A 461,373-nucleotide genomic window follows, 5' to 3' on the forward strand; every position below is an offset into this window, starting at 1 on the left:
GTGAAATACCCTTCCAAACCGTTCTGATCGCCAACAGAGGCGAGATTGCCGTACGAATCATCAAAACCTTGCGAGGGCTGGGGCTTCGCTCTGCAATTGTCTACCACGATGAGGATGCGGGGACGCCGGCTGTTGCCATGGCTGACACGGCGATTGCGATCAGCGGTCGCACTCCGATTGCCGCCTATCTCGATATCCCGCAAATCATCGCTGCTGCCCACAAGGCGAGCGCGGACGCCCTTCATCCGGGCTATGGGTTTCTCTCCGAGAATGCTGAGTTCGCCAGGGCCGTGACAAAGGCGGGCATTGCTTTCATCGGGCCAGCTCCGGAAAGCATCGAACTGATGGGCGACAAAATCAGGGCTCGCAACTTCGTTCAGCGGAGCGGTTTTCCGGTTGCACCTTCCGCGATCGAAGAAGATGATCCAGCGACATTCACATTCAGGGCGCGAACTGTCGGCGTTCCTTTGCTGGTGAAGCCATCGGCTGGAGGTGGCGGCAAGGGCATGCGGATCGTGCGCGACGTCGCTAACTTGGAGGAAGCGATTGCGCAGGCGCGCAGTGAGGCGCAGAGATACTTCGGCGATGCCCGGCTTTACATCGAACGATACGTCGAAAACCCGCGGCACATCGAAGTCCAGCTGCTCGGCGACTCCTTCGGAAACGTGGTCCATCTCTTCGAGCGAGAGTGCTCGGTCCAGCGCCGGTTCCAGAAAGTCATCGAGGAGGCGCCGTCCCCCACACTATCGCCGGAGTTGCAGAGGCGGATCTGCGAAGCTGCCGCGGGCATCGCGCGTGCCGCCAAATACCAGAACGCAGGCACTGTCGAATTCATCTACGGCGGCGGAGAGTTCTATTTTCTCGAGATGAATACGCGTCTGCAAGTTGAGCATAGTGTGACCGAGATGATCACCGGCATCGATCTTGTTGCGCAACAGATCTATGTCGCCGCCGGCCGCGAACTTGGATTTTCGCAATCCGATATTGTCTCGAAAGGACACGCGATCGAGGCTAGACTGTATGCGGAAGCCCCGGAACGTGGGTATGTTCCGACGACTGGCAAGGTACTTGTTCTTGAGTATCCGGACGGCGACGGCATACGGGTCGACAGTGGCATCGTGCAAGGCCAGCAGATCACGACAGCGTTCGATCCCATGCTCGCAAAGATCATCGTGCATTCGCCCACGCGCATGGAGGCTGCGCTGAAGGCCCATCGGGCGATGCGCGAGCTGGTGCTTCTCGGCTGCGAGACAAACGTAAGCTTTCTTACACGTATCCTCCACGACAAGGCATTTTTGAGCGGACACGTCCATACGGGATATCTTGAGGAAAATCCGCATATTGCATCGAGCGAACCCGCGTCCGACTTATCTGACTTCCTCGCCACAGCCGCCCTCCTGGCGAGACCTGTCCGCGAATCTGCAGATGCCGTGCCCGAGCTTCACGTAGCGCTGGGCAGCTGGAGAAACTGACGTGAACCACTATTTTGAAGTTGATGGCGTAGCTTATCAACTATCGCTTTCGCGTTGCCAACATGGCTATCGGCTTTGCTTGAGCAATCAAGTGATTGCTCCAATCGCGTTCTCCCAGCAAAGCGAAGGCCGCGGCGTTCTTACCATCGCTGGCGAAAGCGAACCGGTTCGGTTCGCCATCGACGGCGATGTTGTTCATGTGCATATGCGCGACAGGACGCGCATTTTGCACTACCGCGACCCATTGAGAACGCTCGCTTGCGCGAACAATAAGCCACATCATCTGATGGCGCGCGCGCCGATGCCTGGCCTGGTCGTTACGACCAGCGTTTCGCCTGGCCAAGCCGTTTCCGCAGGCACGCCGCTGATGAAAATCGAGAGCATGAAGTTGGAAACTATCATACGCTCTCCACGAGACGGGGTGATCGACCGGATTCACTTCAACGAAGGCGAAAGCTTCGAGCAAGACGCAGTGCTGGTTACGCTCTCCGAGGAAGGGCGCTGAGATGCAGCGGATCGCTTCTGCAGTGGATGTCAAATCCCAAGAATTTCGCCTCAACCAACTCCATAACAGACGACTCGCGGCCGAATTGAAGGAACGACAACGTACCGTCCGCTTCAACCGCGCTGAACGGGAACTTGAGCGGCTGCGCCGGCAGAACAAACTGTTTGTACGGGATCGGGTCGAGGCTTTGCTCGATCCAGATACGCCGTTCCTCGAGCTTTCGACTCTAGCCGCTAACAAGGCTTACGACGGCGATGTGCCCGGCGCAGCGCAGGTCGTCGGCATCGGCATCGTAGCGGGTCACGAAGTCATTGTTCACGCCGACGACGCTAGCGTGAAGGGCGGCGCATGGTATCCGCTGTCTGTCAAGAAGATCGTGCGGGCCTTGGACATCGCGATCGAGAACCGTTTGCCTGTTGTTCATCTGTGCGACTGTGCTGGTGGATTTCTGCCTTTGCAGGCGGAGTTCTTCGCGGATCGATACTACGCCGGGCGAATCTTCCGCAATCAGTCCATTCTCTCGAAGATGGCAGTGCCGCAAGTCGCCATCGCAATGGGTCATTGTACCGCAGGGGGGGCGTACGTCCCCGCGCTTAGCGACTACAACATCATCGTGGAGGGAACGGGCGCGATTTTTCTAGGGGGACCCCCGGTCGTGAAAGCGGCCACGGGCGAAACGGTATCCGCCGAAGAGCTTGGCGGCGCTCATATGCATACCAGCGTGTCTGGAACGAGTGACTATCTCGCAAACTCCGAGATGCACGCGATTGCCATCGCGCGGGACATTGTCGCTGGCTTCAATCCTGCTACGAAAGCCTCGATCAATAGAGTCGCTCCGGAGCCGCCCGCTTACGATGCGTCTGAGTTGTACGGTATTCTTCCCAGGGATCCTCGAGTGCAGTTCGACATGCGGGAGATTATCGCCCGTCTGGTCGACGGCAGCCGATTCCACGAATACCAGCCTCGCTATGGCGAGTCTTTGGTGTGCGGCTTCGCCCGCCTTTATGGATATCACATCGGGCTTATTGCAAACAACGGCGCACTGTTCGGCGATAGCGCGCTGAAGGGCGCTCACTTCATCCAGTTGTGCGACAAGAACCGAACGCCTCTGCTGTTTCTGCAGAATATCACGGGTTTCATGGTCGGCCGCGAATACGAACGGCGCGGCATCACCAAGGATGGCGCCAAGCTGATCATGGCCGTCTCTGGAGCGTCGGTGCCTAAATTCACGGTTATTTGCAACCGCTCCCACGGAGCGGGGACATTCGCTATGGCGGGACGAGCTTTCGATTCACGCTTTATGTTCTCCTGGCCGCAGTCTCAGATTTCAGCGATGGGTGCAGAGCAAGCGGCAGGCGTGCTTACGCATGTCAAGGCAAGACAATTGGCCCGGGCGGGTGGACGCTTATCGGAACAAGAGTTGGCGGCCATCCGAGAGCCTATTGTCGAAGAGTATCGGGAACGATCGAGCGCCTACTATGCAACTTCCGAAATCTGGGACGACGGCATTCTTGATCCCGTCGACACCAGAAGCGCGCTCGCAATCGTCCTGAGCGCTTCGCTCAATACTCCCATCGAGGCGCCACGTTACGGCGTCTTCAGAATGTAGCGATCGGATCAGGCGCAAAGCGAGAAGGCGTTGATCATGCCGATTCTTCGATTTGACTGGCTTCCAAATCGGCGGCTGGGTCTACCTCCACGCTCACGGAAAGGCAGATAAGTAAAACGCATCACCTTCGCCGCGGCCTTCCGTCGATAAAAACTGGATCTGAACTATATGTGCTCCAGTGTCGAAACTTTCGAAGCAGCTAGAGAAAACCGAATTCGAACCCGCTCCGGTGGCGACCACTGAGACGCTGATGCATCAGCGAAGTTTGACGCAAGCACGGGCGACCGGCCCCGAAACGGTTTCGTGAGCTTCCGAGCCGATATGTTCTTGAGCCAAAGCGATTCGCCGTGTCAAGCACGCAGCTTGCGCCTACCGCCTTTGGGTCCGGACTAGGTTTCGCCTCTCAAAGGATCAACGCCCGCGACCGAAGCGCCCGAAGCGGCGCTCTCGTCGCCCCGAACGGACCGAGGAGCACACCTAGTGGACAAGTCCAACAAACAATCAACATTTGAAGAACATTCCGATCAAGGACAGGCGGTAAATGACTGGAAATGGCATCACGGCCTGAACCGCGAAGATGCGCAGCGCGTCCCTCGCAAGGTCCAAGTTCGCAGATTTGTAAGAGAGGCTGCCCTCGATTCAGTCCCGATTGCGCTTCGCGCTCTGATATTGATCAACTGTGGAGCTGGGCTTGCAGTCATGTCATCTCTCGAAGGCGTAGCAACCAGAGTCACAATCGATCTGAGCCTTATCGGCGCCCTCTCTTCAGCAGCGATGTACTTCGCGTTGGGGGCTGCGCTCGCTTTCCTTGCAATGTTCGCCGGCGCCGCTGCTGAAATCGCGGTTTCGAGGCTCAGGACTTTTGAGCCACAACGGATACAAGAGGCGCGCCGCTTGCGCGCTGCGAACGCCGCGCGCATTTGCCACGTCTGTTCGTTTGTTTTCGCGCTGGCCTCGCTAGCTTTGTTCGCTTCTGGAATGGCCGATGCGAGCTCCACACTCCCGATGCTTCTGCAGAGGTAAGCTGCCCAACCGCCTTTGGACTTGATTAGAACCGAGCTCGCTGAGAACTGCCAGGAGCCCTCGCCCATGCAGTGCCCGAAATGCAACTCCGATGACTAGTGCGAAATCGCGTCACATGATCCCTGGAGCGGTCGACCGATGATCGCCTGCAATGTCTGCGGCGAATATACCGTGCACAAGCCGGCCGAGCGCGAGGAGGCGTACGCGGTCATTGCCGGCGCCCTGACTGGCGAGCACCAACACGACGCGCCGGCTGATGCGGGCAAGATCCTGGATGCCCTGGAGAATGCTGGTCTAACGATCACGCGCAGCTGAAAGCGAATAAAAAACTGACCCGCCCATGAACAGCGGTGCGTGGTTGTAATGCGAGGCTTCACGCCGCTGTCACCGATCTGAAGCGGCAGGTGGATCGAGATCCATAAGCTAAAGAACTTCCAGACACTGCCTAGCGCCTGCTATGAGTTCTCGACTTCGCGGCTGTCTGTAGCGAATCTTTGTCGTGAACAGCCGGTAAGCGATCGCGATCGTCTGTGGACGCTCCTGATGACGATTGCGCCCTCGTCTCGCCCATCTGGCACGACAATGCTAGGTGCCGTGACGATCTCGACTAGAAACATCGTAGGATAACCATGTAATGTACGGGCCCTACGGCTGTTGCCGGCGATAGTCGTCCAGCCATTTTAGCCAGCCCAAGGCAGGATGAGTTCTGAGTCTGTCCTGAAGGTTTGATTGGGCGTCGATCCCGATCGGTTCGATAACCAGCATGAATGTCGGAAACACCATGATTTGCGAAGGGGACGGCAGCACTCGTGGCCGCCGCGGGCGGGCCCGCTCCTCGGCCGCCAAGATTTCTCAGTCGTCCTGGTCGGCCTGGAAACACCCGGCGACCCGTTCCAATGTCAGTAACTAACCTTTCGAAGTGGTTTCTCAGACGCTTGTGTCCCCGTCACTCTGGAACGCGCGAGATTGCATATTGGGACGGCATAATTGGTTCAGCCAAGCCACTAAAAGGGATTGAACCTGACGCTGCGTTAGGTTGTAGGAATGAATTATGACCAAACCTACGCCACGCAAGCCATCGGCACCGGTGACCCGCCAGCCGAGGGACTGAAGGGCGGCGACGCCAATGCCAATGCAGTGGCGCTGAAAAGCGTGCTCGACGGCACGCCAAGCCCATATCGCGGTATCGCGCTTCTCAATGCGGCCGCGGCATTGATCGTGGCCGGCCGTGCCAAAACCTTGAAGGAAGGCGTCGCACTAGGGCAGAAATCGCTTGGTAGCGGCGGCGCCGTTGAAACAACTAATCGCAGTATCCAACGCCTAACAGCCGAGCCTAACCGATGTCCGATATCTTGACGAAGATCAAAGCCTACAAACGCGAAGAGATCGCAGCCGCCAAGCGCGCCTTGCCACTTTCAGAGGTCGAAACGCTCGCACGGCAGGCCTCGCCGCCGCGGGGTTTTCTCGCCGCCATCTGCAACAAGCACGCAGCAGATGAATATGCGCTGATCGCCGAGATCAAAAAGGCCTCTCCCACCAAGGGCCTTATCCGGAGCGACTTCGATCTGCCCTCGCTAGCCAGGGCCTATGAAGGGGGCGGCGCTGCCTGTCTGTCGGTACTGACGGAAACGCACCTCTTCCAGGGGCACCCTGATTCCACGGTCGCGGCGCGCGCGGCATCATATCTTCCGGTGCTGCGCAAGGACTTCTTGCTTGACACCTATCAGGTGGCCGAAGCGCGCGCTCAGGGAGCCGACTGCATTCTGATCATCATGGCGGCGCTTGAAGACGAAGCCGCGCGTGAGATTGAGGCTGCGGCAATGTCTCATGGTATGGATGTGCTGATCGAGATCAACGACGTCGAGGAGATCGATCGGGCGCTTAAACTCCGCTCGCCGATGATCGGCATCAACAACCGCAACCTGCGCACCTTCGAGACCGCTCTTACGATCAGCGAGGCGCTGGCGCCGCTCCTACCCAAGAATCGCGTGATCGTCGGCGAAAGCGGTATCCGCTCGCAGGGCGATGTTCTGCGTCTTTCGCGGCTTGGCATTTCGACCTTCCTGGTCGGAGAAAGTCTGATGCGGCAGGCTGATGTGAGGGCGGCGACCCGCGCGCTGCTCTCGCGCGAGGCGGCGGCTTCAACCGGAGCGCAGTAATGCGCGACAAAACCTCCCAGCCAAGCTCCCTTCGGTCCGAATACTGCTCGGCGGCGCCGCTGTTCGACGACGGCTATTCAGCATTCGGAAGGTCCGCAGAACTCTCACGTCAGCCCCTAGCCGGTAATCTCCCCTGCTTTGAGTGGGGCGATAAGTGCAGCCGGTGATGGAGAGGCGAAATGCAGCGTTTGAACCAAATAACGGTGCCCTAGCGCGGGATTAACGGCAGAATCATGGAAAGTCTTAAAATCGAGGCAGAGATTCGTCAGATGAGTGCGGTCTATGCTCGGAGCAGCGCGCTTTTCGGGCGGCAGCATGCGTACCGCATCAATCCTGCCGAGCTGATCGAGGCCAAGGCGGCGGCTGACATATCGAGCGCCGCTCAGATCGCCAGAGCTGGAGCGAAGCGCCCCACCGAGATCATCGAAGAGATAGGCGGCTCGGTGAATCGCGCTCCGCGCTGGAGCGCCAAAAGAGGCAAACAATGATTTCTTGGCAGACAGACACGGTACCCGGATCGATCGCGCTGATCGAACTCATGTTTCGTAAGCTTCGCGAAGTGATCGATACAGACGCCTCGATCCCGCCTGAGCTGCGGCTTTCGTTGCACGCGACGCTGGATGAGCGCCTTATCTCCGGGAAAAATCGCCTTCTCGACAGTATCAGCAGGCAAAATGGCGCTTGGGCGATGCCCATGTCACCACCGAGGAATGATTTGCAGTGAATGATGCCCCGCGCGGACAGGTTACGGATGGCCAGCCCTTCGGAGTACCGGCATCCTGCCCGTCGCTCTTCCCGCCCTACGACACGAGGAAGTGGAACGTACTCGATCTGACGCGGAGGCGCGACGAAGGTTATGTCCAAGCGGAGCCAGCTGTTGTGTTCAGCTGCATCGCCAGGTCAGTCAGATTACAGGTGCCACCAAGCGCGAACAGCGCGGAGGCAACTTCAACGGTCGCGAACCTGCGCGATCTCCGCATGCCTCAAAGGTTCGAAGTCAAACGCCACTCTGGAGCTGGGCTATGAGCTGGCAATCGCCTCCCCCGATAAGCGAAATTCAGTCCATCGAGGCGATCGAGTTTCGCCAAGCCATGCGAAATCTGGCGAGCGGCGTGTCCATTGTAGCGACCGGAACGGCCGACGGACGGCGCGGCTTAACTGTCAGCTCTATTACCTCGATCTGCATGGAGCCTCCCTGCCTGCTGGTCGGCATTAATGCCAGTTCCGAAACTCACGACGCGATACTCGCCAACGGCACCCTTTGTGTGAGTCTTCTTGGCGGCAATCAGCAGGACCTCGCACTGCGTTTTGCCGGCCGGCACGGCGCCAACGGCGCCGACCGTTTCGATACAGCGGCATGGGGTCATGGGGTCCTTGACGTACCGGTTCTGCTAAGCGCAATTTGTGTGCTCGACTGCGTCTTGCATCATTACCAAGTCGTCGGCACCCATGGGATCTTTGTCGGCCGGATCGTCGCAACGCGATCAGCTCAAGGCAATCCACTCATCAACTTCCGTGGGGGGCTTCGAACGCTACTGTACGGCTGAGTGCGTGTTTTCACCGCAAGGTCTCTATTCGTAATAGAAACTCGACGGCTGGGCTAGTGTTGAAAGCCACAATGAAGGATCCCGATTTATGATCATAGAATGCTCGCCGGAGGGAGAAATGCAACTGGCGGGTTTAAGGTCGTCTTGAAGGGCACGCATGCCGCTAAGCCTTCAGACTTGAATGGGATCACGGTCGTTGACCAGGACAATGCTCTGGTGCCTATTGATTTAGTGCCTATCCTGCCTGGCTGCCCCAAGGACAAACCTGGGATGCAGCATTCGCCAAGATGGTCGCAAGCGCGCGCGAGCGCGGCTGGATTGACGCTAAAGCAATGCGATTCGCGCACATATCGAAAGACGGCTCTCATCAGAAAAATCCTAGGCAGCTCGCATCCTGAGTTCGTGCCCAGCATGCACGTGACACTCGTCTATCTGTCTGGATAGCGGCTCTTGTTGGCAGCTCGGCTTCTTACCTGATGCGAACCTTATGATGGCGGCGAAAAGATCAGCCTTGAATGGCAACTCGATTCTGATCAGCTGCGCCGCTCGAAGACGGCGCCTGCTGGGATAGCAACGCAAGCCCGGCTCGCGCCAGATCTTATGAGGAAAGAATGGCAGTGCATTTTTCAGTTTCGTATATCGCTGCTCGCGGCAGGTTTTAGGGGTTTGAACATATTCACCCGGCGGCCGCCCAAAACGACTTGAATCGTACGTAGCGTCACATTGTACGATATCAAAGGCACCGGTTTCCGGCCGGCCGCGGTCAATAAACGAAACGTGGTTTTGTTTTGTCCGCACAGATCCCTCGGAGCTGGTATGGCGACAAGATCGCGCAAACGAATAACGGTCGATTGGGCTGCAGAAGCTAAGGAGCAGGAACGGCACATTCCGCCCGCCACAATCGGCGCGGCATCGCAAAAGATTGCCCGGTTCTCGGAGGGGCAATGTGAAAGGACCTGACGGCTCCAGGAAGGTCTTTCTAGTCAATCACACTGAATGCCAATGCCGGGCCATGTCGGCTTCAAAGATGGAGATGCTGGAGCCGCCTATATGTGGAGCGAACCTGCATTGGGATCGCAGAAACTCTCCTCATGGTGCGCTTATCGAAATTATCGGATGTATGCAGAGGCCCTGTTGAGCAAACTAAAGTACGTGAGCAAGAACCTGCACTTTGAGCCCTTGAGTCACATCCCCCTACCTGAGCCTCATGACATCGCCACAAGCTGCATCCTTTTTGCAGATACCTGACGCAAGGCGCCTCATCTAACACCATCAAACGGTAATCGATACATCCCGGGACGTTGATGAGCTCTCATTGCCGCTTCGGGAGGATATACGGTGCAACCCAGGGAAAGCGGAAGACTGATGATTGATCTCTGCGCGCTGATTGAGCGCAACGCGGCGTTCTCTCCCGACAAGCCCGCGATCCATTTCGAGGGCGAGACCTTAAGTTACGCGACTTTCAATCAAAAGATCGAGCAGGTCGCTCGCGCCCTAAAAAGCCAGCTTGGTGTCGAGAGAGGCGATCGCGTCGCGATCCTTAGTCTTAACCGGCCTGACCATTTGCTGCTGCTCTATGCCTGCGCGCGGCTCGGCGCAATGCTCGTGCCATTGAATTGGAGGCTTGCGGTCGCTGAGCAGCTCTTCATCCTGTCCGACGCTGACACCAAGGTGCTGGTGCTCGAACACGCCTTCGAGGCGCTCCTGCCAGCCCTGGCCGATCAACTACCGGATATCTTTGTCGTTGGCTTGGATTTTGCGCCTCTTGGCGGAAGCAGATGGGATGGCCTGCTAGACCGAGGGCACGGCGATGGTCGCAATCCGCACACGGACCTGTCCTGTCCGCTTCTGATCGTCTATACCTCGGGCACCACCGGGCGGCCGAAAGGGGCTGTGCTGAGCCAGGAGGCCTTGCTGTGGAATGGGATGATGAGTCAGCACATGCACGGCATCACCTCGGCAGACCATGTCTTAACAGTGTTGCCGCTGTTCCACGTGGGTGGCCTCAACATCCAGACGACGCCAGCTTTGCATCACGGCGCGACCGTTACGATTCACACGCGGTTTACGCCAGAGGCGACGCTCGCTGCGATCGAGCGCGACCGGCCAACGCTGACTGTCCTGGTGCCTGCCACGATTCAAGCCCTGACCGAGCATCCCCAGTGGTCGACCACCGACCTCACCTCACTGAGAGCGATTTCCACCGGCTCCACCATGGTGCCGCAGCACCTGATCGAACGCTTCGTCGCACGCAGCGTACCAGTGTTGCAGGTCTATGGCTCCACGGAGACGTGCCCAATTGCTGTCTATACGAGACTCGGCGGTGATCTCTCGCGTGAGGGTACGACTGGCCTGCCCGGCCTTTGCTGCGAAGTGGAAATCATCAATGATGCGGGGAGCAGGCAACCGCCAGGAACCCTGGGCGAGATCGTAGTGCGCGGGCCTAATGTCTTCTGCGAATATTGGGGCAATCAAGACGCAACGGGCGAGGCGCTGCATAATGGCTGGTATCACACGGGGGACATCGGCCGCCGCGATGCCGATGGATATTTCTGGGTGCAGGATCGCAAGAAGAATCTGATCATTTCCGGCGGAGAAAACATTTACCCGGCGGAAGTCGAGCGTGTGCTTATGGAGCATCCCGATGTCGCAGAATGCGCTGTGGTCGGTCGGCCCGATTCGCGCTGGGATGAAGTACCGGTGGCGTATGTGATCAGGAGGTCAAGCGCGCGGATTGAAGCGGAAGCGCTGAGCGCGCACATGCAGTCGCAGCTCGCCCGTTTCAAAGTGCCGCGCGAAATCATTTTCACGGAAGAACTGCCGAGGACGGCGCTCGGCAAGATTCAGCATTATATGCTGAAAGAGCTCGATGCGCGATCAACTCGGCAAAGAGACACCAAATAAGTATCGCGGATTGGGCGCTGCCAATATTCGCCTGCTGCAGGCGGTCTTCCGTCTCAAGCTCAATGAGGTCGTTTCGATCAAAATGTTCTACATGAATGCGCTGCCGCCCGTTCATGTAGTGCGGGACTGCGCTTCCGTCCAATATGCCAAGTGCCAAGGGAGCTCGTTGATGCCGCGAATCCTAATTATGAATGCCGGTACCGCCCAAATGTCCGGTGCCGATCTAACGGCACTCCAACTTTCGCTTGCCGCCAAGTCGGCTTGGCGCTCCGTATGGTTTGCGCAACCGGGCGACGTAATTGTCTCTCCGGTACCGATCCCGACTGACCTGCTACAATATGTTGGTGCGACATTAAGGTTCGACCCATCGACTGTCTTGGTGCTCGTGCCGGAAAACGCGCACGAGATAGGTGTCCTTAGTGATTTCACTCTACAGTCCAACACAATTGTTGAACAGATCCGCCGCCACATTTGTGACAAAACACATTGGAAGCTATATGCTTGCTACGCTACTGAAGGCGTTGCGCGCTTAGCGGCGATGCTCGGCATAGTGCAGAACGGGGACGAGTTCGCTCTGCAGCGGGGTCCTGATTTATTGAACCGCAAGAGCCACTTCCGTCAACTGGCAACAAGTACCATGCTTCCGTTGCCCAGTGGATGCATAGCAACAACTTCAGAAGAACTGTTCAGAGCGGTCAACTCGCTAAGGCTTGAAACCGGCAGCGTTATTGTAAAGTTGGACAATGGCGCCGGCGGGGTCGGAAATGTCATATTGACCGGCAAGGAGAGCGCTCCACTGCCTGGGGCAAGAGAGACCCGGCGGGTCCTTTGGCCGTCGTTTGATCCTGATCAACTTTGGTCTGAGCTGACAACCGCCTCATGTAAAATCGTGGTCGTAGAGTCATACCACGTGGCTCGTTCTCTCTTTTATCTTGAGTTTGAAATCGAGGAAAATGGTTCCATAGCATACGTCAATAGCGGCAACATACGTCTGCGTCGAAGCGAAGATCCGTCCGAAAGAGCTCTCGTCTGGACCGGACTAGAGCTTCCAAGCGACCTAAGCAATGAGCAGTACTCGACCGCTTACGAGCACGCCTATCGGTTTGTGGAGCTTGCGCGGACCTTGGGATACCGCGGAATGATCAACATAGATGCCGTTTTTTCGATCGACGGGAGTCTGCTCTTTAATGAAGCGAACGGTCGCTGGGGCGGGGGCTCGGTACTGCACAGCATTGCTGACCGGACGCTAGGATCCGACTATTCCCATTCTCACGTGATTTCATCCGTGCGGAACGTCCGACTAAACTCCCTCCGAGAGGCGATTGATTGTTTCGTCGATGAAGGATTGCTATTTGATAGCATACAGAAGGAAGGCGTTATTCCGCTTGCCGCCGATCAAGACGCAGGTACGGTCGAGTGCCTCGTGATCGCGCGCGATAGGCTCGTGGGCCGCAATTTCGAGCATCGATTATTGAGGATAGTCTGATCTGCACCACTGCCCCACGTCCACTATTCAAGATACTTTGTTCGGTCCATTTGCTTGTTCCAACTTGAACTACAGCCCTATTCCCGTAAGCATCCGCCCAAGCTTACGATTACCCACATTTTTGAGTCAGAGTTTTGCTCCCGTTGCGATATCGATGAATCGCGATAATCCGCGCCACATGATCAGATTCCCTGGTGGCGGATCGTTGGCGCGGGCGAGATAGCCGCCGAGCCTGGCGATCTTGATGAGATAATGCGACAATGTTTTTCGTTGTGTGCTGACTGGATTCTTGTCTTTGACGAGCCGATCAAGCAATTGGATTTCAGCTTTGGTCAGCACAAATTCCGGTGAAGCATTTGGCGCTGAACGATTGAGCATCGTCATCCAAAAAATGCGCCAGCTCACAACGCAGAATACCGAGATCAGATTCGTCAATCGCTGAGCAGTCCGCAGTTGCGAGTCCTCTGCCCTACAGCCGGATTTGAGTATCTTGTGGAAGACCTCGATCTTCCATCGCAGGGAATACCATTCGAGTTTCTCGATCGCATCCCCGCGCGATTGCACCGGAAGATCGGTCAGGAGTTTCCATTCAATCTTTTTTCTGTTCTTTGGCGCTCCTCTTTCATCAGCGTGGATCACCGTCAAAGTCAAAGCTGGATACCGCGACTGCTTGCCTATCGGTGGCAGAATACGGATTTTGCGATACCGGATTTCAAGAACAGCCTGATCTGGATTGCCCTTGCTATCCTGGACTTCGATCCGGTGGAGACCTTTGACCAAGACCTCATCCATTATCGTTGCAACGGTATGATCGCCATCGCCTGCCAGGCGATTGACACAGGTTCTTACCAAGAAATGCGTTCCAACCTCTTGGGCGGCGCAAAACAATTCATAAATATCGGCCTCACGATCACCGATATGGATGCATTGCGATGGCTTCTCGAAAAGCTCCGTGGATTGCTTGAGGTTCTCCAGCCACCGAATGCTCTCCTTGGTTTCAATGGGGATCCGTGTCAGGTTGACCTCGCGCCTGAGCGCAGCGACCCCTCTGAATTTCTTTCTGGTCCAGAACTTCACAGCGCTGAGCCCCAGTGGAAGCCCATCGAGGGTCACCGCAAGGCTCGAATGCATCAATATTCCGCATGTCGTGTACGTTTGGGGTTTTCCGTCCAATCTTCGAGAGTTGCTTTTGGGGATGCGCTTAATCATCCCGATCAGATCCGGGCGCTCCCTTTGATAGGTGAATTCGGTCGTATCATGCAGAACAAGAACAGGTCCCTTCGCAGCCGCGATGCGTTCCCGCGTCGATTTAAAATGACCAGACAGGATGTCGGCCTCGCTTACTCGTTCATTGGAGAAGAAACGATAGGCCGCCTTGGTATTCGCCCAGTCTTGGCAAACCATAGGAATGCTCTGGCCGACGTCTCCACCAATCTGCTTCAGCAGCATGCGAAATCTCTCGCCAAGCCGAGCGTCCTGGAATTCGCACAGCGCAGCTTCACGGTCAAACCAGGTCACCGCGTCAGACGCCGACCGATGCGCCTTCTCATCCCGGGCGCGTGAAGTCAGTCCCATAGAGCACCTCTTCTCGAATCAGGTGCCCATCAAAGAATCACAAGCGATTCTAGCGACTCAAGTTTTTCGGCTCAGTGCACCTCAAAAAAATGTGGGTAATCGTAAGCCGCCCAAGGCCGCGGGAGACTCTGGTCCGAACTCCAGGCCGGCCGTGCAATGATGTGTGGACGGCGTATTTTCCGCGATTGACGGCCGGTTCGTGCGATGGCCTCGTTTCTATCAAGGAGCGAGGTTATGCTGATCGAAGAGCAGCTTCGGGAGCGGCTAAAGAAGGTGGAGGCGCTGTATTTCGGCGCGACCACTGCGGGAGAACGTGATGCCGCCGAAGCCGCAGCAGAGCGGCTGAAGGCCAAGCTCGAGGAGGCCTGCCGCCGCGATCCCGCCGTCGAGATGAAGTTCAGCTTGCCGGACCAATGGTCGGTCCGATTGTTCATCGCCTTGTGCAGGCGTTATGGCATTCGGCCGTTCCGATATCCGCGGCAGCGCTCGACGACGATCATGGTCAGGGCGCCGCGCCGCTTTTTCGACACCGTGGTGTGGCGGCAGTTTTCTGACCTGCACACGGACCTCTGGCTCTATTTCGAGCAGACGACGGAGCGGCTGATCCGGGAGGCTATCCACGCCGATACTGCGGACGCCGAGACCGCAGTCGAGCCGGCCAGCCTACGATGACGCGCCTCATGCCGCCATCCCAGTTCGTTCGGGTGCGACACTCCATTTCCACGCCAGAAGATCGCGCAGCCCGTCGATGCCGGTTTGACCCGACGTGATAGTTAGGCTGCCTGAGCGGCGGCGGGATTTGACGCCGTGCGTTTCCATTCCCAGGGCAGCAGCTCATGGAGCCGCCCCTGCGGGATGCCGGCGATGCGGCCGAGTACGTCGGCAAGCCAGGCCAGCGGATCGATATCGTTGAGCTTGGCCGTCATGATCAGCGTGGCCATGGCAGCGGCACGGTCGGCCCCGCGTTCGGAGCCGGCGAACAGCCAGGATTTGCGTACGCATACGACGAAGACTTCGCCGGAGGAATACCTATTCCCAACCATCTGCTGGAGACCAAAGGCGCTTTGAGGAGATGGCAAAGCACTCTCTTCCAGGTCGACTTGCCGCTCGCGGCGATGTCGATTCTGCCATTCCACACTCAGCTTGTTCGGCTCACGATTGTCACGTTTCTCATAAACACACCACAACCGTGCAAACGGCTTAGTTTCTAGGCTGCCGACGCGCGGAGCACCAGAGTTCCGGCGCGAAGTAGATCGGCAGCCAACTTTGCGGTCATTGGCCCTGTTCTTAGTTGAATCAAATTACACCGGCGCTGCGGCGTTTATCGGCGCCGTCTGAAGTCCGCTCGCGAGTGCGACAGCATCGAGCAAGATCGTTTTCGTACGCTGACATACCAGACTACAACTAGTTCTGCTGCGATATGGCATGAAACGCGGCAGACCTGCCGACCTGACCGAAGGACGCGTCCGCGACGGCGGTGCTCGACGTGAGATCTCCGCAGGGGCTCGCGGCTCGCGATCTCTAACTGGGCACGATCAATTCGGCTCGTGTCCTTGCGCTTAGCCCCCAAACCCTAAACGCTCGTAATGCGAGGTCGATGACGCGGGCTCCGGCGACCTTGACGGCACGCGATCACTGGGTCAGAGCGCTAGCATGCGCGCGAGCGTTGTCATTATTGCTCATCGTCATGCCCGGGCTTCTCCGGCAGGACGAGTTTGCCCGGCATACCGAACCAGCACAATCAACGAATGTGCGATAGCCCTGAGCGACAGGGCAATTGGTTGAGCCAGAACAAAGCCGTTCCGCTATGGCCACGGGCGACGACGAGAATATTTGTGGCCGATACGGCCGCATCCAGTTAGAGCATCCGGCCCGCATCAATATACCTCATCCCGACGCCATTGCAGGCCGTGACATCTAGCTAGCCGACCGCACGCGAGCGACATGGTCTTCGACTATCCGGCGGTTCGCACCCTCGTATTTTGAACAAAAGTAGACGAGTGACCGACGCTCCCCCGCGTGCACTTTCCTTACCTCATGCCAGAACCTACATGTTGTGATAAGCACAGTTCCTAAGTGTGGACGAAACACCTGCAGTTTGCGGTCGGTTGGATACACAACGAACTCACCGCCCTCGAACTCTGTCGTGAGCTGAACAATTACAGAATATTCGAAGTCGGGGTCGCTCTCAGCATCTAAATGGATACCAACAAAGGACCCAGGCGGCATGCGATGCATTTGGCATCGGCGAATCACGTACTCCGATGACGCTCCGAAGATCCTTCTGAGCGCAGAGACCCGCTCTTTTCTTTCCAGTAGTTCGATAATCTGCGCTGAAGCGGTACCATTCACGTTGCTGGGATTATGGCCGGCGTGATCTAGCCGTACTCGTTTCACAAAAACGTTGTGACAATCGCCGGCATCTCCCTTCCGAACCTGTTCTTCTGGAACATCGGACTGAAGCTGATCGATCCTGGTCAACTCGTCCTTGGTGAACAGCGTATCGGGGGCAATCAGGACCGTACCTCTATCTGCCAGCTCTGCACGGTATTCCGCGATGGCATCTTCTGAAAGCAGACCACGTTTATCACTCATTGTGCGCGCCTTTCCGATTCACTCAAATTCGCCTCCTCTAATCCGCGTGCAACGAACGGATCGCCAAATCCCAATTCTCGCCGTCGAAATCCTCTACTTCTATGCTTTCGATCGTCGTTTTATCTAGGCATCGAACATTTACGCTGAATCCTGACGGGTTCGACCGCGGTCGATAAAATGGCTTTACGCCACAAACCCGACAAAACGTATGCCGAGCGATGTGCTTATTGAACTGGTATGTAGTGAGGACGTTTTCGCCGCATTCAATCCTGAGCTTGTCATCGGCAACGAGCATGTGCACAAATCCTGACATTTGGCAGATCGAGCAATTGCACTTCACTGCAGAAATCTCTGCTGGCGCTCGTACGTAGAACTTGACAGATCCACAATGACAGCGGCCGCTGTGCTCCACCTCCGCCCCACTATTTCCGTGAGGCGAACAACTTCCGACTAGATTGCGGCACCACTCTAAGCTGAGACCATACGCCCGATCGAATTCATCCAAGAAACGGTTATTGCAGTCGGCAGGAACCAGTTCGCTAATGAGCCTGGTTGTCATTTCTCCGTGATATTTCTCCGCAGGATCCGCGCCGCCGACATGGGCCTGGAAATACTCAAGATCGTCAGCTCGAGCATCAAACGTCTTCACTAAAGTAGTCCACAGTGCCTGGATCATCTCCGCAGCATGTAGCTCGAAGGCGACCATGTGGGCGCAGCGGACTATGGCATCTCGCGACGACAAGCCATGACATAGCGCACGAAGGTACCGGCTCGTTCTGGTGCTGTAGTTAGGCTGTATTGCGCGGCCAAGTAGGCGCGACGCATCTCTTCTAAAGAGCTTTGAGTGGAAGTTTTCTGTCTCCAGAATACTGGGTAGGGCAGCGTTGCCGCCCTGGAGAACCCGACTGTGTCCTCCCGTTTCATCCCAACAGATAAAGTTTGCGACCACACTGGTCAGCTCAACGTCCTTCGGGAGCCCTCGATTGCGGTGCATTGCCTCGAATACGAGATCCTTTTGCGATCCCGCCTGCAGATATGGGAACGCCTGTGACATCGCGAAGTATTCAGGTAGTAGACTGGCAGCCTGATCTTTGGAGATTTCCGCAGCAAACGGATGGGCGCCATGCAGATCCCGGGCTCTGCGCGCCAAGTGCTCGCCGACCGGTATCTCTGAAGGTTGATCCAGGTTAGAAGAAGAAGGTTGGGATAGCGTCATTCGAGTTCGGGCATGCAGAGAGAGAGAGAGAGAGAGAGAGAGAGAGAGAGCTTTCTTGCGCTAGACCTCGGAGCGCAACCGATACAGATCTCCTCAGATCGAGAGACTCTCCATGTTGTCCTGCGGTGCGTCTCCGGTTGGAGACGCGAAGTCGGAAACCTGACAACGTGGCACTATCATTCCACCTCGTCGTCCGGACCCAGAGCCTTTTGCTCACCTCAAGCAAGGCCCGTACCAATTCTCGCGACGCGTCCGGTTGGAAACGGCCTGAGCGGAGTCCGAAAGCGCGCGGTTATGCCTTTTTCAAGCAAGGCTCACGCAATCACTTTCGCGGCGGGCCGTTGCTGGGAGACGGGCCGGATCGATTAATTGATTTGTGCGATTGATTCAAACCGATGCCATCGCCGGCATGGTTGAGTGATGGTTCGCCGATTTAGGCTTCGTAACGGCACTGATGGGGCCTCGTGGGGTCGCCCTTGATGTAGCTGTTTGCGACGCATAACGGGATATAGAACAGCTTGTCATTTAGTGCACCGAATGCTCGAAGTACATTTCCGGCGTCTCGCTCGAACTTGAGTGCTGATTCAGCGCCAGGCGCGCGGCAAGCGGAAGCCATCGCCGAAGAGTCCGGTCCACGACCACATATCACAAAAGGATTTTGAATCCGGCTTGCCCTCCGCCGCCTTGGGCCCGACGCCGATGCGTGCGAAGTTCACGATGGCCTTCGAGACGAGCTGCGGATAGCTGAGGAGAAAGTTCTCCGGCTGGGTATGGATCAGCGCGGGCATATACTTGTAGTTTTTCAGATCCTCATACGCTTCATTCAGCATCTTCTTGTACAGTAAAAGAGTACTCGACGTGCTGCGAGCACCGCGCGACTTCACACGGAAGATCGCTTCCGCGGCAATTCTTCCAGAAATAACCGCAAGGTTCAGACGTCCACAATCGCTGGTATTGTTGAGTTCGGCGGCATCCCCAACCACCACCCAGCCCTTGCCGTAGAGCTGGGGTATGGTGTTGTAGCCGCGTTTCGGAATGAGGTGCGCGGAATATTCCTTGAGCTCTGAGCCGTTAATTAGCGGCAGAATCGACGGATGACGTTTGAAGCGTTCGAGTAGCCCGTAAGGCGTTTCGCCCGTTCGCTGGAGGTCGGAGACGAGGCAGCCGATGCCGAGCGAGATGCACTCCCTATTCGCATAGATAAACCCCATGCCCGTCATGCCGCGCGAGATGGTGCCGGCGGCCTCGATGATGACCCCTTCGTCGCGCTTGAGATTGAATCGAGATTCGATGATCTCGCGCGGCAAGAGGTGCATTTCCTTGAGCTGCAGCGCAATCTGGTCGGGCGTCAACCGCTCGCGCAAGCCCGCGCGCGTCCCGAGCCAGCCATTGGCGCCCTCGGCGAGCACCACTACATCGGCGTGGATTATGCCATCCTGGCGGTCGGTACGCACACCAATGACGCGGCCGCGACAATTCTGCACCAACTCCGTGACTGTAGTCTGGTACAAGACCGTGGCACCGGCCTCCCTCACCTTCCGGGAGAACCATTTATCGAATAGGGCGCGGATGACGATATACTGGTTCGGTCGCTTGTCATTGCAGTCGTTGAAGCGGTAGCGCAGCCCGACATGGGAGCGGCTATCCAATAACCAAAAGCGCTGCTCGACAAGGCGGCGCTCGAGCGGCGCGCCCTCGCGGAAATCGGGGGCCAGCTGTTCCATGATGTCCCCATCGAGAATGGCAGCCCGCACGTTCTTTGATCCGGAATATTCGCCGCGCTCCAGCTGCAGGACCTTCATGCCACGCTTGGCCATGGTCAGCGCCGCCGCGTTGCCGGCCATTCCGGCGCCAACCACGATGGCATCGAACCTCTCTTCGATCATTGGCCTCTCCCCTGTTCAGTGGCGCATGTTCTCAAAACGTACGCTCGCTTTCGACGCGGTCGCGTGAGCGCGGCGAACATCGACGGCGGCACAAGATGGTGACTCCCAACAGCAGGATCTCCGCCTGATGGCTGTTGACGAGATCGGTCGGCGCCATGCTGTAGGACTCGTCGCGGTAATCTGCGAACACGTTGACGGCTGGGACAAGCTCGGCGGGCGTAGGAGTAAGAATTCGACCGCGGCGCTGCGTGTCGCCTCGGCCACGGGACCGACAACCGACGCGAGATCAATCTTCCGCTTCTCGGCGACCTTGCGGCCCGTGCCAGGAGATTGGATGCACCTGCCCGCACCCCTGTTCGAAACGACCCAGACATGCTTGTCCGCCTTATGCCCCGGCAGCGCCTTCTTGGCAGCGCGCCCTTTGCGCAAGAAACGCGGGAGCACTTATCAGATAGCTCATCGCCAAGCCCCTTCGGATCAGGCATCGCGAGCTAGCGCCGCAAGGTCGGCCTCTAGCTTGGGCTGGTGCTTGAAGATGGCGTCGATCAATGCTTGCGCCGGCTGCTCGGCGGCCTCTACCAGCATCGCCTTCTCAGCGCGCGCGGACGGCGCGAAGACACGCTTGACGACGGTTGGCGAGCCCTTGAGACCGCATTTGGAGATGTCCTCGACACCAGCTTCCTGGGCGCTCCATTTCACAATCGGCGCCCGGGCGGCACGCAATGCATCGTCCATGGCACCGCGGCGAATCTGGTTGGTTGCCTCGAGCATGGTGATGAGACACGGTAGCCTGGTGCGGAGCACCTGGACGCCACCTTCGGAGCGCCGTTCTGTTTCTATTGTGCGCGCAGCGAGATCCAGCGCCCTGATCTTTGCGACGTAGGTAAGCTGCAGCACACCGAGCCGCTTCGCGACGCCGGGCCCAACCTGCGCGGTGTCGCCGTCGATGGTCTGCTTACCGGTGAAGATAAGGTCCGGCGGGCCGTATTCCTTGCCGATTTTGCGGATCGCGGTCGCGAGCGCGTAAGTCGTTGCCAGCGTATCGGCGCCCGCAAAGCAGCGGTCGGTGAGCAGTACGGCGCGATCGGCGCCAAAGGTCAGCGCTTTGCGTAATGAGTCCTCCGCTGATGGCGGCCCCATTGTAAGGACAGTGATCTCGCCACCGAACTTATCGCGCAGCTCCAACGCGGCCTCGAGCGCGAAGAGGTCGTATGGATTAATGATGGTGGGCACGCCCTGACGCATGATCGTGTTGGTCACGGGGTGCACGCGGATCTGCGCGGAGTCGGGAACCTGCTTGATGCAGACGACGTTGTGCATGTGCTTCTCCAGACGTTGCGACGGCTGGCGAACAGAACAGCAAGTGTCGTACCATTGCGTGAATTTCAATATCGGGCAGAAATACAACGGCTTTTGGGAAGCAATGTCACTGTCGCCTGACGTTCGCCGACGCAATTGCGACATTCGTCGTGACTACGACAGCCCGGCTCTCGCGGCGTGATTAGTTCTTGATCTCTCAATGAGAGCGGCCCCAGAGACAGGATGCGCTTTGCCGGAGTTGATCCACACGCGATTTTGGGTCTCGTAGCGGCCGCTGCGCTCACGAGAGGGCGTAAGCCCTGAGCCGAGTTGCACTGGACGATGCTTCGCGTCGAGAGGAGCAAGGCGCCGCAATACGCTTGCGGCGTCTGCGACCGCAAGGCACACGGCGGTTTCTTTTGCGCAGGCCCCGCATCGCGCAGCGGTCGCCGCATACGATGCCGCGCGAATCGAACGAGGTCGAACAGCCCCCGATGGTCTCACTGACGGTATCAGGCCGTGAGCTAATGGCCGATGGCGACATGGCCAACGGATTCTTGCTGACAGCTTCGCGTTCGCACGAGCGTAGAAGGCAAGGGACCGCCTGTGCCGGGCGGTTTATCCGATGATGCCAGAACCGGCGCTGACGGGGGGGCCGCATCCTATCGCGGCTCCAGGACCGCCCCAAACCATCACGCCTCTATTTTGTTTCGCCAACTATTCGCCATAAGCGGCTATAATCACGGCCCCGACACACCCAAAGTCCGACACTGCTTTAGAAGCGCTTGATCTCGACGCCATATTTCCTCAGGGCATAGCCAATTTGGCGCGGCGTAAGTCCGAGCAGGCGCGCCGCCTTTGCCTGTACCCAGCCGGATCTTTCCATGGCCGCGATGACACGCTCGCGATCTGCCATCTTCGCACCACCTACGAGAGCTGCGCCGACCGGTGCCAGCGGGGCGAGCTCGCTGCCGAAAGGCGGGATCGATGTAGCAGCCTCGGCCGGCGGCGCGGCGGGCTTAGCAGTCACTGGCCGGATCGGCCCCGACTGCAGCGCCGTCTCTTCCGATCCGCTCTTCCACAGCATCGCGGAAAGGCACTGGCCGTGGCAGCAGGCAAAGTCGTCTCTCACGATCGATGGTCCTGGTGTCAGAGTGGCGGTACGCTGCACGCAATTCTCAAGCTCGCGGACGTTTCCGGGAAAACCGCAGTTCGTCAGTACTTCAACCGCGCTTGCATCGAAGGTAAGCGTGCGGCCGTTCTCTCTGTTGAAATTCCTGAGAAACTCGGTCGCGAGGAGCGGAATATCACCGCGCCTTTCGCGCAACGGCGGCAGCAGCAAGGGGACCACGCTGATGCGATAATAGAGGTCGGCGCGGAACTCGTTCCTTGCCACCGCCTCTTCCAGGTTCTTATTCGTGGCGGCAATCACGCGAACATCGACCTTAATGGTCTGGTTGCCACCGACGCGCTCGAATTCCTGCTCCTGCAGTACGCGCAACAGCTTTGCCTGGAATGAGGCCGAGATCTCGCCGATCTCGTCCAAAAATAGCGTTCCCTTGTCGGCGAGCTCAAAGCGGCCTTTGCGCGCAGTGAACGCGCTGGTAAAGGCCCCCTTCTCATGACCGAACAATTCGGATTCCAGTACCGTCTCAGGCAGCGCCGCGCAATTGAGTTTTATGAAGGGCCGCTTGGCGCGTGCCGACCGCTCGTGAATGGCCTTAGCGACCAGCTCCTTTCCGGTACCGGACTCGCCGCGCAACAGCACCGTGCTGTTTGATTTGGCTACGACGGCGATCTTCTCGAGCAGCCTGCGCAGCGCCGGGCTGTCGCCAATAATCCCCTCGACATGGACCTTCTTGCGCTCCCGCGCAGGCTGTTTGAGCTCGGTCAATTCCTTTTGCAGCCGGTCCTTCTCCGCCATCAGTCGCTCGCGGTCACACGCGAACAGCCGATGCAGCTTCACTGTCTGCCCCGCTAGGTTGGCGATCATTGTGAGCAGCCGGACGTCGTAATCGAGCCGGTCGCTCGACGCGTTGTCTAGGATGCGATCGATCGTCAGCGTGCCCACGACATTCGCATCGATGCGAATGGGAACGCCGATGAACGAAACTGGCGTATCGTCGGAGGCCCCGAGCACCTCCTTGTCCGCAGCACTAAAGCTCGGATGCACTGCTACGTTTTCGGCCACGAGCGACTTGTCGGACGTCACGATCTCGTCGATTACCTTCTGCGGCAGGCGCATCCGGAAGTGCTCGTCGCTCCCTTCGCTCCAGCCGGCGCCCACGGTAATGTCCGGCACGCCATCATCGTGGAACAGAGAGACGATGCCGTGCCGCATCTGCACAAACGATTGCAGAAGATCGACGACGTTGGCCAGCGTGACTTCTAGCCGGCAGGGTGCGGTGAGCACTTTCGATATTTCGAAGATCCCGATAATCGCGCTCTCGTACAACGGCACATTAGGGAGCGCGTCGTCCGTCTCGGAGTTTGAGTTAGGCCTTTCGCGCACGGAAGGGATATGCAGCATGACGACGTCTCCGTTGTTATGACCATCCTCCCTGTCATCCTGTTCGGATTTTCGAATATTGTGTTGCATGTCATCCTCGATCTCGCCCCATTTTAGGATGACGCAAGAGATAACTTCTTATTATGGCACGATGGTAAAACTGCATCGCGACACGACGGTAAAATTACAGTGTGCTTTGACTTGCTTATTCTCTGCTCTTGCGAACTCGTCGCGCGCGTTCCGTGGGAACACGAATTCCGTTGATGTAGATCAAATCAGCTGCGACTTGTTTCTTGCAGGTACATTCGATCACAGGTGTTGGCCGCCATTAATCGGCACCTCGGTGCCCGTGACATAGCTTGCCGCATCCGAGCATAGGAAGAAGATGACCTTCGCGACTTCTTCGGGTGTGCCCACTCGGCGCAGCGGAATATTTGGTACAAGACGCGCTTCCGTGTTCGGCGACAAAATATCGGTCTTGATCTCGCCGGGCGCGATCGCATTCACGCGAATGCCGTGCGGTGCATAGTCGTGCGCCATTTCGCGCGTGAGACACGCGAGCGCGGCTTTCGATGTCGCGTAGGCGGAGCCGGCAAACGGGTGCACTCGGGACCCTGCGATTGAGGTCACGTTGACAATCGATCCTGACGCTGCTTTGAGCTCTTCAAACAGGCCTTGCGCGAGCAGAATCGGCGCCACCAGATTGAGGTGGAACACCTTCATCCAGGTTTCGACTGACGTCGTCAACGCCGTCAGTCGAGTGCCATTCGGCGTCTTCGGTGAAATGCCGGCATTGTTGATCAAGCCGTGCAATGGCGCGCCTGCGAGGCGCTCCTTGATCTCGGCGATGGCGCGCGGCAGCATGCGATGGTTGCTGAGGTCGACCTGGATATGGTTGTCGGCCCCTGACTTCCACGGGCAGCGTCCGCTATCGAATGGTTGGCGCGCGCAAGAAATGATGCGCCAGCCCGCTTCCGAAAACAGCTTTCCGGTGGCGTGACCAATGCCGCGCGACGCGCCGGTTAGCACCAGCGTCTTCTGTTCTCCCTGCTGGATGCGGACTCTATCGGTGTGAAACGGACAGCCCACGTCGGTCGCCGACGGTGGACTAGCGACCGCTTCGTCGTTTCTCAGATCGAGACTCAAACGCGCCTCCCAATTCTCTTGCCCTCGCCCGTGAACGCGGTGCAGGATTTGGGCCAGCGCGATGCGAAGGAACGCTCACGCGTTTTGCGGCCCAATGTCGCGCTCGCAACAGCTTGGCGGGTTCCCCACATCGGGCGCGTTTGCTTTCGGACAATAGCAAACGCAGGTGCACAAGCCGATTTTCGAGTCTCGCGTAATGTGCGCGGCACGACCAGTTTGACTCCGTCTTGCTCCATGGCCCTTATGCGCGCTGCTTTATCGCAAGTATTGTCAATGCGGTCGGGCCAGGTCCGTCAGCTAAATTGCTGCGCAGATCAGAACCGCCGGCGATTAGTTCGCTCTCACACCGTTCGATGCGCTGGAATGAGGTATTGCTGTTGAGCAATCCGCCACTCCGCTACCGGCCACGTCATTCCAATTCATCATTTCGTGATCGAACTGGTCTCACGATAGGCGGCAGCAAGCTCTCCCTTGCAAGCGTTTCTCGACGGCCTTCCGTCATCGCAGTCCTTCTTGAGCGTGGCGATGGCTCACGGTCGGCTAGCTCGGCTTGCTGCTGCGGCCGCGGAGCTGCCAGGCAGGCATGATCTCTCATCTCGATCGCGCAATCGACCGCGGCGACGGCCGAAACAGCGAGTGACAGTCCTCGCATGAACGGCCGCTTCACAGCTCGAGCCCGTGCTTTGCGAGCACCTGGCGCGTTAGCGCACCCGTGATCTCGCTGGCGATTTCGTTGCGGATCTGAGCTCCGAGCTCCCGCTCGGCATCGGGGTCGCCTGTCAGACCATGCTCGGCAAGACGCTGGTTCAGGCGAGTTTGAAACTCATCTCCCATCGCATCGATGAGCCGCTCCTGCATCGCTGCATGATCTTCGGGGGCGATGCGTCTCACCACGCTATCCCAAGGTTGCCAGCCCCTTGCCAGGTAGTCCGCGAATCCCGTCGCCTCTTGGTCCCGCACCGTCGTCGCGGCCCTGGCAACATCGTCTTCTGTCACGTGAGAGATGTTCAAGAAGCGCATGTCTGGGGCGACGTGCCGCAGCTCCAGAGGGTCGCGCAGCTGGGTCTGGTAGGCAAGATAGACCTCAATCTCGTCGATGTCGGCGTCCGGGTCGGCACGGCGGAGCGAGTTGACCGTCTCGCGCGCGATCCCGTCCAGCGCCCTCAAGCGGAACATCACACGGCCGCGCTGAAGCAGTTCGTCGAGCCGCCTGTCATACGCTCCGCCCTCGACATCAGCGTTCAGGCGTGCGGTCTGCATGCCGTTCCAGGCCAAAGTGATGCGATCCTCGCACCTCTCGCTCGCTCCCAAAGCCGCGGCGAAGTACTGCTCGCGCAATCGCGGCCTGACCGCCGCCTGGCGCAGATCCTCGACCACCACCCGCCGGAACGCCTCATTGCCATAGTTCACCGTGCCACGGAGCCTGTCGAGGAAGCGTGCGTAGTCCTGAGCACCTGGCTCTTGGGCGAAGCGCTGCCAGGCGGCCACTGCCTCAGTGTCGCCCGCGAGCCAGTGCGCGACAACCTCGTGCAGGGCCTGCGGCTGGACTTGCACCGCTCCCCCGGCCATAGACAAAAAGATCTGCGGGCCGTCATAGCCCCCGGCATGCATGGCTGTCGCCAGGTTGGTCAGTACCCCCTCGGGCAGCGGATTATTCTCCAGATTGACGCTGGACTCACGGCCCAGCTGCGTCAGCAGGGTCTCTGGCACGCTGGTCAGCTGGTTGTTGCTGGCGCCGAGCCATAGGAGCTCCGCGGGAATCGTCTCGGGCAGGCTAGTCAGCTGGTTGTGGCTAGCGCTGAGCCATTCGAGCTCAGCCGGGAGGGGCTCGGGCAGATTGGTCAGCTGATTGTCGTCGACGTTCAGGCGCTGGAGCCCGGCTGGAAGGTCGGGCAGACTGGTCAGCCGGTTGCCGCTGGCGTCGAGATCCTGAAGCGTTGCCGGAAGAGTATCGGGCAGACTGGTCAGCTGATTGTCGTCGACCCTCAAACGCCGGAGCCCGAGCGGCAGGTCTGCGGGCAGGCTGGTCAGCCCATTGCCGATGGCGTAGAGCCGCCGAAGCCCGGCCGGAAGGTCGGGCAAGCTGGTCAGCCGATTGTTGCTGGCGCGGAGCCGCTGGAGATCGGCTGGAAGGTCGGGCAGGCTGGTCAGCTGATTGTTGTCGACGTTCAGGCGCCGGAGCTCGGGCGGTAGGGGAGCGGACAAGGCGGTCAGGGACAGGGACGACAGATCCAGCGGCTGATCGACATCGCCCGCCTCCCGCCAAGCCCTCGTTCGACTTACCGCCTCTTGCCGATTCTCGTCTTCGCCCTGCCCCTCTTCGGCAGCCCGGCCCGTCAGGACCAGGTCCTGCGACGAGGCGGGGCCGGCCGCGGACGCCTCCGCCTCGGTCAAGGCCTCGGCCCACTGCGCCGCGGCCGGGGACCCTGGTTCGGAGGTTTCTGATTCGGAAGTTTCGGAAGGAGTGCCAGCGCCAAGCTGGGCCCGTTCTGCATTCATCGATCCGTCTTCTCGGTAGCCAAATGAAGGGAGTGCGCCGGAGCCGCGCTTCTCGAAGCCGGTAGCTCTCACCAGGGATGGTGATCACCGACTAACGAGGAAGCAGGCGATCACGGAGCGCGGTTGCAACCACAGAACCGCCGAACACGCTGCGCCATTCGCCCACAGGGCAGTTGCAGCAAGACCAGCACGTCCGGACGGAATCGACGGTTAACGAAAGGGTACGGGGGTTGTTTCGTTAGGGCAATACATCCCCCTCTCCTCTGCAGCAGATCAAGCCTCACATCGCAGTCCAGATAGACAGTATCTCAATGCTATAAGACTTACCTGTCCAAAAACTGACGAGTTTCGGAAGACTCATAATGCGGCGGTGAAAGCCCATCGACTCTCGAAGCTGCAGCGTCAATGGGGTCTACTGAAGAAAAACCGGTGACGGTCTGGCGTTCGGGACGCCTTTCGCGCAAATACGCGCACACTCGTCGTCTTGGCTACAGCCTGCTGCGCAGACAGCTCGTCAGTCGCGCCATCCAGCTCTTCGAAGGTCAGCGCCAACTGGTCGATCAGCCGCGATGATCGCTCCGGTCGACCGCCGTAGATCCTCCGCTCGAGCTTGGCGATCCTAAGCTTCTGATGGGCGATCAGCGCTTCGTCTTCCGAGACTTTTGCACGGGCAAACGCGAGCGGCGCCCAATACCTTCACCAGCATTCGCATATGACCTCAAAGCTAGACTTAAGGCCAGATCCGCACAAAGACGACCGAACTTCACAAAGCTGCCGCCACCAAAGCGATACCTCGAGCGCGATGAGCAGATTTAGATGATCGAGGCCCTCAACGCATGATCCGGACTTATCTAGCGCGTGGATGCATTCCATCAAAAAAAATCGATTTTAACAATTGGAAGAAACGGATAGCAAAACGTCAGTTGGACAAATTGAATTCAGGCATCCAGAATGGTTATCGATGTTCACCATGGCTCTGAGAAGATCTCTCCACGTGCGGCGGCGAGTCAACCGAACCGCATGCCCATTGCGGCCACCTTCTCCGGCGGCGACGCAAGCTGCACCGCGCCGGCTTAACGCGACAAGTGCCCCCCGCGTCGCGTAAGCATTTGCCTCCGATAAACTTCCGTATAGCTTTTCCAACCTTTTTTGTATCACCCGCCTATCTACGTACAAGTGAACCCACTCTCGACGTCGCCTTTGCTTTGCGAGCAATCAGGAGCTGCCGATTGCTGGTGCCAAATGCTTCTGCGATCCGGCCAAATGGATCGAATTCCATAGCTCGCAGATCATGCGGAAGATGCGTAACCGGCATGAGGGCCTCACCTCGCAGTGACGAAGCTTGTCTGCGATACAGGCTGGCAAGAGCTGATCGGTGGAGGTGGCGCGATGGCAAATGCCATGCTTGATGCCAGGCAGGAAGGTGACTCTTATCGCCGCGTTGAGGTGATCACTGGGGAGCGCCGGCGGCGACGGTGGACGAGCGAGGAGAAGGCCCGGATCGCGGCAGAGAGCTTTGAGGAGGGGGCGAACATCTCCGAGGTGGCGCGGCGCAATGGCGTTTCTCGCGGACTGCTCACGGTGTGGCGCCGCCAGGTAGCGGCGGCGCTGGCCGGCAAAGCCCAGAACTTCGTGCCTATCCAAATTGGCGCCGAGAGCGATGGCGGGAGGGTTGGCAAGTCCGAGTGTATTTCGCCGGTACAGACGAAGCCCGTGGAGATTGCCACGCCGCCGGCCAAGGTCTGTGGAGTGGTCGAGATCGAGGTGAACGGGGCGCGCATCCGGGTCGAGCCGGGGGTGGAACTGGCGACGCTTTCGGTGGTGCTATCGGCGCTTCGAGGGATCCGGTGATTGCTCTACGGTCAGACCTCAAGGTGGTGCTGGCGGCCCAGCCGGTCGACTTTCGTAAGTCGGTGCATACGCTGTCGGCGCTGGTGAGCGAAGCACTGCGCGCGAACCCATATTGCGGCGACGTCTTCGTGTTCCGCAGCAAGCGCATGGACAGAGTGAAGCTTCTGGCGTGGGACGGCAGCGGCATGGTGTTGGTAACGAAGTGGTTGCACCAGGGGCGTTTCACCTGGCCGCCGATCCGCGACGGCGTTGTGCATCTCAGTGCGACGCAGCTTGCGATGCTACTCGACGGGCTCGAGTGGACGCGTGTGTCGCCCAAGCCTGTGAAGCAGCCGGCCATTGTCGGCTGAGAAGTGAGGATTTCACTGGAGCATGGGTCGCACGGATGTATCGTCTGGTCATGGCGATTCGCCCCGACACTCTCCCGACCGATCCGGCAGCTCTGACCGAGATGGTGCTCGCGCTTGACGCTGAGAACGAGACGCTGCGCGTAGCAATGCAAACGTTCAAGGACATGATCTTCGGGAAGCGCTCGGAGCGGCTTGCCGCGCTCGTGGCCGAGCAGCTCGCGCTTGAGCTTGGCGATCTTGAGACCGACGTCACGCCGCCTGCAGCTGCCAACGACGATGCAGCTGCGGCAAAGCCGCCCGGCAAGCCACTGCGGAAGAAGGCGCGCCGCAACATCGGCGCGCTTCCAAAGCACCTGCCGCGCTGTGAGCATGTGCTGGAGCCGGAGGCGACCGCATGCCCGTGTTGCCAGGGCCAGCTTCACAAGATCGGCGAGGACGTCAGCGAGGTGCTGGACATCATCCCGGCGATCCTGCGGGTGCTGCGGACGGTCCGTCCCAAGTACGGCTGCCGCCGCTGCACCGATGGTGTGATCCAGGCGAAGGTGCTGCCGCGCCTGATCGAGAGCGGCATGGCTTCGACCGCACTCGTGAGCCACGTGGTAGTCTCGAAGTTCGCCTGGTATCTGCCGCTGTACCGACAGGTGCAAATTCTGGCCGGCCAGGGTGTCCATCTCGACCGGGCGACGCTTGCCGGCTGGGTGAAGCGTGCGGCCTGGTGGCTCAGGAGCCTCTATGCGCTTCAGCTGCGCACGATCCAGACCGCGCCGCGCCTGTTCTGCGACGAGACGCCGATGCCGGTGCTCGATCCCGGACGACATCGCCCGCGCATCTGCCAGTTCTGGGCGCATGCCATGGATGACCGGCCATGGGGCGGTCCCTCGCCGCCGGCGGTGGCCTACGTGTTCGCCGACGGCCGCGGCACGGCGGAGATCGCCAGACAGTTGATGGGCTTTTCCGGCATTCTGCAGGTCGACGGTTATGCCGCCTACAAAGCGCTCGCCCGCGATCATGGCGGCGCGATCCAACTCGCCTTTTGTCTCGCCCACGCCCGCCGCAAATTCGTCGAGGTGTATAAGACGACCCAGTCGCCGTTCGCGCGCGAAGTGATCGAGCGCCTGCAGGCGGTCTATGCCATCGAAGCAGAGATCCGTGGCAGCAGTGCCGAGCAGCGGCTGGCCACCCGCGGCACCAGGTCCGCTCCATTGATGGAGGCGCTCAGGACGCGCCTGACCGCAATGGTCGGCCAGCTCTTCTCCCAATCGAAGCTGGCGGAGGCCATCAACTACGCACTCAATCACTGGGACGGGTTGACGCTGTTTCTCCGCAACGGCCGTGTCGAAGTTGACAGCAACACAGTCGAGCGTTCCATGCGCCCGATTGCGATGGGAAGACGCAACTCATTGTTCAGCGGCAGCGAAGGCGGCGCCGAGAGCTGGGCGATCCTGGCGTCGCTCGTGAACACGGCAAAACTCCATGAGCTCGATCCGCAGGCCTACCTGACCGATGTGCTGGAGCGCATCGTGTCTGGGCGAACCAAGAGCCATCAGCTGCACGAGCTGCTCGCCTGGAACTGGAAGGCGGCGCGCCGGCACACACCGCAGGCAGCGGCATGAGCCCACGTCGCCATAAGGCAGCATCGTCGATGGCGTCAGCCGCGATGTCGCTTGCGGAGCTCGAGCGATGGCTCCAGGATCGCGTCGATCGCCATCCTGCCGCCACCAGCATTCCCATGCTCGACGGCTATACCGCCGCGATCGTGGCCGGACCGGTGTCGATGAGCCCGCTCGATTGGATCTGCCCGCTGCTCGCGATCGATGCCGACGCTTTCAACCATGGCGGCACGCCGGAGTTCGCCGCGATCTCCGCCGTCGCGCTGCGCCACAACGACATCAGCAACACCCTCTCGACTGCCCCCGATCGGTTCGAGCCGATGCACCGGCGCGACCCCAGCGGCAACATCGATGCGCATCCCTGGTGCCAGGGTTTCTATGCTGCGATGCGGCTCAGACTGTCGGCGTGGGCGCCGTTGCTCGACGTCAACAACGTCAATCACGGCCTGCTGCTGCCCATCCTGCTGCATTGTCGCGACGATCAGGCCCGTCCGCTGCTCGGACCGCCACGAAGCGGTCGCAAAACCGAGGATTTCCTCCGTAACGCCTACCTCGATATCCCAGCCGTCGTCGAGGCGCTGCGCCAGCACTGGATGCCCATCCGCTACGCCCGCGACCGCTAATCATCGCGGACGTGGGAGCTCATACCGGTTACGAAGATGCAGGCGAAGTCCTCCTCATGTCACGATGCTGCGCACGCGGTCACATGTGGAACAGCACGGCTGCTGTTATTTCTTTCAACGGGACAAAGGGAGGCGGGCGGCGGCTCGCGTCGTCCAAGCATAAGGGGGTGGAACCATGAGCCGAGATGCCAACGATTTGCCTGCGGTCTGCTTTCTCCTCGGCCTTCCCCGGTCGGGGACGACACTGCTGTCGCATTTGCTCCAGCAGCACCCAGATATTGTAGCGCCGCCTGAGCCCTGGTTAATGCTGGCACTTGAGGCATTTGGCCGAGTGGACCACCGTCACCCGGCGGGGGCATCACTGATTCAGGATGCCACCTCCGAGTTTTTGGGCCGAATCGATCGTACTATCGTCAGTCGCGCTTTTGCTGATGCGGCTTACGGCCAATATTTGGCAGCATCGGGCAAGCGTACCTTCGTAGACAAGACGCCGCGTTATTGGATGGTCCTCGATTTCTTGGATTCTCTCTATCCAGAAGCGCCACACATCCTTCTATTACGTAATCCCTACGCTGTTGCCGCTTCACTGAAATCGACGTGGGGCATCCCGCTGGTGCCAGAAAGTTGGCCGCCCGCCAGCCTATCTGATCTCTCCGATCTTGTGCTTAGCCTGCCTCCCGATATCACATCTTCTCTCGCCGATCTCGTTCTGGGCCTACCTGCGCTCGCCGCGCACCGAGGTCGACGGCAGACGCAGGTGGTGCGGTACGAACATTTGGTGGCGCGCCCCGATGAGGAAATTCGGCGCGTCATCGCTGGGCTCGGTTACGATCCAACGGGCATTGCATCGGCGACGCTGCAGCAGCCGGAATATCTTCGCTCCAGTCGCTTCGGGGATCGAAAACTCTTCGAGAGAAAGGCAGTCGATGGCCGCTCAGTCTACACTTGGCAAATGGAACTGAGCATTCAAGAGATGCAAGCAATAACGGACGCAATCGGCGATGAGCTTTTGATAGAGCTCGGTTATGAGCAGGAACCTCGGCACGTTCAGCAAGCCGGGATCGTGGATCGAGGTCGGGCCGTAACCGAACAATATCGTCAGATATTTCAAACCTGGTGGGATTTACGCCGCGCCTAGCGAGGAGCTCGTGCGGCATCTGGCGGAAACCGGTGCGCCAAACAGGCAAGCTGAAGAGAACTCCTCCTCGGCTTTCGACCCCTCCATAGCTCGGAACGGCAACGTCTAGCCGAGCCCGGAAGCGTTCTACACGTGCGATGTGAGCGGCAGTTGATCGAGCAGCTCGACCACTATCTTTTTCCGCTAATTTGTCGGACTGTCTATCGATGAGTGGGATGCCACCGTGTTCCACACGAACCGTGATCGGCTGCTCGATGGCGACAGTGCGACGACGCTCTTTGTCGCAGTTCTGAACCTTAACGAAAGACGCATCCGACATCACGAACGGCGATGCTGCGCAAATGGAAGGAGGCGTCGATATGATCGATGACGGTGCGGGTTGCAAGTTTCATAAAGCCAGGAGATGTTCGGAGGATTCATCAATCAAGATCAACCGACTAGGATCGTTCAAATCGAACTCAATAATGCGCGGCGCGAAGAGACGGGCATAGCGCGTGAAGGCGCTAGTCGGTGGAAAGCGAATCACGGTATCGCATCGCCCGAGAAGATACATCTCGATGAGAGCGGAGATCCCGCCGTCGGCTCCTAGTGCCGCACTATGTAATGGCCCGGCCTGATCCGCTTGGAAGCGTTTTGGGATCGTGAAAAGATCGGGAAACAGACCCGACAACTTGTGAAGCACCTGCGCGCTGTCCGTACACAGTAATACCCTTACAGGTCCTCGATGTGATAGCGCTTTGGCTGCATCAATGGCAGTGCATACTTGCCGCAAGGCGAGCTCCGGATCCGCCCAGTAGGGCGTGTGCCCCATTATATCTTCGCCGTTGCCGTGTCGAACATGAACCCCGATTACGCTGCGCCCTTCAAAGTGCTCTTGATATAGCGCGTCAATCCGAGCTTGAATTTCAGGCCTCGGTTTGATGCTCCGAAATATCTGTCGTTCGGCATCCTGATCGCAACGCCACATCAAACAAGCATCGCACACCACGGTGTTGGCTTCACTATCATATTCGGCTTGGAAAAGCTCACTCAGCTCGTCACGTTCTCGGAAAATCTGTTCATCTGGGCGGTAAACGCAGTCAATCGATGGCTGATTCCACCATGACGGGAAGAAAGGCCCCGGGAATGAGAGCTGGTTGATCTTGTCATCGCAGATAACCCGTACGCCAGCGATGTCTCGAATTGGCTCGAAGAACACGGGAAAGGCGTTCGTGAAGGGTTGATCGAGATAACAGGAGCCACGCCAATCAATGGCTAGAGTCCGCCCCGTCCGCTGCGCATAGCGCCAGGCTGACGCCAGCGACCACAGGCAATCACCGAAACCAGTACGTCGTCGAGAAACAACGAACCGATCGTTCGTCAAGCCGCCAACAAGCATTTGTGTTTTCTCGTTAAGGGAAGACCGCATGGAGATAGGGTTTACGGAAACTCTAAGTATGGTTTCGCCCGATGCAACTGTCGTCAGCGATGGTGATGTTAGCCAACTTGGCTGATAGAACTTCATAGCCTGCTACCATGGAGGAGCAACGCGAAACTATTGCAGTCGACATGCTTGATTTCCTATCCGCCTTGTTGCAGCAGCTCTTCGAAGCACTTTCCGGCATGTACGATGTCGAATAGAACTGCTGTGCTGGGACGCTTGCAGTCCTGAGCTCGTGCTTTGGCGCAGCGCCCAAGACTACTAAGCATGAGTCCAGTCACCGGATATGCCCGCCCGCGCTCCCTCGCATTCGGAGACATGCACACCGAAATATTCATGGTGGGCGTTATACTTTCTCCAGCATTTGATCATTGTTTTGATGCACGCGAGCAGCATGTGAAGGATGCAGCCGGAGGCAGCGTTTCTCCCATAGCCGCCGGAGCTCCTTAACGACAGTTTCACGCCTAGCCTGATCGAACGTATTAGTATCCAGGAGATCCCCAAGTACGGCTTCGCCCTCGATCTGCATCAGTAGATCGAACACGTCCTGTGAAATACGCACACTGTCACCGCTGGAGCGCCCTTTACGGATTTGGTACACCGTCTCCTGGCGATCTCGCGCTGTATAAGCGCGGACTCCTTGGAGTCGTGCATAAGGCGGCAATGAAACCGCGAGCGCGGTCCAATCCTCCAACGTTGCCACCCGCTTTTTGACGAGGAACGGGCCGACCACAAGTCCATCCAGCTCTGTCGTCAGAAATGTGGTAATCGCATCTGCAACCGAATCCACGATCGGCTCGGCATTGTTGTTAAAGGACGTGTTGAGCAGAACTGGGATGCCCGTCCGCTTCTTGAACGAATTAATAACCTCCCAGTAGGCGGGATTTGTCTTGCGCGATACTGTTTGCAGTCGCGCAGTGCCGTCGACGTGCGTTATGGCACCGAGCACGCTTTGCTTGGAGTCGCGCACGCGAACGACAAAGTTCATAAAGGGAAATTCGCGCGTGCCGTCGGGAAGGTCGAAAAATTCGCTCGCATCCTCCTCCAGTACTGATGGCGCGAACGGTCGATAGCCTTCGCGCTTTTTGACCATCGCGTTGATCCGGTCCTTGTTTGCGGCAGGCCGAGGATCGGCAAGAATACTGCGGTTGCCAAGCGCACGTGGCCCGAACTCCGAACGACCCTGCACCCAGCCGATCACGGCGCCATTTGCCATCCACTCGGCTGCACTACCTGCCACGTCGTCGCTACGTTCGACGTCAAGATGTCCACCCCATGCCTCCAGTTCCTGCTGCACGGCGCTCTCGCTCCCGAGATCAGGACCCCAGTAGACCTCCTGCAGCCGCTCGCGTGGGGCGGGCCGGCCCAGCTCATTAGACATCATTAGTGCAGCACCCAACGCGCAGCCAGCGTCATGCGCCGCGGGTTGCACGAAGATGTCTTCAAAAAGCCCTGAATACAGCAGCTTGCCGTTCATAGTGCAATTGTGGGCTACCCCTCCAGCCAGGCACAACCGCTTCATACCGGTGGCTTCGCGATGATGACGGAGAATGTGAAAGACGATCCTCTCCAAGGCTTCCTGCAATGAAGCACTCACATCTTGATGCTGCTGTGTGAATGGCATTCCCTTTCGCCGGACCTGGATGCTCCGGCGCAGCGTCGGACCAATTCGGTCGAGATAGACGCGGTAGCCACCATTGTCTAACAGTTCGTAGAACTGCTCAAAAAGCTCCCGATAAGGAGCCGGATCCCCGTACGGGGCGAGCCCCATTACCTTGTATTCATCGAATAAGCCGTAGCCGAGATACCGGATCGTCTCGAGATAAAATAGGCCGAGAGAATTATTCTCCGGGAAGGTCGCGAGTTGGGTCACTTCGGTTCCAGACCCCAGAGCTAACAGGCCGGAGAGAAAATCACCAGCGCCATCTATCGCGAGGATCAGACTTTGCTCGAAGCCAGACATCGCAAAGGCGCTTACGGCGTGCGCCTGATGGTGACTTACGAAAGAGACACGCGACGGATCGACCTCCGTACCAAACTCCTGCGCTAGTAAGTTACGCATCACCAGTTTGGCATCCAAAGGAATGGAAGCGTCCGGTTGGGACCCGAACAGGCTTTCGAGCATGGCGTTGCAATAGGTCTCGGTCGCGTAGAACGCGATACGATCGACGTCGCTGAGTTGGATCCCGGCGGCTGCAAGGCAGTATTCTATCGAACGGCTTGGGAGTTTGTTAGAGTGCTTAATCCGATTGAGGCGCTCCTCTTCAACGGCCGCTATCACGCGTCCGTCCCGGACCAGCACCGCAGCGCCATCGTGCAGAAATGTGTTCGAAAACTCACGTGTGTCTTCATGGACTTTGTCTAGCCCGCCGCTCACCCCTAGACAGAACATCTCATTCTCCATTTATCGTAACACGAGGCCCAATTGGCCTGCCGAATTCGCGGTACTGCATCGTGTCTCAACATTGCGTTTGCGGAATATCGGGCTAGCGCATCAGGCGCCGGCGAAACAGCGCGATCGAGAGAAAGAACGCCAGCACCGCGTAAATGCACAGTGCACCGATATGAAGGCCTATGCCGCCTGCCGGGACCCCAAGCATCACTGGGCGGATGAGGTCGACCGAATGTGCCAGCGGCAATAAGCTCGCCACGCGCTGAAATGCGCTGGGCATCTGGCTCACCGGAAAGACTGCGCCACACAGGAACACCATGGGTGTGACGACGAGAGTCTGGTAAAACACGAAGTAATCGTAGCTTGGCGCAAGCGATACGACGATCATCGCTAGGCTCGCGAAGACGAAGCCAGTGATTGCGATTGCTGGTATCGAATAGAGGATGGATGCCCACGCTGCGTAGCCCAGGGTCGCGGCAACCACTGCAATTGCCGTTCCGGCCAGAACGGATTTGGTGGCTGCCCAAGCCAATTCACCGAGAACGATGTCGCCGAGCGTGAGCTGTGTGCACAGGATTGCTTCCCAAGTGCGCTGAGCACGCATGCGGGCAAACGCCGCATACATCGTTTCGAAGGTGGCGGCGGTCATGGCGCTAGTCGCGACCATCCCACCAGCCAGAAACGCAATGTATGAAGTGCCGTCGATGAGCCCCACAATTACTCCAAGGCCAAAGCCCAGGCCAAACAGATTAGTCATGGGATCGGCGAGATTGCCGAGAACCGATGCAAGCGCGACTTTCCTCCACGCCAGAAAGTTGCGACGCCATACAGCGACCCAGTTGTACGCGTTGGCGGGCATGACGGCAGCGTAACCTTCGCGCATCGTTCAACTCTCCATTTCCCGCCCGGTCAGCCGCAAAAAGACATCCTCGAGATTCGCAGGACGCTGCAAAAGGCGTAGACCTGCGCGCCCGCGCAGATGCACGAGCACCTGCTCCGGATCTGGCGCATAGCAAAAAAGCGTTTCGCCGCTCACTTCGACATGCCGGGCATAGGGCCTGATCAGAGAAGATAGCTCGTGCGGATCGCCGCCATAGATCTCGATCACTTGGCAGCCGATCTTCTCATCGATCAACGCGCGAGGCTCGCCTTCTGCGATCTTGCGTCCTGCCTCAAGCACGCACAGCCGATCGCACAACCGCTCGGCCTCTTCCATGAAGTGGGTGGTCAAAAGAATCGTCTTGCCTCGTGCCAGCAGCAATCGTAGGCGTTCCCAAATTAGGTGGCGCGCGTGCGGATCTAGACCGGTGGTCGGCTCGTCCATCACCAACAGATGTGGGTCGTTGATCAGCGCACGCGCCAGCGTCAGCCGCCGCTTCATGCCGCCAGATAGTTCGGCGACGCGAGCATCCGCCTTGCCCTCCAGGCGAGCGAACTCGAGCAGCGCTGGCACAACTGCCTCGACCTCGCGTGCGCTCATGTTGAAGTAGCGGCCAAATACCAGCAGGTTCTCGCGGACGGTGAATTCCAGTTCGAGGTTATCGAACTGCGGCACCACGCCGATGCGCGCACGTGCCAGGCGAGCACGCGCCGGTACGGGCTCGCCGAGCACAGTCATCTTGCCGGTGTCCGGCGCTACCATGCCGAGAACCAAACGTGCAATCGTGCTTTTGCCCGCCCCATTTGGTCCGAGGAGGCCAAAGCACTCTCCCGACGCGACAGCAAGGGACAGCCCATCGACGACGATTTTATCGCCATACGACTTCCTTACGCAGCTAAGGTCGATTGCTACGGTGGACATATGTTCATCTTAGACTGAAAGAAGGCGTTCGGCCGGCGATCGCTCACTTACGGCCGTTTTGGTCCATAGCAGGCCGTCGCACCAAATGTGTTCGACGCGTCCCCACTGGCAGGCTGCTGCGGCATCCGGAAAAAACCCACGTCCGTGGTGGTTGGCACTCGTATTGCACAGCAGCGGAATGCCCGTGAGTTCTTCATATTCGATGAGGAGCTCCGCGATTTTGTGCGGAGAGGTTCTGGGAACGGTCTGCAAACGCGCAGATCCGTCGAGGTGCATAATAGCGGGGACTTTGTTCCACCATTCTGTCCGTGTCTGGTGATCGAAAAGCATGTAAGGATCCGGCGTTCCGGGGCTGAAAATTTCCGGCGCACGATCCTCCAGGCATATCGGCGCGACTGGCCGAAAGAGTTCACGGAGCTTGATGTCGTTGAGATGATCCTTCATTGCCGGCGAAGTCGCGGCTGCCAGAATGCTTCTGCCACCCAATGCTCGCGGTCCAAGCTCCGCGCGACCGGCGAGGAAAACCACGGGCTTGTTGCTCGCGAGGATGGTCGCAAGTTCACGCATACTGCATGGCGCAGCGTTCCATTCGGACGACACATCGCTGGGTATTAGTGCCGGGCCACTGTAGACCGACCATTGCAGCGGCACGAATCCATTGGCCGCCGCCACTTCGGAGCAAGCGGCACCGATTGCTGAGCCGCTGTCATTCGGAAAGGGCGGCACCCAGACATCATCGAAAAGGCCAGTCGCACGTAGTGCACTGTTCCATTTGATATTGAGACCGCAGCCCCCGGCTATGCACAAATTGCGCGGTCCCGGAAAACACGAATGCCGCTCCAAAGCACTGGCCATTTGGCGGATAAGGAGACGCTCGAGGAAACAATGAAACGATGCAAGCACATCTTCGGGCAGCTTATCTTCCAATCGGAGCTCGCTCGCCTCGAAGAAGTCGTGCATAGCCTCCAGTGAGGCCTCCTCGCTATTGACCTCCGCACGATGACGAGGAGCATGCTCCGTGCCGCCCGCAAAGCGCTCCTCGTAGAGCTCCTGAAACACCGCCACGATGCCTTCATCAACAGACCCGAGTGCGATATAGGCCATCAGCTTGCCGGCAACACCTAGGTCCCAGCTAGTACGGCTCGCCTGCCTATAGGGTCCGAAGTGATGGCCCGCAACAGCATAAGCATGGCCTATGATCGGAAACAGGCATTCGATGAAGTGCGCGCCGCGGGGTTCTACGTAGTAGAGCCGGGGAAAGATGCAGCCGTCCCATACCAGGCAGAACGCGGGGTGTCCGGCTTTGGCAAAAGGGCTCGTGCAGTATGCGGAGGCCACATGGCCTGTGACGTGCGGATAGCTTTTATAAGGAAAGACCCGGCCGTCGAGCATCAGGTTAAAGCCGTCGCGCGACGTGAGCAGGCCATTGGCAGTCCGTTCAACATACGGCGCCCCTTTGAGAGTGATAGGCGCGACCCCGCTGAGGACTTCGAATTGCGACTCGACCTGCCCGTCCCAGCCGTCGATGACGAACTGATCAACATCCTGCGGATCCAGACCATGCTCCGCCAAAGCGACAACAACTGCGTCAAGATTGTCGATGGTTTGATACCGCGGATTGTTGCTCCGTTTCTCCTGCTCGATGCAAAAGACCAGCCGTCCGTCCTCAACCAGAGCAATCGCCCCGTCATGCGTCAGCTTGATGCCGCAGATGCGCATAGTGTCTCCTCAGCAATTGGATTTAATGGACACTCGAACTGGATTCCGAAAGTAGACGAGCAAGCAGTCTTCGTTAGTCGATTCGCCCTGGCAGTGTACGCGCTCGACCTCGATCAACGTTTCATTGAGCACGGTGATGACCGCCTCGGCACCAGCAGCGTGCCCCCAACGCCTGCAGGCGGCATCACGGGCCGATCCAAAGAGCAGATGCCCACCTGGCGCAAGCATCTGCACCAGATTGCGGATGGCCGCGCGTATCTTCGTTAAGTCGTCGAGGTAGTAAAGAACTTCCGCCACGACGATCAGATCGAACAGCTCTGGGGTCGAGAATTCTTGGATGTCGGAAGCTATCCACTTGATGTGCGACCACCTCTTCGTCCGTTGGCACGCTCGACCGATCGCTCGCGGCATAACATCAACCACCGTGAGCCGTTGACAGTGGGGTGCCAGCTTTTCTGTGAATGCGCCGGCTGCGCACCCGACTTCCAGACCATGTGTAATAACCCCTTGGGCAAGCGACAGCCGGAGCATCTGTGTGTGACGCTCCCGCTCGAACGGATTACCGTCGAGTCGCCACGGATCGTCGCTCGCCAATTCGAGATCTAACGATTGATAATTCTTGTTTCGACTCACGATTTGTGCACCTAAATCGCTTTCAACTCACTTGCCGCTGCAAATATTGTTCGACGCCACGAAACTCGAAGACCGGCGCGAAAGATCCTTGCGAACTGACCCAGCAATGACCGAACCTCCGTTAGCGTTTGGTCCAGCCATCGGGTTTGGGATGACGACCTGTGTTTCACCCTCGTTTGGTAAGTTTGAAGACTTGCGTGACAGCCAATCGCTATTGCTCAATGTGCACAGTGCATAGGCTTTCACGGGGAGTAACAGAAAGATGTTGATGAGTGTGTGCAGAGAAAAGCCGAGAAAGCGCAGTTCGCGAGCACGAAAGGCTGCGACGCTGCAGCGAACTACGGTCATTGATGCGATAATCAGTCCTGTCCACCATGGTACTGTGGCTGTGATTGCGAGCTGCGCGAGCGCCGCCAGCGCTGAAACGGCGAGAAGTAGCGGGCCGAGATTCTGTCCGACTACATCTAGCGTTAGATAGCGATCAAGTTCGGGTAACAGGCGCAGCGCGAGGAAGGTGTCACGGAAAGTGCTGCGTGCCCAACGGAGTTGTTGGCGCAGATACGGCCCTAGCCTATCCGGAACCACTGTTGCCGCGACGGCGTCGGGAACGTACTCCGTTCGAAACCCTGCTTTCAACATGAGGATCGTGAGGTGGCGATCCTCACCGAAGTCGCTTGGCTTTCCGCGAAAAAACTGCGTCTCGTACTGATCTAGCAGCAAAAGGAGCGCGGAACGGCGGTACATGGCACATGGGCCGCAACAGCACATAACGGCGCCGAAGCGAGCCTGTGCCGCGCGCTCTTCGTTGCAAGCCAACCAGTACTCCATGTCGATCAACCGGGTTAACCAGGTGTCGTTTCGGTTACTCGCCGTCAACTGACCCATGGCCGCCCCGATCGCCGGATCTTGCATCTTTCGTGCAAGTTTCGTGACTACATCGGCGGCGAGTATCGTGTCCGAATCGACGTTGAGCACCAAATCTCCAGACGACCTTCGTATCGCAGCGATCTGCGCCTTCCGCTTTCCGACATTCTTTCGCAAAAGAATAAAGCTGAACCTCGGGTCGTCGGCGTAGGCGTGGTGAACGGGTGCTACAGCTTCGAGATTTGCGGAACCGTCATCAACCACATAGACCTGCAGTTTCCCGCCGTAGTCTTGGCCTGCAATGGATCTCAGACACGCCGATAGCGTGCGCGGGTCCTCGTTGAAGCAGGGGACGATGACATCCACGCTCGGCAAAGCGTCGGAAACGACCACGTCATCCGAAGCCGATGAAACGTTTGTCGGCAGAGCATAAAGCACCTGAGCGCTTTTGTAGAAAGTCGAGAGCAGCGCATACAATGAAATAGCAACAGTGCTGGTCGTAGCAAGAAGATTCATGAGTGTGTCGATTGTTTAGTGAGGTTGAGGAAGCGAGCGAATTGAGAATCCGCGGCCATGCAATGCTGGAATCAGGTGGGAAAGCGCCAAGACGGTCTGGTCGCGAACACGAGCATGACCAGCCCGTCCCAACTCCTCGGGAGGACATCCATCGTGCAAGAGCACGATTGCACCCGCCCGGACAGAGGCCAGCACAGCGTCGACAATCGCGTTAACGCCGGGACGAGACCAGTCTCGCGGATCTACCGACCAGTGCAGGGCGGCCAGTCCAGCCCTCGCCGACGTGGTGAGCACCTCTTTGCTCCACATCCCATAAGGCGCACGCATGTGCCGCAGCTGGGCCTGGGGGCACGCCATTTTGATGACCCTGCTCGCCGCTCGTATTTCATACTGCACTTCGGTGAGTTCGCATCTGGACAGGTCCGGATGCGTCATCGTGTGGTTTGCGACCTCGTGCCCTTCTGCGATCATTCGTCGGATCAGCTTCGGCTGGTCCGCCGCGTACGCCCCGATGACGAAGAACGTTGCGGGCACTCGGTGTTCCGCGAGCACATCCAGGACATCCGGAGTGCACAGTGGATCGGGACCGTCGTCAAACGTCAGATAGACGCCGCGATCTTCAGTGCGGTCAGCGTATTCGCTGCGCACTTCGCATAAGCGTTCGAGGTATGTCACAGCTCCGGCCCGTTCCGATCAATCACCGTACCAGCCGGCCACTCGCTGATCGGCTGACCAATCGGCAGAACCAGGACAAGCACGTCCTCAACGCGCGTGGGCGATAAGTTCAGATACACATCCGGAAGGGTGGACCGCACGCGAACCCCCGAGATAATGGTTGCCAGACCGCGGCGGGCCAGCAACCTTGTAAGATGTTCCTTCAGCGCATGCCGAACCGTGCCGAAACCGAACGGAACGCCCAGCTTCTGCAGTACTGGATACATCACGCGCATTGAGTGCGTGATTCCGAGTCCCTCGAGATCCGGACGTACCCCGTACAATCCTAGCTCGGCCACTAGTAGATCGATGTCTCCGATCTTGATGAAGCGGCGTAGCGCGCCGATATGAGCCGCTACGCCGCGTGCGTCGTAGCCGATTACACGGAGCTCAGGTCTCGCGCCGGCCCAACTTCGATAGTCTACGAATGGTTTGGCATTGAATTCTCCGGTGGGACCATAGGTCTTTCGGAAGAAGTCGGAGAGTTCGATATGGTCGGCGAGGCGCAGTTCATTTTCCCAGACCACTCTCCACCGCACCGGCGAGCGCATGGAAACACCTGCCGTAGAGCTGGACACGGCAATATTCATAGTTGCCTCGCATTCACTGTATGGCGTTTGACGATGGATCCGATGCACGCGCGTCGTTCGCTTTCGATGAATGGCTTCACCGGGGACTGGGAAACGCTGGCTGCGGCCAGATGCTGCCATAGCAGGGGCCCGGCCACTCCAGCCCACTGAACATTCGCTATCAAGCAGGACGGGCTGAGAGGACGGCTGGATTGCAAGAGCTCATCCGCGCACTGGACTGATTCGCACTTTTCGCTGCTCAAGCAGAGTGCGCCTGTCAGCGCTTTACGGACCGATGCGTCGCTATCCATGACGGAGATTACATCGAGCGCATGTGCCATTCGCACCAGATCCACTGGGGACTTCTCCTGCATTTTGCGCACGATTTGACTGCTATCGACACGCGATACATTTGGCCGGGTCGCAAAGGCATTTGGCGCCTGCAATCGGCAACTCCTGACTGATCGCCACGTTAGAGCGCAGTTGCGGGCCGCATCAATTCTACGGAGGTAAACGGCCAATATAGAAGCGACTAGAGAAGCTATACGAACGTTTACCGGCAGTGAGCGGTGAGGAGACCTGCGGCACATCTGTCGCGTCGAGCCGCGGCGACGCAGTTTGCACAACCCATTGAAAACCCTGCCTCCAATGGACATGCGCTTCGATCGACACTCGGAGTGCAGCTGAGACTTTTTCGCGGAGCCAGGGCAACGACTGATAAGCATTCCTGATATGCCTGAAATTTTTGTTTGTCCCGACCGACGGCTTTGCTATCCGCCATTCGGCAACATTGGTAAAATCGATTATTTTTATTGAACTCATCCAAAGGATGGATAACTCCACGCCATGCGCTTCAAAGGACTTGATCTAAATCTTCTCGTCGCGCTCGATGCTCTGATGACCGAGCGCAATCTCACGGCGGCGGCACGCAGCATCAATCTGAGCCAGCCGGCCATGAGTGCGGCCGTCGCCCGGCTACGCGACTATTTCCGCGATGAACTATTTACGATGAGGGGCCGGGAGCTTGTCCCAACACCACGAGCCGAACGGCTCGCAGCACCGATTCGCGAGGCTCTGGTCCACATTCAGCTCTCCATTATTTCCCGCGACACGTTCAACCCAGCCAAATCGGACCGCCGCTTCAGGATCCTGCTTTCCGATTTCATGACAGTTGTTTTTTTTCGAAGAATACTGGACCGTGTCGCGCAGGAAGCTCCCGCCGTCCGGTTCGAATTTCTGCCCTTTATCGATGAGCCCGATGAGCTTCTGCGCCGCGGCGAGGTCGACTTTCTTGTCTTACCGGAATTGTTCATGTCGAGCGCGCATCCTAAAGCCACACTGTTCGAGGAGACACTCGTGTGCGTAGGCTGCCGCACTAACAAGCAGCTGTCACGGCAGCTTACATTCGACAAATACATATCAATGGGACACGTTGCAGCGAAGTTCGGACAGACGCTTAGGCCCAATATTGAGGAATGGTTTTTGCTTGAGCACGGTCTTAAGAGACGTATCGAGGTCGCTGTGCAGGGCTTTACGATGATCCCTCCCATGCTATCGGGGACTGAGCGTATAGCGACGATGCCCTCAAGGTTGGCCCATCATTTCGCGAAGACGATGCCCCTGCGGATCGTCGAAACTCCTCTCCCACTTCCCGCATTCACCGAGGCTATCCAGTGGCCCGCTCTCCACAATACTGATCCGGCAAGCATTTGGATGCGGCGGATAATGTTGCAGGAGGCGGCCCGCATGGCTTCTCCGCGTGAGCCCCCCCGAAATCGCAGGCGCTGCTAGGTTTTGCTCGAGGTCTCTTAACACCTGGTCTCGACCATCCAGATGCTTCAAGATCACCTGCTCGCTCGGGCCGCTCTCATTATGCTGCAATGTCTCGGAAGCCCGCACTGCAAGAGGCACGTACGCCACTCCTGCATGCAGAAGAACCCCTGCAATTCGCTGACAGCCGCAGCGCGCGCCCGAATTGGCGCGCTTGAGTTGCCGCTTGATCAAGTAGCGCTTTAATCTTGTTTTTTGCGCCCCCCACCTGCCAGCCCCCCCGCAAGATGTTCTTGGAAGTAGGAAAAGAGTGCAGCGGAGGGATTTTACGCGATTGTTGCGGGCTGCATTTGGCACCTGTGCTCGCGACGTAGTTCAGATATTGCGCCAGACGCATTTTGTCGAATGAAATGATGTTCAGCTACATCACTGAAATTGCTTGAATCGCACACTGCGTCAGGTTGTAGGCTCACAGACGAGCAAAGCTATGCCACGCGGGAGCGTCGATAGCGGATCTGCGGTACTATTGGCGTAATGGTGGGCAACGGGCCCTACTCTCAGCGGTTCATAGTGATCGATGTAGCGCTGGGAGCGATTGCTGAGCGCACCAAAGGCCCTACTTCAAGCCGCGGGTGACTTCCTCGCCCGCTCGCATTCTCCGTTGCGCAACCAACATGCTTGCGTCGAGTACGAGAGCCTTCTGTGCGATCGGCGCGGTGACCCGGAAAGAGCCTAGCTCGGGGGCGACTGGGACCTTCATCGAAGGAACCATTGTTGCTCAATGTTTACAACGCAAAGGCTTTCAACGGGAGACGGTATGCGTTTTAAGGGCCTTGATCTAAATCTTCTTGTTGCGCTCGATGCTCTGATGACCGAGCGTAACCTCACCGCGGCAGCACGCGGCATCAAGCTGAGCCAGCCGGCCATGAGCGCCGCCGTGGCCCGACTACGCGCCTATTTCCGCGATGACCTATTTACGATGAGAGGCCGGGAACTTGTTCCAACAGCGCGTGCCGAAGGGCTCGCCGCCCCTATTCGCGAGGCTCTGCTGCACATCCAGCTCTCCATCATTTCCCAGGATGTGTTCAACCCTTCCAAATCGGATCGCCGCTTCCGGATCCTCCTGTCTGACTTCATGACAATCGTATTCTTTCGAAAGGTCGTGGACCGTGTCGCACGGGAAGCTCCCGCCGTCAGTTTCGAATTGCTGCCACTCGCCGATGCGACCGACGAGCTTCTCCGGCGCGGTGAAGTCGATTTTCTTATCTTGCCGGAATTGTTCATGTCGAACGCTCACCCTAAAGCGACATTGTTCGAGGACAGACTCGTATGCGTCGGATGCCGCTCGAACAAGCAGCTACCACCGCAGCTTACATTCGAGAGATACATGTCCATGGGGCACGTGGCGGTTAAGTTCGGGCTTACGCGCAAGCCCTCCATCGAGGAATGGTTCTTACTCGAGCACGGTCTCAATAGACGCATCGAGGTCGTCGTGCAGAGCTTTGGCATGATCCCACCTGTACTATTGGACACTGGCCGCATAGGTATGATGCCCTCAAGGCTGGTTAAGCACTTCGAAAACACGATGCCCCTGCAGACCATCGAACTTTCGCGATCGCTTCCTGCATTTACCGAGGCTGTCCAATGGCCCACTTTTCACAATAGTGATCCAGCAAGCATCTGGTTGCGAGAGATACTGTTGGAAGAGGCGTCCCGGATGAGTCCTTTGCCGGACATCACGAGGGATCCAGATGCCCCTAAATTCACCTAAAGCGCCTCCTCTTCCCGGTACTCCGCTTACCCTTGGATCCCTAATGCGAACCGATTCCCATTCATCGTAAGCGCGGTTTCGCAAAGCGTGCTACGTGTCTTATATCTAATGCGCTCAGCGCACTGGTCATTTGGTATGCCAGCGAAGCCGAACGAGCACGTCATCACTTACCGCTTTGCTCCAAGTCTCATTACGGTGGCCGGATCCGTTGCGACGGGGATCAAACAGCGTCCACCACCTTGCGGTAGATATTGAGGCAGCAGAAAACTCCGGGATTATTGTTGTTGGATCAGCACTAGCCGCCGACCAAATGCTCGGTATTGCGCCTGCGCAATCTTGCAGCCATGACTCAGAATAGCGGCGCATGATGCGCGATTCCTTTTCTTCGTCCCCCCAATCCGGCTGCAGATAGCTGCGGTGCTCGCCAATTGTTCCGAGAAAAGTTAGTGAATATCGCCTGCACGGCCTATGTTGCGCGACAGCATCACTTCAACGTATACCGCATCTTCGTCGCTGCACGACCGGAGGTCTGTCTTTTTTTGGCCAAACGTCTTAGCCACGTGCGGCCGCCTTAGCGTTAACCACGGAGCCGAATGTTGCAGCAATACAGTGGTGTCTACGATCCGGAAGACCTCTCGGTCTTGGGAAGGATTTTTGATGAAGCAGTCGCGGCTTTACCGGCCTCTATGCGAACTCCTGAAAATCGAACGGCAATCGCCACGCTTGTTCTACAACGTGCAGCAGCCGGTGAGGCCAACTTAGCATCCCTGATGAACTTGATGGGCGCCATTACTTCTGCTGCTTGATCAGGCGACTCTCTGACCGCAGCAACGTTGCTGGCGACAGAAGAGCCGCTTCGCTTGCGCCTGACAGGAAGCAGGTTTCAGGTAGACCATTGAAATAGCTTGAATCTCACGCGACGTCAGGTTGTAGGCTTGAAATTAGAGAACCATGACAAAAGCTACACCACGAAGGCGTCGATGGCGCATTGGCGAGCTTGCAGAGGCTACCGGAGTAACGGTACGCACGCTGCATCACTATGAGCATACGGGTTTACTAAGTGCGTCGGAACGCACCGACGGCGGTCACCGCATGTACGACCGCGAAGGCCTCAAACGGGTACATCAAATCCGAGCGCTACGTGAGCTTGGCTTCTCGCTTTACGAGATCCGTAGAGCGATTGAGGGTAGAACGTCACTTACTGACCTATTGCGCAAGCATTTGGAGAGAATTGAACTTCAAGTCGCGCGTGCAACCCTGTTGCGAGATCGTTTGCGCAACATGACGACGGATAGTGAATTGCAAGTCAGTGTAGATGAGCTACCTGCCACTTTAGATGCAATGTCGCGGGTCGAGGAAGAACGCCCTCAGCCGCTCCCATGCACATGCGTCATAGACCCAGATCGAGAGGAGCGGTGGCAGAAAATCCGCGACGAGCTGCGCGATTGTGTGGATCGGGGCGAGCATCCCTGCAGCGAACGGGCAAATGCTGTGGCGCTTAGAGCGCGCTTGCTGCTCACAGAAATTGCAGGAGCTGATTCGACCGTTTCAACGATACTGAAAGTTCTTGCGCGGTTGAGCGCGCCACGCAGCATGGCTGGCTGGGATCCCTGCCTAATGCAATATCTCGACCGCGCACTTGCCGCCTTGAACGGATGAACTGCGCTGAACCTGCCGCGCTCCTGCTGTGTTCTCCCTCTATGAGAATGAATTGAGCTTTTTAGCGCCAGGGACGCAACGGTTGTGGTTTGCGTCAGATGGTTGAGGACTCCTGTCGCTCTTCTCTACGTTTTGCAGCGATGCTCCCTTGTCGAGACGTGACTTTGACAAATTTATCGAGACGAGCCCCCGAAGGGGCTTGAATCTTACGTGGCGTCAAATTGTAGGATCTCAATACCACCTAGAGACAACTCCGCCTAGGCGGGAGGACGCATGGACCTGCAGTCCGTTCAGAGTTTCTGGGCAATAGCTCCGGCATTCTCGACGCACTGGATGATCATCGTGGCCTTGCAAGCGCTTGAACGGCGCGAGCCGTTCCCGTCCGGGGATCGCGGGGTGTACTGGATACTGACGCAGCGTTCGTTACGACTAGTCGGGCTTCGACTCGACATCATTGTCGTTGGCTCATCGGTTGCTGCTCCAAAAAGTTAAGTTAAGGATTACGTATGTCTCTAGCTGTTAGGCTCACGCGCCACGAGACGGTCAGAAGGCTCGAGCACTTCCGCAAGGAGCGGATTGTCAAGGCGGTCTATGCACTGGATGCGGTGCTGCCGTCGGCATACTTGCAGCTAAAACAGGACGACCAACTAGAGATCAGGGCGGGATGTATTCACGTCGCCGTTGCCGGACACGAACAGAAGCTCGGTCCGAGTTCGGCATGTGACGTCACAGGCGCCGGTCCTCACAAAGTATGGAATGCAGGCGACGAACCCGCAGACTCCACATCGTGACGCCGCGGCGGGGATGGACATGCGAAGCGTTTGCAGTGTTCGATCGATTGCAGCGTCAGGAGCGCGTCGGACATGTTGGAATTCCGCTTATCGCCGCGCCTTTCGAAGGCGAACCAATAGTTGTTTCGCTCTCGCACGGCAGCACCGGAGGGTCGGCCGGCCGCGGCATATGCGCTGCCTTGAGGGACCCGAAGCTGGCGCTATCTCATAACCAAGCGGCGCCCTCACATGCGCAGGAACGGCGAGGCTGATAGCAAACTCAAGCGAACATCCGGAGCTCTAAGTGTCAATTTCCCGAATCACTTCAGCTGCAAGTGCAGCAATCCTCTCTTGTGCTTTGGCTTCGGCCGCGCCCGCTGCCGACGTCAGTATCGCCGTGGTCGGTCCGATGACCGGAAGTACTGCTGCGCTTGGCGTACAAATGCGCGATGGTGCTACTGCGGCTGTCGATGCGTTAAACGCTTCGGGCCTACTTCCCGGTATCAAGGTCATATTGAGCGTCGCCGATGACGCGTGCGATCCCAAGCAGGCCGTCGCAGTTGCCAATCGGCTGACGATGGATCAGCCGAAGTTGGTCGTTGGCCACTTTTGCTCGTCTTCCTCTATCCCCGCTTCCGACGTTTACGCCGAAGCGAACCTTATTCAGATCTCACCTGGCTCAACGAATCCTCAGCTAACGGAGCGTGGTCTCAAGACGGTGTTTCGGATCTGCGGCCGCGATGATCAACAAGGCCTCGTGGCCGCCGAGTACATCTTGCGACATTATCCGACCAAAAGAATTGCCGTGCTTGACGACAAGAGCACTGCCGGCAAGGGCATTGCCGATGTCGTTGCGTCACGCCTTCAGGAAGCAGGCGAAAAGGTCATTCGACAAAGCTATGTGGCCGGTGAAAAGGACTACACGGCCCTGGTCTCAAGAATGAAACGAGACGGAATCCAGATCGCCTATATCGGCGGCTATTACAACGAGATCGGCTTGATTGTGCGTCAGGCCGCAGAAGCGGGCGCAGGTCTCACTGTGATGGCGAACGATCCGTTGATGGCCAGCGACTTTTCGGCGATAGCCGGCGAAGCAGCAAACGGCACACTGTTCACCTTTATGCCCGACCCCACCAAGAATGCTCAAGCGGCGGACGCCGTAGCTAGGCTCAAGTCTTCCAACATGTCAGCGGGAGGCTACACGCTCTACGCCTACGCCGCCGTTCAAGCGTGGGCGGACGCGGTCAAGCGCGCCGGGACCTTCGATGGTCCGCAAGTAGCAGCTGCGCTTCGTTCGCAGCCAATCCAAACAGTAATCGGGCCGGTCCGGTTCAATACCAAAGGAGACAATGCCGCTCCCGGCTTCGTCGTCTACCGGTGGCATGACAACATTGTCGAAGCCGTCGAGTAAAACTCATCGTTGCGACCGCACACGGGCCTAGGCATTCAGCGAAGTAATGGAAATGATGAAACGTAATTCCGGATATGACGTGCTACTCGGGTCCGTCCTCGCGCTCGCGGTACTCGCGTCGTTTTTCGCGCTCGCGGTACTGATCGTGCAGCTAGCCAATGATGCCGACGCACCCGCGGATGAGTTTATGCCCAGTGGAACAGCTCGGCCGATGTCGCTGCGTAACCTCTGTTTAGCTCTTTGCCGCACTTCCAGTGTGCGATTTCAGGACGAATCGTTAAGGACCAATACTTGGTACCTGGACGAACGCAGAGTGATATTGCGGCCAACGCAAAAATGACAGCAATGCCACTCCGTGATCGAGGCGACTGATTGCTGCACGACACTTGATCCGCTCGACGATTATTCTCTCGGGTGGCGTGGAGCGACAGGTTCATCCCAGCTTAAAAAATTGGGCATTCCGAACTGCCGTAGGCAAACTTTGCTGGCGGCCGTCCTCGCTGTCCCCACAAACACTCGAACTCTGTCTCCGGCCATCTACGGGACTGACCGACCGGCATGCTGACAACCGCAAGCGCGCTCGGCGGTTCAACGGGAGAAACCTATGTCCGATGCCAAATTGCAAAATGTGCTCTCTTCTCTTACGCAGGAAGCGCGACAGTTAGATGCTCTGCCGTCCGGCCGGCCTGCGCCGGCGGCAAATTACGTCAAACTAAACACGAATGAGAACCCATTTCCGTTGCCAACGATCGTACGGCAAAGTGCAATTGCGGCGCTTGAGCGGCAGTATCTGTACCCGGAAGATGACAACATTAGCCTGAGGGAAGCAGCGGCTAACACCTACGGCGTCGCCATCGATCATGTGATTGCCGGCAATGGATCATCTGAGCTCCTCGGGCTCATCTACAGAGCATTTCTTGCCCCCGGCGACAGGGTCGCAATGCTGTCTCCGGGTTTTTCATTCAATCGCAAACTTGCTATGTTGCAGGGTGCTCAACTGCTTGAAATCAGATGTAACGAACCTCAGTCGTTGCCGATAGAGCAATTGCTCTTTGGACCAGCAAACGATGCCAAGTTCATTCTGTTGGCTAATCCGAACAACCCGACAGGAACGTTCATCCCTATCGCCGATATCGAATGCCTCCTGGCGCAATCGGACCGCCTCGTCGTGTTGGACGAAGCATATGTCGATTTTGCGCCTGATAATGGCCTGCGGCTCCTCAGCCATTATCCGAATCTTCTGCTCTTAAGAACACTTTCGAAAAGCTATGCCGCCGCTGGCGTTCGAGTCGGCTTCGGGTTCGGCCACCCGCAGCTTATTGGACGGCTTCGTAACATCCAGAACGTCTTCAACATGAATGTAATTGGGCACGCGGTCGGCATCAGCATTCTTGCGCATCGCGCCGTCTATGAAGAAAACCATATGCACATCAGGCATGAACGACAGCGGGTTGCGACCGCACTGTCGCAACTTGGATTCTCTCTAACGCCCTCCCACGCAAACTTCTTGTTAGCGCGCGTGCCTGCGGGACACGACGGTAGATGGTGGCAGGCCGCTTTGGAAAGGCAAAGAATACTAGTTGCCTTCGTTTCCGATGACGGTCTTGAAAATTGCATCCGCGTGAGCATCGGGACAAAAGCGCAAATGGATGCGTTTCTGGGAGCCGTCACAGACATTTCTGACAGCTTAAAGCAAGGAAGATCGGCCAGTTGAGCCGCGCTAAGTCTGCTTCTGCGTTACCCAGGCGAACGTATCACGGCGGTAGATAAGAGCGGCTACTGCCAATGGCGAAGATCTGCTGTGAGTGAGCGCGAACGGTGACAACGGAACTATCCTCCTTGGCATCGGATGCTTAGGCGTCCAAGAGGGACGAACAATCGTCTCGTGATCAGCGATGAAGACAAAAGCACAGGAGAGCAAAATGTGTGGCCAGAATAGGAGGTGTCGGCGTCTTTGAGCCGCTCAGATGCCGAAAACAAGCGAACTTCCTGCCTTCACACCTAAAATTGGAGACAATCCAGTGAAAGACGTCTTTTCTTCTTCAAAAATAGCGTTCGGCATCTTCGATCACTTAGACGAGGACGGCCGCGACATCGCCCGACAATACGCAGATCGTCTCGTCCTGGCAGAGGCGTACGACCGACTGGGCTTCTTTGCATATCATGTTGCAGAGCACCACTGTACGCCGCATGGCAGAGGTCCATCGCCAAATTTGTTCTTGTCGAGCGTCGCACAGCGCACGCGGCAACTTCGCATCGGGCCATTGGTGATGCTGCTTAACCTCTATCATCCGCTGCGTGCGTTTGAAGAGATCTGTATGCTTGATCACTTGAGCGGTGGCCGGCTTGAGGTGGGTATCGGACGCGGTTCTCTTCCGCTTGAATTGGGGTACTACGGCATCAGAGCTGACGCGGCTCCAAGCCGTTATGAAGAAGCCAGCGAAATTCTCATCAGTGCTATGAAAGGCGGGACGCTATCCTATCAAGGCAAACATTTTGAGCTAAACAGCGTTCCGTTGACGGTAAGAACTTATCAACGTCCAAGGCCGCCGACATGGATTGCCACCAATCGACCCGAGTCCGCAGCTTGGGCCGCTGCCAATAGCGCAAATCTAGCGTGCGTAGGCCCCTCCTCTGCTGTACGCAAAGTTACTGACGCCTTCCGTGCTCATCGAGAGCCCAACGGCCGGGCTAACGATCAAATGCCATTTCTTGGATTGCTTCGCATGGTCGTCATTGGGCGTTCGGACACAGATGCCTATTCGCTCGCGGCATCTGCTTACGAACGATGGCTCGAGAGCTTTAAGTTCCTTTATGAGCTCAATGCCATCCCTACACCACCACACCTGCCGCTGACCTTCGATGCGGCAATCGAGCGCGAATTGTGCGTCGTCGGAACGCCAGCTTCTGTGCGACAAATTCTTCTAAATCAGCTGGAAGAGGCAGGTGCCAATTACCTTCTTTGTCAACTCGCATTTGGCAATCTGCCATTAGATGCTTCCCTGTGCACCGCAACCGCAATCCAATCCGAAATCATGGCTGGACTTGGCCGACAATGATTTTCCCGTCCGGCTTTAAAGATCAAGCGTTGTGGCAGCGCTGTGCCCCCTCCCGTACCGTTGGCGGGCAGCATGCGCTCACGATCAGCGGCTCCTACTTGCTCACCACGACGTCCGTGGGTCAACGAAGTGCGCTGTTGCAGCGATCCAGCAGACTCACGTTTTTCTAACCATACCTACGAGGACTGACTAATGACGAAAGACCGATTCGCCATGGGCTTTGCCCTTGCATTCATTCTGATGGCGAGCTTTCCTGGAGCCGCCGGCGCGGAGGAGCCTACGTACGCGGGGCTGAACGGGGGCGTGCCGATCAACGTCGGCGACGTGTTGTCAGGCGAGCTCTACGCGTTGCGCATACGCGGTGCCAAGCACGGCAAAAAGGTCGCCTACCAGATCATCTCCACGCCGCGCCGGCTGCCTGAGCCGGACGGGCTGTGCAAGCTAGAGACTGGACCGGTAATGTTTCACCTCCTTACAACTGGCGAGGCGCAAGCCAATCAGCTAAAGCCACTAGTCGGCAAGAGGATCTCGGTGAAGGTCGATGAAATCGCCTGTGCCGACGCTGAGCAGATGAGCGAAGCGGTCATCAAGAAGTGGAATCTGGTGAAACAGCGTTGATTTCTTAGAGCCTCCGCTGGCGATATTCCATCGGCTGCCAACTCGACATATCGGTCCCGTAATCACTCTAACGAACTGCTTGTGACCTACGAGCACCCTGAGCTGCGCTGCGCAGCATGCGTGCTGGGCAAGCTGCCAGCGCAGCTGCCTTTTCATCCACAGAGTCTGATTGCCATATCGATGCCATTAACCGGGCTATCAGGAACATAATGCAGCATCATCATTCGCTGAAGGAGAACCGTAAGTGCGCGTTAGTCCGTATTTCGAGGAGATCAAGGCTCGCGCGCTGCAACTGCTTACTAGCTTTCGGCCCACCGAAACCACATTCCCTCGAACCAAAGGGGAACTCCGACATGCCGTGCGCGGCGCACTCAGCCAAGCACGCGACGAAATGTACAAGCGCGAGAGACCCCGCGTCATGGGGTCGCGAGCGGAACGCGCTGCTGCGTATCGGCGCACTCACTTCAACGTTGGCAACTTCACGCGAGCAGAGCGGGAACTTTGCAAGCTCATGTGGACGCGGCTGTACCACTGACACTGGCGCCTTTATTTGCCTAGCGCTCAGTATCGGCGGCTCTCACATACATTGCGCGTTTTGGCGTCGGATCAAATCGCGCGCGAGCCTCACGCAACTCATCGTCTGAATGTTTTAGACGTGGCACTCTTCGGCCGCATTTGCACCTCAACCACGGAGTTGAAGCTAAATGGGCGTAGATACAAATGGCGACGTTTCGTCGAGAGACTCTGCAGGCATCGCAAGAGACAGAACAGCCGGGCTTAATCAAGCTCGTCCGCTGCTTCAAGCGAGAGCGGAATGGACGTTACCTGCTCAGCGACTCTGTTCCCGACCAACTAAAGCGCGTCAATGCGCAGAAACGCGAAGAAGACGGGTCCCGCCTCATAGCATCTGCTCATCGCCGGCGCCGAAGAGCGTTAACGGTCGGCGTCGGCAAGCCATCCAGATTAAGCAACACTGCGCAATCCTCAAGAAGATCTGCGGCTTCTCAGGTAGACATCTCGCGATCCCATCGATAATTGCAACGGGATCCGGCGTTACGTCGATGCGCGCCGCGATGATGTTCGAGCGCTGAACAAACGTTCACACGATCCCGTTCGGCTCGCCAAGAACGCAGGAATGCCAATCCCAACCTACTGACGACGAGAAGGAGGATCACCGTGTCTGAACAGCGAATAATCACGGCAGGCGATTCGATCGCGAGAATCGATCGTGTATGTCAGAGCTTTCGGCACATGATCGATACTGAGAGCTCGATTTTCCCATGCGTTCGAGGCGCGATGCACGCATCGCTCGATGAGGATCCTCTTTTGGCAAGGGCGCGAATTCTCGACTATATCGCGAAGCATGAGGCGCACCATCGATGAGTATGCCTGCGGCCGTTTCAGGTGCTGAGGCTCTTGCCCTCGCCAAGGAGCGCTTCGCGTGCGCTCGCGTGATAGTTGACCCTGATCCCTAATATTTGCAACCTGACGCTGGAGTTCAGGATGCGGATCATCCCGCAAGCGCGGGCGTCATGACGCGGCATCGCGCGAAAGCTTGATATGTGGTGGCGGAGCTCGCTTTGCTTTCGAATGCTGCTCGCAACGAGCGGCATAAGGCGCCGCACCTGTCGATGACGATTACGTTGGTATTCCAGCGCATCAACCTAAAGATGATAATAGGCAACTCATGGACAAGGTTTCACAAATCGAGGCGGAGCTTCGACAGATGGCAGTAGTGTATGCCCGTAAATGCAGCGCGCTTGCCAAGCTACAGGAGGCGTACTGTAGCAAATTAAACGAGTTGCTCGAGGCCAAGGCGGCGCGTGACAGACACCAGCACCGCTGGGACCCGCGAAAGAGATGATCATCACCGACGCCCGTGCTGCGATCGACCAGGGTTTCCGAAAAGCTTGTAGAGCCCCGATAAGGGCACATTGACTATCCCGGCTTTCTTTAGTGGGACCACGGCCGCGGTGAGAGAGTTGCGTCTCGGCCTGTCGTAAGTGGTTGCCATTTTCAGGTACTTCGTAGCTTTTTTAGCGGGTTGTCGTTGCTGGCAACATCAGCGACGGTCGCCAGCCACTCTGAATTCAAACGAGCTGCGCTTGCGACTTCACGACAACAAGGGCTCCTCAGTTAGCGGCTTCTTTCATTTACGTTGCCGAGGTTGGAACGCGCTCATGAGCGAAAGCAGACGCCCCATTTCCTTCGGAATTCGGAAATTACTTGCCCGCTCTTCGAGCGCGCGTCCCGCGTATAGGGTATGTGCACACAACCGCCATATTGTTATCAGGTCGAGCATAACGTTACTTAGAACGAGTAGCTATTGGACGAGCTGCGTACGTCGCTTGTCGACCTTCCCGCCTAATGTACCACGTAGCGCCAATATACGCGATTGCTTCCTATCCTGCGGATGGACATCCGCAGGGTCTTTGGAGCAGATCCGCGTCGATTTCGCTTGGCCCTAGGCCTAAGCCAGGAAGCCGTTGCAGGTCGTATGGGCGTCGACTGCGCCTTCATCAGTAGCATGGAGCGAGGGCTGCAACCGCGTGCAGCACAAAATCTGCAACTTCCAGAGCCGGATCGTGCACGGGCTTGGGAATGAAATTGCATTCGACGGGGATCGGCCGTCCGTCTCCCTCGATCCGGAAATCGGCGAACGCTTTGCTCAATCAGTTCGTCCGCGCGGCCGCAGACCTCGAAGATAACATGCAGTTCGGAAAACGGCGTCCACTGCGCGATGTCGACGATGCGCCGCTTGAGCATCTCGGCACTGATGTTGAGGAGGGCAATCCCATGGTCCCGTTTGGTTTGGTTCGAGATGATACCGCGGATGCGGGCGAAGGGCTCAGCGCCGGAAAAAGTTCGCTACGGCCTCGATGCCCTCCATGCGCGACGGATGGCCGAGCGTCTTTGCGAAATCCTCATTCAGCGGATCGGCGGGTTGCCCCGCCGCCTGCCTGCCCAGGCCGCGCCCTTAACGATGTTTTCCTGCTCCGCCTCATTGAGATCGTGGCGATCCGTGATCCAGGTCTGCAACAGCGCATCGCGTTCTCCCGGCCCGCGCGGCGTGGCAGTCGGGCTCTTCGAGGAGATCGCTCACGGCTCGTTGCATAGGCCGCGCTCCTTGATCTGATCGCGGATATACGCCTCGATGCGCGCTTCAAGATTTGCATCGCTGGTCGCCTGGGCTTCCAGCTTCATGATGTGAGCGACACGGCCAAGGTCCCGCACGGCGATTTTGCGCGTGCGCACGGCATGCTGCAGGAAGCTGTTCGGTACGAGGGCACGGACGAGCGTGCAGTCGAGCGCCGCGGGCGGCGCGGCGCAGCGTTTTGAAGTGAATTGCGTCGGTTGCCTCCGAGCGGTCGAGCGCCTCGACGCTTAGGAAGCCCATTTGGAGCTGGCCGGCGAATTGCACGCCGGTCATGCCCAAGGCCTCGCGTATGGCCCGGATCCAACTTTTGGCGGCATGCGGAACCGCTCGGCTGGTTTGAGCCCGTCTAGTCGTTCATCCAACCGCTGCGGGCGAGAGTCTTGACGTCGTTTCTCATCTTACAAACCGATTTCCTCGATCTTTCATCAGCCTATGACCTGATTTTGATTCATGAAATCAGGATACAATGACTCTTCATCAGGAAAGATAATATGGCAAATTTTGCCTGTAAAACCAATGTCTTGTGGCGGACAGTTAAAGCACAAATCGCGGTCATTCGCCTGCGTTGACTGCCGATGACATTGCCACGCCCACGGAGACCCAGCCTAGCGCGGCGGGTGAAATGCCGCGGCCGACCGCGCGCGAATATTTCGACAGCCTTCGCGGGTTCGACACCGAGGAACATGCGCGCGCATTTGGCAACCTAGCCACGACGTATGTACACACTTTCAGCCGCTATATCGACTTGGCCGAGCTTGACGGCATCGCCATCGCCCCCGACTACGCGCTAGCGCTCCTTCAGCTCAACCGCGGCTACGAGACCAAGCACAAGCTCACCCCGTCCGAAGGCATCGTATGGGCGTCGCCATGACCCGACCGTCATGCGCGACGTCACAGAGCAACATGCTCTTTATGCCGGCGTCCTGCTTCTGCTCGAAGACGAGAACGAGTTCTACGAGCAAGCACTCCACACCCTGGCTAATGAATGCGCCATGTCGAAGTGACAGAACGCTTCAATACGGCCCTCCGAGCCTGCCTCCTGCAGAGCAAGCACCCGAATGCACATGCGCAATACCTGATGGGAGATCATTAAGGCGTGTTGGGACGAATATGCGGTGACGCAGATTCACGCGCCTTTGGGCAGCGCCTAACCGACCGTTACGGGGAGACGTTCGTCACCGCACTTGGTGAGACGCGGCGCGCGAACGCGCTCGTCAAGGCCTACCCGCTCCATGCGAATTTCGAGCAGATCACGGCCAGTCCATGACGAGCGGGCTCTCCTAAGCGGCGCCCCATTATCCCATTATAATGTCTGTGCGGGTTCGATGTTGAGCGGCGCCATGATCTGAGGACTTCATCATAGGGAGCACAGCACTCGACGATGACGCGCCGACGCGGTGCGCTTGCGGCAATCACTTGGCCCTGTCCGGCTCGGTATCAGCGGAGCCGACGGACTGGCGATGTTTGATGTTTTCATGCGCCTTGAGCAGTCAATTCGATCCGGACATGAATGGCCCCGAGGCGCATCGACTGAAGAAGGTCAAGAAGCTTCCGTTCGGATGGGTGGTCGAATGCCAATACGTCTTGCCTTCTCGATTTCGGCTTCCGCAGTTTCGTGCCCCGTTTTGGGACGCAGACCTGGCAAGAGATTGAGCTGGAATACAGAAACCATCTGCCCGGTTCCAGTCTCATGGACGAGAACGTGACATAGTCACTGCTTCACCCGCCAAGCCTCCGCCCCCGTATGGCCGAGACCGGCCTTGTTCACATCATGGCCGCCATGGCCTGCTGTCGGCGGTTCTCGCAGAAGAAGCGGGATTCGATGGCATGTGGGCTCCCGCTGGGGCTGGAGATCGAAGAGCACCCGCAGCACTTTTGCCGGCTCGCGTGTCCACTTGCGAGAAGAGCGACCGCCTCGGCAATGGTGCTTCGGTTAAGACGCGGTCTGCAATTAGAAGAGGCCATTGGCGTGCAGTGAAGTTTCGTTCCCGATCGTACGAATCGCACGCTCTCGAAAACAAGAAGCCGTTTTTCTGCGCAGGCCGTGCCAGATCAGCAGAAACTCGGCTTCGATCATCGAATATGTAGGTATCTTTGCGATGGGATTAGCGTGAAAGCTGAAGGCATTTGCGGAATGTGCCGGAGCAAAAGATGGCCGCGCAGAGCGCTGAAGTGCGGCATTGCACGCGAAGAGCGTAGTGCGCGGCTAAGGGAAAGAACCAGTTCGGGGGGCGCTCTACGCCGCTGGAGTGAACCAGCAGGTTCACTTTGCGGATGCTAACAGCGTTGTCCCAGCCATCCAATTGGACGATTCAGTTGTAACAAGGGCGCGATTGGGTTAATCATCCTGAGAGCGCATTTTCGCCGGACTAGACTTGTCAGTTGCACAGAGCCATTTTGGACTTCAATTTTGGAAGCGTACTCCAGCAATAATTTCGTGCAGAGGCATAGCATGACGATTGTCTTGGAATTTCACCAATCCCGACCCTACGGACTGACGTCCAGGAAACTCAATGTCTTGAATGGTGCAAGGCGGGAAAGACCAATTGGGAGATCGGAGAGATACTGTCGATTTCAGAGAAGACCGTCGAGTTTCATCTGGGTAATGCAATGAGGAAGCTCGGCGCCGGTAACCGGATTTCGGCGGTGATAGCCGGTATAAAGTGCGGCCTGATCGGGCTTTGAAGAACCAGCAAAGGGCGTGGACGGTCCCGCTCGCAACGCTTGAGCGCAACCCTCGAGCGCGCATGGGCGTTCGGACGCCTGAACTCGACATCATCGACTGCTTGGTTCAGAGCGAACATGAACTGGTTGCGTTGGTGCTGCAAGCATTCGGCCGTTTACTCCAACGGCGAAGTTTGCTCAGGCAGGCCGGCGCCGGTCAAATCTAGCGTCGATGCGCACAAGTGCTCAGTTGCTAGCGACTGCGGCCGCCGAAACCAAGTTTCCTGATCGCGAAGGTCAGCTGTGCGGCGGAGTTGCGACTACAGTTCTGTCGGCTCAAGGATGGGCAAGAGAGGAGCGGCTCTCGTCGTCACGAGACAGTTAGCGAACTCGCTTCAAGGAGTCTGCGAATCCATTCCTGTCGGCGCGAGCAGGTAGCCTGCACCATTTCGCCAGACCGCTCGTGATGGCAAACGAATGGCCAGAATGCCGCCGGAAAGATCTCGCTTTCGCGAGTCGATCAATATCTCTCCTAGCTTTTTCCGATTCCCCCCATACAACTGAGGCATGGAAATCTCGCATATCCAGAAGTTTGCGGGCAGGCTATTCATGAAGCTCCTGAACGAGAGCGGTTCTCCGCCGCCGGGAGATATCCAGGTCGCGACCGATTCGCCCCTCGATTGAATCTTGTCGTCGAGCTTTTGCAGATGGACCTGATAATCCTGCGACGAGATGAAAGTCGTCCTAAGAACGACGTTGCTTCCGTTCTGGCAGAGATAATCCCACCAGCGTCCGGTGCCAGCGTTGACTTCAGCGACGCGCCTGACCCAGATGTCGAGATACTGGCCTGCCAATTGCTCAGCGTAGACAGGAGAAACCTTCACCTGCGGTGTCCAGATTGGAGCGATGACCAGCCGCGGCTTCATACCTGCATTGGCGGCGCGAGAGAGTTGTTCCGCAAGCCAGGCGCGGGACATGCAGAAATACGGACCCAATACGGTATCGTGAATGACGACGTGATCGATCCACTGACTGCTCGAGAACCATCCGGATTGCCGCTTGGGATGCGACATTGAGCCGTCCGGATGCCATTCGTCTGTGTTGAGGGTATAGCCAAGAACAGGAATGATCCGGCTTTGGTTTCGTTTGCCGGAAACGACAAGCAATGGCGGGTTTCCAGACTCAATGAACGAACAGATCGCGGTCCAGACTTCGTCGGCGCTCGTGACACCGTCGATCTCATACAAATTATATCCGTAACCGCGGTTCTTGAGCGTCTTGACGATGACGTCGACGATTCCCTTGGGATGCGCAGCCTTTGACAGCTTGTCGTCATCGACGGAGCTGATGCCCTCAATCGATCGGATCGCGATCCTCAAGGCCGCCTGCACATTGCCTCGGCTCACATCGTTCTCTTGGCAGTAATAGGCCCTGGCGACCGCGTAGCGGCAACCTCCGGCGCGCCGATAAAAGGTCTGCGCCTTGGGCACGCAACGGTTCACCAGCGGGATTTCGTGTCCGTCCTGCCAACGAGCCGGCACGCGCATAATCGCATCGAAGACATAGCTCTTTGGCCCCGAGGCCGAAGGATAGGTGAGGACGACGACCTGACCGACCATGTGATCGGGTGGGCCCTCCATCTGACCTGCTGAGGGCAAGGCGCGCAAGAACGAGATTGAGGCGGCAGTGACGACGCCGCCAGTCGAAAGCTTCTTCCTGAGTGCATCGATCTCTCGGCGGACCTCGTCGCGTTCGAGCGCGTCCTCGATGAGTACCGCCGCAACACCCATTTTCCGTGCCAACGTGCAGATGCGGTTGAGAGGCGCGGCCCGCTGCTCGCTCGCCCCTCCGGCCCAATAGCGGTGCACGACATCGAAATAGAACGAGAATTCCCCCTCGATCCTTGCCGTTGGCGTCGTCCTTTTCACCCATCGCTTCGCCATTCCACCCCAAGCCCCCAAAAATGCAAGAAAAACAAACAGGTTAACCATTTACTAACACTGATCCTTCACTGTAATGTGCAGGATATTGGCCTCGGCGGACAGGTTGCGCCGGGCTGCGGCCGCGTTTATTTCGGTGCGGCCTGCCTTGGACGGGCTGTCCCTTTGCGATTCGAGCGGTTAAAGTCGCGTATTCGGAGCGAATCATGACTTTCAAGAGCATTAAATCGGGCCAGTCGCGCGATTCCAATACCTCCGCATTCGACAGCACGCCGGTCAAGCCACCCAAGCTCAGCGGACGAGCCGCACAGCAGGTGCAGCGCATTCAACGCTGGGAGGACGACTCCGCCAGGAAGTCCGTTCATCTGGAAGATTGATTTTTCGGCTTTCTCGACGGCGGTTCGCCCCCGGGCCCCTGCGGCCACCAGCAGCATTCGCCTTCTCCCGCGAGCGCCCTGTCCCATGACGCCAGTGCGGACCTTACGCGCGTGAGCTTCTGCAGGTTCACGGCGTCGGGCACCGCAGCACTCAGTATTCCCATTAGGACGCGCGCCTTATCCGCGAATTCGACCAGAAACAGAAACGCACTTTTGGGATCCTGGGCTGCCTGCGAAGCGAACCAGTTCGGAGCGAATTCCCTGGGTTTGACCGAGAACAAGCTTTGGATGTTACCCATGTATGTCCTCACCCGATCCACGTAGTTCTGATCGCTGTGGCCTGCTGGCCCGGCACCAAGCGCTTCAACGAGTGCTTCCCGCGCCGGCCGGTGCAGTTCGGGTGTTTGACCACGCAACAGGAGAGCTTCGAGGTTCGGATCGGAAGAGGCGTGCTTTCCAACGCGGACCGTGGCTCTGGTGCTGCCGAACGAGAGTTTCAGAAATTCGTCGCTTCCGCGACCATCGAGCCGGTCTATCGACATCTGAACAGATTTGAGAGCGCTGGAGGTCGGGGCATGTGACTGAGAGCGGAATACGGTTTGGGCGCCGATGCGTATGATATCCTGATTGGCCGCACCGATCCGTTCGGCGAAATCGCGCTGAAGCGTCACAAGCGATGCTAGGTCGACGGTCCACTCCAACAGCCGCGATCCCCAACGCCCGCGTTGGAGATGGAGGCGAGTGATGGAGGCGAAGGATGAGGACGTCGTGAACACGGCGCGAGGCAGGATCTCGCTTTCGGACAGGCCCTCGACGATGGCAGTCAGGGAGACCAGATCGTCGTATGGGCTGGATCTAGAGTTCGTTGTGTGAATTCTGCGCAGCACTCTTATCAAATTGCCGAAGGCGGGCTTCGCACCGACGAATCCATCGGGGTGGGACATCAACGCAAGCGCCGTGGTCCAGTAAATGCGCCGGTCTAATTCAGTGGAGCGGATGTCTCTTGCTCCTTCCTGAGGCACGGCCGAGTTCAACTCGTGCGCGATTGATTGAATGTCGGCCTCACCTGCGTTCCATTCCGCGCTTTCGGCCAACGCCCTGAGAACAAACGTGGGGGGCCGCCCGGGGGAGCCGACCCGCCTTCTTCGCCAAAGACCTAAAGACGACGGCCGGATCGCCGGTTTCCGTGAGCCGGTATCCTTCACCTGGGCGACCGGGATCGCCGGCGATGAAGCTTTCCCAAAGATCGTCCGGCAGTTCTTTCAACGCCTGTTCGGTCGAGATCGAGTTGCGGATCACGGCCTTCCTGCCGCGCCTTGTGCCGCTTTCGAAATCGAGCACGGCAACGAAGGTGCGCGCGATATCCGGATAGTCATTGAGATGCCGTCGCAAAAAAGGTCCCGTTCCGGAGAAATTATATCCGTCCAGAAGCGCTAGATCCTCCTTGGTATCGACGCGCATAAGGAGATGGTAGGCCAGCTCCGCCCTGTCGGCGACCATTCTTGACTTTGCATGATGAAGCATCGCCGCCAGGCGAACGCGCTTGATTTCGGCTCCCCGCTCCCGATCGGCCGACATCAATCTTAGCATCAACCGTCTGACGTCGGGTCTCTGCACCAGGGCTCCTTTTTCAAGGTGCACCAACCAGGACGCGGAAGCGAGTTCGTCAAATATCTTTCTTGCCCTTTTCTCCGACATGCGCGCCTCGCCCTTGAGCGGTCCGAGCACTCGCCGGATCAGCACAGGCGTGAGTTGCGGCAATACCAGGCCCGGGTGGGCGTACGATCGAGCGTCCTCAGACTTCAAGTGCTTCAAGAAGCGGTCGTAGAGCACTCCTTGCAGAAGCTCCTGAGGTATCACGTTCGACTTGACGTCTTCGGCGATGGCTTGCACCTCGCCGATGCCCTCCCCCATCTTGACGAGCTTGCGGATCAGCGAGAGCACTAGAGGGTTTCCCCCAAGCGCCTTGTGCAACGAAAGCGCGACGTGCGTTGGAATACCGGCCACCGCGAGCATTTTGCAGGCGTCTGCTTCTGATAACTCGTCAAGATACATGACCATTGGTCTGCGCCAACCTAAGATCTTGTCGAGATTGCGCGACCTCGGATCACTTCGCCCGGCGACCACCAGGCGCACGGCGTAAGCGCCGGCAATGCTGATCAATCGATCCACCCAATGCCGCAGCCCGCGCAGCGTCGCATCGCCGGCAGCTTCCACATTTTCGAAAGTATCGAGAACGATGAGAAGAACGCGCCGCTCCATCTTCAGTCTCGCCAGAGACTTGGCGAGAAGCAGCATTCCGTCCCGAGAACTCCTCTCGTGTGAACCGTAGGCAGGATCAACCAGACGTCTATGAAGTAGGCCTCGCAACTCCTCCCGCTTGGACTTGAGGTCGGCATCCATTTCCTGATCAATGGTGCCGACCTGACGCAGGAGCTCCATTGTCAGCGTCAGCGTATCTACCACTGACAGATCGCCACGATCGAAGTCCAGGTGCCCCGGCACAATGCGCGAATCGCGCTCGCGCATGACACGCGACAGGAGCGCCGCAATCAAAGTAGATTTGCCGATGCCACCGGTGCCCCACAGCAAGGCGGTGGAAGCCTTGTACTTGCGGTGGTCCGACGTGATGAATTGAAGCAAGCTTGTGAGCTCCGCGTCGCGTCCGATAAACCCCTCGTTGACGAAGCGGTCAAACTCCTCAATGCGTGTCCGCAATGCGAGGTGACGCCTTATCTCCGCTCCTGTCGGAATGCTCGTGGTCAGGTCGACCACTGCCGGCTCGATCGCGATCAGCGCACGAAGCTCGTCCGAGGTCAGGAGATCGAGCGAGAAAGGCCCGCCGAAGACCCTGGCGAGGGCTTTGGTCATCTCGTCGGGTTCGCTAATTGTCTTAAGCGCAGATGCAACGATGTCGGGCCCGTGGCTTGCGAGTTGCGCGCGCCTGGCGGCATCCGAGAGGAGCCACAGCCCCTGTTCGTTGCCGGCGCCCGCGTCGCATTCTTCTGCGACCACATCGAGCACCTCGCCCCAACGTGTCCTTTCGATCTTAAGCTCTGAAAGCAACAGCGCGGGGTCGCATCTGCCCCGCAGCGCCAGTGCAAAGCGCAAGCGGTCTGCATCGGGGAAGAGCGAGGACGAGATCGTCGGGTCAGCCGGAGCGAAGGCGCTCTCCATCAGGCGCTCGAAGGATCCGTCCTGGAGGGCGCGCTGGAAGGCGGTCGAGGTCATGACGACTTCCCTACGATGTTCATAACCTTCAGAAAACTCAACGTCTTGGCGAAGCGGGCCCGTCCCGATGTACCGGCGACGGCGCCCTCCCAGAATTCCTGGGCTGCCGACACATCCGCCGCTTGGTTTTCGACGCCTCCGAGGTTCGCTTCAACGAACTCCTGCACCTCGGCCCATCCGAGCTCTGCGATCGTCTCTGGGAACGGAACGGATTTGTTGGAGAGGATCGCATGAAATTCGGCCTGGCGCCCTTCCGAAATTCCGGCGACCACCACCCTCATCCAATCCCGCTGTAGAGCCTGACTCATGAAGGCCATCCAATCCTCCTGGCGCCCGGTCAACCAGCCTTCATCTCGACCGAAGTCGACAATCAGCCAGAGGCGGCTCTTCGTGCCCTCACTCTTCGTCAGCAGACGGTCGAGGGTCTCCAGGCCTTGCGGGATAAGATCATGGCGCAAGAGGCCGATGTCGGGACGGGTGGCTGCCCGAAAAGGATCATCCTCGGAAATGCCCGCGGCAACTGCCAGGCGCTCGAAAAGGTTCGGAATCGTTGTCAGCCGCGCCACCTCTGGCGCGATCTGGACAAGTATGTCGGGCGCATCCGAAAGTTTGGCGCGCATCAAGGCTCCTGTGAACGTCTTGCCCGAGCCCTGGGCCCCCGAAACCAGCGCTAGCCGCTCGGTGCTGCCGCCATTGCGGCGCGCCTGACCCAATCTTGGAACGCGGTTCGCCCCACAATTGGATGATCCGACCTCACATCTGGAAAGCCAAGACTCTTCCAGGAGTCGGTGGCTTGTGACGCAGGTAGCCAGCGCAATCGCCGCGACCGGGGCGATAAGGGATCTTCGGTCAGCTGCTTGATCTTGCGCCTGATGGGCAGCATGTGCACCGACCGGTTGTAGCGGCTCCCGTTGGATTGAACAGTACCTTCATGAATGCCAACCACACGCGCCAATTTGTCGAGGCAAGCGCCACCTGACATTCCGTCAGCGGTATTCGCCTTATGATGCAACCGTCCGGTGCGTCTGCGATGTTCCAGCAGCGTTTCACTATGAAACCAGCAATCTGTGCCACCGGCATGACCGACGACGACCAATAGGGTGTTCATTTGAGCATCGGCGGGGTCATGAATGTCCAGAATGCCGATTTTATCCCCGATCTTCTCATCAATGCGCACGAGCGCGAAATCGTGATTTTTGGCGGCGAGCTCTAGATTTGTGCAATCGAGGTCACGAGGCGGGGTGCCGCACGGTTCACTGGCGGCCACTAACCACTTGCGGGCGAATTTGGCCACTCGGGGCTGATTGGGAGCAAAACGGCCCCCGAGATTCCAGAATTCGACCTGAACTCCATCGGTGGCCCCGGGGATCTCCTGTGGCGGATTTTTTTCGAAATCGATCATGCCCCAGATGACGTGGGCCGCTGTCATGATCAGGTCGGCTCCCACGAGGAAGCACGTCCCAATGTATTCCTGATTGCATCTCTTATCTCGGATGACTCCGATCTTTGGCTGCACCTTTCCGACCACGTTGACGATCTCGACGCTTTGGAGGCCGCCACTGTCCGGAAAGACGGTCTGATGCAGACCCTTTTCCGCCTTCAAGATGATGTCGGTTGGCACGACCGTTCTGAGATCGTCCTGATTGGGAAGATTGAAACTGATTTCCGCCAGCAGCTTCTCGACGAAGCCATTGTCGGCGGCGATGCGAAGACACTCCTTGATGGCGAGCAGGAAATCCTTGTCGCTTAACGCGTAGACGGTGGCAAAGACACGGCTTTTGCTTTCCCGCCCTACCGTGTCGAAAGATCGCCCGAACACCTCTACCGTCATCCCGCGGTGATCGTGAATCAACTGCGCCGCTGAGGCGATATCGTCCGCCGACAGCGTCATGCGCGCCACTTCCGCAGCGCTTGCATGGCACAATTTAGATCCTCTCCGTTCGAGGCGAGGAATTCGGCCTCGTTCGTCTCGAACGTCATGCCAGACACGTGCACTCCGATCGCGGGCTGATGCTGATCTTTCCAGGCGATCACCGGTGAGCCGGAGTTTCCGCCGGCGGTCGTGGCATCATGACCGAAGGTGCGGCCGTCGGAATTCGGATCTGGCTGCCGCAATGGAAGTCCCGGCGCCAGTCGTTTTACTCCCTGCGCTGCGCCAGTCAGGTGATGTCTCACCCACTCCCAATCGACCTGATGGCCGTCCGGCTGAGACCGCGGTGGCGCAAAGCGGGCTGGGAATCCGATCACGCAGAGTGATCCGGGGACCGGCTTTCCCCCCGGAGGCACGACCAGGCGAGTGTCGATCGACGCCGGCACTTCGGCGTCTGCGTGATCTGGGTCCTCCTTTTCGCTCAGCGGACGCGCTGCGAGCAGCGCCATGTCTGCCGACTTGCCGACGCGAACCCCGGCTTCGACCTTCAAGAGACGCTTTGCAGCGCTGTCAGCCTCGCCATCGAAGTCGATCCGGACTTCATCGCCGAGCTTAAGGACGTCACCTGACTTCGACCCGTTGCGGCCAACGCGCTTCACGATCTGGTCCAACACGTGGCCGGCGGTGATGATGAGCATGGCCTTGCAATCGAAGATGAACCCTGTCCCGAAGAAATCGAGCGGACCCCCGCCACTTGGTTCGAGCCGACCGACCGAGCTCGCGCACTGACGGATTGATTGTACACCGCCGCCGATATCGTTTGCCCATCTGCCCAGAAAGGGATGATGCGAGTCGACGGCGCCCTCGCGGAGGACTAGAGCCGGTCTTGAGCCGTCGAACTGCACAACGGCTTCGAGAGAACCGACCTCGTCGTCAGAGAAATTCTCCGGTCCGTCGCCGGCCGACAGCTTTCGCAGGGCTTGCGTCCCATGCCCGATCAAGAGCGACCTGGCCTTCGCAAACTCAGATCCAGCAACGGCACCGCGACGTTCGGCTTCAAGGTCCAATGAGGTCGACACGCGCTGCAGGATGGAATCCGCCTCGAGCGCGACTGCCTCGTCTGTCGCCGGGGCGCTGCTTTCGTGCCCGGACGGAACGGAGCCGGCCAGCACGGCGCGGATGGCGGACAATCGATGAAGCTGGGAAGTCATGGTACGGATCAGATCACCCTAGTGACGGACCTTCGCAGGGCATTTGCCAACTTGCCGGTTCTTGGCCGACAATCACCGAGTCCAAGTATCGGGAGAACTGGGGTTTTCCCCAGTGTTCGTCAAAACGGTATCTGGTCCTGGTGCCGGGCGGCTTAGGTCTCGTATTCGCCAGCGCCTAGGGATTCTCCTAGTTTCGCTTCTCCCGCGTGAGCGCGAGGACTCTCAGGCTTGCAAGACACGAGGTGCGACATGGCTGCAAGGATCCGCAGGAATGTTTGGAAGCTCGACCGCAGCGACGCGACCCTAGCCTGGTATGCTCAGGCCGTCGCAGCTCTCATCAGGCGCCCCATTGAGGATCCGTCCTCGTGGCGATATCTCGCCGCCGTTCACGGCACCCCACAAGGTATGGCCACCCCAGCCTCCGCGCGCGGTTACTGGGATCAATGCCAGCACCAGAGCTGGTTCTTTCTCCCATGGCACCGCGGATATCTGGCAAGCTTCGAAGCGACCATCGCCAAAACGGTCAAGGATCTGGGCGGCCCCGCTGATTGGGCGCTCCCTTTCTGGGATTATAGCGAAAGCCTGTCCACCGAGCGCAATGCGAGATTGCTGCCGAGCGCCTTCGTCGAGCGGACCCTTGGAGACGGTAGTCCCAATCCACTCTGGTCGCGACGAGCGCGAGCTTTCGGTGGAAATTTCGAGCTCGACGACACCGCCGTTTCGACCGGGGCCCTGCGCTTCACCAATTTCACAAACTCAAGGCCGGGAGTTCCGTCCGGCTTCGGAGGGCCAGAGACGGGCTTCAATCCCGGCGGCGGCGATAATGGCGGCATCGAAAGCGTTCCGCACAACCGTATCCACGTCAAGATCGGCGGCGATTCCGGCTTTATGTCAGACCCATCCACCGCAGCACTTGATCCGATTTTCTGGCTGCACCATGCCAATATCGACCGGTTGTGGGAGGTTTGGCGCAATCAGGGGCCTCAGTTTCAAGACCCAAGTGACGAACGATGGCTGACTTCGGTGGTATTCCAGATGCACGACGGAGACGGTCGGCCGATCACATTCCGTTGTGCCGACATGCCGACCAAGGTGCTCCACGGCTATACTTACGAGGCGGTACCTGTCGCGCAGGAACCGGAGCTCGAGTCGGTGGAGATGGCAGTGGCTAGCGGAGCGAGGCCGGAATTCGGCGGGGAAAGCGAAGGACCAGTCGTTTTGACGGGACCCACAACCAAAGCTGACGTTGTCCTGGTGCCGCCGTCAGGCTTGGAGGCTGCCACGGCGCAGCCACGTCATGTCTATCTCAATCTGGAGAACATCACCGGAGCCGGAATCCCAGGCGACTATCTCGTCTATATCGACGTGCCAGACGACGATCGGCCAACGGCTTCATTCATCGGCGTGATGACAACCTTCGGACTCGAACGGGCGAGCGACAAGTCGCTTAGCCACGGCGGCAGCGGACTTAGCCAAGTGTTTGAGATTACCGAATTGGCCAGTCAGCTGAAGCTGTCGGAAGCCAATGTTTCCCGCCTGAAGGTCACGTTCGTGCGAGAGGGTGTTGCAAAGGCCGATGCAGACGCTCCCGCCGAACTCGCCGACTACGCCGCCGTTCAGCGCAAGCCTGCGAACGTCACAGTCGGAAAGATTTCACTGTTTTATGACTAAAGCGCGATGAGATTGGGAATGAATCGTCATCGCGCTTTAGATTGTTGTTTGAGCATAATCTTTTCCGAAAACCGCCTCACACTTTTCCGGGTCATGCTCTAATGGGGGAAAACCTTTCCATTGGCATCGATCGTCCGCTAGCATTCTTGCGAGGCGGACTCCTTGCATCGGACGTCGCGCGCTTCGCGATGCTGCCCGCAGCGTCGGCTTGGGCCATTATTCTCGCTCTCCCCTTCTTCGTCGGACCAATCGACGTCTGCACGGCTCGGCCGATCGGCCAGGATCTGGTGTCCCGCTATCTGGTCCCGCAATTGCTTTGGATCCTGATGGTGACCGCAATGATGGTGCCGCTCGCCGCGCCCCAGATAAAGATTCTGGCAGCGAGAAGCCCGACAGTTCGACGCAGCCGTTCGGTGTCGCTATTCCTCTTCGGTTTCCTGCTGCGGTGGATCTGCGTTGGTGTCGGGATCGCTGCAGCCAGCGATCTGATCGGATGGCCGCAATCCTCCAATCGTATGAGCGTATCGGTGCTCTATCTGGCCGCGGCAACGTGGCAGCTAACAGAATTCAAGAAACGCGCCCTCAACAGATGCCACCATATCGCACCGGCACGTGCGCTTGGACGGGCTGCCGACCGCGACGCGATGCGCAACGGATGGCTGCACGGCAGATATTGCGTATCATCTTGCCTGCTGACCATGCTGCCGGTGTCCACCTCCAAGTTGGGGCCGGTCGCGATGGCCACCGTGTTTGCATTGCTCTTGGCCGAGCGGGCGGATCACAGGCCAAAACTGGGGCTATCGGCTTTCGTCCTCTTCCTCCTGTGGATCAACGAGATGGTCTAAGTCCTATCGCTTCCGACCAGGTCCCCAAGCGAAGCTTTCGATCAGGTCGATCACTTCCCGCCGGGCTTTCCGATTGACAATCTTCAGAAAACGCGGTGACCAGCCGATCAGTTTCAGCGCCGCTGCCGCGGTCGGGACGAGCGGAACTGAAGAAGAAGCAGGCGATCGGAGTCTCGAGGGACTTTACGATGTCAGCCAGCCTGCTGCAGCCACCCTGTTTTTACCTGTCTCATATTTCTGGAGCTACTGAACGTGACACCCAGCCGTCCCGCGAGTTCGCGCCTTCGGAAGGCTCCATCCTCCGTTTTTCGGATTCTGGACGCCCGTGATCTATCTGGCGCTCGAGCGCACAACCGCCAGCTCGAACCTGCGCTGCCGCCGGAGGCCACGTCGACTGGATGCGGTTTCATCGCCGTTACTCCTGCTTTTTGTGCGAAGGCACTTCCGGCCATCGCAAAAGCGCATTGGGACCTCGGCCTTTCCCCAGCTTACTTTCATGGATCACATCGGCCACCATCCCCCGCCACGGCTACCGCTCGACGCAGGGATACAAGCTCATGAACGGCTCTTTCAAACACCGCGGCAGGGAAGCATCCCTCCTCGCAGCGATAGGCATCTGCCACCGCCACGACCCGGGCGCCAGGCATCTTGAATAGCAAAACTTCTGGAGTCGTCACATGCGGCATCTGACATTGCAGCTGGGATCGATGCATCGATGCAGCTCTGCGCATGTTCGCCCATCTGTGACCTCGCACCGGTCGAGTGGCGAACAAGCGAGCCAGGATCGACGCATGCATCGAGGAAATATGCTCGCGCATGGCAGCATGCGAAATGTCTCATCGCTATCACGACTCGCTCACTGCGTGCGACTACCGCGACGTCATCTGTGTTCAACCCATAATTGAGTATTATGGAACCCTAGGATTGGAAAGTTGGGGGATATCCGCATGCCCGATATCAAACAGGACAGGTTGAGAGATTACGTTTCCTTGCTCAAACGAGCCCATGGCGATCTCCAGCCGCACGTCCAGGAGGCTGCCGAAAGGCGTCGTGAAAGCGCATCGGGTCTTGAGGGGGTCGATCCGACAGTCCATGCGGAGGAAGCCGTTCGCCAGGTCGATCGTGGCGCTGATCTTTCATCCGAGCAAGCCTTTGGGCTTGAGGCGATAATCGATGCCGACATTCGGCCCGCGATCGACATCATCAATGGGACGTTCACCTCGACACATCCCCTATGGACCAAGCTGTCACAAGATCAGACCATCAAGATGCGGATCGAGAGAGTCATCCCGTCTGTTGGCCGCATCGGACTGCCCGGAAACAGGAGATATCCTTACGCTGGTACGGGATTCGTCGTCGGCAATGGTCTTCTGATGACAAATCGGCACGTTGCGGAAATTTTCTCCCGCGGCTTGGGCAGCCGGCTGATCGAATTTCTCCCTAACGCCAAAGCCGACGTGGATTTTCTCCGCGAACTGAACGGTCCGCCGAATCCCAAAACGCTGGCGGTCGAGAAAACAATAATGATCCATCCGTATTGGGATATGGCGATCCTCAAGGTCGATGGACTGGACCACGATCACCCAAAACTCGAGCTTTCGCTTCAGGATGCGCGGCAACTGCCTGAGGGACACGAGATCTTTGTGATCGGATATCCTGCCTTCGACCCGCGAAATCCCTCGGACGAGCAACAGGAGCTGTTTGACGGAAACTATGGCGTCAAACGGCTGCAACCTGGCGCACTGCATGGAAGAGTGGGCGCGGCAAGCTTCGGAAAGACGGTCCCCGCCGCAGCTCACGACTGTTCCACGCTGGGCGGAAATTCCGGAAGCGCCATGTTTGATCTCGGCACCGGGCAGGTGTTGGGTCTTCACTTCGGCGGCCAGTATCATCAGAAGAACTATGCGGTCCCCTCGTTCGAACTCTCGAGAGACACCCGCATCGTGGACGCTGGCGTGAAGTTCTTTGGAGACGGTGCCCGTGGAGGAACCGGTGACTGGGCAAGCTGGTGGGCAAGAGCTGATCAGACTGAAACAACAGCTGAGCCGTCCAAGCCGACTGCAGGTGCACCGGTTCAAAAGCCCGCCGCCCCGGTCGCGGCGGGCCAGGGTCCGCAGACGGGCGTGACGGATGGCTCGGTGAGGATTGAGGTACCTTTGATCATTACCGTCTCTCTTGGGCGCCCGGGCGAGGGAACGCGGGTGGAAGCGGCGCCCCCGCAAACCGAGGCGGTCGCAGACTTCACCGAAGCGATGCGCGAGCCGTTCAGGGACACGAGCTATGACAGCCGGACCGGATATTCTGCAAGCTTTCTCAACGAAAACATCGCAGGCGAAATCCCTCTGCAGATTCCGCTACCCGGCGCCGCCGACCCGACGGTTCTTGCCAAGAGCGATATCGGCGAGAACATTCTCAAATATGAGCACTTCTCGATTGCGATGCACGAGAAGCGACGGATCGCACTGTTCACGGCTTCCAATGTCGCCGCCACACCCGAGCTGAAGAAGCCGGAGCCCGGAAAGGACTATACAAGACGCGGATTGAGCGGGCTTGGTCCGAACGATCAGGAAAAATGGTTTTCAGATCCTCGCATCAATGCGCGGTTTCAACTTCCAGACGTCTTCTATAACAAGGACCGTCAGGCCTTCGACAAAGGACATATCGTGCGGCGGGAGGACGTCGCGTGGGGCAAGACGTACGACGAGCTCCGCCGCGCGAATGGTGACACATATCACGTCACGAACTGCTCGCCCCAAGTGAAAGAATTCAATAGATCAACGCTCGGAGACGCAAATTGGGGCGACCTTGAAAACAATGTCCTGTCGGAAGCGGCGAGCGAGCGGCTGTCGGTGTTTGCCGGGCCCGTGCTGACCGACGACGATCGGGTCTTCACCGGCGCAGGAGATCGAGGAACGGTGTTAAAGGCGCGCATTCCGGAGAAATTCTGGAAGGTCGTCGTCGTCCGAACCGACGAGGGTTGCGCAGCGTTCGGTTTCATCCTGGAACAGGATCTGTCGGACGTCGAGTGGGAGTTCACCCCCGCAGACGAGTTGGTGCCGTTCATGTATCCAATCTCCGACATCTCGGAGATGGCCGGCGTCAGATTTCCATCGATCATCTTAGAAAATGATCAGTATGCCACGACCCGCGGGGGCAATGTGGCGTTGCGCAGCGGCACCAAACGAAAGCGAAGGTCAAAACGCTCCTAAGGTGCTTAATGAATACTCTGTTGGTGGCCATTCTGACCATCTCGGGAGCTTTCATGGTTCTCGCCGGCACCGTTATGTTGGTGGCATTGGCGGTTCAGGCGCTGGCAGCCTCAGTGAAAGCGGCTCGAAGCACAGAGGCGGCCGCCGTTGATGCCGATGGCGTAGCCAAGGTGCTTAAGATGCTATCCAAGCTCCCACAGTGGTTCCTCGCCATACTGACAGGTAATTTTCAGCTGTGGCTTGCCCTGCGCACCTTCGCGGGGCAGTCATGGTGGCCATCCTGATCCGTCAACGTCTTTAGGTAAGCTCGATGGGCGACATACGAACCTTCCGGGACCACTTCCTGTCTCTGTATCAGTCCGCTGCGGCCGACTATGTGTCGCAGAAGGCCAAAGAGACGACAACAGAAGGCGCAGTCGAAGCGGACGATCCGCTGATGGAGGCGGTAAACGAGATTGCAGAGCTGAGATCAAAAAACGCAAGCGAGATTCCTGACACCGAGGAAGGGATCGCCGATATCCCGAGGATCTGTGCCAGCCTGGGACTGAGATACCTGGAAGCGCTGGTCAGCGGTGACGACGCGCGCGCTGCACGTATTCAAGAGCAGATGACTGGCGGCACATGCGACCTGAAATGGGCCTCGACGCTCTCCGAATACGCAGAATTCTTCGGCGCCAATGGCAGTAGAGGCAAGATCCCGTATGTCCGCGCGGCAGAAGTCGGTGCGCACACGATCCCGATTGCAGCGGGTGCGCGCATCGCCGTCTTCGGCGACTGGGGCACTGGCGCGCAGCCGGCACGCCGAATATTGACAAGGATCAGAGAGCAAAAACCCGATGTGCTGCTTCACCTCGGAGACATCTACTATTCCGGCACTCCTGCGGAATGCCAAGCGAACTTCGTCAATCTGATCCGATCGACGTTTGATCCTGCTATTCCGACCTTCACTCTGGCGGGCAATCACGACATGTATAGTGGTGGGCTAGGTTATTACGATCTCGCCAGGACGCTTAACGCGGGCGAGCAGGCGCAGAAAGCAAGCTTCTTCTGCCTGCGGTCCGCGGACGCCGCGTGGCAAATACTGGCTATGGATACCGGCCTGCACGACTATAGTCCGATTTCTGTGACAGACGCGCTCACGTTCGTCGAGGAAGACGAGCAGCAATGGCTAGAGCAGCGTGTCGCGGAATTTCCCGGAGAGACCATTCTGGTATCGCATCATCAGTTGTTCTCGGCATTTTCCCAGATCGGCAAGCCAAGAGGCGATGGGACCCTTCTGCCCTATAATCCGAACCTGCTCGCGCTCTTCGAACGTCTAAAGGCTAGAGGCAAAATCGCCGCATGGCTCTGGGGCCATGAACACAATCTCTGCGTTTACCAGGGCTATCTCGGCTTGGAGCGCGGGAGGTGCATTGGCCACGGCGCGATTCCGATCTTCGAAGAAGAGAAACCATACGATGTGCTCAAGGGCATCGCCGACCCGCCCGCGCTTGTTGCAGGGACACAGTTGAATGTGAGCGACGGCGCCTACGAACACGGCTTCGCCATGGTTGCGCTTGGGACGGGCGGAGGCAAGACCAAGGTGGAGTATTTCACCGAAAGCGGATTAAAGTACGCCGAGGAGCTCTAGGTGGTGTGGACACTTATCGCATCCATAGGACGATGGCAGCGAGAGTGACGACGGCACGGTAATTTCGAGCGGTCTTTTCGAAGCGGATTGCGACGCGGCGAAACTGCTTGAGTTTCGAGAAGCAGCATTCGACGAGATGGCGCTGGGCATAGAGATGCTTGTCGAGCGGATATTTGAGCGCCCGTGACGGGTTGTTGGGGATGACGGCAAGCGCCCCCTTGGCGGCGATGGCCTGGCGCAGGTGATCGGCGTCATAGGCGGTATCGGCCATGACGACCTCGGCGGGTAATCCCTCGATCAATGCGGCGGCTTGTGGGGCATCGCCCTTCTGACCTGCGGTAAGCGTGAACCGCACCGGACATCCCAAGCCGCGAACGGCCATATGTATCTTGGTACTCAGGCCCCCGCGCGAGCGGCCGAGCGCTTGATCTTCAGACCCCCTTTTTTCGCCCCAGCGGCGTGCTGATGCGCCCGGACGATGGTGGAATCGACGATCAGATACTCGAAGTCCGGATCATCGGACATCGCCTCGAAGATCCGCCACCAAACACCCTTGATGCTCCATCGACTGAAACGCCGAAACACGCTGTTCCAATCCCCGAACGCCTCCGGAAGATCACGCCAGGGAGAGCCCGTCCGCACGATCCACAGCACACCTTCCACGAACATCCGGTTGTCACGTCCGGTCGAACCCTTCTGGTCAGGCCGACCTATGATCAGCGGCGCCATCCGCTCCCACGCCGCGTCGCTTAAAACCAACCGGTCCATCACACCCAAGACTGCCTCCCAAAAAGCAGCCTTGAATCTGATTTGCTCCTAAAAGGGAATCCTTAGAGTCCACACCACCTAGCCGAGGTCTACAATCGCGTGTTCCATTCAACCATAACGCTGCCCGATGGTGGCGGCTCTGTATTGTCGGACGTCTTCACTGCCGCCAAGGAATGCCTCGACGCGACGGAAGGTATGAACTTCGAGAATAAAGTCGTCTTGTCGATAGCCACGCGAATTGCTGCGGAAAAATTCATGGCCGAACGAATAAAGGATGAGAAGCTGCTCGCTGGCATAACTTCGGCCCAAACCCCTAAGCTGCTCAGAGAGTACAAAAAGCAGTTCGAGACGGAAATCGCCAACATTGCGATCATTGAACGAGTGATGTTGATGACCCCGGAGAACATCCATTTGAACTCGTTCATGTATGAGCCCATCATCGACATGTCCGACGATCATCTTCGAAGGCTGTATCAGGAGGTTGAGACGCTCAGTTATGGCGGCTAGCTTTTGGCTTTCTCTTGGAGTGGCTGTGAAACGTCCGCCTTTTGCTCGAATGGTCGCGGGGGTTAGTTGCCCGCTTTCTTTCAACACGCGGCGTTCGGCCTGCTCGCAATAACTTCCATAGCCATATCTATTCCTGCCACGGAATCCACGCGACACAGTGCAAGGAGGTGCGCCCATGCGACAATCTCATCAAGCTGGCAGTGCACCGAACACTCCCCGGCGATACCAGCGAAGTTGAAGCGATCGGCAATGCCGAACTGGTTGGTAGACCGCCACTGAGGCGCCAGCATTCGCTGCCTCGGCAAGCCCTTAGACGCCCCTGGAGACACCCCCTGACGCCGTGTCCATGCCAGTGATCCAGGGGATAAAGCGCCGAATTAACTGCGATGCCAAGGCTTTACATCTTCCTTCCTCCGGGCCATTTCCAACACGACCGTCTACGAGCTAGCTCGTCGCCGTCCTCTGAGGCTCACCGCCTCATCGAAGCCAGCGTGGTCGCGCTGAAAGCCGCCGAGGGGACTCCATCGATCATAAGCTTCAGGTAGATGCAATAATTCGGTAGCTGCAATAGATCAATCTCATCAAATCGCCCCTGAAACTCCCGAGCAAGATATGGCGCATCCTCCGAGCCAACTCTGAACGAAATAATCGTTCCCGCATTTCCCAGCACCGCGTGGCGCACGTCTGGTTTAAGCTGATGAAGGTACTGGTGGGCGACGGTAAAGCCGAGCCGATACTTGCGAAGCTCGGAGAACATATTCGCCACGGCGAGCGTCGTAAAGTTTTGAAACTCGTCAACGTAGACAAAGAAGGGACGCCGTTCATACTCTGGCAGGTCGGCGCGACTAAACGCTGCAAGCCCGAGCGTAGTGACGAGTAATCCGCCCAGGAGCGACGAGCTGTCCTCACCGATTTGCCCTTTAGCCAGGTTCACCAATAGTACTTTGCCCCGATCCATGATTTGCCGCACGTGGAGATCATGCTGCGGAGCGGTTAGAAGTTTGTTGAGTATTGGATCTGAAAGGAAGGCGCCCACTTTGTTCTGGATCGGCGCCGTGCTGTCGGCACGGTAGCCGAACGAGAACCGCTCAAACTCTTTTATGAAGAACGTCCTGACCGTCTCATTCTTCAAGTGTCGCGCAATCTCGGCGCGGAACTTCCGGTCCGACAGGATGCGCAGCACGTCGTGCATCGTGGCGTGCGGTTGCTCCAGCAGCGCCATCAAAACATTGCGCAAAATGTGCTCCATGCGCACGCCCCATGCATCCGGCCACATTTTTTTGAATACTTCGATGAAGCCAGAAGCGGCGAGTGCGATCCGATCTTCACGGACATGCCGCAGGGGATTGTACCCATACGGCTGGGACGGATCGCACGCATTTAAGTAGATCACGTCTGACGCACGTCTCGTCGGAACTTGAGCCGCGACACGCTCCACCAAGTCGCCGTGAGGATCGATAAGAGCAAGTCCACAGCCCCGATCAATGTTCTGCAGCGCCATGGACTCGATTAACGTCGACTTTCCGGTACCCGTCTTACCGATGATGTAGATGTGCGAGAAGCGGTCTTCGTCCTTGATCCCAAAGGTGCAATCGTCGTTGCGGTAATCGGTGCGAGCGAAGCGTGTTACTCCGGGTGACATGCGCCACATATTTTCGCGCTCCGCGTGCACTTACAGAGAGGGTGTAACGCCTTCCCAGGTCACGTCGGGCTCGTGACCCACGAGCACGATTTCGCCTCTCCACTCAATTGGCGTTAGCCACGACAATCGTTGCAGATTTGATCTTTCACTTTCCGCCCTGCGATCCGGAACCTGCATGCGTGTCCGGGTTTCGGTGGCGAGGCGGAGGCATCGCGACGAGCGTCCATACGATCGATTGAGCATTTCTTCTAATTTCGCTCAGTAGTGGACGCTCGCTCCGCCTCGCGAACGAGCACCCGAATGGGTCGGGTGCTCGTAGCGAGGAGGACACGATGTCTAACATTTCTCTTGCCCAGAGAGTTCAAAAGCTGGTGACGCTTTGCGATCAGAGGGGCTTCCAAGACCTGGACGATCTTCTGTTGGCAGCTCTCCTGAAAGATGCGAGCCCGGCGATCTGCATGACGGAGGGGTGCAACAACACCGCCGACATGGAGCCCGACCAGGACCAGGGCTTCTGCGAAGCATGTGGTGGCAAGACGATCATCTCAGCACTTGTGCTGGCCGGCCTGATCCAGGAGGCCGACGATGTTGGTTCGTAACTACTATCACCGCGCGGAATTAAACCGCGAGTGGAGAGACGTGTGGTCCGCACAATGTGACGATGACCGTCCATACTGCGGCGCTCGCCACATGCCCTATAGGAGCAAGGACGCGGAGGAGCGCGATGATGAATAGTATCGCCCTTCTCAACGATGCCTTCCGGCACACCTTCTGTGGCGGCAAGGTAATGATGACAATCGGAGTCGCCGAGCTACCCGACTGCGTAAAGGCCGAGGCGCTCCGTCAGGTGGCGGATTTCTCCGGGTTTACAGAGGAGAACGATCCTCATGGCGAGCACGACTTCGGAAGCTTCGACCTGGTGGGTCGAAAGTTCTTCTGGAAGATCGACTACTACGACAGGAAGATGCAGCACGGCTCCGAAGATCCAAGCGACTCGGAAAGGACATTGCGTGTCCTCACGCTGATGCTGGCAAGCGAGTACTGAACAGAACAAGAAATGACCGCCTCCCGTCCAGACGCTGCGGAAGAATGCTCCAGCAGGACGAGCACCGTTGCGGGGAACATCGGAAGGCCTGCCGAACCCTCAGGGTTAAGCGCGCGATCAGTGCGGATTTGCCTCGGACACTGCTTGTCCAGCCCTCGCCACGGCGAGGGCTTTTTATGGATCCTGAATGGTGGTAAGTACGCTGCCCTAGCATTGGTTGCGTTCAGATAACATGACTCCGAGGCGCATTTGTCTAGCGCGCGCGATTCCGACCGGCGTTACTAGGATCCCGGGTATCGTATGTCCGAACACAAACGCGGAGCTTTGCTTACCATCGAGATGGCCTTCTCGGCTCTTACGCTATAGTTACCTCTCGCCAAAAAACTCGTTCAGCAAGTGCTGTTTGATCCTTGCGGCCTCACGCTCCCCCTGTGAGGCAAGCCAAAGGATGCGCTCCGCGATCTCCAGCGCAGAGCGTTGCCTCTGCTCGATGAACGTGGAGCTAGCAAGTACTTCATCGAGAACGTTGCGGAGCATCTGCACCGTAGCATTGTCGTAGGGCATGTCCGAATATCTATCCCGTCGAATCACTAAACAAAACTATTGCGCTCTTCCTCACCCCACCAGCAGCACTTTGTCGGACCGACGTTCACAACACGCTTTGATTGCGGATTTATGACATTTAGTGCCACGGTTGCGTAAGATGATACCGCAGCCGAAACGGCGACGCACCTCGGCGACTGCCCTCATGCGCTGGCGAAGGCCGGCATCATCCGCGCGGGCCGCCTTGTATATCATCGTCATGCGGCAATAGCCGATGGCTTTACACGCCCGCCCTTCGTCCATTCCGTAGACGTCCACGAGATGGGCGACAGCTTTCCGCTTGGCAGCGGAAGTCCGTCCCAGATTTCACGGGCGTCTCCTGTGGTCACGGCTCCGCGCCTGGCCATCGTTCCAGTCGGCGCGCAACATGTGCACATGCACAAACCTCCCAACAATGGTAGAGTCGAGATGCCAGCCGGCGATGATAATTCGCCGACGCCGTATGGTTCTTTGAAAATTCCCGACTGTTTCGGAGCCGATGCTGAGTTATTGACCACCGCTGAAGTGGCCGAACTACTGAGAATTTCCACTTCTAGCGTGCGACGCCTGCAACAGCGGCGACGCATCTCCTTCCTCAAAGTGGGCGGCAGCATTCGTTTCGCCAAGCACGACGTCATTTCGTATTTGGCGAGGCAGCGGACCGAAACAATCGATAAATAACGGATATGACAGTACGAATGATAAAAAACTCGTGGTGGGTCGATTTCACGGTCAACTCCACACGATATAGAAAACGTAGTCCTGAGAACACAAAGGCCGGTGCGCAGGCGTACGAAGCTACCTTGCGACAAAAGCTAGCACGTGGCGATTCGATAGATATCGGAGCGCTACGGTCGAAGGACCTGACCTTTGCCGAGTTCGCGGTGAAGTGGTTTGAGGACTATGTAAGACCGAACAACAAGTATTCTGAGCAACTGTCGAAGAAGTACATTCTATCTTCGTCTCTGCTCCCATTCTTTGGTCGCAAGCCGGTGGGACAAATTAAAGGGCATGACATCGAACGTTATAAAGCTCAGCAGGTCCGGCAAGGGTACACCAACAAGACGATCACGAATCGCCTGACGGTGCTCAACAAGTGCTTGCTCACCGCATATGAGTGGCTGGAGCTTGAGGAAGCGCCACCGAAGATCAAATGGCCAAAAAGGGCACTGCCCGAAATTGATTATCTTTCGCCCGAAGAGTGTGAGTCACTCCTTTCCCAGGCGAATGGCCTAGTGCGCGAACTGGTTCTGACGGCGCTGCGGACAGGTATGCGGCAAGGAGAGCTCAGGGGCCTTCAGTGGTCATCTCTCGATTGGCTCACGCGCACCGTTGCGGTGAGACATTCATACGATGATCGTGGGAAGACGCTCGTCACGCCAAAGAATAACCGCACGCGGCATATACCGCTCGACATTGATGTGTACACGATGCTTTACCGGCGTAAGAAGGATACCGGGTACGTGTTCCGAGGCTCGGAGGGTCGCCCGTTCACTAACTACCGAATGCACTACGCAATCCGCAAACTCTGTAGGAAGGTTGGGTTTAGAACCATCGGCTGGCACACGCTTCGCCATACGTTTGCTTCTCACCTCGCAATGCGCGGAGTGCCACTCCCGGCCATCAAAGAATTAATGGGACATTCCACCATAACGACAACTATGAGATACGCCCATGTGGCGCCGTCCACGCTCCGGACAGCCATCGAAATGCTGAACCCAAAGACAATGATGGCGACGGATTCTGGGCAACCCGTGGGCAACCGGTGGCAAGAGGTTCAAAGGAGCGTTGCGCGTCAAAAAAACGCTGCGGCTGAATACGCTTGATTCTAGCGACGAAATCTTAGCGTCGCACGGGAAACACAGATCATTTCTCTTGTGACCCTACGGGGAATCGAACCCTGATCTGCGAGCTTTGATTTGAGCTTGGAAATGGACCAAAAAGCACGAAAGACTAGAAGTAGAGCCAAGAATCGGAGGCTTTCAATCGTACTCAAGTTAACCAGGATTAGTCAGACTTTATCACTTTTTTGGCTTGGGCAACCACGCAGTATTATTAGCAAAGGCGATACGGCAAAGGTGATGAAGCATAACGTAAAAGCCGCCATATGGCGGCTTCTGCGTTGAAGAGACCAAGCTGGCGACCGAGCAAGTGAGCCCTCATCGACCAACGTCCGCGTCAGCGGCGAATGGCGAAAGGCGAATGGTCTAAAAGATCGATGGATGTCAATCCGCCCTTTAATTGCGGGTTGTTGTCAAGCTGCCATTCCTTCTCTCCAGTGGCACGCCGGTGGCGATTGCTCCGTCGGAGCTGGTCGGGGTTGCGGAGACGGAGCGATCGCGGTTCGGCGAGACGATCGCCTAGGGAGATCGGATAATGGATGCGTCTGGCAAGTCCTACTATGGCCCAATACTCGATAATGCTCCGCTGTACACAGACCTTAGCGGCTGATCAATTTGAGGTATCAATCAAAACAGGCTCGGAACGTCAAAGCACGGCAACGTGTATTGGTCTGCAATCTTGCCTCGCCCAACCGTCCGACAAACTCCGCTTGCGCTTGGTGGTTGCCGAGATCGAGAAGTTCAGCACGAAGCGCAGACACTTTGAACAGCGATGCACTTCATCATCGTCGGCGCTCGACGTATCGACAGCGCAATCGAACGTCATTTTGACAACACCTTCCTGTCCGCCTCGAACGCTTCCTGATCTTTCGGGTCGGCAAGCTCAAACCAAGAGCCGGGTGCATACGTGGCGATAAGCTTGGCAAAGAACGATTGTGGCTCCCAATCTTGCCCTTCGCGCTTCTCGAAAATGATGACTCCGTCGCGGGTGAAATAGCTAGACCCGGGAACAATGCAGTCGACCGAAAGCTCGACGCGCCACAGGTCGCCTTTCGCGGTTTGCTGCTCATCTATCGTCGGCGAGTAATGCACTCCAACCGGATCGCCGATAGTGCAGCGGCCACGCCGCAGAAGATCGCCCAACTTGCCCTGCGCGGTGGTTACGAAGTTGAAGTTGGCGGGATTATGCAGAAAGCGACGGTTCACGCCGCTTTCGTCGTTTGTGACTTCGTCGGCAATGAGCGAGAGTGCGAACGCCTGCCAGCCTAGTTCCATCGGCTTTGCATACGGTGCCACAATTTTCAATGTGCCATCGGACGCCACCTCCCAGGTGACAGTATATTCTTCGTTTGTTTTATCGGCCCGGTGTTTGGCCCACGAAAAGATAACTGGCTCGCCCGAGTCGATCTTTTGTCCAACCTCCCATCCCCTGGGGATGAAGTGTGCTACCTTCGCGACCTTGGTGAAGATTTGCTCCGCTGTCTCACCATCCTGCGCTCGCCAGGTTGATTTGACCTTATCGATAAGTGGGTTGTCGCTCGTACGAACGCCATCGCTCTTACCGGCCAGCCCGCCCGGAAAAATGAACCATACGCCAAGGCCGACACAGAGACCAAGACCGAGACAAAACCAAAGCACACGCCTATCGATCATTTTCTCCTACCCCGCGCCGCTATCCTTTGTCCTTATATCCGCGCAGAATTGTATCTTGAGGATAGTCGCGACGCAGCTACCAGGATTGGTTGGGATCCAACCCAATTCCATTCGCCACCGGCTGCTGGCGATCTGATGCAGGTGCCAACATATTTCTGCGGAGCGGGCCCAAGGAGGTTCCTGGCCATTTGGTTAGCTCGTCTTTTCAAGTAACATCTCCGCTGGCGTTGGAGATACATTTCATAGGGCATGGTACGAACTGGCCACCAATTCTCACCCGAACGGCTCGAAGAGCTTCGGCGTATATACAGAGAGGTGTCGGGGGAGGAGATCACTGCAGCAGAGGCGAGCGATATCGCGCATCGCTCGTCGCGCCCTATAGATTGCTTCCCTGCCATTTGCACGACGAGTCCGCGCAGCCTCCTCCTTTGCCACCACCTCCGGCTCAAATCGCTCCGGAAGACGTCTGACGTTGTGCAGGATGCGCTGACCGTCGTCGGCCTGCATGTCGCGCAGATCATGCGAGCTTCGCGGCCATCAATGATACCGCTAGAAACCCGAAGCGGCTGATCTCGAGTGGGTTAGGCTTTCGTTATAAGCGCACTGTCATCATTTGCGGTCGAGACGGCACTCGCGTGGTGATCTTCCCCCGAAAAAATGGACAGGGTTAAGCTGCTTTTAGCTCCATCTCGATCGGGCTGATAAAGCCGATGGCGGAGTGACGACGAGTCCGATTGTAGAAGCCCTCGATATAGGCAAAGATATCCCGTGTGGCTTCTGCCCGTGTTGCATAGTGCCTGTGGTGGACGAGCTCCGTCTTGAGCGTGTGAAAGAAGCTCTCCATCGGAGCATTGTCATAGCAGTCGCCCTTGCGGCTCATTGACGCCCTGAGGCCGGCGGATTACATCAGCTTGCGGTAATCCGCCGAGGCATATTGAACGCCGCGATCGGAATGGTGGATCAGGCCGGCACTTGACCGCTGCGCCGAGATCGCCATCCGCAAAGCCGCCAAGGGCAGGTCGGCGCGCAAATGATCCGCCATCGCCCAGCCGACAATCCTGCGGCTGTACAGATCCATGACGGCGGCCAGATAGAGCCAACCCGGATCGGTCTCGATGTAGGTGATATCGGCCAGCCAGATCTGGTTCCGAGCAGTGGCGATGAAGTTGCGGTCGAGCAGATTCGGGGCGATCGGCAGGTCGTGGCGGCTGTCGGTGGTCCGCACCCGGCGTGGCCGCGCCATGATGGCCCTGATGCCGTGACGCCGCATCAACCGCTCGATGCGACCACGGCTCGCCCCGCGGCCCTGAGCCTTCAACTCGACATGGATACGCGGGCTGCCATAACGCCCGCGGGTGTCGCGGTGGACCCGCCTGATGTCGTCGACGAGGTCACGATTGGCAGCAGATCGTCGGCTCTCCGGGCGCGAGCGCCAGGCATAATAGCCGGCCGGCGAGACGCCGAGCACGTCGCACAGGAGCGTCACCGGATAGTCGGCGCGGCGATCTTCGATGAAGCGGAATCTCATGTCCGTGTTCCAGCAAAGATCGCGATCGACTTTTTTAAAATGTCGCGCTCCATGCGCAGCCGCTCGTTCTCTCGCTGCAAACGCGCGATCTCTGCCGCGTGGTCCGCCGACGGCAGCGTCGCCTGCGTTGTGGGGCGCCGCGTCGCCGCCGTCGGCTCCAGCCGAGCCCCTCGCTGCTCCATCCACCGCCGCAGCACGGAATCGCGCAGCCCAAGCTCCTTGGCAACAGATCCGATCGAGCGCCCGCTCGACGCTACGAGATCAACCGCTTGCCGCTTGTAGTCGTCCGTAAACGACCGACGTTGACGTCCTTCCATCCGACACCTCCTGGCTCTTCGAGCCTACTACAGGTGTCCATCAATTCGGAGGAGGTTCATGGGGCAAGAGATCGACATACGGGGGCGGCTAACGAAGATGCTCACAAGCGTGGCGCGCCCTGCTCGCGTGCTCGCCCGATAATTGTAAGAAACCGGACGAGCCCAGTGTGCGGTGGCGGGCCTGCTAGCAAAGACACTCGACTTCTTACCCGCCCTCCATCAGCGTGGGAAGGCCGATCATCCTCGCTGGAGTTGGGATCAACACGAAAGTTGGATCGCTTTACCTTGCGACGAACAAGAAAAAGGATGCATCAACCGGCGCACTGCTAGTCTGGCAGTTCACCCAAACTGCATTGTCGTTGCCGGCCCGGTCAGCAGTGTTACACCAAGCGTTTTCCGCACCGATCGTCAAGGTGTCGGCCTGAACCCATCGGCTCCAACCGTTGATTGCTTGGACATTGTGTCCGAAATCGATCTGATATATGCCAGCCCCTAACCTCTTGGTGTTCGCGGTGTTGCAACCGAAGCAGCCCGCTATGCTGCCGTCTGAGTTGATTGCCGCTGTTAAAAACACGACTCCTCTGGTCGGCTGCGCTGAGCCCGGCGCAACACTGAGAGCGCGCTCCTGCCCTGGAAGGGTGTTGTTATCTGTCTAGCCGTCTGTGCGACGGCAACACTGGAAAGGGCGATTCCCAAACACGTTAGTGCGATAGTGGCGACAGAGCGATCCATGATATCTCTCCTCTACTATTTGCGAACGCCCCCTACCTCGGCAAGACGGCGCTTAACCAGCTTCCACCTTCGTTAGGAACGGTGGCATGCTTCCGTCGCCCTAAGCAACAGCCAATCCTGGTAGGGTCACCTGTTATTACATCTCGCCTACCTTAGGTACCATTTTCGATACGGCTGAGATCGTGTCCCGTGGCGTGGGTAGGTGAAGTGGGAGCGCAGGGATGTAAAGTCATTCCGAGGTACGCATCCGGCGTCGACCGCGGGCTGGTTGGATTATTCAGGCGGACACCGCTTATGCAATCCCGGGCTTTTTCATCCGGACGAGTTGGAGTCCGAAGTCGGCGAACGTCTTGATGCCGTCTTGATCGACGCCGTAGACCCAGATGACGCCTTCTCGAATCAAGCGAACGTCGTGAAGTTTTTGAAACTCGGCAACACAAGTAAAAAAAATAGGTGCCGCTCACGCTCGGGCACTTGCGCGGGACTATTCTCTCAATTCGGGCGTGGTCTCGGACGCCCCTATCAGTTTCAGGAGGTGATCAGCCCCCTATACGAGGTAACCTCGCTGTTGCTGGTTTCGCTGCTCATCTGGCTGCTTGAGGGAGGCTAATATGACAACGGTGGTAGCGCTGGACGTATTTTCGGGTAACTCGAACCCGAGTTGGCAACTGACGGCCGCACAAGAGAAAGAACTAGACGACCGGATCAGAGCCTCGTCGACCTTCACCCACTCGAGGCCATCCGGTGTCGTCGGCGGATTAGGATACCGCGGGTTTCATATCGCGCAGCACGTCGAAAGCCTGACCGGGCCGAAACGCCTGTTTGTGCACGAAGGCATCCTCGATCGAGGCCTTGGCCTTGCCAACTACGTTGCCGATTCCGACATCGAGGACTGGCTGATCACGACTTCGGCGAGCGCCATAAACGACGAAGTCCGCCGGCACGTCAGTTCGCGCACGGCCACCCATGCTCAGGCTAGGTTTGATGGCAATTTGGCGGGCGCACCTTCATGCCCGCAATGTCGCGCCGTTGATGCGCCAGCCTACAACCCGGGCCTCTGGAATGTTCCCAACATTCAGCCCTACAACAACTGCTACAACTACGCGAACAACAACGCGACAAATACCTTCGCTCAGCCAGGTCGCGCCAGTGGACATCCCGCAACGGCCATGGCTTGCAGCAATGTGGCCTCCGCAGCTCAATCGGATGGACTGAAGCCGGTAAAGAACTTCTCGAGCCCCTTGGCCGCAGGTTCCGGCTGGTACGTCGCTCTGGTCGTTTGGCCACAGAATGACTATCATTGGTATCGACAAGACAACGTTGGATGTTGGTCGCATAAGCCGGGTCAAACGGCGGCGAGGAACGTCGATAATGCTGGCGCTGCAATTTCCGATCCGCAGACTTGCAATCGCGGCCCTTATACTGATTTCTGTAGTTACATGGTCACAAGCCGAAGCGTTCACATCCGATGAGGCTTGGCCCCAGACGCGGCAAGCTAGGAACTCGATGGAACAGCTACCCGATCGCGCTCAGGTCGAAATTGACATTTTTTCTGGCCGTCCCAATCCGAAGTGGGAGCTTGGACGCACAGAAATAACTGCACTTCTAAGGCTGCTCAAAAAAGCGCGGAAAGTGAAAGCTCCGGCCGGTGCGGCGGACGGACTCGGCTTTCGCGGCTTCAAAGTGAGCTTTATGACGGGGGGCTCTGGACGAGAACTCCGTGTCAAGGGCAACTCCGTATCCGACGGAGCTCAACATTTCTCTGATGATCGGAGGACAATCGAAAAATTCCTTTTGGCGAAGATGCCTCGTGAGCTTCACGATCAATTTCTGAGCGTTTTGCCTCATTAGCTCGCATTTCTCACATCACTGATTGTTTGGGTGGAGGCACGAGGCTATTTTTGCTGGCCCGGTTTCGCGCGGTGCAGCGTAGTGGATGTGGTGAGCGGAACGACAACAAGCGTCAGGGCCGAAACCTCGCACAATGACCCACGGACGGACGTACCACTCGCCCCTTCCGTCCTGCTCAGTGCCGACATTCATTAGCGTTCTATTCTCGCAACCCAGCCTGCGCGAAGAGATTTAGGCGAAAGCGTGAACGCGCATCTCCTGGACCACAATATCGTGTGAACAGGAGAACAGACGGGGCCCGTCACTAGGCCGCGCCAAGTTGAGGGATGCGTTTTGTGGCTGGTTACTCCTCAGGCAACGTGTAGTCCTGCTCGTCGAACAACCATTCCATGACCTCCGGCGACATTGGAGCGCCTTGCCACAGCAATGCTTTCGGCACGATCAGCTTTGAAGGCAGAGTACGGGAGGCTGCACAAGGCTGTGCTGGCAATTGTGCGTGACGATGCGGTCTGTCGCCGGCTCATGACAGTACCGGGCTAGGTCCCCTGGTGGCTGTTACCTACAAATCGGCGATTGATGACCCTCATCGCATCGTAATACCAATCAGGAGAAAAGGACGTCACGGGCCGAATCACGCTTGCCGGAGACGAGAGATAGTCGCACGGTGTTGTATCGGCAGACACCTCGACCCTCAACTTGTCCTGAATGAAATGGAGTCGTGCGTCACAATCTCGGATCAGCTCAGCCCACGTTTTCACCCACACCTCAGAGTTTGCAGTCTTTAGTCGTGCGTGAAGAACTTCCAAGCCATTGAGCGGGAGTCGAATTTTCTGGCGAGAGGCGTTTTGAGATTGCAAGCTTTCGGGCTTTGGGGGCCCAAAAGCTTGCAATTTTGCTTTTGAGGATTCCGTCGAATCGCGGGTCATGATTCCTTCGGTGGACCGGAGGGAACGATGAAGCCAAAGGAACGACGCGACGGCGGCCAAGCCGATCTTCTGCGCTCGCGGCTGGACGCGATCATCGACTTGAACCATGCCCTGGTAAAGCTGGCGCGGACGATCGACTGGTCGTTCCTCGAAGAGCGGTTCGGCGCGGTCTACGAGGACAAGCCGGGCCGGCCGCCGCTGCCGACACGGCTGATGGCGGGCCTGGCCATCCTCAAGCACACCTACGACCTCTCCGACGAGGTGCTATGCGAGCGCTGGGTGGAGAATCCCTATTACCAGTTCTTCTGCGGCGAGGAGTTCTTCCAGCACCGCCTGGTGTTCGACCGCTCCTCGTTGACGCGCTGGCGCCAGCGTATGGGCGAGGAGAAGCTGCAAGCCCTGCTGCAGGAGAGCCTTGCGGTCGCCACCAAGACCGAGGCGATCAAGCCGTCCGACCTCAATCGGGTCATCGTCGACACCACGGTGCAGCCCAAGAACGTGATGTTCCCAACCGATGCGCGGCTCTTGAACCGGGCCCGCGAGATCCTGGTTCGGCTAGCCAAGGGCGCCGGCATCAAGCTGCGTCAGTCCTATGGGCGAGTCGGCAAGTTTGCCCTGATCAAGCACCAGCGCTATGCCCATGCCAAGCAGTTCAAGCGCGCCAATCGGGCCTTGAGGACGCTGCGAACCTATCTCGGCCGCGTCATCCGCGACATCGCCCGCAAGCTCGACGGCAACGTCGGCTTGTTCGATGGGGTCGCGCTCGACCGCATGCTGGCGCTGGCGCGATGCGTGCTCGACCAGAAGCAGCGCCAGCGGGGCCCCAAGGTCTACTCGCTGCACGCGCCGGAGGTGGAGTGCATCGGCAAGGGCAAGGCTCACCGGCCTTACGAGTTCGGGGTCAAGGTCTCCGTCGCCACCACGCTATCGCACGCCAAAGGCGGCCAGTTCGTCACCCATGTGAAGGCGCTGCCCGGCAACCCCTATGATGGTCACACGCTCAAGATCGTGATCCCGGAAATGGAGGTGCTGATCGGCAACATCATCGAGCGCCTCGTTCTCGACAAAGGCTATCGCGGCCACAATGCGCCACCCGACTACAAGTTCAGGGTGTTCATCTCAGGCCAGAAGCGGCGGGTGACGCCAAAGATCAAACGCGAGCTGCGCCGGCGTTCCGCCGTCGAGCCGGTCATCGGCCATCTCAAATCCGAGCATCGCATGGGGCGTAACTACCTGTGGCACCGCCAGGGCGATGCCGCCAATGCCGTTCTCGCCGCAGCGGGCTACAACTTCCGGCGTCTCATCCGCTGGCTCGAGCTCTTGTTGCGCCAGTTCCTCGCCCAGCTCACGGTCCGACTTCAATTCGTCCCGAGTTGAAATCCGGCGTTCTTCACGGCCGACTCTTTAAGAAAAGTCCGACTGGGCGGTCCTTCTGCGTTATCCGTGAAGTGATCGAAGAGTCATATTCTCCGGTAACAAGGAAGAACGTCCACTGCGTGTCGGTGCGGGAGTAGTCAGGTTGTGCCATCAGGGCATTTACGTAGTCTTCTAACTGATCAAGTTCCTTGCGGCCGACTTTCAGGGATGGGCGCTTCAATTCGATGACGATAAACTCGCGCTTGGTTTGATCGGGATGCGGCACGCATCCGTCCCAGAAAGTTGTCGAGCCGGGCAGACGACCCGTCTACTTTCTTCACTCGCTTCTTCGAGGCTTTATTGCCAAATTCCTGCGACACCCGCTCCATAACTCGGGTGAGTCCGATCTCCGAATCCGATCTCCGAAAGAGCGATGTGAAACCGCTCACCGACCATCCAGGTGTTGTCCCTGATTATGACATCCAGCTCCCCGCGCTCTCGTGTGGTGTGTCGATATTCCGGATTGAAAACCATTCCTTTCAAGACTTCCAGAGCCACTACGCGCTCAGCAATCAAGCTTGAAGCTGTGATAATACTCCCAAGCTCGGTCTTCTCCAGTAGTGACGAAAATTCGTCCTGCCTCGTTTTTGGCAAGTTTACAACCGCACGCAAGATGGTCGATAAGGAATCCGGATTGTGCCTTCGCCTCCTTCAAGAAAGTCAGCGTCATCTTACGTAGTGAAGCGTCGGCTTTTGTAAAGTCCTTCGAATAAGAAGAGACAGCATAGGTGGCAATCTCGAAGACCTGCCGCTCCTTCCGTTCGATCTCGTCTCGTGGCTCACCATCATACGGACAAGTGCCGCTCCTAATCTTATAGCAGCGTGCCGAAAGAGTGGTTCGAGACTCTGATCAAGAGATCAAAGAAGTTCTATAAAAGACGAACCCCGCTTTCGCGGGGCTCTCGGAGGGGCGGTGCCGAACACTGGGCTGTCGTCGCGTCCATGGTCGAGACTTGCAAGATCAACGACGTCGATCCGCTCGCCTATCTCACCGACGTCCTGAGAAGGATCGTCAACGGGCATCCAAACCGCGACATCGACCAGCTACCGCCCTGGGCCTACCGCGCTCAAGCCCTCAAAGCCGTGGCCTGAAAACGACCCTTACCTTGCATCCACACTATACCAATGTGTAGCTGCGGTAGCCACGGGGATGAATTGGCACGAAGCCGGGATCATTGTGGGCCGTATGGCTATGAACACTCAGGTTTACGCTCAATTCGGGGAGGCGCAGGAACGCACAGCTGATGGCCGTGCAGCTGCACTATACTCCAGTTTGATCGCTGACCTCAGTCAGCTGAATTTCGCAGACGCGGATGACCGCCGAGCCTTCCCTCCGACCCTACACAGCATATTCGCAAGGCATGGACTGTTCGGGCTCACCACACCAGGAGAGCACGGCGGATTAGCTCTTCCCTTGCAAGAGGCCATCGACATCATCTCCGCCACTGCATCCTTCGATGTCTCCGCTGCCTCTACCCTGGTCATCCATAACTTCCTGGCCTTGCCCTGCATCGAAGCGGCACCGCACATCCCCGAACAAAAGCATATCATTTGGGGTGCCACACGCGGCGATCTCTGCGCTTTCGCTTTGACGGAGCCTGGAGCTGGCTCTGCCCCGAGGCATATAGAGGCTTCGGCTCTCATGCACGAAGACAGAGTTCGTATCTCTGGCCGCAAGATTTGGATCGGCCTCGCTGACTGGGCTCGCTGGATCGTTTGCTTTGCGCGCGCGTCTGGTCCCGATGCGAAAGGTCGGCTCGTTGGTGTACTCGTTGACAGGCAGGCTCCAGGCCTGAAGGTCACGCACGAGCATCGCACGCTCGGTCTACGTGGCATTATTCAGAATACTCTGGAGTTTCAGGATGTCGAGGTGCCGCGTGCTTACGTGCTCTCTCGCGATCAAGACGGCTGGGGCGCGGCGGCATCTAGTATGAACCGCGGCCGTATCGGTGTGGCTGCTATGGGTCTTGGATCGCTTGAGCGCGCTATCCAGGTCGCAGCCTCTTATGCAAGCCATCGTCGACTCGGTAAACTGCGCATGATCGAGAACAGCTACATCGAGCAGTTATTTGGGCAGATGGTGCTGCGGCGGGAGGTAGTGAAGGCGATGCTGGTCGCATCCTGCCGACTTGTTTCAGCGCAGGGCGCGCCCAACGTCCACCTTGCGTCGGCAACGAAGGTTTTGTCCTCGGAATGGTGCGGCCTTGTCGCTGATCAATGCGTCCAGCTGTTAGGTGGCCGTGGTTACGATGAGGGAACGCCTTTAGCCAAAATCTATCGAGACGCTCGCATCCTCCGCATCTTCGAAGGTCCGACTGAGGCGCTCCTATCACATCTCGGCCGCTGCCTCCTCTCTAAAGCCACGCGTGACGAGATAGCCGATCTCTTTCGGTCAGTTGGTGCGGCATCAGTCCATGCTGCTGCAATTGAGGAACTCTCTGCGCTCAATGAGACAGACGGTGCCGCGCTGATCTATGCGGGTTGGCTCACCACACTGGGACTGGCACAGGCGGTCATGTCTGCTGGTTGCTTCTCTGCCTCAGATTGCGCCGCAGCAGCGGCTGACCTGGTCAGTTCCGAATTAGCAACTCTCCGTGCTCGCGCGCCGGCACGGCAATCTTTCGAAGGCCGCAATCGGGCCAGTCGGACTCTGACCACCTTCCTTCAAGACGCGGCTTGTTCCATTCGCTCACCTGTCCTCACAGACGATTACCTCAAATTGGTGCAGTATGTCTGAGATCTAGCGGATGCCGGACGTCTTTCCACGTGGTGGTGCCGCGCGCGACGACGCAGCTTCGGAAAGCCGAGGCGTCCCTGAGCACTTCTTCTTGCCCCGCCGATCGCGCGGGGCATTTTTCAATATCGTTCGACGGGACGACATAGTTGGGAGCGACTATGCCGGTCGGAGAAACGCCTTGCAAGGATTCTTGGCCCTGCTTGTCCAAAGCCTCGAAGCCTCCACAGTGGCGCATCTGGCCGGCGGATAACGCAAAAGTCTGACCTCCAGCTTCTCGCCCACCGAGGAACAAAACCAGAGGCCGCAGGAGGAACAGTTGAAATCGCTCCGCGGCGAGAAAGCACATCTCGGGAGTCCGAGTTGGGCCATAACCCGCCAAAGAAGAGCGAGTCCCAAATTCTGAGGTTCTCTCGATACGGATCGAGTAACTTTGGACTCGCGTACTCGGCGCGCTAGTGCGAGCGCGTGCAAAGCGCCTCCATTGAATATGAGCGTCGGTTGATGCAAGTCAATGCTGCGACCGCGGCACACGTATAGAAGCAATAGGCAGCGGGCCGTTTCTCTCTCCAGGATCAAGGGGGCGCCGACCGAGTACAGCTTCATAGTCAGTCAGAACATTGCAGCCAACGATCATGCAAATACGGATCCGGTGACGACGTTACGGGCCATCGCCAACGCGGCTAAACTAGGTTTGGTCTACCTCCTCGTAAAGAGATTCCGGCCGGTCATTTTGTGAAAGTTCCAGTCCGATCCCACGTAGTACAGCTTCCATCGCGTTGGAATTTTATCGCCAGCTACACGGCCATTCCAGATCGTGATTGTACTGCAGTTTGGAGCTGTGGGTGACGTCCAATTGACGTAGAAATCTATTTTGTTCGCCGTGACGTTGCCCGCCATAGCGTAAGGCTGTCCCCGGCAAGAAAATCCAGCCGCGTTGTTCACATACGTTCCCGTGAAATTGCCTGTTGATGGGTCTAGCTAGCGCCTGTATCGAAAGAATCGAGCCCCTTTGATTCACCCATGTAGAGGGGACTGCTAACTGCGCGTGAGCCGGTAGAGATACAAGCGCAAAGAGGAGCAGCACAAACAAGCGGGGCAAGGTATTCTCCTGCAAATACAACTGGCCTTGTTTAATTATAGATCCGTCTCATGAAGAACACGTGACCAGTACAACAAAATGGGAGAGGTACACACACTTGGTTGCGCCCACGTCCGACAGAACAGGATCGCCGGCGCACGGTTCAGCTGATCATGCTCGCTACCTGCTGGATTGCGCCGGGCGGTCACTGACCTCGTCCCTTGCTCTGCGGCTGACTCTGAAGTCGTCGATACGCTTTCCGAGCTTCAACTGCGCGACCAACCACCGCGGTTGCTTGCCTCGACCTGTCCAGGTCTCTGATGGCTGATCGGGATTCCGGTATTTTACCGGCGGGCATGACCGACTCGGTGACGCCAACTGCCTCAGGCGCTCGTCTATACGCAGCTTTTCCTGCTGGATCTTTTGCTGCAAGATTTGAGAGACCTCAACGTGCAACGTCCAGAGCTCGTCAACAGTCATCCGTTCCAGTTCGGCTCGCTTCACGACGCTCCTCCATCACGTCCAAGCTCGGCGACGATGCTAATGTATCACTCGGCGAGCTTTGGTCGCCGTCTGCTCCCGGAGAGCTTTGAATTCCGCTAGGAGCTTTTCCGGATCTAGAGTTTCCGTCTGACCTGCTCTTGCAGCCAAATAGCTCGGCGAGCTGTTCGCCTAGATCGGGCGCGCACTGCTGCAATTTCAGCCGTTGTCTCTTCGAAGTTCGGACGTTTTGCCTCACTTCTAAACCTTGCCCACACGCAATGATAGTATCATAGTTTTTTTACCCGTACAGTCCATTTAACGAATTGGCCAATGGCGGGGCTAAACCATTAAGCTCGGCAGGCGTCTTTACCTTGCCTGTTCCCCCACGACGAGGGAGAGGGAATGATCACGAATCACCAAGCCTTGTCCGCTGAGAGATTAGTGGCCTGCAGATAAGTCAAGAATTCGCGACCAAGATCGGTTATTCGAATCTGATCTCTAGATCGTTTGATCAAGCCGGCCGTCAGAGGGTCGCGTATCCACTCTTCAAACGTATTCTTCTCATAAAAATCTGGATGTTTGGCTTTGAGCCCATCAAAAAATGCGGACGATTCAGAAAGTGCGGCTTCACCGTTGGGTGCGGCGGCGAGTTCGGTCAATGCAGAGATCTGGCTCCCATACAAAGTGCGATAGATTTGCTCGAAAACCCGCCCCAAGCGAGCGACGGCTAGATGCCGTACTAGGACATCAAATTTGCTTCTCTGGATCAATTATGCCGAGCTCCGCGTGCAGCTCGGCTTCGACCTTAGCTATCATAGGGCTTCGGTCTGGAAAGCCGGGCAGCTCCCACAATTCTCGCGGTGCCGCGCTCAGCACTTGCCGCGCAGGATCAAACTCCAAGCCGGTTGGCCCCGCTTTTTTCAACCGTGGAAATAGCGCGCGAACGTCGGAGCGGAACAGAAATCCGAGCGCAAAGACCGCTGCCGGCCAGGCGACGGCCTTCACAAGATCCACAAGGACTTTGAAATATTCCCCGCTCCTGAGCTCCCGTGATGGGGCGAACGGGCTAAGCATGACGCAATAGGACGCACAATGCCTCCACGCTGCTCGCTTGTCCTACCTATTCACAGGCAAGGAACGGGGCGGTAACCTTAGCAGAAGATCGCGATGTGTCCGTGAAATTGCGGATTGACGTTACTCAATTTTAAAGCGCATGATCGTGCCTGGATGTAAGAACCCAATCGCGATTTGGCAGATTATTGAGTGGTATCTTATCTCCCGACTACCGGAAGCGGTGCGCCATGTCCAAGGCACTTTGGGTTCTTACATCATCACCGGGCCGGCCGGTGTGCCGCGAGGTAAGAACCGCAGCGAAACGGTCGGCGGCTTTTAGGTCGCGAGAACCCCATGACCCGACAACAAATTAAGCGCCGCGCGGCATTCGTCGCGCTTGCGCGCCTCTGTTCGCACGAACTCCTCCACGACGACGCAACCTCGCAGTTAGGGGCTGCTCAACAGCCCGTTGAACCACATTGCAACTGGAGACCTGACATAAGTGAGGAAGCCGTCGACCAGACTGAATTCATTGAGAACCAGCGATGGGACGCCCCGGGTTTCATCGCAAGGACGCTGGAGGGCGCCAAAGGCCAATGCACCAGTCGATTGGGCAGGGAGTGCTTCGATGGCTTGACAGCAATCGTCGGGCAGCTGCCGGCCGTGTCCCTCGACATGGATACCCATCGATGACAATCGTGTGTTGTTCGTGGAGCTGGCGGTCGAGATCGATGTGGGCCAGTGGCTGCCGACGACGGCGGCGGAATTTTTGGACGATTTTTCGCCCGCATTGACTATTTGGCCGCCCACGAGGCAGAGCGGGAGGCACTCCTCCAACGCCACATCGACAGTGCGAATGCAGCTTGTGAGAGCACCGCCGCGAAACCCTGCGGACAGCCGGCATGCTGTCATAACGAGTCGAGTCCACCCGCGAGAGGAACCTACCTTCCGCGGAACGAGGCCCCCGCCGTCCATCGCCCCCGGACGGCAGGGGTTTTTGTGACAGGGGCGGAGCTGCGCGCGGGGCAGTGCAAGGAGCAAGAGGCCAAAGGACGCCATCGCGAGCCCCCCCCACGCCGGCGGCTCTTCTCATGGCGTGTAAGGGCGTTTGCCTGACACTGGCGCCGTGGGGGCACACGTGCTCTTCACCGTGCTCTTACGGAATCCACAGAGGCCGTGGAAACCTCTAGGGTGACTCTGCCGGGTCTGCATTTCATTCCGGATCAATTTTCACCGGCAGGGGGGTCGCCAAGAGGCGGCCCCTTTCGGTTCATAGCTTCACGTTGGTTTCAAAGAAGCCGCCTGAGTGGCGGGCGTGCTTAGGTGGGAGGACTTAGTCCGTAGCGAGTTTAGCAAGTCGTCCGTTAAGAAACCGATTTCAGCGGTGATCGGTCGCTGAGGGCAGCGATGAGGGTGGTCAGGATCAGGCGCCAAAGAGCCTTCAGCCAGGCGAGGATGCGGCGGAAGTTATGGCCGACGGCGGAGAGGATGACGTTAGCCGCATCGCCTGCGCTGCCTTTGAGGTAGCAGCGGCCGAGGTGACCGTCGGCCTTCAGGTGTCCGATGATGGGTTCGATGGCGGAGCGACGGCGCAGCTCGCGCTTGATAACACCGAAGACGCCGCGCTTCTGGCCGGAGATGAAGACACGACGCGGGCTCTGCGTGTCATGCCCGCGGTATCCCTTGTCGACATAGGCCCGCTCGATCGCACAGCCGGTGACTGTCTCGGTGCGGTCGATGACGTCCCGCAAGGTGTGGCCGTCGTACGGGTTATCGGGTAGCGCCCTGGCGTGCAGCACGAACAGGCCACCGGGAGCACGGCGGTTGTTGGTGACGATGGAGGCTTTGACACCGAACTCGTAAGGCGCGGCTGCTTTGCCCTTGCCGATGCACTCCACCTCCGGGGCGTGAAAGGAATAAAGCTTCCAGCCGCGCTGGCGCTGCTGCTGCGAGCGGATCTGCGTGGCTCAGCTGAGCGGGAGGACGAACGCGTTCTCGAGCACAGCCTGACCTTCGATCTTGCGGCGGATATCGCGGATGATCCGGCCCAGCCGGCTGCGCAGGATGCGCAACTGCCGCTGATGCCGCTTGAATTGCTTGGCATGGGCGTAGCGGGAAGCCATCATTGCCGCGGTCTTGGCAATGCGAAGATAGGACTGCCGCAGCTTGACCCCGTGCTTCCTCGCCAGGCGGTTGAGCCCCTTGATCGCCGCGTGCAGCAGCTTCGCATCGGTCGGGAAGGTGATGGCCTTCGGCTGCACGGTGGTATCGACCGTGACCCGCTTGAGGTCCTGGCTGCGTAACGCGCCGGCCTCGTGCGCCACCCGCAAGCTCTCGGCCAGCAACAGCTCCAGCTTGTCGCCAAGCCGCTTGCGCCAGTGGCTCAGGTCCGAGCGCTCGTGCGGGAACGCGTGCTGAAAGAACTCTTCGCCGGTGAAGTACTGGAAATATGGGTCGTGGACCCAGCGCTCGCACACCCCCTCATCGGACAGGCCGTAAATGTGCTTGAGCAGCAGCAGCCCGATCATGAAGCGGGTCGCGATGCCCGGCCGGCCGTTCTCGCTGTAAAGCGGCGCGATCTCGCCGTCGATCCAGTCCCAATCGACCTTGCCGGCGAGCTGAACCAGCTCGTGCTTCATGTTGATGATCTAGTCCAGCCTGGCCCGGAACAGGTCGCCCGATCCCGTCGTCCTGTGCTTCTTCGGCCGCATCGCCCCTCCGATGCGGACAGGGAATCATGCTTCGTCCCCGAAAGGGAATCTCGAAAGCGAAATTGCAAGGTTCCAGGGCTCGAAGCCTCAGAACCTTGCAATCTCAAAACAGTATTCCCGCCAAATTGCGATTCCAGATCAGTCGCTTGGTCGCTCTTAACGGACGACTAGCTGTAATGTGGTCGCAGGCGGTGCGGACTATTGGCGAGGTGGGGTTACAGTCATTGATTGATTTCTACCGGACTAGCTTAGAAACTGAGAATGCAATCCCGCGCGATTTCTGGTTGCTTGCACCATGTCCACGGTTAAAGAAGAAATTCCGGTCGAGATATGGATGCAATCCGGTTTCTGAACGATGATGCAAGTTGGCGGTCTATTTTTGGACAAAAGAAGAATGCACGATTGAAGGATCAAGAGTTGGTCTTGCGCGCTTTGGCCATGTTTGCTCGTCGCGAAAGCTATCAAAGTCCAATGCGCGGCTTTCTGAACGATTTCGCCGCAAGCAAAGGAGTTATCTGTCGTGACCGGAATTGATGCTAGGGCTTTCGATCGTCTTGCTTAGTGAAATAGCCACGTCGGAGGAAGTCGCTGGCAGAAGGCGCTGCGGGAAGTCGGCCCCGTCGAACGATCACTGTTCATGATCGAATGGTATTCGAGCCCGGCCTTCCGGCGATGACAAGCCGGCCTCTACAAGGGTGAGGCAGCGCACAAACCCAAGCATGGGTGTTCACGAGCGCGGCGAAATCCGTGACCGGTCATTCGAGAGCCAGGTAGTCGTCCGTGAAGAATGCGGAACGACCTGAGAAATAAGCAGAAGCGGTCTTGATATAGTATTGGATTTTGCAGGAAAGCGGTGTGTTGGACCACGCTTTCCTGCGTTTTGGGATTTTGCTTTTGAGCGATTCATGATTCCCTGACCGCGGGTCATCGGCATTGGGGAAGGCGATGAGCAAACCGCAGGATGATCGCCAGAAAGACCTGCTGCTTCCGGCCCTCGATCAAATCATCGACATGGGTCACCCGCTGGTGCGGTTGGCGGCGCTGATCGACTGGAACATCCTGGATGACCGCTTTAGTTCGGTGTGCCAAGCAGGTCGGGGCAGCCTGGCCTGCCGACGCGGCTGGTCGCCGGCCTGTTCATTTTGAAGCACATGCACAACCTGTCAGATGAGGTGCTGTGCGCTCGCTGGATCGAGAACCCCTATTACCAATACTTCTGCGGCGAATTGAGCTTCTGCCACCGTCTGCCGTTCGATCGATCGTCGATGACACGCTGGCGCCAGCGGCTCGGCGAGGAACAGCTCGGTAAGCATCCGCCCAAGGCCGCGGGAGACTCTGGTCCGAACTCCAGGCCGGCCGTGCAATGATGTGTGGACGGCGTATTTTCCGCGATTGACGGCCGGTTCGTGCGATGGCCTCGTTTCTATCAAGGAGCGAGGTTATGCTGATCGAAGAGCAGCTTCGGGAGCGGCTAAAGAAGGTGGAGGCGCTGTATTTCGGCGCGACCACTGCGGGAGAACGTGATGCCGCCGAAGCCGCAGCAGAGCGGCTGAAGGCCAAGCTCGAGGAGGCCTGCCGCCGCGATCCCGCCGTCGAGATGAAGTTCAGCTTGCCGGACCAATGGTCGGTCCGATTGTTCATCGCCTTGTGCAGGCGTTATGGCATTCGGCCGTTCCGATATCCGCGGCAGCGCTCGACGACGATCATGGTCAGGGCGCCGCGCCGCTTTTTCGACACCGTGGTGTGGCGGCAGTTTTCTGACCTGCACACGGACCTCTGGCTCTATTTCGAGCAGACGACGGAGCGGCTGATCCGGGAGGCTATCCACGCCGATACTGCGGACGCCGAGACCGCAGTCGAGCCGGCCAGCCTACGATGACGCGCCTCATGCCGCCATCCCAGTTCGTTCGGGTGCGACACTCCATTTCCACGCCAGAAGATCGCGCAGCCCGTCGATGCCGGTTTGACCCGACGTGATAGTTAGGCTGCCTGAGCGGCGGCGGGATTTGACGCCGTGCGTTTCCATTCCCAGGGCAGCAGCTCATGGAGCCGCCCCTGCGGGATGCCGGCGATGCGGCCGAGTACGTCGGCAAGCCAGGCCAGCGGATCGATATCGTTGAGCTTGGCCGTCATGATCAGCGTGGCCATGGCAGCGGCACGGTCGGCCCCGCGTTCGGAGCCGGCGAACAGCCAGGATTTGCGTCCCAGGGCAAAGCCGCGCAGCGCGCGTTCGGCCGCGTTGTTGGTGAGGCAGATCCGGCCGTCGTCGATGAATCGCGCAAACCGGCCCCAACGCTTGAGCATGTAGTCGATCGGCTCGGCAACGGAGGCCGAGCGCGACAGACGGGCACGCTCCTCCCGCAGCCAGGCTTCCAGGGCCGTCACAAGAGGGGCGCTCTGCTCCTGGCGGACGCGCCGCCGCTCGTCAGCGACAAGGCCATTGATGCCGCGCTCGATATCAAACAGCATATCGATGCGCCTGACGGCCTGCAGCGCGACAGGCGAGATCGCGGCTGCCTTCTTGCCACGCCGGGCATTGGCGGCAATATCAGCCAACTCGAAGAACTGCCGCCTTGCGTGCGCCCAACACAGCGCCGACGTGATCGGCCCCGGCAAGCGGGACGGCGCGTAAAGCTCATTGTACCCGTCATAAGCGTCGGCCTGCAGAATGCCGGCGAAGTCGCGAAGATGCCGGACGGGATGTTCGTGCCGTCGGTCCCGCGAGGCATAATACAGCGCCGCCGGCGGTGCACGACTGCCGAAGGGACGATCGTCGCGGACGTAGGTCCAGATATGCCCCTTGACCGTCTTGCCCTTCGCCAGGATCGGGATCGTGGTGTCGTCGCCGTGCAGTCGCTCGGCCGCCAGCACGTGGGCCTCGATCAGCGCGTGGAGTGGCTGCAGCACCGTCGTGCACGCCCCCACCTGGTCGGCCAGTGTCGATACGCTCAGATCGATCCCCTCGCGGGCGTATCGCTCGCTCTGCCGGTTCAGCGGCTGGTGCTGGCCGAACTTCTCGAACAGGATCATGGCCAGAAGGTTCGGCCCTGCGAAGCCGCGCGGCGTCACATGGAACGGTGCCGGTGGCTGCGCGATCGTCTCGCAGCTCCGGCAGGAGAATCTCTCCCGCACCGTCTGGATCACCTTCCAGGACCTGGGAACGACCTCCAGCGTCTCAGTGACGTCCTCGCCGAGCTTCGACAGCTTCGCCGAGCCGCAGCAGGGACAATTCTCGGGCGCAGCAATCACCACGCGCTCACGCGGTAGATGCTCGGGAAAGGGTTTGCGCGAAGGTCGCCTGCGCTCGAACGACTTGATCGTCTCCGTTCGCGCCGCCGCTTTCTCCACTGCCAGTTCATCCTCGGTTGCGGCGGCCTCCAGGTCTTCCAGTTGCAGTTCCATCTGTTCGAGAAGCCGCGCCGTGCGTTCCGAGCGGATGCCGTAGAGTTCGCGCCGCAGCTTCTCGATCTGGAGTTTCAGATGGGCGATCAGCGCTTCATGGCTGGAGAGGTCCGCCTGAGCGGTGGCCGCCTCGGCTTTGGCGCCCGCCGCAACGGCTTCCGCTTCCACTCGCGCGGCGCGCTCCGCGAGGATCATCGCGTGGGCGGCAGCAAGATCGGACGGAAGCGATTCAGACGCGGGTTTCACAAGGCGATGGAATCACATCCATCACCGCCTGCAAGCCAAATCCATCATCCCACCGACGTCGGACGCCAACTTTCCTGCGGATGGCGCCAATCGATCCCCGACAGCAGATAGCCGAGCTGCGCCGGAGAGATCGTTACCGCGCCGTCCGCCACGCTCGGCCACAAAAAGCGGCCTCGCTCCAGCCGCTTCGTGAACAGGCACGCGCCTTGGCCGTCGTGCCAGATCACCTTCAACAGATCGCCCCGACGTCCACGGAAGCAGAACAGATGACCGCTCAGCGGATCGCGCCGCAGCACCTCCTGCACCAGCAACGACAGGCTCGCAAACCCCTTCCTCATATCGGTGTGGCCGGTCGCGAGCCAGACCCGCACCCCCTGCGGAAGTGGGATCATGGGCGCTCCAACACATCGAGAACCCGGCGAAGCGCCGCCGCGTCGACACCAGTGTCGACGATCACGCGAGGCCCGTGCATCAGCACGATCTCGATCCGGCCTGATGCCGTAGTCAGACAGGACGGAGACGGCACGTTCTCCGCAGGCACGACATGTTCCGGCACCGACGTCTGACTGCCCGCCAGGGATTCGCCTCGGATAATCGCCGGTGCAAACACTGTGATCTCATCCGCCTCGACAAGCCGGCCTTCCCGAGCCAGCCGGCGCCACGTGAACAATTGGCTCGCGGACAGCCCGTTTCGCCGCGCCGTCACCGACACAAGCCGTGGCCCGCTATAGCTCTCCGCCACGATCCGGTGCTTCTCTTCCAATGTCCAATGGCGCCGGGCTCCCGTCGAGATAACGTCAAGCCGCGAGGTCTTCGCAATAGGCGTATGCTCAGTCATACGCCTATGTCTTCACCGTCACATCATTCCAGGCAAGGCGGCCTTCGCCGGCTTACGATTACCCACATTTTTGAGTCAGAGTTTTGCTCCCGTTGCGATATCGATGAATCGCGATAATCCGCGCCACATGATCAGATTCCCTGGTGGCGGATCGTTGGCGCGGGCGAGATAGCCGCCGAGCCTGGCGATCTTGATGAGATAATGCGACAATGTTTTTCGTTGTGTGCTGACTGGATTCTTGTCTTTGACGAGCCGATCAAGCAATTGGATTTCAGCTTTGGTCAGCACAAATTCCGGTGAAGCATTTGGCGCTGAACGATTGAGCATCGTCATCCAAAAAATGCGCCAGCTCACAACGCAGAATACCGAGATCAGATTCGTCAATCGCTGAGCAGTCCGCAGTTGCGAGTCCTCTGCCCTACAGCCGGATTTGAGTATCTTGTGGAAGACCTCGATCTTCCATCGCAGGGAATACCATTCGAGTTTCTCGATCGCATCCCCGCGCGATTGCACCGGAAGATCGGTCAGGAGTTTCCATTCAATCTTTTTTCTGTTCTTTGGCGCTCCTCTTTCATCAGCGTGGATCACCGTCAAAGTCAAAGCTGGATACCGCGACTGCTTGCCTATCGGTGGCAGAATACGGATTTTGCGATACCGGATTTCAAGAACAGCCTGATCTGGATTGCCCTTGCTATCCTGGACTTCGATCCGGTGGAGACCTTTGACCAAGACCTCATCCATTATCGTTGCAACGGTATGATCGCCATCGCCTGCCAGGCGATTGACACAGGTCCTTACCAAGAAATGCGTTCCAACCTCTTGGGCGGCGCAAAACAATTCATAAATATCGGCCTCACGATCACCGATATGGATGCATTGCGATGGCTTCTCGAAAAGCTCCGTGGATTGCTTGAGGTTCTCCAGCCACCGAATGCTCTCCTTGGTTTCAATGGGGATCCGTGTCAGGTTGACCTCGCGCCTGAGCGCAGCGACCCCTCTGAATTTCTTTCTGGTCCAGAACTTCACAGCGCTGAGCCCCAGTGGAAGCCCATCGAGGGTCACCGCAAGGCTCGAATGCATCAATATTCCGCATGTCGTGTACGTTTGGGGTTTTCCGTCCAATCTTCGAGAGTTGCTTTTGGGGATGCGCTTAATCATCCCGATCAGATCCGGGCGCTCCCTTTGATAGGTGAATTCGGTCGTATCATGCAGAACAAGAACAGGTCCCTTCGCAGCCGCGATGCGTTCCCGCGTCGATTTAAAATGACCAGACAGGATGTCGGCCTCGCTTACTCGTTCATTGGAGAAGAAACGATAGGCCGCCTTGGTATTCGCCCAGTCTTGGCAAACCATAGGAATGCTCTGGCCGACGTCTCCACCAATCTGCTTCAGCAGCATGCGAAATCTCTCGCCAAGCCGAGCGTCCTGGAATTCGCACAGCGCAGCTTCACGGTCAAACCAGGTCACCGCGTCAGACGCCGACCGATGCGCCTTCTCATCCCGGGCGCGTGAAGTCAGTCCCATAGAGCACCTCTTCTCGAATCAGGTGCCCATCAAAGAATCACAAGCGATTCTAGCGACTCAAGTTTTTCGGCTCAGTGCACCTCAAAAAAATGTGGGTAATCGTAAGCTTCGCCGGAGGAATACACAGCTCGTCGCGCTGATCCAGGAAAGTCTGTCGGTGGCGCACAAGACTGGCGCGATCGGCCCCAAGGACCTGGAGCGGGTGGTCGTTGCAGCCCAAGGCAGTTGCGCATCCGACCGACGCGCGGCTGATGCATCGGGCCATCATCAAGCTCGTTGGGCTCGCCAAGCGAGGGACGATCCTGGCAAGGTCTTCATCAAGCCCGAGTTCCTCTTTCAACTGCTGATGCGCCTGTTCGCAAATCCATCGTGCCTTGCCTCACACAAGTGGGGCGGAAAAAAAAGAATCAACGGACCGCCGCCTCAGCCTAGCCTGCCGGCCGTACGCCACGCGATCGTCGGTCTCATACTTCGACCGCTATCTCAGCAATGCCCACACTGCAGAAGACGAAGCCGTGAAAAACAGTACCGTCAGTGAATCTGCCAAAGTAGTGCTAGGTTGCGCGCAAGCACGCCATGTGGACGCGCGGCGACCGTTAGGGAGCGCCGATCGCCTCGAGCCAGCCATTTGAAATCGTCGTGTTCGTCATTCATCACAGGAGGGCCGGGGCGCCGAGACGTGATGATCAGGTAGTGCCTGTGTCGAGCCTGTCGGCATTATCTCGCGCCAGCCAGCGATGCCCAGGCATCGACCCGCAACCAGAGCTCGCGAACAATTGGGCCCAATGTCGCGATGAACCATCAGCTGCAACTTAAGCCTCCTCCGGTTTGCGTCTGCCACAAGCGAGCATAAGCGCTTTCAGCCAACAGATCAGTATGCCTGCCTTCCGCAACGATACGGCCCCTGTCCAAAACGACTATCTTGTCGGCACCACGGATCGTGCTAAGCCGGTGAGAGATCACTACGATAGTCTTGCCGGCCCGGCGCAAATTTTCAAGGAGCCGGTGCACAGTGGCTTCGGCAATTGAATCGAGAGAGGCGGTCGGTTCGTCTAGGATCAGGATTTCCGGATTCCGGTATAGAGCCCGTGCCAACGAAAGGCGCTGCTTCTCACCGCCAGACAACCTTATGCCATTTTCGCCTAGGTTGGCCTGGAAGCCTCCGGGCCAATGCTCGATTACCTCGCGCAGCCCAGTTTGGTCGCAAATTTTCATGATCCTCTCGATCTCCGGTTCGAACTCGTCAAGTGCGATGTTCTCAATCACCGAGCCCGAGAATATGTCGGTTGATTGCGGTACCGCAGCAACAAGCTTACGCAGGGATACGGCCGAGAAGTGCCTGAGGTCATGGGGGCCGATCCGGATACATCCCCCCTCAAGCGGGTAGATGTTCTGCAGCAGCGCTGCAAGGGAACTCTTGCCGGAGCCGCTTTCCCCTACCACGGCCGTCATCTCGCCTCTGCGAAACGTGACGCTGAGATCTTGAAAGAGCTTGGGCTGTGCGCCATGACGAAACGTGACATTCTCGAAGCTAATATCACCTAGACCGGATTTTGTGACATCAGCGCCTCCGTCACGTGCCGGCTCAAGGTCAAAAATCTCAAACAGGCGATCCGCCGCGATAAAGGCGTCCTGCACAACTCTGTTAGTTTGGATCAGGTTGGTGACTGGGCGGGTGATATAGCCGAGCAGCGCATAGCACGAAAGCAGTTCACCCGGAGTGACGGTCTGATCCAGCACAAGCGTCGTACCGAACCACATCAGCAGGATCGTGAACAGAGTTGAGAGGAACGTAGAAGCGTTGTCTCCAACGATCGAGATGAGGCCGGCACTGTAGACCGACTGCAGCGTCCTAACGAAGCGGGTCTCCATCTTAAGGCAGGCACTGTTCTCCATCCCGAATGTTTTGATCGTAGAAACAGCTCCGAGTGTTTCCACCAATTGCGCCTCCAGATCGGCGGCATTCTCCATGATCGCGCGCTGGCGCTTGCTATTCAGCCGATTAGCGGCCCAATATACCAGCGAATATAGAGGAACCGAGATTGCCGCCACCACAGCGATCTTCCAGGAGTAGAGGAACATCAACCCGAACGAGAACAGTATGACCATGATGTTGACGAAGATTGTGATGGAGACCTCGTTCAAGAAGCTCCTGATTTTCACCGCGTCGTTCATCCGGGAAACGATTTCTCCCACTCGCATGCTATCGAAGAACTTTTGGGGTAAGCTTAGGATGTGATTGTAGTAGCTGAGGATTAAGCACACATCGATCTTCTGCCCAGTTTCCAGGACGAGCCGGCTTCTAAGGAGACTGATAAGGATTTGTGGCACCAGGATCAGCAACATCGCAACGCTCATGAGGTTCAGCAAGTTGCGGTTGCCCGATGTAATCACGTGATCTACGATCTTCTGTACGTAAATGGCCGTCGAGAGACCCAGAATGGTGGTTACCAGTGCGCCGACGATCGCCTGCGCCAGCGCAGCTTTGTGTGGCGCAAGCAGTCGGGCGAAGCGAAGAAGAGTTGAGGTGGTCTCATCGCGGCGCTTGAAGGTATCTGCCGGAACCAGGAGCACCAGGACACCGGTCCACTGCTCTTTGAATTCTTCATGCGACAGCTTTCGAATTTCACCAAAAGCCGGGTCCATCACGGTGACGCACCTCGCGTCGATCGCCTGGACGACCACGAAGTGATGCAGGACGTCCTTGATGATCACATGCGCAATAGCGGGCTTCGGGACCTTGTACAAGCTGTCGAAGCTGCCCTTGACGCCTTTAGCAATGAAGCCCAGCTTTTGGGCCGCCTGCAAAAGACCCGCCACCGTAGTGCCGGAGCGGTCGGTTGAGGCAAACTGTCGGACACGAGACAAGGGCAATTTGCAGCCATAGAAGGCTCCAACAGAAGCAAGGCTGACAGCCCCACAATCCGTCATGTCCCGTTGCTTCAACTTGATGATCTGCCTCGACATAGTGGCTCACTGGCTCTCGAATAATCAATAGTTAGCGGGCAGCCAAGAGGGGGTTGAGCCAATCGTCGAACTCAGTGTAGAGGAGTTGCAGCAAAGTGCGCTCAGCGACGAGGAAGCGGGCTCGCACAGTCATGCCCTTCTTCAGATGACCAATAATTCCGTTTTTGAGTACAAGGTAACTGCGAGAGAGCTCGCAACGGACCTTGAAGACCGGGTTCTTGTCCAGGAGGATGAAGTCCTGCGCCACGTTTAGCACTTTCGCGTCAATTCCCCCCCACTGATTGTAATTGAAAGCATCGACCTGGAGCCGCACCGCCTGCCCCAGCTGCACGAAGCCGATGTCTTTGGGAGAGACGTAAATTTCTGCCACCAGTTCGCCTTCAGGCGATATCCAACCCACGGTTTGCCCTGCCTGGACATAGCTGCCTGACGACAGGCCAGAGAATTGCTCGAGCGCGCCGGACACGGGAGCGCGAATGCGGCTCAGGTCGCGTTCGCTCTCAAGTTGGTGCAGACTCGCAGTGAGCTCCTGAAGGCGGAGGTTTGTATCGAAGAGCTGCTGATTCCATTCGGCGGATTTGCTCCGGGCAAGGATCTCGCCTTTTACCTCGAGGCTCTGCAGCGCCAAGGTCTTTTCCTCAACCGCCTTGGCAGGCGCTGCAGCAACGGAGAGGAGACGCTTGGCCCGCTCGAGCTCCACCGCGGCATTGCCGCGGGCATATTGGTTCTCCCGCAACAGATTGAGAAAATGCAGCCGCTCGGCCTCGGCGGCCTCGGTCCGGAGGCGGATGGGAGGTTCGAACTGCGCGCCAGAAGAGATCAGGGCCTGGAGATCGATGGCACGATCTCGCTTCAGACGGATTTCGTTCGTTAGCGTACCGATTTTTTCCTCAATGACCTTGTCGTCGAGAACTAGGATCTCCCGGCCTTGTTCAACCCGATCGTTCTCGACCGCAAGAACACGGGAGACGCGCCCGGAAAGCGGCGCAATCAGGGGAGTCTTCTCAATTGTGGGACGAATAGTACCGGCACTTTGAACAGAAAGCGTGACAGTAATGATCGGCAGCGACAACATGGTCGCAACGACAAACAGTACTAGCAGCCTGTAGATTGCCAATGATCGCCCTGATCCTCGCGACAGGATACTCTCCGCGGTGCAACCGACCACTTCCGGAGGCAGTAACGCATCAGTCATAGTAATCACGCTATAGTGCGATTAGCAGGCCCAACATGCCGATCTCGCTTGAGCACCTTCGAGGGATGCGCCACCTATCATTCACCGGACCAAACGATCAACGCCCATCTCCCATGCAGCTACAGCTGCGAACATGCCTGCTGCAAACAATCCGAAGACCCGCCCTCCCGAGGTCGCGACTGCTTCGCCAACGGAGAGTTCGGCCAGATTGTAATATGGCACATCGAGCTTCATTGTTTGTCTCATCCTGAATGGGGAACAGTGCAGGTCGGCAGCTTGCTCGGTCACCGAGAGACGGTAAGGAAATCTCAGACCCACAGCGCCCACATTCGTCCTGCTCCAGAGCGACGAACTGTTAGCGACGCACGTTGAAGAGGTATTCCAGCCGTAGCTGCGGCGCGAAAGCCCTTCCGTCGCAAAGAACTTTTATCATCATGAAGAGAGCCAGCCTGGAGGATAGGTAGCTCCGCCACAGACTGGCTCCCTAAGTGGCTTTTCTGCGCGTGCTACTTATGCGCTCTGAGGCTGCTCGGGCGGGCAGAAAACTGGCTCGATCTTATAAGTACCTTCTGGAGTTGGCGTAATTAGCCAAGCGCACGGATCTTGCCCTCCCGCAGCAGCACACGCTTCCTCGAGAGTCAATTCGGTTACACCATAAGCTGACATATTCATGCTTTTTCCTTTCGCACAGTCGGCGGTCAGGAACTGCTGCCGCCAACGCAGGGTATTCAAATCTCGTGCCAAGCGCTCAGGAAAGCCAGCAATAAGCGGCTCTGCGTCCGCAGAGGCTTAACCGAACTGTGCTGCAGACCGCGCGAACATTACGTCGCATGTCAAGTCATGGCATTCTTGTCGCAAACGCGACCCTATTTGTTGCTGATGCGGCTCCACAGCATATGGCAGCTGCACGTGCCGACCGGCAGACAAAGCCCGAGTGTCCGAACCGGGCAAGACAAATAGATCGCAAAAACGAAAGGCCGGCGCGATGGCGGGCTCCATCATCTTCCCTAGCTTGCTGCGCTCAACTAAACTACTGAACTCGAGGCCGGTCGTGATGTCCGCCGCCCTCCAAGCGGTGCGCAGAGACTTGCTCGGAGTGGAAGGCCGAAGCGAGCGCATTGCATTAAGCTATCGAACAGCTTTCTTCTTGGCGTAGTTGGCACGGTCTTTGATAGCTGCTCCTCATACAGAAAAGGAGACAACAATGAAGACCGATATGTCAGCCTTTGGCGTAACCGAACTAACTCCTCAAGAAGCATCTGCAACTTCGGGAGGCTGGTTTTGGGCGATCGTGGCAGTGTTGGCGGGCCTAGCAGCATCCATCGCCGCTGGCGGCCTCTTGCCTAAATCTTGAAGCCAAAAAGAGAATGTGGTCCTAGCTGTCGCGGGATGCTGCCGCGCCTGTGCGTTTTGAACCGCAACTCTAGGAAGCGGGTCTTGGTCGCATGGAGTTAGAGCCCATCTGATCGAGCGCTCCTAATAGCGGCAACTTTGACTGCCAAGCTGGAGGCTGAGCGGGGCGCGCTCACTGACTGACCTGCCACTGAGTATTTCCTCCAGAAGGAGTTAGAGTCCGGCCCGAAGAAGGACGGACTGGTGAAGCGAGCAAGGTTCACGGAAGAGCAGATTATCGCGATATTGAAGGAGCATGAGGCTGGGGCGAAGACGGCTGAGCTGGCTCGCAAGCATGGGGTCTCCGAAGCGACGATCTACAATTGGAAGGCCAAATTCGGCGGCATGGACGTTTCCGAGGCGAAGCGGCTGAGGGCCTTGGAAGAGGAGAACGCGAAGCTGAAGAAGCTTCTGGTCGAGCAGATGCTCGATACGGCCGCCCTTCGCGAGCTGCTTTCAAAAAAATGGTAGGGCCCGCCGCCAAGCGCGCTGCGGTCGCGCACCTGCAGGCCGTCATGAGCCTGTCGGAACGGCGGGCCTGCTCGATCGTGGGCGCGGATCGGAAGATGATCCGTTATCGCTCCAGCCGCCCTGCGGACGCGGCTCTGCGCGGCCGGTTGCGCGATCTTGCCAACGAGCGGCGGCGTTTCGGCTACCGCCGGCTGTTCGTCCTGCTGCGGCGGGAGGGCGAGCCATCGGGGATCAACCGGATCTACCGGCTTTATCGCGAGGAAGGGCTCACCGTCCGTAAGCGGCGGGCTCGCCGCAAAGCTGTGGGGACCCGTGCCCCGATCCTGGTCGAGGCAAGGCCCAACGCGCGCTGGTCGCTGGACTTCGTCCACAACCAGTTCGCCAACGGGCGGCGCTTCCGCATCCTCAACATCGTCGACGACGTCACCAAGGAATGCCTGGGCGCCATTCCGGAGACGTCGATCTCGGGGCGGCGTGTTGCCCGCGAACTGACGGCAATCGTCGAGCGACGCGGCAAGCCAGGAATGATCGTGTCCGACCATGGCACCGAGTTCACCTGTAATGCCATGCTCGCCTGGAGCAAGGACACAGCGATCGACTGGCACTTCATTGCGCCGGGCAAACCGATGCAGAACGGCTTCATCGAGAGTTTCAACGGCCGGATGCGCGACGAGTTGCTCAACGAAACCCTCTTCTTCGATCTCGACGACGCCCGCGCCAAGATCGATGCCTGGGTCGCCGACTACAATCTCCGGCGGCCTCACTCGTCGCTGAAATACCTTACCCCAGCGGCCTATGCCGCCCACCTCACCGCAACGGACGATCGGCTACGCAACCCGGACCAGCTCCGCCGATCGCCCGTTGCTCCACCCGCGCCACTTGGCGTACAAAACCCCGAGACTCTAACCGCCGCTGGATGAAAGTTCAGTGGCAGGTCAGATGCCTTTGGCCATTTGGAGGCTCTGTTGAGCCACCTGTTTGGGTTATAGAGAGCCCTTGAATGAAATAAGATGTGAGCTTCTACGAACCGGAATTGACCAAATGTCAATGCCGGTCAAGCCGAGGTAATAGAAGGTAACTCAAGATACGCAGGCAGATGATGGCTGCGGTTTACAGCGGCCGCGCTCCCGCATGGCCGAACAGCGATGCTTCGAAGTGGCTCCCTCGCTGTCAGCCGCGCAAACGTCGATCGCAAGCGTCATGCGCGCCTCATAAGCACGATTTCCTCCGCGGAGGGTAGGACGCCATTGCTCGCTATTATCGCTGAAGCCCCGAATTATCGAGATTTGCGTCCCGGCCTCTCTCAGGCAACGCCTCGTGTCGCAGTCAACTATCAGCTTAGGCAGTTGATCGAAATGACAAACATAGGATTAAATTGATTCCAGGGAATGCGTTTCGCTGAACACCTCACATCCGTAGTTTTCAAGCGCGGGACTAAGGCAGGTGGCCAGGGCGGGATAAACCGAGCTTCCAGATCTACGCCATGGCTTGACGAGGAGCCGCAATTTGCCGGCGAGAGCTGCCGTGTATTGACCCGTCACGTCGTCCTCGCGAAGCATTTCGTCCTCGGGTTGACCAGGCGAACGGAGCCTGATGCCCCTGCAATTCCATCGCGCTGTCGAAGATATGGAAATATGGAGTGCGAGCAGCGACGGCTATTCGTTCGTGATCAGCTTCCAGAGCCCGACCGATCCTGGCTTTCGCGGAAAAGGTTGGGCTACATCGCCTCGTCGCGTCCGCTTGACCAGAGCCGTGGCTCGATCAGGATTGTCGGCTCGCCGCTCCAAAGTACTGAGGTCGAGGATGCGTGCAACAGCATGCTGAATTACCACCGAGACTGACCTGATTTCCGCTTGCTGAAAAATTGGAGCCTCGTAGAAAATGCCGCGGTCGCTCCGAGTGCCGCCCAGGATACTCGATCGAATCTCACCACACTCATTATGTAAAGGCTTTGGAAAATATGCTAGGAGCCGCTGCAAAACCAACCGAAGTCGATCCTTAGGAAAAGTCACTAGCGGGAATCATGAGTGGTGTACAATGAGCAGCAGACACCTTGACGATGAGTACGACCGCGAGGAGGCCGAAGCGATTGCCGCGGCACTTTACCTCACGCCCGATGAACTAAATGAAATCGAGTATGCGATACACGAGATCGCCAACGACGACGGGCTGGTTTACGGATACGGCGTAGAGATCAAAGAAGGAGCCCCGCAGTACATCCTCGACAAGCTCGCGCGGCTGCCCAGGCGGGGCCACTTAGTGCTGATCCATTTGCATGGATACGCCTGCGACGCAGATCAAGAGCAAATGGAAATTGCGAGAACTACCGTTTACAAAGTGAAGCTCTACAACATCGCTACCGATGAAGTGGTTATCTCTCGGCGTATGGCCACCCAGGAGGGCGCAGCCAAGATGGGAGGGTGGACGATTGAAGGCACGGGCCATGTAGTTGACGTAACTGACCTAGAACCCGGAGAGGAATGGACACCTCGCGATTTCGATCCGATCAAGATATGACGTGCTCACGACTGAGCATCGGCTCATTTGGCTAGCGAAGCACTTTTCCTTCGGAACGCTGTTGGTAGCGGCGTCCTCGGACGCATGCTGACGCTGGCCAGGCGGGCGCTTGATCAGAAGCAGCATCAGCGGGGACCGAACGTCTATTCGCTGCGTCTACTGTCTAGGTGGTGTGGACTCTAAGGATTCCCTTTTAGGAGCAAATCAGATTCAAGGCTGCTTTTTGGGAGGCAGTCTTGGGTGTGATGGACCGGTTGGTTTTAAGCGACGCGGCGTGGGAGCGGATGGCGCCGCTGATCATAGGTCGGCCTGACCGGAAGGGTTCGACCGGACGTGACAACCGGATGTTCGTGGAAGGTGTGCTGTGGATCGTGCGGACGGGCTCTCCCTGGCGTGATCTTCCGGAGGCGTTCGGGGATTGGAACAGCGTGTTTCGGCGTTTCAGTCGATGGAGCATCAAGGGTGTTTGGTGGCGGATCTTCGAGGCGATGTCCGATGATCCGGACTTCGAGTATCTGATCGTCGATTCCACCATCGTCCGGGCGCATCAGCACGCCGCTGGGGCGAAAAAAGGGGGTCTGAAGATCAAGCGCTCGGCCGCTCGCGCGGGGGCCTGAGTACCAAGATACATATGGCCGTTCGCGGCTTGGGATGTCCGGTGCGGTTCACGCTTACCGCAGGTCAGAAGGGCGATGCCCCACAAGCCGCCGCATTGATCGAGGGATTACCCGCCGAGGTCGTCATGGCCGATACCGCCTATGACGCCGATCACCTGCGCCAGGCCATCGCCGCCAAGGGGGCGCTTGCCGTCATCCCCAACAACCCGTCACGGGCGCTCAAATATCCGCTCGACAAGCATCTCTATGCCCAGCGCCATCTCGTCGAATGCTGCTTCTCGAAACTCAAGCAGTTTCGCCGCGTCGCAACCCGCTTCGAAAAGACCGCTCGAAATTACCGTGCCGTCGTCACTCTCGCTGCCATCGTCCTATGGATGCGATAAGTGTCCACACCACCTAGGCGGTGTGGACTCTAGGGATTCCCATTTAAGGGCAAATCAGATTCAAGACTTCTTTTTGGGAGCAAGTCTTGAGTGTGATGGACCGTTTGGTGTTGAGCGACGCGGCCTGGGAGCGGATGGCGCCGTTGATCATTGGTCGACCTGACCAGAAGGGGTCGACCGGGCGCGATAACCGGATGTTTGTGGAGGGGGTCCTTTGGATCGTACGCACGGGCTCTCCCTGGCGTGACCTTCCGGAGGTGTTCGGCGACTGGAACAGCGTGTTCCGGCGCTTCAGCCGGTGGAGTGTCAAGGGTGTTTGGGCGCGCATTTTCGATGCGATGTCCGATGATCCGGACTTCGAATATCTGATTGTCTGATTGTCGATTCCACCATCGTTCGGGCTCATCAGCATGCTGCCGGGGCGAAAAAAGGGGGTCTGAAGATCAAGCGCTCGGCCGCTCGCGCGGCGGCCTGAGCACCAAGATCCATATCGCCGTTCGAGGCTTAGTCGTGCGTGAAGAACTTCCAAGCCATTGAGCGGGAGTCGAATTTTCTGGCGAGAGGCGTTTTGAGATTGCAAGCTTTCGGGCTTTGGGGGCCCAAAAGCTTGCAATTTTGCTTTTGAGGATTCCGTCGAATCGCGGGTCATGATTCCTTCGGTGGACCGGAGGGAACGATGAAGCCAAAGGAACGACGCGACGGCGGCCAAGCCGATCTTCTGCGCTCGCGGCTGGACGCGATCATCGACTTGAACCATGCCCTGGTAAAGCTGGCGCGGACGATCGACTGGTCGTTCCTCGAAGAGCGGTTCGGCGCGGTCTACGAGGACAAGCCGGGCCGGCCGCCGCTGCCGACACGGCTGATGGCGGGCCTGGCCATCCTCAAGCACACCTACGACCTCTCCGACGAGGTGCTATGCGAGCGCTGGGTGGAGAATCCCTATTACCAGTTCTTCTGCGGCGAGGAGTTCTTCCAGCACCGCCTGGTGTTCGACCGCTCCTCGTTGACGCGCTGGCGCCAGCGTATGGGCGAGGAGAAGCTGCAAGCCCTGCTGCAGGAGAGCCTTGCGGTCGCCACCAAGACCGAGGCGATCAAGCCGTCCGACCTCAATCGGGTCATCGTCGACACCACGGTGCAGCCCAAGAACGTGATGTTCCCAACCGATGCGCGGCTCTTGAACCGGGCCCGCGAGATCCTGGTTCGGCTAGCCAAGGGCGCCGGCATCAAGCTGCGTCAGTCCTATGGGCGAGTCGGCAAGTTTGCCCTGATCAAGCACCAGCGCTATGCCCATGCCAAGCAGTTCAAGCGCGCCAATCGGGCCTTGAGGACGCTGCGAACCTATCTCGGCCGCGTCATCCGCGACATCGCCCGCAAGCTCGACGGCAACGTCGGCTTGTTCGATGGGGTCGCGCTCGACCGCATGCTGGCGCTGGCGCGATGCGTGCTCGACCAGAAGCAGCGCCAGCGGGGCCCCAAGGTCTACTCGCTGCACGCGCCGGAGGTGGAGTGCATCGGCAAGGGCAAGGCTCACCGGCCTTACGAGTTCGGGGTCAAGGTCTCCGTCGCCACCACGCTATCGCACGCCAAAGGCGGCCAGTTCGTCACCCATGTGAAGGCGCTGCCCGGCAACCCCTATGATGGTCACACGCTCAAGATCGTGATCCCGGAAATGGAGGTGCTGATCGGCAACATCATCGAGCGCCTCGTTCTCGACAAAGGCTATCGCGGCCACAATGCGCCACCCGACTACAAGTTCAGGGTGTTCATCTCAGGCCAGAAGCGGCGGGTGACGCCAAAGATCAAACGCGAGCTGCGCCGGCGTTCCGCCGTCGAGCCGGTCATCGGCCATCTCAAATCCGAGCATCGCATGGGGCGTAACTACCTGTGGCACCGCCAGGGCGATGCCGCCAATGCCGTTCTCGCCGCAGCGGGCTACAACTTCCGGCGTCTCATCCGCTGGCTCGAGCTCTTGTTGCGCCAGTTCCTCGCCCAGCTCACGGTCCGACTTCAATTCGTCCCGAGTTGAAATCCGGCGTTCTTCACGGCCGACGGCTTAGGCTGTCCTGTGCGGTTTACGCTGACCGCAGGTCAGAAAGGCGACGCACCGCAAGCATCGGCCCTGATCGACGGATTGCCCGCTGAGGTCGTCATGGCCGATACGGCCTACGATGCCGATCACTTGCGCCAAGCCATCGCTGCCAAGGGTGCGATCGCCGTCATTCCCAACAACCCATCACGGGCACTCAAGCACCCGCTCGATAAGCATCTCTACGCCCAGCGCTATCTCGTCGAGTGCTGCTTCAACAAGCTCAAACAGTTCCGCCGCGTTGCCACTCGCTTCGAAAAGACCGCACGCAATTACCTCGCCGTTGTCACCCTCGCAGCCATCGTCCTATGGCTGCGATAAGTGTCCACGCTGCCTAGCCTTCTCACCGACGCGGCGGACAGGCGGGGCAATCTGGTCCCGCCGCCTCCACTCCAGGCAAGGCGCCGAGAGCAGCCCTTCCCATCGCATACAACGCAGGGGTGACCTTCAGCTTGAGGCCCTTCGCCTCGCACTCATCTGCGAATGCTTTGAGGGCTCCCTCGCGCTCCAGCATCGAGAGCACGTTGAAAACCGTCTCCACAGTCAATTCAATGTCCTTGCTTCCTGCCTGGCGTGCCATGACGTCTTCTCCTTCTATACCGGTACTACGGAAATCGCCCGATCCCGGTGCCTAGTCGCACGAGTCATCCTGCGTATTGAAATCTCGCTGGCGATCCAGCGCAGCTGACGCGGCCGCCTTCGAAGCCTCCTTCGGTGCGAGCGAAATTCTTCCGATCTCGTCGAACCGCGGCAATCCCGATTTGTTCGGCGGAAGACGGATCAGGATTATGATCGTGTGCATATCCTGTCGGCTGTTGTCCAAATTCACTGCGAGATTGGATGGGACGAACTTGCCAGCTACCGGATTTAGCTGGGTTGATGGATCGAAATTGCCGGTGAACTTCGTCGTGAAAGTAATCGTGTCGGTCATCTGGGCGGTGGTGTAGTCGTTGTTTTCGCCCGCGAGATTTCCGAGCTGGTTCTGTACCAGGAAGCTATGCACAAGTGATCGAATCTTGAGCAGCCCGGCGGCGGGATAGATGGCATTAATCTGCTTAGGGACAATGTCGCACATGCCCTCTGTACTAAGTCGTGCGAGGCTATCAAAACTATCGTAGACCCTGAAGTGCCGCTTAACTTCCCTGGTTCGGTCGTTTTTTGCGGTAACGCCAATCTTGTCCGTCCACTAGAAAACGTCTTCAGGAGAGTAAGATCGATTCCGTTGCCGTTCACCTCCGTCGAGTCGATGGTGAAGTCGTAGCTGATCGAGGTATCCTTGTAGAAAAGGAAAGGATCGCGACTCTCTTTTACGAAGTAGTTCCAGTTGAGACTGCGGAAATACTCAGGCCGCGCGCGAAGCGTGTCGATCAATTCATCCTTGGTCATCCGCTGATACACGAACGGGCTTTTCGCGGCAGCAATGTTCGCGATGATCTCCTCCCTGATCGCGTCGCGCGTCTGGCATCTAATGATTGTCGCGATCTCTTCGCTGGCGAAACCCGTGGTATCTTCCGGCAGCGGATAGATAGAGCAGCCACCTGTTGCCAGACATAACAGCGAGAAGAACGCCCGGCGAAACATTGGCGTACCCCGCAAGAAATAAAAATAAGCCCGCAAGTCCCGTCCCCCTTCGACGCATCATGGCAACTCTATCGGTACCAGCGCTGGGGCAATCTGAGAGCAGGGGAAATCCCTAGGTTGCATCCCCGGAAGCGTGTTCAAGCCGTTTTGGTGTGCTGGGACATAAAAGAGTGTCAAAGGACACAAAGAGTGTCACGTTTTTCGGCGCGGAATCTACCGAAAAACACAACTCAAGATAAGAAAAGAGCGAGGCAGAGGCTATTTCAGCCGATTTTTTGCGCATTGCCGCGGCCGGACCGATCTGCTTGCCCGATGTGCATCCGTCCGCGACTAAGCGTGATCCGATCGATTTCGCCGGCCGTTTGCACCGCTCGCCCGACTGCTAACGTGACCCCGACTTACGCACAAGCCTGACTCCATAGCTTGTCACTACAGGTCGTGATCTCAGGGGCATTCAGCTTGCATCGAAGCTGAGTCAAACTGCAAATGCCTAGGTCCGGGGCTACCCGACAATACCTGCCAAAGTGTCGCCCAAGGCTGCTTTTCCAAGCATGGACGGCGTGATTTTGGCCGTGCGTTCATGGTTAGAGCCAGCCGCTGATAACGGTCTGGTTGCAGGTTCGAGTCCTGCCGGGCGCACCAGTGAATCAATGGCTATGCGGACACTTTGAGAACGACTCGATTTCCACTTTAAGAGCGACTCGATTTCGTTTTGAAAACGACTCGATCTTTCATCTCACTGACGCAGCTAACGATTTTCGCCTCGATTTTTTCGCCGATTTCGGCGCGCGAAAAAACCGAGGGGGGTCTAATCAAGCTGACAGCGGCATCAGAGTTGCGCGAAAGTGCCTTGATCTTGCCCCAAGCGCGCGGCCGAGCGCCGTGCTCTTCGTTGTCGTTGGGATGATCGTCTTCAGCGGGCTTTCGGGCCCATTCAATCAGGTGCTGAGGTTTTCGGATCGTCGGCCCCTCACCGCCGTGGGTCGCGCTCGTCGGCCGCACTTCGCCGGGATTCGCATAAGATGCCTTATGCGAAGTCGATTGCCCGCCGACGATCCGTCGCATTATCGCAGATGACCTTCTTACCGAAACCCTGCGCGAGGGTGGCATCACCGCGGCGGAAAACGAATCCAGCGTGGTTCTCTACGGCCAGATCGACGGCCGAAACATCTTTCTGACGGCGGACGCGGATTGAAGGCTTTGGGGGCGGCCGTATCGTACGGGAACGCCATTGGTCTGCAGTTCGGAACCGCCCTAAACGTGTTTCGGGTGCCGCATCACGGCAGCCGCAACAACATCTCCCCTACGCTTCTCAATCGGATCCTGGGGAATGTCTCAGGCTTTGGAACGAGAAATTCCATTGGTTGCGTCATCTCGGCGGGGCCTGATGATGAAACTCATCCCCGGCAAGTCGTGGTCAACGCGCTGATACGACGTGGTCTCGTGCCGCAGGATACAAAGGGAGGTATCCTTCTGTTCAATCACGGCGTACCGAACCGACAAGGTTTCGGTCCGGCTCAAACGCTGCAGTTCGCGACCAGGGTGGAGGCCTACGATTGACGCGATGATGTCGGCATTTTCTTGATCCGGCCCAGATCTGACATGTGCCACGCGGGTGATGGTTTCGCACCCGGGCCCCGGCGGTCACATCCGATTTCCCACTGTGGGAAGCTCTTCCGGGTCGTCGGTCGCGATCGTCGGGTCATTCAGGTCGTAGCTGAAGCCTTCGTACACGAAAGCGCTGTGGATGAGCTCGCAGTCCCTTTCGCTGACACCAGCCTGGCGGGCGACCGCGTACCAGGAGGCGCCGACGGTTTCGATCATGCCGTCGATGATGCGAGTAGCCTCCTCCTGCGAGACGAGAAATCGCTCGCTTTGGGAAAGCAGATTGGTGCGGTTGGCGTACCGGCCCCAATCCCCGAAAGCCATCGCGAGATCACGGCGCTCCAGCGCGATCATCGGGTTCGGCGTCAGATCGTAGGCAGGCGACAGCGACCAAGCCGTATCCTTTGCGACGATCGCGTGATTCCGAGGATGGTCGTCGGTGTTCGAAATCAGCGTATTGAAACATACGCGACGGAAGAGTTCCGGAAGATCCCTGGTCTGACTTGCCGTAGCGGCCCGCCGGACTTCGTCGGCGAGCAGCAGATAGGACCATTTGCGGCGCTTGTCCGCAGTATCGGGCGAGTCGTCCGCATCGATAAGCGTCAAGGCGCTCACCATTCGGCTACGCAAATATCCTTTCTCCGTTTTGTGACGGTCGAACCGCTTCACCAGGAGCACGTCGCGAGTACCGACGGTGGTCAATCGACTTTCCGCGCACGAAATCCCGCACGAGCGCGCGAGTGTCAGCATCGCATGCTCGACGCGAGGATTATTCCACCGGTCGTCGGGATGCGAAAATTTGGCTACCCAAAGCGCATCCTCATCTTCGACGGTCGCCTTCGGACGCGCGCCGCCCATGGACGTTCCGGCATTCAGAAGCGCTTCGGCCTGTTCGGCGTCGGCACCCGCGGGCTTTGGAGCATCCGGATCCCTCTCCGCCGCGACGATCTGGTCGGCGAGGTCGATGAGCTTGGCCAGATCGATAGTGCGATTGAATTTGCGCATAGGTGCCGGCGGTTCGACATTAAGACCGAAGCCGAGCGCGCCGGCGCGGTCGTCGGGCGAATTGAGCAGATACTGAATCTCTGTCGGTGCGACGTTGCCCAGCCGCTTCTCGATCAGTTTCCGCCCCCAGGCGTCGGGAGAACTGTCGCGAAGCGCTCCGAAGTTGCCCCGCAGCTTGGTCGTCCGGAACACCGGCACTTGAAGCTTGAGTTCGACCGGGTCGAATTCGACCCGGTCGTTTCGCGAGAGGTAGCTCTTGCCATAGACAAATTGGCCTACCGCCGTCCCTTGGCGGCCCGTATCGAGTTGGTACCTCCCGGCGATGACCGGTTCGGTTTGTCCTGGCAGCGTGATGTAGACGAAGCACTCCTCAGAAGGCATTGCTGGGCCCTCCTCCGGTTCGCGCGCGCTCGCGCTCTTCGAGGCCGCTGAGGGCCAGTCCCTCTTCGTCGGTCTTCGGGTCGGCCACACCATCTAGCGTCTGAAGCAAATTCATGGCCCACAGAGCTGCGACGTAGATGCCCGCGCTGGTACCGAGCTTGCCCTTTTCTGCGTCGGAGAGCACATGGCGATCCACACCGAGTTTTGCGGCGAGCTCTGAAAGGCTGAGGTTGCGCCGAAGCCGCGCCGTCCTGAGCTTGTTACCCAAGTTTTGCAGAGCTTCTTGGACAGCAATCGGCGGGGCATTTGTGAGTGCGCTGCGGGGCGGCATGGCGTCTTAAGGCTCCCTTATCCAGGTTAAAGGCGTCTCATGGCTCCAAAAAGATAGGCCTGCCTCAGTCAAAAGTCAAGCCATTGGAACCATAACCTACCCTAAACTGCCTTAAGGGCGCCTTAAGATGCCAAGAGGTTCATATTTGAGGTGCCCACGGAGCCGACCGCGCCCCCAGCCAGGCCGACAGGTTACGGGACGCTTCTCCACTCGCGGTTTCGGGCTCAAGCATCTGGAAGTGGCGTCCTGCGGGTGGCGATCAGAGTCGGCACTTCTTCGCACCCTGCGTTGACTCGATGGCATCGAGACCTACTTGTCTGTAATCGGCTTGCTCCATCTGCCGGCGAGAACAACAGTCGACTGTCTAACATGAACGAACCGCTCGAACGTCCGGTGAAGCGCATTCCGCCCGAACTCGCGTCGTTCGTCCGCGCGGTTCGCGAGGCACTTCACCGGAGATATTCAAGGCGGAGACCATCGCCGACCGTGAAGTCGCATGGCATGTGCTCGACGTGCTCGCAGACGCCGGCATTGGAATCCTCGCGTACAGCCGCATGCTGCTCGGGTTCTTCATCACGTTCGAGCCGCCGAGCCTGTATTCGGTGCTGGCGACGCTGAAGAGGGTCAACCGCCACAAAGGATACGTCCAGAAGCTGTACCCGCAGATCAAGGCACCGAGGTCCACTACGCGCCGGCGGACACCCCTCAATACAAAGCGATTTGCGAAAGGCTGTTCGGCACCATCAACCAGGGCTTGGTCCATATCAGCCTTCTGATCCTATCCGCGTCATCGCATTCCAGAGTCCCGGCGAGACGACGCACAAGGGCGGTCACTGACCGACCATCATGGGGGAGCGGGAACCCATAGCGTGAGTGGTCGTCGTATCGCTTGAACCATAGAGATAGCCGGACCGCCATGCGCGAGAAGGGGTCGGCTTCCCCTAGCCGCTGTGCGACGTCCGATAGTTCAGCAGCCGCCGACCCAAAGGTCGTATCGTTCAGCAATCGTCTCGGATCGGTCTCCGGGAACGCGGAGAAGACCTTTCGCTTCTGGGTGTCCTGTTGGCGCTCCATAGTACGCATACGACGAAGCTTACGATTACCCACATTTTTGAGTCAGAGTTTTGCTCCCGTTGCGATATCGATGAATCGCGATAATCCGCGCCACATGATCAGATTCCCTGGTGGCGGATCGTTGGCGCGGGCGAGATAGCCGCCGAGCCTGGCGATCTTGATGAGATAATGCGACAATGTTTTTCGTTGTGTGCTGACTGGATTCTTGTCTTTGACGAGCCGATCAAGCAATTGGATTTCAGCTTTGGTCAGCACAAATTCCGGTGAAGCATTTGGCGCTGAACGATTGAGCATCGTCATCCAAAAAATGCGCCAGCTCACAACGCAGAATACCGAGATCAGATTCGTCAATCGCTGAGCAGTCCGCAGTTGCGAGTCCTCTGCCCTACAGCCGGATTTGAGTATCTTGTGGAAGACCTCGATCTTCCATCGCAGGGAATACCATTCGAGTTTCTCGATCGCATCCCCGCGCGATTGCACCGGAAGATCGGTCAGGAGTTTCCATTCAATCTTTTTTCTGTTCTTTGGCGCTCCTCTTTCATCAGCGTGGATCACCGTCAAAGTCAAAGCTGGATACCGCGACTGCTTGCCTATCGGTGGCAGAATACGGATTTTGCGATACCGGATTTCAAGAACAGCCTGATCTGGATTGCCCTTGCTATCCTGGACTTCGATCCGGTGGAGACCTTTGACCAAGACCTCATCCATTATCGTTGCAACGGTATGATCGCCATCGCCTGCCAGGCGATTGACACAGGTCCTTACCAAGAAATGCGTTCCAACCTCTTGGGCGGCGCAAAACAATTCATAAATATCGGCCTCACGATCACCGATATGGATGCATTGCGATGGCTTCTCGAAAAGCTCCGTGGATTGCTTGAGGTTCTCCAGCCACCGAATGCTCTCCTTGGTTTCAATGGGGATCCGTGTCAGGTTGACCTCGCGCCTGAGCGCAGCGACCCCTCTGAATTTCTTTCTGGTCCAGAACTTCACAGCGCTGAGCCCCAGTGGAAGCCCATCGAGGGTCACCGCAAGGCTCGAATGCATCAATATTCCGCATGTCGTGTACGTTTGGGGTTTTCCGTCCAATCTTCGAGAGTTGCTTTTGGGGATGCGCTTAATCATCCCGATCAGATCCGGGCGCTCCCTTTGATAGGTGAATTCGGTCGTATCATGCAGAACAAGAACAGGTCCCTTCGCAGCCGCGATGCGTTCCCGCGTCGATTTAAAATGACCAGACAGAATGTCGGCCTCGCTTACTCGTTCATTGGAGAAGAAACGATAGGCCGCCTTGGTATTCGCCCAGTCTTGGCAAACCATAGGAATGCTCTGGCCGACGTCTCCACCAATCTGCTTCAGCAGCATGCGAAATCTCTCGCCAAGCCGAGCGTCCTGGAATTCGCACAGCGCAGCTTCACGGTCAAACCAGGTCACCGCGTCAGACGCCGACCGATGCGCCTTCTCATCCCGGGCGCGTGAAGTCAGTCCCATAGAGCACCTCTTCTCGAATCAGGTGCCCATCAAAGAATCACAAGCGATTCTAGCGACTCAAGTTTTTCGGCTCAGTGCACCTCAAAAAAATGTGGGTAATCGTAAGACGACGAAGCCCCCGTCGGATGCGTACGCTCCATATCGTCGAGCATGCCGACCATTAGCCGGTTTAGCTCGCCACCAGCATTTGCGACTTCGATCAAGCGGGCGATTTCGCGAGGAGGTGTAGGCTTCGGGAAAGATTCAAGATGTGCCCGTGAGGGAACGAGCAAGGCAAGCGAACATATCTCCCGCGGCCCGATCCTGATGTTCGCGGCGGTCGTCTCAAGTCTATCTACTACTATCCGTTCGCGGTCGGGATCTTTAAGAGCGCTGGCCAGAGCGAGTAGCCCCTCCCGCCACGACGGAAAGGGAAGCGAAAGCGTCTCCGCAGCCACAACCGTCCCTCCTGTCCCCGGATTACGGTAGTTGAGACCCGATACTCGTTTGTAGCCGCACAGGTTCGAGGCCCATTCGATCATTGTGAGATCGCGCGCCGCGACGGCCGTCACTCAGGCCGTCCCGCTCTGCGGAGATCGTCGATAAATATCTGAGCCTACTAATGACGCTTCGGCACGAAATATTTAGGTATACGAAAAAGGGGTCAACATCGTGCCGACCTGGCATGACATGATCGGGCATGGAGCCGTAAGGACTGAAAATCATGAGTCCCGTAGATGGAATACACTCAACCCAGCGACCAGTATTTCTCCCGGGTCGGACCGATATGCAGCGCGGCGCGGTCATCGGTGAAGGCTGCTGGCCGTACTTCTCTCAATGAGACATATTGCTAGACTGAGACGTCGGTGGCTTTCCGAAAATGACTCCAATTGCGTCGACAAGCCGATTGATGATGGTCAATACGAGGGTCGTACTAAACCCAAAGACAAACGGCATCAGTAGAGTTGCGGCCGTCTTGGCATCAGTTGCGGCATCACTTGGTGTGTTATTACGAAGCGTCCGAATGAAGGATTCGAAATTCCCAAACCCGAATGGCAATGCCAAAATGAGGCCGAACATCGCGCCCAACAATATCCGGATTACAAGAAGCCTTTTGTTTCCAATATCGAATGTGATGTCCTTTTGAAGCGATAGCGCGTTCATGGAAATGTATGCAATTGAGCCGAGAGCGCCCAGTGCCATGAGCCACGCGATGTAACAATACAAGTGCCATCGCTCATCTATGAAACTGGTTGCGAAGAGAGATGCCACGGCTCCTACCATAATGACTAGCGGCATCCAAATTAACAGGCGTTTGCTCTGGCTGATATAAAACCCGCGCCTGCACGGCTCGCCCAGTAAGGAGTGCAGTTCTTGAAGACGGGTCTCCAATGCACCCCACTCCGCTTCTGTTGGAACACGACCTGTCTCGCGCGACCAGAAGCGCGGTTTTCGTAGTCGGCCGATCTTGCCTACTACAAGCAAGTGCGCCTTTTCAGGCGGAATACTGACACCTTCGCGCTGCATGAAATGACAGAGGTCAGTCAGTGTCGATTGCAACTGATTGAACTTTCGATCATTGATCACGTAGTTTCCATTGACCAGCGTTTCGCTGGGCCTTTGGATTGGATCAGGCTGCATCTGTACGACTACATCGGACATGGACGCCTCCTTTCGCTATTGCCCACAATAATGCCAAACTTCTCATTCAGAAATGTGATCCACCTCACATCCTATTCACCAATCTTTTCACAAACGAGCGAAATCAAGCATCGGGAGCGAATTGTCTTTCCCGCGAAGAGGATCTATGGGCCTTTTTTTCATGGAGCGGCGAACGCCCAGCCTATTAGAGAGCGGTGAACTGGGCGCTGTTCGGCTCATGCGGTTGGAGATGCCGCCGGTATAGCTGATCGCCAGCAACAACTGCGTCCGTGTTTGGGGTGGGCAAGATTAGATACGAAACTTGGGCTTACGACCCTCCGTCTCTCCGTATGGATGCTGGGGCCCAAGGAGATCTCATAACGCAAATCGCGGTTGGTGCCGCGAGCTTGACGAACCGATGGAGCCGCCAGACTCCTGTATGATGCCTGCTTCTTCCATCAGACACGGATGTCTGAAGCAAACCTTCCTTGCTTCCGACGCCCGTCATCTAATTCGCCATGCGCCTTGTCAACAGTACGCTGCCTTAGCCAACTGGTCTCGAGACATCCACACCTCTCTAGCTATACCTACTGTTTCCGTTGTCACGTTGGATTAGCGCTCGTCTTCATTCGTTTTTAACTGGCCGGACCACTCGCAGAACGCCCTGCAGCCAAGGAGATAAAGGATGAGAATGAGCGCAGCTATGATGGGAGTACCGAGCATACCCAAGGCTGGCACCAGTTGAACGAGATAGGCCCCGAGTGTCAGGCCCCCGGCGCCTACGACGGTTTCAGGCGTGGGCGCTTTACCGAGCTTGCTGACTTTCTTGAAGGCGTCATCAACCAGCTTCCGAATTTGGCGTTCGCCGCAGATGTAGTCTCGCAATACCTTCATCAACAATGCGAAGAACCCGCTCTCATGCTGTGCCTCCAGCGCGAGCTGATAGGGATCCGACATTGTCATCCCGCGCTCCGATAACTGATCGACCAGCCATTCGAGCCGTTTCCTCGCTTCCGGGTTCATCTCACCAGCCTCACTGAACTCCCTCGGCGGCTTGAGCTGCCACTCACGGTATGCCGATGTGCGGCGAGATCTCGCCTTCAGCTCTGAAGATACCGCAAAGGGCTCCTTAAGCAGCACGCCAATGAGCCGTCCCAAACGGCGGGCTGCCTTCTCCTTGTCCTTTTCCACGATAATTTCTTCCAGGCTCTGGTGGTACTCTTCCCTGGCAAGCTCATCCAGCTGCGCAGAGCCCGAAATCGAAGTAGCGCCTTGACCAGGAACGGTGAGGGCCTCAGTTAGACCCTCGCGACGGGCAACAGGCGCGACGGCTGCCGAATGATCTGTCGTAGGCTCGGCCGAATGGATCACGACGTCCGACACACGTGTGATCTCAATTTCTTCGTCATCCAGGCTCTCCCGTGCGTCGCGCTGCGGCATCTGATCCCACTCGGTGACCGGGCCGAAGCTGATGTCGAGATCGCGTTCGATCTGGCTGATGCGCTTTTGTCTTATCGAGAACCGCCCCGGATCGATGGCCTCCTCTCGCAAATTCTCGATCAGGTCACGCTGGCTGAGGACGAAGCCGATTGCGCCAGGCGACTCGTTCCGGTCGCGCCAGATTACGATTTTGAAGAATGCCCAGGGTATGAGGGCGTCGTCCAACTTCTTGTCTCGATGGCCAAAAATCGGACCATTGAAGATGGACAGGCGCCTCTGTTGGCCGCCTTGCTCCGATATGAAATTCTCCAAGTCTCCCCACAGATCAAGGTCTGCGCCGGTGAATTCAGTTGATTGATTGAGCAGATAGTGTTGCGGAGCGGCATTAGTGTAGTGAAACGTATCCCAGTTCGCCGCCAAGGCATCATCCTTGTCGCGCCCCCATGCGGCGTCGTCACGTCGCGTAAGGTGCCCTTTGTCGTAGTCATTGTTTAAGTAGTAGGGCGCGCCCAGCTGATTCTCCGAGTCGATGCGAGCATCAAGGCGCCAAGACTTGCTGCCTTCGTCACGCCCGACTGTTTCTGGCGCGTTGAAATTCACATTGCAGGCCGAGAAGTAGGCAAGCCGGCGCTCTTCGTTCATGATTATGCTGAAGCGATGATAGCGAAGCTCGAACGTATCCCGCGGGCGCGCCGGCCGCGGAATTTGCAGGGCGTGTCCGAAGCGCGGACGCGGCTTCATGACAGGAAGCGGGACAGTGGTGCCGAGAAACCGCCGGTCATAGCCGTCGCGGTCAGCATATTCTTCCGGCTCAAGCCTCTCCTCGAGGATTTCGGCCCGCAGACCTGAGCTTCGGATAGGCGCCTGCGACGCCTCTAGGCGTCCAGCCAGCCGGCGCGGCTCGCCAATCGAGACCGATATTCGAAGTGGAACCTCGAGTTCAGCCATTGGTACGATGGCCGGCTGGTCAATGAATGTGGGCCGCCTTTCTTGAGAAAGAGCAGGAAGGCGGCGGCCGACCGGCTCGGCAACCTCGTGGGGCTCGATCGCTTCTTTGCCAACCTCACGGGCTGCCGGCGGTGTCTTCGCCAATACCGGATCTAGCAGCGCCTTCTGCTGTGGCGGCAGCTGCAGCTGGCTAAGGGCTGCGACAAGGGACGAGACCCGGACCCCCTCGTTGGCGCGCCAGGCAATTTCGGAAAGAGACTGGGTGCGTTCGTCCCAAACATGGCCTTCCTTATCCAGCCAGCGCCCGTCGGCGTCCTCGACCGGCACGCCCGTGTGATGAAGAGCGACGACTTCCCACTGGTCATTGAGGACCGGGGAGCCCGACGAACCCTTCTCGGTGTCGGCCTCGTAATGCGGAAACGGGCCAAGCGAGTTCGCTTCCTGGCTGCTGGTTGCGAGGTCGAGCAGCTTGTTATCCCGGACAACGACCTCTTTCTCGCGGCCGAGAGGATGCTGGACGATATTGACGAAGTCCTCCGGGTTGACGGCGATCTTTCCCTGGGCATCGTTGAGCGTAAACCAGCCATACTGCTCGATCGCCGCGCCATGATTGCTCTTCGGAGCAGCGGCGACGATCGCGAAGTCAAGGTTGCGATTATTCAGAAACAGCCGATCCGGCTCGAACGCGAATAGCTGCGGTTGGGGATTAGGCGCATAGCGATTCTGTTCATAATCCATTTGAATGAAGCAGGCTGCGGCCTGCTCCTTCGAACGAAGCACATGCTCATTTGTCAGAAGATGCCGCGCCCGATCAGAAAACCGGTCCCGCGGGCTCGCAGGCCCTGACCCGCGTCAATCAGAATCCGGCCGACGCGACGGCTGGCCTGAATGCCGCGGGCCAAGAACTCGACAGACAGGAAGTTACGAACACCGAGAACGACCTCTTGCACGAGTTGTTCATTGATGTCTTCCGCCGCCAAAGGCGTTGGACGCTTGATCAGCTCTTGCAGGATGGGGTTGTCAGGAGGCCGGCCTTCGCCGGTTGTCTTGCGCACTTCTTCGATGAGCCTGTTCAAACGGAGCGCCAGCCTTGGCGGCGTATCCGCTGCGAGTGCGTCGCCCTCCTCGACCGCCTTGGCCTTCTGGTTTCGGATTTCCGTTCGCTCGCGCCAACGCTTGGCCGCTTCGGATGCCCTCTCTCGCAGGCCGGCATCAAAGTCAGTGTCATTGTCCATTTCTGCTGCCATCATCGTCGCTCCCAGATAGGCTTTCTACGGATCGCTGGAGCAATGCTAAGGAGTTTCGCGCGACTGCTGGCGGTGGCGACGGGTGCTCGATAATCGAGATCGAGGCAGTCCAGGGCCACTGCTGCAGACCGTGAAGCGTTCAGACTGGGCTACCACCGGCGTCGCTGATCACCTGTCGAACCTCGGCCGGCGTCTCGGTAACGTATTGACGGTAACCCATGATCTTGATTGACGATTTTCCGCCACTCTTTCTTTGCCCAGCAGTAATTGGCAGCGGCCCTACGGCGCCAAGCGCATCAAACCAGATCTTTGAGCCGTCCATGGTGGTTAGGCTGGTGAACGGGGAGAGGCCCGTTTTCACAAGGGATGCCACTCGGTCAATGGGCTCCAAGACGAGTTGCATGATCTCCCAATCCACTCGTGTTTGAGGATTGCCGCCTTCATCTCCCTTTTCGCCGGAAGTAGTCCGGCGCGCACGAACAACACGCTTGGGTCAATGCTGACGGCCGTGCCGTCAGGCGCAGTCAGTGTAATCATCGTCCCGTTCCAAAATGCATTAAAAACTGGTTGTGAAAACCAGTATTCGATGTATCCTGCAAAAATACAACCATTACATATTTCCGACCTGAGGATTGCCGGTGACGCGCTCTTTGTCAGCTGCGCCCTTGATGGCGGCAGCCCTGTTTTGCCTTGCTGAGTTGTTCTTCGCGAATTTATCCGCGGCGAAAGAGCAGGAAAGCTGGTCGGCAAAGCACTGGCTTCTGGGCAAGCAGGACAAGAAATCAAAGGACGTAAGCGGCCTTTGCCGTCAGATGGGCCTTCTCGCGACGGCGAGCGTCGCCATCGATGGCAGCAAGTTCAAAGCCGTGAACAACCGGGACAAGAACTTCACACGGGCGAAGGTGGAACGGCGGCGTGCCCAGCTTGAGGAGAGCGTCGCGCGCTATCTGAGCCAACTTGACACGGCCGACAGGCAGGGGCCGACGGAGGCGCTGGCCGCGAAGGTGACGAGGCTCCACGAGAAGCTCACAAAACTGAAGGAGGAGATGGGCAAGCTTGCCGTCTACGAGAGGCAGATGCTTGCGTCACCTGACCAGCAAATCTCGCTGACCGATCCCGACAGCCGTTCGATGGCGACGAGCGGCCGCGGTTCCGGCGTCGTCGGCTACAACGTGCAGGTCGCCGTCGATACCGAGCATCATCTGATTGTGGCGCACGAGGTAACGAACAGCGGTTCAGATCGGGCGCAATTTGCCAATATGGCCAAGCAGGCCAAGGCTGTTCTCGAAACCGAGACGCTCGAGGCCGTTGCCGATCGCGGCTACTTCAGCAGCCTGGAGATCCTCGCGTGTCACGAGGCTGGCATCACGGTAACTCTGCCCAAGCCACAAACGTCGGGTGCCAAGTCAGATGGCCGCTTCGGCAAGCAGGACTTTGTCTATTTGCCAGAGGAGGACGCCTATCGCTGTCCAGCCGGGGAACGACTGCCATATCGCTTTACGAGCGAGGAGGACGGCAAGCGGCTAAGGCGCTACTGGACCACAGCTTGCCAAGCTTGTTCGCTCAAATCGCAGTGCACGACAGGGCCAGAGCGGCGGATTCCACGATGGGAGCATGAGCATCTGCTCGACGCTGTGCAGCGCCTCGATGCAAACCCACAAGCCATGCGCCAGCGTCGAGAGACAGTCGAGCATCCGTTCGGCACGATCAAGGCCCGCATGGGAGCGACACACTTCCTCACCAAAACGCTTCCAAAAGTAGCCGCAGAGATGGCTCTCTCGGTCCTGGCCTACAATCTGACACGGGTCATGAACATCATCGGGACCAAGCCGCTGATGGCTGCGATCGTGGCCTGAGACCGAGCCGGTCCTGCCTGCTCATCGTCTCCCCTCGGAGGGAGTTTTTACACAACCAAGACCAGCCGCCGACGGGACAAAAAGGACGTGACTTCGAGCGATCGACCAGGCTCAGGGAGGTCTTTGCGTCGCGCCCTTTGTCGACCAGCGGCTCGAAGAGAACGGCTTGACGATCGAGGGAATTGCGATCAGGGACGAGCGTCTGTCTGCCGGACTCCGCGGGCCCGTGCTGGATGGCAATCGCGCCGTTGTGGTCGCCGTCGACATCGATGTATTGTTCGGGGGTACGGGGACCGCTCACCGCCTTTTCCGGCTTTCCCTTGGCGACGGACGCGGCGTTCGTAATCTTGCAAGCTTTGGCGAGTGGATCCTGATCCTAGCGGGACCGGCTGCGGATGGCCCAGGCAGCTACGCGGTCTATGCGTAGGATGGCGATAGCGAAAACGTCACGCTCCTGTATGAGCTATCCTTTAGTCCTGCTCGAAAGCCGGAAGCTCTGCTGCCTCTGGAAAAACGTGGCTCCAAGCTACGCGTTCTGATCATGTTCGATGGCGACAAGGAAGGCGCTCCGACCCCGGTCAGTGTCTCGGCGCCATGACGTATCACGCGTAGAGGACTCACATGAGACTGCTTTATTTCATCGCAGCCGCACTCCTGGTTCAGGTCGAAGCCGCACTCGCATGGGGCCAGGAAGGCCACTGGATCGTCGCCGAGATCGCGGCGCGTCGTCTAGTACCGAGAGCTAAAGAAGTTGCAAGAAAAGGTCCGTCAAAGGGAAGCAAGGAATAAGTCCCGGCGGTCGATTGAAAGGCACTCGGTGAAGCTTCCCGAATTGCAAAAGGGCATGAGGTCGATTGGTGGATCGATCGTGCAGACATCGGCACGCGCTTTTGGTTTGAAGATGCAAAAGCAAAAAAGGCCTTCGCGGGTACCTGCGACAACTTCAGCGTTCGATGCCGAGACGACTAGCCCAAACCCCGGCGCTCGCGCGGAGACCTGGGGACGTTGGTCCGCGTTCAGGCCATGCTCGTACGAGCAATGTTCGAGCTGATGCTTGCTTGCTCATATACGGCCAAACAGATCCCGCTAATAGCGCGTAACGAGTGGGGCTTCCGCACGCCCAAGAAGAAACGGTCGGGAGGCACGGCGCTCGCACTTCGCTCGGTCGACCGTCTTCTGACTAACCCATTCTGTGCGGCTATCATAGTCTGGGGCGGACAGACGTATCCGGGCTAGCACGAGCCGATCGTTACAATCGACGAGTTCGAGCACCTGCGGCTGCTGTTGCAGCGAGCGGGTCGAGCTCGAGCGGCGCGGTAAAGACGGGCAGTGCCCGGCAACCGAACGCCGATACGCAGCCAAGCTTCCATGGCGATGGTCAGGGCTCTAGGAAGAAAAATTTGGATCGTGGGATTATGGGGCGAGGTTCTGCGATCTTCCAGATGTGCGATACACAGGCAACCAGCATCACTCCAAAATTTGGTAGGTTGAAATTAGTTGGTCTGAGACCTTTAATAACTAGTAATCAAGCGACGTGCAGTTGGAAGCAGGTTCGAAGGCTGAGATCAAACGTGCCGAAAGAACTGTCCGAACCCCGAGGTCTGTCGCTAACCTAAAATCGCATTGCTATCCATGATCTGAGACAGTTTCGGCCTGGCCATGAGTCTTCCCATTATTGTTGGCATAAGCGGCGCTTCCGGCATTTTTTACGGCATCCGACTTCTAGAAGTTCTGAAGCATAATGGGATTTCTACACATCTAATCATCTCTAGATCTGCGATGCAGACGCTGAAACAAGAGCTCGATGTTTCTATCGCGGACGTAGTAGCGTTGGCCGAAACCACCTACCAAAACCCTGACCTTGGCGCAGCAGTCTCGTCGGGCTCGTTTAAGGCCCGCGGAATGGTGATCATTCCGTGTTCAATCCGGACGTTGTCCGATATAGCGCACGGTACTACGGGTACTTTACTCAGTCGTGCAGCCGATGTTACCCTAAAGGAACGGCGCCGGCTCGTACTCGTCGTGCGAGAAGCGCCACTGCACTCCGGGCACCTGCGCAGCATGTTGGCAGCTACCGAGAACGGTGCAATCATTTTTCCACCTGTTCCAGCGTTTTACTCGCGTCCCAAGACAATTGATGATGTTGTCAATCACACAGTGGGGCGCTGCCTAGATCTTTTCGATATCGATGTTGGACTCGTGAGGCGCTGGCGCGGGACGTCTGATGCTTTATCAGCGCTGTGAAGGAAGACGACTGGACTTCTCATGAATGAAAATTGAGATCCGGGTGTTCCGCAGGAGCGTTGGATATGGGTCAAGTAAATCCCTGTTGCTTATTTGTATATTCACCAGGCCATTGGCGGCGAGATCAAGCGATGAAGGGGCCGCTTGACACGTGGTGCGTGCGATACACGGACAGGGCGGAGATCGAGTGCCGCTGCCGCGACCACGATCATCGTGTCGCTGCAAACGCAGCAATCGCTTGTAGTTAGAGACTAGCCACAACGCACCTTATACCCTGCCCGATTTGGGTGCAGGATAGAGCGAGAGCAGCATCCCTCGTTCAACAGAGGCTCAAGGCGGGGACCCGGGACGAATGACAAGATCCGCATGGATGCCTCGTCGGTCATTACATAACGGACTAGGCGGGCCGCTCCACAGAAGTGTCAGTGCTCGCGTTCCCGCGGCCGTCCCTCCGTTATGGTTGTAGACTTGGATCACTGATTGAGAAGGGGCCTCCAACTTGTCTACGACTCGTGATATCCACGCCTTCCTCACGATCTTGAACCGTCCCGAGCTCGTGCAAGAGGAATGCCTGCTGCAGCGGATCGTCGCTCCCAATGCAGACTGCCGCTACGGGCGCAGATACCGGTTCGGCAAAATCGTGACGGTCGGGGACTATCGCCGCAACGTTCCCATTGTGACCTACACGAATGTCGAGCCGTGGATCGCACGGATAGCAGCGGGAGAGCCCCGCGTCTTGACCCGTGAGCCGGTGCGCCTGTTCTTCAAAACGAGCGGCTCGACGGGCACGGCCAAGATCGTCCCGGTAACCGCAAGTTTCATTACCGACAAGTCGCGCGCTTTCGGACTGTACTGGAGCGCATTGTTTCACGGCCATCCGGCGGCTGCGATTGGGCGCGTCGTCGGCAATTTCTCCGACAGCGGCGGCGCCACGGGGACGCCTTGCGGGCTGCCGGTCACGTCGGAAGGCGCGTTCTGGAATGGAGTGGGGGCGGTAGCGCAACGGCGCGGCCGCTCACCGATTCCGCAATGTGTCAGCGCCATCAGCGATCCGGACGCCCGATACTACACAGTCGCGCGCATTCTGCTCGAAGAGAACATATCGTTACTGATGGCGCTCAATCCCAGTACGTTGCTCATCCTTTTCCGCAAGCTCCATCTGTTTGCCGATGACTTGCTGAGGGACATCGCGCGCGGCGGATTGAATGCCGGATTCCGGGTCGGCGCCGAGGTGCACGCGCATGTGAGCGAGACCTATCGGGGCTGCACGGCCCGCGCCGAGCAACTTCGTGAGCTTCTGAGCCGGCCCGAACCGCGCGCGACCGCACGCGAGATCTGGCCTTCGCTACAGCTCGTGGTTTCATGGCGGAGCCCGATGCAGCTGCCTTATCTGCAGCTGCTCGCCGACTATCTCGGCCCCGTGCCCCAGCGCGACTATCTCCTTATGGCCTCCGAGGGCGTCATTGCTGTTCCCATCGAGGACGAGATGAGTGGTGGTGTGCTCGCCACGCCCATTCATTTCTATGAGTTCATTGCAGAGGAGGATATTAGCCGCGCGGATCCGCCAACGCGGCTTGCGACGGAACTCGAAGTCGGCCGAAGCTATGTGGTGGTGCTCAGCACTAGCGCCGGCCTTTATCGGTATAATATCGGCGACGTTGTCCGGGTGCGCGCCATACAGGACCGCACGCCGGTCATCGAGTTCCTGCATCGTAGCGGCGCGACTTGCTCGCTTACCGGCGAAAAGCTGACCGAACACCAGGTTGTGGCGGCAATGAGAGCCGCAACCGATTTGCACGGAATCACGCTCGAGGATTTCACGCTGCATCCCTCAGTCGGTGGTTTTCCGCGATACATTCTGCTCATCGAGCCATCGGCTGGCAGCGATTGGATCCCGCCGGCGTTCCTAGCCGCGTTCGAACGCGAGCTTTGCGCGCGCAACATCGAGTATGACGCGAAGCGTCGCTCGATGCGCCTCGCTGCGCCCGAGTTGTGGGTGACCGACCCAGGAGCCTATGCCGAATTGCGGCGGCGGCGCATCAGCGCGGGCGCCAATGATGCCCAAATCAAGCCCGTCCATCTGACGCGGGATCCCTCCTTTTCGGCCGGCCTCGCCATTCGTCAGACGTTCGTCACATCCTGATGCCATGCCTTCTATGCGCCGTCGCACGCAGTGCGAAACGCGCGCTCAAAGCTAGGCAATGCACGAACGATGACATCGCTGTCGACCGCCAGTGAAATTCGTATGTGGCCCGGCATGCCAAACCCGGTACCCGGGACGGTGAGCACACCTTCGCGAGCGAGCAATCCGACAAAGGCGACGTCGTCGGGGATTGGTGTCCGCGGGAATACGTAGAAGGTGCCCTGCGGTTTTAGGCATTCGTAGCCGATCCGTCTCAGTGCCTCGTACATCAAGTCGCGCTTGTCGCGATAGGGCGCGACGTCGACTGAGAGATTGCCCACATCGGCGACGACCCACTGCCACAAGGCTGGAGCATTCACGAACCCGAGTACGCGATTGGTGAAGCTGCAGGCCTCGAACAGCGCCGGGGTCTCCGGCATACGCGGCGAGAACGCGACATAGCCGATGCGCTCGCCTGCGAGCGCCAAGGACTTGGACCAGGATGTCACCACAATCGCGCGCGTCACCAGTGTGGCGACTTCAGGCACCACCACGCCATCGAATACCAGCGTCTTATACGGCTCGTCGCTGATCACCACGATGGGCCGGCCAACGCGCTCGAGCATCGTCTCGAGATCGCGGAAGGTGGAGGCTGGATAGATGACGCCGCTGGGATTGTTCGGAGAGTTAATCAGAATAACCTTAGTACGCGGGGTGATCGCTGCCGCGATCCGGCCGACATCTAGTGTCAGATCGTCGCGAGGTGCAACGACGACGAGGCGCCCTCGGTAATTCTCCACGTAATAGAGGTAGTCGAAAAAGAAAGGCGCAGTGACGATCACCTCATCACCTTCATCCAGCAACGCCCTCAGCACGACATTGAGGGCGGCGCCGGCACCAGCGGTCATGATGACGTGATCGGCTGTATAGACCAGGCCTGTTGCCGCACTCAAACGCCGCGCCACCGCCGCGCGCACAGCATCGTGACCTGCATTTGGCGTATAGGCATGCCGGTGTAGCTCGGTGCTGTCGAGCGCCCGCCGCGCCGCCGCCATCACCGAGGGCGGTGGCTCGATTTCGGGATTGCCCAGTGCGAAGTCGAAGACTTGGCCAAGCCCGCGCTCCCGCTTGAGCCGAGCCCCGTCCTCGAACATGCGCCTGATCCAGGAGGCCTTGCTGAGATTGTCGGCGACGGACCGGCAGATCATGGCCAAACCTGTGCGGCTTCGGCCGGTCTTTCTTGTGAGGCGCGGCCATCGCAAAGGTTCGGCGCGAGGAAGCGCTCAGTAGATGGTCTCATGGTGTCACCTCCGTGACAAACAACGTCAACTCTGGCAAGCTGCATGGCGGCGGCACAGCGACGCTGGTTAAAGAATCCACCGGCCCGGCGTCACCACCGATCTGCACTTTTCCCATCTCAGCGGCGAGTCGGTGCCGATCGATGGCTCTGTGGCATCCAGCGAGCTGACACTAGCACTGCCGAAGTCACGCTGACCGGCGAGTCCATTGCGATCGCTCGCGGACAGATTGGGAAGTGTTTCAGTCCGGCTTCGAGAGAGGACGCGTCCCCCGTGCGGTAGAGCAGCACGGCCAATGGCCGGCGGCCGAAGCAAAGCCGCGATCAGCCATACCAAGGGGTCCATCAACGGGACACGCTCAGGGGCACCGCCTAGCCAAGCGGCTAATCCCGGCCGACCAGGCTTCCGCGCTTTATCTAGTTGGGCCATGATTTTCACCCAGCATGGTGAACCTGGAAATGCGGTCACGCGAGACACGTACCCCGAGCCCGGATGCCGAGATCGGAGCGTGCACCGCCGCGTGCGGTTCCTCTAGAACGTCGTTGGCGAGAAGCCATGCATTCTGTCCCTTGCCGTCGAGCCAGTCGAAACCATGTACGAAGCGGCCGAACAGCTCGGCGAGACGTGTGAGGATACCGCTCTCCCCTACCATCGTTCCAAGATGGCAGCGCAGCCCATTCGCCTGCGCGCGCTCGACGAGACGCAACGCGCCGAGGAGGCCTCCGCATTTGGCCAGCCGGATGTTGAAGATGTCCGCGGCACGCTCCTCGATCAACCGATCCGCGTCCTCCCCTGTGCACAGCCCTTCGTCTGCGACCACCGGAATGCCGGTCTCCTGTCGGATGCGTCGAGCGCCGACGAAATCGTACGGCGCCAGCGGCTGCTCAACCGACGCGAGCGGGATCGCCCTCATGGAACGCAAACGACGGACTGCCTCGGCAGCCGATTCCCACGCGGCATTGGCATCGATTCGCAGCGGCGCGCCGAGCGCCTCGGCTACGATGGTGAGCCGCTCGACATCATCGACCAGGCCGACCTTCATTTTAACGTGCCGCGTATGGCGCAGCCGCATTACCGCAGCGTGTCGCGGCAGGGCCTCGGTCGTCACGTCAAAGCCAATCACCGTCCCGGCCGGCAGCGGCGGCCCGGCTTTTCTGCCAAGGACCTTACCGAGAGCGAACCCAAAGGCGTGTCCTGCCAGGTCGAGGAGCGCGGTCTCGAACCCGCAGAAGGTCGCCAGGTGACGACCCGCATGATCGAGCTCGCGATGAAGATGGGTGACCACACTGGTGCGATCGTCGAAGTGCCGTCCGGTAAAGCGCGCACCCATGGCCGGGCCGAGCGTGGTCAGCACGCTCTCGACGGTCTCGCCGGTCACATAGTCGCGGGGAAGGATTTCGCCAAAGCCCGCAAGTCCGGTTTGACAGCGCAGCACGACAATGATTGCGTGCGACTCTCTTCGCCGGTAGCGCGCATGGCTAAATGGTGCTCTCAGCGGCAGTCGAACAGGATGGAGCTCGAATCGCTCAACCTGCATGACGTACATCCGCCGGGTCGCCGACGATCGCGGTGAACGACGCAACTGCGTCGGCAAGCTGGTCCGGTGCCTCGAACTGCAACCCATGCGAGCCGCAGATCTCCTTGATCGTGACCGCGGATCGCCTGAGCGCAGCGAAAGTTCGGCGCGTATGGAAATTGTCAGTCGCCTCATCCGTGCCAGCGAGCACCAGCAGCATCGGCAGATCGAGTTGACCAAGGCGCAACTTGGCGCCGACCCCGAGTTTTCGCATAATGTTGTGGAACCTCGGCGTGATCAGCCGGCAGCGCAACTCGTCGGCCTCAATCGCCGCAAGATGGGGGCCGCGGGTGAACATGTCCTCGGTGATCGGGATCGCAAGGGCACCACAGTGCGGGTGACGCGCGATCGCATCCTGCCGTTTCATCGCTGCTGTAACTGCCTCAGAGGGATGAAGACCAGGCGCTATCAGGACCAAGCTTGCAAGCTCCTGCTGGCACGTGGCCGCCACGTTGACAGCTAGCACGGCGCCCCAGCACCAGCCGGCGAGATGCACCGGACGCCCCTCGCTCCGCTCGGCAGCAATGATGCGTCTCACATCGTCAACCAGCATCCTCGCGGATGGCGCATCGCCCCGGCCCTCCTCGTTGAGGCCCGAACCGCGGCGATCCGCACCGATGATCTTCAGGCCGGCCTCGCCGAGATGGTCTGCGAGCGGTTGAAACCAGCCGGAATGGCTCATCACACCGTGCAGGAGGATCAAGGTGGCGCGCAGGGCCTCGTCTGCCGGCCACACCCGATAGCGCAGCGAATAGCCGTCCGCGCCTACGACGGATCGCACGGAGGATCTCAACAACGTCGCGCGCATATCACCCCCATGGTAGGATACGCAAATCGCCTGCCTGCCCGAACCACGTCCGATCGGTGCGGCGTGTCTCCAGGCGGAGCTGGCCATCGTCAAGAGCGGCGAAGATATTCGTCAGCCAATCCGCATCATTCCTGTCCGGATAGTCCGCGCGATAATGTGAGCCGCGGCTCTCGGTGCGCAACATCGCAGCGCGGATGATGACCTCGGCTATATCGAGCAGGTTGCGGTGCTCCAGCGCGAGCATGCAATCCATCGGCTCGAACGTGCGAATGCCCGTGGCGAGCCGCTCGCGATCGTCGGCGACATACTGCAGGGCCCTTGCAAGACTCTCTTCGTCCTTCTCGACCAGCAGCTCCGCCCACATCTTTTGCTGAAGGGGGCGCAGCAGATCGCCCGGGCGCGCCGGCCCCTTGGCCTCAGCAAGACGCGCTAGCGGTTCGTGGAGCAACCGATCGAGCAGGCCCGAGTGGACACCGAGATCAGGCTCTTCGCGCGCCACTTCGGCGGCCTTACGGCCAGCGCGAAAACCGAACACCTGCGAGCCGCCGAGCATAGTGCCGCCGAGCCGATCCGCGCCCTGATAACCCATCGTCTCGCCGGCAGCGAACAGGCCGCGGACCCGTGTCTCTCCATGGGAGTCGACACGTGCGCCACCATTGCAGGTGTGGTGGTGATTCTGAACCTGCAACAGGTCCCGGTTGAGGTCGATATCAAACTGCGCCATGTAATTGACAAACATCTCGGGCAGGAAGGCGCGTCGCGCCAACGAAAGATCAAGGTACACGCCATCATGCGGGCCTGCACGCCCTGCGAGCGCCTCGCCGTGAATGGCACGGTCGAGGTGGATGGCGGCATCGCGGCAACTGACGGGCCAGTGCAGCGCCTTGCACCGCGATACCTCTTCGAGGGTGACACCGTCCAGCAGATACTGCTGGACGAAGGACTTGCCGTCACGATTGAACAGACGGAAGGGCTCCGGCATGTCGTAGAGCATCACCATCGCCTGGCTCGGCCAAGTCGTCGCTAGACCCTGCTGCATGAATTCCATATTAAACAGCTCGGCTCCGGCGCGCAGCACCATGGCGTAGCCGTCCCCGGTGTTGCCTGGCGGATTGAAGCTGTACCGGAAGAGCTGCCCGACCCCGCCCGTCGCAAGCACGACCGCACCGGCCCGGACCAGGAACGGCTCGCCCCAATCGTCAATGCCAACAGCGCCGAAACACCGGCCGGCCTCGACCAGCATGTCAATCACATTGGCATGCTCGAGCACGGTGGTCTTTGTATGCTCGATCACTGCCTTCTGAATAGCAACGATGTTGTTGGTGCCACTGGATGCCGCTACGGCCGGCATGACGGCCAGGACCTTGTTCTGGAACTGAACACCCATGGCGCGCAATCGCTTGATTGCTTCCGGCGCCTCGTCGACATAGATGCGACACAGCTCGGCATCGGCCATGCCCAAGCCTGCCTGGATCATGTCTTGATGGACCAGATCGGGTGGATTGAACAGCCCACCTTTTGGCCCGACCGTGCGGATGGTCCAGAAATCGGCCAGCGGGTTCGACGTCGCGCCCGCGCCACGCAACCCTGGTACGCCGAAGCGTCCCTTCACCGCTAGGATTGTCCGCGCGCCACTCTCATGGGCGCTGATGGCAGCCGCGGTCGCCGCCCCACCTCCGCCCACGATCAGAACATCGGTCGTGTAGGTTTTCACGATGCACATTCCCGAGCGCTGCGGACCGAGCGCAGGTGATGCACTGCCATGCCGTTGACCTCCCGCGGGTGGAGTTCGGTCGGCCGGCCGTACTGAACATATCCATAGGAGCGGGGAATGTAGTGAGCAGTCAGCGAGCTGCGTGAGTGCTGCGGGGCGTCGGGCTTCAGACTGCCGTGCAGCACCCGCGAGCTCCACAGCACCACGTCACCTTTTTGAAGGGCCGGCGAATAGAACGATACGCCCGCGAGACCTCGCGCCAACAACCGCGCGTGCTTGATGCGCAACGCCGCATTTGTTTCCTCGCTGTTATAGTTGAAGGTGCGCGCGGTGTGCTCCGATAGCTCCTCGTATTGCTTCCAGAAAGTGCGCAGAGGAGCAAAGCCTGGCGCGTCGGTACCGAGAAGCTGGCTCTGCGGCAAAAGATAGAAGCGGCCGGCGCCGGCATGAATGTCCTCAAGCGCGTACCAGCCTGCGATCATCGCACCGGGAATGGACGCATCCATGAAATGTCCGTCTGCATGGGTGATGGTCCCGCGCGCACTAGACTCGAAGTACATTGATTCAACGCAGGTGACCCGCTCGCCAGCGAGGATACGTAGGACGCGCTGAACGTTCTGGTGCGTCAGCACTGAGAGGCTGTCGCGACGGAACTTGGTGAACTGCTCATCGCTCAGATCCTGAACGCTGAGGATCGGATTGATCATATGACCATTGGCAGAGAAGCGATGTGCTTCCCTGCGCGTGGTGAGCTGGCGCAAGATCAGTCCGCGATACGGCTTGACCTCGGAGTGGAAGGCCGCAACGACGTCGTCGGCGCGCTCGGCAGGAATGAGGCCTCGTGCAATCACATAACCCTGATCTCGATAATGCGCGGCAAACGCCTCCTCGTCCCCCCAGTCTGCACCTCGGCCCGGCACCATTTCGATATCTACCGGCAAGCCTTCCTTTGTCTTCCCTATTGTAATCGTTTCCATGTGCAGCCTCGCTTTCTCTCATTCGAAATGCGCGGGCCCAGTTCAAGGCCTGCGTTTTAGAACGTCGCTGATGTCGACACTGGCCAGAACGTCCGAGGGCACCTGGTTAGGCTTGATCTGACGCGTCGGCGCGAGCCGACGGGTGGCATCGATTCCCATCTTCGACGTCCTTGCCGTCGGCGACGTGCAGGACGGATCGAGCAGCGTTCCCGATTCATCGGGATAGATATGGACGTCCCGCACTGGCTGCGTGTTCAGCCCAATCGCACGGAACACTCGGCGCGGATCGCGGATGTCGACATCAGCATCCACCACGATCAAATGCTTGGCTTGGATGTCGGTGGACAGCAGCGCGTCCATCACCCGCTTCGGCTCGTCCTCGGCCGTTTTCTCCAGCGCGACCACAGACGTGAACGGCGCGATAACCGCGAAGGCGGCGACGCTCGGGGCCGCTGCGCGGGCCCGAGCGAGCGTGCGGTGCTCGATCGCCGGGAGTTCGACGGTCAGATGCTCCATATGCCCGCTCACCACATCCTGGAAGATCGCGTCGCGCCTCATCGTCATGGCGCTGACCTGAAACAGCGGCGAACGCACGATCCCGGTGCTATAGCCGGACCACTCACCAAATGGCCCTTCTTCGACGAGTTGGTCAGGATCGATCACGCCCTCGAGCACGACCTCGGCGCGAGCAGGTACGAACAGACCTGTTTGAGTGACACACTCGACAATGGAGAGTGGCTCGCGTAGCAGACCGCCGATCACACCGTACTCCTCGAGTGGGCCCGAATAAACCGCGCCAAGAAGCCACGCCGGATGCGATCCAATAAAAAAAGCTATCGGCATGATGCGGCCGGCTCGACGGAAGGCCTGCAAGATGCCGTCCAGGTGCTTGCCGCGCTCAATAAAGACGGCTGCGCTCGTGCTATCGCGAACCATCAGACGATGCACGCTCAGATTCGTCCGGCCGCTATCCGGATCGCGAGCAACAGCGACGGCCGCGGTGATATAGGGCTTGTCGGCGTCATATTCGTGATAGACGAGTGCCGGAAGGCGCCCAAGGTCGATATCACGCCCGGTCGCACGTATCTCCTGGACCGGTGCATCGCGCGTCACCTTCGGCTGGATGGGAGCCGCCGCGGCAACAGCATAGCGTGCCGACACGTCCTTGATCGGACAGCTGAGTGCAAAAGCGATGCGGCCCATCGAGCCGCACACATTTGTCACCAGCGGTAGGGCCGCGCCGCGGACCGATCCGAACAGCAGGATAGGCGAACGCTGCTGCATCTCGAGCTTCGATAGAATCGCCGCGGTCTCAAACCGGCGATCTACCTCGCGCTTGATCTCGATAAAGTCCGACGGGCGCTGCGCCCTGACGAGGTCGAGGAAGCTCCGGAGATCACTCATTCCATCAGCGTCCCACCGCAAACATTGAGCGACTGCCCGGTTATCCCTGCGGCGAAATCGGACATCAAATAAACGGCCAGGCCGGCCACTTCGCGGGCTTCGATGAATCTCTTCATAGGACTCGCGGCAACGATCTCGTCCATATAGCTTTCCGCGGTCTTGCCGAACATTCTTGCGCGGTGCCCCATCGCCTGATCAACGAAATCGGTCTTGACGTGCCATGGGCAGATCGCGTTGGACGTGATGCCGAGGGCTGCAGTCTCGCGCGCGACAGAACGGGTGAAGCCCAGCACAGCAGCCTTCGAAGAGGCATAGGCACTGTTGTAGGCTGGCCCGTATTTCGCTGATACTGATGAGATATTGATGATGCGGCCCCAGCGCGACCGGATCATGTGCCGGAGTGCCGCTTGGGTGAGTGCGATCAGCGCGAAGACGTTGAGGTCGTAGATCGCCCGGAGATCGTCTCCCCTCTGCATGACTGTATTGGCGACGGCGGTGGCTCCGGCATTGTTGACGATGACGTCGATCCTGGCGAAGCGATCAAGCGTGGCCTTCACGAGATCAGCACTAGCGTGCACTTCTCGCAGATCGATTGGCATCGGGTGGGCAACCCCGCCGCTTGCAGCAATCGCTGAGGCAACCTGATCGAGTTGAGACTGCGTGCGCGCGGCCAGGACCACGGCGGCGTTAGCTGCGGCCGCCATCAGCGCGATCTCACGTCCAATCCCGCGTCCGGCACCGGTGACGATGATGACTTTGCCGCCGAGGTCGATCTTCATGGCATCACCTCATGCGCAACGTCGCCGCACGATGCCGCGGACCAGCCGCGCAGAGCCTCGCGCCGGACCTTGCCGGAGGCCGTCTTGGGTAATTCTGCGACGATATGGATCTCTTTGGGCACGCGCACATACGGAAGTGCGTTCAGGCAGTGCCGCTTGAGTTCTGCATGGCATGGGCGATGCCCTGTCTTGGTGACGATGTAGGCCACTACGCGCTCCCCAAGAAGCGGATCTGGCCGGCCAAGCACGGCCGCCTCCGCAATGCCCGGATGCGTCTGCAGTACCTGCTCGATCTCGCCTGGGAACAGGCGCTCGCCCGCCGTCTTGATCATTTCGCAGCTGCGGCCGGCAATGTACAGATAGCCGTCGGCGTCCAAATATCCGAGATCACCGGTTCTCAGCCGACCACGCCCATCAATCCGGCCGATCGTCCGTTCATCTCCCGACACATATCCTACCATGATTCCGGGACTGCTAGCGACCACCTCGCCAACTGTCCCAGGCGGCAGTGGCTCGTCTTTCGAACCGAGGATCTCGATAATAACGCCGGGAAGTGGGCGCCCGGACGATGCAGGCCGCGCCAGGACCTCGTGCGATGGGCCATGATAGGTCAGGCGCGGCGACGCCTCGGTCAGGCCGTAGTTGACATGGAGTGCGGCTTGGGGGACTGCCTCCTGGAGAGCACGCAAGGCGGACGGCGCCAATGCACCGCCAGTAATGATAAGGTGGCGCAGATCGGGCGGCGACATCTCTCGCAGCCGGCTGTGATTAAGCAGCATGGAGAAGTGATACGGCACTCCCGAGAGGGTTGTGATACGGTGCCGGACAAGATCATGCACGACGGCCTGGGCAAACCGAAAACCGCCCGAGAACACGGTCGTAGCGCCCAGCATCGTGAAGGTCAGGAGTTGGATGCGACCGTGGATGTAGTGCAGTGGAGCAACGAGCAGTAGGCGATCGTCGCTGGTCAGGCCCAGCCGGCTATTGAAGCTGGTGAGATTCGACAGCAGGTTCTTGTGGCTCAACATCACCCCCTTGGAACGTCCTGTGGTGCCTGAGGTATAGATGCACATAGCGACGCTCTCGGGATCCGATCGCGGCAATTCCACAACCGGGCCGCCCGCCTCACACGTCGTTTCGAACATGAGGAACAGGCAGCCGGCGGCATTCAGGGGCGCGGCGAGATCCGAGGCCTCAGCACCGCTTAGGACGATGGCCGGACACCAGTCGAGATCGTCGCTCATCATTCGCCGTAGCAATTGGGGCTGGATGACCATTGCGGCGGGCCGAGCCTCTGTAAGGGCCGCGAGCGCTGCCGGGCCCGCCACCGGCGCTATGTCGACGGTGGCGGCGCCGCTGCGCAGAACGGCCCAATAGCTGACGATCGCGGCAAGTGAACTCTCATGGAGGATTGCGACCCGGCTCGACGGGCCGATTCCCATGTGGGCAAGATGTTCCGCCAACGCAAGACTCATCCGGTCAAGCTGCGCAAAGGTCGCTGCTTCGCCGGGAAAGATGGCAGCAAGCTTGTCGGGCCAGCGCGCCGCGGCTTGCGTCAGCAGGTCGTGGAGCAGCATCAGCAGCCTTTGCGGTTTGTGTTTCTTGCGATCCAGCGGGCAAGCTGCCGGACGCTGCCGAAGTTGTCCGGGGTAATATCGTCAAGCTCGACAGTGAAACCAAAGACGCCCTCGATCCACACGACCAGCTCCATGATCGCCGTCGAGTCGACGACGCCTTCGAGACTGGTCTCCGGGTGCAGCTCGCATGCTGCGTCGGCGACGAAATCCGCCTTGATGTGCCCTAGGATCACGTGCTCGATCTCGTCCTCACTGTCGGCGGCTTGGCGTAGTCGGTCGGCGGAGTTTGACATGGTCAGGTCTCACCTTGGTTGCGCAGGCTGCGCGGCCGCATGTCGGTCCACACCTGCTCGATATGGGCGAGGCATGCCGCCCGGCTGCCCTTCTTGCCGGCGTCGGACCATCCTCGAGGAATTGCTTTCGTGACCGGCCAGATCGAATACTGTTCCTCGTGGTTAACCACCACGCGGTAGACCGTGCTGTCGTCAGGTCCGTCTAGGCTCATGACATCTCCTCCGCTTGGATCTCATCCAACCAGCGCGCCAGTTCGTCCGGATCCGCCTCGGCGGCTTGCATCTGAAGAATGACCACGGACAGCTCGGCCAAAGTCGGCGCCTCAAAAATGCGTTGAACCGGAAGATTGACGCCGAAACTGTCGCGGATGCGCGTGGCCAGCTGGACGGCGGTGAGCGAATGGCCGCCCAGAGCAAAGAAATTGTCGTGGACCCCGATCTTATTGCACAGCAGCAGATCGCACCAAAGCCGTGACAGCTCCTCCTCGAGGCGGTTTCGCGGCACTAGCTGGTGTTCGTCGTCGGCGTTGGAAAGAGAAGCTGGATCGGGAAGTCGGTAGCGATCGATCTTGCCGGTGCCGCCGAGTGGCAGGCTCGTCATCATAACGAACCGGGAAGGCACCATGTATTCGGGCAGCACCTCGAGCAACATCCGGCGCAGTTCGATCGTGCTCGGGGCGGCCCCCGGGATCGGCACGACATAGGCGACGAGATGGCGATTGCGCGCATCGGTCCCGCGGGCGCTGACGACGGCCGTTTGGACATCGGGATGCCGCGCGAGCGCGACCTCAATCTCACCGAGCTCAATGCGGAAACCGCGCACCTTAACTTGGTGATCGCCGCGGCCGAGAAGCTCGATCACGCCGTCTGAACGGAACCGAGCAAGATCGCCGGTCTGGTAGAGCCTGGCACCCGGGATTCCACTGAACGGATCGGGAATGAATCGCGCAGCGGTCATGCCTGGGTCGCCCACATAAGCCCGCGCCAAGCTCAGACCACCGGCGTAGAGATCGCCAACGACGCCGACCGGAACCGGCTCGAGTGTGGCGCTGAGAATATGGACGGTCGCATTGGCGATCGGTCGTCCCACTGGGGGCATGGTGGGCCACAAACGCGGATTCTCATCTAGCACGTGCTCGGTAACGAAATGAGTCTCGGTTGGCCCGTATTCATTATGAAGCTGACAGCCGGGCAACCCGGTAAAGAACCGGATGATATGCGTGTTGATCTGTAGCGGCTCGCCGGTCGATATCACCTGGCGCAAGCCGAGAGCGAGATCGGTTCGCGCAGCCGCATGCTCGGCAAGTTGCGCCAACGCCGTATAGGGCATGAAGAGTCGCCCGATGTGTTCCGCCGCCAGCAGATCAGCCAGCGCGGCGGCGTCTCGACGTATCCGCTCGGACGCGAGCACCAAGGTACCGGCAGTCGAGAGCGTCGAAAGCACCTCGAGTACGCTAACGTCGAAGCTGAACGAGTTGTATTGAACGGTACGCCCGCCGCGAGCTAACGGATTTATGCCGTTCTGCCACACGGTGAGATTGGTTAGGCTCCGATGACTCATGCCGACGCCCTTTGGACGCCCGGTCGAACCGGACGTGTAGATGATGTAGGCAAGATGATCGGGCCTGGTGATGCATGCCGGATCTTGTTCTGGTAGTCGATCGAGGACGCCTTTGGCATCGATACGGACCACGTTTCCAGCGTAGTTTGCAGGCAACACGCAGGTGAGTTGCTGTTGGGTGATCACAACCGGCGCCTGCGCGTTGGAGAGCATGTAGGCGAGCCGTTCGGCCGGATAGGTCGGATCGAGCGGCACATAGGGTCCACCCGCCTTCAGCACCGCCAGAAGAGCAACGATCATGTCGACCGAGCGCTCAAGACAAATGCCGACCGGCGACTCGGGGCCGACGCCGATGGCGCGCAGGTGATGAGCTAGCGAGTTGGCGCGACTGTTGAGTTCCAGGTACGAGAGATTCTCGTCGCCGCAGATCAGCGCGGTGTCATGCGGCGTAGCCCTGACCTGCGCCTCGACGAGTTGGTGAGCGCAGAGCTCTGCCGGGTACTCCAGTACAGTTGCATTCCAGGCCGTGCGCTGCTGGACCTCATCGGCGCTCAACAGCGGCAGATCAGCAAGGCGTGCGTCGGGGTTCGCCGCGATGCCTCGCAGCAGCGTCTGGAGATGACCGGTAAGCCGCGCGATCGTGCTCGCTTCGAACAGGTCGCAGGCATATTCCCAGCAGCCGACAATCTCTCCAGCGGTATCGGTCAGATGTAGGCTGAGGTCAAACTTGGCCGTGCCCGTCGAAATTGCGGCGCCGTCTGCGGCCGGCGCGGCCGCCTGAGCTGTCTCCATGACGAAAAACACTTGGAACAGCGGATTGACGTTCAGAGTTCGGTTGGGCTGTAGGTCCTCGACAAGTTTCTCGAACGGCAGATCCTGGTGCTCGTAAGCCTCGAGCGTGATGGTGCGCACGCGTGCGAGGAGCTCGCGGAAGGTGATGTTCAGGGTTATCTCCGTGCGCAGGACCAACGTGTTGAGAAACAAGCCGATCAGGCCTTCGAGCTCGGAGCGATTGCGGTTTGCCACCGGCGTACCGACGACGAGATCCCTCTGCCCGGTGTAGCGATGAAGCAGCGACTTGAACACGGCAAGCATCACGATGAACATGGTCGCCTGCGCACCCCGGCCGAGTTCGCGAAGAGCGTCGCTCGGCGCCCGCGGAATGACGAATGAATGCAGGGCGCCGCGAAAACTCGGCAGCGGAGGCCGCGGCCTGTCGATGGGCAGCTCAAGTACCGCGGGCGCGCGCTCAAGCCTGGTCCGCCAATAAGCGAGCAGACGGGCCTCCGGCTCGCCGGTAAGCCATTCTCGCTGCCAACGCGCATAGTCGCCGTATTGCAGCGGCAATACCGGCAAATCTGCAGCGCGGCCCCTGCAGTGGGCTTCGTAGCAAGCTGTCAGTTCGTGCAAGAACCGTTGCAGCGACCATGCATCACACACGATGTGGTGGATGGTCACGACCAGCCAGTGCTCGCCATCATCGATCCTCAACAGCGTCGCCCGCAGCATCGGCCCGGCGGCCAAGTCAAAGGGCTTCACCACCTCGATGCCTGCGATCCGCACGGCTGCGGCTCGCCGCGCTGTCGCGTCGGCCCCCTCGCATTCCAAAACTGAGAGCGGTACCGCTGAGGCCGGCTGAACTCGCTGCACCGGCCGACCGCCCTCGACGATGAAGATCGTCCGGAGCGCCTCGTGGCGCGCGACGACATCGCTCAGACTGTCGCGCAGAGCCGCAACTACGATCCGTCCTCGAAGCGGGATGACACAGGGAATGTGGTAGGCCGGGTTACCAGCCTGCAGCCGGTCGAGGAACCAGAAGCGCTCCTGGGCGAATGACAGCGGCGTGGCCGTTCCCTCGGCATGAGGCACGCGCCACCAAGCTTGCCGGACCGGTCGCTGGTGGTCCGGCAGGAGTGAATCGAGTAGCGCATAGCGGGCATCCGACAGCTCGAACTTGCTGGTCGCGCCACTCATCGGGAAGCCCCCTTCATTTCCAGCCGCGTGGTGCCGAGCATCACTTCGACTTCCTGGTCGGATAGATTCGCCACGGTCATGATCGCATGCGCCCGCGCCTGGACGGCCTGCTGATCGTCGGCGCGGCTGAGAATCTCGGCGGCCAGCAAAGTCGGTGTCGGCACATTGAAGAAATGCGATGCGGCAATGTCGACGCCGAGCATCGCGCGCAATCGCGATAGCACCCGCATCGCGAGGAGAGAATGACCCCCGAGGTCGAAGAAATTGTCTTCGGTGCCGACCGACTCGACGCGGAGAGTGTCAGCCCATAGCGAAATCAGGAACGCCTCCAGCGCATCGGCCGGTGCCGCCGCCTCGCTGTCCACCAAGCGTGATTTCCCTGGTTTCGGCAGCGCCCGAGGATTGAGCTTGCCATTCGCCGTGAGCGGCACGGCTTCGAGTTCAAGATAGACAGCCGGCACCATGGCGAGCGGCAGGATTTCGTGAAGTCGACGCCGCAGCTCCGTCGGCTGGACCTGCTGCCCGGGCCGGCGCACGTAATAGGCGATGAGCCGCTGATCCGCGGAGCCGTTCGGACCGTCGTTGACCACGACGGCGTCGGCAATTGCGGGATGGCGCAGCAGGGCGGTGCGGATCTCGCCGAGCTCGATCCGCACGCCCCTGAGCTTGACCTGGTCGTCGACGCGTCCCAAGAACTCAATTTCGCCGGCCGGCAGCCGTCGGCCCAGATCACCGGTGTGGTACATCCGCCCGCCCGGCTCGGCGCCGATCGGATCAGGAAGAAAGCGCTCCGCCGTCAATGCGGGGTGGCCCAGATAGCCGCGCGCCGGCGCCATGCCTGCAATATAGAGATCGCCCGCCACGTTCACGGGCAGCTCGTTGAGATGGCGATCGAGCACGTAGAGCCGGGTATTGGCGATGGCGTGCCCGATGGGCACCGAGTGGCGGTTCGGATCCGGCCTACACCGCCAGCGGGTCACATCGATGGCGGCCTCGGTCGGACCGTACAGATTCTCGAGCGTACAGTTACGGAGCCGGGCGAAGAACAGGTCCTGGAGTACGAGAGGCAGCGTTTCGCCGCTGGCAATCACGCATCGCAGGCTCGGGAGCGTTATCGGACCCACCTCGTTGAGGAAGGTCCACAACATCGAGGGCACGAAATGCACATGCGTAACGTTGAAACGAGCAATGGTCCGGGCGACATAATCGGCATCCCGGTGGCGGCCGGGCGCCGCAAGCACAACCGCAGCGCCGGTGATGACTGGCCACAGCAGCTCCCACACAGAGACATCGAAGCCAATCGAAGTCTTGTGTAGGACGCGATCGCCGTCCGCCAAATGAAAGGCCTGCTGCATCCACAGCAGCCGGTTGCTCAACGCGCCTTGCGTATTGACGACCCCTTTCGGAATACCCGTGGAACCCGAGGTATAGATTACATAGGCGGCATTGCGAGGCCCGGCGGCACGCTCAGGCAGTTGCGGCAGCCCCTCCCCGCTCAGGCCATCATCGACGCTCAGCAATCGCACGCCCAACCCTTGGAGGCGTGTCTTTTCTGTTTCGCCGGCGAGCACGATCATAGGATCGGCATCGCCAATGATCAGTCGCAGCCGCTCATCCGGATAATCAGGGTCGAGCGGGACGTAGACCGCGCCTGCCTTTAGCACGCCGAGGACGGCGACCATGAGGTCGAGCGAGCGAGGGAGGCAGACGCCGACGAGGCTCTCCTCGCGAATGCCGAGGGCGCGCAGGTGCTGGGCCAGCCTAGTCGATAGACGATCGAGCTCGGCATAGCTCAACCGAGCGTCCTCACAGATCGCCGCGATCTTGTCCGGTGTGAGCGCAGCGTGGGCAACGAACAGCTCGTACACCGGGACCGTGGTGTCCTCGTCCGTGGCGGTTTGGTGCCAACCGCTGAGCGCATTTTGCTCCGCCGGGCCGACCAGCGGCGCATCGGCAAGCGGCAGGTCGATATGCTCGACGACATGCGCGATGAAGCCTGCGAGATGCCCGGACATGCGCTCGATTGTCGCAGCCTCGAACAGCTCAGTGCGATACTCGAACACGCATCTAAAGACTCGATTGTCGTCGGAGACGTGAAGGGAAAGATCAAGCTTTGCGCCCTGACCCATCATTGGGGGGGACCAGTCCGGGCTCGATCCCACTTGATGCAGCGCGAACATCACCTGAAAGATAGGGTTCACGGTGGGATCACGCTCGGGCCGCAGTGCCTCGATCAAATTCTCGAACGGCAGTTCCTGATGCTCATGAGCGGTAATGACCGTCTCGCGGACCTGGCCGACGAGCCCGCGGAATGTCATGCCAGGGGACAAGTCGGCGCGGAGCACCAGCATGTTGACGAAAAGACCGATGAGCGCCTCGGTGTCCGACTCGTTCCGATTGGTCACGGGTGAACCGATCACCACGGTATCTTGTCGCGTATAGCGCCACAGGAAGGCCTGAAACGCGGCCAGCAAGACGATGAAGTTCGTCATGTGCTGCGCTTGGGCGAGGGCGCGGACCTCGCCAGCGACCGCATCGGGCAGATCGAAGACATATAACGCGCCGGGGCCATGGCCCGCCATGCGCTGACGCGGGTGATCAAGCGGCAACTCGATATGACCCGGAATCCCTTTGAGCCTCTCCGTCCAGAAATCCCGGTGCTGTTCAAGAAGAACGCCACGCAGCCGCGCCCTCTGACGCTCGGCGTATGTGCCGTATTGGATAGAAAGCGGCGCAAGGGGCGACGGCAGGTCGCGTAGCGTGGCGTCGTACAGCTTGGCGATCTCCCCATACAGAACACCGGCGGACCACCCATCGAAGATGATGTGATCGACGATGATGAGCAGCGAACATGCGCCCCCAGCGAAGCGCACCAAACTCGCGCATAGCAGCGGCCCGGTCTCGAGGTTGAAGCGGTGCGCCGCGGCGAGTGCGCGGATGCGCTGATAGTCGTCCTTCTGCGCGGCCGCGGTCTCTGCCGCCACCTCGACCACCGGCATGTCGAGATTGAGGGCCGGGGAGACGACCTGAACCGGGCCGTCCAGCTCGGCATGGAATGTGGTTCGCAGGATCTCGTGACGCTGAACGAGCGTATTTAGGCATTGGCGCAGCCGCTCCGGATCTACGTTCCAGAGAGGAAATTCGAGTGGGATGTTGTACGAGCGGTCCTCGGGGTCAAGTTGGCGGAGAAACCACAGGCGTTCCTGCGCAAATGACAGCGAGTATTTCTTGCGAATAGGCTCGACAGCATGATGCTCGGTGCGGTCGGGCGTCGGCACCGCAATGGGCACGGACTGCCGCCGCAGTTCCTCTTCGACGAGCGCGCTCAAATCGCCCACAGTCGGATGGTCGAAGACTGCTCGGATCGGCAGGTCAATACCAAACGCATCGCGCATGCGCGCGATAATTTGCGTGGCGAGAAGCGAATGGCCGCCGAGCTCGAAGAAATTGTCATCGATACCGACGCTGTCGCGGCCAAGCAGCGTGGCCCAGATACGGCATGTCGTCTGCTCCATGGAGGTCGTGGGCGCAACAAATGGTGTGTCCAGGGTCGGCCGCTCGCGCCGAGGCGCGGGGAGCGCCTGTCGATCGACCTTGGCGGCCTGGTTCAGCGGCAGAGAATCGAGGATGACGAAAACCGCGGGCACCATGTAGTCGGGTAACCGTCCGAGCAGGAAGCTGCGCAGCTCGCTCGTGCTCGGCGCCTCCGCGCCGGGCATCACATAGCCGACGAGGCCACGTCCCGACGGGAGATCGTCGCGGACCGCGACCGCCGCGGCTTGAACGCCTGGATGGCAAGAGAGCGCCGCTTCGATCTCACCAAGCTCGACCCTGAAGCCACGGACCTTAATCTGCAGGTCGAGCCGTCCGAGAAAGCAGATGTCGCCCTCCGGGGTGTAGGCCGCGAGATCACCTGTGCGGTAGAGCCGAGCACCCGGGGTGGCACTGAACGGATCCGGCACGAAGCGCTCCGCCGTCAGGGCAGGACGGCCGATATAGCCGCGGGTTACACACACGCCACCAATAAAGAGCTCGCCCGGCACGCCGACGGGAACTTGATACAGATGCTCATCGAGTAAATGGGCGCTGGTGTTCGCAATCGGCCGACCGATGGTCACAGGATGGTCGGGATGAAGGAAAGTCCCCGTCATCCACATCGAGGCCTCGGTCGGACCGTAGCAGTTGAAGAATTCGGGCACATGGCGCCACCGCGCGCGGAGCTCGGCAGGGCAATCCTCGCCCATGACAATGATCAACCGCAGCGTGGGCAGCGCGGCTACCGGTAGAACCGCCAGCGCGCTCGGCGGCATAGCTAAAACGGTCACACCGCGCGCCTCCACAAGGCGAACCAAATCGACTCCGGAGCGCGCCTCCTCGGCGGTCACCAGTTGCAGGATCGAGCCACCGCGCAGGCTCATAATGATCTCAAAGATCGACGCATCGAAATTCAGCGATGCGAATTGCAGGACCCGATCGCCTGGGCCGGTGCGATAGAGCCGATGCTCGACCTCTCCGGCATTGCATACGCCGCGATGGGGAACGAGCACGCCCTTCGGCTGGCCGGACGACCCCGACGTGTAGATCACGTAGGCGGCGTGATCGCCACAGATATGGCTGCGCGGGTCGTCCGATGATGCACGGCTGATAGCCGACCAATCGCGCACGAGATCGACCACCTGTCCGCCGAACTCCGGCAACTGGCCTGCGCAGGCGGTATGTGTGAGGACCACCTGCACCTTGGTATCAGCCAGCATGAACGCGAGGCGGCTGCCCGGGTATCTTGGATCGAGTGGCAGATACGCGCCGCCAGCTTTGAGGATGCCAAACAGCCCGACAATCATCTCAATTGACCGCTCGGTGAATATACCAACCACCACATCGGGACCAACCCCCAAGGTCAGCAGATGGTTGGCAAGTTGGTTGGCTTGGCGGTTCAACTCGCCATAGCTCAAAGTACGGCCCTCGAAATCCAGCGCTACCGCTTCAGGTCTCGCGGCGGCTGCGCGCTCAAGGATGTGATGAATGCATTCGGCCGCCCCGATCGACTGGGCGGTGTCATTCCAGCGCCGCAATTGATCGTGTTCTTCCGCCGATAGCTGCGCGATCTCGGACAGGCGCTTCTCTGGATGGTGGACAGCGTCATCGAGGCATGTGCGATAGTGCCCGCATAGGCGGGCTATGGTGCCGGGGTCAAACAAACTGGTGCTGTACTCGACGAATCCATCGATCCGTCCGCCGACCTCGCACAGTGACAGGGTCAGGTCGAAGCGTGACTTGCCGCTGGCAACCGACGGCGCCACGATGGCCTCAACGGTCGTGGTGCCCTGCTGGATAGCAGCCTGCATCACGAACATGACTTGGAAAAACGGATGAGTGGCTAGGTTGCGGTCCGGCTTGAGCGCATCGACAAGCATCTCAAAGGGCATATCCTGGTTGCGGAACGCCTCAAGGGTGCCGTCGCGCACCTGACAAAGGAATTCCGCGAAGGTCGGGTCGCCGGCAATCCGGGTCCGCAGCACCAGCGTGTTCAGAAAGAAGCCGATCAGGCTTTCGAGCTCAGAACTATTCCGGCTGGTCACCGGGGTACCGACCACGATATCACCACTACGCACATAGCGTGACAGAACGAGAATGAAGGCCGCCAGCGTCGTCATGAACGGGGTTGCCCCCAGCCGCTCGCCGAGTGCGCGAACCTTGGCGGCAATCGCCGCCGGAAGGCTGAAAGTGGAGACCGCGCCCTCGTCGCTGCGCCTCCCAGTCCGCGGACGGTCGGTCGGCAGATTCAGCACCTGTGGGGCGCCGTCGAGCCGCTCCTTCCAATAGCTGACAAGGGGCGCCAAGCAGCCGTCATCCAGCCGCCGCCGCTCGGCGATAGCAAAGTCCGCGTACTGAATCGGCAACTCCCCAAGCGGCGACGGCTGCCCAGCCCAATAGGCCTCGTAAAGACTACCGAGCTCTCGCAGCAACACCCCTATTGACCACGCATCCGAGACGATGTGGTGCATCACGCACAACAGCAGGTGGCTCGGCTCGCCCTCACGTGGAAGTAGGCGCAACAGTACAGCGCGGATCAGGGGGCCAGTCGAGAGATCGAAGGGGCGCCGGATCTCTGCGGTGATGATACGCTGCAGCTCGGCCTCATGCAGTTCGGCGGCCAAACCGTCGAGCTCAATGAGCGGCAGTCGGATCGGTTGAGCGGCGCCTGCGATCTGGACAAGACGACCGTCCCGCATCGCGAACGTTGTGCGCAGAATGTCGTGACGGCGAACGATTTCCTCGATACAACGCTGAAGCAGCGCAGCATTGACGGGGCCAAATAGAGGAACAGTCACCGGGACGTTGTAGGCTGGACTTCCGGGCTGAATCTGATCGATGAGCCAGAGTCGCTCCTGTCCGAACGACAGCGGCGCTGGCTGACCGGTGGCGTGTCGCTGGACGAGGCGCGACGGCTGCGGCGCTGAGGGCGCCGCCTTGCTGCCGAGCTTCTCCTGCAGCAGCGCCGCCTGCGCCGGAGATAATCCAGCAATGCGCGCCTTGATGTCAGTCATGGTCGGGATCTCACGTCCAGCGTTTCGATCAGATTGTTCCACGTTCATCTCAACGGCCACCTCCGGAGTACCAAGCGTGCCGCGCAACCTCCTCGTTGAGCTGGACGATATAGCGGAGCAGCGCGGCCGGGACCTGAGTGATGTCGACCGATTCCCAGGCCCGCTTCACCTCACCGAGATATTTGCGGTATTCTTCTTTTGAGCGTTGTGCATAGCTCTGCCGCAGCTGGGCGATCGTATTGCCGACCTCCTGGCTGCGCTCGTTCCATTTCTGCCAAGCCGTCAGCTGCGCTAGGTCCACATCCACTAGATAGCGACTGAAGTCGCTGGCGGCGGCGCGGCGCCGTTCGTCGGCCTCTGCCTGCGACAAGGCGCGCAGATTTTCGTGGTATCGGTTCGCCGCGTGGTTGAGGTCCTGCCTCAGTTCGTTGACCAGCGACTCGCGCGTCCTCGCGTGCACACAACAACTCTCCTTGAAGCTGCGCTGAGCGCCCTGCCACTGGTCGTTCAACTGGCTGAAATAGGCGTTGCGCGCTTCGAGGAATGGGCGCACGACTACGGCGATGTCGCTCGCTGGCTGCCCCGCGGCCATATCTTGCGTGTTATCCGCACTCGGCATGGCCTATCTCCTTGTGTGCTTCTTCGCCCTGAACATCGCGCGAGCTAAGGCGGCTCGCGGCGATGGCACGATCGCGCTCGCAGCGGTAGAGAACGAGCCGATCCTGCAGTGGAATCGGAACGAGCGGCCTCAGTCCGACGCAAGCGAGCCGCTCCCGTAACTCGTCGTCGTTGATGGCTGTTCGCGCCAGCCTGCACTTGTCTTCCTGCGAATAGATGCTGAGGAGCCGCAGATCGCGGCAGGCCTGTTCGGACCAAACCGTGAAGAATAGCAGGCCATTCGGCGCGAGCAGATCGGCGAACTTCCCGAGCGCCCGCTGGAAGGCGTCGTTGTAGGGCGGACGGTCGCCCCCGTTGCGCTGGAAATGTAGGATCGTGCCCAGCATGCAGGTAATAAGATCGAAGCTGTGCGACGATGGAGCCTCTGGGAGGCAGAAATCGTGGCGCTCAACGCGAAACCGGCGCTCGTCAGCCGCCTCACGACGAAGCTTCGCCTGCGTGAACCGCACGCAGTCGACATCGTTGTCGACTCCGAGAATGATGCCGCCCGGAACGACGGCGTCACGCAAGGCTACGAGATAACGCCCGGTACACGTACCCACGTCAAGGAACCGCCGCACGTGGCCCCAGCGTCCTAGACGAAGGAGCTCGATCCTGACCGAGCTTAGTTCCTCGATCTTCAGCGCCTCGTCCTCGCGTGGCAGCGCGTCATCGTAGCGTACCAGCCAGCTCACCGGATAATCAATACGGCAGGAGGAATATTCGACTGTTGTGCGCAGTCGATTGAGAAATCCGTCGATTGGCCTCGACCGCCGCCACAAGCTTTCGAAATAGCGCGTCAGGCGATCGCGGTAGCTAGCGAAGCGCGCCATAGCGGGCGTGTAACACCGTACGCTCTGGATGGCTCCGAACAGCTCTCCCTGGAAGACATCGAAGCGCCAATCGTCATAGATGGCGAACTCGGTGTCGCGCGTCTCCGCGTTGAGCTCCTCCGGCAGCGCTCGATGAAGCCGCTCGGCATCGTGGACGATGCGCACATCACATCCATGATAAGACAGCTCCTCGATGCTACGCGCGAGATTGACAAATCGCCGATCGAAACGCGCCAAGCCATCAAGGTCCTCGCACTTGAGCAAGAGAATGCGCTGATCTTGAATGCGCTGTATTTCCTCTTCCGCTGGCAGGCTGAGAAGAAACAGGCGGCGAACTACGACGTCGAGGGCGCGGCAATTGTTCACCATCCGGATATTAGCGCTGACGATGTCGTCCTTAGCGTCACCCCAGAACCCAGATCCGAGAAAGCTCGTCGTCCAAAAGCGCTCCCTCACCCGCTCCATCGCGCCTTTGTAGGCAAGAACCGCAAGACGTTCAGAGTCAAAGGCGAACGGCGCCTCAGCACACGGAACGCTTGAGATCGCGTAGTCGCGAAGAATCCGCGTGCTCAGTTCAACCGAAGCGTTCTCAGCCGTGAGCGCATCAGCAAATCCAAAGCGATCGAAACTCCTTTCGATCAGCATCATGGGCGCGCCCCGATCAGAGCACTGCGCCAACGAGTCTCAGGACCGAATTCCTCCTCGTCAATCTCTCGTATCATGTTGTTGATACGATCAGCACGCTTTCTCTCGATAAGCACTGAAGACCGATCTGCTCGGCCCTCAGGAAGCAATGGCAAAATATAGTTGCGAACGTTGTTGAGACGGCACCAACGATGAAGAGACGCGACCTCGGCAAAATCCCCGTTAAACTGCGGCGTGACCACCGCATCGTTCGCTACTCGCGTTGGAATTGATCGGTTGAATCCCCGCTTGAGCAACGCCTGCAGGGCAGCATTGGATTTGGCGCCGTACCCTCGCGCCTCCATCTTATCCTGGACGGCCACATCGTGGGAGTTGTGCTTAATTAACACCGTTGCTCTCAGCTGAAATAGCCGCTCTACGGCCGCGCCATCTAAACGGTATCCGCTGGTGAACGCTACGGGCACCATGTCGTGCTGTTGCACGCTCGCGACGATGTGCCAAAAGTCGCGATCGGCCATCGGCTCCCTTGCGCCTTGGAATTCTACTGTTATGGCTCCCATCGCATGCGCCTGTGCGATCAAGTCAAGTCGTTCAGCAGTGCTTAATTCAACGCGATCAGGCAGGTCGCTATATCGATCGGAAGTGCGATCGCAATAGCAGCATTTAAGTTCGCATTCGCCAGTCAAGTCCGTATCGAGATGCAGCAGGCGGCTATGCAAGCGCGCGCCTTCGACTAGATCCCGCGCGTAATCCGTACCTGCAGCCCAGAGGTTCTCAAGCCGCTCTCGCGCAGCCAGGATATGAGGAAGTCGTCGAGCAAACTCGATATCCGCGCCAACAGATGACATGCTCCCTCACAGAAGGTCCGAACGGATAGCTAGTCAGTCGTCAATAGAAACACCCGCCAATCAATCGACCAAAAATATCCCTAAGGCTGAGCCTCACCGCCCAGCCTTAGGGAGAGACGGGATGAAGGTACATGCGATCTAGACTTGGACAGCGCTAGCAACTGTGCGATTCGCGCCAGTTTCTCGTTCACGACCGCAAGCTGCGTCACTTTTTGAGCCTCAGCGACTTCAGAATTGCTTCCTTGCGGGCTTCAGCTTCCTGGGCCTGTCCATACGCCGGCTGTTGCGCCATGCTCATCTCCTTCACTTGGGTGTTAAGTACAACGTCCCCACGCTAGAGCTTATCAACCTGCCGCCAAATGTCTGCTTATCCTAAGCCCGCGTGAGTGGTAGACTCCGCCGAGACGCGCATTCTCGCCGAACGCTTATAAGGCGTTAGTGCCACACACAAAACGTGGTGTCGCCTCCTTGTTTTGGTAGGATGCAAGTCCTGGTCTCGACCCTCCAGCGCTACCTTCGCTCGCGGAGACGCTCGCGCTGTGGACTGTCTCCACCGTCTCGGGCTTGCCGCGCTCTATCACCAGCCGGTCCAGCTCTCGCGCCACGCGGGTGCCGGAGAGCGAGGTATCGACCACCAGCGCCAGGCCTCGCGGGTGGAATCAGCATCGACGACGGTGAGGATACGGAAGCGGCGGCCGTCGGTGAGCTGATCCGACACGAAGTCGAGCGACCAGCGGTCGTTCCGCGCATCGGCACCGTCATCGGCGCCCGGGTCCCGATCGCCGGCCTGTGGCCGCCACGGCGGCGCACCGCGAGCCTCTCTTCCCGCTAGAGCCGGAACAGCTTCTAGCCCTCCGGCTTTAGCAGCACGTGCAGGTGCCGACAGCCGAAGCGATGACGTTCCTGGGCGATTGCATGCGCTTGACTTGTGGCGACTTCAGGTTGAGGTTGGATGCTCCGCTTCAATTTTCGAAGCCGGACCGACAAGGACGTTAATCTCACCATGACGACCCACTTCGGAGGCTTAAGTTGAGCAAGCTTTCACCCGCAGAGCGGGCCATTCTTATTAACCAGTTCAAAATTCTCGGAGCGGTCCAGGGCAATGCCGATGCCGATCAGGACACGATGTGCTGAGCAAAGGCTATGAGCTTGACTATGACGAACACATTGACGGCCTCGGCGCTCCTCTGCCTGAGGACGAATGTTGAATTCCTTCGGCATACGTTATGAAAGGGCATCATTGCGCTGCTACCTGAAGACCAGGAGCATAACTTCCGACTATTTGTCCTTTCTCATTCCGATGCGTGACTGCGCGTACGTTGCGGGGAGGAGGTAGATATATCGTGAATTCAAATGAAATTTTGCGGACCTGGAGACGTTGGTCTGCGTTCAGGCCATGCCCACCGCTAGTTCTGAATTCGAGATGAACATGGGGATTGTTAACTCCGCGTAACAACCGAATCGCTCGGAGCTAAGACATATTCAACCGGTTTTCACGACGGAAGTCTGTGCCGGAATGGCATGTCGCGCCCTCTCGCATACTAGGGCCAACTTGGCACCATCTGTGGACATCTGACTCGCGTAAGCTCGATTTCGATTCTAGAATCGCGAGTCAGTGCCGCTTATGCGCTATTTTATCTACTGTCGCAATCGTCGGAAGCTGAAGATCGACAAGTCGCGTCAATCGAATCTCAGTTGGCAACGTTGCAGCGAACGTTCGCCGATAGAACTGACATCGAAATCGTCGGAATATACGAAGTCGTCCGTTAAGAAGCCGATTCAAGCGGCGCGCTGTCGCGGTCGGCTCTGCGATGAGGGCGGTCAGGAAGAGGCACCAAAGAACCCTCAGCCAAGCGAGGATGTGACGGAAGTTGTGGCCGATGGCGGAGAGGATGACGTTGGCGGCATCGCCGGCGCGGCCCTTGAGATAGCAGCGGCCGAGGTGGCCTTCGGCCTTCAGGTGTGGCCGATCACGGGCTCGACGGCGGATCGGCGTCGCAGCTCGCGCTTGATCACTCCGAAGACGCCGCGCTTCTGGCCGGAATGAAGATGCGGCGCGGATTTTGCGCATCATGGCCACGGTATCCCTTATCGACATAGGCCCGCTCGATCGCACATCCGGTCAGTGTCTCGGTATCGTCGATGACGTGGCGCAGGGTGTGACCGTCGTACGGGTTGTCTGGCAACGCCTTGGCGTGCAGCACGAACTGGCCGCCGGGGGCAGGCCGATTGTTGGTGACGATGGAGGCTTTGACGCCGAACTCGTACGGCGCGGCGGCCTTACCTTTGCCGATGCATTCGACCTCCGGGGCGTGGAAGGAATAAAGCTTCCAGCCGCGCTGACGCTGCTGCTGCGAGCGGATCTGAGCGGCCCGCCCGAGCGGAAGGGCGAACGCCTCCTCGAGGACTGGCCGACCTTCGATCTTGCGACGGATGTCACGGATGATCCGGCCCAGCCGGCTGCGCAGGATGCGCAACTGCCGCTGATGCCGCTTGAACTGTTTGGCATGGGCGCAGCGCGAAGCCATCATCGCCGCGGCCTTGGCGAGGCGAGAATAGGATTGCCGTAACCTGACCCCGTGCTTCTTCGCCAGGCGGTTCAGCCCCTTGATCGCCGCATGCAGCAGCTTGGCGGTCGGAAAGGTGATGGCCTTCGGCTGCACCGTGGTGTCGACCGTCACCCGCGCCAGATCTTGGCCGCGTAACGCGCCGACCTCGTGCGCCACCCGCAGGCTCTCGGCCAACAGCCGATCCAGCTTGTCGCCGAGCCGCTTGCGCCAGTGGCTCAGGTCCGATCGCTCGTGCGGGAACGCATGCTGGAAGAACTCTTCGCCGGTGAAGTACTGGAAATACGGGTCATGGACCCAGCGCTCGCACACCCCCTCATCGGACAGTCCGTAAATGTGCTTGAGCAGCAACAGCCCGAACATGAAGCAGGCCTCAATCCCCGGCCGGCCGTTCTCGCTGTAGAGCGGCGCGATCTCCCCCTCGATCCAGTCCCAGTCGACCTTGCCGGCGAGTTGAACCAGTTCGTGCTTCATTGATGACATGGTCCAGCCTGGCCCGGAACAGATCACCCGATCCCGTCGCTTTGGGCTTCTTCGGTCGCATCGCCCCCTCCGTCGATACGTCGACGAATCTCTTAACCGCTGGGCACGACGCAAATACAAAGGGCTGAAGAATGGAAAAGTCAGAGCCTCCACCTGGCTCAGATTGATCCGCTGCCGTAGGCCGAAGCTGTTCGCTCATTGGGCGATGTTGAGTTCTGCTTCGTTACTTGTTGAGAGCCGTATGACGTGAGAGCGTCACGTACGGTTCGGAGGGCGGCTCCGGGTGCGACCCCCGGGGCCGACTCACCATGGCCAAGGAGCATGCCTGTTCACAAAAAGACTCGAGAGAGGAAGGTTCATCTGGCCATTGGTTGCGGGCGAAGCAGTGACGATATCACCGGCGCAGATCAGCTACCTTTTGTCCGGAATCGATTGGCGCAACCCTCAAGAAACCCAGCGTCCGACGCGGGTCGGATAGTCGTTTTGGGTTTGAATCTGCTGCTTGATCTGATTCAATGGCTTCATGATATCGAAGCCGGACGACCTTCCATCGGATCTTGCGAGTGCCCTGGCGGCGCTGCAGGCCGAACGTGAGGCGCGGCTGCAAGCCGAGGCGATAGCTGCCAGTGCGCGGGCGGAGCTGTCGGCCAACGAGGCGCTGATCGCGCATCTTGAGCTGCGGATCGAGAAGCTCAAGCGCGAATTGTACGGACAGCGCTCTGAGCGCACGGCGCGGCTGATCGAGCAATTGGAATTGGAGCTCGAAGAACTCATTACCACGGCGAGTGAGGACGAGCTTGCCGCTCAGGCCGCAGCGACGAAAACCCAGGCCGTGCGTTCCTTCACGCGCAGGCGGCCGGTGCGCAAGCCGTGGCCGGACGACATCGAACGCGAGCATGTCGTCATCGAGGCCCCGACGAGCTGTGCCTGCTGCGGCGGATCGCGCCTGGCGAAGCTGGGCGAGGATGTGACCGAGACGCTGGAGGAGATCCCGCGCCGGTTCAAGCTGATCGAGACGGTGCGGGAAAAGTTCACCTGCCGCGATTGCGAGAAGATCAGCCAGCCACCGGCACCGTTCCATGCCACGCCGCGCGGCTTTTCGGTCCGCAATTGCTGGCGACGATCCTGTTCGACAGTAGGGTCGAGGGCTGGCGCGCCGCTCAACCAGTTTTCCCAGTTGTGCACGTTTCCAGCCCCCGCCTCTTCGCACGCAGCATGCGGATTTCCCGCACTACGCGCTCCCATTTGCTTCATGACAAGGCTTATTGGACCTATTTTGCTGGAGCAGCTTTCACCTCGCCGGCACCCGCCCTGTAGCCGTTGAACAACTTCAAGGTGTCGTACAGCTACGAATTACTCCACTGCTTCCAGCCGAAGCCTTTTTGTTTCCGTGCCTTCGCCAGATGACGTCTGACCTTCTTCTCTACCCAGCTCCTGACGTAGGCGACGTATTTGCTGGAATCGCCTATCCGGAAGTAGTTTACCCATCCTCGGAGCTTCGGATTGATCAAGCTTATCACCGGACTAATCGGTTGCGACCGATAGCTGCGAAACACTTCCTTAAGCCCCCGCAGTAACGCCGTCCGCTTTTTGAGCTTGGGCATGTAGTACGGCCGCATCACTCCGCGCAGACTGCGGAGATAGCGGAAGTCGAATCCCAGAAATCCGAAGCTCTCGCCTCGTTCCAGATTGACCGTGCGACTCTTCTCATCATTAACTTCAACCTGCAGTTTGGCGAACTCTTCACGCAATCGCTTTTCCACGGCACCGAGCAGCCCGTTATGTCGCTTATGGGCATCGATCAAGACCACGATATCGTCAGCAAATCGTGCATATTCGATATTGGTGTACTTGCCGCGGCGTGTCACCTCACGGGCTCGCTCCAGCATCTTGTCTACCTCGTTGAGGTAGAGATTACTGAGCAAGGGGGAGATTACACCGCCTTGCGGAACGCCCTTCTTGCCGGAAGCTTTCAGCATAAGCCGCAGAAGGTGCATGATTTCCTTGTCGTCAATTCGCAGAGCACCTTCTCTAGCATCCCGATCATGTCGGATGTTGTCGAAATAAGCGCGCAAATCAAGGTCAAGAATCCGCGTCTTCCGCTCGGCTATTGCCTGAGCAACTCGCTTGATCGCCTCAGGCGCCGAGAACGCCACTGCTGGCCCGAAGCACGATCCCCTCCACGGTTTGAACGCTTCGTTGATTCCGCCCAGCGCGATGACCTCGGCGTAGCGAGCAGGCCAGACCACCTCGCTCACGCAATTGCCCGCCGCGGCGAGCACGATGATGTTGTTACGAACAGCCTTTTGGACGGCAGCGTGGAGCGCGCGACTCGGGATGCCGCCAAGGCTCATTGTGATGACATGGGCGCCTTTCTCGACCGCGTGATTGACGGCCTGCGCGACAGGACTCTGGTCGAGCACCGAGACGCTTTCGATGCATCGGATCGGGACGAGGGTTGCAAGCGGTGCCGAACCGGTCATTGCACCCGGCTCAGGGCTTGCTACGACGCTCGCAGTACCCGTGCCGTGCCCCGGATTTAGACCAGTTCTCAGAGGATCGATCGGGCGTTCACCCACCTCAACGAAATTCGCAGAACGAGGGCCGGCGTCAAGGTTGGGTGGCAGTTCTGCATGCTGTGGCGCTACGCCGGTGTCGGGCTGAAACACCAGCACATCCTTGCCCTTGGCAAGGCGTCCTTCTGAAGTCGCAAACTCCCAAGCCTGCTTGACCAAGGACCTCTCGATCGCCCAGTTTCGGTCGGCCGGCTTGTCCTTCTCAGCATTGGCCCAGCACCAAAACGCCCAATCAGCGCTTTCCGGCGCACCCGGATCGGGAGGCTCACAGTCGCACTCAAAGTAGTCGGTCCCAAGATCGGGCTCGACCGTTTCCGCACCAAGCAGATCACGAAGGCTTGTCGCCGCTTCAAACAAGTCGGCACGGTCTGGACGCGTGACATGAGGAACGGAAAGCCGCCGAAACTGCTCCAAATCCGATGCATTCGGGAACAACGGAAAGACGCTGACCTGGATCGACAGAGCTTGTTGGACGGAATGGACGATGGCCTCGTCGCTGACCGGCTGACGCAGCTCGATCACGAAGCGAACCGGGCGCCCGCCTCCGTTCTGGCCGGCCTGCTCTTGACGCCAAGCCGTCAACAATGCCGCTAAGTCGGCATTCTCAACCGCCACTTCAGCCATGGTAATCTCACTAATCAGGCACTCCCAATATATTTCCACGAGTTTCACACAACTTCAAGATGCTCCGACAGGACGAAACTAAGTTGCGCTCCAGCTCCCAAACGCACGGGGCGACGGCAATCGTGATGATTTCCAGCAAATTTCAAAGAGAATGGCACATAAAACTGCGCCATTTCTTCGTGAGCCGCTGCTTGCCTGATTACGGGGTCCGGACCAGAAATGACGTTGCGAAGGCGCAGCCAACCAAACCGAAAGACGCTAAGAAATCGAGCTCGGTGAGCTCCCGGATGTGCTCAATCACCCACACGGTCGAGCTCATGGGGGTCCTGAGAACCTTCCGGCACGCCTGTCAAATCGATTGACACCGAACCGAACAACGCTTCGGGCTATGGCCCGAAGACCGGCCGCTGGATGCCGGTGTGATCGAGCTGGCGCAGTTTCATTGATGAGCGGCTGGATCAATTTGTACGCCATAGCACTCAAAAGCTTCCGAACGGACCGCATGCCTTTTGCTTGCATCAGGATCTCTGTTTCATGCTGTTCGAGATTCTCGGATCGGGAAAATCGATATCGCCTGGCCCCAGGGTTCAGCGATGCCAAGGCAGGCTGCGCTCCCGCCCTCCCTTGCCCCCCCCCGACTCATCAGTCGCGAGGCTGCCGCCGCCTACATCTGCGTGGCGCCCAACACGTTTAACGAGATGGTGAAGAACGGCCAATTGCCTCGACCAAAATTGATCGGAGAGCGACGGCGAGCTCGGTATGTCCGTCAGCTTGACATCGCCATTGATCAATTGCCTTCCGATGGCAATGATACCCGCGTTGAAGAAACGTGGAATGATGTCGATGCCCCGAAAGCTGCCGCCTCACGTTGAGCGCAATCACATCAAGGGCCATACGTATCTATCGTTTCGTCGCGGCAAAGGACCTGGTGTTCCCTTGCCGAACGATCCCACAAGCGAAGAATTTATGGCGGCCTGCCAAGCCGCACTGCTAGTCCAGTCCGCACCAGTTCGAGATCGGTTTTTGCCGGCCGCACCAGGCACCATCGCTGCGCTCATTGTGTCCTAGATGGTCGTGCGTGAAGAACTTCCAAGCCATTGAGCGGGAGTCGAATTTTCTGGCGAGAGGCGTTTTGAGATTGCAAGCTTTCGGGCTTTGGGGGCCCAAAAGCTTGCAATTTTGCTTTTGAGGATTCCGTCGAATCGCGGGTCATGATTCCTTCGGTGGACCGGAGGGAACGATGAAGCCAAAGGAACGACGCGACGGCGGCCAAGCCGATCTTCTGCGCTCGCGGCTGGACGCGATCATCGACTTGAACCATGCCCTGGTAAAGCTGGCGCGGACGATCGACTGGTCGTTCCTCGAAGAGCGGTTCGGCGCGGTCTACGAGGACAAGCCGGGCCGGCCGCCGCTGCCGACACGGCTGATGGCGGGCCTGGCCATCCTCAAGCACACCTACGACCTCTCCGACGAGGTGCTATGCGAGCGCTGGGTGGAGAATCCCTATTACCAGTTCTTCTGCGGCGAGGAGTTCTTCCAGCACCGCCTGGTGTTCGACCGCTCCTCGTTGACGCGCTGGCGCCAGCGTATGGGCGAGGAGAAGCTGCAAGCCCTGCTGCAGGAGAGCCTTGCGGTCGCCACCAAGACCGAGGCGATCAAGCCGTCCGACCTCAATCGGGTCATCGTCGACACCACGGTGCAGCCCAAGAACGTGATGTTCCCAACCGATGCGCGGCTCTTGAACCGGGCCCGCGAGATCCTGGTTCGGCTAGCCAAGGGCGCCGGCATCAAGCTGCGTCAGTCCTATGGGCGAGTCGGCAAGTTTGCCCTGATCAAGCACCAGCGCTATGCCCATGCCAAGCAGTTCAAGCGCGCCAATCGGGCCTTGAGGACGCTGCGAACCTATCTCGGCCGCGTCATCCGCGACATCGCCCGCAAGCTCGACGGCAACGTCGGCTTGTTCGATGGGGTCGCGCTCGACCGCATGCTGGCGCTGGCGCGATGCGTGCTCGACCAGAAGCAGCGCCAGCGGGGCCCCAAGGTCTACTCGCTGCACGCGCCGGAGGTGGAGTGCATCGGCAAGGGCAAGGCTCACCGGCCTTACGAGTTCGGGGTCAAGGTCTCCGTCGCCACCACGCTATCGCACGCCAAAGGCGGCCAGTTCGTCACCCATGTGAAGGCGCTGCCCGGCAACCCCTATGATGGTCACACGCTCAAGATCGTGATCCCGGAAATGGAGGTGCTGATCGGCAACATCATCGAGCGCCTCGTTCTCGACAAAGGCTATCGCGGCCACAATGCGCCACCCGACTACAAGTTCAGGGTGTTCATCTCAGGCCAGAAGCGGCGGGTGACGCCAAAGATCAAACGCGAGCTGCGCCGGCGTTCCGCCGTCGAGCCGGTCATCGGCCATCTCAAATCCGAGCATCGCATGGGGCGTAACTACCTGTGGCACCGCCAGGGCGATGCCGCCAATGCCGTTCTCGCCGCAGCGGGCTACAACTTCCGGCGTCTCATCCGCTGGCTCGAGCTCTTGTTGCGCCAGTTCCTCGCCCAGCTCACGGTCCGACTTCAATTCGTCCCGAGTTGAAATCCGGCGTTCTTCACGGCCGACAGATGAGGAGCGCCGAATACGTTGGTCTCCGTGATACAAGCAAGACGGGCTACATTAGCCGCCTTGAGACGCTCCGCATTTGAACGCGGTCATCGCACAGTCGCCGGGCTCTCGCGCGAGCGCATCATCAAGGGCATTCTTCAGCCATTCGCGGATCGCGCCGGTGCGGCACTCGATACTCTGAAGAAGGTTCGGGATCCTGATCCGTCACGCGATCAACATCGGATGGCTGAAGCATGATCCGTCATTGGGTATCATCAAAAAATTCGGTCATAAACCGGTGACGAAATTGAGCAATTCAAAAATCGCTGGCCGCTCGGCACCAAACAGCGCCCGGCGGTACCAGCTTTTTCAACTGTTCAATGAAGCGCTAGACCGCAGCCAGTGCTGCTAATGCTGCAGCTTTAACTTCGCCCGACCGCAGTCTCTACCGCGATGAATGAGGTTCCGCGCATCCTTCGCAAGGTCCGCTTGGTGCTCGGTTCCGGCGTCGATCACACCATTTGACACCGCAAGAATGATCAAACCAGCGAGTGACACCTGTTTTTCGGGCCATAGGCGTGCGTGAGCGAAATGGCCGGCGTTGCCTCTGCCGTTGATCAAACGATGCTCCGAGTGGATGCGCCGTTCTCTCCGTAGGGTGGGGAGCAAGACTCAGCCAGGCGATCCGACACGTTCATCGCTGCTCTCGCCCCACGCGCGCGCCTTTATAAGCGAGCCTCGATTCGAACACCCTTCCCTCCAATGTTGGCATTGACGCGCATCTCTCCCATACGCGATAACTTTCTGCGCTGCGCACATTTGATCATGATTTCCAAAGCCTACAACCTAACGCAGCGTCAGCTTCAAGCTATTTCTTTCGAGCGAGTGTTGCGTTGCCGTTACAGCAATCTCCGATGACGTTGCTAAGACGCGCGCGGCCTGGGGGCCATCTAAAGGAAAGAAACTGGAAATGAAGAACTTGTTGCTTGTGACCTGCAGCATCCTCGCGCTTGGCGCGGTCGCACCCGCATTCAGCGCGGATCTCGCTGCGCAGCCCGTCTATAAGGCGCCACCGCCGCAGGTCGCGGCCGCGATCTACGACTGGAGCGGTTTGTACATCGGTATCAACGGCGGTTGGGGCTTCAGCAATGCGACCGGTGGCACCGTTGGCGGCCAGATCGGCTATCGCCAGCAGATGGGCCAGGCGGTGTTTGGTATTGAAGGTCAGGGCAACTGGGCTGATTTCAGTGGCTCCAATGTCAGCACCACCTTCCCGCTCAACACCAACCGCAGCGCGACCGATGCGTTCGGCCTAATCACCGGCCTGGTCGGCTACACCTCTAACAACGTTCTGCTTTACGCCAAGGGCGGTGCTGCGGTGACGAGCAACACCTATCAGGTCACCTCAACCCTGACCGGCGCGCAGCTGGCGAGCACCGACAATACGCGTTTGGGCGCAGCTGTCGGCGCGGGTGTGGAAGTCGGCTTTGCGCCGAACTGGACTGTCGGCGTCGAGTACGACCACCTGTTCATGCCAGACGCCAACGTGAACTTCACCACGGCCGCTGGTGTGGTCGCGACCGATCGCATCCGCCAGGATTTCGATCTCCTGACCCTGCGGCTCAATTACAAGTTTAGTCCGCCGGTTCTGCGATACTGATCTCTTTCGAACGGCGATCGAAAGTCCCGGCCCTCGGGCCGGGGCTTTCTTGAGCTATTCATCTGCCGCGGAACGGTCACCTAACCGCGTTCAGTTTTTCCGGGAATATGCAAGGACTTCTGCCTGCAAACCGTTTTATGTTCAAGGTGATCACCACCAAACTCGCGGGGCTAAATGGGCGAACCTGACACGGCCCGGCACGCACAATGGTGATGCATGGTCAAGGGATGAGCACGCAGACGACCGGACGTCTGCCCGGTTCAAGAGCACCTCCCTTGCTTCCACGGACATTCGATCCGAGGCCTACTTCCGTTCTGCGGTCCGCAACGCACTGTTCAGCTCACGCATCTCACGTGGAAGCGCCGGATCGGCTTTCAGCCCGCTCACACATTCCTTTGCTAAGGGTATTTACTCCTTGTGCTCGACATCTGGGTATTCTGCGGCCGCCGTTTGCTGCAGAACGCTGGGTTCAATTGTTATCCCGCTTGACCTTGGGCTGAACGCGTGGAGACACGGCAAGCGAAAACCGTTTGTGTCTGTTAACGATTCAGGCCTAAGTCGAGCCACTATTTGCCTACATCAACAGCCCGGTCATATGCGTCAGTCTTCATAGCCTTTTGGACTTGGTGTTAGTCGGCCGTGAAGAACGCCGGATTTCAACTCGGGACGAATTGAAGTCGGACCGTGAGCTGGGCGAGGAACTGGCGCAACAAGAGCTCGAGCCAGCGGATGAGACGCCGGAAGTTGTAGCCCGCTGCGGCGAGAACGGCATTGGCGGCATCGCCCTGGCGGTGCCACAGGTAGTTACGCCCCATGCGATGCTCGGATTTGAGATGGCCGATGACCGGCTCGACGGCGGAACGCCGGCGCAGCTCGCGTTTGATCTTTGGCGTCACCCGCCGCTTCTGGCCTGAGATGAACACCCTGAACTTGTAGTCGGGTGGCGCATTGTGGCCGCGATAGCCTTTGTCGAGAACGAGGCGCTCGATGATGTTGCCGATCAGCACCTCCATTTCCGGGATCACGATCTTGAGCGTGTGACCATCATAGGGGTTGCCGGGCAGCGCCTTCACATGGGTGACGAACTGGCCGCCTTTGGCGTGCGATAGCGTGGTGGCGACGGAGACCTTGACCCCGAACTCGTAAGGCCGGTGAGCCTTGCCCTTGCCGATGCACTCCACCTCCGGCGCGTGCAGCGAGTAGACCTTGGGGCCCCGCTGGCGCTGCTTCTGGTCGAGCACGCATCGCGCCAGCGCCAGCATGCGGTCGAGCGCGACCCCATCGAACAAGCCGACGTTGCCGTCGAGCTTGCGGGCGATGTCGCGGATGACGCGGCCGAGATAGGTTCGCAGCGTCCTCAAGGCCCGATTGGCGCGCTTGAACTGCTTGGCATGGGCATAGCGCTGGTGCTTGATCAGGGCAAACTTGCCGACTCGCCCATAGGACTGACGCAGCTTGATGCCGGCGCCCTTGGCTAGCCGAACCAGGATCTCGCGGGCCCGGTTCAAGAGCCGCGCATCGGTTGGGAACATCACGTTCTTGGGCTGCACCGTGGTGTCGACGATGACCCGATTGAGGTCGGACGGCTTGATCGCCTCGGTCTTGGTGGCGACCGCAAGGCTCTCCTGCAGCAGGGCTTGCAGCTTCTCCTCGCCCATACGCTGGCGCCAGCGCGTCAACGAGGAGCGGTCGAACACCAGGCGGTGCTGGAAGAACTCCTCGCCGCAGAAGAACTGGTAATAGGGATTCTCCACCCAGCGCTCGCATAGCACCTCGTCGGAGAGGTCGTAGGTGTGCTTGAGGATGGCCAGGCCCGCCATCAGCCGTGTCGGCAGCGGCGGCCGGCCCGGCTTGTCCTCGTAGACCGCGCCGAACCGCTCTTCGAGGAACGACCAGTCGATCGTCCGCGCCAGCTTTACCAGGGCATGGTTCAAGTCGATGATCGCGTCCAGCCGCGAGCGCAGAAGATCGGCTTGGCCGCCGTCGCGTCGTTCCTTTGGCTTCATCGTTCCCTCCGGTCCACCGAAGGAATCATGACCCGCGATTCGACGGAATCCTCAAAAGCAAAATTGCAAGCTTTTGGGCCCCCAAAGCCCGAAAGCTTGCAATCTCAAAACGCCTCTCGCCAGAAAATTCGACTCCCGCTCAATGGCTTGGAAGTTCTTCACGCACGACGTGTTAGCAGATGCTTTGTCATAGCTGCACTTTCATCCGGCGGCTGATCGGGCACTTGCTTTCGTGTCCCCGCTCCCATCCTGCTCCGCCTTCTCGACTTTGTGCATCGCAGACACCCGAATGCCCGCGCCTTGTTCCTTTGCATTCAAAGAGCGCAATGCCCACTACGGTGGAAGAACCATGCTATCTGCCTAAAGAGGGCCGCGGCGTCGCGTCGGTACGCGAAGGCAATTTCGGATACTCAATCTTAGGCAGCTGACCAGTCAGCGAATTCAGAAACGCAACAATATCGTTCTTTTCCTTATCGCTGAGCTCGATGCCAAGCTGGGTTTCACCCATCACGCCAACCGCTTGCTTAAGGCTCCAAACTTGGCCTGAATGGAAGTATGGGGCCCTCAACGCGACATTGCGCAACGGCGCGGCGCGGAAAACGTACTCGTCGCTGGTCGCCTTGGTGACCGCGTATCGGCCCTTGTCGGACGCCGGAAGCAGGGTTGCGCCCGGCCTTTCGATCACGCCGAACGGGAAGTAATCCTGTCCACCGACGTTGATTCCGTTGTGACAAGAGGAGCACCCCGTTTGAATGAAGAGCTTCAATCCCGCCTTCTGCTGATCATTGAGAGCAGCCGTATCGCCTTCAAGGTACTGATCGAATGGAGCAGCGGGTGTAATCAGGGTCGCTTCAAAGGCCTCGATCGCCTTCGCGAAGTTATCAAAGGTGACCGGCGACGCCTCGTTCGGGAACGCTTTCTTGAACATGACCACATAGTTACTCATCGAATTCAACGTATCGAGCACATGATCTGGGGTCGCGTTCATTTCGGCACGCGCCTGCACGGGTCCCTTAGCTTGCGCCTTGAGGTCTGCGGCACGTCCATCCCAGAACTGCGCAAGATTGAATACCGCGTTATAAACAGTTGGCGCCCGACGTGGACCCTGCTGCCAGCCGTGCCCGACCGAGGTCGGACCGGCATCGACTCCGCCGGTAGCAAGATTATGGCAGCTATTGCAGCTGATGATCCCGCTGGCTGACAGCCGCGGATCGAAGAACAGCATCTTGCCCAGTTCGACCTTGTCGTGAGTGACCGGATTGTCCTTCACAGCAGGCATGATCGTGGGGATCGGTTTGAAAATCTGCCTAGCAGCTCTCATCCAATCATCTTCGGGGCTAGCCTGTGATGAGGCCAACATTACAACGGCCGCAACAGATAGCTTGCGGACAAGGTGAAGCTCCCACGGTAATTTTTTCACAATACCTCTCATCGGCACCAAACAGGACGGCATCGTCCTGTTTATGTCACGCCCTCACGCTTGCCCGAGTGACGGCTGCATCTATTAGCAACCGCCGTGCCAGTGGCGCTCGGCAAAAGCTAAGCTGCTGATTTAGCCTTCAAAGCAATTGCGACCAGCGGATAGTATTAGGTGTCCTGAACCTGACAGAAGCCGTGCGGTGCCAGAAATGCGACAGCCACGAACTGGCGGCGGTCCATTCGTGGGCGACCGGCGCAGGCCTTTTGTAAATATACTGATGCGGCATCCAGCTCGCTGCTATTCTCAACGAGATTGGGTCGTCATACCATCGAGAAACCTGCGAGCGGGCGCCACACGCTCAGGTCAGTTAGCATCCAGTGGCCAGCGCTGACGCTCCTAGAATTCAATGAGGTTGAGGCGAATCGCCTTTACGATGGCCTGGGTACGATTCGTCGTACCCAGCTTGCGCATCACGTTCTTAACATGAAAATTGACTGTATTGTCGCTGACCTGCAGGATCTTCCCAATTTCCCAAGACGATTTTCCCTCTGCCACCCAGCGCAGGCAGTCTTTTTCGCGCTCAGACAGGGTAAGTTTTCCGTTACAGCCGCTATCGGAGGGCGGCGCGATCTCCGCAAACGCAAGATGAAAGTGCCAGGCCAGTGTTTTGAGGTGACTCATACGATACTGAGGATCGGCCTCGTCGAATGGGGATGCAAACGATACCACCGATATTCGGCCCAATGCCCCAAACAATGGCACACTCATGCCATGCTTCAGACCTGCCTCTTTGGCCTCGTCTAGTACGCGCCTCTCGCCGGGTTCCAGTTTGGCGAGTTCGTCCCAAACAAACGGCCCCGGAAGCGTTGGTGTCCGCCTGACCACCGGGTCGATGACACGGTAATTGCGTTCATAATAACGGCGGCACCAGTCTGGCGGGAAGTTCACCGTCCCCGTAGGCGGTAGGTACCCCAGTAGACGAGGCGGCTCCGCGAAAGTAAGCGCTCCGTAAGCGACTTCACTGAAGCCCTCCTCGCTCGCACAGCTCACAAGAAGATCGAACAGCGCTTTTATAGAGCGCGTTTGCTTCGCGCATTCGATGAAACTGAATAAGTCCATGTGGCGCCTCACGAGGACGGCCAAGAGGCCGCCTTGCACTTTCGATTGAGTGTTTTAGGCGGGGTCTAGCTTTATTTCGCTGCGCGACGCCCTTGCTCGGCTCTTCATCCAGCCTGAACACTCGTGCGCTGCGGCAGTGCTATTCCCGGATTCGTTGACCTCTCCGAGAAGGCGCCCAGAAAGGGGCAGGTCAACCGAAACCGTCAGCTGCAGCGCCGCTCTCACTTAAGCTAGAACAGCACACCATAACCGTGGCACGGGTAGCTCCACTTCATGTCGCCAGAGGACTCGCCAACGACGCGGTGGGTATCGCATTCGATGCAGCCGTCGAGGGTGATCTCCGCGTCGCACTTGGCTTTGGGCTCGAAACGACGCGCGGGGCCGACTTTCATGAGCGTAAGCAGCTGCGGTGACGGCATTGTGCGCGCGGACCCCGGTATAGGAACGACCGAGATCAATGTGATTGTGGGTATAGAACAGCTTTTCTTCGAGGCTCACTGAGGGCTCGACATGCATTTTTAGCCTCCGTAGTTGGTATCCACGATTAGAGCGCAAGGCTTCAGTCTCTTGCTTTTGCATGATCTCCTTCGAAAACTGGTGGCCACCTTTCCGGATCGTGTCGCGGCACTGGGCGCGGGCGAATATTCGCCGCGCTTGGGCCGAAACGTCCTCATGTCCAACTTGGCCATAGGTACCACGGAGGGATGCCGGCTATCCCGGCGCCGACCACGATGGCTTCGAACCTTACCTCGATCGTGACAGCTTCCTCTAGCTCGCGATCTGAAAGCACGAATGCGGCCGCAGACGCGCACGATGCCGGTCATCGGCGCTGCCAGCAGCCGGTTCGCGCCACTGCCAATATGGGCGAATTTGGCGATCGGCGCGTTTTTCTCGATGCTGATGGCGACGATCAGGTCGGTGCCCTTAACGCCACCCCGATGCAGGATCGCGCCGGAAATCCTGGCCGCGATAAAGAGCTCTGGCCGGATGATCTTGCCGGTATGACCGATCTGCCGGGCGGAGGTGGTGACCCAGCCCTTTTGCGCCAGCGGACCTGAGCAGCCATATTCGGCGCGAAGGACAGCGGCGAGCTGGCGCACCATGTGCCAATTTTCCGCCGATCGGAGCCCAAGACCATCGGCGACCACGACATCGGGATACGCGAAATTGACGTTTGCGGAATCGCAGTCCGGCACGAATGGAGTGCTGCTCCGCTTTGATGGTGGGTGCGCCGCGATCCGGGGCCCCAGTCTTGACGACGCAGGTGAGCTGCAGCAAGCTGGGCCGCTTGGCAATGCCGGGCTCGACCGGCTCGGCGGCCAGCGATGATGACGGTTATCGGGGCCCCCGCGGATCTGCGCGAAGTTGGAAGCCTTCTTGACGTAGACGATACCGACCATGCGGTCCTCCACAAGGTCCGAGAACCTGGGATCGGAACAGCAAGGCTCGTGCCAGTTGCCGCGCTCGCGAGAATCAGGCGTGGAGACAAATGCTTGAGATAATTGGCGATCGATTGGGGCACTAAAAGCCAACGCAACTGCGACATGGTCGGAAATACGACATCGCCGATTGGAGCAGCCGCGACATTAATTAATGTAGATTAAGAAGAGCGCCTTAAGACAGGCGACGCTTTCCCCTGATCTGCGGTGAGAGTGGGGCCCGAAACACAAGGTGAGCGACCGCAACTTTCACGAGTACCTAAGTCCTTACCCCTTTCGCCTTGGAGAACGTCGCACGGCTAGGAGCAGATGGAGATGCCGGATCGTACTCGACGTCGAGCACAGCAAGGTTTGCCGATGCGAATGTGCCTTGAATTTCCGCCACCAACGAACATCCTCTGATTGTTCAGGCTTAGCTTAGCCCCGTCTCGCCGCGGCATCCTATTGTGACTTGCAACACGTTGTGATCCCAGTCAACTACCAACGCTGGTAATTGATCGAGATGACAGAAGCATGTCTCCTATCGGTTGGGCTGCGAGATTGCCCGAGCGGCTTGCCTTGATCAAGAACTGAACGAAGCACGCCCTGAACGTCCGGCCGGTCGAACGCAAAGGAGTGGCATGCAAGATCAATCAATCACAATCTTTTCTCGCCCACGGCCCTGATGGATGCGCTGACTCCTCACTTGCAGAAATGCTGCGCCATGAGATTTGCTCCAACCGCGAGCTCTCCTTCCTCATGGAAGCTCATGATGCGCTCTCCGGCGCGATCGCCGAGCGCGTAGGCTTCAAAGGCCTGTGAGATCGGGCCTGTCAATGGCCTGCTCTCTCCGCTGCCGCGATGCCAACGAAGCATCATGGAGCCAAATCGTCGATATGGTCGAACGCATAGTAGACTTGACCGAGTTCCCCGTGTTCGTTGACGGCGATGGCGGCTTCGGGAATTGCAACAATGCGCGCCTCTTAGCTCGCAAGCTCCGTCAGCGTGGCGCTGGCGGGATCGCGCTAGTGGACAGCTGTTTTTCGAAGATGAACTTGTTTGTTGGCGATCGGCATCTCTAGCCGATATCGATGAACTTTCCGTCCGGCTGCGAGCAGTGAAAGATACAGTGCGGACGCCTTGGTCCCCGTGGCACGGATCGAAGAGCTGATCGCCGGCCACGGAACGGACGAGGCAATTTTACGCGCTAGCGCTTACGCAGCCGCGGAAGCCGACGCGATCCTCATTCACTCGCGTAAGAGCACCGCGGACGAGATCCTCCCATTCGCGAGTACCTGGCAGAACTGCCTGCCAGTCGCAATCGCTCCGAGGAAATACTATCGAACGCCGGTCTCTGCATATCGCAATGCCGGCATCTCCACAGTGATCTGGCCCAACCACGCCATGCAGCTGCAATAGCGGCAATGCGACACGTCTGCGGACGCATTATCGCCGAGGACGGCATCGCCGGCATTGATGCCGGATATCGCGACCTTCGACCAGGTCTTCGATTTGTTGAGATAAGACGAACTCGCCCGTGCAAAAGCGCGCGCTATCTCCACCCCCTAACCCACGGCGAAAGCTTGTCATCCACACAACATACTGATCTCCAAGGAGTGCTGCGATCCAAGCGTCTGCCCTATCGTCACGCTCCACTGCAACCGGAAACGAAGCACTTGTTTGCCCTCCTGCCACCGGACGTACCATCAAATGGCGCCACAGCTCTTACTCGCCGACCTGTACATTTCTGCCGATCTCAGCCCGCTCTCTTTATCTCCATGCCCACCTAGTCCCCGAAGAAGAGCTAGGAGCTTATTCTCTCCCTATCGGCGGAGGCAGCGGTTGGATGCTCGACCAGGTCAAGTCCTGTTCACCGCGAGTGAGCTTCACGCAATGTGTCGATCTGGACGAAGGCGCACAAGCTCAGGCGGTCACACGCGGACATGCCTATCATCTCGGCGGTTTCGAGCAGTTCGAGACCGATCGACGCTTTGATCTGGTCTTAGCGCTCGATTTCATCGAGCATGTACGCGACCCCGCGCTCCTGTTACGCCGTATCGAAGGGTTTCTCACCGCTCAAGGCCGCGTGCTGATCAAGACGCCAAACTTCGACGCGCTTGATGCGCGGCTATTCCGGCATTGTTCGTGGGCCGGCTATCACACGCCGCGTCATTTCGTACTGTTCAACCGCCAGAGCTTTACAGACTTGGCGGAACAGAGTGGTCTTGGCGTCATATCGTTCTCATATGCGCAAGGTGCAGCGTACTGGAGCGTGTCAGTGCTCGACGCCATGCGCCGATTCGGCCTCATCGAAATCTCGGCGCAACGCCCAGCGTCATATCATCCGCTGAATCCGCTCTTGCAGGCGAGCTTCGCCGCCGTCGAGTTTGCCCGCGCCCCCTTCGCCCGGCTCTCGAAGATGGTGTTTACCCTCGGTCGGCGCTGAGCCGCTGGAGGCTCATGCCGACCGTAGCACGGCAAAATTGATCCCGCGCAACGCAAGGTAAAGCGGCCCCAGCCGGGCTGACGAGAGGACGACGACGCTACAGGAGTTGCAGCACTGCTGCAGTGCTTCAGTGACGTTGCATCTTCATGTGAGTGGCCGAGGTTGGCCATCATGGCGCGCAGAAGATTCACGCCGTGGTGTCCAGCGAAGATAGATAATGGCCATGTATGCCGCCAATATAACATCTTCAACTGGGAGCGGTCCCGCGACATCGAACGAGTTGGCGCGAGATAAGTGCGCTCAAGCGAAACGTGAGTAAACCCGACCTGTCACGCGCGGATTTTTGTCCTTTACGATCCGGCTTCTGGCGAACCTTCCTTCATACATCAAACTGTCATGTGGAGATCACGACCCGTTGCAGGAACAGAAAGCACTTGACAAGTTCGTTCGATCTGCAGCTGCTATGGCTCGACGACCAATGAGGGTCCGGCTGCCGAAGCGAGTGGGCCGTCAAGGCGCTTTTACCTACCAAGGCGGTCCATTGACACAATATGCGGGAGCTCGTTCGATGTCTTGGGCGCGGCCGGCCCAAGAGACCGACTATGCCATCGAGGGCAAACACATTCGGTGGCAAGATGAATGGATTTCCCACGGAAAACATCCACTCTACCGGATCAACATTCATCAACGCGGAGAGCTCCTCAACACTCTCTACACACAAGATATCGGCGCGAGAAGCCCAGTCCCGGAATACGGCGTCCGCACATAGCGCCGCGCAGACGACATGCCCCATCTTAGCTACTAGCTGAGAACATCTGATAGCTAGTACCAACAAGGATGCTGGAGCGAATTGATGCGGCTGCAGGTAGTGCCCAGCCAAATCGCAAGGTTTGCACGCGTCTGCGAGCACCGAAGCAGACCAATCTGCCATATTAGCTACTCCCTGCTGTGGGTTGGGAAGTTCTCGCCGTATGCGCCGCACCAAATCCACGACTTAATCCCATCACACTGGTTTGCATTCGCTCCAGGTCGCCTGGTTGAATGCTAATCAAAGCCGGCCAGTGTTGAGAGGTATCCAGGATCAGTCGAGCAAGCTTCATCTGTATCCTTAGACGGGCAGCTGCAGGACCGCCATGATCGCAACATATCCTTCACCATATCCGAGCAATCAGCGTGCAATCCAAAACATTGAGCAGGCCCAGCTTGAAGAGAAAACAATTCATGCACTTCGCTCAGAGGTGGAGAATACCTAAGTGTTAGTGTCCAGTTGAGAACATAACGTCCTCAACTGGACACGGCTGAACACGACAATGCAGGGAGTCAAATGATGAAGGTGACCTCTTGAGGTGAACTCGCACGCCTTCTGCCCCGAAGTTTCATCCAGCAGCGTTCAGAGTCCGGTTGGGTGGTACGCCGAGTGACGCAGGTGGAGCAAGGGCGATCGGCGGAGCCGGGCGGCGTTGCGCAGCCGATCGCCCGTTGAGGTGAGGTGAGCCGCATAGGTCGCAGGGGTCCGGTAGTTCAGCGAGGAATGCGGCCGCTCGTTGTTGTAGTCGGCGACCGATGTGGCGAGTCTGCGCCTGGTATCCTGGGGGCCGAAGAACAGCGTCTCGTTCAAGAACCCGTCGCGCATCCGGCCGTTGATGGGGAAGACGGCCCCGCTCCCTCGGTGCCGGCGTTATACTGGCGATGTACGGACCCGCTAGCAGGAGCTATTCCCTATGGAAGTCGCGACAATTGAATTGGACATTTCGAAGCACGTGTTTCACATCCATACAGTTGACAGACAAGGCCACTTGACCAATCGCCAGCGCCTACGACGAGGCGAGATCATGTCGTTCTTCTCCTCGCTTGCACCGTGCGGTCGGCATCGGAGCCTGCGCCACCGCTCACCACTGGGCGCGCGAGATTCGGCGGTTCGGTCACGAGGTGAGATTGATCCCGCCAGCCTATGTAAAATCGTACGTGCGGCGAGGAGCCAAGAACGACGCCGCTGACGCGGCCACGATCTGCGAAGCGGTTACCCGTCCCAACATGCGGTTCGTTGCAATCAAGAGCGTCGAGAATCAAGGCTTCTTGATTCCCGGCGTTGGTCCCATAACGACCACGGCCCTTGCCGCGACTGTGCCGGACCCGACCATGTTCAGCTCGGGGCGAGAGTTCGCCGCCTAGCTGGGCCTGACGCGTAAGCAGAACTCCACCGGCGGGAAGGACCGGCTCGGCCGCATAACGAAACAGGGCGATTCCTATCTCAGGCACTTGCTTCTCATTGAGCACTGAACGTCGTTCGATATCCGAAGGCACGCTCACGAGTCGGAGGCGGCTGGATCGAAGCTCTACGTCGGCCCATGGTCGTCGCGATCGCCGTTGCCAACAAGTTAGCTCGGATTGTCTGGGCGATGATGACGATCGGGGCACGAAAATGCCGGCCGTTGGCGAACTGGTCGGACATGAAGTCGAGCGGCTTGCGCACCGCGAGCCCTTTCTGCCGGTAGAGCCGGTGGATTCGTCGTGCGTGAAGAACTTCCAAGCCATTGAGCGGGAGTCGAATTTTCTGGCGAGAGGCGTTTTGAGATTGCAAGCTTTCGGGCTTTGGGGGCCCAAAAGCTTGCAATTTTGCTTTTGAGGATTCCGTCGAATCGCGGGTCATGATTCCTTCGGTGGACCGGAGGGAACGATGAAGCCAAAGGAACGACGCGACGGCGGCCAAGCCGATCTTCTGCGCTCGCGGCTGGACGCGATCATCGACTTGAACCATGCCCTGGTAAAGCTGGCGCGGACGATCGACTGGTCGTTCCTCGAAGAGCGGTTCGGCGCGGTCTACGAGGACAAGCCGGGCCGGCCGCCGCTGCCGACACGGCTGATGGCGGGCCTGGCCATCCTCAAGCACACCTACGACCTCTCCGACGAGGTGCTATGCGAGCGCTGGGTGGAGAATCCCTATTACCAGTTCTTCTGCGGCGAGGAGTTCTTCCAGCACCGCCTGGTGTTCGACCGCTCCTCGTTGACGCGCTGGCGCCAGCGTATGGGCGAGGAGAAGCTGCAAGCCCTGCTGCAGGAGAGCCTTGCGGTCGCCACCAAGACCGAGGCGATCAAGCCGTCCGACCTCAATCGGGTCATCGTCGACACCACGGTGCAGCCCAAGAACGTGATGTTCCCAACCGATGCGCGGCTCTTGAACCGGGCCCGCGAGATCCTGGTTCGGCTAGCCAAGGGCGCCGGCATCAAGCTGCGTCAGTCCTATGGGCGAGTCGGCAAGTTTGCCCTGATCAAGCACCAGCGCTATGCCCATGCCAAGCAGTTCAAGCGCGCCAATCGGGCCTTGAGGACGCTGCGAACCTATCTCGGCCGCGTCATCCGCGACATCGCCCGCAAGCTCGACGGCAACGTCGGCTTGTTCGATGGGGTCGCGCTCGACCGCATGCTGGCGCTGGCGCGATGCGTGCTCGACCAGAAGCAGCGCCAGCGGGGCCCCAAGGTCTACTCGCTGCACGCGCCGGAGGTGGAGTGCATCGGCAAGGGCAAGGCTCACCGGCCTTACGAGTTCGGGGTCAAGGTCTCCGTCGCCACCACGCTATCGCACGCCAAAGGCGGCCAGTTCGTCACCCATGTGAAGGCGCTGCCCGGCAACCCCTATGATGGTCACACGCTCAAGATCGTGATCCCGGAAATGGAGGTGCTGATCGGCAACATCATCGAGCGCCTCGTTCTCGACAAAGGCTATCGCGGCCACAATGCGCCACCCGACTACAAGTTCAGGGTGTTCATCTCAGGCCAGAAGCGGCGGGTGACGCCAAAGATCAAACGCGAGCTGCGCCGGCGTTCCGCCGTCGAGCCGGTCATCGGCCATCTCAAATCCGAGCATCGCATGGGGCGTAACTACCTGTGGCACCGCCAGGGCGATGCCGCCAATGCCGTTCTCGCCGCAGCGGGCTACAACTTCCGGCGTCTCATCCGCTGGCTCGAGCTCTTGTTGCGCCAGTTCCTCGCCCAGCTCACGGTCCGACTTCAATTCGTCCCGAGTTGAAATCCGGCGTTCTTCACGGCCGACGGATTCGCTTGATGCCGGACGGCTCGCCCTCCCGCCGCAGCAGGACGAACAGCCGGCGACAACCGAATCGCCCGCGCTCGCCAGCAAGCTCACGCAAGCGAGCCCGCAGCTCGGCGTCAGCCGGCTTGCGCGAGCGGTAGCGGATCATGCTCCGATCCACCCCGACGATCAAACAGGCCCGCCGGTCCGACTGACCGAGCCTGGCCTGCAGATGCGCCGCTGCGGCGCGCTTGGCGGGCGGGCCCTACCATTTTTGGAGAGTAGCTCCCGCAGCGCTGCCGCATCGAGCAACTGCTCGGCCAGGAGCTTCTTCAGCCTGGCGTTCTCGTCCTCGAGCGCCTTGAGCCGCCTGCCTTCGGAGACTTCCATGCCGCCGAACTTGGCCCTCCAGTTGTAGAACGTCGCCTCAGAGATCCCATGCTTGCGAGCCAGATCGGGGGTCTTAGCGCCGACCTCATGCTCCTTCAGCACCGCAATGATCTGCTCTTCCGTAAACCGCTTCCGCTTCATCTGTCCGTCCTTCGTCAGGGCGGACTCTAAATCCTTCTGGAGGAAATTCTTAGCGGCAGGTCAGCCTGCTAAGGATGATGCCAAAAGGATGACGAGGTTCCCTGGCTTTAATTGATAACAATCTGGTCTTGGAAAAGTCTCTCGTAGTCGGTGCATGAACACTAGATCCGCCGCTCAAGACGTTTATCCAGTTGGCGCAATTTAAGGTCGCCAGACGGGATCTTGAGAAATTCGCTATCCTGAAACAGTCGCACAAAACTCGAAAGCAGCTTTGGTCAACACTGCCACTACTACCTCCAGGACATTCACATCTCGCTTGAGGACGGCCGAATAGTTTTCTTCCCTTTTGGTCATAACACTCGCCAGCAAAAAGGCCCTTCTCCGATTGTCCTTCATTCGCTCTGTGCCCGCTTTAGAGACGGTCTCCCTCAAAGACAGTCCTACAACTTCCCGATGATCATCGATGCGATGCCGGAGGACTAACCAGCGCGATGCGAATCAGCTGCAGCCAACGTAGATAACGCTAAAACTGCGAGGATGCGGCCAGCCATGCCTTAGTCTGGCCTGCCGCCGAGATCCGACCGAGCTCGATGGCCTGCCGCTCAAACAGCCCGCGATAGATGCCGCCCGGCCGCGCAATAAGCGCGCCGTGGGTGCCCTGCTCGACGATCTCGCCACGGTCGAATACCAGGATGCGATCGAGGCTGCGCACCGTCGACAGCCGATGTGCGATCACGATCGAGGTGCGTCCCTTCATTAGCCGCTCCATAGCCTCTTGGATTAGCGCCTCCGATTCCGTATCGAGGCTGGAGGTCGCCTCGTCCAAGATCAGGACCGGTGCGTCGGCGAGGAACGCGCGCGCCAGCGCGACACGCTGCCGCTCGCCGCCTGATAGCTTTACGCCGCGCTCGCCCACCAACGTCCCGTAGCCTTTCGGCAGGTGCACGATGAAGTCGTGCGCGTTGGCAAGCCGCGCCGCCTGCTCGATCGCCGCCATGCTGGCGCCGGGCCGGCCATAGGCGATGTTCTCCGCCAGCGAGCGGTGAAACAGGATCGGCTCCTGTTGCACAATCGCGATTTGGCTGCGCAACGATTGCTGCGTCGCTTTCGCGATATCCTGGCCGTCGATCAGGATACGGCCGCCGGAGACGTCGTAGAGCCGCTGCACCAGCTTGATGAACGTGGTCTTCCCGGAGCCGGAACGGCCGACCAGACCGACGCGCTCGCCGGCGCGAATGTCGATCGACAATCCGTCGTAGAGCGGCGCGTGATGCCCGATATAAAGGAAAGTCACATCTTCGAACGTGATCCTTCCGCGCAGAATGTCCATCGGCTTGGCATCGGGCGCATCAACAATGCCGAACGGTTCGCTATGGATGGTGACAAGATCCTCCATGTCGTTCACCGAGCGCTGCAGATTATTGATGTGCATGCCGACCTCCCGCAAATAGGCGTGGATGACATAGTAGCTCGTCAGCACGTAAGTGACGTCGCCCGTCGAGGCGCGTCCCGCTATCCAGAGCAGGATGGCGCCGCCGATCACGGAAGCGCGGAAGCACAGCAGCATCACAAGCTGCACTGTGCTGGTGGCGCTGTAACGCAGCCAGCTGCGCAGTAGCCGCTTCCGCCAGCGGCTGACGACACGGTCAAGCCGAGCATCCTCGCGCTCCTCCGCCGCGAAGGATTTCACCACAGCATTGCAGGTGAGCGAGTCTGCCAACGTGCCGCCGAGCCTGGTGTCCCAGGTGTTGGAGACGCGCGCCGCCGACGCGATATAGCCGATCGTGAATGCCATTGTCATCGCGACATAGATCACCGCGCCGAGGCCGATCACCCCGCCGAGGATCGGCCAACGCAGACCGAGCAGGATCATCGAGCCCACGAGCACGGCCAGAGACGGCAACAACGCCATCAGGATCGTGTTGTTGAGCAGGTCGAGGGCCCACATGCCGCGCGTGATCTTGCGCACGGTGGAGCCGGCGAAAGAGTTGGCGTGCCAGTCAGTCGAGAACCGCTGCACCCGCATGAAGGCCTCTCGCGCTACATCCGACATCGTCTTCAGCGTGAACGGCACGATCGCCTGCAAGCCTGTAAACCGGAATATGATCGAGAGCAGGCCAAGCGCGAGAATGCCGCCGAAGGCGACGAACGCCGCCTGCCGTGCTGCCTGGTCGGACGGACCTGATATCAGCGCGTCGACCAAATGGCCGGAATAGACCGGCATGAACAAGTCGGCCACCGTTGCCCCTAAGAAGCCGACGAGGACGATCGCAAGGCGGACGGGCTGCTTTAGCCAGTGACGGAACACGAACGGGATCACCACGCCGATTGCGGTGGGTGGTTTGTCATTTTGAACCATCATGGCGCCGGCGGTTTCTGCCACGCGCGGCGTAAGACCCTTTCGATCCAGACGCGATGTGCCAAATCCTTGGCGCCGCTGTCCGAGGCGACGCAATAATGCCCGGAGTTTGGGGGCTGCGATTGAAATCTTCTGCCCATTTCACTCCCTCTTTGCGCTAGCGTAGCTGAGTTCAAGTTTTGAGGGTTCCTCAAGCTGAGAACATCGATCTGAGACATCGGCCAGCCCTGCGCAATCCGTTCGATAGTTACGGTGAGCCAGGCATGCGGATCGGCGTGGTTCATCGTCGCCCGCCTGCAGAAGCATGGTGATGGCCGCGTAAGTCCGGCCGCCGCCATGGCTGTGCGCAAGGATGCATTTTGGTGACGAAGGAATCGTTCGGCATTTTCATGTAGACGTTAAGACCGTCAGAGTGTTTGCGTCATGCGATGACGGCGCGGCTTCACCTACAAGATCACGTCCGCCTCGATCCGGCCGGAGGTCATCGCAATTTGAACTCCAACCTGCCGCAAACGATCCAGCGCTGTGCTCGATGATGTTTAGTTGCCACTGGCCCACCGGAGAAATGCACGAATTGGCCTGTGAGCAGTTCCGACTATTGCCCTTGTTCATGTCTTCTCTTCCGGCCCCTGCGCTTTGACTCTTTCGGAAACCCGTCTTGCGGAGCCGCACAAAGAGCCCCGTAGCAAGCCTTCTCACCCTTGTAGTTGGCGAGCGCTTGGACCAACAGCGACATAACGTGCTGTTTCAGTTCGTCGGGGATAGGCTCAGGACCGTCCAGCGACTTCAGCGCCACCTCGACCAACTCGATCGCTCGATTCTTGTTGCCGCTCTCAAAATAATACTGAGCGATCGCCCCATAGGACAGGAACTTGGAGCGGTCGCCGCCTTGCGGAGGATTCAGTGCCAGGATGTGTTCGGACAACTCCTTACCCATCGCAAAGCGCTCGGCAGGCGGGAAGTGGGAGTTGTCATTCGCCGGATCGAAGAGTTGGCGCGCCGCCCCGGCCATCCACAGCTCGGATTTTTTTGTCGATCGCGTCGCGAACCAATTGGCGCATGACTGGCAAGCCGGTCTGCAAGTCGCGCATTTTGTGAAGCAACAGATCCGCATGGAGCACGCGGAAGTTGACGTCGTCCGGCATCACAGCGACGGCCTCTTCGACCGCCGAAAGCGCCTTCGTCCAATCCTCCGCCTTCATCGCCGGCGTAAGTTTGGCGAAGATCGGCTCAGTCAACGCTCGCTTGCGCGTCATTTCCTGCACTGTGCGTTCGCCTTCGGCGATCCGCTCCGCATCGGCGGCTCTAGCTTCATCGCTGGTGCGCCAGCCGCCGTTAAGAATTTTTGGCAGAACGTCATGGAGTTGCGTTGGAAAACCGATAAAGGCAATGTGACCGTCACGGTCGACTACGAACGAGGTGGGAACCCCGACAGAAAAGCTGGGATCCATCCAAAGCTTGTTCATGTTCCCTGTGTAGTCGAATCCGATCCGGTAGTTGAGATTTGAGAAGTTTTCGGTCAACCATGCATCCAAGTTGGTTCGGGCCTCGTCCGCGGTTCGGGCTCGTTCGTAAGCCGCGACTCCGAGGACCTCAACTCCGCCGTCTTTGTATTTATCTTGCAGCTGCACCAGATGGGGCATCGCCGCCACACAGGGTCCGCACCAAGTTGCCCAAAATTCGACGATGTACACTTTTCCCGGCTGGAAGCTCGTGAGGGGCTGGCCACGCAGCCAGTTCTCCACCTTGATCGGAGGAGCTGGGGACTCCATGCGCAGCACCATGTTGTTCTCCAAAACGATTGCCAGAAGTTGCGCGACTTTTTCGCTAGCTTGTCTTCCTCAGACACGGGGGCACACGGGTTCAAGGGAAGGAGCATCGCTCGTTTGCGCTCTGGATGCACTCGGGCCCTGACTTCAGTGTTGCCGGATCTCAACAGCAACAGCCGTGCCATCTTCGTCGGCACGCATTAAGCGTCTGATTATGCTTTGAAAACCCTACACTGCGCCCAAGCCAACCGATGTCCTGAACCTGACGGGCGTTGTGCTGCTGTCAGGTGTTGGACACGAATTGCGCGCTGGCGCGGCCAGAAAACGGGTTGGGTGTTGTGAGTCACCGAACGAAAACTTGCTAACCCCTCTCCCTGCCCGACAGGATTAAAGGCGAGCGATGCGGTAGATCGGAGTCGAAAAGCCAAGGCCGTGGACCGGCGACGCGTGTTCGTGTCTACGACGACGGAGTCATTCGCGGGGCACTGCAGCGGGTGCTGCTTGTGGGAGCGCCTTAAAACTGCCAGTGCTCGCCATCACGCCAAGTGAGTTCCTGCACCACAACTGATACTCCGATCAGTTTTGCTGTCCAGTCGCGGGTACGGGAGTGCCTGACACTCCTATCCCGTTCCAAAAATCGTTGCCTCCGTATCGAAACATCTATCGCCGCTCGCCTCGATGGGAGCTAAGACTATAAGGGCGTTCATCTCACAACTTTCTGACCAGGAGGCCCGGCTGGCGGCACCCCGCTAGCCCCATGCACACTGTCGTCCTAGCGCAAGTCCTGCGGATCCCATACCGTCGATTATCGGGTAATAGTGCAGATCTTCGAGAACATGTCGATTGCTCCCCCTATAGTTCGAGAATAAACGTCTTGATTGATCTTGCGCGCTAGAATGTTCGTAGCCAGATTAGTTTCCTCTCTGTGAATCAAAGTCAGGCAAGGCATGCGTCAGCGGCTTCTCGCTGACGGCACTTCTCGGCGAGCGCCGAGGTAGAGCGCCTTGATTTCGTCTTGGTTGCGCAAGTTCGGTCGAAGCGCCGGATAGCAAGCTCACAAGAACGATCGCATGGTCGGAGCGTAGCGCGACCGTTCGACTACGTTCAGCTACCAGGAAGGAGAGGTCTGTTGAGCAGATTCCGGAGGATTCTTTCCTCAAAAAGACCTATTATCGCGTTACCGACAAACCGAGTGCCTCTTCAGGGTTTTGAGCCGTGAGTTCGGTGTTCATTATTGCCTTGCGTGGGGCAGTGTTGGCTTAACGGAGTCGATCATGACCCCAACCACCCCCACTATCCAGGAGTCGTCCGGAGTTCGATTTTCAAGGATCCTCAGTTTTCTCTACGCATCGGCCGCGGACATCGCTTTCTTCGTCACAATTCTATCTCTTGGTGGTTTCGTAAGCTTGCTACTCGCATCGAAGGCGATCGACAGGGGCCGGCAGACATGCACTGAAGCGCTTGCCGTAGAGGGCTCGGATAGCTCGGTTTGCAAGGAATCACAGCGTCATGACGCGCAAGCGCTTCAAAGGCTCCTGGACACAATAAGTGCCGAAGCGCACTGAACGAAGTACTTATGCGCTGCGAGCCCCTTGCTGGTAATATGGTAGCGGCATCCGGCGGGCCGAGGAAGCTATGGCGCGTTGAAGGCTGCCACAGTCTCATTCGTCGGCTGGATGGTCGTGTTCACAAGCACGTTTCTGATCGATCATTTCGAATATTCGGAATACATCAAGTAGCACCCGATCTCGCGAACCGCGCAAGCCAGCGCCTCAGTTCGCACCCCGCTGCACCCCAGATTTGTGCGGCATCTCATCTATCCGGCTTTATCATCGCATCTGAGCCGCGCCCCGCACGAATATCGGTATTTGCTATTGCAGCCGTGATGACCGCTTACATCTTTGTCGATATCTACTCAATCACCAAACAATCTTCTGCGATCAACGCAGTCGGCTGCGCCGCCGAGAGAACCGCCATTCCACTACACCGTGATGTGCGCCTGCCTGGTATCCTTGAGATCTGCCAGCGCATCCACCAGCGGGTTCGCTGCACGGCGTCCATTCGCAGGCATGGAAGAACGATGGGCTTGTCGACCAGGCAATCAAGGCTAGGTCAGAGAGCGACGCGAAGATAGCCTCGATGGGCATTTCGGTCGAGACGAGTTCAGGATGTTCAGATCACTGATCAAGAGCATGGGAAGGGTGTTGGAGGGACGGAAGCGAAGGTAAGCGGCAAGGAAACCCCGTCTGGCGGAGTGGGTAAGCGATCGGCTATCGGCTGCTGAGTTTGTGAGCCGATGTGAGCTTCTATGTCTGCGCCTAGTTCTGGAACTAGAACCTTCCATATGATCGAAGCGGTCGCCGACCGTCTTGAGGGAGCGCCGCGGCAGCTTCGCCGACGCTGGTCGGACGAGTTCAAAGCGCAAGTTGTGACAGAGGCGCTGGAGCCTGGCGCGAGCGTCTCGGCGATCGCCCGCCGGATCGGCATTCACCCGTCGCAGCTGTTCGCCTGGCGCCGTGATGCTCGGGCCGAGCGGCATTATCGCTCGCGGCACTCGAGTTGCGAGGGTGTGGTGGCGTCTGTGGCAGGCACAGTGATTGAGATTGCCATTGGCGAGGTGGTCGTGCGTGCCGGCGTGGACGTCGACGAGGCGCACTTGCAGCGGGTGATCCGGGCGGTGCGTTCGGCATGATTCCCTCGGGTGTGAAGGTGTTCCTCGCCAGCCATCCAGTCGACTTCCGCAAGGGTATCGATGGCCTTGTTGCGCTTGTGCGCGATGCGGGCTCAGATCCGTTCGACGGTGCGCTTTATGTCTTCCGGGCCAAAAGAGCCGACAGAATAAAGATCGTATGGTGGGATGGGTCCGGCGTGTGCCTCTATTTAAAGCGTCTTGAAAAGGCGAAGTTCTGCTGGCCGCGGATCGGGCATCATCGGGTGCAGCTCAACCCGGCGCAGTTGATGGCACTGGTGGATGGGATGGACTGGAAGCGGGTCCGGACCGTGGCGGTCAAGCCGCCGGAGATTGTTGGGTAAAAGCGCTGCGGCGAAGTGAATCAGTGAGCTGAAAGGGCAAGAGAAACGGGGCAAAATGTGCTCTGGTCGGGCCAATGACGCCGCCCGATCTCAACCTCCCGAATGACGTAGAGATGTTGAAAGCCATGGTGCTTGCCATGGCCGAGAAGGCGGCCCGCGCCGATGCTCTGGAGAGCGAAGTCGCCGATCTCAGGGCGCGCAACGCCGATGCCGATGCGCGCATCGAGCGGCTGACGCAGATCCTGAAGGCCTTCGACCGCGCCCGGTTCGGCCGACGATCGGAAAAGCTCGGCTCTGTGAACGGCGACGATGAACAGCGGGCCTTTGTCTTCGAGGAGATCGAGACCGGCATCGCCGCGATCAAGGCCCAGGTCAGCAAGGGCCGTGAGCAAGCGGAAGGCAAGCGTGCACCGCGCCGGCGCAAGGGCTTTGCACCCCATCTGGAACGGATCGAAACCGTCATTGAGCCGGAAGAGCTGGCTAAGCATGCCGGCAAGCAGAAGGTGCTGATCGGCGAGGACGTGTCGGAGCGCCTGGATGTGGTGCCAGCGAAGTTCCGTGTGATCGTCACGCGCCGTCCCAAGTATGCCTTCAAGAACGCGGACGGCGTAATCCAGGCGCCGGCCCCGGCCCATATCATTGAAGGAGGCATTCCGACGGAAGCGCTTCTGGCCCAGATCGCCGTCTCCAAATATGCCGATGGCCAGCCGCTCTACCGGCAGGAGGCCATCTACGCCCGCGACAAGGTCGGGCTCGACCGCCAGCTGATGGCGCAATGGATGGGCAAGCTCGGCTTCGAGCTGGAGATCGTAGCCGACTACATCTTCAGCGAGGTCAAGAAGGCCGAACGGGTCTTTGCCGACGAAACCACCTTGCCGACACTCGCTCCGGGCTCCGGATCGGCGAAGACGGCCTACTTATGGGCCTATGCCAGAGATGACCGAACCTTTGGCCGCAGCGGTCCCCCGATGGTGGCTTATCGCTTCGAAGACAGCCGCTCCGGCGAATGCGCGGTCCGGCATCTCAATGGTTATCGCGGCATCCTGCAGGTGGATGGCTATGCCGCCTATAACAAGTTGGCGCGACCCGATCGCGGCAATGATGGCATCACCTTGGCTGGCTGCCGAGTAGGCGGGGATGTTGCCATCCCCGCCCCTCACAGACCCGGACGAGCGGATTACCCGCATCCGGTTCTTCACGCGTAAGCTTCGCTCACGGAGCGGCATATTGGTGGACGATCTTGGCTGGCGGCAGCGGATGTCGCGCGAGCATGGCCCGGAAGCGTGACCACGGCAGATTGCTGTGGCGGCCACGCCGTGCGAGCCATTTCTTCCATATCCGCGTGAGCTGGTGGTGATACCATCTAATCCGTCGGCCGTTTCCGGAGATGCCGTAGTAGGCGCAGTGCCCCCGGATCACCCGTGACAGATGGGCGTGCTGTTCCCGGAACGGACGATGCAGGTTGAGCCGACACCATTCCGTCACGGAAGCCAGCGCGCGAGCATAACGGTCTTTTGCCGTTATCTGCCGGACCACATTCTTACCCTTCCGCGATTGACCCCACACATGGGTGAAGCCAAGGAAGTTAAACGTGGTCCCCGCCGTCGCAGGATGACGCCCATCAGGGCGTTTGAACCGGAAGTCTACGAAGCGGGTCTTGGTCGGATGGAGTTGAAGTCCGTACCGACTGAGCCGCTTACCCATCACATTCAGCAATCGCTTGCCGGACAGATGGTCCTCGAAGGCGATCACCGCGTCATCAGCGTATCGAACCAGAAGGCACCGCCCCTTGAGCCGCGGTCGTGCCACCTGCTCGAACCATTCATCCAGCACGTAGTGCAGGTAGATGTTTGCAAGCAGTGGCGAGATCACGCCGCCTTGGGGCGTTCCACCAGTCGTGCGGCGCAGGACGCCCTTTTCGAGCACCCCCGCCTTCAGCCATTTGTCGATCATCCTCCGGACGACGCCGTCCGTGACTCGCTGATCGAGGAATCGGCGCAGGTGCGCGTGGTCGATGGTGTCGAAGTATTTCGAGATATCGACGTCCACCACCCAGCGCAGCCCTTGCTCCATGAACCCATTACGTAGCGCGTGCAGGGCCTCATGGGCCGACCGTCCCGGTCGGAAGCCGTACGAGCACGGCAAGAAGTCCGTCTCGTAGATCGGCTCCAGCAGCAGGAGAATCGCCCGCTGCGCCACCTTGTCTTCCAATGTCGGGATACCCAGTGGCCGTTCGGTGCCATCTGCTTTCGGGATATAGTGCCGTCGCACCGGCGGCGCGACGTATCGGCCGGATTTGATGCGCGCCAGGAGATCATCAAGATTGACCTCCAGGTTCGCCTCATAATCGGTCGCCGTCATGCCGTCGATGCCGGGCGCGCCATCCTTGCGCGTCAGGCGATAGGCTTCGAGCATCCATTCACGGTCGATCAGGTGATGCAGCGAGGTCAGCACCCGCTCGGGATGTTTCCTCGCCAGATCGGCTATCCATTGTCGTTTCGTGGACAGGTTTGCAGGACTCAGCGTTCCCTCCCGTGTTTCTCGTCAATGGTCTTAACGCGTGGCGACTCCCTTCCCTCCAGTGGGTCCCGGTAAGCCCAGTTCCCCGCCTTCCTCAGTACTACGAAGCCGCTACGACTTCCCGCTGCGCATGTCCGTCAGCTTATGTCTTCGCCTCCGGATTCCACATGCCTTGGTGTTTCGTGTTCGCATGCGCGCTCCCGATGCCCGCCAAGTCGGGACACCAGGCCTGGAGCGTTGTTGAGGCCGGTGCTCCGCGCCAGCTTTCCATGTGGACACCAACGGGATCTCTCAGGTTTCCTGGTGACCCATCCCGCACCTTTGCCCTGCTCGGAGACCCCGGCCGAACCGATGAGCCTGGCCATAGCGGCTTTCCCGGTGCTGCCCCCGGACCCAACACGGCGAAGGCTTCAGCACGACCATGATTTCGAGGCTTGCCACAGGGCTTTGGTACCCGCTGTCTACGCTTCACGAGCGACGTTGCCGTCACCCATGCAAGACTCGCTTCCGGCTGGCGGGCTCCGCCTTTGCCGGGAGGGCGTCGAACCCTCTGGGTCACGATGAAAGGTTTCAGATCACATTCTTCCTCCTTTCCAGGACTTATCCTGACGCAAGCTGGTCACACAGCAGACGCAAGTTCTACGAGCTGCATGTTGCAGGAAGCTCGAGAGTGGCAACGACGACGGTCGAGCGGATGGCAAAGCTCTGGCAGGTCGAGAAGACCGTGCGCGGTCAAAGCCCCGACGCACGCGTTGCCGCGCGCCAGCAAGCCTCCGCAGCGGTCGTCGCAGATCTCTTCGACCTCTGGCAGCAGAGCTTGCGGCGGATCTCCGGCAAATCAAAACTGGCCGAGGCGATCCGCTATGCCGTCTCGCGCCGTGCCATCTTCGAGCGCTTCCTGACCGATGGTCGCATCGAGCTCGACTCCAACATCGTCGAACGCGCCATCAGGCCACAAACAATTACGAGAAAGAATAGCCTCTTCGCTGGCAGCGACGGCGGCGGGCGAACCTGGGCGACCATCGCAACGCTGCTGCAGACAGCGAAGATGAACAACGTCGATCCGTTCGCCTGGCTCACCCTCACGCTTCAGCGTATCGCCAACGGCTGGCCGAGCAGCGAAATCGACGCGCTTATGCCATGGAACCACGCCGCCTGACGGCCTCAGCTTGCCGCTTACAAGCGAAGGCCTGGTCCCACTCGTGGAGCTCAAGTTCGAGGGGCTTCCGGCTCCGAGCAGGCAGCGTCAACAGCGTTCTTTTCCGAAATGATGCCGCTCGAAAACTAACTTTATCCTGGAGGATGTGTTGAGCGATCTCACGAGGGTCCGCAGGCACTTGGGCGCGGTAAGTGCAGGACCAGTCGAGCCGCATTTCAAGCGCGGCAGGATGAGACGAGAAGGTTCTCAGCCTAAGCGAATGACAATCTAAGAGGTGCTTAGTCGACCTTGAAAGGATTGGCTGAGACGGTTCAACTAGAAGCTAGACGGCACCTATATCGGCGACTTCCTGATCGGGTCTGATCTGAGCCTCGCGCGCGCTTGCGAGAAGGATACGATCCATCCTTGGTCAGTTCGCCGAAATTCCGGACCCCCTTGGATCGCCGAAGTCGCCGCCGGCTCTCCGGAGCGGCCAAGGGCGACGCCGCTGACATCGCTAGGCTTACGAGGCCTCTGCACTCATGACGGCGCTCTGAGGGCTCGACGCTTCACCGGGCGCGATCTGTCGTCAGAACTGAGGCAGGCGCACCACTGTTTGCATCAGAGGATATCGGAAATTGCTGTCACGAACGCGAGCGAAAAGCATCCATCGCGTGGGCCAATAGTATGCCGATACTCAAAAGAACAAGAATCCCGACAAGAGCCGAATACATATGCCATCTCCATCGCTCACTTCCTTTGAACTGCGCGACCGCTTACACGTCAAATTAATTCCTGAGCACGAAGTGGGATCGCAGCCAACTGATGAGTCTAAGCCACACCGGCTAGCTGGCAACATGTGGAACGACCAAAGATAGATGTTGCAAGACCCAGCTGTTCTGTTCAAAACCGACATGATAGGCGTAGCGCGGGTGACCGAAAAACGCGTGTGGCTAATGTGCAGCGGTCGTGGCTTCTGCGTGGGAATGTACGAAACGACCGCTCCGGCCCTTATGCCTGTAGCATCTGCGCGCAAGAATTGGGGCGACCTGATGAACTTCAGGTGCGAGGCGATCTTGATATTTGATCCGCTGAGCTCGCCGTCTGGCGAGGTCCGGATCGATTTGAGCTAACCTCATCACGCGTTAGATTAGTCCGTCCGCGGCTTTGCTCCACGGCTTCTTCAGACCCCCTTCGCGATGGCGTCGTTGCACTTCGAGAACACTTCACCCTCATGCGGTTGGATAGAGGACTTCCACTTTCAAGCAGTCGTTCATACTCGGCACTGATGAGAAGCCGCCCGGCAAGCCGGCGGTTTCTTCCCCTCGTCTCACGGACAACCTTTTAGACGCTATTCCGGGGCGCTCATGAAGCGAGCGAACCGGCAATCCAGAGACGGCGGGAGATTTCCGGGTGCCCAATCGAAATCGGCTGCCGCCGACTTGCGCCACTAAGACCCGCGAATCCGGTTACACCCGAGTTCGACTTGTCCTGGAATGACGGATAGAAATGGGCCGCCTACCCCGCCGTGCTCGAGGTCTCGCCGTGGGTAGGATCGATTTTCGGGTTAAGCCGCGCATGCAGCGTGGCTTGGTTGAGTTCGCCTTCCCACCAGGCCACGAACACCGCGGCAATACCGTTGCCGATGATATTAGTAAGGGCGCGTACCTCGCTCATAAATTTGTCGATCGAGAACACGATTGCCATACCCGGCACCAGCACCGGATTAACCACTGAAAGCGTCGCCGCGAGTGTGATGAAGCCGGCCCCGGTGATACCACTTGCGCCTTTCGAGGTCAGCATCGCCACGACGAGAATGGTCAGCTGCTGGCCGAAGCTGAGATTCACCCCGAGCGCCTGAGCGATAAACAGCGTTGCCAAGGTCATGTAGATGTTGGTGCCATCGAGGTTGAAGGAGTAGCCGGTAGGTACCACGAGGCCGACCACGGGCTTGGAGCAGCCCAGCCGCTCGAGCTTTGTCATCAACTGCGGCAGCGCACTTTCCGAGGACGAGGTGCCGAGCACGAGCAAGAGCTCATCCTTGATATAGGCGATAAACTTGAAGATCGAAAAGCCAACGAAGCGCGCGATCAGGCCGAGCACGACCACCACGAACAGCGCGGCCGTAGCATAGAACAGCGCGACGAGACCGACCAGATTGCCGAGCGCCGCTGGTCCGAACTTACCGATCGTGAATGCCATGGCGCCGAATGCGCCGATCGGCGCTGCCTTCATGATAATGGCGATGACGCCGAACACCGCGTGCGCCGCGTCGTCGATCATGCCACGCAACTTTGCACCGCGCTCACCCAGCGCCATCAGCGAGAAGCCGAACAGGATCGCAAACAAGAGCACCTGCAGGATGTCGCCGCGCGCGAGCGCGCCGACCACGGTGTCGGGAATGATATTGAGAATGAAATCGACGCTTTTCGAGGCTTCCGCCTGCTTCACGTAGTTGGCGACGGCTGCGGCATCAGGCTTGGCCGCAAGGCCGTGGCCGATCTGAAAAAGATTGCCCATCACTAGGCCGAGCACCAAGGCAAAGGTGGAGACGATCTCGAAATAGACCAGCGCCTTGAGGCCGACCCGGCCAACCTTTTTCGCATCCTGGATGTGCGCGATGCCCGAGACTACGGTGCAGAAGATGATCGGCGCGATCACCATCTTTATTAGCTTAATGAAGCCGTCACCGAGCGCCTTGACCCAGTCGTTGGTGGCGAGCGACGGCCACAGCCAACCGACGAGGACGCCAATCAGAATCGCGATCAGCACCTGAACGTAGAGGATTTTGTACCAAGTTCGCGACGCCCGCGCGGGCGCCGCAGTTGCGATGGTGGTCATGACGCTCCTTCCCATACGAACTCGAACACCGAGCCCTCGCGCGTTGAGAGGCGACGGCATCAGACGAGCCTTCCATGCCAGCCGTGTCCGATTGAAGACGGCGATGTCGGAAATCCGACAGCCTGCAGCGTGATTCCAAGGGCAGGCTGGCTGTTACGTGTCTTTTCTCTCGTTAAGCAAGACGCGCACCAAGCGCGAAACCATGCGGCCGTTCGACCCGCTAGACGGTGAACCGAAACTCTCCTGACTGGCTTGGCCGAATGCCAGAACCGTTCGTGCCGTCGAAGGCAGAGGCGTTGTTCAGCGCCAGGCGCAGCTTGCGCTGGCGCAGCACATTGGACGTGGCGTCGAGATCGACGAGCTGCTTGCGGTCGATGTCCTGCTCCGATCGCGCTTTGAAGTCGGCGGCGATCCTGACCTTCAGCTCGTAAAGCTCGGAATTGACAATCTGGCCGATGGCGGAGCGGCTTTCGCGCATCTCTTTCCAGCTGGCGGCGGCGCAGGTGCCTAGGCCGCACAGCCCGCGCATTCCGGTAATGACGACGCGCCTGTTCATTCAGGCCTTCTTAGCGAACAGGCCGTGGACAGCTTGAACCGTGGCGCCGATATGGTTGAGATTTCGACCAGGCATCGTCCGTGTTCGTCTCGATCTGCATGCAGCTGGACTGCTTCAGGTCGTAGGTCAGGTTCGTCAACTCAGCGAATGAGGCCACACAAGGTAAGTTCCGCGGCGAGCGTTATCTCGCCGCCGCCCGCTGCGTATTCCTTGGTTTTGGCGATGATTTCCTTCGCGAGTTCGATCTGCCATTCTGTTGCTTCCATCAGGCGCCTCGACGCCAACGCGACGCCGTTCCTCAGCCGAGCCGCGTCGCGCGACAAAAGAAGTCACGTGATCAGAGCGCGTCAGGTGCTGCTGCCAATGCAACATTCCGCAACATTGGTAAAATTGATTTTTTGGATGGTAAGCATCCACGCTGCGTATGAACTCCTCGCGACAAAACAAGAAAGTCGCACCCTGGCCGTCCCTCTACTGGGTCCCGGCCCCTTTCGGGATGCGGGTAACCGCCCCCGGTTTGTGGCCAGCCATCGAGGCCGCGATGGGCGTAGCCTTGAAAACTGAAAAAAGGACACGACAAAGGCGACCGTCGGCACCTTCACCTCGAACGGCAACGGCTTTTCCGGCCCGATTCGCACCTCGCTCTCAGCGCCGGCCAAGCTGGTCCGCGTCGAGACCCCCTCCGAAGGGCCGCACTTCTGAATCTTCGGGCCTAGTGTCAAGCTAGGCGCCCCCTAGGCAGAAGACCGCCAAGGACACGGAGCGTGACTATCTCTCGGTCAAGCTGACGATCCGAGCTCCCGGCTTCGATCTACGCAACCCTGATCGAGGTGCAAGGAGGACAGGGAAGGCCTCCACCCCATCTGGTCACGCCGCTGCCTGGACCGGGGGCCCGCAGCATCGGCTTCGCCGAAAAGGCGCGGGTTTGGCCGCCGTGCTTACCCCGCTCACGAGGCTATGACGTCTCTGGCGCACGTCATTAAAAATGCATTACCTAGCCGCGCATAGAGGAGTTCGCTATGGCTTCGAATGCTCTCGTCCAGACCCGACTCGATGCGGACGTAAAGGAAAAGGCCACCGCGGTGCGGATTCTGCTAACACGCACGGCTAACAAACGGATGCTTCTGCCGAAGCCCGTGAGCAACAGCCACCGGATGCAGTTGCGACGTTCAGTACAGGGTGCGCCGGCATTCGGATGAAAGTCACTGGGTGCGGGCGCTTGGCACGACCATCACTTACGATAGCTGGTTCGTGAGAAGGACTGGCGGATACCCGGTCCAATCTCGATTATTCCAAGTTCGATGCGCATTTCGCGCAATGATGCGACACCCGCTCAACTGACTGAGGAAGCACGTTTAATAGGAGCATTTCCTGGTTTCGACTCGTTTGTTGAAGAAAGACCTTGTTGAGCTACTTCTATGCGTCGGACAATATCTGATTCAGACACACACTCATTGCAGAGAAATTCGATCGAAGCATGTTCAGCCCGGATCGTGCTTGATCAATTCGGTCGCGTGAAGAGCGGCTGGATCAAATCGGTCAAAGGGTTTGAGACGCGACTGATCAGCCTTGGATCAGAAATCCGATCGATCCATGGCGAAGGATCGTCGAAATTTGTCGTGGCTGATGAACGTGTTTCGATAATTGTTGACCTGGATCGTGATCTTCTACTCCGCGCTGTCGACCCGTCGGATGCGGACCCACTAGCTAGAACGAAAGCGGAGTCTCATAGCGGTGAGTGCTCGGAGCCTCGCGGTTAAGCTGTGATACGAGATGTTAGCCCAAGATGTTTTTCGATTGCGGCAGTGAGTTCGATACCCTCACCCGGGCGGTCGGAAACAAGGCCGGCTATTCCAAGAAGATCGACCATCTGCTTCAACGCGTCGGCTTGATTGACACACCTCTCCGGAAGCTGCGAACGTCAGACTGTTCGGGCTGAAACGCCTCAACTAGAACTGGCACGGCGCTCGCAGGATCGCTGTTGCCACATGCGAAGACATCAGCGGCCGCGTAGCACCTCTCAGGCCAAGTATGTAAGGTAATGTGCGATTCAGCCAACAAGGCGATTGCGGAGACGCCGTGACCCGGACAAAACTTGTGAACGTGAAGGTGGAGTAATGTCGCCCTCGCGGCACGGGTGGCTTTTCGGATTGCGTCTTCTGCAATGGCCGGATCGTCGAGGTTCTTCGCTCCCCATAGCTCGATGAGCATATGCGTCGCACCGGTGGACAGAGCCGGTGGGGCTTCCTTCTCGTTATCATTAGTCATTAAGAACTCCATTGAATTATCGGCCCAGTAAGCTGAGCTATTCGGGATTTAGGTGACGAGGTAATCAGGCGCTTGGTTTGCCGGCGCTTGGATGCCCTCAAATGCCGTCGCTGAATCTGACAACTGCGACGACCTTCGGCGACTGATTTATGCCGTTGAGCCGCCGCCAAGTCCTTGCTGCGGCGATCACCAGCTTGAACACCATCGGCCTGGCGGTGGTTGGCGAGAAGGAGCCCTTCGTCCGCACCATCCTGTATCGCCCCGTGGCGAACAAGCTCTCGATGAGATTGGTGGTGGAGCGCAAGTGATCCCAATGTTCGGCAAGAAAATCGTAGAAGGCCAGTAGTGCGTCGCGATCCTTGACCAGGCATTCGATCGCCCGGCCGTACTTGGCCCAATACTTCTCGGGGAAGACGTCGATCGCCGCTTCGGCGGACGCTCGGTTCGCGCCCAACAGACCTCGCGCAAATCCTTCTTCATAGTGGCCTGCGCAGAGAGTGGACCTTGTCCAGGACGTTCACAGTCTTGTGCATCCAGCATCGCTGGTGGCGTGTGCCGGGAAAGACCTCGTCGAGCGCCTTGTGGAAGTCGAGCGCGCCGTCGCCGACATTGGCCACACTCATTGTTATTGATGACGTCGCCTTGATTGTTTTGCCAAGCCACGCCTTGCTTGAGGTAGGCCAGCGTGTGGCCATGCGCGCCAAAAGCGTAACCGAGGCGACCGGCCGCGGGGACAAGACGTTTGGACTTGCCTTGCAGTTTGCGCTCCGCACAATGCCGGAGACCACGAGGCAGGTATTTGTGCTGTTGGAGGCAGCACCGCTGGGATCGAGTTTGACGCCAAACGCCCAGCTATTCTTCTGCCAGTTGCAGCCGATCTGGCCGCCTTCCAGGAACTCAGGAGCATCGAGGAAGCCGCCATAGACTGACGGACCGTAGGGATTACTGAAGGATTTTTGGCCGTTACCAACGTCGACGTGCCCGCCAATATCTCCTCCGGACGAGCTCCATAGGGCCGCTGGCAGTTGTACTGCTGGCTCAAGATCCGCCGAATTGGCCGCACCGCTTGCGACCAGCGCAATCGTTGTCGCTCCCCAAAAACGAACTCCAGATCGCATCAAACACTCCGCGGCGCTTTCGAGATCCACAACCGAGCGCCTTCAAGCTGTCATCGGTGATGGCACCGCGACTGAAGCAAGCACCGTGCCGCTTGGAAATCGAGGGGCTCCAGTTACTTCGTACCGGGTGCATGCGTCAGGTTATGGACAATGGTCTTGAAGCTGACAATCGCGCTGTAGCATCCGACACTATGCTGCGCAGCAGGAAACCGCCCTTTTCGCCGCAGGAGTAGAAGGACATTCTTGTTCGCCTGGACAGGCTTTCGATCTCACCTATCGAGGCTCACGCGAAACCGTGAAAGCCGATGGATATCACCGACAAGCGGAGCCGGCCTGGACGCGGGACCCGTCTACCCGCACAGGGAGCGCACCGGCTAGGCCGCGCCTTATCGAAGTCCGGCTGGTTGGGAAGACTCATCACGAGCGATCAATCACGCAACGCCACGCGCAGGAAAGGCTCATCATCCGCGTCTTCCAGCTTACCACGAATACCCGCGTGATAATAACAGTCCGGCTCCGGCTTCGCCGTACTGGTGAGTGGCTTTGCCGCAACACTATTCTGGTGCATCTGCGCTAGGAAAAGGAGTTGCCGAGCATGCGTCTCGTGGAGACTAAGCGAAGGCGCCATCCGCAATACAATTCCGGTTCGCAAAGCCGTATCGGTACACCCTTTCTGGTGGACTGGACGTCGCCTGCCGTTCACAGCAAACCTTTCTGAGCGCGTTTCGTTTGCGCCAAGGTGAACGACTGCGAACATCAACAGACCAAGGACCTGGCGGTGATGGTTCTGCACGCCCGCGCCTCGGCACGCCGCCCATAGCTATCTGATTATGGCCAAGAGCGCCAAAACGCTTGAGCGCGCAACGACTGCCCTTCAGCGTCTATGCGAACAACGCCGGCCTCGTGGAAAACGGTAACACGTCCCTGTGTTGGCTCTTGCACAATCGATGTTACCGCTTGGTCACCGCGGGCGACCTGTAGCCCGGCGAGCGCCAAGTCCCCGCTTTCATGAGGAGCGCACCAAATGATTGTGCAGGCGCCTACAAATGAAAGAATTCACAAGCCGGAACGCGTCTCTGTGCGCGACGCGTCTCTGTGCGCGCTTGGTTGAGGATGCCATGCAGACTATCTCGTGCCCACTACAAGATCTGGTAGATGCCAACGCCAACTTGAGACCCTAGCGTCCAGCCGTGTTCCCCTGCCCGATCATAGAGGAAAAGTGTGAACGAAGGACGCGAAGCTAAGAAGCAGGCAAACCGGCACACTATGACTGGCAGAACCAGGGTGGCTACGCATTACACACGCTCGATTGGTGTTCTGATTTAAGGGTCGCTGAAGGCGACGAATGGCGGGACGCGTATGCCTACGGAAAATCGATCAAGCAGAAATCAGCTTGTGGAACTGCCGATCGACGCGATCACCGCAATCGATCGCCTCGCTAGATCGGATCCGGAAAGGGTTGCGCTGAGGTACGGCGCAGACAAACTTACCTACAAAGCGCTGCGACTAAGATCGGATGCCCTCGCAAGGACGTTACGAGAGCGGGGCGCTCACGGCTTAGTCGTTGGCTATTGGGGTGAGCGGGACCTCGACTGGGCGACGGCGGTAGTCGCAATATTGAAAGCTGGATCAACGTACCTGCCGCTCGATCCATCGTTACCGGCTTCGCGAACATCATTCATGATCGAGCAGAGTCGCTGCGCGCTGATTATGGGCCCAGATCAGCTGGATTGGCTCAGCAAATTGCAGGCGAGCAGCAAAGGCACGACGCAATTCATAGCGATAGAGGCGGCGCTGCGCGAGGGCCGGACTTCGCCTGTTGGGCCACCATCGTGCGAGGATGGTCTCGCCTACATCCTGTTTACGTCGGGTTCGACGGGCCAGCCTAAGGGCGCAATGATCGAACGCGCAGCCCTAAACAATCATTTGGTGGCAAAGATTGATGCCCTAACCCTCACTCGGACGGATTGCATCGCGCAGACGGCATCGCACTGCTTTGACATCTCGCTGTGGCAGCTTCTGGCAGGGCTTTGCGTCGGAGCCTCGATCGCGATCATTGATGATGCGACACTGAAATCGCCAGTATCCCTTCTCAAAGCAATTCAACGATACGGCGTCACGGTTGTTCAATTCGTTCCGTCGATGCTTGCAATATTTGTTGAATATCTGCAGTCGCTTGCGGCGGCTGAGCGAGCTCTGGACAGTTTGCGGATTATTTCAACGGTCGGAGAACATCTAACACCCGGACTGGCGCGTGCGTGGCTGGCCTTATATCCCCGGGTCCCCATTCTCAACCACTACGGGCCGACCGAGTGCGCGGATGGCGTTACGCATCATCTGGTTTCCGCAGCGCCTGCACTGGCTGACTCCTATGTGCCGATCGGCAAACAGATTTCTAACCTTATGGTTTATGTCGCCGACGGACCGAGGCTGTGCAACACGGGAGAGGTCGGCGAAATCTGTGTTAGCGGCGTTGGTGTGGCCGCTGGTTACGTCAATGATGATGTTCGCACCAAGGATGCCTTTGGGCCAAACCCGTTCTCAAACAACTCATTGTTCCAGCGGCTATACAGGACAGGTGATCTCGGGCTTGTTCGTTCCGATGGTCTTTTGGAATGTCTTGGTCGACGGGACCGTCAGGTCAAAATCCGCGGGCACAGAATTGAGCTGGGAGAAATCGAGGCCCGCCTCGCCGCTCATCATTTGGTACGTGGCGCTGTCGCGGTTGCGTCCGTCTGCGCAGGCGTAAAGCTTATGGCGAGAGATATAACCAGGGCCGAGGGGGAAACTGGATCAAGAAGACTCATCGCGTATGTGTCAGCTCCGGCTGAAGCAACGGAAGGCGAGCTTCAGAACTTTCTTGCCGAAGCGCTTCCCACCTACATGCTCCCAGAAAGGATCATCCACCTCGCCAGTATTCCACTGACCAGAAACGGAAAGGTAGATTTTGGAGCATTGCCGGACCCGAACAGTATTCGCCCTCTATTGGCGACGCCATTCGAGGAGCCGAAAACAGAGCTCGAAGCCCAGCTGCGTCAAATTTGGTGCGGCGTTCTGCGTATTGAGAACATTGGCGTGAATGACCAGTTCATGAGTCTGGGCGGAGACTCCCTCCGGGCAATGCTCATACTGGGACAGTTGCAGACCAAGCTCGGAGTGAAAGCGGATTTCAGGCTGGTCCTGAATGGAACGATCCGGTCTCTTGCGGCTTCGATCTCGGCCCGAGCCAACTCCAAACCGTGCACAGCCCCGACGCACGGAAAGCTCATGCGGTCGCCTCTGACGCGAGTTCAGGAGCACCTATGGTTTCTCTCGCAGCTCGATCCGTCTGCCAGGAACTACATCATTCAAGGCGGCCTGCGAATAAAGGGCATCATCGATTTGGCGGCGTTCAATCGCGCCTGGACCGATGTCGTTCACTCCCATCAGGCACTTTCGGCGCGCTTTATGGACGAGGACGGTCCGGTTCAGCTTTTTGATGCTCCGCAATGCGCAAGTCTTGAATTGGCTGATGCATCTCATCTCACGGCGCAGGAAGCTGAGGAGCTGATCGCAGAGTTACGGCGAACAGAGCTGAACGGCAGCTTTGACCTCAGCCAAGGCCATCTGTTTCGCGCGCGCATGATCCGTTTTGGCCCTGACAACCATCTCATACTGATCACCGCTCATGAAATTATCATCGATGCCTGGTCGATCTCTGTTCTACTCAGGGACCTTCGACAAAGGTACGTAGATGCCGCCGCGTTCTTGCCAGAGAAGCGCACCTCGCTCTCGACCTACGCGGTCTGGGAAACACAACACGTTACTGCAGAGGCGCTGGCTAACCAACGTAGCTATTGGTGTCGTCAGATTGCCGATGATCCCCCGGTGCTTTCGCTTGGAACGGGACGAGCGCGGCCGCGAACAAATTCTTACCGCGGCGCTTCGCATGCGGTTCTGCTTGGCAGCGAGCTCTCCAATCAGGTACGTGAGTTTGCGCGCCGACATAAGTGCACCACGTCGACAACACTCCTCGCCTGCTTCAAACTGCTGCTGCGGACGTATAGCGGTCAGGACGATATTATCGTTGGCATACCGCACGTCGTACGGGATCAACCTGGCAGCGCCGAAATTGTTGGCTTTTTCCTGAATATGCTGCCAATCCGCACCGCGATCGATGTCGGCGAGTCCTTTGCGGTTCATGCCTTGCGCATCCAGGGCCTCGTCAGCGATGCCATCGCAAATTCGGCCTATCCGTTCGGCTGGATGGTAAGGGATACCCGGCTATATCGCGAAGCGGGACAATCACCGATCTTCCAGGTCATGTTCAACATGTACTCCGAGGCCGCGGAGCCACTTGGCCAACATGAGTTGGATCTCACATTCCGCGAATATGAGACCGGCTATGTAAAATTCGATCTGACCTTGTATGCACAAGATCAGGGCGATGAAATTGCCCTCCAGCTCGCATATGCGGAAGACATATTTTCCAGCGATCTGATTATCCGCATGGCCGACAATCTGCGCTGTCTAATTGCAGCCTGCGTTGAGAAGCCGCTTGCGCCCATTAAAGATCTGAACTGCCTCAGCGCGTCAGACGTCACTATGCTCGATTCGATGAATAGCTCGGCGCAGCCATATGAGACTGAATGTCCGCTTATCGAAGCGTTTGAGCAAATCAGCGTCTCAAATCCCAGCCAGGTGGCATATTTTGGTGATTTCGGTGAGATCACATTCGACCAGCTGCGTGAGCGCGTAACAGCTATCAGGTCAGTACTGCGTGCTTCTGAGGTGGGGGCTGGCGATATTGTCGCCATGCTGGTCGACCGGTCGCCTGACGTGGCCGCTGTTATTCTTGCGGCACGAGCCTTACAATCCATTGTTGTCGCTATATCGCCGGATTATCCGCGTGATCGGATCGAACATATCTTGCGAGATAGTCAGGCAAAGCTTTTGGTTCACGCAAATACCTCGGATCTTGGTTTTGACGTGCCGTCGATTTGTCTATTGACCCTTGAAGGGTGCGGCGCGCCCGCGTACGATCTTAAGTGCAGCGACAAATCATCAGACCGGGGAATTGCGAGCCTTATATACACATCGTCCTCAACCGGGAAGGCGAAGGGGGTTCTTATACCGGAATCGGCAATTCTCAACCGACTGAACTGGATGTGGCGACGCTTTCCCTTCGACCGTACCGACGTGATGGTTGTCCAGAAGTCCGCATCACTTGTTGCGTCGGCATGGGAGTACTTTGGGGGGCTTCTGAGAGGTGTGCCCGCGCTGATCTTGACCCAAGAGCAGTTGCTGGACCCAGATTTGTTGTTGTGCACGTTGGCGAGACGTCGCGTGACACACTTATTTGCCTCGCCGCCACTCCTATCCGGCCTCATTGCTTCCCAAGAACGGCACGCGCGACCGACCGCCTTGCGGTTGGTCACAAGCAGCGCCGAACCGATGCCTCCCTCGCTCCCGGTTCGCTGGCGTGCGTATTTCCCGGACGTGCCGTTGTGGAACTTCTATGGTGCTACGGAATGTGCATCCAATGCAGCGGTCTATGAAACATCGCATGCTTACGACGGCTCGCCGCTCGTGCCCATTGGGCGCCCAATCGATAACGTCAAACTCTACGTGCTCGATGCACAATTGAAGAGAGTCCCTGTCGGTGTCACCGGTGAACTCTGCATCGCGGGACGCTGCGTGAGCGCTGGGTACTGGCGGGATCAAGATCGGACCAACCGCTGCTTCGTGCCGAATCCGTATGATGACGGACAATACAACGTTCTTTATCGTAGTGGCGATATCGCACGCATCTCAACCAGCGGCCTTCTCGAGATTTGCGGCCGATCGGACAACCAGGTCAAAGTACGGGGCTTTCGCATCGAGCTGGAGGAGATCGAAACGGCCCTTGAGTCTCATCCGGCAATCGCAAAAGCGGCGGTCGTCGCAGAAGGCGCGGATGACCATCGTCGCTTGGCTGCTACCTTGGTTCCGGCTCGCGATGGTCTAAGCTCTGGAGATATTGTCACTCACCTGCGCCACATACTGCCGTCCTACATGATTCCCGCCGCCTTCCGTTTGGTTGATACTATCCCCCTTACGGCGAGCGGAAAGATAGATCGTGCTCGCCTGTCGTCATTTCCTTACCGCGAGGTCGGGCCTGTTCCATCTGCTGAGCCACGCACGAGGAAGGAGCGCATTCTTGCTGGAATCTGGCAAGATCTATTACGCGCCAAGTGGGTCGGAATCGATCAGAGCTTCTTTGATATCGGCGGAGACTCTCTTCTAAGCGTGCGCTGCGTCACGCTGGCGCGCAAAGCCGGACTGAATCTTAGTGTCGACCAAATCTATCGAACACCGACCATCAGGGAATTGGCGGCAGACGGAGCGGCGGTTACACTCCATACCTTCCCTTCCGCGGATGCCTCATTGCCAGTTATCCCGGCAATCGCATCTTGGAACCGTCTTGTCGGCTTCGATGAGCATTTCAACATCGGCGATCTGTTCTTCTTGCCCAGCGGCATTCTGAATATCCGAATCCTGGAGCGAGCCCTTGCCTGTGTCATGGATAGGCACGAAGGCCTCAGACTCCGTGTTGCCCGAACCGACGATGGTTTACGTCTGACAATCGGACCTTCCGTGGCCGAACGCCTCGTGGAGGAGATCGATCTTGTCGGAATGGCCGGCCTACAGCAGCGTAAGGCAATCGAGAGCGTCTCAGCAAGACGTCAACATATGTTTCGGTTTGACGGCCATACGCCTCTTGTTAACGTCACGGTGTTCCGCACATCGGAAAGTGGCGATTACTATCTGCTGGTCCTGATGCATCATTTTGTAGCGGACGGGATAGGCTATCGACTGTTTCTGGAAGCGTTGGATGCGGCGTACAACGCCCTTGCCTCAGGTCACACCGTGAGTGGTCCTGAGAACATACAAATGCTCTCTCCATGGTTGAAGCGCCTTGAACGCTACGCAGCCAGCGAAGCGCCAGCCGAACTCAAATTCTGGGAGAGGATTGACTACCATCAGTTCATTTTTCACGTCAGCGACACTTCCTCGGGCGGCGCGAGCTTTTCGAATCTGACCGCGAGAGAGCTTCACTCTGCACGCCTTGAAGGTCGCATCGAGGACGCCAAGTTCCGATCCCCTTGGGAAGATCAGGCAAAGTACCATTTTGAGATTGATAAAAAAGCGACATCTGATCTCCTCAACATCACGGCCGGATCGGCGGATTGTCAGGACGTTGATGTGTTTCTTGCTGCCATATCTGGCGCCTTTGGACGCGTTTTCGGGAACTATTCGCTCTGGATTGATAGCCTTATCTCAACCCGAGGTCCGCTTTTTAACGATTTCGATCCATCTCAGATCATCGGCTTTATCAGCGAGCTCGTTCCGCTTCCCTTGAGTCTCACCGGAAGGGAGCCCCGTCTCGATCGTGCTCGTTCAATATACCGACAGCGTAATGTCCTGCCGCGCAGGGGAATAGGCTTTCGGGCCATGAAGTTCCTAAACCGAGATCCAGCCGTGCGGAGCCGGATCGATCGCCTGCCCCTACCCAGAATTGGATTGAATTATCGAGCGGGTTTGCAGCGCCATTTTCCACGCCGTCTCTTAGCCAACGAACCTTCTCCAATCTGGATCGGCAACGACATGGATGAAGCGGCCGCGATTCACCTCTTCTGGTTCGATGTCGGATATCAAGCCGGGCATCTCCAGATCGAAACGAGGTATAATCCAGCCGAGGTCCGTTATGAGGTGACCCGCAATCTTTGTACGGTGTTGCAACAGGAGCTGTTGCAGACGATCAGCGAATTCCGAAGAGCTCGGCACACTATTATCCATGAATGAGCCGGATGCGGAATTCGCCGTGGAGAGCGATAGCGATATCTTGCCAAATAAAAGGCAGCACATCGATCTCTCGGACTCCAATCTCGTGAGCCTTATCCTGCGGCTCGCCATTCCGTCTGTTGTTGGCTTATCGATCAACGCCTTACAGGAGGTCGTCAACGCAATCTTTGTTGGCGCACTTGGCGCGCAGGCGATCGCAGCTGTCAGCATGACCTTGCCCATCGTGGTCCTGCTCGTGGCAGTCGGACAGGGGATTGGTGTCGGAGCAGCGTCCTTCATATCTCGTCATCTTGGCGCCGGTGAGTACCTGGAGGCGAGTCGAGGCGCAAGTACCGCACTCGCGCTAGCCGTGCCGATTGGCCTCTTCTCTACCGTCGCTCTACTTCTAAATCTGCGAGGGATCTTCGTGACGCTCGGGGCCACTCCAACCATCATGCCCGCTGCGCTCGACTACGCGGCGACGCTTTTGTTCGGGTACACCCTGATGCTTCTAAACATCGTGAACGGCTTCATCGTCAGAGCCGAAGGCAATACACGATTCAGCATGTGGACGATGATTACCGCCTTCATACTCAATGCTGCGCTTGATCCTGTCTTTATATTCTTACTGGACCTCGGTGTGCGAGGCGCAGCCCTCGCAACGCTGGTATCTCAGATCGCTGGTATTAGCCTATATATAGCGTATTTTATGAAGCTTCGCGGAGTAGTCCTCATTAGGATATCTCACATCTCGTTGCGAGCAGATCGCATCAGACAGCTGGCTTTAATAGGGGCGCCGGCGACCATGACCAGTGTTCTATCTGCTATTGCTGTTATGCTTTTGTACGGGGCTGCTGCGCCATTCGGCGACGATTCCATCGCGGCGTTGGGAATAGCCGTGCGAATCTTGACGATCGGCGCACTGCCTATCACCGGCTTCTGTATAGGGTCTCAAGCTGTCCTGGGTTTCGGTTGGGGCGCGCGCGACTTTGCTCGTGTACTGAAGGCTGCGAAGTTCATACTCTCCATGACTGTGGCTCTTTCCGTTGCGTATTCTGCGGCCGTTGTTAGTCTTGCCAGGCCCTTGGTCAGCCTGTTCAGCGATAGCGAAAAGGTCACCGAAATTGCCGTCTCGGCCTGCATCGTCTTCCATCTCTTCTTTGGACTTTTCGGTATTCATAGTTTCGTGACGACAATGCTTCAGTCGTTCGGGAGAGCACGCCTCAGTGCGCTTGTGTCCTTGGCAAGGCACGGCATTCTCTTCATCCCGGCCGTACTGTTATTCCCGGCCATATGGGGCTTCAACGGACTGTTGGCCAGTCAGGCAATCACTGAACTGGGCGCCGGAATGATCGCGCTGTTCGTCATCGTCCACCAGTTCGCCGAGCTCAAACGAGCGCTCCGGGATGCTCAGTCTCGAAGACGGTTCTGGTGAAGACCTCGTCAAAATGCTTGTTATCGAGCTCGCGGACAGGTCATTCGGGCATAATCGAAGACATTGCTGTGAAAGGCCCAGAGCTCGTCTGCAAGCCGTTGCAGCGGCGGCGGCGCGTCCAGATGAGCAGCCGCGGCTGTTTGATCAGATCAGATGGTATCGCCGCAAATTGGGGATTACAACGGCTTGCAGCACCAAAATCCTATGGAATAGGCATCGGCCAACCGGCCTGCCACATCGGCCCCGCCGGCTCTGCGAGCGGGATCAAGCTCGACCAAACAAATCATCGATCGCCGATACCCGATCCGTGACGCCGAGCGCGATCGATGGCGTTGTCCGCGGGGTTTTACGGACGGGGCAAAGGTTGTAGTGGGCGACGTTCAGGCTCACGGTGCGCCGTAGTGATCCAGCTTTTGAGATAGTGAGTCGCTTATTGCTCATGCGGAGCGCAAGGTGCTCCACATAAGAAGCTGCAATCTGCTAACATATCGGCTGCATGGCCGGCTTCGTCGGTACCCGCAATGAGGTCTTGCTGATTGTTTTCTCCAACTGCGCCCTTCGTGCGGCCCTTTGTGAACCTGTCATAAGCATGGGCCTCGCGGCCGAGCCGATTCAATGGCCGCAGTCGGCTCGGATCGAAGGAGGCAGTGTCAAGCGTCGTCGCGAACGGCGTTTGTAATCAATTAGATCAAGGCTTTGCCGGTGGCGGGAGCGTTGAGGATGCCCCAGCGCTATGTCCCGTGGCCATGAGCAGCTAATTTGGATAAAGGGAGATCGTGGTCGATCTGGGCTCCCCGGTCATATCGACCAAATTCATTCACGCATCTGTTACGGACTCGGCCTATGGCGTCAACGCCGTCAGTGACCGAGGTTGATCATGAGCCATTTGTCAGACATGCTGCAAGCCTGCGGTGGGATGACTACGGTTACGATCACCAGAGCAGAACTAACCAGACGCTGCATTTGATCAGCGCTTTCATCTTCCTCGGTTGATATGCGCTCTTGTTCAAGGACCCGGCGATGGCCGGCCTCATCGGCTGGTTTGCGATGCTGACGCGGCAGACCGGACACTTCTTCTTCGAGCCGAACGGCTACGATGACGTGAACAAAGTCAGCAACGAGTACAAGGAGGCGGTCAAGGTCGGCTACAACCAGACGCGCAAGATTTGTGCTCTTGATAATCTGGGGCCTGGCGCCGTTCGCACTGTACGTCTTCCCGCTGCTTGGCATGCTCGATCCGGCTGCCGGGAGGCTTGATTTCATCCGGCAAGTCGGCACGGTATCGCTCGTCATCGGCATCGGCGGCGGCCTCTTTCGGATGAGCGTCCCGAGCCGCTGCTCGCCAGACCGAATTGGCCGCCTGATGCCTACGGCGCCGCGGCGATGTCGATCGATTTCATGGCGCCGTCAACAATGCGAACTCCTATTGTCTTTTGATCGCACGAAGATCCTGCATTCTGCAGCGGATCAATCCCGACAAGGCGGCGGCTGCGCGCAACTAACAAGCAACGGAGCAAAAGCCAGCCAAATCGCCTGATGCTCCGCCGGGCGCAACCAGCAGAACGCGCGCGGCGGCCCTTCGGTATGAAAAACAGGCACTACCTGTTCGGCGCTCGCCAATGTTGTCGCAAACGCGCCATTGCACGGGAGCACAACGGCGGAACCCACCCGACAAATTGCAGCGCGTTCCGTTATTCATCTTTGCTGGCGATTGCCGCGATCAGTTCAAGGTTTGAATGGGGCTGCAGCAGACAGGCATTTTTGTTGCACTCATCGCCCTGAGCTCGTCCTGGCCTGCGTCAGGCAGATGTGGAGCACCGGGGCGTTGGCCGGCCACCTCAAGCTAGACGACGTGTAGAGAAAATGGAATGCAACGCGCGCGGGCTGACTGGTCGAAATGTTCAGGCCAGCGATTGCACGCTTCAGACGGATCGAGGATGGCCAGGCAATTTACTCGCAAGAAGCTGGAGCCGGTCCCTATTCCGGCAGACGAACGCTTGACCGGCCGCGCCGTGTGGGGAGCAACCATCGGAAATATTCTCGAATTCTACGACTTCGGGACCTATAGCTTTTTCGCTATCCCGATCGGTCAGGCGTTCTTCCCGGCAAGTGACCCGTTCGCCAGCCTTATGCTCTCACTCGCAACGTTCGGCGCGGGTTTTGTGACTAGACCGATCGGGGCTATCCTGCTCGGCTCGTACTCGGATCGTCTCGGGCGTCGGCCCGCGATGACCGCCAGCTTTGCAATGATGAGCGCCGCGATCCTTGTGTTGGCGGTTACGCCCTCGTACGAGACAATAGGAATTGCCGCTCCGTTGCTGGTCATTTTTGCACGTTTGGTGCAGGGCTTCGCGCTTGGCGGTGAGGTTGGTCCGACGACCGCCTATTTGATGGAAGCGGCCCCGGCCGAACGGCGCGGTCTTGCTGTCTCGTTTCAGCCTGCCAGCCAACAGATCGCTGCGACGGCCGGCGCGTTGGTGGGCGAAATACTCTCCCTCACCATGACAAGCGAGGCACTCAATGCGTACGGATGGCGGATCGCGCTTTTGCTCGGCGCCGCTACGCTGCCGTTCGGACTCTGGTTGCGGAGCGCCCTGCCCGAAACGTTGCACCGCCCCGAAGCACCGGTTCCCGGCATTCAGCCTGTAAGGAGATCGCTTGCCGCTCGCCGCATCATGAGCTTGGGATTCGTCATTTTGGCCAGTTGCACGATCATCACCTACGTTACGGGATATATGACCACCTATGCGCTGAACACCCTGCAAGTTTCCGCGCCTCTCGCCTTTGGCGCCACGCTCATCAGCAATTCGGTAGGAATTGCTGCCGCACTGCTGGGCGGCTGGCTCGCAGACCGCGCGGGCCGCCGGCACATCATGATATGGCCGCAGATCACTGCCTTGCTGATCACTTATCCGGTGTTCTTCTGGATCTCCGAGAGCCGCAGTGCCCTCGCACTTCTCGGAGGCCTCGGCGCGCTCACCCTGATCGGAACGATTCCGTATAGCGCTTTCTATGTGAGTATGGCAGAAGGTTTGCCCAAGAACATTCGTGGTGGCGCCTTCGCGATGATCTACGCTTTTGCAATAGCGATCTTCGGAGGCACCGCTCAACCACTCGTCACCTTGCTCATCCACCTGACCGGGAACGCGCTGGCGCCCGCCTGGTACATGCTTGTCGCTAGCGCAGCCGGGCTCTGTGCCATGCTCATGATGCCCGAGACCGCCCCGCCGAAAATTCAGAGCACGAACAAGCGAAGCCCATCATAGCGCTGGAGAATGTGATCAGGGGTCCCTTCCGGCTCATATCGCGCGCCCCCTCACGTCGTCCGGGAAGAATGTAGATCGCCGCCTTTTGGCCGCCATGGGTCGTCGAGAGCACCCAGGGGATCCAGGATCTCGTCGAGGTTATCGGCGCCGTCAGACTGTCGGGCGCCCGCAACGCCTAGCAGGACGCGATCGACCAATCTCCTGGCACCCACCAAGCGAGGATGGCCCGTTTGTCCGAGATGCCAAGACCGGGTCCGAGCCGCCGTCCCCAGGATGCCCGAACACGATCCCTCCGTGAGGTCGACGTCACCAAGGATCTTCGGTTAAACGTCTTGACGTCTGGTCGGTGGCTGGTTCAGTGACACGATCGTCAACGCGGCGATCAGAAATGCCAGCCCGCAGCTGACCACGGCAGCTAGCTAAAGCTCCGTTTCCGGGCGCACCTCGTGATTACCTTCCTGGCTGTTCCAACAGCTGTTCAACGAAAGACCTCGAGAGCATTCCCTACGGCGGCTGGCTCCCCAGGCCAGATGAGGTGACGCCCCGCAGTAGCAGGGCTTGACGGTTCACCTAGCCACGTTTCAGACGAGCGACCAACCTATGGTCGATCCTAAGCTCGATGATATCGTGGGCATCTGATACCCCTCAGCCGCTTCTTGGCCCCTCTGTCGCTATGGCTGGTGAATTCATAAGTGGCCCCCGCGACTCCTGCGGCATCGACCGCGAACGCGACGTACAACCTAAGTCCTTCGACCATTCTCGTTAAATGGATCTATCACCAGGAGGTTCCAATTCGCTTTGGATTTTCAAGGAACGATTGGTCCCAATGAACGTCTCGGAGCGACTGCTCGCCCAGATCGATGCGCAGATCCACAGTAGCTCGGCGCGGGCGAAGATCCAAAGGCCGTCCGACAGCGGATCGATAGATTCCATCTCGCCGGCCTCAGCGGCCAGCCGGAGCGTCTTCGGCGCGCTTTAGGATCTGTGCGGCGTTGCTGAGGTTGAGCCAGGGCTCGATCCCGTCCTCGGCGGGCTTGAACACCGGGATGCGGTAGTGCGAACGGATTGATGTGACGCGCGCGGGGGTTCAGCGATTGCCGTTGCCCGTCTTGAGGCCGTTGCGGTTGAGCAGGCCGGCAATCAGATCGTCGCTGGCGATCAGCACCAGCTGACGCACGGCTTGCATCATATCGGCAGAGGTGCTGTTACGCTGTCCGCGCCGGCGGTTCGGCAAGCGCAACTCGCTGTGGGCGCCACCCACCCAGTGAACGATGAGAACGATCTCCGAGGCCGCGTCGTCGATCTCAGCGGCGACTCGTGGATCAAGGTGCGCCCGCTGCGCTTCTTGACACGGGCATCGGTCGTCGGCGCTGACCAGACGGTTCGCAGGTTGGAAGCCAAGACGCCGAGCGAGGCCGGAGCAACGCCGGGAGCAGGTGTCCTCGCATTATGCGCGGCAAGCTTGCCCTCGACCTCCGGCACGTGGACAAGTGCCCTGTTTCCGGCAAGCTCGCTCGCCAGCAGCCGGTTCGCTGGGTCCGCGGCATCGTATTGCCGGAAAGCGCGGCTGGCGGCATAGCGCGCCTCGTCGAGGCCGCGACTGAGAGCATCGCGCAGCACCTGATCACGTCGTTCTCCGGCTTCCTTCGGCCGCGTTGCCGCGGCGATAGCTCCTTGGCCGACAACGCCGAGTAGTGCCTCCTCGATTGCATCAACGCGAGCTCCAACCCGGCTAGCGAGCTGCCTGAGGCTCTCCCTGCTGCGCTCGAGTTTCTCGCCGTTGGCAAGTGATAGGTCGCGCGCCCCAAGAACCCAAGACGTAGCGCCGGGACAACTTTGCTCGCGACGGCTGTCATTCGAGCAAGCTTGCAGTCTGATATCCTCGCCATAAGCAGTCAGATGGATCCTTTTACTGATGGCAATCGGAGCCATCAATGGGCCAGCGTGCTAATAGCCGCGTTGGCACGGCGGTGCGCCCATGTCCAAGGGGCACCCCAAAAGCACATTGGCCGTTCACGTTTGCGGTTTCTGAGTCCCGGCAGCCAGTCCGCTACCGGCATCAGAGCTAAAAGCAAAATCCATGAACCATCAGCGAATCTGGCGCCGCGCCGTGACGATCGCTCGCGTCTGCAGCCTCGAAGTGTTGCACGATAACGAAATATCTCAGCAGAGAGCCGACCGGTTGCTGGCGCCGCCAGGCTTCGATGATGTCGCTGCGATGTTTCCGAATGCGCTGCGGATGTCGATTCACCAAAAGCCGGAATTACGAGCGCGCGCGGTTGCTAGCAAAGGTGACCTCGCAAAGATTATGGGATTGCAATTTTCTCAATGACGGCAGCAACGTCGCGCACGTCGTCACTTCGCCATCGGCTCGTTCTCCAACGTCAGCTCCCCGATCTTGGCGTGCAGCGTTTCAAGTCCACGGCAGGATCGATCGTTCTGCTGCCTCCGCTAGGACCAAATACCTCGGCCGCCGCTTCCTGAAGCTGGGATTTCCACTGCGTGATCTGGTTCGGGTGCACGTCCAACTGCTCGGCCAGCTATGGCCTTAGATGCTGGTGCGTAGTGCCGGCGGGCTCGTTTGCTCATCATCTCTCCTTAAGCGCGGGACAATCTTACCCGCTGTCAGGCAGAAACTCCGCTTATCGCCCTGTCCAGATCTCCGGAGCCAGCTATGAGGTTCTGCGATTTCAAATGGCGGCCGATACACAGGCAACCGGCATCACTCCAAAACTTGGTAGGTTGAACTTAGTTGGTCTGAGACCTTTAATAATAACTAGGTTAGAGGGCTAAGATCAAACTTGCCGCAACGGCGAGAGGACTTTAGTACCGCGAACAGCTCTTCAGGCGAGTCTAAAAGACGGCGGGCCATACCATGCTTCGTGTTCTCTTTCTGATTGGCTTAACCGTTGCAGCCACGACAAGATCGAGCGCCCAGGGCGCTGACGCCAATCCAATATATGTTGATCAAGGTGTAGATTGGACCGCGACGGCGAGAGCGGACTTCTATGTGCGCGATCAGGGCTCGCGTTTGATCACGCTATCCTGGATGCAGGCGCTAAAGCAAAGGAACGGGCAACCGTTCCTCGCGGATGGTCTGTCGCGGTACGGCTATCTAGCCAATCCTGGAAACAAAGCCAACCTTCCCATCGGCTTTCATGCCTCCGGTCCTGAAGGTTTCCAGGTTGTCGGAATGACCTGCTCGGCATGTCATACGCGCCAGATCGAAGTTGAAGGCAAGGTGTATCGCGTCGATGGTGGTCCCGGGCTCGTGGACTTCTACGCGCTGCTTGGCGATTTGGACAAGGCAGTCGGTGATGTGCTTTCTAGCGACGACTCGTTTGCTCCGTTTGCTGCAGCTGTTCTGCAATCCGAAACTCCCGATCCGACCGATGTTGAGAATCTTCGCCGGCAGGTAGATAGGTGGTACTTGCGGTTTCACACGCTTATGGCGCGAGCCCTGCCCAAAAACGGCTGGGGAGTGGGCCGTCTGGATGCTGTCGGGATGATCTTCAACCGCTTATCCGGACTGGACATCGGTCCGCCACCCGATTTCATGATTCCGGAAAACATAAAAACCGCTGACGCTCCCGTGAGATACCCATTCCTTTGGAATGCGCCGCGGCAAGACAAGACGCAATGGCCGGGATTTGCAAAGAATGGAAGTGACATCTTGGGGCTGGCCCGGAACGTTGGCGAGGTTCTAGGGGTGTTCGCTACGTTCGAGCCGAAGCGTCAGGGCGCGCTCATCAATTTCCTCAATGACAATTCCACCAATTTCGACGGTCTTAGCGAGCTTGAAAACTTGGTGAAGCGAATCGGCCCTCCGAAATGGCCCTGGAAGATTGACGCTGCCTTAGCCATCCGGGGCAAAATGATCTTTGAAAGATATCCCGCTGAAGGGGGATGTAGCGGGTGCCATGGGATTGAAGACGGCGAGCAGCGCTTTCCATTCATCAAAACATGGAGAACCGTGGTCCAGAACGTCGGTACGGATACACGAGAATACGATGTCCTCGCCTGGAAAGCGAAGACGGGCGTGCTGAATGGAGCGTACATTCCCTTCGCGACCGCGCCGCTCAAGGAAAACGATCAGATCTTTAACATTCTTGCAACCTCGGTCATTGGTTCGATCGCAGAACACCTGTTGGCCGGCGGTGCCCCTTCCAACGCACGGGTCGCGACGGCGCCAGATCCGGGGTCGTCGGAGACTCGGGAGTCTCTGGGGCTGGTACGACTACCGCCAACCCTGCAGGATCTGGTAACGGCTTTCAACGCTGTCAGCACCTCGGAAGCAATCGAAAAGGCCAAGCGGAAGGGGACAGAAAGAGCATCTCGCAGTCGGCTCCCTCCATGGGGCGCCTACGAGGCCCGTGTTCTGCAGGGTATTTGGGCCGCCGCACCTTATCTTCACAACGGCTCGGTCCCTACCCTGGCGGAATTGCTCAAGCCATCGGGGCAGCGCAAATCGCAGTTTAGCATTGGACGGAAATACGACATTGAAAACGTTGGTCTTGCTGCCACCCAGGAGCCTCTGAGTGAAACATTATCCACCACGGATTGTAATGACATCAATTCTGGAAACAGCCGATGCGGCCACGAGTACGGGACTAGTTTGAGCGAGCAAGACAAAAAGGCGTTGCTCGAATACCTCAAGACGCTGTAACCCGCTGCGTTGTTTCCTCTTTTGAGGCTGAAGCCAACATTTTAGAGAAATAGCCAGGTTCCAGCTCTGGCTGAAATGGATCCGGTTTTAGGACCGGGGCTAAGGAGATCGGCCGCTCCGTTTAAACGGAGCGAACCATGACGAAGACGAGACGCAAGATTGACGCCGCCTTGAAGGCGAAGATTGCCCTGGAGGCAGTGCGGGAACAGGCGATGGTTGCCGATCTGGCCCAGCGCTACGAGGTCCACCCAACCAGATTTACGCCTGGAAGAAGCAGCTGCTGGAGAATGCGAGTCTTCGACGTCGGTGTCGGCCGGGATGCCGAGGCCGATCGCGAGCGAGAGGTCGAGAAACTGCATGCCGAGCGGGACTTTTTAGCCAAGAGGTCCGGAAGATGAGCGCGCCGGGCCGCCGAGCGATGCTCGACCGCGGCGATCGGACGCTGTCGATAAGACAATGCGCCCTGGTCGGCGTTGCGCGTTACGGCATCTACCGGCCGCGACCGCCGGCCAATGACAACGACGCCGCACCGATGCGCCTGATCGACGAGCTGTTCACGGCGTGGCCGTCTCTCGGCTCGCGCCGCATGAATGCGATGCTGCGCGCCCGAGGCTGCGGATCAACCGCAAGCGCGGGCAACGGCTGATGCGCAAGATGGCGATTGCGGCGCTCGGGCCACGACCTCGCAAAACGAGCCCTGCCGCCGGCCACAAGATCTATCCATATCTGCTGCGCAAACTCACAATCGGAGCGCGTCAATCACTTCTGAGCGGCCGACATCACCTACATCCCGGTCGGACGGGGCTTCCTCTATCTGGTGGCGATTATCGACTGGGCGAGCCGCGCCATCCTGGCGTGGCGAGTGTCGAAACGCGATGGATGTCTCGTTCTGCGTGGCGGCGCGACGCCCTGCCCAAGCATGGCAAGCCGGAGATCTTCAATACCGACCAGGCTGGCCAGTTCACCAGCTCCGCGTTCACCGGCGCGCTTTCGGCCGCCCGAATCCGGATCTCCATGGACGGACGCGGGCGCTGGATGGACAACGTCTTCATCGAACGTGTCTGGCGATCGCTCAAGCTCAAGGACATCTACCTTTAAGGGATACACGACGGCCGCGAGGCCACGGACGAAATCTCCAGCTGGATCGCCTTCTACAACGAGCATCGCCCTGACCAGGCGCTCGGCTACCGCACGCCGATAGCCGTCTGGCGCGCGGCAACAGGGACCGCCCGCTGTGGACATGATGGACAACGCCGCCGCGTTGCCCACATGCCCACAGCCGCAACAACAGCAGACGACGGCCCTTGCGGCATGATAGTAGGAGAAGGAGCGGTCATCTTCCAACTAAGAAACCGGTTTAAGCGGTCCCGCTATGCGCGTCCATTTCACGCCGGTCCGTCATCATTTGATGGAACACGCGCGGATACCCCTGAAATCCTGATTGGGGTCCGCCCGCGACCGGCAGTCTAAGCCGTGATGCCATGGCGACGATTGCGACAGTCGATGCGAGCCGGGCGGACGGATGCATCCGTCAACTTGATGCCGACGCTGCCTGCCCTATCGCCAATAGCTGTGACGATTCCCCAACCGTCATGGGCGATACGAACGCCATCTCCATGATAGGCTATCCGCCGTGCAGGCGCCTGGCGCGAGTATGCTTGTACATGTGACGCCTCCGGCGAGGCAATTTGCCCCTTTGCGATGTCATGCTGCGCGTCTGGACTGTAGCTCGCGTCGCTATAACGGCCCATCAGCGGGCAAGCCGACAGGCCGGGCAGAACTCAGGATTGGATGAAATTCCTCAAGCTCATCAATCAGCTGTTTACCTGGTTTAATTCTTGCGAAATGATATCAATGGCCTCGAGCATGGCGTCATACTCCTCGTATATGCCGAGCAAGGCTTGGCCAACTTTCAAATTGTGCACGGGATCGACAATCGAGGGGGAGTCGTAAGTTAGGGAGATAGGTCCAGTAAATAGAATTTCTTCGCCACGCTCGTCGCGTCGCAACGTTCGGTCCGTGCACCATTTGACGAGTTGCGTTACTGCTCCCTTCCCGGACTCATTGATGGGCGGCAGGTGCCGAACCGAGTAGAAATTCGTCCGCGCAGAATACATCTGTCGCGAACCCGAGCTCATGCGCTGGTCTGGTTGAGCGGTAAGGGTCAGCAGGCGCTTGCCATCCGGACGCTCGAGCGTGCCTTGAATTAGGCCGCCTTCTCTGATCAAAGTAATGTGCGCGAGCTTTTTTGGAGCACCAAGAACCTCTCGTCCCGAGGCGAGCGCTGCATCATTCGTTGTCACGTAAATGTAAGGAATGTAATAGCCAGTCTCACCACCGGGATCACGAACTTGAACTCCCGAATAGCACTCCAAGTATGGCCCGACAGTGCTTGAGCGATAACTCGCGACCCCCACAATGGCGATTGCAGGGTTTGCTGCAGGTACCAGCCCGTTCGGTAATAGACGGTTCACCTCGTGTCCCACCCTGAACATAAGGCTTATGGCTTGGCAGCCGAGAAACGAGCTGCCACGATCTTTGCCCCCATGGTAAAGGGGCGCATCAAACGGAATGCCTTTGACGTCGGACATCACATTTCTCCTCGCTTTCGAACTATTTTCACCGATTGGGAGTTGAGCTAATTCATCTCACCGCGCCTATCCGGTTGTTGGAGCATCCCTGAAGCGACTGTATTGCGTTGGCCCCAATGCAGGCTCGGCCGTCCGTAACGGCTATGGACGAGTTGGGTTTTCATGGTGTGGATTGATCGGGGCATTATCAAGCAGCGAGCCGGGGCTGATCGATCCAGTGATCGCGATCGTCGCTACGCCAGGCCGAGTACCGAGTTCTGCGCCTTGCACATCAATCCACCGTTAAACGATCCGAAAACATCAAACACGCTTGACCTTTCCATTCTAGACAGGCCGCTATGCGGTGCGGCCGAATGCGCCTGTTGATTGTGCATTCATTCCGGCGAAGCATGCTCGCCGACGATGACGTCAAGGCGCCCTCCTATCTGTCATTATGCAACGTCGATGCCAAGCACCTCGAGCGGGTTATAGGGCTCACTCGGCTGCGGATGCCGAACTTGGTACGAGAGACCGCTGGCAACTTTCGGCTGTTGTTCTGTTGCCTTCCTCGCTTGTCAGATTGACGACGCGATGTCGAAGGCTCGACATGACCAAGCCTCCGGACAGAAAGTATCGATGAGACTCTCTTACTGGTGCCAAGACGTTATGCTGTGCATGGTCGGAAACGCAGGCCACGCGAACACCGACGTCGCGCTAGCACGTCGGAAGACCTCCAGCAACTGCAAGAGCCACTTGAGTTTGCGTTGCGATCAGATTCTCGGCGCGGCGATTGCACATAAGGGGATATTCCAATTCGCAAGACTGGGAGAACTTCATGTGTTCTGCGCCCCGCTTCTACCGCTGCGACCCACAAAGAGCTCAGTACCGTGCGCGCTTGTGCGGAACCGGTCTTGCCTCACTTGCGGTCAGCGGCAATTCACCCAAAATTGGAAGAAACTCGGTCGTGAATTGTCGGCATCAAGAAGGTGGCCCAGTTTGGCGAGGCCAATGCAACACTCCGACGTAAACGCCTGCGCCGCGAACGCTTGTTCACGACGTGAACTCGTTATCGAACTGCTTTCGCGCCAATTTACATGAGCACTGCTGCAGGCTTGGGGGCATTGCAGATGATGCGCGGCACAGGATAGATCGACAGGAGTTAAGCGGGCATGGTGCAGACCGCGGCTCGCGACTTGCTTTACTTCCAAGGTTCGGGTTCTCAAACATTTCCGTCAGCATGATCCTCACGCCTGATACTGGGAAGACCCTGCACCGCCACTGATCGAGGAAGCAAAAGTTATGGGACGTGTGAACGAAAAAGTCGTTCTGGTAACCGGCGGGGCTCAAGGCATGGGGGCTGCTCATGCGCGCCTGCTGGTAGCCGAGGGCGCGAAAGTCGTGATCACCGATATTCTTCACAAGGAAGGAGAGATTCTCGCGGCCGAACTTGGCACATCCGCGATCTATGTGCGTCAAGACGTCGCTCAGCCAGAGGATTGGTGCCAGGCGATCGCGGCTGCGGAGAGCAAGTTCGGCGCGCTGCACGGCCTCGTCAACAATGCAGGCATAGCCAGCATGGCTCCCATCGAGCAGTTCCCGCTCGAGCAGTGGAAGAAGACACTTGCAGTCAATCTCACCGGTGTTTTCTTGGGTATGCAGACTGCCTTACCGGCCATGCGCCGCGCGGGCGGAGGCTCGATCGTTAACATCTCGTCGATCGAGGGGTTGAGGGGGACTGCTGGGCTTCACGCCTACGTTGCTTCCAAGTTCGGCGTGCGGGGCATAACCAAGTCCGCTGCCTTGGAGGCCGCCGCGTCCGGCGTTCGCGTAAACTCTATCCATCCGGGCCTAATCAACACTCGGATGACTGAGAATTTCGAGCCTTCCAGTTTCCCCATTCCGCTCGGGCGGGCCGCCGAGCCGCAGGAAGTGTCACGGGCAGTCTTGTTCCTGCTCAGCGACGAGTCCTCTTATCTCACGGGCTCCGAAATCGTGGTCGATGGCGGCCTGACGATCGGCGTCCCGCACACGTGTCCGGCGCCTGCAAACATCTTTTGACTATCAGCTGACGGATTGTCACGTCGAACTAGATGGAATCTCACGATGTACTACAGCAGTGGAAACTACGAAGCTTTTGCTCGCCCCCGCAAACCCGCAGGTGTGGATAGCAAGACAGCTTGGTTCGTTGGTTCGGGGTTAGCGGCGCTCTCCGGCGCAGCCTTCTTGATCCGCGACGGACAAATGAGTGGCGACCGTATCACCATCCTCGAACGACTGAATCTTCCGGGGGGCGCGTTGGACGGTAGTCAAGACCCGGAACGGGGATTCGTGATTCGAGGTGGTAGAGAGATGGAGGATCATTTCGAGTGCCTCTGGGACCTGTTCCGTTCGATCCCATCGCTCGAACTTGAAGGCGCCAGCGTGCTCGACGAGTTTTACTGGCTGAACAAGGATGATCCGAACTACACACTACAGCGGGTGACGGTGAACCAGGGGCGGAATGCCCATACCGATGGCCTCTTCACTTTGAGCGAAGAGGCCCAGAGAGAGCTGATTGCCCTTTTTCTTGCCACTCGTAAGCAGATGGAGGCCAAGCGCATCGACGAAGTGTTCGGGAGAGATTTCTTCAACAGCAATTTTTGGCTCTACTGGCGTACTATGTTCGCTTTTGAAAAATGGCATTCGGCCCTCGAGATGAAGCTTTATTTGCATCGATTCATCCATCATATCGGCGGCCTGCCGGATTTCAGCACGCTGAAGTTTACCAAGTACAATCAGTATGAATCGCTTGTTCTGCCATTATGCAAATGGCTGTTAGAGCAAGGCGTCAACTTTCGCTACGGTGTCGAAGTCACCGATATTGATTTCGACATAAAACGCGGACGCAAGCAAGCCACAGGCATCCGATGGCTGGAGAATGGCATTGTGGGCAGTGTCGATATTGGCGCCGACGATCTTGTTTTCATGACGATCGGGTCGCTTACCGAAAACTCGGACATGGGGGACCATCACACAGCTCCCAGGCTCGACGAAGGCCCCGCGCCCGCCTGGGATCTGTGGCGGCGTATTGCGGCTAAGGATGCCGCCTTTGGCCGTCCAGACGTCTTTGGCGGCAATATCTCTGCAACCAAATGGGAATCGGCGACCATCACGACCCTGGACGCACGCATTCCGGCATACATTCACAAGATTGCCAAACGCGATCCGTTCAGCGGCAGGGTCGTCACAGGAGGCATCGTTACGGTGAAAGACTCGAGCTGGTTGCTCAGTTGGACCGCAAACCGCCAGCCGCATTTCAAGCACCAGCGCAGCGACCAAGTCGTTGCCTGGCTCTATTCACTATTCGTCGAGAAAGCCGGCGACTACGTGAAGAAACCGATGCAAGATTGTACGGGCGAGGAAATCACGCAAGAATGGCTTTATCACCTCGGTGTGCCGGTCCCGAGCATACCGGAACTCGCCGCGAGCGCAGCCAAAACGGTGCCGGTGATGATGCCCTACGTCACTTCCTTCTTCATGCCGCGGCAGATGGGCGACCGGCCAGATGTTGTGCCTAAAGAGGCAGTCAATTTCGCCTTCATCGGCCAGTTCGCGGAGTCGGGTGAACGGGATTGTATCTTCACGACGGAATACTCGGTTCGGACGGCGATGGAAGCCGTTTATATACTCCTCAAGATTGAACGTGGCGTGCCTGAGGTATTCAACTCAACTTATGATATTCGCAAGTTGCTTGCAGCAATGGGTAGACTGCGTGACGGCAAGGAAATTGAGATCCCAGGACGAGCGTTCCTGCGCGATCTTATTCTGAAAAAGATTAACGCAACCGAGATTGGCGAACTGTTCAATAAGTATCACCTGAGTTGACGGAGGTGAGGACGCTGTCTGTCGGAGAGGTAACCTCACCTACAAATCGCAGAAGTCTCGAGTAGCCCACCACTAGAGCGGTTCCCGATCAGGTTGGCGCGTATCCGGCGGCTCCGAAGTAGTTGGCGCATTCGCGTGGCGTGAAGCGGTCGAGGCAACGCCCGATGGCAGTCCACAGTCCTTCGACCGAACGTTCGGCGGCGGCGCGCAGCAGTGCTTTCAGCTTGGAGAAGGCGTTCTCGATCGGATTGAAGTCGGGGCTGTGGCCGGGAGATAGAGGAGAGTTGCGCCGGCCGCTTCGATTGCCGCGCGCACGCCGGCGCCTTTGTGGCTGCCGAGATTATCCATGACGACGATATCGCCTTGCCGCAATTCTGGAACGAGAACGTGATCGACATAGGCTTGGAACGCAGCCCGTTAATCGGCCCATCGAGAACCATCGGTGCGACCATGCCCGACAGGCGCAGCCCGGCGATGAAGGTCGTCGTCTTCCAGTGGCCGTGCGGGATGGAGGCACGTAGCCGTTCGCCGCGGGGCGCACCCCGCGGGTACGCGCCATATTGGTCGACGCCCAGGTCTCGTCGAGGAAGACGAGCTTGTCAGGATCGAGGACGAGCCGGCCGTCGAACCATTCCTCCCGCTTCTTCAGGACGTCCGGCCGTTCCTGCTCAGCGGCGTGCGCGGTCTTTTTTTGAGCGTGATCTTCCGGCGCTGGAAGAAGCGCGACAAAGCGGAGATGCTGAAGGCGTGTCCATCGGCCGCGAGCGCCGCCTTCAGCTCCTCCAGTGTGCTGTCGGGCTTGGCCGCAATCAGCGCGAGGATGCGGTCGGCCTGTGCCTCGATCGCCTGCGAGCGTCGATCACCGCCCTGCGGCTTCGCCATCACCTCGCCCGTCTCGCGCGCCTGCGCTACCCAGCGGATCGCACTCGACACTCCGACTCGAAAGTGCGCCGCAGCCGCTCGACGCGACATGCCGCCTTCAACAGCGGCGACCACACGCTTACGAAGATCGGCCGAAAGAGATGCCGCCATGCCCGCCGGCCTCCTTCGCCGGCAGACAGCTTGAATCAGAACCGGCCTGATTTGGGAATCCCAAACGATTCAATTTGGTCGGAACCCGCTCTAGCAGACGAGAACTGCGACGAGAAGGACCGAGGCAATTCCCAGGCTCACTAGTTCCAACGCGCTTATGGAGCCAATGTCCATTGTGTTGCTCCCGCCGCTCTTACAAGCCCTGACCTGCCACTGAACCTTCATCCAGCGGCGGTTAGAGCTCGCCGGTTTGTACGCCAGGTGGCGCGGGTGGAACAACGGACGATCCGCGGAGCTGGTCGGGGTTGCGGAGCCGCTCGTCCGTTGCGGTGAGGTGGGCAGCGCAGGCCGCAGGGGTGAGGTATTTCAGCGACGAGTGAGGCCGCCGGGTATTGTAGTCGGCGACCCAATTAGCGATTTTGGTGCGGGCGTCGTCGAGATCGAAGAAGAGGGTCTCGTTGAGCAACTCATCGCGCATCCGGCCATTGATGGGGAAGACGGCCCCCGCTCCCTCGGCCGCGGCGATATACTGGCGATGCACGAACCCGCTAACAGGAGCAATTCACCAATGGAAGCCGCGACAATTGGGTTGGAATTTCGAAGCACGTGTTTCACATCCATGCAGTTGATAGCCAGTGACCTTGCCCCCAAGTTTTATCCAATCCTGAGTTCGCTCCGGCTATTGGATTTGCCCGGTTGGGCGGTGGTAGCGACGGGAGCTGGCGCGGAGCCCTCGGCATAGCGCAGCGCCAGATCCCGGCGCGGATGGCAGGTGAAGGCGAACTCGGACGGCGTCTTCCATCCGAGCCGCGAGTGTGGGCGTGCATCGTTGTAATCGGCGCGCCAGCATCCGAGCGCGACGCGGGCCTGGGCCAGCGAGGTAAACAGCGTCTCGTTCAACAATTCATCCCGCAGCCGGCCGTTGAAGCTCTCGATGAAGGCATTCTGCATGGGCTTGCCCGGCGCAATGTAGTGCCAGGCGACCCGGCTCTGATCAGTCCATGTCAGGATGGCGTTGCTGGTGAGTTCGGTGCCGTTGTCGCTGACCACCGTCTTGGGCTTGCCGCGCTCGATCACCAGCCGGTCCAGCTCCCGCGCCACACGGGTGCCGGAGAGCGAGGTATCGGCCACCAGTGCCAGGCACTCGCGGGTGCAGTCATCGACGACGGTAAGGATACGGAAGCGGCGGCCATCGGTGAGCTGATCCGACACGAAGTCGAGCGACCAGCGGTCGTTCGGCGCCATCGCCACCGTCATCGGCGCCCGGGTCCCGATCGCCCGCTTGCGGCCGCCACGGCGGCGCACCGCGAGCCTCTCTTCCCGGTACAGACGGAAGAGCTTCTTGTGGTTGACCAGATAGCCCTCCCGCTTGAGCAGCACATGCAGGCGTCGATAGCCGAAACGACGACGTTCCTGGGCGATTGCCCGCATGCGCTGGCGAAGGCCGGCTTCGTCCGCCCGGGTCGTCTGGTATCTCATGGTCATGCGGCAGCAGCCGATGGTTTTACACGCCCGCCGTTCGCTCATCCCGAAGGCGCCTCTGAGATGGGCGACAGCTTTCCGCTTGGCCGCGGGCGTCACCATTTCTTTCCCACGAGGTCCTTCAAGGCAGCATTGTCCAGCATGGCGTCGGCCAAGAGCCGCTTCAGCCGTGTGTTCTCGTCCTCCAGCGTCTTCAGCCGCTTGGCCTCCGACACCTCCATCCCACCGAACTTGGCCTTCCATTTGTAGATGCTGGCGTCGCTGACGCCATGCTTGCGGCACAGATCGGCAACCGAAACGCCGGCCTCATGCTCCTTCAAAATCCCGATGATCTGCTCTTCCGAAAAGCGGCTGCGCTTCATGCTCTGGTCCTTGTTGTGGGCCAGAACGAACTTCAAGCTGGATTAAGCCCGTGGGGCAAGGTCACCAGGGCCGGGTGACCGGTCGTCAACGCCTCCGGCGAGGTGAAGTCATGTCGTTCTTCTCCTCGCTCGCACCTCCGTTGGGCCAAGGCAAGGTGATCGCCGCCCGAACCGCCGCTTCATCATCCGTAACGCGGGGGCGAATGAGGCAACGAGACTGGCGCGAGCGCGCTCGATCCATAGCGACAACTCGGCGGCGGCTCCTGCGCCGGATCATCAAGTGGAATTCGACTATGATCTCGCGCGCCTCGACCAGGGTTGGTACGCCAGCTTCGATCGCCGCGACAGTGACCGTCTCTGCCTTCGACAGCGTATCCTGTCCGACCGTCATGAGACGAGCGATAGTTCTGGCCGACGGGATCCGGTGAAGGTTTTCGACATTCGATGCCGTCCGCAAATCGATGCGCCAGATCCGCAGCGCAATCGGGGTGACAACAATCGATCCCAAACTGCTCCCTGCGGCCGAGCGCTTGCAGTATGACGGATATCTTCGCCGCGAAGAGACCAATGCGACGATCTTGGCCCTGTCGAAAAGCGGAACGCGGATCAAGTAGATCGTGCGCCAAACCGGTCATAGCAGGAAACTGGTTCGACAGGTGATCCGTGACGAACGCCATGATTCTTCCGACCCGGCAGAGTTTGCTCGATCAGCACCTGCCATGGCCTGACCATCAGTGGGCCACCGGCTGCCTTAACGGCGCTGAACTTTGGCGGCGCCTAAGGGCGCGCGGCTTCCGCGGCAGCGCCGCCGGATCGGCCTGATTGCGGATCGACGGCGCCTTGACGCGATAGCGCGGCTTCTCGGTCGCGGTGGCGACAGGCATCGCTCAGAGACCCTATTCCCACGCGCGACCATGCGGAACGTCCGGCGGCGCACCCCGGCGCCGCTCAGATCGGCATCGATGCCCGCGAGGATTTCCCGCAACTCGGAGAGCGAGCGATATTCGACCGACTCGTCCGAATAGCTCACGCGCTCGGCGCCGGATGCAATCGCGGTCAGCAAGTCTTCCTGCTGCTGTTGCGTGAATGTCAGCGCGCCCGATTTCCTTGCCATGGCTCACACTCCCAAATAGCCCGACCGCACGATCCGGCGCGGCGCACGCGGGAAAGTCCGGTGCGTCGGTCGCACGTCATTCGGTGGCGGCGGGTTCTCGTTCGTCCTGGCGGGCGCCTCTCGCTCTCGCGGCTGGCCAACCCGCTACATGTTCATGAGGTAGCTAGTCGCGGCCAGCATCGCCTCGCAGTCGAGGAAATGGTTGTTCTTCGACCGCCTGATCCACTCCCGGCGCCCGGTCGGTGACTTGACCTGCGCCTCGGAGACAATCTGGTGGCAGTAATCGTCATCGATGCCGACCGGCACATTCCATGCGCCGGGCGTTTCGGACGGCCAGCGCAATCGCTCGTGCACCAAGCACTTCCAGTGATCGGTATCGAGCCGCACCAGATCGAGACCGAACTTCGCCGCCTTGCCGGATGGATTGACCTCGATCTTGGAGAGCGGCACACGCATCGGCGCGCTCGATCCCTTGGTCGGGCGGACGCGCTTCGGAAAGCGGCGGCAGAATTCGTAAACGCGATTGAGCGGCAGAGTGTCCGCCTTGCCCGGGCGAAAGCCGCTATCGACGAACGTCAGATGGATCGGGAAGCCATCGATCGGCGTCGAGATCAATTCTGCGAGCTGATCCCACACCTCGGTGTCGGCGGTGTCGCCGCGCAGCCGATCTCCGACCACGGCCAATTGTCCCGGATGCCATCGAAGGTCTGAAGGTGACATGCGGCGGTGCGGGTGTGGGCGACCTTCAAGGACGAGAAGGAGCCGCGCTATTTCCCGCCACTCGATGCCGCGCCGGATCAGTTCACGCCCGGCAAGCTGCGCCCGAAGCGGAACGACTGCGGCCGGATCAAGGGCTCGCCGCTTTGGGACATCAAGCCCGACCTGCAATTGTTCTACAACACGTCGCGCAATTGGGCTCGCATGTATGCGCCCGATGTCATCTCCGGGCGTGGTCAGAAAACCCAAGCAATCGATTTTGCAATGCTTTATCTTATGCCATCGCGGATCAGGTAGCCGCGCGCCACCCCCCCCCCCCCCCGAGCAAAAGGTCCCCCCCAAACGGAACCGGCGCACCATGAGCATCCAGCAGGTACACCCGCGTGTTCGCGATCGGGCGGCCATGCGGCACAGCGTTGTCGCTGAAGAGCCATCCCGAGGTCACCACGACCGTAGCTTCAGTCGGCCCATAGTTGTTGATGAGCTTGAGAGCCGCTGGTAGAAGCCCAGGCACACGCTGGAGACGATCCCCGCCAACAAGCATTACTCCAATCTGCAAATTGATGAGCTTATCTTCCAGCGCGAGTGTAGCCAGCGTCGTGATCAAGAAGGCAATGTCCAGCGATTGATATCGCCACCATTGCAGCAGATGCAAGGACGACAGACAGATTTTACAACACTACCCGCAGGACACTCGACGATCGGCTATCTCAGCCCGGTTGAGTTCGAGCGCAAGGTGGGTTTGGCTTAACCCGATATCCATCAAACTAGCAGCAGCTCGATCTGGCGTGGAGCCCACCTCGTTCGATCTGCAATACAGTGCTTCGGACTGGCGATGCCTGCAGAACACCTCACGTCGGCGCGTCTTGCGGTAAACGCGTTCTATGGTCCGCCGCGTACGGTCCCTCAAGGGAGTACCACGATTTGGGCCGAACCGCGCTGGCGGGCCTTCTCCATTGCGGCGCGGCACGCGCTGGGGAAGGTCAACGGTATGACCGTTCTGAATTCATAATCTTGGGCTGTATTTTGGGGCGAGATGATCCGAAAGCGCCAATAGCGGCGCCCGCTAGGCTTCTTTCCGTACTGGCGCTCCCAGCGCGAAGTGTCAATCCGCATAACACCCATGTTCGGTCTTGATGGTCTCGAAGAGTCCACCTTACCCCTAGCGATCGTGCTGCAGCGGGTCAGCCCTTCCGGTGGTGACGTTGGGCTGGCTTTGATGTCTAAGATGCGGGCAACTACAGACTGAACGTCGCCATGCTTCCGAAGACGAATTGAGCGGGGCATGCCAACGCCGGGCCAGATTTACACTGAAGCTGCCATTCCAGCCACCGACTTGCTACAGAAAACGCCCAAAGACCGTGCCCACTCCGGGCCGACGATCACCTCGCCGACGGTCCCAAAAAAGTAGTCACTTCGAGGTCACAGCCCAATGGTTGACGTCAAAGTTTAGTCCACCTGGGGACGAGGTTATCTCAACGCCGTATTGGACGCTGCCGACGATTATGTCGCCGAAGTATCCTTTCGACTTGATCCATTGCAGGATACTCTTGAGATCCACGGTCTCGCTGTTGGTCTTGGAAGTGCGTAGAAACGAAATGACCTTGTGTTTGTTCCAGCCTTCAAACACATTCCAAGTCGCTCCGCCCACATTGATGCCTTTGTAGACGGGAATCGCGGCCCCGGAAGAAGTGTAGTTGTAAGAAATGGGCTTAACATCGCCGCTTCCGTCGGGATTCCCCGTGTAATTGGTCCAGAGCATTATCTCATAACCATTTGAGCTGTCCCAGATATCGTAGGCGAAGTTCCAACGGCCGCCAGTCGGGACGCTCTGATTGAAGCTTGAGCTCAGGTTGTTAATCGCACTCAGCCGTTTCCCAACGTTGAAGGCCTGGTGGGGATAGCTCTTGATGCCGTCGGTTTCAGGTTGGTTCGACCACACATTCCATTGATTGACCGCATGCACCGAGATCGTCTGAGGCCCAGCACCTTGGCCATATACGTCGTTGTTCCAGGAATAGCCATTAAGGGAATAAGTACCGTATTGATCGCTCGAACTCCAGATCGGCGCTTTCGCGGACGCTGGGAACAGCGCAATCATTACCGCAAAAGGCAGCGCAAGTACGTTCAGCTTCGACAACTCAGACATTCTAAATCTCCACCTGAGATCTGCCCGCCAGCGACCCAGCAGCAAGCAAAAGTGATGCCACAACGAGAACCGCGGCATCTTTTGCGCGCTTGACCTCGTATTCGCAACAGGAAGGCGCGTTCTGCTTCTGAACGCCGGAAGTACTGCACCTAGATACTGGGCGTGTCGCAGCACGATCGCGGACTGCACTGGATCCAGGCCTACGCAGGTCTCGATCGTTTTGCGCCGAACTATAACCATGCCGCACCAGACGTGCGCGTCCGTCGGCAATCTGAGAGCCCTTAGCCCGACAAGAAAGGTCTCGACGTCGAGCCCGACGGCCTGCTCCGGAAAGCTGCCGCTGGTCTCGTGGTGTTAACAACGGGCGCCCCGACGATGCAGATTAGGCTGCTTCACCGATATCATGCGTTATGCTGTGCAAGATGGGTCCGGCTTAAGATCGTGAGCTGTCTTTGGGTGCTTCCCGAAAAGCGCAGCACCCTCTCATCCCGAAGAATCGAAAAGGCGGGCGACACTGCTTTCAGCGCCAGTCCGAGACAGGTGATAAGCGACCGATCTAAGGAATCGCCAGATCGCCCGCGCTGTTCTTCTGCTCGACCAAGCCTGATCATGCTTCTTGTAGGCGCGCTAGCACGTCGTAGATGTGCCGCAATGGGCGCTATGTCGACAGTAGTGTCGAATACTGGGCCTTCGTCGCACCCTGAACGAATACTTGCAAGATGAACGATCTCGATCCTTTCGCCTAGCTCGCCAGATTATTGATGAGGATTGTCTATGGTCATGAAGCGCAAACTTGGCCAACTGCTTCCTCTGCGCTGTTACGGGCAGCCTTGAAAAGAGGTTTCTTGGAATGAGGCTCACCTTAAGTGAGTGCCGCTGACGGTATCGGCATTCTGTATGGAATCTGGAAGTGAAGCAGGCCAACGCAGCTAGCCGCAATTGACGCAGTGTTAATCTCAAAACAGAGCTGAGAAAGTGGCAGGCCGCTCAGCTGAGCCACCATTCAACCGAGGCTGCTCAGTGCTTCCATGGAAATCACCGCAGGCGACAGATTCGGCGCGTCCTCACCCAGCAAGGCGGTCAGCGCCTCCTGGAAATCCCCGGTCGAGATGCCGCGCAGATACAGCACTGGCAACAGCGCATCCAGACTTCGGGTCCGCCGTGCCCACAGCGGCAGGATCGTCGAGCTGAACCGGATCCGCTCGCCAATTCGCCGAGAAATACCGCGCCAAGTACGGCCGGGCGGTCGAATGTCTGGTCAAGGACCGCGACGCTCCTGGCCTTCTGCGACTTTCCTGCCGAGCATTGCGACCACCTGCGCACGACCAATCGCATCGAGAGCGTGTTCGTCACCATGCGGCACAGGACGTGCGCACCACGGGCTCGTTGTCGCCGACCACCGCCAGGCTGAAGTGTCATCGCCGCATCACGAGCTTTGGCGGCCCAAAGGCACAAACAGTTGCCGAAGATCATTGCGGGTGTCAGATTCAACGATGGCATCGAGATCATCCAAATGCCGGCTAACAGCGCCGCCTGGTCACCTCGTCACCCAAAATCCCGACGTCCGGAGGGAATTCATGCTGCGCTCGAGCAAGCTGCAACGAAGTCCTAACCGAGCTCGGCGAAGAACTCGCCAAGACTATCGTCCATTGCGGTCGGCAACTAACATTAGGACGCCCCCTGGCGTCGAGCACCAACGGATCCGCCTAGAGGAGCCGGCGGATCGGTGCCCAGCGATACCACTTTCATCATTGATGAGTCTTGATCAGACGAGCGAGCCGCTCGCGGCAATTGCGAAATGACGAATGTCGTCGATTTCGCGGTCAGACTGGACGATTTCACGTCGCACTGGCATCTGCCGCTTTCGATGTATCTGATCGTTTGGTCGACAGACTTCTCAAACGGCTGTGGTCGGAATTTACTCCACCAAAGCTTCTAATCTTCTCGTGGGGACTTCGCTTCAATACCAGTTGAGCTGCTTAATAGATTCGTCAGCATCTGCCTCACAGGCTCGCTCATAAACGGCCTTAATATCCATCCGAAGGCGCCTACCGCAAAGACTCCAAACGCAAAAACGCCAAGCGCACTCCAAACAGCCATCTTCATTGTGGGTCGCTCCTGCTTCCGTTGAGCAGTATCGCCAACAAAGGCCTGCGAGGCACCTATCAGGATTGGTAAAGGACGGTCTCAAAAGTTGCGCCACGGTCGCCGAACACACGTTCATTGCGAGATTAGGAAGTGAACATGGGAAACCTTGGAATTCAAAGGGCCAACCGCGCACGTATTCAGACCGGCTGAACGAACTCGATGCCCATATTCCCGCTTTAGAAATCGCGCGGTAGCTTGGTAACGCGGCCAACCAATCATGTATAGCGAAGACGAGCAGATAGATGATGGGCTGTCACGTGCTATCGCCCGAGCAGAGACCAGTTATTAGTCGCGAGGCGGCGACAAAAGCGGACGAGGACACTGATCAGGATCGCATCAGCACCTGGACCTAAAGGAACTTGTACCAGGATCGAGACGCCAGCGCGGCGGCCGCCGTTCCGGTCTTGTGATAATTTTCCTCCCTCAATACGAAATCGAAAATCTAGCTGCCGCGCGTTGAGAGGCAACCGACATCACACGAGCGCCACCTTGTCCGGTTCAAGACGACGATGTCGGAAGTCCGACGGTCAGCAACGTCATTCAAAAGCAGGCAGTTGCGCATATTTTCGCTCGCCATGCAAGGCGCTCACCAGATTCCGCGAGCGGCAGCCGATTGCTGGAATCAGGAGCAAACCCGCCACTGCCAAAGCGCTCGCGGGGGGCCCGTCTCAGGGACTGCCAATGAGCCGCGCTCGACTGATCCCGGTCAAGCACAGATGCCGCTTATGCTCGGAAGTGAAGAACCGGCGAACATCAATGTTCGCGATTGCCGCCAAGTTCACCGAGCCGGCGGGGCACATCGCAACCTTCAAGCAAGAAATCCAAACAGAAGGCCGTGCTCGGCGCGAGCCGACCCTTTTTAATCAGACTACGCATTTAATCAGACTACGCAGGACGGGTCGTGCAAAGTGATTCTCTCGGCCGACGATTCCCGCACGAAGAAATTGGTCGAGGATGTTCTGGCACTACGGGAAAGCCGGCTCACTTACGCCAGCGGCAACCTGGTGCTCTGGAGCAGAATGGCCAAGTTCGTGAACGGCTCCGACACGTTGATGAAGAGGCCCGGAAGAGCTTCATTCGCGCGCCGCCGCCATCGGCGCCGGGAATGAATAGTCATGGCGGGGCGAAGGTCGTCTATCGGCGCGATGGGCAGAAACACCGGGCGTATTTCGTGCCGAAGGGAGCGGTTTCGTTGTTCGCAAAGGGACGCGAGGTCGACTTCGACCCCGACCACGACCGGATGAATGCACCCGCGCTGCGCGAGATGACGTTTACGAATGAGTTCTTTCGGCGCCTCGCGCAGTAATGGGAACTGGCCGAGCGCTTCCCTGCCCCTCCCGAAGGCGACGGCTCGGAATACGATGCCGAGGAAGCCGAGCAGGCGCGTTACCGTAGGCTCGGCGTCCGCAACGGCTCGCGCTTTCTCAATATCGGTGTCGATAACCAGGTAACGTGGCCCAAGGAAGAACAGCTCGTCGCGTTCGACCGGTATCAGTTGGTCCTCATGCCCAAGACCAAGGATCACGTGCAATCTGTAAACATCGATCTGACGGCCAACCAAATTGACGAGCAGACCGCCATGACGGTAATCAAACCGCTTTTTAAGCGTGATGGCTTGGTGCGACGATAGCTTTGCTATTGCAGAGCATGGCTGGTCGGGAAATCCCGTGCCGGTTGCCGTAACAAAGCGGGACCTCGCTTTCACAACGTCGCATGAATACATCTTTGACCGGAAAATTCCGGATTCCGAGGAAGCACGGCGCGCACTTGCGCTCTTCCGGGAGGCACGCAACGCCCAGCAAAATGGGTTCATCAGCTACGCCGCCTTGAACTACTACAAGATCATCGAGATCCGGCATCACGGCAAGGAAGCAGCCCGGAAATGGTTTGTGACGAATTTTGAGGCTTTGCGAACCGCATCCAAGCAGGGAGACGACGATATCGCCCGCTTTCTTGCCCTATGCGGCAACGAACCGCCGCACAAATACATCCACGATTCCTGCCGCATTGCCGTTGCGCATGCAGGCAAGCACTCGAAGTCCGATCCGGATGATGCCCATGAAATCCGACGCCTGCACACGGCGGCCGATGTCATGCACAGGCTGGCACGCCGCTTCATCGAGATGGAATTTGCGGTCTCGGATGTGATGTACGCGGGTACGTAGGCGCTTCGAGCCGCCCTAGTCTTTCCCGGCTGCGCCTTGTCCACCCTTGCGTTTGACTTCTTGCGCTTCGTATTGGGCCTTGACCGTTGCGTCATTTGTCTCACCCGCGACCGAATCAGCTCCGCTGCCATCCAGGCCCGGCGCCGCCTTGATCGCGTCCGCAATGTCCTTGATCTCGGAGCCCTTGCGGATGAATGGCTTTAGATAGGCATCGAGCTTGCCTTTACCGGGCTGTTCGAGTTCTTCCGTCAAGGCGGCAAGATACCGATCCTTATCGGTAGCGGCCCGATGCCGATACCAGCGCGGCGCGCAAGCTCCGCATGAATCATGATGGTACGGCCGTTGCCGTCCAGGAAGGGGTGACCGTAGGTGAGATAGCCCATGACTTCGCCAGGCTTCTCCGCCATGAATGCCATGTCCTGTGCCTTATCCAGCGCGTAGTCGATGGCTTTGCGAATGTCGTCGGGATGAGCGAAGAAGATGGCGCCCTTCTTCACATGGATGTGAGACGCGTTTGTGTGCCGATCCTCGCCGGCCCATGGGAATACGGCAGCGTTTGTGCGTTTTTAGAACGTCGTCATAGCTCAGCGAAGGCGGCGCCTTGAGGTCTGCCAAGGCGGCATCGATACCGGTCAGGAACGAGTTGTGCAGAAGGCGCTGGACGATTTCTGGCTTTTTCGCCTTGGCCACATTGCGCAATAGCCGCGCGTCGCAAAATCCCCCAACGGATCAAATGTCACGGACGGCTTTCGCGCAGATAGCGTGCCTGAAGGCGCACAGCCTGAACGCGGTCCAAAATCCCGGCTCGCTGGAGCGCAACGATGGTATTCTCGATAGGATCGAAATTCACGTCGTCGCCGGAGAGCCGCGTCACGTGCTGGGCAAATACGTCATTCGCTGTCACGACAACTGCAACGTTGTTGGCAGCAGCCAACCTCTGGATCACCTCGGCGGTATAGTGGGGCTTGGTCGCGGGACGTCGGATCGACATGGATTCTCCTTCCCACCAATATAGTACGCCAAGGTCTGAAAATCCATTAAGTTGCAATCCTCTCGGTGCATTTTGGGGCGGCTAAGCCCCTGAAGACCCCTAAAAATTACCGACGCCTTGTTGCGGGGCCGAGGCCCTCTGGAAGACCGAAACGGACGGCGCAAACGTCCATCGGAATCAAGGGGTTGGCCCTAATTCAGGAACGCTCAACCATACGCCCTCTATAATATAGCTGTATTTCAGGACTTTCCGCCGTTTTGGCGGACCGAAGCCATTATTTTGAAGAGCGATTTATGACGGAAGATTCAGCGCATCCAACGCCTATCACACGGCACCCATCGGCCTGCTTGGATAACCACTTCTTCGCGCAGGCGTTGCCCGAGGTCGCGGTCGTTGCGGCTCATAAGAATGTGTATCTTCCGGAGGGTGAGCCCGAAGCCGTCTTGCGCTACGCGCTCAAAGACATTCCCCGAAAGACCGTCAAACAAGCCCTTCAGAAGAACGACAAGGCGTGCTGGGCTGTCAGCTTCGCTCTCAATCATGCCCTTGATGTACTCGCGATGAAGCGCCTCATCATGATCAGTCGGGCGATATGCAAGATGCTGCTGCCGGATGACGCTGCACTCGTACTTGAAGCCGAAGCCTCGCTAAAGCGCCGCTTTGCCAATGATACGGCTCCTACCATGGAATCTGGCGCGATCCAATTGAGGAAGTTGCCGACTATATTCGCGCGGCAATCACCGACCAAGACAAGCCGCCCGTCAAAATTCCCGATGACGCTTCCCATGTCGCGGTGCGAGGCCTCGCTTTCTCCCGTCAATCGCAGCCAACAGAACGATCAACAACAATGACGACCGCCCCTACTCCACGCCCTAAGACTATCTCCAAGGCCGAATTCGCTCGCCGCATCAATGTCAGTCGATCGCGGGTGTCGCAGCTGGAAAAGGAAGGCCTGCCCGTCCGGGTAGATGGCAAGATCGATTTTGCAAAGGCGAAGCGCTGGACCGACAAGAACCTCGATCATCACCGCCGAGCGGCCCGGAAGCCCGATGCGTTCGATATGCCGCAGACGGCAACGGAAACGCGCGGTGAGAAGCTTCGCTGGAAAGCTCAGCTTCGCGAATTGGAATCCGAAAGCGATCTGGCGAACTGGTCGACCGTGCCGAAAGGACAATCTTCGAGCGGGCCACCGCCGAGCGCGATCGTTGGATCGGATGGGTTGCGCGGGCGACTGCCCAAATCTCAACCGAAGCTGAAATCGATCCGACGAGGCTATACGGCGTGCTTGACCAGCTCGTCCGCGACCATCTAACCGAACTGGCGGCGACGTCTTTGCTAGATCTGCAGAGTGGATAAGAATGCGGGCAGATGTCGGCAGGTAATGAGAGGGCGACCATGGCGACCTTCATTCTGGTACACGGCACATTTGCAAATGCCGCAGATTGGCCCGCGTTGCAGTCCGGCTTAGCCGAGGAAGTCAGCCCTCCAACAGACACCGCTCGTTTTGAACAAGTGCCTTGGACCGGCAAAAACCGCGCGAGCGCCCGTCAGGCTGCCGCAAAGCAAATTCGCTCGAAAGTCGACGAAATCCGAACGCACTTACCTTCTGAGAAAATCTTCATTATTGGCCATAGCCACGGTGGGAACGCTATTGCTTACTTCCTAAAGACTTATCCAGAGGTAGCCCTAGAGGTAACCGGCTGCGCATTCCTTTCAACTCCGTTCGTGGCAATTCGCGCTCGGGCAGGCGCAATACGACCTCTTCTCTTAGTTCTTCTCTTCATGAGTGCTGCACCAGTGACCGTTTGGGCCGAGTACGCTCTCCCACGTTCAATAAAGAATATTGCCGATTGGCCGATGCAATTCTGGTGGGGAGTCGCCGCGCTCGCGGTTCTTTCGCTGTTGCTGACGCTAATTGCTTTCAGGCCTTATCGATCCCGAGACACAATTGATGCAATGCTTGCGAAGACGATTCTTCAGCAAACCACGGATATTCCAACAGGGAATTACCTGTTCTTACGTTGCTCGGGTGATGAAGCAGCAGCTGCTCTTTCGGCTTTCCAGTTTAACGCTTGGCTTGCTGTAAAGCTCTCTCAGAAAATAGAGCACTTGTTCCGTCCTCTGTTCAGCGAACGTCCCCTTGTCGTTATGGGCTTTACCGCATTCGCGGTCATTCTGTTCTACACTGCATTTCGCGCCGCGATACCGATCGCCTCGGATCTCGCGGAAATTGGGATTGTAGAATTATTCCGGCAGATGGGATCGTGGCTTACTGATGGCCAAATCCTGAGAGTCGTAGTCGTAATCCTATTTCTGCTCCTTGTTTTTGTGATCCCCATTATCTTCATCCTGTCGTTACTAGGGACCATTGCAGTGTTCGCAGCACAAGCGCTTGCTTCTTGGTCGTTCGGATGGACAGAATTCAGGGCGGGCCTTCTGGTTGAACTTGCAATTGAACCATTGCCCTTTGGAAATTATTCGCTCACTCACATAGATTGGGCGAGCGCATCCGCGCCAGATGGTATTACCCACAGCTGGACATACGAGCATCCTGTTGCCATCGCTCGATTGCGGGATTGGGTACAGTCCGGATTGTCCTGAGGCCATGATCTCATCTGTTGAAAGCTGGGCCGAGGATATATGGTGTCGCGGGCTCGCACCCGAGCCGCCGCTAACTATCTCCGCTTGGGCAGACGCGCATCGGATGTTGCCGGAGACCGCCTCCGAACCAGGTCCGTGGCGGACAGATCGGACCCCATACCTCCGCGATGTGATGGATGCACTCTCGGCATCCTCACCGGTCGACCGCGTTGTCTTTATGAAGGGGGCCCAGCTGGGCGCAACGGAAGCCGGGCTGAATTGGGTCGGCTACGTCGTAAGCAACGCGCCCGGCCTGATGCTCTACGTGATGCCAACCACGGAAAGCGCCCGTCGCAACGTGCGCACGCGCATCGACCCCTTGATCGACAGCACGCCGATCGTGCGCCAGCGGGTCACTAAGGCGCGATCTCGCGACCCCGGGAATACGGCGACGCTCAAGTCCTTCCCGGGTGGCAAATAGCATTTGTGGGCGCCAACTCCGCCGTTGGTCTGCGATCGACGCCCGCCCGGTACCTGTTCCTCGACGAGGTCGACGGCTTTCCGCATGACCGCGCTGGACAACAACCGGTCGGCGCTGTGTTGAGTTGAGAAAGGCCCTAAGACATGGCCTCGATTACAGTTTCAATTGGCATAAAAAACGTTCGCGAACCGTCAGGATACTCCTGGAATTCCTGATCTTTCCAAAACTGCGCTGCCTCGTCGTCGATCGCGTGAACAAGAACGCAACGAACTCCGATGTTTTCCGAAACGGAAACAATCCGTATCAGCGCGTCCTGCAAGAGGTCCTTGCCCAAGCCCTTCCATTGGGGCGATTTGTCACGAGCCAGTCGGCCGATAATGGCGACAGGTGCGTGATTGGGGAGACCTTGCTTGCGCTTCAGCTTGGACGGTAATTGTTTGCGTTCAACGCTGCCCATAGCAATGCAGTAATAGCCTACGACCACATTGCCACTACATACCACGTAAGTTCGGGCGAATTGCCCCTCGCTATTCAGCGCTTGATTTTTGATCCAATCATTAAGCGGCGGCTTTCCGCAATCAAAATGGCCGAGATCGTGGAAAGTCGTCAAGCGCACGGGGCGAGTGAGTTCGCCGCGCGCTTGACGAGGATGCTCGACTATTTCTGCCACAGCGGTCGACGCTTCATCAGCGCCTTGAGCGCAGGTCCGGCAGGCGGCGGATTGTCGAGAGCATCGATGAATGCATCATACTTTTCCGCGTCTAGAACAAATAGACGCTGGTCGAGCAGAACATCGATGGCGTGCTGTCGCGCGCTATCAAGCACGAATTCACTCAATGTCTTGCCAACAGCAGCAGCGGCGGTGTCTATGAGCTGCTTAGTCTGCTGCGGAGCGCGAATGTGAATGTTCGCGCTACTTTTCTGGACCCGCCCCTTCGAACGCGCGGGCGGGCGCTCTAATACTGCGGTTGACATTGGAAAATCCCTCTCTGCTGCTGATTGGTATATAGGGTAGCCGTGTACACAACGTCAACACATATTTGAAGTTCCCCTGGAAGGCGTCGCCGTGCTGCCCACAAAACGTATTATTTTTCAATTAGTTACAACTTTCTGGTAGCGAACTTACCTGCGCTATTCACAAGACAGCGGGTCGCCTGGTCGGCACGCGCAGGCCAAAAATCAACATTATTTCAAAGAGTTGGACGGTTGGACGAATTTGACCGGACCAGATTCCATATATGCTTCGGTCAAAAGAGTCCGACGGCTAGCACCGGAGGCCAGACTCGCTCGCGGGCCTCAAGGGGTTTCGCCCACCGTTGGCGGCGCCTTCAGCGCCCTTGCCCCCGCGTTCGAGCCCGGCCGAGGACTCCGGTGGGGCTGACGCCCCCAATCCGGACTGAAGTCCGTCTTCCGCAATGATTTGAACACCAGCGACATCGAGGGGCGCAGTGCGCCGGCCCTACGGCCGGCGGCCTACGCTCTCTCAATTCGTTCCCGTCGCGGCAGCCCAGACTTCTGACGAAGGGGATAGGAGAACAGGAAGCGGCTACGCGGAAGGTTGAGGCCTTCATGAGCGCGGTCACCATGCGCGAGACTCTGCTTTTTCGATCATTGACATGATGTTTGAGGCCTGACATAACTTCAAACACAATGTTTGAGGTCAGAGAAAATGTCCGAACCGATCTATACGCTGAAGCAAATCTGCGACGCCCTGAACATCACGCGTGGCCGTGCCGAGCAATGGATCGCGCGGGGCCACTTCCGCCCTCCGCATAATCCGATTTTTGGGGCAGCTCGGGAATGGCAGATCCAGGACGCTATTCGCTTCGCTGCCTTTGGGGTCATCGTCGATAGCGGCATTCCTCAAGAACAGGCTGGTGTCATCACGCAGTTGGACATGCACGGGTTCAAAAACGATACGGCTTTCTTCGTTGTTTGGAGGGGGCTGCATGAGACTGCCACCAAGAAAGCGTCTGGGACGTTCCTGAAAATGCACATACCTGGCGTGTGGTACGGAGAGATCGTCAAAGAAAGCGCCTTGCTGGCCCATCTCGAGAATGAGGATGTTTGGTCAGCGACTGTCGTGAATCTCGATAACCTTGAACGCAAGGTCAAAGCAGCCCTTGGATACGAGGGGAGCAAGTAATGACCAGCACGCCGACGCAGACGAACCAGCGCAAGGGCCGTCGCAAGAAGATGCAGGCGCAGCATCTCGTCGACGAGGACATCGAACCGTGCCAGCCTTGGAAGCCTACATGAGGGCCGCTGTTCAAGCGCCATTGCTCAGAGCTGCAGCAGCGGATCATCGTCGGCGGTGAGCGGCCGACGTTCGAAGAGATCGCGGACTATCTCAAAATCCCGGTTTGGGTCGCCGTCGCTGGGTTTGTCCATTCGGTGGAAAAACAGGAAGCCAAGCTTCGGCAAAACTGATGCTCAACGCCCTCACCAACATCGGCCCTCGGTTTCGCGCAGCTGCGCTTGCGTTCCGCAATTATGACGCCGCCGGTGCTGGTCGTCGCTGGCGCGGCGCGAGCGAGATCCTGGTTCAGGGCTCGGCCAAGACAGCGGCGCGCGGTCCGCAGCGTCATCGCAACCTAACCGGCCTCCTCCGCAGTGGCGACGTGAAAGCAATACCGACGGCTGATGCGCAAGCTGCAGCAGCAGGGGGGCGCGTAATGGCAAACAGCGTCGTGACCCCCATCGGCGGCTCACTGGTGATGCAGACACGCACAGGCGTCGCCGCCATCATGAACACGGCGCTGGCGCCGTTCATCTTGCAGGAACAGTGGTGCGGCCCGATCTGGGCCGCCAGAGATGCCGCCTCATTCGTTGCCGTCGACAAGGATGGCGACCTGATCGCGCTCGGCGACAACATCGATTGGATAGCCTCACGCGCCCGCGCCGTTGAAATCCAGCAGAAGCTACCGCCGCTCGCCGATATCGCGGCGGCCTACAAGACGGTTGACCAGACTCTCCGCGTCAAGCCCGCATCAGGCGAGTATCAGCTACTCGCAAGCAAGATGCTCGACGTGCTCGGCATCAAGGGGGGTGACGATACTGATGCCTATGTCGAGGCGCTGGCCTGGACGCTGGCCGAAGTTTGGCGCGCCAATGGAGACCCCAGCGGCACGCCGGGGTGGATTCCAATTCCAGCGTTCGCCAAGGCCGTTCAACACATCTGGCGAGACCGCGATTTCTTGGGATCACTTTGGCGGAACAAAACGGCCGCCGATCCCTGACATCATCGAGCACTCCAAAGACTACCGCCGCGATCTGGTCTTGGTGCGGGACAGTATCGACATGCTCGGCCGTACCAGAAGCGACTCGGTCGGATAATCGAGGTCGTCAACGACTATGAAGCCGAGGAATGGTGAGAGAGCGCGCCGCCTCACGCGCGCGCGGGCGTTTGAAGCGTAAGCATATCAGCCGCTGTCTGCTTCAGTCGCAGACTTCGACCCAGCGAGATACCCAGGAATATCCGTCCCAATAACGCTCGCGAACGCTTCGACAGGGCGGCGGTTCTTCGACGTATACCCGCGGCGCGGCAGGTACGTAATACACCGGTGGTGGGGGAGCCGGGCGGGCCGCGAGTGCGCCACCGAGCAACATCCCGCCGAGAAGACCCCCGGCCACCCCAGCGGCGATTTGGCCGTTTTCGGCCCTTGCAGGAGCTACCACAAATCCGGAACTCGCAAGAATCGTGGCAGCAACAAGCGCTACTACCAATCTCATCGCGGCCTCCATCGAGGGTGCAATTGCTCGGTAGGATTTCAACTGTTTTCAGTTAAATCATTCTTAATCGGAAAGAAGTGGTCCGCCGGGCCTCCAAAAGCGACGCCTGAGCCACACCGGACCATGCGTGGTCGCGAAAGGCGTGGCCTTCGAATACGAGGTAGTCGGCAGAATAAAAATGGCCCCAACGCGCGGCGGTGCGCCGAGGCCATCCAAAGTATTTCCATCTGCAAACAGCCAGGTGGAGTGGGGCCCTACCTGGCACGCCGATAGAAGTGGGAAAAGGTGGCAAATCAGAGGCCCAGCCCAGCCGGGCGCCGCCGCGCCTATGCATTTTCTGAACGTCCTGCGGAACGAAAGCACATGCCAGGAGTTCTGCGAAACACCAAAGCTACGCGTAATGGGGTTGTTCGGGGAACTATGTCGCAGAATCGCTTCCATGCCCGCAAAGCCGCAGCAGCACTACTAAAAATGGCGAAGGTATCTTCTGATCCCGCGTTGGCCGGTCGGCTAGTGGAGGCCGCCGCAGATCTGAAGGATCATGTTGGCGAGGCTCCGCCGCCTGTCAGCGTGAAGGCGCCTGATATAAGAACAGATGACTAACTGAATCGCCCCGACTAGTCCTGGATGATCCCTCATGCGCACAATCTCCACGCTGCTGGTCGAGGACGAAACCCTGATCAGGATGATGTTGGCTGAAATGGCGGAAGAGCTGGGGTGCTTGAACATTTCGGAAGCCGCAAATATTGAGGCGGCGATGTCATTGGCTGAGACAGGCTCGTTCGATCTAGCCCTGCTAGACATTAACATCGCGGGTTCTCTTGTAACCCCGGTCGTTCATATTCTCGATAGACGAAGCGTTCCGATCGTTTTCGTCAGCGGTTATAGCAACCAAACGATGCCGGACGAGCTAAGAGGCAGGCTGCTTGTTCAGAAGCCCTTCTCGCAAGATACCTTAATGGATGCTATCAACCGCGCGATTGGCTTGGATTCCGCCGCTTGATTGCCGCTTTGGCTTTAATTTGATTTTCGCAGTTGGCCTTATTTTGACTTGTGTTGGCGGATTACTATGGGCCAGTTTTGTTTCAGGGTCAGGCGCAGCTGACGAAGCTGATGATGGCCCTCAAGTCCGGCGACGTCGTCGTGGTGACGAAACTCGATCGGCTCGGCCGTTCTACCCGCGAGCTATTGGACCTGATCGAACAGATCGGCGCGGCCGGTGCTGCGTTCCGGTCGCTCGGCCACCCGCTATTCGACACCACGTCATCGCAGGGCCGCTTGCTTCTGGCCGTGCTGGCCGCGATCGCAAGCTTCGAGCGCGACTTGATCGCAGAGCGCACCACCGAGGGCCGTAAGCGCGCCATGGCAGAGGGCAAGAAGTTCGGCCGGAAGCCTAAGCTGACAGACTTCCAGAGGAAGGAAGCCTTGAAGCGCCGGGCAGCCGGCGAGACCCTGGCCAAGATCGCGAAGAGCTACGCGGTCGACACCTCGATGATCTCCCGCTTGCGCTAAACGCCACTGCCATCGCCCCGGCGTGCGCCAACTGGCTGGCGGCGGCGATCTTGAAGGTGGTCAGGGCTTAAGCAGGCTCCCGTCTCGCATCTATCTGGGCTTATCAGGCCGCTGGGGGCTCTAGTTCCAGCACGCGCAGTCCAGCGGGTGTAATCTCGTATCTGCCATCTCGGCGGCGTACCAGCCACCCAGCTCTGACCATCTCCTGCGCAGTCTGCACGCTACAAACAGGATGACTGCCGCCGGGGTAGTAGAGCCTGCCAGTGCGGTCGATAAGGTATCCGTATAGCTGAGCTTGCCGAAGTGCTCTAATTCTAGGGCTCTCCATACCCTCACATAGTCACCAGGGCCGGGAATTGCGATTCCATGCGCGTGCCGGCCTCACAGGGGTAGTTCACCACCCCGCATAGCCCGTTACACCCGAATCGGTCGCTTGTCCGTCGCTAGGGTTGCGCGCACTATTCCTTTGCGGCCGATCAACTCGGCCCCATCACCCCGATCGGCGGCAAGCGACGGCCCCGGCGTGATGCCATCCGAGGTTAGCGCCGGGGTTGTCCTCGCAAAGAAGCGCTAGCGCCTTAGCAGCGCGCGCTGTCCGCGCGTTCGCGCCGGCTCGACCCGGTCCGCCAGCCGGCCTCCTCGTCCCTGGCCGGGCCGGAACCATGCACCTGATTGGTGCTAAGTAGATGGTATCACAAAACTTTTATTTTGACCCGGTAAATCTCGTTGCAGGTCGGAGAAGCGGGAAGGATTCGATCGCTTCAGCCGTCGCCGCCTATGCGGCCGCCACGTTCAAGCCGGACGGCAAGGTGCGAGCTGGCGAGCGCCCCCTTGTTATGCTGCTTGGAGCCGATCGCGCCCAGGCGCGGGCGCAGCTAGCGTACATACGGGGGTATTTTGCCGAGATTGTGCCATTTAAGGCGATGGTTCAGCGCGAAACGGTAGACGGTCTCTGCTGGTTAACGGCGTCGATATCGTGGTGCAGACGAGTGACCACCGATCAGCTAGAGGCCGGCAGCATCTTGGCCGGCTCCACAATTCTCGGTGCCATGGGGAAGCTGGTCGACAAGACCAAAGATTTCCAAGACGAGCTGATCAAGCTGCAGCGGCTCGGCGGCGACTCGGCAACGCCGCCGCAGCTGGCACCATGACCGCCAAGGCCTTCGACATCGCAAAGCGCGTTCCCATGAAAGTCCAGGATCTCCTGAAGATCCCCGGCACCACGTATTCAATAATGGGCGAACATGAGGCGATGGAAACATGGGAGCCGCTCGCCAAATATGCCTGGACCCAGCAAAGCGACGCGCACTTCAAGGGAGACGTCACCGGCAGCTTGCAAAAGGTCATCAGGGCCGGTGAAATGTCCGGCCGCATCACCGACCCCATCACAAAAAACATCGACCCTCACCGGCTATCGTCGTTCCTCGATACGGTTGCGCGCATCAAGGCGGCGACTCACGGAATGGTCAATGAAGATATCCTCCTAGCGCTGGCGCAGCAGGGCGGCCCGACCCTGCGCGGCTTGAGCGATGAAGGATTCCTCGCCTTAGCGATTCAGTCTCAAATGATGGGGGGACACCGCGCCGGCACGGCGTACATGTCCTTGTGGCAGCAGCTCGCCAGCGGCACCATGAAGAAGCGCACCGCCGAGGGCATGGAAGAAATGGGATTTTTGAAGCCAGGCGAATGGTCGAGCGAAGGCGGCCACGTCTCCATTGGTTCGGAAGCCTCGAAGCGATTGGCGCAACTGATCGGCCAAGATCCCCTCGTGTTCGCCAAGCAGATCAACGAGGAGCTTGCCAAGAAGGGCATCACGGATCCGATAGAACAGCAGCAAGCAATAATGCGCTGACCGGCCGGCAGACCACCCAGCGCCTCACAATGGAGGAGGCTCTGGGGCGGCAGCAGATGATCGCAGAACGCTCGCGCATGCAGCAAGGCGTTGGCGCTGGCGCATCCTACGATCTGATCAATGACAAGAGCATCACGGCGAACATGCACGCAAAGCAGAACGCCTGGAACAACCTGTTGCTCGCGGTGGCGGGCCCGAACAGCGAGAACGTCGTGGCCGTCCTGAAGCAACTTACTTCTGCGATAAACGGCCTGACCTCCGTCGCCACGGGAATCGATCCTGAAAAAATGCAGCTAATCTTCAAGGCTGTCGCCGCCCTGGGCGCGGGCCTCGTTGTCCTCGGCGCGGTCTCGCTCGCCTCGCTCGTTGCGCTTGCGAGCGTCCCCAGTATCATCATTGCGCTCTCCGGCGCGCTTGGCATCTTCGCCGCCTTGAATTGGGAGAGCATCAAGGCCAACGCCGAGACCATCAAGGACGTCGCCATGACCATCATCGGCGCGGTGCCGGGTCTCGGCGCCGTAGCCGCCGCGATTGGCACGCTCGCCCAGATCCCATGGCAGAACATCGTCACCATGTTCGACGGCATCAGGAATGCCCTCATGTCGTTTATCGGATGGCTGGAAAGCGTAGCCGGCAAGGTCAAAGGCATCTTCAGCACAAAACCGACTCCGGATGCGGCGCCGACAATAGACAATAAGAGCCTTCTACATCTTCAGCGGTTCAACCCAGGCACTGGCGGTCAGAAGCGTGAACAATATGCCTTCAACCTAAACATTGATGGTGACAGAATCGCTCAAACGATCATCGACAAAATGGAAGACATCTACAGCTTCCCGACTGGCGCGCCGTCGCCGGATGGATCCGGACGCTATTTCGCCGGCGACCATAATTTCACCGATGTCTGATCATGCCTAAGTCAGTTCTCGAGCTCGACCCGACGCGCGCGATGGAGATCCACGATATTGACTACGCTGGCGCAATGGAGCTCGCCGGCATCATTAAAGCAAGACATGGCGGTGGCGAGTCCGGGCCGGAGGCCCTACGGGCGATGCTGGATGAACTGGTCGAGGCCGGATTTGTGCCGATCGCCAACCCGTCGCACTCGGCACATTAGACCACAGGTCACCGCGGGGATTATCTCGGCTGGTGATAAGTTGCAGTGGTCCAGGGGACGCAACTAGCGGAAGCGCATCCAAAGGGAATACATTCGCTCCCAGAGGCTTCGGGGCCGGGGGGTTGAAATGCCGGGGGCAATGCATCTTCGAATTTGGGACGTGGAGCACGGCGCCTGCGCAATGCTCCACCATACGCTGAACGGCGTTGCTGGCCGCTTGGCAATGATCGACAGCGGCGACACGCACGACTGGATGCCATCGGGGTTCATCACACAAACGCTCGGCCGAAACAGGCTGGACTATCTGTTCATTACGAACGCCGACCAGGACCACATGAGCGGCCTTCAGGGCCTGTGGGACGCCGGAATAGATGTGCCTGTCATGCATCACAATCCGACGTTCGGCGCCCAGGCGTTTGCGGCGGTCAAGCGCCAGAGCGGCCCGCTGACGCGCGACGCGCAACGCTACATGCAGAACTTGGGCACGTTTACGGCGCCGGTTGAATACCCGTTCGACAGCAGCATGGGCGGCATCACCGCCACGATGTTCTATAACCCGTGGCCGCTGTTCCAGAAGACGAACGATCTGAGTCTTGTCGTGTTCATCAAGTTCGGCCGGTTCGGCATCCTGTTTCCGGGCGACCTTGAAGGGCCTGGCTGGCGAAACCAGCTGTCTAACGCCGCATTCCGCACGATGCTCGAGAGCGTTAATATCCTCGTGGCCTCACACCACGGCCGCGACAACGGGTACTGCGAAGATATCTTCGACTATTGCCGCCCCCAGGCCGTCGTAATGTCGGACAAGGCCATCGTGCATGACACACAGAACATGGTCCAAGCGTACCGCTATCAGGTGATGAAGCATCACGCCAACGGAGTTTTTGTGCGCACCTCGGGGCGCAACAGGCACGTACTTACTACCCGCCGCGACGGCTGGATTCAGTTTGAAGTGGACGACCAAGGAAACTTCGGCATCGAAACAGAGTACCAAGGATGAAAAGCCGCTCCACGGTCCTGAAGGCCGCCAACATGAAATGGCTGGTGTCGCTGGCGGCATTCGACGCCGCCGTGGTGTTGCTGTTTGTGGCGCCGGGGTTGATAGACGCCAGCACGTTGGCGCTTCTGCGTGCAGGTTCAGCGACGGCCCTGCCGGTTCTTGTTTTGCTGTTCACGGGACTACTGTCGCACGATGCAAAGGCGCGGCTTGTCTTCTGGAAGATCGCCAACCCGCTTCCTGGCAGCGCCGCCTTTACGAAGCACGCGCCCGCCGACGCGCGGATCGACATGGCGGCGCTGGCAAAGAACGTGGGCGCGTTGCCGACCGACCCAGGCCAGCAGAACGCAATGTGGTACAAGCTGTACCGCCTAGTCGGCGATGACCCCGCAGTGTCCGAGGCCCACAAGCTGTACCTCATGTACCGCGACATGGCGGTGATGTCGCTGTCTATGGTTCCGCTGGCGCCCGCCGCGATTTGGTATGCCGGCGCACCAGCGGGCAGCCTATGGATTGCTAGCGGCTTGTTCGCGGTGCAGTACGTGATGTGCGCCGTTGCCGCCCGTCACAGTGGCACGCGTTTCGTGTGCAACGTGTTGGCCATCCATTCGACCACGAAGGTCAAGGCAAAGACAGCTGCACAGTGATTTCGCGCTTCCGCGCTGCGAGAGAGCTTTACGGCAACATTCCTCCCATCCACTTAGCTAATTCAGCTCGGGCCAGACCTTTTGCCGCCTCCAAGACGAATCTCAAGCTCTCACCGCTAGCGGTCTTAGCCATGGATTTCGCTTTCTCCCACCGATCGGGGTCTTTGGTGGAGTCGATGAAATCATGACCGTCTGCGGTCAAGCGCTTGACGATGAAGTTGCCTGACACCTCGACATACTCGCCTTCCAACCAGCCCTCATCCAGAATCTGCATGAGATTGTAGGCAAGTTCATCGTCGCTGTGGTCAGGAAGTTCGAACAGCTCACTGGCGTAACAGGAATGACTACTCCGGCCATTGAGGTCTGAGTTTTGCTCGAGCGCTTGCATCATGCGCCTGATCAGATCGAGATTTCTTTTCATGCCCTGACTCCAAGCTGCACCGTTGTTTGGTGCTCGCTAATGCACCCAGTCGGTGCATTTTCCGCTTTGTTGACAATGACTTATAACCGGGCGCAAGATCAGCTTTGCCGCCTATCGGGCGGCGAGCCCCGGTCAGTGCCGAATACACTAGACCAGGGCTCTGACCCAAGACACGGAGACGACCATGTCTAAGGCTAAGGCAAGTTCTAGCACATCCAACGAAGCCGAGTTGTTCAACATAATCAGGCGGCTCCGCGAACTCTGCCGCGAGAGCGACAGGCTGGACGATCGCGAAATGAAGTTGTTGGGGCGCCTACGGTCGATGGTGGGTGAAGAGGCCTACCGCGGGCACCTCGTCGGAATGCACTTCGCCGGAGCTAAGAAAAGGCCGCCGGAGACGCGCGAGGTTGGCATGCTCCTGGCTGAGATATCAGAGGTCAGAGCGCAGGACGCGCAGATCAGAGAAGCCCTCTACGAAGTCGAATGGCAAATCGGTTTTGCCGATGTCTCCACGCAAAAAGGATACGAGGCCCAGGTCCGCGAGATCAACAAGGCCGAGTTTGACGATGGTGATCTCGTCATGATGGCATGGCAGCTCGGCCGCTCGGCCGCGCGACCAGGTATCAGCAAGCCTCCGAATCTTGAACTCGAGGCCGATCGCGATGAGCGCCGCCGCAAGGAATCGGAAGGCCACCACGACACCGCCGATAACCAGTCCGCCGCGCTCTGATCGTGCTGGCATCGACACCAAGAGCCCGCCGCTCACCGGCGGGCTTTCCTGTTTGCCCAATAATTCCTGCCTTGTCGTTTGCGGCGCGTTCCAACTTGATAAACGGGCTAAACGCCACTAAATCTGCGTGCGGACCCGCCCCACGATTAAAATCGAGTCGAAAGATGAGCCAAGGAACATGGCGCGTCCGACCGAGTGAGATTGACCGCGCTATCCGGTCCGTTCGGTCTTCTGGTCTTCCAGTCCGCAACATCGAAATTGCTCCGGACGGCACCGCCCGCATTCACGTCGGCGACCTCGATAAGGTTGCCGGCGATGAGCCGCGGGAGGTGCGGTGATGGCGACCAGGAAGCGCGCGCGTCCGTACAAGCGCGATGTGGATCAGGTGCCGACAATTCGGATCACGACTGTGCAGATCATGTCGTCGCCGGAATTCGAGCTTGGGCTTTCCGATGTCCGTCGGGGCATCCCGTTCGACTGGCGGAACGGCGAGTGGAATTACGAACGAGGTCGCCTGTTTGGGCACATCGCACCGCTCGATATGCAGCTCCGGATCGGCGGAAAGCTCAATCCCAAAGCAGTTGCACTCTACGATGCCGCCTCCAATCGGAGGCTGGTCATATGACCAAGCGCAAGAATCGATCTCTCGACACGATCGCCGACGACATCAGCAAGCTGAAGCGGGATCACATCTTCGATGTCGGCGATCTTCTGATCGAGGCCAAGGAACAGTGCGAACATGGCCAATGGCTCGACTGGCTCGATGATGAATTTGAGTGGTCAGTTGACACCGCCGAAAACTACATGAAGGTCGCGGAACTAGCTTCCAAATTCCGCCCGCTTCGGAATTTGAAGCTCGCAAAAACCACACTCTACACACTGGCTGGCAGCGATTACGATGACGATACGATCGGTGCGATCATCAACGAGTTGGAGAAACATGCCACCAGGACGAGACTGAAGCCGTGCGATGCAAGGCGCATCATAGATATCGGTTTCGGGAGGCACCACTACGGCGACTATCCCGACGCAACACTCTTCAAATTAGCGGACATCGATTGGACCCGTGGCGAGCCGTTTCACGAGAAAGCGGTCACCGCGCTGAAGGAGCGTAAGCCGGAAACCGACGAAGCCGCCGAGGCTATTGTTGACGAGATCGTAGCGGAACAGCGAGAGGCTGATCGGGTGCGGCGAGAAGCCGAGCAAGCCGAGATGTTGCGCAATATCGAGCGCAGCATTGAATCCGATAACGAGGCCGAGCGCGAAGCTGAAGCCATCCTTGACGGACCGCCGCCGGAGCTGCCGTCGATCACACCACCAGAGCCGCAGAAGTTTAGCGCCAGTACACTATGGGCCGGGACCGGATCGTTCGATCGTGCCGTAAGAGACCTCCTCGATTTGCGCACGAAGCCGGCTGAAAGATTTGTCGGGGTGTTCTCGCCGACAGAGTTGCGCGCGGTCAGCGAATTCATGATTGCCGTCGCGGAGGCCAGCAAGACGAAGGCGGAGGCGGTCTGATCCATGCCAAAGCAGGCCGCCCTTCTGTCCACCTTGCCGCCCCGCCTGATCGGGCGCGACGCGGCGGCGGCCTATGTGTGCGTCTGCCCGAATACCTTCGACCGTCTAGTGGAAGCAGGGCGCATGCCGCGCGCCCGGATTCTAGGCGATAAGCGCAAGGCATGGGACACGAGGGAACTTGACATCGCCATAGATCAGTTACCTCATGAGGGTGAGGAACTAGCCGCCTCTGACGAGGGCTGGACATGACCAGGAAACGGCGCCGGCTGCCGCCGCACGTTGAGGCTAACACTGTCAAGGGTCACACCTACCTATCGTTTCGCGTTCGCAGTCAGAACGGGCCGCGCATCCGTCTCCCCGACGATCCGACATCGGAAGAGTTTCGCCTTGCCTACGCCGCGGCAATGGGCGGCACACAGAAGTCCGCCACGAAGAAGGACTCGCCCGACAGTATCTCCGCGAAGATCACTGCCTACATGGCGAGCCCGGCCTATCGCGCCCTTAGCGACTCCTCAAAGGATGGCTACAACTCTCGGCTTGAGCAGATCAGGACCGACCACGGCCACCGCGCGTTCTCTGGTCTTACCAAGGAGCGCGTTGAGACCTTCATTCTTGCGCCGCTCGCCAACAAGCCCGGCGCCGCTCTCGATACGCTGAAAAAGTTGCGCATCCTGATCAACCATTTCAAGCTCACACCCGATCCGACCGCCGGCATCAAGCGGCCGAAGGGGAATGAGATCAGGTCATGGGCCGATGGCGAGATGCCGCTTACGAACGGCGCTGGCCGATCGGCACGAAGCAGCGCACCGCCTATGCGCTGATGTTGAACATGGGCACCGCCCGCATCGACACCCACGCGCTGACATGGCCCCAAGTCGACGATGGCGCCTGTTACCGGCGCCACAAGACCGGAGTCGCCGTCGACATGGCGGTGAGCGAGGATCTGGAGAAGGCGCTGGCGGCGACGCCGCGCAAGCATGTTGTGGTCATCACCACGGCCTACGGCAAGCCGTTCACGGTCGACGGTTTCAGCCGGTTCATGCGCGACGCGATCACCGCCGCCGGCTGCCTCTAACCTGCCAGCCGCATGGCCTGCGCAAGACGCTTGGCCGACTGCTTGCCGACGCCGGCTGCAGCGCCCACGACATCGTCGTCCGTGAAGAATTCCCAAGCCGTTGATTTGGAATCCGGAAACGGCATTTTGCAGTAATTGAATTTGCCGGAAAGCGGGCCTTTGGAGCGGGATTCCTTGCAAACTTGATTTGTGATTCACTCGCGCAGAACCGGCTTTGGCGAGAGATTCGATGCGGCCACGAGAGCGGAGCGAGACGGGGGAACAGGATCTTTTCCGCTCCCGGCTCGATCAGATCATCGACATGAAGCATCCGCTGGTGAGGCTGGGCCGCACGGTGGATTGGGGCTTTCTGGAAGGGCGGTTCGGCGAGGTTTACGATGATGATCCCGGCCGGCCGCCGCTGCCGACGCGCTTGATGGCGGGGCTTTCGATCCTCAAGCACACCTACGACCTGTCCGACGAGGTGCTGTGCGAGCGGTGGGTCGAGAACCCCTATTACCAATACTTCTGCGGCGAAGAATTCTTCCAGCACCGGTTGGTGTTCGATCGCTCGTCGCTGACGCGCTGGCGCAATCGCATGGGCGAGGAACGGCTGGCGGCGCTGATCCAGGAAAGCCTGTCGGTTGCCGTCAAGACCGAGGCAGTCAAGCCGTCCGAACTGTCGCGGGTGATCGTCGACACCACGGTTCAGCCCAAGAACGTGACGTTCCCCACCGACGCGAAGCTTCTAAACCGGGCGCGCGAGAAGCTGGTGCGGCTGGCGCAGCGCCATGGGGTGATTTTGCGTCAGTCCTATGCGCGGGTGGGCAAGTTCGCCCTGATCGAGCACCAGCGCTATGCCCACGCCAAGCAGTTCAAGCGCGCCAACCGGAAGCTCAAGACGCTGCGGACCTATCTGGGCCGCGTGATCCGCGACATCGGCCGCAAGATCGAGGGTAACAGCGGGCTCGAGGCGGCGTTCGCAAAGCTGCTGGCGCTGGCGCGGCGCGTGCGCGAGCAGCAGCAGCGTCAACGTGGGCCGAAGGTTTATTCCCTGCACGCGCCGGAGGTCGAGTGCATCGGCAAGGGCAAGGCCCACCGGCCTTACGAGTTCGGCGTCAAAGTCTCCGTCGCCACCACGATCGGCCACGCCAGGGGCGGCCAACTCGTCACCCATGTGAAGGCACTGCCCGGCAATCCCTATGACGGTCACACGCTGGCCACCGTGATCCCGGACATGGAGGCGCTCATCGGCAACATCATCGCGCGCCTCCTCGCCGACAAGGGATATCGCGGCCACAACGCCCCACCCGATTACAAGTTCAGGGTCTTCATCTCCGGCCAGAAGCGAGGAGTGACACCAAGGATCAAACGCCAATTGCGCCGCAGGGCCGCTGTCGAGCCCGTCATCGGCCATCTCAAAGCCGAGCACCGCATGGGCCGCAATTATCTCTGGTTCCGTCGCGGCGATGCAGCCAACGCCGTCCTCGCCGCCGCCGGCTACAACTTCCGCCGCCTCATCCGCTGGCTCAGGCTTTTGCTGCACCTCTTCCTGACCGCACTCTTCTCCGGCGGTCGGCTTAATCCAGCGTGAAATCAATCTTCTTCACGGACGACGACATCATGGCCGCGCTCGGGCACACCACGCTTGCCGAAGCGGAACGATATACTCGCGACGCCGATCGCAAGCGCGGCGGCAAGCGCCGCGGTGACTCAGCTCAATGAACATCGCAAGAACAAACCTTCCCAAACCACACCCGAAAGTTTGGGAAAAGCGGCAAAAAGCGAAGGGAAAATAACGCCGAGACTACCCGCATGGCGCTCCCTAGGGGAATCGAACCCCTTGAGCGGGCCGCCTCCTGACCGCTCGACGAAGGGAGCTAAGCTATTGAAATTGCATCTAAACTTGCGACCTCCTCAACTCATCACAGCGCTTTTTCCTGCGTCCGGCACGTGATAGATCTACCGCATTTCACTGGGGGATATAAGCGTCCGACCTTTTTCGAGTGACGGATGCGAGCGATGCCGGAAACCACCTTACAGAAGATGATAGGCGCGATCACCAATCTTGATCGGCTGAATCAAGCCGTCGCCGAGCGCCTTTACCCGGTTATCGCGAGAGACGGCGACAGCAGCGGACGAGGACACCGATCAGGATCGCAATCAGGACCTGGACATAAAGGAGGTTTTTACCACGGTCGAGACGCCCGCGCGGCCGCAGTTCCGATCTTGTCATGATTTTCCTACCCCAACACGAACTCGAATAACTGGCCGCCGCGCGCTGAGAGGCGAGCGACATCACACGAGCGGCCACCTTGTCCGGTTCAGACGACGATGTCGGAAGTCCGACAATCGGCAACGTCATCAAAAAGCAGGCAGTTACGGTGTTTTCCTCGCCAAGCAAGGCGCTCACCAGATTCGGCGAGCGGCACGCCGATTGCTGGGATCAGGCGCAAACCCGCCGCCGCTGCCGGAGTGCTCGCAGCGGCCCCGTCTCAGGACTGCCCGATGAGCCGCGCTCGATCGATCCCGATTAAGGCACTGATGCCGCTTATGCTCGGAAGTGAACAGTCGGCGAACATCAATGTCGCGCTTGCCGCCGAGTTCACCGAGCCGGCCGGGGATATCGTATCCTTCAAGCAGAAATCCGCACAGAAGGCCGTGTTCGGCGCGAGCCGACAGCTTTATAGCCAGATCACGCAAGGCGGGTCGTGACAAATGATTCTCACGGCCGACGATTCCCACCCGAAGAAATTGGTTGAGAATGGTTTTGCTGTACGTGAAGGCCGACTCACCCACGCTAGCAGCAACCTGGTGCTCTGGAGCAGAACGGCGAAGTTCGTGAACGGCTTCGACACGTTCAGGACGGCATCTATCCTAAAATTACAGATCTGCAACTCCGCCCCGGCGCTCTATGGCGCTGCGGTGGAAGCGATGAAGGCCATCGATGCCTATGAGGGCATGCAACCGAAGCTGGTCGAGGGCGCAACCATCACGCAGGCCTACCAATTCATCAAGACGGTCAATGCCGAGCTCAGCGCCGCCCCGCTTCCGCAACTCGCAGACAGCAAGAGCGTTTCGCGCTGGCTCGTGCCGCAGGAGTTTGTGACCCGATCTTGCGGAACGTCGTGCGGTTGCAGACTGACGCCGATAACCGAGCGACGCGCGCCTAAAGGTCCCGGTAGTCTACTCAATTATTACGCGAGCATGACAATGTGCTCGAACAGTTAAATTGACGCGCATGGATAGCTTTTCACCAGAAATCTGGCAGTCGCTCGGGCTTACGATCGAGCTCGCGAGCGTGACGACCGTGATCCTGCTGATCGTCGGCACGCCGCTCGCGTGGTGGCTAGCACGCTCGAAGAGCCTTTGGACGGAGGCCGTGGCCACGATCATCGCGCTGCCGCTGGTGCTGCCGCCAACAGTACTCGGTTTTTATCTGCTCGCCCTGCTCGGCCCGAACGGCCCGGTCGACCTTCTCGCCTCTCTCTGGGGCGGGCGCACGCTGGCCTTCACCTTTGCGGGGCTCGTGGTTGGATCGGTTTTGTCAGCGCTGCCTTTGGTGGTGGAGCCCATCCGCTCCGCCTTCGCTGCTGTGGGTGACCGGCCGCTGGAGATCGCGGCTACTCTGCGCGCCTCGCCCTTATATGCCTTCTTCACGGTCGCCCTGCCTCTGGCGCGACCGGGTCTTCTGACAGCCGCTGTGCTTGGCTTTGCGCATACGATCAGCACGTTTGGCGTCGTGGTGATGATCGGCGGCAACATTCCTGGGCGCACCAAGGTGCTGTCGGCCTTTCTCTTCGACTTTGTCCAAGAGTCGCGCTGGCGCGAAGCAAGCTGGCTTGCCGGCGCCATGGCGATGTTCGCCGTTGCGGTCGTCCTCACCTTAACCTTGATCGACAAAAACAGCAGGAGGAGCACGTGAGGACAGCCACACCGGGCCGGATTGAAATTGCCTTTAGAGGCAGTATCGCTAGCTTTCCACTCGATACACAATTCAGCGTACCGGCCAAAGGCGTGGCGGCGATTTTCGGCCCGCCAGGCTGCGGAAAGACTGCGGTGGCGCGCTGCATCGCTGGCCTTGAGCGTTTGCCGGCCAGCTTCTGCGCCATCGATGGCGAGGTATGGCAGGACGAGACTACCTTCCGCCCGCCGCATCTGCGTTCCATTGGCTATGTGTCTCAGGAGGCGGGCCTTTTTCCCCATTTGTCGGTCAGGCGCAACCTGCTTTATGGTGCGCCCAAACCCAAACCGATGCCGATCGCGTTTGATGAGGTGGTCGAACTGCTCGACCTAGCGCCGCTACTCGACCGCTCTCCCTCGCATCTCTCCGGCGGGGAGCGGCAGCGCGTCGCCATGGGTCGCGCGCTGTTGTCTCAGCCCAGACTGCTTGTGATGGACGAGCCGCTTGCTGCGCTCCACAACCGCGCCAAACGTGAGATTCTGCCGTTCGTCGAACGCCTGCCCGCGAAGCTCGCGCTGCCGATGATCTACATCGGCCATGACATGGCGGAGATCGAACGCTTTGCCGATTATCTCGTTATGATGGATCGCGGCATGGTGACTGCGGCTGGGCCGCTGCATGTCTTGCAGACCGATCCTGCGCTGCCGCTTGCACCAAGCCGCGAAGCCGCCATCAGCCTTGATGCCGTGGTGAGCGGCTATGATGGACGCTATGGGCTTCTTATTCTCCGCCTCAAAGGTGCGCGCCTGTTGGTTCCGGCGCCGCCGCTTGCACCCGGCGTGCACCAACGGCTGCGCATCGCCGCCTGCGACGTCAGCGTCGCGCGCGAAGCGCCGCGCGCAGGCTCCATCCTCAACGTCTTTCCGGCGCGCATCAGAGCCTGTTTGCCGCTCGGCGCGGCTGAGATCACGCTGGTACTTGCGCTCGGCACCGGGGGCTCGGGCGCAGAGATTTTAGCGCGCATCACGCGTTTCTCCTTTGATTCGCTAGGACTCAAGGATGGAATGGACGTATTCGCCCAGCTCAAGCACATCTCGCTACTCTCGGCCTCTGAACCGCCACTGCAAACCATACCAGCTTCCACGCCAACAGCAGAGCCTGGACAGGCAAGCGCCGCGGCGTGAAACGAGAAGCTCGGCACGAGAGGCGAGCAGCATCATCTTAAGCCTCCACTCTTGTCGTGCCACGCCATGTGCGGTTGAAGACGCCGATATCGGAAGCACGACAAGCCGACCCAGCCATTCGACAGGGCACGCTGGCAGCTATGCGCGTTTGCTGTCGTCAACCAAGGCCGCGCACCATTTTCCTGAACGGCACGCGGATTGCTGGGATAAGGAGCTAAAGAGCCGCGATGGCCAAAGCCATCGCAGCGGCCCCGTCCCAGGAATTTCCGATGACGCTTACCCGATTGATCCTGATCAATTCAATTCTGACGCTGCTTATAATCGGAAATGCAGAAGCGGCAGAGATCGATGTGGCGGTCGCTGCGAACTTCACCATGCCGGCCAAGGAGATGCAGCGTCGTTGAAGCAAAAGACCAGGCGAGGCCCCGTTTAGCTTTGGCGCGAGCGGACAGTTTTACGGCCAGATCACGCAAGGGGCGCCCTTTGAGGTGTTTCTCTCGGCCGAATGCCCGCCCGAGCAAACTGGCCGAGAACCGTCTCGCGGTTCCGCAAAGCCGCTTCACCCATGCGATCGGCAACCTCGTGCTGTGGAGTTCGACTCAGAAGTTCGTGAACGACGCGGAGACTTTCGCAAAACTGTCGATCTACAATCCGGCGGCAGCGTTCTATGGCGCAGCCGCGGAGCACGCTGTGAAAGCGCTCGGCACCTGTGAGTCGACGCAGCCGAAGCTGGTCGCGGGATTCTCGTGTCTTTCTGGGACGGACGCACCCCCCTTCATCTTTGCCGGGCCTGTGGTCGGATCAGTTTTATACGCGCTGTCTTTCGTGGTACAGCCGCTTCCGAACGCCTCCGTGGCCAAGCTGGCTTGCCGTGGGCATGGTGATGTTCGGCCTTGCGGTAATCTTCACCCCAGCCTTGATCGAGAACTGCAGCGCAAGTAGAGCACGTGAGGACAGCCACACCAGACCGGATCGAAATCGCCTTCAGCGATAGGCTCTCTAGCTTTGCGATCGATGCGCAGTTCAGTGTACGGGCCAAAGGTGTGGCGGCGACCTCCAGCACGGCGCGCATGACGCGCCGCTGCCTATACGCTAAGGCTCAACTATGGAATTGACGTATTCGCCCCAGGTCAAAGGCCGTCCCGCTGGTTCACGACCTCTGAACCCTACGGCATCGCGCCATCTACGCCAGCAGTAGATACTGGACAGGCAGGCGCTGCAGGTGAAACGAGCCAGAGGATCAAGCCTATGATCGCCAACCTCGCCGAGATCGATCCCAAGCGCCTTGCGGCAATCCTCTACAGGCCGGAACAAGACGCGGATAGACTGCTCGCCGACTTCACCCAGGATCTCGCGCGGCAAGGCGTGCGCGTCGGCGGCATCGTCCAGCGAAACTTCAAGGGCGCAAACGGCACGAAAACCATGCTAGCGCTCGACGTTGCAACGGGGCGCGAGATTCCGATCTGTCAACCACTCGGCAGCGGCGCCACGTCCTGCAAACTCGATGCTAATGGGCTCGCAGATGCCGCAGTTGTTGTGTCCCGCGCGATCAAGCGGCACGTCGATCTACTCGTAATCAACAAATTCTCTAAGCAAGAGGCGTCCGGCCGGGGCCTGCGCGACGAATTTGCTGATGCCATCATTGCTGGAGTGCCGCTCCTCACCGCCGTCCCCGAAAAATGCCATGCCGCCTGGCGGACATTCACCGGAGATGTCGGCACGACGCTGCGGTGCGAGCGCCAGGTCGTGGAGGGATGGTGACGCGACATCGCCCTGCGCCTGCCGCGCATCCGCGCGCATTGCATCCCGTCAGCGGCTATTTACCCACATCAGATCCGATAGACTGATCACGCGCGGGAGGACATCCACAATTTTGATCCCGAGAACGTGCGCCACGTCATTAACGTCATTGCCGGTTCCCGCGCCACCTCACATCCGCTGTCCTCGTGCGCGTCGTGGGGTCGATCCGTGGCTTGGCGGAACATTGCCGCGGGCGCTGGGTTTCATCTTAATCAATTGCAATCGTTCGGCATCATAACCCGAACAGTTGGCTTGGGGCTAATCGTTCAAAGGCGCGCAACCGGCGGAGCACGGCAACATGCTCGGTTGTTGATGCAGGACGGCAGAACCATTCAAACAATGCTGTTAAGATGCCATCACGACGAGCATCCGATTGTCACATTTCACCCAGTTGAATCGCGATATCATCTGGCATATCGCTTGCTTCGCCTGATGCCGGAATCATCGGTTTCTGCGCGAAGCAATCTTGTGAGGACAATATGCTTGGAATTGGAAGCAAGTTGCCGTCGTTCGAAATCACAGGCGTGAAGCCCGGTTTTCATCTGCACGAGGAAAACGGGCAGAGCGCGTTCGAGACGCTGACGGAAAACAGCTTTCCTGGAAAATGGAAAGTCATCTTCTTCTACCCCAAGGATTTCACCTTCGTCTGCCCAACCGAGATCGCGGAGTTTGCCCGGCTATCGAAGGATTTCGCCGAGCGCGATGCTGTGGTGCTAGGCGGTTCGACCGACAACGAGTTCTGCAAGCTCGCTTGGCGGCGCTCGCACAAGGACCTGCAACATCTGCCAATCTGGCAGTTTGCCGACACTAAGGGCGGGCTGGTCGATGGCCTCGATGTGCGTTCGCCCGACGGCGTCGCTTATCGCTACACATTCGTCGTCGACCCCGACAATACCATCCAGCACGTCTACGCGACCAATCTAAATGTCGGCCGCAGCCCGAAGGACACGCTGCGCGTTCTGGACGCGCTACAGACCGACGAGCTCTGCGCCTGTAACCGCGAGATCGGCGGCGAAACCCTGAAAGTTGCTTGAGGCATCAATGTCGATTGAACAGCTAAAGGACCAGATTCCCGATTTCGCCAAGGACGTGAGACTCAACTTGGCTTCGATCCTGTCGGATGAGACGCTATCACCGCAGAGCAAATACGGGCTGTTGCTCGCCACCGCGATTGCGGTCCGCAATCCCCTGGTGATCGCCGCAATGGAATCTGCGGCCGCCGTCGTGATAACGCCGGCCGCGGTCGCGGCGGCAAAATCCGCGGCCTCCATGATGGCGATGAACAACGTCTACTACCGCTTCGTTCACCTCGCCTCCAATCCGGAATACAAGACGATGCCGGCGCGGCTGCGCATGAACGTGATCGGCAATCCCGGCGTGGACAAAGCCGATTTCGAGCTGTGGTCGCTGGCGGTAAGCGCCATCAACGGCTGCGGCGCCTGCATGGACGCCCATGAGAAGGCGCTGCGGGAAGCCGGCGTCAGCTCGGCGGCCATCCAAACCGCGGTCCGCTTTGCCGCGATCGTGCAGTCGGTTGCGGTTGCGATCGAGGCGGCCGGCATGGGCGTGACCCAGGCGGTGGAGTGATCCTCCGCGCTCATTGCCGAGGGTGTTTTAGAATCCAGATGCGGTTGATACTCCAACAACTTCAGGCGCATTCGGAAAAAAGCGCCCCCTCAGCAATTTCAATAGCTTGGCAGCCCTCTCCAAACGAAAATAGCGCGTCCGGCTGGAGCGCACGTTCGCGGCGCCTACCGCGAGGCGAGGCCTTCCAATAGTGATCAGATCGAAGTTAAGGAGCTCTGCAGCTTCGGTACTTTCGTCGGTATGCAGCTAAGAAGTCTTCGTCTGCGCAGATGCACCGTCCTGACGTATCTTTTGCCTTAGGATCGTGAAGATGCGACGCGAGTGGACGAAGCAGGTTAATCCGTGTGCTTGTGGTCCGCAGGTTCAGAAGGCCGGAAGCGTGCTTCACGAGATGCGCCGCCAACATTATGCCAGCGAGAGCCGACTGAAACGACATCGGCACAACGGCTCTCACCGGCTGCGCTCCGTCCGTCAGGCGCATGACAATCCCTCCGCAGATTGCCCGCTGGTGAAAGCATCGGACGGACTGGCCGACAAACTCTTTAAGGGCTTCGGACGGAATGTTGAACGCTTTGGCGACACGTTCGACGAAACCTACATCCACCGGCCTGTTCGTCTGAAGGAGATCCCGGATCTCCTGTTGGGCCTCCGGCATCTTGAGCTCCTCAGCAATCTTCTCGTCTTCGTCTTTATTTTCCCGTGAGGCAAGTAAAGGCAGGCCAGACATGCCCGGCCGTCATCAAAGCCATGGCGCGACACTCCGAGATCAAGCTCTTGTGTCCAGGCGTTTACGATCCATTTCGGCAACGCCCCCTGCGCGGCAATGCGGTCCGGAGCGTTGTCCAATGCGACAGCAACTCTTTCGAACATCCAATCGTTCCGGTCGCTCACATAGACGTCCCATTTGACACAATGAGCCGACACTTCCAGCGCCGTATCCACGAGCGCGGCACGCGCCAGATCCACTTTTGGTGAACCAACATCACATTGGCCGGCCAGCACGTAGCGCTGTAGATTCGAAAGGTCGACCTCCTCATCGTCCACCAGACGAAGCGATCCTTTAATGCTCGCCGTGCGAGCCAAAGCCCAAATCGCGCCATTGCCGATCGCGCCGAGCCCGACGAGGTGAGTCTCGCCGATATCCGTTCCTTCCAAACCCGGACCGGAGTCAGGGGTACCCTGGGCGTAGGTCAGCATTGACAGGTCGATAAGCTCGTCCGCGTCGCCCTGCTCCAGCTGGTCGGCAAATACCGTCCGAAAGACGTTGGCTGCCGCGAAGCATGACGCAGCTCCCGCGCCAAACGGATTCATCGACTTGCCGGAACCAACCAGACCGCGGCTCGAAAGTTTGGCTCTCCATCCCTCCGAGCCGATGAAGAAGGTCGGACACTTAATGCGCGACGGACTGCTTCCAACGACCACGGAAACCGTGACGGCCTTCCTGGTTTTCGCGAGCTCGATCTCAGGATTGATGGACTTCGCCAGGAACTCCAGGATTGGAACATGATCCTTCGCCTTTGCATCAAGCGGCCGCAGCGCGATCGTCGGATAAAGGCGCGACAACAGCCTGATGATCATATCCAGGCTGGCTCTGCCTTCCCGCGACTGCACGGCTGCGCCGTCGAAAGACACTCCGATCACTTGCGCGGCAAGCCTGTCCTCGAACGCCGACATCTTGAAATTGGTCAGCGCCCGCGACGCTGCCGACGCCGCGCGGTCCATGAAGTTGGCCCTGGCCATCGTTCAATCCTTGATTAAAATCATCCGCGTAACCTGGCCAACCGACAAGGGGCGCCACACTCCAGCCCCGTCAAGCCGGTACGATGCGACGTTCCTGAGATCGAAGGGCACTCGCGCGAAGTCAGGCACGACCAAAGACAAGCACCCCACCGTCGTGGCGATCGCGTACTCGTCGTCCGTGCTGGAATGATAGGCTCGGCCGGGATGACTGTGTATCTGGGCAATGAGCGCAAGCTTCTCCCGGTACAGCCATACATTTATGCGATGCAGCTCTTCAGGTCCTATTACGACGCACACTCCATCGGCAGTACGTATGTGGCGCTGGGCAGGAATGAGCGTCCTATGTACCTGAAAATGGTGCCCCGTCTGACGGCCTACCCAAAGGCCGAGACCTTCATGCCCTTCACAACCCACCTTCCGCAAATGGGCATCGAGTTCATCTACGCAGCCGGGCGGCACCGAGAGGACCGTAACGTCCGCAATCTGATTCATTCCGGTACGGCCAGTAATGAGGGCAGCACGTTCACCGCCGGGATCTGGACCTGCACCTGGTAATGCTCGATCGGCTTTACCCCGTGGTGCCAGATCTTTTCGAGGATAAAAGCCAACGATCCTTCGCCAGAGCTTCGATGCAGCAGCCATGAATCACTCGTGTGAGCGGGATTGTTGTGGTATTCGAAAATGCCGGGAAGACAAATAAATGGCCGATCATCAGGGCTGTTGTACTGAATCATGTTTGTCATTTGCACCCCTCCCTGCTGGGCCAGCGCCAGAATGGTCTCGGGAGTTGCGCCGGGGATTGCCGCACGGCGAAGCATTTGCAGCTGGAGCAATTTGGCGGGTATCGGTTCGCGCATGAAAGGGTCCACGAACCTGACGGAGGGCGGCCGCAGATCGTAATTCGTAAAATTCAGCACGATGGCAGCGACGATCGGAGGCGGTCTCGGCTTAGTCGCCGCGAAAGCCACAAAGATCTCCGGAAACTCTGCGTCAAGCAGGATCCAGCCCCTCTTGCGATAGGCCGATTCCATGCTCCGATAGTTGGCAAGCTCCCGCTCGAACTTTACGCGCGAGACCTCGGGATCGACAGTTTGGAGATCAGCCACCGGCCACGCCAGCCTTGAGGCTCAGGAACAGCGTCACTTGCTTGCCAAATCCAAACTCGCCTAGCTTCTTGTCCGGATCCAACAGCTCGCCCGCTTCGTTCTTGATCTCCCAATTTTCGGGCGGCTGAGCCAGGTTATTGGTCTCCTCCAGCGCCTTTTGGCGGGCCACATGCAGCGGCTGCTGCTCTATGGCCTTAATGACGACAGGCTGACCGTTCACGACCATCGTGATTTCGACGAAATCCGCGCCGTGATCACTTCCCGGCTTCTTCTCATTCTTCATTTTTGGTCCTGTTGTGTGTGGGCGGCGCTTGGAATCGATGCTGTCGATTGTATGCAGAGGACGACGTGTTAAAAAAAGCGAGCATGCCACAAGATGCATTCGGAAAGTCTTCATTTGGCGCGGGGTTATGCAGTTTTCAGGCGTTGGCGCTCTTTCGTCCACATCTCCGACCCGTTGCGGCTTGAGCCGCGCAGACCGGCGGGCTCGCCAGTGAGCAGCATCCGGAACACGTCGCCACACTGGCGCATGCGGCTCAAGCTGGACAACCGATGTCTCGTGCCCTTCAACGGCTTTGCCGGATATGCCCGCGAACCGAACCCGAGACGAAGAAGAAGGATGTCGTCTGGTTCGCGCTAAAACGAGGATCGGCCGCTCTGTGCCTGCGCTGGCATCGGGACCGAGTTCAGCGGCGACCGCGGCACCATATCCAAGCCGGTCCCAATGGCAGAAGGAAGACCCCAAAATTCTCAAAGCCGTTAACGATGTAATTAAGGACAAGCGCAATCCACATAAGGGCTCGGGAACCGGAACCCCATAAGCATGATTTTGAAGGGTGATGGTTGCGGCGCATTACCGGAGAGCATCGACTCGTTTACCGCCCCAAGGGGCGAGACCCAGCAACTCGACACTCGCTCAACGTCGATACCACTGCTGAGCTGCTGATTCGCAATCCCGCCTTCCGAATCCTATTCGGAGGCGTGCTCAAGCCGGAGTACGTTCCCTGCCCCCGACCCCGAGGGTCCGCTGATGAAATGCTTGCCTATGACATAAAGCGACATGTACATCTGCCCAGGCTGGGCCGCGATGTTGTCTGAACATGCCTCCCGCAAATCCCAGTGCTCGATTCTGCGCCTTGACCGGCTCAGGCTGCGAGGTCCAGCTGGTGCTCAAGACGAGTTGCTCCTGCTGGCACGCCCAAAACCTACGCAACGTCGCAAAGTTGATCCCGCCGCCTACGCTGCAGTGCTGCGGTTCACCTAAGCACACCACGACTCAGGGCGACCATTGCTCTGTACCCTCCACAAAGCGCTGGTTCGTCGACTTGACGTGTCGTTCTCGTTAATCAATCGCCTTTTTGGTCGAACTCGGCCTGCTCCAGCGCAGGCAGAACCTGATCTAATCGCCGCATCACCGAGTGCAGCGAGTCGCTAAAACAGCTCCGTTCTGCTCCAGCTGCAAGCACTGTTCGCGCATCGAAGGTGCCCGCGGGCTGCGCTGGCGCCAAACTGCGGCCTCCGGAGAAGTTATCGTTGGCGATACCGGGTCCGAAGATCCCGAGAGCTGAGACGACGAACCGCCGTCTCGTTGTCCTGGCGGGGACGATCAGTTGGTGCTCATCAAAAGATATACTCGGGAGCCAGCCATTTGTGTGGGACGCCGGTCGTCAGACCGCCATCGATAACGATCTCGGAACCGGTAAGATAACTGGACTCGTCGCTGAGCAGGAACAAGACTGCCTGCGACACTTCCTGCGGCCGGCCGGCCCGTCCCAGTGGAATGGGGAAAATGGAGGGATCGAAGCTCACGGTCATCGGCGTGGTGATGAAGCCGGGATGGATCGAGTTGACGCGGACGCCCGAGGCCGCGGCCTCCAGAGCAGCAGACTTGGTTATGCCTCGCACGCCGAACTTGGAAGCGACATAGGCATGAAGCCCGGCAGTGCCCCGGAGCCCCTCGACGGACGAGACATTAACGATCGAACCTCCGCCTACGCGCCGGATTGCCGGCAGAGCCGCCTGCATTCCAAGGAACGCTCCGGTCAAATTGACTGCGATAATCTTGTTCCACTGATCAAGCGGGAACTGCTCGATCGGGGCCGTGCTGGCGATGCCAGCATTGTTAACCAGCCCATGCAGCGCGCCGAAGCTGCTCTCAGCGGTCGCGACCGCCCTAGCCCACTCCTCCGGCTGGGTGACGTCCTGAGGTACATAGATGGCGGAAGCGCCCAGTTCAGCCGCGAGAGCCTCTCCTTGTGTATGAAGAATATCAGTGATTACGACCTTGGCGCCTTCAGCTACAAGCAGGCGCGCATGAGCTGCACCCATCCCACGAGCTCCGCCGGTCACCAGAATGACCTTTTCGTTCACACGTCCCATGACATGTTCCTTGCTTCGCTCCGTCGATCAGTGGCTGCGCAGCGGGGCGATCAGCTCGAGCCCATCTTTCTCGCTTAGACCGGACAACCTTGACGATCTCGCCGCCCGAAACCAGGCGCGCCCTGTCATGCCAGAAGAACTCCTGATGGTGCTCCATCAGTTCGTCCTTCGCCGACTTGGCCGGACGCCTGCTAGGGAAATGGGGGTTAGCAGTTCGTAGGTGCAAGTGGATCTTCCTCGAACATGTGCCTCGCCGCGCATGACCTAGCCATCCTTCAGCATGGGCATGGCTGCTGTCACCAAACGGCTCCCTCTTCTCAAAGGAACGACATTCTCGCCCAATATTTCCGCGCCTCGTTGATGAGATTGGCTGCTGCCGCCTACAGGCGCCGGCTCCCACCAAACCGGCGTTCGCGGAGCCGCCTGCCGCGTTTGGATCAGGCTTTGACGAGCGAGAGCAACGCACATGAGGTTCTCCGGCGTGCAGCGGCGGGAAGATCCAGATCTTCTAATCGGTGCGCCAATGATGGCGCGCGCAGAAACACTAGGAGAATCTGATTGCGAGGCAAAGCTCCCGCGACCGTTCCGTGCGCCGGGCGCATCACCAGCTACCGCCATTGATAAGGCTCTCCGCACAAGAAGGGCGCGGAGACATGGATTTGCCGTGAGATGCCTTAGCAACGGCGTTCACGCTGAGCCTGCTGTGCAGTTCTCATCCGAACTTGAACAACACACCGTATCCGCCACGCGGATAGCTCCATTCGATGTCGCCGGTGGGCTCGCCGATGACGCGGCAGGTGCCGCACTCGATGCAGCCGTCGACGGTGACCTCGACTTGCCCCTTATCGTTGAGCTCATAGCAGCGCGCCGGGCAGACCTTTAAAAGCGCAAGCAACTGCGGGGATGGCTTCGTGTGTGCGCGCACTTTGACGTGAGGACGACCGACGTCGACAAGATAGCGGTTATAGAACAGCTTGTCCTCGACGCGCACTGATGTCTCGACATTCATATTTCAGCTTCCTTGACTTCGATTTGGGCTGGTTAGCGCCATGCACGGGCGAGGCGGAATGCATCGCCAAATAGACCGGTCCAGGACCGCGCGTTGACAAAAGATTTCATTGTCACCTTCTCTTTCTCAGCCTTCGGCGTACCGTCGACGCGTACATAGTTCTGCATCGCCTTCGAGACGAGCTGCGGATAGGTAAGAAAGAAGTTTTGCGAGTTGGTATGCATCAGCATCGGCATATCCTTGTGCTTCTTCAGATCCTTAATCACGAAAGAGTCATCCAGCATCTTCTTGTAGACTGACAGATTTGCCGCGGTCATGGGTTGGCAGTGCGATTTCACCTGGACAATCGCTTCCGCCGCGATGCGGCCCGAAGTCATCGCGAGGTTAGAGCCCTCGCGATGAATGGCATTGTTGAGCTGCGCCGCATCGCCCACCACCACCCAGCCGTCGCCATAGAGCTGCGGGATCGCCTTGTAGCCGCCTTCAGGAATGAGGTGGGCGGAATATTCCTTGACCTCCGAGCCCTCGATCAGGGGCGCCACGGATGGGTGACGCTTGAAACAGTCGAGCAGCCCATATGGCGTCTCTCCGGTGCGCTGAAAGTCGGCGACGATACAGCCGATGCCGATCGAGATGCACTCTTTATTGGCATAGATGAAGCCCATTCCGGTCATGCCACGGGAAATGGTGCCGGCCGCTTCGACAACGACGCCTTCGTCACCCTTGAGATTGAAGTGGGCCTCGATGGTCTCACGCGGCAAAAAGTGCATTTCCTTAACCGCGAGTGCTACCTTGTCGGGCTTGGGCCGCTCGCGCAGGCGCGCACGCGTACCGAGAAGGCCGTTCACGCCTTCGCCCAGCACCACGACATCTGCTTGGATTTCGCCGTCGGAGCGATCCGTATGAACACCGATGACTTTCCCATTGGCGTCCCGCGCGAGCTCAGTGACGGTGGTCTCGCACAACACGGTCGCGCCGGCCTCGCGCACTTTCGAGGAGAACCATTTATCGAACTGCGCGCGGATGATCGTATACCGGTTCGGCCGCTCCTCGTTGAAGTCTTCGGAGCGGTAGTGCACACCGAAATGGGAGCGATCGTCCATTATCCAGAACCGTTGCTCGACGAGATGACGTTCGAGCGGCGCGTCATCGCGGAAGTCCGGGATGAGCTTTTCGAGCATGTCGGCATAGAGGATTGCGCCTTGAACATTCTTCGATCCGGCATATTCACCGCGCTCGAGCTGCAGCACCTTCATGCCGCGTTTAGCCATCGTTAGCGCCGCCGCGTTGCCCGACATGCCGGCGCCGACCACGATTGCATCGAACTTCTCCTCGATCACAACAACCTCCTTAGCTCGCGATACGGTCGCGCGAATGCGGTGAAAGCCGTGCACGAAATGCGGCCGTCAGCGCCGGTAACAAGTGCATAGCGTCGTTGACGACGCCGATATGGGCAAAGTCAAAGATTGGCGCGTTCTTATCGGTATTGATGGCGACGATCAGATCGGCGCCCTCCACGCCGACCCGATGCTGGATCGCGCCAGAAATGCCCGCGGCTATATAGAGCTTTGGCCGGATGGTCTTGCCCGTCTGGCCGATCTGCCGGTCGGAGGTGACCCAGCCCTTTTGTACCAGCGGACGCGAACAGCCATATTCGGCGCCGAGGACGGTGGCGAGCTGTCGTACCAGCTGGAAACTCTCCGGCGAGCCCAACCCCAGCCCGCCGGCGACGACGACGTCGGCATACGCGAGATTGGATTTGGCCGAATCACGGTCCGGCAGAAAGGATAGCACTTTGGTGACGATGTCTTCTTCGAGCAGGCGGAGCGGATGGACGACAATGCGGGCGGCATCGCGCGCGACACGCTCTGGCATCGGCATCACGCGCGGGCGGACGGTTGCCATCTGCGGCCGGTAATTCAACGTGTAGATCGTGCAAAGCAGCGATCCGCCAAAGGTCGGACGCGTGGCGGCAAGCGAACCATCCGCGTCAACGTCGAGCTCAGTGCAGTCCGCAGTGAGACCCGTAAGTAGTGTAGTGGCTACCGATCCTGCAAGATCGCGACCCAGCGTGGTGGCGCCCAACAGGAGGATCTCTGGCTTGTAGGTGTTGACGAGATCGGTCAGCGCCTTCGTGTAGGACTCGTTTCGATACTCCGACAGCACATGCTCGCTCACAAGATAGGCTAGGTCGGCCCCGTAGCAGAAGGATTCGAGCGCAGCATTGCGCGTGGTTGCGGCCTCCGGGCCGATGACGACCGCGGCGAGATCAACCTTCAGCTTGTCGGCAAGCCTGCGGCCTGCGCCCATGAGTTCCCAGGAGACGGGATGCACCTGGCCGCGCTCCTGCTCGACGAAGACCCAGACGTGCTTGTAGGCCTTAAAGTGCTCGGGCAATTCTTTTTTGATTCCTGCGCGGCCGGCCGCGGCAGGCGTGGGAGCCTTGGTGACGTTGCTCATAGCTTTGAATTCCCCTCAGAACCTGCGCGCCTGCGCCACAAGATCGGTCTCTAGGTTGGGTTGGCCCTTCAAGATAGCTTTCATCAGCACCTCCATCGGCTGCTTGGGGGGCTTCCACCAGCCCCGCCTTCTCGGCACGTGGCGCCGGCGCAAAGGCCCGCTTGACGACCCGCGAGCCGAGCGCGACGCATTTCGACACTCTTCGACGTCGGCCTCCTGCGCGCTCCATTTTACAATCGGCCCCAGCGCCGCCCGCAGGGCGGCGGTCATCACGGACGGCAAATCTGGCTCGTTGCCTGCGCCATGGTTGACCAGCGGATTTGTGCGCAATATCTGCACGCCGGGTCCGGCGCGGCGCTCCGCGTCGACCGTGGTGAGCGCGGTGATCTCGCTGCCGAACTTGTCACGCAATTGGAGCGCGGCCTCGAGCGCGAACAAGTATCGGTTGATGATGCTCGGCCGCCATGACGCACCATGGTGTTGGTCACGGGATTGACGCGGATCTGCGCGGAATCGGGAACCTGCTTGGTGCAAACGATACTGTGCATGCCTTCTCCAGAGTAGCGTGGAACGCGAGTTACCATTGGCGGCCGTCTCCGGGTCAATCCCAGCCTCAATGGCGGCGTCAGAGGCAACTGCGAACGGCATTACGCTAGCGTGAGCCATAAGATGATCCCGGCGCGAGCGGCGAGCAGTGACGGCACAACATTTTTGGTTTTTCTCCAAATCTCATCTCCGACGGCAACAAAACTGTGTAGTCGGCGCCAATGACGGACTTGGCCGGAGAACAGCAAGTGTCGTACCAGTTGGGGACATCAAAAATCAGCCGTCCATTCAACAACTTAAGAAAGTTGACAAAGACTGGGCGTTAGCATCGCCGATCCTACAATTCCGACATAAGTCGCGAATGCGACAGCGCCGCTTCGCTTCATTGCTGTACAGAGTTGATCTGGATGAAGAGGAATATGGCACAACGCGCTGCACCGACATGGCTTGGGGGCAGATCTGAACCATGTGTGAGGCTATTTCAGCGAGCTCAACGGCACGAATGCCGCCGGTTTCTTGGGCTCGGCGACCGCATCCTTCAAGACCTTGAACACCCGCTGGTCGATCGGCGAGGACGCCACGAAGTCGGCATAAGCCTGCTCCAGCACCGCCTTGCACCGCGCCGTTACCTCGGCCTCCGCGCTATCTTCGAATACTTCCTTGGCGAGATATTGTCCCATGCGCTTTAAGATATGCAGGCGCGCGACATTGACAATCTTCGGGTCGTAATCGACGTCAAGCAGCGCAAAAAAGTCTTCAGCCGAGGAGGCTTTGTTGAGTCGATCCAGGATGCCGACTGCCGCCTGCATGTTGCTCATCGAGATATCTCCTTTGGGTTAGATCGCCGGCCTGTGGTCGGGACCCGACGCCGGCTGGTCATCTCCTTGCGACGCTGCTTCGCGCAGGCGGCGCTGCATATGGCCTCCAGACCTATGTCGTCGTGGATCAGCGAGGAACCTCCGTGGCACGCCGGCGGTTTCGAAGTGATCGGCTGTAATAATGCCGGACCATGGCCGCCTCACGCTCCATTGATCAACAAGCGCTCGCAGACGTCGCGCCAGATCGCCACCACCGTCTCGCACGCGACCGGTCGCTTGTGCTCGATGGCATGTTTCCGCACCCGCAACAGGATCTGTCTTGCCTCTTCGGCGCTGGCGGTGAGCTGCAATTCGTCGAGCAACGTGGTGATCGACGACAGCCCGGAATGCTTGCCGATCACAATACGGTTGGAGCGACCAAGCAAGCGGGGGTCGAGCGACTGATACGTGCGTTGATCTTTCATTAAGCCATGGACATGAATGCCGGATTCGTGGGTGAACACATGCTCACCCACGATCGCCTTGTTCAGAGGAATCGTGCGTGCAGCCGCGGCTGCCACAACGGCCGCGACGTTCTGCAGCTCCGGCAGCACGATGCCGGTGTCGCGCCCGTAGAGCTGTTTGAGAGCGACCGCGACTTCTTCCAGCGGTGCATTGCCCGCCCGCTCGCCGAGACCGATGACAGTCACCGAGGCATGGCTCGCGCCGCCCTTGATGGCGGCGAGCGTATTGGCGGTCGCGAGCCCGAGATCGTCATGGCCGTGAAATTCGAGCTCAAGATCGGTGGTCGAACGCAAACGAGCGATCAGCGCAAAGGTGGAGTCGGGATCAAGCACGCTGAGCGTATCGGCAATGCGAAAGCGCCGTGCGCCCGCGGCTTTTGCGGTGGCGATCAGCGTGGTGAGAAAATCGACATCTGCGCGGGAGGAGTCCTCGCCGCCGACGGCAACCTCAACCCCCCGCTCGCGGGCATAACTTACCACCCGTCTCACTTGCTCCAGCGCCAGCTCGCGGTCACCGCCAAGCTTGGCTCCAATCTGCACGTCAGAGGCTGGGATGGAGACATTGACCATCGACACCTTGGCCTCGATTGCCGCATCGACGTCGACTTCACGCATCCGGCACCAGCCAATGCTGGTGACCGGGAGACCGATCTCGACCACGGCTCGGATAGCCGCGATTTCCTCACTGCCCATGGCAGGCGTACCTACTTCGATCTCGGTGACACCGGCGCGCGCCAGCGCCTGCGCGATCGTCACCTTTTCGTCGGTGGTGAAGGCAACACCAGGAGCCTGTTCGCCGTCGCGCAGCGTCGTGTCGTTGAGTACGATCGGACCTGCCCATGACGTCTTGGACCATGACGGTTTGGCAGAGGCGACGGCGATCATGGAAGGCTCCTTGTTCCTGGCAAAGCAAGACTTGAGCAACCCGCATGCCAGGCCGGCGCTCGGCCCCAAGCTATTGGACTAGCTAGCAGTTTTCGGCACATTCGGATTGTCGCAAACGCGACAGCATCGCAAACTCAAGGCGTCGGCTTAACCTCACCATACGGTGGATGCCATCAACTCCGCTTGCGGCGCAGATGGATGATCAGATCGCCGCAGGAGACTTCGTGACCGCGCAGCGGCTCCGGCACATTCACAAGCAGGAGATCCGCATTGGGGACATCGAGCAGCGTATCCTCGCCATGTAGATAATAATGCGGATGCGGTGTGGTGTTGGTGTCGTATAATGCACGCGAACCATCAAGGCAGAACCGGCGCAAGAGGCCGGCTTGCGTGAACTTGTTCAAAGTGTTGTAGACGGTAGACCATGGGACCGGAAAGCCGGTCTCGCGCGCCTCGGCAAATAGCATCTCTGCGCTGACATGCCGGGCGCCCCTGGCAAACAACAGCTCGCTTAGCATCAGGCGCTGGCGCGGTCGCAGCCCGGCCTTGAGTAACACATTCTTCCAGCCGCCAACGGCGGGAGATTGCCCGCTGAGTTGGACGGAGGCCGGTTCTACCTGCACCTCCTCGAGGCTCGCACGATCCTCGGCGTCGCTGGTCGGAAGTCTGGCCAACGGCCGATCCATCCGATGTCGCTCACATCGGCCAGGCGCCGGCGGCGACCGGGACAGCCGCCTGCAGCAGAACGTCGCGTCGACGCTCGGCCATCCGGCTCTCGCCGCTTTCATCGCCAAAGCAAAGGTTGAAGTCGTTGCATTGCGTGCACACCGGTGTCGTACACATGACAAGGCCGTCGTCCTCGCACAGCGTGCGATAGAAGAAGCGCTTCCAGCGCATATTATTGGTATTGCGCGCGGCCAGTGGCGCGAAATGGCGGCCTAGGAGCCTGGATAGTTCGCCACGACCGCGCAATCCGAGGTCTTCCCACATGTGATTTGGCTCGATTGCGCGACGCGCGATCATCGCAGCTAGCCAGTTGCCGATGTCCCCTTCGGTCGAGCGTTGTGCGAGCAGGAGATCACGCAACATTGCCGCCTCGTCGATCTCATTGCGCTTGACACCCAAGGGCAACTCCTCGCGGTTTATCCGGATCGACGGGAAGTATTGCTCCAGCACCGCGGCCAGCTCGTGGCTGGACAGACCGACCTTCTCTGAAACCAGACCACCATCCATCGTGGCGGCCGCCAGAATGGACGCCAGCACGTGACGATCGAAATTGCTGTCACTGGCTATATCGGCATCTGCGGGGTCCGCCCCAGTGAGCAGGCGGTATGTCGCAATTCCCCTATGCTGCTCATCGTTCGCTTCAGTCGCTCTGGCGGCCCTAAGCGGAAAGAACTGGGCTTCAAACATGAATTGCCGACCTTTTCACAGTGATCAAGTATGTCGTGATGCTGGTCACGACATCTTTCGCCGGAGCGCCGACCTCCTAATCAGCATTGGGAAGGCCGGCCTCTCTCGGTCTGGCCTATTACTCGGCTGCGAGTTCGGCTGCGGTCTTGCCGATGATGGCCTCGTCAACGGGCTTCATGATGCCGTGTTCCATCAGCATGTCCTCGAGCTCATCCATGGAGATCGGGGTCGGGATGATGCCCTTGCCGCCATTGTTGTGGATCTTGGTTGCGAGATTGCGATAGTGATCGGCCTGCTGGGATTCCGGCGCATATTCCAGCACGGTCATGCGGCGCAGCTCCGCATGCTGCACGACGTTGTCGCGCGGCACAAAATAGATCAGCTGGGTGCCGAGCTTCTTGGCCAGCGCCTCCGCCAGTTCCAGTTCCTTGTCGGTCTGCCGCTCGTTGCAGATGAGGCCGCCGAGTCGCACGCCGCCAGAGTTGGCATATTTCAGAATGCCTTTGGAAATGTTGTTGGCCGCATACATTGCCATCATCTCGCCGGACATAACGATGTAGATCTCCTGCGCCTTGTTCTCGCGGATCGGCATCGCGAAACCGCCGCAGACGACGTCGCCGAGCACATCGTAGGAGACGTAGTCGATGTTCTCATAGGCGCCGTTCTCTTCCAGGAAGTTGATCGAGGTGATGACGCCGCGGCCGGCGCAGCCGACGCCCGGCTCTGGACCGCCCGACTCTACGCAGCGGATGTCCTGATAGCCGATCTTCATCACGTCCTCGATTTCCAGGTCCTCGACGCTGCCGGCATTCGCCGCCAGGCTCAAAATCGTGTCCTGCGCCTTGGCGTGCAGGATCAGGCGAGTCGAGTCCGCCTTGGGATCGCAGCCAACGATCAGGATCTTGTGACCCATCTCGGCCAGCGCCGCCAGCGTGTTTTGCGAGGTGGTCGACTTGCCGATGCCGCCCTTACCGTAGAACGCGATTTGTCTCAGTGAAGCCATGTTGCTCTCCATCAACCAATTTGCCAAAGATTGCGCGCTGGCTCGCGCGCGAGCTTGTTTCTCTCTCAGAAGCGAGGCACACGGGTTCAAGGGAAGGAGAGCAGCGCTCGTCTCGCGCGTCTGCGTGCACTCAGCCCTCACTCAGTGTTGCTGCATCCTGATAGCAACCGCCGTGCCAACCCTGTCCGCGCCCTTTAAGCTTCTGATTACACTTTGAAAAATTCGCGAGCCGGTGGATGAAACCAGGTGTTTTGAACGTGACAGGATTCGTGCCGCTGTCAGAAGCCGGACAAGGATCGCCAGCATCAAACGGGAAAACGCCGGCTTGGCGGGCCATTTCAATGCATTCATGCACGGAACGGAAATCTCTAATGCTCTTGCAAGCCGGTTTGTCGGAGCGGATTTTCAGGAGAGCAACATTGCAGATCGGTGTCGGACAGCCGAAAGAAGTCGACCAGCGACGGGTGATCGTGGTCGACGATGACGAGATCACCCGCGCGGCCTTGCAATTCGTGCTGCATGAGGAGATCGAGACGCACCGAGCTTGCAACGCCGGAAGAGGCCTTTGCCATGGGCGTCGATTGGCTAAAACGGCATCTGGTGTTGCTCGACGCCTTTTTTAAGCAAGAGGGGCGGCGCTGATCGGCGAACTGGCGCCCCATTTCCCGACGATCGGATCCTGATCATCTCCGACAGATCCGACCAGATACGGACCTTCGTCGAACACCACAATCACGTCCGCTTTCATGAGAGCATCGATAACCTCACTCCTGCCGATGGTTACTTCGGCAGGGCTGAGGCCGATCCTCGCCAAGCGAAAACGTGTCAAGCGCAACAGCATCATAAAGCGCCGTTCAGTATCGCTCCGGCGGAGGCCGCCTTGTGCGGTTTGGCGGTTCGTCTGAGGATTTGACCTTAAGTCTAGCCTTAAGGTCATGTGGCGAATGCAGGTGAAGGTCTTGGGCGCTGAACGTCGGCGCCGATGGAGTTACGACGAGAAGGTTCGTCTGATTGAAGAGACGTTGCAGGCTGGCGAGACTGTGTGCGGCGTCGCGCGCCGACATGGAATGGCGCAGAGCCTGCTGTTCACCTGGCGTCGGCAAGCGCGCCAGGGCCGCCTGGGCGGCGAGGCCGTGCCGGCTCTTGTTCCTGTCGAGATCGCCTCCACGCCGGCTCCCGCACCCACGTTCGGGCCGCAGCCGTCTTCGCTTCCTGCGCAGCGTCCAAGGAACGGAATGATCGAGATCGAGCTTGGCGGCGGCTGTCGCGTGCGCGTTGACCGGGAGGTTGACGCCGAAGCGCTGCAGCGAGTGCTTGAGCTTCTGAGGCGGCGATGATCCCGATTCCGAGCGGCGTCAGGGTCTGGATCGCACACCGGTCACACGGACATGCGCCGCGGCATGCAAAGCCTGGCTCTTACGGTTCAGGAGAGCTTGAAGCGCGATCCTCATGCCGGCGATCTTTATATTTTCCGGGGCCGTCGCGGCGATCTGGTCAAGATTCTTTGGCATGATGGGTTGGGCATGTCGCTCTACGCCAAACGTCTGGACCGTGGAAAGTTCATCTGGCCCTCGGCGGTGGCCGGCGCGGTGTCGATCTCAGCGGCACAGATGGCTTATATGCTCGAAGGCATTGACTGGAGAAATCCTCAACTGAGCTGGCGGCCTGCGAGCGCGGGCTGAACGAAGAAGTTGCGGCTGCCGGCATTTTGGGGAGTCACAACGCATTCAATCTGTGATTCACTGCTTCGCATGGATGCTGATGGCGGAGCGATTCCGGATGACATTGCTGCCTTGAAAGAGGCGCTGGCGATCGAGCGCGCGAAGGCGTTAGAGGTTGCAGCGGAACTCGCGGTCGCCCGCGCGAAAGCCTCGGAAGACAGCGCGCTGATCGCCCAGCAGAAGCTACGGATCGCCAAGCTCGAGCGTCAGATCTACGGACAACGGTCGGAGCGATCATCGCGGCTGATCGATCAGTTGGCACTGACGTTCGAAGAGCTGGAAGCCGACGCCACGGAAGACGAATTGGCAGCCGAACGGGCTGCGGCCAGGACGACGACTGTGCGCGGATTTACGCGCAAGCGCGCCGAGCGCCAGACATTCCCTGAGCATCTTCCACGCGAGCGGGTGGTGATCGATCCGCCGACGGCTTGCGCGTGCTGCGGCAGCAATCGCCTGCGCAAACTCGGGGAAGACGTGACCCGGACGCTGGAATCGGTGCCGCGTCAGTGGAAAGTAATCGAGACGGTGCGGGAGAAGTTCAGCTGCCGCGACTGCGAGAAGATCAGCCAGGCGCCGGCGCCGTTCCATGCCGTCGCACGGGGATGGGCCGGCCCCAGCCTGTTGGCTATGATCATGTTTGAGAAGTTCGGCCAGCATCAGCCGCTGAACCGTCAGGCCGAGCGCTACGCTCTCGAAGGTGTGCCGATCGCGTTGTCGACCATGGCCGACGCCGTGGGATCGGTCTGTACGTCGCTTGATCCCCTGCTTCGCTTGGTTGAAGCCCATGTCATGGCGGCTGAGCGTCTTCATGCCGATGATACGACCGTGCCGGTGCTAGCCAAGGGGAAGACCGACACGGGACGGTGTTGGATCTACGTCCGGGACGACCGGCCATTTGGTGGTGCCGGACCGCCAGCGGCGATGTTCCACTACTCGCGCGACCGCAAGGGCGAGCATCCCCAGGCGCATCTGGCCCGCTATGCCGGCATCCTCCAGGCCGACGCCTACGACGGGTATAACCAGCTCTATCTGGCTGGGCGCCATCCTGGACTGATCCGGGAAGCTGCGTGTTGGTCGCACGCGCGGCGCCCGTTCTTTGCCATGGCCGATATCGAGGAGAATGCGCGGCGCAAGGCCGCCGGCAAAAAGGAAATTGCGCTCTCTCCGATCGCGATCGAGGTGGTGCGCCGGATCGATGCGCTGTTTGAGATCGAGCGGTCCATCAACGGCAAGAGTGCCGAGGGGCGCCTGGAGGTTCGTCAGGCTCTGAGCCGCCCCCTGGTGGAGGATCTTCAGGTCTATATGCGAGAGCAACTCGCCAAGCTCTCCCGCGGGCACGACCTGGCCAAGGCGTTCAACTACATCCTGAAGCGATGGGCGGCCTTCAGTAAGCGGCAAGCTGAGGCCGTCAGGCGGCGTGGTTCCATGGCATAAGCGCGTCGATTTCGCTGCTCGGCCAGCCGTTGGCGATACGCTGAAGCGTGAGGGTGAGCCAGGCGAACGGATCGACGTTGTTCATCTTCGCTGTCTGCAGCAGCGTTGCGATGGTCGCCCAGGTTCGCCCGCCGCCGTCGCTGCCAGCGAAGAGGCTATTCTTTCTCGTAATTGTTTGTGGCCTGATGGCGCGTTCGACGATGTTGGAGTCGAGCTCGATGCGACCATCGGTCAGGAAGCGCTCGAAGATGGCACGGCGCGAGACGGCATAGCGGATCGCCTCGGCCAGTTTTGATTTGCCGGAGATCCGCCGCAAGCTCTGCTGCCAGAGGTCGAAGAGATCTGCGACGACCGCTGCGGAGGCTTGCTGGCGCGCGGCAACGCGTGCGTCGGGGCTTTGACCGCGCACGGTCTTCTCGACCTGCCAGAGCTTTGCCATCCGCTCGACCGTCGTCGTTGCCACTCTCGAGCTTCCTGCAACATGCAGCTCGTAGAACTTGCGTCTGCTGTGTGACCAGCAGCCAGCCAAGGTGATGCCATCATTGCCGCGATCGGGTCGCGCCAACTTGTTATAGGCGGCATAGCCATCCACCTGCAGGATGCCGCGATAACCATTGAGATGCCGGACCGCGCATTCGCCGGAGCGGCTGTCTTCGAAGCGATAAGCCACCATCGGGGGACCGCTGCGGCCAAAGGTTCGGTCATCTCTGGCATAGGCCCATAAGTAGGCCGTCTTCGCCGATCCGGAGCCCGGAGCGAGTGTCGGCAAGGTGGTTTCGTCGGCAAAGACCCGTTCGGCCTTCTTGACCTCGCTGAAGATGTAGTCGGCTACGATCTCCAGCTCGAAGCCGAGCTTGCCCATCCATTGCGCCATCAGCTGGCGGTCGAGCCCGACCTTGTCGCGGGCGTAGATGGCCTCCTGCCGGTAGAGCGGCTGGCCATCGGCATATTTGGAGACGGCGATCTGGGCCAGAAGCGCTTCCGTCGGAATGCCTCCTTCAATGATATGGGCCGGGGCCGGCGCCTGGATTACGCCGTCCGCGTTCTTGAAGGCATACTTGGGACGGCGCGTGACGATCACACGGAACTTCGCTGGCACCACATCCAGGCGCTCCGACACGTCCTCGCCGATCAGCACCTTCTGCTTGCCGGCATGCTTAGCCAGCTCTTCCGGCTCAATGACGGTTTCGATCCGTTCCAGATGGGGTGCAAAGCCCTTGCGCCGGCGCGGTGCACGCTTGCCTTCCGCTTGCTCACGGCCCTTGCTGACCTGGGCCTTGATCGCGGCGATGCCGGTCTCGATCTCCTCGAAGACAAAGGCCCGCTGTTCATCGTCGCCGTTCACAGAGCCGAGCTTTTCCGATCGTCGGCCGAACCGGGCGCGGTCGAAGGCCTTCAGGATCTGCGTCAGCCGCTCGATGCGCGCATCGGCATCGGCGTTGCGCGCCCTGAGATCGGCGACTTCGCTCTCCAGAGCATCGGCGCGGGCCGCCTTCTCGGCCATGGCAAGCACCATGGCTTTCAACATCTCTACGTCATTCGGGAGGTTGAGATCGGGCGGCGTCATTGGCCCGACCAGAGCACATTTTGCCCCGTTTCTCTTGCCCTTTCAGCTCACTGATTCACTTCGCCGCAGCGCTTTTACCCAACAATCTCCGGCGGCTTGACCGCCACGGTCCGGACCCGCTTCCAGTCCATCCCATCCACCAGTGCCATCAACTGCGCCGGGTTGAGCTGCACCCGATGATGCCCGATCCGCGGCCAGCAGAACTTCGCCTTTTCAAGACGCTTTAAATAGAGGCACACGCCGGACCCATCCCACCATACGATCTTTATTCTGTCGGCTCTTTTGGCCCGGAAGACATAAAGCGCACCGTCGAACGGATCTGAGCCCGCATCGCGCACAAGCGCAACAAGGCCATCGATACCCTTGCGGAAGTCGACTGGATGGCTGGCGAGGAACACCTTCACACCCGAGGGAATCATGCCGAACGCACCGCCCGGATCACCCGCTGCAAGTGCGCCTCGTCGACGTCCACGCCGGCACGCACGACCACCTCGCCAATGGCAATCTCAATCACTGTGCCTGCCACAGACGCCACCACACCCTCGCAACTCGAGTGCCGCGAGCGATAATGCCGCTCGGCCCGAGCATCACGGCGCCAGGCGAACAGCTGCGACGGGTGAATGCCGATCCGGCGGGCGATCGCCGAGACGCTCGCGCCAGGCTCCAGCGCCTCTGTCACAACTTGCGCTTTGAACTCGTCCGACCAGCGTCGGCGAAGCTGCCGCGGCGTTCCCTCAAGACGGTCGGCGACCGCTTCGATCATATGGAAGGTTCTAGTTCCAGAACTAGGCGCAGACATAGAAGCTCACATCGGCTCACAAACTCAGCAGCCGATAGCCGATCGCTTACCCACTCCGCCAGACGGGGTTTCCTTGCCGCTTACGGCCTTCACGCTATTCCTGGAGGATGGGCGCGTGTGCCTCTCTAACAACGCCGCCGAACGGGGGCTGAGAGGCATCGCTCTTGGGCGAAAGTCATGGCTCTTCTGCGGATCCGATCGCGGCGGACGACGCGCCGCGGCCATGTACGGCCTGATCGTCACGGCCAAGATGAACGGTGTCGATCCCCTGGTTGGCTGACGTCCTCGCCCGTATCGCCGCCCATCCGGCTCATCGGCTGGACGAACTGCTGCCCTGGAATTGGGCCCTGTCAGCGTCAGCAATCTCAGCCCGAGCGGCATGACCATGCACGTCAACAAGGTCTATCGCGTCACCACGATCAATCGCGTCGCCCAGGACCTCGGCGAAGACGAGGACTGGCTGTCGGACGTCGCCAGCGAAATGGACGCCGAGGACGGCCGCCTCTGGGTCTACGGTGTCGGAGAAGACGGCGTCATGGCCTTCACCGACTTTGGGATCGAGACCTTGATGGAGCTCATCAGGATCCACAAAGAGAACCCTCATCTGCTCAGGCGCCAGGATTAGAAGACGTCTGCGGCCTACGCCGGACGGGTACGCCGTTCGCAGCATCAATTGCAAGCAACTCTAACCCCTGATGAGCCAAAGCCTCCCTTCTCGAAAACCCTGATCAGTCTGAAATTATCTGACGACGGACAGAGGGAACGCAGCTTTGCATTAGCGCGGCGATCAGCAGCGCGGCGCGCCGTCGGGAGCAATGGCGTAAATGATCGCGCCGCGTGAAGGCGGCGGGATCACTCTCGATCGCACGCGCGGCTTGCATCGCGGCGAGCACGGGGCCGCCTCTCGATGCCGGTATTGACCGCACGCTAGGAACATTGAACTGATCTGCCTTGCCGATCGCCTCGACCGGGCAGGCATGCCGAGAACTGTGGCCGGCCCGCATGGCGTCGCTCAAGGGCGCGGCGCAATCGTTTGCCAGCAAGCCAAATGTTCACGTGACGCCGGTCGGCGCGCGAAAGCCGACTGAGTGGAATGCCTTGCCGGCGCTTGTTCCATGCAGATTGCCTCCACGCTGCTCCGGCCAGCGCCGGATGTACCGCAGTCGCCGCCTTCGCCTCCGCAGCGCGCGGGGACAGGCAATCGCCCAGGTCGCGTTTGGCCGCTGTCGGGTAAGTGTGCGCTCACATTAGCTCACGCCGTGATCTCATCGCGTTGCTCTGCTGTTGCAGAAGACTTCCTCGTTCCTCGAAGATACTGAAGATATTCCAAATGGCCAGGCAATGTGCGGACTAACTCACTCGTGCGATCCCGCACTTCTTGAAATGCCTCGAGGGCGGCGCTTACATTACTGGAGTGGCGCAGAGCAGGCAGGCTATCGACGGGCCGATAGTTCAACCCAAGCAGCATCACAGAATAGGAGTAGAACTCGAAGCCGTGATAGCACGGGTTGATACTCCTTTCGTTCGGAAGCCGCTTTTTCCAAAGCTGAAGGCGTTGCTCCACGGAGGGAGGGACAGAGATCTCCTTTGTCGCCTGCCAAAACGGCGTGTCGGCCCTGTCAGACGAGCGATAGTGAAGGACAAGAAAGTCGCGCACGCCGTCAATGCAATCGGCCATGATTCTATTATAGTCAGCCGCTACATCCGGGTCCGTCGTGGGACCCGAATAATGACGCAGGAGCTCCTCAATACCAAGCTGAATGAAGAAGATCCCAGTTGACTCTAGTGGCTCCACGAAACCGGAGGACAAACCGATTGCGACGCAGTTCTTGACCCAAGCATTACGGCAACGCCCGATTCGCATTTGAATATGATTCGCGATGCAGTCCTTTGCGCGCGGACCTATATGTGCGCGAAGCTCAGATTCAGCTTCTTTGGAAGACATGAACTGACTGCAATAGACGTAGCCGGTTCCGACCCGGTTATAGAGAGGAATGTTCCAGACCCAACCGGATGGCAGAGCGGTTGCTGAGGTAAAGGGCTCGATATCTGATCTGTCGTTTGGGTATGGCACCTGCAGCGCTACCGCGCGATCATTCAGCAAAACTTCTTGAAACGAAACGAACGGTTCCTTGAGCGCCTGGTTAATGAGGATACCGCGAAAGCCGCTACAATCTACGTACAGCGATCCTTTCACTGCCCCATTTCTGCGCGTTCTAAGACAATCAATCGAACCATCGGTCGAGAGAAGCACGTCTTCGACATCGTCTTCGATGCACCGAACGCCAAGCGCGGTCGCATATTTCTTGAGAAAGCTCGCGAGCAGACTGGCTTCAAAATGATACCCATAAGGATACTGCAAACGGTGATCCGATAGGAAGGCATTTGGGGGCGTCTTGTCTGCAGAATTAAACCTGCCTTTGACCTTGTGATCGAAGACTTCGCCGTTCATGTACCTTGGGGATCTGTTGTTGTCGCATAGAGCGGAGGTACTAAAGCATACGGAATCGAATGCCGTCTCATTAGGCTTTAGGTGCAACCACCATTCACCAAGATTGTTTCCGTCTACCACCTCATAGCGTTGGAACGGATGATAGAAATGCCCGCCGACAGCAGTCCAATTGGTGAACTTGATCGCGAGCTTATAGGTCGCATTACATTCTGGCATCCATTCCGCTTCATCAATGCCGAGATAATCAAAAAACAATCTCATAGTGCTGAAGCTGGCTTCACCAACCCCAATGGTGCCAACATTAGCAGACTCGATAAGCGTGATATCGACGCCCTTCAATGCCTTTTTGAGATAGGCCGCAGTCATCCATCCTGCCGACCCGCCCCCTAGGATGACGATGGACTCTCCAGTCATGATTTCCATTTTCGTTTCTCTATCGTTAGTTGTTCGAGAGTTGTGCAATGGGCGGACAGTTCTACGTCCGCTCAAGCGAGAAAAGCATCTCCTGGCATGCTTGCGTTAGGGTGGGGATCGGGATTTCACCGCCTGGGAGATGAAAGCTACTCGCGTTAAAGGCGACAACTCAAACCAGCGCGTGAAGGCGCAGATCGCGTTCATAACAGGTCAGTATAGGAAGTTCGTAAACCTCCAATCCTTGTTGTAACCGTTGCCCGCAATCGCGTCACAGCTCGCTCAGCGGTTCTCACCGGAGCGGCCCGAGCAACCTCCTTAACTGCCTCAGAGCTTCGATCCGGGTCCATTCGCGGTAGAACGGGCTCGCACCAAGCACAACATCTACCATTGCTAAAGTAGAGCATTGAGAGCGCCGAGACGGTGGCGACAACGTGAGGCTAAGAGCTGAGACATTCGTAGTCGTTGGAAAGCTTTGCAAGTCGAGGACCATTCCCGCCTATTGAGATCGTACAACGTAACGCTACGTGCGATTCAACCCCCTCCGTGGCTCGTCGCATGAATGTGTCCAACTGTCGGTTTCCACTGATCTTCCCCCGAAAAAATGGACAGGGTTAAGCTGCTTTTAGCTCCATCTCGATCGGGCTGATAAAGCCGATGGCGGAGTGACGACGAGTCCGATTGTAGAAGCCCTCGATATAGGCAAAGATATCCCGTGTGGCTTCTGCCCGTGTTGCATAGTGCCTGTGGTGGACGAGCTCCGTCTTGAGCGTGTGAAAGAAGCTCTCCATCGGAGCATTGTCATAGCAGTCGCCCTTGCGGCTCATTGACGCCCTGAGGCCGGCGGATTGCATCAGCTTGCGGTAATCCGCCGAGGCATATTGAACGCCGCGATCGGAATGGTGGATCAGGCCGGCACTTGACCGCTGCGCCGAGATCGCCATCCGCAAAGCCGCCAAGGGCAGGTCGGCGCGCAAATGATCCGCCATCGCCCAGCCGACAATCCTGCGGCTGTACAGATCCATGACGGCGGCCAGATAGAGCCAACCCGGATCGGTCTCGATGTAGGTGATATCGGCCAGCCAGATCTGGTTCCGAGCAGTGGCGATGAAGTTGCGGTCGAGCAGATTCGGGGCGATCGGCAGGTCGTGGCGGCTGTCGGTGGTCCGCACCCGGCGTGGCCGCGCCATGATGGCCCTGATGCCGTGACGCCGCATCAACCGCTCGATGCGACCACGGCTCGCCCCGCGGCCCTGAGCCTTCAACTCGACATGGATACGCGGGCTGCCATAACGCCCGCGGGTGTCGCGGTGGACCCGCCTGATGTCGTCGACGAGGTCACGATTGGCAGCAGATCGTCGGCTCTCCGGGCGCGAGCGCCAGGCATAATAGCCGGCCGGCGAGACGCCGAGCACGTCGCACAGGAGCGTCACCGGATAGTCGGCGCGGCGATCTTCGATGAAGCGGAATCTCATGTCCGTGTTCCAGCAAAGATCGCGATCGACTTTTTTAAAATGTCGCGCTCCATGCGCAGCCGCTCGTTCTCTCGCTGCAAACGCGCGATCTCTGCCGCGTGGTCCGCCGACGGCAGCGTCGCCTGCGTTGTGGGGCGCCGCGTCGCCGCCGTCGGCTCCAGCCGAGCCCCTCGCTGCTCCATCCACCGCCGCAGCACGGAATCGCGCAGCCCAAGCTCCTTGGCAACAGATCCGATCGAGCGCCCGCTCGACGCTACGAGATCAACCGCTTGCCGCTTGTAGTCGTCCGTAAACGACCGACGTTGACGTCCTTCCATCCGACACCTCCTGGCTCTTCGAGCCTACTACAGGTGTCCATCAATTCGGAGGAGGTTCAGATGAGCACGATGACAATCGCTGAGGCCGCTGCGGAGCCGACAAGCATCAGAAGTACGTTTTGTGCCGACTGCATATCGTGCACTAGGGCGAGATTGTTGTAGATGTAAGTGTCTTTGCGCCAAGTTAGAAAGCACACCAAAGCCGCTATGGAGAGAAACATGATTAAGAGCGGCTTGTGAGATCGCGTTATGCCCGTCCACCATTCTCTCGACTGAGCAAAAGAGAATCCTAGGCAGAAAAACGGGAACGTATACTTTATAAGAGGCAATATGGAAAATGTCACAGGTGCAAGTGCGACTAGTATGACTGATACGAATAAGATCCAGGGCGACCAACGATTGAAAATCAAAAGAATCTTGACGAGAAGGAAAGAAACAAAAGCAGCCCAAATGAACCAGTATGTGCCGGCGGAATCCTTTAGACACTGCAAAACGCTGGCTGGTTCGCTGGCGGACGAACTTAATATGGCCAACTTTGCTGCCTCCAGGAGAGCGTACCAAAACAGCATGGGCAACAAGAGCTGCACCGCACGATCACCGATGGCTCGAGTGAACGACTTTCGCAAGAGCGCTCGCCAAGAAAGATATCCACTGATCGCCATAAACAGTGGCATGTGGAACATGTAGATCCATTTGAAACATGGCGACTCCCAGAAGCCTCCATCTCGGTAGACGACATATTGGATCAGGTGACCGACGATCACCAAAATAATGAGCACTCCTTTCGCGAAATCTAAACCTAGCTCTCGATCCTTTGCCTCTGGCGTGCGCGGCCCGGGAACATCCGATCCAGTTACATTTAACAATGTATTTCAAACCTCTCGGTATTGTTCCGATGAGCCGGATACTCGTTGACGGGGAATACCCGCTGCTACCAAGTACTGGTGCACGGTGACAAGGCGCTGACCATCTCAGGAGAGATAGGCCGAGCTGCCGAGCATAGGTATACGCTGCGGCCACCTATTATAAAAAGCACTTCGCGGCTGCAGCTTTGCATCGCGCAAACAATCCATTCGGCGATGGCGGAGGCATTTGCCATCTATACTCTACGGCCTCCGATAGCTGAAGGTGGTCGATGGCATGTTCAATTGTACGGAGGTGGGCGACCGGTATCGAAAAGAGGGGACCTGCTATACGAAGGTTTACCTATGGAGGCTCTGCCCCACTTCGACCGGCTTGCCTGATCGAGGGGGCGCGTTGCGGCCTGTGCGACCGGAAGGAGTGTTTGCACACTTCCAGCGGCCGGCTTGCCCGTGGGTGTTTGCGATTCCTGAACCGCTCCTTTGAAAGGACCGATGGCGCTCCCGCAGCACCTTTCTGCCGTCTCAGCAGACCATGCTATCGACCACCGCCTGGATTTTGCTCGTCAAGCCGTCGCGTGACTTTTCCCACCAACTGGCGCTGGTTCCTTGTGATACAGGCGCCATGCTGATGTACGCGAACAATGAGGTGCGATGTAAGCGGCAAGGAAACCCCGTCTGGCGGAGTGGGTAAGCGATCGGCTATCGGCTGCTGAGTTTGTGAGCCGATGTGAGCTTCTATGTCTGCGCCTAGTTCTGGAACTAGAACCTTCCATATGATCGAAGCGGTCGCCGACCGTCTTGAGGGAACGCCGCGGCAGCTTCGCCGACGCTGGTCGGACGAGTTCAAAGCGCAAGTTGTGACAGAGGCGCTGGAGCCTGGCGCGAGCGTCTCGGCGATCGCCCGCCGGATCGGCATTCACCCGTCGCAGCTGTTCGCCTGGCGCCGTGATGCTCGGGCCGAGCGGCATTATCGCTCGCGGCACTCGAGTTGCGAGGGTGTGGTGGCGTCTGTGGCAGGCACAGTGATTGAGATTGCCATTGGCGAGGTGGTCGTGCGTGCCGGCGTGGACGTCGACGAGGCGCACTTGCAGCGGGTGATCCGGGCGGTGCGTTCGGCATGATTCCCTCGGGTGTGAAGGTGTTCCTCGCCAGCCATCCAGTCGACTTCCGCAAGGGTATCGATGGCCTTGTTGCGCTTGTGCGCGATGCGGGCTCAGATCCGTTCGACGGTGCGCTTTATGTCTTCCGGGCCAAAAGAGCCGACAGAATAAAGATCGTATGGTGGGATGGGTCCGGCGTGTGCCTCTATTTAAAGCGTCTTGAAAAGGCGAAGTTCTGCTGGCCGCGGATCGGGCATCATCGGGTGCAGCTCAACCCGGCGCAGTTGATGGCACTGGTGGATGGGATGGACTGGAAGCGGGTCCGGACCGTGGCGGTCAAGCCGCCGGAGATTGTTGGGTAAAAGCGCTGCGGCGAAGTGAATCAGTGAGCTGAAAGGGCAAGAGAAACGGGGCAAAATGTGCTCTGGTCGGGCCAATGACGCCGCCCGATCTCAACCTCCCGAATGACGTAGAGATGTTGAAAGCCATGGTGCTTGCCATGGCCGAGAAGGCGGCCCGCGCCGATGCTCTGGAGAGCGAAGTCGCCGATCTCAGGGCGCGCAACGCCGATGCCGATGCGCGCATCGAGCGGCTGACGCAGATCCTGAAGGCCTTCGACCGCGCCCGGTTCGGCCGACGATCGGAAAAGCTCGGCTCTGTGAACGGCGACGATGAACAGCGGGCCTTTGTCTTCGAGGAGATCGAGACCGGCATCGCCGCGATCAAGGCCCAGGTCAGCAAGGGCCGTGAGCAAGCGGAAGGCAAGCGTGCACCGCGCCGGCGCAAGGGCTTTGCACCCCATCTGGAACGGATCGAAACCGTCATTGAGCCGGAAGAGCTGGCTAAGCATGCCGGCAAGCAGAAGGTGCTGATCGGCGAGGACGTGTCGGAGCGCCTGGATGTGGTGCCAGCGAAGTTCCGTGTGATCGTCACGCGCCGTCCCAAGTATGCCTTCAAGAACGCGGACGGCGTAATCCAGGCGCCGGCCCCGGCCCATATCATTGAAGGAGGCATTCCGACGGAAGCGCTTCTGGCCCAGATCGCCGTCTCCAAATATGCCGATGGCCAGCCGCTCTACCGGCAGGAGGCCATCTACGCCCGCGACAAGGTCGGGCTCGACCGCCAGCTGATGGCGCAATGGATGGGCAAGCTCGGCTTCGAGCTGGAGATCGTAGCCGACTACATCTTCAGCGAGGTCAAGAAGGCCGAACGGGTCTTTGCCGACGAAACCACCTTGCCGACACTCGCTCCGGGCTCCGGATCGGCGAAGACGGCCTACTTATGGGCCTATGCCAGAGATGACCGAACCTTTGGCCGCAGCGGTCCCCCGATGGTGGCTTATCGCTTCGAAGACAGCCGCTCCGGCGAATGCGCGGTCCGGCATCTCAATGGTTATCGCGGCATCCTGCAGGTGGATGGCTATGCCGCCTATAACAAGTTGGCGCGACCCGATCGCGGCAATGATGGCATCACCTTGGCTGGCTGCTGGTCACACAGCAGACGCAAGTTCTACGAGCTGCATGTTGCAGGAAGCTCGAGAGTGGCAACGACGACGGTCGAGCGGATGGCAAAGCTCTGGCAGGTCGAGAAGACCGTGCGCGGTCAAAGCCCCGACGCACGCGTTGCCGCGCGCCAGCAAGCCTCCGCAGCGGTCGTCGCAGATCTCTTCGACCTCTGGCAGCAGAGCTTGCGGCGGATCTCCGGCAAATCAAAACTGGCCGAGGCGATCCGCTATGCCGTCTCGCGCCGTGCCATCTTCGAGCGCTTCCTGACCGATGGTCGCATCGAGCTCGACTCCAACATCGTCGAACGCGCCATCAGGCCACAAACAATTACGAGAAAGAATAGCCTCTTCGCTGGCAGCGACGGCGGCGGGCGAACCTGGGCGACCATCGCAACGCTGCTGCAGACAGCGAAGATGAACAACGTCGATCCGTTCGCCTGGCTCACCCTCACGCTTCAGCGTATCGCCAACGGCTGGCCGAGCAGCGAAATCGACGCGCTTATGCCATGGAACCACGCCGCCTGACGGCCTCAGCTTGCCGCTTACGGTGCGATCATCTGGACAGCGGCATCAAGGGCAGCGGCAAGAGCGTCCATGATCCGGCCACCCACACCCGCCCGCCGCCAGCGAACGAAGCGGTTCTAGCATGTGGTGTACGGACCAAACATTTCGGGAAGATCACGCCAAGGCGCTCCGGAGCGCAAGACCCAGAAGATGCCATTGATGACACGAAGGTCATTCACCCGAGGAAACGCCATCCGGCAGCATGGGCTTGATGGCAATCCATTCTTGGTCGGCGAGCGCGTAGCTCACCCCTATGGTCGACTATTGGATCAGTTAAGTCTAAACTTGCCCAACAAACAAGCTCCCGCTTAATCCTCTCGACTCACGATTGTCCTAGCCGGTCTGGCACCGATCGGAAGCGGGCGCGAGGATTTCATCGGCACTCGTTGAGAGATTATAAATGCTTGTGCGAAGGTGAGCTTGCTTGTGACCAAGTCGTCGGCGTTACTTCATCATCACTTCGACCTCTGCACGAAAAGCCTGGCGCGAGGCGTCTCGTGAATAGAACATATGGCCGCCGGGAAAGACTACAAGCTTGACGCGAGGTGACGAGGCAAATGGCGGCAATTGATCGAGCACGATCTGTGATTCGAGATAAGGCGTGACGAGGTCAAACAGGCCATGCCCGACCAGCAATTTCAACTTCCGGTCCGTTGCCAGGATCTGGCGCAGCTCCGAAACCGACTCCGGAGGGCTGCGGCCGAAATCCCAAGCCTGCGCGACCGTGCGGTTGAGCAGCTCATACGAGCCGTCCGGCCGCCAGTTAAGCTTGCGCGTAAGGAGGTCGACAGTGGCGCTGGTCAGAGGCGCCAGCAGCGTATCGCTCGAGGGATCGCCGGAAAGGCGGAAATCGGAGTCCGGATACGGATCGAGGCCGCGCACCGAGGCGTCATAATTGCCGATTAACTTGCCGTTCTTACGATCGAACTCACGGCGGAACTCGGCAAGGTCGAAACGGCCCGCGAGCCTGCGACTCACCGCCTGGTCGATGCCGGTCAGCGCCGCGGTCTTGTCGGCCAGACGCGTGGTCGCTTCCTTGTCCGCCTGGCCTTTGATGAGATCGCTCAGAAACTCGCCGCGTGCATAAGCTTCCACGTCGGCGAGATCGGCTCGCTTTACCGGACCCTTGGCTTCACGTAGGGTCGCGACATAGCTTGGCAGCCTTGCGACGTATTGCAGCAAGCTCGTGCGGGCAAACTGGCTGGAGTCGAACACTGGCGAGAGCATGATCAAGCCCTTGACGCCTATGCCCTGCCGCATCTGTAACTGGTCGACAACCTTTGGCCCGCGAATGCCACCATAGCTTTCACCCGCGATGTACTTCGGCGACAACAGCCGGTCATGCTTTTCGAGCCAGCGGCGGACCACCAGCGCGAGCGCGTTGACGTCGCCCTCAACGGAATAGAGCCGCTTGCGCGCATCATCGCCGGTCCCGGTCCCCACGAAACGGCTGTAGCCGGTGCCTACGGGGTCGAGAAACACCAGATCGGTGAAATCGAGCCAAGTTTCCGCGTTTGGCCTCACCTCCGGAAATGTCGATGGCGTGACCTCGTCAGCATTGATCGGCAACCGCCACGGTCCGGCACTGCCGAGCTGCAGCCAGGCCGATGATGCGCCCGGTCCGCCGTTGAAGAAGAATGTTACCGGGCGCGTGCCGCGATCCGTGCCGTCAAGTTGATAGGAGGTATAGACGATGTCGGCCTGTGGCTCGCCCTTGTCGTCGAACAGGCGGATGGAGCCGGCGGTCGCGACGAAAGAGAGCGTCCGCCCAGGGAGCTCAAGCGTGTGCCTGCTGCTGGAGTCCGGCGGGAGGCGATGCTGCTCGGGCGTCGACGGCATACTCGGCGTTTGGCCGGCGTCACCCTTCTGGCCGGCCGGCGTCGTGAGCTGGGCGGGCGGCCGATCGTCGGCGCCCGCGCTCCACATTATCCCGCAGGCAAACAGGATCAGCGCAGGAAAGGTGCGGCGCACCGCGGTCAATTGCATCGAGTTTCTCCTGTCCCGGCGCGCACCTTGAGCGCGAGGCGTGTCTATCAAAACGGCTCTAACCACTAGCTCACGTCGGGGAACAACAAAACCTACTCAATCCAGTAGCCGTCATCATGGTACCTGATCAACCCAGGCGCGAGCCTGTCATTTCCTAACAAATCTAACAGCGTGACGCCTGACAGCTACAGCAAACGCTCCTACAGAAGGCGCAATGTTAGCAAGGGCTGCTTCTGCCGGCTCAAGGATTTCCGGCGCGTTACAACTCGCTACGACAAGTTTGCGAGAAACTTCTTGGGTGCCGTTTACCTCGCCGCCATCGTCACCTATTGGATAATTGAGTCTGGCTCCTAGTTCAGCTTTGCCAAGAAGGAGTTGATCGCGTCAGCACCTTGTTTTGGCTGCTGGCACATCCACCAATGACCTGCCCCTTCTAAAATCGCGACCTTTGCGCCGGCGCGCTCGGCACAACGGCGCGCGAGCGTCTGCCCGCCGCAGTAATGGTCTTCTGTCGCGATCAGCGCTAGGCCAGGTTTGGCGGCTGCCCGTGGCAAGCCAGTCCCGAGATCGCGCATGATCGGTTGCGCGGCCGATCTGTACAGCGCCAGGATTGCCCTGCCCATCTCGCCGTTCGCACCAGCAGCGACCTTCCGCGCGATCGCCGCGGTCATGCCCAAGCTCTCGTACCGCCGGGCTAGCGCTTCGGCCGGCATGCTTGCCATTTGCGCAACCGCTTGCTCTCCGACCTGTGGCGTCTGCCAAGCCTGCGCCAAGTCGTGCCAGACGTAATCGGGGTGGAACGCGCCCAGAATATCGACCGCCCAGGATCGTATTAGACCCGGATAGTCCATCGCAATGCGCATGACATGTCCCCCACCCCAGTCATGCCCCACGAGATCAATCGGTTGCGCCAAGTTCCCGAGTTCGCCAACAAGCCAGTTGCGATAAGCATCAACAGAACAGTCAAAGCCGGGTGGGAGAGCTGACCCAAATCCGGGCGGAGAGAGACGAATAATCTTTTGGTCGCTCAGATGCGGGACCAGATCGTCCCAGATCGCCTCGGTTTCAGGATTTCCGTGAACAAGAACGATGGCCATCGCGAGTTTCCCTCAAAGCAACTCTGTCGCACAACCCCTCGATAGCACTGCCACAAAGAATGTTGCGCCACTGGTGACAGCGATGCGTCGCGCACATTGGCTTCCCCAACCGTCGCCTCTAAAAGTCCATCGCCCAATAGTGGCGTGCGTGACAACAACGCCAAAGTTCGTCGCTTGGCAACTGCGAGAATTGGCGGTGCAAGAAAGCTTTGTCGGCTGTTGGCGCATCGCGACATATTGCGCTAGCGGCACGAACTTGGTCGCTATCGGAGCAAAGCGGACGTGTCACAGTGACACGACGCCGCGGGGGTTTATAGGTACACGGCCTCAGCCCCACCGTGAAGCTCATGTCCCTTGGATCATCATAAATCTGGACACGGTCTTCCAAAGGTTTCCTGCGAAGAGGACTAGAAGTTATGAACTGCTCAACGGCGCGGTCGGCGAGCCTGGGATTTCAACGGCAGCCCCCGCAATCGCTTTTGGAGCTGCGCCAGATCCTTGCGACGGACGCGAAGATGCGCGTACTGGTCGGGCATGGCCTGTTCGATCTTGCCATGCCCTATTTCGGCTCGAAGATGGTGCTCGATCAGTTGGCCGCCTACGCCTCAGCGCCGCGGATCAGACTCGTGTTTTTTCCAGGCGGTCACATGTTCCATTCACGCAACCCCTCGCGCCAGGCTTTTCGCACAGAGGTCGAAACGATGATCAGGTACGGGCGTGTGCTCATCGAGCCGGCCGCGAACTAAGTCGGAAGTTTGTCCGCGAATCAGGAAAGACGATGAGCAGACGTGCGCGCCGGCACCCGTCATTCGAGGCCAAGGTAGCGTTAGCCCTGATTTGAGGCGGGATGGAGCTGACCCAGCTGATTCAGCATTTCGACGTGCATGCGAAGCAGATCACGCAATGGAAGCAGGATGTGGGCCTAGGTAGTTGGTGCTGATCCCGGCAACAGAACGAGCGCATGCGCGATCGATGTAGAGACGCTGCACGCCACAATCGGGGAGCTGAGACTGGAGAACGATTTTTCAGAAGGCGCCCTTAGCAAAGCCCGGCTGCTGAGCGCAAAGCGAGGGGCGGCTATGGGTACTACTGCTCAAAGGCAAAAGCTACCCTGAGCTGGCGGGTCTCGCGCCAAAGCGCCAGTACCGTGTGCGGACGGTCGTGCGGCCTCAATGCCAACGTGATTATTGGTACGTGCCCGCTGTTGCGCTGACAGTCAGTGTTGACGCCAAAACCTGATGGTACCACTATCGAAACCAACGATAATAGCTTGCTGCAAACGTTCGGCGTGGCAGGTCTCTATCTATCGCGTGTATCGCCGCTGGGGCGAAAGACCCTATCGTACTGGCCAGAAGTGTGTCGGGCGGTGGACGCACTCAGCTTCGGGTCGAGATCGCCGGCTCTACGCTAGAAGGTCACCACTTATTTCCATTGTGGCCTGTTCGCGACCGCCTGGCTACGCGTCCGGCGGCGGCCCATTCGCGAGCCGGCTAATGAGACCTCGGCGAGCAAACGCGCTGATGTCGATTGGCCCGCCGTGCACTTGTCGCTTTAACGACCCCACTCCTCGACATCACTTAATCCAAGTCGCTCAGATCATAGGCATGTTCTAGGAGGAAGCGGCCGGCATCTTCGATGAGATTGGCGGCGGCGCCATGTCTCCCAGCTCAGAGCAGTCACGGATGCGGGTCAACTGGGATGCCGGCACCACATTCGGCGCTCTCACCACTGTGCTGTTGTACGGTCTTAGATCCGGATCTGCTCAGCTCTTTATTGATTTACCGCAAGGTGCCCTCCGCAAGACATCCATATTAATTGCCGTGGAATGTGGAGCGGAAGTGGCCACGTTACAGACCATAGGCCTCCGGCCTTCAGACATACGGTCTATCAGCCGATGGAGTTCGATCAATATCGCCGAGCTTGACGTCGATGCTCCTGCTTCCGGCCGTGGACTATAAGAAAGCGATGGCATGGCTTGACCACCGAACGCACTTTGCCGGCGAGAGCTGCGCTTGCCCCTACCGGGCGCCGACCCCCAGCAGCGTAGTTCGCGGACTGGCCTAGCGAACCGACCCTGATGCCCCTGCAATTCCATCGCGCCGTCGAAGACATGGAGATATGGAGCGCAAGCAGCGACAAATATTCGTTCGTGATCAGCTTCCAGCGCCCCACCGGTCCTGGCTTTCGCGGAAGGTTGGGCTACGTCGCATCGTGGCGTCCGCTTCACCGGGGCCGGGGCGCGATCAGGGTTCTCGGCTTGCCCCTCCAAAGTTTCGCCGAGGCCGAGGCCGCCTGCAACACCATGCTGAATTATCTGAAGGACGACACTGATTCCAGTCGCTAGCAAATTTGAAGCCTCGCTGAAATGACGCGATCGCTCCGCCTGCCGCCCAGGATATCCGCACGATCAACTCGCAGCGCTCAAACCAGCCGTCTGAGGGTGCATCCCCGACAAAGAGGACAAAACAGTCGTCTGCACTTTGCGAATCCGCCAATACGTGCATGCTTAAGAAGGCCGCATGCAGGCGCTGACGGAGCTCGCTCGCGCCCTCGAGCCGTCTAGGGACGGGCGAGGATCCCATCGAAGGATCAACGGACCTTTTCTCTCTGACAAGGGAGCCACGTAAGCGGCAAGGAAACCCCGTCTGGCGGAGTGGGTAAGCGATCGGCTATCGGCTGCTGAGTTTGTGAGCCGATGTGAGCTTCTATGTCTGCGCCTAGTTCTGGAACTAGAACCTTCCATATGATCGAAGCGGTCGCCGACCGTCTTGAGGGAACGCCGCGGCAGCTTCGCCGACGCTGGTCGGACGAGTTCAAAGCGCAAGTTGTGACAGAGGCGCTGGAGCCTGGCGCGAGCGTCTCGGCGATCGCCCGCCGGATCGGCATTCACCCGTCGCAGCTGTTCGCCTGGCGCCGTGATGCTCGGGCCGAGCGGCATTATCGCTCGCGGCACTCGAGTTGCGAGGGTGTGGTGGCGTCTGTGGCAGGCACAGTGATTGAGATTGCCATTGGCGAGGTGGTCGTGCGTGCCGGCGTGGACGTCGACGAGGCGCACTTGCAGCGGGTGATCCGGGCGGTGCGTTCGGCATGATTCCCTCGGGTGTGAAGGTGTTCCTCGCCAGCCATCCAGTCGACTTCCGCAAGGGTATCGATGGCCTTGTTGCGCTTGTGCGCGATGCGGGCTCAGATCCGTTCGACGGTGCGCTTTATGTCTTCCGGGCCAAAAGAGCCGACAGAATAAAGATCGTATGGTGGGATGGGTCCGGCGTGTGCCTCTATTTAAAGCGTCTTGAAAAGGCGAAGTTCTGCTGGCCGCGGATCGGGCATCATCGGGTGCAGCTCAACCCGGCGCAGTTGATGGCACTGGTGGATGGGATGGACTGGAAGCGGGTCCGGACCGTGGCGGTCAAGCCGCCGGAGATTGTTGGGTAAAAGCGCTGCGGCGAAGTGAATCAGTGAGCTGAAAGGGCAAGAGAAACGGGGCAAAATGTGCTCTGGTCGGGCCAATGACGCCGCCCGATCTCAACCTCCCGAATGACGTAGAGATGTTGAAAGCCATGGTGCTTGCCATGGCCGAGAAGGCGGCCCGCGCCGATGCTCTGGAGAGCGAAGTCGCCGATCTCAGGGCGCGCAACGCCGATGCCGATGCGCGCATCGAGCGGCTGACGCAGATCCTGAAGGCCTTCGACCGCGCCCGGTTCGGCCGACGATCGGAAAAGCTCGGCTCTGTGAACGGCGACGATGAACAGCGGGCCTTTGTCTTCGAGGAGATCGAGACCGGCATCGCCGCGATCAAGGCCCAGGTCAGCAAGGGCCGTGAGCAAGCGGAAGGCAAGCGTGCACCGCGCCGGCGCAAGGGCTTTGCACCCCATCTGGAACGGATCGAAACCGTCATTGAGCCGGAAGAGCTGGCTAAGCATGCCGGCAAGCAGAAGGTGCTGATCGGCGAGGACGTGTCGGAGCGCCTGGATGTGGTGCCAGCGAAGTTCCGTGTGATCGTCACGCGCCGTCCCAAGTATGCCTTCAAGAACGCGGACGGCGTAATCCAGGCGCCGGCCCCGGCCCATATCATTGAAGGAGGCATTCCGACGGAAGCGCTTCTGGCCCAGATCGCCGTCTCCAAATATGCCGATGGCCAGCCGCTCTACCGGCAGGAGGCCATCTACGCCCGCGACAAGGTCGGGCTCGACCGCCAGCTGATGGCGCAATGGATGGGCAAGCTCGGCTTCGAGCTGGAGATCGTAGCCGACTACATCTTCAGCGAGGTCAAGAAGGCCGAACGGGTCTTTGCCGACGAAACCACCTTGCCGACACTCGCTCCGGGCTCCGGATCGGCGAAGACGGCCTACTTATGGGCCTATGCCAGAGATGACCGAACCTTTGGCCGCAGCGGTCCCCCGATGGTGGCTTATCGCTTCGAAGACAGCCGCTCCGGCGAATGCGCGGTCCGGCATCTCAATGGTTATCGCGGCATCCTGCAGGTGGATGGCTATGCCGCCTATAACAAGTTGGCGCGACCCGATCGCGGCAATGATGGCATCACCTTGGCTGGCTGCTGGTCACACAGCAGACGCAAGTTCTACGAGCTGCATGTTGCAGGAAGCTCGAGAGTGGCAACGACGACGGTCGAGCGGATGGCAAAGCTCTGGCAGGTCGAGAAGACCGTGCGCGGTCAAAGCCCCGACGCACGCGTTGCCGCGCGCCAGCAAGCCTCCGCAGCGGTCGTCGCAGATCTCTTCGACCTCTGGCAGCAGAGCTTGCGGCGGATCTCCGGCAAATCAAAACTGGCCGAGGCGATCCGCTATGCCGTCTCGCGCCGTGCCATCTTCGAGCGCTTCCTGACCGATGGTCGCATCGAGCTCGACTCCAACATCGTCGAACGCGCCATCAGGCCACAAACAATTACGAGAAAGAATAGCCTCTTCGCTGGCAGCGACGGCGGCGGGCGAACCTGGGCGACCATCGCAACGCTGCTGCAGACAGCGAAGATGAACAACGTCGATCCGTTCGCCTGGCTCACCCTCACGCTTCAGCGTATCGCCAACGGCTGGCCGAGCAGCGAAATCGACGCGCTTATGCCATGGAACCACGCCGCCTGACGGCCTCAGCTTGCCGCTTACGGAGCCACCGACTGAGTAGGCCGTTCACCGCCATCGGCTGACCGACTAGGATCATGTCAATCACTTCATGTCGGACCATCCGAGCGTCGTCAGCCGGTAGCAGGTGGCGTATTGCAACGCGCAGCTCTCGCGAATGTGCAATAATTGATGTGCTGAAGTTTGATGCACATAACAGAAACGCCTTGCTCGAGATCATTTTCTGCAGGCGGCATCGTGCCAACGCTGCATGGTCGAGGATCAACTGAGCCATCACCTCGTGAGGACCGCCTGCGCTCCAGCCGGCAGCTCCGGCCACGCGGTTACCAATAGCGTTGGCATCGTCTTCCTGACATGCTGTCTTGCGCGCCACGAGTCCCTCCCCGATCCTGGTTGCGAGAGGCTCCGGATGGCGCCAGAAACCAGGGCAGCTGCTGGCATTCGATCCCGAGGCGAGCTCGAGAATTGGAGAGAGCGCCGCAAGTGCGTCGACGCTGCGAAACGGCTGAACTGTCACAGGTTGAGGGTGAGGACCATATCCGCCGATCGAAGATCCATGCTGGAACCTACAGCAACGATCCGCTTGCGATCCATCCAGCGTGCAGCGAAAGACGGTAGCATCATCCTTGCCGACAGCTCCGTGAGTGAACTCGGCGACCAAACCAAGGAGGATGCCGATAAGAACCCTCGCGAAGGCCAGTCCTATGGACGGCCTCAATTAAAACGAGGAAGGGCCTCACGGCGCGGTAGGCAATCGGCCGCTAATCTTGCTGCACAACCACATCCGCGCCACCAGCCGGCCAACGTGATCAGGGCAAATTCTAGCTTCAGGTAGTCCCAAAATTCGGTCTCGCCGCACCACGCCCCGAGAGCCAAACTGCTGCTGGATCCAGTGGCAGGTCAACCGGAGCCATCACTGTTCACGAATGAAACAGTGCTGCCCTTCAAGCGGCAACTAGGCTAAGACGACCTCGATGATCTTCAACCTGTGTTGCTAGAGCAAGCGGCCAAGCTCGCGCGTGACACACGATCCAACCAGAGTCTTCAAATACACCTTGATCAGATGGCGAGCTTCACATTGTCCCTTGGAGACAAACGCTTAGCGGCATCATCCTACTTCTTTATCGTGATCAAGCGCTACCAAATATGATAGGTACGACCTGTTGGTGGTTGTGATACTTTCCTGATGGTTCATGATCGAAGCTGAGTAGCATTGCAATCCTTTCAGGCCAGGAGATGTCGAATGCCCGCGATAACAACCGGAGACGAGAAACGCGAACGACAGACACGCCCAGAGCCCGCACTGGCGCCAGCATCAGCCTCTGATAAAGGTGGCGCCGCGCATGGCACTGGAGAATCGGCAGAAGCCGCATCGCGCATTTCACTTATGTTTCCGGTCTGGCAAACATCGATCGAATCGACAGCAAATCTGTTCGCAGCGGCACTAAACGATGGACTCAAACTGATTGCTTCCTCTCTGCACGTTCAGGCCACTTATCTCAAAAATGTTGCCGACTCCAAAACTCCCTCTGACCTACTGAGGTGCCACCTGGATCTTGCGGAGCAATCCTGGTCGAAATCGTTCAGTCAAGGCTCGAAGATGTTGGATCATTTTAGAACGCACCCATCATCTGCGGTAAGGTAAGCTATCGCCAAGATCGAATAGGGACCGCGCTCTATTCCCTGCGGGGCGGTACATGCGGCTGGCGATCGTATAGAGCGCCTTCAATGGCTCCAACCGGACCCGTCCGCTACCGCCTATGGTTGATCTTCCCCCGAAAAAATGGACAGGGTTAAGCTGCTTTTAGCTCCATCTCGATCGGGCTGATAAAGCCGATGGCGGAGTGACGACGAGTCCGATTGTAGAAGCCCTCGATATAGGCAAAGATATCCCGTGTGGCTTCTGCCCGTGTTGCATAGTGCCTGTGGTGGACGAGCTCCGTCTTGAGCGTGTGAAAGAAGCTCTCCATCGGAGCATTGTCATAGCAGTCGCCCTTGCGGCTCATTGACGCCCTGAGGCCGGCGGATTGCATCAGCTTGCGGTAATCCGCCGAGGCATATTGAACGCCGCGATCGGAATGGTGGATCAGGCCGGCACTTGACCGCTGCGCCGAGATCGCCATCCGCAAAGCCGCCAAGGGCAGGTCGGCGCGCAAATGATCCGCCATCGCCCAGCCGACAATCCTGCGGCTGTACAGATCCATGACGGCGGCCAGATAGAGCCAACCCGGATCGGTCTCGATGTAGGTGATATCGGCCAGCCAGATCTGGTTCCGAGCAGTGGCGATGAAGTTGCGGTCGAGCAGATTCGGGGCGATCGGCAGGTCGTGGCGGCTGTCGGTGGTCCGCACCCGGCGTGGCCGCGCCATGATGGCCCTGATGCCGTGACGCCGCATCAACCGCTCGATGCGACCACGGCTCGCCCCGCGGCCCTGAGCCTTCAACTCGACATGGATACGCGGGCTGCCATAACGCCCGCGGGTGTCGCGGTGGACCCGCCTGATGTCGTCGACGAGGTCACGATTGGCAGCAGATCGTCGGCTCTCCGGGCGCGAGCGCCAGGCATAATAGCCGGCCGGCGAGACGCCGAGCACGTCGCACAGGAGCGTCACCGGATAGTCGGCGCGGCGATCTTCGATGAAGCGGAATCTCATGTCCGTGTTCCAGCAAAGATCGCGATCGACTTTTTTAAAATGTCGCGCTCCATGCGCAGCCGCTCGTTCTCTCGCTGCAAAGTAACCGGCATGAGGGCCTCACCTCGCAGTGACGAAGCTTGTCTGCGATACAGGCTGGCAAGAGCTGATCGGTGGAGGTGGCGCGATGGCAAATGCCATGCTTGATGCCAGGCAGGAAGGTGACTCTTATCGCCGCGTTGAGGTGATCACTGGGGAGCGCCGGCGGCGACGGTGGACGAGCGAGGAGAAGGCCCGGATCGCGGCAGAGAGCTTTGAGGAGGGGGCGAACATCTCCGAGGTGGCGCGGCGCAATGGCGTTTCTCGCGGACTGCTCACGGTGTGGCGCCGCCAGGTAGCGGCGGCGCTGGCCGGCAAAGCCCAGAACTTCGTGCCTATCCAAATTGGCGCCGAGAGCGATGGCGGGAGGGTTGGCAAGTCCGAGTGTATTTCGCCGGTACAGACGAAGCCCGTGGAGATTGCCACGCCGCCGGCCAAGGTCTGTGGAGTGGTCGAGATCGAGGTGAACGGGGCGCGCATCCGGGTCGAGCCGGGGGTGGAACTGGCGACGCTTTCGGTGGTGCTATCGGCGCTTCGAGGGATCCGGTGATTGCTCTACGGTCAGACCTCAAGGTGGTGCTGGCGGCCCAGCCGGTCGACTTTCGTAAGTCGGTGCATACGCTGTCGGCGCTGGTGAGCGAAGCACTGCGCGCGAACCCATATTGCGGCGACGTCTTCGTGTTCCGCAGCAAGCGCATGGACAGAGTGAAGCTTCTGGCGTGGGACGGCAGCGGCATGGTGTTGGTAACGAAGTGGTTGCACCAGGGGCGTTTCACCTGGCCGCCGATCCGCGACGGCGTTGTGCATCTCAGTGCGACGCAGCTTGCGATGCTACTCGACGGGCTCGAGTGGACGCGTGTGTCGCCCAAGCCTGTGAAGCAGCCGGCCATTGTCGGCTGAGAAGTGAGGATTTCACTGGAGCATGGGTCGCACGGATGTATCGTCTGGTCATGGCGATTCGCCCCGACACTCTCCCGACCGATCCGGCAGCTCTGACCGAGATGGTGCTCGCGCTTGACGCTGAGAACGAGACGCTGCGCGTAGCAATGCAAACGTTCAAGGACATGATCTTCGGGAAGCGCTCGGAGCGGCTTGCCGCGCTCGTGGCCGAGCAGCTCGCGCTTGAGCTTGGCGATCTTGAGACCGACGTCACGCCGCCTGCAGCTGCCAACGACGATGCAGCTGCGGCAAAGCCGCCCGGCAAGCCACTGCGGAAGAAGGCGCGCCGCAACATCGGCGCGCTTCCAAAGCACCTGCCGCGCTGTGAGCATGTGCTGGAGCCGGAGGCGACCGCATGCCCGTGTTGCCAGGGCCAGCTTCACAAGATCGGCGAGGACGTCAGCGAGGTGCTGGACATCATCCCGGCGATCCTGCGGGTGCTGCGGACGGTCCGTCCCAAGTACGGCTGCCGCCGCTGCACCGATGGTGTGATCCAGGCGAAGGTGCTGCCGCGCCTGATCGAGAGCGGCATGGCTTCGACCGCACTCGTGAGCCACGTGGTAGTCTCGAAGTTCGCCTGGTATCTGCCGCTGTACCGACAGGTGCAAATTCTGGCCGGCCAGGGTGTCCATCTCGACCGGGCGACGCTTGCCGGCTGGGTGAAGCGTGCGGCCTGGTGGCTCAGGAGCCTCTATGCGCTTCAGCTGCGCACGATCCAGACCGCGCCGCGCCTGTTCTGCGACGAGACGCCGATGCCGGTGCTCGATCCCGGACGACATCGCCCGCGCATCTGCCAGTTCTGGGCGCATGCCATGGATGACCGGCCATGGGGCGGTCCCTCGCCGCCGGCGGTGGCCTACGTGTTCGCCGACGGCCGCGGCACGGCGGAGATCGCCAGACAGTTGATGGGCTTTTCCGGCATTCTGCAGGTCGACGGTTATGCCGCCTACAAAGCGCTCGCCCGCGATCATGGCGGCGCGATCCAACTCGCCTTTTGTCTCGCCCACGCCCGCCGCAAATTCGTCGAGGTGTATAAGACGACCCAGTCGCCGTTCGCGCGCGAAGTGATCGAGCGCCTGCAGGCGGTCTATGCCATCGAAGCAGAGATCCGTGGCAGCAGTGCCGAGCAGCGGCTGGCCACCCGCGGCACCAGGTCCGCTCCATTGATGGAGGCGCTCAGGACGCGCCTGACCGCAATGGTCGGCCAGCTCTTCTCCCAATCGAAGCTGGCGGAGGCCATCAACTACGCACTCAATCACTGGGACGGGTTGACGCTGTTTCTCCGCAACGGCCGTGTCGAAGTTGACAGCAACACAGTCGAGCGTTCCATGCGCCCGATTGCGATGGGAAGACGCAACTCATTGTTCAGCGGCAGCGAAGGCGGCGCCGAGAGCTGGGCGATCCTGGCGTCGCTCGTGAACACGGCAAAACTCCATGAGCTCGATCCGCAGGCCTACCTGACCGATGTGCTGGAGCGCATCGTGTCTGGGCGAACCAAGAGCCATCAGCTGCACGAGCTGCTCGCCTGGAACTGGAAGGCGGCGCGCCGGCACACACCGCAGGCAGCGGCATGAGCCCACGTCGCCATAAGGCAGCATCGTCGATGGCGTCAGCCGCGATGTCGCTTGCGGAGCTCGAGCGATGGCTCCAGGATCGCGTCGATCGCCATCCTGCCGCCACCAGCATTCCCATGCTCGACGGCTATACCGCCGCGATCGTGGCCGGACCGGTGTCGATGAGCCCGCTCGATTGGATCTGCCCGCTGCTCGCGATCGATGCCGACGCTTTCAACCATGGCGGCACGCCGGAGTTCGCCGCGATCTCCGCCGTCGCGCTGCGCCACAACGACATCAGCAACACCCTCTCGACTGCCCCCGATCGGTTCGAGCCGATGCACCGGCGCGACCCCAGCGGCAACATCGATGCGCATCCCTGGTGCCAGGGTTTCTATGCTGCGATGCGGCTCAGACTGTCGGCGTGGGCGCCGTTGCTCGACGTCAACAACGTCAATCACGGCCTGCTGCTGCCCATCCTGCTGCATTGTCGCGACGATCAGGCCCGTCCGCTGCTCGGACCGCCACGAAGCGGTCGCAAAACCGAGGATTTCCTCCGTAACGCCTACCTCGATATCCCAGCCGTCGTCGAGGCGCTGCGCCAGCACTGGATGCCCATCCGCTACGCCCGCGACCGCTAATCATCGCGGACGTGGGAGCTCATACCGGTTACGCTGCAAACGCGCGATCTCTGCCGCGTGGTCCGCCGACGGCAGCGTCGCCTGCGTTGTGGGGCGCCGCGTCGCCGCCGTCGGCTCCAGCCGAGCCCCTCGCTGCTCCATCCACCGCCGCAGCACGGAATCGCGCAGCCCAAGCTCCTTGGCAACAGATCCGATCGAGCGCCCGCTCGACGCTACGAGATCAACCGCTTGCCGCTTGTAGTCGTCCGTAAACGACCGACGTTGACGTCCTTCCATCCGACACCTCCTGGCTCTTCGAGCCTACTACAGGTGTCCATCAATTCGGAGGAGGTTCAGGTTGACTATGAATTCCACCTACCAGAGTTGCTTACGTTTGTACCTCCTAGCCACATTGACCGAGCGATCCACCCCTCGCAAATTGCATCTCAATGTAGTCCAGCGTAAAAGAGCGGGACCGCTAATTCAAACGATGCGTCGACAACCGGAGATAATCCCCTCACTGGGTGACCAACCGGCTTCGGTGCGCAACTTGGCTCACTGCGTGATCACGATGCCTCTCCAGCTTGAGGGCGGCCTCGGCGAGCTGTACTTGCGCTCTACTGCCGCAATGATGGGGTGGACGGCCCCCGAACGGCATCGATGTACCAGACCGAGAAGCCGCTCTTCAGCGCAGAGCGTTTCCACATCAATGTTGAGAAGGTCCTCGGGCTTCGAGCAACGGGATAAAAGGTTCACGCGTCAGCATCTCTGCTCACGCGAAAGCACGTAACACTCTATCTGATCGTCTTCTCTATACATGATTGATTCGCCGCACTACCGCGCCAAACTGCGCGCTTCTAAGAGGGAGTGCGGCGGGTCGAGTTGCTTTCAGTTACCAGTTGAGCTGCTTAGTAGTTTCGTCAGCATCTGCCTGACAGGCCGACTCATAAACGGCCTTGTCATCCATCCGAATGCACCTACCGCCAATACGCTAACCGTAAAAAAGCCAAGCGCACTCCAAACAGCCATTTTCATTGTAGGTCCCTCCTGCTTCTGTTGAGTAGTTTGGCCAAAAACGTCCTGCGAGGCACCTACCAAAATTGGCTACGGGCGGGTATCAACGTTGCGCTGTGGTTGCCGAACACGTTGGTTGCGATGTTAGCAAGTGAACACGGGAACACTTGGAGTCCGAGATGGCGACCCGCGCACGTATTCGTTGCATTTAAAAGAGGCATCAGAACAGCGCTCCGACGCGCGACGCAGTCTTACCGCGGATGATCCACGTCGCGCCCGGATCGATGTCGACGAAGCAGATCAGCCACATATCGACCCATTTTTCTTCATCGGTCCGCAAGACGCCCGGCGGCTTGCGATCATAGATCATGCGGCGCTCCTGGCTTTTACTTATTCGGCGGCGTGCTGCTCTCGTGCGTTTTCGCATACTCCTTCCGGCTGATAGCGTTTCGGTGAAGCCGTCGAGCGCGGTGTCGACGCCTCGATGATGGCTTGGAGCCGCATCTTCATCACGTGCGCCATCAGTTCAGATCCTTCAGTCAGTCTGTCCGCCGCTCCAGCGGTTGCAGCCGAGACTGAAAGGCCCTCTCTTCGCTATTAGCTCGGCCGAATGCTGGGTGCGCCTTCGCTTACTTAGTTGATTCATTGACGTGATTTGTCGTGCGTCGCTGAGAATTTTCAGCGCCACGTAAAAAGCGCGTGCTGTTCATTCTGTTTCCGCAGCGCGGTTTTGTGCCTCGCAAGCACCATCGCCGGCCGCCCTATTCTTTCTCGCGAGTGGCTACGCGGGGGTACCTGCTCGTCAGTATAGTCTTCAACGATCAATTCCATCTCTGTGGATGTAAGTTGCCGGAATTGCCGAGCCTTGCGATCAGCTATGACCTTTATCTTATCAAACTCAGTCGACATTCTTTGAACCATTGAATTCACCAAGTCAGCAGCAGCACAATCGGTTGCGTACACTAGTAAGGTAGCCAGTCCGGTGGACAGCCCCTGATTCAGGTAGGTGAATCAAACACGAAAAGACCGCGTTCTTCTGCGCATGCGGTCTCACATGCGGCGTCACGCCAATAGCGGGAAGATTGGCGACATGATCGGCGCGGTGCCACTTGCTGCGTAACCCTGCCGGCTACAGCCTGCCCATGCCGGTTCTCCATGCTGGCGTGGAAATTTCCGCCACTATCATCGTCGCCGCTGCCGTCCTTGGGGCGAAAGGCTCTTCTATGAAGCTAGCAGGCTGCTGAAAAAGTCGTTTTGCGAGGCGATCGGAGTGTGATTCTGTGCATGTGGTTGATTCCTTTCGACTGAGGATCGGGATGCGCGGCGAAGATGAGCATGCGGAACGCCTTTTCAGCTACGTGCGGCTGGAGACACGGATCCCTACGGACCATCCGCTGCGAGCGATCCGGGAGCTTGTTGACGCGGCGCTGAAGGATTTGTCGCGATCGTTCGATCGACTGTATGCGCGCGAAGGACGGCCGTCGATCCCGCCGGAGCGGCTGTTGCGAGCGCTGCTGCTGCAGGCGTTCTACACGGTGCGCTCGGAACGGCAGCTGATGGAGCAACTCGACTACAACCTGCTATTTCGCTGGTTCGTCGGCCTGTCTGCGGACGATACGGTGTGGGACGCGACCGTGTTCTGCAAGAACAGGGACCGCCTGCTCGACGGTGATATCGCGGCGAAGTTTTTCGCGAGCGTTCTCAACCTTCCGCAAGTGAGCAAGCTGCTGTCCAGCGAGCACTTCTCCGTCGACGGCACGTTGATCGAGGCCTGGGCCAGCATGAAGAGTTTTGTGCCGAAGGATGGCGATGGCAGACCGCCGGCGGCCAAGGGCAGTGGCGGGCGCAACGCCGAGCGCGACTTCCATGGCGAGAAGCGCAAGAATGACACGCATTCTTCGAACACTGACCCGGATGCCAGGCTGTTCCGCAAAGGCGCCGGCAAGGAGGCCAAGCTCTGTCACATGGGTCATCTGATGACGGAGAACCGCAACGGGCTGATCGTCGATGCGCGACTGACCGAGGCCAACGGCACCGCGGAGCGGACCACCGCGCTCGACATGATCGAGGATAATGCCAAGCCTGGCAGCACGGTGGGCGGTGACAAGAACTACGACACTGCCGACTTCGTCGCAGGCTGTCGTGAGCGCGGCTGCACCCCGCATGTCTCCCAGAACAATGCCAATCGCCGCTCGGCGATCGATGCGCGCACCACCCGTCATCCCGGCTATCGCATCAGCACGATCAAGCGCAAGCGGATCGAGGAGCCGTTCGGCTGGATCAAGACCGTTGGCGGGCTGCGCAAGACACGCCATCGCGGCCGAGGATTGGTCGAGTGGTTCTTCGTATTGACCGCGACCGCCTACAACCTCGTTCGCATCCCGAAAATTCTGGCAACGACGGCATGAGTCTGTCTGGAGCATCGAAAATGAAGCAAAATCGCCTCCGAGACACCGCCTACGGCGTCGTTCAGACCTCGGAAGTCGCCGCATCCTCGCGCCGATCAAGAAAATCGCTCCTGCAATCAGCTTTTTCAGCAGCCTGCTAGAGGCTTCGATCAGCGTTCCGATCTACCCGAGAAGTGCTCGCCAACAGCTGCGCCTTGACCTGCGGATAGTTCAGAAGCCGGGTCATGAAGTGCGTGGTTCTTGGTGAAGCTGGTCAGGTCGCGGACGGGATCGTCGGGCGAGAGCCCCATGAACTGGCCATGCAAAGGATTGCAGACCAGTTTGCTCGATCAACTGACGCTCACAGCGATGCGTAGAACACGTTCAGCAGCAAGGCACTCAACAATTGCTCCGCACGGATCAATGACCCCCTCCCTGGCATAGAACCTCCCAAGGCCGCTTCAAGTCACTAAAAAGAAACCGCTCTGATCCGCCCTGCAACGCATGATCATTGCCACCGATTCGAGATGACAAAGTGAATCGTCAAGTCGTCTTGCTGAGGGTAAACTGCGTCGCGTTCGCATGCCCCACGGGCAAGCACTGCGTCGGCAACCGCGGTGCGCATGTCTAAATTATCGCGGTCCAGCTTGGTGACGCGTTAATTATGTGCGCTGCGAATCTTGCAGGCTTCATCGAAAGCAACGTTGACGGCCGGGAAATTGATATCTTTCATGGGCTGCCTGAGGCTAATGAGGAAAGGGCCGTGCAGATTGATGCAGTCGACACGTGCTCCTCCGGTTGCCTAAGGTCGCGCTTGGATCAAATCGGCTCCATCCCTTAGCGACGGAGTTCATTTCTGCGGACAGTTTCGGCCATAGCTCTGCCTCCGATGAGCTAAAGGTTTGGTTCTTGGGAGCGTACATTACGAACTAGGTCTCGAGTTGCTCATGAATATCAATTACATTCCAAACCTATTTTGCGCTGGAATCATGATTCCGATTTGCTCCTCGGACGGCGGCGATGTGCTCACATTTCTGGCGAAGCTCTTCTGCGCAGCACAGGAGTTAGACGGTAGGCTGCTGCGCACCATGCGCGCGCAGAGGTTCGAACGTGCTAGCGACACAAATGTACTGCAAATCTGCGATTGCGAATTTGCGAGTCAGGACACTAGCTCCGCTTCAACACCATAACTAGGCGGTCGACACGTTTGCCTTCCTTCAGATGGGACGCGATGATTTCGTCGATATCCTCGGCGGTGGCCGGGCGGTACCAGATGCCGTCAGGATAAATCACCATTAAGGGACCTGCGCTGCAAAAGCCGAGGCAGCCCGCCGCTGTGAAGCCGACATCGCTGAGAGCTTGTGCTTCGATCGCCTTGCTCATCCTGTCCCACAGGACTTGCGCGCCGGCCGCGCCGCAGCTGCCGTGCGGATGTGTTGGCGGACGCTGGACGTGACAAGCAAAGACATGATGTCTGTAGAGTTGAGGAAGCTCAATTTTCTTTTCTGAGTTCATGCGCCTGCCATTCGTGCGATTGGGTTCATCTGAAGAGAGACAAGGTAGGAGTGCATCGCCCCTAGGGCTGAGGGTGTCTGCGCAAAGTCGTGAAGCTCTGCACCCATTGTCCCGTTGAGCGGCGCATACACAATCTGATGCTGCTTTGGCTCTTCACTGTGAAAGCACGCTGAATGACGCGGGCGCCGCAATGATCGCCCTCGCCGCCAAGATATGTCACGGACACCTCTAGCATCGGAAAGGCCTTTCCGATCAGGGCTTCAATGGCTGGTCCGATCATCGCCATTTTCCTTGCTCCCGCGTTGCCTGTCTGCTCCATCATCCGTCTTCATGCAAGCTTCGAACCAAGATGCGGGAGGTCGTGCTTCTGCGCCGATCGTTCTCAATCTGTCGAAGTAGAACTACCAGTCATTGTCACGTTGGCTACAGAAACGATCTCTTCTGTGGCGGAGGCGACAAACATCGAGCCGCACACGCGGATCGCAGCTTTTCGGCAGCGGGGCCAAACTAGCCGGAAGATCCCCGTTCTTCCGGATGGCCCGGCTCTTGCAATGTCACGCGGCAGGAGGATTGTAGCGATCACCATGACTGTCGTCTTCTCGCAGGAGCCTATGCATTTCGGCGATCTTCCCGATGGGATCGATGCTTTGCTGCAACAAGGCTTGATCCGGCGCGAACCGACCGCATCTTTAGGCAAGCGCTGGACCTTCCGACGAGAGGCATGTGATCACCGAGCTTGGCTTCCGCGAGATCGCAAGCCAAGCTGGCTAGGAGCCCGACTGGCGCCGATGGCAAACCGCAATCAGCGATACCAGTGGCGCTGGCCCTTCACGCTGTACGCCTTGAGGGCGCCTGCCTTCGATCGATTGATTCCTGGGCGGAGACCTCGATTACAAGGCTACGGTCAACGGATAAGCCCTTTGAATTGCCGCGCGTGACTGGGGTTTGTACTTCGCAAGGATGTTCCCACTCCCCCTACGCGCACGGCTAATCTGGTTTCGGCGAGTCTGAAAGAACTCCCGATACAGGATCGTTATATCACCCTAACGATCCTGTTGCGTCTGGGCCCAAACATCCCCCTCCAGCCCAGACGGAGCCCTCGGCGGCGTCGAGGCCGCCGGGGGCTTTCTCTGCTTTCAAGCGTGCCTTGGATGTCACTAGCACCTGCTCGGTCACGGCGCCGCCACAAGGGCGCATGTCATCGGGAGTAAAGGCCGGGCCCGACTTCATCCGAGCAAAAGCGGCTGGCTTCCATGTTCGCCACGTTGCCGGCCTGCCCCACTTCGTAAACAGCGTGGAACCGTGCAGCTCGCGCTCACCCGCACGCGACTTGTGGATCTCGCATATGGAGAGGAGCAGCCGCCAATTCTCTTAAAGCACGCCGGCGTCTTATCGCACGCCAAGAGCGAACAGAAAGACAAAGGGCAAGCGCGACGAGTCCCACCTACTCTTTAGGGTGCCGCCATCTTTCATCATACCGGGTTGCCGGGCTGGTTGCGTCTCCAGTCGGCGAGCGTTGACAGCGCGAGGTCGAGCTCGCCGCGCGCGGATTCGTTGTCACTTGTCTCCTGCCATACGAGGCGCATCCAGGCGAGCCAGGGATCGCGCTCGGCGCCGCCGATGAAAGAATCGAGATAGCGCTGGCCCGCTGAAATGGCTCTTCTCGGGCGCATATAGCCTTGGCCCGCCCTTCAGTCGGTGAGATAGCACTTGAACATCTCCTGGTGACTGGTTGATAACCTTCATGTTGGCGCGAAGGTTTGGTCGCAATTCATCGCCCGGTCGTTGGGTAGCGCATGGTGGTTGTGAGCGTACGAATTCCTTCTGTACGTTATTCCCGAAACTAGGCACTCGCACTCGTACTTCTGGTATCTAGTTCTGTTCGGCTTAACGTCACCGCTGCACTTCCCATTGTTGTCGCCCTCTCTCTCGTCTTGTTAACCGCGTGAGATTCAACGGCGTCTGGCAGGACATCACAAAGGGATTATCTTGGCGGCGTCCGGATTGGCCGGTGCGTTCGCCGGTGCCTTGAAGCCATTCGCGTGACAGGGGCCAAGTGCTTTTTTGCGGTCAGGTTAACGAGCAGACAGCTGAAGGAGTTGAAGTTGGTCCTGCCAACGGGAGTTCAACCCGCGAAATCCAGCGTTGAAAGCGCCGACCATTTAGCACCAGGGGATGGCAGGATGGTCGAGCTGTCCGCATCGAACCGAACATCTCCCTGTTTGGAAGACAGGCACGCAGCCCACTACGCCACGCCGCAAAACTTGGTCGTGTCTCAGTTGGCTAGCGCAAGGAGGGGAATAATGGCCTATTATTTGTTGGATACACCTGTCCTAGCTGCGGTTTTGAAACAGACACAACCAATTGCGACGGTGCGACGGGATTGTTGTATGGAATGATGAAGATCGTGATTCCGCTCATTGCGCTGGTTGCGGAAGAAAACTTTCGACGATCACTTGCCGCGAGTGCGAGCGGACTTTTGGTCTCTGATCTAGATTCTCCAAACTAATACACTACCTAAAATTTTATCGACCTGAAATGAATTTGGTTGTATGGAACATCACGTTCTACCTCTCAACCGAAAGACAAGAATGGTTCAGATCTCAGGATCTGTCTTGGTCAATGTCACCGGTTTAGCCGCGGCTGGCACGGTAAGCGCACCCGGCCTGAGGGTTGGTGATCGCGTCATCCAGGCGACCGCCGCCTCACTCGACGGAAACGTCAACATCTTCGAGGCGGTCGTTACCGTCGATGACGAACTGCAACAGTTTGGGGCCTTCGGGTCTTCGACGGCGGTGCCGTTCGAGATCCTGGCGCTGCGCCTTTTGATCCTTTAGAAATTCGATCTATGGCGCAGGGCGCGGGAATCCTTCTCATGGCTCGTGGCCAGAAACATGATCTCCGGTATATTATCGCCGGGAACTCTATGGAGAGTGCAGGCATGGCGAAAGAACCTGATGGTCTCGAGCGTGTCGGAGAGATCGAGATCGACGAGTCGGCTGCGATCACAGTTGAGCAGATCGACGACGAGATAACCGTCGCTATTGCGAGCATTGTGGGCGTTCATTTTCAGGTGACGGCGGATCAGGCGCTTAAGCTCTCTCGCGCCCTGGCTGTGGCCGCCGAGAGTGCGGCGAAATTCCGTGCATCAACCGAGACGTAGCCGGAGAGTATAGGGAATCGAACCTGTGCGTCCCGAAGGACTCAACGCGTTAGCACCGCGTTGGCTTACCCGTTGGGCCCACTCTCCGAACTGAGCGAAGTTAACGTTTGAAGGTACTTGACGGGAATTGCGGCCAGACCTCATGATCATCGCCGTTGGGACGAGCGATCTTTAAGCTTGGGTCCCAACACTCCTCGCCAGAGCAAAAGATGCCGGGGCGTGCTCTCGCCAGCCCACCACGTTCCCACTTTATGGTGATCGTGGACGGAGTCGAACTGGCATCCTCCGATTTAGGAACCAGCGCTCTGTCTAGTTGAGCTACACGACCATCGATTGTTTCTTCTCCGGCGCAGGTGTGTCGAGTTTTTTTAGAACAGAGCGGGAGTCGAACCCGCCTGTCCGGTTTTTTAGACCGTACTCTAACCGCCCGGGTCTCTCGCCAAACGACGAGTTCTAAAGCCACAGATTATTTGTATTTTTCGCGCGCAATCCGTGCCTCGGCCGCTATATTGGAGGTCAAAGGAGAATGTTTCTCATGCCAAATCTTTGGACTGGATCGCAGTGGAAGGTAACGAACAAAGGCGTCGAGACCATCGACAATAGATATTTTATCGAGAAAAGCCGCGTTTACGACGACGAAGGCGGGCAATGGACGTGGGAAGATCAGATGGACGAAAAGGGCTGGGTCGACATGGCCGACTTTCGCCGCGCCTTGGCCTTCGCCCGGACCAAGTGGCCCAAAAAGTAATGGCTGCGCGCACAGGAGGCGAACCAGTCTGAGCGTCCTAGCCGATCGGCCGGCGCGCGATGACGGTCTGGGTAGCGTGCTCCGACCACCCGCCACGCGGAGCTCTTCCACACGAGCTTTACCCAGGGAAAATCGCGCCCCTGGCAGGAGCCAATCCTGCATGCTCCAGTTGCGGTACTTGTGCTTCGTACGCGCAGCGCATGACTCCGCGAGCGTGCCCGGGCCATGATCTCTCACCCGTTCGAAAGCAGCGACAGGCGCAGGCCTGGTGAGTCTTCATGAGAACGACGGCGCTTTCCCAAAAGACTGCTCAGCCAAGGTCATGAGATCATGTCTGTTAATCCGGATGGATCATAATGTCCATGGTTTCGTCGCTGTCCTCAAACGGATCGGCAAACCCCTTGTCCTCTACCAGCTTCACGCCACACAGGCAGACCTCGCCGTCGATCACGGCGAGCGCGACCGGCTCAAGGGCTTTTCCGTTGCAGGGGCCATCGATGCAAAACCCGCTATCGATCTCGAACGTCGCACCGTGCCGGCCGCATCTAATAAAGGCGCGGTCCGACGAGAAAAATCCTCCGGCGCCGATGTTGAGCCAGACGCCGTCATGCGGGCAGCGGTTGACATAGCCGTGATAGGCATTTCCGAATGTCCGCACCACGACAATCGGAAACGGCCGGCTCTCGCCGCTTTCATCGATCCGCGACAGGCTAAAGCCCTTCGCGCCGCCCCGCTCGATTAGATCGGCGTGACAAATGGCGAACACCTCAATCTCTTGGCTACCCATGTCGCGATGCTCCCTTGGCTCATGCTCGTCACGCTTTCCTGCCTGAAGGCGTCGACGACGGCACGGGTCAGCCGAAGCGCGCCAAAATCCACCGGCCAGCTCCTGGCAGGCATCGACGGCGCGCTGAGAATGCCAGAACCAAAGTGCGCCGCGAAGCCGGCCGGGGCTCACCAATCTCCACCGCTGTCCCGTTCAGGAACAATGATCTATTGCGAAATCCATTTGCCTTCTCTGCTATTTAACCCCGAGCCTGAACAAGCCCGAGCCGAAGCCCAAGGGCTCGATTCATGTTTTCGTTACGAGCACCTTGGGCTCGCGGGCGAGCCGGACGGGCCGCTTTCGAGCTTCTCATTCTCTTCGCTCGCTCTTCGCGCTTGCCATCGAGAGTTCCTTGCGGCCTCGTTGGCCCCTAGTCTGCCGCCTGCATTTGTCTGGAGTATTCGGGTTCTGCAGCACCGCCAACAGTGATGTAGCCTGAATGATCTCCATTATCTTGTCCCAATATGAGACCGTGACTGTCATTCAAGCCTTCCCTTTGCGTCGCATTGAATTCTTCGGCTCTAATAAATTGCTGCGCCAGCGCCGATGTTGATTGACGCATCCTTCACCGTCTCCACGATGAACTCAATTTGGTCGCTGGTCAGATGGGTGTGAAATGGCAGTGCCACGGCGCGATCGGAGATCTTTTCCGTGACTGGGAAATCGCCATGCCGATAGCCGACATCAAAATAATGCCGCTGCAAATGCAACGGATAGCAATAGGCGGCGGCCTCGACCTGCTCGGTGCGCAGGTCATCGACGATGGCATCGCGGCTGGAGCGCGTGAAGCGCGTCCCGAGATGGACAAGATAGAGGAACCAGTTCACCTCGGTCGCGTCCGGAGCCACGTAGGGCGGCTTGATACCCTCAAAGGATTGCATATGCGCATTGTAGAGCTGTTCGGCGAGCCGGCGCCGCTCCAGGATCTCGCCAAGCCGCCTTAGCTGCGCAAGGCCTAGCGCAGCTGTAAGATCGCTCATGCCGGCCTGGTGGGGCGCTGCGCTGCTGATGACAACGGAGAAGCGCTCATCCAGTCGATGTGCGCGATGGCGACGTAGGCCAACGGCCAAGTCGATGTCGTCGGTCACCACCATGCCGCCTTCACCGCAGGTCAAGGCTAGTGGCTGGGCGAAGTCGAACACGGCGATATCGCCAAAGCGGCCGACGAGCTCGCCCTTGTATCTCGAACCGATCGCTTCGGTCGAATCCTCAAGGAGCGGCAGCTGATGGCGCTGCGCGATCGCGCGCAGCTCCGACCATGGCGCTGGATGGCCATTCGGATTGCCACCAATAATCGCCCGCGTGTTGGCCGTGACACACTCTTCTACCTTCGCCGGAGTCAAGGCTCCCGACCAATAGTCGACATCGGCAAACACCGCCCGCGCGCCCACGAGACTGATAGCATGCACCGTCTCGCGAAGCGAATAAGGCGAGGCAATCACCTCCTGCCCGGGTCCGACGCCGAGCGCTTTTAGCGCGAGCAAAAGCCCGATCGTTCCGCTGGGGACGGCAACGGCATATTTGCGGCCAAGATAGGCGGCGAAAGCTTTCTCGAAGACGTCAGTGATGGCTCCATTGGAGACTCGCGGCGAACACAGCAGCGCTTCAACGGCAGAGAGCTCGGCGGAGGTTATATCGGGATCGGATAGCGGAATGAAGGAAACATCGGCCGCGTCTGCGCCATGGTTGCGACGCCCTGCGACTCTAACGCCGGTCACGGCCCGGTACTCCTTGCCGCCAGGAGGATGCCAATCGCCCGCGCAGGATCAGTCGTGATCTGCACGCAGCGATCGCAGCCATCGATCAGATGCAGGTCGAAATGCGGAAAACTCCTGAACGGCCGCTCCGTCATGTCAGAGGCATCACAGCGCGTCACGGCGAGCTGCGGAAAGCGGCGCCGCAGCTCGGAGAATGAGCTAGCATCAAGCTTCGCTTCCGCAAGCACGCGTTCGATTTCGATCAGTTCGTCTGTGCCAAGCGGCATCGCGGCTCCCATATAACTGGTTCCAAAATCAGCTTCATTGCCAGAACAGCCGCTCGGGATCGGTGTTCAATTCTTCGATTGCGGAGGTCAGGCGGTAGTAGATGCTATAAAACTCCCAGAGTCCGCTTGCGTGGTTCTTTCGAAACAGCTTCCACATCCCGTTCACCGTGTCATAGTGGACTAGCGCGACGTCGATGAGGCCGCCGTCCTTATCGATATTGTGAGAGCAGCAGGGACTCTCGATCAGATAGCCACCCCTCACCGGTTTCACATTCGGCGAGACATAGCGATAGCGCTGGCGCGAGCTCAAGGCGCGCTCGATCCGCTTGCAATCGAGCTCGTTCGGATGAGGATTAATCCCGATCCCTACTTTTCTCATTACCGCGGCATTCATTGCGAACGGCTCCCCTCAAAGCACTGTGATTTCTTCTTCAAGACAGCCGACGACCAGCCGCTCGCCATACTCGACGAGATAGATTGGCACGTTCGCTAAGGTATGCCTTCCGACCTGCACGATCTCGCCGATCGCTCCGGCGCCGATCAAGAGTCCGTTCGCCGGTGCGTCCGGAAAGGAGCCGTCGTTAATGAGGTCGACCGCCGCCTTGACGCGCTGGCCCCATTGGTACTTCGGCAGCCTCGGGTCGGTCACGGGGCGGCCTCTTCCGGCAACGGCAGGTCCTCAAGCTCCTCGCGCGCCACCACCGGCTCGAGCTCCTTGCGCTTCATGCCGACGCGGTTGCCGCTTTCGAGAAATTCGACGCCATAAATGTAGAACTGCTGCAGGAAAGTGCCGATTGAGACGACGTAACCCACCTCTCCCTTTTTGGCGAGGATCTCGCCAACTTCCTTGCCGGCATAAGTTCCATCATTGCGGATGGCGCGGTTCGCCCGCACCTTTTCGCCGAAGCTGAAGAAAGGCGGCCCGGTCAGCTCGACATCCTCACTGTCGCGAACGATGTTGCTCATGTCCCTCTCTCTCACGGTCGTTCGGGCCGGATCGCCACGCGCCCGCGGGCGACTTCCTGCACCATCGAGTCATCGTCCTCGGTCAACTCAGCCAGTTCGGCCGCTCTAATGCGGCTTGCCACCTCATAACGGACGCGCCAATCTGGATCGCGACGCAGCACGCTAAGCGAATCCGGAGATAGCCGCCGTGCGATCTCGAGCCGCACGCTCGAATCGTGATCATTGACCATGCCCAGAAGCCAGTCATAGGGAATGCGGAGCGCAACCACGCGGCGCACCTTGGGCTCGTCATCGTTCATGAGACGCCCAAGCAGCGCCGATGCGATCCGGCTCGCCACCACCAGGCGAACGTAATAGTCCTGATCCGACATCATTGGCGCCAGCTCCTCGCCTTCCAGCAAGGTCGCAACCCGCATCCTCACATCCCGATGCGGGTCGCTGCGTAGCCGCAGCACAAAGCGCTTGGGAAGTCGGCGCACCGCGTTCCAGCGCACGGTTTCCTCGGCGTCCTCGAGCAGCATCGGCAGTAGGAACAGGTTGGCGTGTCTGGCCGCGATCGCGCGCACCTCGAAATGCGGATGTGTGATGTAAGCGTCGGCTAGCTGCGGATTCCAGTTGAAGAAGCGGTCTATGCGCTGGGCATAACGGTCGTTGACGCAGGCTTGCGTCAAGCAGCAGCCGCCAGTGGCCCTGAGCCCGAGATGCCTGCAGGTGCCGCAGTCGATCTCATTGCCGAGCCAGTCGCGGGCCTCATCGATGTCATCGATCATCGTCTTGTCCTATCCGCTCAACCACGTCTAGGAGTACCTTGGCGCCGATTTTGTCGGTCGGGTCGAGCTCTACGAGCTTGCTGGGCGGCCGCGTGCCCTTCATTAAGATTGCCGAGCCGCATCTGCAGGTAGGCGTAGGCTTTCAGTGAAAATAAATAGAAGCGCGGCAAGCTGTTCTCATAGCAATCGAAAGCAGCATCGGTCGCGCTGACCTGCCGCCAGTCGTCTGAGAGACCGTTTTCACGCGCTGCCTTAGAAATGCAGAGCTTTGCGAGCTCCAACGCCTCGGCCAAGCGAGCCTTGTTGAAATAAAAGCGATAGAGTCCGATCAGGACGGCGGCGTGTCCCGGCGCTAGCGCCTGCGCTTCGTGCAGGTGTTTTTCCGCGATCTCGTCTAGGTGGTAGGTCTGCCCGGCCTGCCACAGATGATCCTCCGCTTTGCGCGGCAGGCCGTTTCCGAGTAGCGTGTGCGCGGTGAGCGCCCCCTTCCTCTCGAACAGCGGATTGCCTGTCCCATCGAGGTTCATCGGCAGCTTTCCTCTTCGAACGGGCAGCCTTTGCGGTGCTGCTGGAGCAGCACACCCAATCCTGGGAAGATCAGCTCGGTCTTAGCAGCGGTGTCGGTCAGATCGGTCGCGAGACGACCAGCATTGGCTGGTTCTCGGCATGGAGAAGCAACTTCAGGCTGTTGCGGGTCGAGTCCTTGCTGAACGGGCCGCGGTGCCGGGGCAAGACCTATATCGCCGGTACAGTCCTGGCAACCATCTGCCGTGATGGCGAGCCGGACGCTGGCGCCAGCGGTACAATCGGCGCGCAGCACGAAACTCGTGAGTTTTTCAGTGGTGGCCCCCAGCGTGAAAGTCATAGGCTCGAGCCTCTTTACGCCGGTGCCTGGTAGCGCGGCAATGAGGTGTCGACGACGCATGTATTATCGACCGGGCACACCGCGACGCATTGCGGCTCGTCGAAATGGCCGATGCATTCGGTGCATTTCTTCGGGTCGATGACGAACGCCCCGCCTTTCTCCGAGATAGCGACATTCGGACATTCCGGCTCGCAAGCCGAGCAGCTCGTGCATTGCGAGGCAATGATCTTGAACGGCATGACGTCTCCCTTAAGCAGCCGAAATCATCGCGCCCTGCCGGATCGCCGCCTCGCCCTTCTCGACATGCTGGATCTCGCCGCTTTGCACCTTCTCGAGATATGACTTGAACCAAGCGATCGCTGATTTTTCGATGAACTCATAGGCGTAGTGTTCGACTGGCTCGATTCCGGCCTTCAACAGATTGCTTTTCGGACAGCCGCCGATCTTGGCCACAAACACCGCATGGCAGTCGTTGATGGCGCGGATGATGATGGAAAGGCTCTCCTCCTGGCCATAACCGCCTCGGCAATAATGATCGACCCGGCGATGGCCAACGAATTTGGCACCCGTAGTGGAGAGTTCGTATACTTGGAACTCCTTGGCGTGCCCAAAATGCTCGTTGATGAGGCCTGAGCCCCTCGTCGCCACAGCAACCAGGAGCTTGATGCCGCTCATCTCGCTGGCGAGCTCGGCGAGCTCCTCTTGCTCGGCAGCAACCTTGGCGGCGCGCTTCTCCTCGACCTTGGCCTGATAGGCCTTGCGCATCTCCAGATCATAATTGACATCCATGGCCATAATCTTCTCGGTAGTGAACTCCGCACCTCGGTCCTCGCCGAGCAGGCCAACAGCGTCGGCGCGGCACTGCCGGCAGTGCCGCATCATGTTCGTCTCGCCTTCGCAGACATCCTGCAGCGCCTTCAATTCTCGCGAGATCGGACCCCGCTGGCCGTTGAGACCAAATACGGTGCCGTGCTCGGGCGCGGAGATCAGCGGCATGATGTTGTGTAGGAACGCGCCGCGCGATTTGATCGCCTTATTGACCTCGACGAGATGCTGGTCGTTGATGCCCGGGATCATCACCGAATTGATCTTGCAGAGAATACCCCGCTTGGTCAGCATCTCGAGGCCTTGCAGCTGGCGCTCATTGATGATCGTTGCGGCTTCGAGGCCCGTGTAGCGCTTGTGATTGTAGAAAATCCAAGGATAGATTTTGGTGCCGATTTCAGGGTCGACCATGTTGATGGTGATGGTGACGTGGTCGATCTTGAGGCTGGCGATCCTATCGACATGGTCGGGCAGCATGAGGCCGTTGGTCGACAGGCACAGCTTGATGTCGGGAGCGGCTTTGGCCACCAGCTCGAAGGTCTTGAATGTCCTTTTCGGATTGGCCAGGGGATCGCCGGGTCCTGCGATGCCGAGCACCGTCATCTGTGGGATGGTGGAGGCGACCGCCAGCACCTTTTTCGCCGCCTGCTCCGGCGTTAGTTTTTCGCTCACCACGCCCGGGCGCGATTCATTAGCGCAATCATATTTCCGATTGCAGTAATTGCATTGCATGTTGCAGGCAGGCGCGACTGCAACATGCATGCGGGCGTAGTGATGATGCGCTTCCTCGCTGTAGCAGGGATGGTTCTTGACCTTCTCCCAGATCTCGGTCGGCAGCTTAGCCTGGCTGGCTTGCGAGCCGCAGCTCGCCTTGCCGCTGGCGCCGGACGTGCCGCAGCCCTTGTGCTCGGCGATCACCTGCCTGATCTCGCCGATCTCGACGGCGCTTGCTGCCGCGCTTGCTTCGTCCAGCGCTGATACGTCCATCCTTCGATTCTCCCCTGCAGGCGGAAACTAAAAAGACGATTTGCAACTCGCGTGCCATGGCCAGGAATGGCGAGGAATTTTGATCTAAGCCAAAAGTGAGCCGCCTGCCGCGGTAGGCCGTGGAAGCAAAGCCGTCTGCACGAGATTAGAAATGTTCAAAGCGTGACAAGGCGTCTCGATCCTGACAGTGAGCGCAGTCAACCCTAGCCGCGAAATGCAGGATAACTTACGTGCGCCGGCAAGCGAGCAACATCGCCCCATATGCAAGGTCTGTCAGGCAGCGAGCAGGATCGCGGTCGCGCGCGGGAGCGGGATCGCAAGCGGCGTCAGCCCCTGTTCGACCAGGAAGCGCAGCTCATTCCTGGACAGCACACCCGGCTCCACGATGGCGTAATGAACACCGCTCGAGCGCTTGATGAGCTGCCGCGCATAGGTTCGCAGCAGCTGATCGTTGAAGCGGCAACCGATGAAGAGAAAGCATCGGCCACTGCGCCGCTCTTTCACCACATCGGGGATCGGCGTCTGAATGTCGATCTCGGTCAGCACCTCGACATAGTCAGCGTCCGAGATCAGGAAGTTCCTCGCAGGCAGTACGCCGCCGTGCGGCTTGTAGAGGACAGTGGTCCAGCTCTGCGCCGCAGCACGATCGACCTCTCTGCTCTCCGCATTATAGAAGCGATACCAGCGCTCCTCGCAGATGCCGGCGCGGGTGATGCCCTGCACCTCACCCCATCCCTCGCGCTTGCAAAGCGCCGTATGCATCGCGCTATCATACCAGGCATCGACGATGAGAGGCAGGGACAGCGCGGCGAGATGATGATGCAGTGGCGTCGGCTCGACCGGTGCAGCAAAGGCCTGCACCATCAATGCGGTCACGGTAGAACGATGCTTGTTGCTCTCGATATGCTGCGCCGACGCCCAGACATTGCACTTGGCCCGGCGCGGCAGAGCGACCTTGGTGGCAAAGAAGGCAGCCAAGGTCTCCGGAGTCATCGGCGCATCCGGTTTGGACAAATCGGCCAGGCCAGGTCCGAGATAGGGAACAATGCTGCCGGAACGCAGCCGGTTCGCCACGTCAGTGAGAATCGCCTCCGCATCGGCCGCGTTAACAAAGTCGATTTGCGGGACCGTCTTCATCACTCGTCCGCGCCCTCGCCACGCTTCCTGGCATTGACCGTGATCGGGAGCGGCGTATCGCTGGCCATCTCGGGCAGATCGAGCACCCAGCCATTGGCTATTTTGATCCAGCCGCCCCACAACATCTCGTGCTCCGATTCAACGATCGGCTCCTCGAGATCTTTTTTCGGCACGTAAATCGACAGGCCCGCCTCCGGAGAGCGGCGAATCATGATTTTCATCAGATCAACTCGTGTATCAGGGCGAATTGCTGGCGTGATTGGGATGCTCTCGAGACATGGTGCGCAGGTGAGCCACGATGCCGGACATTATTAGGACGACCTGATCGACTTCTTCGACGGTGGTTTCACGCGACAAGGAAAAGCGCACCGCGCCGCGCAGGCTCCTCGCAGGCACGTTCATGGCGCGCAGCACATGAGACGGCTTCATTGAGCACGAGCTGCAAGCTGATCCCTGCGAAGCGGCAATGCCCGCGCGCTTGAGATGATGGACGATTGCTTCGCCTTCGAGATCTTCGAAGGCGATGTTAACCGTATTCGGCAGCCGATTGCCGACATCGCCGAGCGCCATGCAGTGGCAGTTGTGCAAAATCGCCTGCTCCAGGCGATCGCGCAACGCACCAATTCGAACGCGCTCCGGCTCGAGCCGCTCGGCCGCAAGCTCTGCAGCTTTTCCAAGACCAATGATGCCCGGGATGTTCTCGGTTCCCCCGCGTCGTCGTCGTTCCTGTGCGCCGCCCCAGATCAGCGGCCTGAATTTCGTGCCTTTGCGTAAATAGAGCGCCCCGATCCCTTTGGGGCCATGCAGCTTATGTGCCGACAGCGACAGCATGTCGATAGCACTGTCTTTCAAGTCGATGGGCTCCCTGCCTACGGCCTGTACTGCATCAGTGTGAAACAACGCGCCCGCCGCACGCGCCAACCCAGCCAGAAACTCCACCGGGAAAATCGTACCGGTCTCGTTGTTGGCCCACATAACCGACACGATCGCCGTGCGTGGTCCAAGCGCCCAGCGAAAGGCCTCGACGTCAAGTCGTCCGCGCGAATCCACCGGGATCACGTGCGTCTTGATGCCCCTTGTCGCCAATTGCTCCACCATAGCTAGAATGGCGGAATGCTCGACGGAAGTGGTGACGATCTCGTCGCGCCCTTCCTGGGTCGCAAGCGCAGAAAGGATGGCGGTATTGTTGGACTCGGTCCCGCCGGAGGTGAAGACGATCTCATGATCGTGGGCGGCTCCCAGCAAATCCTGCAGGCTGCGGCGCGCCTTCCCCACCGCGCCCGCGACCTCGCTGCCGAAGACATGGCTGGACGAGGCATTACCGAACCGCTCTGTGAAGAACGGTAGCATGGCTTGCAAGACACACGGATCTGTCCGTGTGGTCGCATTGTTATCGAGATAGATCGGCACAAACACCTCGTTCAATGCCGCGTATTGCCGACGCCGGCGACCGGGATCAGGCGAACGAATTCGCCGAGCCTTTCGATCAGCCGCGCCTGAATGCTTTCTAGCGTCACGCTTGAAAGCTTGCAGAATGCGCAGGCACCAGTCAGCTTGACCATGATCTTGCTGCCCTCGGTCCGGACCAGCTGACAATCGCCGCCGTCGCGTTGCAGATTGGGCCGGATCTCCTCGATCACAGCGCGAATGAGTTGCTCCCGATCGCTCTCAATGATCGGCGCTTGCTTTAGTTGTTCTGGTTCCACCAGCATGCTTCGATTTCTCTTTTCATCTACTGAAGGATTTTCCGCAGGCGCAGCTCGAGCTGGCGTTTGGGTTGTCGAAGGTGAAGCCCGATCCCTCCAGCGCCACCACGAAATCGATCATCGTGCCGGCGAGGTGCTCGTGGCTCTTATTGTCGACAAACACCTTGATCCCGTCGCGCTCAATGACGGTGTCGTCGGACTTTGCCTCGTCGGCAAAACCCATCTTGTATTTGAATCCGTCGCAGCCGCCGGTCTCGACCATGATGCGCAGGCCGCTCGTCGGCTGCGCCGAAGCCGAGATCGCGCTCTTGAGCGCATTCACTGCGCTATTCGTCAGATTGATCATGGCACCCATATTTTCCCAACTCGTTTGCATGAGAATTGGCAAGTCGCATGCCAGCGCGCACGAGCCTGACAATGCTTACTTTTTTCAAAATCGCGCCTGTTGGCTTTGCGACGCGTGTCGGATTGCTGACAAAGGTTTTCGAGGTATCGCGGAAGCTTTTGGGCGTCTTCTTTATGGATTAGCCGATGAAGCGTTACGAACGCGACGGCAAACAATTTGCATTGCGTCTTCTGCCGCCGGAGTGTCCGGCGATTGTCTTGGATCGAGGGATGATTTTTTATGACTGCAATCGAGAACACCGCGCTAGGCCGGTTGGAGAACGAGGGACGCCTGCTCAATGCCATATTCAAGGGCGGGACCACCAAGCAGGGCCGGTTCGGCTTTCGCGGCGATATCGCCCTAAAATTCCAGGCCCAGGTCGCCGACGAGAAGCGGCCGCCCCACTATTCGATCGAGCAGGTACTGACGGTCGTGCAGGAGGGCGAACGCAGCATTTCGGTGCTTGCCGGCTATCTGCACTGCTTCGCTTATCTTGCTGATGTCGCAAATGTTCTTGACGGCGCGCTAAGTCCTGATGGCAGCTACTTCATGTTTTGCAACAACATAGACCTGTTGGCGAAATATCGAATCAAGCTCCGCGGTATCACCTTCAACGTGCTGCCGTGCGATGAATCCACCGTTTGGAAGGAAATGATGGACCTGGTCGGGGTCGACAAAAATGACATTAAGAAGCTCGACGCGCCCGGCAAGCTCGACTACCTGCTCGACGCAAGCAAGGGTGTCGATGCGTCCTATGATGAAATCTCTTACGAAGACGGCCTGAAGAGGATGGAACCAGTAAGAAACCGTAACGAGAACCGGCCGGTCTGAGCACCGGCTTCAACTTTAGCCAGAAGAATTCTCCCCCTGGACAAGCCGCACGCCGGTCGCGCAGATATCGCCGTCCAGCACCGTCAACGCGACCGGCGTGAGACTGCTGCCCTTGCACCGGCCGTCCACACAGCGGCCCGTGCCGAGCTCGAAGGTCGAGCCGTGTTTGCCGCACATCAGCCGCATACCGAGGGGATCGAAAAACTGGTTGCGTTCCCAGTCGAGATTGACGCCCGTGTGCGGGCATTTGTTGAGATAGGCAAACACCCGCTTGCCCCAGCGCACCACGACAATGGGCCATGGCCTGTGACCGCCGTCTTCGTCCACTATCATGAGGTGGAAGCCCATGGCGCGCTGGCTTGGAATATCGTTGAAGCCGCAGATTGCGTAGGCGATATTCGACTGCGTCCGCCGCTCGTTCATGACAAGAGAACCTTCAACTGATCATCCTGCGATGACTCTTGCAAGAATCGCGCAAAGTTCCGGATCGCCCTACCTGTCTTGGGAGTCCGACGCGCGTCGTCGCAAAACGAGAACCGCTCGATCATCGGACCAACGAGCTTTGTGGGATCAGGCACCTCTTGGCTGTTTAGGAATCGGATCGTAAAGCGGCGCGCTCGACCACGTAAAGCAAGACTCTATCTACGTTGTTCGCCGCCACGATGGTCCGAAGGCAGCAGGAGCACCATCGTGTGCCGAGATTCCGCGGTATCGCAATAGTCGACGAAGAAGCCGCCGGTTTCGTAGACGAGAAGCTTATAGAAGTCGGCCACCACCGGCTCGCTCAAACCAAGCCATCAGTTCATCAAGAACATGACTGCACCGGAACGCAGCACATGTTGGAAGAGAAGCTCTCGCGGCTTTCCACAGCCGCTATCCGGATGTGAACCGCTTCGTAATAAGAAATGTTCGCAGCAAATAATTGCGTTCTCTGGCCTTAATCCATGGTATTCTGACAGCTGATGATATTTTCGAATGTCCCGGCAGAGCCTGCCTGAGGTTTTTCGTGGTCCACCGCCCCCTCGCCGGAAGGGTCTATGTTGTTACCTGCCGCCGGAATCGGCCTCCGGCTCCAAGGCAATGCCTCTCACTCGATCGGCGCCTGCACGAGTGAACCAGCGCCGCGAGCTGCACTATCTCAACATTCTGAATATATAAAACGCGACGCGTAGACTGTGATCTTTCGTCATCCTTTCGGCTCCCGTCCGAGGAACGCATGTCACGCCCCGACGCGTTCGGCGGGACCGGCACCTTAGCGAGGCGTCAGTTCAATTGCTGTGCTCACGCGCTCGGGAAGTCGCCTCGGCGAGGGAAAGCTGAACGGAAGGGTGGCGTTGGCGAGGGCATCGAGCGCCGACCGTTTTTCCGACGGCCGTCGCTGGACCTATTGTCTCTCCAGCTCCGTCAGCTTGGTTTGAAGCAATTGCGCGCTGCGCGTATCGGGCGGGCAGCGCCGAAGGGCGCTCGCCCGCCCGGTAGCGGCGAATGTTGTTGCGATGCGTGCGCATGTGAGCAAGGCGCTCGTCGATCATCGTCGTTGACCCAGCATTTGCTATGTCAACTCCTTTGGGTGTGGGCGAGGGTGAAGGCAGTATCCGCAAGCGCTGCTTGCACAGCGCCCTCACCCCACGTTGTGGACTTGCTCTGACTGAATTGTCGCCCGAGAGAACACCGAAGACGGCGCCCCTTGTACCATATGGCCGCCTATCCGCACGCAATGAGGACGTTACCGCTGTCCCGGCAAGCGCCGGTGTACTGAGACTCTATCCCATTTTCTGCTTAGTTGTTTTACGTTGTTAGCGCGCGAAGCACGCCGGGTCGGTTAAGCAAAAAAAGAGATCGCAGATGCCATTCAACGGGTCCTCATCGCATTCAGGATATGACGTATTGGCTACGAGTACCTTGGTGTCGACCGGTGGTGCGGCACCATCAGCGGCGAAAGTCGGTACCGCCGCTGCAAGCGCGACGGCGCTCGCAGTAACAAACAGCAATTTTTTCATTCGAGACTCGCTTCCTTAGATTGGCCCCAGCTGCCCTCAACAGTCTTAGATGACGACCGCACAATTGGTAAAATACATTCTCTTGATCGGATCTATCTACGGAATGGATCGACGAAGCGATGGCGATCATCGAGCAGATGACCGGGCTTTTTAGAGCAGAGACCGTCGGGCTCCCGTTGCGCGTGACGCGCGATCTGCAATTCCGCAAGACAGTCCTCGAACAGGTCGCGGATATTACCGCCGAACGGGACGCGCTGTGGCAGCGTCTCGCATTGCTAGCGAGACCGTCGCGGTCAACCCGCCCGACCAACCGGCCGTGTAAGCAATTGGGGGCGCGTCGGCGGGTGCTTTCGCGCACTGCGGCGCATCGGATCATTACGCCCATCCAGGGGCCGGCGCCAAAATGGTAGTCTATGCGACATTTCCGATAAATTGATTTTATGCGATCGGGCGCATAACTTTTGTTTATGCGCCAGATACGATATTGCTCTTTTATCGGGTTTAGCGAATAACGGGGCCGGAGAGTGAGCCATGACCGATCTCGCAAGAACACCGCAGCAGATAGGCAATCTGGTACGCCGCGCCCGCAAAAAGCGCGACCTCAGCCAGACGCAGCTCGCCGACCAGGCGGGAGTGCGGCAGGAGACCATTTCCCTGATCGAGACCGGCAACCCGGCGGCAAGGCTCGAGACTATCCTCGCTGTGCTGGCCGGTCTCGACCTTGAATTTCGCATTGTGGCCCGTCGCAAGGCTGGCCCGGCGGACATCGAGGAAATCTTCTGATGGGCCGCCGTCCTCGCCATGCACCGCTGCGTGTGCTCCTCAACAACCGACTTGTTGGCCACCTCACCAAGGCGGCAAGCGGTGCTATTCAATTCCGGTACGAGGATGATTGGCTCGGGTGGGAACATGCCCTTCCCGTCTCGCTGTCGCTGCCGCTGCGCGAGGATGCCTTCCGAGGCGAAGCCGTTACGGCTGTCTTCGACAACCTCCTCCCCGACTCGGACGCCCTGCGCCGCCGGGTGGCGCAAAAGGTCGGCGCCGCCGGGACCGATGCCTACAGCCTGCTCGCTGCGATCGGCAGGGACTGCGTGGGCGCCCTGCAGTTCGTCGCCGACGATGATGATCGCCATGGCGATGGTCACACTATCGTCGGCGACGCCGTCGACGACGAAGCGATCGAAAAGCTTCTCAAGGGGCTTACCCAGGCTCCGCTCGGGCTCAGGCGCGACGATGATTTCCGGATTTCGCTGGCAGGCACGCAGGAGAAGACGGCCCTGCTGCGGAACGGCGGCAAATGGCTGAAGCCGCGCGGCACAACGCCGACCACCCACATTTTCAAGACGCAAATCGGGGAGCTGCCCAGCGGCATCAACCTCTCGAACAGCGTCGAGAATGAATACTACTGCCTGAAACTTGCCGCCGCCTTCGGCCTGCCGGTGAACCAAGCCGAGATTGCCACTTTCGGCAAGACAACGGCGCTCGTGATCGAGCGCTTCGACCGGCGGTGGACCCGGGATGGCCGTCTGCTCCGCCTTCCGCAAGAGGATTGCTGTCAGGCCCTGTCGGTACCGCCGACGCGCAAGTACCAGAGCGATGGCGGCCCCGGCATGGGGAAGCTTCTTGGTCTGCTCAAAGGCAGCGATAACCCCTCCGAGGATCAGGCGATCCTGTTGAAGGCACAGATTTTCTTTTGGATGATCGGCGCAACCGACGGCCACGCGAAGAACTTCAGCGTCTTCATAACACCGGGCGGCCGCTATCATCTGACACCGCTCTATGACGTGCTCACGGCACAGCCCAGCCTCGACACGGGCCAAGTCCAACGCAAGCAGATGAAGCTCGCAATGTCGGTAGGGACGAACAACCATTACCGGATCGCCAAGGTGCAGGGTCGGCATTTCGTACAGACCGGCCGAGTGGCGGGCCTACCGAAAAAGCTCGTGCAGGAGTCAATCGAAGGGGTAGCCGCTGCCGCTCAAGCTGCGCTCGCCAAAATCGAAAGCGAGCTGCCAATGGGCTTTCCCGAGGCAATTCATACTTCGGTGAAAGCGGCCGCTATGCAGCGCCTGCGTTCATTGAAAGTATAAGCTGGCAGGTCAGGGCTTCATCAATCACGCTGCATCTGGCGCAAGACCCGCCGCCAGTCGCTCAACGAGTGTGACGCCGTCGCGTAACGCGCTCTCGCGGATGACCAGTCGCTGGCGTTCGCGGTAGCTGGCGTCGCCGGTTCTGGCGATGTCGTCGGCATCCACCGATCCATCCCGATGGGCGAGCAGATGCCGCTGATGGAAAACACCTGCGGCCGCCGTTTTCCGCCCGCAGCAGCGCGGAAGTGCATGGGGGCCGCAGGCCCCAAAGCAACGGAACCGACGTCAGCCGGAGGCTGGCCGTTCAGACTGCGTCACGAAACGCTTCCGGCGACGTGCTCATCTTTCAGATAAAGCTGGCCAGGAGCCTCTCGGCCTCCTCGGTAGATTGTCCGGCGTCGGTCATGCGTTCAATCAGCCTGCGCTGCCGAGCGAGGGTCGTCTCCCCGTCCCGCACATGCCGCTGGAGCATCTGAAGCGCGGTTTCACCGTAGCGCATGCCTGAGCATAACAGCTTTCGGCTCTTTCTGCAGACCTGCGCCAGTGATCGTTACCGGATGGCAGAGACGGCAACGGCGGCGCCGGGAACGCGGCGAGTAGGGCTCGGTCCGGACGGACGAGGCAGACTAGGATTCTTTGTGAAAGAGGATGTCGTTGACCCGCCTCTTTGTAAAGCGCCTCGATCTCTCTGCTGAACATCCGCTTTCCGGTATCGTTCAAGATGAACGAGCCCAGCCTTTCAAAACGCTCAAACAGCAGCGCGACGTCAGGCGTAAGCCCTCCACTCGGTAAACAACGCCAGGAGATGGTCGCTCAGCGCCGTTGCGGCGCTCAAGCCCTTCAATCTGTTTCCATAACTCTCCTTCGTCACCTTTCCAGGCCCACAGGAAGGGGGATTCTACAGCACGAACCTGCTCCCTGTTGTCGCGTGCAATGACCGCACCAAACAAGTGGTGAAGCGCTTTCCAGCGCCCCGCCCGTGTGCCGTAGAAAGGCGCGGCGCGCTGGCAACCTGATTGATGTGGGACCATAAACGTTTTTGGCTGATGAGATGCGGTTCGGTAGGCCCGGACCTGCCCGAAACTAGCGGTCCGGGGCGCAGCCGAAATGTCGGCTAAAATTTGCAATCGCGCAGATGTAGGATTGTCGAGTCCACGGTCACAGATTGCGGACCATCATGTCCTCGATCATTCGGTGCCGAAGAGGGCTCATCGTGGCCACTGGGTCTTCTGTCTTGAGAGGGTGGTCGAAGACCAACATCCTCTCAGATAGGACACCTCAGTTCAGCAGGGTTGCCCCACTCCCGTCCAGCGGGTTCGTTCAAACGTGGCGAGATCAAATGGGATACACCCGGGCGAGATCATCGGAATGCGCGTGAACGAGCCGCTTGGCAGGTCGAGCCGGTATCTTTCGGAGCCCCCATCCGGAACTCGAAAACCCACGGCGGCCGCAACGGGGCATCATCGGGAAAAGTCGGTATCAGCACGATCGGCCCATTCGGCCGCGCGGGCGCCAATCGGCTGTGGCCTGAAGGCCCGGCTCAAGACATTTTTCGTGTGGCAATTGATTCCAAATACAGCCCGTTGGGGTCGATATATCGGTCCGCGAGGCGTTGGAGCAAGGTATCCACCTGGTCTGATGTAACACTGAACTCTCCATAGTTTGGATCGAAGAGCGTGGTCCTTCCATCGAAGGTCGACGTCGCAACTGTGTGTCCCCCACCTTCGACGAACTTCAAACTAAGCAAATAGCTCGATCCGTCAGCAGTGAGTTTGCCCAACATGCTCGAGATACTCGCAGGGTCGTCGAAGCTGTAAACCTTCTCTTTGTGGGATGGTCGCAAACCTGCTTCCTGAAACATGGCGTATTTTGCGTCACTGTTGGCCTGAGGAGGTTCTGCTCCTTCGTTTCGCAAGTCCTCCCTGATATCTTGATAGCGCTGCTGCCACACAGCCGCTGAGTCGTGCCCGTCCGATCCGGGCGTTAGCGTAGTCATTCGGGATCTTGGGCTGTACTGGAGATTGCCGAGCCATTCCGCAGCCAGCCCAACGCATATGCCGTCTACATTCGCGTCCGCCAATTCGGCCACCCTGTAGTCGAACAGTGGGTCATTCGGCCTCACTGGACCGGATGTACTCGGGTTGTTTGATTCCGAGACATCGGGCTTGCTGACACAGCACCCCATGTCGGGCAAGTCCCCAGGCAGCGGGCTCCGCCGCAGCGCGAGATCCGCAACTGTTTCCATAAAGCTGTCACTGTCCACCGACTGACTCGGTTCGACAGCTTGGGTCGGCGGTGTGGATAAGTTACTGATCCGATCATACATGGCCGTTCGCTTTCCTTCAGCGTAAGTCCCATCGCAACACTAAGCTGCTCAGGGGTGCTCCGAATGATAGTCAGAAAAGCTGATCCCAAGCTGACGGCCAGGCGCTACTCAGGTTAGGGAGACGGACGGGACGCGCGGACCAAATCGTACATGTGGGCGTATCGCAGCGGCCAGGATAGCCCACAGCCGGTCGCTGCTGTCCGATTAGCAGGCTGGTCGTGGCCAGGAGCGGATGATCAGGCGGCGCTGCTCAGAGCGCAAATCTTCTCTTGGCTGATCGTCGCGAGCGATGACTATGCGAAGAATTTCAGCATCTTCATCACGCCGGCGGCGCTATCATCTGACACGCTTTACGACGTGCTCACGGCACAGCCGCGTCTGGACGCCGGTCAAATTCAGCGCAAGCATGAAGCTCGCGATGTCGGTAGGGACAAACATTCACTACAGGATTGCCCAAGTAGACGGCCGGCATTTCTTGCAGATAGGCGAAGCCGCGGGCGTACCGAAAACGCTTGTTCAAGAATCAATCGAACGTGTCGCCTTCACCGCTCAAGCTGCGCTCGGCAGAATTGAAAGCGACCTGCCAAAGGGCTTTCCCGAGGCAATCCATAATTCGGTGAAAATCGCCGCTATGCAGCGCCTGAGTTCATTGAAAGTGCACTAGCAGAAAGATTACGATTTGCTACCGGGGGCGAACTGCATTTGCGCCGTATGGCGCTTGCAACCGCACCGGCCGCCGTTGACTAGTACGCACGAAGTGGTCGCCGAAACGAAGACGCTGGATTGGATTCTGAGGCACCCCCCCGGAATAGCGCCCCCCGGCTTGCCTGCGCCACTAACTCCTCAGAACAGCTTGGCATTAAAGGCGAATAGCTAGAGAGTGGCTTATCAAGCAAGCCTAGTTATGCGAACTTTCGATGGCACAGATCAAGGCGCCCCCTGGGCACCGCACCCCGCGAATGGGAGCGCGTCAGATCTACGAAGCGCTTAGGGATCAGATCCTGGGGCGCGTGTACGGCGCCGATGGGCTGCTGCCGTCGTCCCGCGCCCTCGCCGCGGAACTCGGCGTATCTCGCGGTACGGTGACGATCGCCTATGAGCAACTCGCGGCGGAAGGCTTCATCGAGATCCGCCATGGCGCACGACCGCGCGTTGCACAAGCTGTTATCGAGGGGGGACGCGTGCGCACTACGTCGCGGCCGTTGTCACGGAAGGTGCGACTGTCGGGGTACGGTGAGCGTTTGAGACAGGTCGCGCCGCGCTCGGAGGAGCAATCTCGCAACCTCCTCGCAAATTTTCGATATGGTGACCTCTCACCATCGGATTTCCCCGTGCTCGCGTGGAAAAGAGCCGTGGTCGCTGCAATGACACGGCGGCCCGCGAGATTGGCCTACAACGATCCTTGCGGCTCCCGGCGGCTGCGGATGGCGCTGCAGGCCTATCTCTGGCGTTCGAGGACCGTGCGATGCGACGTTGATCAAATCATCATCGTGAACGGTTCGCAGCAAGGGCTCGATTTGTGTGCGCGACTGCTGCTCAACTCCGACGATCGGTTCGTCATGGAAGACCCTGGCTACCTGATGGCAAGGCACGTCTTTGCGGCGAACGGGGCTGCCGCCGTGCCGATTCCAGTCGACGTCGACGGAATGGACACGGAGCAGCTTGCGAAGACCGAAGCGCGGCTCGCGTACGTGACGCCGTCGCATCAATTTCCGCTGGGCGGCGTCATGCCGATCGCGCGTCGGCACCAGTTGCTCGCCTGGGCAAGAAAGTTCGACGCCTATGTAATCGAGGACGACTACGACAGTGAGTACCGATACGACACTAAGCCGGTCCCCCCGCTGCATGCGCTCGCAGCTAGCCAGGACGTCATCTATCTAGGGACAGTCTCCAAGACGCTCTCGCCTACGCTGAGGATCGGCTATCTGGTGGTGCCCTCTCAACTCCAGTCCCTGTTCGCCGCGGCCAAGCAGATCATGGACAGGCACACGCCGCTGATCGAGCAGGAAGCGCTCGCGACAATGTTCGAGACCGGTGCATACGACAGGCACGTCAGGCGAGTCCGACGGCGCAACGGCGAGCGACGGCAAGTCCTGCTCGACGCTTTGCGCCGCAGATTTGGCGATCGAGTCCAAATCGACGGCGCAGCCGCCGGCTTGCATGTGGTGGTCTGGTTTCGCGATCTGCCCCAAACGTCCGAAGCAGCGTTGATCGAGGCTGCTCGCGTCAAAGGCGTCGGCATCTATCCGGTCGCCCCACTCTTTCACCCCCATCCTAGCCGCCGGCAGCGGCCGGACGTTATCGGGCTTGTCATGGGTTACGCCGCACTGGAGGCGCGCCAGATTGAGCGCGGCTGTCAGCTTCTGGCTCAGGCGGTCGATCAGCTTCGTTCGCGGCGATTGTCCTAGTCGCCATGCCCCTCCAACTGGACCATCAAAATCAGTAATAACTGGCAGTTCTAACCGCACCAGGCTGGGTCTATCCCAGGACCGAAAGAGGAGAACCGCCATGTATGTGCCCCCCGCCTTTAAAGATGACGAGGTCGAAAGCATCCGAGCGACCATTTGGTCCGCCGGCCTCGCCAACCTGGTCACGGCCACCGCGGACGGGCCGATAGCGACGCCCTTGCCGCTCTTCCTCGATGAGACCGAAGGAGAGCACGGAGTGCTGTACGGGCACTTGGCGAAGGCCAATCCACAATGGCGTTCGGCTCCGACCGGCGAAGCTCTGGCCATCTTCATGGGTCCGGAAGCCTACGTGACACCCTCATGGTACGCCACCAAGCAAGAAACCGGGAAGGTAGTGCCGACATGGAATTACATCGCCGTCCACGCGTACGGGCCGGTTGAGTTCTTCCACGAGCCCGAACGTCTGCTCGAGGTGGTCACGTTGCTAACGAACACCCATGAGAAGTCGCGCGCGAAGCCCTGGGCCGTCAGCGATGCCCCCACCGACTTCATTGCCTCCCAGCTGCGAGGGATCATCGGAGTACGCATTCCGGTCACCAGGTTCGAGGGCAAGCGCAAGATGAGCCAGAACCGGCCGGAGGCTGACCGCATCGGCGTCGCCGCCGGCCTTGCGGCTTGCGAAAAGCCGCAGGATCGGGAAGTGGCTTCCCTCATTCCGATTCCGGCCTGAGGTTAGCAGTCATCGTGTGCGAAGACCGGCCCTAGACGAACTGGTTGACGCGATTAGAGGGGTGGGCGATGCCGGACTTCCAGACGTTCTTCCTGTTCTTGGCAGCGTCGCTGCTTGTGGCGATCACGCCGGGGCCAGGAATCTTCTATATCGTGGCGCGAACGCTTGTCGGCGGCAGAACGGAAGGGTTGGCATCGAGTGTTGGCCTAGGTCTCGGCGGCCTTGTGCACGTGTTCGGCGGCGCCGTCGGCATATCAGCGCTCGTCATCGCAAGCGCCGAGGCATTCACTTTTTTGAAGATCGCGGGCGCCCTGTATCTCATCTGGCTCGGGCTCAAGACCTGGCGCGAAGCGCGCATCGTCGAGCCGACCAAGATGCAGACGACCGGGGTGCGTCGGGCCTTCCGCGACGGCATCATCGTCGAGGCACTAAACCCGAAGACGGCCGCATTCTTTCTCGCCTTCATTCCCCAGTTTGTCGACCCATCCGCGAACGTCGCCGCGCAGTTCATCGTCCTTGGGCTCATCTCGGTTGCACTCAACACCAGTGTCGATTTGGTTGCGACCCATTTGGCTGCGAGAGCGAGAGCCGGCCTTCGACCGTTAATCCTTGCCAAGATGCGACAGGTGTCGGGTGTCATCATGTGCGCACTGGGAGCTACGCTAGTCTTTGCCCGTCGCGCGAGTTGATATCCGCAGTTGGCTCATATCGATCGACTTCTCGTGCGCCTGTCTGAATGTCTTCTGTCGCTAGACGGCCATGGCCGAGAAGCAGCAAAATCGACGCGAATGCCCCTTCTGCGAGTTCGGGAATGGCCGAGTTGACTCCGAAATTCGCTCCGGAGCTGACACCCGGATATTCCTGGCGCGCTGCGCGTGCCCCAAAAAGAGCAAATCGTTGATGTAGATCATTTCCCGAGACTGCCAGGAATCGTATTCTCCACCTGGAAAATGAGGGACGTTCCACATGGTACCGGGCTCAATAGCACATCACGAAAAATGCCCTCAGTGTGGCTCTGGACTAGTCCACCTCGAGTGGTATGAACGCGTCAATGGACAGGAAATCCACCATCTTTGGCGCTGCTGGAACTGCAAAAACGAATTTGTCACCGTCCTCACTTCTGACGAGAAGGAGCCGCCAGTCACTGAGATCACAGAACCATTCTTTACCAGCTTGCTAGTCTGATCAATGACGCCCGAGCAGGTCGGCCTTACAAGGAAATCATTCGATGCATGTGGTAGTTGCGCCGCGACATCCGCTGACCTGTGTCACAGTCGGTTCATTGGACGAGCCTCCGATGCAAGAGACCTGTTCGCAAGCGACATAGAGCGGCAGCGGATCACGCTGATGGACGTAATCGCCGCGCTGGTCGGCTCGCTCGACGAGCGTCCGCTGCTCCGATCAATACTCACGAATTCCGCAGTTCTGTGAGAGCGAGAAATGGCACCCCAGCCTATTGTCCGCAGAGGTGTCAACGCGGCCTCGCTTTGTTTTTTGCTCACCGCCTATCCAACTGCGTTACAGGCTGAAGGCGTGGATACTTGCAACGCCATATTGTCCGATGCACTACTAACAAAGCGGGTTGGGACAAACGACCGAGGTTATCAAGCCGCAGAGCATTATTGGGCGTGCAGCGCCAGCAGCAGCCAAATTCAGCGTCACTTTCAAATGTCAAAAACCCGGCAAACTGAGGCAAGCGAAGGCGGTGGCTACGCGGGTGTCACCATACAAGGCTCGCACAGCACGCTCGTCGCCGATCATAGTAACACCGACGAAATCGATGCCTGGAAGCGGCTGAACTGCCTAAGGACTGATCGTCAGCACAACGAAACGGCAGCAGGTTTTCTTTCCGAGCAGTACCTCGGTCCGGGAGTCGCCGAAAACTGGGCAAAATGTATAGCAAGCCGCGATGGGTTGCAGTGCACCGGCCGTCGCCAAAAAGCTGGAATAAGTTTCACCGTAAGCTATCACAGCTACGATGTCGCCCTCCCAGTGATAACCGAATTCACGGTTCACCGCGGCAGCACCTCAGAAAGACTCGCTCACGGCGCTAGAATATTGATCGGGACCAAAACATCTTTTATCAGACGAGATCCGAGCACCGACACAACCATTACCCTGAATGCGGTACGAGGCGGTAGCATTGCTATTTCCTGCAAAGTATTCGTGCCAAAAGATCAACCTCCGCCCGAACCGCCAAAGCCGAGTCAAGTGCGATAGAATCCAAAGTGCTGGATCCGCTACCATCTCGGTCGGAAATGGTGTGGTGGAACCATACGGCACGGACCAAGAGCCACCCCGGCTGGGAACGAGCGTGGGTGAGGCCGAAGAGAACGGCAGGACCTTACGAGCAAAACGGATTGGTGAGAGACACGGCTCGTTCGCGACAGCGGAATGAAGTTAAGAGTGGGCGATATCCGGTTCCATATGCCGCAGATGTTGAGCCATCCGAGCCGGCATTTTCGATTCGAGTTTCGATACCTGCGGGCGACGAGAACATGATTCTACCTTGGGGTCGGCTCGGCACCCGCAAGCTGGCGGGAATGGATCGGCGTCGAGGGGCTCTATCCCGAGCGCAGCACGTGGAAGAGTCCCTCCCTTCAGCGAGGCTTTGCCGTTCAAGTCGCGCTTGCCTGCGGAACAGGCGGACAGAGGCGCTGTCAAGCGGCTTCCGATGCGGCGGGCTGGTGGGTCTGGCAGTTGGTCGGACAAACCCGGGCGCAGGCGCCGCAGCCGATACAAGCGCCCTGGTCATTCATCACCATAATCTTCTTTTCGATCTCATCGTCATCGTCGAGGTCGACAAGATCGCCCTCCTCATTGATCCCCTTCAATGTCATGACGTCGCGGCCGCAGATCTTGAAACAGCGGCCACAACCGATGCACTTCTTGGGATCGATTGAGATCAGGTAGTTCGGCGTCCAGTCGCGGCCATCGCGCGTTGCAAATGACATGATCGGATACCCTTTAGGCCCTTTCCAGCGCCTTGAGATCCTCGCGCTTGCGCTCGAGTTCGGCAAAGGCATCGTGCGCCTTCTGCGCTACCGCCATGATCGAGGTCCAGTTGACGGGAAGTTCCTCCGACAAATCGTGCAGATCCATCTTGGCCTTCGTCGCCTTGACCGATAGCTTTCTTATTTCCGCTTTAAGCATTTCAAGGTCGCTCATGAGCTGCTCTCAATAGTTAGCCACGTCGGGAAATTTCCGGGTCATCTCGATGCCGCCTTCGACGTATTTGCCACCCTCCGCGACGAGCTGTGCGAGATTGTCAAAGCCAAAGCGATGCACATCGCGCAGCTGCTTGTTCACCACGATCAGCCGGCCGCCGATCAGCACCATGCGGCCAAAGCCTTCATGGTGCATCTTCAGCATCGGCTGGATCATCACACCCGTCGCCTTCTCGATCGAGAGCGCGACTGCATTGAAGAACAGCTCCAGCCGCCAGACCGTATCCGGATCCGGATCGCCGACGATCGGCAGCGCGCGCCGTTTCTCCTTGTCCAGAATATACGGTTCGAGCAAATCGAGATCGCTCTTACCGTCCCACGCGCCATGGACGTCCTGGGCGCGCCAGATCTTGATCAGTTCCCTCACGAATGGCGCACCGAGCGCGCGATCGGTCTGCACGATATCCGCGGCTTCAGTCATGTCGTCCTCATTCTTCGAAATCGAGCGTGCGCTTCTGGTCCTTTGCCAACGCCTTGCGCAGCCAGGGTGGCGGCGTACCCTTCAGCACGTGCCGAAGCTTCTCGACCAGCACCAGGATGTTCTCGGGCTTGTTCACCTTGATCGGATGTATATTGTTCGCCACTACCCGCGCGGCACCGGAGCCGCCGATGGCCCCGACATAGAGGATGGCGCAATCCTTGATTGCCTCGATCTTGGGCGCGAGCTTGTCCTCGTTGCCGTCTTCCTTGAGATCGCCGTCGAACTCAATTGCCTTCAGAAATACGTGCCCGACCGGCCCAACATCATAGATTGCGATGTACTTGGCCCAGCCAAAATGCGCATCGACGCGCCTCAAGTCTTGGGTAGCGAATGCGACCTTCATGCCATCGACCCCTCTGTTGCGTCAACGAAGCTGCGGCGGCCGGGTTTTAAGGACCGTCTCGAGGTCCGCCAGCTATCGGGCGCCGGCTGATGATTTTCCTCGCGGTCGGCGATCACGAGATTGGCGAGACTGAAGATCACATCGCGCGTGCCGCGATAGCCGACGTATAGCTGGTGTCCCGCGCCGATTCGATCGAACATCGGAAATCCCGCGCGATAAAACGGAATCTTCAACCGCGCCGCCGCTTGGCGGCCATGCGAATGCGTAATCAGCAGATCGCAATTCCTCGTCCCAGCAAGCTCTTCCAGATCCTCGAGATCGCCGATCAGCACCTCGTTGGTTCCGATCCGCTCCAGCACCGGCGACTGCGTGGTCGTCACGGCCGCCGTCACCTGCGCGCCCATCTCGTGAAGCATGCTGGACAGGTCGAACAGGAGGTCAGGCTCGGCACCGATCGCGAGCTTGCGGCCGCCGACATGGAAATGCGCGTCCAGCATCGCATCGCTGAGTTGGCCGCGCTGGCGTCGATATTTAGCTGGCACAGGGCGGCCACTGATGTCGCTCAGAAAAGCGATGAATTCATCGTTGGGGATGAGGCCGCACAGCCGCTCGAACAGGCGGAACGGCACCCCAGTCTTGGCCTGCATGGCTTCTGCCGCCCGCCGCATCTGCTCACCGATGGCAATGGTCCAGCTGGACCGGCCCATGCCCGCTACTTCGTCAACCCCGATGCCACCAATGGTCGTTGGCGTAAACTCGTCCGGGATATGCCCGTCCAGAGATCCCGCGAGATCAGGCAGGAAGGATGGATTCAGGCCGAAATCCTCCAGGATCGTCCTAAGTTCGTCGAGGTCACCCGGCGTCAGGTGACATCCGGGGAGGACATTCACCCGCACGGGATCACGCTCCACCCCGGCCGGAGGCGCCTCCACCAGTACCTCGACCATGCATGCCACTGTCTTTGCCCAGCCATCCTGGAACGCGTCCTTGAAATCGGGCGTCGAGACAAAGACTAAAGGACATTTTGCGAGCTGCGGATGCTGCTCGCGGATCAGCTTGATGTAGCCGTCCACGTCATCGCCATTGGTTTCGGTCACTCCGGTCGAGCAGATCCCGATGATCTCCGGCTTGGCACGTTTGTATATGTTGAGGATAGCCTGCTCGACATTTTCATAACCGCCGAGCACGGTCGCCACCTCGCTCATCGCAGTCGTCTGCAGCGGCACCGCCTCCTTGAAATGCCGCACGAACAGCGTGAGCCCGAAAGATGTGCACCCTTGCGAGCCGTGCAGAAGCGGCATCGCTCCACGCAAACCCATGAAGGCGAATGCGCCGCCAAGCGGCTGACTCATCTTCAGCGGGTTGATCGCGCAGGCCTTCTTCGGCGTGGTGACGATCGCCATGACGCCGTCCTATTCCGCGGCCTGCAGCATGGCAGGCGGCGAGGACACCGGCATTTTCGTCAGGATGTCCTCGATACGCCTCTTGCAGCAGCCACCGAACGCGCTGGTGTGCTGCCTGACTGCCTCGACGCTGGTCAGGCCATGGGAGCGGATCGCATCCTCGAGGGTGCCGAGATCGACCTCCTTGCAGAAGCAGACCTTTTTCGCGCGCCGGGTCGTCTCCGGATCGGCGGCGACATCGACAGCCTGGACGTCGATCTGCGCCATCCTGTTGGTCTGCCTATTCTTGGCCACCTCCTCCCACGGCGCTGGTCGACGCAGCTGCTCCCACATCGGGTTGAACAGCGCCTTGTCGATCTCCTCGACCAGCTTCACCATACCGATGTAGCCCATATAGGCGTGGCAGCGTTCCTGGTTGATGTCGAGCCAGGGCATCGCCGCTTTCAGCGCAACAAATTGCGATTTGCCGCCGGAGAGCATGATATCTGCTTTCGCGTCCTTCAGCATTTTGTATATCTCGCGCGGCGTCATGTCCTCGATCATGAGGGCATCCTGCCCCATGAGCTCCTTGATGCGCTCTTTGTCCTGCTTGGTGGATTTTTTGACGCTGGTGCCGACCAGCTCGAGCCCCGCCTCCTGCAGCGCCGCCACGACGGACCAGGATTTGACGCCACCGGTGATCAGTAGTGCCCTCTTACCGGCAAAGCGGGGCTTGTACAGTTCGATCGTCGCCCAGGCGCGTGCCTCCTCGCGCGCGATTACCGACTCGGTGCGCTCGATCAGTTCGCAAGGCGCCCCGCGCTCGACCAACAGACGAGCAATCTGGCGCAGCGAATCGCTAGAATCCTGGATGCCATAGAACGAGCCCTCGAAAAACGGGATGCCGTAACGGCCCTCCATTTTGCGCGCGACATTGATCATCGCCTTCGAACATACAATCATGGCAGCGCGGGCCCGGTGCGAAGAGGCGACTTCGCGGTATTTGCCGTCCCCCGAGATGCAGGAGAGGATGCGGATCCCGAGCTCGTCAAGCAGCGGCTTGACCTGCCAAAGCTCGCCGCAGAGGTTGTATTCGCCAATCAGGTTGATGTCGTAGGGCGTGGTGTAGTCCGGCTCTTCCGTGCCGATGACATGCTCGAGCAAGGCCTCGCCGGCGAGCTTGTTGCCGAGGTTCTTGGGGCCGACGAAGCCCGGCGAATTTATGGGAATGACCGGTTTGCCGAGCTTTTGCGAAGCCGCCTTGCAAACCGCATTGATGTCGTCGCCGATCATGGCGGGAACGCAGGTCTGATAGACGAAAATGGCCGGCGGGTTGTACTTTTTGATGATCTCTTTGATTGCTTTGTAGAGACGCTTCTCGCCCCCAAATACTATATCGGTTTCGTTCATGTCAGTGGTGAATCCGGTACGCCAGATGCTGGCGCCAGACGACGCCGCACCGCGGTTATCCCAGGAATTACCCTCACAGGCGATCGGACCGTGCACGAGATGGGCGACGTCGGTAAAAGGCTGCAGCGCAATTTTGGCACCGTCGAAGGCGCAGCCGCCTGCGGCACCGCCCGGCTGCAGCTGCTTGGCACAGCCCTTATTGCGCTCGGCATCCGATTTGTTGGCGTTCTTGGCGCAGCCCGGCTCGTTGAAGATCTTCTGGATCGTGGCCGATAGCGAACTCATCCGTCTCTCCTCTCAACCGAGCTTGTTCGCGAAGATCAGTCCATCCTGCGCTTAGGCCATCGCCGACGTTTGTCCGACGATGGCGTGCGCCGTTCGTCATCAACGAATGATGTCGAAGCTATAGTCGGTCTTGCCGGCAATGTTGGTCTTTTTGTCGATCTCGTCGAAGATCTTGTCGAGAATCTTCACCAACACGTTCATGCCCCCCTGATAGCCCCACAGCGGAGAGCGATGATGGTGATGCCGATCGAAGATTGGGAAACCGATCCGGATCAGCGGCGTACCGGTGTCGCGCTCCAGATACTTGCCATAAGTGTTACCAATCAGGAAGTCGACCGGCTCGGTGAACAAGAGCGAGCGCATATGCCAGAGGTCTCGCCCCGGATAGGCATGGCAGTTCTGCCCAAACGGCGAGCTCCCAAACAACGCCTGCATTTTCTCCTCCCAGGCCTTGTTGCCGTTCGTGGCCAGCACATGGATCGGCTCGGCGCCAACCTCGAGCAGGAAGGCAGCCAACCCATAGCAGAGATCTGGATCGCCATAGATCGCGAATTTCTTGCCGTGAATATGCGCGCTAGAGTCGGCCATCGCGTCGACCAAGCGGCCGCGCTCTCGAGCCAGTTCCTCCGGGATGTCTTTGCCACTGATGCGCGACAGCGCCATGAGAAACTCATCCGTTGCGGACACGCCCACCGGATAATTGAAGGCCACGACCTCCTGGCCATGATCGGCGATGAACGGCAGCGTCTTTTCCGTGCACCACTGCTGCATCGAGATCGTTGCCTTAGCGTGAACCGCGTTGGCGGCGTCTTCCAAAGTCGTGCCGCCGTCATACATTCGGAACTCGCCGTCGGTCGGTGTATCGAACACATCGGAATTATCGGCAAGAACGGTGTTCTGGATGCCCATCAATTCGAAAATGCGCTTGATCTCGCGGATGTTGCCGACCGTGTAGCCGTCAAAGCCGCCGATGAGGTTGATCTTCTTGTTGGGCGCGCGCTCGAGTTTCGAGGCTGTTCCGGCCTTGCCGTCCCAGAAATGCTCCAAAATGCCCTTGAGAGCATTGTCGTACCCGGTGACGTGGCTGCCCACGAAGGCTGGCGTATGCGCAAACGGCACATCGAAATCAGCTGGCACCGAGCCTTTTTCCTTGGACGTTTTGATGAAGGCGTTGAGGTCGTCTCCGATCACCTCCGCCATACAGGTGGTGGAGACCGCGATCATCTTGGGCTTATACATATTATAGCTGTTGGCGAGCCCATCGATCATGTTGTTCAGCCCGCCGAATACCGCAGCGTCCTCCGTCATCGACGAGGAGACGCAGGAGCTTGGCTCCTTGAAGTGCCGCGATAGATGGCTGCGGTAATAGGCCACGCAGCCTTGAGAGCCGTGCACGAAGGGCAGCGTGCCCTCGAAACCAACTGAGGCGAACACCGCGCCTAGCGGCTGGCACGCCTTGGCTGGATTTACCGTGAGCGCTTCCCGCGCAAAATTCTTTTCGCGATATTCGGCTGTCTTTGACCATTCCCTGACGCGTTCCACCTCCGCGGGATCGCGGGGATTCTCGAACATCTTCTTCTTGTTGGCCAACATCTGCTGGTATTCCGGACCGCGGAACAGCTCGAAATGATCGAGCACGTGTTCTGCACTCTGCGCCATTGGTAGGATCCTTTCGAAAATAATGATCAATTTTGGCTTCGCGCTCTCACCAGAGAGCCGGGCCACTTTGGGTTATTCGGCAGCCATCAGCTTCGGCTTCGAGACGTTTTTCCACGGCGCTTTGGTCTTTTTCCAGATCGGTGAGTTGATGGCCATGTCCATGTCGCGCGCGAAGACCGCAAATCCATCATAGCCATGATACGGACCCGAATAGTCCCAGGAGTGCATTTGGCGGAACGGCACGCCCATCTTCTGGAAGACATATTTTTCCTTGATGCCTGAGCCGACCAGGTCAGGCTGGATCTTCTCGACGAAGCGTTCGAACTCGTAGCCGGTGACGTCGTCGTAGATCAACGTGCCGTCCTTGACGTAATGCTGGGCAGTGCGCTGGTAGTCGTCATTGTGGCCGAACTCGTAGCCGGTGCCGACGACCTCCATGCCCAGGTCCTCGTAGGCGCCGATCACGTGGCGCGGACGCAGTCCGCCAACGAACAGCATCACGCTCTTGCCCTCCAGGCGCGGGCGATATTTAGCGATCACTGCGTCCACCAGCGGCTGATATTTTTCGATCACCCGCTCGGCACCCTCCTTGATCTTGTCATCAAAATAACCGGCTATCTTGCGCAGCGACTCCACGATCTTGGAGGGCCCGAAGAAGTTGTATTCGCACCAGGGAATACCAAATTTCTCCTCCATGTGACGCGAGATGTAGTTCATCGAGCGGTAGCAATGCAGCACGTTAAGCTTCGCCTTTGGCGTTGCCTCGAGCTCGGCCAGGGACCCGTCACCGGACCACTGCGCGATCACGCGCAGGCCCATTTCCTCAAGCAGAATTCGGGATGACCAGGCGTCGCCGCCGATATTGTAGTCGCCGATGATCGCGACATCGTAGGGCGTCGGCTCGAACGTCGGCTTACTCTCGGGCGTGACCTTGTCGAAGACCCAATCGCGCACTGCGTCGTTGGCAATATGGTGGCCGAGCGACTGTGACACGCCGCGGAAACCCTCGCAGCGGACCGGCACGATGGTCTTGCCCTCATATTCCTTCGATTTTGCCCTGGAGACCGCCTCGATGTCGTCACCGATCAGGCCGATCGGGCATTCCGACTGGATGGTGATGCCGTTGTTGAGCGGGAACAGCTCCTGGATCTCGTCAATGATTTTGACGAGCTTCTTGTCGCCGCCGAACACGATATCCTTTTCCTGGAAGTCGGATGTGAACTGCAAGGTGACGAAACTATCGATGCCTGTCGTGCCGACGTAATAGTTACGCCGCGAGCCCCACGAGTACTGTCCACAGCCGACCGGACCGTGGCTGATATGGATCATGTCCTTGATCGGTCCCCAGACCACACCTTTGGAGCCCGCGTAGGCGCAACCGCGGATCGTCATCACACCTGGGATGGATTTGAGGTTAGACTTGACTCCGCAGTCCGACTTGCCGATCTCGTGAACATTGAGGTGCTTGGCGCGCCGTTTTGCGGTCTTCTCCGGATAGACCTTCAGCACCTCCTGAATCAGCTCTTTGTTGCGGGCTTTGATTTCTGCGATGCCCTGGGACGTGGCGAGACTCATGCTGATATCCTTAAGTTTCCTGTTGCGACGGCGGCTCTCCGCCAAGAGTTTTGCAACGACCGTGCCAGCCGCGCGTGAGCGCAAAAAAACAATGCAGTTGAAAGTACATAGCCACGTTCGCGCGGGTAACCGGACTGTTGTTGCAAACCCGACATCGAGCGTGTCTACCGTTCTCGTTTGATCCTGTTCGAAACAAAAATAAGGTCGGGCGCGCGTGATATTGCATCGCATTTGCCCCACAAGACCGCGAAAACATTGCGACACGGGGCCCGCTGGCGGAATTGGCACGTGTTGAGGCGCCCCAGCTGCAAGGCTGGCCAGCCGGTGTGAATCACCATCGTCGCGAAGCCTGACCGCTGCTCAGCTCTTGGCGACGCTGGTGCGTGCGCACATTGCGCCTGACCTCCCTCGCTATTCTGATCCCCAATCCTCTTGGGCCGACCAGCCAGAGAGACCGCCGCGGCCGTCCCGCAGGCGTTGTTCGATTGCCTGACCACTTCAAGCCACAGCGCTCGTGCGATTTCCGCTCTATGGTCTTCTGCATGCGCGTCGCAGACCGCCCTAGCTGATGTGCCTTGAAGCCATGGGGCCTGTAGATGGGGGTACGATCCGATGTTGCATCCAGGCTGCCGGGCGTGCTTCACATCCGGCTCCATCCACCGGACAACTGACCTTGGTTAGACGAGCATAGAACTAGAAGCGTGGGGTCAGGAAACACGAGAGTAGCATGTCATCCCATTCTGAAGATCTCCTTTCGGCGGCGCTGGCCTATCACCGGCTGCCGCGACCCGGTAAGCTCGAAATCCAGGCGATCAAGCCGCTCGTCAACCAGCGCGACCTTGCGCTCGCCTATTCCCCCGGCGTTGCCGCCGCCTGTAATGAGATCGCCAAAGACCCCGCTGAGGTCGCCTCGCTGACGGCGCGTGCCAATTTGGTCGCCGTGGTCAGTAACGGCAGCGCCGTGCTCGGCCTCGGCAATATCGGCCCGCTGGCGTCCAAGCCCGTGATGGAAGGCAAGGCGGTGCTGTTCAAGAAGTTCGCCGGCATCGACGTGTTCGACATCGAGATCAAGGCCGACACGATCGAGCGGGTGGTCGACACCGTGGCGGCGCTGGAGCCGACTTTCGGCGGCATCAATCTCGAAGATATCCGCGGACCGGAATGCTTCTCAATCGAGGCGCAGCTGAAGGAGCGCATGAAGATCCCAGTCTTCCATGATGACCAGCACGGCACCGCCATCATCGTGGGCGCTGCGATCGTCAACGCGCTGCTTCTAAACGGCAAGAAGCTGCCCGACGTGAAGATCGTCTGCTCCGGCGCCGGCGCGGCCGCGATCGCCTGTCTCAACCTGCTGGTGTCGCTGGGGGCGCAGCGCAAGAACATCTGGGTCTGCGACATCGATGGCGTTGTCCACGAAGGCCGCAATACCTCGATGGACCCCTGGAAGGCCGTCTATGCGCAGACCACTGATGCGCGGGTGCTTGCGGATGTCATCCCCGGTGCGGATATCTTCTTGGGGTTGTCAGCGCCGAACGTGCTGAGACCGGAAATGGTCAAGCAGATGGTCGACAAGCCGCTGGTGATGGCGCTCGCTAACCCGGTGCCGGAGATCATGCCGGACGAGGCCCGCAAGGGCCGTCCCGACGCGATGATCTGCACGGGACGTTCGGACTTCCCGAACCAGGTCAACAACGTCCTGTGCTTTCCCTTCATCTTCCGCGGCGCGCTCGATGTCGGCGCCACCGAGATCAACGAGGAGATGAAGCACGCGGCGGTCGATGCAATCGCGCAGCTTGCGCGCGATCCTCCGTCGGACGCGGTGGCTTGCGGTTGCGATGCCAACGAGACGCAGGGCTTTGGGCCGGGATCGCTGATCCCGAGCCCCTTCGACCCGCGCCTGATCCTGCGCATCGCGCCGGCGGTGGCGAAGGCTGCGATGGACTCCGGCGTTGCGACGCGGCCCATCAAGAATTTCGACGAGTATCGCGGACTCCTCGAGCGGTTTGCGTTCCGCTCCGGCCTCGTCATGAGGCCGATGTTCGCCAAGGCCAAGACGCAGCCGGTTCGCGTCATCTACGCCGAGGGCGAGGACAAGCGCGTGCTGCGCGCCACGCAAGTGGTGCTCGAAGAGAAGCTGGCGCGGCCGATCCTGGTGGGGCGGCCCTCGGTGGTCGAAACCCGCATCAACCGGTTTGGCCTCTCGATCAAGGCAGGCGAGGATTTTGACCTTGTCAATCCCGAGGACGATCCGCGCTATCGCTCCTATGTGCAGTCCTATATCGACATCGCAGGACGCCGCGGCGCCACGCCAGATGCGGCGCGCACGGTGGTGCGCACCAACAATACGGTAATCGCGGCGCTCGCTGTGGTGCGTGGGGAAGCCGACGCCATGCTATGCGGCGTCGAGGGGCGGTACATGAGCCACCTGCGCCATGTGCGCGAGATCATCGGCTTCTTGCCGGGGACCAGCGATTATGCGGCGCTGGCGCTGATGATCACCAGGAAGGGCTCCTATTTCATCGCCGACACTCAGGTGCGTCCCAGCCCAAGCGCGGAGGAACTGGCGGAAATGGCGTCGCTGGCGGCGCTGCACGTCCAGCGCTTCAACTTCAAGCCGAAGGTCGCGTTCGTGTCGCATTCCGACTTCGGCAGCTATGACACTGATTCCTCGCACAAGATGCGCCGCGCGACCCAGCTTCTGAAGGAGAAGCACCCAGAGCTCGAGGCCGACGGCGAGATGCAGGGCGACACCGCGCTGTCGGCCGCTGCACGACGGATAGTGTTGCCGCAATCGAGGTTGGAAGGCGAGGCCAACATCCTGATCATGCCGACGCTGGATGCGGCCAACATAGCCTATCAGACGATCAAGGTCCTGGCGGATGCGCTTCCGGTCGGACCGATCCTGATCGGTCCGGCGCGGCCGGCGCATATCCTAACGCCCGGGGTGACCGCGCGCGGCGTCCTCAACATGACGGCGGTCGCCGCCGTCGAGGCCCAGGAGCGCGCCGGCCGCCCGCAACTTGGCTAATTGAAGGCGTCGCCTTCTGGGCGCAGACAGTTTCGATTTAATCTCGGAGAGCGGAACGACCATAATCATTCCGCTCCTCCCTCCGCTCTTCCCGCATTCGCAAGGCAGTGTTGTCCACCAGCCAGCATTCGCTACCTTCGGGAGAGTTCTGTTCGCGGCCTGTTCATCTACACGGGGACGACGAAGCTGTTCGGCATACAGCAGACCCGCCGATCTCATCGCGACTAAGTTTTACGGGGCATTCGCGCCTACACCGCGCCGCTTGAGTGCGCGACCGGATGCCGACGAAGCAACTTCTTGCGGTTGTGGTCGGCGCGCTCGAACTCATCCCGGCGTTGATGATCGCGTTGAACTTTGCTGCTCGCTTCTTTGTGTTTGTCTAGGTCCTTTATGTAGGGATCTCGACTTGTTATTTGTACGTCTTCCCGGAATCAGCCGGCGCCCGGCAACGCAGGGGACTGATCGATGCCGTGAAGCACTCGCGACATCGGCGCGCTGTTCATGAACTCCGACCATGTCCGACGACGGCGGCGCGCCCTCTTCGCTGCATGGGCGATCGCATAAGTCACACGCAGCTTGGCACCAGCGAGGCCGCCAATCAGAAACGCCGCGAATAATGTTTCAATCTTGCTGCGCGCAGCGGACCCGCTCATGGGCCGCTCCTTATGCCGGCACGCACGTGCCGGGCACCGGGCAGATAACGGCGCATTGCGGCGTGTCGCAATGCCCCTCGCATTCAGTGCACTTCTTCGGATCGATTACATAGATGTCGTTCTTGAGGCTGATTGCTGCGTTCGGGCATTCAAACTCACATGCGCCGCAGACGGTGCACTGGGAGGCGATTATCTTGTAGGCCATAAACTCCGATTCCTTGGGCAGGCGACGGGACATCTTTCTTCCCTTCAAAGCTCGTGCCAAACGCCGAGCTGATTTATCTCCGCTATTTTCCCTCCTGTGCATGTCCTGGGCCAGACAGCGTGTCGCGACCGCGACACTCGGCTCACAGACGCTTGATCTGGAGGCCGCACTTCTTGAGCGCGCAGCCGGCGTGGGTTAGCCCGAAAAGCGAGTGCCTCCCGCCTGCACTCAGCCCGACTTCTCCATGGCCGTCGTAACGTGGTCGCGGTCGGTCATTTTCGCGCCGTCCCAAATGCTCCGCGGTCTCGTCCGGGTTCGGCCGCAGCTGTAGCGAAGCTCAATGCACGACCGTTCTGTCTTGCTTTCCGCGCATTTGATTAATTCTGCGATCCGCGGTCTACCCATGCCTAATCAGCGGCAGACCAATCTCCTTTTTGGGGGCCGCATACAAGCCAGTCCCAGTCGCGAGTTGCTCTCCGTCAACAAGACGTTCAAATCGTTTAGTCACGTTTTGAGCGGCACAGGCTCCGAATTGAGTTTGGAGCCTCAACGTCAAGGGAAGTATGGTCGCTAAGAGCCGTTTAAAGGCGGAACGGTGTTCAAGCAGGTCGCTTCTCAACGATTTTTCGCTCCGCATCAGGAAGCTCGGTTTGAAGCAAACTACGAACACGCCAAATGTCGTTCCGCACGGATTGACCTCACTTAAGCTAGCATCAATCGAAGTCATCCCGGATCCCGATACTTAGTTTAGAACCTACCTTTGAAAACTAACCAATCGTGCCATTCTTCAGCAAGCTACCGTATATTTGCCTTGCGCCTCCATCTCGAATGATTGCTGTGCGCGAGGTTTGTATCGATCGATGCCACTCATCGCAGCGTCTCTGTCGATAGAACGCCTCGTCCAGACACAATCTGTGCAGGATAGCCGTTACCTCGCTGAAGCGCCGTGGAGATTTGATCACACTATCCAAGGCTTATGACGATACGATTACGCGCTTCTCGTATGCCTAAAGGAGGCATCGAGCACATCTTCGGGTGAACCGTAGTGCGATGGCGGGTGGATTTGGGCTAGGTGTGGTGAGCGGCAACCGGTTGTGGCGCAAGCTTGCACGTAGAACGAGGCGGAGGCAGCCAGCGCATCGAATTCTTCTCTGGACTGTTATCGGGATGGACGAGACGACGATCTGGTGGTGGACGAAGGTAAGCTGTTGGCTGATCGGGACGCGATCAAAAAGAGCCTTGAAGCGATTCCTTGGCCGGCTGCGCGCCGCCCCAGGGTGCTGGAGCGCTTCCCCGCTCAATAAACTGAGCTCCCCAAGAGCGCGATGCGGGCCCGGACGCCCTCGACCAGTTAGAAGTTGAGATCTGTTTTGGCTTCCGCATCCTGGCCATTGTCGATGACTTCACGCGCGAATTTCTTGCTTATCCTTGATACGTTGGCCGCCAGGCTTGCGGGTCGGGCGAGCTCAATGCTGTGATTGCATTGCGCGTTTGTTCCGGCGATGATCGTCCCTGATAGCGGCAAGGAGCTCACCAGCATGGCAACATTGCGCGGGTCGCAGCACCGAGTGGCACTACATCGAAGCGAGCCACAGTTATCCTTCGTCCAAGTGTCACATCAGCTCATCATATCTCTTGTATTCATCGGTGTGACCGTTGCCAACCCGACTGCCACACTCACTCGGCGGAAGGGGCCATCAGTTACAGAGTGCTAGGTATTTCGGGAACACTGGCTGGTAGGCCGCGTCCCCATGAACAGGTTCCATTTTGTGGAGTAGCATCATGACGCCTGCAAAATCCTCACAAAATAACGTGTGTGCTGACTTGAGGGGTGTTCTGGAGCATGCTGTCCGGATGGTGCCCGAAGCGAGGCGGACCTCTTCGTTGAAGGCATGCCTTGCTGAGAAGATCTTAATTTTGGCCGCAGGGGGTGAATCGGATCCAACTATCTTGGCGCGTGTAGCGGTGCGGACAGTGCAGGAATCCTGTCGTAGCTGCTACGGATGTGAAGGATGGTGACCTGCGCGCAACATCTTGCGTATCGCGCGGGCACTTGAACTGCTGCACTGGCGGCCGAAGGCTGAATGATCCTTGCCGCAATAGCGATGGTGTGATTTCCTGGGTCCTCAAGGTCGCTTTGGTCTTGGGTACGGGGCCTTAAAGTTCAAATCGTGTCCTGCCGGCAGAATTTCAAAGCTCGTCATCAACAATATGCACGCGAGTGCTGGCGACAGAAGATCTCACTGTCAGGTGGGTTCTGCCGCATTGATTGATCAGCGACGCAGTCCTCCCGCATTCGCGCCGATTAAACCGCTCTTGCAAGTTCGAAGCCTCTTAGTGGATTACCATCCATGTCGAACCAAAATTGTCGGATAGCTCGCGGCTGGCTTGACGCCGACCAATCGCCCTCCCCTGCCCGCGTCCGGCAGCTGGGTATGTGCAGGTGAAAGTCCTGCGGGAGACGGCGAAACAGAATCGGGTCGCTGCGTGACACATGCCTCTGAACCGCTATCGGGTGGGACGATTCCGGACGACGTACGGCCGGTTTGGCGGCGTCCAGATCGGCGCAGAGTCGGATCGTCACGCAACTTGCGCTGTGTGCGCATTCAGATTAACCAGTGACTGAAGACCGCTGTAGATGTCTGGCGACCCCGATTTCCAGTGAGTCCAAGACATCCGGTCTTCCTACGTCCATTGGCCTTGCGGTCTGACGGCAGTCGCCGTCTGGAGCACCACCTTCTCATTTAGGAGCGCTAGCTTTCGAGAAGTTGACTAGCAGGCTGCTGAAAAAGTCGTTTTGCGAGGCGATCGGAGTGTGATTCTGTGCATGTGGTTGATTCCTTTCGACTGAGGATCGGGATGCGCGGCGAAGATGAGCATGCGGAACGCCTTTTCAGCTACGTGCGGCTGGAGACACGGATCCCTACGGACCATCCGCTGCGAGCGATCCGGGAGCTTGTTGACGCGGCGCTGAAGGATTTGTCGCGATCGTTCGATCGACTGTATGCGCGCGAAGGACGGCCGTCGATCCCGCCGGAGCGGCTGTTGCGAGCGCTGCTGCTGCAGGCGTTCTACACGGTGCGCTCGGAACGGCAGCTGATGGAGCAACTCGACTACAACCTGCTATTTCGCTGGTTCGTCGGCCTGTCTGCGGACGATACGGTGTGGGACGCGACCGTGTTCTGCAAGAACAGGGACCGCCTGCTCGACGGTGATATCGCGGCGAAGTTTTTCGCGAGCGTTCTCAACCTTCCGCAAGTGAGCAAGCTGCTGTCCAGCGAGCACTTCTCCGTCGACGGCACGTTGATCGAGGCCTGGGCCAGCATGAAGAGTTTTGTGCCGAAGGATGGCGATGGCAGACCGCCGGCGGCCAAGGGCAGTGGCGGGCGCAACGCCGAGCGCGACTTCCATGGCGAGAAGCGCAAGAATGACACGCATTCTTCGAACACTGACCCGGATGCCAGGCTGTTCCGCAAAGGCGCCGGCAAGGAGGCCAAGCTCTGTCACATGGGTCATCTGATGACGGAGAACCGCAACGGGCTGATCGTCGATGCGCGACTGACCGAGGCCAACGGCACCGCGGAGCGGACCACCGCGCTCGACATGATCGAGGATAATGCCAAGCCTGGCAGCACGGTGGGCGGTGACAAGAACTACGACACTGCCGACTTCGTCGCAGGCTGTCGTGAGCGCGGCTGCACCCCGCATGTCTCCCAGAACAATGCCAATCGCCGCTCGGCGATCGATGCGCGCACCACCCGTCATCCCGGCTATCGCATCAGCACGATCAAGCGCAAGCGGATCGAGGAGCCGTTCGGCTGGATCAAGACCGTTGGCGGGCTGCGCAAGACACGCCATCGCGGCCGAGGATTGGTCGAGTGGTTCTTCGTATTGACCGCGACCGCCTACAACCTCGTTCGCATCCCGAAAATTCTGGCAACGACGGCATGAGTCTGTCTGGAGCATCGAAAATGAAGCAAAATCGCCTCCGAGACACCGCCTACGGCGTCGTTCAGACCTCGGAAGTCGCCGCATCCTCGCGCCGATCAAGAAAATCGCTCCTGCAATCAGCTTTTTCAGCAGCCTGCTAGAACAATCAGCGTGAGCCAATATGTACCGCGGCGCATCGGTGAACTGGAGGCTGCTGCGCCGAGACGGCACCGGTCATTGCCGACGCCCGGTGCATCCACCGTTTTTCAAACTTTGCGAAGAATCGGACACAAACGGCGCCGCTTTATCAGCTTTGAGACCAATGTCTAAAAATTGACGCTACGTACACCCAGTACGAAGCTGTAGAACCTCGAGTTTTCAAATCGGCACGCTGCTTGCTTCGTTCATGCAAGACGACACATGAGGGGGGCGGTGATGGGGCGGACTTTGCACGTGCTCGGTAGCGTCCGGTGGCCCCGCCCTTCGAATGCGCTGTTTCGGTGACCATAGTCGTCAAGAATTTGCTCGCGCGCAAACAGAAGCTCATGGAGCAACTGGGCGTCACCGAAGACGCTGACGAGCGAGCCAAGATCGGACGTCAACTTCGGCAGATTAAGACCGCACTGGCATTTTTGGAGAAGACTGAGCCCAAGATCGAGGAATGACCATTGAATAATGACGCAGCGATAATGGCGGGGATCCATTGGACACGATGCACTTCATTGTGCTCGACCGGCGGAGTTCCCTCAGAACCCTTCAAGCGAGCACCTCAACCAAGGGGCAATCGGCAAAGCCCCGCGACGAAATCGTTTGCGGCGCACTATCATCGCCCAACTGAGCGCGCGTAGAGAAAAGTCAACATTCCAGGCCTGGAGCGAAGCAAATTTCCAGTGGAGAAAAGGTCACCGGCCGCTGGATTTCAATCCGCGGATCTTCTCCGCATCGTTTTACAATGCCGCATTGCCCGTCCGCTGCTTGCGCTGCGGCTGAGCTCGATAGATCTTGCGGGTGCCTGGGCACAGGCGCCACAGCGAGCCACGACGCCGAGCGCGACTGGAGACGAGAGAGTCCTCTCGCCCGCACGGCTCTGACATCATGTGGTGGTGCTGTTGCGGGCTGAGGGTGGACCCGCGCCGCCGATGCAGGTTCGTGGGGCGCTCTCCTCCGCAGTGATGGCAGCTGAGCGAGAAGCGGTCGAAAAGTTTGGGCGTCAGTGGCATTGCTTCTCTGACTTGTCAGCTTCTCGAAAGCCGCTCCCCCTTATAAAAAGAAGATCTGATGACCTATGCTCGCGGGGAACATAATGAATATCGATACACCGAACACGGCAGAAGACTCCGCTCAAGCTTACGGTCTCCTGCGGCAGCATCAACGGGCGCCGGAACAGCCGTGCGACCTGAGCGGACAAACCAGGTCACCAGCACACCCGGCTGCGGGCCAAGCGAAATTTGAGCAGCAGCTAAGTGACGTTCGGCCAATCCACCAAACGTCTGATTCAGCCACCGCTTTGACAGATTCCGAAGTTGGATCGCCCTCGATCATGAAGAAAGGCACTCTGGGATGCGCTATCCAGGGAAGCGAACGGTGCCCAGCCCTATCGTTCATCCGAGGGCGCGCCGAACTTGCCGCATCACTGGCCGGAGCGAACGTTGAGGCGCTCAGGAACGAGATCAGGCTGGCTGAGCAGCGAACAGCACAGTGGCCGAGAACAACCGGATATTCCGCGGGCAGTATCGATGGCGACCGCATTCTCGAGGAGGTGTTGGCATCATCGTATCTGCCGCTACATCGTTTTCAGAACGAGGAAATCGATTGCGAGCCGCTCCTAGATAACGAGGTGAGTGCCATCGCGCATGTGCGTTCCTTAGCGGATTTGCGTGCTCACGCTAGCCCGCATGTTGCTAAGGCCGCTATCTGCTCGGACGACGAAAGGGAGGACGAAATTGATATGGCGCGCCTCGCTGCATTGCACACCCAAGGCGTTACAGAGAGTGCTTTTGTGTCATTGTGCGAGGACCCCTCACGACTGCTCCTTTCAAGGGACGAGACCGAGCACGGCGCAAAGGCAATTGCAGAGAACGCTAAGAAGTTACACACCTACACGGTACCGAGTGTCACCGCTTGGCCGACCAAAAAAATCAACGGCATTTTAGAGCGCGGTCATGCTCCTGGAGATGAGGAATTGCGAGTTTGGATGAGGGGAATACCGACCGAGGAGACCGAGGTCTTGTTTCTGGGCGGCAATCTAGCTGAGTATCGGACAGCCAGCGTAGATAATCCGAACACGGCTGGCGCACTGCAAGATGGTCCGCCCGTCAAGAAAGCAAGGGTGAGCTCCGATGCGGGGACGATACGGCATCATCACGGCCAAACTTGATCGCAGGTTGACGCGCCACTCAGGCGTTCGCGTCAAAGCTCATTGATACAAATCCGCATTTCGCCTTCGCCGCGGTTAGCCCAGCTGAACCACGGAATGAATGTCAGCCGCTGCGGTTGTAGCTGTCCTGCCAATTTGTCCTAATGATAAAGCGCGCTTTCTTCAGAATGCGTGTGTTGCAACCGGGCCCCAGGAAGCCACACGTTGTGTAACTCGGTCCCGTTGTCGGCCTCTTCGAGACAACAAATCAAAGGGCCACGCTGGATAGCCACCTTGCACGCTAAATTGCGAAGTTGCGGATGGCCGTATATGCGGCGTACTTCCCTCGGCAGCGATAGTTTGACCCGATCTCCCTGCCGCCACGTGCGGTGAATATGCAAATAGCCCTTGCGCGACTCGCAATTGACAGGTTCGCCGTTCAGGGTCGTCTCCGGCGCTGCACCATTCCGGCAGGCGCAGGGCGAGCGTGTGGACGATTGGCTGTGTAGATTCCACACCGATTTCCACCTCGTCTCTCCAAGGATAGTTGCCGCTCATGAGCAACTGCAGCGTATGCCCGCCGACCGATACCGCCACTCTGTTGCCAATATAGAGATTGATATAGAGCGCGTCGGAGCATGGCGCATAGATGTAATGACCAATTGATGTGAAAATGCGTGCGATGTTCGGCGGACATCAGGCGCAGCCAAACCAGCGTTGCCGCACCGCCGTGACATGACTGTAGATGCCATCTGACCGCAGCGGTTTGGGATGAACATCGAGCGGGTTAATATAGAAATCGGGTTAACATAGAAATAGTGCGCTCATCGAAAGCGATGCTGCCCAGGACCGTATTGTATAAGGCGCGCTCCATCACGTCGGCATAGCGACTGTCCACTTCCATCGCCAGCATACGGCTCGCGAACATCATCAGGCCAATCGACCCGCAACTTTCCGCGTACGCTGTATTGATCGGCAGATCGTAATCACTGCTGAACGCTTCGCCGAAGCTTTGCGAGCCGATACCGCCGGTGACATAGATCTGGCGCTGCACCATGTTTTGCCATACCGCAGGCAAGCCTGGCGTTGCTGCTGGTTCTGGCGCAGACGCGCCAAATGAGCGACCGCAGTCATGAGGTATACAAACCGTACCGCATGACCGGTTGCGGTCCGCTGTTCCGAACTGGCAGGTGCGCCTGGCTATAGGCTTTATTTTCTACCAAACAGGGCCTGCCAGATGGTCTGACGTGGCAAGATGGCCGGCGTTTCTCGTATTCTATGTCATCGAAGTGCGGCTCTGTGCCGCGTTGCTCCACGAATAATTGGCTGGCGTCAGATATCGCTGCTCCTGCGTCACTTCGTAGAGGCGCGTCAGTGCAAGTTCAATTTCTGGATGGCCATCATAGCCGTGTAACTGACCGCGGTCTGGGCCGAAAACTGTGTCGAGGTGTTCAGCAACCTTGCAAACGAATCCAGCAGGCGTCGTTTGCCAGTAGCCAGAAAGAAAGCGATACCCGCTTCATCAAGTGCCCGGCACAATAAAGCTCATGGCATTCGGCTAGGTTGCTCCAGCGGTCCTGAGGCGCCTTCGCATGAAATAGGTGTTGAGATAGCCATCGCCGCATTGGGCGGCCGCAATCAATTCAATCAGCTCATCGGCGGCTTTCTCCAGGTCCGGATTGGGTATCTGGCACAGCGACTAAGCAACCGCTTCTAGCCATTTTGCCACATCACTGTCCTGAAAAACCGGGCCGTAGAACTCTCCCTTCGCACGTCCGGCGGCAATACGGAAGTTCTCTACCGCGTGGATCGGTGTCGTTTCGGGATGGCGGTCGTTCAGCGCGTCACATTGATAGGGAATCGCCACTTCCCTCACTAAGTGCTGGCATTTCCCAATCAGCGGATCCGAGACTTGTAGGTGTGAAGATTGACTTCGGCGACATCGCGCTGATTCATCTTGTTTCTCCTTTGTGGGGCGAACGGGCGCCTAGCTCAGCCAAGCCGGCTCGCCATGATCGTTGTTGAGGTTGCAGCCTCGAAATTGGCGGCTGCGCAACCAAATGGCTGCCCCCTGCCGCTGGACGGCGTAGGCCTCAGAAAGGGCTGGTCAAGCTGAGCTTCTTTCCAATCGCCTACCGCTGAAATGTTATGCAACAATCGCGCCGGAGGTTGTCGGATAACAAACGCCGGCCTAAGCCTCGCCGTCAAGCCAGCCGATCTTGCACTTCAGGAATCGAAAGCCCAGCACCTCGAAGCCGGCGCGCTCCCTGTTGTCCCGGCCGTAACCATGGCCGCCAGCCGCCGGCTCGTAGAAATAGGCCTCGTAGCCCATCGCCTGGAGTTTCGCGGCCATTTTTCGCGCGTGTCCGGGATGAACACGATCGTCCCGCCGCGTAGTGGCAATCAGGATCGGCGGGTATTTTTGGCCGCGCTTGGCGGCATGATACGCGGAATAGGTCTTGAGCCACTCCCAGTCGTCGAGCTTGTCAGGGTCCCCATATTCTGCAATCCAGCTTGCTCCTGCCAGAAGCTTGGTGTAGCGGCGCATGTCGATCAGCGGGATCGTGCAGAACAGCGCGCCGAAGCGTTCCGGATAGCGCGTCAGCATATTGGTGATGAGGATGCCGCCGTTCGATCCTCCCTGGGCTGCGATCCGCTTCGGCACCGTCACCCCACGACGCACGAGATCGGCGGCAACGGCAGCGAAGTCGTCGTGCGACAATTTCTTACCACCGAGCCGGCCGGCATCGTGCCAGCGCGTACCGAACTCGCCGCCGCCGCGTAAATTCGCCTGCACCGTGGTGCCGCCGCGCTCGAGCCAAAGCTTGCCAAGCGCTGAATTGTAGTACGGCCTCACGGAGATCCCAAAGCCGCCGTAGCCGCTCATATAGACGGGCGCATCGCCCGTCTCGTCGGCCGGACCGGTCTGTACATAGGGGATGCGCTCTCCATCAATCGAAATGGCCTCGTGTTGGGTGACCACCAGCCCATCCGCGCTAAAGGTCTTGGGCGCCTGCTTGAGCACGGTCGGACTGGCGACGTTATTCTCGATCAGCATAAGCGAAGCTGGCGTGAGCGGATCCTGGCTCCCGGCGAGCAGGTCGCCATTGTCTTCTGATGGATCGCAATCAAGGGGCCGGAGGTCGACGACCCCGCTGTCGGGAAGCCCGCGCAGCTGCGCGCGGCTCCAACCCTTGTCGGATGGCGTGCAGATCTCGAAGAACGGCCGCAGTTCGTTGAGAATGGAAAGCACAAGCTTGCCGGCACTCCAAAAGAAACCCTGCAGAGCGCGGCGGGGGCCTGGTTCGAAAAGAACCTCGAACTGACGGTTGCCTTCAAGGAATGCCGCCAACGAGATGACGAGCACCGTATCGGCGACATAGGTCCGCCCCGCCACAGACCAGGACTCGCGCGGCTTGATGGCAAGCCAATCGCGATGGGGGAGCATCCAGATGTTGCTTGGCAGATTGATTTTGGTCTTGGGACCGGATTCGTCACCGAGCCAGATGGCAAAATTGAAGGCGTCCACCCCATCGACGAACCACATTCTCGGCGGCGCAACGGTGTGGTCAACATTGCAACCGACTCCGACATGATCGGCTGCGATTTTAAAGATCGCTGGCGCTTGATCCGCCTTCGTACCGCGCCGCCACAGTCTCACCGTGCGCGCATAGCCGGAGGTCGTCGCCATGCGCTGCCCATGCGAGCTCGACAGCGCCAGCGTATCGGGATCGAGCCATTCGACCGCTCCCTTGGCTTCCGGCAAGACGAAGCCATCACTGACAAACGCCTTCGCGTCTGTATCGAACTCACGCAAGGTGACGGCATCGCTGCCGCCGCGCGACAGACTCAAAATCGTCCGTCTATGATCCCCGGCCAGTGAGGCCGTCCCGTTCAGAAGCCAGTCTTGGCCTTCGCTGTTAGCGAGCTGATCGATGTCGAGCAGAACTTCCCACGACGGCTTCGGCGTACGAAATTCTTCCAGAGTAGTTCGTCGCCAAAGGCCGCGTGGATTATTGGCATCCTTCCAGAGATTGTAGAGATAGTCGCCGCACCGGCTGACACAGGGGATATTGTCCGGTCGGTCATAAATCGAGGTCAGCGCATCGCGATCCCGCTCGAATGCGGCGCCGCCTAACACCTGCAGAGTATTGCTATTCTGCCGCTCGACAAATTTCAGCGCCCGTGCGCCTTCGATCTGTTCCAACCACAGATAGGGATCATCGTCTGGAGCGGAAAGCGTGGGCTTTCCAACCCGCGACTTTGTCGTCGCTCTTGCTTTGACCAAACTTCACTCCATCCCTGGCAATGACGCGCAATCCTGAAAAGGCGTTGCATTAAAGCTTTTAGTATGTTGCATCCAACCTCCTTGATTCGGTCGCCGCGCGGGTTCCTTGATGCTGTTGCCATGTGTCCGCCAGTTCCATCAATTGCTGAATTTGGTAGTTGATTGGGCGCGCTCTGACGCATCTGGCCAATCCTCCACACTTCCAACTGAAGCCGCTGGTGGCAACTTTCATCTTCCATGCGAGCTTGGCGTTCCTTGCCGAGCAAGACGGCATTGCCGAGCGGCCTAAGCGACACCGTAGACGATAACGCTGCTGCAAAGCGCCGCTGCGGACCGATTCAGACGCCAAATGCTGTCAGCTTCGGGCTGCCCGCGCATCTGCCTCCGAGCAAAACCATCGTTCGCCTGAGAGCCAGATAATCCGAGTTTGAGTATCATACTCCTGCCCCGATGAGTGATAGATGCGCTCGCCCGTGCTCTTGCTGATATTGCCCTTTATCGGACACCCGACGAGGATGGGCCCCACACTCCGTCACGGCGATAATGCTGCCAAAGATTGCCAATCCGATTGCTGTGGGGACGATAGCTCGGGACTTTGGACGTCGGCGCGCATCTTGCCCCGGCCGAGATGCGTTCTATCGAACTCCTATCGAGGTCGCCCCGGCACGCATGGGCACACGTGTGTTTGGCTATCGTACAATCGTTCAAAAACCGTGCAGCATTGGCGATCGGAAAATGCGTGGCTTGTCAAAGTTGTTCGTAGGTCGCGGGTTAGAAACCGAAGCTCAGATCCAGGAAGCAATTCGGCTTTCCCCACGCGACAACAGAACCTATCGGTGGATGTCGAATATCGGACTAGCAAAGCAGCTTCTTGGCGCGGATAATGAAGCAATCCTTTTGTTTCACCGGTGCATTGAGGCAAACCGCAGCTACGCCATCGGACACTTTATGTCGGCTGCTTCACTCGTCGCTATAGGTTCTCTGGAGCAAGCGAGGGCTGCCACGCGTGCAGGAGTGGCGGTAGATCCAACTTTTATCGTCTCTCGGTCGCGGAGATGCAAACGATCGGTCTACGAGCGCAGCATTTTCAATGAAAAATGAGTTCTGCATAGCGGCGCGAAGACCAAACCCTCATTTTCGACGAAAGCTATCCGCTCATTCAGATCGGGCGCAGAAAAACCTCATCTTCATGGTCTGACGGCCAAAGCGCATCACAGCCTAAGCTTTAATCCGCACAGGAAGAGCGGAATAACCGTGCACAAAGTTAGACGCAATTCGATCGGGTTCGCCGACAACCTCGACTTCGAGCCGCGCGTTCAAGACTTCTTCCCAGAGGATTTTCAGCTGCAGTTCGGCAAGATGTCGACCAAGGCAGCGATGGATGCCGAATCCGAACGAGAGATGCTGCCGGACGTTCTTGCGGTCGATCAGAAATCTGTCGGCGTTCTCGATGGCCTCTTCGTCGCGGTTACCAGAGATGTACCACATGACGACCTTGTCGCCCTTCCTGATTTGTTTCCCACCTACGACTATATCGGTCGCGGCGTTGCGGCGCATATGTGCGATGGGAGTCTGATACCGAATAATTTCGGACACCGCGCTCGATACCAGCTCAGGATTATCGCGTAGTTTGCGCAGTTCGGAGGGGTGCTGGTTCATGAACAGGAGGCCCCCGGTAATCGAATTACGCGTGGTGTCATTTCCCCCAACGATCAGCAGAATCAGATTCCCGAGAAACTCGCCCGGCTCCATGTGTCGAGTTGCAGGCGAGTGCGCCATCATGGAAATCAGGTCCATGCGTGGCTCGGCATTGATGCGCTCGTTCCAAAGCCGCGTGAAATACTCCAGGCACTCGGACAAGATCGTGCTTCGCTTATCCCAGCTGTCGATCGCGTGGCCCGTTTTCGGGATTGCAACAGCTACGTCTGACCAATAGGTCAAGAGCCGCCGATCCTCGAATGGAAAGTCGAAGAGCGTGGCCAGCATCTGCGTTGTCAACTCGATGGAGACCATGTCGACCCAATTGAAGTCATGATTGCGCGGCAGGCTGCCCAGAATCGTCTTGACCCGTCGGCGGATCAAGCTTTCGAGCTTAATCAGGTTTTCCGGTGCGACGATCGGGCTTACAGTATGGCGCTGCTCGCCATGTTTGGGAGGACCCATCTTGATGAAACTCTGAGTCCAGTGCTTGTCAGGCACGTCGACAATAGCGACACCCTGCTCCGACGAGAACGCTTTGTGATTTGTATCTACCGCTACGATATCTCGGTATTTCGTTACGGACCAATATGGACCATAAGGGCTGGCTTGACAGTAGTGAACGGGATCTTCCATTCGCAACCGCTCGAAGTAGCCCCATATGCTATCATCCTGAAAGCGCTTGGCTTCGCTTACATCCAGATTGCTCAGCGAGATCTCACACACATCATCGGTTCTCAAGTCCGCCAATCGCGCTTTCATGACCAGATTGTTGTCTCTTGAGATATACGGATCTGGTCGCGATTCATGGTTCGAGCTGCCGTGTGGGTTGCGCGGGTCGTTGCTCGAACAGAGTATCTCAAAGTGCAGGCAGCCTCCCCTACCACATCCAATAGTAAGGATCGCATTGACTTTGCAAATCGATCTGCTCCAGTGGATGGATGAGAGCTGGCACTGCTACCCAGGCATCGCGCAATGGCAGGTGTATCGCCGCTGCGTTGTCAACGAGACCTAATGTAACCGCAGCTTCCAACTTCTTTGAAATGACCAAACGTGGCGTCTTTGGCTCCTCACAGCAGGCCGCACGATCGTGCAGTGACAACCACCAAAAGCCTCGTCGTCTTCGACGCGTGCGGTTGCGCCGTTCCGTCGACAAACACCAACTTGTTCTTCCAACACAGCAACAAGCCTGCGACCATCCATCATCCTGACTAGCCAGTTGAATTTAGGCGCGGCAGGACGCCTCCGCGGACGATCGGCACGACGGCTGCAACGCTCGATCACCTACTCCATCGCCTCCATATGGTCCGGACCGTTCGCGACGGCTATCGCCTGCGCGACCAAACAAGAACACTCCACCGCCGCGATCGGGAGAGAACAGAATGTCGCGTTTGGGGGGCCAAATGCTGTTCCGCGTCGCCAGATTCCGGAACCATCTCCGCAGGTCCTTCTAGCGCTAGGCAACCGAGCGCAGCTATCTCATCCGGCAGGAAAGAAACAAGGCAGCGCCGCCACGTTTACGCTCGAACATCTCAGTCCGCAGAGGAGAACACGCTCTAGAGAACTCGGGCATATCAGGATGGCTATCAACCTTTGTCGTCGCTCTAAGAGATGTTCTCATTTGTAAGCCGAGCACCAACCGAGGCGTACGGGGCCAGCTTGTTCGATGCTCTACGCAAGCAGCATTGCGGGCGCGGGGCGACAAGTGTCGCTCACGTCGCGTAGGCATTTACTACCAATAAACCTCCGTATAATTTTCCCAACCTTTTTATGCCGGCCCGTTCATCTTCGTACAGTTGAGCCAATCCTCGACTTGGCCTTAGCTTTGCGAGCAAGCGAAAGCGGCTGATCCTGGCAGCTCAAGAACTCGAGCACACCGTCATTATTGGTCTTGTTGAGGAGGGAATGCCCTCGGCTGGATCGGTCTATGGCGCCAGCTCCCAGTCGTAACACCAAAGCGGGGATGGACGGAGACGCGGTGCAAGATACCCCTGACTAGCACCGATATGCAGCAAAGCGGCTTCCGGTCGTGCGGTCCTGCTTGCTGCTGCGGCAGGATTATCGGACCCCAAGCGGAAGCGCTGCGCCAAACGGCATCTAACGAACAACGATTCTGTATCAAAGAAGAACCATATGCTGCCGAAACATCTGTGTCGCCTCGAGGCTGAGTCGATCGAGATCATGCGTGAGGTAGTCGCCGGGTTCAAGAATCCGGTTATGCTCTACTCGATCGGTAAAGACTCGAGTGTCATGCTGCACGTCGCAATCAAGGCGTTCTATCCCGCGAAGTTGCCGTTTCCCCTCCTTCACGTCGATACGACCTGGAAATTCCGCGAGATGATCACTTTCCGGAATGAGACGGCCAAGCGGCTAGGCGTCGAACTCATCGTCCATGTGAACAAGGAGGGCCTTGAGCGCGGGATTAACCCAATCGATTCCGGCTCAGCTCTTCATACTCGGGTGATGAAAACCGATGCCCTGAAGCAGGCGCTCGATCTCTATCAGTTCGATGCTGCGTTTGGTGGAGCGCGACGTGACGAGGAAAAGAGCCGCGCGAAAGAACGGATCTTCTCCTTCCGTTCAGCCGGGCACGTGTGGGATCCCCGCAACCAGCGGCCGGAGCTCTGGAACCTCTTCAACACCCAACTCCTCCAGGGCGAAACCATGCGTGTATTCGCAATGTCGAACTGGACCGAGCTCGACATCTGGGAATACATCATGCTCGAGAAGATCCCGGTCGTCCCGCTCTACTTCGCAAAGCCAAGACCCGTGGTGCGGCGAAGCGGCGCAACGATCATGGTCGACGACAAACGATTGCGTCTTCAATCCAACGAGACGCCGGAGATGCGCATGATCCGTTTTCGCACGCTGGGATGCTATCCGCTGAGCGGGGCCATCGACTCCGACGCGACCACAATTGAGGACATTGTCGCGGAAATGCACACTGCGACCGTATCTGAGCGCCAGGGACGCTTGATCGATACCGATGAAGCCGCTTCGATGGAGAAGAAGAAGTGGGAAGGTTACTTTTGATGCCTTCCAAGGCAACAATCGACCGTGTCCAGGCCGGCAAGGACCAGCTGCGGTTCATCACCTGTGGTTCGGTAGACGACGGAAAGTCGACGCTGATCGGACGGCTATTGCATGATAGCAAGGTGATTTACGAGGATCAGCTCGCTGCGCTGGCACGCGACAGCGCCAAGCACGGCACCACCGGCAATGATGTTGATTTTGCTCTGCTAGTTGACGGGCTTGAAGCTGAACGGGAACAAGGCATCACGATCGATGTGGCCTATCGCTTTTTTACCACCCTGCGCCGATCGTTCATGGTGGCAGACACGCCCGGCCACGAGCAGTACACCCGCAACATGGCAACTGGCGCCTCGAACGCCCAGCTCGCCATCATTCTGATCGATGCCCGCAAAGGCGTGTTGGTCCAGACCAAGCGTCACTCCTTCATCTGCTCGCTGCTAGGCATCCGCCATGTGGTGCTGGCAGTGAACAAAATCGACCTAGTCACGTACAACAAGGAGAGATTTGATCGGATCGTCGGCGATTATATGGCCTTTGCTGCCGGTCTTGGCTTCACCTCGGTCGTTCCGATCCCGATCTCCGCCCGGTACGGCGACAACGTCATCAACCAGTCCGATAAGACCAAGTGGTACCACGGCCCGTGCCTGCTCGACTATTTGGAGAGAATCGATATTCAATCCGACGTCGCGAGCCAGGTTTTCCGCTTTCCGGTTCAGTGGGTGAATCGGCCCAATCTGGACTTCCGCGGTTATGCCGGCTCAGTGGCCTCCGGAAGCATCTCGGCGGGAGATGAGATTGTTGTCGCAGCGTCTGGACGGACCACGCGCGTCAAGCGAATCGTGACCCAGGACGGCGATCTTCCCCGCGCCGACGCTGGCGATGCCGTCACCATTACCCTCGAAGACGAGATCGATATCAGCCGTGGCGATCTTCTGGCGCGGCCGAACGAGCGACCTGAGGTCACCGACCAGTTCGCGGCTCATCTGATCTGGATGGACAACGAACCGCTCGTTGCTGGACGCAATTACATCCTTCGCATTGGAACTCGGACCGGAGTCGCCGGTAGCATTACCGCGATCAAGCATCGGATCGACGTCGACACACGTGAGCACCTGGCAGCCAGGAAGCTTAGCCTCAACGAGATCGGCTTCTGCAATGTCGCGACGGCACTGCCCGTGGCCTTCGATCCGTACCAGGTCAATCGCAAGACCGGATCGTTCATTGTCATTGACCGCTTTACCAATCGCACCGTTGGCGCCGGCATGATTGCGTTCCCGCTGCGGCGGGCTACCAATATTGCTCGGCAACCGCTTTCAGTGGGAAAGAGCGAGCGGCCGCCCTGAAGAATCAAAAGCCTTGCATCATCTGGTTCACCGGCCTGTCCGGTGCCGGCAAGTCGACAATCGCCAACATCGTCGATCAAAAGCTGTTCGCAATGTCGTGTCACACCATGCTGCTGGACGGCGACAACGTGCGGCATGGGTTGAACCGAGACCTCGGTTTCTCCGAGGCCGATCGTGTCGAGAATATTCGACGTGTCGGCGAAGTCGCCAAGTTGATGGCCGACGGTGGCCTGATCGTGATTTGCTCGTTCATCTCGCCCTACAGAGCGGAGCGAGACATGGTGCGGAACCTGGTTGCTAAGGAGGAGTTCATCGAAATCTTTGTCGACACGCCCCTTGAAGAATGCGTGCGGCGCGATCCTAAGGGTCTCTATTCGAAGGCGAAGTCTGGCAAGATCAAGAACTTCACGGGTATCGATGCACCCTACGAAATACCGATGAGACCCGATTTTCATCTCAGGACCATGGATCAGACGCCTGAGCAACTTGCGGAGGCCGTCATAGATGTCCTGAAGGTGCGCGCAATCGTCCACGGTCACTAGGGTCTGTACCTAATTAATGAACTCTGATTCCTTTGCGCTGACTTGATTCGGCGCGGGGGATGCGATGCGTAAGGGACTGTTCTGGCTCAACGACAAGCAGTGGGCTCGGATTGAGCCGCATTTGCCGACGAACCAGACCGGATCGGACCGCGATGACGATCGCCGTATCATCAGCGGTATCGTTCACATGCTTCAATGCGGCGCACGTTGGCGCGATTGTCCGCCCGACTATGGTCCCTACACAACGATCTACAATCGGTTCAATCGTTGGGTAGAGTCGAGATGTGGCGCGGTGGCGGTAGGCTGAACATATCTGTTTGCCGCCTCTTTCGTCTGGCGGTGCCTTAGTGGTTCACCCTTGGCTCCGTTTCCACATCCCGCTCATCGTACCGGACAGGCAGATTTGGCGAGTAGGCCGGTGGAATCTCACCGCCGGCCTCTCATAGATCCCAGCGTGAGACTCTCGCCTCACTGGGCTCCCATCAGGCGAACGAGCCGCGTATGCCGATCTTCCAGTGTGCGAACAACCCGGAACGTTCTCGAGATAGTCGTTCGAGAACGCGGCCGGCCTTGGCCTTACGACCCATAAAGCGTTTGAACTTCCGCATCATCCAAGCCTCGATTGTCTGATTGACGTATCGAAGGATTGGCCCCAGAGCCGCCCGCGTGAATCGACCGTAATACTCAATCCACCCCCGCAGGAGTGGATTGAGCTGCCGAGCGATGTCAGCCATTGACACATGGGTCCGTCTTCGGAGGTTCAAATCCCGGATTGCCGCCCGCATAGACTTCAGCGCCGAAGCGCTGACCCCAGGTAGAAAACTGCAGAACACCGAGGCGTCTTGCGAGTTCTTTGCCCGTCGCGGCCGGAAGCAGTAGCCAAGGAAGTCAAACTAGACGTTCGAATAGCTCCCCTTCCGCCGGCTGTCCTTACAGTAGACAATCCTGGTTTTGGTGGGGTGCATCTCAAGCCGGCATTCCGCCAGGCGAGGTTCGATGTAGAGCAGCGCCCACTTGCACGTCACGTGCTTCCGGACAGCCCGTAGCAAAAGTTCGTGGTCGATGTTGTCGAACAGACCTTTGATGTCGAACTCGAGAACCCAGTCGTATTTCCAGCACCGCTTGCGCGTGACGCCGATAGCATCGAGTGCCGATTTTCCCGGCCGATAGCCATAGGAGTCTGCCAAAAATATTGGGTCCAAGTCCGGCTCAATGAGTTGTTTGACAACCATCTGGGCCACTCGATCCGCTAAGGTTGGCACACCTAAAATCCGCTGGCCTCCAGCCTTTTTGGGAATGGAGACGGCGCGCACCGGTGGCGGAAAGTAGCTTCCCGAGCTCATCCGATTCCACAGCTTGTAGAGATTGTTCTGCAAGTCGGAGTCGAACTGCTCGATCGTCTGTCCATCCACACCGGCCGAACCCGCATTGGATTTGACCGCTTTGTAAGCCTCGTACACACGTTTCTTATCGATATGAAACGGCTTGTTTGTCGTGATCGTCGTCGTCATCCTGTTTCCAGTTGGTACGTCAATACGATTTGTCCTGACCCGACCCCTTTGCTCCGGCCCGATTACGGGGCCTTCACCGCTCGTACGGGTCGGTCCGCCCCAGGCCCTGGCTTCGGTACTCTCGCCTCGCAGTTTTGGCCGCTTCAGCTTCTCCCTTGGCATCCAGGGACTGGTTCCTGCAGTTCCACACGAAAGCCTGCATCCGCTTCACGCCCCCTATACGCCGACTGCTATCTGTCCAGTACCCAGGTAACCGACAGATTTATCCCAGAGGATGCGAGCGCCTCCGGTTTTGGCAGTGTCTAAAGCCTTTCGGCGCGTCACCGAGGGTTTGCTCACGCTCGTCTCTCGAATGCTCACCTGCCCGAATTCCATTCGGACTTTTGATCCAACGCTCACCACCACGCCTTTTGAACGCAGCAGCTTGGACTGGTTTGGGACCTGCTCCTGAAAGCCGATCCCGAGGGGCCCACCCTCATCTTTCGCGCAGCTTATCCCCACGGTCAGTTGTTCATTGCAAACTCCCTTCCGTGTGCATCTGCAGCACACCCCGCATCCGGCTCTCGGACAAGACTTCAAGCCTTCGCCCACGGCATGTCGCGCCCAAGCGCGGTTAAGCGTACGAGCCCGAAGTACCCGTAGAGGTGCGAGAGTGGATAGGTCCCGCCCCTGCGTCGCCTGACCTTGTGCTTGAAGCGCAACCACAGGCGCAACCGCACAGCCGCGTAGTTGTCGAGCGCCCGATACGCTTTGGTGACGGTGCCTACATTGAAGTAGTTCGCCCATCCGCGCAGCGTGCGGTTCAACTGGCCTACGAGCTCCGTGGTCTCTTGCCAAGTTCCTGATGGGGCGGTGAGCGCGCGAACGCTTTCGATCACGCGTTTGATGCTCTTGCGCGATGGCCGGTACCCCAGGCGCGCCTGGCCGGTTTTCGCTGAGTACATCCGCCCGAACGTGTAACCCAGGAAGTCGAACTCTCCTTCCGGTACCTTGCAGATTCGTGTCTTCTCCTCGTTGACCATCAGCTTCAGCATTCCCATGATCCTGCGCAGTTGTCGCAAGGCCTCTTCAGCTTTGCCCCGCCTGCACAAGATTACGAGATCGTCGGCGTAGGTCCCGGCCTGTCCCTCGCGGGCGTCCGGTTAATCATCCCTGACCACGTCGTGGGGCCTCCCGTGTTGCGTACGCTTTCCTTGTGTACATGCCGTCGCCACTACCCCGGCACAGCGACTGGAGGTATTGCTTCGCTCACGCCGTCCCAGTCGTGTCAGCCTTCCTCATATATGGCCGTCGGGTCGGCCTGTGCATCGTCCTTTTCGAGGCTTGCTCGGCGTTCACTTGCGTTACGGCCTGCACACTCGCGCGGTCACCGTATATCGTGACACGCTATCCGAAGGCTTCAGCCACTTCGTCACCTCCATAGCTGCTCCGGTTGCTTCCGGCTGGAGCGTTTGCCGGGTGGGACTTGCACCCACTGGAAAGCGCCGCCTTATCACGGCGCACGCCAAGCGCGGACATTGGCAGGCATCTTCGAAGCGCTTGCCCGCGATGGCGACTCCACCTCGATCAAAGGGCATCGCTCGGCGAGCGACGAAAAGGGGGGAGCACAAACAGGCGGTCGGCCGCTCGCGTGGCGGACGGACCACGAAAATCCACGCGCTGAGCGATCCTGATTGCAGGCCTTGCGCATTTCACCTCGTTCCGGGACAAGCGGACTTGAGATGGCCGATGACCGGCTCGACGGCGGAACGCCTTCGCAGCTCGCGCTTGATCTGTGGCGTCACCCGCCCCTTCTGCCCTGAGGTGAACACCCTGAACTTGTAATCGGGTGGGGCATTGTGGCCGCGATAGTGTCGGCGAGGAGGCGCTCGAGGGTGATGCCGATGAGGGCCTCCATATCCGGAATGACGGTTGCGAGCGTATGCCCGTCATAGGGGGTGCCGGGCAGCGCCTTCACGTGGGTCACGAATTGACCGCCTTTGAACGCCATCATGCGGCGGCTCTTGTAGAGACGACCGCGGAAAGAACCATGAACCCGGCAGTGGATCAGGTTTGTCTATCGGGGTTGACACCGTGCCCGCGATTAAAGAACGAAGACTCATTCATATAATAATGCGGCGCGCGCTGGCGCGACCCGCCCGACTGTGCCCTTACACGACGGTTTACAATCGTTTCAATCACTGCTGCGGCGCTCGACGATGGCGCTGCAATCTTCTCGGCTGCCATCTGCGCTGCGGTCTTAGCTTGCGCCGCGGTCTCCTCCACGTTGGCGAGCTTTAGCTCGAGCTGCTCCAGCAATGCGCCTTGCTCGGAGGACTGTCCGAACTGCTCGTGCCGGAGCTTTTTGATCGTGAGTTTGAGCTTCTCGATCAGCAAGGCCCCCTGGGCTTCGGCTTCCGCGGCCAAACAGGCCGCTCGCTCGGGCGAGCCCCCCGGTGTAGTGTCCGGGAGAGCCGCTCCAGCCAGCTCCATTAGCCCAAGCCGGGATGAGCCAGTCGACTCTGGAGGGACCGCCGATTGGCGACGAGGTTGTCAAGGTGCAGCGGCTCGTGCGCTGGCCGCTCTCCTTGGGCCAATCGTCGAACCAGCGCCCGCGTGCCGTCCACCACAAAGACGCCGCAATCATAGCTGTTCCGTTGCTGGGCCATGCTGGGTGACTCCAGGCGGGCGCGCAGCCGTCGTGCGAGCTGCGCTGCCGCCTCGTGGTTGTGTCCCCGGACAGAGTCGTAGTGATAGGCAACCGACTCTCCTCGCGTGTGGCGATCAAGGAGCAGCAGCGACCAATGCGTGCCGAGGCGATTAGGATCCATAGCGTCGTTCACTGGCAGGAACAGGAAGTCGGCCGTATCATTACCATTTGGATCGTAGACGATGCGCTGGAACGCGCGGAGCATGTCGGGTTCGGCGCCGAAGCGCAGTTGATAGTGAGCTATCAGGGGGTCCACGAACTGCGTCAGGGCGGCGAGTTCCGGACGGCCCCGCCGCAACTCCTCCGCCAGGAGCTCGTAATCCCTGTGGATATGCTTGTCGCCCAGCCATTCCTTGGCGCCGAGCTCTAGTCCACTGCGGCCGTGGGAGGAGGCGGTCGGATCCAAAGCCCCGATCTGAGCATCGGCGGATGTGCGCGGGAAAGGCGCATAACGAGCATCATCACGCAGCTCCTGCAGCGTGGGCGGATCTAGATCAATCACCTGCGGTCTGGGCGCATCCCGACCAACAAATGATACAGGACCAGCGTAGGTGTCCGAGCGACCCCTGGCAGGATGGGCTGGCGCAAAGTGAGCATCGTCGCGCAACTCGGACGGCGTTGGCGCATTCAGATCAACGAATGGCTCAAGACCAGCGTAGGTGTCTGAGCGAACCCTGGCAGGAGCGGCTGGCGCAAAGTGAGCATCGTCGCGCAACTCGGACGGCGTTGGCGCATTCAGATCAACAAATGGCTCAAGACCAGCGTAGGTGTCTGAGCGAACCCTGGCACGAGCGGCTGACGCAAAGTGAGCATCGTCGCGCAACTCGGACGGCGGTGGCGCATTCAGATCAACAAATGGCTCAAGACCAGCGTAGGTGTCTGAGCGAACCCTGGCACGAGCGGCTGGCGCAAAGTGAGCATCGTCGCGCAACTCGGACGGCGGTGGCGCATTCAGATCAACAAATGGCTCAAGACCATCGTAGGTGTCTGAGCGAACCCTGGCACGAGCGGCTGACGCAAAGTGAGCATCGTCGCGCAACTCGGACGGCGGTGGCGCATTCAGATCAACAAATGGCTCACGCCTGCCCTTAGCATTTGACGCGGGCCTGGATGGTGATCCTGGTTCTTGCCGCTGTTCACTCAACCAAACCCAAGCTCCAGCGCTTCGGCTGGCCGGCGTTGAGGGAAGATCCTGCGAAGAGCCGGAAAACCGATCGCCCTGCGCGTCCGGCGAGCTCGGCTGCTCAGGGCCTCGCAGCCCCAGCTCTCGGTTCGCCTCGATGAGTTTCAAGTAGCTGCGAAGATGCGACAAATCGGGACCGTGTACTCTGCCTCCAGTCCGTTGGAATGCTACCACGTCATCGTCGAGGGATAACTGCTGCCTGCTGGAGCCGTTTAGTCGCCCAATAATGCTCCCTTTGCCATTCCCTCTAAGCCACGCACTCAGCGCGCGAAGACGTGTCGCCCGCTGTTGCGCAGACTGCCTCAGCTTCGCAGTCGGGGTTTTAAGATCTTTCAGGGCTTGGCTCAGCGCGCCCTCGATGAGGGGCGCATCTTCTGGATGAGGAACGTGGTGACGGGGGGCACCGAGAACGCGGGGTTCGGGTGCTTCGACTTCTTCCCCCCCACGTAGCAGCCGCCTGAGAACGTCCACAGCCGATCTAATGCGGTTCTGAGTGTCACGGCCCAAGCTCCTGTACTTCGCCATTTCCTCATCGAGCGATGAACCGTCTCGCAGCCGAGAAGCTACAGGGCCCCTATGACTTGCGTTGACCCAGCGGACAAAAGTCCTAAGCCCGGAAACACTGTTGTTGATGGCCCCTGGGGTGAGCTTGCGCCGCTCGGCGTCTACACGAAACATCGCCAAGAGCTCCGCGTCTTCGGCCGGAAGCTGCTCGCCGATCAGCTCGTCCGGCGACGACACCGGAGCTTGCCTCTGCGATGGTGACGCCGCCAGTTGATGGGATGGGGTCTGCATCAGCTGCCGCTCAACCGCGTCGCCCTGCGGAGGCGGCGAGGAGCTGGGTCCGTCCATCGTCTCCAAAAGCAGATCCTGCTGGTTCGCAGGCAGAGTCTCCGGCCAGCTGACAGCTCCGTTCGACCCGCTGTGCTGCGCAGTCGCGGTGAGGGTCGGCTTCGTCTCGGCGCGAACCGCGTCTTCGAGATCAGGAAGGGGGCGAATATGACGCAGGAGTTCGATCGCTCTAGCCCCCGCCGGCGACCTCAGGAGATGAGCCAGTGCGGCTCCGGCTTTTCTGCGGCCATGGGGGTCCGCCTCCTTATACCGACTGACATCTTCATCCAGCGAGTCGTGGCCAAGCCGAGCAGCAATGCCGGGCTTATCGTTTTCACGGAGGTAATCACTGAAATCGATAAGAAGAGTTGCATAGCTCCTGGCGGTGTTGGCAGTGCTTGGGGCTGCTTCTTCCTTGTACCTTTTGATGAGATCCGCATCCTGCGGATAGGGATTCCGCTCAACCCGGCTTGCAAACGGCGTGATGCCGCCCGGCGATTGGGAGGCTCGAAGATGATCCAGTGGGGTAGCGATGGCCTGCTCCTCCTTCTCGGCGAACTCCTGGGCATCCTTGTCCAGCGACTTGTCGTAAAGCCGGGAAGCAATGCCCGGCTTGTCGTTCTTCACGAGCCAATGCCCCAAGCTGAGAAGACCACGTAGATTGCGGCCGACCGTGCTCTCGGAGGCCCCAGCCTTGATGAGTGCCGGCCTCAGCCCCTCAATAAGAGAGGCATCTTCGCAATAAACAGGATCCAGGCTGCTACCTGCGAAAACCAATTTTGCATGGCCGGGCGGTAGCGCCGAGGCATTCAGCATCGTTCCACCGCCTTGACCGTGCGGAGGCGGCGTAGATGGGTGTCCGCTCGCCCGCATGATGGGAATCTGCTCGCCTGGCACGAGGATGTTGCGGTAACGTTCATCCGTCAGCTCGTCGTCCTGGTGGCGCCAGTTCACGGGATTAGGAGACTCTGTAGGATTCAATGCCAGGCCATGCCGCGGTGGCTGAAGACACGACGATGCACCGGCTTCGTCGACCGTCCCAAAGAATAAATCTTGATCATCCCCCTCAGCGAGTGCCGCTGGCCAACTGAAGGCGGGCTGCGAGCCGCCCTGCTTAGCCGCGGCCTCAATGCCCCCTGCCCGGGCAGTGATTGACGCGACTCCGCCCGGCGACTGAGAGGCGCGGAGACGATCTAGTGCGGTAAGAACGAGGTGCCTGCGACTTTGATCGAAGATCGCAGCGTCGCTGCTGAGCGATTCGTCGTTAAGCCGAGCAGCCACTCCCGGCTTGTTTTTTGCAAAGAGCCACCGGCTGAATCTGCGAAGAGGACCAACATAATTCGTCTTAGCGGTGATCTCCTCGTACCCAGCCTTAACGAGTGCTTCTTGAAGTCCGGAAATCAAGGGCGCGTCTTCGGGATGAAAAGGCGGACCGTTGAGTTTTCTCGCTCCATTACGGAGATGATCAAGTGCCGCGCCGATACTTTTGTTACCCCCGGCGTCCTTGTAGCGCTGGATCTCTTCATTGAGCGGTTCGTCCTCGTTCCATGTCTCGTCCTGAAGCCGAACAGCAATGCCAGGCTTGTTGTTTGCCCGAAGGTAGTGGCTGAAATCCGTGAGAATAGATGCATAGGTTTTGGCGGTACTTGAAGTTCCGGCCGCCACTGCTTGCTTTCTGTATTCTTTGATGAGAGTTCCGTCCTTGGGATAAGGAGTCAGGTCAGGGCGGCCTGCGATCGGTACGACTCCTCCCGTCAATTGAGAGGTCCGCAGATGAGCTAGTGCCCAAGGGACGTTCGCCATCCCACCTTTGGTTATGAACTCCTCGACATCCTTGTCCATCGACTCGTCATGAAGCCGATCAGCAATGCACGGCTTGTCGTTTGCAAAGAGCCAGCGGCTCAAGCTGAGCAGATAACCGACGTTGCTCGTGGCGGTGCTCTCGGCGGCTCCACCCCTGAGGAGCGCCTGCTTAAGGCCGGAAATAAGGCGCGCATCCTTAGCATAGAGCGGCTCCTTGCTGCGACCGACCAAGACCCAATTTGACTGAGCGGTCTGCAGCGCTGCGGCGCCCAGCACCGCCTCATCGTTTCCGGCATGCGCCTCAGATCGCGATGCCTCCGCTTGATGGGCGCGGACCTGCATGAGCACGGGAGCAGACGGGACAGCGATCTCGCTCAGCTGCTGCTCAAAGGCCGCCGCATCTGTGGACGGAGCTGGTGAGCTCTCTTGCGGGCCCGCGGTGCCCGATTGTTGACGCACCCAGTTGGTGGATTGGAACTTCATTCGTTCTCACTTTCGGAATATAGGCCAATTTGAAGCCTGAGTGATTTGCCACGGACTCGACTCGGCAGCATCGAACCCAGCAGAAAACTACCGTGAACGCCCCAAAATGCCCCGTCCAAGCACCCCCGACCGCGCGCTCCAGTATTCTTGCAGCGATCGCCAGCTATGATCGCCTCTGGAGACCCTACTCTTCTATGTGCGATAGCTGTCGAGAACCTGACGCGGAGCCGCCGACTTGCTGCAGCGGACACGCAGGCTGCCCCCATGGCCGGAAATCGATAAAGAACCTCGCGAAGAACGGTTCTGTGGGCTTTCCTGAGCCTTGTTGTATAATGAAGAACGGCCCCATGGGGCGATCGGCAATCGACCCGATTTTGCTGCAAAACCGCGATGGCGCCACCAGCCCGCCAACGTGTTTAGAGTCGTAAAACTCTAGTTTCGAGTGGTCCAAAGTTCGGTCTCGCTGCAGAACTACCGAGACTCTAACTGCCGCTGGATGAAAGAGTTTAGTGGCAGGTCAGCGGTCACCAAACATCCTTCGGGGATATCGAAATGGCCCTCTTGCGATCTAGCTATAGTACTGCCAAATTTTATGCCTTTGCCGGAACTCTCCACCCGACGAGATCTAGCTACTTGCGCTGTAATCATCCGGCGAGGTCCGGCGAGGGCCGCCTTGCTCAGAGGGTCTGCAGGCTGCAACTCCTATTGCAAGCACTAGGAGTAGTCCTATGACAACGGTAAGTGGCAAAGAGACCCCATCTGGCGGAGTGGATGAGCGATCGGCTATCGGCTGCGGAGTGTGTGAGCCGATGTGAGCTTCTATGTCTGCGCCTAGTTCTGAAACTAGACCTTCCATATGATCGAAGCGGTCGCAGAGCGTCTTGAGGGAGCCCCGCGACAACTTGGCCGACGCTGGTCGGATGAGTTCAAGGCACAAGTCGTGGCAGAGGCGCTGGAGCCCGGCGGAAGTGTATCGGGGAGCATTCACCCGTCGCAGCTCTTCACCTGGCGTCGCGATGCTCGGGCCTCGTCGCGGTTTTCGAGTCGCGAAGCCGCGGTGGGTGCATCAGTTTGTCACCGCCGAGCTCCGAAAACCGAAACGGTCTCGATCAAGACTCGGGCCTCTCAGCAACCCTCGCCCGAGTTGATGGCGAACTCACAAAGGTTTTTGGCCACGACACGGCATATCGTAGAAGCCGAGCGACCCAGCTCGATCAGGGCTAAGGAGGATATAAATCGGTTTGTGTTGCAGCGCTAAACTCGGTTGTCCGCACGTGCAAGCGACCGAGATCGCAAAAGCACTGAGGGCTTCAGCGTCAGCATCCGCACAAGGCTAGCCTCGTGCACAGCGACCCCGGAGGCTCCATTGTTCGCGTGCGCGATACGCCTTCCCTCGGCCGTCACGCGCGTCGATCTCCTTTCATTTCGCAGAAGCGCGTAACCAAACCGGCGACTATGCTCAACCACCGTTTCTCGGGCAAGCCCTCGTGCGGGTCTCTCTGCTCCCGTCTAGCCCCGGCCAGGCCGATCAACAACAAGAGGCTTACGTAACCGAGCATGAAAGCAGAGGGTCTTCTGATGAAGCGGTCTTCAATTTGTTGTTTTGAAGCAGCTCTCTTATGGTCTTGTCCACCATATGCATTTGGCGAAGGCCGCCGCCAAACGAGACGATCGTGTCATGGCCCCCGAAAGCCATCCACACACCTTTTCAAATCCTAACTAAGGAGACGGGCCAACGATAGACATCTCCCCCAAAGGCTTTCCCTGATTGTTACTCGGTTTATTTTCGGTGGAAGTGCCGGCCCGGCTGCTGCGCTCCACTGGTTCTAAGCGCACTGCCGTGTGGGTTCTAAGGGCCCTCATGGCCGCCTCAATCAGCCAATTCTTTAAACGAAAGTTTTCTTTCGGCGTCATCAAAGCCCGACATCGCTCTTCCACTCAAGCCATTGATATCAATGGATTAATTGTACCGCGGCAACCTGATAATGCTGGCGCTAGCTGCTGAATCAGTGCGAGCACAAGAGAGCCTAAAACATTCGTATAGTTCTCCAGCTGCTTTCGATAGTTTAGGTTGATGGGTGATCAGCTTACTAGATCAAGTTCGCAAGCTCACGCAGTTTTTTTTGCGCGGGCGTTGATGACGCTAACTTCGTCATACCTTCACTTTCGCCGCGACGGCGTTCGGCTATTTGGAAATGATATTGGTGTTTCCACTGATGGGCAGCCTCATCGCATCTGCCATGCTTTTCGTCTTCCCCTTCGCTGTTTTAGCCTACTTCTTTGCGCCGCCTCCTTTCAATCTACGGTTGGACGATCCGCAGACTCTTCCTGTGATTGTGGCCTTTGTTGTTGTCTCAATTGTCGGAACGCACCTAATCGAAAAGGTCCGCCGAGAAAGGAACGTTGCGCTTGAGGCCGCAGCGAGGCTCCGGCGCGGCGAGGCTGGGTTGCGCGACCGGGAGAAACAGTGGCGCGAAATCTTCGGGCATAGCCCCGTCATGCACTTCATCGTCAATACCACCGGAATGGTCCTGAACGTGAACACGTTCGGCGCCACACAGCTCGGTTACGCGCCCTCGGAGCTTGTCGGGCATTCCGTGTTGAACGTATTTCTGGAAGACGATCGTCCGTTTGTTCGCGAACGCGTCAGTCTGTGCATTGAAACAGTTGGCCAATCGCACACTTGGGAGATCCAGAAGATCAGGAAGGATGGCTCGGTGCTGTGGGTGCGCGAGAGCGCCAAAGCCATGCAGGGGGCAGACGACAAGCTCGTCGTCCTCATTGCCTGCGAAGATATTACCGAGCGAAAGCGGACGGAAACTGCCCTGCGGCGGAGCGAAGCCCATCTCGCCCAGGCGCAGGAATTGAGCCGCACCGGCAGCTTCGGCTGGAACGTCGCCACCGGCGAGGTCCACTGGTCAAAGGAGACCTTTCGTATCTTCCAATACGATCCGTCGACCAAACCGACGCCGCAACTCGTCGTTGATCGAACCCATCCAGAAGATCGGGCTGACGTGCGAGAGACCATCGAACGAGCGGTCCAAAACGAAGAGGATTTCGAGCACGAATACCGACTGCTGATGCCGGACAGCTCGGTGAAGCACCTCCGCGCGGTGGTACGAGCCACTAGAACCGCCTTTGGTGATATCGAGTTTATCGGCGCAGTGACGGATATTACGGCTGCAAAGCAGGCGGAACAGCAGTTGCGTCGTAGCGAGGCCTATCTGGCCGAAGCCCAGCATCTTAGCCACACGGGCAGTTGGTCCTGGGACGTCCACCGTCTCGAATTTGTGTATCGCTCCGCCGAAATCGATCGTCTGTTTGGCTTCGACCCGGGACAGGCTGTATCGATCGAGACCATCCGGTCGCGTATCCATCCAGACGACTTGCCGCGACTTCAGGACGTGCCGCGCCAGGCTATCATAGGCAATGGAGGACACTTCGAATATGATTTCCGAATCCTTCTTCCAGATGGCGCGATGAGGCGCATACATTCCGTTGCGCACGCCGTGGTCGGCAGCGACGGCAACGTCAGCGAGCTCATCGGAACGCATATGGATGTTACCGAGCAACATGCGGCCAGGGAACGATTGGAAAGGGCTCTTGCTGCGTTGCGCGAAAGCGAGCAGCGGTTTCGCGACTACGCCGAAACGGCCTCCGACTGGCTCTGGGAGACCGGGCCGGACCACCGGGTCACGCTTTTATCGGAGCACACCAGCGCAGCAGGCCTTCCGGCTTCAGAGGTCGTCGGACTGCTTCGCTGGGAAATAGCGCGCGATTTCGAAGCAGAACCCGAGAAGTGGCGCCAGCATCGGGCGACACTCGATGCACGTCTTCCGTTTCGCGATTTCATCTATCGCACCCTCACTCAGATGGGATCTCCAATTTACGTCCGAACCAGCGGCAGGCCATTCTTTGATGCTGACAGCAATTTCCTCGGCTATCGCGGCGTCAGCACCGACATCACCGCAACCATCCGCGCAGATCAGGCCGAACGAGAACTGCGGAAGGCACAGGCAGAGCTCGCGCACGTGACGCGGGTGACGATGCTCGGCGAGCTGACAACCTCCATCGCCCATGAAATAAATCAGCCGCTTGCCGCCATTGTCACCAATGGCGAGGCTTGTCTGGGTTGGCTTGGTCGCGAAACTCCTGATCTTTCCGCGGCACGCCGCTCAGTGGAGTGGATCATCGAGGACGGGATCCGGGCGAGCGAGGTGATCCGCCGCATCCGCGCGCTTGCGAAGAAAGGCGAGATCGAGATGGTGCCGCTCGATATCAACGACATCGTCCAGGAGGTAATCGCGCTGGTGACACGGGAGCTTGTCGGCCATCAGGTGACGTTGCGAACCGAGTTGGCGCCGGCCCTCCCCCTGATCCTGGGTGACCGGGTTCAACTGCAACAGGTGATCACAAATCTAGTGATGAACGGGATTGAGGCCATGCAAATGGTCAGGGACCGGCCGCGCGAACTGATGATTCAGTCATCTCGAGACGATATAGGACACGTGCACCTCGCCGTGACTGACTGCGGTATAGGGATCACCGAGGACGACGCGGATCGCGTGTTCAATCCCTTTTTTACCACTAAATCAAGCGGCCTTGGAATGGGGCTTTCGATCTGCCGTTCGATTGTGGAGGCTCACGGAGGGAGCCTATCGATCGCTCGCAAGCAAGAGCCGGGCGCGACGTTTCAATTCGTCCTACCGTTCCATAAGGAGGTCGTGTCGTGACCGGGCGCTCCGACTTGCCGCACCAAACCGTAAAGGTCGAGGAGCCCAGCGGAAGGGCGATCGTGTTCGTGATCGATGACGACGTCTCAATGCGTCGTTCGCTCTCGAATCTTTTTCAATCGGTGAACTTGGACGTTGCTGCGTTCGGATCGGCTCAGGAAATGTTGCAGGGAAAGCTTCCGGAGGTCGCCAGCTGCCTCGTCCTTGACGTCAGACTGCCAGGATTGAGTGGCCTCGAGCTGCAGACCGAGCTAGCCAAGTTGAACCTTCACATTCCGATTATTTTCATCACTGGCCATGGCGACATTCCAATGAGCGTCAAGGCGATGAAGGGCGGAGCGGTCGACTTCCTTACCAAGCCGTTTCGCGATCAGGAGCTGCTTGATGCCGTCGTCGCCGCGACCGAACGGGATCGCAAGAGGCGGGAGGTTGAGAAGACAGTTGCGAACCTGCAGTCCTTGTACGACACCTTAAGCTCACGCGAACAGGCAGTTATGAAACTGGTCGCCGCCGGGCTTATGAACAAACAAGTAGCCGCAGAGCTCGAGCTCGCCGAAATCACCGTCAAGATCTATCGCGGGCGGGTGATGAAGAAAATGGGCGCGCGGACGCTGGCCGATTTAATCAGAATGGCTGAGGCCCTCGGAATTTGTTCCAACCACCCCGAATAAGCCTAAGTATGAGTTTACAATCTCATCCCGCAAGCTCACCCTTTGTCCAGGCGGCTGTGCTTCGGCAAGCGCCTTTCCCGCGATAGAGGGGATCGTCTTGTCCACGCCTCCGCTCATTGCCATCGTCGACGACGACGGTTCAGTTCGTGCTGCGATAAATAACCTTTTGAAGTCCCACGGCTATATCGTTCATACATTTGTGTCGGCCGAGGAGTTCTTGCGCTCGCCCCACCTGAACGGAACATCGTGTGTGATTGCGGATGTGCAGATGTCGATTATGAGCGGCTTGGACCTGCTGGCACATATGCGGGACCATGGCTACGGTGCACCCTTCATTTTCATCACTGCCTTTCCCGATGATCGCGTTCGCGCGCGTGCGCTGAGCGCCGGAGCGATTTGCTTCCTGGCCAAGCCCTTCGCCGGACAGCACTTGATCAGGTGCCTCGATACTGCACTGGATAAGCATCGCGGCGGAGCCAGCGCATGAGACGATGAGCACGCAGTCTGCTCAAAGTTCGGGTCTGATTTGTGAGCGCGGGCCGCGGAACCGCGCGCTTCGCCGTACCACAAAGTCGATGAGGACCTCGGCCTCACGCGCAACTCGCCAGCAATCCTTGGCGATCGGGCTTTTTTGCTGACATTTCTTCGTTCACTATTCGTCACATTGCTTGCGGCCGGCCTGCATCAGCTACTGTTGTTGAGGTCTCCAATGAAGCCATCCGGCCAGTCCTCGGTTGCACGGGCTAACCGAAGTTGCACGCCTCGCTTCGGCTTTATGAATCTGAAAAGCAGCACATTGAAGAAGAAATTGATATTTGGCTTGCCGAGAACCACAGCCGGCTCGATTAAGCCGCCCGCCCGCCTCCTCCACTCTCTTGGTCAGGGCTACCGGAGACTGCCGCTGCGAGAGTGCTGTTCGGGCTTCTGCAAGAGCTCCTTCAAGGGCCGACTCCATGTCATGCTAGGACCCGTGGAGCACGACAGTGCGCACTGTTCGGATTTTGGCACCCGGTGCGTGACATATGATGCAAGAAATCGAAGTGTTCTTTGGAATAGGACAGCCCGCCATCTTTCGGTTATCACCCCTCTGGGCGGCCGATGGATTGGGTGTAGATTCGCCTGGAGCCATCAGCGACCAGCGAGATCCGACATCTCGTTGCGGGCCTTAGGCGGCTCCGTCGTAAGTTGAAGCAGATTGTCCGCAGGGAGCCCCTGCCCCACACCAATGAGATCTCGCTATGCTTCATCGTAAAACCGCTTAAGCAGGAGCACGCCTACACTTCTTTGAAGTTCCCCTATCTGCAGTAATGCTGCATCGCTTTCTGGGCCGCGCGGAAGTCGCGTTGCTGACGATAAGATGCCGATCAGCAGTTGGAGCAGCTCCTCGATCGCGGCCGCATCACTGCCCTTTTGAAGCCCGTCACTCATGCGAGCAATCTCCTCCATCGCCTTCCAATCTTCCGGAAGCGTGACTTCTCGACAAAAACGCATCCGTCAAGGGTTTAAAGCTGCGGCTACAGCGAGGCCGCAGACCGAAGAGTTGGAACAGGCAATGAACGGTACTTTTGGCAATTTCCGTCCCTTTGGATGGGCGCACGCTCCGACGGATTGCTGCTTTAGGCCTGCGCGCAAGTGTCTTGCTGATCAGCTCGGCCACAGCCTCATCCTCAACCGTGCGGGGTCCACTGGTAGGCGTCTCATCGTAGATGATCGCGATGTGATTTCCGATGAAGCCATTGGGCCAGTTGCCGATCCTATGGGGCCGACCACCAAGCCGGGTCGCCAAGACGATGTTGCTCAGCTCACGTTGGCAGGCCAGCACGATCCCTGTTCGCTGCGTCAGCGCCGAGACAGCGAGCGCGACCGTGTTATGGCCGTGAGCTGCGTGTCTTCGTCGCTGGAAATAGTCAGCATCGCCTTCCGCCCGTTCGGTGCGCATCGGTACCTCCTTCATCGGGATACCCGGAATTCATGCAATAGTCATGCTACGAAGTTGCGGGACAGAACACTAGCAACGAGGCGGGGTCACCCGAGAATAACCTGGGCAAACGTGAATCGCGATGTTCTCGTGACCGGATATTCGATCACTCGCGGAGAGGGCAAACGATGTGCCGGCGGCACTGTCGACCAGCACCCCGTAACTCGATGGTCTACGCACATCGGGCGGTCGGCTATCGCCGGAGCAGCTCAAGAATGACAGGTGCCACCACATCGAGGTCAAGGGTGCCGCGATGGTGCCGGAATTTGGTGTGCGCCTTGCTTCACGAGAGAAAACACGCGCAGCCGCCAGATCCCTTTGGATCAACGCTGCAGGTTGTCAGATCTCCGACATCTCCGTCTTGAACCCGACGTGCCTGATGTTGAAAGATGGAAGGTCGTCTGATGACGATCGCCTCTCGTGCTGGCCCGAACGGATTGCTGACGATCGTACGCCGCTGTGCCGTTGGCGCCCACCTAGGCGCTCGACCTCACGTATCGTTAGGCTCTGCTTCTTCGCGCGCGCTGCCATCGAGACTAGCAGGCTATCTGGTCGAATTATCGCCTAATCCGGTGATCGTCGCGCCGGGTTTTTCCCGATTCTTTGGCGCTCTTGCCTCGTTCGCGGCCCGTTTTGGCGGCTGGCACGGTGCTTGCTGGAGATCACTCGCTAAATGCGAGATCTGCGGTGACGTCACCAGCGGTCCGCACCGCCACCAGGCGATTCGTATCTTTTTGGAAGGACGAGATCTTATCGCGATCCTAGAGAAGTTTCACCAAACCAATGATCGAAGGCAGTCTCGATGAAACTTTCGAATTTGAACCTGCCGGCACGTCGATCCTCAATCAAGCTAGTTCTGCACCGAAGCAAGGGGGACCGGCGAGTTTCGGGCGCATCCCATCGACAACGGTACGGACGATAGGTGCGCGGCCGATTTTGCGTCGCACGAACAGCGCACCAAGCGGCCGATTGCCGCGGGTTCTGATGATTAAGCAATATAGCCCTTCCCCATTCGGGCCCGCAGCTGAATAGTTCCTTTGGTGAAGAAACCGCAAAGGCTGGAACATCCATGAACGAAACGATCTCAATCGAGAATGTCATTCCGCGGACCGATGTCGTCAAACGCGCAGCGCGCATTGGCGCGGAAATCAGAAACATCAAGCTCTCGAGCGATTTGCCGGATCAGACGATCGCTGCAATCAACAGCTTGCTGCTCGACCACAAGGTGATCTTCTTCCGCCACCAAGGTCATCTCGATGACGCCGAGCAGGAGCGATTTGCCGCGCGTTTAGGGAAGCTGGTGCCGCATCCGATGCTCGGCGTTGCCAAGGGAACGGCATCGCTCCTCGAGCTTGACTCCGCTCGCGGTGGTGGCCGGGCCGATGTGTGGCACGCCGACGGGACCTTCGCCGATGCCTATCCCAAGATTTTGGTTCTGCGGGCCGTTGTGATCCCACTATTCGGCGGTGATACGGTGTGGTCGAACACCGCCGCCGCTTATCTCGATCTGCCGCCACCGCTGCAACGGCTTGCGGACGAGCTCTGGGCCGTTCACAGCAACGTCTTCGATTATGCCGGAATGGCTCGAGTCCGCGAGGTCGATAAGAAGCATTTTGACGAGGTCTTCACCAGAACCATCTTCGAGACCGAGCATCCCGTCGTGCGTGTCCACCCCGAGACCGGAGAGCGGACGCTAGTGCTCGGCGCGTTGGTACAGCGTTTTCTTGGCATCCCCAAATATGACGGTCAAAAGCTGTTTGATATACTTCAGTCTCATATCACCGCGCCCGAAAACACCGTGCGCTGGAACTGGAGGGAGGGCGATGTTGCGATCTGGGATAACCGCGCCACGCACCATTATGCAGTCAATGATTACGGCGACCAGCATCGCATCGTTCGTCGCGCCACCATCGAGGGTGACGTGCCCGTCAGCATTGATGGCCGGTGCAGTGTAACGCGCGTAAAGGTCACCAAGCAGCCGCCCATAAGGCGTTCACACATTCACGGAGATCCGGCCGTTATAGACTATGCTCCCGCGCTCTCTACTTGTACTAGTTGAGGTCAAACGGCCTGTGCGGGTCTGATGAAGATCTGGTTTCGCGAGCCTCATCGAGAGCGCGGTCGGCGCTGCAATGGACGTACAGCGCTAGGCCACCGCGTATGCGCGACGGCCGAGGTAATCAACTCGAGGGAAAGCGAGTTGCCTCAAGGTGCCGGCAAGTGATGGCAGAGGAGATCGGCAGCGGCACGTATCAACCGGAGGAGGTTGACTTTCGTTCATCCAACGAGAGCCGTGAATATGAGGAGCTCCAAACGCAACGGTTGGCCTGACGTTGCGGCAGCTTGTGACACAATGCATGCCGCCGGACCTGCTCGCGAGGAGGCGGTAGCGCCTTGCGATGGCAAAAGGAGAAAATCGGGTGCGACCAGAAGGCGAGCATAGCCTGGCTTCTCACTGGCAGTATCAGGTCAGGTTCGATGTGAATGATTCCGCCACCGCGGAATCGCTAGGCCGAAAGCTCCCTGCTCCGGCACTGGCACCGCTGTTCAATATCCTTGCCAAGCATCGCGCCGCGCCCAAATGCCAGTTCGATGCCTTTGTGGAGTATGTCGCCGCGGCAGAAGAGCACGGCGTCGAAAACTATCCGCTCTACCAGTGGACAAAGGCGACGATCAAGAATCCAGCGAATAAAGAAAAGTATTTGAAATCCTTTGCACTCTACGTAGACGATCGGGAGATCTATGCCAAGGAGATTGCCGACGCGCTGGAGGCGGACTTGCAACCGCTCACCACTAGCGGGCTCGTCACGCGAATATCGAAGTACGATACCAACCCCGCCAACAATCCTCAGCCGCGGCAGGGCCCCCGTGATTAGGGTGAACTGAACGCCGGCTATTGGCCCCAAGCCGAAGACCATCACTAAGGACGCGCGTCCGCTGCGGGGGATTGTGTAGCAAAGGTCGATCTTCGCAGATGACCGCAATTCTGCAGGCCGTGGGCGCGACTTCCGTATACAAATGTGAGGGACCTCACTGCATCACGCAAGATTTCACAGGCGACTTCAATAATGCGGTTGAGATCATACGATCAGCGATCGCTCGCTGCTTAGTGCTTTTCGCGACAATTTCTGAACCCTGCGACTTTCGACTTTTGCAACACTCTCTGGGGTGAATCGGACAGTGTTGGCGCTGGCCTTTGACCGATGCTCATGGGCCTTACTCGAACGTGTCGGCCTCGCGGGGCGGATCCGACGATTGTGATCAGAAGAGCGCTGGGTGTCGAACCTCAAGCAGCCGCATAGAACGCTTCCCGAATGAGATTCGAGATCGCGCCGGAACCAATAATCGTCGCCTTTCATGAACAGTTCGGTTTTGGGTCACGCGACTAGCCTTGAGGACTTAGAAGAATATCGAGGTAGACACCAACAAATTCAGAGCATGTCCCGTTTGGCGTGTGTGTGTAATGCTCGTCGGGTTGTTGATGTATGCCAGTCCTACACTTGCATATATCCCGGGTGTCAGATGCGCGGTATAGGTACCCAAGATCGCTGTGCTGTCGCGATGCACGAGATTCCCTTTAGCCAAGGCAGCGTCCACTGCAAAGTTGCTCCAGACGGTGTTAGTGGCAACAATAGCAATCTGATCACTGGGCCGGCTGTCAAACAGTCCCTTCGCATAGAGACGAAGCTCGTAATATTGACTGACTTTGTTTAAGTCAGGTGGAGCGCACATTACCGAGAACCCACCATAGATACCACGAGATGCCGAGCCCTGTACATCAGCCTGCCAGAGCTGCCTGTCCGCTGCGACGTAGTAGACGCTGTTCGCCTCGGCTCTCGATTGCTGCGGATACTGCAAGTTCTTGTAGCTGCTGTTATTGAAACCGGCGCCCGCCCGCAACCAGGTCTCAGGTACGCCCGGAGCAGCCTTGTTCTTGTAGCCAACTTCATCAAGCAAAAGAATGCCCGTGTTGGCGGTGCTCCAGCTTAAGCCGGTGGGATTTTCGATGATCTGCGCATACTGACCGTCTGGACTGATTGAACGCTGGATTGAGACCTTGTCATATAGGTGATCATTAAAATTGTACTTCACGTTGAGAGCTGGCGTAGGCGCGGCATTGTTGCTCATGCCAGCTTGATACAGGATATTCGACGAGGGCGCCAAAACGCTTGCTCCTGCATTCCCTCCAACCAATGTGCCTGCGAACTCATTTACATTTCTGAGATAGCCGATTTTGAGTTCGAGTTTTCTGTCGAAGAACGTCTGGTAGTAGGCCAACGTATTGAGACCTGCTCTATCTGGCCCGCCGGGTTTCCATGTCCAGTATTGCTGCTCGGCTCCCACGATGATCTGACCATCGGGAATTCCAAAGCGGCTGAGATCGTAGGTCACTATCATGAAACTTACGGTACTAAATGTCGGATTCTGGCCCATATATAGCTGATTGGCGGTGGTGGCTCTGGCTGCATTTGGCAGTTGATTGTCTATGACGCTGACTACTGTCCCCCCAACGTAGCCGATCCCGACGTCTGCCAGCGCGGATCTAACGCCAGCTTTATCCTGATCTATCGTATCGGCAGGACCAGGGATATTGAGCCACATACCTTTTTCGCGGAGGTTCTCGAACTTTGCGAATGGGTCGATCTCCTTTTGAGTTCTGTTCTTAGCAATTTCATCCGCACTGCCGCGCTTTGCGGCAGGCACACTGGAATTTTGTGCTAGCGCTGAGCTAGAGACGAGACGCGTTGCTCGTTTGAGCTGGCGGGTTTGGAATTCTGTGGCGGAATCAGAGTCCCTCTCAATTCCTCTTTTAGCAACCTCATCTGGAATGTTGCGTTCTGGCTTAAGCCCATTGGCCTTCTGTGCCGGCGCCGGACTGCCGACGAGGCTCGCAGCTAGGGAGAGTGCGAGAGCAAGCCCTCTTTGCTTCGTAGTTGATCGAAAGCTGAAAACGTCTGTCACAGCGGTCGCCACGACAAAGTAACCATGCATAGTGAACTCCACATCCGAATTGCTAGATTGCGCTCCGGCGTAACTTGCCCGGAGCGCCCCCTAACCTTCTAGTGTCTGGAGGCGGGGCTGATGCTTGGCAGCAATCGGCCCGTCTACCCGCTGAGCCTCCCGAGCCTCACCTGCCGGCGAGCTATTGGCCTGATCGGCGACGCACGTGTCGAGTGCGCCATAACGCGGCCGAGCTAGTCGACTGGTCCAAGGCAGTTCTGCTGCGCTGCCGCCGTGTCGAAAGCGGCCGGGATTATTCGGCCTCTTTGCTCCGCGAGATAGTGAGGACGGGTGGCGGCGCCTTGCTGTCCTCGCCACCAATACGCTGCGAGCGACCCACCTCTTCCACTACAAGCATGAGGATTTCGGCATTCGACGGCGAAGAGGACGTCTCCTTCGAGAGATGGCAGTAATCAGAAGACAGGGCTCGCGCGCCAGCGACCACGCGTTCGCTCCATGATACTTCGCTGGCATCGCGTTAACCGAGAGACGAGGCAACTGACAGGCCGAAAGCCCCTTTGCAACCTGTGCGCTCGGCGATCGCGCCAGAAAGTGCATCATGGGCTTCCACAAAAAGGGAGCGATCGCGACTGGAGCCGATTTGACGACTACAAACGCGCTGGCACATCCATCAGGGCCGTTGGAGCGGCCAGTTCTATGTTGCATCTCAGTCCTTAAAGTGTGCCCCGCCGCGGACCTTCATTAACCGCCGATTGCCATGTGTCCGTCATCTCCACCAACTGCTAACGTTAGTAGTTGACCAGGTCGCAAGGCGTTGCTTATCGATGCAGGATCGTGGCCTGCTCGGATGAGGCCTCCTCGGCATCTAGAAGAACTCTGCCGATGCTGCTATCATTCCGGAAATCGGGCGTCGGTCACTCGCGAGCGCCGCAGCCGTTCAGCTCTTTGCGCGCGCATCTCTCGGCGGAAACGCAGCTGAACCGCGACTTTTTGATCTGCATCATTAACGTCGTGCTCAGCCGATGGCTTTCAGGGTTGCCCGGATAGGCCCAGGCAAGAACTTGGCCGAGTTCGTCGTTGGGGTGACGATTGACGATCGTCCACAGGAAGCCGGTCGCGTAGGCGAGAGGACCGACGTCATTGATCCTGCAGATTTACGCCGACCACCGGACCCGCCGAGCGGGTTTGTTTCCAATTTTTTGCTGTGGAATTGAGCTACGGCGTTGTGCTCCGTATTCGACTGCGCCCGGCCAGATAGCTTCAAGAGTATTTGGGCACGAGCCGACTATTCCGGCGCATGAAGATTGGACTCGGCTGCCAGCTCGTAGAACTCTAAGTGGCGCGTCTCGCCAAGGGATGGACTTGCGGGCCAGGGCCAGTGGGGATGCCTGGCTCGATACGAGTCGGAATGATAATTCAGGAAACAACGATTGGTTCGCATACGCGCGCCGGCAAATGGAAGATTGTTTGCAGGCTTTTTCTGAATGGCGAGGAAATGCTGCGCGATGACGGACGAAGACGAGAACTATTGCTTTGCAGTGGCGCTATGATGTAGGAGCCGACCATGCGCCACGAGTATCAGATCGCGCCGATCATTAGGCGGGGATGCAAAACGAAGAGGGCAACTTGCGGAGAAAGGTTTGTCGATGGTTGCGGCTCGTTGCAGCTCTTGACCATCGTGTGATAGCGCATCAGCGAGCAAAGCCAATACTGATATCGAGCGAGGGATGATGGAGATGATGGAAGAAGCGACCGGTTCGGACTTGCCGTCGTCATTGCACACCTCGTCGAAACGCGTTCCGTGGGTTTTACTGCTCGTAATTGTCCTCGTTGGCCTCTGCGCTGCAGGAGCCTATTTCTGGACTAATGTCGGACACTTTGTCGAGACGTCGGCGGCCCGTGACGTGGGCCCAATGCCAGGCTTGTCACCTGAGGACAGAGCGACCCTGTCGGAGATTCAATCGGGACAACAGAAGACTAGCGATGAGCTCGCGGAACTCAACCGCAGCATCAATGCCCAGCTGGCCGATTTAACACGAATGTCGGATCAAATCGCAGCTCTCACTTCGCGACTCGACTCGTTGCAGAACCCGACACCCACGGCTTCTTCTCCTCATGTTCCTCGTCCTGGCCATGCCGTTTCGGAGTCGGCCAAGAAACCCGTGCGATCGACTAAACCACAAGGGCCGGTTTCCGTCGGGGGCGCGCCACTGATCTCAGGACCGAAGGCGGACGAGCCTTGACGACAGGTGCCACAGACCTCCAGCTTGCCAACCCCCGCTCGACGCGGTTGATCGTTTCTCGCCAAGCGGCCTGCCGGGCGATTACGGCGGCGCCAAAGCTTACGGCAGTGCCAGGACCTCTAACGTGAGGCTCGCCGAGGCCGTCGAGATCGTTGCCGCAACGACGGCAGTCTGGCTCAGATTGCATAGAAACATTTTCTATATGGTCGAGGCGCCGTCCTGTTAGCGAGAAACGGTGATGCTTTTGGATCCGTTTATGCTGCTTGTTAATAAGGTGAACGGTTGAGATAAGCGTCGAATGCGGCAGCAACAGCACGAATCACAAAGCGGTGCTCCTGCCTCACGCGGATGAAACCCTTTTCGATGTCGATTATCCCGTCCTCGGCAAGCATCGCCAAGCGTTCAGCTGAATCCAGAAAAGGGACCGCATGAAATCCGTGGTTGGTACAGATTGCCGGCACATCGGCCTCCAGATCGCACATTAGCCGCTCGATGATCGCGGCTCGGACGCGGTCTTCATCGGTGAGCCGGTAGCCTTTTGACGTCGCCAGACGGCCTGCTCTGATGTGCCCGCTGTACGAGCCTGTTGCAACATCGTTCTGGACGTAACCGTCGCCGAGACGGCCGATGGCCGACGTGCCGAAGCCGATCAGGGTTTTGCAGGTGTCGGCCGAGTAACCCAAGGAATTACGCCGCAGCCGACTGGCCTTCTGCGCCAGAGCGAGCTCATCGTCCGGCAAGGCAAAATGGTCAAGCCCGATTTGGAGGTAGCCGGCAGCGACCAGCGTATCGGCCACGGCCGCAGCCTGGTCGGCGCGGGCAGCACTGTCCGGCAGCGCCGCCTCATCGATCAGGCGCTGACGTTTCATATACGAAGGAACGTGCGCGTAGCCGAAAACCGCAACCCGGTTCGGGCGCATGGCGACCGCCATCGTCGCGCTCTCGACGCAGGACTGCACCGTCTGATGTGGGAGACCGAAAATAAGGTCCAAGTTGATGCGGCTTATTCCGTGCTGGCGAAGAATTTCGACGGCAGCGGCGGTCTGCGCCTTACTCTGGACCCGGTTGATCGCTTTTTGAACGATGGGATCGAAGCTCTGCACGCCGAGGCTCGCGCGGTTCACGCCGGCTGCTCCTAAGGCTTCGGCCATCTGGACCGTGAACGTGCGCGGGTCGATCTCGACGGCGATCGTAGCCGTTTTCCTGAAAGCGAAACGGCGGCGCAGGAGCTCCATCAGAGCCAGGAAATCCGCTGGCGCGACGAGGGTCGGCGTTCCGCCGCCGAAGTGCACGTCGCTCACTGGCAGCGCTTGCGGCGCTTGCTCCGCGACCAAACGGATCTCCTCACGCAGCACCGACAAATAATTGAGGACCGGCGCATCCCGGCGAGTGCTGGCCGTAGGAAAGCCGCAATACCAGCAGATCGATCGGCAGAACGGAATGTGGAGATAGAGCGACACGGGCTCGTCAGGCGGCAGCCGCCTCAGCCATTTCTCACAGTCCTGTGCACCGACCTCCTTGGAGAACTCTGGCACGGTTGGATAGATGGTGTACCAAGGCAGGCGGGCATCGCAATACTTTTTCTGGATTGAGGCCTGCAAAGGTTACTTTCCCAGGTGGTATATAGAATCATCCTAACCGCAGCGCTCCCCTGCGTCTTTGCGCCATATCAAACGATCGGCGTTAGTCCAGAAATCTGCATTCCGCCAAAGTCCATGCTAAGGTAAATCGGTTAGGATGACAGCAGGAGCGTAGCCACTCGCTGACACTCGTTTGATGTTTGTGAAGAGAAGGACTTTATTGCACGACTGATGTTGAAGCAGTGCTTGATGTGAAGAATTGACGTGCGACGACCATTTGGCTTTCGAGGCCCATCCCGCATCTTCGGTTTGATAGATGCGCTCGAGGCGGAACGAGTGCTTTACGGGGAATTGCCCGGGCGATCTCGTCAAGGCAACAACGAAATGGTAGAAGTTTCAATTGTGCTCAACAGATCCGCGGCAATTGTTCTCCCCATAGCCAATCGACAATTCGCACGCCACCAAAGCTGGTTGACAGCTGCACAAACTGATGATTGTCGGTAACGGCCTCGCCGATATCAGCCGCATCGCGCCCCAGCGGATGCGCTCTCATAGCTGCAAGCACGGCATTGGCCATGTCAGGCGCCACGATGGCAACGAGCTTGCCCTCGTTGGCGACGTGTAGCGGATCAAGCCCAAAGAGTTCGCAAGCGGCGGCAACCGCCGGCTTCACCGGAATGGCCTCTTCCTGCAGACGGAACCCGAGGCCCGACTGATGCGCAATCTCGTTGAGCATCGCCGCAAGACCGCCGCGCGTGGGGTCACGCATCACCCGGATGCTGCTGCCGCCGACCGCAACCATTAGAGCTACGAGATCATGCAGCGCTGCGGAATCCGAGACGATCTCGGTCTCGTAAGCGAGATTCTGGCGCCTCGACATGATCGCTGCACCATGGTCGCCTAGACTGCCGGAGACCAGCACGCGGTCGCCGACCCTTGCCTTCTCCGCGGAGAGATCGAGCCCATCGGCCAAAACCCCGACCCCCGTCATCGAGATGAACAGGCCGTCCGCCTTCCCGCGCTCGACGACCTTGGTGTCACCCGTGATGATATAAACGCCGGCGGTACGCGCGGCCTCGCCCATCGAATCCGCAATCGTCTTCAGATCCGAGAAGCGGAAGCCCTCCTCGATGATGAAAGTTGCCGAAAGATAGAGCGGACGCGCGCCGCCCATCGCGACATCATTGATCGTGCCGTGGACCGCGAGCGATCCGATATTGCCGCCGGGAAAGAACAGCGGCGAAACGACATAGCCATCGGTCGTCATCACCATTCTGCCAGCGCCAACATGGAAGGCCGCCTGATCGTTGACGCGGGCGAGCCATTCATTGCCGAAGGCTTCGTGAAACAGGCCGGAGATCAGCTGAGCCATCGCGCGCCCCCCCGCGCCGTGGGACAGGTCGACCCGCCCGTTCTTGATATCGATCTTGCGTTGGTAGGCCGTTGCCCTCATCACGCCCGCCTCAACTGATCATCGCGAAACCGTCCATACGTCCAATGCGCGGCACAGGCGCCTTCCGATGAGACCATGCAGGATCCTATCGGGATTTCCGGCGTGCAGACGGTTCCGAACAGCTTGCAGTCGATCGGCCTCTTCACGCCGCGCAGGATGGCCCCGCACTCGCACGCCGGATTGTCGGCGACACGCACTTCGTGCATCGCGAAACGCATCTCTGCATCGAATTGAGCGTAAGCCTGCTTTAGCTTCAGTCCGCTATGGGGGACGAGCCCGAGCCCGCGCCATTCGAACTGGTCACGCAGTTCGAAGATATCCGACACCTCTTCCTGGGCGCGCCGATTGCCTTCGCGCGTCACCCCACGGCTGTATTGGTTCTCCACCTCATATCGGCTTTCGTTCACCTGCCGCACCAGCATCAGAATCGCCTGCATCATATCGAGCGGTTCGAATCCCCCGATCACGATCGGCTTGCCGAATTTTTCTGCGAGGACCTCGTAAGGCTTCGTGCCGATGATGGTGCTAACATGCGCAGGTCCAAGGAAGCCATCAATTTCAATCCGCCCGCCATTATGGATATCCTGACCCTCGAGAATGCTATGCATCGCGGCGGGAGTTAGCACGTGATTGCAGAACACACTAACATTCTTCAGCCATTTCTTCTCGGCAAGCCGGATCATCGCCGCTGTCGCCGGTGTCGTGGTCTCAAATCCAATAGCGAAAAAGACCACCTCCCGGCTCGGCGCATGTTCGGCGATCCGTATCGCATCGAGCGTCGAGTAGACCATCCGTATGTCGGCGCCGTACGCCTTGGCGCTCAGCAGGGATTTTCCCTGCGAGCCGGGCACGCGCATCAAGTCGCCATAAATACAGAGAGTGACCTGCGGCAGCTCGGTGAGCCTGATCGCCATGTCGATCCGGCTGGCGGGGAGAACACAGACGGGACAACCGGGCCCATGGATCATGCGAACATTCGCAGGCAGTATATCCTCCAGACCATAGCGGGAAATCGCATGCGTGTGTCCGCCGCAGAACTCCATGAACCGATATTCCCTTTGCGACTCGGCTTCGGCGGCAATCGCACGCGCGAGCCCCTGCGCGATGGTCTTGTCGCGAAATTCGTCGACATACTTCATGACTGGAGCTCCCGCCCCACGCTGCCTAGCTCCTGTAGGAGCTGCAGCGTGTGCTCGGCCTCCGCCGGGTCGATTCTAGCCAGGGCGTAGCCGACATGGACAAGGACGTAGTCCCCGACCGCGAGATCGTCGATGAGCGCAATCGATATCTCCTTCCTGATGCCGTCGATGGATACGATGGCAAGGTCGTCGGGGAGAATCTTCGTGACCTCAGCTGGTACCGAGAGACACATATCAGGCTATTCCTTCCAGGACTGACGGTCGTTCTGCAATCTGCAGAGCGGCGATCCAGGCTTGTCCGAGGCTCAAGCCACCGTCATTGGGCGGAACCTGCTGTGGGAGCAGCGGAGTGAGGCCGGCCGCAATGCAACCCCGCTGGATTTCTTCCACTAGTACCGCGTTCAGGAAGCAGCCGCCGCTCAGAACGACGGTGGCAACGCCAGTTGTCCGGGCCGCGCGCGCGACCCAGTCAACGCAGGCCGCGGCAAACGTGCCATGAAACAGCCCGGCTCCCTCCGTGGCGCCGACGTTGTCTGCAATCAAGCGCGCAAACAGCGGGCGAAAGGACAGCACGTGGCCATCGATCATCCAGCCCGCTTCAAGCACCGCAGTCCGCCGCACACGCGCCTCTAGCTTCATCGCGGCTTCGCCCTCATAGCTCTGCAAAGTCGCGATCCCCAGCAGCGCCGCTGCTGCGTCGAACAGCCGGCCCGCGCTGGTCGTAGTCGTCACGCTGGGTTGATCGAGCAATGACGGCAGACGTTCGGCCTGCGGCTGTGCTGCAAAGCGCAGCCCGATTTCGTTTTTCCGCCCCAGCAAGTGAAATATTGCGCTCGCCATGCGCCAAGGCTCGCGGGCTGCGCGATCTCCGCCAGGCATTTGCAAGGGCGCGAGATGCCCGATCCTTCGAAACCCGGCACCTTCGCACAACAATAGCTCGCCACCCCAGTTGCCGCCGTCGGAGCCATAACCATAGCCGTCGAGGAGAAGGGCGAGCGTAGGCCGCCCAAGGCCATGCTCCGCGATGACGGCGGCAGCGTGCGCGTGGTGATGCTGGACAGCGACCAGTGCGCGGCCGCTTGCTTCCGCAAATCGGGTGGTCGCCATGTTGGGATGCAGATCATGGGCAATGACGACAGGATCGATGTCGAGGGTCGATGTGAGGTGCCGGATCGTCTCCTCAAAGAATCGGATGCCTTCAGCCGTATCGAGATCGCCGATGTGCTGGGAGACGAAGGCCTCACTGCCCCGTGTAACCGTGATGGTCGATTTCAACGCGCCGCCTACGGCGAGCACGGGCAGCACAGACCTCGCAAGCCGGATCGGTTCGGGAACATAGCCGCGGGCGCGACGAATGAATTGACGCCGCCCCGCCACCACCGCCACCACGGAATCATCGGCGCGCGTCAGAATATCGCGATCATGGGTCACAATAAGATCGGCGATGCCCGCGAGCCGCCGCAGCGCCTCCGCGTTGTCGATCGGGAGCGGTTCGCCGCCGGGATTAGCACTGGTGCTGACAATGACCGGACCTTCAACCCCATCCCATGCACCTGTCGAACGAAGCGCATGGAAGATGAGGTGATGCAACGGGGCCACCGGCAGCATGATGCCTACGCGCGACAGGCCGGGGGCTATCGCCGGCGCCAGATTGTTGCGCGACGGCAGGAGAACGATCGGGCGGGCGATGGATTCGAGCAGTGGGAGCTCGGCGGCATTCGCCTCCGCAATCTCGCTGACCTGCTCTACGGAACCAACCATGACCGCGAACGGCTTCTGGTCGCGCTGCTTCTTCTTGCGCAAACGCTGCACGGCGTCATGGTTGCGAGCGTCGCAAAGCAACTGGTACCCGCCCACTCCCTTTATCGCGACGATTTGGCCGCAGTCGATCGCCGCGGCAATATCGTTGATCCCATGACTGAGCCGAGGACCGCATGTCGGACAGGCAATCGCTTCCGCATGAAACCTGCGGCTCGCCGGATCGGCATATTCGCCCGCGCAGGCGGCACACATCGCAAACTCCCTCATCGCAGTGTTCCGGCGATCGTAGGGAAGCCGTTTGGCGATGGTATAGCGAGGGCCGCAATGAGAGCAGTTGATGAAGGGATAGAGGTAATATCGGCTGTTCGGGTCGAACAACTCATCAAGACATTGCTGGCATGTCGCGGTATCGGCGAGGATTCGGGTCGACACCCTCCCGTGTTCGCTGGCGCGGATCGAAAAGTCTTTCGCCGCAAGCGCGCCAATCTCCTGAACGGAGATGTGGTTGATCCGCGCCAATGGAGGCCTTTCGCGTGGCAAAGCGGCGACAAACTCGCACGTACGGTCGCCCTCAACCTCGATGATCACGCCATCGGGATCGTTGGCGACGAACCCGGTCAACCCATAGCGGGTAGCGAGACCATATACATAAGGACGAAAGCCGACACCCTGCACGGCGCCACTGATGCGCACCCGCAGCCGCGTTCCGCCGCGGATGATGGCGTCGCTGCTCGCGCTCATCGCGATGCGTCCTCGACGGGACTCCTCTGATGCGCAGCCTGTTTCCGGATCCAAGCGTAGAGCCCGACAAAGCCCTCGCCCGTACGCGCCGAAACCGTCAGCACCTCAATGTTCGGATTGACGCGTCTCGCATATTCGATGGTTTGGGCTAAATCGAAGTCGATCACCGGCGCCAGATCAATCTTGTTGATCAGCATCAGCGACGATGCGGCGAACATATCCGGATATTTGAGCGGCTTGTCTTCACCATCGGCGGTCGAGAACACCACGATCTTACAGGCCTCGCCGAGATCGAACGCCGCGGGACACACTAGATTCCCGACATTCTCGATGAAGAGAATACCGCCCTTGAGCGGCGGCAAGCGGCGATAACCCTCGCCGACCATCGCAGCATCGAGATGGCAGCCCTTGCCGGTATTGATCTGGATTGCGGGCACGCCGGTTGCGCGAATGCGATCGGCATCGTTCGAGGTCTGCTGGTCGCCCTCGATGACACCAACCGGGCGGCTACCCTTGAGCTCGGAGACGGCGCGGACGAGCAGCGAGGTTTTGCCCGCGCCCGGACTGGAAACAAGGTTGAACACGAGCAGGTCATCGGCCAAAAAGCGCGCGCGGTTGTCGGCGGCGATCCTGTTGTTCTTGCCGAGGATATCGCGCTCGATCTGAATGGCTCGCTTGCTGCTCATACCCGCGATCTTCAAGCCGGCCGGGTCGGCGCCGCAATCCACAAGCGCCCCTCCGCGCTGAGCATGCTGACCGCTATGATCATGATGGGGACCATGGCCGTGGTAATGGTTGTGAGAATCATGCACCTTTTGACCGCAATGCATATGATCATGGTGGTGACCGTAGTGATCATGCGTATGATCATGGTGATCGCCCTGGGTTTGCGCACTTTGGGCGTTGGCGCGTTCGATGGAGGGCGTTCCTTCGCTACAGCCACATACAGTACACATTAGTCGACCTCCAGCTCTTTGACCCGCATCTCTTCGCCCGCGGTCACCTGCAGCTGATAGCTGCCGCAGCAGGGACACGGCTCATAGCGTTGCGCAATTTCAACGCTCCTCGAACAGGCCATGCACCAGGCGACACCAGGCAATTCGACGACCTCAATAACCGCGCCATTGGCGATGGTCCGCGCGGCAACGGCCGCAAAGCAGAACTTCATCGCTTCGGGAGCGACATGGCTCAGCGCCCCGATCTCCAGACACACGGTCTTCACGCTGGAAAACGATCGTCGGCGCGCCTCCTCCTCGACGATCTCGACGATACCCTCACAAAGCGCCATTTCATGCATCGCCAATATCGCGAAAATTCAGAGTGAACCCAACGCAAGGGTCAAAGGATCCGACCATCGCGCGAACGGCACCCTGTGCCTGTGGTTTCGCGGCCAGCACCGCGCCTAGCAGGCTGCGGACCAGCGGTCCGCGCGCGTGGAAATTCCACTCGGTCGGGGCAAGAAATTCGAAGCTCGACAGCTGCCCCTGACGATCAAGCTCAACCGCGTGATAGAGACGTCCCCTGGCGCATTCGACCGCGGCCGCACCACGGCCCTGCCCCAGCCTGTAGCTTTCGATGATCCCATCCTCCGCTGTTTCAACATGAGCACCCAAGCGGAGCCAAGCGAGCAGCCGCAAGATTTCCGCAATCCTCGCCTTCAGCCGATCGGCCGGCCCCGACCGGCCTAGCGTGAGCTGATCACGCATCATTTGGCGTGCCCACGCACCTGTTTCGGGAATGCGGCCCTCAAGGTCGGGACAACGGCAAAATCCTGCATCATCCACGAGCCGTTCAATGACGTCGCGGTCGTCGGCAACCGACAAAAACGAGTGCTGCATCGGCGTTGCGTTCAACGCGTCTTCCTCGAGAGCCGCAACGCGAAGCGCTAGTGGGGTACCGAGCCTCGGCGCTCCGTCTTCGTTCGTTATGCCAAGCGCTGCCAGCGCAATCGCAACCCGCGCCATTGTTTCGCGTCGAACCTGGCCGCGGCTGGGCTCTGCGCTGCTGAGAAGTGCCGACACCTCCTCCATCAGGGCCCGGATCGCTGCGGCGCTCGTGGTATCCAGCGCGCAATGCCCGACAAACAGGCCCCGCAGCAATTCCGCCAGCCGCTCGGCAACGACCATGGCGATACGATGCTGGTGCGTCGCAAGCCTGATGGTTTCGCCGCGCGCCGCCTCGATCGCGGACAGGAATGCCACCTGGTGCCCGGCGGCACACAACGAGAAGATTCGCGGCAGCACCTTGAGCATCAAAGTGGCCGGCTTGCCGGCGAACAGCCGCCCCAGTGGCGGCCGGACGCGCGGCAGAATCTCGACCGCGGCAATTGCGTCGCCAGCAAGCGATACGGTAACATCGATCTGGTTGCGGACGGCGAGGCTCATGCGCGCCGCTCCGTCAGTACACTGCGTAAGAAATGCCGGCGGTCGATCGAACCAGGTCGCGCATCGGGACCATGTAACGCCGCGCGGTTGGCCGGCGACATCAGCGCCGCGAGTGCTGCTTCGGCGGTGGCGCGCGCGGACGTCATGTGCTCGAACTCAAGCATCGGCGAGAACAGTGAGTAGCTCGCGATCAAGCCCACGGGCGCCAGCTCACCGACGGTGAATTCGATCTGGCCGGCCGGAAATCGCAAGCGCAGGTTCGATCCCGGGCTCGGAGAGGATTGGGAAGCGCCGTCGCGAATGGGTGTGACCACGTTCATGAACCAGGGCGTGACCATCATGCCGACGACCCTGCCCTCGCGCGCGCGAAAGCCGATCGCTTCGATGCTCAAGACCTCGTTGAAGATCGGCAGGTGGCGCATGGTACGATCGGCGATATCCCGATAGGCTGCCGCGAGCCTCTCGCCCCACGCCGACGCATCAGCGTGCAAGCTCCTGCAGGAACGCTGTTCGCAGTCAGGCGTCATCTTCAATCACCATGAACTTCGTTTTGGGCGCATCGCAGTTTGGACAACGCCGATTTTTGGGCAACCCGGCGAAAGGCGTTCCCGCTGCAATTTGCGTCGCCTCATCCCCCTCAGCCGGGTCGTAGACGATCCAACAGATGCCGCACTCCATGCGCGCGCCGTTTGCGATATCCTTCCGGACGCCAAAATTCTCGAAGCTCGTCATTCGAAGTAAGCTTTGATGATTTCTTGCAGGCGTTCGGCGGAAACCCAGAAATCTTCCTCGGCGGCCAACGCAGCCATTGGCACGCCGCCGACTTCCAGCGTATCCAGAATGATGCTGTCCATGGCATTGAAGAACTGCACCGACCAGACGTTCCGGATGCCCGTCGCAAGCACTCGGCAAGTCCCATAGCCGCGCGAGATGAGCTGGATCGGACCGTTGCCGACGCTTTGCTGCAAAAACGCCAGGTCGACCGGGTTCATCGGCAGCAGGGTGAAGTTGATGATCTGCGAGCGCATGCCCGGCTGCCAGGCCATTGCCCGCTCACGGATTTCTGCGAGTACCGGCAGCACGTTCATCGCGCCGTCCGGTGCCGCGCCGATCAGAAGATCGCTCGACGTCAGGTCGGTTGCGGCGCGCCGCACGATTTCCGGGATCGCACCGACCTCGACATATTCGTGTGCCGCGTCGGTCTCGATGCGCACGCGCCAGATTCCCGCAAGTACCGATTCCTGGATTTGCGCCACGCGGCCACTCGGCAAAGCAACAACGCCGGAGAGCTCGCCCTCCCCGAGCACTTCGGCAATCAGCCTGCGCTCCAGATCGTTGAGATTTCCGATCCTGAACAGCTGCGTCGGCACATCGCTCTTCTGGCCAGCAACGGCGGCCGCGACCGAATACAACAGCGCGATGGCATTCGGACAGTTCCTTGCCAGCTCGATGCCATTGAGCGCAGCGGGGTTCGCGAGCGCCCTCGCACCCCCTAGCCCGCTATGGGCTGCGTCGAGACTTTCCGCGGCGATGGGAAACACGCTCATCGGCTGCTCGCATTTTCTCGGCGCTATCGGACGCGATCCGGAAACCTGTTTCATGATACGAGGTCCCGTTTGTGTGCGGGGCTGGTGCTTATGTTCACGATGCGTCATTGGCGCGGGCGATCAATGAGCTTCGAAATGCGGTCGATAGAGATCTCCCGGATCTTGGCGATCATGCCGAGTGTCTCGCGCTTGTGGGACGCTTGCGGTCCCCACCTCGAACAGACGGAGCCGCGTCAGATCATGTTTCCCGGATTGAAAGTCCATTAGCCGCCTCTTTGATAGTTCATGGTTTTGCTGGGTCAGGTGTAGCAAGGGACGTGCCAATCGTTGCTCTTTCGCGATTGCATTCCCGCTCGTATCAGCACCCGTCGAGATATTCCTCGTGAAGCTTGTTTCGGCTTCAAATTTGGTTTCCGCTGATATGGGCAAAGATTGGCAGGCAGTGACCGGCAGGCGGCGCCGGGCTAGCGCAGGTACTCGGGCAATTGCGGCTCTTGACCGATCAAGTCCGCAAAGAAACGATCACAATCGTGGCCATTGAGGGCCGCATCACGGCCCTCAAGAGCGTCCGCGATCAGCCGCGCTTCGTCGTCATCCAAGAGCCGCACCGCGGTATCGATATGGACAAGCACCTTGGCACCGAGAGGTGGCTCGGAGAGCAGCATGACTGAGACGCGCCGCTGTTCATCGCCATATTCGCAGAGCGCCGACATGCCGTCGGTCTCAATAATCGTCATTGGCAAGCCAAGGCACATGGTAATCCGCGAGCCGCTAGATCGGCCGCGCCCTCCTCTCATAATTTGTATGGTCGATATCGTTCGCGAGCAGATGCTCCGAGTGCGGTAGCGGCGCCGTCCGCAGTTTTGCCGGAGAACCCCACTGCGCCAGCAGTTCGCAAGCCAGTTCGATCGCAGGCGCAATCTGAGTGCGCACCGGAGCCGTCAGCGGCCCGCCCCAATCGTCCAGATCAAGTGGCTGACAGCCGATTAGAGCGAGCTGTCGCGGGCAGTGGCCAAGCAGGTCGGCCGCACTTAAGACCTCCTGGAAGCCGGTCTGATGCAGGCTCACCTTCTTGGCGCCGGTGAATTTCGGCACCTCCTCGTCTCGCACGAGCTTCAAGTGCCCGGGCGCGAGTCCATAGTCGATGGCATCGAACGCGATCAGGCAATCGGCCTTTTCGAGAAAGTTGACGAGGTAGAGCCCCTGCGTGCCGCCATCGAGCATGGTGACATTGCTAGGGACGGCGTAGCGGCGGTGGAACTGCTCCACCACGCGCACGCCGAACCCATCATCGGCCCACAGGATATTGCCGATGCCGAGCACCAGGATCTGTTTCGTGTTCTCCGGAGTTGGCAGCTGCATCGTCAATCAATCGCGGAATTTGCGCTCGCCGAAAATGATCGACGAGACGATGCTCTGGCGCGACACGATATCTTCGCGAACCGCGGTATAGATGTGAATGAGCGCAAACGTCACGATCATCCACAGGCCGAGATGATGCCAGGTGTGGACGTCCTGGCTGTTCGGCCTAATCGAAAACACCCAGCCGAACAGCCTGTACTGCCAGCTGTCGTTGCCGGTGCCCTGCGCGTACAGTGCAAAGCCGGTGACGATCATGAACGCGGTCGCCAGCGTAAACATGAAGAACATCGCAAGCTGGGCCAGCGGATTGTGCGCGACGTATTTCTTTGGCTCGGCCGCAACGAAAGCGTACCAGCGAATCTCGTGCCACACCTCGCGCCAATAGCTCTTGCGCCAAAGCGGCACGTAGAAAATCTGCTTAGCATGGGGGTTGCCCACGAACGCCCAGTAAATGCGCAAGAGGAAGCCGAGCGTGAGCACATAGCCTGCGATGAAATGCACAAAACGGATATAGCCGAACAGAAAATTGTCGCCTGTCTCTCCGGGAATGGTCGGTATCCCATTGCCGATGAAATAACCGCTGAGGCCCAACACCAGAATTGCCGCGGCGTTGATCCAATGCCACAGCCGCACCGGCGCCTCGTAGACGTAGACGACTCCACGCTCGCTGCGGCCGGAGCGTACCGGGTCAACCGCGACAGTGGCAGTTAGCGCTTGCGGAGATTTGTCCAACAATGCCGCCTCCCCTAGCGGACCTTGACAGTTGCCATTTCCTGGCCATCCGGCCCCATCACATGTGTCGAGCAGGCCAGGCATGGATCAAACGAATGGATCGTGCGCAGGATTTCCAGCGGCTTCTCCGGATCAGCGATCGGCGTATCCATCAGCGAGGCCTCAAATGCACCGATATTGCCATCTGGATCACGCGGCGAGCCGTTCCATGTCGTCGGCACGACGCATTGGTAGTTGTCGATCTTGCTCTCCTTGATCTTGATCCAGTGCCCGAGCGCACCACGTGGCGCCTCGGTGAAACCGTAGCCCTTGGCTTCCTTCGGCCAGCTCTCCGGCTTCCATTTATCGATGTTGGCGGTAGCGGTGTCACCAGCTTTGATATTCGCCATAAGCTTATCCTGGAAATAGTGCATCTGGTGCGCGGCCCATTGGCATTCGAGCGCACGTGCCGCAGTGCGGCCGAGCGTCGAGAAGAGTGCAGCGAAGGGAAGATCGAGTGTCTTCAGCAGCTTCTCGGTTGGCTCCTTGAACTCCTCTTTGCCTTGTGCGTGACCTATGAGGTATCGCGCCAGCGGTCCCACCTCGACGGCGTTGCCGCGCCAGCGAGGCGCCTTGATCCAGGAATATTTGCCGCCCTCGTCGAGCTCCTTGATGTCGGTCCTGGTGCCCTTAACGTTGGGCCCGAGCCGGAAATTCGGCTCGGTTATACCATCCCAGGGATGCAGCCCCCTGGTTTCATCGGGGTACTTGTACCAGGAATGAGCGACGAACTCCTGGATCTGCTCGGGATCGCCGTGATCGATCGGCAGAACTTCGCTGAAATTGCCATTGAGGATCACGCCGCGCGGCTGCTTGAGGTTTTTCGCGGAATAATCATTCGCGTTCTCGGGAATGTCGCCATAGGACATTAGGCTCTTACCCGAGAGACCGCGGCCATACAGCCAGTCCTTGTAGAAGGAGCCAATCACGGCAATGTCGGGCAGATAAACCTGCTCGACGAATTCGATCGAACGGCCAATGATCGAGGATACCAGGTTTAGCCGCTCCATATTTATGGCACCCACTGCACCGGTACCATCGACATTGATGGCGCAGGCCACGCCACCGACCAGCCAATTCGGATGCGGGTTCTTGCCGCCATAGATGGCGTGGATCTTGACGACGTCCTTCTGGAAGTCGAGCGCTTCCAGATAATGCGCCAAGGCCATCAGGTTCGCTTCCGGCGGAAGCTTGTAGGCCGGATGCCCCCAATAGGCGTTCTTAAACGGGCCGAGCTGCCCTGATTCAACGAACTTGGTCAGCCTGATCTGCAGATGCTTGAAATAGCCTGGCGATGATAGCGGCCAGGGGGAGACCGACTGCGCCAACGCAGAGGTCGCCTTGGGATCGGCCTTGAGGGCGGAAATCACATCGACCCAATCCAGCGAGTGCAGGTGATAGAAGTGCACAAGATGATCGTGCACCTGCAAGCAGAGCTGCATGATATTGCGGATCGAGTTAGCATTCTCGGGAATGATGATACCCAGCGCGTTCTCCACCGCGCGCACCGAGGTGAGCGCATGCGTGCCGGTGCAGACGCCGCAAATCCGCTCGGTGAACGCCCAGGCGTCGCGAGGATCGCGTCCACGCAAGATCGTCTCGATGCCGCGCCACATAGTTCCGGATGAGACCGCGTTGCAGATCACATTGTCGGAATCGAGATTGACCTCGACGCGGAGGTGGCCTTCGACCCGGGTCAGCGGATCGACGACAATGCGTTTGCTCGAATTGTCGAGCTTGAACCCATTCGGTGTCTGGGCGCCCATCGTTGTCCTTCCCTGAATCCGATTATTTTTCCTGAGCTACGCGGCCCCGTTTACGGGTCAGCCGCTTCGCGGCTGTGATCGCCGCGTGCGCGGCAACGGCTAGGCCGACCGCGCCAGCAGCGGCCATGCCAATTTGGTCGGCGTTGGCCTCGATGCCGAATTGCTTGATGGTCGTCAGCCGATCGTAAAATGAGCCCTTGTCCCAAAAGCCATCTTCGGAGCAGCCTAAGCAGCCGTGGCCGGATTGGATCGGGAAGGAAACGCCGTCGTTCCACCGAACGGCCGAGCAGGCGTTATAGGTGGTCGGCCCCTTGCAGCCCATCTTGTAGAGGCAATAACCCTGGCGCGCGGACTCGTCGTCCCACTCCTCGACAAACTGGCCGGCGTCGAAATGGGGACGCCGATAGCACTTGTCGTGGATCCGCTGGGAATAGAACATCTTTGGACGCCCTTGGCGGTCGAGCTCGGGAAGCTTTCCGAACGTGGTGATGAAGGTCACCAAGGCGGTCATGACCTCTGCGATGGGCGGGCAGCCAGGCACCTTGATGATCGGTTTGTTCGTGATCACTTTATCGATCGGCGTCGCCTGAGTCGGGTTGGGCTTGGCTGCCTGCACGCACCCCCAAGACGCACAAGTACCCCAAGCAATGATCGCGATGGAATCTTCCGCCATCGCCCTGAGCTTTTCGACGAACGGCTTGCCGCCATCAATGCAAAACATGCCGCCTTCGTTCAGCGGCGGATTGCCTTCAACGGCAAGCACATACTGGCCCTTGTACTTGGCGCGGGTCTCCTCGAGGATAGCTTCGGCCTGATGTCCTGCCGCCGCCATGATTGGGGCGTCATAATCCAGCGAGATCATCGACAGCACCACGTCTTTGAACAGCGGATGGGCCGAGCGGATAAAGCTTTCCGAACAGCAGGTGCATTCGAGCCCGTGCATCCAGATCACGGGCACACGCGGCTTTGTCTCCAGCGCGTTGGCAATCTGGCTTGCCGCGAGCGGACCGAGCCCGAGGCTCGTTGCCGTCAAACTGCAGAATTTGTGGAAACTGCGACGCGTGATACCCTGACGTCTGATGACGCCGTAAAACGTTTCCGTTGCCTCACCCATAAACCCCTTCCAAGCTGTTATCGACGGCTTACTGACGCTCTGATAGCAAGAAGCAGGCCAACACCACCTGAAACACCTGAGAGATGCCAACCGGCTTCCAGAAAAAGCGCTCAAATTAGTCACGTGGGGCCATGAGAGCTGAGGAAGCGGAAACGAACGCACGATGTGCGTTCGCAGCGTCTACATAACCAAGTCGTCGCATGCCGCAATCCAGCGGCTCCACCTTGTTCAGGTTTTCACGAAGCTGGCCTCTCAGGACTAGATTGGATTTTTAAGGTTCGCAATCTCGTCAGGTGGCTTATCGCGGCCAGTCAGCCGCTTATCCTAGAAGATCAGCATATCCGTGCAACATCCCTTAGTTGCGGCGAGCGTAGCCAGCCGTGTCGTGACGTCTTTGAGCCCCTACTTGGATCTTTGTCGTATCAAGAATTGTCCAAGTGAATGCTAGAGCACCGGCTCGCAATTCCAATTCATTAAGAATCCTTCGACCAGTGTCGGACACCACACGTCTGACACATACCGTCAGATTAGGGACGCACCGCGGGTTAACAGCCGCTGTGAAAGAACAGCCTCAACACTTTCGGACCCTTCAACTCCGACAATTGGACGCCCCGGTACGACCGTATGTTTTAAGGCAGTAATACGGTGCATCCGGGTAAACTGATCCAGCGCATAAACACAAGACGCGCGTAGCTTTGCGATTTCATCACCAAGGCGTTCGATGACGGGCGAAATGGTCGCAGACCGGGGAAAGTCCGCTTCCCCTTCTAGCCAAGTTGGCGTGGGTTCCGCGCTTGCATTGCCCGGTGACAACCAGCGGAATACCTCGCTAATGCATCCCTGCGGATAGTATTCGGACAGCCGATATACGTCCCTATAGAATTGCGGCTTCTGTTGGAAGAGATCTTCACCGAACAGTAGCACCGAGACCGCCACTATCCGCGCAGAGAACCGGCCGCTCGGGCCAAGCCTATTCTTGTAAGGGTTTTTTCCATAAAACACACGAAACTGGCCAAATAGGTCGGGTGACATGTGCTCCAAAAAGCGCGTCAGAACATAATTTGCCGACTCAAGACGCTCTAAGCATACCGCAAGACATTGGCGAGCGTCAGCGTCAGCCGTGTCACGTAATTCAAGTAGAGCATCGATTGCTAGCTGTAGATCGCTCTCGATGAGTTGGTGACCCAAGCAAAAATCTCGCTCTTCGACCCCGGCCGCGCCGAGGCAATATACGCGTGGATCGCTCTGCACCGGGTTTGCAAGGATCATATCTTCATACGAGAGGACCTCAATGCTAGGCTTCCGATCACAACTTAATCGGGCAAGACGGCTCAACTCCTCTCCTATGGTCAACTCCGCTTCTACGGGATGAAGACCAGCAAACGCTGACATCTGATAAGCACAGTTGACGAGATAGTGGATGTCTGTCTTGGCGATCGCGAGCTCGGGCTGCGGCAGATTCAGCAGCTGCACCTCATAGTCGGCCGATGCAATCATCCCGTTAATGCTGCGTCCAAGATCCCTGACCCCTTCATCTGGCCGTTTACTGCGTTTGATCTCGGCAATGCAGTGCGGGAGCTGATCGGTGACCAAATTGCTGAGAAGCCCAAGCGGGCGCGTTCTCTGCCCGCGATCAATACTATCGGTCAGATGAGAAAATATCTGCGTCCGATAGCTCGGCGCGTTCATGCTTGCGGACTCCCACTAATTTTCGTGTGTAGAGAAGCCGCGATGACATCTGCGGCCGTCGTCACATCAATTTCTTCTTTGGCTCCTTGCTGAGAAGCGCATTTCGATCAGCGAACTGCATTCGTCTCCGTCACTCGACGCAGGTCAGATCGCACCTAGCGATGCGCCGGCGAGGCGCGCGGGATGAGTACAGTTTGTCGAGGACAGGCGGATATCGCGGCCAATGCGCCTTCGTGCGTTGCGAAGCCCGACGGCTCAGTACGGCGTCTCCGGTGCTGATTTGGATCAATTGAGTAGGTTTCATATAACTCCTGCGCCTACGACTGGGAGAGTGGCATGATCGTGTGGGTCCTTCCCAGCAATGCACATGCCACCAAGCACGTCGTGCGGGCCTTGCTTGAAGAGTGAAAACTATGTGCTTCGCTTCGCGGCGAGCGAATATTTGCACCTCCGCGTCGCTTTTCGAGCATACGCGTCTGCAACCGGACACGCCGAATACGACACCACGGTCGTAACATCCCTCGATCTCGCAACCGTTTCGATGCGCACGTCGAACTCGCCCTGAACCAGTTAGGGCCAGAACTGCTTGAAGTGCGCATAACAGCGATAAAGAAGCCCCGCAGTACGGCGGTGCCAGGGTTATGGGCGTTGCCGGGCTCTGGCGGTATTTTCCAGCTTTCCGGAGCTCCGTGGCAGTTGGCGAATGGTCTTGGGAATAGCATCACCCTCTGACTTCAGGGGTCCGAGATCAAGTGTAAGATCTCTAAGCGCGCGCTCGCCACAGTAAAGAAGCCCGATCCCTCTCGGCGGCCGCATTCGCTGAGTCGGAAACACTGCTTCGAAAGCGTACAACCTGACGCTACGTGCGATTCAAGTCTCACCTGAGGGGCCTCGCACGAATTTGTACGAACCTTCGGCTTACGATCTGCTCTTCGCTCGCTTTTTGTCCAGGAATTGTCGTCTCCTTTGGTAGTTGAACTCTGAGCCGCCGGCGCGACTCAGTTTCGCCACGCGCCATAACGCAGGCTTCGGAGCTGTTCCGCGAGTGCCGGATGCTTTGAGTTAATAGCAGGTGACTGCAAACGGCTTCACCCCGAGGCGTGAGCGGTGCGCTTTGATGCCGATCCGGAAGTCAACTCTTGCGTTTTGTGCTCCGCCAACGCATATACGCACCACGGTAGCGCGATGCGCTATCGCAGCCCTCCTTGGGCGTTTCCTCCCTAGACTTGGGCCGCTTGTTCATTACAAGCGGCCTCTTTTTCTCGGTCGCCGCTATGGCGACGCCCCGGCAATTCTTTCGGAAATTGGCTTGCGCAGGTTGGTTAGACGACCGCCACGCTCGCAACGAGTTGCTACCTTCGGCGCAAGCGCCATCCCCGTCGCTTTAACGAGAAGGGACGAGCACGGTCATGAGAAACTCGCCTTACGCGAGGCAACGCGCCTTCGTTGCAGGTCGGCGGCCCGTGAGGTGTTGAGTACGCATTCTTCTCCGGCCGTGATATCAGTCTTCGCGGTAAAGCCTCCGCGGGCGAATGTTAAAGATGTTTCTCGCATTGATAAGCGTCGGAGATATAGGGATGGAAATGGGAAGCCTTTCTTTGGTTGGTCCGGCATGCGGTAGTCGTCAATACTATCGAAGGAACGATCTCCCCTTCGGGCGCTCCGGCCGATCTCAGCGATCGGGCGCATTTGGAAGCCGTGCGAAGGCGCTTGCCGCGGGACGCCGCAATGCCAGCAGCCTTCGCACGAGTGCTACGACACGCGCTTGATGATGTAGCTATCCATGATCCAGCCATGCTTGGCGCGTGCTTCCTGTCGGGCGGCGACGATGATTGGCCCCACTTCTGCGAGCGCACCTGACATGGTGATTTGCGGGGGCATCCCGAGATAGGCGCCCCACCAGATATGTAGTCCGTTCGGATCGAGCCACTGGAACGCGGCGCCGCCATCGAGCATGACGACCACCGTGTCGGCGCCGGATGGCCAACCGCATTCGCGCAGCCGCCGTCCGGTGGTGACGAGAAAAGGCTCCCCAATGTCGTTCAGCGGCAGTGAATGTGCGGCGCAAAGCGCCTGGATCGACGTGATGCCCGGGACGACCTCGATTATCGGCAACGGATCAAGCCTTTGTGCGATCCGCAGGCTCGAGTCGTATAGCGAAGGATCGCCCCAGATCAGCAGGGCAACGCGCCCGTCATCACCGAGATGCGCCGCAATTGCCCGGGACCAGGTCACGGCGACGGCGTCGTGCCATTCCTCCACTCCCTTGCGGTAGCTCTCCTGCGCAGTATCGCGAACGGGCACGTCGAACTCAGCAACGCGCGTGCGGCTGTTCGTCAGGGCTTGCGCGCAAATCAGCCGGCGCAGGTCGGCGAGATCGGACTTCACCGGGCCCTTGCGCGGAATCAGCACCAAGTCAGCTGCATTGATCGCGCGGATCGCCCCAAGCGTGAGCTGCTCGGGATCGCCGCAGCCAATGCCTATCAGGGAGAGTGTCAGCATTACGTTATGAAACGGGGGCGGCCGCGGCTTGCGACCGCCCGCACGTCATCTTCAGGCGCCGTTGTGAAGCCGATAGGTAACAAGACCATCGGCAGTCACACCTCGCAGCGATTTCGCCAGTGCCAACACGGTCAGATCGGCCAGCGGTTCAATGACCACGACGAGCGCGTAAGAAGCGGCGAAAGACGCGATGGAGGCGAGGTTCTCGGCCGCAAAGCCCGCACCATACAGCGCCCAGAAGGCGACCCACCCTACGATGCCGGATTGATAGGCGGTTGAAAGCGCAAGTGCCTGCCGATATTGCAGGTCAACATAGGCGGTGTTGCGAGGAATGATCCGCCCGGCCAGCGCCTGGATCGCAAATAAGGGCACCAGCAGCGTCGTCACGTTCATACCATATTGCGGCAGGTCGGTCGGCACGAAGAACAGCCCCTGCAGCAGAAGACCAAGCGCCAACCCGAACGCGGCTGGCGCTGCGCCGAACAGGAGAAACAGCGTCGAGCCGAGAATGAAATGCACCTCCGAGACCCCGACCCTGAAATGCGGCAGGAGTTCGAAGAACGAGAAGACCAGGACCGTTGTTGCGACGGTGCGCACCGCCAGCGAAACAATTCCCTGCGCGCGCACGGTTTCGACCACGGGCTTGAAGGCGCAGCCGGCGGCAACGGCACCGGTTGCGCAACTCAGCACGAGCTTGGCGCCCGTAACGATACCTGGTTCGATATGCATGACTTAAGTCCCTTCTGCCGTCACACCCGACGGCGTTAGCGTTAAAAACTGCAGGGCCGGTCTCCTGGCTCGCGGTTCGAAACCGGTCCCCGGCCTTCCCAGGCCTGACGGCCAGTGGCGGATCGGAGCCCCTCACCGCTTACAGTCGCGGGGGCGGCCGGGCTTTGGGCGCCGCATTCAGGTCCGCCCTTCCCCGTTCCCAATTATGCTCTGGCGCTTTGCGCCGCTTCGAGCACCATGCCTGCTCTGTGTGCTCCTTCCGACGAGGAGACGTCAAGGGGCTCGCGAGATCGGGCGACAGCGTCATCATCGGGTCTCTCCCGCCAGCGTGCCGAAAAGAATGATCGGCGCCGTCGTTGCGGCGCCGGTTTGCGCTAGCTGCTCTGCGAGCTTCGCAATCGTGGTGCGGACAATCCGCTCCTCGGCGTGGCCAAGAGACTCGCAAATAGCGCCGGCGTGTCGGCAGCCACCGTGCTCGATCAGTTTTGCCGCGAGCGCCGGGAATGTGTCGCTTCCCCATATAAATAGGGTCGTTGATTCCGGATCGGCAATTGCCGCGCATCGATATAATCGGGCTCGCTCTTGAAGCACTGGACCTTCAGCCCGCGATCGCGATAGGCGCGCGCCAGCGTCAGCGTCGTCTTGCCGACCCCGGATGCAGGCGCGGAGATGACGAGGCTCGCCGTCATCACGAGCCTTCCGGAAAGCGAGGCGTCGGCCCGAGCGGCCGATAGCGGCGGTCATAGTCGACGGCATACAGGCGGCTCTCTCCGAAATCTTCCGAACCCAGTGTGCGGCCAACCAGAATAACGGCTGTGCGCTCGAGCTCGGTGCTTACAGCAGAGTCCAAGGTACCGAGCGTGGCGCGGACGATGCGCTGATCCGGCCAGCTTGCGCGCCAGACTATTGCAACCGGGCAGTCTCCTCCGTAGTGCGGCGTCAGCTCATCAATCACCGTGGAAAGCAGATGGATCGAGAGATGGATGGCGAGCACCGCACCGGTCGCGGCAAAGGTGGCGAGTTTCTCGCCTTGCGGCATCGCGCTCGCCCTGCCCGGCATCCGCGTCAGCACGACCGATTGCACAAGATCCGGTAGCGTGAGCTCGGCCTCGATCGCGGCCGCGGCGGCGGAAAAGGCCGGCACGCCCGGCGTGATTGAATAGGAGATTTGAAGCGCGCGCAGGCGGCGCAATTGCTCGCCCATCGCCGACCAGATCGAGAGATCCCCGGAATGTAGCCGCGCGACGTCCTTGCCCTCACGATGCGCGGTGACGATCTCCGACATGATGTCGTCGAGCGACAGCGGCGCGGTGTTCACGATCCGTGCATCCTTTGGGCAATGGGCAAGAACGCCCTCGGGTACGAGAGAGCCGGCATAGAGGCAGACCGCACAGGCGGCAATCAGATCGCGACCGCGCAAGGTGAGCAGATCAGCTGCTCCCGGTCCGGCACCGATGAAGTGCACCGTCATTCGGCGTCTCCTACCGCGATCGCTGCGGTCGCCGTCCGATCCTGCGAGACAGCCCGCGTCGAAACGAGGCGCGCACCACGGCCGGCGACCGCAAGCGCTGCGGCTTCGGCGACGGAGCCCGTACCGAACTTCGCCTTGATGGATTCTGACTGTGTGGGCGTGGCAATGCCGGCTAGGACATCGGCCGAAACAGGCCGGATCGGCACGGTGAGTTCGCGCGCCAGCAATTTGAGCGCGGCGGTTTCGGCCTTGTCGCTGACAGTTGCAACTGCCGCGAGACCTTCAGGACCGCCCGCGGCGGCGAGAGCTTCGCGCAGCGCAGCCAGTGTGACCTCCCGCTTGAACCCCAGACCTGCGACCTTCACTTGACTGCACTCCATTGCACGACCGGCCGCATCGCCTCCCAGGAGCGATAGCGGCCGAGGTGACCCGCATGCGCAATCTCAATTCGCATCAACTCGCCACCGTGGCGTTGATGAAGGTCCGAGAGTAGCGCCTCGGTCTCCAGCGTGACGGCATGCGCAACCACCCTTACTCTCGGCTCAATGCGCGACCACACCGCATCGAACATCCTAGCGTCGAGCCCTCCGCCGATGAAGACGGCTTGCGGTGTCTCAAGGCGTGAGAGGATATCAGGCGCTATTCCCTCGACGATGGCGATCCGATGCGTCAGACCGAAGGTTGCCGCGTTGCCGCGGATATTCGCTACGCGATTAGACCGCGCTTCGATGGCGATCGCCGTGCCACCACAGAGAGCCCATTCTACCGAGATCGAACCTGAACCGGCGCCAATGTCCCATAATCTGTCGCCGGATCTCGGCGCCAGCGACGAAAGCGCGAGCGCGCGCATCGGCCGCTTGGTGATCTGGCCGTCATGCACGAAGAGCGCGTCTGAAAGGCCGGAGCTGCGCGGAACGCCGTGCGGTCCATTGGTTTCCAGCGCAACTGCCACCGGCCCCGCGCCGCCATCTGCGGCGTAGCTGTCGGCCCGATATTGCGCCACGGATTCGCGGGGACCGCCGAGCGCGGTGAGCGTCCATAGCCGTGAATTGCCCCAGCCGCGCGCCGTCAACCATTTGGCCAGATCGCCGGGCGCCTTGCCGTCGCGCACGAGACAAATGATGCGCGCTCCATGTGTCAGATGCGGCACCAGGCGTTCGAATGGCGCCGCGTGGATTCCAAGACAGACGACAGATTCGAGCCGCCATCCGAGCCGCGCCGAGGCAAGCGAGAATGTCGAGAGCGCGGGATGCGCAATCCATTCGCTCTTGCTGAGCCGTTCCGCGAGACTGGCTCCTACGCCGTACCAGGACGGATCGCCCGAGGCGAGCACCACCGTCGGACGACCGCGGCAGGCCAGCACGCAATCTGTCTCGAACGGCGCCGCCCAGGGACGGCCGCGGTCGGAAATCCCTGCCAGCGCGAGATGCCGTTCGCCGCCAAACACCGTCTCGGCTTCCGCAAGCGCCTTTCGGCTTGCATCCGAGAGGCCGGCAAGGCCATCTTCGCCAATGCCGATGATCGTCAGCCAGGGATCATGCATGATGTGCGCCCTCATTCTGGGCGGAACAAGCGATGCCAATCTGCTCGCAGACGCTGTGGCGCGCGCGGGGTGTGATGCGATCTATTCCTATGGAGGTCGCACCCGCGCCCCCGTGAACCAGCCGCTGCCGACCCGCATCGGAGGGTTCGGCGGCGTGAATGGCCTTGCCGAGTTCATTCGGCGCGAGGAAATAACGCACCTTGTCGATGCAACCCATCCCTTCGCGGCCGAAATGAGCCGTAATGCGGTTGCAGCGTGCGAGATGACCGGAACACCGCTGATCGCGCTCGAGCGCGCGCCCTGGGCAAAAGGGACCGGCGACACCTGGATCGAGGCCGCGGATATCTCCTCCGCTACGGCAGCATTGCCGAACAATCGCGCGCGGGTATTTCTTGCGATCGGACGCCAGCACATCGCACCTTTCAGCGCCAGGCCGCAGCACGCCTACACTTTGCGGTTTGTCGATCCTCCCGATGGACCACTGCCGTTTCCGGACGTCGATGTCATCGTGTCGCGCGGACCGTTCACCCTCGCCGGCGAATTGGAGATGATGCGTGCGCGCGGCATCGAATGGGTTGTTGCCCGCAACTCCGGTGGAGCGGGCGCGCGCGCCAAGATCGACGCCGCGCGCGAGCTCGGCCTTCCCGTCGTGATGCTCAAGCGGCCCGAATTGCCTGACAGGCCCCGAGTCGAAAGCGTGGCGGAGGTCATGCAATGGCTCCGTCATCGGGCATGCCTCGGTGCATAGACCCAGCGGCCGACGCGGCGCGTTGCCGAATTACCGACGATGACAAGGGTTCGCATGTCGGCCATCTCGGGCCGTGCCTCGCGCAGCATCACGGTTTCAATTCGCTCCGCGACCGTGCTGACCGCATGGGCGAAGATCACGAGGCGCTCGCCGCAACCTGCCTCCTTCAGCACCGAGAGCGCGCGTTCAAAACCCTCGGGCCGGCTCACTGAGCGCGGATTGTACATCGCGATCGCAAAGTCGGCTTCGGAGGCAAGCCGCAAGCGTTTCTCGATCATCGACCACGGCTTCAGATTATCGGAGAGATTGATCGCGCAAAAATCGTGGCCGAGCGGCGCGCCGGCGCGCGCGGCGGCTGCCAGCATTGCAGTTACGCCGGGCATAACGCGGATTGCAAGCCCATGCCATTGAGACGAGACTTCAAGTGCTTCGAACACAGCCGCTGCCATGGCGAAAACACCTGGGTCGCCCGAAGAAACCATGACAACACGGCGTCCTTCCGATGCCAGCTGCAAGGCATCGCTTGCGCGCTGCAACTCCATGCGATTGTCTGATGGATGCAGCGTCAGTCCTTCACGCGGGGCTACTCGCGCGACGTATGGCGCATAGCCCACGACGTCGGTCGCGGCGGCGAGCGCGGCGGAGACTTCCGGCGTGACTAGCGCCTGGTCGCCCGGCCCAAGTCCCGCGATGGTCAATATGCCCGTCATTCGGCCGCCTCCATCCGGCGTCCCCGCCCATGCACGAGCACAATCGCGAAATAGGGGCACTCGGTCTCGTCCACGTCCTCCAGCCGCGCGACGCGCTCGGCCGGCATAGTGCCGCGTTCGATCAGCCATGCCTCGCCAAGGCGGCCGGCGCCGGCAAGCGCGCGGCGCACCTTCTTCAGATTGCGCCCGGTCTTCATGATGACGAGCGCATCGGAATTGCGCGCGCGTTGCTCGAGCTCTTGTTCCGACAGCGTACCCATCAGTACCGTCATCACATCGTCGCCGAGGGCGATCGGCAGGCCGACCGAATTCCAGCAGCCAGCCATGCCGGGAATGCCGGCGATCACCTCGATCTCGACGCGGCGCTGCAGACGTGCACGGAGGTGCATGAAGGAACCGTAGAAGTAGGGATCGCCCTCGCAGAGAACGACGATGTCGGCCGCGCGGGCGATCCGCGCAAGACGCTCCGCCCACTCGTCGTAAAAGCCGGCAAGGAGGCCAACATATTCCGGACTATCGAAGGCGATCTCCGTAGTGACCGGATACTCCATCGGATATTCGCAGACGTCCTTTGCCAGTAGTCCATCGACGATGCGGCGCGCCTGGCCAGCCCGTCCTTTCTTCCGGAAATAGGCAACGTGCTTGGCCGCACGGACCTCACGATCGGCGCGCACGCTCATGAGGTCCGGATTTCCTGGCCCGAGGCCGCAACAGATGATGCGCCCCATAGCTATTCGTTCCGGCTCGCCAGCGCGTTCACGGCGGCGACCGTGATTGCGGAGCCGCCAAGGCGCCCCTCGACCGTCAGCGCCGGCGCAGGCTGGTCAACCATCAGCGCAAGCTTGGCTTCAGCCGCGCCAACAAAGCCGACCGGACAACCGATGATCGCTGCAGGTCTTGGACAGTTGCGATCCTCCAGCATGTTGAGCAGGTGAAAGAGCGCGGTCGGCGCATTGCCGATAGCGACGATCGCGCCGTCCAGATGCGGCCTCCACAATTCCAGCGCTGCGGCTGAGCGGGTATTGCGCATGGATTGCGCGAGGGAGGGAACCTTGGGATCGTCAAGCGTACAGATGATGGCGTTGCCGGCCGGCAGGCGCGCACGCGTAATTCCCTCCGACACCATGCGTGCGTCGCAGAGGATAGGCGCGGCGTTCTGCAGCGCAGCCCGCGCGATGCGCGCCATGCCGGGCGTGAAGCGGATGCAGGATTCGAGACTCACCATGCCGGCGGCATGGACCATCCGCACGACCACTGGCTCCTCGTCGGCAGAAAATCGCTCAAGGTTCGCCTCCGCGCGAATGGTGGCGAAGGATTGACGGTAGATCGTCGCACCATCGGTTTCATAGACGTGCGTCATCAGGGCGCTCCCGTTAGAACGGAAGGATCCGCGATCATTCGGCCTGCGCTTACTCCACGCTGGCTAGGCGTATCCCTCGTTGAGCCGCTGCGGATGACATCAAATCCCTCGCGGGTCGCAACAAGGGTGAGCGCAGCAGTCCCCGAATGAGCACAGCCTTTGGCACAGCCAGAGACGTGAAGCCTCTCGTCCGCGGCAATATGCGACGCAAGCGACGCTGCAAGTGCACGAGTGTCGCAGTGCGCCTCACAGCAGGCGGGCGCACCGCTGCAGGCGACGACGCGCAGGATCGGATCGTCCGCTTGGGTGACGAGGCTCTCGCAGTGGGGCATTTCGCGCAATCCTTCCGCCACAATCATGCGCCAGGGCGTCATCCGTAATCCTTGCGAGCATCCGGCAAGATGGCTGAGAGCGGCATGTGTCAGCTGTCCGAAAGCCGCAGCGACCATCGCGCCTTGCGGATAAAGTCCGGGACGCGGCTCCGCGATCATGCAAGCCGGCTTGACGTTGCTACGAAGCGCGTCGGGCAGTTTTGCGCCAGCCCCGACATGCGCTTTCATTCGCCCTCTCCCCTCCCTGGCTCCGCCCGAGTCGACGAACCACTCGGCAAGCGCGAGCGCAACGCTTACCGCTTCTGTCCGTGAGACGGGACGACCATGCTCCGCACCGTCGGCACGCACGATCAGCTCTCCCGCGATGCTGCGCTCGATCCGGATGTCGGCGGAGGCGCCGGCCAGCGCGGGCTCTGTGCTGCAATCAACGGCGAAGCCGAATTTGGTCGGCAGGTCGGGCGGTCCCATCACAAGCCCGCGTTCAAGTTCTGCTGCGAGAAAACAGGTATCGTCACTGGCGCTCCAGAAGGGCGAGACAAGGATGTTGCGCCGCGCTTCCGACTCCGCATCGGGATCGAGCAAGTGCAGCCGTGAGAGTTCCTCGATCAAGGGCCGATGACCTTGATCACTGACACCCCTGATTTGCAGGTTGCCCCGGCTGGTCAGATCGATCAGGCCGTTGCCGTAGCGCTCGGACAGCACCGCAATTCCCGCTGCCTGCTTCGGAGCCAGCCGGCCACCGTGCGGCCGGATGCGAACCACGAGCCCATCTCCCGACCGCATCGGCCGTAAGGCGCTGGGGCACCAGCCCTTGATCGCAACAGCGCTCATGAAGCCTCCCGCAGCGCGACCGCAATCGAATTGCGCCGTGTCCTCCAGGGCGAAGCTTGATTCAAACGGGTGAAGCAAGTCTCGATCGCCGCAAGCGCCGCCGGATTCTCGCGCGCCATGAAAGTGCGCACGTTGTCGCTGCCAAGCATCGCGTCGTAATAGAGATCGAAGAGATGCGTGGGCACCGCATCGGCAAGATGTGCAAAGCTGGCCATATGCTCTAGCGTGGCAGCGATTTCCGCCGCGCCCCGAAAGCCGTGGCGCATCATCCCGGACATCCATTTGGGTTGACCGCACGCGCACGCACAACGCGCGAAATTTCCTCGGTCAACGAGCGAGCACGCGGCTGATCGGGATGTGTCGCGTAGGTGGTAGAGCGATGGTGTGGCCGCGCCGAGGCGCGCCGCCGCGGGCGCAAGGCCCGCCTCATGCACGGCATAGTCTGCGGCGAGCAGCAGATCCGTTTCATGGTAATCGGTGGAAATGCGGGCAAGCGATTGTTTGCGGAAGATCTCCGGCCGGCTGCGCCACGGCACGATGCCGTCGGCCGTCGCCGCATAGGCCGCAGCACCGGCGATCACGTCCGGCGCGTTTATGTCGGACAGGCGGCCGCAGACGTAAGACCACCGTCCAGGCGCGCTGAGCGCGCAACCCTGGCTACAAGCAGACAGGCATTCGACCGGAACCACGTGGACGTCTTCCGGCACGCCGGCGAGAATGGCGCTGTGCAGACGCGCGCCTGGCGTGATTTTGCCTTCTCTTACGGGTTGGTCGGCACGGCAGGTGATGCAGACATGAAGCGTGACGGTCATCGCCCTCCTCGATTTTTGGCGGAGGCGATGAGGCGCACGAACCGGAGACACTACGGTTCGTTGCCGTCGCGGAGCACCCCGTCCGCCGGTCTCAAGTCTCTGCGCTGGCAGGTCTCCCGGCTTGCGGAGCAGGTTTTCCCTTCGATCTCCACCTTCCCAACCCTTGACGGGTCAGTGGCTCCTAGAGATCTCTCCGGTCACGGTCGCGGGGGCGGCTGCGCTTCAGGTCCAAGCTTCGCGGCTAGAGCCCTATCGCATTCCCTCTTCGCCTGTCCTAGGACAGGAACCAACGCCACCCCACCATTTGCCCAAGCGTGCAGCTTGTCAAGCCGTAGAGCGTGCTCATGACTTCCGAACCTGATGCCGCTGAGGACGAAACCGTGACCTCTGAAGCCTCGCTGGACGCCCACCATGCGGCCAAAATGGCGAAGAAAAAAAGCAGCGCGCGACCGGATGATAGCCGCCAAGAGCGGTGAGAAGGGACTCATCATCGTCCACACCTGCGCGAGCAAAGGGAAATCCTCCTTGGCTCTCGGCATGATCATGCGGTGCGTTGCGCATGGCTTTCCCTGCGCCATGATGCAATTCATCAAAGGTGCGTGGGACACCGGCGAGCGCCCGCTGCTGACCAGACATTTTGGTGAATTGTGTCGCGCCAACTGGGAACATCGGCGATCGGCGAAGGAATTTACCACTCGACGATAGCCTAGGTTTCAACTTTCCATCCAGAGCCTTCATCGCGTGTCAACTCGTAGGTCAACAAATCAGGATGCTGACCGCGATGCATTTGATGCGAACCTGGCGATTGGCCGAAGCGCAACTGGTAAATGCCATGCCTGTCCTTAGGAAAAAAGCTTTTCTGCCGGCCCACTATCGTTGCGGAATAATAGGCCGCTGACAGACATCAACTAATCCGATGGGCCGTTCTGACCTATCGATGGATTGGTGCGAGGACGCGGCGCCGCCCCCTGAATTCATGGGCGTGAGTGAGATCAAATGCAAGATCTGCAAGCTGGCGCTCCTGCTCGCCAAAAAAATGCCCGGCCTCCTTTTCGGCGGCCGGGCGGAAGTCAGTCTGGGGGGGAGCGACGCTGCTACACATCGCACCAGCTTCCGTCGGCAGAGGGAGGGTGCCGGCGGTTCATTTACGGCGGGGGCATTCGCCGTTAACTTTAGCCACGGGAAGGCCGATATACGTTCCAAATGAAATCAGGTTTCGCTTCCTTCTGCTCTATTCAGGGAATTCGGCCCAACGATCGCGTGAAGCTCGACAAGTGCGTCGGTCACGTAATCTTGAGGCGATCATCAAAGATATGCTTCAAGATGAACCCACCGAAAAGAGGCTGTCCGCCAATGCTTCGCCCACCTGTGATCACTCATCCGCGATGGAAGTGACGTCCGAGTATGTGTGCCATTTGCACCAGACTATGCTCGCTTTCTAACAGCATTCCGCAAAACTGGTGAAATCGATTGTTTCGATGGGATGCATCTATGCTGTTGATACATAAAGACATGCGTTCAGCGACCCTTGATCTAAATCGCCTCATTCGCGCAGGACGCTCTGGTGACCAGGCGTAAGCTCTGGCCGAATTGCAATCCATTTTACCAAGACATCGCGGTGGCCGACTTTTTTGCGCGGCCTCGGCCCGTTTCCCATCTGCAAGGCCCGCTGCGTGTTTGCGCTGCTTTCGGATCAGCCAGCGCACGCGGCGGAAACCCCACAATTGCGAGTCTAGGGCTCAATCGCGAAAGACCGCTGAGAGGGCATGTTGGCCGACGGCTGGTGCGAAGCTACTCATCGAGGCTTGCACGGACACGGCTCGCAAACAGCGAAGCACCCGGCTCATCATGGCGCAGGATTGTTTGGTGGCCGACAAAGTCTCGCTACGCAACGTGGTAATTGCGACACTATTCTCAATCCAAGAATGTCGCGCGGCCGTTCCCTGGGCCGACTAGACGCAGATCATCGGCAGCTTTCGAGCGGCACGTCGTTTGCAAGGGTGATATTGGGCATGGACACGGACCTTCAGCCGTGCCGATGCCCGCAACCTTCAGGTTGCAGCCCGACGCACCTCTTGCTTCTCCCTTTAGCAAAGTGCGTCGGGCTTTTTCGGTCATACAGACACGCCCTTGCAAGAACACCCCCTTGCCTATGGCAACGCCTGTCTTGACCATGCACGCTGCTCTGTATCCGGATTTTCGTATTCGGGATTCGACAATGCACGAGACAACCTTTCGGCGAGCCACCTGAGAGGTTCCCAAACTGATAGATTCCCGTCGATTTAGCTCGGTGGGCTAAGACGTGAAGTCGTGTGCGATCGAGGACCCAACAGCGCAGAGCTCGGCGGCATCAAGGAATCGGCTGGGCCACTCCGAAAACCTGCCTACGGGTCTACCGCCGATCGATTACGTCCTTATGGCCGATGACATAGTCCCCTCCTTTACGGTTGAGCGGGTCAAGTATCAGGGACGAAACAACCGACCGTATCGCGCTAGATCAACATCGGAAGCATCTGCCCAGGGCGCGCGAGGACAAGGCGCTACGATCAAGCGTTACAGCCGCGATTCCGACATCCGCTCGACGCGGCGCGGATCCGGCCTTTCGTCGTCGTCAGAAGCGCCGGGCTGACGCCATCGACCACCTCAGTTGTGCTTTTCAGGTAACAGCGGCCTGATCTCGGCCAAGCCCGCGATCGCATCACAACCAGAATGCTCGCGATCAGGATAATGAAATTCTTTTCGAAGATTTGATGGCGGGTTCAGAAGGCAATCAGATCGTTCCTTATTGCGCCGCCTGCAGCCCGAGCTCTGTAGCCAATTCCGCCCCGCCTGCCCGCACTGTCATCCATAGATTATAGGCCATGATTAACGACCCGATCAAGAACAGCGCTCCACCTGCGGCGCGGATGATGTGGAAGGGATGCATCGCTTCCACGGTCTCGATGAAGGAATATTCGAGGAAGCCGAGCGAGGTGTAGGCGCGCCACATCAGGCCCTGCAGGATTCCCGACACCCACATCGCCGAGATGTAGAGCACGATGCCGATGGTCGCGGTCCAGAAGTGCCAGTTGACCAGCTTCAGGCTGTAGAGCCCCTTGCGATCCCACAGCCATGGAATCAGGCAGTACAGCGCGCCAAAGGAGACGAAGCCGACCCAGCCCAGCGCACCGGAATGCACGTGACCGATGGTCCAGTCGGTATAGTGGCTCAGCGAGTTCACGACCTTGATCGACATCATCGGCCCTTCGAAGGTCGACATGCCGTAGAAGGCGACCGACACGACCAGCATGCGCAGCACGGGATCGGTGCGAAGCTTGTCCCAGGCACCCGACAGCGTCATCAGGCCGTTGATCATGCCGCCCCATGAGGGCATCCACAGCATGATCGAGAACGTCATGCCGAGCGTCTGCGCCCAGTCCGGCAGTGCCGTGTAGTGCAGGTGGTGCGGACCGGCCCAGATGTAGAGGAAGATCAGCGACCAGAAATGGATGATCGACAAGCGGTAGGAATAAATCGGCCGCTCGGCGCGCTTCGGAATGAAGTAGTACATGATGGCGAGGAAACCGGCGGTCAGGAAGAAGCCGACGGCGTTATGCCCGTACCACCACTGGAACATGGCGTCCTGGACACCGGCCCAGGCCACGTAGGACTTCGAGCCGAATACCGACACCGGCACGGCAGGATTGTTGCCGAGATGCAGTACGGCGATGGTGACGATGAAGGCGAGGTAGAACCAGTTGGCGACGAAGATATGCGGTTCTTTTCGCTTGATGATGGTCCCTAGGAAGACCAGTAGGTAGACCACCCAGACGATCGTCAGCCACAGATCTGCATACCATTCCGGCTCGGCATATTCCTTGGACTGGGTGACGCCGAGCAGATAGCCGGTGCCGGCAGCGAGAATGAAATAGTTGTAGCCGATGACGACGAACCAGGGGGCGAGATCGCCCGCCAGGCGCACGCGGCAGGTCTTCTGCACGACATAGAGTGAGCTTGCGATCAGCACATTGCCGCCGAAGGCGAAGATGACAGCCGACGTATGCAGCGGCCGCAAGCGGCCGAAGCTGGTCCACGGCAGATCGAAATTAAGGGAGGGCCAGGCGAGCTGGGACGCGATCAATAGTCCGACCGCAAATCCCGCGATGCCCCAGATCACCGACATCACGACCGAGAACTTGATCGGACCCATGTTGTAGTTGGGCCGGCCGTTGATTTCCTGGGGCGGCAGCGAGACGGGACGATCGAGATACCGGTTCATGATCGTGAACGACGCAGCGCCGCTTGCCACTGCAGCGAGCGAAGCATGGAACGCGAACGGCGCGTCCAGCGCCATGGCTGCTGCGAACACGCAAACGAAAGCTGCCATCGAGAAGAATAGCATCAGCCCCGCTTCACCGTGAGTCATCCATGTCGCGGATTGAACTTGCTGCATGTGCAATTCTCTTTGCATGGGCGTCTGCCCCGAGTCAGCCCGGTTCGCTGTGTTGTCTTTGATTGGGATCAGCCCCGATGAGCTACCCGCACGATCGGCGGGCGTGTTGCACCAGCTCCAGCGACTTCACTAGGAATCAGAATGGACGACGCTTGCGCTCTCCCGGTGCCGCCTGATGCGACCCCGGTGATTGGACACTGGCCCAAGCAAGAACAGCGGCGATAATCACAAAGACCGAGATGACAGCGGCGGAAACCAAGAGCGCAGCGGACATGACGAACTCCATTAAAGTCGATGCGAATATATCGCGGTTTCAAGGGATGCGTCTTTGACCTTGATCAAAAGAGGTAAAAGAACCCAACTCGACGCGCTTCAACTTACGCCCGCAGACAACGATTCGACGCGCGCGGCATCTAACAGGATGACGCCACCAGCAAAGATCTGGATCACACCACCACGTTCGAGCTTCGAGAAGGTACGGCTCACCGTCTCGATGGTGAGCCCCAGATGATCCGCGATGTCCAGCCGTTTCATCGGCAGCGTCAGAATTTCTCCATCACGTCCAATTCCATTCAGTCGGTCGCGCCAGCCGATCAGGAAGCTGGCTATCTTCTCTTCGACGGATCGCCGTCCGAGCAAGACGATATGTTCCTGTGCCCGGGCCAGCTCGCGGCCCGCCAATTCCATCATACGGCACAGCAACCGCGGCCGGTTCTCGGAGAATGTCGCGAACGACTCCTTGGCGACCTGGCACAACGCGACGCGGCCGATCGCGTCAGCGGAGAACTCGTGCCGCGGCAAGGTGGAGAGCCCGAGGAAATCACCCGGCAATGCAAAACTGACAATCTGGCGCCGGCTGTCCGGCAGCAGCTTGTAGATACGCAGAATCCCCTTATGCACGCTGAAAAATGACGTGGCTATGTTTGCCTGTGCGAATACAGTGGCGCCGGATTCGAAACGAACATGCCGCGACAGCTGGGCCAATTCGCGCAATTCGGTGTTGTTGAGCGCTGCGCAGATGGCAAAGCCCCTCGCTGTGCAATCGTGACACGATTGCCAATGTGTTCCTTCCCTCGAACCCGAAATCTTCACACGTTCCTCCGATCGCAGCCCGCAGACGCCTCATGCGCGCGTTTTCCCGCGGCTGATGCAGTGTAGCGTCCGTAGGTATGAAGTGGTTGATGCAGATCATCGCCGGAGATGCCGTGGGCTATGCCGTTCGGCGGCCCCGCGGACGTCGTTGAGGAGGCGAGCCCGAGCTTTCAATGAGATCCAAGGCTTCTAGATCGCTCCAGATCGAGGCGCGCGCCCGGCTATCGCAGTCTCTGGCCTGCTGCACAACCTCGTGAACAGACGGTCACCCCGCTCCGGCCGCTCGTCAGCATAATTAGTCGTGCGTGAAGAACTTCCAAGCCATTGAGCGGGAGTCGAATTTTCTGGCGAGAGGCGTTTTGAGATTGCAAGCTTTCGGGCTTTGGGGGCCCAAAAGCTTGCAATTTTGCTTTTGAGGATTCCGTCGAATCGCGGGTCATGATTCCTTCGGTGGACCGGAGGGAACGATGAAGCCAAAGGAACGACGCGACGGCGGCCAAGCCGATCTTCTGCGCTCGCGGCTGGACGCGATCATCGACTTGAACCATGCCCTGGTAAAGCTGGCGCGGACGATCGACTGGTCGTTCCTCGAAGAGCGGTTCGGCGCGGTCTACGAGGACAAGCCGGGCCGGCCGCCGCTGCCGACACGGCTGATGGCGGGCCTGGCCATCCTCAAGCACACCTACGACCTCTCCGACGAGGTGCTATGCGAGCGCTGGGTGGAGAATCCCTATTACCAGTTCTTCTGCGGCGAGGAGTTCTTCCAGCACCGCCTGGTGTTCGACCGCTCCTCGTTGACGCGCTGGCGCCAGCGTATGGGCGAGGAGAAGCTGCAAGCCCTGCTGCAGGAGAGCCTTGCGGTCGCCACCAAGACCGAGGCGATCAAGCCGTCCGACCTCAATCGGGTCATCGTCGACACCACGGTGCAGCCCAAGAACGTGATGTTCCCAACCGATGCGCGGCTCTTGAACCGGGCCCGCGAGATCCTGGTTCGGCTAGCCAAGGGCGCCGGCATCAAGCTGCGTCAGTCCTATGGGCGAGTCGGCAAGTTTGCCCTGATCAAGCACCAGCGCTATGCCCATGCCAAGCAGTTCAAGCGCGCCAATCGGGCCTTGAGGACGCTGCGAACCTATCTCGGCCGCGTCATCCGCGACATCGCCCGCAAGCTCGACGGCAACGTCGGCTTGTTCGATGGGGTCGCGCTCGACCGCATGCTGGCGCTGGCGCGATGCGTGCTCGACCAGAAGCAGCGCCAGCGGGGCCCCAAGGTCTACTCGCTGCACGCGCCGGAGGTGGAGTGCATCGGCAAGGGCAAGGCTCACCGGCCTTACGAGTTCGGGGTCAAGGTCTCCGTCGCCACCACGCTATCGCACGCCAAAGGCGGCCAGTTCGTCACCCATGTGAAGGCGCTGCCCGGCAACCCCTATGATGGTCACACGCTCAAGATCGTGATCCCGGAAATGGAGGTGCTGATCGGCAACATCATCGAGCGCCTCGTTCTCGACAAAGGCTATCGCGGCCACAATGCGCCACCCGACTACAAGTTCAGGGTGTTCATCTCAGGCCAGAAGCGGCGGGTGACGCCAAAGATCAAACGCGAGCTGCGCCGGCGTTCCGCCGTCGAGCCGGTCATCGGCCATCTCAAATCCGAGCATCGCATGGGGCGTAACTACCTGTGGCACCGCCAGGGCGATGCCGCCAATGCCGTTCTCGCCGCAGCGGGCTACAACTTCCGGCGTCTCATCCGCTGGCTCGAGCTCTTGTTGCGCCAGTTCCTCGCCCAGCTCACGGTCCGACTTCAATTCGTCCCGAGTTGAAATCCGGCGTTCTTCACGGCCGACTAATTATCACGGGCCTGATAAAGCCCGCAGCAGCTCCCACCACCAATCAAGCTGGCTTTGAACAGAGCAGGATCGCCACGAACAACCTTTTTCTGAAGCCGATTCTGCCATCGCACTTTTCTCGTAAGAGCCGGGCTCTCCCCCAAACGCGGCGCGGGTACCTGACATATGATCGTTGCGCCCCTGGTTCAGGATCGACGCCGCGCTCGGCGGGCCCGCGGCGAAGCGCGTCGCATCGCAAAACTGCGGCCGGATGAGGAAAACTAAGGAGGTGGCTGGGTGTTACACTAATTCCTCACTCTGCCAGGATGCGATTTGATTTTATGTCTCGATGGGCGGGCTAATCGGTTCGCCGCCCTGCGCGTGGTCCGCGACGGAACAACGGAAGCGGAAGCGCGGTTCCACCTCACCAATCCGAACTCTGGAACATTGCGTTCGTTTGGACCTCGTCCAGATCAATCCAACTTCGACCATCATGTTGGAGAGACGATTGACGATTAGCCAACGACTGGAACGAATCGCGCCTACCACGCCACGGGATTATCGTTCGCATATCTATTGCTGAGATCGAAGATTGAAGGTGCATTAAGGCAGTCGCCTAGGAGATCGGGCGAGAAACAGCATCCGCCGTGGCGCAATCCTGCAGCGCTCGCATTACGTCCTTCCTCGAAATGATGCCGACAAGCCGCTGCTCGCTGTCGAGCACCGGCATGCTGCGAACGCGGTGGTTGATCATCAGCTCCAGCACGCGGGTCAACCTCGTTGACGGCGCGACATAAATAAATTCCGCCCTCATCAGATCGACGGCCGTCCGCTGCATCAGGTCGGGGTAGCGCGGGAGGATGCGCGCCGGGCTGAAAACGAAGCAGGACAGGTAGTCAAGCTTGGACATGATGCCGACCACATGCGATCCGTCCATGACCGGATAGGCATTGAAATCTTCCTTCTCGAAAAGGTTGCCAAGTTCGCACACCGTCATATCGCGCCAAACCGTCCGAGGCTCTCGCGTCATGTAATGGGCAACCGTCTGTTCGAGAAAATTGTACAAGGCGAGCCCTCGCTGTCGATTAGGCTATTCAAGCACGCGAGGTTAGCTGGTCACATTGAGCGAGCTCAAGTCGAACGAATTCAGGTTGCCCGATGTGAATAAGCAGGCGCTCCGACCCCGACGCATTCCGGCAAGTTGACGAAGATCAATCGATGTCAGTCGGGAAACTAAACCTGGCGGTTCATTCTGGACGGGTAAAGCAAGATCATATGTATGTCGCGCATTATCGCTCGATTTTATAAGAATGTCCTCGGCGAGAACGGCCAAGTAGTGTGACATCTGTGAGGGCATAGTGGGCTTGGATGTCTTAGACAATGCGCAGGCTATAGATCTCGCCAAACGAAAGTTTTTGCGAGATGCACGGCGTTCGCGATTACACGTTGCATGCCAACCGACTCGAGATAGCGCCTGCCGACTTTATCGTAAACTGGAGTACGAGGTATGCCGCAAGCTTGGTCGAGTGCGTGATTCTCGCGCTGTCGGGTGTTGGCCACTCCGGTAGCATAGTGCAGCAAGTTCTGTTCGCAGACCAATATCGTGTCGGAGAAGCGAAAGGCGCTCTGACGCCCTCGCTAATAAGCCTTCGTATGGGCCGGGATGAATCTGCCCAAGTCTCTATGATCAATCGATCACGACCTTTTCGGCTCGACCACGTCCCGTCCTGTGGTCTACAGCGGTTTCATAGCTGACGCGGTCGCCTTGCTTGAGCGTTACACCGGGCGATAAGCTGCTCACGTGGAAGAAGAGGTCTTCACCACCGCTGTCAGGCCCTATAAAGCCGTAACCCTTATCCTCCTTAAACAGCCTCACCTTGCCTTTGGGCATGTTCTTCTCTCCGAATCACTTCAATCAAATCGCGTATCAGATCATTTAAACTCGACGCACCTGCTCGCCTCAAGTGATTTGTGATTTCCGGAACTGTGATTAGCGTTAGTGCGCTAGCGCCGCGCCTTCCGTCTGGAAATCAGGCGAACAGGATAGAAGGCGCAGAACGAACAACGGCCTGGTGCTGTTCACGCCTTCAGAAGGCAGGAAGAGCTTTGGAAGCGCATCACGACAAGGACGCTCCGCTACGGAGCTATATTCTTGCCTACTTTGCGATTAGCAATAGACTCTGGTTCATCGGGTTTGCGACCTTACGCCAAAGTTTTCTCCGATGCCGTTTTCGCCCTGGCTGTCGGATTTGCTCTGTTGGGTGGGGGATAGCGACGGAGGTGGCGTGGAGCGCCGTGGGTAGCAGCAGTGCAGCCAGTAATCTCTCGCGACGCCTTCGACAATGGCACCTACTGATGAGCCCAGCGATCTTCCAGCGCGAAAAGGTCGCCTTGTCTCAGGTGAACGAAGACGATTGGTTCGCCCGCGAGACGAGGAAGCGAAAGCGCCCTCCGGCCTGACCTCACATGACCGGGCAAGACGATACGAATCGTCCGGATCCGCGTCGACCATTCGCAAATCGTCCGACGCTTCGCCGTTCCGGTTCCCAAAGTCGGCAAACACTCAACTCAATAACTCAACCCTCCAGCAGTACCGAGATGGATCGAGAGCATTTCGTTCCCCTCGATCGTTTGAGCCTTGCTTCCGACCAACTTCAGGATCGTTTTCTCGCCACCACGCTACATCGCTCCCACCAGCGATGAATCAGCAACAGGGCCCCTCTTTTCCAAAGCGGACGCATTTGATTTAGAAAACGCATCGGCGCCCCCTGTGAAAAAAGACGTCGGAGATCGGCAACTGGGATCAGGACGCCGCCCGCAATTCACGGGCAGCCGCGACCATATTGGTTAGCGCGGGACGCACCTCCTCCCATCGGCGCGTTTTCAAGCCGCAATCGGGATTGATCCAGAGCTGCGCATCGGAAAGCCGCTGCCGCGCCAGCGCAATGAGATTTTTCATCTCGGCTGCATCCGGGACGCGCGGCGAATGGATGTCGTAAACGCCCGGTCCGATCTCGTTTGGATATTTGTAGCTCTTGAAGGCATCAAGCAGCTGCATTTTTGACCGTGACGTCTCGATCGAGATGACATCGGCATCCATTGCCGCGATCGCATCGATGATGTCGTTGAACTCTGAATAACACATATGGGTGTGGATCTGGGTCTCGTCGGCCACCCCAGCCGAGCAGATGCGGAAGCTGTCTACTGCCCAGCCGAGGTAGGTCTTCCATTGTGACTTGCGCAGCGGCAATCCTTCTCGGAGCGCAGCCTCGTCAATCTGGATCATCATCGCGCCGGACCTCTCCAGATCGATCACCTCGTCACGTATCGCGAGCGCGATCTGATGGCATGCTTCGCTCCGTGGAATATCATCACGGACGAATGACCAGTTCAGGATCGTCACCGGCCCAGTCAGCATCGCCTTCAGTGGCTTCTTGGTCAGCGATTGCGCGAAGCGCCACCACTCCATCGCCATCGGCGTCGGCCGGGAGACGTCGCCAAACAGGATGGGCGGCCGGACATATCGCGAGCCGTAGGACTGAACCCAACCATGCTTGGTGAATGCGAAGCCGGACAGCCGCTCACCGAAATACTGCACCATGTCATTGCGCTCGAACTCTCCATGCACGAGAACGTCGAGACCAATGTCTTCCTGCCAGCGCACCGCACGCGCCGTCTCCTCCTTGAGAAACTGCTCGTATTGTGCGTCGCTCATCGTTCCCCGGGAATGGGCTGCGCGGGCGTTGCGAACCTCCAGCGTCTGCGGGAACGATCCGATCGTCGTCGTTGGAAATGTCGGCAATCGGAACCGCGCGCGCTGAACCTCGGCGCGCCGGGCGAAAGGACTGTGACGACGCCGCATGCTGCCATCGATTGCAGCCATTCGCTTGGCGACGTTCGCATTGTGAACGTTGGGTGACGTTTCGCGCGCGACGGCCGCGGCCTCCGAAGCCTCAAGTACATCCGCCGCTTCCTCCCATCCTTTAGCCAGCACGCGGCCCAGCGTTGCGAGTTCTCCGATCTTCTGGACGGAGAAAGCAAGCCAGCTTTTCACATCGAGATCGAGATCGGTCTCTAGTTCGAGATCGATCGGGACATGAAGCAGCGAGCATGAGGGTGCAATCTGCACGCGGTCCTTGCCGAGCCTTGCGATGGCAGGTTCGAGCCGGTCGAGCACCGCTGGAAGGTTCGAACGCCAGACATTGCGGCCATCGACGACTCCGAGGGAAATGACAAGATCCCTTCGAGCGTCGGCGACAATCACGTCCAACTGCTCCGGGGCGCGGACCAGGTCGATGTGAAGGCCCGCAACCGGCAACGTCAAAGCGGCTTCCAGGTTATCGCCGATCGTTCCAAAATAGGTAGCGAGCATGATCTTCACGTCGGGAACCTTTTTCGCCAGATAGGTGTAGGTCCGGCGCAGCGCGTCGCGTGTGGCAGCATCGAGGTCCAGGACCAAACATGGCTCGTCCAGTTGCACCCACTCGGCGCCCCTTAAGGTGAGTTCGCGGAGAACGTCTACATAGACCGGCAGCAGCCTATCGAGAAGCAACAGCGTATCGAATGCAGGATCGGCGCTCTTGCCGAGCTTGAGAAAGGTGACCGGACCAACAAGCACCGGGCGCGTCTGATAACCCAGGTTTTTCGCTTCTTCGTACTCCTCGATCGGCTTGCGAGAGGAAAGCGTGAAGGTCTGATCCTTGTGATATTCCGGCACTATGTAGTGATAATTGGTGTCGAACCATTTGGTCATCTCCTGCGCTGCCGCGCTGTGCTCGGCGTGACCGCAATTCGCGTCATGGTCATCGCGCTGCACGCCCCGTGCCATCGCAAAGTAGGTTTTGAGCGAAACAGGGCCTGCACTCCAACCGTAAATTTCCGGAATGGCACCGACCATCACGCTGGTATCGAGCACATGGTCATAAAGCGAGAAGTCGTTTGAAGGAATAACGGTTACGCCGAGCGATTTCTGCCGCGCCCAGTTGGCGGCGCGAAGCGCAGCCGCGGCCTCAAGAAGCTGCGTTTCGTCAGATTTTCCGGCCCAATAGCTCTCGAGCGCGAGTTTGAGTTCGCGGCGCGGACCGATGCGCGGCGTACCGAGGGTAGCGACAGGAATCGAGAGAAGAGACATAGCTTCAACCCCATGTTGGGAGCAAAGGCCATGGCGGACGCGTGCAGAAAAGCCGCGGAAAGCGGCAACTGCTTGGCGCACCACCGGGACACCCCGCCCGTGGACGAATATATTGTCGGGCCAGGTCTCCTAGCTCGCGGGTCGTCGCCGCTATCCGACCTTCCCAAAGCCGCGTGGCTTCAGTGGCTTCTATTGGACAGCGGCTCGCCGCTTACAGTTGCGGGGGCAGCGCCGGCATCGCACCGGCTTCCCTCTTAGCTCCGGATCCATCCGGAGAACCTCGACATCTCCGATTACCTGCAAGAGGACTGTTCCGTCAACCTCTCGATAATTCTTTGTGCGGTTCGGAGCGATTGTCTGGAGAACGGAGGCATCTAGCCTCGTCGTCGTGTGGCCCGATCGTGGCATAGAGTTGGGCGCACGTCTGGATTCGATCGACAATCATGTGGGTGCGGCGGTTGCGCGATCCCAGCTTACACATCTTCCTGCGCCTTATTCGCCACCCGCAGCGCCGACACGAGCCAGATCGCCATTGATTAGTTATTTCGAATTCTGCCGCCGCAAGAAACGGCGTCTTGCCGAAGGCGGTCACATTGGCGAGCAGCGGCACGCCCGGCATCCGCTCGGCAAAGGTTCGAATTTTCCGCGGTGGTGAGCGCCGCAGGAAAATCGGTAGGCGGCCGCCTCCAACTCTGCACGCGCCTACATGCTATATCGCGAGGCACACCCATATCTTGCCGAAACTTACTGTCGCATCGCCGTACCCATGCGCTGACGTAGCCATTGACCGAAGGTTGCCCACCTCCGCGCATCTCTATCGCCTGCATCGGCTCAGCGACCACCTTGGCCAAAAACAGCCCGTTCAGGCACGACTGCCGCATCACCTTCCTGGCCCGTGCTTGAAAGTTACGGGCACCCCCGATCTCGTGGCCTTCGAGCGGCATGTCATCCATTCTGTCGTCTGCGGACTCGAACCGTCCACCGTCGCACTCCGAAACGACCATTTTGGCCGCGCCATATCCGCGTGATGCTTCGCCATTTGCAGGCCATAGAGCAGACATCGGCAGCGCTTGCGGCTTGCCAGTCGGCTTCGGACCAGCTCGGTCCGGCGGACGCTGACGAGCCATCGATGCGCTACGTTGACATTCCCATAGGCCTGTAGCTTCTCACGATTCTGAACTCGCAGCGCACGTCACGTACAGGCTTGTAATAGATCACCGAGACCCGTGATGAGTGTCGCCGAAACGACATCCCGCCTGAACAAAGAAGGGAACGGTGACCTCCTTAGGTATCCGGGCTTATCGCGGTAGACCGACCGATACGTCGAGCTGAACGATGCGTCCAGCTGATCATCTTTGCACAAAAGATGCGAGACATGTACAAAAATTACCGCCAAACCGCGCAAGAACTCAAGTATTCGATCACTTCGCGCGACTAGAGACGAATAAAAAAGCGTCTCGTAACACTGATGCTCTCACAAGCTTGGAGTTCTCGGTGAGTGATCGATCTACTCATCTCGATGCTCCTTCAGCCGCCCCTTGGGGCGTTCCTCCCTGACTTGGCCGCGCGTAACATTCGCGCGGCCTTTTTTCTGCATCCGGCAAGAGATTGATTTGCAGGATCTCAATGGCTCTGACCGCAAAAACGCATGGTGCGAGCAGGTTCTCGCAGATACAGGTCATTAGCCTCGGCGAACAGTTGTTCGTAAATGCCGGCGTACGGTCACCCATCCTAATTTCGAGAAGAGGACGCCTCCGCAAGACGGGCGATTGACGTCCTCGTAATGTAATAAGCCGCCTCCGCGTCTTCAGGCGCGAGCGGCTCTGAAGAAAACGTGCGGTCGGGTCCCTTCAGGCGGACTCCAGAGCGTCGCTCATGGATGTCGACCACGAAATCGGCCACGTGCAATCAATGGTGAGTCGCCTGATCGGTCGGAACAGTTCCACGACCAATTAGTTTCGCCGCGCTTTGTCATCTGAGACCGTCGGTCTTATACGTCTATCATACCGTTCCGCTAGGTCCAGCAGCCTTTTTCTAATGAAAGGGTCTGCCTTGTCCGCTAGATCGCGAATGATCTGGGCCCGGTCCTTTAAAAACTGCTCATCCACGAAAACACCTATTCAGTGCAAGTCTACATATATCTTAGCACACTCCCGTTTGGTCGGCTTTCATTCCCTGCACCTCGGATCTACGCATGACATTAACACTCCGGGGGTGAGACCGAGATGGTCCTCCGGCGTTCCGCCAGAAGCAAAGCATGGGTTTGCCTGTCTGCGCAGCAGCCGCATCAAGGGATAATTCCCTAGGCCATGCTGACAGACGCTGTCTTGCCGAATCCCAGGCCGACATTGCCAACACTATCTCCGACCAGGATACTTCGACGATGGATCGGCCATGCGTGCCGTATCATGCGTACGCGGCGGCCCAGGCGACACGACGTCCCTCCACCATTCACCGCTGCAGCATTGGAATCGCGACACGTTCAAGGAGGCTGCTCTTAACTTTGACTTATTATAGATCTCGATCGATCGCTTGCCTCGTATCCCTGCAGTCAGTGCTTCCTATGGAAGTCGAGAGAAAACTGTCAATGCTGGCAAGAACGATCTCGTCTCCAAAATTGGGAACCCACGCACAAACGTTAACAGTCGCGCATCCATCTCCGTCACTAGTTCCCCGCGCCGCGTCCGGGGACTGCTCACGAAGGCTCCTGTTCCGACACGGACGGATCCAGCAAACCAAACGGGATCCAGGCCAGAAACGGCCAGAAGAGACGAGGATGCGACCGCTGGATATGGCGCAGTCAACCAAATTACGTCGCGCGACAGGTCAGCCGCGGCACGCTTGTTCATCCTGTAAGCTGTAAAGTCGATGATTGTTGCCGACGTCTCTGTCACCTGATACTTCCATGTTACTCTTTAATGCGTCACACCGAATTCTAATGACAAGTTTCTCAACTCCGCTAATGCGCTTCTGCCCCGACCCCGTCTCCCGCGGCGTCTCGGTGCCGCCTATTAAGCCGCTCGCAACCAGCGAAGCCATTTGTGGTCGGCCTCCCGCCGCGCCTTGAGGCGGTCGACGCATTTCATGGAACAAAGGGCCGTTCGCCAGCAGTAGTGGCGGATCAGCCCGAACTTTCCGCCGCATATCGCACAGCACCTCACTGGACCGTGGTAGGGAATATGGGAGCTGTTGCGCATCTCGCCTCCTGTCGGAGTTAGGTGGATACCCCCTGCACTTTCTTCGCCTCAGCATCACGCCCGCACGTGAAATGCCGCGCCGGCGATGCCAAGTCTCCCCATTAGCGTACGGGCAATGCGCGCAAGAGTTTGACCCTGATGTGCGCCGCCTTGGTGAAAGCGACCGCTCAATCGAAGTGCTTCGCTGAGATTTCCAATTTGTAACGAATGTATTCATCTTGATTAATGCAATGAGCGGCGCGTCGGCGGTTAAATCCTGCGATCGCACGCCTTTCTTCGACCGATTTCAACTAGCCGGGCTGATGGGGTGCGTGTGGCAGCACTCACCCGATCTCGTCGCTGGCTTTTGCGCTGTCAGAGGGCAGCATCCGGTTTTACCTCCAGCTGCTCGAAATGCATGTTCACTGTGGGCTGGGTAAGATGTAGATTTTGCGGCTGCCTTGGCGAAGCCGAGGTGTTCGCGTTCCTCATAAGAACGTGCGGAGACTTTTTGACCGCGGACCATCAAAGAAGAACTTCTCAGCTGCGCTTTCCTCATGGGGAGCGTCTTTGGGTCGCGCTGCCGTACACCCTGTGGGAGCGCTATCAGCAACATTAGCGAATTCACCCCATCTACGGGCGCGTTTGGTATCTGGTGTATCAGCAACACTCTCTCAGATCGGTTCTAAAGTTTGCTGTAGATTGATATTCAGCTAGATAACTATTGCCTAAGCGCCGAAAAGGTCAAATGCTCCTACTGCTACACGCACCAAGGCACCCTCAAGCCAGCGCATCAGCAGAATCCCTGATGGCGGCATAGATTTGGTCAAGATCTGTCGCCGTGACGCAATAAGGCGGCATCACATAGATCGTATTGCCGAGCGGGCGCAGCAACAGATTTCGGTCTTTAAAGAAGGCCTGAAGCTTCGGTCCGATGCTAGCGAGATAGCCGGCATCGCTCGTTTGCAGATCGAGTGCTGTGATGGTGCCCGCCCGACGGACGTTTGCAAAGCGCGGGTCGGTGCGGAATGGCTCAACGGCCTGCTCTTGCATGGTGGCAACCGACGCCACGCGCTGGCGGTATTCCTGACTTTGCCAGAGATCCAGGTTAGCCTTTGCGGCGGCGCAGGCCACTGGATTAGCGGTATATGAACTCGAATGAAAGAAGGTACGCGTACGGTCTTTCGAATAATGCGCTTGAAAAATATCCGCGCGGCAGAGTGTTACCGCGAGCGGAAGCGCTCCTCCCGTGAGGCCCTTCGAATAGCAGGCAATATCGGGCGTCACATTGGCCTGCTCGCAGGCGAATAAGGTTCCGGTACGGCCCCAGCCCGTCATGACCTCATCGGCTATGAACAGAACCTCGGATGCTTCGCAGATTCGCTTCATCTCTTTTAGCACCCACGCTGGGTACATCAGCATTCCGCCCGCACCCAATATCAGAGGCTCCACGATAAAGGCGGCCGGAATTTCGTTTCGACAAACGGACTCGAGCGCATCAAGCGTCACCTGCTCACGACCTGCCGCGGGGAACGGGATTGAGGTAACCTCGAATAGAAGGGGCCCGTACGCCGCGTTGAACACGCTTCTAGCACCTACCGACATCGCCCCAACCGTGTCGCCGTGATAGGAATGTTGCATCACGACAATGCGTATTCGCTGCTTGCCGATGTTATGCCAATAACCGAGTGCCATTTTTAAAGCTACTTCCACACTGGCTGAGCCACTGTCGGAAAAGAAGACATGGTCGAGGCCACGGGGCGCGAGTTTCAAAAGTAGCGCAGCAACCTCTTCAGCTGGATCATGGGTGTAGCCGGCGAAGATCATCTGGTTGAGCTTGCCTGCCTGCTTCTGAATCGCGCGCACGATATGTGGATGACAATGACCATGGGTCACGACCCACCAAGATGAGATTGCATCTATGATACGGCGACCGTCCGCGGTGTGGAGATAAGCGCCGTCACCACGCACGATCTTGATCATCTCATCCTGAAGCGCGTGTTGCGTGAACGGATGCCAGATCGGCGACTTCGTCTTGATCATGGTTTGAAGTCCCAAGGGAGAAACGAGTCTTTGAAGACCGCCTGCAGCGCGTTTGCCGTTAAAGGAGAAAGCCAAGGCAATCGCCCCAACCAACGCACGCGTCCGATTTCGCAAATTGCCCTCTCAGGCTCAAAATTGCGTTCGCCAATGAATGCAATTCCGAGAATGCGGATCTGGCGCTTTCGCAGAGCTTCTATCGACAGCAGCGCGTGATTGATGGTGCCAAGTCGCGTGCTTGCGCAAAGCACGACGGGAAGCCGCCAGCGTTCGAAGACGTCGACAAAAAGTGTGCCGCCACTCAGCGGGACCATTAGCCCGCCGGCGCCCTCGATCACGAGCGGACGATCCCCGCTGTCCGGCACATGGATCGCATCTGTGTCGATGCGAACTCCGTCGACTTCGGCTGAGTAATGGGGCGAAGCGGGCGTTCGAAGCCGGTAAAGCTCCGGCACGATGCGATCGGGTGAGAGACTGCCCAGCCGCGCCACGAGCTCGCTATCGGTCTCTCCTTCAAGGCCGGCCTGAATCGGTTTCCAATAGTTCGCGCCGAGGAGATTGGCGAGCCCTGCGGAAAAGACCGATTTCCCAATCCCGGTATCTGTGCCTGTCACCACGATCCGCTGAGTCATCGCGAATCGCCCCACGTCTCTTCGACCAACGCATCAAGCATGTCGGATACATCACCTTCCCTGACGTTAAGCGTGAGTGAAATTCGCAATCGTGCCGTTCCCGCCGGCACGGTTGGCGGCCGGATTCCGCGAACGTCGAAGCCGCGCTCCTGCAGTGCAGAGGCGAGCCGCATTGTATGGGCGTTGCCGCCAATGATGTAGGGCACGATCTGCGAGTCCGAAGGACTGCGCAGACCGCGCAAACTAATCTCCCGATGGGTGAAGGCGACCAGCTTGGCCAGACACTGCTGACGCTCAGGTTCCTCCTGCAAAATTGAGAGTGCCTCCCGCACGGCGACCGCCGTCAACGGTGGCGGTGCGGTGGCGAAGATAAACGGGCGACAACGATTGACCAAGAAGTCGCGCAGCACGCGTGTGCAAGTGACGAGCGCACCGGCAGCGCCCAACGCTTTGCCGCAGGTATGAACGACCACGAGATTTTCGCTCCCCTCGTACGGCGCCGTGAGCCCCCGTCCCTGCCTGCCGTAAACGCCTGTGGCATGGGCCTCATCAACGATTAGGAATGCGTCGTGGCGGTCCGCGAGCGCGACCAGATCTTCAAGTGGTGCGAAATCGCCATCCATGCTGTAGAGACTTTCGGCCACGATCCAGACCCGGCCCGTTCCGCCCTTGACCCGCCAGTCACGAATTTTGTCTTCGACCGACTGGGCGTCGTTATGATCGCTTATCCGAAACTCCGCCCGGCCAGCGCGCGCGCCTTCATGAATACTCGCGTGCACAAGAGAATCGAGAACGAGCAGATCGCCCCGCTGCGGCAGCGTTGTCAGGACGGCAAAATTTGCAAGGTAGCCGCCGCTAAAGAAAAGCGCGGTTTTCGCCCCAAAGAACTGAGCTGCTTCTGCTTCGAGACTTTCGTGTTCCTCGCAATTGCCGCGCAGGAGCCGCGAGCCGCCGGCTCCAACTGGTGTGCCGGCTTCGAGCGCGGCCACGACGGCCATCTTCATACGAGGCGCGCTCGCCAGCGCAAGATAATCGTTCGAAGAAAAGTCGACGCCAGCGCGCGGCTTGAGGCAGCGCAGCCGGTCGTCTTCTTTTAAGGCATGCAGGGCCGTGGCATAATTTCTCATTTTGGCCGCATGGGTCGAGCTCATCCTTCACTCCCAGGTCGCATTTACGCGCAGAATTCCATTGGCAGCCAAGAACAAGGCTTCATCCATCGGCCTTCATGTTTTCAACCCGGTAAGATGCGATTTTCTTGATCAACCAGCACAACGCGTGGTCTAAAGATTTTCGCTTCCGCCTCTTCGAAGGAGGCATATGCGACGATGATGATCTTCTCTCCGGGCATCGCGACTCGAGCGGCCGCACCGTTGAGGCTTATCGTGCTAGAGCCCTTGGGCGCCTCGATCACATAGGTAGCAAAGCGCGCTCCGGTTTCGATATTATAGATTTCAACACGCTCGTTTATCAAAAATCCCGCCGCATCCAGCAGCGTACGATCGATCGATATCGAGCCGTCATAGTGCAGATCGGCTTCGGTTACCGACGCGCGATGGATTTTACCTTTCATCAAAGTAATCTGCATTGTTCACCTAGACTGAAAATTTTGTGGGAGGTGTTCGCCGCTGGTCTGCTTTACTCAGGCAAGCCCGGACGTGATACCGAGCCGGTTCAGCAAATCGGCATCCCGGTCGGATTTCGGGTTTTCGGTCGTCAACAGCACATCACCGATGAAGATTGAATTCGCGCCGGCCAAAAAACACAACGCCTGTAGTTCATCGGTCATGTATTGCCGTCCGGCGGACAACCGCACCACGCTCTTGGGCATCATGATCCGGGCCGTCGCCACCAGGCGCACCTGCGCGATCGGATCAGGGCGCTCGGCGGTGGCGTAGACCGGTACGCCCTTGACCTCGTTCCAGAGGTTGATCGGCACGCTTTCCGGATGCTTTTGGAGATTAGCGAGCAGCACGAGCATGCCGAGTCGGTCCTCGGCACGCTCGCCCATGCCGATAATGCCGCCGCTGCACACCTTGATGCCACCCTCGCGCACGTGCGCAAGTGTATCGATGCGGTCTTGTAAGGTGCGAGTGGTGATGACTCTGCCGTAGAACTCCGGCGAGGTGTCGACATTGTGATTGTAGAAGTCGAGCCCGGCCTCAGCGAGCCGTGCGGCCTGCCCCAAGGTCAGCATGCCGAGAGTGACGCAGGTTTCCAGGCCCAGAGCCTTGACCGCGCTGACCATCTCGCAGACCTGATCGAGATCGCGGTCCTTTGGATTGCGCCAGGCGGCGGCCATGCAGAAGCGGCTCGCGCCGGCGTCCTTGGCGCGCTGCGCGGTGGCGACCACATCAGTGCGAGCCATTAGGCGGCTGGCTTTCAGGCCGGTGTCGTAATACGCGCTCTGGGCGCAGTAGCCGCAGTCTTCGGGACAGCCGCCGGTCTTGATGCTGAGTAGACTTGCGGTTTCGATGTGATTTGGATCGAAGCTTTCGCGATGAACGCTCTGCGCCCTAAACATCAGGTCGACAAAAGGCAGGCCATAAAGTGCTTCGGCCTCGGCGCGCTCCCAGTCACTGCGAACCGGCGCGCTGTTGCCGTTTTCGTTCCTTTGCACTCCCACGCCATGAACCATTTAGACTTGCTTTCCTATTAGCGCTTACCGTAGATAATTAAAGATATAATCTATAACATTTGCTCACGGCAACAGTACTTGAACATTGAGGAGATGACCTTCGGCGCAGCTTGCAGGCGTCCAGATGAGCGCTCAAGGCAAAGATGTAAAGTGGCGTTGGCGCCTAAGGACCGCGAAATAAGCCTAGATTTGGAGAAATGCCGCAAAATCAGGGCACCTAATACGACTTTGACGCCTGGCCGTTGCGCATGGCCAGGCACTCGCCTGCTTCCCGAGTGCAAACGTTTATGATAGATAATCTATAATGACTGAGAATACGACGACCGCGGAGCGCATTGCAGAGGCAATCGGCGAGCGCATCATCAGCGGCGAGCTGCAGCCGGACGCCCCGCTCCGGCAGGACCACATCGCGCGAGAATTCAATTCCAGCCACGTCCCGGTGCGCGAGGCCTTTCGGCAACTTCAGGCCCAACATCTTGTCGTTGCCGTGCCCCGTCGCGGTGTGCGAGTTGCCCCACTTAATATCAATTCCGTGAAGGAGATCGCCGAGATGCGCGCCGCGCTCGAAGTGGTCGCGTTGCGCAATGCGGCGCCAAAGCTCACCTCGAGCCATTTGGCACGGATCGAGCTCGCCCTGATTGAAGGTGACACCGCCCAGACCATTCAGGAGTTTGAAATGGCCAACCGCGCTTTCCACCACGCGCTGGTGGCGCCCTGCGCGATGCCGCGCCTGCTCGCGAGCCTTGACGGACTACAGCTTGCAAATTCACGACTCGTGTTCGCGATGGCGCGCAGTAGCGGCTGGCGACCGCGGTCCAATCAGGATCACCGCCTGATTTTGCAAGCCCTGCGGGCGCGCAACGTCGATCAAGCCTGTAGTCTGCTCGCGCGCCACATTCAAACCATTGAGCGCCTTGCCCTTCCCTCGTCATGACCGCGAACGAGATCTGGCGAGGTCCGTTGCAAACCCCGGGCAAAGCGCAAGAGCGCCAAACCTCCGACCTTTTTGCCGCGCGACGCGGCTTGCGGGTGCGCCCCCGTTGCAGCGGGCTCGATCCCAAGATAGTAAAGCTACCTCCTTGCGACATCACTCCTTAAGGCCACCCATGATTCGTCACATCGTCTTGTTCAGCGCCAAGGATCAGGCCCATATCGAGCAAATCATCGAAGGCTTATCGGTTCTCACCACAATCCCGCATGCACGTCGGCTCGAGATTGCGCGCAATTACAAGACCGACCAGCTCGGTAACGAGATCGACGTGGTGGTGTATGGTGAGTTCGACAACGAGACGGAGCTGGCAGCGTACAAAGCGCATGATCTGTATCAGGAATCGATCAGGCGGGTACGACCCCTTCGGGAGCTACGGTTCGCGGCCGACTATAATGTATCAGCCGATGCGCGGTTCGCTCGACAGTAGCGATAAGCGAAGTTAATGAGCGCTTCGGGTCAACTGGCGGGGGTTAATCTGGCAATCGGTCTCAAAAGCTTGTGGGTGCCAGACGACGGTGGGATTCGCAATCGGAGCGCGTCCCACCAGCCGCCCGTTGTCGGTGACTGACAAGGCGATGCACGTCCGTGAACTGCGGTGGATTGAGCCTGTCACCGCGATGCGCTGTCTCGCGCATCGACCGCACCTGACGTTTCTCGACAGCGCGGCAACGCATGAACTGCTTGGGCGCTATTCCTATCTGAGCTGCGAGCCGTTCAGCACCTATACGGTCACGGACGGACAGGCGAGTTACAACACAGAGGCTCTCGCGGGCGAACCGTGGCGAGCGCTTCGCAGCCTGCTCGCGAGGTGCCTAGAAGAGCATCGTCCCGATCTGCCGCCATTCCAGGGCGGTGCGGCCGGCTTCTTTGCTTATGATCTGAACAGGACACTGGAGCGACTGCCCGCGCCGGCAATCTCCGGTCAGAGGTTGCCGCAATCCATCCTGCATTTCTATGACGTGGTCATCAGCTTCGACCACCGTGACAACAGATGCTGGATCGTCTCGACCGGCTGGCCGGAGCAGGATCCCGCACGACGGCGCGAGCGTGCGCGTCGTCGGGCCGATGAGTTTGCAGCGCTGCTCGACCGCCCAAGGACGCCGCGGAATGACTTCCCCGCCACAGCGGGCGCATGGCATTCTAACTTCAGCCGTGAGGGCTATATGGCGGCGGTGCAGCGCGTCATCGACTTGATTCTGGCTGGCGACGTCTTCCAAGCGAACATTGCGCAGCGCTTCAGCGCTCGCTTATCGAGCTCATTTGATCCGCTGGCCTTCTATTGTCGGCTACGGTCATTGAACCCGGCTCCCTTTGCAGCCCTCCTGCGGTACGGCAAGCTGACCATTGCCTCGAGCTCGCCGGAACGATTCCTCAAGCTTGATGGACGGCAAGTCGAAACGCGCCCCATCAAGGGCACGACCGCGCGCTCCGCTGATTCCAAAGACGACCGGCGCCGCGCTGAACTCCTCCTCGCGTCCGAAAAGGACCGTGCCGAGAACACGATGATCGTCGACCTCCTGCGCAACGATCTGTCACGCGTTTGCACGCCGCAGTCGGTCGAGGTTCCAGCGCTGTGTGCCCTGGAATCCTATGCCTCAGTGCATCACCTCGTGTCGACCGTGACGGGTGAACTTGCCGTAGATGAAGACGCCGTCACCTTATTGCGAGCTTGCTTTCCCGGCGGCTCCATCACCGGGGCGCCCAAGGTGCGATCGATGGAAATCATTGCAGAGATCGAGCGGGTGGCGCGAGAGGTCTATTGCGGGGCGATCGGCTTTATCGGCTTCAACGGGCACATGGATACAAATATCGCGATCCGCACGGTCACGATCGACGATGACTTGGCTCTATTTCATGCAGGAGGCGGGATCACGGCCATGTCGGATCCAGAGGCCGAATACGAGGAGACGCTCGCCAAGGCGCAGCGCATATTTGACGCGTTTCGTGCTGACACACCTGGTGCATCTTGATTGTCATCATCGACAACTACGACTCCTTTGTCTTCAACATTGCCCGCTATTTTCGCCAGCTGGGAGCCGCAACGGCAGTGATCCGGAATGACGTCGTCAGCGTCAGCGATCTTGCCTGCCTCAAGCCGCACGCGCTGGTCCTCTCCCCCGGTCCCTGCACGCCAATGGAGGCCGGACTGTCGACAACCGTAATCCGCGAGCTGTCAGGTCATCTCCCAATTCTCGGCATCTGCCTCGGACACCAGTGTATTGGGAGCGTGTTCGGCGGACGCGTCGCGCGTGCCCGTCGTCCGATGCACGGCCGGTCCTCATACGTCACCCATGACGGCCGCGGACTGTTCAAGAACCTCCCGTCCCCACTTTGCGTTGGCCGCTACCATTCTCTTGTTGTTGAGCTCGATGAGTCATGCGCAATGCAACTAACGGTGACAGCGCGTTCGGATGAAGGCGAGATCATGGCCCTCGCACATCGCTCTCATCCGACCTATGGCGTACAGTTCCACCCGGAATCGATACTTACCCAACAAGGGCAGGTGCTACTGATGAACTTCTTGCGACTCGCAGAGACTTGCCAATCGTGAGGATATCGGAGAGCGTGTCGCACACTTGCCAGCTCAACGCACGGAAGCGAATCGTCACCTTCTACGAGACTGATAGATACTAAGCAGATCGCTTAGGGCAGGGAATGGCAGCAAGTTAAATCAACGTGAAATCGGCGCCGCGATCACCCGACGAAGCTTTGGCGGGCACTAAGCAGCGGTTCCGCCTTGAGCCAAATGCGCCCTTGCGCGGGTGTTACGGACGTTGGTGCCCAGTGGCCCGCGGCCCGGCGTCGGGTCGCGCAACCCCGCCACGTCGCAGGGCGACGGACGATAAGATGTTAATCATAGTCTTGGTCTCCGACTGTTAACGTCGCAGCGAAAAGTGCGTGTGCCGTTCTAAGCCCCCCCAGCAAACGGCCTAGCCTACCCCCGAGCTCGCGGCCTCTCTTCATAGCGGCGTGGAAGTGGTCGGTTTGGCGCCAGGTCCGCTCGCCGCGACCGCAAGGGCCGACGGTCTGAGACCATTCGAACCAAGCAGATTGAAATGGCAGAAAGATGCAGCTTGCCAACGTACCGCTGTTTTGAGGACGTGGCTACATCCTTCTGTATTATGAAGTGCCAAGATCTGCGACGGGACCGCTCGTTCCGAAAAATGAGCTAAACCTACCTACGTGTGCGACACCACCATCTTTCATCAGGGGCACGCGCCAAGGGTGTTATCGCGCCTCATTGCTATGAACACTACGGACCAATGCGGATCGAGCAAGAGACAGTTCGGGCCCTTCGAAATCAGGCAACCTAGTCGTTGGTCCGGACGCTGGTGGAACACGCGGTCCGTTTGGTCGTGCAGTCCGGTCTAACTCGCTAAAGTAGATGGGGCCGGTGGAGGCGATATACAGGCCATTGCAGCCCATGAACGACTCGGAATTCGGTGACCGAGTAACGTATGGATTGTGCCGCGACCAGCATAAGCTCCACGAGCCCATTCATGCAGTTGGCGACCAGAATGCGGCCATCAGCGCAATTCAACCGTTCGGCCAACCTCAATTCGATGGTCAAGGACCAGAAGCCATCGGGTGCAATCCTGAAGATGCGGCTGAAGGGAATATTGACCAGATAAAGATTTCCAGACGCATCGAACGACGGCCCCTCGATGAAGCAGTCAGCCGGGGCTTGCGTACACGGTTTGCGTCCGTCCAATCGGAGCGGACTCCGGGCCGGCGAAATTTGGCGTGCACGGCCGAAAAGACGCGCATTTGGATGAGCTGCGGCAGTCCCTCAAGGTACATCATGGCGCTTCTTTCAGGCCGCGCTTTGGGTGCCCCTGATATTTGTAGGCGAACTGCTTGGGCATTGGCCCTTTATTACGGTCCTTGCGTCCGGTCTGCTCCCATGCATGCGCCAGGATGCCAACCGCGCGTGACAAGCAGAAGATGCCGCGGGCTAGGGGTGGAGCAAAGCCCAGCTCCGCGTAGATGACTGCAGTGGCTCCATCGACGTTCATCGGGATGAGCTTGCCTTTGCGCTCGCGCATGACGCGCTCGATCGCGCGCGCAGCGCTGGCGTAGCGACCGCTGACGGCAGCATCACTGACCGCAGCATCGACTAGTGCGAGCAGCGGGTCAGCGCGCGGGTCGACGGGATGAAACCGGTGACCGAAGCCGGGCAGATATTTGCTGCGCGTGGCGGTGAAATGATCGATTGCCTCAGCGGCAGCCTCATCCATATTCTTGGTCTCGCTGCGTCGCAGGACCTCGTCGTAGAGCTCGATCGCCTGCTCCCCCGCTCCGCCATGCAGGTCGCCGAGCGTGTTGATCGCGGAAGCCATCGCGCCATTGAGCGGAAGCCCACAACTGACAGCCATCTGCGCGATGGCGATAGAAGGTGCATGCGGGCCATGATCCACTGATGCGACCAGTGCAGCCTGCAACAGCCGCTCCTGCGCCGGTGTGGGTAGCTCGCCGCGCAGCATCAACCAGATCATTGCCGGGAAGGAAATATGATCAATCAATTCCTCGATGGTGTATCCGCGGTAGGCGATCCGCCCGGGCGCAATGTCGCATATGGAGGTCCGCCACCAATGGGCGGCCTGCTCTCGCAGCTGCGCTTCGCTCATTCTGTTCTCCGATCTCGTCAGCCTATGTCCGGCCGAAGCTTGCTTGCGCGCAACGCCCTGCCCGTCACGCTGCTCCACCCATCGCCGGGCGGCCCCGCGGAGCTCCTCCTTGACGTCGCGTTCCGGCGGCACCGCTTGCGATAAGGTGCTCAATTTCCGGATGGGTATAACCGAGCCGAGCCAGCCATCGCTCTGTGTCCGCACCGAGCGACGGAGGGAGTGCGGGGACAGGAAACGCCTCATCCAGCCGAAAACCAGGGCGCGTAATGCGTAATGGTAGTTCGCCAGCCCTGCCGAGCGGCAGCGCCTCGATAAAGCCGCGCTCCAGCAACTGCGGCTCGCGCAAAACTTGCGGAACGGTCAGCACACAGCCGGCGGGGACGCCGGCGGCATTCAACAGTACCTCCCACTCCTCCGCAGGCCTGCAGCTCAAGGCCGCATTCAACTCATCGCTAAGCGCCCCGCGGTTCAGTTTACGTGCTTCGCGCTTAGCGAAGCGCGGATCTGTCTTCAGATCCGGCCGGCCGATCAGATCGCAAAGGATCCGGTAGTGTTTCTGCTCATTGGCGGCTATATTCAGCGGGCCGGTTGCGGTACGGAACGTGCCGGAGGGTGCGGCCGTGAAATTCTCGTTCCCCATCGGCCGCGGCTCGACTCCGCCGTTCAGGTGATTGGAAACCACCCATCCCATAGCTGCGATTGTCGCCTCGAGCAGCGACACGTCGATGAACCGGCCCCTGCCCATTTGCTGCTGCTCGACGAGTGCCGCGGAGATGGCAAAGGCGGCCGTTAGCCCGGCGATGGTGTCAGAGATCGGGAAGCCGGTCCGCAGCGGAGCCGTGGCTGCATCACCGGTAATACTCATCGCGCCGGAAAGGCCCTGGACGATCTGGTCGTAGGCCGGGCGGGCGGACCAAGGACCGTTTTGCCCAAAGCCTGAGATCGCACAATATATGAGCCGTGGGTTGCGCTTGCGCAACGCGTCAAAACCTAGACCAAGTCGCTCCATGACCTTGGGCCGGAAGTTTTCGAGAAGGACGTCGGCCTTGGACACCAGCCTGAAAAACACTTCTCTTCCCGCTTCTGACTTCAGATCGAGCGCCACCGACTGCTTACCGGCGTTCACGGCGACGAAGGAGAGGCCCTGAAGGCGCTCTGCCCTTTGCGGATCGGCGCCAAGGCGCCGCGCGAGATCGCCTCCACGGGAGTTTTCGATCTTGATGACCTCCGAGCCGAGGCGCGCGAGATGGTAGCCGCAGAACGGGCCTGCCAATACGTTCGACAGGTCGAGGACACGGATACCGGTGAGCGGCAGGGACATCTGACGAAGCCTTCTTTGCGGTATCTTCGGCCGCTGCGGTTGCTACTGCAGTTGCTGGGTCGCACGCTCGGCGAAGCGATTGGTGAAGTTTTTGGCTGAAGTCGATAGGATCGTCTCGACCAGCGTTATTCCAACATCGCCCCGGAAATCCGGCGTCGACGTCCACTCCCTCATCCTGCCGACGACAAGGGTCGACGGCCCCGGAAACAAGAACGCGTCGATGATGCCTGATCGCCCCCCGAGCTCCGAGATCGGGACAAGAGCGACAAATATGGCGCCTTGCGCGACAACGAGTTTAGTTCGGCCGGCATAGCTCTTCTCCACTTTAGCGCCAGGTAGCGAGCAAATTTCGAGATAGAGCGCGACGAACTCGTCCGTGGTCTGCAGCGCGGAGACGTCCCGGCGATCAGGCAGCGCCTTCCTGAGCTCGCCGACCATCCCGCTTGCAGGCCCCGCGGACATCACGCCGACTTGGTCAGCGAGCGTGATCGCCTCATCGAGATCATGGGTGATGAAGATCAACGAGCGGCGCCCGGCCTGCCGGAGCAGGATGCGGTGCATCAGCCGGCGCGTGTGAACGTCGAGGGCCGAGAAGCGCTCGTCCAGAAGAAATACTCTCGGCTCCGTGATGAGCGTCTGCATCGCCGCGCGCTTGCGTTGCCCGCCTGATAGCTGATGCGGATAACGCTGCTCAAACCCCGTCACGCCGAACCGAGCCTCGGCGCGCGCCTCCTTGACTGACTTGCCCTGAAGGACGAGCCGGAGCCCAATGTTGTCCTGCGCGATCTTCCACGGCATTGGGCCCGCCTGTTGGAGCATGTAGCCGGACTGATCATTCAGTCTCGTGAGCGGCTTGCGGAAGATCTGAACGTCTCCGAGGCGTGTTTGAAGAGGCCTGTGACAGTGTTCAGGATGGTGGACTTGCCGCAATGGGTTGGACCCACCACCGCAACGAACTCCGCGTCGCCTACCTGGACGTTCATGCTTTTGACTGCGATGAATGCGCCGAAGCGGATCATTACCTCGCGCAAGTCAACGGCCAGCGTTGGTGGCGTTCCATTGTCTCGCATTTCAGAACTCGTTCTGTTATGTGCACTCATAGTCCTGCGTGTGAAAAAGGTCAATCTGTTCTGGCAAACAGAACTATCTTCCTCCAAATTTGATAGCCTCTAGCACCTCAATTTTACGGTGGTTCTACTGTTCAGAACTTGGAGTAAGGATGAGCAAGATAGGAGTTGACGCCGTCAGGAGAGCGCTCGCGATTCTGAAAAGTTTCGACCCGGAGCAGTCTGCGATGACGCTGACGCAGATTGCCGAGATGACAGACCTCTACAAGAGCACAGTGCTCCGATTGGCCTCTTCCTTGGAAGCTGATGGCTTTCTCGTCCGCGGCGCGGACCGGTTGTTTCGACCAGGACCGGAATTGTGGCGTCTTGGGGCGCTCTATCAGCGCGGTCTGGATCTTGGCGAAGTCATCCGGCCATCCCTTCGGCGTCTGGTTGAGGCAACGGGAGAAACTGCATCGTTTTATGTTGCAGATGGCGACGAACGCATCTGTCTTTACCGCGTCAATTCTCCACGTTCAGTTCGACATCATCTCGAAGAAGGCCAGCGATTGCCAATTGATTGCGGCGCCGCCGGTCGAATTCTCACTGCATTCCGCGAGCCAACGAACGTAGAAGGGAAGAAGATCCGCGATAGAGGCTTTTATGTTTCGATCGGAGAGCGGGATCCGGAGGCCGCCGCGGCGGCCGTGCCGTTGATGGACGTACACGGCAACCTGAGGGGTGCCCTTTCGCTATCAGCGATCAAGACGCGCTTCGATGCCAAAGCCCGCAAGGCGGCAATCGAGGCTCTCAAATCGGAAGCCAAGGCCTTAGCGGGGTTACTGCCCGCAAGCGAATACTGATCTTTGAGGGCATCTGCTTTGCGCCATTTTGTAAAGAAGCAGACGCGGCTTCGGCAAAGGCTGGCAATGTCTTATGGCGCAGCATGAGGCAATCAGGCATTTCCCGACTGTTCAGAGGCGGAGCAGCCACATTGAACGATCGACAACAGAGATGATGGAGGCGAATGGCATTCACATGCGATTCGATGCGCCCGCCACGCTTCGCAAATGGCCCTCCATAAACAACAAACGACGTGCAGACAGAAGCTCCTATCAGCTGGCGGAAGGCACGCTGGACGACTGCATACGAGAGTTTATGACGAAGCCTGAGGTCACACGTCATCTTTACGAGATCCACACAGCGCCACAGCCTCCGCTCGTAACGGAAATCTTGTTAGCCGATCACATCACGGAACTCGCCAGATTCCGAAGCTTTCTCTGATCGGGATGTTCCTGTCGGCACGTCTGGACCAGGCGAAGGTCAGCCTCAAATCGGTGAGTCTCAGATCAGGGACAACAATTCCGCTTCGCCCTCGAAAGCAGAGCTGTACGTCAGTGCCGCCTTCGTCCTTGAGACCGGCTAGCCGGAGCACTGGCTCTTATTCAAAGCACATGCAGCTGCCCGCTGCGCGTCTTGTGCCGACGTCCCAGCCACGAACTGTCCCGTCCGCGCGGTGGGCCCTCTGAGTGCCGTCTTCCCATCGCCATGATGGTGGTGCCCATCGCGAGGAGCTGAGGGTGATGATGACGCCGTAGAGGCCTTGCCATGCCTGCTGAGTCCGCCCGATTGATCAACCGAATCGAACGCTCGGCGACCTCCAGTGCCGTCAGCTTAGTCAGCGGCTTGAGCCAAATCGCGCTGGTCGTTCGCAACTGGAGTGAGATCGCGCGATCTGCCAAAGGGCGACGTTGCGCCTGGGATCTTCGTCATCAAATCAGCGTTGTTGCGCCAAAGGGCGATGCGCAAACCACCGACGTTCGGCCAACCAAAACGTCACGCCACGCGCAAGTTCTACAAAGCGGCGATCGACAGTAAGCTCGCTCGGTAATAGCAGGCAGTTCCTGACAATGATGTCGCCACAAATCATAAAGGCGATAAAGCAGGCCGCTTTGGAGGACGACCGCGCCGCGTGGGATGTAATGGAGGAAGCCGTGACACAACAGCTGGAGCGACGAAACTACAAATGAGGGGCGCTTGCGAGCGACCGCAAATGTCTCTCCCACGCTTGAATAGTTAGAGCCCGTCTTTCATAGCGGTTTCATTCCAGTTTCGAGTCCTGCCTGGATCGCCCTTGCGGTTTAGGTTGTTGGTCCACGTCAAGAACGACTCGCTCGGGCTATAATAGCGATTTGATTCAGGGCTTTAAGAACGAGACGATTTCGTAAATTCGATGCCTATCAGGGGAAATCGGCGGCCGGGCCCGGAGCCAAACATTAACGCCGCTAAGATTTCGCCGTAAGGAAGATAATAGGTTTCGCGGTGATCGCAAGCGATCGATGACCGCAGGCTGTCAACAATTGTCAGCACCACGATCGGCGCTGCTGCTGGTGCTGACGATGATGATGCCGGTGGCGATGATCGTCTCATGCTCGCTCTGTGTCGATCAACACGCCGATGAGCAGCGGCATCATGCTGATCATCGGCGTAGCGTCGGCCGATGATCGGCGCTTCTTATGCTACTTTGAGCCTTGTGCTGCCGGAGCCCCGCGCCTTACGACGACAGATCTGAAGGGAAGCTGCAGGGTCGACTAGACGCTCTACTGCCCACTTTCGCTCCCGACCGGACGACATTCCGATCCAATTGATGGATCAGGCGCTACTGATCGCCGGCGGCGCCACCGATGATGATGATCGTCTGGTGCCGGCCACCATGATCGTAATGCCAGCATCTCGATCGTGCCGGTGATGATCGTCAGCCTGCCATCTTACGGGCTATTAACCACCAACCGCAGGGAAGATCGACTGCCTGGTCCTCGAATGTAACGCGGATCACGGCCCTTTTGGGCCGGCCGAAACTGCGTCCGGATCAATCTCGTCCGGATCGACCTCGGCAAAGATAGGCTCTTCGCCGAACGGGCGGTTGATGATCGCGAGAGCTTCGGGAGCGCCGTAGATTCGATTGCGCGCGTATCCGGTCCTCTCTTGCAGAATGCCGGCTTCTTGCAATTGCGCGATGCCCTGATTTATCTGTGCAGGCGAGATATCGAGCAGTTGGCCGAGCCGCTTCGCAGTCACGACCGGATAGTTATGAAGCTCATCCAAGGCTCGCATGGCTGCAGATCCCTTTCGGAATTTTCGGCGCTGCCTCCAGCGCTCGGACAATTCCGAAAGTGCCGTCCGGGTTCGGATGAGTTCTTCGACGGTACCGGTCACGGCGTCGGCCATGAAGGTGATGATGGGCTCCCAGTCGAGCCGTTGTTGAGCATCCTTAAGCGAAGCGTAGTACGCACTCTTTTTGCTTTCGATGTAAGGCGAAAGGTACAGAGGCACATGCTTCTCCGCCGCCATCATGAGTGGAAGTAGAAGGCGACCGACACGTCCGTTGCCGTCGCGAAAGGGGTGCACTGCCTCGAAATGGGTGTGCGCGATCGCCATGCGCGTGATGAATCCTTGCGTCATCTGCTGCATCCCCTCGTTCCGTAGGTAATCGACCGTTTGGGCGAGGCAGGCGGGGACGTCGGCAGGAGGGGGAGGATTCAAACTAGAATATGCGATGTCTTTGTTTCCGCCGATCCACACAACGCGCGTGCGGAGGTCGCCGGGAACGTCCTGGTAGTCGGGGTCATCCTTCATCACGGCGTGATGGAGATCCTTGATCAGGTCCATCGTGAAGACGCTGTAGCCGTCCTTGGCGGCTCTCGGGATGAATCCGTCCAAGGCAACGGCGTAGTTGCGGACTTGGCGCGCTTCGTCCCGGGCGCCGTCGTCACCCGACTCTTCGACGGAAAGCAGTTCGTCAAGAGTACTCTGGGTGCCCTCAATCGACGAGGAACTGACTGCCTCGCGTCTGGTAAGGACCCGACTGACGATGTAGGGGTCCTTCATCTGGGCCGCGATGGCATCGACCTTGCCGAAGGCCGCTTGAGCGGCGTCCAAGGCCTTCGTCGCTCCTCCAACGAAGACGCCGTCCTCCGGGGGGGCAGGCGGGACGATCCCGTAATGGGAGTCGTAGGGCGGCGGTAGCCTTTTAAGGCTCTCGCGGATCGTGTGGCTGAGATCGCTGCGCTTCATGGGAACCCAAAATAGAAGTCGTATTTTCCTATGTATATTTTGGGTTCCTACAAAAAGCCACAACAGGCTGCGATCGCGAGGGCGCTTATTTTGGCTTTCGAAAGTTTCAGCCGGGTTATGTTCCCTATATGTTCCATTAACGAAGGCTATTGCAAGCGGCAACATGCCTGCCGTCCCCCTCAGTGCTCCAGGATCCACCCATCGCTGGGGTGCAGCACCCCTTCGCACCTCGGCCGTCCTGAAGGCCACCTGCAAGCTGGCCATGGTCATGACGTGCACGCCAGGTTCGTTGCGACGCGCGGCATGTACCCGTACGATGACCGGCGAGAGACGTATGAACGACCACCCTTCTGCGCACTTGCATCTGCCGACGAAAAGCCCCGCCTTTGGTGCACCTCGAGTTGACAGTATTTTGGCGCAGCCTGAGTCCTTGAAAGGCGCGGAATGCTCTCACCGGTTGAACTCTTCGGCAACTTCGCCCGATCAAGAAGGCGCCGGCTCGACGCCGTGATCGGTAACAACATGCCGCTCGAAATCCGAAAAACCAGTCCTACCATTTTACCGCGGCCTCCGGGGGGATTCGATCTTCTTTGCCGGAGCTACACACGCGTCTAGTGAGGATCGGCGGATGGTCAGCGCAAAGTCTTAGCGATTGCCGTGGCCGTGCCAACGAACTGCCCATTCTGAAGTGCCCACTGCTTCTGAGCGAGCGCCTCCGGTACGAAGTCCTGAAACTTGCCTGAGCGAACGTTCTTCACGAAAGCTGCGACGTCCATAGGGTCGAGCGCGGACATGCAGCCGAATTTCTCCAGAATGGGCACCATCTGCGCCGGCGTGGTCTCGGGCACGGTCACTCCCAAATCGTGGACACCGCACTCCAAGCCGGCCATTCCGAGCGCAGCGCTGAAGACGGCCGTGGTCTGCGAGCCCCTCCAGACGAAGAGGTGGAGGTCGCGCTCTTCCTGAATGAGGGAGCGCCGATCGAGGTCGAGCGCCCGAAAGGTATCGCGCCCTTCGGCCAACAGTTCTTGGGCTGCCTTGTCCAGGTATTCCGGAACATCGTTGTCGAGGTAGACCGCCCTCATCTCGGCCAACAATCGGTCGTGCGCGGCCTCACCGTGAGACGGCTCGAACCGCGGCACCATGCCTCCCGGATGCGGAGCGACCGACAGGACCTTTCCGGCCTCGTCGACCTCGAGAACGATCCACCGTTGCCCGGCGAAGACCACCAGGCTGTCCTTGTGAACCGGGAACGAGATCGGGAGAGTGCCGAGCGTGCGCCCGGCCGCGGTGAGCCGCCATTCCTCCGAAGTCTCGAACACAGCGAAGAAATCGCGCGACTGCACGATCTTCTCGCCCTCCGAACCGAGCATCAGGACGCCGTCTGGCGCCTGTTCGATCATCCGGACCTCACCGGATCCCAGATGACGCAGCAGCTGCGCGAAGTCCGCCCTATCGATCGAGTTGAACGGTCCCGGCCCGCACAGCAGATCGAACAACGGCTTCGGACGGATGCCGCCCCGTTCGGCGATGACGGACAGAACTTGATGGATCAGCGTGGAGGTCGTTTCGGGGCTGGGCGCAGCAGGCTCGACGAACCCAGCCAGCAGCAAGCGGACGACAGCCACTGACCGGATAGTATTCGGACGCAATTGGTCGAGGATCCCCGACTTGACGTCGACGTAGGGCTCGCGAACGTACACGCGTAGGATCGACGGGGTCCCGCGCCGCCGACCAGTTCGGCCGAGACGCTGTCGCAGCGACGAAAGAGAGCGAGGCGCGCCGACCTGGGCGACCGATTTGACGGAGCCGATGTCGACGCCAAGCTCGAGGGTGGACGTACATACCGCCGTCGTCGGCAGACTGCCGTCCTTCAGCCGAATCTCGAGATCCTCTCGGAGAACCTTCGAAAGACTGCCGTGATGAGGATAGAACTCATTCGAAACGCCCGCTTTCTCGCATCGACGCCTAAGACGGTCGGCGGCCGACTCCACGGTTCGCCGAGACCCGCCGAAGACCAGATTGTTCGTGCCGCGCAAGGTCGAAAATAGATGGTCACAGATCGCGTCCAGCGCGATGCGCTTAGGCGCTTGAGCGTCTTGGCTGGCTCCTTCCGCATGATCGGGATCGTCGAGATCCGGCGGCTCGACGTAGCCACGTATCTGGAGCCGCAACTCCGGAGAATCCGCCTTCGCGACGAGAAGGTCGACATTTTGCGGAGCCGACGGACGAAGCCAGGCCGTAGCTTGGGTCAGATCACCGATGGTAGCCGACAATCCGACTCTGCGGGCTGGCTTCTGAGCCATCGCGTCGATGCGCTTCAGGAGGCTGGCCACATGCAGTCCGCGCGGACCCTGCAGGAACGCGTGGAGTTCGTCGACCACGATAAAGTCTGCCGACGCAAAAAGGCGATGCGCATCGCCCGGGCGCCGCGTCAACATCGCCTCGATCGATTCAGGCGTAATCAGCGCGATACCCGAAGGCTTCGCGATGGCCTTCCGCTTTTCCGCCTGAGAGGCGTCCCCATGCCATATGACGACAGGGATCTCCATCGCTTCGCAGAGTTCATCCAGCCGCCGGAATTGGTCGTTGATCAACGCCTTCAGAGGGCTGACGTAGATTGCAGAGAATCCGTCACCCTTCCTATCCGTGATCAAAGTCAGGATGGGCAGGAACGCCGCCTCCGTCTTTCCGGCGGCGGTCGCAGCAGCGATTACGACGTCCCCCGCCCCGTCGAGAATGGTGCCGATGGAGCGTGCCTGGATTTCGCGAAGTTCATCCCAGCCTTGGTCGCGTATCCAACGTCTGATCTTTGGATGAAGCCGACCGAAGGCCCCTTCAGTTGCCGATACGGAGACTGGTGAGCTCATCGCCCTCCCCTCCCGCGGACTGCGTCGTTTCCTCCGTGACGGCGATATCGGGCGCATCGGGCGCAATCTGGATCCCGCCGATCAGGTCCTGCCAGCGTGCGCCTGGGTTCTGTTCAAGAACGGCGAGCATCTGCACGAACGCGCGGACGGTGGTGCGTGGCGTCCGGAAATACGCCTCTCCGATGCGGCGATTGCAGTGATCCATGAACGCGGTCAAGGCCTCGTCCGGCACCAGGAACTTCACGGAGTCACCGCTAGCAAAGACGTTCCTGATGTTGGAGAGAAGCACGAGGAGATCTTCCGGCGTGAGGCTCTGCAGTCGGATGACCGGACCGCTATAGTCGACCAGCCCGTTCACCGCGAAGCGGTTTTCGGACAAACGCGATTGAAGCGCTTCGTAACTGTACAGGCCGCGCCGCGTGTCGAGGAGGAATTCCGGCGTCCCGCACATCATGAAGCCGATGCCGGTGGTATTGCCCTGCAGGGCGTCGTTCACGATGCGAAGGATTTCCTCGAAGTTCTGATTGCGGGCCTGGGAATTCTGCAGCTTGTAGATGTTGACCATCTCGTCGAACATCACGATCAGGCCGGCATATCCTGCCAACCGCGTCAGACAGGCGAGGGATTTCAGCGAGTCGTAGACGTTATCATCGTCGATGATGGTCCGCACCCGAGCGCCTGGCGGGCTTCCGTCTTGGTCGAGAACTCCCCGCGGAGCCACCTCAGGGCCGAAGTTTTCAACGACTCGTCGGAATGTTCGCTGCCGCGCCAATAAGCCTTCAGCACGACGGCGAAATCGTATCCCCCGACGAAATCCTGAATGGGAGCGAGCTTCTGATCGATCACGGTCTCCACCGAAAGCTGCCGATCGGCGGCCTCCTTAACGGAGTCCGTGACCAGCCTTTCTATTAGCGCACCCAGCGCGCCGCCGTCCGGCTTCGTGCGAGTGGCCATATTGCGAATGGCCTCTGAGTACAGCGCCCGCGCCTGTCCGCCGCCCGCGTGGATGCGTCTATCCGGTGCAAGATCGGCGTGGACGGTGACGCACTTCCGCTCCAACGCGATGAGACGGATCAGGTTCGCGAAGAACGTCTTGCCGGCACCGTATTCGCCGATAATGAAGCGAACGCCCGCGCCGCCGTCGGAGATTCGTTCGATGTCGCGAACCAGCGCGGTGATCTCCGCCGCGCGGCCGACCTGGATGTGCGGCAGCCCTATGCGTGGCACCACGCCGGCGGCGAGCGCCTGGATGATGGTGTCCCGATCCTTCGCTTTGATCGGGCGTGCAGTGGATGGATTCATGCCGCTTCTCTCAGTTCAGCCAGCCTGTTGCGCAGGTGCTCTACCATGACGACGTACTCGCCGTCCTCGATGATTGCCTCTTCGAATCGGTCAAAGGCCCAATCGTTGATCCGTTCGATGGCCCCGTCCGGCAGCAGCTTGAGGTCCTTCGCGCGCTGCTCGAACTCCGCCCTCGGCAGAGATCCCTTAATTTCGAGGAGCTCGACCAATTCGGCATGTGCGGCGTCGAGCCCATCGAGCGAGCCGGTCGTGCCGGAGACGGCAGGGGATGGTTCGGGCGGCGATGGCGCGTCTTCTTCGAAAATATTCGCTAGGAGCGCCGAAACCGTTTGGGTCTCGCGTTGCGTACGTGCAAGCCGGGCGGCATCTATGCGGATCGTCGATGCCGGCGCCGACTCCGCCTGCGCCTTGGCCGTCTCGGCCGGAATGAGCGCCTTCTCCGAGACGGGGGTCGGTACCTCCTCGGCACGGACTTCTTGTGAGATGGCGACGGGCTCGTCGGCAGGCTGGGTTGGACTTGCGCGATGCAAGGCGGAATACACCCGTTCGTTCGGAAGACCGAGCGCCTTATGGAGCCGCTCCAGAAAGCGCACTGCGCTCGGATCCACGTTCTCGTTGCCAGCGATGATCGCTAGTGCGGCATCGGCGATGATCGTGCGCTCCTCTGGGCTGCGCTCGCCCAGCTTGCGCATTACCCGCTCCTGCTTGGGCGGACTGTTGAACACAGTCGCTGCATAGGCGATCAGCCGTGCCTGCTCGATCGGGGACAGATCCGAGGCGTCTCGAACTCCTGCGACCACGCGCTTCAACTCGTCGGCCGAGGCATCGCCGTCAGCGGCCGCGGCCAACACGGCCACCTCGACCTGAGCCTTCACGGCTCTGTAGCTGGATCGCTCGGAATCGACCTTTCCGCCTACATCGGCTTTGAAGATGATGACCTGATCCTCGAGTTGAGGGACGCCGCTCCCATAGCGGCGATCCGGCTCTATCGCGATGTCGATGCGGTCCAGAGCCGCGCCGAGCTGGTCGGCAAGCGTAGGCGTGACTTTCCCGTTCGCCGGCATGTCGAAGCCCGCCGCCTCCAGCATGTTGCGCATCTTCGTGCTGGCGCGTTTGTGTTCGCCCATCGAGCGGTGCATCTTCTGGCCAAAGAGGTGAATGCGGCCATCCGCAGGGTCTCGTTGCAGCGGCTCCGGCAACAAAAGTGCGGCCTGCATAGACTCGCGGGAGTCGGGACGCCGTCCGAACGGCCAATAGGGCATCGAACTTCCTTCGACGTCAGGGCGAGTTGCGCTCGCGGAGAGCTTCGGATTGATCGCGTACTGATCCGTCGAGCGCCGGTCGTCCAACTTCACGAAATCGCCCAGATAGAACAACCCGCCCGGGATCTGCGCGCCCTGCACGACCACAGTTTCCGAAGGATCAACCCACCGCTCTAGCTGTGGAGCCTCAACAGGTTGTTCCTGGTCAGAGCGAGTCTGCTGATCGGCGGCATCGAACCGATACTGCCATGCGGCCGGTGCCAATTGTAGCGGTGAAGCCATTTGGGCAGCTCGGCGGCTCGTTCTTTTGAGGTGTTGTACGCGCGGGCATAGGCCCACTCGCGCAGGCTGGTCTGAATGAAGCGCTCGGCCTTGCCGTTGGTCTTCGGCGTATATGGCTTGGTGCGGATGTGCTTGAGGCCGAGCCGCTTGCAGACTTTGCGGAAGGCAACGGATTTGTAGCAAGATCCGTTGTCGGTCATCACCCGCTCGACCTTGACGCCCAGGCTTGCGTAGTAGGCGATTGCGGCCCTGAGGAAGGCGACGGCGCAGCCCTGTCGCTCGCTCTTCATGACCTTGCTAAAGGCGATCCGGGAAGCATCATCGATACAGACGTGGACATATTCCCAGCCCGGCCCTTCGCCGCGGGCACGCTGGCTGCTCTGACCGGTGCGATCGCCGGTAATGCGATGGCCTACCCGGTTGAACTTGCCGAGCTTTTTGATGTCGAGGTGGATCAGCTCACCGGGATGTTCACGTTCATAGCGCCGCACCGGTTCGGCCGGTTCCAAGTTGCGCAATCGGTTCAACCCCAATCGTCGCAGGATGCGACTGACCGTCGCCGGAGAGATGCCGACCTCGGCCGCGATCTGCTTGCCGACGTAACGTTGACGGCGCAGCGCCTCGACTAAAGCGCATGTGGCAGGCAGGGTCTGGCTTGGCAATGAATGGGGGCGTGAGGAGCGATCACGCAACCCATCAACACCTCCCGCGCGGAAGCGCTTGACCCATTTGGCGACCGTCTTCGCTGTGACGTTGAACTGGAGCGCGGCTGCGGCCTTCGTCAGCCCGCCCTCGATCACGCTCCGTACCATCGCCTCTCGACCTTTCGGCGTCAGAGGCGCATTCTTATGGGTGTCCATTCGGTTCTCCGGGGATTGGCTAAAGCTTCGACAACTTCAGCTTCCTCGTTCAGGACCGGATGGACAACCTCCTGAGAGCTCACAGCTAGAGCCCGCTTTGCTGCCTGCCGGTTCATCTGCGCGGCGACTGAACCGTGGTCGCTCTGCGCGGGCAACGGCGGGGGAGCTTTGCCCGAAGACAGCGCCCGCGCCCCTATGGACCAGATCAGGAGTATTACCCCCACAACAATTGCAAACCCTGCGATAGCAGCGCCATTTTGCAGGACGAAGTGGTACGCCGCGCTCAGGGCCCAAAAAACGAGACCCAAAACGATCAATAGGCCCATTCCCGCCGAATTATTGCTGCGTCGCCCCATCGCTCAGCTTCGTGATAAATGCAGGCACCGATCCAATGGGCGCCGTTATTACAAGACCGTCCCATGGAGATGCCGATTGTCGCAAGCGCAATCGAGAAACTCCATTGCCGTTTCCACGTGTTTGAAGGCCTATGCGTTGTATGACTTTGACTTCATAAGAAGATTAGGCGCGAACGATCGGCCGTCCTACCCCAAAACCGCTTCATTTCCATCTGCACCCTGCTCCCCCTGCGCCTGTTTTCCTGACGATCAGCCTAGGCCGTGATCGGCAGCTGGCACGACGGACCGCGGCTCCAGCGCCTCCTGCTCCAGGTGGCGCACATCGGATCCAAACGCCAGCCAGTCAGCCAAATTGCGGATAGCGCTTTCGGATCTCGCGATCGACGCTAGGCTCGGTTCCGGATTGGCCGGCTGCCCGGCCTTCTCGGCCAGCTCCTTGGTCATCAGATGCGGCCGCGGCCCACGAGGCAAGTTTTCCTCCAAATGCCTGAAAATCCGCAGACCACCGGCATCCACATCGCCCCAGTGAAGGAACGGGACCTCGGCCGGCACGGTCACCAGAACCTTCGACAGGAGCTCGGTGACTCCCGCCGCCGGGAAACCGCCGGTGTATACGACCAGGCTGCCATCCTCGATCTCGCGGACTTGCCGGTTAAAGCTTGCGTAGTTCTCGATCGTCAGGATTGCCGTCGGCTGCTCAAAGACCGATAGTTGCGAGAGCATCTCCGGATGAATTGAGGCGAAGGGCTTCGCGCGACCGTCGGCCAAACGACCGCTTGCCCCTTCCACGGCAACGGGCCCCCTCAGATAAATAGGGTGACTGAAACGCTCCAGTCCGATGTGCGTCCAGACCACGTCCGCGGCTGCGCCAGGCTGGCCGATCCGAACGGCTATGATGGCAGCAAGCCGCGAAGCGTGGCGATCGAAGGCTTTTGTGTCATCCGTTGCCTTGAGGGAGAAGGTTCGCGCGTCCAGTCCGCGAGCCTCCTCCCGCGAGATGGACGCCAATAGCGTGAAGAACTCCTTGGCGGCATCGGCCTGAGCGGCCGTCAGACGATAAGCGGCCTCTCCGCGTGCCCACCGGACGGCCATCTCGTCTAACAGTGTGGCGACCCACGGCTCTCCTGTCGCTGCCACTCGTTGCAATTCTTGTCTAACGCGCTGCGCTGTCGCCGACGCAGTCGGGCGACCGAGATGCCTGGCGAGCAGTTCGGGATTTAGGACTCGGACCCGCTCGATCAGGTGGCTGCGGTCCCTCTTGCCCCGCTGCACTTCGACGGCGCCGAACCTCTCCGCCGCGGACATCAGATCGTGGAACCGGCTCACCTGCTGTGCGGTCGAAAGCAGGTCGTACTCCGGAGCCGCGGAAGCTGGCCGTGAGCGATCAGGGTTGCGTTCGCTCCGCTCCAGCAGTCGCTCCAAGAATTCGACGCCGGCATCCGTTGTACGAACGTCGGTCATTCAGCGGCCTGATCCCGAGGGATAACCTCAGCCTTCTCAGCCGCGATCAGCTCAGATTTGAACACGTCGAAGCCCTTGCGGTACGGATCGATCGCAACGATCGCGTCGCGGGCCTTCTCGGTCAGGAATTCGGTATCGATCATCACCTGGTTGCCAAGCCGGTTCACGTTGACGACGGTGTCGACCACTTCCATGAACACATGGCGCTTTTCGTCGGGTGTGGCCAGCATGACCTGGAGCCCGAGATCCCGCATGAATTCCGAGCACTGACCGATCGCCTTCGTGTCCAATCGATTGAAAGCCTCGTCGAAGATGGCGAGCGACAGTCCGCTCTCGCCGGTGCGCCGGTTCTGGTACGTGGCGGCCAACGAGGCACCGATGGCGATGTAGAACGGCAACTGGCCTTCACCACCGGATCCCGTGCCCGCACGGCTCGTCAGCGATGATCGGATCTTGCCTTCGGCATCCTGGATGTAGAGTTCGAAGTTGAAATACTTGCGCGGATCCTCGATTTCCTCGGTCCGAGCCTCCGGATTCGACAGGATCTCCTCGATCTGACGGACGGCGCGCATCATCGGCGTGTTCGCATCCTCGGAGCGATCGCCGAAGAGCGGTAGATTGAACTCCGGCTTCCTGGATTCCTCAACGAGCTCGATCATGTCGACATGGGTCGGGGCCTCCAGCGCTTTGAAGGAGTAGTAGTCTCGCCCGTGGAACTGACGATCCTTCAGGTGACGGTTGAGCTCGTTCAAAGTGGCCTTGATGCCGGTGAAGGCATCGTCGAGGCGATGAAGGAGATCGTCGCGGAAGGCCGATGTCATCTCGGTCGCGGCGTTCCGGCACTGCTCCTCATACTGGACCAGTTCGTGCCCATCGAGGCGCTCCTTTTCGGCCGCGGCCCACTGCTCGACGGCCGTCGGCGTCGCCTCTTCGGCGGTGAATGGCGGCACGACATGGAATTCCTGGCCATGTTTGTTCATCGCCCCGGTCATTTCGCGCATGAGACTCGAGCGGCGATCCGTCGAGCGGCGATCCCGATCCGCGACGAAGCCGGCGATGAGGTTCTGTATGGATTCGGTGGTGATCGCAGGGACCTGCCCCTGGTACTCACGCATGGCCGGCGATTGCGGGAAGCTTCCCCGCATCTGGCGCGCGCGGTCGCGCCGCGCGGCCGACAAGGCTTCACGGTTTTTTTTCAAATAGTCCTCGTACGCGCCATCGGCCTTATCTCGAGCACTTTTTGCAGTATCGAAGGCCTTCTGCGTCTCCGACTTCTTACGGCCGGCCGTCTCGACTTCGCCGGCGAGGCGCTCCAGATCGGCGACGAGCTTGGGATCGCGATTTCGCTTGGCATCCTCGATGTTTTTCCCGATCTCGGCGAGCTTGCGGTCGAAAGCGGCTAGGTCGGCACCGCATCCGGAGCAGGTCAGACCAGCTTTGATCATCTTCTCGAAGCGGGCGAACATGTCCTCGAACAACCGCGCTTCATCCTCCAGCCGGCCAACCTCGCGCGCCCGCTCGGCGAGCTGCTGCTCAAGTTCTTTTCGCTCGGCCTCAAGTTGCTGACGCATTTGGCCCTGCGTGGCGCGCCCGAGCTTGAGGTGCTCAGGCCTGGGTAACCGTCGGACCGTCCGCCCGCCCTGCATCATCCGGTCGGGGGTGATGGCGTTCTCGGCGGCGACCATCCTGTCCATGGTCTCCACCATCATCAGCCGGCCGAGCCGATAGTTGAGGAAGGCCCGAGCGTGCCGGTTTTCCGTGCTGATGATCTGCGCCAACGAGCCCTTCTCGGCGGGTCGTGTACTGTCGGTCTTGGTCGTGTTGATGACCTCGGCGTGTTGGAATGAATACTCGCCTCCTTCCCGGTAGATCTCCAGGGCGCGGACGGCCCGACCAGGCTCGACGATCAACGCCTCACGGGAGCGACCCAGGACGGCCTCGGCCGCCATTCGCCATTTGTCGTCGCGGATTTCCACCAGATCGCACAGCGGCTCGGCCTCGATACCGTGCGAATGAAGCTGATCGATCAGATCCCGGGTGCCGCGCTCGATAGGACTGAGCCCTTGGTCCATCCGCTTCAGATTGCTGTCGATCTGATCGATGCGATCTTGAAGATCCTTTGTCGCGACGCGGGCAGTGAAATGGGCATCCGAGAACGTCCTGCGGACCGCCGCAAGCCGCTCCTGGTCGACGGCGACAAGCGCCGCGTCGAGGTGCGAGGCGCTATCCTTCCAGTCGTCCGGGAGTATCTTGTCCCATTCGGAAAGTGGCGCCCTTCCTCGCGCGACGACGACCGCGCTGAGCAGCGCATGCAGCAGGTCGTCACGACGAACCAGCAGATTGAGTTCGACGGCCTTCTTGACCGAAGCGATGAGACCATCGATGTCCTTGACTGGCGCCATGGCGTTGGCGCGCTGGCTCAGCGTTGCGGTCTTGTCCGACTCGTACATCTGGGCGAGCTGCTCGGCGTCGCTGGTCCTGATCGAGAGTTCGATTGTCTTGTGCTCGGCGACGAGCGTGGCGTGTCTGGCCGCAGCCGCGGTCGCTTCGACTTCGGCCTTGCCTGCGGCGCTCCGGAGCTGCGCGAGAGCTTCTTCCTGTCGCCTGGCCTCCCGGCGAAACCTCTCCCATTCAAGGCGGGCGATCTGCCAGCTAGTAGTTGCGATAACACGCTCGTTTTCGACCGCGCGGCCGACGATGCGCAAGATTCCCGCCAGGCTCGCGCTTTGCGCCTTCAATTCCTCGATGCGGCGCGTCAGAGAACGCCAATGTTCGATACCGCGCCGAAGCCTCTCGACCTGGATGGGCTGAACGTCGAGAACGTAGTTCCGAACGAAATCCGTGGGATTGTTGACCGGCTTCAGCAGGAGGGCATTCCGGAAGGCCCTCTGGAAGCGCCTCGGATCGAGCGGGAAGCCCGCCGGCGACAAGGCCCTGAGCGATTCAGCCACGAAGTCGGTTGCACTCGAGAACGCGTCGTCGACTTCGATTTTGCGAGCGCGCAGAGCGTTGCGCACGGCATGCCACTGCAGCGTCTCGACCTCGTCGTCGCCAACCGCAGCGAGGATGTCGTCCTTCGTCAGCGCGCCCTTCGCAATGAAGCGCGCCTCGCAGGACTCGTCGCTTCTCGATGCCGATGCCGAAAAGGCCACGCCCAGGCTCACCGCCGAGCCGTCGTCGAGATCCTCGAAGACCAGGATGATGTACGTGTAGGCGTGCTGGCGCGTCGGCTCCGACCGCTCGCCCTTCTCGTCGAGCGAGACCACGCCGAGGCAGTAGTCGCGCAGCGTCCGCTTGCTCCTGACGTTGCTCTGGGCACTCGGGTTGAAGCGGATGCTGGCCATACTCGCACCGGAGAGCACGGTCTGCACTGCGTCGATGATCGCCGATTTCCCCGCGCCGTTCGGGCCGATGATGGCGGTCATGCCGCGCATATCGACCTGCTGCGCTCGGAACAGGTACCAATCGACCAGGATGATGCGACGGAGTTCGATCACGCCTGCACCTCGCTCGCGGCGTCGGTCTTAGCCGTCGCCGCGGTCGAGCGCGAGACGAACTCTTCGAGGGAGCCGAGCGTGTCCTTGGAGACCACCATCGGCAAGGCAGGCCGCAGGAACAAGGTGAAGTTTCTGTCGTCCCTATCCTCGATCCGGACGAGCCCGCGCTGCCTGAAGCCGGCCAGGATTTCCTTTACGCGCCCGAAGTTGGGTCGCTCCCGATGGGTCCGGTCCTCGTAGATCTGTAGAATCTGCTCGCTCTCGACCTCGACCTCGCCGAATTCCTTGGCCTCGAACCGCGTGAACGCCTCCTCGTAGTGCAGCCGCAGCACCAGCAGGAGCAGGCTCTCGTCGAGTTTCATGCTTTGACGCTGAGGCAGCTCGTTCGCCACCAGGCCGACGTAGCCGTCGTTCGGCCTGCCCACGACGCGGTAACCGAGCGCATCG

Annotated in this window: 362 protein-coding genes, 3 tRNA genes, 61 pseudogenes and 3 riboswitches (2 of these 429 only partly in view); of the genes and pseudogenes, 186 read left to right on the forward strand and 240 right to left on the reverse strand. The window is 59.0% G+C overall.

What is annotated here, in order from left to right; all coding sequences use genetic code 11:
- From ACH79_RS38290 to ACH79_RS38340, 12 genes are all read left to right on the forward strand, one after another.
- A protein-coding gene (locus tag ACH79_RS38290; RefSeq protein WP_161855469.1) for an acetyl/propionyl/methylcrotonyl-CoA carboxylase subunit alpha crosses the window boundary here: on the forward strand, positions 1-1,472 show its 3' portion. 4 nt of this gene lie to the left of the window's left edge; 1,472 of the gene's 1,476 nt are visible here — the last part of the coding sequence; its start codon lies beyond the left edge, outside the window; it ends in the stop codon at positions 1,470-1,472.
- A 1-nt stretch (position 1,473) separates the two neighbouring features.
- A complete protein-coding gene (locus ACH79_RS43420; protein ID WP_202639120.1) occupies positions 1,474-1,977 on the forward strand; it encodes an acetyl-CoA carboxylase biotin carboxyl carrier protein subunit in 504 nt (167 codons plus the stop codon).
- A 1-nt stretch (position 1,978) separates the two neighbouring features.
- Entirely contained in the window at positions 1,979-3,586 is a 1,608-nt protein-coding gene (locus ACH79_RS38300; RefSeq protein WP_161855470.1) for an acyl-CoA carboxylase subunit beta, read from the forward strand.
- Between the two features lie 480 nt (positions 3,587-4,066).
- A complete protein-coding gene (locus ACH79_RS38305) occupies positions 4,067-4,609 on the forward strand; it encodes a hypothetical protein (protein WP_161855471.1) in 543 nt (180 codons plus the stop codon).
- 138 nt (positions 4,610-4,747) lie between these two features.
- Positions 4,748-4,924: a hypothetical protein gene (locus ACH79_RS38310; RefSeq protein WP_156434855.1), complete on the forward strand. Its 177-nt coding sequence runs from the start codon at positions 4,748-4,750 to the stop codon at positions 4,922-4,924.
- Positions 4,925-5,653: 729 nt separating this feature from the next.
- The gene (locus tag ACH79_RS38315) at positions 5,654-5,965 is read left to right on the forward strand and encodes a hypothetical protein (RefSeq protein WP_371419327.1); all 312 of its coding nucleotides are present in this window, start codon (positions 5,654-5,656) and stop codon (positions 5,963-5,965) included.
- Complete coding sequence (trpC, locus tag ACH79_RS38320) at positions 5,950-6,768, forward strand: indole-3-glycerol phosphate synthase TrpC (RefSeq protein WP_161855472.1); 819 nt, start codon at positions 5,950-5,952, stop codon at positions 6,766-6,768. The genes ACH79_RS38315 and trpC overlap by 16 nt, the downstream gene beginning before the upstream one ends.
- 233 nt (positions 6,769-7,001) lie before the next feature.
- Positions 7,002-7,256 (forward strand): hypothetical protein, encoded by a 255-nt coding sequence (locus ACH79_RS38325; RefSeq protein WP_161855473.1) that lies wholly within the window; start codon positions 7,002-7,004, stop codon positions 7,254-7,256.
- Positions 7,253-7,492 (forward strand): hypothetical protein, encoded by a 240-nt coding sequence (locus ACH79_RS43425; RefSeq protein ID WP_202639121.1) that lies wholly within the window; start codon positions 7,253-7,255, stop codon positions 7,490-7,492. The genes ACH79_RS38325 and ACH79_RS43425 overlap by 4 nt, the downstream gene beginning before the upstream one ends.
- Before the next feature lie 298 nt (positions 7,493-7,790).
- Complete coding sequence (locus tag ACH79_RS38330) at positions 7,791-8,315, forward strand: flavin reductase family protein (protein ID WP_246738309.1); 525 nt, start codon at positions 7,791-7,793, stop codon at positions 8,313-8,315.
- 1,368 nt (positions 8,316-9,683) lie between these two features.
- A complete protein-coding gene (locus ACH79_RS38335; RefSeq protein WP_161856792.1) occupies positions 9,684-11,219 on the forward strand; it encodes a class I adenylate-forming enzyme family protein in 1,536 nt (511 codons plus the stop codon).
- The gene (locus ACH79_RS38340) at positions 11,185-12,705 is read left to right on the forward strand and encodes a hypothetical protein (protein WP_246738310.1); all 1,521 of its coding nucleotides are present in this window, start codon (positions 11,185-11,187) and stop codon (positions 12,703-12,705) included. The genes ACH79_RS38335 and ACH79_RS38340 overlap by 35 nt, the downstream gene beginning before the upstream one ends.
- A gap of 126 nt (positions 12,706-12,831) precedes the next feature.
- Here ACH79_RS38340 and ACH79_RS38345 read toward each other — a convergent pair whose 3' ends face one another.
- Positions 12,832-14,280, reverse strand: a complete 1,449-nt coding sequence (locus tag ACH79_RS38345; RefSeq protein ID WP_161855474.1) for an IS4 family transposase — start codon at positions 14,278-14,280, stop codon at positions 12,832-12,834.
- A 234-nt stretch (positions 14,281-14,514) separates the two neighbouring features.
- Between ACH79_RS38345 and ACH79_RS38350 the strand changes: the two genes are divergently transcribed.
- Positions 14,515-14,952, forward strand: a complete 438-nt coding sequence (locus tag ACH79_RS38350; RefSeq protein WP_161855475.1) for a hypothetical protein — start codon at positions 14,515-14,517, stop codon at positions 14,950-14,952.
- Between the two features lie 101 nt (positions 14,953-15,053).
- On the opposite strand, the pseudogene ACH79_RS38355 reads toward ACH79_RS38350, so the two are convergent.
- The 9 genes and pseudogenes from ACH79_RS38355 to ACH79_RS38395 form a co-directional block, all read right to left on the reverse strand.
- Positions 15,054-15,275 (reverse strand): annotated as a pseudogene (locus tag ACH79_RS38355) (transposase domain-containing protein); the annotation flags it as partial.
- A 922-nt stretch (positions 15,276-16,197) separates the two neighbouring features.
- On the reverse strand, positions 16,198-16,875 hold the full coding sequence (locus ACH79_RS38360; protein ID WP_161855476.1) for a 2OG-Fe(II) oxygenase: 678 nt from the start codon (positions 16,873-16,875) through the stop codon (positions 16,198-16,200).
- 37 nt (positions 16,876-16,912) lie between these two features.
- The gene (locus ACH79_RS38365) at positions 16,913-18,091 is read right to left on the reverse strand and encodes a GFA family protein (protein WP_161855477.1); all 1,179 of its coding nucleotides are present in this window, start codon (positions 18,089-18,091) and stop codon (positions 16,913-16,915) included.
- 584 nt (positions 18,092-18,675) lie between these two features.
- Positions 18,676-19,977 carry an FAD-dependent oxidoreductase gene (locus ACH79_RS38370; protein WP_161855478.1) on the reverse strand — a complete coding sequence of 434 codons (1,302 nt, stop codon included), beginning with the start codon at positions 19,975-19,977 and terminating at the stop codon, positions 18,676-18,678.
- Positions 19,978-20,454: 477 nt separating this feature from the next.
- Positions 20,455-21,297 (reverse strand): electron transfer flavoprotein subunit beta/FixA family protein, encoded by an 843-nt coding sequence (locus tag ACH79_RS38375; RefSeq protein WP_065754579.1) that lies wholly within the window; start codon positions 21,295-21,297, stop codon positions 20,455-20,457.
- Positions 21,298-22,051: 754 nt separating this feature from the next.
- Positions 22,052-23,875, reverse strand: coding sequence for a nif-specific transcriptional activator NifA (nifA, locus tag ACH79_RS38380; RefSeq protein ID WP_161855479.1), 1,824 nt, complete (start codon positions 23,873-23,875; stop codon positions 22,052-22,054).
- 219 nt (positions 23,876-24,094) lie between these two features.
- Complete coding sequence (locus ACH79_RS38385; RefSeq protein WP_246738771.1) at positions 24,095-24,874, reverse strand: SDR family NAD(P)-dependent oxidoreductase; 780 nt, start codon at positions 24,872-24,874, stop codon at positions 24,095-24,097.
- A gap of 720 nt (positions 24,875-25,594) precedes the next feature.
- Positions 25,595-27,430 (reverse strand): NEL-type E3 ubiquitin ligase domain-containing protein, encoded by a 1,836-nt coding sequence (locus ACH79_RS38390; protein WP_161855480.1) that lies wholly within the window; start codon positions 27,428-27,430, stop codon positions 25,595-25,597.
- 434 nt (positions 27,431-27,864) lie between these two features.
- A pseudogene (locus tag ACH79_RS38395) lies at positions 27,865-28,117 on the reverse strand (IS66 family transposase); the annotation flags it as partial.
- 702 nt (positions 28,118-28,819) lie between these two features.
- On the opposite strand from ACH79_RS38395, the gene ACH79_RS38400 reads away from it, so the two are divergent.
- The 5 genes from ACH79_RS38400 to ACH79_RS38420 all read left to right on the forward strand — a co-directional run bounded on the left by ACH79_RS38400 (position 28,820) and on the right by ACH79_RS38420 (position 33,002).
- The gene (locus tag ACH79_RS38400; protein ID WP_141343522.1) at positions 28,820-29,281 is read left to right on the forward strand and encodes a transposase; all 462 of its coding nucleotides are present in this window, start codon (positions 28,820-28,822) and stop codon (positions 29,279-29,281) included.
- Positions 29,278-29,631 (forward strand): IS66 family insertion sequence element accessory protein TnpB, encoded by a 354-nt coding sequence (tnpB, locus tag ACH79_RS38405; RefSeq protein ID WP_069279868.1) that lies wholly within the window; start codon positions 29,278-29,280, stop codon positions 29,629-29,631. Before ACH79_RS38400 ends, tnpB (ACH79_RS38405) begins: the two co-directional genes overlap by 4 nt.
- A 50-nt stretch (positions 29,632-29,681) precedes the next feature.
- Positions 29,682-31,244, forward strand: a complete 1,563-nt coding sequence (locus ACH79_RS38410) for an IS66 family transposase (protein ID WP_161856372.1) — start codon at positions 29,682-29,684, stop codon at positions 31,242-31,244.
- Complete coding sequence (locus ACH79_RS38415) at positions 31,241-31,864, forward strand: UPF0149 family protein (protein ID WP_246738294.1); 624 nt, start codon at positions 31,241-31,243, stop codon at positions 31,862-31,864. The genes ACH79_RS38410 and ACH79_RS38415 overlap by 4 nt, the downstream gene beginning before the upstream one ends.
- Positions 31,865-32,039: 175 nt before the next feature.
- A complete protein-coding gene (locus ACH79_RS38420) occupies positions 32,040-33,002 on the forward strand; it encodes a sulfotransferase (RefSeq protein WP_161855481.1) in 963 nt (320 codons plus the stop codon).
- Positions 33,003-33,390: 388 nt separating this feature from the next.
- Here the strand turns inward: ACH79_RS38420 and ACH79_RS38425 are convergent, their stop codons facing one another.
- The 9 genes from ACH79_RS38425 to ACH79_RS38465 all read right to left on the reverse strand — a co-directional run bounded on the left by ACH79_RS38425 (position 33,391) and on the right by ACH79_RS38465 (position 43,651).
- On the reverse strand, positions 33,391-34,506 hold the full coding sequence (locus ACH79_RS38425) for a nodulation protein NodZ (protein WP_371419328.1): 1,116 nt from the start codon (positions 34,504-34,506) through the stop codon (positions 33,391-33,393).
- A gap of 262 nt (positions 34,507-34,768) precedes the next feature.
- On the reverse strand, positions 34,769-36,814 hold the full coding sequence (locus tag ACH79_RS38430; protein ID WP_161856796.1) for a carbamoyltransferase: 2,046 nt from the start codon (positions 36,812-36,814) through the stop codon (positions 34,769-34,771).
- A 94-nt stretch (positions 36,815-36,908) separates the two neighbouring features.
- Complete coding sequence (locus ACH79_RS38435; RefSeq protein WP_161855482.1) at positions 36,909-37,697, reverse strand: ABC transporter permease; 789 nt, start codon at positions 37,695-37,697, stop codon at positions 36,909-36,911.
- A 3-nt stretch (positions 37,698-37,700) separates the two neighbouring features.
- Positions 37,701-38,615, reverse strand: a complete 915-nt coding sequence (gene nodI / locus ACH79_RS38440) for a nodulation factor ABC transporter ATP-binding protein NodI (RefSeq protein WP_161855483.1) — start codon at positions 38,613-38,615, stop codon at positions 37,701-37,703.
- 9 nt (positions 38,616-38,624) lie between these two features.
- Positions 38,625-40,334, reverse strand: coding sequence for a nodulation protein NodU (gene nodU / locus ACH79_RS38445; protein ID WP_161855484.1), 1,710 nt, complete (start codon positions 40,332-40,334; stop codon positions 38,625-38,627).
- A 9-nt stretch (positions 40,335-40,343) separates the two neighbouring features.
- A complete protein-coding gene (gene nodS, locus ACH79_RS38450) occupies positions 40,344-40,967 on the reverse strand; it encodes a nodulation methyltransferase NodS (RefSeq protein ID WP_161855485.1) in 624 nt (207 codons plus the stop codon).
- Between the two features lie 27 nt (positions 40,968-40,994).
- Positions 40,995-42,347: a chitooligosaccharide synthase NodC gene (nodC, locus tag ACH79_RS38455; RefSeq protein ID WP_161855486.1), complete on the reverse strand. Its 1,353-nt coding sequence runs from the start codon at positions 42,345-42,347 to the stop codon at positions 40,995-40,997.
- Positions 42,348-42,362: 15 nt separating this feature from the next.
- Positions 42,363-43,022 (reverse strand): chitooligosaccharide deacetylase NodB, encoded by a 660-nt coding sequence (nodB, locus tag ACH79_RS38460; protein ID WP_161855487.1) that lies wholly within the window; start codon positions 43,020-43,022, stop codon positions 42,363-42,365.
- Positions 43,019-43,651 (reverse strand): NodA family N-acyltransferase, encoded by a 633-nt coding sequence (locus ACH79_RS38465; RefSeq protein ID WP_305764714.1) that lies wholly within the window; start codon positions 43,649-43,651, stop codon positions 43,019-43,021. Before ACH79_RS38465 ends, nodB begins: the two co-directional genes overlap by 4 nt.
- An 825-nt stretch (positions 43,652-44,476) precedes the next feature.
- Between ACH79_RS38465 and nodD1 the strand changes: the two genes are divergently transcribed.
- The 10 genes from nodD1 (at position 44,477) to ACH79_RS38515 (ending at position 57,293) form a co-directional block, all read left to right on the forward strand.
- Positions 44,477-45,421 (forward strand): transcriptional regulator NodD1, encoded by a 945-nt coding sequence (gene nodD1 / locus ACH79_RS38470; RefSeq protein WP_161855488.1) that lies wholly within the window; start codon positions 44,477-44,479, stop codon positions 45,419-45,421.
- A gap of 796 nt (positions 45,422-46,217) precedes the next feature.
- A complete protein-coding gene (locus ACH79_RS38475) occupies positions 46,218-47,171 on the forward strand; it encodes a LysR family transcriptional regulator (protein WP_161855489.1) in 954 nt (317 codons plus the stop codon).
- A 596-nt stretch (positions 47,172-47,767) separates the two neighbouring features.
- Entirely contained in the window at positions 47,768-47,977 is a 210-nt protein-coding gene (locus ACH79_RS38480; protein WP_161856798.1) for a hypothetical protein, read from the forward strand.
- 145 nt (positions 47,978-48,122) lie between these two features.
- The gene (locus ACH79_RS38485; protein ID WP_161855490.1) at positions 48,123-48,830 is read left to right on the forward strand and encodes a MerR family transcriptional regulator; all 708 of its coding nucleotides are present in this window, start codon (positions 48,123-48,125) and stop codon (positions 48,828-48,830) included.
- Between the two features lie 273 nt (positions 48,831-49,103).
- Positions 49,104-49,322: a hypothetical protein gene (locus ACH79_RS38490; protein ID WP_161855491.1), complete on the forward strand. Its 219-nt coding sequence runs from the start codon at positions 49,104-49,106 to the stop codon at positions 49,320-49,322.
- 582 nt (positions 49,323-49,904) lie between these two features.
- Positions 49,905-51,011, forward strand: a complete 1,107-nt coding sequence (locus ACH79_RS38495) for a branched-chain amino acid ABC transporter substrate-binding protein (RefSeq protein ID WP_161855492.1) — start codon at positions 49,905-49,907, stop codon at positions 51,009-51,011.
- 604 nt (positions 51,012-51,615) lie between these two features.
- Positions 51,616-52,725 (forward strand): histidinol-phosphate transaminase, encoded by a 1,110-nt coding sequence (hisC, locus tag ACH79_RS38500; protein ID WP_161855493.1) that lies wholly within the window; start codon positions 51,616-51,618, stop codon positions 52,723-52,725.
- A 253-nt stretch (positions 52,726-52,978) separates the two neighbouring features.
- A complete protein-coding gene (locus ACH79_RS38505) occupies positions 52,979-54,070 on the forward strand; it encodes an LLM class flavin-dependent oxidoreductase (RefSeq protein ID WP_161855494.1) in 1,092 nt (363 codons plus the stop codon).
- 192 nt (positions 54,071-54,262) lie between these two features.
- Positions 54,263-54,688, forward strand: a complete 426-nt coding sequence (locus ACH79_RS38510; RefSeq protein WP_065756050.1) for a hypothetical protein — start codon at positions 54,263-54,265, stop codon at positions 54,686-54,688.
- A 2,413-nt stretch (positions 54,689-57,101) separates the two neighbouring features.
- Positions 57,102-57,293 carry a helix-turn-helix transcriptional regulator gene (locus ACH79_RS38515; protein WP_161856799.1) on the forward strand — a complete coding sequence of 64 codons (192 nt, stop codon included), beginning with the start codon at positions 57,102-57,104 and terminating at the stop codon, positions 57,291-57,293.
- Between the two features lie 494 nt (positions 57,294-57,787).
- On the opposite strand, the gene ACH79_RS45320 is transcribed toward ACH79_RS38515, so the two are convergent.
- Entirely contained in the window at positions 57,788-57,943 is a 156-nt protein-coding gene (locus ACH79_RS45320; RefSeq protein ID WP_371419329.1) for a hypothetical protein, read from the reverse strand.
- 524 nt (positions 57,944-58,467) lie between these two features.
- Here ACH79_RS45320 and ACH79_RS38525 point away from each other — a divergent pair.
- The 3 genes from ACH79_RS38525 to ACH79_RS45325 all read left to right on the forward strand — a co-directional run bounded on the left by ACH79_RS38525 (position 58,468) and on the right by ACH79_RS45325 (position 60,530).
- The gene (locus ACH79_RS38525) at positions 58,468-58,716 is read left to right on the forward strand and encodes a hypothetical protein (RefSeq protein ID WP_161855495.1); all 249 of its coding nucleotides are present in this window, start codon (positions 58,468-58,470) and stop codon (positions 58,714-58,716) included.
- Positions 58,717-58,726: 10 nt separating this feature from the next.
- Entirely contained in the window at positions 58,727-58,849 is a 123-nt protein-coding gene (locus tag ACH79_RS44885) for a hypothetical protein (protein ID WP_256380288.1), read from the forward strand.
- Positions 58,850-60,407: 1,558 nt separating this feature from the next.
- The gene (locus ACH79_RS45325) at positions 60,408-60,530 is read left to right on the forward strand and encodes a LuxR C-terminal-related transcriptional regulator (protein WP_371419490.1); all 123 of its coding nucleotides are present in this window, start codon (positions 60,408-60,410) and stop codon (positions 60,528-60,530) included.
- Between the two features lie 374 nt (positions 60,531-60,904).
- Here the strand turns inward: ACH79_RS45325 and ACH79_RS38535 are convergent, their stop codons facing one another.
- Positions 60,905-62,500, reverse strand: a complete 1,596-nt coding sequence (locus tag ACH79_RS38535) for a hypothetical protein (RefSeq protein ID WP_161855496.1) — start codon at positions 62,498-62,500, stop codon at positions 60,905-60,907.
- 155 nt (positions 62,501-62,655) lie between these two features.
- Here ACH79_RS38535 and ACH79_RS38540 point away from each other — a divergent pair, with 155 nt between their 5' ends.
- Positions 62,656-62,826 (forward strand): hypothetical protein, encoded by a 171-nt coding sequence (locus ACH79_RS38540; RefSeq protein WP_161855497.1) that lies wholly within the window; start codon positions 62,656-62,658, stop codon positions 62,824-62,826.
- Here ACH79_RS38540 and ACH79_RS38545 read toward each other — a convergent pair.
- From ACH79_RS38545 to ACH79_RS38565, 5 genes are read right to left on the reverse strand one after another with little or no spacing between them, the layout of a single operon-like run.
- Positions 62,811-63,920 carry a hypothetical protein gene (locus tag ACH79_RS38545; protein ID WP_161855498.1) on the reverse strand — a complete coding sequence of 370 codons (1,110 nt, stop codon included), beginning with the start codon at positions 63,918-63,920 and terminating at the stop codon, positions 62,811-62,813. The two genes, ACH79_RS38540 and ACH79_RS38545, sit on opposite strands and share 16 nt — an antisense overlap.
- Positions 63,889-66,057, reverse strand: coding sequence for an ATP-binding protein (locus tag ACH79_RS38550; protein WP_161855499.1), 2,169 nt, complete (start codon positions 66,055-66,057; stop codon positions 63,889-63,891). The genes ACH79_RS38545 and ACH79_RS38550 overlap by 32 nt, the downstream gene beginning before the upstream one ends.
- Positions 66,054-66,677: a hypothetical protein gene (locus ACH79_RS38555; RefSeq protein ID WP_161855500.1), complete on the reverse strand. Its 624-nt coding sequence runs from the start codon at positions 66,675-66,677 to the stop codon at positions 66,054-66,056. The genes ACH79_RS38550 and ACH79_RS38555 overlap by 4 nt, the downstream gene beginning before the upstream one ends.
- A gap of 50 nt (positions 66,678-66,727) precedes the next feature.
- Positions 66,728-67,948: a serine protease gene (locus ACH79_RS38560; protein WP_161855501.1), complete on the reverse strand. Its 1,221-nt coding sequence runs from the start codon at positions 67,946-67,948 to the stop codon at positions 66,728-66,730.
- Positions 67,945-69,138 (reverse strand): trypsin-like peptidase domain-containing protein, encoded by a 1,194-nt coding sequence (locus tag ACH79_RS38565; protein WP_161855502.1) that lies wholly within the window; start codon positions 69,136-69,138, stop codon positions 67,945-67,947. The genes ACH79_RS38560 and ACH79_RS38565 overlap by 4 nt, the downstream gene beginning before the upstream one ends.
- 249 nt (positions 69,139-69,387) lie before the next feature.
- Here ACH79_RS38565 and ACH79_RS38570 point away from each other — a divergent pair, with 249 nt between their 5' ends.
- From ACH79_RS38570 to ACH79_RS38590, 5 genes are all read left to right on the forward strand, one after another.
- Positions 69,388-70,809, forward strand: a complete 1,422-nt coding sequence (locus ACH79_RS38570) for a tyrosinase family protein (RefSeq protein WP_161855503.1) — start codon at positions 69,388-69,390, stop codon at positions 70,807-70,809.
- 338 nt (positions 70,810-71,147) lie between these two features.
- Positions 71,148-71,654: a DUF2182 domain-containing protein gene (locus ACH79_RS38575; RefSeq protein WP_161855504.1), complete on the forward strand. Its 507-nt coding sequence runs from the start codon at positions 71,148-71,150 to the stop codon at positions 71,652-71,654.
- A gap of 947 nt (positions 71,655-72,601) precedes the next feature.
- Positions 72,602-74,863, forward strand: a complete 2,262-nt coding sequence (locus ACH79_RS38580; RefSeq protein ID WP_161855505.1) for a DNA/RNA non-specific endonuclease — start codon at positions 72,602-72,604, stop codon at positions 74,861-74,863.
- Positions 74,864-74,871: 8 nt separating this feature from the next.
- Positions 74,872-75,147: a hypothetical protein gene (locus ACH79_RS38585; protein WP_161855506.1), complete on the forward strand. Its 276-nt coding sequence runs from the start codon at positions 74,872-74,874 to the stop codon at positions 75,145-75,147.
- Positions 75,148-75,173: 26 nt separating this feature from the next.
- Positions 75,174-76,493 carry a metallophosphoesterase gene (locus tag ACH79_RS38590; RefSeq protein ID WP_161855507.1) on the forward strand — a complete coding sequence of 440 codons (1,320 nt, stop codon included), beginning with the start codon at positions 75,174-75,176 and terminating at the stop codon, positions 76,491-76,493.
- 13 nt (positions 76,494-76,506) lie between these two features.
- Here the strand turns inward: ACH79_RS38590 and ACH79_RS38595 are convergent.
- A pseudogene (locus ACH79_RS38595) lies at positions 76,507-77,261 on the reverse strand (IS5 family transposase).
- Between the two features lie 99 nt (positions 77,262-77,360).
- Here ACH79_RS38595 and ACH79_RS38600 point away from each other — a divergent pair.
- Positions 77,361-77,768, forward strand: coding sequence for a hypothetical protein (locus ACH79_RS38600; protein ID WP_161855509.1), 408 nt, complete (start codon positions 77,361-77,363; stop codon positions 77,766-77,768).
- Between the two features lie 469 nt (positions 77,769-78,237).
- Here ACH79_RS38600 and ACH79_RS38605 read toward each other — a convergent pair whose 3' ends face one another.
- Entirely contained in the window at positions 78,238-79,419 is a 1,182-nt protein-coding gene (locus ACH79_RS38605; protein WP_161855510.1) for a type IV secretory system conjugative DNA transfer family protein, read from the reverse strand.
- Between the two features lie 323 nt (positions 79,420-79,742).
- Here ACH79_RS38605 and ACH79_RS38610 point away from each other — a divergent pair, with 323 nt between their 5' ends.
- On the forward strand, positions 79,743-80,009 hold the full coding sequence (locus tag ACH79_RS38610; RefSeq protein WP_161855511.1) for a hypothetical protein: 267 nt from the start codon (positions 79,743-79,745) through the stop codon (positions 80,007-80,009).
- Positions 80,010-80,137: 128 nt separating this feature from the next.
- Positions 80,138-80,455 (forward strand): DUF3768 domain-containing protein, encoded by a 318-nt coding sequence (locus ACH79_RS38615; RefSeq protein ID WP_145642958.1) that lies wholly within the window; start codon positions 80,138-80,140, stop codon positions 80,453-80,455.
- Positions 80,456-80,821: 366 nt separating this feature from the next.
- On the opposite strand, the gene ACH79_RS38620 is transcribed toward ACH79_RS38615, so the two are convergent.
- Complete coding sequence (locus ACH79_RS38620; protein WP_161855512.1) at positions 80,822-81,019, reverse strand: hypothetical protein; 198 nt, start codon at positions 81,017-81,019, stop codon at positions 80,822-80,824.
- Between the two features lie 150 nt (positions 81,020-81,169).
- Positions 81,170-81,352 (reverse strand): annotated as a pseudogene (locus tag ACH79_RS44540) (IS3 family transposase); the annotation flags it as partial.
- 114 nt (positions 81,353-81,466) lie between these two features.
- On the opposite strand from ACH79_RS44540, the gene ACH79_RS44545 reads away from it, so the two are divergent.
- Both ACH79_RS44545 and ACH79_RS38630 read left to right on the forward strand, forming a co-directional pair.
- A complete protein-coding gene (locus tag ACH79_RS44545; protein WP_245453954.1) occupies positions 81,467-81,718 on the forward strand; it encodes a helix-turn-helix domain-containing protein in 252 nt (83 codons plus the stop codon).
- Positions 81,719-81,735: 17 nt separating this feature from the next.
- Positions 81,736-82,863, forward strand: a complete 1,128-nt coding sequence (locus ACH79_RS38630; RefSeq protein ID WP_161855514.1) for a site-specific integrase — start codon at positions 81,736-81,738, stop codon at positions 82,861-82,863.
- Positions 82,864-83,700: 837 nt separating this feature from the next.
- Here the strand turns inward: ACH79_RS38630 and ACH79_RS38635 are convergent.
- Complete coding sequence (locus tag ACH79_RS38635) at positions 83,701-84,531, reverse strand: nodulate formation efficiency C protein (RefSeq protein WP_246738311.1); 831 nt, start codon at positions 84,529-84,531, stop codon at positions 83,701-83,703.
- 667 nt (positions 84,532-85,198) lie between these two features.
- A pseudogene (locus ACH79_RS38640) lies at positions 85,199-86,376 on the reverse strand (IS3 family transposase).
- 1,000 nt (positions 86,377-87,376) lie between these two features.
- Between ACH79_RS38640 and ACH79_RS38645 the strand changes: the two are divergent.
- The 5 genes and pseudogenes from ACH79_RS38645 to ACH79_RS38660 all read left to right on the forward strand — a co-directional run bounded on the left by ACH79_RS38645 (position 87,377) and on the right by ACH79_RS38660 (position 91,262).
- Positions 87,377-87,718, forward strand: a complete 342-nt coding sequence (locus ACH79_RS38645; protein WP_161855515.1) for a hypothetical protein — start codon at positions 87,377-87,379, stop codon at positions 87,716-87,718.
- Between the two features lies 1 nt (position 87,719).
- Positions 87,720-88,580, forward strand: coding sequence for a hypothetical protein (locus tag ACH79_RS38650; RefSeq protein WP_161855516.1), 861 nt, complete (start codon positions 87,720-87,722; stop codon positions 88,578-88,580).
- 34 nt (positions 88,581-88,614) lie between these two features.
- A complete protein-coding gene (locus ACH79_RS38655) occupies positions 88,615-88,959 on the forward strand; it encodes a hypothetical protein (RefSeq protein ID WP_161855517.1) in 345 nt (114 codons plus the stop codon).
- 399 nt (positions 88,960-89,358) lie between these two features.
- A pseudogene (locus ACH79_RS44550) lies at positions 89,359-89,607 on the forward strand (IS110 family transposase); the annotation flags it as partial.
- A gap of 305 nt (positions 89,608-89,912) precedes the next feature.
- The gene (locus ACH79_RS38660) at positions 89,913-91,262 is read left to right on the forward strand and encodes an IS5 family transposase (protein ID WP_161853446.1); all 1,350 of its coding nucleotides are present in this window, start codon (positions 89,913-89,915) and stop codon (positions 91,260-91,262) included.
- Positions 91,263-91,275: 13 nt separating this feature from the next.
- On the opposite strand, the gene ACH79_RS38665 is transcribed toward ACH79_RS38660, so the two are convergent.
- Positions 91,276-91,527 (reverse strand): type I restriction enzyme HsdR N-terminal domain-containing protein, encoded by a 252-nt coding sequence (locus ACH79_RS38665; RefSeq protein ID WP_161855518.1) that lies wholly within the window; start codon positions 91,525-91,527, stop codon positions 91,276-91,278.
- A 662-nt stretch (positions 91,528-92,189) separates the two neighbouring features.
- Between ACH79_RS38665 and ACH79_RS38670 the strand changes: the two are divergent.
- Positions 92,190-92,393, forward strand: a pseudogene (locus ACH79_RS38670) (transposase domain-containing protein); the annotation flags it as partial.
- Positions 92,394-92,451: 58 nt separating this feature from the next.
- On the forward strand, positions 92,452-94,038 hold the full coding sequence (locus tag ACH79_RS38675) for an acyl-CoA dehydrogenase family protein (protein ID WP_161855519.1): 1,587 nt from the start codon (positions 92,452-92,454) through the stop codon (positions 94,036-94,038).
- Positions 94,039-95,296: 1,258 nt separating this feature from the next.
- Here the strand turns inward: ACH79_RS38675 and ACH79_RS38685 are convergent.
- Positions 95,297-95,596, reverse strand: a complete 300-nt coding sequence (locus ACH79_RS38685; RefSeq protein ID WP_161856802.1) for an H-NS family nucleoid-associated regulatory protein — start codon at positions 95,594-95,596, stop codon at positions 95,297-95,299.
- 416 nt (positions 95,597-96,012) lie between these two features.
- On the reverse strand, positions 96,013-96,258 hold the full coding sequence (locus ACH79_RS38690; protein ID WP_161855521.1) for a hypothetical protein: 246 nt from the start codon (positions 96,256-96,258) through the stop codon (positions 96,013-96,015).
- A gap of 748 nt (positions 96,259-97,006) precedes the next feature.
- On the opposite strand from ACH79_RS38690, the gene ACH79_RS38695 reads away from it, so the two are divergent.
- Positions 97,007-97,345, forward strand: a complete 339-nt coding sequence (locus ACH79_RS38695) for a hypothetical protein (RefSeq protein WP_161855522.1) — start codon at positions 97,007-97,009, stop codon at positions 97,343-97,345.
- A gap of 671 nt (positions 97,346-98,016) precedes the next feature.
- Here the strand turns inward: ACH79_RS38695 and ACH79_RS38700 are convergent.
- Positions 98,017-99,300: pseudogene (locus ACH79_RS38700) on the reverse strand (IS5 family transposase).
- Positions 99,301-99,946: 646 nt separating this feature from the next.
- On the opposite strand from ACH79_RS38700, the pseudogene ACH79_RS38705 reads away from it, so the two are divergent.
- The 3 genes and pseudogenes from ACH79_RS38705 to ACH79_RS38715 all read left to right on the forward strand — a co-directional run.
- A pseudogene (locus ACH79_RS38705) lies at positions 99,947-100,133 on the forward strand (Tn3 family transposase); the annotation flags it as partial.
- Positions 100,134-100,308: 175 nt separating this feature from the next.
- A pseudogene (locus ACH79_RS38710) lies at positions 100,309-100,667 on the forward strand (transposase); the annotation flags it as partial.
- 137 nt (positions 100,668-100,804) lie between these two features.
- Complete coding sequence (locus tag ACH79_RS38715) at positions 100,805-101,242, forward strand: hypothetical protein (RefSeq protein WP_161855475.1); 438 nt, start codon at positions 100,805-100,807, stop codon at positions 101,240-101,242.
- 101 nt (positions 101,243-101,343) lie between these two features.
- Here ACH79_RS38715 and ACH79_RS38720 read toward each other — a convergent pair whose 3' ends face one another.
- From ACH79_RS38720 to ACH79_RS38735, 4 genes are all read right to left on the reverse strand, one after another.
- Entirely contained in the window at positions 101,344-102,960 is a 1,617-nt protein-coding gene (locus ACH79_RS38720) for an IS66 family transposase (protein WP_161855523.1), read from the reverse strand.
- A 95-nt stretch (positions 102,961-103,055) separates the two neighbouring features.
- Positions 103,056-103,403 (reverse strand): IS66 family insertion sequence element accessory protein TnpB, encoded by a 348-nt coding sequence (gene tnpB / locus ACH79_RS38725; protein ID WP_161855524.1) that lies wholly within the window; start codon positions 103,401-103,403, stop codon positions 103,056-103,058.
- Complete coding sequence (locus ACH79_RS38730; protein ID WP_161855525.1) at positions 103,400-103,849, reverse strand: transposase; 450 nt, start codon at positions 103,847-103,849, stop codon at positions 103,400-103,402. Before ACH79_RS38730 ends, tnpB (ACH79_RS38725) begins: the two co-directional genes overlap by 4 nt.
- A gap of 75 nt (positions 103,850-103,924) precedes the next feature.
- Entirely contained in the window at positions 103,925-105,373 is a 1,449-nt protein-coding gene (locus tag ACH79_RS38735; RefSeq protein ID WP_161855474.1) for an IS4 family transposase, read from the reverse strand.
- A 184-nt stretch (positions 105,374-105,557) separates the two neighbouring features.
- Between ACH79_RS38735 and ACH79_RS45330 the strand changes: the two are divergent.
- A pseudogene (locus ACH79_RS45330) lies at positions 105,558-105,690 on the forward strand (IS5/IS1182 family transposase); the annotation flags it as partial.
- 484 nt (positions 105,691-106,174) lie between these two features.
- Here the strand turns inward: ACH79_RS45330 and ACH79_RS38745 are convergent.
- The 3 genes from ACH79_RS38745 to ACH79_RS38755 all read right to left on the reverse strand — a co-directional run bounded on the left by ACH79_RS38745 (position 106,175) and on the right by ACH79_RS38755 (position 109,769).
- On the reverse strand, positions 106,175-108,340 hold the full coding sequence (locus ACH79_RS38745) for a peptidase domain-containing ABC transporter (RefSeq protein WP_161855526.1): 2,166 nt from the start codon (positions 108,338-108,340) through the stop codon (positions 106,175-106,177).
- Between the two features lie 31 nt (positions 108,341-108,371).
- The gene (locus ACH79_RS38750; RefSeq protein ID WP_161855527.1) at positions 108,372-109,457 is read right to left on the reverse strand and encodes an HlyD family secretion protein; all 1,086 of its coding nucleotides are present in this window, start codon (positions 109,455-109,457) and stop codon (positions 108,372-108,374) included.
- A gap of 159 nt (positions 109,458-109,616) precedes the next feature.
- Positions 109,617-109,769, reverse strand: a complete 153-nt coding sequence (locus ACH79_RS38755; RefSeq protein ID WP_161855528.1) for a hypothetical protein — start codon at positions 109,767-109,769, stop codon at positions 109,617-109,619.
- 970 nt (positions 109,770-110,739) lie between these two features.
- On the opposite strand from ACH79_RS38755, the gene ACH79_RS38760 reads away from it, so the two are divergent.
- The 8 genes and pseudogenes from ACH79_RS38760 to ACH79_RS38790 all read left to right on the forward strand — a co-directional run.
- Positions 110,740-110,889, forward strand: coding sequence for a hypothetical protein (locus ACH79_RS38760; RefSeq protein ID WP_161855529.1), 150 nt, complete (start codon positions 110,740-110,742; stop codon positions 110,887-110,889).
- Between the two features lie 242 nt (positions 110,890-111,131).
- Positions 111,132-111,281, forward strand: a pseudogene (locus ACH79_RS44555) (transposase); the annotation flags it as partial.
- Positions 111,251-112,318 (forward strand): IS3 family transposase, encoded by a 1,068-nt coding sequence (locus tag ACH79_RS38765; RefSeq protein ID WP_246738312.1) that lies wholly within the window; start codon positions 111,251-111,253, stop codon positions 112,316-112,318. The pseudogene ACH79_RS44555 and the gene ACH79_RS38765, both read left to right, overlap by 31 nt.
- A gap of 1,117 nt (positions 112,319-113,435) precedes the next feature.
- Positions 113,436-113,915, forward strand: coding sequence for a hypothetical protein (locus tag ACH79_RS38770; RefSeq protein WP_161855531.1), 480 nt, complete (start codon positions 113,436-113,438; stop codon positions 113,913-113,915).
- A gap of 284 nt (positions 113,916-114,199) precedes the next feature.
- Positions 114,200-114,915, forward strand: a pseudogene (locus tag ACH79_RS38775) (IS5 family transposase).
- An 86-nt stretch (positions 114,916-115,001) separates the two neighbouring features.
- Positions 115,002-115,422, forward strand: a pseudogene (locus ACH79_RS38780) (IS5 family transposase); the annotation flags it as partial.
- Positions 115,423-115,591: 169 nt separating this feature from the next.
- Entirely contained in the window at positions 115,592-116,941 is a 1,350-nt protein-coding gene (locus tag ACH79_RS38785; RefSeq protein WP_161853446.1) for an IS5 family transposase, read from the forward strand.
- Between the two features lie 24 nt (positions 116,942-116,965).
- A pseudogene (locus ACH79_RS38790) lies at positions 116,966-117,322 on the forward strand (IS5 family transposase); the annotation flags it as partial.
- 22 nt (positions 117,323-117,344) lie between these two features.
- Here the strand turns inward: ACH79_RS38790 and ACH79_RS38795 are convergent.
- From ACH79_RS38795 to ACH79_RS38815, 5 genes are all read right to left on the reverse strand, one after another.
- Positions 117,345-117,581 carry a hypothetical protein gene (locus ACH79_RS38795; protein ID WP_161855533.1) on the reverse strand — a complete coding sequence of 79 codons (237 nt, stop codon included), beginning with the start codon at positions 117,579-117,581 and terminating at the stop codon, positions 117,345-117,347.
- A 51-nt stretch (positions 117,582-117,632) separates the two neighbouring features.
- Positions 117,633-118,076: a hypothetical protein gene (locus ACH79_RS38800; protein ID WP_161855534.1), complete on the reverse strand. Its 444-nt coding sequence runs from the start codon at positions 118,074-118,076 to the stop codon at positions 117,633-117,635.
- A gap of 1,196 nt (positions 118,077-119,272) precedes the next feature.
- Positions 119,273-119,647: a hypothetical protein gene (locus tag ACH79_RS38805; protein ID WP_161855535.1), complete on the reverse strand. Its 375-nt coding sequence runs from the start codon at positions 119,645-119,647 to the stop codon at positions 119,273-119,275.
- A 579-nt stretch (positions 119,648-120,226) separates the two neighbouring features.
- Complete coding sequence (locus ACH79_RS38810; protein WP_161855536.1) at positions 120,227-121,573, reverse strand: type II toxin-antitoxin system HipA family toxin; 1,347 nt, start codon at positions 121,571-121,573, stop codon at positions 120,227-120,229.
- Complete coding sequence (locus ACH79_RS38815) at positions 121,563-121,841, reverse strand: helix-turn-helix transcriptional regulator (protein ID WP_225670154.1); 279 nt, start codon at positions 121,839-121,841, stop codon at positions 121,563-121,565. Before ACH79_RS38815 ends, ACH79_RS38810 begins: the two co-directional genes overlap by 11 nt.
- A gap of 566 nt (positions 121,842-122,407) precedes the next feature.
- On the opposite strand from ACH79_RS38815, the gene ACH79_RS38820 reads away from it, so the two are divergent.
- Positions 122,408-122,680, forward strand: coding sequence for a hypothetical protein (locus ACH79_RS38820; protein ID WP_161855537.1), 273 nt, complete (start codon positions 122,408-122,410; stop codon positions 122,678-122,680).
- Between the two features lie 340 nt (positions 122,681-123,020).
- Here the strand turns inward: ACH79_RS38820 and ACH79_RS38825 are convergent, their stop codons facing one another.
- The 6 genes from ACH79_RS38825 to ACH79_RS38850 all read right to left on the reverse strand — a co-directional run bounded on the left by ACH79_RS38825 (position 123,021) and on the right by ACH79_RS38850 (position 130,127).
- Entirely contained in the window at positions 123,021-124,469 is a 1,449-nt protein-coding gene (locus ACH79_RS38825) for an IS4 family transposase (RefSeq protein ID WP_161855474.1), read from the reverse strand.
- 71 nt (positions 124,470-124,540) lie between these two features.
- Positions 124,541-125,020, reverse strand: coding sequence for a hypothetical protein (locus tag ACH79_RS38830; RefSeq protein WP_161855538.1), 480 nt, complete (start codon positions 125,018-125,020; stop codon positions 124,541-124,543).
- A 262-nt stretch (positions 125,021-125,282) separates the two neighbouring features.
- Positions 125,283-126,110 (reverse strand): hypothetical protein, encoded by an 828-nt coding sequence (locus ACH79_RS38835; RefSeq protein WP_161855539.1) that lies wholly within the window; start codon positions 126,108-126,110, stop codon positions 125,283-125,285.
- A gap of 591 nt (positions 126,111-126,701) precedes the next feature.
- Positions 126,702-129,257 carry a DNA/RNA non-specific endonuclease gene (locus ACH79_RS38840; RefSeq protein ID WP_161855540.1) on the reverse strand — a complete coding sequence of 852 codons (2,556 nt, stop codon included), beginning with the start codon at positions 129,255-129,257 and terminating at the stop codon, positions 126,702-126,704.
- Positions 129,258-129,268: 11 nt separating this feature from the next.
- Positions 129,269-129,727, reverse strand: coding sequence for a hypothetical protein (locus ACH79_RS38845; RefSeq protein ID WP_161855541.1), 459 nt, complete (start codon positions 129,725-129,727; stop codon positions 129,269-129,271).
- Positions 129,728-129,863: 136 nt separating this feature from the next.
- Entirely contained in the window at positions 129,864-130,127 is a 264-nt protein-coding gene (locus ACH79_RS38850; protein ID WP_161855542.1) for a hypothetical protein, read from the reverse strand.
- Positions 130,128-130,524: 397 nt separating this feature from the next.
- On the opposite strand from ACH79_RS38850, the pseudogene ACH79_RS38855 reads away from it, so the two are divergent.
- The 5 genes and pseudogenes from ACH79_RS38855 to ACH79_RS38875 all read left to right on the forward strand — a co-directional run.
- Positions 130,525-131,580: pseudogene (locus ACH79_RS38855) on the forward strand (IS1182 family transposase); the annotation flags it as partial.
- 166 nt (positions 131,581-131,746) lie between these two features.
- The gene (locus tag ACH79_RS38860) at positions 131,747-132,007 is read left to right on the forward strand and encodes a DUF3616 domain-containing protein (RefSeq protein WP_161855543.1); all 261 of its coding nucleotides are present in this window, start codon (positions 131,747-131,749) and stop codon (positions 132,005-132,007) included.
- A 194-nt stretch (positions 132,008-132,201) separates the two neighbouring features.
- On the forward strand, positions 132,202-132,369 hold the full coding sequence (locus ACH79_RS38865; protein WP_161855544.1) for a hypothetical protein: 168 nt from the start codon (positions 132,202-132,204) through the stop codon (positions 132,367-132,369).
- Positions 132,370-133,239: 870 nt separating this feature from the next.
- Positions 133,240-133,824 (forward strand): UbiX family flavin prenyltransferase, encoded by a 585-nt coding sequence (locus tag ACH79_RS38870; protein ID WP_161855545.1) that lies wholly within the window; start codon positions 133,240-133,242, stop codon positions 133,822-133,824.
- Positions 133,825-134,323: 499 nt separating this feature from the next.
- Positions 134,324-135,967 (forward strand): GH3 auxin-responsive promoter family protein, encoded by a 1,644-nt coding sequence (locus ACH79_RS38875; protein WP_161855546.1) that lies wholly within the window; start codon positions 134,324-134,326, stop codon positions 135,965-135,967.
- A gap of 11 nt (positions 135,968-135,978) precedes the next feature.
- Here the strand turns inward: ACH79_RS38875 and ACH79_RS38880 are convergent, their stop codons facing one another.
- The 17 genes and pseudogenes from ACH79_RS38880 to ACH79_RS38960 all read right to left on the reverse strand — a co-directional run.
- Entirely contained in the window at positions 135,979-137,100 is a 1,122-nt protein-coding gene (locus ACH79_RS38880; RefSeq protein WP_246738313.1) for a pyridoxal phosphate-dependent aminotransferase, read from the reverse strand.
- A gap of 556 nt (positions 137,101-137,656) precedes the next feature.
- Complete coding sequence (locus tag ACH79_RS38885; protein ID WP_161855548.1) at positions 137,657-138,781, reverse strand: mandelate racemase/muconate lactonizing enzyme family protein; 1,125 nt, start codon at positions 138,779-138,781, stop codon at positions 137,657-137,659.
- On the reverse strand, positions 138,771-139,601 hold the full coding sequence (locus ACH79_RS38890) for an alpha/beta hydrolase (RefSeq protein ID WP_161855549.1): 831 nt from the start codon (positions 139,599-139,601) through the stop codon (positions 138,771-138,773). Before ACH79_RS38890 ends, ACH79_RS38885 begins: the two co-directional genes overlap by 11 nt.
- 28 nt (positions 139,602-139,629) lie before the next feature.
- The gene (locus ACH79_RS38895) at positions 139,630-141,342 is read right to left on the reverse strand and encodes an FAD-binding protein (RefSeq protein WP_161855550.1); all 1,713 of its coding nucleotides are present in this window, start codon (positions 141,340-141,342) and stop codon (positions 139,630-139,632) included.
- The gene (locus ACH79_RS38900) at positions 141,339-142,319 is read right to left on the reverse strand and encodes a phytanoyl-CoA dioxygenase family protein (RefSeq protein WP_161855551.1); all 981 of its coding nucleotides are present in this window, start codon (positions 142,317-142,319) and stop codon (positions 141,339-141,341) included. The genes ACH79_RS38895 and ACH79_RS38900 overlap by 4 nt, the downstream gene beginning before the upstream one ends.
- A gap of 42 nt (positions 142,320-142,361) precedes the next feature.
- Positions 142,362-143,723 (reverse strand): UbiD family decarboxylase, encoded by a 1,362-nt coding sequence (locus ACH79_RS38905; RefSeq protein WP_161855552.1) that lies wholly within the window; start codon positions 143,721-143,723, stop codon positions 142,362-142,364.
- Positions 143,720-144,502 (reverse strand): SDR family NAD(P)-dependent oxidoreductase, encoded by a 783-nt coding sequence (locus ACH79_RS38910; protein ID WP_161855553.1) that lies wholly within the window; start codon positions 144,500-144,502, stop codon positions 143,720-143,722. The genes ACH79_RS38905 and ACH79_RS38910 overlap by 4 nt, the downstream gene beginning before the upstream one ends.
- On the reverse strand, positions 144,499-146,079 hold the full coding sequence (locus ACH79_RS38915) for a class I adenylate-forming enzyme family protein (RefSeq protein WP_161855554.1): 1,581 nt from the start codon (positions 146,077-146,079) through the stop codon (positions 144,499-144,501). Before ACH79_RS38915 ends, ACH79_RS38910 begins: the two co-directional genes overlap by 4 nt.
- Positions 146,079-146,372 (reverse strand): phosphopantetheine-binding protein, encoded by a 294-nt coding sequence (locus tag ACH79_RS38920; RefSeq protein WP_161855555.1) that lies wholly within the window; start codon positions 146,370-146,372, stop codon positions 146,079-146,081. Before ACH79_RS38920 ends, ACH79_RS38915 begins: the two co-directional genes overlap by 1 nt.
- Positions 146,373-146,374: 2 nt before the next feature.
- Entirely contained in the window at positions 146,375-146,584 is a 210-nt protein-coding gene (locus ACH79_RS38925; protein WP_161855556.1) for an MbtH family NRPS accessory protein, read from the reverse strand.
- Positions 146,581-149,907, reverse strand: coding sequence for a non-ribosomal peptide synthetase (locus ACH79_RS38930; RefSeq protein ID WP_161855557.1), 3,327 nt, complete (start codon positions 149,905-149,907; stop codon positions 146,581-146,583). Before ACH79_RS38930 ends, ACH79_RS38925 begins: the two co-directional genes overlap by 4 nt.
- Entirely contained in the window at positions 149,904-156,455 is a 6,552-nt protein-coding gene (locus ACH79_RS38935) for a non-ribosomal peptide synthetase (RefSeq protein WP_161855558.1), read from the reverse strand. Before ACH79_RS38935 ends, ACH79_RS38930 begins: the two co-directional genes overlap by 4 nt.
- Before the next feature lie 49 nt (positions 156,456-156,504).
- Positions 156,505-157,074, reverse strand: a complete 570-nt coding sequence (locus ACH79_RS38940) for a hypothetical protein (RefSeq protein ID WP_161855559.1) — start codon at positions 157,072-157,074, stop codon at positions 156,505-156,507.
- Positions 157,058-158,593 carry a class I SAM-dependent methyltransferase gene (locus ACH79_RS38945; RefSeq protein WP_161855560.1) on the reverse strand — a complete coding sequence of 512 codons (1,536 nt, stop codon included), beginning with the start codon at positions 158,591-158,593 and terminating at the stop codon, positions 157,058-157,060. Before ACH79_RS38945 ends, ACH79_RS38940 begins: the two co-directional genes overlap by 17 nt.
- Positions 158,590-159,438, reverse strand: coding sequence for a radical SAM protein (locus ACH79_RS38950; protein ID WP_161855561.1), 849 nt, complete (start codon positions 159,436-159,438; stop codon positions 158,590-158,592). The genes ACH79_RS38945 and ACH79_RS38950 overlap by 4 nt, the downstream gene beginning before the upstream one ends.
- Before the next feature lie 551 nt (positions 159,439-159,989).
- Positions 159,990-160,353, reverse strand: a pseudogene (locus tag ACH79_RS38955) (IS3 family transposase); the annotation flags it as partial.
- Positions 160,354-161,251: 898 nt separating this feature from the next.
- Positions 161,252-162,549, reverse strand: a pseudogene (locus ACH79_RS38960) (IS5 family transposase); the annotation flags it as partial.
- Between the two features lie 222 nt (positions 162,550-162,771).
- On the opposite strand from ACH79_RS38960, the gene tnpB (ACH79_RS38965) reads away from it, so the two are divergent.
- Both tnpB (ACH79_RS38965) and ACH79_RS38970 read left to right on the forward strand, forming a co-directional pair.
- Positions 162,772-162,966, forward strand: a complete 195-nt coding sequence (gene tnpB / locus ACH79_RS38965) for an IS66 family insertion sequence element accessory protein TnpB (RefSeq protein WP_161855562.1) — start codon at positions 162,772-162,774, stop codon at positions 162,964-162,966.
- A 45-nt stretch (positions 162,967-163,011) separates the two neighbouring features.
- A pseudogene (locus ACH79_RS38970) lies at positions 163,012-163,622 on the forward strand (IS66 family transposase zinc-finger binding domain-containing protein); the annotation flags it as partial.
- Between the two features lie 212 nt (positions 163,623-163,834).
- On the opposite strand, the gene ACH79_RS43430 reads toward ACH79_RS38970, so the two are convergent.
- Complete coding sequence (locus tag ACH79_RS43430; RefSeq protein ID WP_202639124.1) at positions 163,835-165,688, reverse strand: reverse transcriptase domain-containing protein; 1,854 nt, start codon at positions 165,686-165,688, stop codon at positions 163,835-163,837.
- Positions 165,689-166,928: 1,240 nt separating this feature from the next.
- On the opposite strand from ACH79_RS43430, the gene ACH79_RS38980 reads away from it, so the two are divergent.
- Together ACH79_RS38980 and ACH79_RS38985 are read left to right on the forward strand one after the other, a co-directional pair.
- Positions 166,929-168,278, forward strand: coding sequence for an IS5 family transposase (locus ACH79_RS38980; RefSeq protein ID WP_161853446.1), 1,350 nt, complete (start codon positions 166,929-166,931; stop codon positions 168,276-168,278).
- 976 nt (positions 168,279-169,254) lie between these two features.
- Positions 169,255-169,944, forward strand: coding sequence for an outer membrane protein (locus ACH79_RS38985; RefSeq protein WP_161855563.1), 690 nt, complete (start codon positions 169,255-169,257; stop codon positions 169,942-169,944).
- Positions 169,945-170,600: 656 nt separating this feature from the next.
- Here the strand turns inward: ACH79_RS38985 and ACH79_RS38990 are convergent.
- From ACH79_RS38990 to ACH79_RS39010, 4 genes and pseudogenes are all read right to left on the reverse strand, one after another.
- Positions 170,601-171,950, reverse strand: a complete 1,350-nt coding sequence (locus ACH79_RS38990) for an IS5 family transposase (RefSeq protein ID WP_161853446.1) — start codon at positions 171,948-171,950, stop codon at positions 170,601-170,603.
- 352 nt (positions 171,951-172,302) lie between these two features.
- Positions 172,303-173,310, reverse strand: coding sequence for a cytochrome-c peroxidase (locus ACH79_RS38995; protein WP_246738773.1), 1,008 nt, complete (start codon positions 173,308-173,310; stop codon positions 172,303-172,305).
- Positions 173,311-173,766: 456 nt separating this feature from the next.
- The gene (locus ACH79_RS39000; protein WP_161855565.1) at positions 173,767-174,489 is read right to left on the reverse strand and encodes a LuxR family transcriptional regulator; all 723 of its coding nucleotides are present in this window, start codon (positions 174,487-174,489) and stop codon (positions 173,767-173,769) included.
- 768 nt (positions 174,490-175,257) lie between these two features.
- A pseudogene (locus ACH79_RS39010) lies at positions 175,258-175,688 on the reverse strand (FAD-binding protein); the annotation flags it as partial.
- Positions 175,689-176,621: 933 nt separating this feature from the next.
- Between ACH79_RS39010 and ACH79_RS39015 the strand changes: the two are divergent.
- Positions 176,622-177,431 (forward strand): annotated as a pseudogene (locus ACH79_RS39015) (isocitrate lyase/PEP mutase family protein).
- A 322-nt stretch (positions 177,432-177,753) separates the two neighbouring features.
- On the forward strand, positions 177,754-178,353 hold the full coding sequence (locus ACH79_RS39020) for a methyltransferase domain-containing protein (RefSeq protein ID WP_246738314.1): 600 nt from the start codon (positions 177,754-177,756) through the stop codon (positions 178,351-178,353).
- Between the two features lie 1,376 nt (positions 178,354-179,729).
- Here the strand turns inward: ACH79_RS39020 and ACH79_RS39025 are convergent.
- Positions 179,730-179,995 (reverse strand): annotated as a pseudogene (locus ACH79_RS39025) (integrase core domain-containing protein); the annotation flags it as partial.
- 79 nt (positions 179,996-180,074) lie between these two features.
- Between ACH79_RS39025 and ACH79_RS39030 the strand changes: the two are divergent.
- Positions 180,075-180,848, forward strand: a pseudogene (locus ACH79_RS39030) (IS110 family transposase).
- A gap of 182 nt (positions 180,849-181,030) precedes the next feature.
- Complete coding sequence (locus ACH79_RS39035) at positions 181,031-182,380, forward strand: IS5 family transposase (RefSeq protein ID WP_161853446.1); 1,350 nt, start codon at positions 181,031-181,033, stop codon at positions 182,378-182,380.
- Between the two features lie 19 nt (positions 182,381-182,399).
- On the opposite strand, the pseudogene ACH79_RS39040 reads toward ACH79_RS39035, so the two are convergent.
- From ACH79_RS39040 to ACH79_RS39050, 3 genes and pseudogenes are all read right to left on the reverse strand, one after another.
- Positions 182,400-182,914, reverse strand: a pseudogene (locus ACH79_RS39040) (transposase); the annotation flags it as partial.
- A gap of 523 nt (positions 182,915-183,437) precedes the next feature.
- Positions 183,438-185,276 (reverse strand): ABC transporter ATP-binding protein, encoded by a 1,839-nt coding sequence (locus ACH79_RS39045; RefSeq protein ID WP_161855567.1) that lies wholly within the window; start codon positions 185,274-185,276, stop codon positions 183,438-183,440.
- Between the two features lie 592 nt (positions 185,277-185,868).
- Positions 185,869-187,057 (reverse strand): annotated as a pseudogene (locus ACH79_RS39050) (TlpA disulfide reductase family protein).
- Between the two features lie 2,329 nt (positions 187,058-189,386).
- Between ACH79_RS39050 and ACH79_RS45335 the strand changes: the two are divergent.
- The 3 genes and pseudogenes from ACH79_RS45335 to ACH79_RS39065 form a co-directional block, all read left to right on the forward strand.
- Positions 189,387-189,560: pseudogene (locus ACH79_RS45335) on the forward strand (transposase); the annotation flags it as partial.
- A gap of 170 nt (positions 189,561-189,730) precedes the next feature.
- Positions 189,731-190,075, forward strand: coding sequence for an IS66 family insertion sequence element accessory protein TnpB (gene tnpB / locus ACH79_RS39060; RefSeq protein ID WP_071916490.1), 345 nt, complete (start codon positions 189,731-189,733; stop codon positions 190,073-190,075).
- A 74-nt stretch (positions 190,076-190,149) separates the two neighbouring features.
- A pseudogene (locus ACH79_RS39065) lies at positions 190,150-191,199 on the forward strand (IS66 family transposase); the annotation flags it as partial.
- 88 nt (positions 191,200-191,287) lie between these two features.
- Here ACH79_RS39065 and ltrA read toward each other — a convergent pair.
- Complete coding sequence (gene ltrA, locus ACH79_RS39070; RefSeq protein ID WP_161855438.1) at positions 191,288-192,529, reverse strand: group II intron reverse transcriptase/maturase; 1,242 nt, start codon at positions 192,527-192,529, stop codon at positions 191,288-191,290.
- A 682-nt stretch (positions 192,530-193,211) separates the two neighbouring features.
- On the opposite strand from ltrA, the pseudogene ACH79_RS39075 reads away from it, so the two are divergent.
- Positions 193,212-193,754, forward strand: a pseudogene (locus tag ACH79_RS39075) (transposase); the annotation flags it as partial.
- Positions 193,755-195,251: 1,497 nt separating this feature from the next.
- Here the strand turns inward: ACH79_RS39075 and dctA are convergent.
- The 3 genes from dctA to ACH79_RS44890 form a co-directional block, all read right to left on the reverse strand.
- A complete protein-coding gene (dctA, locus tag ACH79_RS39080) occupies positions 195,252-196,574 on the reverse strand; it encodes a C4-dicarboxylate transporter DctA (RefSeq protein ID WP_161855568.1) in 1,323 nt (440 codons plus the stop codon).
- A gap of 220 nt (positions 196,575-196,794) precedes the next feature.
- Entirely contained in the window at positions 196,795-197,130 is a 336-nt protein-coding gene (locus ACH79_RS45340) for a beta-ketoacyl synthase N-terminal-like domain-containing protein (RefSeq protein ID WP_161855569.1), read from the reverse strand.
- 140 nt (positions 197,131-197,270) lie between these two features.
- The gene (locus tag ACH79_RS44890; protein WP_256380289.1) at positions 197,271-197,396 is read right to left on the reverse strand and encodes a hypothetical protein; all 126 of its coding nucleotides are present in this window, start codon (positions 197,394-197,396) and stop codon (positions 197,271-197,273) included.
- A gap of 364 nt (positions 197,397-197,760) precedes the next feature.
- Here ACH79_RS44890 and ACH79_RS44570 point away from each other — a divergent pair.
- Positions 197,761-198,015: pseudogene (locus ACH79_RS44570) on the forward strand (DUF736 family protein); the annotation flags it as partial.
- A gap of 134 nt (positions 198,016-198,149) precedes the next feature.
- Positions 198,150-198,254: pseudogene (locus ACH79_RS44575) on the forward strand (type II toxin-antitoxin system RelB/DinJ family antitoxin); the annotation flags it as partial.
- A 751-nt stretch (positions 198,255-199,005) separates the two neighbouring features.
- On the opposite strand, the gene speD reads toward ACH79_RS44575, so the two are convergent.
- Together speD and ACH79_RS39095 are read right to left on the reverse strand one after the other, a co-directional pair.
- Positions 199,006-199,398, reverse strand: coding sequence for an adenosylmethionine decarboxylase (speD, locus tag ACH79_RS39090; RefSeq protein WP_161855570.1), 393 nt, complete (start codon positions 199,396-199,398; stop codon positions 199,006-199,008).
- A gap of 97 nt (positions 199,399-199,495) precedes the next feature.
- Positions 199,496-200,006 (reverse strand): annotated as a pseudogene (locus ACH79_RS39095) (transposase); the annotation flags it as partial.
- Between the two features lie 1,869 nt (positions 200,007-201,875).
- Between ACH79_RS39095 and ACH79_RS39105 the strand changes: the two are divergent.
- From ACH79_RS39105 to ACH79_RS39120, 4 genes and pseudogenes are all read left to right on the forward strand, one after another.
- Positions 201,876-208,340 (forward strand): non-ribosomal peptide synthetase, encoded by a 6,465-nt coding sequence (locus ACH79_RS39105; protein WP_161855571.1) that lies wholly within the window; start codon positions 201,876-201,878, stop codon positions 208,338-208,340.
- Positions 208,333-209,754, forward strand: a complete 1,422-nt coding sequence (locus ACH79_RS39110) for an MATE family efflux transporter (RefSeq protein ID WP_161855572.1) — start codon at positions 208,333-208,335, stop codon at positions 209,752-209,754. Before ACH79_RS39105 ends, ACH79_RS39110 begins: the two co-directional genes overlap by 8 nt.
- Before the next feature lie 877 nt (positions 209,755-210,631).
- Positions 210,632-211,075, forward strand: a pseudogene (locus tag ACH79_RS39115) (hypothetical protein); the annotation flags it as partial.
- Between the two features lie 616 nt (positions 211,076-211,691).
- Complete coding sequence (locus tag ACH79_RS39120) at positions 211,692-213,020, forward strand: MFS transporter (RefSeq protein WP_161855573.1); 1,329 nt, start codon at positions 211,692-211,694, stop codon at positions 213,018-213,020.
- 1,087 nt (positions 213,021-214,107) lie between these two features.
- Here the strand turns inward: ACH79_RS39120 and ACH79_RS44585 are convergent.
- The gene (locus ACH79_RS44585) at positions 214,108-214,254 is read right to left on the reverse strand and encodes a hypothetical protein (RefSeq protein ID WP_245320257.1); all 147 of its coding nucleotides are present in this window, start codon (positions 214,252-214,254) and stop codon (positions 214,108-214,110) included.
- Between the two features lie 215 nt (positions 214,255-214,469).
- Between ACH79_RS44585 and ACH79_RS44590 the strand changes: the two genes are divergently transcribed.
- Positions 214,470-214,715, forward strand: coding sequence for a hypothetical protein (locus ACH79_RS44590; RefSeq protein WP_246738315.1), 246 nt, complete (start codon positions 214,470-214,472; stop codon positions 214,713-214,715).
- Positions 214,716-215,100: 385 nt separating this feature from the next.
- Positions 215,101-215,352 carry a hypothetical protein gene (locus tag ACH79_RS39130; RefSeq protein WP_065754933.1) on the forward strand — a complete coding sequence of 84 codons (252 nt, stop codon included), beginning with the start codon at positions 215,101-215,103 and terminating at the stop codon, positions 215,350-215,352.
- A 38-nt stretch (positions 215,353-215,390) separates the two neighbouring features.
- Here ACH79_RS39130 and ACH79_RS39135 read toward each other — a convergent pair.
- Positions 215,391-215,609 (reverse strand): annotated as a pseudogene (locus ACH79_RS39135) (transposase); the annotation flags it as partial.
- 286 nt (positions 215,610-215,895) lie between these two features.
- On the opposite strand from ACH79_RS39135, the gene ACH79_RS39140 reads away from it, so the two are divergent.
- The 5 genes from ACH79_RS39140 to ACH79_RS45360 all read left to right on the forward strand — a co-directional run bounded on the left by ACH79_RS39140 (position 215,896) and on the right by ACH79_RS45360 (position 219,156).
- On the forward strand, positions 215,896-217,686 hold the full coding sequence (locus tag ACH79_RS39140) for a di-heme-cytochrome C peroxidase (RefSeq protein WP_161855574.1): 1,791 nt from the start codon (positions 215,896-215,898) through the stop codon (positions 217,684-217,686).
- Between the two features lie 137 nt (positions 217,687-217,823).
- A complete protein-coding gene (locus ACH79_RS45345) occupies positions 217,824-218,084 on the forward strand; it encodes a hypothetical protein (RefSeq protein ID WP_371419330.1) in 261 nt (86 codons plus the stop codon).
- Positions 218,081-218,332, forward strand: coding sequence for a hypothetical protein (locus ACH79_RS45350; protein ID WP_063800259.1), 252 nt, complete (start codon positions 218,081-218,083; stop codon positions 218,330-218,332). Before ACH79_RS45345 ends, ACH79_RS45350 begins: the two co-directional genes overlap by 4 nt.
- On the forward strand, positions 218,332-218,784 hold the full coding sequence (locus ACH79_RS45355; RefSeq protein WP_371419331.1) for a hypothetical protein: 453 nt from the start codon (positions 218,332-218,334) through the stop codon (positions 218,782-218,784). The genes ACH79_RS45350 and ACH79_RS45355 overlap by 1 nt, the downstream gene beginning before the upstream one ends.
- 45 nt (positions 218,785-218,829) lie before the next feature.
- Complete coding sequence (locus tag ACH79_RS45360) at positions 218,830-219,156, forward strand: hypothetical protein (RefSeq protein WP_371419491.1); 327 nt, start codon at positions 218,830-218,832, stop codon at positions 219,154-219,156.
- A 344-nt stretch (positions 219,157-219,500) separates the two neighbouring features.
- On the opposite strand, the gene ACH79_RS39150 is transcribed toward ACH79_RS45360, so the two are convergent.
- Entirely contained in the window at positions 219,501-220,277 is a 777-nt protein-coding gene (locus ACH79_RS39150) for an acetoacetate decarboxylase family protein (protein WP_057855963.1), read from the reverse strand.
- A gap of 1,278 nt (positions 220,278-221,555) precedes the next feature.
- Between ACH79_RS39150 and ACH79_RS39155 the strand changes: the two genes are divergently transcribed.
- A complete protein-coding gene (locus tag ACH79_RS39155; protein ID WP_161855575.1) occupies positions 221,556-222,314 on the forward strand; it encodes a glucose 1-dehydrogenase in 759 nt (252 codons plus the stop codon).
- Positions 222,315-222,359: 45 nt separating this feature from the next.
- Positions 222,360-224,120 carry an oleate hydratase gene (locus tag ACH79_RS39160; protein ID WP_161855576.1) on the forward strand — a complete coding sequence of 587 codons (1,761 nt, stop codon included), beginning with the start codon at positions 222,360-222,362 and terminating at the stop codon, positions 224,118-224,120.
- An 88-nt stretch (positions 224,121-224,208) separates the two neighbouring features.
- Here the strand turns inward: ACH79_RS39160 and ACH79_RS39165 are convergent.
- From ACH79_RS39165 to ACH79_RS39185, 5 genes and pseudogenes are all read right to left on the reverse strand, one after another.
- Positions 224,209-225,152: pseudogene (locus ACH79_RS39165) on the reverse strand (IS630 family transposase).
- 235 nt (positions 225,153-225,387) lie between these two features.
- Positions 225,388-225,642 (reverse strand): annotated as a pseudogene (locus ACH79_RS39170) (transposase); the annotation flags it as partial.
- Between the two features lie 164 nt (positions 225,643-225,806).
- Positions 225,807-226,996 (reverse strand): IS3 family transposase gene (locus ACH79_RS39175; protein WP_161856782.1). Its coding sequence is split into 2 segments (ribosomal slippage): positions 225,807-226,747 and positions 226,747-226,996, totalling 1,191 coding nucleotides; the frame shifts between segments, so codons are not numbered across the junction.
- A 751-nt stretch (positions 226,997-227,747) separates the two neighbouring features.
- Complete coding sequence (locus tag ACH79_RS39180; protein ID WP_161855577.1) at positions 227,748-228,110, reverse strand: phage head-tail joining protein; 363 nt, start codon at positions 228,108-228,110, stop codon at positions 227,748-227,750.
- Positions 228,111-228,254: 144 nt separating this feature from the next.
- Positions 228,255-228,788 carry a terminase gpA endonuclease subunit gene (locus ACH79_RS39185; protein ID WP_161855578.1) on the reverse strand — a complete coding sequence of 178 codons (534 nt, stop codon included), beginning with the start codon at positions 228,786-228,788 and terminating at the stop codon, positions 228,255-228,257.
- Between the two features lie 48 nt (positions 228,789-228,836).
- Here ACH79_RS39185 and ACH79_RS39190 point away from each other — a divergent pair, with 48 nt between their 5' ends.
- Positions 228,837-229,124 carry a hypothetical protein gene (locus tag ACH79_RS39190; protein WP_141688675.1) on the forward strand — a complete coding sequence of 96 codons (288 nt, stop codon included), beginning with the start codon at positions 228,837-228,839 and terminating at the stop codon, positions 229,122-229,124.
- Here the strand turns inward: ACH79_RS39190 and ACH79_RS39195 are convergent.
- The 3 genes and pseudogenes from ACH79_RS39195 to ACH79_RS39205 form a co-directional block, all read right to left on the reverse strand.
- Positions 229,117-229,371 (reverse strand): AMP-binding protein, encoded by a 255-nt coding sequence (locus tag ACH79_RS39195; protein ID WP_305764735.1) that lies wholly within the window; start codon positions 229,369-229,371, stop codon positions 229,117-229,119. The two genes, ACH79_RS39190 and ACH79_RS39195, sit on opposite strands and share 8 nt — an antisense overlap.
- Positions 229,372-230,238: 867 nt before the next feature.
- Positions 230,239-230,976 carry a glycosyl hydrolase gene (locus tag ACH79_RS39200; RefSeq protein ID WP_057861833.1) on the reverse strand — a complete coding sequence of 246 codons (738 nt, stop codon included), beginning with the start codon at positions 230,974-230,976 and terminating at the stop codon, positions 230,239-230,241.
- A 1,030-nt stretch (positions 230,977-232,006) separates the two neighbouring features.
- A pseudogene (locus ACH79_RS39205) lies at positions 232,007-232,180 on the reverse strand (IS256 family transposase); the annotation flags it as partial.
- 5 nt (positions 232,181-232,185) lie between these two features.
- Here ACH79_RS39205 and ACH79_RS44595 point away from each other — a divergent pair.
- Positions 232,186-232,588: pseudogene (locus tag ACH79_RS44595) on the forward strand (transposase); the annotation flags it as partial.
- Positions 232,589-234,109: 1,521 nt separating this feature from the next.
- On the opposite strand, the gene ACH79_RS39210 reads toward ACH79_RS44595, so the two are convergent.
- Positions 234,110-234,649 carry a hypothetical protein gene (locus tag ACH79_RS39210; RefSeq protein WP_210255650.1) on the reverse strand — a complete coding sequence of 180 codons (540 nt, stop codon included), beginning with the start codon at positions 234,647-234,649 and terminating at the stop codon, positions 234,110-234,112.
- Positions 234,650-234,791: 142 nt separating this feature from the next.
- Here ACH79_RS39210 and mauJ point away from each other — a divergent pair, with 142 nt between their 5' ends.
- A complete protein-coding gene (mauJ, locus tag ACH79_RS39215; protein ID WP_161855580.1) occupies positions 234,792-235,289 on the forward strand; it encodes a methylamine utilization protein MauJ in 498 nt (165 codons plus the stop codon).
- A 15-nt stretch (positions 235,290-235,304) separates the two neighbouring features.
- Here mauJ and ACH79_RS44600 read toward each other — a convergent pair whose 3' ends face one another.
- The 3 genes from ACH79_RS44600 to ACH79_RS39225 form a co-directional block, all read right to left on the reverse strand.
- Positions 235,305-235,541, reverse strand: coding sequence for a hypothetical protein (locus ACH79_RS44600; protein ID WP_246738316.1), 237 nt, complete (start codon positions 235,539-235,541; stop codon positions 235,305-235,307).
- Positions 235,538-235,786: a Fic family protein gene (locus ACH79_RS44605; RefSeq protein ID WP_246738317.1), complete on the reverse strand. Its 249-nt coding sequence runs from the start codon at positions 235,784-235,786 to the stop codon at positions 235,538-235,540. The genes ACH79_RS44600 and ACH79_RS44605 overlap by 4 nt, the downstream gene beginning before the upstream one ends.
- A gap of 239 nt (positions 235,787-236,025) precedes the next feature.
- Positions 236,026-236,280 (reverse strand): hypothetical protein, encoded by a 255-nt coding sequence (locus ACH79_RS39225; RefSeq protein WP_161855581.1) that lies wholly within the window; start codon positions 236,278-236,280, stop codon positions 236,026-236,028.
- Between the two features lie 293 nt (positions 236,281-236,573).
- On the opposite strand from ACH79_RS39225, the gene ACH79_RS39230 reads away from it, so the two are divergent.
- The 4 genes and pseudogenes from ACH79_RS39230 (at position 236,574) to ACH79_RS39245 (ending at position 239,469) form a co-directional block, all read left to right on the forward strand.
- Positions 236,574-237,131 (forward strand): hypothetical protein, encoded by a 558-nt coding sequence (locus ACH79_RS39230; protein WP_161855582.1) that lies wholly within the window; start codon positions 236,574-236,576, stop codon positions 237,129-237,131.
- Positions 237,128-237,592 carry a hypothetical protein gene (locus ACH79_RS39235; protein WP_161855583.1) on the forward strand — a complete coding sequence of 155 codons (465 nt, stop codon included), beginning with the start codon at positions 237,128-237,130 and terminating at the stop codon, positions 237,590-237,592. Before ACH79_RS39230 ends, ACH79_RS39235 begins: the two co-directional genes overlap by 4 nt.
- 83 nt (positions 237,593-237,675) lie before the next feature.
- A complete protein-coding gene (locus tag ACH79_RS39240; protein WP_161855584.1) occupies positions 237,676-238,881 on the forward strand; it encodes a triacylglycerol lipase in 1,206 nt (401 codons plus the stop codon).
- A 172-nt stretch (positions 238,882-239,053) separates the two neighbouring features.
- Positions 239,054-239,469 (forward strand): annotated as a pseudogene (locus ACH79_RS39245) (phage terminase large subunit family protein).
- Positions 239,470-239,477: 8 nt separating this feature from the next.
- Here the strand turns inward: ACH79_RS39245 and ACH79_RS39250 are convergent.
- Positions 239,478-240,011 (reverse strand): GNAT family N-acetyltransferase, encoded by a 534-nt coding sequence (locus ACH79_RS39250; protein ID WP_161855585.1) that lies wholly within the window; start codon positions 240,009-240,011, stop codon positions 239,478-239,480.
- On the reverse strand, positions 239,999-240,316 hold the full coding sequence (locus ACH79_RS39255) for a DUF1778 domain-containing protein (RefSeq protein ID WP_161855586.1): 318 nt from the start codon (positions 240,314-240,316) through the stop codon (positions 239,999-240,001). The genes ACH79_RS39250 and ACH79_RS39255 overlap by 13 nt, the downstream gene beginning before the upstream one ends.
- 694 nt (positions 240,317-241,010) lie before the next feature.
- Here ACH79_RS39255 and ACH79_RS39260 point away from each other — a divergent pair.
- Positions 241,011-241,487, forward strand: coding sequence for a hypothetical protein (locus tag ACH79_RS39260; RefSeq protein WP_161855587.1), 477 nt, complete (start codon positions 241,011-241,013; stop codon positions 241,485-241,487).
- 137 nt (positions 241,488-241,624) lie between these two features.
- Here the strand turns inward: ACH79_RS39260 and ACH79_RS39265 are convergent, their stop codons facing one another.
- Entirely contained in the window at positions 241,625-241,765 is a 141-nt protein-coding gene (locus ACH79_RS39265; RefSeq protein ID WP_161855588.1) for a hypothetical protein, read from the reverse strand.
- A 251-nt stretch (positions 241,766-242,016) separates the two neighbouring features.
- On the opposite strand from ACH79_RS39265, the gene ACH79_RS39270 reads away from it, so the two are divergent.
- Entirely contained in the window at positions 242,017-242,580 is a 564-nt protein-coding gene (locus ACH79_RS39270) for a hypothetical protein (RefSeq protein ID WP_161855589.1), read from the forward strand.
- A 199-nt stretch (positions 242,581-242,779) separates the two neighbouring features.
- Here the strand turns inward: ACH79_RS39270 and ACH79_RS44610 are convergent, their stop codons facing one another.
- Complete coding sequence (locus tag ACH79_RS44610; RefSeq protein ID WP_246738318.1) at positions 242,780-243,073, reverse strand: hypothetical protein; 294 nt, start codon at positions 243,071-243,073, stop codon at positions 242,780-242,782.
- A gap of 637 nt (positions 243,074-243,710) precedes the next feature.
- Between ACH79_RS44610 and ACH79_RS39275 the strand changes: the two genes are divergently transcribed.
- The 8 genes from ACH79_RS39275 to ACH79_RS39310 all read left to right on the forward strand — a co-directional run bounded on the left by ACH79_RS39275 (position 243,711) and on the right by ACH79_RS39310 (position 249,192).
- The gene (locus ACH79_RS39275) at positions 243,711-244,076 is read left to right on the forward strand and encodes a response regulator (RefSeq protein WP_161855590.1); all 366 of its coding nucleotides are present in this window, start codon (positions 243,711-243,713) and stop codon (positions 244,074-244,076) included.
- A gap of 113 nt (positions 244,077-244,189) precedes the next feature.
- Entirely contained in the window at positions 244,190-244,585 is a 396-nt protein-coding gene (locus tag ACH79_RS39280) for a recombinase family protein (protein WP_246738319.1), read from the forward strand.
- Positions 244,586-245,271: 686 nt separating this feature from the next.
- Entirely contained in the window at positions 245,272-245,736 is a 465-nt protein-coding gene (locus ACH79_RS39285) for a hypothetical protein (RefSeq protein WP_161855592.1), read from the forward strand.
- Positions 245,733-246,437: a hypothetical protein gene (locus ACH79_RS39290; RefSeq protein ID WP_161855593.1), complete on the forward strand. Its 705-nt coding sequence runs from the start codon at positions 245,733-245,735 to the stop codon at positions 246,435-246,437. Before ACH79_RS39285 ends, ACH79_RS39290 begins: the two co-directional genes overlap by 4 nt.
- A 176-nt stretch (positions 246,438-246,613) precedes the next feature.
- Positions 246,614-247,342: a hypothetical protein gene (locus tag ACH79_RS39295; protein WP_161855594.1), complete on the forward strand. Its 729-nt coding sequence runs from the start codon at positions 246,614-246,616 to the stop codon at positions 247,340-247,342.
- 2 nt (positions 247,343-247,344) lie between these two features.
- On the forward strand, positions 247,345-247,551 hold the full coding sequence (locus ACH79_RS39300) for a hypothetical protein (RefSeq protein ID WP_161855595.1): 207 nt from the start codon (positions 247,345-247,347) through the stop codon (positions 247,549-247,551).
- Between the two features lie 127 nt (positions 247,552-247,678).
- On the forward strand, positions 247,679-248,548 hold the full coding sequence (locus ACH79_RS39305; protein WP_161855596.1) for a ComEC/Rec2 family competence protein: 870 nt from the start codon (positions 247,679-247,681) through the stop codon (positions 248,546-248,548).
- A complete protein-coding gene (locus ACH79_RS39310) occupies positions 248,545-249,192 on the forward strand; it encodes a hypothetical protein (RefSeq protein ID WP_161855597.1) in 648 nt (215 codons plus the stop codon). Before ACH79_RS39305 ends, ACH79_RS39310 begins: the two co-directional genes overlap by 4 nt.
- A gap of 28 nt (positions 249,193-249,220) precedes the next feature.
- On the opposite strand, the gene ACH79_RS39315 is transcribed toward ACH79_RS39310, so the two are convergent.
- Positions 249,221-249,613, reverse strand: a complete 393-nt coding sequence (locus tag ACH79_RS39315) for a DUF2513 domain-containing protein (RefSeq protein ID WP_161855598.1) — start codon at positions 249,611-249,613, stop codon at positions 249,221-249,223.
- Positions 249,614-249,938: 325 nt separating this feature from the next.
- On the opposite strand from ACH79_RS39315, the gene ACH79_RS39320 reads away from it, so the two are divergent.
- The 6 genes from ACH79_RS39320 (at position 249,939) to ACH79_RS39345 (ending at position 252,936) form a co-directional block, all read left to right on the forward strand.
- The gene (locus ACH79_RS39320; protein ID WP_161855599.1) at positions 249,939-250,343 is read left to right on the forward strand and encodes a hypothetical protein; all 405 of its coding nucleotides are present in this window, start codon (positions 249,939-249,941) and stop codon (positions 250,341-250,343) included.
- Positions 250,344-250,680: 337 nt separating this feature from the next.
- Complete coding sequence (locus ACH79_RS39325) at positions 250,681-250,968, forward strand: hypothetical protein (RefSeq protein ID WP_161855600.1); 288 nt, start codon at positions 250,681-250,683, stop codon at positions 250,966-250,968.
- On the forward strand, positions 250,965-251,861 hold the full coding sequence (locus ACH79_RS39330; RefSeq protein ID WP_161855601.1) for a DUF3102 domain-containing protein: 897 nt from the start codon (positions 250,965-250,967) through the stop codon (positions 251,859-251,861). The genes ACH79_RS39325 and ACH79_RS39330 overlap by 4 nt, the downstream gene beginning before the upstream one ends.
- A gap of 3 nt (positions 251,862-251,864) precedes the next feature.
- The gene (locus tag ACH79_RS39335) at positions 251,865-252,110 is read left to right on the forward strand and encodes an AlpA family transcriptional regulator (protein WP_161855602.1); all 246 of its coding nucleotides are present in this window, start codon (positions 251,865-251,867) and stop codon (positions 252,108-252,110) included.
- A complete protein-coding gene (locus ACH79_RS39340; protein ID WP_161855603.1) occupies positions 252,107-252,682 on the forward strand; it encodes a hypothetical protein in 576 nt (191 codons plus the stop codon). Before ACH79_RS39335 ends, ACH79_RS39340 begins: the two co-directional genes overlap by 4 nt.
- A gap of 8 nt (positions 252,683-252,690) precedes the next feature.
- A complete protein-coding gene (locus tag ACH79_RS39345) occupies positions 252,691-252,936 on the forward strand; it encodes a hypothetical protein (RefSeq protein WP_161855604.1) in 246 nt (81 codons plus the stop codon).
- On the opposite strand, the gene ACH79_RS44895 is transcribed toward ACH79_RS39345, so the two are convergent.
- Positions 252,933-253,061: a hypothetical protein gene (locus ACH79_RS44895; RefSeq protein WP_256380290.1), complete on the reverse strand. Its 129-nt coding sequence runs from the start codon at positions 253,059-253,061 to the stop codon at positions 252,933-252,935. The genes ACH79_RS39345 and ACH79_RS44895 overlap by 4 nt on opposite strands.
- Before the next feature lie 104 nt (positions 253,062-253,165).
- Between ACH79_RS44895 and ACH79_RS39350 the strand changes: the two genes are divergently transcribed.
- On the forward strand, positions 253,166-254,509 hold the full coding sequence (locus tag ACH79_RS39350; RefSeq protein ID WP_161851761.1) for an IS5 family transposase: 1,344 nt from the start codon (positions 253,166-253,168) through the stop codon (positions 254,507-254,509).
- Positions 254,510-254,731: 222 nt separating this feature from the next.
- Here ACH79_RS39350 and ACH79_RS39355 read toward each other — a convergent pair.
- A tRNA-OTHER gene (locus ACH79_RS39355) sits at positions 254,732-254,796 on the reverse strand.
- Between the two features lie 627 nt (positions 254,797-255,423).
- On the opposite strand from ACH79_RS39355, the gene ACH79_RS39360 reads away from it, so the two are divergent.
- The 8 genes from ACH79_RS39360 to ACH79_RS39395 all read left to right on the forward strand — a co-directional run bounded on the left by ACH79_RS39360 (position 255,424) and on the right by ACH79_RS39395 (position 261,390).
- On the forward strand, positions 255,424-255,630 hold the full coding sequence (locus ACH79_RS39360) for a hypothetical protein (RefSeq protein ID WP_161855605.1): 207 nt from the start codon (positions 255,424-255,426) through the stop codon (positions 255,628-255,630).
- Between the two features lie 3 nt (positions 255,631-255,633).
- Positions 255,634-256,146: a molybdate ABC transporter substrate-binding protein gene (gene modA / locus ACH79_RS39365; RefSeq protein ID WP_161855606.1), complete on the forward strand. Its 513-nt coding sequence runs from the start codon at positions 255,634-255,636 to the stop codon at positions 256,144-256,146.
- Positions 256,147-256,156: 10 nt separating this feature from the next.
- On the forward strand, positions 256,157-256,840 hold the full coding sequence (gene modB, locus ACH79_RS39370) for a molybdate ABC transporter permease subunit (RefSeq protein WP_161856805.1): 684 nt from the start codon (positions 256,157-256,159) through the stop codon (positions 256,838-256,840).
- Entirely contained in the window at positions 256,837-258,003 is a 1,167-nt protein-coding gene (gene modC, locus ACH79_RS39375) for a molybdenum ABC transporter ATP-binding protein (protein WP_161855607.1), read from the forward strand. The genes modB and modC overlap by 4 nt, the downstream gene beginning before the upstream one ends.
- Before the next feature lie 227 nt (positions 258,004-258,230).
- Positions 258,231-258,407: a hypothetical protein gene (locus ACH79_RS39380; protein WP_161855608.1), complete on the forward strand. Its 177-nt coding sequence runs from the start codon at positions 258,231-258,233 to the stop codon at positions 258,405-258,407.
- 844 nt (positions 258,408-259,251) lie between these two features.
- Entirely contained in the window at positions 259,252-259,764 is a 513-nt protein-coding gene (locus ACH79_RS39385) for a DUF2478 domain-containing protein (protein WP_161855609.1), read from the forward strand.
- A 518-nt stretch (positions 259,765-260,282) separates the two neighbouring features.
- A complete protein-coding gene (locus tag ACH79_RS39390) occupies positions 260,283-260,837 on the forward strand; it encodes a peroxiredoxin (RefSeq protein ID WP_057862001.1) in 555 nt (184 codons plus the stop codon).
- Between the two features lie 7 nt (positions 260,838-260,844).
- A complete protein-coding gene (locus tag ACH79_RS39395; RefSeq protein ID WP_161855610.1) occupies positions 260,845-261,390 on the forward strand; it encodes a carboxymuconolactone decarboxylase family protein in 546 nt (181 codons plus the stop codon).
- A gap of 594 nt (positions 261,391-261,984) precedes the next feature.
- Here ACH79_RS39395 and ACH79_RS39400 read toward each other — a convergent pair.
- Genes ACH79_RS39400 through ACH79_RS39415 form a run of 4 tightly spaced genes read right to left on the reverse strand, consistent with a single transcriptional unit; the run spans position 261,985 to position 264,519 of the window.
- A complete protein-coding gene (locus ACH79_RS39400) occupies positions 261,985-263,130 on the reverse strand; it encodes an E2 ligase fold family C protein (protein ID WP_246738320.1) in 1,146 nt (381 codons plus the stop codon).
- 3 nt (positions 263,131-263,133) lie between these two features.
- Positions 263,134-263,622 carry a Mov34/MPN/PAD-1 family protein gene (locus tag ACH79_RS39405; RefSeq protein WP_161855611.1) on the reverse strand — a complete coding sequence of 163 codons (489 nt, stop codon included), beginning with the start codon at positions 263,620-263,622 and terminating at the stop codon, positions 263,134-263,136.
- Positions 263,619-264,236: a putative metal-binding protein gene (locus tag ACH79_RS39410; RefSeq protein ID WP_161855612.1), complete on the reverse strand. Its 618-nt coding sequence runs from the start codon at positions 264,234-264,236 to the stop codon at positions 263,619-263,621. The genes ACH79_RS39405 and ACH79_RS39410 overlap by 4 nt, the downstream gene beginning before the upstream one ends.
- Positions 264,229-264,519: a DUF2604 domain-containing protein gene (locus ACH79_RS39415; protein ID WP_057862005.1), complete on the reverse strand. Its 291-nt coding sequence runs from the start codon at positions 264,517-264,519 to the stop codon at positions 264,229-264,231. Before ACH79_RS39415 ends, ACH79_RS39410 begins: the two co-directional genes overlap by 8 nt.
- 186 nt (positions 264,520-264,705) lie before the next feature.
- On the opposite strand from ACH79_RS39415, the pseudogene ACH79_RS44620 reads away from it, so the two are divergent.
- Positions 264,706-264,960, forward strand: a pseudogene (locus tag ACH79_RS44620) (SOS response-associated peptidase); the annotation flags it as partial.
- Positions 264,961-265,856: 896 nt separating this feature from the next.
- Here the strand turns inward: ACH79_RS44620 and ACH79_RS39420 are convergent.
- From ACH79_RS39420 to nifH, 10 genes and pseudogenes are all read right to left on the reverse strand, one after another.
- On the reverse strand, positions 265,857-266,615 hold the full coding sequence (locus ACH79_RS39420; RefSeq protein WP_161855613.1) for a glucose 1-dehydrogenase: 759 nt from the start codon (positions 266,613-266,615) through the stop codon (positions 265,857-265,859).
- Positions 266,616-267,327: 712 nt separating this feature from the next.
- Positions 267,328-267,624: a ferredoxin family protein gene (locus ACH79_RS39425; protein ID WP_065754704.1), complete on the reverse strand. Its 297-nt coding sequence runs from the start codon at positions 267,622-267,624 to the stop codon at positions 267,328-267,330.
- 32 nt (positions 267,625-267,656) lie between these two features.
- Complete coding sequence (locus tag ACH79_RS39430; protein WP_161855614.1) at positions 267,657-268,964, reverse strand: FAD-dependent oxidoreductase; 1,308 nt, start codon at positions 268,962-268,964, stop codon at positions 267,657-267,659.
- Between the two features lie 10 nt (positions 268,965-268,974).
- Entirely contained in the window at positions 268,975-270,084 is a 1,110-nt protein-coding gene (locus ACH79_RS39435; protein ID WP_161855615.1) for an electron transfer flavoprotein subunit alpha/FixB family protein, read from the reverse strand.
- Between the two features lie 15 nt (positions 270,085-270,099).
- Positions 270,100-270,632: pseudogene (locus ACH79_RS39440) on the reverse strand (hypothetical protein).
- Positions 270,633-271,106: 474 nt separating this feature from the next.
- On the reverse strand, positions 271,107-271,448 hold the full coding sequence (nifW, locus tag ACH79_RS39445) for a nitrogenase stabilizing/protective protein NifW (RefSeq protein ID WP_161855616.1): 342 nt from the start codon (positions 271,446-271,448) through the stop codon (positions 271,107-271,109).
- Between the two features lie 200 nt (positions 271,449-271,648).
- Positions 271,649-272,836: a homocitrate synthase gene (nifV, locus tag ACH79_RS39450; protein ID WP_161855617.1), complete on the reverse strand. Its 1,188-nt coding sequence runs from the start codon at positions 272,834-272,836 to the stop codon at positions 271,649-271,651.
- 173 nt (positions 272,837-273,009) lie between these two features.
- Positions 273,010-273,510, reverse strand: a complete 501-nt coding sequence (locus ACH79_RS39455) for a Fur family transcriptional regulator (RefSeq protein WP_246738321.1) — start codon at positions 273,508-273,510, stop codon at positions 273,010-273,012.
- A 22-nt stretch (positions 273,511-273,532) separates the two neighbouring features.
- Positions 273,533-274,249: a nitrogen fixation protein NifQ gene (locus tag ACH79_RS39460; RefSeq protein WP_161855619.1), complete on the reverse strand. Its 717-nt coding sequence runs from the start codon at positions 274,247-274,249 to the stop codon at positions 273,533-273,535.
- Between the two features lie 118 nt (positions 274,250-274,367).
- Entirely contained in the window at positions 274,368-275,252 is an 885-nt protein-coding gene (gene nifH, locus ACH79_RS39465; protein ID WP_028350602.1) for a nitrogenase iron protein, read from the reverse strand.
- 236 nt (positions 275,253-275,488) lie between these two features.
- Here nifH and ACH79_RS45365 point away from each other — a divergent pair, with 236 nt between their 5' ends.
- Entirely contained in the window at positions 275,489-275,875 is a 387-nt protein-coding gene (locus ACH79_RS45365; protein ID WP_202639125.1) for a hypothetical protein, read from the forward strand.
- On the opposite strand, the gene ACH79_RS45370 is transcribed toward ACH79_RS45365, so the two are convergent.
- On the reverse strand, positions 275,872-276,000 hold the full coding sequence (locus ACH79_RS45370; protein WP_371419332.1) for a hypothetical protein: 129 nt from the start codon (positions 275,998-276,000) through the stop codon (positions 275,872-275,874). The genes ACH79_RS45365 and ACH79_RS45370 overlap by 4 nt on opposite strands.
- On the opposite strand from ACH79_RS45370, the pseudogene ACH79_RS44630 reads away from it, so the two are divergent.
- From ACH79_RS44630 to ACH79_RS39485, 4 genes and pseudogenes are all read left to right on the forward strand, one after another.
- Positions 275,956-276,157, forward strand: a pseudogene (locus ACH79_RS44630) (hypothetical protein); the annotation flags it as partial. The gene ACH79_RS45370 and the pseudogene ACH79_RS44630 sit on opposite strands and share 45 nt — an antisense overlap.
- A 39-nt stretch (positions 276,158-276,196) precedes the next feature.
- Positions 276,197-276,589, forward strand: a complete 393-nt coding sequence (locus ACH79_RS39475; RefSeq protein WP_161855620.1) for a transposase — start codon at positions 276,197-276,199, stop codon at positions 276,587-276,589.
- Between the two features lie 51 nt (positions 276,590-276,640).
- A complete protein-coding gene (gene tnpB, locus ACH79_RS39480; RefSeq protein WP_161855621.1) occupies positions 276,641-276,934 on the forward strand; it encodes an IS66 family insertion sequence element accessory protein TnpB in 294 nt (97 codons plus the stop codon).
- A gap of 69 nt (positions 276,935-277,003) precedes the next feature.
- A pseudogene (locus ACH79_RS39485) lies at positions 277,004-278,365 on the forward strand (IS66 family transposase); the annotation flags it as partial.
- A 16-nt stretch (positions 278,366-278,381) separates the two neighbouring features.
- Here ACH79_RS39485 and ACH79_RS39490 read toward each other — a convergent pair.
- The 3 genes from ACH79_RS39490 to ACH79_RS39500 all read right to left on the reverse strand — a co-directional run bounded on the left by ACH79_RS39490 (position 278,382) and on the right by ACH79_RS39500 (position 280,737).
- Positions 278,382-279,974, reverse strand: coding sequence for an IS66 family transposase (locus ACH79_RS39490; RefSeq protein ID WP_161851783.1), 1,593 nt, complete (start codon positions 279,972-279,974; stop codon positions 278,382-278,384).
- Between the two features lie 74 nt (positions 279,975-280,048).
- Positions 280,049-280,393 carry an IS66 family insertion sequence element accessory protein TnpB gene (gene tnpB, locus ACH79_RS39495; RefSeq protein ID WP_071916490.1) on the reverse strand — a complete coding sequence of 115 codons (345 nt, stop codon included), beginning with the start codon at positions 280,391-280,393 and terminating at the stop codon, positions 280,049-280,051.
- Positions 280,390-280,737: a transposase gene (locus ACH79_RS39500; RefSeq protein ID WP_246738322.1), complete on the reverse strand. Its 348-nt coding sequence runs from the start codon at positions 280,735-280,737 to the stop codon at positions 280,390-280,392. The genes tnpB (ACH79_RS39495) and ACH79_RS39500 overlap by 4 nt, the downstream gene beginning before the upstream one ends.
- A 121-nt stretch (positions 280,738-280,858) precedes the next feature.
- On the opposite strand from ACH79_RS39500, the pseudogene ACH79_RS39505 reads away from it, so the two are divergent.
- Together ACH79_RS39505 and ACH79_RS39510 are read left to right on the forward strand one after the other, a co-directional pair.
- Positions 280,859-281,156: pseudogene (locus ACH79_RS39505) on the forward strand (transposase domain-containing protein); the annotation flags it as partial.
- Positions 281,153-281,398 (forward strand): hypothetical protein, encoded by a 246-nt coding sequence (locus tag ACH79_RS39510; protein ID WP_202639116.1) that lies wholly within the window; start codon positions 281,153-281,155, stop codon positions 281,396-281,398. The pseudogene ACH79_RS39505 and the gene ACH79_RS39510, both read left to right, overlap by 4 nt.
- 627 nt (positions 281,399-282,025) lie before the next feature.
- Here the strand turns inward: ACH79_RS39510 and ACH79_RS39520 are convergent.
- The 4 genes and pseudogenes from ACH79_RS39520 to ACH79_RS43445 all read right to left on the reverse strand — a co-directional run.
- On the reverse strand, positions 282,026-283,648 hold the full coding sequence (locus ACH79_RS39520) for a tryptophan halogenase family protein (RefSeq protein WP_202639127.1): 1,623 nt from the start codon (positions 283,646-283,648) through the stop codon (positions 282,026-282,028).
- Positions 283,649-284,250: 602 nt separating this feature from the next.
- Positions 284,251-285,428, reverse strand: a protein-coding gene (locus tag ACH79_RS39525) for an IS3 family transposase (protein WP_246738128.1) whose coding sequence is annotated in 2 segments (ribosomal slippage) — positions 284,251-285,131 and positions 285,131-285,428 — 1,179 coding nt in all. Because the reading frame shifts where the segments join, the coding sequence is not laid out codon by codon here.
- Between the two features lie 59 nt (positions 285,429-285,487).
- Positions 285,488-286,294: pseudogene (nolL, locus tag ACH79_RS39530) on the reverse strand (nodulation factor fucose acetyltransferase NolL); the annotation flags it as partial.
- A 531-nt stretch (positions 286,295-286,825) separates the two neighbouring features.
- Positions 286,826-286,934: pseudogene (locus tag ACH79_RS43445) on the reverse strand (IS5/IS1182 family transposase); the annotation flags it as partial.
- Between the two features lie 130 nt (positions 286,935-287,064).
- Between ACH79_RS43445 and ACH79_RS39535 the strand changes: the two are divergent.
- The 3 genes from ACH79_RS39535 to ACH79_RS39545 all read left to right on the forward strand — a co-directional run bounded on the left by ACH79_RS39535 (position 287,065) and on the right by ACH79_RS39545 (position 289,420).
- Entirely contained in the window at positions 287,065-287,412 is a 348-nt protein-coding gene (locus tag ACH79_RS39535; protein ID WP_246738322.1) for a transposase, read from the forward strand.
- Complete coding sequence (gene tnpB, locus ACH79_RS39540; protein ID WP_071916490.1) at positions 287,409-287,753, forward strand: IS66 family insertion sequence element accessory protein TnpB; 345 nt, start codon at positions 287,409-287,411, stop codon at positions 287,751-287,753. Before ACH79_RS39535 ends, tnpB (ACH79_RS39540) begins: the two co-directional genes overlap by 4 nt.
- A gap of 74 nt (positions 287,754-287,827) precedes the next feature.
- On the forward strand, positions 287,828-289,420 hold the full coding sequence (locus ACH79_RS39545) for an IS66 family transposase (RefSeq protein WP_161851783.1): 1,593 nt from the start codon (positions 287,828-287,830) through the stop codon (positions 289,418-289,420).
- 26 nt (positions 289,421-289,446) lie between these two features.
- On the opposite strand, the pseudogene ACH79_RS45375 reads toward ACH79_RS39545, so the two are convergent.
- From ACH79_RS45375 to ACH79_RS39565, 3 genes and pseudogenes are all read right to left on the reverse strand, one after another.
- Positions 289,447-289,663: pseudogene (locus ACH79_RS45375) on the reverse strand (transposase); the annotation flags it as partial.
- A 240-nt stretch (positions 289,664-289,903) separates the two neighbouring features.
- Positions 289,904-291,445 carry a S10 family peptidase gene (locus tag ACH79_RS39555; RefSeq protein ID WP_371419333.1) on the reverse strand — a complete coding sequence of 514 codons (1,542 nt, stop codon included), beginning with the start codon at positions 291,443-291,445 and terminating at the stop codon, positions 289,904-289,906.
- Positions 291,446-291,795: 350 nt separating this feature from the next.
- A complete protein-coding gene (locus ACH79_RS39565) occupies positions 291,796-292,542 on the reverse strand; it encodes an alpha/beta fold hydrolase (RefSeq protein ID WP_202639128.1) in 747 nt (248 codons plus the stop codon).
- A 479-nt stretch (positions 292,543-293,021) separates the two neighbouring features.
- On the opposite strand from ACH79_RS39565, the gene ACH79_RS39570 reads away from it, so the two are divergent.
- From ACH79_RS39570 to ACH79_RS39590, 6 genes and pseudogenes are all read left to right on the forward strand, one after another.
- Positions 293,022-293,288: a hypothetical protein gene (locus tag ACH79_RS39570; protein ID WP_057856019.1), complete on the forward strand. Its 267-nt coding sequence runs from the start codon at positions 293,022-293,024 to the stop codon at positions 293,286-293,288.
- A 32-nt stretch (positions 293,289-293,320) separates the two neighbouring features.
- Positions 293,321-293,594 (forward strand): annotated as a pseudogene (locus tag ACH79_RS44640) (IS3 family transposase); the annotation flags it as partial.
- A gap of 1,025 nt (positions 293,595-294,619) precedes the next feature.
- Positions 294,620-294,886, forward strand: coding sequence for a hypothetical protein (locus ACH79_RS39575; protein WP_057856018.1), 267 nt, complete (start codon positions 294,620-294,622; stop codon positions 294,884-294,886).
- A gap of 399 nt (positions 294,887-295,285) precedes the next feature.
- Positions 295,286-295,633, forward strand: a complete 348-nt coding sequence (locus ACH79_RS39580) for a transposase (RefSeq protein ID WP_246738322.1) — start codon at positions 295,286-295,288, stop codon at positions 295,631-295,633.
- On the forward strand, positions 295,630-295,974 hold the full coding sequence (tnpB, locus tag ACH79_RS39585) for an IS66 family insertion sequence element accessory protein TnpB (protein ID WP_071916490.1): 345 nt from the start codon (positions 295,630-295,632) through the stop codon (positions 295,972-295,974). The genes ACH79_RS39580 and tnpB (ACH79_RS39585) overlap by 4 nt, the downstream gene beginning before the upstream one ends.
- A 74-nt stretch (positions 295,975-296,048) precedes the next feature.
- On the forward strand, positions 296,049-297,641 hold the full coding sequence (locus ACH79_RS39590) for an IS66 family transposase (protein ID WP_161851783.1): 1,593 nt from the start codon (positions 296,049-296,051) through the stop codon (positions 297,639-297,641).
- Here ACH79_RS39590 and ACH79_RS39595 read toward each other — a convergent pair.
- Positions 297,616-298,011, reverse strand: a complete 396-nt coding sequence (locus ACH79_RS39595; RefSeq protein ID WP_161855625.1) for a hypothetical protein — start codon at positions 298,009-298,011, stop codon at positions 297,616-297,618. The genes ACH79_RS39590 and ACH79_RS39595 overlap by 26 nt on opposite strands.
- Before the next feature lie 870 nt (positions 298,012-298,881).
- Here ACH79_RS39595 and ACH79_RS39600 point away from each other — a divergent pair.
- Positions 298,882-299,283, forward strand: coding sequence for a hypothetical protein (locus ACH79_RS39600; protein WP_161855626.1), 402 nt, complete (start codon positions 298,882-298,884; stop codon positions 299,281-299,283).
- A 148-nt stretch (positions 299,284-299,431) separates the two neighbouring features.
- Here the strand turns inward: ACH79_RS39600 and ACH79_RS39605 are convergent.
- Positions 299,432-300,372, reverse strand: a pseudogene (locus ACH79_RS39605) (IS3 family transposase); the annotation flags it as partial.
- An 86-nt stretch (positions 300,373-300,458) separates the two neighbouring features.
- On the opposite strand from ACH79_RS39605, the gene ACH79_RS39610 reads away from it, so the two are divergent.
- From ACH79_RS39610 to ACH79_RS39625, 4 genes are read left to right on the forward strand one after another with little or no spacing between them, the layout of a single operon-like run.
- Positions 300,459-300,920 carry a transposase gene (locus ACH79_RS39610; RefSeq protein ID WP_141343522.1) on the forward strand — a complete coding sequence of 154 codons (462 nt, stop codon included), beginning with the start codon at positions 300,459-300,461 and terminating at the stop codon, positions 300,918-300,920.
- Positions 300,917-301,270, forward strand: a complete 354-nt coding sequence (gene tnpB / locus ACH79_RS39615) for an IS66 family insertion sequence element accessory protein TnpB (protein ID WP_069279868.1) — start codon at positions 300,917-300,919, stop codon at positions 301,268-301,270. Before ACH79_RS39610 ends, tnpB (ACH79_RS39615) begins: the two co-directional genes overlap by 4 nt.
- A gap of 50 nt (positions 301,271-301,320) precedes the next feature.
- Positions 301,321-302,883 (forward strand): IS66 family transposase, encoded by a 1,563-nt coding sequence (locus tag ACH79_RS39620; RefSeq protein WP_161856372.1) that lies wholly within the window; start codon positions 301,321-301,323, stop codon positions 302,881-302,883.
- Entirely contained in the window at positions 302,880-303,503 is a 624-nt protein-coding gene (locus tag ACH79_RS39625; protein WP_246738294.1) for a UPF0149 family protein, read from the forward strand. Before ACH79_RS39620 ends, ACH79_RS39625 begins: the two co-directional genes overlap by 4 nt.
- On the opposite strand, the gene ACH79_RS39630 is transcribed toward ACH79_RS39625, so the two are convergent.
- The 3 genes from ACH79_RS39630 to ACH79_RS44900 all read right to left on the reverse strand — a co-directional run bounded on the left by ACH79_RS39630 (position 303,504) and on the right by ACH79_RS44900 (position 305,018).
- Positions 303,504-303,779, reverse strand: a complete 276-nt coding sequence (locus tag ACH79_RS39630; RefSeq protein ID WP_161855628.1) for a transposase — start codon at positions 303,777-303,779, stop codon at positions 303,504-303,506.
- Positions 303,780-304,716: 937 nt separating this feature from the next.
- Positions 304,717-304,866 carry a hypothetical protein gene (locus tag ACH79_RS39635; protein ID WP_156434591.1) on the reverse strand — a complete coding sequence of 50 codons (150 nt, stop codon included), beginning with the start codon at positions 304,864-304,866 and terminating at the stop codon, positions 304,717-304,719.
- A 20-nt stretch (positions 304,867-304,886) separates the two neighbouring features.
- The gene (locus ACH79_RS44900) at positions 304,887-305,018 is read right to left on the reverse strand and encodes a hypothetical protein (protein WP_256380291.1); all 132 of its coding nucleotides are present in this window, start codon (positions 305,016-305,018) and stop codon (positions 304,887-304,889) included.
- A gap of 794 nt (positions 305,019-305,812) precedes the next feature.
- Between ACH79_RS44900 and ACH79_RS39640 the strand changes: the two genes are divergently transcribed.
- A complete protein-coding gene (locus ACH79_RS39640; RefSeq protein WP_161853322.1) occupies positions 305,813-306,904 on the forward strand; it encodes an IS5 family transposase in 1,092 nt (363 codons plus the stop codon).
- Between the two features lie 1,146 nt (positions 306,905-308,050).
- Here ACH79_RS39640 and ACH79_RS39645 read toward each other — a convergent pair.
- The 4 genes from ACH79_RS39645 to ACH79_RS39660 form a co-directional block, all read right to left on the reverse strand.
- The gene (locus ACH79_RS39645) at positions 308,051-308,398 is read right to left on the reverse strand and encodes a ferredoxin (protein ID WP_161855629.1); all 348 of its coding nucleotides are present in this window, start codon (positions 308,396-308,398) and stop codon (positions 308,051-308,053) included.
- 61 nt (positions 308,399-308,459) lie between these two features.
- A complete protein-coding gene (locus ACH79_RS39650) occupies positions 308,460-308,717 on the reverse strand; it encodes a hypothetical protein (RefSeq protein ID WP_202639129.1) in 258 nt (85 codons plus the stop codon).
- Positions 308,718-309,870: 1,153 nt separating this feature from the next.
- Complete coding sequence (locus ACH79_RS39655; RefSeq protein ID WP_161855630.1) at positions 309,871-310,071, reverse strand: hypothetical protein; 201 nt, start codon at positions 310,069-310,071, stop codon at positions 309,871-309,873.
- Between the two features lie 433 nt (positions 310,072-310,504).
- Positions 310,505-310,581, reverse strand: a tRNA-Glu gene (locus ACH79_RS39660).
- A gap of 432 nt (positions 310,582-311,013) precedes the next feature.
- Here ACH79_RS39660 and ACH79_RS39665 point away from each other — a divergent pair.
- Both ACH79_RS39665 and ACH79_RS39670 read left to right on the forward strand, forming a co-directional pair.
- On the forward strand, positions 311,014-311,235 hold the full coding sequence (locus tag ACH79_RS39665; protein WP_161855631.1) for a hypothetical protein: 222 nt from the start codon (positions 311,014-311,016) through the stop codon (positions 311,233-311,235).
- A gap of 104 nt (positions 311,236-311,339) precedes the next feature.
- Positions 311,340-311,561, forward strand: coding sequence for a hypothetical protein (locus tag ACH79_RS39670; protein WP_065755502.1), 222 nt, complete (start codon positions 311,340-311,342; stop codon positions 311,559-311,561).
- A gap of 1 nt (position 311,562) precedes the next feature.
- Here the strand turns inward: ACH79_RS39670 and ACH79_RS39675 are convergent.
- Positions 311,563-311,648 (reverse strand) — tRNA-Ser (locus tag ACH79_RS39675).
- Between the two features lie 448 nt (positions 311,649-312,096).
- On the opposite strand from ACH79_RS39675, the gene ACH79_RS39680 reads away from it, so the two are divergent.
- Positions 312,097-312,309: a hypothetical protein gene (locus ACH79_RS39680; RefSeq protein WP_161855632.1), complete on the forward strand. Its 213-nt coding sequence runs from the start codon at positions 312,097-312,099 to the stop codon at positions 312,307-312,309.
- Between the two features lie 337 nt (positions 312,310-312,646).
- On the opposite strand, the gene ACH79_RS39685 is transcribed toward ACH79_RS39680, so the two are convergent.
- The 17 genes and pseudogenes from ACH79_RS39685 to ACH79_RS39760 form a co-directional block, all read right to left on the reverse strand.
- Positions 312,647-313,096, reverse strand: a complete 450-nt coding sequence (locus tag ACH79_RS39685) for a Rieske 2Fe-2S domain-containing protein (protein WP_057861994.1) — start codon at positions 313,094-313,096, stop codon at positions 312,647-312,649.
- A gap of 409 nt (positions 313,097-313,505) precedes the next feature.
- Positions 313,506-313,697 (reverse strand): hypothetical protein, encoded by a 192-nt coding sequence (locus tag ACH79_RS43450; protein ID WP_202639382.1) that lies wholly within the window; start codon positions 313,695-313,697, stop codon positions 313,506-313,508.
- Entirely contained in the window at positions 313,657-314,853 is a 1,197-nt protein-coding gene (locus ACH79_RS39690) for a DegT/DnrJ/EryC1/StrS aminotransferase family protein (protein ID WP_161855633.1), read from the reverse strand. The genes ACH79_RS43450 and ACH79_RS39690 overlap by 41 nt, the downstream gene beginning before the upstream one ends.
- A complete protein-coding gene (locus ACH79_RS39695; RefSeq protein ID WP_161855634.1) occupies positions 314,850-315,119 on the reverse strand; it encodes a hypothetical protein in 270 nt (89 codons plus the stop codon). The genes ACH79_RS39690 and ACH79_RS39695 overlap by 4 nt, the downstream gene beginning before the upstream one ends.
- Before the next feature lie 34 nt (positions 315,120-315,153).
- Positions 315,154-315,513, reverse strand: a complete 360-nt coding sequence (locus ACH79_RS39700) for a DUF3024 domain-containing protein (protein ID WP_161855635.1) — start codon at positions 315,511-315,513, stop codon at positions 315,154-315,156.
- Between the two features lie 15 nt (positions 315,514-315,528).
- A complete protein-coding gene (locus tag ACH79_RS39705; protein ID WP_065755480.1) occupies positions 315,529-315,768 on the reverse strand; it encodes a nitrogen fixation protein NifZ in 240 nt (79 codons plus the stop codon).
- Positions 315,765-316,085 carry a nitrogen fixation protein NifZ gene (locus ACH79_RS39710; RefSeq protein ID WP_065755481.1) on the reverse strand — a complete coding sequence of 107 codons (321 nt, stop codon included), beginning with the start codon at positions 316,083-316,085 and terminating at the stop codon, positions 315,765-315,767. Before ACH79_RS39710 ends, ACH79_RS39705 begins: the two co-directional genes overlap by 4 nt.
- A gap of 11 nt (positions 316,086-316,096) precedes the next feature.
- The gene (locus tag ACH79_RS39715) at positions 316,097-316,855 is read right to left on the reverse strand and encodes a 4Fe4S-binding leucine-rich repeat protein (RefSeq protein WP_161855636.1); all 759 of its coding nucleotides are present in this window, start codon (positions 316,853-316,855) and stop codon (positions 316,097-316,099) included.
- Positions 316,845-317,382: pseudogene (locus tag ACH79_RS39720) on the reverse strand (hypothetical protein). Before ACH79_RS39720 ends, ACH79_RS39715 begins: the two are co-directional and overlap by 11 nt.
- Complete coding sequence (locus ACH79_RS39725; RefSeq protein ID WP_161855637.1) at positions 317,379-317,720, reverse strand: hypothetical protein; 342 nt, start codon at positions 317,718-317,720, stop codon at positions 317,379-317,381. Before ACH79_RS39725 ends, ACH79_RS39720 begins: the two are co-directional and overlap by 4 nt.
- 14 nt (positions 317,721-317,734) lie before the next feature.
- The gene (locus ACH79_RS39730) at positions 317,735-317,959 is read right to left on the reverse strand and encodes a 4Fe-4S binding protein (protein ID WP_065755485.1); all 225 of its coding nucleotides are present in this window, start codon (positions 317,957-317,959) and stop codon (positions 317,735-317,737) included.
- 10 nt (positions 317,960-317,969) lie between these two features.
- On the reverse strand, positions 317,970-319,532 hold the full coding sequence (gene nifB, locus ACH79_RS39735) for a nitrogenase cofactor biosynthesis protein NifB (protein WP_161855638.1): 1,563 nt from the start codon (positions 319,530-319,532) through the stop codon (positions 317,970-317,972).
- Positions 319,533-319,805: 273 nt separating this feature from the next.
- Positions 319,806-320,672 carry an SIR2 family protein gene (locus ACH79_RS39740; protein WP_161855639.1) on the reverse strand — a complete coding sequence of 289 codons (867 nt, stop codon included), beginning with the start codon at positions 320,670-320,672 and terminating at the stop codon, positions 319,806-319,808.
- A complete protein-coding gene (gene nifT / locus ACH79_RS39745; RefSeq protein ID WP_057861984.1) occupies positions 320,669-320,890 on the reverse strand; it encodes a putative nitrogen fixation protein NifT in 222 nt (73 codons plus the stop codon). The genes ACH79_RS39740 and nifT overlap by 4 nt, the downstream gene beginning before the upstream one ends.
- A 16-nt stretch (positions 320,891-320,906) precedes the next feature.
- Positions 320,907-322,094 carry a cysteine desulfurase NifS gene (gene nifS, locus ACH79_RS39750; RefSeq protein ID WP_161855640.1) on the reverse strand — a complete coding sequence of 396 codons (1,188 nt, stop codon included), beginning with the start codon at positions 322,092-322,094 and terminating at the stop codon, positions 320,907-320,909.
- Entirely contained in the window at positions 322,091-322,381 is a 291-nt protein-coding gene (locus tag ACH79_RS39755; protein WP_161855641.1) for a NifU family protein, read from the reverse strand. Before ACH79_RS39755 ends, nifS begins: the two co-directional genes overlap by 4 nt.
- Before the next feature lie 16 nt (positions 322,382-322,397).
- The gene (locus ACH79_RS39760) at positions 322,398-322,721 is read right to left on the reverse strand and encodes an iron-sulfur cluster assembly accessory protein (RefSeq protein ID WP_161855642.1); all 324 of its coding nucleotides are present in this window, start codon (positions 322,719-322,721) and stop codon (positions 322,398-322,400) included.
- 279 nt (positions 322,722-323,000) lie between these two features.
- Between ACH79_RS39760 and ACH79_RS39765 the strand changes: the two genes are divergently transcribed.
- Positions 323,001-323,591, forward strand: a complete 591-nt coding sequence (locus ACH79_RS39765) for a hypothetical protein (protein WP_065755490.1) — start codon at positions 323,001-323,003, stop codon at positions 323,589-323,591.
- A 15-nt stretch (positions 323,592-323,606) separates the two neighbouring features.
- Here the strand turns inward: ACH79_RS39765 and ACH79_RS39770 are convergent, their stop codons facing one another.
- From ACH79_RS39770 to ACH79_RS39775, 3 genes are all read right to left on the reverse strand, one after another.
- The gene (locus tag ACH79_RS39770; protein WP_246738323.1) at positions 323,607-324,014 is read right to left on the reverse strand and encodes a Rieske 2Fe-2S domain-containing protein; all 408 of its coding nucleotides are present in this window, start codon (positions 324,012-324,014) and stop codon (positions 323,607-323,609) included.
- Between the two features lie 215 nt (positions 324,015-324,229).
- On the reverse strand, positions 324,230-324,364 hold the full coding sequence (locus tag ACH79_RS44905; RefSeq protein ID WP_256380292.1) for a hypothetical protein: 135 nt from the start codon (positions 324,362-324,364) through the stop codon (positions 324,230-324,232).
- A gap of 1,023 nt (positions 324,365-325,387) precedes the next feature.
- Positions 325,388-325,591 (reverse strand): hypothetical protein, encoded by a 204-nt coding sequence (locus ACH79_RS39775; RefSeq protein ID WP_057861979.1) that lies wholly within the window; start codon positions 325,589-325,591, stop codon positions 325,388-325,390.
- Positions 325,592-325,710: 119 nt separating this feature from the next.
- On the opposite strand from ACH79_RS39775, the gene ACH79_RS39780 reads away from it, so the two are divergent.
- The 3 genes from ACH79_RS39780 (at position 325,711) to ACH79_RS39790 (ending at position 327,681) form a co-directional block, all read left to right on the forward strand.
- A complete protein-coding gene (locus tag ACH79_RS39780) occupies positions 325,711-326,001 on the forward strand; it encodes a hypothetical protein (protein WP_057861978.1) in 291 nt (96 codons plus the stop codon).
- Between the two features lie 121 nt (positions 326,002-326,122).
- Positions 326,123-326,374 (forward strand): helix-turn-helix transcriptional regulator, encoded by a 252-nt coding sequence (locus ACH79_RS39785; protein WP_065755493.1) that lies wholly within the window; start codon positions 326,123-326,125, stop codon positions 326,372-326,374.
- A complete protein-coding gene (locus ACH79_RS39790; protein WP_161855643.1) occupies positions 326,374-327,681 on the forward strand; it encodes a type II toxin-antitoxin system HipA family toxin in 1,308 nt (435 codons plus the stop codon). Before ACH79_RS39785 ends, ACH79_RS39790 begins: the two co-directional genes overlap by 1 nt.
- A gap of 24 nt (positions 327,682-327,705) precedes the next feature.
- Here ACH79_RS39790 and ACH79_RS39795 read toward each other — a convergent pair whose 3' ends face one another.
- Both ACH79_RS39795 and ACH79_RS39800 read right to left on the reverse strand, forming a co-directional pair.
- Positions 327,706-327,846 (reverse strand): hypothetical protein, encoded by a 141-nt coding sequence (locus ACH79_RS39795; RefSeq protein WP_156435723.1) that lies wholly within the window; start codon positions 327,844-327,846, stop codon positions 327,706-327,708.
- A 1,375-nt stretch (positions 327,847-329,221) separates the two neighbouring features.
- Positions 329,222-330,007: a YopT-type cysteine protease domain-containing protein gene (locus ACH79_RS39800; RefSeq protein WP_161855644.1), complete on the reverse strand. Its 786-nt coding sequence runs from the start codon at positions 330,005-330,007 to the stop codon at positions 329,222-329,224.
- Between the two features lie 150 nt (positions 330,008-330,157).
- Between ACH79_RS39800 and ACH79_RS45380 the strand changes: the two genes are divergently transcribed.
- From ACH79_RS45380 to ACH79_RS39825, 5 genes are all read left to right on the forward strand, one after another.
- On the forward strand, positions 330,158-330,580 hold the full coding sequence (locus ACH79_RS45380; protein WP_161855645.1) for a HipA domain-containing protein: 423 nt from the start codon (positions 330,158-330,160) through the stop codon (positions 330,578-330,580).
- A gap of 344 nt (positions 330,581-330,924) precedes the next feature.
- Positions 330,925-332,415, forward strand: a complete 1,491-nt coding sequence (locus tag ACH79_RS39810) for a PLP-dependent aminotransferase family protein (protein ID WP_161855646.1) — start codon at positions 330,925-330,927, stop codon at positions 332,413-332,415.
- Between the two features lie 100 nt (positions 332,416-332,515).
- Positions 332,516-333,145 (forward strand): FMN-binding negative transcriptional regulator, encoded by a 630-nt coding sequence (locus tag ACH79_RS39815; protein ID WP_161855647.1) that lies wholly within the window; start codon positions 332,516-332,518, stop codon positions 333,143-333,145.
- Between the two features lie 68 nt (positions 333,146-333,213).
- The gene (locus tag ACH79_RS39820) at positions 333,214-333,834 is read left to right on the forward strand and encodes a LysE family translocator (RefSeq protein ID WP_161855648.1); all 621 of its coding nucleotides are present in this window, start codon (positions 333,214-333,216) and stop codon (positions 333,832-333,834) included.
- A gap of 751 nt (positions 333,835-334,585) precedes the next feature.
- A complete protein-coding gene (locus ACH79_RS39825; RefSeq protein WP_161855649.1) occupies positions 334,586-335,365 on the forward strand; it encodes a hypothetical protein in 780 nt (259 codons plus the stop codon).
- A 440-nt stretch (positions 335,366-335,805) separates the two neighbouring features.
- Here ACH79_RS39825 and fdxB read toward each other — a convergent pair whose 3' ends face one another.
- From fdxB to nifD, 8 genes are all read right to left on the reverse strand, one after another.
- Positions 335,806-336,099 (reverse strand): ferredoxin III, nif-specific, encoded by a 294-nt coding sequence (gene fdxB / locus ACH79_RS39830; protein WP_161855650.1) that lies wholly within the window; start codon positions 336,097-336,099, stop codon positions 335,806-335,808.
- 13 nt (positions 336,100-336,112) lie between these two features.
- Positions 336,113-336,313, reverse strand: coding sequence for a CCE_0567 family metalloprotein (locus ACH79_RS39835; protein WP_057861972.1), 201 nt, complete (start codon positions 336,311-336,313; stop codon positions 336,113-336,115).
- A gap of 9 nt (positions 336,314-336,322) precedes the next feature.
- Positions 336,323-336,793, reverse strand: a complete 471-nt coding sequence (locus ACH79_RS39840; protein ID WP_161855651.1) for a NifX-associated nitrogen fixation protein — start codon at positions 336,791-336,793, stop codon at positions 336,323-336,325.
- A 7-nt stretch (positions 336,794-336,800) separates the two neighbouring features.
- The gene (nifX, locus tag ACH79_RS39845) at positions 336,801-337,196 is read right to left on the reverse strand and encodes a nitrogen fixation protein NifX (RefSeq protein WP_057861970.1); all 396 of its coding nucleotides are present in this window, start codon (positions 337,194-337,196) and stop codon (positions 336,801-336,803) included.
- Positions 337,193-338,599 (reverse strand): nitrogenase iron-molybdenum cofactor biosynthesis protein NifN, encoded by a 1,407-nt coding sequence (gene nifN, locus ACH79_RS39850; protein WP_161855652.1) that lies wholly within the window; start codon positions 338,597-338,599, stop codon positions 337,193-337,195. The genes nifX and nifN overlap by 4 nt, the downstream gene beginning before the upstream one ends.
- Before the next feature lie 9 nt (positions 338,600-338,608).
- Entirely contained in the window at positions 338,609-340,273 is a 1,665-nt protein-coding gene (nifE, locus tag ACH79_RS39855; protein ID WP_161855653.1) for a nitrogenase iron-molybdenum cofactor biosynthesis protein NifE, read from the reverse strand.
- A 99-nt stretch (positions 340,274-340,372) separates the two neighbouring features.
- Positions 340,373-341,932: a nitrogenase molybdenum-iron protein subunit beta gene (gene nifK / locus ACH79_RS39860; protein ID WP_161855654.1), complete on the reverse strand. Its 1,560-nt coding sequence runs from the start codon at positions 341,930-341,932 to the stop codon at positions 340,373-340,375.
- Between the two features lie 72 nt (positions 341,933-342,004).
- Positions 342,005-343,507: a nitrogenase molybdenum-iron protein alpha chain gene (nifD, locus tag ACH79_RS39865; protein WP_161855655.1), complete on the reverse strand. Its 1,503-nt coding sequence runs from the start codon at positions 343,505-343,507 to the stop codon at positions 342,005-342,007.
- A 727-nt stretch (positions 343,508-344,234) separates the two neighbouring features.
- On the opposite strand from nifD, the gene ACH79_RS39870 reads away from it, so the two are divergent.
- The gene (locus tag ACH79_RS39870) at positions 344,235-346,535 is read left to right on the forward strand and encodes an NADP-dependent malic enzyme (protein WP_161855656.1); all 2,301 of its coding nucleotides are present in this window, start codon (positions 344,235-344,237) and stop codon (positions 346,533-346,535) included.
- A gap of 431 nt (positions 346,536-346,966) precedes the next feature.
- Here the strand turns inward: ACH79_RS39870 and ACH79_RS39875 are convergent, their stop codons facing one another.
- From ACH79_RS39875 to ACH79_RS39885, 3 genes are all read right to left on the reverse strand, one after another.
- Positions 346,967-347,188, reverse strand: a complete 222-nt coding sequence (locus tag ACH79_RS39875; protein ID WP_161855657.1) for a hypothetical protein — start codon at positions 347,186-347,188, stop codon at positions 346,967-346,969.
- A 10-nt stretch (positions 347,189-347,198) separates the two neighbouring features.
- Complete coding sequence (locus ACH79_RS39880; RefSeq protein ID WP_161856809.1) at positions 347,199-347,393, reverse strand: 4Fe-4S binding protein; 195 nt, start codon at positions 347,391-347,393, stop codon at positions 347,199-347,201.
- 1,351 nt (positions 347,394-348,744) lie between these two features.
- Positions 348,745-348,933: a hypothetical protein gene (locus tag ACH79_RS39885; RefSeq protein ID WP_161855658.1), complete on the reverse strand. Its 189-nt coding sequence runs from the start codon at positions 348,931-348,933 to the stop codon at positions 348,745-348,747.
- Between the two features lie 1,319 nt (positions 348,934-350,252).
- Between ACH79_RS39885 and ACH79_RS39890 the strand changes: the two genes are divergently transcribed.
- The 3 genes from ACH79_RS39890 to ACH79_RS39895 all read left to right on the forward strand — a co-directional run bounded on the left by ACH79_RS39890 (position 350,253) and on the right by ACH79_RS39895 (position 353,700).
- Complete coding sequence (locus ACH79_RS39890) at positions 350,253-351,344, forward strand: IS5 family transposase (RefSeq protein ID WP_161853322.1); 1,092 nt, start codon at positions 350,253-350,255, stop codon at positions 351,342-351,344.
- A gap of 479 nt (positions 351,345-351,823) precedes the next feature.
- Positions 351,824-351,988 (forward strand): hypothetical protein, encoded by a 165-nt coding sequence (locus ACH79_RS43455; protein WP_202639130.1) that lies wholly within the window; start codon positions 351,824-351,826, stop codon positions 351,986-351,988.
- 638 nt (positions 351,989-352,626) lie between these two features.
- Positions 352,627-353,700, forward strand: coding sequence for a hypothetical protein (locus ACH79_RS39895; protein WP_202639131.1), 1,074 nt, complete (start codon positions 352,627-352,629; stop codon positions 353,698-353,700).
- Positions 353,701-353,732: 32 nt separating this feature from the next.
- Here ACH79_RS39895 and ACH79_RS45385 read toward each other — a convergent pair.
- The 6 genes and pseudogenes from ACH79_RS45385 to ACH79_RS39910 all read right to left on the reverse strand — a co-directional run bounded on the left by ACH79_RS45385 (position 353,733) and on the right by ACH79_RS39910 (position 360,427).
- Positions 353,733-354,276: pseudogene (locus ACH79_RS45385) on the reverse strand (hypothetical protein).
- Positions 354,277-354,466: 190 nt separating this feature from the next.
- The gene (locus ACH79_RS44910) at positions 354,467-354,733 is read right to left on the reverse strand and encodes a beta-L-arabinofuranosidase domain-containing protein (RefSeq protein WP_202639133.1); all 267 of its coding nucleotides are present in this window, start codon (positions 354,731-354,733) and stop codon (positions 354,467-354,469) included.
- A 222-nt stretch (positions 354,734-354,955) separates the two neighbouring features.
- Positions 354,956-355,087, reverse strand: a pseudogene (locus tag ACH79_RS45390) (hypothetical protein); the annotation flags it as partial.
- Between the two features lie 291 nt (positions 355,088-355,378).
- A complete protein-coding gene (locus tag ACH79_RS43480; protein WP_202639134.1) occupies positions 355,379-355,546 on the reverse strand; it encodes a hypothetical protein in 168 nt (55 codons plus the stop codon).
- Between the two features lie 324 nt (positions 355,547-355,870).
- Complete coding sequence (locus ACH79_RS39905) at positions 355,871-357,967, reverse strand: prolyl oligopeptidase family protein (RefSeq protein ID WP_161855659.1); 2,097 nt, start codon at positions 357,965-357,967, stop codon at positions 355,871-355,873.
- A gap of 1,218 nt (positions 357,968-359,185) precedes the next feature.
- Complete coding sequence (locus ACH79_RS39910; RefSeq protein WP_161855660.1) at positions 359,186-360,427, reverse strand: cytochrome P450; 1,242 nt, start codon at positions 360,425-360,427, stop codon at positions 359,186-359,188.
- Between the two features lie 1,371 nt (positions 360,428-361,798).
- Between ACH79_RS39910 and cysD the strand changes: the two genes are divergently transcribed.
- From cysD to ACH79_RS39925, 3 genes and pseudogenes are all read left to right on the forward strand, one after another.
- Positions 361,799-362,698: a sulfate adenylyltransferase subunit CysD gene (gene cysD, locus ACH79_RS39915; protein WP_161855661.1), complete on the forward strand. Its 900-nt coding sequence runs from the start codon at positions 361,799-361,801 to the stop codon at positions 362,696-362,698.
- A pseudogene (cysN, locus tag ACH79_RS39920) lies at positions 362,698-364,583 on the forward strand (sulfate adenylyltransferase subunit CysN). Before cysD ends, cysN begins: the two are co-directional and overlap by 1 nt.
- 64 nt (positions 364,584-364,647) lie before the next feature.
- Positions 364,648-364,854, forward strand: a pseudogene (locus tag ACH79_RS39925) (transposase); the annotation flags it as partial.
- 211 nt (positions 364,855-365,065) lie between these two features.
- On the opposite strand, the pseudogene ACH79_RS39930 reads toward ACH79_RS39925, so the two are convergent.
- Positions 365,066-366,094: pseudogene (locus ACH79_RS39930) on the reverse strand (group II intron reverse transcriptase/maturase).
- Between the two features lie 575 nt (positions 366,095-366,669).
- A complete protein-coding gene (locus tag ACH79_RS39935) occupies positions 366,670-367,128 on the reverse strand; it encodes a group II intron maturase-specific domain-containing protein (protein WP_202639135.1) in 459 nt (152 codons plus the stop codon).
- 489 nt (positions 367,129-367,617) lie between these two features.
- Between ACH79_RS39935 and ACH79_RS39940 the strand changes: the two are divergent.
- Positions 367,618-367,804, forward strand: a pseudogene (locus ACH79_RS39940) (IS5/IS1182 family transposase); the annotation flags it as partial.
- A gap of 2 nt (positions 367,805-367,806) precedes the next feature.
- Here the strand turns inward: ACH79_RS39940 and ACH79_RS39945 are convergent.
- The 3 genes and pseudogenes from ACH79_RS39945 to ACH79_RS39955 all read right to left on the reverse strand — a co-directional run.
- Positions 367,807-368,075 (reverse strand): annotated as a pseudogene (locus ACH79_RS39945) (IS5/IS1182 family transposase); the annotation flags it as partial.
- Positions 368,076-368,140: 65 nt separating this feature from the next.
- Positions 368,141-368,500, reverse strand: coding sequence for a hypothetical protein (locus tag ACH79_RS39950; RefSeq protein ID WP_161855662.1), 360 nt, complete (start codon positions 368,498-368,500; stop codon positions 368,141-368,143).
- 65 nt (positions 368,501-368,565) lie between these two features.
- Entirely contained in the window at positions 368,566-373,083 is a 4,518-nt protein-coding gene (locus tag ACH79_RS39955; protein ID WP_246738325.1) for a Ulp1 family isopeptidase, read from the reverse strand.
- Between the two features lie 856 nt (positions 373,084-373,939).
- On the opposite strand from ACH79_RS39955, the gene ACH79_RS44660 reads away from it, so the two are divergent.
- From ACH79_RS44660 to ACH79_RS39975, 4 genes are all read left to right on the forward strand, one after another.
- A complete protein-coding gene (locus ACH79_RS44660) occupies positions 373,940-374,341 on the forward strand; it encodes a transposase (RefSeq protein WP_246738326.1) in 402 nt (133 codons plus the stop codon).
- 937 nt (positions 374,342-375,278) lie between these two features.
- Positions 375,279-377,816 (forward strand): PAS domain S-box protein, encoded by a 2,538-nt coding sequence (locus ACH79_RS39965; protein WP_161855663.1) that lies wholly within the window; start codon positions 375,279-375,281, stop codon positions 377,814-377,816.
- Positions 377,813-378,487, forward strand: a complete 675-nt coding sequence (locus ACH79_RS39970; protein ID WP_161855664.1) for a response regulator transcription factor — start codon at positions 377,813-377,815, stop codon at positions 378,485-378,487. The genes ACH79_RS39965 and ACH79_RS39970 overlap by 4 nt, the downstream gene beginning before the upstream one ends.
- Positions 378,488-378,584: 97 nt before the next feature.
- Complete coding sequence (locus ACH79_RS39975; protein WP_161855665.1) at positions 378,585-378,974, forward strand: response regulator transcription factor; 390 nt, start codon at positions 378,585-378,587, stop codon at positions 378,972-378,974.
- A 749-nt stretch (positions 378,975-379,723) separates the two neighbouring features.
- Here the strand turns inward: ACH79_RS39975 and ACH79_RS39980 are convergent.
- Positions 379,724-379,915 (reverse strand): hypothetical protein, encoded by a 192-nt coding sequence (locus tag ACH79_RS39980; RefSeq protein ID WP_161855666.1) that lies wholly within the window; start codon positions 379,913-379,915, stop codon positions 379,724-379,726.
- Positions 379,908-380,426 (reverse strand): hypothetical protein, encoded by a 519-nt coding sequence (locus ACH79_RS39985; protein WP_161855667.1) that lies wholly within the window; start codon positions 380,424-380,426, stop codon positions 379,908-379,910. The genes ACH79_RS39980 and ACH79_RS39985 overlap by 8 nt, the downstream gene beginning before the upstream one ends.
- Before the next feature lie 1,108 nt (positions 380,427-381,534).
- Between ACH79_RS39985 and ACH79_RS39990 the strand changes: the two are divergent.
- Together ACH79_RS39990 and ACH79_RS39995 are read left to right on the forward strand one after the other, a co-directional pair.
- Positions 381,535-382,440: pseudogene (locus ACH79_RS39990) on the forward strand (TauD/TfdA dioxygenase family protein); the annotation flags it as partial.
- A 469-nt stretch (positions 382,441-382,909) separates the two neighbouring features.
- The gene (locus ACH79_RS39995; RefSeq protein WP_161856812.1) at positions 382,910-383,341 is read left to right on the forward strand and encodes a hypothetical protein; all 432 of its coding nucleotides are present in this window, start codon (positions 382,910-382,912) and stop codon (positions 383,339-383,341) included.
- 523 nt (positions 383,342-383,864) lie between these two features.
- Here ACH79_RS39995 and ACH79_RS40000 read toward each other — a convergent pair.
- A complete protein-coding gene (locus tag ACH79_RS40000; RefSeq protein ID WP_161855669.1) occupies positions 383,865-385,457 on the reverse strand; it encodes a carbohydrate porin in 1,593 nt (530 codons plus the stop codon).
- Between the two features lie 1,697 nt (positions 385,458-387,154).
- On the opposite strand from ACH79_RS40000, the gene ACH79_RS40005 reads away from it, so the two are divergent.
- Positions 387,155-387,670 (forward strand): hypothetical protein, encoded by a 516-nt coding sequence (locus tag ACH79_RS40005; RefSeq protein WP_161855670.1) that lies wholly within the window; start codon positions 387,155-387,157, stop codon positions 387,668-387,670.
- A gap of 266 nt (positions 387,671-387,936) precedes the next feature.
- Here ACH79_RS40005 and hemN read toward each other — a convergent pair whose 3' ends face one another.
- From hemN to ACH79_RS40115, 23 genes are all read right to left on the reverse strand, one after another.
- Complete coding sequence (gene hemN / locus ACH79_RS40010) at positions 387,937-389,271, reverse strand: oxygen-independent coproporphyrinogen III oxidase (protein ID WP_161855671.1); 1,335 nt, start codon at positions 389,269-389,271, stop codon at positions 387,937-387,939.
- A gap of 385 nt (positions 389,272-389,656) precedes the next feature.
- Positions 389,657-390,703 (reverse strand): hydrogenase expression/formation protein HypE, encoded by a 1,047-nt coding sequence (gene hypE, locus ACH79_RS40015; protein ID WP_057856099.1) that lies wholly within the window; start codon positions 390,701-390,703, stop codon positions 389,657-389,659.
- Positions 390,703-391,842, reverse strand: a complete 1,140-nt coding sequence (gene hypD / locus ACH79_RS40020) for a hydrogenase formation protein HypD (protein ID WP_161855672.1) — start codon at positions 391,840-391,842, stop codon at positions 390,703-390,705. Before hypD ends, hypE begins: the two co-directional genes overlap by 1 nt.
- Positions 391,839-392,075 (reverse strand): HypC/HybG/HupF family hydrogenase formation chaperone, encoded by a 237-nt coding sequence (locus ACH79_RS40025; RefSeq protein WP_161855673.1) that lies wholly within the window; start codon positions 392,073-392,075, stop codon positions 391,839-391,841. Before ACH79_RS40025 ends, hypD begins: the two co-directional genes overlap by 4 nt.
- A gap of 1 nt (position 392,076) precedes the next feature.
- Entirely contained in the window at positions 392,077-394,344 is a 2,268-nt protein-coding gene (hypF, locus tag ACH79_RS40030; RefSeq protein WP_161855674.1) for a carbamoyltransferase HypF, read from the reverse strand.
- A complete protein-coding gene (gene hypB, locus ACH79_RS40035) occupies positions 394,341-395,300 on the reverse strand; it encodes a hydrogenase nickel incorporation protein HypB (protein ID WP_161856813.1) in 960 nt (319 codons plus the stop codon). Before hypB ends, hypF begins: the two co-directional genes overlap by 4 nt.
- Positions 395,300-395,641 (reverse strand): hydrogenase maturation nickel metallochaperone HypA, encoded by a 342-nt coding sequence (hypA, locus tag ACH79_RS40040; RefSeq protein WP_161855675.1) that lies wholly within the window; start codon positions 395,639-395,641, stop codon positions 395,300-395,302. Before hypA ends, hypB begins: the two co-directional genes overlap by 1 nt.
- Positions 395,634-396,728 (reverse strand): nickel-dependent hydrogenase large subunit, encoded by a 1,095-nt coding sequence (locus tag ACH79_RS40045; protein ID WP_161855676.1) that lies wholly within the window; start codon positions 396,726-396,728, stop codon positions 395,634-395,636. Before ACH79_RS40045 ends, hypA begins: the two co-directional genes overlap by 8 nt.
- Positions 396,725-397,255, reverse strand: coding sequence for a [NiFe]-hydrogenase assembly chaperone HybE (hybE, locus tag ACH79_RS40050; RefSeq protein ID WP_161855677.1), 531 nt, complete (start codon positions 397,253-397,255; stop codon positions 396,725-396,727). Before hybE ends, ACH79_RS40045 begins: the two co-directional genes overlap by 4 nt.
- Positions 397,245-397,460, reverse strand: a complete 216-nt coding sequence (locus ACH79_RS40055) for a rubredoxin (RefSeq protein ID WP_161855678.1) — start codon at positions 397,458-397,460, stop codon at positions 397,245-397,247. The genes hybE and ACH79_RS40055 overlap by 11 nt, the downstream gene beginning before the upstream one ends.
- A complete protein-coding gene (locus ACH79_RS40060) occupies positions 397,457-398,275 on the reverse strand; it encodes a hydrogenase expression/formation C-terminal domain-containing protein (RefSeq protein ID WP_371419492.1) in 819 nt (272 codons plus the stop codon). Before ACH79_RS40060 ends, ACH79_RS40055 begins: the two co-directional genes overlap by 4 nt.
- 464 nt (positions 398,276-398,739) lie before the next feature.
- The gene (locus tag ACH79_RS40065; protein WP_161855679.1) at positions 398,740-399,030 is read right to left on the reverse strand and encodes a HypC/HybG/HupF family hydrogenase formation chaperone; all 291 of its coding nucleotides are present in this window, start codon (positions 399,028-399,030) and stop codon (positions 398,740-398,742) included.
- 16 nt (positions 399,031-399,046) lie between these two features.
- The gene (locus ACH79_RS40070; protein ID WP_161855680.1) at positions 399,047-399,637 is read right to left on the reverse strand and encodes a HyaD/HybD family hydrogenase maturation endopeptidase; all 591 of its coding nucleotides are present in this window, start codon (positions 399,635-399,637) and stop codon (positions 399,047-399,049) included.
- 6 nt (positions 399,638-399,643) lie between these two features.
- Positions 399,644-400,372: a Ni/Fe-hydrogenase, b-type cytochrome subunit gene (cybH, locus tag ACH79_RS40075; protein ID WP_371419334.1), complete on the reverse strand. Its 729-nt coding sequence runs from the start codon at positions 400,370-400,372 to the stop codon at positions 399,644-399,646.
- Positions 400,373-400,383: 11 nt separating this feature from the next.
- Positions 400,384-402,174 (reverse strand): nickel-dependent hydrogenase large subunit, encoded by a 1,791-nt coding sequence (locus tag ACH79_RS40080; RefSeq protein ID WP_161855682.1) that lies wholly within the window; start codon positions 402,172-402,174, stop codon positions 400,384-400,386.
- A 22-nt stretch (positions 402,175-402,196) separates the two neighbouring features.
- Positions 402,197-403,288 (reverse strand): hydrogenase small subunit, encoded by a 1,092-nt coding sequence (locus ACH79_RS40085; protein WP_161855683.1) that lies wholly within the window; start codon positions 403,286-403,288, stop codon positions 402,197-402,199.
- 522 nt (positions 403,289-403,810) lie between these two features.
- Positions 403,811-404,977 (reverse strand): hypothetical protein, encoded by a 1,167-nt coding sequence (locus ACH79_RS40090; RefSeq protein ID WP_246738328.1) that lies wholly within the window; start codon positions 404,975-404,977, stop codon positions 403,811-403,813.
- Between the two features lie 1,752 nt (positions 404,978-406,729).
- Positions 406,730-407,479, reverse strand: a complete 750-nt coding sequence (cobF, locus tag ACH79_RS40095) for a precorrin-6A synthase (deacetylating) (RefSeq protein ID WP_161855684.1) — start codon at positions 407,477-407,479, stop codon at positions 406,730-406,732.
- A gap of 51 nt (positions 407,480-407,530) precedes the next feature.
- Positions 407,531-408,208 carry an energy-coupling factor ABC transporter permease gene (locus ACH79_RS40100; protein WP_161855685.1) on the reverse strand — a complete coding sequence of 226 codons (678 nt, stop codon included), beginning with the start codon at positions 408,206-408,208 and terminating at the stop codon, positions 407,531-407,533.
- Positions 408,209-408,244: 36 nt separating this feature from the next.
- Positions 408,245-408,463: riboswitch (cobalamin riboswitch) on the reverse strand.
- Positions 408,464-408,687: 224 nt separating this feature from the next.
- Positions 408,688-408,897: a hypothetical protein gene (locus tag ACH79_RS43485; RefSeq protein ID WP_057856115.1), complete on the reverse strand. Its 210-nt coding sequence runs from the start codon at positions 408,895-408,897 to the stop codon at positions 408,688-408,690.
- On the reverse strand, positions 408,897-409,679 hold the full coding sequence (gene cobM / locus ACH79_RS40105) for a precorrin-4 C(11)-methyltransferase (RefSeq protein ID WP_057856116.1): 783 nt from the start codon (positions 409,677-409,679) through the stop codon (positions 408,897-408,899). Before cobM ends, ACH79_RS43485 begins: the two co-directional genes overlap by 1 nt.
- The gene (locus ACH79_RS40110) at positions 409,676-410,044 is read right to left on the reverse strand and encodes a cobalamin biosynthesis protein (protein ID WP_057856117.1); all 369 of its coding nucleotides are present in this window, start codon (positions 410,042-410,044) and stop codon (positions 409,676-409,678) included. Before ACH79_RS40110 ends, cobM begins: the two co-directional genes overlap by 4 nt.
- Positions 410,041-411,222, reverse strand: coding sequence for a bifunctional cobalt-precorrin-7 (C(5))-methyltransferase/cobalt-precorrin-6B (C(15))-methyltransferase (locus tag ACH79_RS40115; protein ID WP_057856118.1), 1,182 nt, complete (start codon positions 411,220-411,222; stop codon positions 410,041-410,043). The genes ACH79_RS40110 and ACH79_RS40115 overlap by 4 nt, the downstream gene beginning before the upstream one ends.
- On the opposite strand from ACH79_RS40115, the gene ACH79_RS40120 reads away from it, so the two are divergent.
- Positions 411,221-411,970, forward strand: coding sequence for a cobalt-precorrin-6A reductase (locus ACH79_RS40120; RefSeq protein ID WP_161855686.1), 750 nt, complete (start codon positions 411,221-411,223; stop codon positions 411,968-411,970). The two genes, ACH79_RS40115 and ACH79_RS40120, sit on opposite strands and share 2 nt — an antisense overlap.
- Here the strand turns inward: ACH79_RS40120 and cobJ are convergent.
- From cobJ to ACH79_RS44670, 6 genes and pseudogenes are all read right to left on the reverse strand, one after another.
- The gene (gene cobJ / locus ACH79_RS40125; RefSeq protein ID WP_057856120.1) at positions 411,946-412,680 is read right to left on the reverse strand and encodes a precorrin-3B C(17)-methyltransferase; all 735 of its coding nucleotides are present in this window, start codon (positions 412,678-412,680) and stop codon (positions 411,946-411,948) included. The two genes, ACH79_RS40120 and cobJ, sit on opposite strands and share 25 nt — an antisense overlap.
- Positions 412,677-413,408, reverse strand: coding sequence for a precorrin-2 C(20)-methyltransferase (cobI, locus tag ACH79_RS40130; RefSeq protein ID WP_057856121.1), 732 nt, complete (start codon positions 413,406-413,408; stop codon positions 412,677-412,679). The genes cobJ and cobI overlap by 4 nt, the downstream gene beginning before the upstream one ends.
- Positions 413,409-413,410: 2 nt before the next feature.
- Entirely contained in the window at positions 413,411-414,040 is a 630-nt protein-coding gene (locus ACH79_RS40135) for a precorrin-8X methylmutase (RefSeq protein ID WP_057856122.1), read from the reverse strand.
- Positions 414,040-415,203: a precorrin-3B synthase gene (cobG, locus tag ACH79_RS40140; RefSeq protein ID WP_161855687.1), complete on the reverse strand. Its 1,164-nt coding sequence runs from the start codon at positions 415,201-415,203 to the stop codon at positions 414,040-414,042. The genes ACH79_RS40135 and cobG overlap by 1 nt, the downstream gene beginning before the upstream one ends.
- Positions 415,200-415,637, reverse strand: a complete 438-nt coding sequence (locus tag ACH79_RS44665; RefSeq protein WP_246738777.1) for a cobaltochelatase subunit CobN — start codon at positions 415,635-415,637, stop codon at positions 415,200-415,202. The genes cobG and ACH79_RS44665 overlap by 4 nt, the downstream gene beginning before the upstream one ends.
- 48 nt (positions 415,638-415,685) lie before the next feature.
- A pseudogene (locus tag ACH79_RS44670) lies at positions 415,686-416,015 on the reverse strand (DUF1636 family protein); the annotation flags it as partial.
- 88 nt (positions 416,016-416,103) lie between these two features.
- Positions 416,104-416,321, reverse strand: a riboswitch (cobalamin riboswitch).
- A gap of 38 nt (positions 416,322-416,359) precedes the next feature.
- Here ACH79_RS44670 and ACH79_RS40150 point away from each other — a divergent pair.
- A pseudogene (locus ACH79_RS40150) lies at positions 416,360-416,669 on the forward strand (cob(I)yrinic acid a,c-diamide adenosyltransferase); the annotation flags it as partial.
- 2,128 nt (positions 416,670-418,797) lie between these two features.
- On the opposite strand, the gene ccoN reads toward ACH79_RS40150, so the two are convergent.
- Positions 418,798-420,420 (reverse strand): cytochrome-c oxidase, cbb3-type subunit I, encoded by a 1,623-nt coding sequence (ccoN, locus tag ACH79_RS40155; RefSeq protein WP_161856816.1) that lies wholly within the window; start codon positions 420,418-420,420, stop codon positions 418,798-418,800.
- Positions 420,421-420,819: 399 nt separating this feature from the next.
- Positions 420,820-421,539 (reverse strand): helix-turn-helix domain-containing protein, encoded by a 720-nt coding sequence (locus ACH79_RS40160; protein WP_161855689.1) that lies wholly within the window; start codon positions 421,537-421,539, stop codon positions 420,820-420,822.
- A gap of 467 nt (positions 421,540-422,006) precedes the next feature.
- Between ACH79_RS40160 and ACH79_RS40165 the strand changes: the two genes are divergently transcribed.
- Positions 422,007-423,356 (forward strand): IS5 family transposase, encoded by a 1,350-nt coding sequence (locus ACH79_RS40165; protein WP_161853446.1) that lies wholly within the window; start codon positions 422,007-422,009, stop codon positions 423,354-423,356.
- A gap of 622 nt (positions 423,357-423,978) precedes the next feature.
- Here ACH79_RS40165 and ACH79_RS40170 read toward each other — a convergent pair.
- The 8 genes from ACH79_RS40170 to bioB all read right to left on the reverse strand — a co-directional run bounded on the left by ACH79_RS40170 (position 423,979) and on the right by bioB (position 436,976).
- Positions 423,979-424,428: a CBS domain-containing protein gene (locus ACH79_RS40170; protein WP_161855690.1), complete on the reverse strand. Its 450-nt coding sequence runs from the start codon at positions 424,426-424,428 to the stop codon at positions 423,979-423,981.
- 621 nt (positions 424,429-425,049) lie between these two features.
- On the reverse strand, positions 425,050-425,253 hold the full coding sequence (locus tag ACH79_RS40175; protein WP_057856405.1) for a cold-shock protein: 204 nt from the start codon (positions 425,251-425,253) through the stop codon (positions 425,050-425,052).
- Positions 425,254-426,165: 912 nt separating this feature from the next.
- Complete coding sequence (gene metE, locus ACH79_RS40180; protein ID WP_057856404.1) at positions 426,166-428,493, reverse strand: 5-methyltetrahydropteroyltriglutamate--homocysteine S-methyltransferase; 2,328 nt, start codon at positions 428,491-428,493, stop codon at positions 426,166-426,168.
- Between the two features lie 101 nt (positions 428,494-428,594).
- Positions 428,595-428,791, reverse strand: a riboswitch (cobalamin riboswitch).
- Positions 428,792-432,449: 3,658 nt separating this feature from the next.
- Complete coding sequence (locus ACH79_RS40185) at positions 432,450-433,712, reverse strand: adenosylmethionine--8-amino-7-oxononanoate transaminase (protein WP_161855691.1); 1,263 nt, start codon at positions 433,710-433,712, stop codon at positions 432,450-432,452.
- Positions 433,709-434,341, reverse strand: coding sequence for a dethiobiotin synthase (gene bioD / locus ACH79_RS40190; protein WP_161855692.1), 633 nt, complete (start codon positions 434,339-434,341; stop codon positions 433,709-433,711). Before bioD ends, ACH79_RS40185 begins: the two co-directional genes overlap by 4 nt.
- Positions 434,338-435,492, reverse strand: coding sequence for an 8-amino-7-oxononanoate synthase (locus ACH79_RS40195; protein ID WP_161855693.1), 1,155 nt, complete (start codon positions 435,490-435,492; stop codon positions 434,338-434,340). The genes bioD and ACH79_RS40195 overlap by 4 nt, the downstream gene beginning before the upstream one ends.
- An 80-nt stretch (positions 435,493-435,572) precedes the next feature.
- Complete coding sequence (panD, locus tag ACH79_RS40200) at positions 435,573-435,926, reverse strand: aspartate 1-decarboxylase (RefSeq protein WP_057856400.1); 354 nt, start codon at positions 435,924-435,926, stop codon at positions 435,573-435,575.
- 54 nt (positions 435,927-435,980) lie between these two features.
- A complete protein-coding gene (gene bioB / locus ACH79_RS40205; RefSeq protein WP_161855694.1) occupies positions 435,981-436,976 on the reverse strand; it encodes a biotin synthase BioB in 996 nt (331 codons plus the stop codon).
- Positions 436,977-437,280: 304 nt separating this feature from the next.
- On the opposite strand from bioB, the gene ACH79_RS40210 reads away from it, so the two are divergent.
- From ACH79_RS40210 to ACH79_RS44915, 5 genes are all read left to right on the forward strand, one after another.
- Positions 437,281-437,910, forward strand: coding sequence for a GntR family transcriptional regulator (locus ACH79_RS40210; protein ID WP_161855695.1), 630 nt, complete (start codon positions 437,281-437,283; stop codon positions 437,908-437,910).
- A 172-nt stretch (positions 437,911-438,082) separates the two neighbouring features.
- Positions 438,083-438,394, forward strand: a complete 312-nt coding sequence (locus tag ACH79_RS40215; RefSeq protein ID WP_161855696.1) for a Dabb family protein — start codon at positions 438,083-438,085, stop codon at positions 438,392-438,394.
- 148 nt (positions 438,395-438,542) lie between these two features.
- Complete coding sequence (gene pabB / locus ACH79_RS40220) at positions 438,543-439,937, forward strand: aminodeoxychorismate synthase component I (RefSeq protein WP_202639355.1); 1,395 nt, start codon at positions 438,543-438,545, stop codon at positions 439,935-439,937.
- Entirely contained in the window at positions 439,934-440,518 is a 585-nt protein-coding gene (locus tag ACH79_RS40225; RefSeq protein ID WP_057856396.1) for an aminodeoxychorismate/anthranilate synthase component II, read from the forward strand. The genes pabB and ACH79_RS40225 overlap by 4 nt, the downstream gene beginning before the upstream one ends.
- A gap of 949 nt (positions 440,519-441,467) precedes the next feature.
- Positions 441,468-441,599 carry a hypothetical protein gene (locus ACH79_RS44915; protein ID WP_256380293.1) on the forward strand — a complete coding sequence of 44 codons (132 nt, stop codon included), beginning with the start codon at positions 441,468-441,470 and terminating at the stop codon, positions 441,597-441,599.
- A gap of 168 nt (positions 441,600-441,767) precedes the next feature.
- Here the strand turns inward: ACH79_RS44915 and ACH79_RS40230 are convergent, their stop codons facing one another.
- The 3 genes and pseudogenes from ACH79_RS40230 to ACH79_RS40240 form a co-directional block, all read right to left on the reverse strand.
- Positions 441,768-442,595: a citryl-CoA lyase gene (locus ACH79_RS40230; protein WP_057856394.1), complete on the reverse strand. Its 828-nt coding sequence runs from the start codon at positions 442,593-442,595 to the stop codon at positions 441,768-441,770.
- Positions 442,596-442,659: 64 nt separating this feature from the next.
- Entirely contained in the window at positions 442,660-443,916 is a 1,257-nt protein-coding gene (locus ACH79_RS40235; RefSeq protein WP_161855697.1) for a CaiB/BaiF CoA-transferase family protein, read from the reverse strand.
- 42 nt (positions 443,917-443,958) lie between these two features.
- Positions 443,959-445,016: pseudogene (locus ACH79_RS40240) on the reverse strand (ATP-binding cassette domain-containing protein).
- 119 nt (positions 445,017-445,135) lie between these two features.
- Between ACH79_RS40240 and ACH79_RS40245 the strand changes: the two are divergent.
- Entirely contained in the window at positions 445,136-445,825 is a 690-nt protein-coding gene (locus ACH79_RS40245) for an IclR family transcriptional regulator (RefSeq protein ID WP_161855698.1), read from the forward strand.
- A 1,969-nt stretch (positions 445,826-447,794) separates the two neighbouring features.
- On the opposite strand, the gene ACH79_RS40250 is transcribed toward ACH79_RS40245, so the two are convergent.
- From ACH79_RS40250 to ACH79_RS40285, 8 genes and pseudogenes are all read right to left on the reverse strand, one after another.
- Positions 447,795-449,036 (reverse strand): Fic family protein, encoded by a 1,242-nt coding sequence (locus ACH79_RS40250; RefSeq protein WP_161855699.1) that lies wholly within the window; start codon positions 449,034-449,036, stop codon positions 447,795-447,797.
- A gap of 632 nt (positions 449,037-449,668) precedes the next feature.
- Entirely contained in the window at positions 449,669-451,906 is a 2,238-nt protein-coding gene (locus ACH79_RS40255; protein WP_161855700.1) for a DEAD/DEAH box helicase, read from the reverse strand.
- Positions 451,875-453,208, reverse strand: a pseudogene (locus tag ACH79_RS40260) (ATP-binding protein). The gene ACH79_RS40255 and the pseudogene ACH79_RS40260 overlap by 32 nt, the downstream one beginning before the upstream one ends.
- A complete protein-coding gene (locus ACH79_RS40265; RefSeq protein WP_161855701.1) occupies positions 453,205-454,611 on the reverse strand; it encodes a tellurite resistance TerB C-terminal domain-containing protein in 1,407 nt (468 codons plus the stop codon). Before ACH79_RS40265 ends, ACH79_RS40260 begins: the two are co-directional and overlap by 4 nt.
- A gap of 32 nt (positions 454,612-454,643) precedes the next feature.
- Entirely contained in the window at positions 454,644-455,612 is a 969-nt protein-coding gene (locus tag ACH79_RS40270; protein ID WP_161855422.1) for an IS481 family transposase, read from the reverse strand.
- Positions 455,613-456,217: 605 nt separating this feature from the next.
- Positions 456,218-457,429: a Wadjet anti-phage system protein JetD domain-containing protein gene (locus tag ACH79_RS40275; protein ID WP_057856386.1), complete on the reverse strand. Its 1,212-nt coding sequence runs from the start codon at positions 457,427-457,429 to the stop codon at positions 456,218-456,220.
- Positions 457,426-460,926: an SbcC/MukB-like Walker B domain-containing protein gene (locus tag ACH79_RS40280; RefSeq protein WP_161855702.1), complete on the reverse strand. Its 3,501-nt coding sequence runs from the start codon at positions 460,924-460,926 to the stop codon at positions 457,426-457,428. The genes ACH79_RS40275 and ACH79_RS40280 overlap by 4 nt, the downstream gene beginning before the upstream one ends.
- A protein-coding gene (locus ACH79_RS40285; RefSeq protein ID WP_057856385.1) for a DUF4194 domain-containing protein crosses the window boundary here: on the reverse strand, positions 460,923-461,373 show its 3' portion. It continues 191 nt past the right edge of the window; only the last 451 of its 642 coding nucleotides appear in the window; its start codon lies off the right edge, out of view — the gene reads right to left on this strand; its stop codon occupies positions 460,923-460,925. The genes ACH79_RS40280 and ACH79_RS40285 overlap by 4 nt, the downstream gene beginning before the upstream one ends.

Source organism: Bradyrhizobium sp. CCBAU 051011, from assembly GCF_009930815.1.
GTDB lineage: Bacteria > Pseudomonadota > Alphaproteobacteria > Rhizobiales > Xanthobacteraceae > Bradyrhizobium.

What these genes read in the sequence shown, in the direction of transcription:
- ACH79_RS38300 (WP_161855470.1), top strand. Translation starts at nt 1,979, where the DNA reads ATGCAGCGGATCGCTTCTGCAGTGGATGTCAAATCCCAAGAATTTCGC.
- ACH79_RS38310 (WP_156434855.1), top strand. Translation starts at nt 4,748, where the DNA reads ATGATCGCCTGCAATGTCTGCGGCGAATATACCGTGCACAAGCCGGCC.
- ACH79_RS38315 (WP_371419327.1), top strand. Translation starts at nt 5,654, where the DNA reads ATGAATTATGACCAAACCTACGCCACGCAAGCCATCGGCACCGGTGAC.
- trpC (WP_161855472.1), top strand. Translation starts at nt 5,950, where the DNA reads ATGTCCGATATCTTGACGAAGATCAAAGCCTACAAACGCGAAGAGATC.
- ACH79_RS38325 (WP_161855473.1), top strand. Translation starts at nt 7,002, where the DNA reads ATGGAAAGTCTTAAAATCGAGGCAGAGATTCGTCAGATGAGTGCGGTC.
- ACH79_RS43425 (WP_202639121.1), top strand. Translation starts at nt 7,253, where the DNA reads ATGATTTCTTGGCAGACAGACACGGTACCCGGATCGATCGCGCTGATC.
- ACH79_RS38330 (WP_246738309.1), top strand. Translation starts at nt 7,791, where the DNA reads ATGAGCTGGCAATCGCCTCCCCCGATAAGCGAAATTCAGTCCATCGAG.
- ACH79_RS38340 (WP_246738310.1), top strand. Translation starts at nt 11,185, where the DNA reads ATGCGCGATCAACTCGGCAAAGAGACACCAAATAAGTATCGCGGATTG.
- ACH79_RS38345 (WP_161855474.1), bottom strand. Translation starts at nt 14,280, where the DNA reads ATGGGACTGACTTCACGCGCCCGGGATGAGAAGGCGCATCGGTCGGCG.
- ACH79_RS38350 (WP_161855475.1), top strand. Translation starts at nt 14,515, where the DNA reads ATGCTGATCGAAGAGCAGCTTCGGGAGCGGCTAAAGAAGGTGGAGGCG.
- ACH79_RS38360 (WP_161855476.1), bottom strand. Translation starts at nt 16,875, where the DNA reads ATGAGTGATAAACGTGGTCTGCTTTCAGAAGATGCCATCGCGGAATAC.
- ACH79_RS38365 (WP_161855477.1), bottom strand. Translation starts at nt 18,091, where the DNA reads ATGACGCTATCCCAACCTTCTTCTTCTAACCTGGATCAACCTTCAGAG.
- ACH79_RS38370 (WP_161855478.1), bottom strand. Translation starts at nt 19,977, where the DNA reads ATGATCGAAGAGAGGTTCGATGCCATCGTGGTTGGCGCCGGAATGGCC.
- ACH79_RS38375 (WP_065754579.1), bottom strand. Translation starts at nt 21,297, where the DNA reads ATGCACAACGTCGTCTGCATCAAGCAGGTTCCCGACTCCGCGCAGATC.
- nifA (WP_161855479.1), bottom strand. Translation starts at nt 23,875, where the DNA reads ATGCAACACAATATTCGAAAATCCGAACAGGATGACAGGGAGGATGGT.
- ACH79_RS38390 (WP_161855480.1), bottom strand. Translation starts at nt 27,430, where the DNA reads ATGAATGCAGAACGGGCCCAGCTTGGCGCTGGCACTCCTTCCGAAACT.
- ACH79_RS38400 (WP_141343522.1), top strand. Translation starts at nt 28,820, where the DNA reads ATGGCAAATGCCATGCTTGATGCCAGGCAGGAAGGTGACTCTTATCGC.
- ACH79_RS38410 (WP_161856372.1), top strand. Translation starts at nt 29,682, where the DNA reads ATGGCGATTCGCCCCGACACTCTCCCGACCGATCCGGCAGCTCTGACC.
- ACH79_RS38415 (WP_246738294.1), top strand. Translation starts at nt 31,241, where the DNA reads ATGAGCCCACGTCGCCATAAGGCAGCATCGTCGATGGCGTCAGCCGCG.
- ACH79_RS38420 (WP_161855481.1), top strand. Translation starts at nt 32,040, where the DNA reads ATGAGCCGAGATGCCAACGATTTGCCTGCGGTCTGCTTTCTCCTCGGC.
- ACH79_RS38425 (WP_371419328.1), bottom strand. Translation starts at nt 34,506, where the DNA reads ATGAAGTTCTATCAGCCAAGTTGGCTAACATCACCATCGCTGACGACA.
- ACH79_RS38430 (WP_161856796.1), bottom strand. Translation starts at nt 36,814, where the DNA reads ATGTTCTGTCTAGGGGTGAGCGGCGGGCTAGACAAAGTCCATGAAGAC.
- ACH79_RS38435 (WP_161855482.1), bottom strand. Translation starts at nt 37,697, where the DNA reads ATGCGCGAAGGTTACGCTGCCGTCATGCCCGCCAACGCGTACAACTGG.
- nodI (WP_161855483.1), bottom strand. Translation starts at nt 38,615, where the DNA reads ATGTCCACCGTAGCAATCGACCTTAGCTGCGTAAGGAAGTCGTATGGC.
- nodU (WP_161855484.1), bottom strand. Translation starts at nt 40,334, where the DNA reads ATGCGCATCTGCGGCATCAAGCTGACGCATGACGGGGCGATTGCTCTG.
- nodC (WP_161855486.1), bottom strand. Translation starts at nt 42,347, where the DNA reads ATGAATCTTCTTGCTACGACCAGCACTGTTGCTATTTCATTGTATGCG.
- ACH79_RS38465 (WP_305764714.1), bottom strand. Translation starts at nt 43,651, where the DNA reads ATGAATATTGCCGTGTCCAGCTCTACGGCAGGTGTTTCCATGCGCTCG.
- nodD1 (WP_161855488.1), top strand. Translation starts at nt 44,477, where the DNA reads ATGCGCTTCAAAGGACTTGATCTAAATCTTCTCGTCGCGCTCGATGCT.
- ACH79_RS38475 (WP_161855489.1), top strand. Translation starts at nt 46,218, where the DNA reads ATGCGTTTTAAGGGCCTTGATCTAAATCTTCTTGTTGCGCTCGATGCT.
- ACH79_RS38485 (WP_161855490.1), top strand. Translation starts at nt 48,123, where the DNA reads ATGACAAAAGCTACACCACGAAGGCGTCGATGGCGCATTGGCGAGCTT.
- ACH79_RS38490 (WP_161855491.1), top strand. Translation starts at nt 49,104, where the DNA reads ATGGACCTGCAGTCCGTTCAGAGTTTCTGGGCAATAGCTCCGGCATTC.
- hisC (WP_161855493.1), top strand. Translation starts at nt 51,616, where the DNA reads ATGTCCGATGCCAAATTGCAAAATGTGCTCTCTTCTCTTACGCAGGAA.
- ACH79_RS38505 (WP_161855494.1), top strand. Translation starts at nt 52,979, where the DNA reads ATGCCGAAAACAAGCGAACTTCCTGCCTTCACACCTAAAATTGGAGAC.
- ACH79_RS38510 (WP_065756050.1), top strand. Translation starts at nt 54,263, where the DNA reads ATGACGAAAGACCGATTCGCCATGGGCTTTGCCCTTGCATTCATTCTG.
- ACH79_RS38515 (WP_161856799.1), top strand. Translation starts at nt 57,102, where the DNA reads ATGGACATCCGCAGGGTCTTTGGAGCAGATCCGCGTCGATTTCGCTTG.
- ACH79_RS38525 (WP_161855495.1), top strand. Translation starts at nt 58,468, where the DNA reads ATGCCGCGGCCGACCGCGCGCGAATATTTCGACAGCCTTCGCGGGTTC.
- ACH79_RS44885 (WP_256380288.1), top strand. Translation starts at nt 58,727, where the DNA reads ATGCGCGACGTCACAGAGCAACATGCTCTTTATGCCGGCGTCCTGCTT.
- ACH79_RS38535 (WP_161855496.1), bottom strand. Translation starts at nt 62,500, where the DNA reads ATGGTTAACCTGTTTGTTTTTCTTGCATTTTTGGGGGCTTGGGGTGGA.
- ACH79_RS38540 (WP_161855497.1), top strand. Translation starts at nt 62,656, where the DNA reads ATGACTTTCAAGAGCATTAAATCGGGCCAGTCGCGCGATTCCAATACC.
- ACH79_RS38550 (WP_161855499.1), bottom strand. Translation starts at nt 66,057, where the DNA reads ATGACCTCGACCGCCTTCCAGCGCGCCCTCCAGGACGGATCCTTCGAG.
- ACH79_RS38555 (WP_161855500.1), bottom strand. Translation starts at nt 66,677, where the DNA reads ATGCGCGCCAAACTTTCGGATGCGCCCGACATACTTGTCCAGATCGCG.
- ACH79_RS38560 (WP_161855501.1), bottom strand. Translation starts at nt 67,948, where the DNA reads ATGACGCTGTCGGCGGACGATATCGCCTCAGCGGCGCAGTTGATTCAC.
- ACH79_RS38565 (WP_161855502.1), bottom strand. Translation starts at nt 69,138, where the DNA reads ATGACTTCCCAGCTTCATCGATTGTCCGCCATCCGCGCCGTGCTGGCC.
- ACH79_RS38570 (WP_161855503.1), top strand. Translation starts at nt 69,388, where the DNA reads ATGGCTGCAAGGATCCGCAGGAATGTTTGGAAGCTCGACCGCAGCGAC.
- ACH79_RS38575 (WP_161855504.1), top strand. Translation starts at nt 71,148, where the DNA reads ATGATGGTGCCGCTCGCCGCGCCCCAGATAAAGATTCTGGCAGCGAGA.
- ACH79_RS38580 (WP_161855505.1), top strand. Translation starts at nt 72,602, where the DNA reads ATGCCCGATATCAAACAGGACAGGTTGAGAGATTACGTTTCCTTGCTC.
- ACH79_RS38585 (WP_161855506.1), top strand. Translation starts at nt 74,872, where the DNA reads ATGAATACTCTGTTGGTGGCCATTCTGACCATCTCGGGAGCTTTCATG.
- ACH79_RS38590 (WP_161855507.1), top strand. Translation starts at nt 75,174, where the DNA reads ATGGGCGACATACGAACCTTCCGGGACCACTTCCTGTCTCTGTATCAG.
- ACH79_RS38605 (WP_161855510.1), bottom strand. Translation starts at nt 79,419, where the DNA reads ATGTGGCGCATGTCACCCGGAGTAACACGCTTCGCTCGCACCGATTAC.
- ACH79_RS38610 (WP_161855511.1), top strand. Translation starts at nt 79,743, where the DNA reads ATGTCTAACATTTCTCTTGCCCAGAGAGTTCAAAAGCTGGTGACGCTT.
- ACH79_RS38615 (WP_145642958.1), top strand. Translation starts at nt 80,138, where the DNA reads ATGAATAGTATCGCCCTTCTCAACGATGCCTTCCGGCACACCTTCTGT.
- ACH79_RS38620 (WP_161855512.1), bottom strand. Translation starts at nt 81,019, where the DNA reads ATGCCCTACGACAATGCTACGGTGCAGATGCTCCGCAACGTTCTCGAT.
- ACH79_RS44545 (WP_245453954.1), top strand. Translation starts at nt 81,467, where the DNA reads ATGCCAGCCGGCGATGATAATTCGCCGACGCCGTATGGTTCTTTGAAA.
- ACH79_RS38630 (WP_161855514.1), top strand. Translation starts at nt 81,736, where the DNA reads ATGATAAAAAACTCGTGGTGGGTCGATTTCACGGTCAACTCCACACGA.
- ACH79_RS38635 (WP_246738311.1), bottom strand. Translation starts at nt 84,531, where the DNA reads ATGATCGATAGGCGTGTGCTTTGGTTTTGTCTCGGTCTTGGTCTCTGT.
- ACH79_RS38650 (WP_161855516.1), top strand. Translation starts at nt 87,720, where the DNA reads ATGACAACGGTGGTAGCGCTGGACGTATTTTCGGGTAACTCGAACCCG.
- ACH79_RS38655 (WP_161855517.1), top strand. Translation starts at nt 88,615, where the DNA reads ATGGAACAGCTACCCGATCGCGCTCAGGTCGAAATTGACATTTTTTCT.
- ACH79_RS38660 (WP_161853446.1), top strand. Translation starts at nt 89,913, where the DNA reads ATGAAGCCAAAGGAACGACGCGACGGCGGCCAAGCCGATCTTCTGCGC.
- ACH79_RS38675 (WP_161855519.1), top strand. Translation starts at nt 92,452, where the DNA reads ATGAATTGGCACGAAGCCGGGATCATTGTGGGCCGTATGGCTATGAAC.
- ACH79_RS38685 (WP_161856802.1), bottom strand. Translation starts at nt 95,596, where the DNA reads ATGACTGTTGACGAGCTCTGGACGTTGCACGTTGAGGTCTCTCAAATC.
- ACH79_RS38695 (WP_161855522.1), top strand. Translation starts at nt 97,007, where the DNA reads ATGACCCGACAACAAATTAAGCGCCGCGCGGCATTCGTCGCGCTTGCG.
- ACH79_RS38715 (WP_161855475.1), top strand. Translation starts at nt 100,805, where the DNA reads ATGCTGATCGAAGAGCAGCTTCGGGAGCGGCTAAAGAAGGTGGAGGCG.
- ACH79_RS38720 (WP_161855523.1), bottom strand. Translation starts at nt 102,960, where the DNA reads ATGATCCTCGCGGAGCGCGCCGCGCGAGTGGAAGCGGAAGCCGTTGCG.
- tnpB (WP_161855524.1), bottom strand. Translation starts at nt 103,403, where the DNA reads ATGATCCCACTTCCGCAGGGGGTGCGGGTCTGGCTCGCGACCGGCCAC.
- ACH79_RS38730 (WP_161855525.1), bottom strand. Translation starts at nt 103,849, where the DNA reads ATGACTGAGCATACGCCTATTGCGAAGACCTCGCGGCTTGACGTTATC.
- ACH79_RS38735 (WP_161855474.1), bottom strand. Translation starts at nt 105,373, where the DNA reads ATGGGACTGACTTCACGCGCCCGGGATGAGAAGGCGCATCGGTCGGCG.
- ACH79_RS38745 (WP_161855526.1), bottom strand. Translation starts at nt 108,340, where the DNA reads ATGTCGAGGCAGATCATCAAGTTGAAGCAACGGGACATGACGGATTGT.
- ACH79_RS38755 (WP_161855528.1), bottom strand. Translation starts at nt 109,769, where the DNA reads ATGAAGCTCGATGTGCCATATTACAATCTGGCCGAACTCTCCGTTGGC.
- ACH79_RS38760 (WP_161855529.1), top strand. Translation starts at nt 110,740, where the DNA reads ATGAAGACCGATATGTCAGCCTTTGGCGTAACCGAACTAACTCCTCAA.
- ACH79_RS38770 (WP_161855531.1), top strand. Translation starts at nt 113,436, where the DNA reads ATGAGCAGCAGACACCTTGACGATGAGTACGACCGCGAGGAGGCCGAA.
- ACH79_RS38785 (WP_161853446.1), top strand. Translation starts at nt 115,592, where the DNA reads ATGAAGCCAAAGGAACGACGCGACGGCGGCCAAGCCGATCTTCTGCGC.
- ACH79_RS38795 (WP_161855533.1), bottom strand. Translation starts at nt 117,581, where the DNA reads ATGGCACGCCAGGCAGGAAGCAAGGACATTGAATTGACTGTGGAGACG.
- ACH79_RS38800 (WP_161855534.1), bottom strand. Translation starts at nt 118,076, where the DNA reads ATGTGCGACATTGTCCCTAAGCAGATTAATGCCATCTATCCCGCCGCC.
- ACH79_RS38805 (WP_161855535.1), bottom strand. Translation starts at nt 119,647, where the DNA reads ATGCGACGGATCGTCGGCGGGCAATCGACTTCGCATAAGGCATCTTAT.
- ACH79_RS38810 (WP_161855536.1), bottom strand. Translation starts at nt 121,573, where the DNA reads ATGCCTTCTGAGGAGTGCTTCGTCTACATCACGCTGCCAGGACAAACC.
- ACH79_RS38825 (WP_161855474.1), bottom strand. Translation starts at nt 124,469, where the DNA reads ATGGGACTGACTTCACGCGCCCGGGATGAGAAGGCGCATCGGTCGGCG.
- ACH79_RS38835 (WP_161855539.1), bottom strand. Translation starts at nt 126,110, where the DNA reads ATGTCCGATGTAGTCGTACAGATGCAGCCTGATCCAATCCAAAGGCCC.
- ACH79_RS38845 (WP_161855541.1), bottom strand. Translation starts at nt 129,727, where the DNA reads ATGATGGCAGCAGAAATGGACAATGACACTGACTTTGATGCCGGCCTG.
- ACH79_RS38850 (WP_161855542.1), bottom strand. Translation starts at nt 130,127, where the DNA reads ATGCAACTCGTCTTGGAGCCCATTGACCGAGTGGCATCCCTTGTGAAA.
- ACH79_RS38865 (WP_161855544.1), top strand. Translation starts at nt 132,202, where the DNA reads ATGAGACTGCTTTATTTCATCGCAGCCGCACTCCTGGTTCAGGTCGAA.
- ACH79_RS38870 (WP_161855545.1), top strand. Translation starts at nt 133,240, where the DNA reads ATGAGTCTTCCCATTATTGTTGGCATAAGCGGCGCTTCCGGCATTTTT.
- ACH79_RS38880 (WP_246738313.1), bottom strand. Translation starts at nt 137,100, where the DNA reads ATGTTCGAGGACGGGGCTCGGCTCAAGCGGGAGCGCGGGCTTGGCCAA.
- ACH79_RS38885 (WP_161855548.1), bottom strand. Translation starts at nt 138,781, where the DNA reads ATGCAGGTTGAGCGATTCGAGCTCCATCCTGTTCGACTGCCGCTGAGA.
- ACH79_RS38900 (WP_161855551.1), bottom strand. Translation starts at nt 142,319, where the DNA reads ATGGAAACGATTACAATAGGGAAGACAAAGGAAGGCTTGCCGGTAGAT.
- ACH79_RS38905 (WP_161855552.1), bottom strand. Translation starts at nt 143,723, where the DNA reads ATGAGTGATCTCCGGAGCTTCCTCGACCTCGTCAGGGCGCAGCGCCCG.
- ACH79_RS38910 (WP_161855553.1), bottom strand. Translation starts at nt 144,502, where the DNA reads ATGAAGATCGACCTCGGCGGCAAAGTCATCATCGTCACCGGTGCCGGA.
- ACH79_RS38915 (WP_161855554.1), bottom strand. Translation starts at nt 146,079, where the DNA reads ATGCTGCTCCACGACCTGCTGACGCAAGCCGCGGCGCGCTGGCCCGAC.
- ACH79_RS38920 (WP_161855555.1), bottom strand. Translation starts at nt 146,372, where the DNA reads ATGTCAAACTCCGCCGACCGACTACGCCAAGCCGCCGACAGTGAGGAC.
- ACH79_RS38925 (WP_161855556.1), bottom strand. Translation starts at nt 146,584, where the DNA reads ATGAGCCTAGACGGACCTGACGACAGCACGGTCTACCGCGTGGTGGTT.
- ACH79_RS38930 (WP_161855557.1), bottom strand. Translation starts at nt 149,907, where the DNA reads ATGAGTGGCGCGACCAGCAAGTTCGAGCTGTCGGATGCCCGCTATGCG.
- ACH79_RS38935 (WP_161855558.1), bottom strand. Translation starts at nt 156,455, where the DNA reads ATGACTGACATCAAGGCGCGCATTGCTGGATTATCTCCGGCGCAGGCG.
- ACH79_RS38940 (WP_161855559.1), bottom strand. Translation starts at nt 157,074, where the DNA reads ATGCCGAGTGCGGATAACACGCAAGATATGGCCGCGGGGCAGCCAGCG.
- ACH79_RS38945 (WP_161855560.1), bottom strand. Translation starts at nt 158,593, where the DNA reads ATGATGCTGATCGAAAGGAGTTTCGATCGCTTTGGATTTGCTGATGCG.
- ACH79_RS38950 (WP_161855561.1), bottom strand. Translation starts at nt 159,438, where the DNA reads ATGTCATCTGTTGGCGCGGATATCGAGTTTGCTCGACGACTTCCTCAT.
- ACH79_RS43430 (WP_202639124.1), bottom strand. Translation starts at nt 165,688, where the DNA reads ATGGCTGAAGTGGCGGTTGAGAATGCCGACTTAGCGGCATTGTTGACG.
- ACH79_RS38980 (WP_161853446.1), top strand. Translation starts at nt 166,929, where the DNA reads ATGAAGCCAAAGGAACGACGCGACGGCGGCCAAGCCGATCTTCTGCGC.
- ACH79_RS38985 (WP_161855563.1), top strand. Translation starts at nt 169,255, where the DNA reads ATGAAGAACTTGTTGCTTGTGACCTGCAGCATCCTCGCGCTTGGCGCG.
- ACH79_RS38990 (WP_161853446.1), bottom strand. Translation starts at nt 171,950, where the DNA reads ATGAAGCCAAAGGAACGACGCGACGGCGGCCAAGCCGATCTTCTGCGC.
- ACH79_RS38995 (WP_246738773.1), bottom strand. Translation starts at nt 173,310, where the DNA reads ATGTTGGCCTCATCACAGGCTAGCCCCGAAGATGATTGGATGAGAGCT.
- ACH79_RS39000 (WP_161855565.1), bottom strand. Translation starts at nt 174,489, where the DNA reads ATGGACTTATTCAGTTTCATCGAATGCGCGAAGCAAACGCGCTCTATA.
- ACH79_RS39020 (WP_246738314.1), top strand. Translation starts at nt 177,754, where the DNA reads ATGCTCGACCAGGTCAAGTCCTGTTCACCGCGAGTGAGCTTCACGCAA.
- ACH79_RS39035 (WP_161853446.1), top strand. Translation starts at nt 181,031, where the DNA reads ATGAAGCCAAAGGAACGACGCGACGGCGGCCAAGCCGATCTTCTGCGC.
- ACH79_RS39045 (WP_161855567.1), bottom strand. Translation starts at nt 185,276, where the DNA reads ATGATGGTTCAAAATGACAAACCACCCACCGCAATCGGCGTGGTGATC.
- tnpB (WP_071916490.1), top strand. Translation starts at nt 189,731, where the DNA reads ATGATTCCCTCGGGTGTGAAGGTGTTCCTCGCCAGCCATCCAGTCGAC.
- dctA (WP_161855568.1), bottom strand. Translation starts at nt 196,574, where the DNA reads ATGACCACCATCGCAACTGCGGCGCCCGCGCGGGCGTCGCGAACTTGG.
- ACH79_RS45340 (WP_161855569.1), bottom strand. Translation starts at nt 197,130, where the DNA reads ATGAACAGGCGCGTCGTCATTACCGGAATGCGCGGGCTGTGCGGCCTA.
- ACH79_RS44890 (WP_256380289.1), bottom strand. Translation starts at nt 197,396, where the DNA reads ATGGAAGCAACAGAATGGCAGATCGAACTCGCGAAGGAAATCATCGCC.
- speD (WP_161855570.1), bottom strand. Translation starts at nt 199,398, where the DNA reads ATGACTAATGATAACGAGAAGGAAGCCCCACCGGCTCTGTCCACCGGT.
- ACH79_RS39105 (WP_161855571.1), top strand. Translation starts at nt 201,876, where the DNA reads ATGCCTACGGAAAATCGATCAAGCAGAAATCAGCTTGTGGAACTGCCG.
- ACH79_RS39110 (WP_161855572.1), top strand. Translation starts at nt 208,333, where the DNA reads ATGAATGAGCCGGATGCGGAATTCGCCGTGGAGAGCGATAGCGATATC.
- ACH79_RS39120 (WP_161855573.1), top strand. Translation starts at nt 211,692, where the DNA reads ATGGCCAGGCAATTTACTCGCAAGAAGCTGGAGCCGGTCCCTATTCCG.
- ACH79_RS44590 (WP_246738315.1), top strand. Translation starts at nt 214,470, where the DNA reads ATGCGCGGCAAGCTTGCCCTCGACCTCCGGCACGTGGACAAGTGCCCT.
- ACH79_RS39130 (WP_065754933.1), top strand. Translation starts at nt 215,101, where the DNA reads ATGAACCATCAGCGAATCTGGCGCCGCGCCGTGACGATCGCTCGCGTC.
- ACH79_RS39140 (WP_161855574.1), top strand. Translation starts at nt 215,896, where the DNA reads ATGCTTCGTGTTCTCTTTCTGATTGGCTTAACCGTTGCAGCCACGACA.
- ACH79_RS45345 (WP_371419330.1), top strand. Translation starts at nt 217,824, where the DNA reads ATGACGAAGACGAGACGCAAGATTGACGCCGCCTTGAAGGCGAAGATT.
- ACH79_RS45350 (WP_063800259.1), top strand. Translation starts at nt 218,081, where the DNA reads ATGAGCGCGCCGGGCCGCCGAGCGATGCTCGACCGCGGCGATCGGACG.
- ACH79_RS45355 (WP_371419331.1), top strand. Translation starts at nt 218,332, where the DNA reads ATGCGCAAGATGGCGATTGCGGCGCTCGGGCCACGACCTCGCAAAACG.
- ACH79_RS39150 (WP_057855963.1), bottom strand. Translation starts at nt 220,277, where the DNA reads ATGTCCGACGTCAAAGGCATTCCGTTTGATGCGCCCCTTTACCATGGG.
- ACH79_RS39155 (WP_161855575.1), top strand. Translation starts at nt 221,556, where the DNA reads ATGGGACGTGTGAACGAAAAAGTCGTTCTGGTAACCGGCGGGGCTCAA.
- ACH79_RS39160 (WP_161855576.1), top strand. Translation starts at nt 222,360, where the DNA reads ATGTACTACAGCAGTGGAAACTACGAAGCTTTTGCTCGCCCCCGCAAA.
- ACH79_RS39180 (WP_161855577.1), bottom strand. Translation starts at nt 228,110, where the DNA reads ATGGCAAGGAAATCGGGCGCGCTGACATTCACGCAACAGCAGCAGGAA.
- ACH79_RS39195 (WP_305764735.1), bottom strand. Translation starts at nt 229,371, where the DNA reads ATGCTTGTTGGCGGGGATCGTCTCCAGCGTGTGCCTGGGCTTCTACCA.
- ACH79_RS39200 (WP_057861833.1), bottom strand. Translation starts at nt 230,976, where the DNA reads ATGTCTGAGTTGTCGAAGCTGAACGTACTTGCGCTGCCTTTTGCGGTA.
- ACH79_RS39225 (WP_161855581.1), bottom strand. Translation starts at nt 236,280, where the DNA reads ATGTCGATCCGACGTCCCGCGACCAAGCCCCACTATACCGCCGAGGTG.
- ACH79_RS39230 (WP_161855582.1), top strand. Translation starts at nt 236,574, where the DNA reads ATGACGGAAGATTCAGCGCATCCAACGCCTATCACACGGCACCCATCG.
- ACH79_RS39235 (WP_161855583.1), top strand. Translation starts at nt 237,128, where the DNA reads ATGACGACCGCCCCTACTCCACGCCCTAAGACTATCTCCAAGGCCGAA.
- ACH79_RS39240 (WP_161855584.1), top strand. Translation starts at nt 237,676, where the DNA reads ATGGCGACCTTCATTCTGGTACACGGCACATTTGCAAATGCCGCAGAT.
- ACH79_RS39255 (WP_161855586.1), bottom strand. Translation starts at nt 240,316, where the DNA reads ATGTCAACCGCAGTATTAGAGCGCCCGCCCGCGCGTTCGAAGGGGCGG.
- ACH79_RS39260 (WP_161855587.1), top strand. Translation starts at nt 241,011, where the DNA reads ATGTCCGAACCGATCTATACGCTGAAGCAAATCTGCGACGCCCTGAAC.
- ACH79_RS39270 (WP_161855589.1), top strand. Translation starts at nt 242,017, where the DNA reads ATGGCAAACAGCGTCGTGACCCCCATCGGCGGCTCACTGGTGATGCAG.
- ACH79_RS44610 (WP_246738318.1), bottom strand. Translation starts at nt 243,073, where the DNA reads ATGAGATTGGTAGTAGCGCTTGTTGCTGCCACGATTCTTGCGAGTTCC.
- ACH79_RS39275 (WP_161855590.1), top strand. Translation starts at nt 243,711, where the DNA reads ATGCGCACAATCTCCACGCTGCTGGTCGAGGACGAAACCCTGATCAGG.
- ACH79_RS39280 (WP_246738319.1), top strand. Translation starts at nt 244,190, where the DNA reads ATGGCCCTCAAGTCCGGCGACGTCGTCGTGGTGACGAAACTCGATCGG.
- ACH79_RS39285 (WP_161855592.1), top strand. Translation starts at nt 245,272, where the DNA reads ATGGTATCACAAAACTTTTATTTTGACCCGGTAAATCTCGTTGCAGGT.
- ACH79_RS39290 (WP_161855593.1), top strand. Translation starts at nt 245,733, where the DNA reads ATGACCGCCAAGGCCTTCGACATCGCAAAGCGCGTTCCCATGAAAGTC.
- ACH79_RS39300 (WP_161855595.1), top strand. Translation starts at nt 247,345, where the DNA reads ATGCCTAAGTCAGTTCTCGAGCTCGACCCGACGCGCGCGATGGAGATC.
- ACH79_RS39305 (WP_161855596.1), top strand. Translation starts at nt 247,679, where the DNA reads ATGCCGGGGGCAATGCATCTTCGAATTTGGGACGTGGAGCACGGCGCC.
- ACH79_RS39310 (WP_161855597.1), top strand. Translation starts at nt 248,545, where the DNA reads ATGAAAAGCCGCTCCACGGTCCTGAAGGCCGCCAACATGAAATGGCTG.
- ACH79_RS39315 (WP_161855598.1), bottom strand. Translation starts at nt 249,613, where the DNA reads ATGAAAAGAAATCTCGATCTGATCAGGCGCATGATGCAAGCGCTCGAG.
- ACH79_RS39325 (WP_161855600.1), top strand. Translation starts at nt 250,681, where the DNA reads ATGGCGACCAGGAAGCGCGCGCGTCCGTACAAGCGCGATGTGGATCAG.
- ACH79_RS39330 (WP_161855601.1), top strand. Translation starts at nt 250,965, where the DNA reads ATGACCAAGCGCAAGAATCGATCTCTCGACACGATCGCCGACGACATC.
- ACH79_RS39335 (WP_161855602.1), top strand. Translation starts at nt 251,865, where the DNA reads ATGCCAAAGCAGGCCGCCCTTCTGTCCACCTTGCCGCCCCGCCTGATC.
- ACH79_RS39340 (WP_161855603.1), top strand. Translation starts at nt 252,107, where the DNA reads ATGACCAGGAAACGGCGCCGGCTGCCGCCGCACGTTGAGGCTAACACT.
- ACH79_RS39345 (WP_161855604.1), top strand. Translation starts at nt 252,691, where the DNA reads ATGGGCACCGCCCGCATCGACACCCACGCGCTGACATGGCCCCAAGTC.
- ACH79_RS44895 (WP_256380290.1), bottom strand. Translation starts at nt 253,061, where the DNA reads ATGCCGTTTCCGGATTCCAAATCAACGGCTTGGGAATTCTTCACGGAC.
- ACH79_RS39350 (WP_161851761.1), top strand. Translation starts at nt 253,166, where the DNA reads ATGCGGCCACGAGAGCGGAGCGAGACGGGGGAACAGGATCTTTTCCGC.
- ACH79_RS39360 (WP_161855605.1), top strand. Translation starts at nt 255,424, where the DNA reads ATGAGCCGCGCTCGATCGATCCCGATTAAGGCACTGATGCCGCTTATG.
- modA (WP_161855606.1), top strand. Translation starts at nt 255,634, where the DNA reads ATGATTCTCACGGCCGACGATTCCCACCCGAAGAAATTGGTTGAGAAT.
- modB (WP_161856805.1), top strand. Translation starts at nt 256,157, where the DNA reads ATGGATAGCTTTTCACCAGAAATCTGGCAGTCGCTCGGGCTTACGATC.
- ACH79_RS39380 (WP_161855608.1), top strand. Translation starts at nt 258,231, where the DNA reads ATGGCCAAAGCCATCGCAGCGGCCCCGTCCCAGGAATTTCCGATGACG.
- ACH79_RS39385 (WP_161855609.1), top strand. Translation starts at nt 259,252, where the DNA reads ATGATCGCCAACCTCGCCGAGATCGATCCCAAGCGCCTTGCGGCAATC.
- ACH79_RS39390 (WP_057862001.1), top strand. Translation starts at nt 260,283, where the DNA reads ATGCTTGGAATTGGAAGCAAGTTGCCGTCGTTCGAAATCACAGGCGTG.
- ACH79_RS39395 (WP_161855610.1), top strand. Translation starts at nt 260,845, where the DNA reads ATGTCGATTGAACAGCTAAAGGACCAGATTCCCGATTTCGCCAAGGAC.
- ACH79_RS39400 (WP_246738320.1), bottom strand. Translation starts at nt 263,130, where the DNA reads ATGGCCAGGGCCAACTTCATGGACCGCGCGGCGTCGGCAGCGTCGCGG.
- ACH79_RS39405 (WP_161855611.1), bottom strand. Translation starts at nt 263,622, where the DNA reads ATGAATCAGATTGCGGACGTTACGGTCCTCTCGGTGCCGCCCGGCTGC.
- ACH79_RS39415 (WP_057862005.1), bottom strand. Translation starts at nt 264,519, where the DNA reads ATGAAGAATGAGAAGAAGCCGGGAAGTGATCACGGCGCGGATTTCGTC.
- ACH79_RS39420 (WP_161855613.1), bottom strand. Translation starts at nt 266,615, where the DNA reads ATGGGACGTGTGAACGAAAAGGTCATTCTGGTGACCGGCGGAGCTCGT.
- ACH79_RS39425 (WP_065754704.1), bottom strand. Translation starts at nt 267,624, where the DNA reads ATGAATGTCGAGACATCAGTGCGCGTCGAGGACAAGCTGTTCTATAAC.
- ACH79_RS39435 (WP_161855615.1), bottom strand. Translation starts at nt 270,084, where the DNA reads ATGAGCAACGTCACCAAGGCTCCCACGCCTGCCGCGGCCGGCCGCGCA.
- nifW (WP_161855616.1), bottom strand. Translation starts at nt 271,448, where the DNA reads ATGAGCAACATGCAGGCGGCAGTCGGCATCCTGGATCGACTCAACAAA.
- nifV (WP_161855617.1), bottom strand. Translation starts at nt 272,836, where the DNA reads ATGATCGCCGTCGCCTCTGCCAAACCGTCATGGTCCAAGACGTCATGG.
- ACH79_RS39460 (WP_161855619.1), bottom strand. Translation starts at nt 274,249, where the DNA reads ATGTTTGAAGCCCAGTTCTTTCCGCTTAGGGCCGCCAGAGCGACTGAA.
- nifH (WP_028350602.1), bottom strand. Translation starts at nt 275,252, where the DNA reads ATGGCTTCACTGAGACAAATCGCGTTCTACGGTAAGGGCGGCATCGGC.
- ACH79_RS45365 (WP_202639125.1), top strand. Translation starts at nt 275,489, where the DNA reads ATGAAACCAGGTGTTTTGAACGTGACAGGATTCGTGCCGCTGTCAGAA.
- ACH79_RS45370 (WP_371419332.1), bottom strand. Translation starts at nt 276,000, where the DNA reads ATGAAAGCGGACGTGATTGTGGTGTTCGACGAAGGTCCGTATCTGGTC.
- ACH79_RS39475 (WP_161855620.1), top strand. Translation starts at nt 276,197, where the DNA reads ATGCAGGTGAAGGTCTTGGGCGCTGAACGTCGGCGCCGATGGAGTTAC.
- tnpB (WP_161855621.1), top strand. Translation starts at nt 276,641, where the DNA reads ATGCGCCGCGGCATGCAAAGCCTGGCTCTTACGGTTCAGGAGAGCTTG.
- ACH79_RS39490 (WP_161851783.1), bottom strand. Translation starts at nt 279,974, where the DNA reads ATGACGCCGCCCGATCTCAACCTCCCGAATGACGTAGAGATGTTGAAA.
- tnpB (WP_071916490.1), bottom strand. Translation starts at nt 280,393, where the DNA reads ATGATTCCCTCGGGTGTGAAGGTGTTCCTCGCCAGCCATCCAGTCGAC.
- ACH79_RS39500 (WP_246738322.1), bottom strand. Translation starts at nt 280,737, where the DNA reads ATGATCGAAGCGGTCGCCGACCGTCTTGAGGGAACGCCGCGGCAGCTT.
- ACH79_RS39510 (WP_202639116.1), top strand. Translation starts at nt 281,153, where the DNA reads ATGACCATGCACGTCAACAAGGTCTATCGCGTCACCACGATCAATCGC.
- ACH79_RS39520 (WP_202639127.1), bottom strand. Translation starts at nt 283,648, where the DNA reads ATGGAAATCATGACTGGAGAGTCCATCGTCATCCTAGGGGGCGGGTCG.
- ACH79_RS39535 (WP_246738322.1), top strand. Translation starts at nt 287,065, where the DNA reads ATGATCGAAGCGGTCGCCGACCGTCTTGAGGGAACGCCGCGGCAGCTT.
- tnpB (WP_071916490.1), top strand. Translation starts at nt 287,409, where the DNA reads ATGATTCCCTCGGGTGTGAAGGTGTTCCTCGCCAGCCATCCAGTCGAC.
- ACH79_RS39545 (WP_161851783.1), top strand. Translation starts at nt 287,828, where the DNA reads ATGACGCCGCCCGATCTCAACCTCCCGAATGACGTAGAGATGTTGAAA.
- ACH79_RS39555 (WP_371419333.1), bottom strand. Translation starts at nt 291,445, where the DNA reads ATGCAATTGACCGCGGTGCGCCGCACCTTTCCTGCGCTGATCCTGTTT.
- ACH79_RS39565 (WP_202639128.1), bottom strand. Translation starts at nt 292,542, where the DNA reads ATGGCCATCGTTCTTGTTCACGGAAATCCTGAAACCGAGGCGATCTGG.
- ACH79_RS39575 (WP_057856018.1), top strand. Translation starts at nt 294,620, where the DNA reads ATGCCCCTGCAATTCCATCGCGCCGTCGAAGACATGGAGATATGGAGC.
- ACH79_RS39580 (WP_246738322.1), top strand. Translation starts at nt 295,286, where the DNA reads ATGATCGAAGCGGTCGCCGACCGTCTTGAGGGAACGCCGCGGCAGCTT.
- tnpB (WP_071916490.1), top strand. Translation starts at nt 295,630, where the DNA reads ATGATTCCCTCGGGTGTGAAGGTGTTCCTCGCCAGCCATCCAGTCGAC.
- ACH79_RS39590 (WP_161851783.1), top strand. Translation starts at nt 296,049, where the DNA reads ATGACGCCGCCCGATCTCAACCTCCCGAATGACGTAGAGATGTTGAAA.
- ACH79_RS39600 (WP_161855626.1), top strand. Translation starts at nt 298,882, where the DNA reads ATGCCCGCGATAACAACCGGAGACGAGAAACGCGAACGACAGACACGC.
- ACH79_RS39610 (WP_141343522.1), top strand. Translation starts at nt 300,459, where the DNA reads ATGGCAAATGCCATGCTTGATGCCAGGCAGGAAGGTGACTCTTATCGC.
- ACH79_RS39620 (WP_161856372.1), top strand. Translation starts at nt 301,321, where the DNA reads ATGGCGATTCGCCCCGACACTCTCCCGACCGATCCGGCAGCTCTGACC.
- ACH79_RS39625 (WP_246738294.1), top strand. Translation starts at nt 302,880, where the DNA reads ATGAGCCCACGTCGCCATAAGGCAGCATCGTCGATGGCGTCAGCCGCG.
- ACH79_RS39630 (WP_161855628.1), bottom strand. Translation starts at nt 303,779, where the DNA reads ATGGAAGGACGTCAACGTCGGTCGTTTACGGACGACTACAAGCGGCAA.
- ACH79_RS39635 (WP_156434591.1), bottom strand. Translation starts at nt 304,866, where the DNA reads ATGATCTATGATCGCAAGCCGCCGGGCGTCTTGCGGACCGATGAAGAA.
- ACH79_RS44900 (WP_256380291.1), bottom strand. Translation starts at nt 305,018, where the DNA reads ATGGCGCACGTGATGAAGATGCGGCTCCAAGCCATCATCGAGGCGTCG.
- ACH79_RS39640 (WP_161853322.1), top strand. Translation starts at nt 305,813, where the DNA reads ATGCGCGGCGAAGATGAGCATGCGGAACGCCTTTTCAGCTACGTGCGG.
- ACH79_RS39645 (WP_161855629.1), bottom strand. Translation starts at nt 308,398, where the DNA reads ATGAACTCAGAAAAGAAAATTGAGCTTCCTCAACTCTACAGACATCAT.
- ACH79_RS39650 (WP_202639129.1), bottom strand. Translation starts at nt 308,717, where the DNA reads ATGGAGCAGACAGGCAACGCGGGAGCAAGGAAAATGGCGATGATCGGA.
- ACH79_RS39655 (WP_161855630.1), bottom strand. Translation starts at nt 310,071, where the DNA reads ATGCGCCCGAGAAGAGCCATTTCAGCGGGCCAGCGCTATCTCGATTCT.
- ACH79_RS39670 (WP_065755502.1), top strand. Translation starts at nt 311,340, where the DNA reads ATGGCGAAAGAACCTGATGGTCTCGAGCGTGTCGGAGAGATCGAGATC.
- ACH79_RS39680 (WP_161855632.1), top strand. Translation starts at nt 312,097, where the DNA reads ATGCCAAATCTTTGGACTGGATCGCAGTGGAAGGTAACGAACAAAGGC.
- ACH79_RS39685 (WP_057861994.1), bottom strand. Translation starts at nt 313,096, where the DNA reads ATGGGTAGCCAAGAGATTGAGGTGTTCGCCATTTGTCACGCCGATCTA.
- ACH79_RS43450 (WP_202639382.1), bottom strand. Translation starts at nt 313,697, where the DNA reads ATGCGTCAATCAACATCGGCGCTGGCGCAGCAATTTATTAGAGCCGAA.
- ACH79_RS39695 (WP_161855634.1), bottom strand. Translation starts at nt 315,119, where the DNA reads ATGCCGCTTGGCACAGACGAACTGATCGAAATCGAACGCGTGCTTGCG.
- ACH79_RS39700 (WP_161855635.1), bottom strand. Translation starts at nt 315,513, where the DNA reads ATGAATGCCGCGGTAATGAGAAAAGTAGGGATCGGGATTAATCCTCAT.
- ACH79_RS39710 (WP_065755481.1), bottom strand. Translation starts at nt 316,085, where the DNA reads ATGAGCAACATCGTTCGCGACAGTGAGGATGTCGAGCTGACCGGGCCG.
- ACH79_RS39715 (WP_161855636.1), bottom strand. Translation starts at nt 316,855, where the DNA reads ATGATCGATGACATCGATGAGGCCCGCGACTGGCTCGGCAATGAGATC.
- ACH79_RS39725 (WP_161855637.1), bottom strand. Translation starts at nt 317,720, where the DNA reads ATGACTTTCACGCTGGGGGCCACCACTGAAAAACTCACGAGTTTCGTG.
- ACH79_RS39730 (WP_065755485.1), bottom strand. Translation starts at nt 317,959, where the DNA reads ATGCCGTTCAAGATCATTGCCTCGCAATGCACGAGCTGCTCGGCTTGC.
- nifB (WP_161855638.1), bottom strand. Translation starts at nt 319,532, where the DNA reads ATGGACGTATCAGCGCTGGACGAAGCAAGCGCGGCAGCAAGCGCCGTC.
- nifT (WP_057861984.1), bottom strand. Translation starts at nt 320,890, where the DNA reads ATGAAAATCATGATTCGCCGCTCTCCGGAGGCGGGCCTGTCGATTTAC.
- ACH79_RS39755 (WP_161855641.1), bottom strand. Translation starts at nt 322,381, where the DNA reads ATGCTGGTGGAACCAGAACAACTAAAGCAAGCGCCGATCATTGAGAGC.
- ACH79_RS39760 (WP_161855642.1), bottom strand. Translation starts at nt 322,721, where the DNA reads ATGATCAATCTGACGAATAGCGCAGTGAATGCGCTCAAGAGCGCGATC.
- ACH79_RS39765 (WP_065755490.1), top strand. Translation starts at nt 323,001, where the DNA reads ATGACTGCAATCGAGAACACCGCGCTAGGCCGGTTGGAGAACGAGGGA.
- ACH79_RS39770 (WP_246738323.1), bottom strand. Translation starts at nt 324,014, where the DNA reads ATGAACGAGCGGCGGACGCAGTCGAATATCGCCTACGCAATCTGCGGC.
- ACH79_RS39775 (WP_057861979.1), bottom strand. Translation starts at nt 325,591, where the DNA reads ATGAAAAAATTGCTGTTTGTTACTGCGAGCGCCGTCGCGCTTGCAGCG.
- ACH79_RS39780 (WP_057861978.1), top strand. Translation starts at nt 325,711, where the DNA reads ATGGCGATCATCGAGCAGATGACCGGGCTTTTTAGAGCAGAGACCGTC.
- ACH79_RS39785 (WP_065755493.1), top strand. Translation starts at nt 326,123, where the DNA reads ATGACCGATCTCGCAAGAACACCGCAGCAGATAGGCAATCTGGTACGC.
- ACH79_RS39790 (WP_161855643.1), top strand. Translation starts at nt 326,374, where the DNA reads ATGGGCCGCCGTCCTCGCCATGCACCGCTGCGTGTGCTCCTCAACAAC.
- ACH79_RS39800 (WP_161855644.1), bottom strand. Translation starts at nt 330,007, where the DNA reads ATGTATGATCGGATCAGTAACTTATCCACACCGCCGACCCAAGCTGTC.
- ACH79_RS45380 (WP_161855645.1), top strand. Translation starts at nt 330,158, where the DNA reads ATGTGGGCGTATCGCAGCGGCCAGGATAGCCCACAGCCGGTCGCTGCT.
- ACH79_RS39810 (WP_161855646.1), top strand. Translation starts at nt 330,925, where the DNA reads ATGGCACAGATCAAGGCGCCCCCTGGGCACCGCACCCCGCGAATGGGA.
- ACH79_RS39815 (WP_161855647.1), top strand. Translation starts at nt 332,516, where the DNA reads ATGTATGTGCCCCCCGCCTTTAAAGATGACGAGGTCGAAAGCATCCGA.
- ACH79_RS39820 (WP_161855648.1), top strand. Translation starts at nt 333,214, where the DNA reads ATGCCGGACTTCCAGACGTTCTTCCTGTTCTTGGCAGCGTCGCTGCTT.
- ACH79_RS39825 (WP_161855649.1), top strand. Translation starts at nt 334,586, where the DNA reads ATGGCACCCCAGCCTATTGTCCGCAGAGGTGTCAACGCGGCCTCGCTT.
- fdxB (WP_161855650.1), bottom strand. Translation starts at nt 336,099, where the DNA reads ATGTCATTTGCAACGCGCGATGGCCGCGACTGGACGCCGAACTACCTG.
- ACH79_RS39835 (WP_057861972.1), bottom strand. Translation starts at nt 336,313, where the DNA reads ATGAGCGACCTTGAAATGCTTAAAGCGGAAATAAGAAAGCTATCGGTC.
- ACH79_RS39840 (WP_161855651.1), bottom strand. Translation starts at nt 336,793, where the DNA reads ATGACTGAAGCCGCGGATATCGTGCAGACCGATCGCGCGCTCGGTGCG.
- nifX (WP_057861970.1), bottom strand. Translation starts at nt 337,196, where the DNA reads ATGAAGGTCGCATTCGCTACCCAAGACTTGAGGCGCGTCGATGCGCAT.
- nifN (WP_161855652.1), bottom strand. Translation starts at nt 338,599, where the DNA reads ATGGCGATCGTCACCACGCCGAAGAAGGCCTGCGCGATCAACCCGCTG.
- nifE (WP_161855653.1), bottom strand. Translation starts at nt 340,273, where the DNA reads ATGAGTTCGCTATCGGCCACGATCCAGAAGATCTTCAACGAGCCGGGC.
- nifK (WP_161855654.1), bottom strand. Translation starts at nt 341,932, where the DNA reads ATGGCGCAGAGTGCAGAACACGTGCTCGATCATTTCGAGCTGTTCCGC.
- nifD (WP_161855655.1), bottom strand. Translation starts at nt 343,507, where the DNA reads ATGAGTCTCGCCACGTCCCAGGGCATCGCAGAAATCAAAGCCCGCAAC.
- ACH79_RS39870 (WP_161855656.1), top strand. Translation starts at nt 344,235, where the DNA reads ATGTCATCCCATTCTGAAGATCTCCTTTCGGCGGCGCTGGCCTATCAC.
- ACH79_RS39875 (WP_161855657.1), bottom strand. Translation starts at nt 347,188, where the DNA reads ATGAGCGGGTCCGCTGCGCGCAGCAAGATTGAAACATTATTCGCGGCG.
- ACH79_RS39880 (WP_161856809.1), bottom strand. Translation starts at nt 347,393, where the DNA reads ATGGCCTACAAGATAATCGCCTCCCAGTGCACCGTCTGCGGCGCATGT.
- ACH79_RS39885 (WP_161855658.1), bottom strand. Translation starts at nt 348,933, where the DNA reads ATGCTGGTGAGCTCCTTGCCGCTATCAGGGACGATCATCGCCGGAACA.
- ACH79_RS39890 (WP_161853322.1), top strand. Translation starts at nt 350,253, where the DNA reads ATGCGCGGCGAAGATGAGCATGCGGAACGCCTTTTCAGCTACGTGCGG.
- ACH79_RS39895 (WP_202639131.1), top strand. Translation starts at nt 352,627, where the DNA reads ATGAATATCGATACACCGAACACGGCAGAAGACTCCGCTCAAGCTTAC.
- ACH79_RS39910 (WP_161855660.1), bottom strand. Translation starts at nt 360,427, where the DNA reads ATGAAAGCGCGATTGGCGGACTTGAGAACCGATGATGTGTGTGAGATC.
- cysD (WP_161855661.1), top strand. Translation starts at nt 361,799, where the DNA reads ATGCTGCCGAAACATCTGTGTCGCCTCGAGGCTGAGTCGATCGAGATC.
- ACH79_RS39935 (WP_202639135.1), bottom strand. Translation starts at nt 367,128, where the DNA reads ATGCTGAAGCTGATGGTCAACGAGGAGAAGACACGAATCTGCAAGGTA.
- ACH79_RS39955 (WP_246738325.1), bottom strand. Translation starts at nt 373,083, where the DNA reads ATGAAGTTCCAATCCACCAACTGGGTGCGTCAACAATCGGGCACCGCG.
- ACH79_RS44660 (WP_246738326.1), top strand. Translation starts at nt 373,940, where the DNA reads ATGATCGAAGCGGTCGCAGAGCGTCTTGAGGGAGCCCCGCGACAACTT.
- ACH79_RS39965 (WP_161855663.1), top strand. Translation starts at nt 375,279, where the DNA reads ATGATATTGGTGTTTCCACTGATGGGCAGCCTCATCGCATCTGCCATG.
- ACH79_RS39980 (WP_161855666.1), bottom strand. Translation starts at nt 379,915, where the DNA reads ATGAGTGACGGGCTTCAAAAGGGCAGTGATGCGGCCGCGATCGAGGAG.
- ACH79_RS39985 (WP_161855667.1), bottom strand. Translation starts at nt 380,426, where the DNA reads ATGCGCACCGAACGGGCGGAAGGCGATGCTGACTATTTCCAGCGACGA.
- ACH79_RS40000 (WP_161855669.1), bottom strand. Translation starts at nt 385,457, where the DNA reads ATGCATGGTTACTTTGTCGTGGCGACCGCTGTGACAGACGTTTTCAGC.
- ACH79_RS40005 (WP_161855670.1), top strand. Translation starts at nt 387,155, where the DNA reads ATGATGGAGATGATGGAAGAAGCGACCGGTTCGGACTTGCCGTCGTCA.
- hypE (WP_057856099.1), bottom strand. Translation starts at nt 390,703, where the DNA reads ATGAGGGCAACGGCCTACCAACGCAAGATCGATATCAAGAACGGGCGG.
- hypD (WP_161855672.1), bottom strand. Translation starts at nt 391,842, where the DNA reads ATGAAGTATGTCGACGAATTTCGCGACAAGACCATCGCGCAGGGGCTC.
- ACH79_RS40025 (WP_161855673.1), bottom strand. Translation starts at nt 392,075, where the DNA reads ATGTGTCTCTCGGTACCAGCTGAGGTCACGAAGATTCTCCCCGACGAC.
- hypF (WP_161855674.1), bottom strand. Translation starts at nt 394,344, where the DNA reads ATGAGCGCGAGCAGCGACGCCATCATCCGCGGCGGAACGCGGCTGCGG.
- hypB (WP_161856813.1), bottom strand. Translation starts at nt 395,300, where the DNA reads ATGTGTACTGTATGTGGCTGTAGCGAAGGAACGCCCTCCATCGAACGC.
- hypA (WP_161855675.1), bottom strand. Translation starts at nt 395,641, where the DNA reads ATGCATGAAATGGCGCTTTGTGAGGGTATCGTCGAGATCGTCGAGGAG.
- ACH79_RS40045 (WP_161855676.1), bottom strand. Translation starts at nt 396,728, where the DNA reads ATGAGCCTCGCCGTCCGCAACCAGATCGATGTTACCGTATCGCTTGCT.
- hybE (WP_161855677.1), bottom strand. Translation starts at nt 397,255, where the DNA reads ATGACGCCTGACTGCGAACAGCGTTCCTGCAGGAGCTTGCACGCTGAT.
- ACH79_RS40055 (WP_161855678.1), bottom strand. Translation starts at nt 397,460, where the DNA reads ATGACGAGCTTCGAGAATTTTGGCGTCCGGAAGGATATCGCAAACGGC.
- ACH79_RS40060 (WP_371419492.1), bottom strand. Translation starts at nt 398,275, where the DNA reads ATGAGCGTGTTTCCCATCGCCGCGGAAAGTCTCGACGCAGCCCATAGC.
- ACH79_RS40065 (WP_161855679.1), bottom strand. Translation starts at nt 399,030, where the DNA reads ATGTGCCTTGGCTTGCCAATGACGATTATTGAGACCGACGGCATGTCG.
- ACH79_RS40070 (WP_161855680.1), bottom strand. Translation starts at nt 399,637, where the DNA reads ATGCAGCTGCCAACTCCGGAGAACACGAAACAGATCCTGGTGCTCGGC.
- ACH79_RS40080 (WP_161855682.1), bottom strand. Translation starts at nt 402,174, where the DNA reads ATGGGCGCCCAGACACCGAATGGGTTCAAGCTCGACAATTCGAGCAAA.
- ACH79_RS40085 (WP_161855683.1), bottom strand. Translation starts at nt 403,288, where the DNA reads ATGGGTGAGGCAACGGAAACGTTTTACGGCGTCATCAGACGTCAGGGT.
- ACH79_RS40090 (WP_246738328.1), bottom strand. Translation starts at nt 404,977, where the DNA reads ATGAACGCGCCGAGCTATCGGACGCAGATATTTTCTCATCTGACCGAT.
- cobF (WP_161855684.1), bottom strand. Translation starts at nt 407,479, where the DNA reads ATGCTGACACTCTCCCTGATAGGCATTGGCTGCGGCGATCCCGAGCAG.
- ACH79_RS40100 (WP_161855685.1), bottom strand. Translation starts at nt 408,208, where the DNA reads ATGCATATCGAACCAGGTATCGTTACGGGCGCCAAGCTCGTGCTGAGT.
- ACH79_RS43485 (WP_057856115.1), bottom strand. Translation starts at nt 408,897, where the DNA reads ATGACGGCGAGCCTCGTCATCTCCGCGCCTGCATCCGGGGTCGGCAAG.
- cobM (WP_057856116.1), bottom strand. Translation starts at nt 409,679, where the DNA reads ATGACGGTGCACTTCATCGGTGCCGGACCGGGAGCAGCTGATCTGCTC.
- ACH79_RS40120 (WP_161855686.1), top strand. Translation starts at nt 411,221, where the DNA reads ATGATGTGCGCCCTCATTCTGGGCGGAACAAGCGATGCCAATCTGCTC.
- ACH79_RS40115 (WP_057856118.1), bottom strand. Translation starts at nt 411,222, where the DNA reads ATGCATGATCCCTGGCTGACGATCATCGGCATTGGCGAAGATGGCCTT.
- cobJ (WP_057856120.1), bottom strand. Translation starts at nt 412,680, where the DNA reads ATGACGGGCATATTGACCATCGCGGGACTTGGGCCGGGCGACCAGGCG.
- cobI (WP_057856121.1), bottom strand. Translation starts at nt 413,408, where the DNA reads ATGGGGCGCATCATCTGTTGCGGCCTCGGGCCAGGAAATCCGGACCTC.
- ACH79_RS40135 (WP_057856122.1), bottom strand. Translation starts at nt 414,040, where the DNA reads ATGACGCACGTCTATGAAACCGATGGTGCGACGATCTACCGTCAATCC.
- cobG (WP_161855687.1), bottom strand. Translation starts at nt 415,203, where the DNA reads ATGAGCGCTGTTGCGATCAAGGGCTGGTGCCCCAGCGCCTTACGGCCG.
- ccoN (WP_161856816.1), bottom strand. Translation starts at nt 420,420, where the DNA reads ATGACTCACGGTGAAGCGGGGCTGATGCTATTCTTCTCGATGGCAGCT.
- ACH79_RS40165 (WP_161853446.1), top strand. Translation starts at nt 422,007, where the DNA reads ATGAAGCCAAAGGAACGACGCGACGGCGGCCAAGCCGATCTTCTGCGC.
- ACH79_RS40175 (WP_057856405.1), bottom strand. Translation starts at nt 425,253, where the DNA reads ATGCCCAAAGGCAAGGTGAGGCTGTTTAAGGAGGATAAGGGTTACGGC.
- metE (WP_057856404.1), bottom strand. Translation starts at nt 428,493, where the DNA reads ATGTCTCTTCTCTCGATTCCTGTCGCTACCCTCGGTACGCCGCGCATC.
- ACH79_RS40185 (WP_161855691.1), bottom strand. Translation starts at nt 433,712, where the DNA reads ATGATCAAGACGAAGTCGCCGATCTGGCATCCGTTCACGCAACACGCG.
- bioD (WP_161855692.1), bottom strand. Translation starts at nt 434,341, where the DNA reads ATGACTCAGCGGATCGTGGTGACAGGCACAGATACCGGGATTGGGAAA.
- ACH79_RS40195 (WP_161855693.1), bottom strand. Translation starts at nt 435,492, where the DNA reads ATGAGCTCGACCCATGCGGCCAAAATGAGAAATTATGCCACGGCCCTG.
- panD (WP_057856400.1), bottom strand. Translation starts at nt 435,926, where the DNA reads ATGCAGATTACTTTGATGAAAGGTAAAATCCATCGCGCGTCGGTAACC.
- bioB (WP_161855694.1), bottom strand. Translation starts at nt 436,976, where the DNA reads ATGGTTCATGGCGTGGGAGTGCAAAGGAACGAAAACGGCAACAGCGCG.
- ACH79_RS40210 (WP_161855695.1), top strand. Translation starts at nt 437,281, where the DNA reads ATGACTGAGAATACGACGACCGCGGAGCGCATTGCAGAGGCAATCGGC.
- ACH79_RS40215 (WP_161855696.1), top strand. Translation starts at nt 438,083, where the DNA reads ATGATTCGTCACATCGTCTTGTTCAGCGCCAAGGATCAGGCCCATATC.
- pabB (WP_202639355.1), top strand. Translation starts at nt 438,543, where the DNA reads ATGCACGTCCGTGAACTGCGGTGGATTGAGCCTGTCACCGCGATGCGC.
- ACH79_RS44915 (WP_256380293.1), top strand. Translation starts at nt 441,468, where the DNA reads ATGCAGTTGGCGACCAGAATGCGGCCATCAGCGCAATTCAACCGTTCG.
- ACH79_RS40230 (WP_057856394.1), bottom strand. Translation starts at nt 442,595, where the DNA reads ATGAGCGAAGCGCAGCTGCGAGAGCAGGCCGCCCATTGGTGGCGGACC.
- ACH79_RS40235 (WP_161855697.1), bottom strand. Translation starts at nt 443,916, where the DNA reads ATGTCCCTGCCGCTCACCGGTATCCGTGTCCTCGACCTGTCGAACGTA.
- ACH79_RS40245 (WP_161855698.1), top strand. Translation starts at nt 445,136, where the DNA reads ATGAGCAAGATAGGAGTTGACGCCGTCAGGAGAGCGCTCGCGATTCTG.
- ACH79_RS40250 (WP_161855699.1), bottom strand. Translation starts at nt 449,036, where the DNA reads ATGAAGCGCAGCGATCTCAGCCACACGATCCGCGAGAGCCTTAAAAGG.
- ACH79_RS40255 (WP_161855700.1), bottom strand. Translation starts at nt 451,906, where the DNA reads ATGAGCTCACCAGTCTCCGTATCGGCAACTGAAGGGGCCTTCGGTCGG.
- ACH79_RS40270 (WP_161855422.1), bottom strand. Translation starts at nt 455,612, where the DNA reads ATGGACACCCATAAGAATGCGCCTCTGACGCCGAAAGGTCGAGAGGCG.
- ACH79_RS40275 (WP_057856386.1), bottom strand. Translation starts at nt 457,429, where the DNA reads ATGACCGACGTTCGTACAACGGATGCCGGCGTCGAATTCTTGGAGCGA.